431 protein-coding genes, 5 tRNA genes and 8 pseudogenes (2 of these 444 cut by a window edge) are annotated in these 461,373 nt (G+C 56.1%); 190 read left to right on the top strand and 254 right to left on the bottom strand.

Features of this window, described 5'->3' with window-relative positions:
* A protein-coding gene (locus AC3CHX_RS18790; protein WP_488629544.1) for a xanthine dehydrogenase family protein molybdopterin-binding subunit crosses the window boundary here: on the top strand, window positions 1–1,354 show its 3' portion. Its footprint begins 914 nt before the window's first position; 1,354 of the gene's 2,268 nt are visible here — the last part of the coding sequence; its start codon lies off the left edge, out of view; it ends in the stop codon at window positions 1,352–1,354.
* 16 nt (window positions 1,355–1,370) lie between these two features.
* On the opposite strand, the gene AC3CHX_RS18795 is transcribed toward AC3CHX_RS18790, so the two are convergent.
* From AC3CHX_RS18795 to AC3CHX_RS18890, 20 genes are all read right to left on the bottom strand, one after another.
* A complete protein-coding gene (locus AC3CHX_RS18795) occupies window positions 1,371–2,156 on the bottom strand; it encodes a DUF3658 domain-containing protein (RefSeq protein ID WP_488629545.1) in 786 nt (261 codons plus the stop codon).
* An 80-nt stretch (window positions 2,157–2,236) separates the two neighbouring features.
* On the bottom strand, window positions 2,237–2,938 hold the full coding sequence (locus tag AC3CHX_RS18800; protein ID WP_488629546.1) for a DUF2968 domain-containing protein: 702 nt from the start codon (window positions 2,936–2,938) through the stop codon (window positions 2,237–2,239).
* Window positions 2,939–3,212: 274 nt separating this feature from the next.
* Window positions 3,213–5,978: a beta strand repeat-containing protein gene (locus tag AC3CHX_RS18805; protein ID WP_488629547.1), complete on the bottom strand. Its 2,766-nt coding sequence runs from the start codon at window positions 5,976–5,978 to the stop codon at window positions 3,213–3,215.
* Between the two features lie 2 nt (window positions 5,979–5,980).
* Window positions 5,981–6,679 carry a hypothetical protein gene (locus tag AC3CHX_RS18810; protein WP_488629548.1) on the bottom strand — a complete coding sequence of 233 codons (699 nt, stop codon included), beginning with the start codon at window positions 6,677–6,679 and terminating at the stop codon, window positions 5,981–5,983.
* Window positions 6,680–6,780: 101 nt separating this feature from the next.
* Window positions 6,781–8,148, bottom strand: coding sequence for a sigma 54-interacting transcriptional regulator (locus AC3CHX_RS18815; protein WP_488629549.1), 1,368 nt, complete (start codon window positions 8,146–8,148; stop codon window positions 6,781–6,783).
* 32 nt (window positions 8,149–8,180) lie between these two features.
* Entirely contained in the window at window positions 8,181–8,492 is a 312-nt protein-coding gene (locus AC3CHX_RS18820; protein ID WP_488629550.1) for a DUF4282 domain-containing protein, read from the bottom strand.
* Between the two features lie 28 nt (window positions 8,493–8,520).
* Window positions 8,521–10,233 carry a pilus assembly protein TadG-related protein gene (locus AC3CHX_RS18825; RefSeq protein WP_488629551.1) on the bottom strand — a complete coding sequence of 571 codons (1,713 nt, stop codon included), beginning with the start codon at window positions 10,231–10,233 and terminating at the stop codon, window positions 8,521–8,523.
* A 46-nt stretch (window positions 10,234–10,279) separates the two neighbouring features.
* Window positions 10,280–10,687 carry a DUF3613 domain-containing protein gene (locus AC3CHX_RS18830; protein ID WP_488629552.1) on the bottom strand — a complete coding sequence of 136 codons (408 nt, stop codon included), beginning with the start codon at window positions 10,685–10,687 and terminating at the stop codon, window positions 10,280–10,282.
* A 79-nt stretch (window positions 10,688–10,766) separates the two neighbouring features.
* Window positions 10,767–11,636, bottom strand: a complete 870-nt coding sequence (locus AC3CHX_RS18835) for a pilus assembly protein (RefSeq protein WP_488629553.1) — start codon at window positions 11,634–11,636, stop codon at window positions 10,767–10,769.
* A gap of 8 nt (window positions 11,637–11,644) precedes the next feature.
* A complete protein-coding gene (locus tag AC3CHX_RS18840) occupies window positions 11,645–12,595 on the bottom strand; it encodes a type II secretion system F family protein (RefSeq protein ID WP_488629554.1) in 951 nt (316 codons plus the stop codon).
* A 93-nt stretch (window positions 12,596–12,688) separates the two neighbouring features.
* A complete protein-coding gene (locus AC3CHX_RS18845; RefSeq protein WP_488629555.1) occupies window positions 12,689–13,615 on the bottom strand; it encodes a type II secretion system F family protein in 927 nt (308 codons plus the stop codon).
* Window positions 13,616–13,617: 2 nt separating this feature from the next.
* Window positions 13,618–14,955 (bottom strand): TadA family conjugal transfer-associated ATPase, encoded by a 1,338-nt coding sequence (locus AC3CHX_RS18850; RefSeq protein ID WP_488629556.1) that lies wholly within the window; start codon window positions 14,953–14,955, stop codon window positions 13,618–13,620.
* Window positions 14,956–15,041: 86 nt separating this feature from the next.
* Window positions 15,042–16,334 carry a CpaE/TadZ family protein gene (locus AC3CHX_RS18855; protein ID WP_488629557.1) on the bottom strand — a complete coding sequence of 431 codons (1,293 nt, stop codon included), beginning with the start codon at window positions 16,332–16,334 and terminating at the stop codon, window positions 15,042–15,044.
* A gap of 184 nt (window positions 16,335–16,518) precedes the next feature.
* Window positions 16,519–17,838, bottom strand: a complete 1,320-nt coding sequence (locus AC3CHX_RS18860) for a type II and III secretion system protein family protein (protein ID WP_488629558.1) — start codon at window positions 17,836–17,838, stop codon at window positions 16,519–16,521.
* Window positions 17,839–17,885: 47 nt separating this feature from the next.
* Window positions 17,886–18,878, bottom strand: coding sequence for a Flp pilus assembly protein CpaB (cpaB, locus tag AC3CHX_RS18865; RefSeq protein WP_488629559.1), 993 nt, complete (start codon window positions 18,876–18,878; stop codon window positions 17,886–17,888).
* An 83-nt stretch (window positions 18,879–18,961) separates the two neighbouring features.
* On the bottom strand, window positions 18,962–19,483 hold the full coding sequence (locus AC3CHX_RS18870) for a TadE/TadG family type IV pilus assembly protein (protein ID WP_488629560.1): 522 nt from the start codon (window positions 19,481–19,483) through the stop codon (window positions 18,962–18,964).
* 80 nt (window positions 19,484–19,563) lie between these two features.
* Window positions 19,564–20,085, bottom strand: a complete 522-nt coding sequence (locus AC3CHX_RS18875; protein WP_488629561.1) for an A24 family peptidase — start codon at window positions 20,083–20,085, stop codon at window positions 19,564–19,566.
* A gap of 72 nt (window positions 20,086–20,157) precedes the next feature.
* A complete protein-coding gene (locus tag AC3CHX_RS18880; protein WP_488629562.1) occupies window positions 20,158–20,334 on the bottom strand; it encodes a Flp family type IVb pilin in 177 nt (58 codons plus the stop codon).
* Between the two features lie 108 nt (window positions 20,335–20,442).
* On the bottom strand, window positions 20,443–20,619 hold the full coding sequence (locus AC3CHX_RS18885) for a Flp family type IVb pilin (RefSeq protein ID WP_488629563.1): 177 nt from the start codon (window positions 20,617–20,619) through the stop codon (window positions 20,443–20,445).
* A gap of 63 nt (window positions 20,620–20,682) precedes the next feature.
* On the bottom strand, window positions 20,683–22,368 hold the full coding sequence (locus AC3CHX_RS18890) for a ShlB/FhaC/HecB family hemolysin secretion/activation protein (RefSeq protein ID WP_488644865.1): 1,686 nt from the start codon (window positions 22,366–22,368) through the stop codon (window positions 20,683–20,685).
* Between the two features lie 228 nt (window positions 22,369–22,596).
* Here AC3CHX_RS18890 and AC3CHX_RS18895 point away from each other — a divergent pair, with 228 nt between their 5' ends.
* Complete coding sequence (locus AC3CHX_RS18895; protein WP_488629564.1) at window positions 22,597–22,929, top strand: hypothetical protein; 333 nt, start codon at window positions 22,597–22,599, stop codon at window positions 22,927–22,929.
* Window positions 22,930–23,092: 163 nt separating this feature from the next.
* On the opposite strand, the gene AC3CHX_RS18900 is transcribed toward AC3CHX_RS18895, so the two are convergent.
* Together AC3CHX_RS18900 and AC3CHX_RS18905 are read right to left on the bottom strand one after the other, a co-directional pair.
* Complete coding sequence (locus AC3CHX_RS18900) at window positions 23,093–24,448, bottom strand: sigma-54-dependent transcriptional regulator (RefSeq protein ID WP_488629565.1); 1,356 nt, start codon at window positions 24,446–24,448, stop codon at window positions 23,093–23,095.
* A complete protein-coding gene (locus AC3CHX_RS18905) occupies window positions 24,441–26,345 on the bottom strand; it encodes a sensor histidine kinase (protein WP_488629566.1) in 1,905 nt (634 codons plus the stop codon). Before AC3CHX_RS18905 ends, AC3CHX_RS18900 begins: the two co-directional genes overlap by 8 nt.
* A gap of 564 nt (window positions 26,346–26,909) precedes the next feature.
* Here AC3CHX_RS18905 and AC3CHX_RS18910 point away from each other — a divergent pair.
* Both AC3CHX_RS18910 and AC3CHX_RS18915 read left to right on the top strand, forming a co-directional pair.
* The gene (locus tag AC3CHX_RS18910; protein ID WP_488644866.1) at window positions 26,910–27,551 is read left to right on the top strand and encodes a TetR/AcrR family transcriptional regulator; all 642 of its coding nucleotides are present in this window, start codon (window positions 26,910–26,912) and stop codon (window positions 27,549–27,551) included.
* 34 nt (window positions 27,552–27,585) lie between these two features.
* Window positions 27,586–28,407 (top strand): methyltransferase domain-containing protein, encoded by an 822-nt coding sequence (locus AC3CHX_RS18915; protein ID WP_488629567.1) that lies wholly within the window; start codon window positions 27,586–27,588, stop codon window positions 28,405–28,407.
* Here the strand turns inward: AC3CHX_RS18915 and AC3CHX_RS18920 are convergent.
* The 4 genes from AC3CHX_RS18920 to AC3CHX_RS18935 all read right to left on the bottom strand — a co-directional run bounded on the left by AC3CHX_RS18920 (window position 28,381) and on the right by AC3CHX_RS18935 (window position 32,788).
* Window positions 28,381–29,670, bottom strand: a complete 1,290-nt coding sequence (locus AC3CHX_RS18920; RefSeq protein WP_488629568.1) for an ArgE/DapE family deacylase — start codon at window positions 29,668–29,670, stop codon at window positions 28,381–28,383. The genes AC3CHX_RS18915 and AC3CHX_RS18920 overlap by 27 nt on opposite strands.
* Before the next feature lie 117 nt (window positions 29,671–29,787).
* On the bottom strand, window positions 29,788–30,702 hold the full coding sequence (locus AC3CHX_RS18925; protein ID WP_488629569.1) for a 2-hydroxyacid dehydrogenase: 915 nt from the start codon (window positions 30,700–30,702) through the stop codon (window positions 29,788–29,790).
* 11 nt (window positions 30,703–30,713) lie between these two features.
* The gene (locus AC3CHX_RS18930; protein ID WP_488629570.1) at window positions 30,714–31,469 is read right to left on the bottom strand and encodes a class II aldolase/adducin family protein; all 756 of its coding nucleotides are present in this window, start codon (window positions 31,467–31,469) and stop codon (window positions 30,714–30,716) included.
* Between the two features lie 11 nt (window positions 31,470–31,480).
* The gene (locus AC3CHX_RS18935; RefSeq protein WP_488629571.1) at window positions 31,481–32,788 is read right to left on the bottom strand and encodes an MFS transporter; all 1,308 of its coding nucleotides are present in this window, start codon (window positions 32,786–32,788) and stop codon (window positions 31,481–31,483) included.
* Window positions 32,789–32,942: 154 nt separating this feature from the next.
* On the opposite strand from AC3CHX_RS18935, the gene AC3CHX_RS18940 reads away from it, so the two are divergent.
* Window positions 32,943–33,920 carry a LysR family transcriptional regulator gene (locus tag AC3CHX_RS18940; RefSeq protein ID WP_488629572.1) on the top strand — a complete coding sequence of 326 codons (978 nt, stop codon included), beginning with the start codon at window positions 32,943–32,945 and terminating at the stop codon, window positions 33,918–33,920.
* 56 nt (window positions 33,921–33,976) lie between these two features.
* On the opposite strand, the gene AC3CHX_RS18945 is transcribed toward AC3CHX_RS18940, so the two are convergent.
* From AC3CHX_RS18945 to AC3CHX_RS18960, 4 genes are all read right to left on the bottom strand, one after another.
* Complete coding sequence (locus tag AC3CHX_RS18945; protein ID WP_488629573.1) at window positions 33,977–34,753, bottom strand: FadR/GntR family transcriptional regulator; 777 nt, start codon at window positions 34,751–34,753, stop codon at window positions 33,977–33,979.
* 184 nt (window positions 34,754–34,937) lie between these two features.
* Window positions 34,938–35,843: a DMT family transporter gene (locus AC3CHX_RS18950; protein ID WP_488629574.1), complete on the bottom strand. Its 906-nt coding sequence runs from the start codon at window positions 35,841–35,843 to the stop codon at window positions 34,938–34,940.
* Between the two features lie 83 nt (window positions 35,844–35,926).
* Window positions 35,927–36,367, bottom strand: coding sequence for a GNAT family N-acetyltransferase (locus AC3CHX_RS18955; RefSeq protein ID WP_488629575.1), 441 nt, complete (start codon window positions 36,365–36,367; stop codon window positions 35,927–35,929).
* Window positions 36,364–37,098 (bottom strand): GNAT family N-acetyltransferase, encoded by a 735-nt coding sequence (locus AC3CHX_RS18960; RefSeq protein WP_488629576.1) that lies wholly within the window; start codon window positions 37,096–37,098, stop codon window positions 36,364–36,366. The genes AC3CHX_RS18955 and AC3CHX_RS18960 overlap by 4 nt, the downstream gene beginning before the upstream one ends.
* A 134-nt stretch (window positions 37,099–37,232) precedes the next feature.
* Between AC3CHX_RS18960 and pdxR the strand changes: the two genes are divergently transcribed.
* A complete protein-coding gene (gene pdxR / locus AC3CHX_RS18965; RefSeq protein WP_488629577.1) occupies window positions 37,233–38,711 on the top strand; it encodes a MocR-like pyridoxine biosynthesis transcription factor PdxR in 1,479 nt (492 codons plus the stop codon).
* Between the two features lies 1 nt (window position 38,712).
* On the opposite strand, the gene AC3CHX_RS18970 is transcribed toward pdxR, so the two are convergent.
* Window positions 38,713–39,189: an Lrp/AsnC family transcriptional regulator gene (locus AC3CHX_RS18970; RefSeq protein WP_488629578.1), complete on the bottom strand. Its 477-nt coding sequence runs from the start codon at window positions 39,187–39,189 to the stop codon at window positions 38,713–38,715.
* 141 nt (window positions 39,190–39,330) lie between these two features.
* Here AC3CHX_RS18970 and kynB point away from each other — a divergent pair, with 141 nt between their 5' ends.
* Genes kynB through kynA form a run of 3 tightly spaced genes read left to right on the top strand, consistent with a single transcriptional unit; the run spans window position 39,331 to window position 42,132 of the window.
* Window positions 39,331–39,969, top strand: coding sequence for an arylformamidase (gene kynB, locus AC3CHX_RS18975; RefSeq protein ID WP_488629579.1), 639 nt, complete (start codon window positions 39,331–39,333; stop codon window positions 39,967–39,969).
* A gap of 33 nt (window positions 39,970–40,002) precedes the next feature.
* Entirely contained in the window at window positions 40,003–41,253 is a 1,251-nt protein-coding gene (kynU, locus tag AC3CHX_RS18980) for a kynureninase (RefSeq protein WP_488629580.1), read from the top strand.
* A gap of 27 nt (window positions 41,254–41,280) precedes the next feature.
* Complete coding sequence (gene kynA, locus AC3CHX_RS18985; protein ID WP_488629581.1) at window positions 41,281–42,132, top strand: tryptophan 2,3-dioxygenase; 852 nt, start codon at window positions 41,281–41,283, stop codon at window positions 42,130–42,132.
* A gap of 21 nt (window positions 42,133–42,153) precedes the next feature.
* Here kynA and AC3CHX_RS18990 read toward each other — a convergent pair.
* From AC3CHX_RS18990 to AC3CHX_RS19025, 8 genes and pseudogenes are all read right to left on the bottom strand, one after another.
* Window positions 42,154–42,339, bottom strand: a pseudogene (locus AC3CHX_RS18990) (helix-turn-helix domain-containing protein); the annotation flags it as partial.
* 49 nt (window positions 42,340–42,388) lie between these two features.
* The gene (locus AC3CHX_RS18995; protein WP_488629582.1) at window positions 42,389–43,315 is read right to left on the bottom strand and encodes a cobalamin-binding protein; all 927 of its coding nucleotides are present in this window, start codon (window positions 43,313–43,315) and stop codon (window positions 42,389–42,391) included.
* Window positions 43,312–44,109, bottom strand: a complete 798-nt coding sequence (locus AC3CHX_RS19000; RefSeq protein WP_488629583.1) for an ABC transporter ATP-binding protein — start codon at window positions 44,107–44,109, stop codon at window positions 43,312–43,314. Before AC3CHX_RS19000 ends, AC3CHX_RS18995 begins: the two co-directional genes overlap by 4 nt.
* 235 nt (window positions 44,110–44,344) lie before the next feature.
* Window positions 44,345–45,361 carry a FecCD family ABC transporter permease gene (locus AC3CHX_RS19005; RefSeq protein WP_488644867.1) on the bottom strand — a complete coding sequence of 339 codons (1,017 nt, stop codon included), beginning with the start codon at window positions 45,359–45,361 and terminating at the stop codon, window positions 44,345–44,347.
* Between the two features lie 299 nt (window positions 45,362–45,660).
* Window positions 45,661–46,233 carry a histidine phosphatase family protein gene (locus AC3CHX_RS19010; RefSeq protein ID WP_488629584.1) on the bottom strand — a complete coding sequence of 191 codons (573 nt, stop codon included), beginning with the start codon at window positions 46,231–46,233 and terminating at the stop codon, window positions 45,661–45,663.
* Window positions 46,234–46,235: 2 nt separating this feature from the next.
* Window positions 46,236–47,051 carry an adenosylcobinamide-GDP ribazoletransferase gene (locus tag AC3CHX_RS19015; RefSeq protein ID WP_488644868.1) on the bottom strand — a complete coding sequence of 272 codons (816 nt, stop codon included), beginning with the start codon at window positions 47,049–47,051 and terminating at the stop codon, window positions 46,236–46,238.
* An 18-nt stretch (window positions 47,052–47,069) separates the two neighbouring features.
* Complete coding sequence (gene cobT / locus AC3CHX_RS19020) at window positions 47,070–48,101, bottom strand: nicotinate-nucleotide--dimethylbenzimidazole phosphoribosyltransferase (protein ID WP_488629585.1); 1,032 nt, start codon at window positions 48,099–48,101, stop codon at window positions 47,070–47,072.
* A gap of 232 nt (window positions 48,102–48,333) precedes the next feature.
* Window positions 48,334–48,672, bottom strand: coding sequence for a P-II family nitrogen regulator (locus tag AC3CHX_RS19025; protein ID WP_488629586.1), 339 nt, complete (start codon window positions 48,670–48,672; stop codon window positions 48,334–48,336).
* A 172-nt stretch (window positions 48,673–48,844) separates the two neighbouring features.
* Between AC3CHX_RS19025 and AC3CHX_RS19030 the strand changes: the two genes are divergently transcribed.
* The gene (locus tag AC3CHX_RS19030) at window positions 48,845–49,888 is read left to right on the top strand and encodes a 3-deoxy-7-phosphoheptulonate synthase (protein WP_488629587.1); all 1,044 of its coding nucleotides are present in this window, start codon (window positions 48,845–48,847) and stop codon (window positions 49,886–49,888) included.
* Window positions 49,889–50,362: 474 nt separating this feature from the next.
* On the opposite strand, the gene AC3CHX_RS19035 is transcribed toward AC3CHX_RS19030, so the two are convergent.
* The 5 genes from AC3CHX_RS19035 to AC3CHX_RS19055 all read right to left on the bottom strand — a co-directional run bounded on the left by AC3CHX_RS19035 (window position 50,363) and on the right by AC3CHX_RS19055 (window position 54,446).
* Window positions 50,363–50,438 (bottom strand) — tRNA-Pro (locus tag AC3CHX_RS19035).
* Between the two features lie 232 nt (window positions 50,439–50,670).
* Window positions 50,671–51,033 carry a cupredoxin domain-containing protein gene (locus AC3CHX_RS19040; RefSeq protein WP_488629588.1) on the bottom strand — a complete coding sequence of 121 codons (363 nt, stop codon included), beginning with the start codon at window positions 51,031–51,033 and terminating at the stop codon, window positions 50,671–50,673.
* A gap of 9 nt (window positions 51,034–51,042) precedes the next feature.
* Window positions 51,043–51,567, bottom strand: coding sequence for a DUF4142 domain-containing protein (locus tag AC3CHX_RS19045; protein ID WP_488629589.1), 525 nt, complete (start codon window positions 51,565–51,567; stop codon window positions 51,043–51,045).
* Between the two features lie 69 nt (window positions 51,568–51,636).
* Window positions 51,637–52,341: an RNA polymerase sigma factor gene (locus tag AC3CHX_RS19050; RefSeq protein ID WP_488629590.1), complete on the bottom strand. Its 705-nt coding sequence runs from the start codon at window positions 52,339–52,341 to the stop codon at window positions 51,637–51,639.
* A 173-nt stretch (window positions 52,342–52,514) separates the two neighbouring features.
* Window positions 52,515–54,446, bottom strand: coding sequence for a sensor domain-containing diguanylate cyclase (locus AC3CHX_RS19055; RefSeq protein WP_488629591.1), 1,932 nt, complete (start codon window positions 54,444–54,446; stop codon window positions 52,515–52,517).
* 285 nt (window positions 54,447–54,731) lie between these two features.
* Between AC3CHX_RS19055 and AC3CHX_RS19060 the strand changes: the two genes are divergently transcribed.
* The gene (locus AC3CHX_RS19060) at window positions 54,732–55,343 is read left to right on the top strand and encodes an NAD(P)-dependent oxidoreductase (RefSeq protein ID WP_488629592.1); all 612 of its coding nucleotides are present in this window, start codon (window positions 54,732–54,734) and stop codon (window positions 55,341–55,343) included.
* On the opposite strand, the gene AC3CHX_RS19065 is transcribed toward AC3CHX_RS19060, so the two are convergent.
* Window positions 55,340–57,388 (bottom strand): NAD(+) synthase, encoded by a 2,049-nt coding sequence (locus AC3CHX_RS19065; RefSeq protein WP_488629593.1) that lies wholly within the window; start codon window positions 57,386–57,388, stop codon window positions 55,340–55,342. The genes AC3CHX_RS19060 and AC3CHX_RS19065 overlap by 4 nt on opposite strands.
* A 209-nt stretch (window positions 57,389–57,597) precedes the next feature.
* Between AC3CHX_RS19065 and AC3CHX_RS19070 the strand changes: the two genes are divergently transcribed.
* Both AC3CHX_RS19070 and AC3CHX_RS19075 read left to right on the top strand, forming a co-directional pair.
* Window positions 57,598–58,785: a GNAT family N-acetyltransferase gene (locus AC3CHX_RS19070; protein WP_488629594.1), complete on the top strand. Its 1,188-nt coding sequence runs from the start codon at window positions 57,598–57,600 to the stop codon at window positions 58,783–58,785.
* A 145-nt stretch (window positions 58,786–58,930) separates the two neighbouring features.
* On the top strand, window positions 58,931–59,812 hold the full coding sequence (locus AC3CHX_RS19075; RefSeq protein ID WP_488629595.1) for an EamA family transporter: 882 nt from the start codon (window positions 58,931–58,933) through the stop codon (window positions 59,810–59,812).
* A gap of 73 nt (window positions 59,813–59,885) precedes the next feature.
* On the opposite strand, the gene ppa is transcribed toward AC3CHX_RS19075, so the two are convergent.
* The gene (gene ppa / locus AC3CHX_RS19080; RefSeq protein WP_488629596.1) at window positions 59,886–60,428 is read right to left on the bottom strand and encodes an inorganic diphosphatase; all 543 of its coding nucleotides are present in this window, start codon (window positions 60,426–60,428) and stop codon (window positions 59,886–59,888) included.
* A gap of 212 nt (window positions 60,429–60,640) precedes the next feature.
* Window positions 60,641–61,504, bottom strand: a complete 864-nt coding sequence (locus AC3CHX_RS19085) for a patatin-like phospholipase family protein (RefSeq protein ID WP_488629597.1) — start codon at window positions 61,502–61,504, stop codon at window positions 60,641–60,643.
* Window positions 61,505–61,823: 319 nt separating this feature from the next.
* On the opposite strand from AC3CHX_RS19085, the gene AC3CHX_RS19090 reads away from it, so the two are divergent.
* A complete protein-coding gene (locus AC3CHX_RS19090; protein WP_488629598.1) occupies window positions 61,824–63,134 on the top strand; it encodes a homoserine dehydrogenase in 1,311 nt (436 codons plus the stop codon).
* A 107-nt stretch (window positions 63,135–63,241) separates the two neighbouring features.
* On the opposite strand, the gene AC3CHX_RS19095 is transcribed toward AC3CHX_RS19090, so the two are convergent.
* The 7 genes from AC3CHX_RS19095 to AC3CHX_RS19125 all read right to left on the bottom strand — a co-directional run bounded on the left by AC3CHX_RS19095 (window position 63,242) and on the right by AC3CHX_RS19125 (window position 69,863).
* Entirely contained in the window at window positions 63,242–63,550 is a 309-nt protein-coding gene (locus tag AC3CHX_RS19095) for a DUF1272 domain-containing protein (protein ID WP_488629599.1), read from the bottom strand.
* Between the two features lie 288 nt (window positions 63,551–63,838).
* Window positions 63,839–64,543, bottom strand: coding sequence for a glutathione S-transferase N-terminal domain-containing protein (locus AC3CHX_RS19100; protein WP_488644869.1), 705 nt, complete (start codon window positions 64,541–64,543; stop codon window positions 63,839–63,841).
* A 284-nt stretch (window positions 64,544–64,827) separates the two neighbouring features.
* On the bottom strand, window positions 64,828–66,177 hold the full coding sequence (locus tag AC3CHX_RS19105; protein ID WP_488629600.1) for a TRAP transporter large permease: 1,350 nt from the start codon (window positions 66,175–66,177) through the stop codon (window positions 64,828–64,830).
* Complete coding sequence (locus AC3CHX_RS19110) at window positions 66,174–66,755, bottom strand: TRAP transporter small permease (protein WP_488644870.1); 582 nt, start codon at window positions 66,753–66,755, stop codon at window positions 66,174–66,176. Before AC3CHX_RS19110 ends, AC3CHX_RS19105 begins: the two co-directional genes overlap by 4 nt.
* An 8-nt stretch (window positions 66,756–66,763) precedes the next feature.
* Window positions 66,764–67,783 carry a TRAP transporter substrate-binding protein gene (locus AC3CHX_RS19115; RefSeq protein ID WP_488629601.1) on the bottom strand — a complete coding sequence of 340 codons (1,020 nt, stop codon included), beginning with the start codon at window positions 67,781–67,783 and terminating at the stop codon, window positions 66,764–66,766.
* Between the two features lie 96 nt (window positions 67,784–67,879).
* Window positions 67,880–68,632, bottom strand: coding sequence for an enoyl-CoA hydratase/isomerase family protein (locus tag AC3CHX_RS19120; protein WP_488629602.1), 753 nt, complete (start codon window positions 68,630–68,632; stop codon window positions 67,880–67,882).
* A gap of 13 nt (window positions 68,633–68,645) precedes the next feature.
* The gene (locus AC3CHX_RS19125) at window positions 68,646–69,863 is read right to left on the bottom strand and encodes a CaiB/BaiF CoA transferase family protein (protein WP_488629603.1); all 1,218 of its coding nucleotides are present in this window, start codon (window positions 69,861–69,863) and stop codon (window positions 68,646–68,648) included.
* Between the two features lie 184 nt (window positions 69,864–70,047).
* Between AC3CHX_RS19125 and AC3CHX_RS19130 the strand changes: the two genes are divergently transcribed.
* The 9 genes and pseudogenes from AC3CHX_RS19130 to AC3CHX_RS19170 all read left to right on the top strand — a co-directional run.
* A complete protein-coding gene (locus tag AC3CHX_RS19130) occupies window positions 70,048–70,752 on the top strand; it encodes a GntR family transcriptional regulator (RefSeq protein WP_488629604.1) in 705 nt (234 codons plus the stop codon).
* Between the two features lie 132 nt (window positions 70,753–70,884).
* Window positions 70,885–71,781, top strand: coding sequence for a MurR/RpiR family transcriptional regulator (locus AC3CHX_RS19135; protein ID WP_488644871.1), 897 nt, complete (start codon window positions 70,885–70,887; stop codon window positions 71,779–71,781).
* A gap of 443 nt (window positions 71,782–72,224) precedes the next feature.
* Window positions 72,225–73,556, top strand: a complete 1,332-nt coding sequence (locus tag AC3CHX_RS19140; protein WP_488629605.1) for an aspartate aminotransferase family protein — start codon at window positions 72,225–72,227, stop codon at window positions 73,554–73,556.
* A 76-nt stretch (window positions 73,557–73,632) separates the two neighbouring features.
* On the top strand, window positions 73,633–74,538 hold the full coding sequence (locus AC3CHX_RS19145; RefSeq protein ID WP_488629606.1) for a transporter substrate-binding domain-containing protein: 906 nt from the start codon (window positions 73,633–73,635) through the stop codon (window positions 74,536–74,538).
* Between the two features lie 52 nt (window positions 74,539–74,590).
* Window positions 74,591–75,178, top strand: coding sequence for a carboxymuconolactone decarboxylase family protein (locus tag AC3CHX_RS19150; RefSeq protein ID WP_488629607.1), 588 nt, complete (start codon window positions 74,591–74,593; stop codon window positions 75,176–75,178).
* A complete protein-coding gene (locus tag AC3CHX_RS19155) occupies window positions 75,175–75,903 on the top strand; it encodes an amino acid ABC transporter permease (protein ID WP_488629608.1) in 729 nt (242 codons plus the stop codon). The genes AC3CHX_RS19150 and AC3CHX_RS19155 overlap by 4 nt, the downstream gene beginning before the upstream one ends.
* A 20-nt stretch (window positions 75,904–75,923) precedes the next feature.
* A complete protein-coding gene (gene gltK, locus AC3CHX_RS19160) occupies window positions 75,924–76,607 on the top strand; it encodes a glutamate/aspartate ABC transporter permease GltK (protein ID WP_488629609.1) in 684 nt (227 codons plus the stop codon).
* A complete protein-coding gene (locus tag AC3CHX_RS19165) occupies window positions 76,604–77,338 on the top strand; it encodes an amino acid ABC transporter ATP-binding protein (protein WP_488629610.1) in 735 nt (244 codons plus the stop codon). Before gltK ends, AC3CHX_RS19165 begins: the two co-directional genes overlap by 4 nt.
* A gap of 110 nt (window positions 77,339–77,448) precedes the next feature.
* Window positions 77,449–77,577, top strand: a pseudogene (locus tag AC3CHX_RS19170) (cupin domain-containing protein); the annotation flags it as partial.
* A gap of 115 nt (window positions 77,578–77,692) precedes the next feature.
* On the opposite strand, the gene sixA reads toward AC3CHX_RS19170, so the two are convergent.
* On the bottom strand, window positions 77,693–78,160 hold the full coding sequence (gene sixA, locus AC3CHX_RS19175; protein WP_488629611.1) for a phosphohistidine phosphatase SixA: 468 nt from the start codon (window positions 78,158–78,160) through the stop codon (window positions 77,693–77,695).
* Between the two features lie 186 nt (window positions 78,161–78,346).
* Between sixA and AC3CHX_RS19180 the strand changes: the two genes are divergently transcribed.
* Window positions 78,347–78,775, top strand: a complete 429-nt coding sequence (locus AC3CHX_RS19180; protein WP_488629612.1) for a hypothetical protein — start codon at window positions 78,347–78,349, stop codon at window positions 78,773–78,775.
* Window positions 78,776–78,788: 13 nt separating this feature from the next.
* Here AC3CHX_RS19180 and ppk1 read toward each other — a convergent pair whose 3' ends face one another.
* The gene (gene ppk1 / locus AC3CHX_RS19185) at window positions 78,789–80,939 is read right to left on the bottom strand and encodes a polyphosphate kinase 1 (protein ID WP_488629613.1); all 2,151 of its coding nucleotides are present in this window, start codon (window positions 80,937–80,939) and stop codon (window positions 78,789–78,791) included.
* 331 nt (window positions 80,940–81,270) lie between these two features.
* Here ppk1 and AC3CHX_RS19190 point away from each other — a divergent pair, with 331 nt between their 5' ends.
* Genes AC3CHX_RS19190 through cydX form a run of 5 tightly spaced genes read left to right on the top strand, consistent with a single transcriptional unit; the run spans window position 81,271 to window position 85,157 of the window.
* Window positions 81,271–81,927 (top strand): GbsR/MarR family transcriptional regulator, encoded by a 657-nt coding sequence (locus AC3CHX_RS19190; protein ID WP_488629614.1) that lies wholly within the window; start codon window positions 81,271–81,273, stop codon window positions 81,925–81,927.
* A gap of 2 nt (window positions 81,928–81,929) precedes the next feature.
* Window positions 81,930–82,199: a cytochrome oxidase putative small subunit CydP gene (gene cydP / locus AC3CHX_RS19195; protein WP_488629615.1), complete on the top strand. Its 270-nt coding sequence runs from the start codon at window positions 81,930–81,932 to the stop codon at window positions 82,197–82,199.
* A complete protein-coding gene (locus AC3CHX_RS19200) occupies window positions 82,186–83,796 on the top strand; it encodes a cytochrome ubiquinol oxidase subunit I (protein WP_488629616.1) in 1,611 nt (536 codons plus the stop codon). Before cydP ends, AC3CHX_RS19200 begins: the two co-directional genes overlap by 14 nt.
* 12 nt (window positions 83,797–83,808) lie before the next feature.
* Window positions 83,809–84,951, top strand: coding sequence for a cytochrome d ubiquinol oxidase subunit II (cydB, locus tag AC3CHX_RS19205; RefSeq protein WP_488629617.1), 1,143 nt, complete (start codon window positions 83,809–83,811; stop codon window positions 84,949–84,951).
* Window positions 84,952–84,986: 35 nt separating this feature from the next.
* Window positions 84,987–85,157 (top strand): cytochrome bd-I oxidase subunit CydX, encoded by a 171-nt coding sequence (gene cydX, locus AC3CHX_RS19210; RefSeq protein ID WP_488629618.1) that lies wholly within the window; start codon window positions 84,987–84,989, stop codon window positions 85,155–85,157.
* Window positions 85,158–85,202: 45 nt separating this feature from the next.
* On the opposite strand, the gene mdcH is transcribed toward cydX, so the two are convergent.
* The 9 genes from mdcH to mdcA all read right to left on the bottom strand — a co-directional run bounded on the left by mdcH (window position 85,203) and on the right by mdcA (window position 92,784).
* Entirely contained in the window at window positions 85,203–86,129 is a 927-nt protein-coding gene (mdcH, locus tag AC3CHX_RS19215) for a malonate decarboxylase subunit epsilon (protein WP_488629619.1), read from the bottom strand.
* Window positions 86,126–86,815, bottom strand: coding sequence for a malonate decarboxylase holo-ACP synthase (locus tag AC3CHX_RS19220; protein WP_488629620.1), 690 nt, complete (start codon window positions 86,813–86,815; stop codon window positions 86,126–86,128). Before AC3CHX_RS19220 ends, mdcH begins: the two co-directional genes overlap by 4 nt.
* Before the next feature lie 57 nt (window positions 86,816–86,872).
* Entirely contained in the window at window positions 86,873–87,637 is a 765-nt protein-coding gene (madM, locus tag AC3CHX_RS19225) for a malonate transporter subunit MadM (RefSeq protein ID WP_488629621.1), read from the bottom strand.
* Between the two features lie 11 nt (window positions 87,638–87,648).
* Window positions 87,649–88,047 carry a malonate transporter subunit MadL gene (gene madL / locus AC3CHX_RS19230; RefSeq protein WP_488629622.1) on the bottom strand — a complete coding sequence of 133 codons (399 nt, stop codon included), beginning with the start codon at window positions 88,045–88,047 and terminating at the stop codon, window positions 87,649–87,651.
* Window positions 88,048–88,146: 99 nt separating this feature from the next.
* A complete protein-coding gene (mdcE, locus tag AC3CHX_RS19235; RefSeq protein ID WP_488629623.1) occupies window positions 88,147–89,007 on the bottom strand; it encodes a biotin-independent malonate decarboxylase subunit gamma in 861 nt (286 codons plus the stop codon).
* Window positions 89,004–89,855 (bottom strand): biotin-independent malonate decarboxylase subunit beta, encoded by an 852-nt coding sequence (locus tag AC3CHX_RS19240; protein WP_488629624.1) that lies wholly within the window; start codon window positions 89,853–89,855, stop codon window positions 89,004–89,006. The genes mdcE and AC3CHX_RS19240 overlap by 4 nt, the downstream gene beginning before the upstream one ends.
* Before the next feature lie 7 nt (window positions 89,856–89,862).
* On the bottom strand, window positions 89,863–90,192 hold the full coding sequence (locus tag AC3CHX_RS19245; RefSeq protein ID WP_488629625.1) for a malonate decarboxylase subunit delta: 330 nt from the start codon (window positions 90,190–90,192) through the stop codon (window positions 89,863–89,865).
* 31 nt (window positions 90,193–90,223) lie between these two features.
* Window positions 90,224–91,123, bottom strand: coding sequence for a triphosphoribosyl-dephospho-CoA synthase (locus tag AC3CHX_RS19250; protein WP_488629626.1), 900 nt, complete (start codon window positions 91,121–91,123; stop codon window positions 90,224–90,226).
* Window positions 91,123–92,784, bottom strand: coding sequence for a malonate decarboxylase subunit alpha (gene mdcA, locus AC3CHX_RS19255; protein WP_488629627.1), 1,662 nt, complete (start codon window positions 92,782–92,784; stop codon window positions 91,123–91,125). Before mdcA ends, AC3CHX_RS19250 begins: the two co-directional genes overlap by 1 nt.
* Before the next feature lie 136 nt (window positions 92,785–92,920).
* Between mdcA and AC3CHX_RS19260 the strand changes: the two genes are divergently transcribed.
* Complete coding sequence (locus AC3CHX_RS19260; RefSeq protein ID WP_488629628.1) at window positions 92,921–93,865, top strand: LysR family transcriptional regulator; 945 nt, start codon at window positions 92,921–92,923, stop codon at window positions 93,863–93,865.
* A gap of 90 nt (window positions 93,866–93,955) precedes the next feature.
* On the opposite strand, the gene AC3CHX_RS19265 is transcribed toward AC3CHX_RS19260, so the two are convergent.
* From AC3CHX_RS19265 to AC3CHX_RS19275, 3 genes are all read right to left on the bottom strand, one after another.
* On the bottom strand, window positions 93,956–95,011 hold the full coding sequence (locus tag AC3CHX_RS19265) for an alkene reductase (RefSeq protein ID WP_488629629.1): 1,056 nt from the start codon (window positions 95,009–95,011) through the stop codon (window positions 93,956–93,958).
* Between the two features lie 61 nt (window positions 95,012–95,072).
* Complete coding sequence (locus AC3CHX_RS19270; protein ID WP_488629630.1) at window positions 95,073–95,369, bottom strand: ArsR/SmtB family transcription factor; 297 nt, start codon at window positions 95,367–95,369, stop codon at window positions 95,073–95,075.
* Window positions 95,370–95,558: 189 nt separating this feature from the next.
* Complete coding sequence (locus AC3CHX_RS19275) at window positions 95,559–96,509, bottom strand: cupin-like domain-containing protein (protein WP_488629631.1); 951 nt, start codon at window positions 96,507–96,509, stop codon at window positions 95,559–95,561.
* 334 nt (window positions 96,510–96,843) lie between these two features.
* On the opposite strand from AC3CHX_RS19275, the gene AC3CHX_RS19280 reads away from it, so the two are divergent.
* The 3 genes from AC3CHX_RS19280 to AC3CHX_RS19290 all read left to right on the top strand — a co-directional run bounded on the left by AC3CHX_RS19280 (window position 96,844) and on the right by AC3CHX_RS19290 (window position 101,703).
* Window positions 96,844–98,286: a GGDEF domain-containing protein gene (locus tag AC3CHX_RS19280; protein WP_488629632.1), complete on the top strand. Its 1,443-nt coding sequence runs from the start codon at window positions 96,844–96,846 to the stop codon at window positions 98,284–98,286.
* Between the two features lie 369 nt (window positions 98,287–98,655).
* Window positions 98,656–100,389: an ABC transporter permease gene (locus AC3CHX_RS19285; RefSeq protein ID WP_488629633.1), complete on the top strand. Its 1,734-nt coding sequence runs from the start codon at window positions 98,656–98,658 to the stop codon at window positions 100,387–100,389.
* Window positions 100,390–100,401: 12 nt separating this feature from the next.
* Window positions 100,402–101,703, top strand: a complete 1,302-nt coding sequence (locus AC3CHX_RS19290) for an ABC transporter ATP-binding protein (protein ID WP_488629634.1) — start codon at window positions 100,402–100,404, stop codon at window positions 101,701–101,703.
* Window positions 101,704–101,743: 40 nt separating this feature from the next.
* On the opposite strand, the gene AC3CHX_RS19295 is transcribed toward AC3CHX_RS19290, so the two are convergent.
* Window positions 101,744–102,049, bottom strand: a complete 306-nt coding sequence (locus AC3CHX_RS19295; RefSeq protein WP_488629635.1) for a hypothetical protein — start codon at window positions 102,047–102,049, stop codon at window positions 101,744–101,746.
* 178 nt (window positions 102,050–102,227) lie between these two features.
* Here AC3CHX_RS19295 and AC3CHX_RS19300 point away from each other — a divergent pair, with 178 nt between their 5' ends.
* Entirely contained in the window at window positions 102,228–103,694 is a 1,467-nt protein-coding gene (locus AC3CHX_RS19300; RefSeq protein ID WP_488629636.1) for an aminotransferase-like domain-containing protein, read from the top strand.
* Between the two features lie 7 nt (window positions 103,695–103,701).
* Here the strand turns inward: AC3CHX_RS19300 and AC3CHX_RS19305 are convergent, their stop codons facing one another.
* A complete protein-coding gene (locus AC3CHX_RS19305) occupies window positions 103,702–104,418 on the bottom strand; it encodes a class I SAM-dependent methyltransferase (RefSeq protein WP_488629637.1) in 717 nt (238 codons plus the stop codon).
* A 207-nt stretch (window positions 104,419–104,625) separates the two neighbouring features.
* Here AC3CHX_RS19305 and AC3CHX_RS19310 point away from each other — a divergent pair, with 207 nt between their 5' ends.
* The gene (locus tag AC3CHX_RS19310; protein ID WP_488629638.1) at window positions 104,626–106,269 is read left to right on the top strand and encodes a bifunctional diguanylate cyclase/phosphodiesterase; all 1,644 of its coding nucleotides are present in this window, start codon (window positions 104,626–104,628) and stop codon (window positions 106,267–106,269) included.
* A gap of 51 nt (window positions 106,270–106,320) precedes the next feature.
* Here the strand turns inward: AC3CHX_RS19310 and AC3CHX_RS19315 are convergent, their stop codons facing one another.
* Window positions 106,321–110,064 carry a bifunctional diguanylate cyclase/phosphodiesterase gene (locus AC3CHX_RS19315; RefSeq protein WP_488629639.1) on the bottom strand — a complete coding sequence of 1,248 codons (3,744 nt, stop codon included), beginning with the start codon at window positions 110,062–110,064 and terminating at the stop codon, window positions 106,321–106,323.
* Window positions 110,065–110,477: 413 nt separating this feature from the next.
* Between AC3CHX_RS19315 and AC3CHX_RS19320 the strand changes: the two genes are divergently transcribed.
* The 5 genes from AC3CHX_RS19320 (at window position 110,478) to AC3CHX_RS19340 (ending at window position 113,974) form a co-directional block, all read left to right on the top strand.
* Window positions 110,478–110,735, top strand: a complete 258-nt coding sequence (locus AC3CHX_RS19320) for a hypothetical protein (protein ID WP_488629640.1) — start codon at window positions 110,478–110,480, stop codon at window positions 110,733–110,735.
* A gap of 199 nt (window positions 110,736–110,934) precedes the next feature.
* The gene (locus AC3CHX_RS19325) at window positions 110,935–111,264 is read left to right on the top strand and encodes a BON domain-containing protein (protein ID WP_488629641.1); all 330 of its coding nucleotides are present in this window, start codon (window positions 110,935–110,937) and stop codon (window positions 111,262–111,264) included.
* A gap of 206 nt (window positions 111,265–111,470) precedes the next feature.
* Window positions 111,471–113,066 (top strand): phospholipase D-like domain-containing protein, encoded by a 1,596-nt coding sequence (locus AC3CHX_RS19330; RefSeq protein ID WP_488629642.1) that lies wholly within the window; start codon window positions 111,471–111,473, stop codon window positions 113,064–113,066.
* Between the two features lie 246 nt (window positions 113,067–113,312).
* The gene (locus tag AC3CHX_RS19335) at window positions 113,313–113,639 is read left to right on the top strand and encodes a collagen-like protein (RefSeq protein ID WP_488629643.1); all 327 of its coding nucleotides are present in this window, start codon (window positions 113,313–113,315) and stop codon (window positions 113,637–113,639) included.
* A 149-nt stretch (window positions 113,640–113,788) separates the two neighbouring features.
* The gene (locus tag AC3CHX_RS19340; RefSeq protein ID WP_488629644.1) at window positions 113,789–113,974 is read left to right on the top strand and encodes a CsbD family protein; all 186 of its coding nucleotides are present in this window, start codon (window positions 113,789–113,791) and stop codon (window positions 113,972–113,974) included.
* Window positions 113,975–114,078: 104 nt separating this feature from the next.
* On the opposite strand, the gene AC3CHX_RS19345 is transcribed toward AC3CHX_RS19340, so the two are convergent.
* The 4 genes from AC3CHX_RS19345 to AC3CHX_RS19360 all read right to left on the bottom strand — a co-directional run bounded on the left by AC3CHX_RS19345 (window position 114,079) and on the right by AC3CHX_RS19360 (window position 119,033).
* On the bottom strand, window positions 114,079–115,254 hold the full coding sequence (locus AC3CHX_RS19345; protein WP_488629645.1) for a response regulator: 1,176 nt from the start codon (window positions 115,252–115,254) through the stop codon (window positions 114,079–114,081).
* Between the two features lie 36 nt (window positions 115,255–115,290).
* Complete coding sequence (locus AC3CHX_RS19350; RefSeq protein WP_488629646.1) at window positions 115,291–117,567, bottom strand: PAS domain-containing hybrid sensor histidine kinase/response regulator; 2,277 nt, start codon at window positions 117,565–117,567, stop codon at window positions 115,291–115,293.
* Window positions 117,568–117,636: 69 nt separating this feature from the next.
* A complete protein-coding gene (locus AC3CHX_RS19355) occupies window positions 117,637–118,374 on the bottom strand; it encodes a Crp/Fnr family transcriptional regulator (protein WP_488629647.1) in 738 nt (245 codons plus the stop codon).
* A gap of 314 nt (window positions 118,375–118,688) precedes the next feature.
* Entirely contained in the window at window positions 118,689–119,033 is a 345-nt protein-coding gene (locus tag AC3CHX_RS19360) for a collagen-like protein (RefSeq protein ID WP_488629648.1), read from the bottom strand.
* Between the two features lie 433 nt (window positions 119,034–119,466).
* On the opposite strand from AC3CHX_RS19360, the gene AC3CHX_RS19365 reads away from it, so the two are divergent.
* The 3 genes from AC3CHX_RS19365 (at window position 119,467) to AC3CHX_RS19375 (ending at window position 122,484) form a co-directional block, all read left to right on the top strand.
* Window positions 119,467–119,832, top strand: coding sequence for an RcnB family protein (locus AC3CHX_RS19365; RefSeq protein WP_488629649.1), 366 nt, complete (start codon window positions 119,467–119,469; stop codon window positions 119,830–119,832).
* Between the two features lie 12 nt (window positions 119,833–119,844).
* A complete protein-coding gene (locus AC3CHX_RS19370) occupies window positions 119,845–120,204 on the top strand; it encodes a hypothetical protein (RefSeq protein WP_488629650.1) in 360 nt (119 codons plus the stop codon).
* Window positions 120,205–120,489: 285 nt separating this feature from the next.
* The gene (locus AC3CHX_RS19375) at window positions 120,490–122,484 is read left to right on the top strand and encodes an autotransporter family protein (RefSeq protein ID WP_488629651.1); all 1,995 of its coding nucleotides are present in this window, start codon (window positions 120,490–120,492) and stop codon (window positions 122,482–122,484) included.
* A gap of 434 nt (window positions 122,485–122,918) precedes the next feature.
* On the opposite strand, the gene AC3CHX_RS19380 is transcribed toward AC3CHX_RS19375, so the two are convergent.
* The 5 genes from AC3CHX_RS19380 to AC3CHX_RS19400 form a co-directional block, all read right to left on the bottom strand.
* Complete coding sequence (locus AC3CHX_RS19380) at window positions 122,919–123,596, bottom strand: methyltransferase family protein (protein ID WP_488629652.1); 678 nt, start codon at window positions 123,594–123,596, stop codon at window positions 122,919–122,921.
* A gap of 324 nt (window positions 123,597–123,920) precedes the next feature.
* A complete protein-coding gene (locus AC3CHX_RS19385; RefSeq protein ID WP_488629653.1) occupies window positions 123,921–124,544 on the bottom strand; it encodes a DJ-1/PfpI family protein in 624 nt (207 codons plus the stop codon).
* Window positions 124,545–124,608: 64 nt separating this feature from the next.
* A complete protein-coding gene (locus AC3CHX_RS19390; protein ID WP_488629654.1) occupies window positions 124,609–125,544 on the bottom strand; it encodes a transglutaminase family protein in 936 nt (311 codons plus the stop codon).
* Window positions 125,541–128,105, bottom strand: a complete 2,565-nt coding sequence (locus tag AC3CHX_RS19395; RefSeq protein ID WP_488629655.1) for a circularly permuted type 2 ATP-grasp protein — start codon at window positions 128,103–128,105, stop codon at window positions 125,541–125,543. Before AC3CHX_RS19395 ends, AC3CHX_RS19390 begins: the two co-directional genes overlap by 4 nt.
* Before the next feature lie 263 nt (window positions 128,106–128,368).
* Window positions 128,369–131,704 (bottom strand): transglutaminase family protein, encoded by a 3,336-nt coding sequence (locus AC3CHX_RS19400; RefSeq protein WP_488629656.1) that lies wholly within the window; start codon window positions 131,702–131,704, stop codon window positions 128,369–128,371.
* Window positions 131,705–131,881: 177 nt separating this feature from the next.
* Between AC3CHX_RS19400 and AC3CHX_RS19405 the strand changes: the two genes are divergently transcribed.
* The 3 genes from AC3CHX_RS19405 to AC3CHX_RS19415 all read left to right on the top strand — a co-directional run bounded on the left by AC3CHX_RS19405 (window position 131,882) and on the right by AC3CHX_RS19415 (window position 133,893).
* A complete protein-coding gene (locus AC3CHX_RS19405; RefSeq protein ID WP_488629657.1) occupies window positions 131,882–132,844 on the top strand; it encodes an alpha-E domain-containing protein in 963 nt (320 codons plus the stop codon).
* Between the two features lie 150 nt (window positions 132,845–132,994).
* Complete coding sequence (locus tag AC3CHX_RS19410) at window positions 132,995–133,792, top strand: transglutaminase-like domain-containing protein (protein ID WP_488629658.1); 798 nt, start codon at window positions 132,995–132,997, stop codon at window positions 133,790–133,792.
* A gap of 30 nt (window positions 133,793–133,822) precedes the next feature.
* A tRNA-Phe gene (locus AC3CHX_RS19415) sits at window positions 133,823–133,893 on the top strand.
* 1,020 nt (window positions 133,894–134,913) lie between these two features.
* Here AC3CHX_RS19415 and AC3CHX_RS19420 read toward each other — a convergent pair.
* The 5 genes from AC3CHX_RS19420 to AC3CHX_RS19440 all read right to left on the bottom strand — a co-directional run bounded on the left by AC3CHX_RS19420 (window position 134,914) and on the right by AC3CHX_RS19440 (window position 141,211).
* Window positions 134,914–136,317 carry a hypothetical protein gene (locus AC3CHX_RS19420; RefSeq protein WP_488629659.1) on the bottom strand — a complete coding sequence of 468 codons (1,404 nt, stop codon included), beginning with the start codon at window positions 136,315–136,317 and terminating at the stop codon, window positions 134,914–134,916.
* 317 nt (window positions 136,318–136,634) lie between these two features.
* Window positions 136,635–137,264 (bottom strand): hypothetical protein, encoded by a 630-nt coding sequence (locus tag AC3CHX_RS19425; RefSeq protein ID WP_488629660.1) that lies wholly within the window; start codon window positions 137,262–137,264, stop codon window positions 136,635–136,637.
* A gap of 1 nt (window position 137,265) precedes the next feature.
* The gene (locus AC3CHX_RS19430) at window positions 137,266–138,063 is read right to left on the bottom strand and encodes a hypothetical protein (protein ID WP_488629661.1); all 798 of its coding nucleotides are present in this window, start codon (window positions 138,061–138,063) and stop codon (window positions 137,266–137,268) included.
* Complete coding sequence (locus AC3CHX_RS19435) at window positions 137,999–138,895, bottom strand: DUF262 domain-containing protein (RefSeq protein WP_488629662.1); 897 nt, start codon at window positions 138,893–138,895, stop codon at window positions 137,999–138,001. The genes AC3CHX_RS19430 and AC3CHX_RS19435 overlap by 65 nt, the downstream gene beginning before the upstream one ends.
* Before the next feature lie 735 nt (window positions 138,896–139,630).
* On the bottom strand, window positions 139,631–141,211 hold the full coding sequence (locus AC3CHX_RS19440; protein ID WP_488629663.1) for an isocitrate lyase: 1,581 nt from the start codon (window positions 141,209–141,211) through the stop codon (window positions 139,631–139,633).
* A gap of 498 nt (window positions 141,212–141,709) precedes the next feature.
* Between AC3CHX_RS19440 and AC3CHX_RS19445 the strand changes: the two genes are divergently transcribed.
* Window positions 141,710–142,114 carry a hypothetical protein gene (locus AC3CHX_RS19445; RefSeq protein WP_488629664.1) on the top strand — a complete coding sequence of 135 codons (405 nt, stop codon included), beginning with the start codon at window positions 141,710–141,712 and terminating at the stop codon, window positions 142,112–142,114.
* A gap of 76 nt (window positions 142,115–142,190) precedes the next feature.
* Here AC3CHX_RS19445 and AC3CHX_RS19450 read toward each other — a convergent pair whose 3' ends face one another.
* From AC3CHX_RS19450 to AC3CHX_RS19485, 8 genes are all read right to left on the bottom strand, one after another.
* Entirely contained in the window at window positions 142,191–143,396 is a 1,206-nt protein-coding gene (locus tag AC3CHX_RS19450) for an amino acid aminotransferase (RefSeq protein WP_488629665.1), read from the bottom strand.
* A 32-nt stretch (window positions 143,397–143,428) separates the two neighbouring features.
* A complete protein-coding gene (locus tag AC3CHX_RS19455; RefSeq protein WP_488629666.1) occupies window positions 143,429–143,902 on the bottom strand; it encodes an Rrf2 family transcriptional regulator in 474 nt (157 codons plus the stop codon).
* 72 nt (window positions 143,903–143,974) lie between these two features.
* Entirely contained in the window at window positions 143,975–145,348 is a 1,374-nt protein-coding gene (locus tag AC3CHX_RS19460; protein WP_488629667.1) for an amidase family protein, read from the bottom strand.
* A gap of 148 nt (window positions 145,349–145,496) precedes the next feature.
* Window positions 145,497–146,642 carry a branched-chain amino acid ABC transporter substrate-binding protein gene (locus tag AC3CHX_RS19465; protein WP_488629668.1) on the bottom strand — a complete coding sequence of 382 codons (1,146 nt, stop codon included), beginning with the start codon at window positions 146,640–146,642 and terminating at the stop codon, window positions 145,497–145,499.
* A gap of 85 nt (window positions 146,643–146,727) precedes the next feature.
* On the bottom strand, window positions 146,728–147,138 hold the full coding sequence (locus tag AC3CHX_RS19470; RefSeq protein WP_488629669.1) for a YybH family protein: 411 nt from the start codon (window positions 147,136–147,138) through the stop codon (window positions 146,728–146,730).
* Between the two features lie 115 nt (window positions 147,139–147,253).
* Window positions 147,254–148,213, bottom strand: a complete 960-nt coding sequence (locus AC3CHX_RS19475; RefSeq protein ID WP_488629670.1) for an MBL fold metallo-hydrolase — start codon at window positions 148,211–148,213, stop codon at window positions 147,254–147,256.
* A 13-nt stretch (window positions 148,214–148,226) separates the two neighbouring features.
* Complete coding sequence (locus tag AC3CHX_RS19480) at window positions 148,227–148,646, bottom strand: RidA family protein (RefSeq protein WP_488629671.1); 420 nt, start codon at window positions 148,644–148,646, stop codon at window positions 148,227–148,229.
* A gap of 27 nt (window positions 148,647–148,673) precedes the next feature.
* On the bottom strand, window positions 148,674–149,708 hold the full coding sequence (locus AC3CHX_RS19485; RefSeq protein ID WP_488629672.1) for a 4-hydroxyphenylpyruvate dioxygenase family protein: 1,035 nt from the start codon (window positions 149,706–149,708) through the stop codon (window positions 148,674–148,676).
* A 101-nt stretch (window positions 149,709–149,809) separates the two neighbouring features.
* Here AC3CHX_RS19485 and AC3CHX_RS19490 point away from each other — a divergent pair, with 101 nt between their 5' ends.
* Entirely contained in the window at window positions 149,810–150,313 is a 504-nt protein-coding gene (locus AC3CHX_RS19490; protein ID WP_488629673.1) for an Lrp/AsnC family transcriptional regulator, read from the top strand.
* Window positions 150,314–150,905: 592 nt separating this feature from the next.
* Here the strand turns inward: AC3CHX_RS19490 and gpmA are convergent.
* From gpmA to AC3CHX_RS19525, 7 genes and pseudogenes are all read right to left on the bottom strand, one after another.
* Complete coding sequence (gpmA, locus tag AC3CHX_RS19495; RefSeq protein ID WP_488629674.1) at window positions 150,906–151,646, bottom strand: 2,3-diphosphoglycerate-dependent phosphoglycerate mutase; 741 nt, start codon at window positions 151,644–151,646, stop codon at window positions 150,906–150,908.
* Window positions 151,647–151,682: 36 nt separating this feature from the next.
* Complete coding sequence (gene eno, locus AC3CHX_RS19500) at window positions 151,683–152,963, bottom strand: phosphopyruvate hydratase (RefSeq protein WP_488629675.1); 1,281 nt, start codon at window positions 152,961–152,963, stop codon at window positions 151,683–151,685.
* Window positions 152,964–153,017: 54 nt separating this feature from the next.
* Window positions 153,018–154,451, bottom strand: a complete 1,434-nt coding sequence (pyk, locus tag AC3CHX_RS19505) for a pyruvate kinase (RefSeq protein WP_488629676.1) — start codon at window positions 154,449–154,451, stop codon at window positions 153,018–153,020.
* A gap of 57 nt (window positions 154,452–154,508) precedes the next feature.
* The gene (locus tag AC3CHX_RS19510) at window positions 154,509–155,699 is read right to left on the bottom strand and encodes a phosphoglycerate kinase (RefSeq protein ID WP_488644872.1); all 1,191 of its coding nucleotides are present in this window, start codon (window positions 155,697–155,699) and stop codon (window positions 154,509–154,511) included.
* Window positions 155,700–155,701: 2 nt separating this feature from the next.
* Entirely contained in the window at window positions 155,702–156,715 is a 1,014-nt protein-coding gene (gene gap, locus AC3CHX_RS19515) for a type I glyceraldehyde-3-phosphate dehydrogenase (RefSeq protein ID WP_488629677.1), read from the bottom strand.
* A 57-nt stretch (window positions 156,716–156,772) separates the two neighbouring features.
* Window positions 156,773–156,871: pseudogene (locus AC3CHX_RS19520) on the bottom strand (phosphoenolpyruvate carboxylase); the annotation flags it as partial.
* A pseudogene (locus AC3CHX_RS19525) lies at window positions 156,861–156,989 on the bottom strand (alpha-amylase family glycosyl hydrolase); the annotation flags it as partial. The pseudogenes AC3CHX_RS19525 and AC3CHX_RS19520, both read right to left, overlap by 11 nt.
* 419 nt (window positions 156,990–157,408) lie before the next feature.
* On the opposite strand from AC3CHX_RS19525, the gene AC3CHX_RS19530 reads away from it, so the two are divergent.
* Window positions 157,409–158,308, top strand: a complete 900-nt coding sequence (locus tag AC3CHX_RS19530; RefSeq protein WP_488629678.1) for a helix-turn-helix domain-containing protein — start codon at window positions 157,409–157,411, stop codon at window positions 158,306–158,308.
* A 15-nt stretch (window positions 158,309–158,323) separates the two neighbouring features.
* Here AC3CHX_RS19530 and AC3CHX_RS19535 read toward each other — a convergent pair whose 3' ends face one another.
* The 9 genes and pseudogenes from AC3CHX_RS19535 to AC3CHX_RS19575 all read right to left on the bottom strand — a co-directional run bounded on the left by AC3CHX_RS19535 (window position 158,324) and on the right by AC3CHX_RS19575 (window position 166,677).
* Window positions 158,324–158,764 (bottom strand): RbsD/FucU family protein, encoded by a 441-nt coding sequence (locus AC3CHX_RS19535; protein ID WP_488629679.1) that lies wholly within the window; start codon window positions 158,762–158,764, stop codon window positions 158,324–158,326.
* A 59-nt stretch (window positions 158,765–158,823) separates the two neighbouring features.
* Window positions 158,824–159,231, bottom strand: a pseudogene (locus tag AC3CHX_RS19540) (SDR family oxidoreductase); the annotation flags it as partial.
* Between the two features lie 385 nt (window positions 159,232–159,616).
* Window positions 159,617–160,714, bottom strand: a complete 1,098-nt coding sequence (locus AC3CHX_RS19545) for a porin (protein WP_488629680.1) — start codon at window positions 160,712–160,714, stop codon at window positions 159,617–159,619.
* Between the two features lie 62 nt (window positions 160,715–160,776).
* Window positions 160,777–161,754 carry a carbohydrate kinase family protein gene (locus AC3CHX_RS19550; RefSeq protein ID WP_488629681.1) on the bottom strand — a complete coding sequence of 326 codons (978 nt, stop codon included), beginning with the start codon at window positions 161,752–161,754 and terminating at the stop codon, window positions 160,777–160,779.
* Window positions 161,755–161,948: 194 nt separating this feature from the next.
* The gene (locus tag AC3CHX_RS19555; protein WP_488629682.1) at window positions 161,949–162,890 is read right to left on the bottom strand and encodes a substrate-binding domain-containing protein; all 942 of its coding nucleotides are present in this window, start codon (window positions 162,888–162,890) and stop codon (window positions 161,949–161,951) included.
* Window positions 162,891–162,948: 58 nt separating this feature from the next.
* Window positions 162,949–163,953 (bottom strand): ABC transporter permease, encoded by a 1,005-nt coding sequence (locus AC3CHX_RS19560; RefSeq protein ID WP_488644873.1) that lies wholly within the window; start codon window positions 163,951–163,953, stop codon window positions 162,949–162,951.
* Window positions 163,954–164,019: 66 nt separating this feature from the next.
* Complete coding sequence (locus AC3CHX_RS19565; protein ID WP_488629683.1) at window positions 164,020–165,540, bottom strand: sugar ABC transporter ATP-binding protein; 1,521 nt, start codon at window positions 165,538–165,540, stop codon at window positions 164,020–164,022.
* A gap of 289 nt (window positions 165,541–165,829) precedes the next feature.
* The gene (locus tag AC3CHX_RS19570) at window positions 165,830–166,456 is read right to left on the bottom strand and encodes an IS6 family transposase (RefSeq protein WP_488629684.1); all 627 of its coding nucleotides are present in this window, start codon (window positions 166,454–166,456) and stop codon (window positions 165,830–165,832) included.
* On the bottom strand, window positions 166,411–166,677 hold the full coding sequence (locus tag AC3CHX_RS19575; protein WP_488629685.1) for an ATP-binding protein: 267 nt from the start codon (window positions 166,675–166,677) through the stop codon (window positions 166,411–166,413). Before AC3CHX_RS19575 ends, AC3CHX_RS19570 begins: the two co-directional genes overlap by 46 nt.
* Before the next feature lie 294 nt (window positions 166,678–166,971).
* Here AC3CHX_RS19575 and AC3CHX_RS19580 point away from each other — a divergent pair, with 294 nt between their 5' ends.
* The 3 genes from AC3CHX_RS19580 (at window position 166,972) to nadB (ending at window position 171,923) form a co-directional block, all read left to right on the top strand.
* Window positions 166,972–168,651 (top strand): MFS transporter, encoded by a 1,680-nt coding sequence (locus AC3CHX_RS19580; RefSeq protein ID WP_488629686.1) that lies wholly within the window; start codon window positions 166,972–166,974, stop codon window positions 168,649–168,651.
* A gap of 285 nt (window positions 168,652–168,936) precedes the next feature.
* Entirely contained in the window at window positions 168,937–170,148 is a 1,212-nt protein-coding gene (gene purT / locus AC3CHX_RS19585; RefSeq protein ID WP_488644874.1) for a formate-dependent phosphoribosylglycinamide formyltransferase, read from the top strand.
* 173 nt (window positions 170,149–170,321) lie between these two features.
* Window positions 170,322–171,923 carry an L-aspartate oxidase gene (gene nadB, locus AC3CHX_RS19590; protein ID WP_488629687.1) on the top strand — a complete coding sequence of 534 codons (1,602 nt, stop codon included), beginning with the start codon at window positions 170,322–170,324 and terminating at the stop codon, window positions 171,921–171,923.
* 62 nt (window positions 171,924–171,985) lie between these two features.
* Here the strand turns inward: nadB and nadC are convergent, their stop codons facing one another.
* Both nadC and nadA read right to left on the bottom strand, forming a co-directional pair.
* Window positions 171,986–172,867: a carboxylating nicotinate-nucleotide diphosphorylase gene (nadC, locus tag AC3CHX_RS19595; protein WP_488629688.1), complete on the bottom strand. Its 882-nt coding sequence runs from the start codon at window positions 172,865–172,867 to the stop codon at window positions 171,986–171,988.
* The gene (gene nadA, locus AC3CHX_RS19600; protein WP_488629689.1) at window positions 172,864–174,003 is read right to left on the bottom strand and encodes a quinolinate synthase NadA; all 1,140 of its coding nucleotides are present in this window, start codon (window positions 174,001–174,003) and stop codon (window positions 172,864–172,866) included. Before nadA ends, nadC begins: the two co-directional genes overlap by 4 nt.
* A 192-nt stretch (window positions 174,004–174,195) precedes the next feature.
* Between nadA and AC3CHX_RS19605 the strand changes: the two genes are divergently transcribed.
* Window positions 174,196–174,783 (top strand): hypothetical protein, encoded by a 588-nt coding sequence (locus AC3CHX_RS19605; protein WP_488629690.1) that lies wholly within the window; start codon window positions 174,196–174,198, stop codon window positions 174,781–174,783.
* A gap of 82 nt (window positions 174,784–174,865) precedes the next feature.
* On the opposite strand, the gene AC3CHX_RS19610 is transcribed toward AC3CHX_RS19605, so the two are convergent.
* Window positions 174,866–176,467 carry an ABC-F family ATPase gene (locus AC3CHX_RS19610; RefSeq protein WP_488629691.1) on the bottom strand — a complete coding sequence of 534 codons (1,602 nt, stop codon included), beginning with the start codon at window positions 176,465–176,467 and terminating at the stop codon, window positions 174,866–174,868.
* Between the two features lie 736 nt (window positions 176,468–177,203).
* Between AC3CHX_RS19610 and AC3CHX_RS19615 the strand changes: the two genes are divergently transcribed.
* Entirely contained in the window at window positions 177,204–178,133 is a 930-nt protein-coding gene (locus AC3CHX_RS19615) for an aldose 1-epimerase (RefSeq protein WP_488629692.1), read from the top strand.
* Here the strand turns inward: AC3CHX_RS19615 and ldcA are convergent.
* From ldcA to AC3CHX_RS19695, 16 genes and pseudogenes are all read right to left on the bottom strand, one after another.
* Window positions 178,102–179,064, bottom strand: a complete 963-nt coding sequence (ldcA, locus tag AC3CHX_RS19620; protein ID WP_488629693.1) for a muramoyltetrapeptide carboxypeptidase — start codon at window positions 179,062–179,064, stop codon at window positions 178,102–178,104. The two genes, AC3CHX_RS19615 and ldcA, sit on opposite strands and share 32 nt — an antisense overlap.
* A gap of 24 nt (window positions 179,065–179,088) precedes the next feature.
* Window positions 179,089–179,589: a tRNA adenosine(34) deaminase TadA gene (gene tadA / locus AC3CHX_RS19625; protein ID WP_488629694.1), complete on the bottom strand. Its 501-nt coding sequence runs from the start codon at window positions 179,587–179,589 to the stop codon at window positions 179,089–179,091.
* 268 nt (window positions 179,590–179,857) lie between these two features.
* On the bottom strand, window positions 179,858–180,307 hold the full coding sequence (queD, locus tag AC3CHX_RS19630; RefSeq protein ID WP_488629695.1) for a 6-carboxytetrahydropterin synthase QueD: 450 nt from the start codon (window positions 180,305–180,307) through the stop codon (window positions 179,858–179,860).
* Window positions 180,308–180,408: 101 nt separating this feature from the next.
* The gene (gene queE, locus AC3CHX_RS19635) at window positions 180,409–181,044 is read right to left on the bottom strand and encodes a 7-carboxy-7-deazaguanine synthase (RefSeq protein WP_488629696.1); all 636 of its coding nucleotides are present in this window, start codon (window positions 181,042–181,044) and stop codon (window positions 180,409–180,411) included.
* A 327-nt stretch (window positions 181,045–181,371) separates the two neighbouring features.
* Window positions 181,372–182,079 carry a GntR family transcriptional regulator gene (locus tag AC3CHX_RS19640; RefSeq protein WP_488629697.1) on the bottom strand — a complete coding sequence of 236 codons (708 nt, stop codon included), beginning with the start codon at window positions 182,077–182,079 and terminating at the stop codon, window positions 181,372–181,374.
* A 97-nt stretch (window positions 182,080–182,176) separates the two neighbouring features.
* Window positions 182,177–183,262 (bottom strand): ABC transporter ATP-binding protein, encoded by a 1,086-nt coding sequence (locus AC3CHX_RS19645; RefSeq protein WP_488629698.1) that lies wholly within the window; start codon window positions 183,260–183,262, stop codon window positions 182,177–182,179.
* Window positions 183,259–184,059, bottom strand: a complete 801-nt coding sequence (locus tag AC3CHX_RS19650; protein WP_488629699.1) for an ABC transporter permease — start codon at window positions 184,057–184,059, stop codon at window positions 183,259–183,261. The genes AC3CHX_RS19645 and AC3CHX_RS19650 overlap by 4 nt, the downstream gene beginning before the upstream one ends.
* Window position 184,060: 1 nt before the next feature.
* Window positions 184,061–184,945 (bottom strand): ABC transporter permease, encoded by an 885-nt coding sequence (locus tag AC3CHX_RS19655; protein WP_488629700.1) that lies wholly within the window; start codon window positions 184,943–184,945, stop codon window positions 184,061–184,063.
* A 71-nt stretch (window positions 184,946–185,016) separates the two neighbouring features.
* The gene (locus AC3CHX_RS19660) at window positions 185,017–186,048 is read right to left on the bottom strand and encodes an ABC transporter substrate-binding protein (protein ID WP_488629701.1); all 1,032 of its coding nucleotides are present in this window, start codon (window positions 186,046–186,048) and stop codon (window positions 185,017–185,019) included.
* 50 nt (window positions 186,049–186,098) lie between these two features.
* Complete coding sequence (locus tag AC3CHX_RS19665) at window positions 186,099–186,413, bottom strand: NIPSNAP family protein (protein ID WP_488629702.1); 315 nt, start codon at window positions 186,411–186,413, stop codon at window positions 186,099–186,101.
* Window positions 186,414–186,425: 12 nt separating this feature from the next.
* Complete coding sequence (locus AC3CHX_RS19670; protein ID WP_488629703.1) at window positions 186,426–187,898, bottom strand: aldehyde dehydrogenase; 1,473 nt, start codon at window positions 187,896–187,898, stop codon at window positions 186,426–186,428.
* A 17-nt stretch (window positions 187,899–187,915) separates the two neighbouring features.
* Window positions 187,916–188,971: an LLM class flavin-dependent oxidoreductase gene (locus tag AC3CHX_RS19675; protein WP_488629704.1), complete on the bottom strand. Its 1,056-nt coding sequence runs from the start codon at window positions 188,969–188,971 to the stop codon at window positions 187,916–187,918.
* A gap of 49 nt (window positions 188,972–189,020) precedes the next feature.
* The gene (locus AC3CHX_RS19680; protein WP_488644875.1) at window positions 189,021–189,956 is read right to left on the bottom strand and encodes a flavin reductase family protein; all 936 of its coding nucleotides are present in this window, start codon (window positions 189,954–189,956) and stop codon (window positions 189,021–189,023) included.
* A gap of 96 nt (window positions 189,957–190,052) precedes the next feature.
* Window positions 190,053–190,823: pseudogene (locus AC3CHX_RS19685) on the bottom strand (alpha/beta fold hydrolase); the annotation flags it as partial.
* Entirely contained in the window at window positions 190,813–191,400 is a 588-nt protein-coding gene (locus AC3CHX_RS19690; protein ID WP_488629705.1) for an amino acid synthesis family protein, read from the bottom strand. The gene AC3CHX_RS19690 and the pseudogene AC3CHX_RS19685, both read right to left, overlap by 11 nt.
* A gap of 466 nt (window positions 191,401–191,866) precedes the next feature.
* Window positions 191,867–192,241: a winged helix-turn-helix transcriptional regulator gene (locus AC3CHX_RS19695; protein ID WP_488629706.1), complete on the bottom strand. Its 375-nt coding sequence runs from the start codon at window positions 192,239–192,241 to the stop codon at window positions 191,867–191,869.
* A 190-nt stretch (window positions 192,242–192,431) separates the two neighbouring features.
* On the opposite strand from AC3CHX_RS19695, the gene AC3CHX_RS19700 reads away from it, so the two are divergent.
* Both AC3CHX_RS19700 and AC3CHX_RS19705 read left to right on the top strand, forming a co-directional pair.
* Window positions 192,432–193,013 (top strand): NADPH-dependent FMN reductase, encoded by a 582-nt coding sequence (locus AC3CHX_RS19700; RefSeq protein ID WP_488629707.1) that lies wholly within the window; start codon window positions 192,432–192,434, stop codon window positions 193,011–193,013.
* A gap of 51 nt (window positions 193,014–193,064) precedes the next feature.
* A complete protein-coding gene (locus tag AC3CHX_RS19705) occupies window positions 193,065–193,895 on the top strand; it encodes a pirin family protein (RefSeq protein WP_488629708.1) in 831 nt (276 codons plus the stop codon).
* Window positions 193,896–194,158: 263 nt separating this feature from the next.
* Here the strand turns inward: AC3CHX_RS19705 and AC3CHX_RS19710 are convergent, their stop codons facing one another.
* From AC3CHX_RS19710 to AC3CHX_RS19725, 4 genes are read right to left on the bottom strand one after another with little or no spacing between them, the layout of a single operon-like run.
* On the bottom strand, window positions 194,159–195,271 hold the full coding sequence (locus AC3CHX_RS19710) for an S-(hydroxymethyl)glutathione dehydrogenase/class III alcohol dehydrogenase (RefSeq protein ID WP_488629709.1): 1,113 nt from the start codon (window positions 195,269–195,271) through the stop codon (window positions 194,159–194,161).
* A gap of 55 nt (window positions 195,272–195,326) precedes the next feature.
* Complete coding sequence (locus tag AC3CHX_RS19715; RefSeq protein ID WP_488629710.1) at window positions 195,327–196,334, bottom strand: xylose isomerase; 1,008 nt, start codon at window positions 196,332–196,334, stop codon at window positions 195,327–195,329.
* Between the two features lie 13 nt (window positions 196,335–196,347).
* A complete protein-coding gene (locus AC3CHX_RS19720) occupies window positions 196,348–197,400 on the bottom strand; it encodes an aromatic ring-hydroxylating dioxygenase subunit alpha (protein ID WP_488629711.1) in 1,053 nt (350 codons plus the stop codon).
* 21 nt (window positions 197,401–197,421) lie between these two features.
* Window positions 197,422–198,390 carry a PDR/VanB family oxidoreductase gene (locus AC3CHX_RS19725; protein WP_488629712.1) on the bottom strand — a complete coding sequence of 323 codons (969 nt, stop codon included), beginning with the start codon at window positions 198,388–198,390 and terminating at the stop codon, window positions 197,422–197,424.
* Between the two features lie 457 nt (window positions 198,391–198,847).
* Between AC3CHX_RS19725 and AC3CHX_RS19730 the strand changes: the two genes are divergently transcribed.
* The 9 genes from AC3CHX_RS19730 (at window position 198,848) to AC3CHX_RS19770 (ending at window position 211,488) form a co-directional block, all read left to right on the top strand.
* On the top strand, window positions 198,848–200,179 hold the full coding sequence (locus AC3CHX_RS19730) for a nucleobase:cation symporter-2 family protein (protein ID WP_488629713.1): 1,332 nt from the start codon (window positions 198,848–198,850) through the stop codon (window positions 200,177–200,179).
* 29 nt (window positions 200,180–200,208) lie between these two features.
* The gene (locus AC3CHX_RS19735; RefSeq protein ID WP_488629714.1) at window positions 200,209–201,132 is read left to right on the top strand and encodes a LysR family transcriptional regulator; all 924 of its coding nucleotides are present in this window, start codon (window positions 200,209–200,211) and stop codon (window positions 201,130–201,132) included.
* Window positions 201,133–201,384: 252 nt separating this feature from the next.
* Window positions 201,385–202,263, top strand: coding sequence for an outer envelope protein (locus AC3CHX_RS19740; protein ID WP_488629715.1), 879 nt, complete (start codon window positions 201,385–201,387; stop codon window positions 202,261–202,263).
* Window positions 202,264–202,667: 404 nt separating this feature from the next.
* Window positions 202,668–203,753, top strand: a complete 1,086-nt coding sequence (locus tag AC3CHX_RS19745; RefSeq protein ID WP_488629716.1) for an IS630 family transposase — start codon at window positions 202,668–202,670, stop codon at window positions 203,751–203,753.
* Window positions 203,720–204,472, top strand: coding sequence for an S-formylglutathione hydrolase (fghA, locus tag AC3CHX_RS19750; RefSeq protein ID WP_488644876.1), 753 nt, complete (start codon window positions 203,720–203,722; stop codon window positions 204,470–204,472). The genes AC3CHX_RS19745 and fghA overlap by 34 nt, the downstream gene beginning before the upstream one ends.
* A 255-nt stretch (window positions 204,473–204,727) precedes the next feature.
* Complete coding sequence (locus AC3CHX_RS19755) at window positions 204,728–205,222, top strand: GlcG/HbpS family heme-binding protein (RefSeq protein WP_488629717.1); 495 nt, start codon at window positions 204,728–204,730, stop codon at window positions 205,220–205,222.
* Between the two features lie 352 nt (window positions 205,223–205,574).
* A complete protein-coding gene (locus AC3CHX_RS19760) occupies window positions 205,575–205,898 on the top strand; it encodes a hypothetical protein (protein WP_488629718.1) in 324 nt (107 codons plus the stop codon).
* A 177-nt stretch (window positions 205,899–206,075) separates the two neighbouring features.
* Window positions 206,076–206,984: an N-acetylmuramic acid 6-phosphate etherase gene (gene murQ / locus AC3CHX_RS19765; RefSeq protein WP_488629719.1), complete on the top strand. Its 909-nt coding sequence runs from the start codon at window positions 206,076–206,078 to the stop codon at window positions 206,982–206,984.
* An 88-nt stretch (window positions 206,985–207,072) separates the two neighbouring features.
* A complete protein-coding gene (locus AC3CHX_RS19770) occupies window positions 207,073–211,488 on the top strand; it encodes a DEAD/DEAH box helicase (protein WP_488629720.1) in 4,416 nt (1,471 codons plus the stop codon).
* A gap of 26 nt (window positions 211,489–211,514) precedes the next feature.
* Here the strand turns inward: AC3CHX_RS19770 and AC3CHX_RS19775 are convergent, their stop codons facing one another.
* From AC3CHX_RS19775 to AC3CHX_RS19785, 3 genes are all read right to left on the bottom strand, one after another.
* Window positions 211,515–211,661 carry a lmo0937 family membrane protein gene (locus AC3CHX_RS19775; protein WP_488644877.1) on the bottom strand — a complete coding sequence of 49 codons (147 nt, stop codon included), beginning with the start codon at window positions 211,659–211,661 and terminating at the stop codon, window positions 211,515–211,517.
* Window positions 211,662–211,818: 157 nt separating this feature from the next.
* A complete protein-coding gene (locus AC3CHX_RS19780; protein WP_488629721.1) occupies window positions 211,819–212,793 on the bottom strand; it encodes a DUF5996 family protein in 975 nt (324 codons plus the stop codon).
* Window positions 212,790–213,008 carry a transposase gene (locus AC3CHX_RS19785; RefSeq protein WP_488629722.1) on the bottom strand — a complete coding sequence of 73 codons (219 nt, stop codon included), beginning with the start codon at window positions 213,006–213,008 and terminating at the stop codon, window positions 212,790–212,792. The genes AC3CHX_RS19780 and AC3CHX_RS19785 overlap by 4 nt, the downstream gene beginning before the upstream one ends.
* Window positions 213,009–213,227: 219 nt before the next feature.
* On the opposite strand from AC3CHX_RS19785, the gene AC3CHX_RS19790 reads away from it, so the two are divergent.
* Window positions 213,228–213,413, top strand: a complete 186-nt coding sequence (locus AC3CHX_RS19790) for a hypothetical protein (RefSeq protein ID WP_488629723.1) — start codon at window positions 213,228–213,230, stop codon at window positions 213,411–213,413.
* Between the two features lie 267 nt (window positions 213,414–213,680).
* Here the strand turns inward: AC3CHX_RS19790 and AC3CHX_RS19795 are convergent, their stop codons facing one another.
* The 9 genes from AC3CHX_RS19795 to AC3CHX_RS19835 all read right to left on the bottom strand — a co-directional run bounded on the left by AC3CHX_RS19795 (window position 213,681) and on the right by AC3CHX_RS19835 (window position 220,398).
* Window positions 213,681–214,034: a Mor transcription activator family protein gene (locus AC3CHX_RS19795; protein WP_488629724.1), complete on the bottom strand. Its 354-nt coding sequence runs from the start codon at window positions 214,032–214,034 to the stop codon at window positions 213,681–213,683.
* Window positions 214,031–214,591 (bottom strand): gp16 family protein, encoded by a 561-nt coding sequence (locus AC3CHX_RS19800; protein WP_488629725.1) that lies wholly within the window; start codon window positions 214,589–214,591, stop codon window positions 214,031–214,033. Before AC3CHX_RS19800 ends, AC3CHX_RS19795 begins: the two co-directional genes overlap by 4 nt.
* A gap of 16 nt (window positions 214,592–214,607) precedes the next feature.
* A complete protein-coding gene (locus tag AC3CHX_RS19805) occupies window positions 214,608–215,222 on the bottom strand; it encodes a DUF3164 family protein (RefSeq protein ID WP_488629726.1) in 615 nt (204 codons plus the stop codon).
* On the bottom strand, window positions 215,219–215,401 hold the full coding sequence (locus AC3CHX_RS19810; protein ID WP_488629727.1) for a hypothetical protein: 183 nt from the start codon (window positions 215,399–215,401) through the stop codon (window positions 215,219–215,221). The genes AC3CHX_RS19805 and AC3CHX_RS19810 overlap by 4 nt, the downstream gene beginning before the upstream one ends.
* 232 nt (window positions 215,402–215,633) lie before the next feature.
* Window positions 215,634–216,869 (bottom strand): ExeA family protein, encoded by a 1,236-nt coding sequence (locus AC3CHX_RS19815; protein WP_488629728.1) that lies wholly within the window; start codon window positions 216,867–216,869, stop codon window positions 215,634–215,636.
* Between the two features lie 11 nt (window positions 216,870–216,880).
* Window positions 216,881–218,650, bottom strand: a complete 1,770-nt coding sequence (locus tag AC3CHX_RS19820; RefSeq protein ID WP_488629729.1) for an integrase — start codon at window positions 218,648–218,650, stop codon at window positions 216,881–216,883.
* 14 nt (window positions 218,651–218,664) lie between these two features.
* Window positions 218,665–219,585, bottom strand: a complete 921-nt coding sequence (locus AC3CHX_RS19825) for a DUF3102 domain-containing protein (RefSeq protein ID WP_488629730.1) — start codon at window positions 219,583–219,585, stop codon at window positions 218,665–218,667.
* A gap of 11 nt (window positions 219,586–219,596) precedes the next feature.
* Window positions 219,597–219,908 (bottom strand): IclR family transcriptional regulator, encoded by a 312-nt coding sequence (locus tag AC3CHX_RS19830; RefSeq protein WP_488629731.1) that lies wholly within the window; start codon window positions 219,906–219,908, stop codon window positions 219,597–219,599.
* Between the two features lie 7 nt (window positions 219,909–219,915).
* Window positions 219,916–220,398 carry a hypothetical protein gene (locus AC3CHX_RS19835; RefSeq protein WP_488629732.1) on the bottom strand — a complete coding sequence of 161 codons (483 nt, stop codon included), beginning with the start codon at window positions 220,396–220,398 and terminating at the stop codon, window positions 219,916–219,918.
* Window positions 220,399–220,510: 112 nt separating this feature from the next.
* On the opposite strand from AC3CHX_RS19835, the gene AC3CHX_RS19840 reads away from it, so the two are divergent.
* Window positions 220,511–220,756 (top strand): hypothetical protein, encoded by a 246-nt coding sequence (locus AC3CHX_RS19840; RefSeq protein WP_488629733.1) that lies wholly within the window; start codon window positions 220,511–220,513, stop codon window positions 220,754–220,756.
* Between the two features lie 42 nt (window positions 220,757–220,798).
* On the opposite strand, the gene AC3CHX_RS19845 is transcribed toward AC3CHX_RS19840, so the two are convergent.
* A complete protein-coding gene (locus AC3CHX_RS19845) occupies window positions 220,799–221,023 on the bottom strand; it encodes a DNA-binding protein (RefSeq protein WP_488629734.1) in 225 nt (74 codons plus the stop codon).
* A 115-nt stretch (window positions 221,024–221,138) separates the two neighbouring features.
* Here AC3CHX_RS19845 and AC3CHX_RS19850 point away from each other — a divergent pair, with 115 nt between their 5' ends.
* From AC3CHX_RS19850 to AC3CHX_RS19935, 18 genes are all read left to right on the top strand, one after another.
* Window positions 221,139–221,555: a helix-turn-helix domain-containing protein gene (locus AC3CHX_RS19850; protein WP_488629735.1), complete on the top strand. Its 417-nt coding sequence runs from the start codon at window positions 221,139–221,141 to the stop codon at window positions 221,553–221,555.
* Window positions 221,552–222,355 carry a hypothetical protein gene (locus AC3CHX_RS19855; protein ID WP_488629736.1) on the top strand — a complete coding sequence of 268 codons (804 nt, stop codon included), beginning with the start codon at window positions 221,552–221,554 and terminating at the stop codon, window positions 222,353–222,355. The genes AC3CHX_RS19850 and AC3CHX_RS19855 overlap by 4 nt, the downstream gene beginning before the upstream one ends.
* Window positions 222,352–222,969: a hypothetical protein gene (locus AC3CHX_RS19860; RefSeq protein WP_488629737.1), complete on the top strand. Its 618-nt coding sequence runs from the start codon at window positions 222,352–222,354 to the stop codon at window positions 222,967–222,969. Before AC3CHX_RS19855 ends, AC3CHX_RS19860 begins: the two co-directional genes overlap by 4 nt.
* Before the next feature lie 30 nt (window positions 222,970–222,999).
* Window positions 223,000–223,221, top strand: coding sequence for a hypothetical protein (locus AC3CHX_RS19865; protein WP_488629738.1), 222 nt, complete (start codon window positions 223,000–223,002; stop codon window positions 223,219–223,221).
* A 49-nt stretch (window positions 223,222–223,270) separates the two neighbouring features.
* Window positions 223,271–224,521 carry an IS256 family transposase gene (locus tag AC3CHX_RS19870; protein ID WP_488629134.1) on the top strand — a complete coding sequence of 417 codons (1,251 nt, stop codon included), beginning with the start codon at window positions 223,271–223,273 and terminating at the stop codon, window positions 224,519–224,521.
* 238 nt (window positions 224,522–224,759) lie between these two features.
* The gene (locus AC3CHX_RS19875) at window positions 224,760–225,455 is read left to right on the top strand and encodes a pentapeptide repeat-containing protein (protein WP_488629739.1); all 696 of its coding nucleotides are present in this window, start codon (window positions 224,760–224,762) and stop codon (window positions 225,453–225,455) included.
* 61 nt (window positions 225,456–225,516) lie between these two features.
* Window positions 225,517–225,855 carry a nucleotidyltransferase family protein gene (locus AC3CHX_RS19880; RefSeq protein WP_488629740.1) on the top strand — a complete coding sequence of 113 codons (339 nt, stop codon included), beginning with the start codon at window positions 225,517–225,519 and terminating at the stop codon, window positions 225,853–225,855.
* An 84-nt stretch (window positions 225,856–225,939) separates the two neighbouring features.
* Window positions 225,940–226,338 carry a hypothetical protein gene (locus tag AC3CHX_RS19885; protein ID WP_488629741.1) on the top strand — a complete coding sequence of 133 codons (399 nt, stop codon included), beginning with the start codon at window positions 225,940–225,942 and terminating at the stop codon, window positions 226,336–226,338.
* A 122-nt stretch (window positions 226,339–226,460) separates the two neighbouring features.
* Window positions 226,461–226,829 carry a putative holin gene (locus AC3CHX_RS19890; RefSeq protein WP_488629742.1) on the top strand — a complete coding sequence of 123 codons (369 nt, stop codon included), beginning with the start codon at window positions 226,461–226,463 and terminating at the stop codon, window positions 226,827–226,829.
* Window positions 226,829–227,449 (top strand): transglycosylase SLT domain-containing protein, encoded by a 621-nt coding sequence (locus tag AC3CHX_RS19895; RefSeq protein ID WP_488629743.1) that lies wholly within the window; start codon window positions 226,829–226,831, stop codon window positions 227,447–227,449. Before AC3CHX_RS19890 ends, AC3CHX_RS19895 begins: the two co-directional genes overlap by 1 nt.
* Complete coding sequence (locus AC3CHX_RS19900; protein ID WP_488629744.1) at window positions 227,442–227,864, top strand: hypothetical protein; 423 nt, start codon at window positions 227,442–227,444, stop codon at window positions 227,862–227,864. Before AC3CHX_RS19895 ends, AC3CHX_RS19900 begins: the two co-directional genes overlap by 8 nt.
* 98 nt (window positions 227,865–227,962) lie before the next feature.
* Window positions 227,963–228,331 (top strand): hypothetical protein, encoded by a 369-nt coding sequence (locus AC3CHX_RS19905; protein WP_488629745.1) that lies wholly within the window; start codon window positions 227,963–227,965, stop codon window positions 228,329–228,331.
* Between the two features lie 12 nt (window positions 228,332–228,343).
* Window positions 228,344–228,652 carry a hypothetical protein gene (locus AC3CHX_RS19910; protein ID WP_488629746.1) on the top strand — a complete coding sequence of 103 codons (309 nt, stop codon included), beginning with the start codon at window positions 228,344–228,346 and terminating at the stop codon, window positions 228,650–228,652.
* Between the two features lie 2 nt (window positions 228,653–228,654).
* Entirely contained in the window at window positions 228,655–229,200 is a 546-nt protein-coding gene (locus AC3CHX_RS19915; RefSeq protein WP_488629747.1) for a DUF3486 family protein, read from the top strand.
* Window positions 229,197–230,720: a terminase large subunit domain-containing protein gene (locus AC3CHX_RS19920; RefSeq protein WP_488629748.1), complete on the top strand. Its 1,524-nt coding sequence runs from the start codon at window positions 229,197–229,199 to the stop codon at window positions 230,718–230,720. Before AC3CHX_RS19915 ends, AC3CHX_RS19920 begins: the two co-directional genes overlap by 4 nt.
* A 10-nt stretch (window positions 230,721–230,730) precedes the next feature.
* Window positions 230,731–232,206 carry a phage portal protein family protein gene (locus AC3CHX_RS19925; protein ID WP_488629749.1) on the top strand — a complete coding sequence of 492 codons (1,476 nt, stop codon included), beginning with the start codon at window positions 230,731–230,733 and terminating at the stop codon, window positions 232,204–232,206.
* The gene (locus AC3CHX_RS19930) at window positions 232,199–233,038 is read left to right on the top strand and encodes a phage head morphogenesis protein (RefSeq protein ID WP_488629750.1); all 840 of its coding nucleotides are present in this window, start codon (window positions 232,199–232,201) and stop codon (window positions 233,036–233,038) included. Before AC3CHX_RS19925 ends, AC3CHX_RS19930 begins: the two co-directional genes overlap by 8 nt.
* The gene (locus AC3CHX_RS19935) at window positions 233,035–233,562 is read left to right on the top strand and encodes a phage virion morphogenesis protein (protein ID WP_488629751.1); all 528 of its coding nucleotides are present in this window, start codon (window positions 233,035–233,037) and stop codon (window positions 233,560–233,562) included. The genes AC3CHX_RS19930 and AC3CHX_RS19935 overlap by 4 nt, the downstream gene beginning before the upstream one ends.
* A gap of 135 nt (window positions 233,563–233,697) precedes the next feature.
* Here AC3CHX_RS19935 and AC3CHX_RS19940 read toward each other — a convergent pair whose 3' ends face one another.
* Window positions 233,698–234,462, bottom strand: coding sequence for a hypothetical protein (locus AC3CHX_RS19940; protein WP_488629752.1), 765 nt, complete (start codon window positions 234,460–234,462; stop codon window positions 233,698–233,700).
* Window positions 234,463–234,636: 174 nt separating this feature from the next.
* On the opposite strand from AC3CHX_RS19940, the gene AC3CHX_RS19945 reads away from it, so the two are divergent.
* The 9 genes from AC3CHX_RS19945 to AC3CHX_RS19985 all read left to right on the top strand — a co-directional run bounded on the left by AC3CHX_RS19945 (window position 234,637) and on the right by AC3CHX_RS19985 (window position 240,697).
* Window positions 234,637–235,767 (top strand): peptidase, encoded by a 1,131-nt coding sequence (locus AC3CHX_RS19945; protein WP_488629753.1) that lies wholly within the window; start codon window positions 234,637–234,639, stop codon window positions 235,765–235,767.
* 42 nt (window positions 235,768–235,809) lie between these two features.
* Window positions 235,810–236,835: a major capsid protein gene (locus tag AC3CHX_RS19950; RefSeq protein ID WP_488629754.1), complete on the top strand. Its 1,026-nt coding sequence runs from the start codon at window positions 235,810–235,812 to the stop codon at window positions 236,833–236,835.
* On the top strand, window positions 236,832–237,167 hold the full coding sequence (locus AC3CHX_RS19955; RefSeq protein WP_488629755.1) for a capsid cement protein: 336 nt from the start codon (window positions 236,832–236,834) through the stop codon (window positions 237,165–237,167). Before AC3CHX_RS19950 ends, AC3CHX_RS19955 begins: the two co-directional genes overlap by 4 nt.
* 8 nt (window positions 237,168–237,175) lie before the next feature.
* Window positions 237,176–237,610 (top strand): gp436 family protein, encoded by a 435-nt coding sequence (locus AC3CHX_RS19960; protein ID WP_488629756.1) that lies wholly within the window; start codon window positions 237,176–237,178, stop codon window positions 237,608–237,610.
* Window positions 237,610–238,089 (top strand): Gp37 family protein, encoded by a 480-nt coding sequence (locus AC3CHX_RS19965; RefSeq protein ID WP_488629757.1) that lies wholly within the window; start codon window positions 237,610–237,612, stop codon window positions 238,087–238,089. The genes AC3CHX_RS19960 and AC3CHX_RS19965 overlap by 1 nt, the downstream gene beginning before the upstream one ends.
* On the top strand, window positions 238,086–238,289 hold the full coding sequence (locus AC3CHX_RS19970; protein ID WP_488629758.1) for a hypothetical protein: 204 nt from the start codon (window positions 238,086–238,088) through the stop codon (window positions 238,287–238,289). Before AC3CHX_RS19965 ends, AC3CHX_RS19970 begins: the two co-directional genes overlap by 4 nt.
* Window positions 238,279–239,712, top strand: coding sequence for a phage tail sheath subtilisin-like domain-containing protein (locus AC3CHX_RS19975; RefSeq protein ID WP_488629759.1), 1,434 nt, complete (start codon window positions 238,279–238,281; stop codon window positions 239,710–239,712). Before AC3CHX_RS19970 ends, AC3CHX_RS19975 begins: the two co-directional genes overlap by 11 nt.
* A gap of 2 nt (window positions 239,713–239,714) precedes the next feature.
* Window positions 239,715–240,239 (top strand): phage major tail tube protein, encoded by a 525-nt coding sequence (locus AC3CHX_RS19980; RefSeq protein WP_488629760.1) that lies wholly within the window; start codon window positions 239,715–239,717, stop codon window positions 240,237–240,239.
* A 170-nt stretch (window positions 240,240–240,409) separates the two neighbouring features.
* The gene (locus AC3CHX_RS19985) at window positions 240,410–240,697 is read left to right on the top strand and encodes a phage tail assembly protein (RefSeq protein WP_488629761.1); all 288 of its coding nucleotides are present in this window, start codon (window positions 240,410–240,412) and stop codon (window positions 240,695–240,697) included.
* A 358-nt stretch (window positions 240,698–241,055) separates the two neighbouring features.
* Here AC3CHX_RS19985 and AC3CHX_RS19990 read toward each other — a convergent pair whose 3' ends face one another.
* Entirely contained in the window at window positions 241,056–241,310 is a 255-nt protein-coding gene (locus AC3CHX_RS19990) for a hypothetical protein (RefSeq protein ID WP_488629762.1), read from the bottom strand.
* Between AC3CHX_RS19990 and AC3CHX_RS19995 the strand changes: the two genes are divergently transcribed.
* The 5 genes from AC3CHX_RS19995 to AC3CHX_RS20015 are packed head-to-tail and all read left to right on the top strand — an operon-like array spanning window position 241,299 to window position 246,547.
* Window positions 241,299–243,650 carry a phage tail tape measure protein gene (locus AC3CHX_RS19995; RefSeq protein WP_488629763.1) on the top strand — a complete coding sequence of 784 codons (2,352 nt, stop codon included), beginning with the start codon at window positions 241,299–241,301 and terminating at the stop codon, window positions 243,648–243,650. The two genes, AC3CHX_RS19990 and AC3CHX_RS19995, sit on opposite strands and share 12 nt — an antisense overlap.
* Window positions 243,650–244,564 (top strand): phage tail protein, encoded by a 915-nt coding sequence (locus AC3CHX_RS20000; protein ID WP_488629764.1) that lies wholly within the window; start codon window positions 243,650–243,652, stop codon window positions 244,562–244,564. Before AC3CHX_RS19995 ends, AC3CHX_RS20000 begins: the two co-directional genes overlap by 1 nt.
* Window positions 244,564–244,770 (top strand): tail protein X, encoded by a 207-nt coding sequence (locus AC3CHX_RS20005; protein ID WP_488629765.1) that lies wholly within the window; start codon window positions 244,564–244,566, stop codon window positions 244,768–244,770. The genes AC3CHX_RS20000 and AC3CHX_RS20005 overlap by 1 nt, the downstream gene beginning before the upstream one ends.
* A complete protein-coding gene (locus tag AC3CHX_RS20010; protein ID WP_488629766.1) occupies window positions 244,758–245,933 on the top strand; it encodes a phage late control D family protein in 1,176 nt (391 codons plus the stop codon). Before AC3CHX_RS20005 ends, AC3CHX_RS20010 begins: the two co-directional genes overlap by 13 nt.
* Complete coding sequence (locus AC3CHX_RS20015; protein ID WP_488629767.1) at window positions 245,930–246,547, top strand: phage baseplate assembly protein V; 618 nt, start codon at window positions 245,930–245,932, stop codon at window positions 246,545–246,547. The genes AC3CHX_RS20010 and AC3CHX_RS20015 overlap by 4 nt, the downstream gene beginning before the upstream one ends.
* A 1-nt stretch (window position 246,548) precedes the next feature.
* Here AC3CHX_RS20015 and AC3CHX_RS20020 read toward each other — a convergent pair whose 3' ends face one another.
* The gene (locus AC3CHX_RS20020; protein ID WP_488629768.1) at window positions 246,549–247,064 is read right to left on the bottom strand and encodes a DUF4145 domain-containing protein; all 516 of its coding nucleotides are present in this window, start codon (window positions 247,062–247,064) and stop codon (window positions 246,549–246,551) included.
* A 222-nt stretch (window positions 247,065–247,286) separates the two neighbouring features.
* Here AC3CHX_RS20020 and AC3CHX_RS20025 point away from each other — a divergent pair.
* From AC3CHX_RS20025 to AC3CHX_RS20060, 8 genes and pseudogenes are all read left to right on the top strand, one after another.
* Window positions 247,287–248,761, top strand: a protein-coding gene (locus AC3CHX_RS20025; protein WP_488644718.1) for an IS3 family transposase whose coding sequence is annotated in 2 segments (ribosomal slippage) — window positions 247,287–247,715 and window positions 247,718–248,761 — 1,473 coding nt in all. Because the reading frame shifts where the segments join, the coding sequence is not laid out codon by codon here.
* A 231-nt stretch (window positions 248,762–248,992) separates the two neighbouring features.
* The gene (locus AC3CHX_RS20030) at window positions 248,993–249,349 is read left to right on the top strand and encodes a GPW/gp25 family protein (protein WP_488629769.1); all 357 of its coding nucleotides are present in this window, start codon (window positions 248,993–248,995) and stop codon (window positions 249,347–249,349) included.
* Window positions 249,346–250,497, top strand: a complete 1,152-nt coding sequence (locus AC3CHX_RS20035) for a baseplate assembly protein (RefSeq protein WP_488629770.1) — start codon at window positions 249,346–249,348, stop codon at window positions 250,495–250,497. Before AC3CHX_RS20030 ends, AC3CHX_RS20035 begins: the two co-directional genes overlap by 4 nt.
* Window positions 250,490–251,134 (top strand): phage tail protein I, encoded by a 645-nt coding sequence (locus AC3CHX_RS20040; protein ID WP_488629771.1) that lies wholly within the window; start codon window positions 250,490–250,492, stop codon window positions 251,132–251,134. The genes AC3CHX_RS20035 and AC3CHX_RS20040 overlap by 8 nt, the downstream gene beginning before the upstream one ends.
* On the top strand, window positions 251,134–252,705 hold the full coding sequence (locus AC3CHX_RS20045) for a phage tail protein (protein WP_488629772.1): 1,572 nt from the start codon (window positions 251,134–251,136) through the stop codon (window positions 252,703–252,705). The genes AC3CHX_RS20040 and AC3CHX_RS20045 overlap by 1 nt, the downstream gene beginning before the upstream one ends.
* A complete protein-coding gene (locus tag AC3CHX_RS20050) occupies window positions 252,681–253,247 on the top strand; it encodes a tail fiber assembly protein (protein ID WP_488629773.1) in 567 nt (188 codons plus the stop codon). The genes AC3CHX_RS20045 and AC3CHX_RS20050 overlap by 25 nt, the downstream gene beginning before the upstream one ends.
* 163 nt (window positions 253,248–253,410) lie before the next feature.
* Complete coding sequence (locus tag AC3CHX_RS20055) at window positions 253,411–253,608, top strand: Com family DNA-binding transcriptional regulator (RefSeq protein ID WP_488629774.1); 198 nt, start codon at window positions 253,411–253,413, stop codon at window positions 253,606–253,608.
* Window positions 253,571–253,774, top strand: a pseudogene (locus tag AC3CHX_RS20060) (DNA adenine methylase); the annotation flags it as partial. The gene AC3CHX_RS20055 and the pseudogene AC3CHX_RS20060, both read left to right, overlap by 38 nt.
* A gap of 107 nt (window positions 253,775–253,881) precedes the next feature.
* On the opposite strand, the gene istB reads toward AC3CHX_RS20060, so the two are convergent.
* On the bottom strand, window positions 253,882–254,634 hold the full coding sequence (gene istB / locus AC3CHX_RS20065; protein WP_488629775.1) for an IS21-like element helper ATPase IstB: 753 nt from the start codon (window positions 254,632–254,634) through the stop codon (window positions 253,882–253,884).
* A 21-nt stretch (window positions 254,635–254,655) separates the two neighbouring features.
* Window positions 254,656–256,212: an IS21 family transposase gene (gene istA, locus AC3CHX_RS20070; RefSeq protein WP_488629776.1), complete on the bottom strand. Its 1,557-nt coding sequence runs from the start codon at window positions 256,210–256,212 to the stop codon at window positions 254,656–254,658.
* Here istA and AC3CHX_RS20075 point away from each other — a divergent pair.
* Entirely contained in the window at window positions 256,190–257,002 is an 813-nt protein-coding gene (locus AC3CHX_RS20075) for a DNA adenine methylase (protein ID WP_488629777.1), read from the top strand. The genes istA and AC3CHX_RS20075 overlap by 23 nt on opposite strands.
* Before the next feature lie 102 nt (window positions 257,003–257,104).
* Here AC3CHX_RS20075 and AC3CHX_RS20080 read toward each other — a convergent pair whose 3' ends face one another.
* The 3 genes from AC3CHX_RS20080 to AC3CHX_RS20090 form a co-directional block, all read right to left on the bottom strand.
* The gene (locus AC3CHX_RS20080; RefSeq protein WP_488629778.1) at window positions 257,105–257,746 is read right to left on the bottom strand and encodes a hypothetical protein; all 642 of its coding nucleotides are present in this window, start codon (window positions 257,744–257,746) and stop codon (window positions 257,105–257,107) included.
* A gap of 267 nt (window positions 257,747–258,013) precedes the next feature.
* Window positions 258,014–258,886 carry a DUF2806 domain-containing protein gene (locus AC3CHX_RS20085; protein ID WP_488629779.1) on the bottom strand — a complete coding sequence of 291 codons (873 nt, stop codon included), beginning with the start codon at window positions 258,884–258,886 and terminating at the stop codon, window positions 258,014–258,016.
* Window positions 258,887–259,258: 372 nt separating this feature from the next.
* Window positions 259,259–259,792: an outer membrane beta-barrel protein gene (locus AC3CHX_RS20090; protein ID WP_488629780.1), complete on the bottom strand. Its 534-nt coding sequence runs from the start codon at window positions 259,790–259,792 to the stop codon at window positions 259,259–259,261.
* A gap of 298 nt (window positions 259,793–260,090) precedes the next feature.
* Between AC3CHX_RS20090 and AC3CHX_RS20095 the strand changes: the two genes are divergently transcribed.
* The 6 genes from AC3CHX_RS20095 to tnpC all read left to right on the top strand — a co-directional run bounded on the left by AC3CHX_RS20095 (window position 260,091) and on the right by tnpC (window position 264,854).
* The gene (locus tag AC3CHX_RS20095) at window positions 260,091–260,204 is read left to right on the top strand and encodes a toxin-antitoxin system HicB family antitoxin (protein WP_488629781.1); all 114 of its coding nucleotides are present in this window, start codon (window positions 260,091–260,093) and stop codon (window positions 260,202–260,204) included.
* Window positions 260,165–260,374, top strand: coding sequence for a hypothetical protein (locus AC3CHX_RS20100; RefSeq protein WP_488644971.1), 210 nt, complete (start codon window positions 260,165–260,167; stop codon window positions 260,372–260,374). The genes AC3CHX_RS20095 and AC3CHX_RS20100 overlap by 40 nt, the downstream gene beginning before the upstream one ends.
* A gap of 369 nt (window positions 260,375–260,743) precedes the next feature.
* On the top strand, window positions 260,744–262,153 hold the full coding sequence (locus AC3CHX_RS20105; protein ID WP_488629782.1) for a hypothetical protein: 1,410 nt from the start codon (window positions 260,744–260,746) through the stop codon (window positions 262,151–262,153).
* Between the two features lie 354 nt (window positions 262,154–262,507).
* Window positions 262,508–262,918 (top strand): IS66-like element accessory protein TnpA, encoded by a 411-nt coding sequence (gene tnpA / locus AC3CHX_RS20110; protein ID WP_488629140.1) that lies wholly within the window; start codon window positions 262,508–262,510, stop codon window positions 262,916–262,918.
* Window positions 262,915–263,250 carry an IS66 family insertion sequence element accessory protein TnpB gene (tnpB, locus tag AC3CHX_RS20115; protein WP_488629139.1) on the top strand — a complete coding sequence of 112 codons (336 nt, stop codon included), beginning with the start codon at window positions 262,915–262,917 and terminating at the stop codon, window positions 263,248–263,250. The genes tnpA and tnpB overlap by 4 nt, the downstream gene beginning before the upstream one ends.
* A gap of 68 nt (window positions 263,251–263,318) precedes the next feature.
* Window positions 263,319–264,854: an IS66 family transposase gene (tnpC, locus tag AC3CHX_RS20120; protein WP_488629138.1), complete on the top strand. Its 1,536-nt coding sequence runs from the start codon at window positions 263,319–263,321 to the stop codon at window positions 264,852–264,854.
* Between the two features lie 230 nt (window positions 264,855–265,084).
* On the opposite strand, the gene AC3CHX_RS20125 is transcribed toward tnpC, so the two are convergent.
* The 4 genes from AC3CHX_RS20125 to guaB all read right to left on the bottom strand — a co-directional run bounded on the left by AC3CHX_RS20125 (window position 265,085) and on the right by guaB (window position 270,547).
* Complete coding sequence (locus AC3CHX_RS20125) at window positions 265,085–265,585, bottom strand: hypothetical protein (RefSeq protein ID WP_488629783.1); 501 nt, start codon at window positions 265,583–265,585, stop codon at window positions 265,085–265,087.
* Between the two features lie 898 nt (window positions 265,586–266,483).
* Window positions 266,484–266,993 carry an SRPBCC family protein gene (locus tag AC3CHX_RS20130; RefSeq protein ID WP_488629784.1) on the bottom strand — a complete coding sequence of 170 codons (510 nt, stop codon included), beginning with the start codon at window positions 266,991–266,993 and terminating at the stop codon, window positions 266,484–266,486.
* A gap of 292 nt (window positions 266,994–267,285) precedes the next feature.
* A complete protein-coding gene (gene guaA / locus AC3CHX_RS20135; RefSeq protein WP_488629785.1) occupies window positions 267,286–268,863 on the bottom strand; it encodes a glutamine-hydrolyzing GMP synthase in 1,578 nt (525 codons plus the stop codon).
* Between the two features lie 223 nt (window positions 268,864–269,086).
* The gene (guaB, locus tag AC3CHX_RS20140; protein ID WP_488629786.1) at window positions 269,087–270,547 is read right to left on the bottom strand and encodes an IMP dehydrogenase; all 1,461 of its coding nucleotides are present in this window, start codon (window positions 270,545–270,547) and stop codon (window positions 269,087–269,089) included.
* A gap of 180 nt (window positions 270,548–270,727) precedes the next feature.
* Here guaB and AC3CHX_RS20145 point away from each other — a divergent pair, with 180 nt between their 5' ends.
* On the top strand, window positions 270,728–271,243 hold the full coding sequence (locus tag AC3CHX_RS20145; protein WP_488629787.1) for a DUF4124 domain-containing protein: 516 nt from the start codon (window positions 270,728–270,730) through the stop codon (window positions 271,241–271,243).
* Between the two features lie 33 nt (window positions 271,244–271,276).
* On the opposite strand, the gene AC3CHX_RS20150 is transcribed toward AC3CHX_RS20145, so the two are convergent.
* Together AC3CHX_RS20150 and AC3CHX_RS20155 are read right to left on the bottom strand one after the other, a co-directional pair.
* On the bottom strand, window positions 271,277–271,648 hold the full coding sequence (locus AC3CHX_RS20150) for an RnfH family protein (protein ID WP_488629788.1): 372 nt from the start codon (window positions 271,646–271,648) through the stop codon (window positions 271,277–271,279).
* A 9-nt stretch (window positions 271,649–271,657) separates the two neighbouring features.
* Window positions 271,658–272,098, bottom strand: coding sequence for a type II toxin-antitoxin system RatA family toxin (locus AC3CHX_RS20155; protein ID WP_488629789.1), 441 nt, complete (start codon window positions 272,096–272,098; stop codon window positions 271,658–271,660).
* 66 nt (window positions 272,099–272,164) lie between these two features.
* Here AC3CHX_RS20155 and smpB point away from each other — a divergent pair, with 66 nt between their 5' ends.
* Window positions 272,165–272,614, top strand: coding sequence for an SsrA-binding protein SmpB (gene smpB, locus AC3CHX_RS20160; RefSeq protein WP_488629790.1), 450 nt, complete (start codon window positions 272,165–272,167; stop codon window positions 272,612–272,614).
* Window positions 272,615–272,704: 90 nt separating this feature from the next.
* Here the strand turns inward: smpB and AC3CHX_RS20165 are convergent, their stop codons facing one another.
* From AC3CHX_RS20165 to ppsA, 3 genes are all read right to left on the bottom strand, one after another.
* Entirely contained in the window at window positions 272,705–273,631 is a 927-nt protein-coding gene (locus AC3CHX_RS20165; protein WP_488629791.1) for an SPFH domain-containing protein, read from the bottom strand.
* 15 nt (window positions 273,632–273,646) lie between these two features.
* Window positions 273,647–274,117, bottom strand: a complete 471-nt coding sequence (locus AC3CHX_RS20170) for an NfeD family protein (RefSeq protein ID WP_488629792.1) — start codon at window positions 274,115–274,117, stop codon at window positions 273,647–273,649.
* 136 nt (window positions 274,118–274,253) lie between these two features.
* Entirely contained in the window at window positions 274,254–276,662 is a 2,409-nt protein-coding gene (gene ppsA, locus AC3CHX_RS20175; protein WP_488644878.1) for a phosphoenolpyruvate synthase, read from the bottom strand.
* A gap of 300 nt (window positions 276,663–276,962) precedes the next feature.
* Between ppsA and AC3CHX_RS20180 the strand changes: the two genes are divergently transcribed.
* Both AC3CHX_RS20180 and ppsR read left to right on the top strand, forming a co-directional pair.
* Entirely contained in the window at window positions 276,963–278,009 is a 1,047-nt protein-coding gene (locus AC3CHX_RS20180) for an oxidoreductase (protein WP_488629793.1), read from the top strand.
* Between the two features lie 222 nt (window positions 278,010–278,231).
* Window positions 278,232–279,080, top strand: coding sequence for a posphoenolpyruvate synthetase regulatory kinase/phosphorylase PpsR (gene ppsR, locus AC3CHX_RS20185; protein WP_488629794.1), 849 nt, complete (start codon window positions 278,232–278,234; stop codon window positions 279,078–279,080).
* 109 nt (window positions 279,081–279,189) lie between these two features.
* On the opposite strand, the gene AC3CHX_RS20190 is transcribed toward ppsR, so the two are convergent.
* From AC3CHX_RS20190 to rpsB, 16 genes are all read right to left on the bottom strand, one after another.
* Window positions 279,190–279,975, bottom strand: a complete 786-nt coding sequence (locus tag AC3CHX_RS20190; RefSeq protein ID WP_488629795.1) for a TrmH family RNA methyltransferase — start codon at window positions 279,973–279,975, stop codon at window positions 279,190–279,192.
* 139 nt (window positions 279,976–280,114) lie between these two features.
* Window positions 280,115–280,735, bottom strand: coding sequence for a ribonuclease HII (gene rnhB / locus AC3CHX_RS20195; RefSeq protein WP_488629796.1), 621 nt, complete (start codon window positions 280,733–280,735; stop codon window positions 280,115–280,117).
* A gap of 37 nt (window positions 280,736–280,772) precedes the next feature.
* The gene (gene lpxB / locus AC3CHX_RS20200; protein ID WP_488629797.1) at window positions 280,773–281,936 is read right to left on the bottom strand and encodes a lipid-A-disaccharide synthase; all 1,164 of its coding nucleotides are present in this window, start codon (window positions 281,934–281,936) and stop codon (window positions 280,773–280,775) included.
* A 1-nt stretch (window position 281,937) separates the two neighbouring features.
* Entirely contained in the window at window positions 281,938–282,726 is a 789-nt protein-coding gene (gene lpxA / locus AC3CHX_RS20205; protein WP_488629798.1) for an acyl-ACP--UDP-N-acetylglucosamine O-acyltransferase, read from the bottom strand.
* A 6-nt stretch (window positions 282,727–282,732) separates the two neighbouring features.
* Complete coding sequence (gene fabZ / locus AC3CHX_RS20210; RefSeq protein WP_488629799.1) at window positions 282,733–283,239, bottom strand: 3-hydroxyacyl-ACP dehydratase FabZ; 507 nt, start codon at window positions 283,237–283,239, stop codon at window positions 282,733–282,735.
* Window positions 283,226–284,287, bottom strand: a complete 1,062-nt coding sequence (lpxD, locus tag AC3CHX_RS20215; RefSeq protein ID WP_488629800.1) for a UDP-3-O-(3-hydroxymyristoyl)glucosamine N-acyltransferase — start codon at window positions 284,285–284,287, stop codon at window positions 283,226–283,228. Before lpxD ends, fabZ begins: the two co-directional genes overlap by 14 nt.
* Before the next feature lie 17 nt (window positions 284,288–284,304).
* The gene (locus AC3CHX_RS20220; protein WP_488629801.1) at window positions 284,305–284,826 is read right to left on the bottom strand and encodes an OmpH/Skp family outer membrane protein; all 522 of its coding nucleotides are present in this window, start codon (window positions 284,824–284,826) and stop codon (window positions 284,305–284,307) included.
* Between the two features lie 63 nt (window positions 284,827–284,889).
* Window positions 284,890–287,277 carry an outer membrane protein assembly factor BamA gene (gene bamA / locus AC3CHX_RS20225; protein ID WP_488629802.1) on the bottom strand — a complete coding sequence of 796 codons (2,388 nt, stop codon included), beginning with the start codon at window positions 287,275–287,277 and terminating at the stop codon, window positions 284,890–284,892.
* 109 nt (window positions 287,278–287,386) lie between these two features.
* Window positions 287,387–288,754, bottom strand: coding sequence for an RIP metalloprotease RseP (rseP, locus tag AC3CHX_RS20230; protein WP_488629803.1), 1,368 nt, complete (start codon window positions 288,752–288,754; stop codon window positions 287,387–287,389).
* Window positions 288,754–289,923: a 1-deoxy-D-xylulose-5-phosphate reductoisomerase gene (gene ispC, locus AC3CHX_RS20235; protein WP_488629804.1), complete on the bottom strand. Its 1,170-nt coding sequence runs from the start codon at window positions 289,921–289,923 to the stop codon at window positions 288,754–288,756. Before ispC ends, rseP begins: the two co-directional genes overlap by 1 nt.
* An 8-nt stretch (window positions 289,924–289,931) precedes the next feature.
* Window positions 289,932–290,765 carry a phosphatidate cytidylyltransferase gene (locus AC3CHX_RS20240; protein WP_488629805.1) on the bottom strand — a complete coding sequence of 278 codons (834 nt, stop codon included), beginning with the start codon at window positions 290,763–290,765 and terminating at the stop codon, window positions 289,932–289,934.
* Entirely contained in the window at window positions 290,765–291,529 is a 765-nt protein-coding gene (gene uppS, locus AC3CHX_RS20245; RefSeq protein WP_488629806.1) for a polyprenyl diphosphate synthase, read from the bottom strand. Before uppS ends, AC3CHX_RS20240 begins: the two co-directional genes overlap by 1 nt.
* A gap of 85 nt (window positions 291,530–291,614) precedes the next feature.
* Window positions 291,615–292,175: a ribosome recycling factor gene (gene frr, locus AC3CHX_RS20250; RefSeq protein ID WP_488629807.1), complete on the bottom strand. Its 561-nt coding sequence runs from the start codon at window positions 292,173–292,175 to the stop codon at window positions 291,615–291,617.
* 176 nt (window positions 292,176–292,351) lie between these two features.
* A complete protein-coding gene (gene pyrH / locus AC3CHX_RS20255) occupies window positions 292,352–293,068 on the bottom strand; it encodes a UMP kinase (protein WP_488629808.1) in 717 nt (238 codons plus the stop codon).
* Between the two features lie 269 nt (window positions 293,069–293,337).
* Window positions 293,338–294,219: a translation elongation factor Ts gene (tsf, locus tag AC3CHX_RS20260; protein WP_488629809.1), complete on the bottom strand. Its 882-nt coding sequence runs from the start codon at window positions 294,217–294,219 to the stop codon at window positions 293,338–293,340.
* Window positions 294,220–294,417: 198 nt separating this feature from the next.
* Window positions 294,418–295,170, bottom strand: a complete 753-nt coding sequence (gene rpsB, locus AC3CHX_RS20265; protein ID WP_488644879.1) for a 30S ribosomal protein S2 — start codon at window positions 295,168–295,170, stop codon at window positions 294,418–294,420.
* A gap of 332 nt (window positions 295,171–295,502) precedes the next feature.
* Here rpsB and map point away from each other — a divergent pair, with 332 nt between their 5' ends.
* From map to AC3CHX_RS20280, 3 genes are all read left to right on the top strand, one after another.
* On the top strand, window positions 295,503–296,345 hold the full coding sequence (map, locus tag AC3CHX_RS20270) for a type I methionyl aminopeptidase (RefSeq protein WP_488644880.1): 843 nt from the start codon (window positions 295,503–295,505) through the stop codon (window positions 296,343–296,345).
* A gap of 133 nt (window positions 296,346–296,478) precedes the next feature.
* Window positions 296,479–299,031 carry a [protein-PII] uridylyltransferase gene (locus AC3CHX_RS20275; RefSeq protein WP_488629810.1) on the top strand — a complete coding sequence of 851 codons (2,553 nt, stop codon included), beginning with the start codon at window positions 296,479–296,481 and terminating at the stop codon, window positions 299,029–299,031.
* A 45-nt stretch (window positions 299,032–299,076) separates the two neighbouring features.
* A complete protein-coding gene (locus AC3CHX_RS20280; protein WP_488629811.1) occupies window positions 299,077–299,823 on the top strand; it encodes a pseudouridine synthase in 747 nt (248 codons plus the stop codon).
* 69 nt (window positions 299,824–299,892) lie between these two features.
* On the opposite strand, the gene AC3CHX_RS20285 is transcribed toward AC3CHX_RS20280, so the two are convergent.
* Entirely contained in the window at window positions 299,893–300,363 is a 471-nt protein-coding gene (locus AC3CHX_RS20285; RefSeq protein ID WP_488629812.1) for a cyanophycin metabolism-associated DUF1854 family protein, read from the bottom strand.
* A 14-nt stretch (window positions 300,364–300,377) separates the two neighbouring features.
* The gene (locus tag AC3CHX_RS20290; RefSeq protein ID WP_488629813.1) at window positions 300,378–302,693 is read right to left on the bottom strand and encodes a cyanophycin metabolism-associated ABC transporter; all 2,316 of its coding nucleotides are present in this window, start codon (window positions 302,691–302,693) and stop codon (window positions 300,378–300,380) included.
* 300 nt (window positions 302,694–302,993) lie between these two features.
* Here AC3CHX_RS20290 and AC3CHX_RS20295 point away from each other — a divergent pair, with 300 nt between their 5' ends.
* Together AC3CHX_RS20295 and cphA are read left to right on the top strand one after the other, a co-directional pair.
* Window positions 302,994–305,192: a cyanophycin synthetase gene (locus AC3CHX_RS20295; RefSeq protein ID WP_488629814.1), complete on the top strand. Its 2,199-nt coding sequence runs from the start codon at window positions 302,994–302,996 to the stop codon at window positions 305,190–305,192.
* A gap of 267 nt (window positions 305,193–305,459) precedes the next feature.
* Window positions 305,460–308,030: a cyanophycin synthetase gene (cphA, locus tag AC3CHX_RS20300; RefSeq protein ID WP_488629815.1), complete on the top strand. Its 2,571-nt coding sequence runs from the start codon at window positions 305,460–305,462 to the stop codon at window positions 308,028–308,030.
* A gap of 116 nt (window positions 308,031–308,146) precedes the next feature.
* On the opposite strand, the gene def is transcribed toward cphA, so the two are convergent.
* From def to smc, 5 genes are all read right to left on the bottom strand, one after another.
* Window positions 308,147–308,683, bottom strand: a complete 537-nt coding sequence (gene def / locus AC3CHX_RS20305) for a peptide deformylase (protein WP_488629816.1) — start codon at window positions 308,681–308,683, stop codon at window positions 308,147–308,149.
* Between the two features lie 20 nt (window positions 308,684–308,703).
* Window positions 308,704–309,579, bottom strand: a complete 876-nt coding sequence (gene galU / locus AC3CHX_RS20310) for a UTP--glucose-1-phosphate uridylyltransferase GalU (protein ID WP_488629817.1) — start codon at window positions 309,577–309,579, stop codon at window positions 308,704–308,706.
* Entirely contained in the window at window positions 309,566–311,647 is a 2,082-nt protein-coding gene (gene ligA / locus AC3CHX_RS20315) for an NAD-dependent DNA ligase LigA (protein ID WP_488629818.1), read from the bottom strand. The genes galU and ligA overlap by 14 nt, the downstream gene beginning before the upstream one ends.
* A 54-nt stretch (window positions 311,648–311,701) precedes the next feature.
* The gene (locus tag AC3CHX_RS20320) at window positions 311,702–312,856 is read right to left on the bottom strand and encodes a cell division protein ZipA C-terminal FtsZ-binding domain-containing protein (RefSeq protein WP_488629819.1); all 1,155 of its coding nucleotides are present in this window, start codon (window positions 312,854–312,856) and stop codon (window positions 311,702–311,704) included.
* 521 nt (window positions 312,857–313,377) lie between these two features.
* Window positions 313,378–316,899, bottom strand: coding sequence for a chromosome segregation protein SMC (gene smc / locus AC3CHX_RS20325; protein WP_488629820.1), 3,522 nt, complete (start codon window positions 316,897–316,899; stop codon window positions 313,378–313,380).
* A gap of 309 nt (window positions 316,900–317,208) precedes the next feature.
* On the opposite strand from smc, the gene dapC reads away from it, so the two are divergent.
* The 10 genes from dapC (at window position 317,209) to AC3CHX_RS20375 (ending at window position 327,952) form a co-directional block, all read left to right on the top strand.
* Window positions 317,209–318,411, top strand: coding sequence for a succinyldiaminopimelate transaminase (gene dapC, locus AC3CHX_RS20330; protein WP_488629821.1), 1,203 nt, complete (start codon window positions 317,209–317,211; stop codon window positions 318,409–318,411).
* Between the two features lie 173 nt (window positions 318,412–318,584).
* A complete protein-coding gene (dapD, locus tag AC3CHX_RS20335; RefSeq protein WP_488629822.1) occupies window positions 318,585–319,412 on the top strand; it encodes a 2,3,4,5-tetrahydropyridine-2,6-dicarboxylate N-succinyltransferase in 828 nt (275 codons plus the stop codon).
* Window positions 319,413–319,511: 99 nt separating this feature from the next.
* Window positions 319,512–320,657 (top strand): PilT/PilU family type 4a pilus ATPase, encoded by a 1,146-nt coding sequence (locus AC3CHX_RS20340; RefSeq protein ID WP_488629823.1) that lies wholly within the window; start codon window positions 319,512–319,514, stop codon window positions 320,655–320,657.
* Window positions 320,658–320,729: 72 nt separating this feature from the next.
* A complete protein-coding gene (locus tag AC3CHX_RS20345) occupies window positions 320,730–321,083 on the top strand; it encodes an ArsC family reductase (RefSeq protein WP_488629824.1) in 354 nt (117 codons plus the stop codon).
* Window positions 321,084–321,085: 2 nt separating this feature from the next.
* Window positions 321,086–322,216 carry a succinyl-diaminopimelate desuccinylase gene (gene dapE, locus AC3CHX_RS20350; protein ID WP_488629825.1) on the top strand — a complete coding sequence of 377 codons (1,131 nt, stop codon included), beginning with the start codon at window positions 321,086–321,088 and terminating at the stop codon, window positions 322,214–322,216.
* Between the two features lie 161 nt (window positions 322,217–322,377).
* A complete protein-coding gene (prmB, locus tag AC3CHX_RS20355; protein ID WP_488629826.1) occupies window positions 322,378–323,262 on the top strand; it encodes a 50S ribosomal protein L3 N(5)-glutamine methyltransferase in 885 nt (294 codons plus the stop codon).
* A gap of 80 nt (window positions 323,263–323,342) precedes the next feature.
* The gene (locus tag AC3CHX_RS20360) at window positions 323,343–325,346 is read left to right on the top strand and encodes an ATP-binding cassette domain-containing protein (RefSeq protein WP_488629827.1); all 2,004 of its coding nucleotides are present in this window, start codon (window positions 323,343–323,345) and stop codon (window positions 325,344–325,346) included.
* On the top strand, window positions 325,304–326,203 hold the full coding sequence (locus AC3CHX_RS20365) for a Rossmann-like and DUF2520 domain-containing protein (protein WP_488629828.1): 900 nt from the start codon (window positions 325,304–325,306) through the stop codon (window positions 326,201–326,203). Before AC3CHX_RS20360 ends, AC3CHX_RS20365 begins: the two co-directional genes overlap by 43 nt.
* Window positions 326,204–326,359: 156 nt before the next feature.
* Window positions 326,360–327,166 (top strand): cystine ABC transporter substrate-binding protein, encoded by an 807-nt coding sequence (locus tag AC3CHX_RS20370; protein ID WP_488629829.1) that lies wholly within the window; start codon window positions 326,360–326,362, stop codon window positions 327,164–327,166.
* A gap of 123 nt (window positions 327,167–327,289) precedes the next feature.
* Window positions 327,290–327,952, top strand: coding sequence for an amino acid ABC transporter permease (locus tag AC3CHX_RS20375; protein WP_488629830.1), 663 nt, complete (start codon window positions 327,290–327,292; stop codon window positions 327,950–327,952).
* Window positions 327,953–327,981: 29 nt separating this feature from the next.
* Here the strand turns inward: AC3CHX_RS20375 and AC3CHX_RS20380 are convergent, their stop codons facing one another.
* Together AC3CHX_RS20380 and AC3CHX_RS20385 are read right to left on the bottom strand one after the other, a co-directional pair.
* Entirely contained in the window at window positions 327,982–328,146 is a 165-nt protein-coding gene (locus AC3CHX_RS20380; protein WP_488629831.1) for a hypothetical protein, read from the bottom strand.
* A 57-nt stretch (window positions 328,147–328,203) separates the two neighbouring features.
* On the bottom strand, window positions 328,204–328,635 hold the full coding sequence (locus AC3CHX_RS20385) for a yippee-like protein (RefSeq protein WP_488629832.1): 432 nt from the start codon (window positions 328,633–328,635) through the stop codon (window positions 328,204–328,206).
* A 53-nt stretch (window positions 328,636–328,688) separates the two neighbouring features.
* Between AC3CHX_RS20385 and AC3CHX_RS20390 the strand changes: the two genes are divergently transcribed.
* The 14 genes from AC3CHX_RS20390 (at window position 328,689) to AC3CHX_RS20455 (ending at window position 342,691) form a co-directional block, all read left to right on the top strand.
* Window positions 328,689–329,540 carry a ferritin-like domain-containing protein gene (locus AC3CHX_RS20390; protein ID WP_488629833.1) on the top strand — a complete coding sequence of 284 codons (852 nt, stop codon included), beginning with the start codon at window positions 328,689–328,691 and terminating at the stop codon, window positions 329,538–329,540.
* A 371-nt stretch (window positions 329,541–329,911) separates the two neighbouring features.
* Window positions 329,912–331,165 carry an urea ABC transporter substrate-binding protein gene (gene urtA, locus AC3CHX_RS20395; RefSeq protein ID WP_488629834.1) on the top strand — a complete coding sequence of 418 codons (1,254 nt, stop codon included), beginning with the start codon at window positions 329,912–329,914 and terminating at the stop codon, window positions 331,163–331,165.
* 164 nt (window positions 331,166–331,329) lie between these two features.
* A complete protein-coding gene (gene urtB, locus AC3CHX_RS20400; RefSeq protein ID WP_488629835.1) occupies window positions 331,330–332,946 on the top strand; it encodes an urea ABC transporter permease subunit UrtB in 1,617 nt (538 codons plus the stop codon).
* Window positions 332,943–334,109 carry an urea ABC transporter permease subunit UrtC gene (gene urtC / locus AC3CHX_RS20405; RefSeq protein WP_488629836.1) on the top strand — a complete coding sequence of 389 codons (1,167 nt, stop codon included), beginning with the start codon at window positions 332,943–332,945 and terminating at the stop codon, window positions 334,107–334,109. The genes urtB and urtC overlap by 4 nt, the downstream gene beginning before the upstream one ends.
* A complete protein-coding gene (urtD, locus tag AC3CHX_RS20410) occupies window positions 334,106–334,960 on the top strand; it encodes an urea ABC transporter ATP-binding protein UrtD (RefSeq protein ID WP_488629837.1) in 855 nt (284 codons plus the stop codon). Before urtC ends, urtD begins: the two co-directional genes overlap by 4 nt.
* A 29-nt stretch (window positions 334,961–334,989) precedes the next feature.
* A complete protein-coding gene (urtE, locus tag AC3CHX_RS20415) occupies window positions 334,990–335,688 on the top strand; it encodes an urea ABC transporter ATP-binding subunit UrtE (RefSeq protein ID WP_488629838.1) in 699 nt (232 codons plus the stop codon).
* Between the two features lie 8 nt (window positions 335,689–335,696).
* Window positions 335,697–336,617: an urease accessory protein UreD gene (locus tag AC3CHX_RS20420; protein WP_488629839.1), complete on the top strand. Its 921-nt coding sequence runs from the start codon at window positions 335,697–335,699 to the stop codon at window positions 336,615–336,617.
* A 69-nt stretch (window positions 336,618–336,686) separates the two neighbouring features.
* A complete protein-coding gene (locus AC3CHX_RS20425; protein ID WP_488629840.1) occupies window positions 336,687–336,989 on the top strand; it encodes an urease subunit gamma in 303 nt (100 codons plus the stop codon).
* A gap of 21 nt (window positions 336,990–337,010) precedes the next feature.
* Window positions 337,011–337,364, top strand: coding sequence for an urease subunit beta (locus AC3CHX_RS20430; RefSeq protein ID WP_488629841.1), 354 nt, complete (start codon window positions 337,011–337,013; stop codon window positions 337,362–337,364).
* Window positions 337,361–339,061: an urease subunit alpha gene (gene ureC / locus AC3CHX_RS20435; RefSeq protein WP_488629842.1), complete on the top strand. Its 1,701-nt coding sequence runs from the start codon at window positions 337,361–337,363 to the stop codon at window positions 339,059–339,061. Before AC3CHX_RS20430 ends, ureC begins: the two co-directional genes overlap by 4 nt.
* Before the next feature lie 66 nt (window positions 339,062–339,127).
* Window positions 339,128–339,649 (top strand): urease accessory protein UreE, encoded by a 522-nt coding sequence (gene ureE, locus AC3CHX_RS20440; RefSeq protein ID WP_488629843.1) that lies wholly within the window; start codon window positions 339,128–339,130, stop codon window positions 339,647–339,649.
* A 16-nt stretch (window positions 339,650–339,665) separates the two neighbouring features.
* Window positions 339,666–340,346: an urease accessory protein UreF gene (locus tag AC3CHX_RS20445; RefSeq protein WP_488629844.1), complete on the top strand. Its 681-nt coding sequence runs from the start codon at window positions 339,666–339,668 to the stop codon at window positions 340,344–340,346.
* A gap of 50 nt (window positions 340,347–340,396) precedes the next feature.
* A complete protein-coding gene (ureG, locus tag AC3CHX_RS20450) occupies window positions 340,397–341,026 on the top strand; it encodes an urease accessory protein UreG (protein ID WP_488629845.1) in 630 nt (209 codons plus the stop codon).
* A gap of 222 nt (window positions 341,027–341,248) precedes the next feature.
* The gene (locus AC3CHX_RS20455) at window positions 341,249–342,691 is read left to right on the top strand and encodes a catalase (protein ID WP_488629846.1); all 1,443 of its coding nucleotides are present in this window, start codon (window positions 341,249–341,251) and stop codon (window positions 342,689–342,691) included.
* A 62-nt stretch (window positions 342,692–342,753) separates the two neighbouring features.
* On the opposite strand, the gene AC3CHX_RS20460 is transcribed toward AC3CHX_RS20455, so the two are convergent.
* The 31 genes from AC3CHX_RS20460 to AC3CHX_RS20610 all read right to left on the bottom strand — a co-directional run bounded on the left by AC3CHX_RS20460 (window position 342,754) and on the right by AC3CHX_RS20610 (window position 370,087).
* Window positions 342,754–343,005 (bottom strand): hypothetical protein, encoded by a 252-nt coding sequence (locus tag AC3CHX_RS20460; protein WP_488629847.1) that lies wholly within the window; start codon window positions 343,003–343,005, stop codon window positions 342,754–342,756.
* A gap of 199 nt (window positions 343,006–343,204) precedes the next feature.
* A tRNA-Gly gene (locus tag AC3CHX_RS20465) sits at window positions 343,205–343,280 on the bottom strand.
* Between the two features lie 413 nt (window positions 343,281–343,693).
* The gene (locus tag AC3CHX_RS20470) at window positions 343,694–344,878 is read right to left on the bottom strand and encodes an acetyl-CoA C-acyltransferase family protein (RefSeq protein ID WP_488644881.1); all 1,185 of its coding nucleotides are present in this window, start codon (window positions 344,876–344,878) and stop codon (window positions 343,694–343,696) included.
* A 629-nt stretch (window positions 344,879–345,507) separates the two neighbouring features.
* Window positions 345,508–345,581, bottom strand: a tRNA-Cys gene (locus tag AC3CHX_RS20475).
* Window positions 345,582–345,704: 123 nt separating this feature from the next.
* Window positions 345,705–345,780, bottom strand: a tRNA-Gly gene (locus AC3CHX_RS20480).
* Between the two features lie 116 nt (window positions 345,781–345,896).
* Window positions 345,897–346,469 carry a CDP-diacylglycerol--glycerol-3-phosphate 3-phosphatidyltransferase gene (gene pgsA, locus AC3CHX_RS20485; protein WP_488629848.1) on the bottom strand — a complete coding sequence of 191 codons (573 nt, stop codon included), beginning with the start codon at window positions 346,467–346,469 and terminating at the stop codon, window positions 345,897–345,899.
* A gap of 118 nt (window positions 346,470–346,587) precedes the next feature.
* A complete protein-coding gene (gene uvrC / locus AC3CHX_RS20490; protein WP_488629849.1) occupies window positions 346,588–348,444 on the bottom strand; it encodes an excinuclease ABC subunit UvrC in 1,857 nt (618 codons plus the stop codon).
* 36 nt (window positions 348,445–348,480) lie between these two features.
* Entirely contained in the window at window positions 348,481–349,542 is a 1,062-nt protein-coding gene (nagZ, locus tag AC3CHX_RS20495) for a beta-N-acetylhexosaminidase (RefSeq protein ID WP_488629850.1), read from the bottom strand.
* On the bottom strand, window positions 349,539–349,931 hold the full coding sequence (gene acpS, locus AC3CHX_RS20500; RefSeq protein WP_488629851.1) for a holo-ACP synthase: 393 nt from the start codon (window positions 349,929–349,931) through the stop codon (window positions 349,539–349,541). Before acpS ends, nagZ begins: the two co-directional genes overlap by 4 nt.
* A gap of 9 nt (window positions 349,932–349,940) precedes the next feature.
* A complete protein-coding gene (gene pdxJ / locus AC3CHX_RS20505; RefSeq protein ID WP_488629852.1) occupies window positions 349,941–350,702 on the bottom strand; it encodes a pyridoxine 5'-phosphate synthase in 762 nt (253 codons plus the stop codon).
* A 69-nt stretch (window positions 350,703–350,771) separates the two neighbouring features.
* Window positions 350,772–352,022, bottom strand: a complete 1,251-nt coding sequence (locus AC3CHX_RS20510; RefSeq protein WP_488629853.1) for a benzoate/H(+) symporter BenE family transporter — start codon at window positions 352,020–352,022, stop codon at window positions 350,772–350,774.
* Window positions 352,023–352,038: 16 nt separating this feature from the next.
* The gene (recO, locus tag AC3CHX_RS20515) at window positions 352,039–352,884 is read right to left on the bottom strand and encodes a DNA repair protein RecO (RefSeq protein ID WP_488644882.1); all 846 of its coding nucleotides are present in this window, start codon (window positions 352,882–352,884) and stop codon (window positions 352,039–352,041) included.
* Window positions 352,885–352,999: 115 nt separating this feature from the next.
* On the bottom strand, window positions 353,000–353,911 hold the full coding sequence (gene era, locus AC3CHX_RS20520; protein WP_488629854.1) for a GTPase Era: 912 nt from the start codon (window positions 353,909–353,911) through the stop codon (window positions 353,000–353,002).
* Window positions 353,908–354,924 carry a ribonuclease III gene (gene rnc / locus AC3CHX_RS20525; protein WP_488629855.1) on the bottom strand — a complete coding sequence of 339 codons (1,017 nt, stop codon included), beginning with the start codon at window positions 354,922–354,924 and terminating at the stop codon, window positions 353,908–353,910. The genes era and rnc overlap by 4 nt, the downstream gene beginning before the upstream one ends.
* A gap of 20 nt (window positions 354,925–354,944) precedes the next feature.
* A complete protein-coding gene (locus tag AC3CHX_RS20530) occupies window positions 354,945–355,337 on the bottom strand; it encodes a DUF4845 domain-containing protein (RefSeq protein ID WP_488629856.1) in 393 nt (130 codons plus the stop codon).
* A gap of 34 nt (window positions 355,338–355,371) precedes the next feature.
* Window positions 355,372–356,289 carry a signal peptidase I gene (gene lepB / locus AC3CHX_RS20535; RefSeq protein ID WP_488629857.1) on the bottom strand — a complete coding sequence of 306 codons (918 nt, stop codon included), beginning with the start codon at window positions 356,287–356,289 and terminating at the stop codon, window positions 355,372–355,374.
* Entirely contained in the window at window positions 356,286–358,079 is a 1,794-nt protein-coding gene (gene lepA, locus AC3CHX_RS20540; RefSeq protein WP_488629858.1) for a translation elongation factor 4, read from the bottom strand. The genes lepB and lepA overlap by 4 nt, the downstream gene beginning before the upstream one ends.
* 344 nt (window positions 358,080–358,423) lie before the next feature.
* Window positions 358,424–358,726: a glutaredoxin family protein gene (locus AC3CHX_RS20545; RefSeq protein WP_488629859.1), complete on the bottom strand. Its 303-nt coding sequence runs from the start codon at window positions 358,724–358,726 to the stop codon at window positions 358,424–358,426.
* Window positions 358,727–358,892: 166 nt separating this feature from the next.
* Window positions 358,893–360,380 (bottom strand): DegQ family serine endoprotease, encoded by a 1,488-nt coding sequence (locus tag AC3CHX_RS20550; protein WP_488629860.1) that lies wholly within the window; start codon window positions 360,378–360,380, stop codon window positions 358,893–358,895.
* Between the two features lie 6 nt (window positions 360,381–360,386).
* Entirely contained in the window at window positions 360,387–361,403 is a 1,017-nt protein-coding gene (locus AC3CHX_RS20555; protein WP_488629861.1) for a MucB/RseB C-terminal domain-containing protein, read from the bottom strand.
* 1 nt (window position 361,404) lies between these two features.
* Window positions 361,405–362,046, bottom strand: a complete 642-nt coding sequence (locus tag AC3CHX_RS20560) for a sigma-E factor negative regulatory protein (RefSeq protein WP_488629862.1) — start codon at window positions 362,044–362,046, stop codon at window positions 361,405–361,407.
* A 59-nt stretch (window positions 362,047–362,105) separates the two neighbouring features.
* On the bottom strand, window positions 362,106–362,735 hold the full coding sequence (rpoE, locus tag AC3CHX_RS20565; protein ID WP_108439856.1) for an RNA polymerase sigma factor RpoE: 630 nt from the start codon (window positions 362,733–362,735) through the stop codon (window positions 362,106–362,108).
* Window positions 362,736–362,777: 42 nt separating this feature from the next.
* Complete coding sequence (locus AC3CHX_RS20570; protein ID WP_488629863.1) at window positions 362,778–363,326, bottom strand: YgfX family protein; 549 nt, start codon at window positions 363,324–363,326, stop codon at window positions 362,778–362,780.
* A 54-nt stretch (window positions 363,327–363,380) separates the two neighbouring features.
* On the bottom strand, window positions 363,381–364,622 hold the full coding sequence (gene fabF, locus AC3CHX_RS20575) for a beta-ketoacyl-ACP synthase II (protein ID WP_488629864.1): 1,242 nt from the start codon (window positions 364,620–364,622) through the stop codon (window positions 363,381–363,383).
* A 30-nt stretch (window positions 364,623–364,652) separates the two neighbouring features.
* A complete protein-coding gene (acpP, locus tag AC3CHX_RS20580; RefSeq protein ID WP_011871492.1) occupies window positions 364,653–364,895 on the bottom strand; it encodes an acyl carrier protein in 243 nt (80 codons plus the stop codon).
* A 220-nt stretch (window positions 364,896–365,115) separates the two neighbouring features.
* Entirely contained in the window at window positions 365,116–365,880 is a 765-nt protein-coding gene (gene fabG / locus AC3CHX_RS20585) for a 3-oxoacyl-ACP reductase FabG (RefSeq protein WP_488629865.1), read from the bottom strand.
* 24 nt (window positions 365,881–365,904) lie between these two features.
* Window positions 365,905–366,837 (bottom strand): ACP S-malonyltransferase, encoded by a 933-nt coding sequence (gene fabD / locus AC3CHX_RS20590; RefSeq protein ID WP_488629866.1) that lies wholly within the window; start codon window positions 366,835–366,837, stop codon window positions 365,905–365,907.
* 122 nt (window positions 366,838–366,959) lie between these two features.
* The gene (locus tag AC3CHX_RS20595) at window positions 366,960–367,946 is read right to left on the bottom strand and encodes a beta-ketoacyl-ACP synthase III (RefSeq protein WP_488629867.1); all 987 of its coding nucleotides are present in this window, start codon (window positions 367,944–367,946) and stop codon (window positions 366,960–366,962) included.
* A complete protein-coding gene (gene plsX / locus AC3CHX_RS20600; RefSeq protein ID WP_488629868.1) occupies window positions 367,943–369,046 on the bottom strand; it encodes a phosphate acyltransferase PlsX in 1,104 nt (367 codons plus the stop codon). The genes AC3CHX_RS20595 and plsX overlap by 4 nt, the downstream gene beginning before the upstream one ends.
* Window positions 369,047–369,195: 149 nt before the next feature.
* Window positions 369,196–369,378, bottom strand: coding sequence for a 50S ribosomal protein L32 (rpmF, locus tag AC3CHX_RS20605; protein ID WP_014006864.1), 183 nt, complete (start codon window positions 369,376–369,378; stop codon window positions 369,196–369,198).
* 214 nt (window positions 369,379–369,592) lie between these two features.
* Window positions 369,593–370,087, bottom strand: coding sequence for a YceD family protein (locus tag AC3CHX_RS20610; protein ID WP_488629869.1), 495 nt, complete (start codon window positions 370,085–370,087; stop codon window positions 369,593–369,595).
* 106 nt (window positions 370,088–370,193) lie between these two features.
* On the opposite strand from AC3CHX_RS20610, the gene AC3CHX_RS20615 reads away from it, so the two are divergent.
* Both AC3CHX_RS20615 and AC3CHX_RS20620 read left to right on the top strand, forming a co-directional pair.
* Window positions 370,194–370,841 (top strand): Maf-like protein, encoded by a 648-nt coding sequence (locus AC3CHX_RS20615; protein WP_488629870.1) that lies wholly within the window; start codon window positions 370,194–370,196, stop codon window positions 370,839–370,841.
* Window positions 370,842–370,925: 84 nt separating this feature from the next.
* On the top strand, window positions 370,926–371,678 hold the full coding sequence (locus AC3CHX_RS20620) for an SAM-dependent methyltransferase (RefSeq protein ID WP_488629871.1): 753 nt from the start codon (window positions 370,926–370,928) through the stop codon (window positions 371,676–371,678).
* Window positions 371,679–372,029: 351 nt separating this feature from the next.
* Here the strand turns inward: AC3CHX_RS20620 and AC3CHX_RS20625 are convergent, their stop codons facing one another.
* The 4 genes from AC3CHX_RS20625 to AC3CHX_RS20640 all read right to left on the bottom strand — a co-directional run bounded on the left by AC3CHX_RS20625 (window position 372,030) and on the right by AC3CHX_RS20640 (window position 375,369).
* Complete coding sequence (locus AC3CHX_RS20625) at window positions 372,030–372,980, bottom strand: S49 family peptidase (protein WP_488629872.1); 951 nt, start codon at window positions 372,978–372,980, stop codon at window positions 372,030–372,032.
* An 89-nt stretch (window positions 372,981–373,069) separates the two neighbouring features.
* The gene (locus tag AC3CHX_RS20630; RefSeq protein WP_488629873.1) at window positions 373,070–373,441 is read right to left on the bottom strand and encodes a Rieske (2Fe-2S) protein; all 372 of its coding nucleotides are present in this window, start codon (window positions 373,439–373,441) and stop codon (window positions 373,070–373,072) included.
* A gap of 27 nt (window positions 373,442–373,468) precedes the next feature.
* Entirely contained in the window at window positions 373,469–374,128 is a 660-nt protein-coding gene (locus AC3CHX_RS20635) for an HAD-IIIA family hydrolase (protein WP_488629874.1), read from the bottom strand.
* 107 nt (window positions 374,129–374,235) lie between these two features.
* Complete coding sequence (locus AC3CHX_RS20640; protein WP_488629875.1) at window positions 374,236–375,369, bottom strand: RluA family pseudouridine synthase; 1,134 nt, start codon at window positions 375,367–375,369, stop codon at window positions 374,236–374,238.
* A 609-nt stretch (window positions 375,370–375,978) separates the two neighbouring features.
* Between AC3CHX_RS20640 and AC3CHX_RS20645 the strand changes: the two genes are divergently transcribed.
* From AC3CHX_RS20645 to moeA, 4 genes are all read left to right on the top strand, one after another.
* Window positions 375,979–379,080 (top strand): Rne/Rng family ribonuclease, encoded by a 3,102-nt coding sequence (locus AC3CHX_RS20645; RefSeq protein WP_488629876.1) that lies wholly within the window; start codon window positions 375,979–375,981, stop codon window positions 379,078–379,080.
* A 235-nt stretch (window positions 379,081–379,315) separates the two neighbouring features.
* Window positions 379,316–380,425 (top strand): GTP 3',8-cyclase MoaA, encoded by a 1,110-nt coding sequence (gene moaA, locus AC3CHX_RS20650; protein WP_488629877.1) that lies wholly within the window; start codon window positions 379,316–379,318, stop codon window positions 380,423–380,425.
* Window positions 380,426–380,513: 88 nt separating this feature from the next.
* Window positions 380,514–381,116, top strand: a complete 603-nt coding sequence (gene mobA / locus AC3CHX_RS20655) for a molybdenum cofactor guanylyltransferase MobA (protein WP_488629878.1) — start codon at window positions 380,514–380,516, stop codon at window positions 381,114–381,116.
* A gap of 3 nt (window positions 381,117–381,119) precedes the next feature.
* Window positions 381,120–382,448 (top strand): molybdopterin molybdotransferase MoeA, encoded by a 1,329-nt coding sequence (moeA, locus tag AC3CHX_RS20660; RefSeq protein ID WP_488629879.1) that lies wholly within the window; start codon window positions 381,120–381,122, stop codon window positions 382,446–382,448.
* Between the two features lie 58 nt (window positions 382,449–382,506).
* On the opposite strand, the gene AC3CHX_RS20665 is transcribed toward moeA, so the two are convergent.
* On the bottom strand, window positions 382,507–383,973 hold the full coding sequence (locus tag AC3CHX_RS20665; RefSeq protein WP_488629880.1) for a DNA recombination protein RmuC: 1,467 nt from the start codon (window positions 383,971–383,973) through the stop codon (window positions 382,507–382,509).
* 65 nt (window positions 383,974–384,038) lie between these two features.
* Window positions 384,039–384,476, bottom strand: coding sequence for a group II truncated hemoglobin (locus AC3CHX_RS20670; RefSeq protein WP_488629881.1), 438 nt, complete (start codon window positions 384,474–384,476; stop codon window positions 384,039–384,041).
* A gap of 163 nt (window positions 384,477–384,639) precedes the next feature.
* Between AC3CHX_RS20670 and AC3CHX_RS20675 the strand changes: the two genes are divergently transcribed.
* From AC3CHX_RS20675 to hutG, 5 genes are read left to right on the top strand one after another with little or no spacing between them, the layout of a single operon-like run.
* Complete coding sequence (locus AC3CHX_RS20675; protein ID WP_488644883.1) at window positions 384,640–385,407, top strand: IclR family transcriptional regulator; 768 nt, start codon at window positions 384,640–384,642, stop codon at window positions 385,405–385,407.
* A gap of 35 nt (window positions 385,408–385,442) precedes the next feature.
* Window positions 385,443–386,192 (top strand): transporter substrate-binding domain-containing protein, encoded by a 750-nt coding sequence (locus AC3CHX_RS20680; RefSeq protein WP_488629882.1) that lies wholly within the window; start codon window positions 385,443–385,445, stop codon window positions 386,190–386,192.
* A 53-nt stretch (window positions 386,193–386,245) separates the two neighbouring features.
* Window positions 386,246–386,914: an amino acid ABC transporter permease gene (locus AC3CHX_RS20685; RefSeq protein WP_488629883.1), complete on the top strand. Its 669-nt coding sequence runs from the start codon at window positions 386,246–386,248 to the stop codon at window positions 386,912–386,914.
* Window positions 386,911–387,684: an amino acid ABC transporter ATP-binding protein gene (locus AC3CHX_RS20690; RefSeq protein ID WP_488629884.1), complete on the top strand. Its 774-nt coding sequence runs from the start codon at window positions 386,911–386,913 to the stop codon at window positions 387,682–387,684. The genes AC3CHX_RS20685 and AC3CHX_RS20690 overlap by 4 nt, the downstream gene beginning before the upstream one ends.
* Complete coding sequence (hutG, locus tag AC3CHX_RS20695) at window positions 387,684–388,616, top strand: formimidoylglutamase (protein ID WP_488644884.1); 933 nt, start codon at window positions 387,684–387,686, stop codon at window positions 388,614–388,616. Before AC3CHX_RS20690 ends, hutG begins: the two co-directional genes overlap by 1 nt.
* A gap of 61 nt (window positions 388,617–388,677) precedes the next feature.
* Here hutG and AC3CHX_RS20700 read toward each other — a convergent pair whose 3' ends face one another.
* The 3 genes and pseudogenes from AC3CHX_RS20700 to AC3CHX_RS20710 form a co-directional block, all read right to left on the bottom strand.
* A complete protein-coding gene (locus tag AC3CHX_RS20700) occupies window positions 388,678–391,179 on the bottom strand; it encodes an ABC transporter permease (protein WP_488629885.1) in 2,502 nt (833 codons plus the stop codon).
* Entirely contained in the window at window positions 391,176–391,760 is a 585-nt protein-coding gene (locus AC3CHX_RS20705) for a DUF4126 domain-containing protein (RefSeq protein ID WP_488629886.1), read from the bottom strand. Before AC3CHX_RS20705 ends, AC3CHX_RS20700 begins: the two co-directional genes overlap by 4 nt.
* Window positions 391,761–391,994: 234 nt before the next feature.
* Window positions 391,995–392,341, bottom strand: a pseudogene (locus AC3CHX_RS20710) (TSUP family transporter); the annotation flags it as partial.
* A gap of 256 nt (window positions 392,342–392,597) precedes the next feature.
* Between AC3CHX_RS20710 and AC3CHX_RS20715 the strand changes: the two are divergent.
* Window positions 392,598–393,743: a GGDEF domain-containing protein gene (locus tag AC3CHX_RS20715; RefSeq protein WP_488629887.1), complete on the top strand. Its 1,146-nt coding sequence runs from the start codon at window positions 392,598–392,600 to the stop codon at window positions 393,741–393,743.
* On the opposite strand, the gene aroC is transcribed toward AC3CHX_RS20715, so the two are convergent.
* The 6 genes from aroC to AC3CHX_RS20745 all read right to left on the bottom strand — a co-directional run bounded on the left by aroC (window position 393,736) and on the right by AC3CHX_RS20745 (window position 400,226).
* The gene (gene aroC / locus AC3CHX_RS20720) at window positions 393,736–394,827 is read right to left on the bottom strand and encodes a chorismate synthase (protein WP_488629888.1); all 1,092 of its coding nucleotides are present in this window, start codon (window positions 394,825–394,827) and stop codon (window positions 393,736–393,738) included. The two genes, AC3CHX_RS20715 and aroC, sit on opposite strands and share 8 nt — an antisense overlap.
* A 58-nt stretch (window positions 394,828–394,885) precedes the next feature.
* Entirely contained in the window at window positions 394,886–395,443 is a 558-nt protein-coding gene (locus tag AC3CHX_RS20725) for a GDYXXLXY domain-containing protein (protein ID WP_488629889.1), read from the bottom strand.
* Window positions 395,436–396,509 carry a DUF4401 domain-containing protein gene (locus tag AC3CHX_RS20730; RefSeq protein ID WP_488629890.1) on the bottom strand — a complete coding sequence of 358 codons (1,074 nt, stop codon included), beginning with the start codon at window positions 396,507–396,509 and terminating at the stop codon, window positions 395,436–395,438. The genes AC3CHX_RS20725 and AC3CHX_RS20730 overlap by 8 nt, the downstream gene beginning before the upstream one ends.
* A 57-nt stretch (window positions 396,510–396,566) precedes the next feature.
* On the bottom strand, window positions 396,567–397,625 hold the full coding sequence (locus tag AC3CHX_RS20735) for a DUF2157 domain-containing protein (RefSeq protein ID WP_488629891.1): 1,059 nt from the start codon (window positions 397,623–397,625) through the stop codon (window positions 396,567–396,569).
* A 2-nt stretch (window positions 397,626–397,627) separates the two neighbouring features.
* Window positions 397,628–399,523: an MFS transporter gene (locus AC3CHX_RS20740; protein WP_488629892.1), complete on the bottom strand. Its 1,896-nt coding sequence runs from the start codon at window positions 399,521–399,523 to the stop codon at window positions 397,628–397,630.
* A gap of 247 nt (window positions 399,524–399,770) precedes the next feature.
* The gene (locus tag AC3CHX_RS20745; protein WP_488629893.1) at window positions 399,771–400,226 is read right to left on the bottom strand and encodes a CBS domain-containing protein; all 456 of its coding nucleotides are present in this window, start codon (window positions 400,224–400,226) and stop codon (window positions 399,771–399,773) included.
* Between the two features lie 195 nt (window positions 400,227–400,421).
* Between AC3CHX_RS20745 and AC3CHX_RS20750 the strand changes: the two genes are divergently transcribed.
* The 4 genes from AC3CHX_RS20750 (at window position 400,422) to AC3CHX_RS20765 (ending at window position 403,680) form a co-directional block, all read left to right on the top strand.
* The gene (locus AC3CHX_RS20750) at window positions 400,422–401,741 is read left to right on the top strand and encodes an O-acetylhomoserine aminocarboxypropyltransferase (RefSeq protein ID WP_488629894.1); all 1,320 of its coding nucleotides are present in this window, start codon (window positions 400,422–400,424) and stop codon (window positions 401,739–401,741) included.
* A gap of 1 nt (window position 401,742) precedes the next feature.
* On the top strand, window positions 401,743–402,588 hold the full coding sequence (locus AC3CHX_RS20755; protein WP_488629895.1) for an alpha/beta fold hydrolase: 846 nt from the start codon (window positions 401,743–401,745) through the stop codon (window positions 402,586–402,588).
* An 85-nt stretch (window positions 402,589–402,673) separates the two neighbouring features.
* Window positions 402,674–402,991 (top strand): Mpo1-like protein, encoded by a 318-nt coding sequence (locus AC3CHX_RS20760; protein ID WP_488629896.1) that lies wholly within the window; start codon window positions 402,674–402,676, stop codon window positions 402,989–402,991.
* A 233-nt stretch (window positions 402,992–403,224) separates the two neighbouring features.
* Window positions 403,225–403,680 (top strand): DUF3761 domain-containing protein, encoded by a 456-nt coding sequence (locus AC3CHX_RS20765; RefSeq protein WP_488629897.1) that lies wholly within the window; start codon window positions 403,225–403,227, stop codon window positions 403,678–403,680.
* 158 nt (window positions 403,681–403,838) lie between these two features.
* Here the strand turns inward: AC3CHX_RS20765 and AC3CHX_RS20770 are convergent, their stop codons facing one another.
* Window positions 403,839–405,122 (bottom strand): YihY family inner membrane protein, encoded by a 1,284-nt coding sequence (locus AC3CHX_RS20770; RefSeq protein WP_488629898.1) that lies wholly within the window; start codon window positions 405,120–405,122, stop codon window positions 403,839–403,841.
* A gap of 84 nt (window positions 405,123–405,206) precedes the next feature.
* Between AC3CHX_RS20770 and wrbA the strand changes: the two genes are divergently transcribed.
* The 5 genes from wrbA to AC3CHX_RS20795 all read left to right on the top strand — a co-directional run bounded on the left by wrbA (window position 405,207) and on the right by AC3CHX_RS20795 (window position 410,752).
* A complete protein-coding gene (wrbA, locus tag AC3CHX_RS20775; RefSeq protein WP_488629899.1) occupies window positions 405,207–405,839 on the top strand; it encodes an NAD(P)H:quinone oxidoreductase in 633 nt (210 codons plus the stop codon).
* A 25-nt stretch (window positions 405,840–405,864) separates the two neighbouring features.
* Complete coding sequence (locus AC3CHX_RS20780; protein ID WP_488644885.1) at window positions 405,865–406,299, top strand: DUF2069 domain-containing protein; 435 nt, start codon at window positions 405,865–405,867, stop codon at window positions 406,297–406,299.
* A 19-nt stretch (window positions 406,300–406,318) separates the two neighbouring features.
* On the top strand, window positions 406,319–407,743 hold the full coding sequence (locus AC3CHX_RS20785; RefSeq protein ID WP_488629900.1) for an FAD-binding oxidoreductase: 1,425 nt from the start codon (window positions 406,319–406,321) through the stop codon (window positions 407,741–407,743).
* 105 nt (window positions 407,744–407,848) lie between these two features.
* Window positions 407,849–409,417, top strand: a complete 1,569-nt coding sequence (locus AC3CHX_RS20790) for a DUF1800 domain-containing protein (RefSeq protein WP_488629901.1) — start codon at window positions 407,849–407,851, stop codon at window positions 409,415–409,417.
* Window positions 409,418–409,420: 3 nt separating this feature from the next.
* Window positions 409,421–410,752 carry a DUF1501 domain-containing protein gene (locus tag AC3CHX_RS20795; protein ID WP_488629902.1) on the top strand — a complete coding sequence of 444 codons (1,332 nt, stop codon included), beginning with the start codon at window positions 409,421–409,423 and terminating at the stop codon, window positions 410,750–410,752.
* A 40-nt stretch (window positions 410,753–410,792) separates the two neighbouring features.
* Here AC3CHX_RS20795 and AC3CHX_RS20800 read toward each other — a convergent pair whose 3' ends face one another.
* Complete coding sequence (locus AC3CHX_RS20800; protein ID WP_488629903.1) at window positions 410,793–411,626, bottom strand: LytR/AlgR family response regulator transcription factor; 834 nt, start codon at window positions 411,624–411,626, stop codon at window positions 410,793–410,795.
* 60 nt (window positions 411,627–411,686) lie between these two features.
* A complete protein-coding gene (locus tag AC3CHX_RS20805; RefSeq protein WP_488629904.1) occupies window positions 411,687–412,745 on the bottom strand; it encodes a sensor histidine kinase in 1,059 nt (352 codons plus the stop codon).
* Between the two features lie 373 nt (window positions 412,746–413,118).
* Between AC3CHX_RS20805 and argH the strand changes: the two genes are divergently transcribed.
* The 6 genes from argH (at window position 413,119) to AC3CHX_RS20835 (ending at window position 419,405) form a co-directional block, all read left to right on the top strand.
* On the top strand, window positions 413,119–414,513 hold the full coding sequence (gene argH, locus AC3CHX_RS20810; protein WP_488629905.1) for an argininosuccinate lyase: 1,395 nt from the start codon (window positions 413,119–413,121) through the stop codon (window positions 414,511–414,513).
* A 288-nt stretch (window positions 414,514–414,801) separates the two neighbouring features.
* Complete coding sequence (locus AC3CHX_RS20815; protein ID WP_488629906.1) at window positions 414,802–415,959, top strand: ABC transporter substrate-binding protein; 1,158 nt, start codon at window positions 414,802–414,804, stop codon at window positions 415,957–415,959.
* 186 nt (window positions 415,960–416,145) lie between these two features.
* Window positions 416,146–417,027, top strand: a complete 882-nt coding sequence (locus AC3CHX_RS20820) for a branched-chain amino acid ABC transporter permease (protein ID WP_488629907.1) — start codon at window positions 416,146–416,148, stop codon at window positions 417,025–417,027.
* A gap of 13 nt (window positions 417,028–417,040) precedes the next feature.
* Entirely contained in the window at window positions 417,041–417,922 is an 882-nt protein-coding gene (locus AC3CHX_RS20825) for a branched-chain amino acid ABC transporter permease (protein WP_488644886.1), read from the top strand.
* A complete protein-coding gene (locus AC3CHX_RS20830) occupies window positions 417,922–418,683 on the top strand; it encodes an ABC transporter ATP-binding protein (RefSeq protein ID WP_488629908.1) in 762 nt (253 codons plus the stop codon). Before AC3CHX_RS20825 ends, AC3CHX_RS20830 begins: the two co-directional genes overlap by 1 nt.
* 35 nt (window positions 418,684–418,718) lie before the next feature.
* Entirely contained in the window at window positions 418,719–419,405 is a 687-nt protein-coding gene (locus AC3CHX_RS20835) for an ABC transporter ATP-binding protein (protein ID WP_488644887.1), read from the top strand.
* 73 nt (window positions 419,406–419,478) lie between these two features.
* Here AC3CHX_RS20835 and pmbA read toward each other — a convergent pair whose 3' ends face one another.
* On the bottom strand, window positions 419,479–420,843 hold the full coding sequence (gene pmbA / locus AC3CHX_RS20840; protein WP_488629909.1) for a metalloprotease PmbA: 1,365 nt from the start codon (window positions 420,841–420,843) through the stop codon (window positions 419,479–419,481).
* A gap of 204 nt (window positions 420,844–421,047) precedes the next feature.
* Between pmbA and yjgA the strand changes: the two genes are divergently transcribed.
* Genes yjgA through AC3CHX_RS20855 form a run of 3 tightly spaced genes read left to right on the top strand, consistent with a single transcriptional unit; the run spans window position 421,048 to window position 422,949 of the window.
* Window positions 421,048–421,650, top strand: coding sequence for a ribosome biogenesis factor YjgA (yjgA, locus tag AC3CHX_RS20845; protein WP_488629910.1), 603 nt, complete (start codon window positions 421,048–421,050; stop codon window positions 421,648–421,650).
* Entirely contained in the window at window positions 421,631–422,263 is a 633-nt protein-coding gene (mog, locus tag AC3CHX_RS20850) for a molybdopterin adenylyltransferase (RefSeq protein ID WP_488644888.1), read from the top strand. The genes yjgA and mog overlap by 20 nt, the downstream gene beginning before the upstream one ends.
* 17 nt (window positions 422,264–422,280) lie before the next feature.
* Window positions 422,281–422,949: an alpha/beta hydrolase gene (locus AC3CHX_RS20855; RefSeq protein WP_488629911.1), complete on the top strand. Its 669-nt coding sequence runs from the start codon at window positions 422,281–422,283 to the stop codon at window positions 422,947–422,949.
* Between the two features lie 79 nt (window positions 422,950–423,028).
* On the opposite strand, the gene AC3CHX_RS20860 is transcribed toward AC3CHX_RS20855, so the two are convergent.
* The gene (locus AC3CHX_RS20860) at window positions 423,029–423,226 is read right to left on the bottom strand and encodes a heavy-metal-associated domain-containing protein (protein WP_488629912.1); all 198 of its coding nucleotides are present in this window, start codon (window positions 423,224–423,226) and stop codon (window positions 423,029–423,031) included.
* 160 nt (window positions 423,227–423,386) lie between these two features.
* Here AC3CHX_RS20860 and AC3CHX_RS20865 point away from each other — a divergent pair, with 160 nt between their 5' ends.
* The 4 genes from AC3CHX_RS20865 (at window position 423,387) to AC3CHX_RS20880 (ending at window position 427,462) form a co-directional block, all read left to right on the top strand.
* Window positions 423,387–425,858, top strand: coding sequence for a heavy metal translocating P-type ATPase (locus tag AC3CHX_RS20865; RefSeq protein ID WP_488629913.1), 2,472 nt, complete (start codon window positions 423,387–423,389; stop codon window positions 425,856–425,858).
* Window positions 425,855–426,250, top strand: coding sequence for a Cu(I)-responsive transcriptional regulator (gene cueR / locus AC3CHX_RS20870; RefSeq protein WP_488644889.1), 396 nt, complete (start codon window positions 425,855–425,857; stop codon window positions 426,248–426,250). Before AC3CHX_RS20865 ends, cueR begins: the two co-directional genes overlap by 4 nt.
* A gap of 137 nt (window positions 426,251–426,387) precedes the next feature.
* Entirely contained in the window at window positions 426,388–426,843 is a 456-nt protein-coding gene (locus AC3CHX_RS20875; RefSeq protein ID WP_488629914.1) for a DUF411 domain-containing protein, read from the top strand.
* 247 nt (window positions 426,844–427,090) lie between these two features.
* Window positions 427,091–427,462: a copper-binding protein gene (locus AC3CHX_RS20880; protein ID WP_488629915.1), complete on the top strand. Its 372-nt coding sequence runs from the start codon at window positions 427,091–427,093 to the stop codon at window positions 427,460–427,462.
* A gap of 105 nt (window positions 427,463–427,567) precedes the next feature.
* Here the strand turns inward: AC3CHX_RS20880 and purU are convergent, their stop codons facing one another.
* The gene (purU, locus tag AC3CHX_RS20885) at window positions 427,568–428,437 is read right to left on the bottom strand and encodes a formyltetrahydrofolate deformylase (protein ID WP_488629916.1); all 870 of its coding nucleotides are present in this window, start codon (window positions 428,435–428,437) and stop codon (window positions 427,568–427,570) included.
* Between the two features lie 251 nt (window positions 428,438–428,688).
* Window positions 428,689–429,234: a bactofilin family protein gene (locus AC3CHX_RS20890; protein WP_488629917.1), complete on the bottom strand. Its 546-nt coding sequence runs from the start codon at window positions 429,232–429,234 to the stop codon at window positions 428,689–428,691.
* A 508-nt stretch (window positions 429,235–429,742) separates the two neighbouring features.
* Here AC3CHX_RS20890 and AC3CHX_RS20895 point away from each other — a divergent pair.
* From AC3CHX_RS20895 to AC3CHX_RS20905, 3 genes are all read left to right on the top strand, one after another.
* Window positions 429,743–430,846 carry a YjgN family protein gene (locus tag AC3CHX_RS20895; RefSeq protein ID WP_488629918.1) on the top strand — a complete coding sequence of 368 codons (1,104 nt, stop codon included), beginning with the start codon at window positions 429,743–429,745 and terminating at the stop codon, window positions 430,844–430,846.
* Window positions 430,847–430,855: 9 nt separating this feature from the next.
* Entirely contained in the window at window positions 430,856–431,845 is a 990-nt protein-coding gene (locus tag AC3CHX_RS20900; protein WP_488629919.1) for a M48 family metallopeptidase, read from the top strand.
* Between the two features lie 78 nt (window positions 431,846–431,923).
* Window positions 431,924–432,718, top strand: a complete 795-nt coding sequence (locus AC3CHX_RS20905) for a thymidylate synthase (protein ID WP_488629920.1) — start codon at window positions 431,924–431,926, stop codon at window positions 432,716–432,718.
* 70 nt (window positions 432,719–432,788) lie between these two features.
* Here the strand turns inward: AC3CHX_RS20905 and AC3CHX_RS20910 are convergent, their stop codons facing one another.
* The 5 genes from AC3CHX_RS20910 to AC3CHX_RS20930 form a co-directional block, all read right to left on the bottom strand.
* A complete protein-coding gene (locus AC3CHX_RS20910; RefSeq protein WP_488629921.1) occupies window positions 432,789–434,228 on the bottom strand; it encodes an efflux transporter outer membrane subunit in 1,440 nt (479 codons plus the stop codon).
* 11 nt (window positions 434,229–434,239) lie between these two features.
* The gene (locus AC3CHX_RS20915; protein ID WP_488629922.1) at window positions 434,240–435,640 is read right to left on the bottom strand and encodes an efflux RND transporter periplasmic adaptor subunit; all 1,401 of its coding nucleotides are present in this window, start codon (window positions 435,638–435,640) and stop codon (window positions 434,240–434,242) included.
* 271 nt (window positions 435,641–435,911) lie between these two features.
* The gene (locus tag AC3CHX_RS20920; RefSeq protein WP_488629923.1) at window positions 435,912–437,507 is read right to left on the bottom strand and encodes an OpgD/OpgG family glucan biosynthesis protein; all 1,596 of its coding nucleotides are present in this window, start codon (window positions 437,505–437,507) and stop codon (window positions 435,912–435,914) included.
* A gap of 19 nt (window positions 437,508–437,526) precedes the next feature.
* Complete coding sequence (gene mdoH / locus AC3CHX_RS20925; protein WP_488644890.1) at window positions 437,527–440,070, bottom strand: glucans biosynthesis glucosyltransferase MdoH; 2,544 nt, start codon at window positions 440,068–440,070, stop codon at window positions 437,527–437,529.
* 80 nt (window positions 440,071–440,150) lie between these two features.
* Window positions 440,151–441,716, bottom strand: coding sequence for a glucan biosynthesis protein G (locus AC3CHX_RS20930; RefSeq protein ID WP_488629924.1), 1,566 nt, complete (start codon window positions 441,714–441,716; stop codon window positions 440,151–440,153).
* A 359-nt stretch (window positions 441,717–442,075) separates the two neighbouring features.
* Between AC3CHX_RS20930 and AC3CHX_RS20935 the strand changes: the two genes are divergently transcribed.
* The gene (locus AC3CHX_RS20935) at window positions 442,076–442,573 is read left to right on the top strand and encodes a dihydrofolate reductase (RefSeq protein ID WP_488629925.1); all 498 of its coding nucleotides are present in this window, start codon (window positions 442,076–442,078) and stop codon (window positions 442,571–442,573) included.
* A gap of 201 nt (window positions 442,574–442,774) precedes the next feature.
* Window positions 442,775–445,039 (top strand): Orn/Lys/Arg family decarboxylase, encoded by a 2,265-nt coding sequence (locus AC3CHX_RS20940; protein ID WP_488629926.1) that lies wholly within the window; start codon window positions 442,775–442,777, stop codon window positions 445,037–445,039.
* A 141-nt stretch (window positions 445,040–445,180) separates the two neighbouring features.
* On the opposite strand, the gene dcd is transcribed toward AC3CHX_RS20940, so the two are convergent.
* Entirely contained in the window at window positions 445,181–445,747 is a 567-nt protein-coding gene (gene dcd / locus AC3CHX_RS20945; RefSeq protein WP_488629927.1) for a dCTP deaminase, read from the bottom strand.
* A 341-nt stretch (window positions 445,748–446,088) separates the two neighbouring features.
* On the opposite strand from dcd, the gene AC3CHX_RS20950 reads away from it, so the two are divergent.
* The gene (locus tag AC3CHX_RS20950; protein WP_488629928.1) at window positions 446,089–446,457 is read left to right on the top strand and encodes a cupin domain-containing protein; all 369 of its coding nucleotides are present in this window, start codon (window positions 446,089–446,091) and stop codon (window positions 446,455–446,457) included.
* 23 nt (window positions 446,458–446,480) lie between these two features.
* On the opposite strand, the gene hrpA is transcribed toward AC3CHX_RS20950, so the two are convergent.
* Entirely contained in the window at window positions 446,481–450,599 is a 4,119-nt protein-coding gene (gene hrpA, locus AC3CHX_RS20955; RefSeq protein ID WP_488629929.1) for an ATP-dependent RNA helicase HrpA, read from the bottom strand.
* An 85-nt stretch (window positions 450,600–450,684) separates the two neighbouring features.
* Window positions 450,685–451,680, bottom strand: coding sequence for an XdhC family protein (locus AC3CHX_RS20960; RefSeq protein WP_488629930.1), 996 nt, complete (start codon window positions 451,678–451,680; stop codon window positions 450,685–450,687).
* A gap of 242 nt (window positions 451,681–451,922) precedes the next feature.
* On the opposite strand from AC3CHX_RS20960, the gene argA reads away from it, so the two are divergent.
* From argA to AC3CHX_RS20975, 3 genes are all read left to right on the top strand, one after another.
* On the top strand, window positions 451,923–453,233 hold the full coding sequence (gene argA, locus AC3CHX_RS20965) for an amino-acid N-acetyltransferase (protein WP_488629931.1): 1,311 nt from the start codon (window positions 451,923–451,925) through the stop codon (window positions 453,231–453,233).
* A 79-nt stretch (window positions 453,234–453,312) separates the two neighbouring features.
* Window positions 453,313–453,585, top strand: coding sequence for an oxidative damage protection protein (locus AC3CHX_RS20970; protein WP_488629932.1), 273 nt, complete (start codon window positions 453,313–453,315; stop codon window positions 453,583–453,585).
* A gap of 189 nt (window positions 453,586–453,774) precedes the next feature.
* Window positions 453,775–456,537 carry a M16 family metallopeptidase gene (locus AC3CHX_RS20975; RefSeq protein WP_488629933.1) on the top strand — a complete coding sequence of 921 codons (2,763 nt, stop codon included), beginning with the start codon at window positions 453,775–453,777 and terminating at the stop codon, window positions 456,535–456,537.
* Between the two features lie 81 nt (window positions 456,538–456,618).
* On the opposite strand, the gene rpiA is transcribed toward AC3CHX_RS20975, so the two are convergent.
* From rpiA to AC3CHX_RS21005, 6 genes are all read right to left on the bottom strand, one after another.
* Window positions 456,619–457,290: a ribose-5-phosphate isomerase RpiA gene (gene rpiA / locus AC3CHX_RS20980; RefSeq protein WP_488644891.1), complete on the bottom strand. Its 672-nt coding sequence runs from the start codon at window positions 457,288–457,290 to the stop codon at window positions 456,619–456,621.
* Between the two features lie 169 nt (window positions 457,291–457,459).
* On the bottom strand, window positions 457,460–458,818 hold the full coding sequence (locus AC3CHX_RS20985) for an ATP-binding cassette domain-containing protein (RefSeq protein ID WP_488629934.1): 1,359 nt from the start codon (window positions 458,816–458,818) through the stop codon (window positions 457,460–457,462).
* Between the two features lie 49 nt (window positions 458,819–458,867).
* A complete protein-coding gene (locus AC3CHX_RS20990; protein ID WP_488629935.1) occupies window positions 458,868–459,749 on the bottom strand; it encodes an aKG-HExxH-type peptide beta-hydroxylase in 882 nt (293 codons plus the stop codon).
* Between the two features lie 90 nt (window positions 459,750–459,839).
* Window positions 459,840–460,040 carry a hypothetical protein gene (locus AC3CHX_RS20995; RefSeq protein WP_488629936.1) on the bottom strand — a complete coding sequence of 67 codons (201 nt, stop codon included), beginning with the start codon at window positions 460,038–460,040 and terminating at the stop codon, window positions 459,840–459,842.
* A gap of 160 nt (window positions 460,041–460,200) precedes the next feature.
* On the bottom strand, window positions 460,201–460,821 hold the full coding sequence (locus AC3CHX_RS21000; RefSeq protein ID WP_488629937.1) for a helix-turn-helix transcriptional regulator: 621 nt from the start codon (window positions 460,819–460,821) through the stop codon (window positions 460,201–460,203).
* 250 nt (window positions 460,822–461,071) lie between these two features.
* A protein-coding gene (locus tag AC3CHX_RS21005; protein WP_488629938.1) for an alpha/beta hydrolase crosses the window boundary here: on the bottom strand, window positions 461,072–461,373 show its 3' end. Its footprint extends 463 nt past the window's final position; 302 of the gene's 765 nt are visible here — the last part of the coding sequence; its start codon lies beyond the right edge, outside the window; its stop codon occupies window positions 461,072–461,074.

Consider the following 461,373-nt stretch of genomic DNA (forward strand, 5'->3'; position numbering starts at 1 on the left):
CCTGTCAGACCTGGAAACCGCCCTGCGCGATATTCCATCGAAACGCCGCCACTTGCATCAGCACGGCGATGTCGCTGCCGCGCTGGCGCAAGCCGCCACCGTCTTGCAGCGCAGCTATGTCTGGCCGTACCAGATGCATGCCTCGATCGGACCTTCCTGCGCGCTGGCGGATTATCGGGACGATAGTCTGACCGTCTGGTCCGGCACCCAGAATCCGCACGTCCTGCGGATCGACCTGGCGCGCTTGCTGCAGCTGGACGAAGCGCAGATTGAAATTGTCCGGATGGAAGTCGCCGGCTGCTATGGCCGCAATTGTGCCGACGACGTCAGCGCCGATGCCGCGCTGCTGGCGCATGCGGTGGGCCGGCCGGTGCGGGTGCAGTTGTCGCGCGAACAGGAACACGCCTGGGAACCGAAAGGTGCAGCGCAACTGATGGATGTCAAAGGCGCCATCACGGCCGATGGCGACCTGGCCGCCTACGATTTCGTCACCCGGTATCCCTCCAACGACGCCCCGACGCTGGCCCTGCTGCTGACCGGCGTCGTACCGGGCCAGCCGCGCGTGCTGGAAATGGGCGACCGCAGCGCGGTCCCGCCCTACCAATATATGCACACCCATATCGCCTGCGACGACGTTGCGCCCATCGTGCGCGCGGCCTGGTTGCGCGGCGTATCGGCATTGCCGAATGTCTTCGCGCATGAATCGTTCATCGATGAACTGGCAGTGGAAGCCGGCGCCGATCCGGTTGCACTCCGGCTCCGCCATCTGACCGACCGCCGCGCTATCGAGTTGATCGAGGCCGTCGCCCGGCGCGCCGACTGGCACAGCGGCGCCGCGGGATCGCGCGGCCGGGCCGATAGCGCCGGCCTGCTGCATGGCCGCGGTTTTGCCTACGCCCGCTACATCCACAGCGCGTTCCCCGGTTTCGGCGCCGCCTGGGCCGCCTGGGCGATCGACATTGCAGTCGATACGCGTAGCGGAAATATCAGCGTCAAGCGGATAGTCGTCGGCCAGGACACCGGCATGATGGTCAATCCCGACGGCGTGCGCCACCAGATTCACGGGAATGTGATCCAGTCGCTCAGCCGGACCCTGAAAGAACAGGTGACGTTCGACCGGAGCGGCGTGACCAGCCTGGAGTGGGGTGCCTACCCGATCCTGAGCTTTACCGAGGTGCCGCCGATCGAGGTAGTCTTGATGCCGCGCCAGGAGGAACCCCCGCTCGGCGCCGGCGAATCGGCTTCGGTGCCGAGCGCGGCAGCCATCGCCAACGCGCTGTTCGATGCCACCGGCCGCCGCTTCCGGCAGCCGCCGTTTACGGCGGAATGCGTGCTGAGGGCGTTGAATTCATGATGCGTCGGACTGTGCATCATTCGGCGCGCCGCCGTACCTGATGGCCGTCGTCACGAACGTCGATTCTGCCGGAATCAATCAGATATTTCAGACGCGACATCAAGAACTGGTCCCCCAGTGGGTTACGTCGGTCACAACGCCACATGGCGTCGCCAACAACCCGTAAGGCCTCACGCCATTCGCTCGAACAGGCGTCGATGAGCAGGTCGTCATGGGCAGAAAGACTCTTGAAGACCAGGCATCCGGATTCATCGACTTCGCGCAGAAGCGCCGGGTGTGCGGCGATTGCTTCGAATTCTTGCGCCAGGAGGCTGCACTCGTTTGCGGCCAAGGCAACCGCGCCGGCGACTAGCGGTGCCAGAATTTCAGGTGGGTGGGCGGCGACGGCGCGCATGCCATCCGGGCATGGTGGTACCGGAACCTGGTACAACGTGCCCCCCGTATCAGCGAGCCGATGACAAGCCATCCGCAGGAATACGTAGTCTTCGCCGCTGCCGCTTGTCCATATGAGCAATCTATCCGGTGCGTGTTTTTGTAGTTGGTCCCGCATAGTCTGCCATGGAGCGAAAGCATCACCGGAAGTCGTGTAATACTCGACGAACGCGGGATCGTCGAGAGGAGGCGGAGGATAACCATCGCAGAGCTCTTGAAAAAAAGCCATGCGCTTATATCCGTCGGTTAACGGACCAAGGTTAAGCGGATACTCGATGGAGAACACTTTGCCGGACAGCCGGCGCTCCGAGACGGCATACCGCAAACAACCGGCTGCGGGTATAGAGGCAACAATGTGAAAATCGCTCATTTGAACTCCCGGATTTCGCTAGAACTTCGCCACAAGCTGCCAGGCCCCGCCCACAGGCCCGGCAGCCTTTTGCTACAAACTTATTTTGCCCCCGCTTTGCCACCCGCAAAATTGCTGCCGTCAAGTGTCGTCTGCTGCGCTTCCAGCGCATGGATACGATTTTGCAATGCTGCCAATTGGTTACGGGCAGATTGCTGCTTATTGCTCAATGTCTGGGCTTGCTGACGCGACTGGTCTTGTTGTACCGCGACGCGTTGTTCTTGCTGATGCTGTACCGCCAGATCGTTTTGCAGTGCCACCAAACGTGTTTCCTGATGCGAAATCAATTGCTCGGTGAAGTCCTTGTCCGCTTCCAGCTTGATCCGGCGGATATCCACTTCGGCCAGTTTTTCGGTCTGACCGACAAAACTTTTATAGGTCTGCTCGGCTTGTACTTCGGACGTGGTTTTCACTACGCGCCAGAAATTCTTTTGCTGAAACAGCGCAACGTAATAGATCCGGCCCTCCGGCTTGAACAGCAGGCTGGCGCCGTAATTGCCGTTATAAGTGGTGCGCAACTCGCTGATCGCCTGACCTTGCATCAATTGCTGCAGTTCGCCGCTGGTGCTGTTGGCGCTGTCGATAGCGCTACCAGCGGCAGGCAAGGCGCTGCCCGATGCTGCGGCGACTGCCGGCACGGCCGCAGAACGGCTGGATGACTGCGCCATTGCGTTAGCCGACAGCCCTGCAATGCACAATCCGACTCCCATTGCACTGACCATATTGCGTACATTCACGTTCATCCCCTATTTCCCTTCCATCATTTGATTTGTCGATACATGGCACAGCATAGTCGCCAATTTTAACTTGAATGCTGTTGCTAATAAGCACTGTTTTTCAGTAGTGTCCGGTTTAATTCTGGCGGGACCGCCGCCAACACAATATTGATACGGGCTGTGCGAAACTCATGGGTATCCACGAACTGAAATTTGGCTTGAAAATTGACGACGCTTCCGGGTTTCGACGACCTCGAGTGGCGCATGAACGTTGGCAAGATGCTGACATCATCGACATTACTTAGACGTGTTGCGCAGTGTGCGCTGCCGCCAATTGGTAGGTATCCGCATTGACGCTGCTTGCCACAAAGTTTGGATCAATCCCTGTACCGCCATCCGTAAACGCCGCCATGGCTTGAATCAAGTTGTTCACTTGCGTCGCCATGCTGGCCGAACTATTCGACTGCGCACCAGGAGCAACCACCACGTTCGGGTTATATGCCAGTTTGACGCCGGCGATATCTCCGGTAGTACCGTTTGCCCAGGTGAACGTGCTGTCGCTCAGAATCGTATTGCCGTTGCTGTTGAGGTTCACGTTGGCCGCATTCAGATTGATGGAAGTGATCCCTAGCTTATCCAGCGAATAGAGGTCGCTCTGCTGGAAATTGGCGTTACCTGTTGGGTCAACCCATACCTTCAATTTCTCCCACAATGAATTGCTGGCATCGAGTATGCCTGCCTGATTCGATAACACTGCGGAAACACCGGCCAGATCGGCGCCGTCCGTCACAATTCCAGTGTTGTTGGGATCGTAGACCAGCACGCCTTCACCGGCAGTGGCCCAGCCGGTGTGCACCTGCTGACCATCATTTTGCATATCGAAATAGGCTGTCGACGTGCTGAGATTGGTGGTTTGGACTTTGTCGCCAGCCAGGTTCAGGATGATTGGCTCATACTGCTGCGACTGCACTGAAACAACCTGGTTATTGGCGTTCCTGGTAGTGGTGGTATCGCTTTGCAAACTGCCGTCGACACCTTTGGATTGATAGTCGTCGACGGTGCTGCCACCGGCTTTGGTGATGGTCTCGGTGGTATGTCTATCCAACGTTCCATCGGGATTCAGAACTGTAACGTCATATACCTTTGTGCTGCCATCGGCATTGGTTGTGGTGAGATCATGGATTACCAACTGGCCTTTATCGTAAATTTTATGGTCATCGATCGTACTGCCATCGGCATTGGTTGTGGTTACGTCTTCGTCAAACATCGCGCCGTCGGCAATTTCCGTGGATTTAGCGTCTACGATCTTGCTGCCGTCAGTATTGATGGTGATGATGGTATCGCCTTGTGCCGTGCCGTCATAGCTCAGGGCCTTGATTTCTTCGACCGAGCTGCCATCAGTATTGATGGTTTCGATGTCGCTCCTTAACACCGTGCCGTTGGCATCAAAAACCTCATAGTCTGTGACTTTGGTGCCATCAGTTTTGGTGGCGACGGTGTTTTCGTTTTGCAATGTGCCATTGCCATCCATATTTTTTTGGACTGAGACGCTGCTACCATCGACATTGGTGGTTGTTTGGGTTCGCACAATCTCAGCGTAAGGTGTACCGGCGTAAGCTGAATACATGTCGTCTTCGATCTTACTGCCATCAACATTGGTGGTGATTATGCTTTCGCCGGTCAATGTGCCATCGGGGCTCAGGATTTTTGTATCATTGTTTTTAACACCATTTGAATCGGTTGTAATGCTCTCGGTTACCACCTCTATCCCATTCACATTTTCTGTGATGAATTGGCTCAGACCATCAGCACTCGTCGCAATAGTCTCGCTTAAAATGAAGTTCCCTGGGTACCGATAGGTGACGTCTTCAAGCGTGCTGCCATCGGTACTCGTGACCGTATTTGTCTCGTGCCCCAACGTACCGTCGGGATTCATGATTTTCAGGTCGTCGGTTTTCACGCCGTTGGCATCGGTTGCAATGGTTTCACTTTGACTGATATTGCCGTCAGTATCGATAACTAGCGTATTGCTTTGATTGACTTCGCCGTTGCTGCTCGTTGTTGAAGTGCGGTAAGTATTTGCTGCCGCGTCAGCAACGGTTGTCGAGGTCACGACCGGACTTCCGTCCGTCCCAATGACGAGCGTTGTCGCTGTCATGCCATCTGCGGAAACAGTCGTAGTGCTGGTAGTGCCATCGGCATTCAATTGAAACACCGTTGGCAGTAGTCCGCTTTGCGCTTGAGGTATCGTGACTTGAGCGCCCGACGGATCGGTCATCGCTATGCCGCCGTCCGCCGTCTGCCCAACCATTCCTTGCGCGTTGCCAGTTGCCGGATCGGTAAACTGCAGACGGCCATTCGCATCAGGCGTCACTTGGGTAGATATCGTCGCCCCTGAATTGTCACTTGCAGTCAACACACCGGTTTGGTTATCGACTGCAATATTTTGACCTCCTGCCAGTTGTACGCCAGTGACGTTACCCTGACTATCGAAGGAATACACGGCGCCATTCGCTCTGATTGCATAATCCCCAGTCCCATAGGTCGTGATGGTCGAACCATCGGAAAGTGGATGAACATCAATAGTCGACGGCCCCTCAGATATTGCATCTTGCTGCCATTGGTTGAAGGTATCAATGCCGCTAGTAACAAACTTACCGAAACCGTATGCAGTAACAACCGCCATACCAATTCCGATGGCAGCAACAGCAGTTGCGGGAAGAGCGACTACAGCTGCCACAGATGCAGCCCCGCCAACTACAAGGCTTTCAGCTCCCCAGCCCGCCAATGTACCTGCTGCTGTACCAGCCATTTCTCGGAAAAAGCCACTGAGTCCGTCTTGCGCTCCTCCAATAGCAATACCGGGAACCGCTCCTTGCCCACCAATCAATAAGTCCGCCGCATGAGCAGCTTCCTCGGTCAGCTTTGCCGCCTCTCCGACCAGCCCACTCACTGCCCCCATCCCAGCACCTAACCAATCTGCGGGCGTTGGGTTGCTCGCCTGTGCGATGAAATTGTTGCCCCATGAAGAAATAAATGAGGTTGGAGTGGTATTCGTTTGCGCCATGATCACTTCCTAAATGAGGTTGATATATTTTTTTTGAATGCAACAAGGGCTGCAACGGCTAATTTTGTAAGCCAAAACCATAAAGTAAAGATGAATGATCCAGGGAGAAGCAAAAAAAATACGGGGATAACAGCTGTAACAAAAAACCCATGCATATGAAAAACAAACCAACCATTTATGCCATTTAACAGGCAAAGAGTGAAATAAATAGCAGTGGAAGGAAAAACAGTAGCCACGGTCAACCAAGTACGAACGGGGCCCCAGTTCGGCTTGTTCTTAACCGCTCGTTGTCTAGATTCAGCGGTACTCGGGAATGTCCAATTGTGGAAATACAAAAACAAAACTGATGCAACGTTATAGACGAGCGCGCCCCACACGGCGATACCGGTTAAATTCACATAAAATTCTGTCGGCATCACACCATCCATGAATGGCGTGGCAATGCCCAGTCCAACGAATCTCAGCGCGTGCACCAGGGGCGTCAAGATTGTGTCGATCCAGGACAGCATGCGTGGACTGTAGGCGCCGGCCAATGTATAGAGCACGATCAGCGGAACAAACACGCCCCAGAACGGTGTTTGAGGAAACCATGTCTTTTGCTCTCCTTCCGCTACCTGCAACCGCCATTGCAAACCGAATCTGTTCAACACCGACTTTTCGAAATTTCTTCGCTTTCCAACCGATTCACCTTGATCCGACATCCGGATATCTCCATAAAAATTTATTCGATCGGTAGTATCCGATTTAATTGCGGCGGGAACGCTGCCAAGCCAATATTGCTTGGTTTTAGTCGTTCGTCCCGTTAGCCGGTTTCGGCCTCGGTCTCGGCATCGGCAATCTGGAATTTACGCATCTTTTCCCACAACACTTTGCGGCTGATGCCGATCGCGTGCGCGGTATCCTGGCGCCGCCAGCCATTCGCATCCAGTGCGGCAATAATCCGGTTACGCTCCGCCAGCTCGCCTTTTTTGCGCACCGCCAGCAGATCGGTACTCTCGTCGCTACGTTCCAGCGTTCCCAGCATCGCAAAGACCCGATCGATGCGGGTCCTGTCCCAGTTGCCCAGTTGACGATAAATAATTCCCACCCGCTCCGCCACATTGCGCAACTCGCGCACGTTGCCGGCGAACCTTGACGTCGCCACGCGCTCCAGCAGCCAGTCCGGCGGCGCCGGCACTTCATCGTAGGTCTGCGCCAGCAAGGTGCTGAAAATCGCGATCTTGTCGACACTGCCGCGCTCTTCCAGATTCGGCACGCGCAACTCGATCACCGCCAGGCGGTAATACAAATCGGCACGAAACATATCCTGCTGCACCTGTTCCCGCAAATTGCGGTTGGTCGCCGCCACCAGCCGGAAATCCAGCTTGATGTCGGTTTGCGAACCGAGTCTGGTAACCGTACTCTGCTCCAGCACGCGCAGCAGCTTGACCTGTTGATACAACGGCAAATCGCCGATCTCATCGAGGAACAAGGTGCCGCCGTCGGCCTGTTCGAAATATCCTTTATGCGCCAGCAAGGCGCCGGTGAACGCGCCTTTTGCGTGACCGAAAAACAGCGATTCGAACAGCCCGTCGGGGATCGCGCCGCAATTCACGGCAACGAACGGTCCAAGCCGATAGCGTCCATGGCGCTGATGCAGCAACTGCGCAATCCGTTCCTTGCCCACGCCGGTCTCGCCCATGATCAGCACACTCGATCCGCAATCGGCAAAGGCCTCGGTTTCGGCGACCAGTGCCTGCATGCAGCCGGATTCCGCAATCAACGGTTGCGGCATCCGATCAGGCGCACCATTGGCTTGCAGTTCCGCCGCCAGCCGGAACACCAGCGTGCGCAACTCGGCACAAGTGAAATCCAGCATCAAAATGTGCGAGTACTCGGTTGGATAGACGCGCGGATTGGCCGTGCGCCCCACCTCGGCCACCCAGATCACCGGCATGCAATGCGCCTTTTGCCAGGCCTCGGCGGACAACTCGCCGCGGTCGATCACCGTCACCGACATGACCGCAATCGACGGCCGCAACGCCACCTGATCGCGCGTGACGGTCATGCCGTCGGCACGAATCACTTGCACATCGAAGCTGCTCAGACAATGCGAGATCCGATCGGCAATATCCGACTTGCCTTCCCATACGTAGATATCCAGGCTCTCTGGTATTGGCTTGTTTTTCATTGTCATTTACTCCCGCTCATCCTTGCTCTTGATTACTCTTTGTCAGGTGCCGCATTGCGGCCTGCCAGCAGATCGCGGATTTCACCGAGCCGCTGAAAAATATTAAATGCCAGAATCCACAATTCGCTCATCAGACGCCACAGCAGCAGCGCCAACAGCGTGCCGCCGACAGCCAGCAGCACGCGCCCGATGCCGGCACCGCCATGCTCGACGGCGCTGAGTACGCCGGCGACCGCGATGACCAGCAAGCCCAGCCGGTAGATCAACTTGATCAGGCAGGGTGCGATCAGATGCTCGAAGCCGAGCAGGCTGGAGAGTTTGGCGTAAGTTTTTTTGGATAACACAGTGCCCCCTTAATTTGATATGTCGTTCTCAATAAACCAGTTTCACGCTGCTGCAACTGATGGAGGCTAATTTGAGCGTGCTTTGCCCAACGCCGATCCCCAGCAGCGACAGCACCGAATCGAGCAAACCGCCCACAGCGGACAAAATCGGGTTTAACAGCGCACCCAAACCGCTCAGCACCGCCGTCAGCAACCAACTCAGAAGTCCCAGCGGATCCAGATCCAGACCAGCGCCTATCGTTCCGGGCTGAATGATCCCACCCAATATGCTGCCCAAAGAGGAACCGACAGTCACACTGCTCGGAAGCGGCGCACTCAAAGTTACTGCTGCGGGAGGATTGGTCAGCGAAGCGTTGATGCCGAGATTGAGTACCCCTGCAATCAGGTCAACCCGATTCGCCGCTTGCGACACATTCGGGCACATAAATGGCCCACTGGCGGCCTGCCCCCCTTTTGCCAGACAGACTTGCGCCAAGCCTGTCTGAATGCTGAATGTCGCGCTTTGCGGCGCGTTGCATTGCAAGCTGTTCAGCGTGGCTTTGCCCGGGGCCAGATCAACGTAAAGCGGGAGATTCACCAGCGAAAATCCGCCGATCGACAATGCCTGAACGTTCAGCGCCAGCCGCATCTGGGCCGAAGTAGCTACCGCGCCGACGCCGCCGACGGCCATCTGCGGCGCTTCGATCAGGCTTAATTTCAAGCCGACTTTGCCCAACGGACCGAGATCGACATTCGTGCCAAGATTAAGAAAATTACCCTTGTTGGCGACCTGCAAGGTGCCGACGTTGAGCAAATCCAGGACATTGACTTGCGCACTCAGCGCGCTCACGCCATCGGCTGCATTCAGGTTCAGAATATCGCCGATTTTCAGCATCGTGCCACCCAACGATCCAGTGGTCAGGCTCAGCAGGTCGGCGACGTTGATGTTCGCCACCTGTGCCGGCGACAGCGCCTGCACGGACGCATTGACCAGCTGCGCCAACGATACCTGGGTGTTCAATACCTGATCGATGCTGCCGGCATTCACATTCAGGTTGGCCAGCAGGTCCAGCAATGAAACCTGCGCCCCGACCAGTCCGTTATACGTGAGCGCGGACAGGCAGACATTGCTGCCCAGCAGGCCATTCACCAGCGGAGCCAGCAGCGCACTGGCGCCGCTGCACACGGAAAGCAGCCCGGTTCCGAGCGAGAATGCCGCCACCGGCTGCGATTGCGTCGCAATCGCCTGGACCACGACCGACTGCGGCGCCAATCCGAAAAAACTGATCACGTTCTGCGACACAATCACTTTGACGGCATTCAGGCTGACGCCCGCCTTCGGCGTACCGAAATTCTTGTCGAGCGGCACTTCGTAGCTGAGCACCGTCGTCAACGCCGGAGCGGTTTGCGGATCCCAGCGGCCACAGGTGGGAGTAATGGCGCTCGCCGAAGCATTCGGCGCACCCGCGGAAAAGTTGTTGGCCTGCGCATTGGCCTTGGCGGCCGCCGTTGCCGCAGTGCAGTCAAGTGCGTTGCCGGAGAGTGCCTGCGCCCCCGCCAGCGCCGCCAGATCCGCCACTTTCTGCAAGTCGCGTTTCTTGTAAAACAGATAGCCGATATCAATCGAAGACAACAGGATGACGATGATAGCCAGGAAAACCGCCGCCATCACTGCAATCGAGCCGCACTGCCGGCGCGCCTCGCACCTGGGCTGGCGCGCGGGCGAAGATTGATTGGCAATGGGGTTAGCAAGTGAGCGCATGATAGGTGGAGGTCGATCCGATGGGGTTATCTGAATTAAAGAGTGCTTAATTTGCGTTGCTCTTCGCGACTTTATTTTCAAAAAATTCCGGCAATGGATGCTTGAAGCTATCCAGATAACGCTGCCAGCCGGCGTCGGCAGTCACCCCGAGCATAGGCAAGCGCGGAGCGGCGACACGCCCATCGGCCTGGGCCTGCAATAAGGTGCGCGTCACGGCGCCAACGCGGGCGCTGGCTTGCTCCGCTACCGGCATCGGCTGCGCAGCGACGGGCGCCGCAGCCGGCAAGTCCTGCGTGGCGGCGAGCGCGGCTGGCACAGTCTGTGCCATGCCGTCGCCGGTCCGGGCGTCGCTCTGTGCATGCAACGCCGGTAACGCTAGCGCCGCCAGCAGAATGAATAACGCCGCATTGCGCGTCAGGGCCAGGTTGCAGCAAGGGAGTTGTTGCGCTTTCATTTGTTGCCTTTCTTGTTGGTATCGCCGACGGTTGAAGTGTAAATATCGTTGCTGCGCGCAAGCTGACAAATGCGCAGCCTTAGCTGCCGCTACCGAAGCGGTCCAGCATCGACTGGAATGGGTTGGCAGGTAACGGCACTGCGGGCAAGTCCCGGCGTTCCCCCGCTGCCGGCCGGGCCGCCTGGGCCGCATCAGTCGGACCCTGATGCCCGTTCGCCGGCGCCGCTCGTCGACTGTTGCTGATCTCGTCGGCCAGACGATATACCGTGGCGCGGCCATCTGGCGACAACTTGGCCTGCTCCATGACTGCACGCGCCCGGCCGCTGTCGCCGGATACCAGCAACAGCAACGCCAGGTTGGCGATGATCCGGCGATTGTCCGGCGCCAGTTCGGCGGCCTGCGCCAACGGTATCCGCGCAGCGCTGGTATCGCCGCTACGCAGCAGCGCATAGCCCAGATCGCTCAGCATGACCGGATTGGTCGGCTCGCGTTTTGCCGCGGCCTGCAGCGGCGCTACGGCGGCCCCGTAGTTGCCGCTCCCGGCGGCCAGCAAACCCAGGCCATGCCAGGCTGCTGCAGCTTCGGAAGATTTCAGCAAACTGCGATACGCCGCATCGGCGGCCGCTGCCTGCCGGGTTTCCCGGAATGCGTCGGCGCGCAGCCGCTGCAGCTCCGGTCCACTGCCATATTGCTGCTCGTAAGCATCGATATGCGCCAGCGAGGCAAAGTACAAACCTTGCGCCTGCATTTGTCTGATCAGGCCGAGATACATGCCTTTGCTGTCCGGCGCGGCCGGTTTGCTTTCCGCCTGCTGACGCAGTTGCGCCGCTTCGTTTTGCTGCGCGTACAGGCGCGCTGCAGAATCGCCGGCGCAACCGGACAAACACATTATCGAGACCAGAACAGGCAGCAGCAGATTGCGCAGGGAATCCACGAGATCAGTCCGCATGCAGGTCTTCATACATTCCCCGACATTTTGGACAAGGCCCGGATCACTGCCAGAAACCCGACCCCGCCCGTAATCACCAGCAAACCCGGCAGCAGCGTCAGCACCATCACGCCAGTCATCTTCACGGTCACTTTTCCGATCCGTTCTTTCATGTCCAGTTTGCGTTGCTCACGAATCCGGTCGCTAAACAGCCTGAGCGGCTCCTGCACGGCCCCGCCCTGATGTTCGACCTGGACGATCAGACGCGCCACCGATTGCAGATCTTCGTTGTCGAACACCGTTGCAAAGCGCCGCATCGATTGCTCGCGGCTGCGGCCGGCACGATACTGGCGCGCAGCAATGGCAATTTCTTCCCCCAGGATCTTCAGCACATTGCTGAACTCGGTTTCGATCACGTGCAGGCTCTGATCGACCGATAAGCCAACCCCTTGCAGCAAACGCAACAGGTCAATCAGCAATGGCAGTTCTTCCGCGGCCTGCCGCCGACGCTGGGCCGCGACCTGCCGCATCACCCATTTCGGCAACATGTAACCGAGCGCCAGACCGAAAAAAGCAATCAGCAAAATGCGCAGCCAGCTGCCATTCTCAAACAGCAGAAAACCCAGCAAGGGCAAGCCGAATGCCAACACTGCACGCGCCACGAAAAACAGTGCCTGACCACGCTTATCATTGACGCCGCATTGATCCAGCAGATGGCGATCCTCGTCCGCCACCAGTTGCCGGCCGAATGGCGTGTCGACCCAACCCGCACCCAGCGCCGCCAGACGATCCTGCCATCGGATCGGCTCCACTTCGGGTTGCAGCGCGGGGCGATCCTGCGCGGCGATCTTCTGGTCAACGGTGTGCAGATTCCGTTTGAGGCGCCATGCCAGTGCCAGCAATGCTGCGCCGATCAGCAACAGTGCCGCCGCCATCAGCAGCGTCGCCAGAATGATCAATCTGTGTTGTGTTGTGCTCAAGCTTCTCTCCGCTTATTCCATTCCCAATCAAACGTGCACTTTGTTGTCGGCACTTGCCTTTGATTTGGAAATGAAATGATTTGATCGCGCCATTTACATCGTTTTCGCTAACCGATATAACCCAAAGCCTCCAGTTATTTCCAACAGCACGGCGCCGACCAGCATTTTTCGGCCCATCGGGTCATGCCACATGCTCATGAACATGTTGTTATTGAATATCACTAAAAAAATGCCGATGCCCACCGGCATCAGTCCCATGATCCAGGCCGACAGGCGGATTTCCGCGGAGAGCGCCGACAACTCGTGCTGTGCGTGCTCCAGATCCCGCATGAAACCGGCCATGCGATCCAGCACCTGATCCGAACGGCCGCCAAAACGACCGGCGACGCCGATCACCGCCGCCACCAGATCCAGTTCCCGGAAGCGAAAAATCTGCGCCTCCCTGCGCAATGCATATTCCAGTTCCACCCCTGCCTGGACTTGCCGGTTGGCGCGGTCCAGGACCACGCGCAGCGGCCCATCGGCAGTCACAATCGCCGCCTGAAATGCGGAACCGATGCTATTGCCTATCGTCACCAGACGCACCATCGTGTCAAGAAATCCCGGTAACTGCCGCAGCATGGCGCGTTGCAATCTGGAGATCCTCAGCCAAAAATTGAAACTCACCAGCAGCCCATACAGCAACAGTGTTCCCAGCACCGACAACCAGCCGCCGAATGCTGCCGCCAGCGCAATCAATACCAGCCCCGGCACGCTCAATTTCACATACAGCTTGCTGGAAGGATGCGGAATTCCTGCGCGTAACAGGAAATGGCGCAATGCTTCCGTCTGCACATGCTGGCCCGACACGCCCGGCGCGCTGGCGACTGCTGCCGGAAGCCCCTGGCGGCCCTGGATCTGCTGATTGACAAAGGCGGCGCTGACGTCCTGGCGCGAACGCTGCCCGGCGCGTTGCCACAGCCACAGCGCGGCGCCTGCCAGCAGTAATGCGACGGCTATCAGCCAGAGTGCCGGATGCATGCTTAGCGCCTCCCCGGCAGGCCGCCGCCGGCACTGGAATTGCCATTGCTTTGCTGGCCCAGCTGACGTTGCCGCTGCAGCTTTGGCGCATGCGGAAAAATACCCAGCGACACCCAGCGATCGGCTTCATCCCCGTCTGGCGCGATGTAGCTTTCGTGACGATAGAGCTCTTGCAAGGTAATCATGTTGTCGCCCATCCCGGTCACCTCGGTAATCGAGAGTATCCGGCGCCGGCCGCTCGACAGGCGGCCGATCTGCACAATGAAATCGAGCGCGCCGGCAATCTGGCGCCGCAGGCTGTTTTCACTGCCTTGAAAGCCGGCAAAGCCGGCCAGCATTTCGATCCGATACAGACATTCGCGCGGCGAATTGGCGTGGATGGTGGCCATCGAACCGTCGTGGCCGGTATTCATCGCCTGCAGCATTTCCAGCACTTCGGCCCCGCGTACCTCGCCGACGATAATGCGATCCGGGCGCATCCGCAGGCTGTTCCGGATCAGGTCGCGGATGCTCACCGCGCCGCTGCCCTCAAAGCCGCCCAGACGCGACTCCATCCGCACCACGTGTGGATGGTTAAGCGCCAATTCGGCGGTATCCTCAACCGTCACCACGCGCTCGTTTTCGGGGATGAAAAATGCCAGCGCGTTAAGTAATGAGGTTTTGCCGGAACTGGTGCCGCCCGAGACCAGAATATTGCAGCGCGCTTTCACCGCATTTTCCAGCAGCGTATATATCTCCTCATTCATGCTGCCGAGCCTGAGCAACTCGCTCGGCGTCAGCGGGTCTTTGCGAAACTTGCGGATCGACACCATCGGGCCGTCCACCGCCAACGGTTCGATCACCACATTCAGACGGCCGCCGTCCGGCAAGCGGGCGTCGACCATCGGATTCGATTCATCCAGGCGGCGGCCCAGCGGCGCCAGGATGCGGCGCACTATGCGCAGCAGATGGGCGTTATCGGTAAAGCGCAGCGTATCGCGCTGCAATACACCATGGCGCGAGACAAACACATCGTTGTAGCCATTGATCAGGATATCCTCGACCGCGACATCGGCCAGCAGGTCTTCCAGCGGCCCCAATCCCGCCAATTCCTTGGTCAGCGCATCGGCCAGCTGCCGTACTTCGCTCTCGTTCAACGGAATCCGTTGCAAGCGCACAAAGCCATCCACATCCAGATTGACAAATTGCTGGATGGCGCTGCGCGACCAGCGCCCGAACTCGGCGCCCAGCTCCTCGATCCGCGTCAGCAAATGATCGTAGGCCGCCGTCTTGATGTCCTGAAATTCCTGCGTATTGGAGAAACTCTGGTCGTCATCCGCAAATTCAATCTGGTTGCTCACGTCTTTATCTCCGGTCTTTCAGTAACGGCCATCACATGGGTGTATGTCATCGCGTCGCTTCATCTAATTGCATTTGTCATGCCCGCTTATTTTCGCAGCAGCATTTTCGGTATCCAGCGCCCCATGCCCTGACGTTGCCCGCCTGCTGGAATTGGTTCGGTCAGGTCATCGACCAAGCCCTCGACCGCCCGCACATAGGCGTCATGCGGCGCCACCTCGTGCAGCAACTTGCCGCGATTGGCGCTGGACAGCAAAGCTGTCGCGCGTTTCGGCAATATTGCCAGCAACGGCAAGTTGAAACGTTCGGCAATCTGCGCGGCGTCCATTCCGTAACGTTCGTTAAAACGGTTAACCACCAGCCGCCTTTTACGCGCGTCAAGCTGGAGTTCATCCAACTCCTTCAAGCTGCCTGCCAGCGACACCAGCGCACCGACGCTTTGATCGGTGACCAGCCACACCTGGTCCGCGGCGCCGGCAAGATTGGCGACAAATTCCTGATTCGGGAAACCGCCCAGATCGGCGATCAGGACATCGAAATACAAGCGCAGCCGGTCCAGCAGCGCCAGCGCGCCGCGCTGCGACACAGTGCGCATTTCGCCCAGACTGGAAGGTAATGAAATCACCGTCACGCCGCCCGGACTGCGCGCCAGTGCGGTATGCACCAAGGTCTCATCAAAGCGATGCAGGTTGCGCACGGCGTCGGCAAAATCGAAATTGCCGCTGGTGCTCAGATACAGCTTGCCGTCGCCGGCCGGCAGCCCGAGATCGAGCAACGCCACACGGCTCCCGGCGGCAGCCGGATTGGCAGCATGCCCGGATTGGACGCGGCGCTGATACAGATCGGCCAGATGGGCCGCCAGCGTGCTGGTGCCAACCCCGGGACGCACCCCCAGCAAGGTCACCAGTCGCCCGCGCCTGACGGATGCAGGTGTGAGCACCTCCGCATTGCGCAATACCCGCTGCACCACTTCACGTGCGTCATCGGCACTGGCACTGATATCGATGAAATCGCTGACGCCGGCGCGCCACGCTGCGAGCGCGCCTTCGGGGTAACGCATGCTACCGATCGCCACCAGCGGCAAACCCGGTACCGCTTGTTGCAATGCCTGCGCCAATTCGATGGCCCGGGCGATGGCGCCGGCACTGCCCGCTGCGGCCCCCTGCAGCGCGGCATACCCGGAAAAATCCAATAGCGCGAGTAGCGGATCGCGTTCGACGACGCGGGCCAGGAGCAATGCCGGATCGCCCTGTTCCTGCCACAGCGCACCCCATTTTCCCAGCGCGCTGCCGAGCCATGCCGCTTGCTCGCTGTTCTCCGAGCACAATACAAAACGGCTCAATCCGGTCCGTTCATTCAAGGCTGTGTTGCGCGCATTCATGATGTGGCCCAAAAATATCCTGTGGAATCTCTGATTAAGTAGAGGAAGTTCTGAGTAAGCGTAGCCTCAGCTAAAGCTGACCTGGTTCAAGTTCAGGGGGAGAAGCGCAGTCGTACGAAAGTACGATGAGCATCGCAGCCCTGAAATTGAATCGCGCAGTAGCTTAATCAGAGCTTCCCTGTCATTACTTCGAAAACCCGGGGACTTCGTCTTTTCCTGCCGCCCCTAACAGATAACTGCCCCATGCGGTGCCGGCAGTATTGCGGCGCTCCTGCTCTTCACCGGGCAATGGCAAAGGAACGTTCCTGGCAAGCGCCTGGACCACATGCGGCGTAACGATAATCACCAGTTCCTTATCGTCCTGGCTGTAGTTCAGATTGCGAAAGAAGCTGCCGATGATGGGCAGGTCGCCGAGTAGCGGGACTTTATTAACATTCGATCTGGTGGTGCGTGATACCAGGCCACCGATGATGAAACTTTCACCATCGCCGAGTTCTACCGTCGTATCTGCGCGGCGCGTCGTAATCGCGGGAATCGATATGCCGGTGGTATTAATTGCATGGCTATAGTCGAGCTCGCTAGCCTCCGGCGCCACCTTCAAAGCGATTCGGTTCTGCGCCAAAATGGTCGGCGACACCGTCAATGCGATGCCGAACGGCTTATACGCGATCGTGATGTTATTGGCGCCGTTGTTGATGCTATTGGCGACAGGAATAGGCAGCTCGCCGCCCGCCAGAAAGCTGGCGCTCTGCCCGGAAAGCGCTATCAGCGAAGGCTCTGCCAGCACCCGGGCCAATCCATTGCCCTCAACCATGCGCAAGTTGCTGGCCAGGTTGAAACTGCCGCGGCTAAAATTTGTCAGCAGGGCAAAAGCATTGGACGCGGTCGATACATCGCCGTTAGAAGCCAGATTGGAGGCTGGATTAAAACTGAAATTGCCGCGGGTCACGCCAGCATTGAAATCGAAGCCAATTTGCTTCAAAACCGTTTTACTGAACTCAACAATTTTGACGTCAATCTGCACGACGCCGCCGGTATTGATCGTCGAAGTATCCAGTACGGTTCCCTTGCCCACTGCATCGGCCGCCGCCATCACGCTACCCGCGTGCGCCAACACCGACGGCGCCTGTCCGCTGATCACGGCGGCAGCACCGCGCACCTGCACATCGGCACCGCCCTGCCCTGCCAGTGCCGCTTGCAGATCGCCGGACACTTTCACCCGCCAGGTAGCCGGCGCAGCGCCTTTCGACCACGCCGTGACGGTGGTGCTGCCGGCTTTTTTCCCGACCAGAATGACGCTGCCATCCTTGCCGCCGGAACCGCGCACCATCAGCACATCGGCGACCTCCGGGTCGGCGACCGCGATGCGCTCCAGCGTGCCGGCAAGGTTCAGGCTGCGCTGCTCGCGCATACCCAGCGAGATGTCGGTAGTCGCCGCCATGGAGACGAGCGGCGCCATGATTGCGCTCAGTGCCAGCGGCAAAATTGTGTCGTATATTTTCATAAGATGCATCTATCCTGTGGTTGATCTGGGAGCTAGTGGATTGCCGGTCAAAAAGCCACTGACTCGTGCTGTACGCCGCGGATCACCTCGACCGTATTTCCGGCGCTGCCGCCGTGCGCGGACTGGACCGCTGGCCGGGATGCCGCGATCGGCCCCGCCGCCCGCGCCGATGCCGACTTCGCAGCGCCCGCCAGCCCGGTTAACTCGACGCCGGCAAAAGCCTGGTTGTCCGGCGCGTTAAGGGCTTCCGTCTGATCGCGTGTCAGACCGCTCTTGCCGCTGAGGACAACCGGTGCCGTCGGGAACAGTGCCACATCAGGCATTTTTTCATCGCTGGGATTACGTAGCGCCAACATCAATTTCCCGCTCTGGGTTGCCAGCAATAGCCGGTTAACGTCTGCCACCGGCGTCGCCAGCACCGCAGTGCGGGCCGCTTGCGCCACTGCCTGACCAGCCTGTGAAGAGGGAGTTTGCAGCGATGCCGTTGCGCCGGCGCTGCCTTCCGCAGGACTGCTGCCAATCACTGCAGCGCCATACGACAGCACGCGCAACCTCGATACCAGCAAACGCGACTGGCTCTTGTCGATATCCTGCCCCTGTTTCAGCGTAAAAAACACATCCACATAATCGCCGGGCTGGACCCGATTGCCGGCGCCGGCCACTTCGTCCACCGGGATCGCAACGGCACGTTCACCGTCTCCCAGCTTGAGCGCCAGGCCGCTGGCCAGAACGGTTTCGGTAATCGGGGTGCCGCTGCCGATGGCCGTCATCGGCACTTTTCCAACAATCGCATTGACTTGATGGTAGTCGCCTGCCGGATCGATCGGCAATGTCACCAGCCGCAGGTCATCGGCGGCGATGGCTTTGCCGGCATCGAGATTGTGCGCTGCCACGACGACCGGGTAAGCGGCGGGTGCGCTGGCGGCCGCGGAAGGTAACGCTACCGGCGCTGGCCTACTCCCCAGCCACCAGGCGACGAAAGCGAGTGAAAGCGCGGCAATGACCAGTATTGCTGCAACAATTTTTGTCAGGTTATTCATGGCATGTGCCCGGTGTCGGTTGAAACGGCGGAATCTCGTTGTGGCTAAAATCCGGATGAACTACAAGTACCAGCGTAGCCGGCTCAATCAATCTGTACCGTCGCCGAACTCCCTAATGTCGCCGGCACCGCAACGCTCATTAACGAGCCTAGTAAAAGCGGCACCAATGGCTGCGTGCCATAGGGATAGGTAACAGTCACCTTGATTGGATAAGCGGCACCCGCCGCAACGCATGCAACGGCGGGAACCGCGGGAGGAACGGAACAGGTCGGCGTGACCGCCGCGGTGCATGAAATATTCGCGCTGCCGAGCCAGCCCGCCGCTTGCGTGGCGACGGCGCAGGCGGTCGTGCCGCGCGCAGCGGGCGTGGCGGCATAACGCAATGCGGCGCGCGCGCCTTCTTCGGCAGCAAGGGTGAGCGATTGCTGGGCGACGAAAATGAGGCAGTAGGTAAGAATCCCATACAGCAGCACGAAAAATACCGGGAACACCAACGCAAATTCAATCGCCGCAACCCCGCGCTGTGTTTTGCCGGTTGCGATTTTGCTGATCCCCTTGCTGACTCCTGCACCGGCAATCGCATGGCCGCTATAGTTGCTATCCATCCCCACTCCCGATTTCGGCACATCGTTCAGCACTTCCGTGCGGACGATGCATGCAAAGTTTACACAAGCTGCATCCGTATTTACGTGGCGCGCATGATCACCAGCGCGGCCCCGCATGCCAGATAGGCAGCATAAGGAATCCCGGCCCGATTCCTGCGCTTTTCCAATATCCGCCGGTACAGTTGCCAGCGCGCCATCTGCATCGCAACAATCTGCAACGCCGGCACCATGCCCGCTCTCATTGCGCAAAACAGCACTGCATGAATACCCGCCAACAGCGAACCCAACAAAACAACCGGCAGCAATGTCGTATGCCCGAGTAACAAACCAAGCACCGCAAAAAACTTGACATCCCCGGCTCCCATGACCCGTAACGCATACAACGGCAAGAAATACACCAGTCCGGCAGCAAAGCCCTCTAGTCCTTTTAGCGGGCTGATGCCGCCGAACCCGACTCCCAACACCGCAAAACATCCAAATTGCAGCGCCATCGCCGTCAGCAGCAAGTTGTTTGGCACGCGGCGCGCCAAGACATCGTAAAGAAATATCGCGGCACACCAGACGACAAACAGCATCAGCAACCAGGGATTGATATCCGGCATTTTCCACTTCCATCAATGACTTATTGAAAACACCGTCCCTGCATGTCATGCAGGGACGCATCTTTTTTTTTACTAGACTTTAATTGCGGTGAGTTTTGTGCCAATCGCGTTAAAGATGGTGGACAAGTCCGTACCGATTATCTGCGTTCCTGCAATGATTGCGACCGCAATCAAGCCCGCGATCAGGCCATATTCAATCGCAGTCACGCCGTCTTCGCCGCGCAGAAATTTCATCAACTTTTCATTCATTTTGATCTCCCTAAAAAGGAACCTACCGAGTTAAAAAAAACACATCTTCTTTTCCAACAGCCCACCAGATTTCTTGACTAAATACTGCGTACGCCAGAGCATGATCGACTAGGTAATAATGGCGGTGAGTTTTGTGCCAATCGCGCTAAAGATGGTGGACATGTCGGCACCGATTATCTGCGTTCCTGCAATTATCGCGACCGCAATCAAGCCCGCGATCAGACCATATTCAATCGCAGTCACACCGTCTTCGTCGCGCAGAAATTTCATCAACTTTGCATTCATTTTGATCTCTCTAGAAAGGAACTTACCGAGCTTAAAATACACATCTTGTTTTCCAACAGCCAATCAATCCATCTGATACGAATACGCTGCATTGACGCGCGGCGACCTTGACTTTGCATTGAGCGGCTTGTCCGCCACCGGCTGCGCCAGCGACAGATCAAACGTGTAGTAATGGCGGTCGGAAAAACGCGTCCCCAGTGCGATCGAGCCCAAGGTATCGTGCGTCAGCGGTGCGGCACGCGAGTACACCCGGGAATGATCTACGAGGAAATAAGGCTGCACGGTTTTCAGATAGGTTGTATCGACCGCGAACAGGCGATTGATTTCAGCTTTGACTCCCCAGCCTTTGTCGCCAGCGACTTCACCGGCCGGATAGGCAAGGCCGAAAAGGGTTCCGCCGAAACCGATCTGCTCGGACGCAGGCAGGATATTGCTGCTGTGCTGGGCGCTGGCGGCAAACGCCACGCCAAAACCTCCCGGCAGCTGGTTCGATTGCGACAACTGCACGGTCGCCTTGGTAAAACCAAGGGCGACCGTGCTGTTCTCACGTGAAGCGCCGAGGCCGTTGATGCCTTTATACAGACCGGCACTGATTTGGCGGGTCTGTTGGAGCTTGTCCGCGCTTTGCCTGGCTGTAGTCCATGCGACTTCGGCGCTCAGAACCCGCACCTGCGAACTAAGCTGAACCGACATCGGCGTGGTTGGCACCGAGCGGTTAAAAGTCTGGCCGTTTTCGGCGGCATAGAGGCCGCCCGTCGCAGTCAGGTTGTGCGTATTATCCAGAATCAGCGGATAGCTGACGGCCGCGCCGATGCGCACAGTCTTGGTTTGATAGCGCGGTTGAAATTGCAGACTTTCCAGCGACTGACTTTGTGGTTCGGACCGATAGTCGGACCAGTTCAACTTGGCCAGCATGCCGTTGCTGCCGAGCGGCTGGACATAATTGATGGCATAAAATTTCTCATGCAATGGCCCGCCCGGCTGCAGGGTGCTGACCGTTACTTGCTCACCCAGCGGCGTCAGGCCATTGGCACTGGCGGTCAACAATCCACGAATTCCGGGCTGGCGGTAATCTGCGCCGATGCCCACAGTTACGGGTTGCCGCTTGACGGTCAACACCATATCGGCGCCACCGTCAATGGTGGTGGGTGGATGAACATTAGCGACAATCCGGACCCCGGGTTGCAAGCTGAGAATACCGGCCACCCGTTCAAATGTCGCCTGAGATAGCGGTCGGTCCTGCTGCAGTTGCTCGGCAATCGCTTTGAGACGCTGTTCGCCGTTACCCGAATTTCCCTCCACTTTTACCGTCTTGACATAACCCTCGACGACGGTCACCGCCACTACATTGTTCTCAAAACTCTGCGCGGGAATGAAGGCAAACGACAACGGATAACCGTGCTCCCGATACATCTGCGTAACCTTGTTGGCCGCTGCCAGCAATTCAGCAACGGTGGTGTCGCGCCTGGCCAACGGCGCAAATTGCGCCGCTACCTGCTCAAACGGCAATGCCTTGACACCGGCGATCTGAAAGTGCGACGGCACCAGATGACTGTTCAACAGTTTTTGCACCGCCGGGTCGGGTGCCTGCGGCTGGATGTTGATCGTCATCGGCGCACTCGGCGGCGCCTCAGGCTTGGGCAGCGCGTCGAGTGGGCTGCCTTGCACCGGACTGCGGCTGTCCGCGCTGGCCGGTAATGCGTACAGTGCCGCAAGGACACTCGCAGCACCAACTGTTATCGCTACCATGCGACGCATGACGCTTTGCTGCCGCCGATCACGCCGGATCCTCCTGGATAGCTGCATGCTGCCTCGGCCGTCTCGGGATGGCACTGCCATCGCGGAGAAGCTTAATACGCCAGACGTACCCAGGCATGCACGTTTCAATTTCACTTCTATCCCCTTATCAGTTGTCAGGTACTTCATAGGAAAATTCCTACTTAACATAGGATACCCTATTTAAACATAGGATTGCCTATGCGTAACATAGGCAACCCAATTTTAATGCTCTTTGTTGCTTTTCCGAAACATGCACTTTGCACTCAAGCGCGTAAGTCGGAGAGCTTCTCTTTGACCGAAATGAACGTGAACCCGGCGCATAGCGAAGCGACGATAGAGCGCGTTAAATCTTTACCCGATTCTTGCCCGATGACCTGCCGCGCTCGCGCCGGCGACAGGCGGCTCTTGCCCAAAGGAAACATAGCAAAGCGCATGCCAGCGGCGGGCAGCAACGCAGCTTCTTTCCAAGTGCTTGTTTCTATGAGTGATCGCTGGGAAATGCATGGAATCGACAGCGCTTGCCTGTACTGAAACTTGGACTGATGCACGAATTGCCGTATGAATTTTCATACGTCTTTTGAGGCCGGAAAATCTGGCGTCGATGACTGTTTCCAGGCAGTGGGAAGGGTGCTCTTTAAAGAAGGGAAATTGGGGTTGCAGGCCGGGACCTGCCTGACATGCCGATGCCCGGATTTCACAGCATGGCGGTTTTGAACTTTTCGGCCACCAGGTTATATTTCTGCATCTTGTGATACAGGGTTTGCTTGGGCAGACCCAGGGCGGTACAGGCCTCCATCACGTTCCCGGAATAATTCCGCAGTTCCTGTTCAATCATGGCGCGTTCGAAGCAATTCATCTGTTCTGCAAGGGGGACTGCCGCCAGTGGATGAGCGGACAACATCCCACCGCCTCCCCCCATAATCCCCAGCACAAAGCGGTCCGCGATATTCCGCAATTCGCGCACGTTGCCGGGCCATGAATGGGCCATCAGCTCGCGCATTTGCGCACACGACACGATGGGCGCATTGCGGTTGTAGCGGGTGGCCGCCTGCAAGAGAAAATGTTCGAACAGCATCGGGATGTCTTCTCGCCGCTCGCGCAAAGGCGGCAGATTGAGCACGATCAGGTTGAGGCGGTAATACAGATCGCTGCGGAATTTCTGCTGATTCGACAGCTCCTTCAGGTCCAATTTTGCCGCAGCGATAATCCGCACGTCGACCGGCAAGGCTTGATTGGAACCCAGCCGCTCGACATACCGCTCTTGCAACACGCGCAATAATTTGACTTGCAGCGACAAGGGCAGGCTTTCGATTTCATCCAGAAACAGGGTGCCGCGATCGGCATGTTCAATCTTGCCGATCTGCCGTTTCGAGGCGCCCGTAAACGCCCCCGCTTCATGGCCGAACACTTCGCTCTCGAAGATGCTTTCCGGAATCGCGCCGCAATTGACGGCGACAAAATGGTTTTTCTGGCGCTGGCTGTGTTCATGCAGACAGCGCGCCACCATTTCCTTGCCGGCGCCGGTGTCGCCATAAATGAGCACGTCGGCAGGGGCATCGGCGATATCCAGGATCGTGCGGCGGATCTCCTTGATCGCCGCCGAGTTGCCGAGCAGGGTGGCTTCGATGCCGCTGCGATGTTCCAGCTTGTGCCGCAACGAGTGGACTTCCAGCAGCAGCCTGCGCGTTTCCAGCGCGCGCTGTACGACGTCCACCAGATGTCCCGGCGCATACGGCTTCTCGATAAAATCATAGGCGCCGTTACGCATGGCTTGCACCGCCATCGAGATATCGCCATGGCCGGTGACCAGGATGACCGGCAGGTTCGGGTCGATTGCCTTGATCTGCAGCAGCAGTTCCAGGCCGCTGATGCCGGGCAGTCTGACATCGGTGACCACAATCCCGGGAAAATCCGGCACCAGATGCCGGCGTGCCTGCTCGGCTGAAGTGCATGCCAGCACCTCCAGGCCGGCCAGTTGCAGTGCTTGCTCGCTGACGGCTCTCACGGTAGGGTCGTCTTCCACCAGCAAGACCTTGAGTCCATCAAACATGTTCGACCTCCTGCCGAGAAACGCTTAGTTCAATTGTAAATACCGCCCCATTTCCGAAGCAGTTTTCGGCGCGCAAGGTGCCGCCGAACTCGCGCACGATTTGCCCGGAAATAGCCAATCCGAGTCCCAGCCCGTGCCCCGGCGCCTTGGTGGTGAAAAACGGCTCGAACAGGTGTTGCCGGACCTCTTCCGAGATCCCCGCCCCGGTGTCATGGACCCGTATCAGGACCCGCTCTTGCTGGTTGACGACATCCACCGTCAGGCGCCGCACCGTAGCGTCCACCATCGAATCGAGCGCATTGTTGAACAGATTCACCAATACCTGCTCAAGGCGGTTGCTTTCGCAGCGTGCAAAGACGTCTTCATCGGGAATATGCTGCTCGAACGCGACGTGTTCCAGTCGCAGCCGCCGCTCAACCAGGAACAAGGCATTCACGATGGCCTGACGAATCGATACGGACGTCATACGGGTCGTGGACTTACGGGCAAATATCTTCAGCTGGCCGGTAATCGATCCCATGCGCTCAACGATCTGCGACATGCCGGAAAGGTTGGCTTGCACTTCTTGCAGCCGTCCTCTTTCCAGCAAAATCAAGGCGTTGTCGGACATGCCGCGCAACGCGGTCAACGGCTGATTCAGTTCATGCGTAATGCTCGCGGACATCTGTCCCAGCACCGCCATTTTTCCCGCCTGGATCAGTTCATTCTGGGTCTTGTGCAGCTCCCGTTCCGCGTGCCGTCGTTCATCGATCTCCTGGCTCAGATTGCGGGCCGTCTCACGCAATTCTGAAGTGCGTTCGGCGACCATCTGCTCGAGATTATCGTAGGCGTGCTGGAGTGCCTCTTTGGCCGCGATATTCTGGGCAGCCGCATGCTGGCGCTGGCGTACATGCAGTAACAACAGCAGAAGAAATCCAAACAACACACAGGAAAAAACGGCCGCTGCACGGGCGCTGGATTTTGCCTGGCTCAGGTCGGACAGATAGAGGAATTGCCAGTCCGGTTGCGACCGCACCCGACTGCGCGTCAACAGACTCGACCCGCTATCGAGCTGTCCGCTCAAGCCAGGCCCGGCACGGACCGAAACGATGTGCGATCCATCACCGAAACTGCTTTGCTCGACGAGTTCCAGCGGCGTCAGACTTTGCGCATCGTACTGACGCGTCTCGCTCAGACGATCCAGCGTATCGAGCGACGGTTGCCCCAGGGTCCGGTATTTCCACGCGGGAACAGAAGACAGAAAGATCACGCCCTGTTGATCTACCAGAAGCACCTTGTCGGCACCCTGCGACCAGGTCTTTTCCAGTTTTTCAATATTCACTTTTACGGTCACGGCACCCAGCATCTTGCCATCGCGATAAATCCCGTGCGCAAAGAAATAGCCCGGCTCCAGGGTAACCGCCCCCACCCCGTAAAATCTTCCCGGCTTGCCCCTTAGGGCGTCCTGGACATACGGACGAAATGAAAAGTCGTTACCGACGAAGCTGTTTTTTTCCCGCCAGTTGCTGGCAGCCAGTGTCATGCCATTCAAGCCGACTATATAGATCGCGGTCGATTTTGCCTGCGCATTCACCTGTTCCAGATAGCGATTGACGGGCGCAGCAAGTTTCGGGTCGCCCGGGGCAAGCAAAAGACGCAGGATGTCTTGATTCAGCTCCAGGGTTTTGGGCAAATAATTGTACTTGTCCAATGCGCTGTCCAGGCTGGCCGCATACACTTCAAGTTTTTGCGATCCGCTCGCGCGCAGGTTGCCGATGGCGACTTTTTCGGCCCAGAAGTAGGCGCCATAGGCGACCAGAAAAAAGCACATAAGAACTGTGCCCCAGCCAATCGCGCTTTTTCCGGAAAATTGCGACATGCGACGGATACAAGCCATCACCACTTTATTTCTTTGCATATTCATCGCCTGTGTCATGCATCGACCTGCACGATCTATTTTTACTTACGTTGTGGCAGAGCGCCGCCACGTGGTCGTGGCGGCTGCGTTAGCAGCGCGTCAAAGCCGGAGTTATCGTACTTTGATTGTCCCCATCCTCGTTTTCCGGCCACCTGCGCGAAACACAATTCTACGGCAGCATACCCAAGCCATCGCTCGTTTGTTGCATCTTTAAAAATTATTTGACACTCCCTCAAACAGAACTTAACGAATTCTACATAGGAAACCCGATCCTAACATAGGCCTCCCTATTTATATCGCTATTTAACCTTTTTTGACATTTCATGGCCGCTGCGGCTTTGGCGAAAGCATGAACTATAATGGCGGCTGCCAGCTGCTTCTGTCCGAACGCCAACGCCGACTCTACGCAACACGCGTCCGGTGGATTGGCCGCTATCGCGCAGCGCCTTGATTTTGACAGTGAAAGTCGCCTGTACAAATAAGCATCGCTTTGACGGCAACGTTTGTTAGTCTTGCAATAAAATGGCGTACAGGCCGGGATGTCCGGATAGCCGCTTGGACGATATGTCATATCAAGAAAGGAAGGAAACTGGAGTGCAGTCCGACAAAACAACGCCCGAATCCCCGCGCCGGGTGAAAACGAAAAAAATTCTTTCGCCAGACGACTGGATTGATGCCGCGACCGATTTATTGATCAATAAAAGTATCGATGCCGTACGCGTTGAATCGCTGGCCAGAGAGCTTGGCATTACGGTAGGAAGCTTCTATTACCATTTTAAGGATCGGAACGACCTACTCTCGCAATTGCTGAAGAGGTGGCATGAGAGAACTACAGCTCAGGTTCTGCGCGGATTTGAAGGACGGGTGCTTACCCCTGAAGAAAGTCTTCACGAAATGTTGACGCTGCCCTTTCACGGTATGACAGCCCGGCGAGCGGCAATGATCGAATTTGCCATCCGCGCATGGTCGCGCCGGGATGAGATGGCGCGTCAGGCCGTACTGGAAGTGGACCAGCAGCGGCTCGCGCACTTCACCCGCGGCTTTCAGGAAATGGGCTGCTTTAGTAAATCAGAGGCCGCTAACCGTGCTTTTACTTTATATAGCTTCCAACTGTCGCAGTCATTGTTATGGGAAGCGAATGACGATAAGGCGCGGAAAATGCAGTTGAAATTCACCAAGGAACTGCTGGCCCCGCGTCCGAAGTAGATTTCATCGTCACCGGCCATAAAAGGGGCAAAAAATGCCAACGCAAATTCACAAGCGACAGCTCGCCGGCACGCACTGGGACGCGAATCAGTATTTGAAATTTTCGGATCACCGCTTGCGCCCGGCATTGGAACTCCTCGATCGCGTTTTTCTCGCATCTCCCACGCTGATCTATGACGTCGGCTGCGGCGCAGGAAACGTGACTCGCCTCATTGCAGAACGCTGGCCCGCAGCGGCGGTCCACGGGCTCGACAACTCCAGGGAGATGCTCGAAAAAGCCCGCCTCGAAACAGGAAAAGTACAGTGGATTGAAACGGACATTCGTGACTGGCAACCCGTCAGTCCACCTGATCTGATCTACGCGAATGCGACCTTGCAGTGGCTGGACGACCACCGTACGCTTTTTCCGCGTCTGGCCGGATTGTTGAAACCGGGCGGCTGTCTCGCGGTACAGATGCCGCTTAGCTGGAGCGCGCCTTCGCACCGGATAATGCGGGAAACGCTGACAAACGGCGGGCCCGGCGGAAGCGCCATTGGCGATGAAAAACTCCGGGACGCGCTGGCACGCAATTGGGTTGAGGAACCGCAGGCGTACTACGACTTGCTGGCAGGCTGCACCAACCATATCGACATTTGGGAAACGGAGTATTTACAGGTACTTGAAGGCGACGATCCCGTACTCGAATGGGTGAAGGGTACCGGCCTCAGGCCTATCCTGAACAGTCTCGGCATCGAGGATCGGGAACATTTCCTGGCAGAATACACCCGGCGCCTGCGCGACGCTTATCCTCGCAGGGCCGACGGACGGACGTGTTATCCGTTTCGCCGTTTATTCATCGTGGCAACGGTTGAATGATTCCAGACCGCACCAGTCCTGCATGTACTGCGCCATCACCGTTGCCACGCGCAACATGCTGTCGAGCGATACGGATTCGTCCACGCCGTGAATGTTGTCGGCCTCAGGCCCGTAGCATGTGACCGGTAAATTCGGGATCAGACGAAAGTGGCGCGCATCCGTGGTAGCCGTCAGGGCCAGTCGCTGCGGCGGAACGCCATGGACTTTTTGATGGGCATCGGTCAAGCTCTGCATGGCCGGGTGGTCCAGATCGAATTCACAACCCGGCGCCTGAAATCCGCGATAGTCGAAACTCAGCTCCAGGCTATTTGGCAATGCTGCAAGCGCGGCATGTACCGTCTGTTCGACCGCCTGCTTGACCGCATCAATGGTTTGATCGGGATAAAACCCGATACGCAACCCCATGCGGCACATGCACGGCACCGAGGAGTTCCACTCACCACCGGCAATTTGTCCGAGGTTGAAATTGACCGGATGCGGATGGTCGCGGAAGGCGGGATGGCGCTTCTGCGGAAGGTTCCATTCCTCCTCCAGCTGTTTCAACGCCGCATGGATCGCAATGGCGGCCTCGATCGGATTCACCCCATGCGACATGTAAGCCGCATGTGCAGGGCGTCCCGTCAGGACGATCGATACCCACAGCACGCCAACCTGGGCGCACATCACCGATTCATTGAACGGCTCGGGAATAATCACCGCGTCGTATTGCGGAAGTTGCATCACACAGGCCAAGGTGCCATTCCCGGTATTCTCTTCTTCGAGTACCGCATTGAAACCGACGCGCCCGGCCGGTTGTACGCCAAGACTGCGCAGCGCCTTGAAAGCAATCAGTGCGCAGATAATGCCGGCTTTCATATCGCCTGCACCGCGCCCGAACAGACGGCGCTCCTGTACCACTGCCTGTAACGGCGCGCCGTTCCACAGATGCTCCGGCCCGGTGGGCACAATGTCGACGTGACCGTTAAACAGGACCGATTTGCCGGCCCCGGTCCTGGGCTGATGTTCGGCCAGGATGTTGTAACGGCCGTTATCGGGATCGCACGCGGGAGAAAAAAGCGGGGCATTTTTCAGATCCTCGCTGAGCAATGGAATGCGTGTCGACTTCAGTTCCATTGCCGTCAGCGCTTGCTCGATAAATGCAATGGCTGACTGTTCCTGCCCTGAAAAGCTCGGACAGGCGACAAACCCGGACAGCAACGCGATCATTTCCTGCTCATGCGCTGAAACTGCGCTTCTTAATTGTTGCGGGGTCAAAATCATCATATTTTCCAGTTCGGGGAATAGATCAAGTTAGTTGTCTGGCTTCGGCTCCTGGCGGGAACACGAAGACCACGCAGTAGATCCTGCAATACATCAAATGGGTGCTCGGCCAGCCAGGCATCAGTAACCGAGGGAGACGTCTACCAGGTTCAGCAAAGGCTCAGCGCGGGCCAGACGATGGGCATTTTCGACAACTTGCTTGGCAATACAGTCATGCGAGGCGACTGAGGCCATGTGCGGCGTCACGACAACACCGGCAACATGCCAGAGACGATTCTCAGGCGGCAGTGGCTCTTGTTCGAACACATCCAGCACTGCGCCACGCAATTGCCCGCTTTCCAGGGCGCGCTCCAGATCGTCCGCCAGCAAATGCTGACCACGCCCGCAGTTGACTACTGCAGCCCCCCAGGCCAGTGCCGCGAAGGTATCGGCGCAAAGAATGCCGCGGGTCGCATCTGTCAGCGGCAGCAGGTTGATCAGGACATCCAGTCCATCGAGAAACGCTGCAAAACCGCTCTGCCCCTCGAATGTCGCCACCTTACTCAGTTGCTTCGCAGTTCTCGCCCAGCCGCGCACGTCGTAGCCTGCATCGGCAAGATCGGTCGCGACGGCGCTACCTAGCGAACCCAGGCCCATGACGCCAACTTTGAACTCTGCGGCAGGCAATTGCCTGGGGCGTTGCCAACGCAGATGCCGCTGATTCTCCAACACCTGATCGAATCCGCGGTGATAGTGCATCACTGCCCAGCGGACATATTCGGCCATGCCTTGGCGATGTGCCGGATCGACGACTCGGCATATCGGCAGGCAAGGGCGCAACGGATCGTTTTCCAGATGGTCGAAACCTGCAGCAACCGAATGGATAAGCCGTAGTTTCGGTAAGGCGGCCAAACTGCCGGGAGGTGGAAACCAGCACACTGCAATTTCGGCCTCAAGGGCGTCCGCCTCACCGGCCAGCACCACCTTGAGTTGCGGAGCTTGCCGTCTGAATGCCGCCTTGAGTTGCTCTAGCAGAACGGCATCGTTTGAAAGCATGACGACGGTATTCATGAGCAATACGACTCGCGTTGATCTTCAATTAACATCAAAGCCGCCTTCCAGCCCATATTCACAATGTCATTGATACCGTCACGCTCGAACTGTGCGGCGGTTTGCCGGCATACTTCCTCCGACGGAAAGTGCAGCACCGTGCCACCGGACTGCGCCTGCACCTGGGCCTGGCAGGCGCGCTCAAGGAAGTGAATCTCATGGAAGGCTTCTGCCACGCTGCCGCCTCCGGCGAGCAGTCCATGATTGCGCAAGATCATGGCTTTATGCGGTCCGAGATCGGCAACCAGGCGCTCGCGCTCAGCCAGTGAGAGCGCGATCCCTTCATAGGTGTGATAAGCCAATTTGCCATAGAACTTGAGCGCATGCTGGCTGATCGGTAACAAACCCTGCTGTTGCGCCGCCACGGCGATGCCAGCGGCCGTATGCGTGTGTATGACACACTTGAGATCCGGCCGGGCCATATGGATTGCCGAATGGATGACAAAACCTGCGGCATTCACCCGACCTTCGCCATATTCGCTGTCAATCACGTTCCCGTGCTGGTCGATGCGTACCAGATCCGAAGCTTTCATCCGATCGAAAATCACGCCATAACGATTTATCAGAAAATGACGCTCCGGCCCTGGAAGCTCGAGAGAAATGTGCGTATCGATCAGGTCGGTCATCCGAAAATGCGCAATCATCCGATACAGCGCAGCCAGTTCGCAACGCGCATGCCATTCGATATCATTATTCTTGTTTGGTTTGCTCATGAATACTCCGCTTAACTAGCTAGAACCGGGGTGGAAACTGAAGATGGTGCCGGTTGATCACGTAAGCGCGCGAGACCACACACACCGATCAGGGAAATTCCTGACAAGAGTGTGAAAAACAACGCCAGCGGCAGCCATTGCCCAGTGAACTTGCTGGCCAGGAACGTGCCGATTAGCGGGGTTGTCCCTCCCGCCACGGCGCAACACAACTGGTAGGAAATCGAAATACCCGAGTAGCGGAGTCGCGCAGGAAAGGCCAAGGTCATATAGCCCGCGATCACCGCATAAAGCGCCGAGAGAATCACCACAGCGAGAGCGATACCCAGGGTCATCAGAACGATGTTGTGCGTACCGACCAGCAGGAACATCGGATAAGGCGTCGCCATACAGAGCACAGCCGCGATCTTCAGGAAACGTCCTTCACCGATCCGCTCTGCAATCAAGGCGGAAACAGGCTGCGATACAAATTGGATAATAGTGACCAGGAACAGGCAGTCCAGAATCGTCGACCGCGGAATCCCCTGGTACTGGGTCACGTAAGTGATCATGAAAGTATTCGTGAAGAAAAATCCTGCAGAACCGATTGTCACGGCTGCTGCTGCAAACAGAATTTGCCGCCAGCCGTCGCGGATAACCTCGATGATCGGGTATTTGGCAGTCTCATTGCGTTCGCGTACCGCCTCGAACTCGGGGGATTCCTTTACGCCAAAACGGATCATCAGCCCCACAAACATCAGAACGCCGCTAAAAAGGAACGGGATGCGCCAGCCCCAGTCGAGCAACGCGCTCTGATCCAGCGATGTTGCCAGACGAAATGCTATCAACGACAGCAGAAGACCCGCAGGACTGCCGAGCTGGGCAAAAGAGGCGTAGAAAGTCTTGCGTCCGGCCGGTGCATGTTCACTGGCCATCAGCACGGCCCCGCCCCACTCTCCTCCTACAGAGATGCCCTGAATCAGACGTAAAACGATCAGACCGGCAGGCGCCCAGATGCCCGCAGTTGCATAGCTGGGTAAAAAACCAATCCCGGTGGTTGCCAATCCCATGAGTGCCATCGTTACCAACAACATCTTCTTGCGGCCCAGGCGATCGCCCAAATGCCCGAAAACCACACCGGACAGAGGGCGTGCGATGAAGCCAACAGCAAAGCTGCCGAAGGCAGCCAACGTGCTTAGTTCCAGATTGCTGCTGGGAAAAAACACCTGGCCTAATACCAGCGCTGCCGCCGTTGCATAAATATAGAAATCGTAAAACTCGATCGTTGTGCCAATAAAAGCAGCCGCTGCGGCACGGCGCGACTGATTGGTTCTGCTTTCCATAACTGGATCCTTTGTAGACTCTCTTAGAGGCAGTTGTTTGTCTCTCTCCGAATGCGCTTTGAAAGCGCATGCGTATTTATCTCACACACTTAATAATTAGAATAATTAACATTTATAATTCATTGTAGTAGCAGCACTAATACAAGGAGACCCGATGACCGCAGAGCCATCTCAAAGCGATACCCCTCTCAGCAAATGGGGGGGACGGCGCTTCCTCAATGACAGATTAGACTGGAATTTATTGCGGACCTATCTTGTTATTGGCCAGGAAGGCAGTATCAGTCGCGCTGCTGCGCGGCTGCATATCACCCAGTCTGCAGTGAGCCAGGCCCTAAAGCGTCTGGAGGAACAACTTGAGTGTTCCCTTATTCTTCGGCATGGGCCACGCTTCAATCTCACAGAAGTTGGCGATGAAGTCTTGCGCATTGCCACAGATATCTATGGCAATGTGTCTCGGGTAAGCACCGCACTGGAGAGCCGCGACAATGACGTGGTCGGAAAAGTCAGGCTATTGGCGATAAGTACCGTTCAATCTCCCGCATACGATGCATTTCTGGCTGAATTCCATCGCAGCCATCCCCGGGTCAACTTTGAAGTGGAAGTCATGCGTAGCTCCGACATCATCAACGCTCTATTGCAGAAAACCGCCACGGTTGGAGTAGGACTGTGCCGTATCCCACAGGCGCGATTGGAGCAACGCATTCTGATCCGCCAGCGTTATGCCTTCTTCTGCGGACAACGCCATCCCCTCTTCGGTCGCAAGGACCTGACACTTGACTCACTGCAGGGGGAAAACTTCGTCAGCTTCACTAGCGACCAAATCGGCGGCAATCTCTCGCCATTGGCAATTTTCCGTGATCAGCAGGGTTACACAGGAAGAATCGTTGCGTCGTCGCCAAGTCTTGAGGAAATCCGGCGACTGGTGTGCGCAGGATTTGGAATTGGTTGCCTGCCTGAGCATGTGGTCGGGAACGATGTTGAGGAGGGACTGCTTTGGCGCCTCCCCCCTGCTGAAGGCATTGTGGATGTAAATATCTACTTGTTATGGAACAGAGAGCAGAAGATGACCACAGCGGAAAGAGTTTTTCTCGAGAGCTTTCAACATATGCTGGCAGCGCATGAAGTCGATTAACGTTGTCCGACCGGGGGATCCGCACTCGCCAATTCCGTGCAGTTGCACCATGCCGGTCAAATTTTTGCCGCAATCGCCGCAGCGCTTTGCTTTTCATTTTTCCTGTCGACCGACGCCACGTCCGCATCGTTGCCAAAATCTTCACGCAACCGGTCAATGATGTCCAACAAATGGCGATACATCGCCTGGCGCGCAGCATCCGAATCACCGGCCCGAATTGCCTGGAAGATACGGTCATGCTCAACTTCGGCGAGCTGCCAGACTTTGTGCGTGACAAAATGCCGCTCCAGGCGGCCCAGCACTGCGCTGCCATCCCGCAAATCCCACAAATGCACCACCGTCGCAGCCAGTGCCATATTGCCGCTGGCATCGGCAATCGCGATATGGAATGCGCGATCATGCACGCTCGGGTTAGAAGACCCATGCAGCGCCCTGGCTGCGACCTCGATCGCGGCCATCTGCTGGGCCGACGCATTTTGCGCTGCCAATGCGGCGCATTCGGGCTCGATCAAAATACGTGCCGCGATCAAATCAAACGGGCCGATGTCGCCATACGGCACTTTCGGCCCATTCGATCCACCCGACGCATCTTCTTGCTTGGGTTGCGCGACAAACACACCGGTCCCGACCCGTACTTCGACATACCCCTCGATTTCCAGGGCAATCAACGCTTCCCGGATCGATGGCCGGCTGACTGCCAACTGTTCGGCCAGTTCGCGCTCGGAGGGCAAACGCTCTCCCGGCAAAAAATCGCCGGCGCGAATACGCCCGGCGATCTGATCCGCGATCATGCGATACAAGCGGGTGACACTAACGGGATGAAATGAACTCATTGCAAGAAAATGGTGGAAGCCAAAATGTCAGGTGGTAAGGCCGTAAATATACCCTGCCAATCCTGTGTGTCAAGCTGCGCTGCAGTACAGGAGCACGGTGTGTTTTGGCAATTCTTCAATTAATCGGCGGGCGATCCGATTCCTTACCCCACTCCCCGTCAGAAACAGTCACCGCGTGCGCCACTCAGGATTTCTTGACTGCGTACGCTCCAGCAGGCAGCAGCACGCAGATGGCCGCGCAAAAGACCAGTGTAAATCCCAGCGTGTCCGCGGCGCTGGGACGCTCGCCCAGCAACAGTACCGCGCTGGTGACGCCCACCACCGGCACCAGCAGGGTTCCCAATGCCGCCGCCCCAGCCGGAAGGCGGGCAATGATCTCGAACCAGAGTATGTAGCCCAGCGCCATGCCAAAGAAGATGTGATAAGCGAGCGCGAACAGCACTTCGGAATGCAACTGCCCCAGATGCGGGATGCCTTCGAACGATAATAAACCGGTCAGTGCGGCCAGCGCACCTATGAGCAACTGCCAGGCCGCGATCGCCAGCGGTTCGGCCGCTATCCGGGCCCACTTCATGTGCACTGTGCCGAGCGCCCAGGTCAGCGCCGCCGCAAGTGCGTACGCAATCCCGTGCGGCAAGCCGTCGGCGCTCAATGGAACAATCAGGGTCATCAGTCCGGCGGCACCCAGCGCCAGTCCGATTCCACGCACGACATCCAGATGCTCGCCTAACACCAGACGGGCCATCAGCGTAGCCCATAAAGGCATCGAGTAAGTGATGATGGCTACGCGAGAGGTGGCGGCGCCCAATTGGGCAAAAGTCAGCAGAATATTGAACAAAGCGATATTCAACAGTCCCGCCACCACGATATGCCGCCTGTCGCGGCCCGCCGGGATTCTTAGTGTGCGCCGTCGCACCAGCGCCAGCAAAAACAGCGCGCATGCAGCCGAGCCCAGGCCGATAGTGCGCAAGGTCCACGGCGAGACGCCGCCCAGCGACACTTTCACCGCCGGCCAGTTCAGCCCCCAGACTATTCCCAGCAACACCAGCATGGCCTTGGCCTTGCCGGCTTCCGACAGCTTGTTTAGCATAATGGTTGGCGCAGTGCGCTGGCTGCCGACACGTACCGGCATCCAGCGGATAAATAGGGGCGGCGCACGTGTCCTAGTGATTCTCAAGCGATGAGCTTGCGATACTGGATAAATCCGCTCTTGTCTGCAATGTGGTCATACAGGTGCATCGCCTGCAGGTTGCTTTCATGCGTGAGCCACCACACTCTGGAGGCTTTTTCTTGCGCGGCGCATGCATACACGTGCTCAATCAAGGCGCGTCCCACACCCGTTCCACGCAGGTCTGGCAGTGTGAACAAGTCCTGCAAATAAACGTAGTCGCCCTGGGTCCAGCAGCTGCGGTGAAAGATGTAATGCACCATGCCTGCCAGCACACCGTCAATTTCGGCAACGGCGCAATGCATGGGCTCACTTGAGTTCAGGAAGCGCGCCCAGGTTTGCTCCGTGACCGCTTCTGCAATATCCACCTTATAAAAAGCCTGATAGCTCTTCCATAGGGGCAACCATTGGGTAAAGTCTGAGTCCTGCACCATTCGAATGTTCATTTAAACGCTCCTTTGTTGATGAAACCACCGCGCATCTCCGTCAACGATGTGCGCTGTCGCCCTTGCGCATCGAAGTTCTCCGGCGCGAGCCAGCGTTCAAAGACCGCGCGCAGCGCCGGCCACTCGCGGTCGACGATGGAGAACCACGCTGTATCGCGCGATCGTCCCTTATAGACGACGGCTTGAAGAAAGATTCCCTCGAACCGGAAACCAAGGCGTTCGGCCGCTTGACGCGAAGGCGCATTCAAACTGTCGCACTTCCATTCGTAGCGCCGATAGCCGAGTTCGTCGAAGGCATGCTTCATCAGCAGATACTGGGCCTCGGTGGACACCGGCGTGCGCTTCAGCAGGGGCGAGAACGCAACGAATCCGACTTCGATGACGCCGTTGGCCGGGTCGATCCGCATCAGGGCCAGGGTGCCGACCGCGATCCCCGTCTTGCGGTCGATGACCGCGTAGTGCTGGGGATCGCCACTGACTGCAGCGCGCGCAACATGGTCGCGGTAGCTCGCAGCGTCGGCGAACGGGCCAACCGGCATGTAGGTCCAGTCGCGGCCATCCGGGGCCTGATTGTAGGCCGCATAAAGGTCTGCTGCGTGGCGCTGCGGGTCCAGCGGTTCCAGGCGGCAATACAGTCCTTCGATTGGGCTGCGCGGCGGCAGCGCGCGCACGGTCCAGTCGGGCAAAGGCTCGCCAACCGGCTGCTGATACGGATTCATAGTGATGAGCATGGGCGGTTCCTTATTAAATGAAGTCAGACATGTGTGTGCTAAAGTACGCCCTTCGTGGAACCTTAAAAAGTGCCACATCATATATATTTCATAGTGCCACGGAATGACACTGGCACCACGCTCGCAGACTTCTCATGACGACTACTATGCCGGCTCTCGTGCCACAGGCCTTGCTCGAAGCCCCGTTGGACAAAGGCACCGGCGCGGCGCCCATGCAACGCCAGTTGCACTATCGCCTCAAGGAAGCCATCCTGGATGGTCGGCTAGCGCCCGGAAGCCGCCTGCCGGGCTCGCGCGCCTTGGCCGAGGCGCTGTCGATCTCGCGCAACACGGTGACTGCTGCGTATGAACTGCTTGCTGCGGAGGGCTATGTGCAGCCCGACCGCCAGGGAACCAGGGTGGCAACGCTATCGCGTCCAGCGCCACCGCGCATGACGCGCAACACGCCATCTGCGCCGGCCGCCGCGCTGCGCCTGGCGCGCATCCAACCGACCGGGCCGCGCACCGATGCCAACGCAGCGTTGCGCCCGGGCGTCCCGGCCTTGCCCCATTTCCCATTGACTGCCTGGCGTCGCGCGATCGACCGTGCCATCCGCCGCGCGGGGCCATCGGCCCTGGGCTATGGCGATCCCCTGGGCGAGCCGGCGTTGCGTGCGTCGATCGCCCGCCACCTGGGCATCGCCCGCGGCGTGCGTTGCAACCCGGCCCAGGTCGTCATTACCGAGGGCGCGCAAGAAGCCCTCTCGCTATGCGTACGTTTGCTAACCAACCCCGGCGACACGGCCTGGATAGAGGATCCGGGCTATCGCGGCGCGAAGGCAGCGCTGCATGCGGGCGACCTGCACATAGCGCCAATCCGCGTCGACGCCGACGGGCTGAGCGTGACCGAAGGCGATTGGAAGTCTCAGCCGCCACGCCTGATCTACACCACGCCTTCGCATCAGTACCCTGCCGGTGCCGTGCTGACCGTTGCGCGCCGTCTGGCGCTGATCGCGCAAGCGCGGCAGCACGGCGCGTGGATCATCGAAGACGACTACGACAGCGAATTCCGCCACGCGGGGGAGCCCATCGGTGCCATGCAGGGACTGGTGACGCAAGCGCCCGTGCTATACGTGGGCACGTTCAGCAAGACCATGTTTCCTTCGATGCGCCTGGGGTTTCTGGTACTGCCGGAGGCGCTCGTTACGGAAATGCAGACGCCGCTGGAAGAAATGTTGCGTGGCGGCCATCGCTACGAACAACTGGCACTGGCCGACTTCATCGAGAGCGGTGAGTTCAGCCGACACCTGGGCCGCATGCGGCGCTTGTATCGCGACCGGCAGCAAGCGCTGCGCGAGGCCCTGACCCGGCACATGCGTGTGCCGCATGCCATCGAAGGCGGTTACTGTGGATTGCACCTGACTGTGCGATTGCCGCCGCGCTACCCCGACCACATGATCGCCGCTGCAGCACTGCGTTACGGCATCGCGCCCGCCCCGCTATCGGGTTTCGCGCTGCGGCCCATGCCCGAGGACAACGGCCTGGTGCTGGGGTACGGCAATACCTCCGCCGAATTGTTCGAACCCCTGGTCCGACGCCTGGCGCAGCTGACCCGTGCCGTGGAGATTTCTTAGCTTAAGATTCCTTTAATAGCTCAGGAGCAAGCGCATGGGTGTCCTTGATGGTTTGCAACACGATATTCGAACGCATATCGAGTACGCCCGGCATTTTATATAGCTTCTCCAGAACAAACGTCGAGTAATGCTTGAGATTGCGCGCCTTTACGCGCAACAGGTAATTGGCGTCGCCGGTGATGATGTACGAGCCCACCACCTCCGGGCAGCTTTGCAGTGCCGCTACGAAGTCTTCATGCCAATGTTCGACATCGCGCCGGATCGTCACTTGCACGAACGCGTCGAGTTCCAGTCCCAGCGCATCCGCATTCAACACCGCACTATAGCGGCTGATCATCCCCGCTTCTTCCAGTATGCGCACCCGCCGCAAACACGAAGACGGGGACAAAAACACTTTCTCGGCCAGATCGAGATTGCTGATCCGGCCGTCTTCCTGCAAATAGGTCAGGATGTTGATATCAATGGCATCAATTTTCATATCGCATATTTATTCAAAATTACGGTGAATTACTTAAATATATTCTATTTAACCTATTTTACACGCGCTATTTTGCAATAAAAATTCAAGGATTTCAGCATAAAATAATTCATCAAATTTCACATAATTAAGAGACGAACCATGCAAGCGCCAAACATCCTGTGGGACATCAGCCCCCTCGTTTCACCCCGGATACCGGTCTGGCCCGGGGATACGGCTTTCAGCGCGGAACCGACCTGGCAGATCGCCGATGGCTGCCCGGTGCATGTCAGCCGGATGACGCTATCGACCCACACCGGCGCGCACTGCGACGCCCCTTCGCATTACGATCCGCAAGGCCTCTCGATCGATGCCGTCGCACTGGATGCGTATATCGGCCCCTGCCGGGTCATCCACTGCATCGGTGCCGGCCTGGTCGAGCCGCAACATATTGCACACGCACTGACCGACTTGCCGGCGCGGGTGTTGTTGCGCACCTATCAAACCGCGCCGCAAACCGCGTGGGATGCCGCATTCAGTGCCGTCGCCCCGGAAACTGTCGCGCTGCTGGCGCAGCACGGCGTGCGGCTGATCGGCATCGACACGCCCTCGCTGGACCCGCTGGAATCCAAAACGCTGGATGCGCACCAGGCCGTACGCAGCCACAAGATGGCGATTCTCGAAGGGATCGTGCTCGACGCGGTTGCCGCCGGCGACTATGAATTGATTGCACTGCCGTTGAAACTGGCCGGGCTGGATGCCAGCCCGGTGCGCGCGATATTGCGCTCGCTGTCCGATTAATACCCAACAATTAACAACTGGAGGCTCCCCCTCATGACAACCCGTAACGACTGTCTGGCACTGGATGCAACCGATCCGCTGGCCGCACTGCGTGAGCAATTCGACTTGCCGCAAGGCGTGATTTACCTCGACGGCAATTCGCTGGGCGCACGGCCGAAAGCAGCGCTGCAACGCGCCCAGGAGGTGATCACAAAAGAATGGGGCACCGACCTGATTCGCAGCTGGAACCAGGCCGGCTGGTTCGACCTGCCTACCCGCCTGGGCAACAAGCTGGCCCGGCTCATCGGCGCCAAAGATGACGAAGTGGTCATCACCGACTCGACCTCGATCAATCTGTTCAAGTTGCTGGCCGCTGCGCTGCACATCCAGGCCGGCAAGACGGAAACCGCCGGACGCCGTGTCATCGTCACCGAGCGCGACAATTTTCCGACCGACATTTACATGGCCGAAGGCCTGACCAAATGGCTCAATCGCGGCTACCGCCTGCATTTGGTGGACTCGCCGGAAGAACTGGCCGGCGCGGTGAATGCCGACACTGCCATCGTGATGTTGACGCACGTCAACTATCGCAGCGGCCACCTGCATGACATGCAGGCCGTCACCGCACACGCGCACGCGCAAGGCGCATTGATTACTTGGGATCTGGCGCACTCCGCCGGCGCCGTGCCGGTTGATCTGAACGGCGCCAACGCCGACTTCGCCGTCGGCTGCACCTATAAATACCTGAACGGCGGCCCGGGCTCGCCGGCATTTGCGTGGGTTGCCCCGCGCCACCAGGCCGACTTTCAGCAGCCATTGTCCGGCTGGTGGGGCCACAGCGCACCGTTTGCCATGCAACCGGCATACCAGCCGACCAAAGGCATCCGCCGCGCATTGTGCGGCACCCAACCGATCGTGTCGCTGGCGCTGGTCGAGTCCGGTCTGGATGTGTTCGCGCAAACCAGCATGGCAGCGCTGCGCAGCAAGTCGCTGGCGCTGACCGACCTGTTCATCGCGCTGGTGCAAGCACGCTGCGCCGACCATCCGCTCGCGCTGGTGACGCCACGCGCACACAAAGAGCGCGGCAGCCACGTCAGTTTCGCCCACCCGCACGGCTACGCCGTGATGCAAGCCCTGATCGCACGCGGCGTCATCGGCGACTACCGCGAACCGCAGATCATGCGCTTCGGCTTCACCCCGCTCTACACTAGCTTTGTCGATGTCTGGGACGCCGTGGCAACCCTGAAACAGATTCTCGATGACAAGGACTACGATCTGGATGCCCGGCGTGATGCCGTTACTTAAATTACTTCATTTCCGGAGATCATGATTATGGAATGCCCATATAACCCATCAACGCCGTCAACCGACTGGCACGGCGCCAAGATGGATTTTAGCGAATCGATGAGCTACGGCGATTACCTGGCGCTCGATCAAATACTGGCGGCGCAACATCCGCGCTCACCGAATCACAACGAGATGCTGTTCATCATCCAGCACCAGACCAGCGAGCTGTGGATGAAGCTGATGCTGCACGAGCTGCATGCGGTGCAGCAGCATCTGCGCAGCGGCGATCTGCCGCCCGCGTTCAAAATGCTGTCGCGGGTGGCGCGGATCATGGATCAACTGGTGCACGCCTGGGATGTGCTGGCGACCATGACACCGCCGGAATACACGGCGATTCGCCCGTATCTCAGCAATTCGTCGGGATTCCAGTCGTATCAATACCGGGAAATCGAGTTCCTCCTCGGCAACAAGAACGCCGCCATGCTGAATGTCCACACCACAGCCCCGGAGCCGTATGCCAAGCTGGATGCCGCACTGTCCACACCGTCCATCTATGACGAAGCGGTGATGCTGTTGGCACGATCAGGACTGCCGATCGACGCCGATCGCCTGGCGGCCGACTGGACTCTTCCCACCGCCGCCAACGAATCGGTCAAGGCCGCCTGGTTGACCGTGTATCAAGCGCCGGATACGCATTGGGCGCTGTATGAACTGGCTGAAAAACTGGTCGACCTGGAAACCGCCTTCCGCTTCTGGCGCTTCCGCCATGCCACGACGGTGGAGCGGATTATCGGCTTCAAGACCGGCACCGGTGGCACCGCCGGTGTCAGCTACCTGAAAAAAATGCTCGATGTCGTGCTGTTTCCTGAGTTGTTTGCGCTAAGGACGGAGCTGTGATTTAAGCTGGAAGAAAGGACGTCTGGCCTTGCGCACAAACAGCGCAACGCCGATCGCCTGCTCCAGCTCAACCAGCCGTTTGCTGGCGGCCGAAACGGCAATCGCTTCACGCACTGCCGCGCGGGTGAGTGTGCCCTCCTCGTGAATCGACAGGAACAGCCGCAAGGTGGTGAGGTCGAAACGCCTCAGGAGATTGTTCAACGCCATAGAGTGCCTTCGGTGCCGATAGTCAGGTCAGGGTTCTGTATGGAAACCGTTAATGCTGTCCCCGGCGAGTGCGCGCCAGGTCGAGTTTCTCGCATAAAACGGCGGTACCGTCGATTATGCGTGGACCGGCCCGGTTCATCAGGTCGGCATCGATACCGAACAAATTGCCGCGCCGCACCGCCAGCAAGCCCGGATAAGCGGTCCAATACTCCAGGTCGCTTTTATCCTCTTTCCGCTGGCCGCTCACCAGCACTTCCGGATTTTCCACCAGCACCGCCTCGATATTCACAACCGGCGCGGTCACCGCCAGCTGGGCGAAGATGTTTTCACCGCCGCACACATGAATCGCATCGCTGACTATCTGGCTGCCGTTGAGCGTATACAACGGCCGGCTCCAGACCTGATAAAAAACCCGCACGCGCGGACGCTGCTGATATTTGACCGTCAGGGCATCGATTCTCTGACGCAACTCTGCAGCCGTTTTTTCCGCTTGTGCCGCAGTTCCGAGTAATTGACCCAGGCGCACGATACTATCCGGGATATCGCGCAGCTTATGCGGGTCGCTGTAAAACAACGGTATGCCCAATTTGCGCAGTTGTTCCAGCTGACGATCGGCGCTGTTATGGCGCCAGACCACCAGCAGGTCCGGTTTCAGCGCAATCAAACGCTCGATATCCAGCAGACTGTTATCGCCGATCCGCGGAATAAGTTTTGCCGGCGGCGGGAAGTCGCTGTATTTCACGGTACCGACTATGCGCTCCCCGCCGCCGGCCGCAAATACCAGTTCGGTCACATGCGGCGCCATCGTCACCACCCGCCGGACCGGTTGCGGCACGGTGACGATATTCCCGGCGTCGTCACGCACGCTGATCGCGGCCTGCCCCGCTGTCGCCATCTGCATGCCGGCCAGCAGAGAAACAAGAGAAATGGCGCACTTCATAAATATCTGCCTAGCGTTGCTATCGTTCTCAGTCATGCCGGCTGCTCCGTGGGAAGATAAATGGTCCGCTGCCCGTGCCGGACTATTTCTATCGGATGTCCCAGACAGCGGCTCAGGATCGGTGCGGTCATCACCTCGGCCACCGGTCCGGCCTGCCACTGCCCATCCCCCATCAGCAATAGTGCATGGCTGGCGACGCTATGTGCAAGATTCAGATCGTGGCCGACCATCACGACGGCTTTGGCGGCGCCGTTGCCGCCGCAAAGCTCTGCCAGCAAGCGCATCACGCTGACCTGATGCGCCAGATCGAGGGCATTCGCAGGTTCGTCCAGCAACAATAACGGCGTGTCTTGCGTCAATACCGCCGCAATCGCCACGCGCTGACGCTCACCGCCGGACAAGGTGCGGATATCGCGCTCGGCCAACGCCTCCACATCCAGCGCCCGCAGGGCACTGTAAGCCGCCTCCCGATCCGCATCCGACTCCCAATAACGGCTGTCGTGATACGGATGACGCGCCGCCAGTACGGTTTCGATCACGCGATAGCCAAACGCGTCGCGACTGCCCTGTGGCAAGAACGCACGGGCGCGCGCCAGATCCTGCAGCGACCACTGCACCAGCGGCCGCCCGGCCAGTTCGACCACCCCGCCATCCGGCTGCCGCAAGCCGGCCAGACAGCGTAGGAAAGTACTCTTGCCGGCCCCGTTACGACCAATCACACACCAGAGCTGACCAGGACGTACTTCCCAATCCAGTCCGGCGACCAACGCGCGAGCGCCGATACTCAGCTGCAAGTCGCGGGTGCGCATAGGTTGCGAAATGTCTGTCATCCTAGATTCCTCAGTTGGACAGGTGCGAGTGTGCGTTTTTCCGGTCATCTGGCAAGGCGCGACGACGCGGCAGGGCTCTCCCTGCAAGGAGGAGCAACGCGGCCAGAGGGCCGGAAAAATGTGCAATCGCGCCTGTAGCGCTCTCACCAAATCGATGCAGCTTATCGAACGAAAGAAACTGTGTGTTCATGCGGATTCCCAGACAAAAGTTAGCGCTCAACTGAGGAATCTAGGATCACCGTTGTCGAATATGGTGCAGCTGCAACAGGAAGGCCGGCACACCGATCAACGCGGTAATCACGCCTACCGGCAATTGCTGCGGTGCCAGCACACTGCGCGCCAGAGTATCGGCCAACACCAGGAAAGTGCCGCCGGCGATAGTCGCCGCTGGCAACAACAGGCGGTGATCCGGACCCAGCGCAAAACGGCAGGCATGCGGCACGATCAAGCCGACAAAGCCGATCGCACCAGCGCCGCTGACCGTACACGCGGTCAATAGCGCCGCACAAAAGAACAGTCCCTTGCGTAGCCCGCCCACATGGATCCCCAGCGTCGCCGCTGCTTCGGCATGCAGCACCATGACGTTGATGTTGCGGGCTTTGCGCAGTGCAAAAATCAGCGCCCCGCTCAACACGATCCAGGGCAGCCAGCGCAACTGGGTACCGGACAAGTCCCCGATCAACCAAAACACCATGCTGCGCAAACGACTATCCGGCGCAATCGACAGCATCAGTGTCACCAATGCCCCGCAGCCCGACGCGACGATGACACCGGTCAGTAATAACAATGGTGCGTTGCCATCTGAAATCCCGCCGCGCAAATCGCGATACGCCAGTCCAAACAACAACAGCGCCACCCCGATCGCGCCGGCGAAAGCGGCGACATCGATCATCCAGGCCACGCTAAACAATAGCATCGCCGACAACGCGCCGACTGCCGCACCGCCCGAGACGCCGAGCACATAAGGATCAGCCAAAGGATTGCGCAACAAAGCTTGCATCATGACGCCAGCCAGCGCCAGCATGGCCCCGGTCACAAAGCCGGACAAGGCCCGCTCCAGACGCAACTCCAGCAAGGTCGCCGCCATCGTCGTCGGCACCCCGCGCAGCGCTTCACCCAGAGCGCCGAATAAATCGGAGACAGGTAAAGTCACCGAGCCCACGGCGCAGGCGAAAACAATGCTGGTCAGTGCCAACAAGGTGAGCCCGCCCAACACGGCCAACGCACGACGCCCATCCTGCGACGCGCGCATCTTTATAAAAGTGGCCGGAGTGGCTGGGGAATTTTTCATGGCTCGACTGGTTATCGCTTGATCTTTCATGCATCAGGTTCAATATTCTATTCGGAATAAGCCGCAAGCCTGCTACATCCAGCTGTGGAAGTTGCAGTTGCAGTTGCAGTTGCAGTTGCAGTTGCAGTTGCAGTTGCAGTTGATTTTTCCCTGCCGTTCCGCTCTGACGAGCGGTTCGGTCGTCGTTATCTAATACGGTTGCTACTCCGTGGAAGCTACCGTTTTAGATAACGACTCATCGGCCTTCACAGCAACCGCCGTCAGCAGAATAAGGAAATCACCTCACCGTAAGCAATCGCATGCGGCGTACCGGCAGCCCGACGCGCGACTTCCGCCAGCGCCAGCGTGTGCTGACAGGCCAGTAGCAGACGGATGGTGCCGGCGTGGCAGACCACGATGACGTCATCATGCTCATTTTGACCACCAGAACCGCGACGCTGCAGATCCGCATAGAATTCACACACGCGCGCGGCCATCTGCGTCACGCTCTCGCCGCCACCCGGTCGATAATCGAGCATGTCGCCGGCCCAGGCATCGATCTCGGCGCGCGGAATATCCTGCCATGTTTGCATTTCCCAGCGTCCAAAGTCCAGCTCTGCCAGACGCCGATCGCGGATCGGTGGACACCAGCCACGTCCCGCCGCCAGGCTATCGGCCAGATCTGCACAACGCCGCAGCGGGCTTGAAAACAGCAGCGCCGGCGTTGGCAACGCCGTCATCAAGCGGCTCAGCAGGCGTGCGTTTTCCGCTGCCGAGACCGGCAAATCAGTAGCGCCATAGCACATATCGGGCGCAACTATCGGTTTGGGATGACGGACGAGATGCAGCTGCATGATTAGCCCGAATGGGCGATGACTGACAGACCGAGATAAAACGTCACCTCCGCCACCTGCTGCACCGCGCCCAGACAGTCGCCGGTGTAGCCGCCGATGCGCTTTACAAAAAACCGGGCCAGCCACAAGGTTGCGACGCCGCTCAATCCCATGCCGGCCGCAATCGCCGTCCATGGCACCCAGCCGAATATGCCCACTGCCAGCAACGGTAACGACGCGGAGACTGCGGCAATCGACCATTCCGCGCTCGACATATGCTGTGCCAGCGCTTTAGCCTTGCCCTCGGCTTTGACATACGACAGCCGCCAGATCAAGGCGGAGGCCATCAGGCGTGAGACCGGATGTGCCATCGTCAGGGCGGCGATCGCCGGCCAGAATGACAAACCGGCGAGTAGCGTGCATTTCAACCCCAGCATCAGCACGATGCCGATGACGCCGTACGCACCGACCCGCGAGTCTTTCATGATCTCAAGAATGCGGGCGCCAGTGTAACCACCGCCGAAGCCATCGCACACGTCGGCAAAGCCATCTTCGTGCAAGGCGCCGGTCAGATAAATTCCGCCAATGGTCGAGAGCAGCACCGCGACCGCCGGCGGCCAGAAATACGCCGACACCCCATACAGCGCCGCCGTCGCGACACCGACGACGATCCCGACCGCCGAAAAATAACGAGAAGCCTGCGCCAGCCACGCAGGGTCGAAACCAATCCAGCCCGGAATCGGCAGCCGCGTGAAGAATTGCAAGGCAACGAAGAACAGCCGCACTTGATGCAAGCTGGCATTGATCAACCCAGCGGGCGGTATCTCACTGGGCGGCATGTTGGACATGTTTCCAGGTTAAAGGCTTTGGCTAACAGCGGCGGAATCGAATGTCGCCATCTCGGCCATAAAATTCACCGCTGCCTGCACCAATGGCAGCGCCAATGCGGCACCGGTCCCCTCACCCAGGCGCAAGCCCAGGTGCAGTAATGGCTGCGCGTTCAGGTAGGCCAGCATCTGTTTATGTCCACGCTCATCCGAGCAATGCGCAAAAATGCAGTAATCAAGGATATCCGGACGCAGTTGCGCCGCCACCAGCAACGCGCTGGTGACAATGAAACCGTCGATCAGCAACACCATGCGGCGCTCGGCAGCCGCCAGCATCGCGCCGACCATCATGGCGATTTCGAAGCCGCCGAACGTTGCCAGGATATCCAGCGGCGCAACCACGCCGGCATGATGATTTACGGCACGCTGAATCACGCTTTGCTTGTGCAAAATACCGGCGGCATCCAGCGCCGTACCCGCACCGACACATTCGGCCAGCGGCAGGCCGGTGATCTTATGCATGATCGCCGCCGCTGCCGTCGTGTTGCCTATGCCCATTTCGCCGAAACCAACGATATTCCCGGGTAGCGCTGCGGCCAGCGTCATCCCATGCTGGATCGCTGTTGCGCAGTGTTCGGCGGTCATCGCCGCCTGGTGGGCGAAATTTTTTGTGCCGGGGCCGACTTTTCTGTCGATGAGCCGGGGGCGGCTGCCAAAGTCGTGGTTCACGCCGGCATCGACTATGTGCAAGGCGCAATTGTTCTGCCGGGCAAAAACGTTGATCGCAGCGCCCTGCGCGAGAAAATTTTCGACCATTTGCCAGGTCACGCTTTGCGGATAGGCGGAGATGTTCTCGGCTACCACGCCGTGGTCGGCGGCGAATACCAGGATGGCTGGTTCGGTTAATGCTGGGTGTGCGCTTTTCTGGATCAGGCCGATCCGGAGGGCGATTGTTTCCAGTGCGCCCAGACTGCCTGGCGGCTTGGTTTTATGATTGATGGCAGTCGTTAGCGTTGTGTGCAGGTCGGCATTCCGGGTGGATTCGATGTGAGGGATGTGCATGGGCTTGTTGTCCAATGGATTTTTGCAATTAGTTTGCAGATCAATGACGTAGAAATATAGACAGCGTGCCTGGATCGCATGCGGTCATTCGTGGTTCCGAATGACCGATGTCCCGGTGTCTCATTGGATGGAGAATTGTTTTACTTCTGCGGGGTACTGCTCTGCTGGATTTGCGCTAAAACCGGTTCAGCAAAGGCAGCAAGCACACTGCCACACACAACGGTTTAAATACTTACACCGCTTCCGGGCCTGTTTCACCGGTACGGATACGAATTACCTGCTCGACATTTTGAACAAAAATCTTGCCGTCGCCAATCTTGCCAGTGCGGGCGGCTTTGATGATGGCGTCGACGGCTTGCTCGGCCAGCGCGTCATCGATCACCAGTTCGACTTTTACTTTTGGCAGAAAATCGACAACGTATTCGGCACCGCGATACAGCTCGGTGTGGCCTTTTTGGCGACCGAAGCCTTTGACTTCGGTCACGGTCAAGCCATTCACGCCAACTTCGGCCAATGCTTCACGGACTTCGTCCAGTTTGAACGGTTTGATAACGGCAGTAATTTGCTTCATGACAACTCCTTTATGCAAGTATTCCGACCCGCTATTGTAAGCGACGTCAGCCCGGCATTCACACTGGCGAACAGCAAAATGTTACAAATGCCTGCAATGCAGTTTTTTTGGACGCAGCGTCGGGAATTTGGCTTTTCTGTTCTACACTCGTCTTTTTGCATAACCTTATTCCATGACCCAACTCATTAACGCCCGCATCCTGTCGCAGGAAGGCCTGCCGTCTCCGGCCAGCATCCACCGGGAAATCCCCCATACCAAGCAGTCCCTGCATACCGTCTTGCACGGCCGCACGCAACTGGAAAACATTCTTGACCGCAAGGACCAGCGCCACTTTGTCGTGGTTGGCCCCTGCTCGATTCACGACCCGGAAGCGGCGATGGAGTATGCCGGCCGACTGAAAACACTGGCTGCAGAGGTCTCCGATGTATTGCTGGTGGTGATGCGCGTATATTTCGAAAAACCCCGTACGACGGTCGGCTGGAAAGGGTTGATCAATGACCCTGACCGGGACGACTCGTTCGACATGGTCAAAGGCATCCGGATTGCCCGCACCCTGCTGCGCGACATCAGCGAGATGGGTCTGCCCGTGGGCACCGAGGCGCTGGACCCGCTCATGCCGCAATACCTGGGCGACATGGTTAGCTGGAATGCGATTGGCGCGCGCACTACCGAGTCGCAGACGCACCGCGAGATGGCCAGTGGGCTCTCGACTCCCGTTGGACTGAAAAACGGCACGGATGGCAGTTTGACCGTTGCGATCAATGCGATGCAATCGGCCAGCACGCCGCATGCGTTTCTGGGTGTCGATGCCGATGGGCGCGCCTCCTTGATTCGCACAGCGGGCAACCCGCACGCGCATCTCATCCTGCGCGGTGGTTCGGCACCTAACTACCAGGCCGAATCGGTGGCCAAGGCTGAGGGCCTGATGGCGAAGACGGGTCTGACGCCGTCCATCGTGGTTGACTGCAGCCACGGCAATTCCAGCAAGGACTACGCGCGCCAGGTCCTGGTGATGAAGGACGTCTTGCAGCAGATTACCGAGGGTAACAAGAGCTTGGTAGGCGTCATGCTGGAATCCAACCTGGTGCCCGGCACGCAAAAGATTCAAGCAGACTTGTCCAAGCTTGTGTATGGCCAGTCCGTGACAGATAGTTGCCTGGGTTGGGAAGACACCGTGTCCGCCATTCGTGATGCAGCAGAGTTGCTTCGCAGCTGACGGAGCTAGCCCCAGACGGATGCTGCATGTCATCAAAGAGACATCAATCCCATGCAGAATACGTTGGAACCAGGTATTCGATACTGCGCCAGATTAATGTCCCGAAGCCTTAAGAATTTCTGCTACTGTCATGACGCTGGCATCGGACTCAGAAATTCTTAATATTAAAACCTGATATCAAAGGAACAAATTTGAACTGTTTTAATCGACCTGACAAAAAAGATGGCGCGAATGTTGCGTCGCTCAAAGACTTGATGAGCACACCGCCAATGACTGCGGAACAGCACTGGGCGCTAATGCGCAAACGTAGGGACCAGCGCAGGATGGTCGAGGCAGCCCGGGAATTGAGGACGGATGCCCAAAGAGATTCCTGGTGCTAACCGGCTATGGCAGTCGTTCTGAAGTTTCCGGCATGGGTCACGCTGAAATGCAATTTTGCTGACATTCTGGCGCAAATCAACAACTAAAAGCACTTGGTCGGAGATGCAGCTCTCGAACCTGCGGCCTCGTGCTCCCGAAGCACGCGCTCTACCAACTGAGCTAATCCCCGACAATCCGCAGGCTGCGCCATGTGCGGCATCCGTAATTTTGCCATCGCAGTGCACTGGTATCAATGCACATCCCTCCCCTTTTCGCGTCATTTTTGGACCTTTTATTTTAATAACGTGACGCAGCAGTCGCCGTCAGGTCCGGAAATTCGATAGTTCCGGCCCAACGGGTGCTGTCATTTGACGGGTAACGCTCACCTGTCGATGCGAATCGACATATGTGCGAGGTGATAGTCACTTGACGACCAACGTTCCTTTCATGGTCGGGTGCAGTGCACAGGAATAGGGAAACGTCCCTTTTTTTCTTGCTAAAAACTTCCAGGAACGATTCGTCGATATCTTACCCGAGTCGAAACTCCGGTTGTCAGAAGTGGCCGTGTGCGGGAAAGGGTCTTTATTCTTCCATATCACCGTATCTCCGATATTCACTTCGACAACCTGCGGAGAAAACCGCATCGCTTCGATGACGACTGTATGCACCTCGGACTTGGCCGCTGCGTACGACCCATAACTCATGCCCAGGAACACGCACGCCAGGAGCAACGCCATTCCTGCATGGCGTTGCCCTTTCGCCTGGCTATTTAAAAGAAATAGCACGGCGGCACCTTACTTCATGGAAGCCTGGATTTGCTTCGCATGCTGCAAGTGCGCATCAATCGCCGGACGAACTTTTTCAAGCAGGTCTTTCAATTCAGCGTTCTTGGCACTTGGTATCAAGGTCTTGTCGATCGCGTCCAGGACGGTCTGATGATACGAAACCTCGTTATCGACGTACGCCTTGTCGAACTCTGCCCCCTTGAGCCCCTTCAGGTTGGCAACGTTCGCCACGCCGCCGTCCTTGAGCGCTTTGCTGGTGTCGCTATCCTCTGGCGTCACATGCAGCTTTTTGACCAAGGCGGTTGCCTGCTTGTTCACACCGGTGTGGTCGGTCACCATCAGCTGAGCGAATTCCTTCACCTCTTTGTTATGCGACTTGGATTTGGCAAGCTTGCCGGCGTTGATGTCCACCGTGTTAGCAGTCACCACAATTCCTGCGATTTGTGCATCGCTAGGAGCTACCGCTTGTGCGAACGACACGGATGACGCAAAAGCGAACAAGCCGGCTACAAGAGCGCGTGAAATATTTTTCATGAGATATCTCCATTTAGAGTGGTTAAGTAAAGCAAAAGAACTACTTATGGGCATTTCCGCAGGGAGTCGTTAAACATCTTTGCCCTGCACTCTTTCAAGACGCGCCAAAACCTCCGCCACGATGCGGTCGCAGCGCGCGCCGTCGAAACTGAAAGCATCCTCGAAAGCAAAGTCTATTTCGCGCGACAGGGATTCCCGCAACAGGCTTCTCGCCCGGAAGAACCTTGTGCGCACGGTGGCCTCGGGAATACCGAGGCAAGTAGCGACTTCTGCGACAGTCATTTCTTCAAGCCCGCGCAGCACAAAGACTGTTCGGAAAACGTCCGGTAACGCGTCGATTTTCTTTTCAAGCAGGCCGCGCGCCTGTGCCAGCATGGCGGCCTGTTGCGGATCTTGAAATGTAGCGTCATTCACGTCGTTCCCTTCTGCATCGGCATCCCTGGAAACGTCGCCAAGCTGAATTACCTCGGCTTGGCGGGCCGTCTTCCGTGACCGCGCAATAGCCTCATTGACGACGATCCGCGTCAGCCACGTCAACAGTCTGGCATCGCCGCGAAACGATTTGATGCCTCGATAGATGAGCAAATACGCTTCCTGAAGCACGTCTTCGGCTTCAGTGTCGTCCTTCAAAATACTGCGCGCCGTGCGATACAGCGGGCGATTGAAGCGGCGCATCAAAACAACGAACGCGCTCTGGTCGCCGGCCACTATGCGTGCGGCAATCTCCGCGTCGGATAACTCCTTGTGCGCTGCACCTGTCGTGTTTGTCACCATGGTTTATTGGTTTTGTTGGTAGGTACAACATTGGATGGATATAACACTCGGCACGTTCCCGGTATTTAGGACAGGCAGTGAGATTGTTGGCAGCAATCGGCAATCGCTTTGCCAAAATTCACAAAACCTGGTGAATAGGCAATTAATCATGGGAAGTGGTTGTTGGCTGGCAGCTAAAATAGTTTCTGTCCGGTATCCAGGCGTGTTTCTACACCAAGCTGCCGGTCATAGAACCGGAATTCTCCCTTGCCATCGGCCTTTGCAGAATACATCGCCGTATCCGCATTCCTGAGGAGTGTTTCTGCATCGTTTCCATCGCGTGGGAACAGGCTGATACCGATTGACGCACCGACCACATTTTTGCTTCCTGAGAACTCAAACGGTGCGCGAAATTCCTGGTTGATGCGAAAGGCCACGTGAGCGGCTTCCTCGCGACTGGCGACAGAACCCAGCAATACCGTGAATTCGTCTCCGCCAAGCCGAACGGCCCTGTCTGCCGGCCGCAATACTGACTTCAAACGATGCGCCGCTACCTGCAGCAGTGCGTCTCCGGCTGGATGACCCAATGTGTCGTTGATCGTCTTGAACTTATCGATGTCGATAAATAGCAGGGCAAATAGCGTGTCGCTGTTTCTTGCCTGGTTCAGTGCGGCAGGCAGAAAATTCATCAGCCAGTGGCGATTCGGAAGCGACGTCAGGGCATCCATATTGGCCATGCTCAACAGCGCCTGTTCGTACGCTTTCGTCTCGGAAATATCCCGTACCGTCATCGCCAAACCGGGTCCCGAGCGCACCAGCTTGCGAGACATCCAGGCGACATGCGCCGGAGCGTGGCGCGAAGCCCTGAATTCGTCTTCGTAATAACCGGTTTCCATCGCACTCCGGAAAATAGTCAATACGCGTTGCCCATGCTCCCCGGAATACAGGTCGGAGAATTTTTCGCCGACGAGTTCCTTCTTTGTAAAGCCGACCAGGACAGCGCCGCGTTCATTGCAATCTTTCACCACAAAATCGACCACGCGATGCTGTTGGTCGTGGAGCGCCCGGACCATGTAAAAGCCTTCATGTGCACCGTCCATGGCCAACTGATAGGTATTTTTCACTTCGTCCGCCTGGTGCTTTCGCCATGCCAGCCGCGCAGAAAAGAACATACCAACCGTCGCCAGCACAAGCAGGAACGCACTTCCCGCAATGGCAATGTTGCGATAATTGTCTGCTGTTGCCTGATACGCAGCAAACGCTTCGGCGTCAGATAATCCAACGAAGGAAACAAGGGGATAGTTGGCAAGTTTCTGCCAGGCAATGATACGTGGCTCGCTGTCGACAAACTTCTCCTTTGGCAATCGAACGACACCACTGGCTGATGCAAATCCGGGAGGGGAACGGAAAATTGACGGTAGCGAGCGGATACGTTCGCCCATTTTTGCTGCCAATACGGCGCCATCCGTATCCAATACGGCCAGACAATCGGTCATGCGTAGACTGGACTCGTCGTAAAACGAGGCAAGATAGGACGGTTCGACGCCTACTACGACTATTCCGTCAAATGCGCCGTCGGCTGTATCCAGCCTGCGCGTAAAGCGGATGACTATTTTCGTGGAACGGCGCCCCATGCCCGGTTTGTTGATAAGCAGGCTCTTGGCAGAGTTCAATTTCTGGGCCTTGAAATATGCCCTGTCAGCGATATTTGGGGCGTTAGCCGTACCCAATGTGCTCGTGACGATCGTTCCGTTGCGGTCGACGATGGTTGCATACAGTTGTGCTGACCGTGGATACAGTCCTTGTTGCAATTGCTCTTCCAGCTTGAGCGCACCATGCGTTGTCTGCCATTGGTATTTGAGATTGCGCGTTATCTGGTCGATTTGATCAACGGAACGGGACAACTGTTCGGTGTAGGCTTTGGAAAGCTGAGCAGCTTCCCTGAGTGTATTTTTTTCAACCTCCGCCCTATCGCCTCCGATTTTCACCAGCGTTATCCACCAGACTAATGCTCCCAGGAGAAAGCAGACCAGAGGCCACAAAAGGATGACGCGAATGCTGCCCCGCAGAAATTCAAGTCTTTGAACTTCGCGGGTCAGGCGCTTACCCAGACTGATGTCGGCCATAGCAAGGTAATCAATTTAGAAGACAACTGGAGAAAAACAGCGGCAGACGAACTTTGCTGCAGCCGACTGCCTGACATTGGGCGCCAACCATTTACACCACTGGGCGGGCGATTAGCGTGAATGAAATTGCACAACGGAAAGATTACCATAGCGCAATTAATGAAGGTGAGTTTTAGCGCGACGATGGCCGACGTTTCGGACCAGAACAGAGAAAGGCGTGAAACTGGCGACGTCACCATGCCGTTTTTTCTGTAAGCTATAGCATCTACAGAAGGGAGAGCATTCATGAAGATTGCCATTATCGGCGTCACCGGCCGCGCCGGCTCGCGCCTTGCCGCAGAAGCCCTGCGCCGTGGTCACAGTGTCACCGGCATTGTCCGTTCGCCGGAAAAAGCGGATGTGCCCGAAGGCGTGACTGTGCAGAAATGTGATGCCACGCAAGCGGAGCAGCTGACCCCGCGCTTGCGCGGTCACGACGCTGTGATCAGCGCGGCCACTTTTCAAGTGTTAAAGGCAGCGCCGCTACTGCAGGCTGTCAAGGCATCCGGCGTGAAGCGCCTGCTCGTCGTCGGTGGCGCCGCCAGCCTGGAAATCGCGCCGGGAACTCTCCTGCTCGACAGCCCGACTTTCCCCGAGGCGTACAAGGCGGAAGCAGTCCCGGGCAAGCAATTCCTCGACGACTTGTATGCTGAAACCGCGTTGGACTGGACCTTCCTGTCCCCACCCGCCATGTTTGCGCCGGGCGAGCGCACCGGCAAGTTCCGCGTTGGCAAAGACCAGTTGCTGGCAGATGAAAGCGGTCAGAGCCGCATCTCGATGGAAGACTACGCCGTCGCCATGATCGACGAGCTTGAGCAGCCGCAGCACATGCGCGAACGCTTCACGGTTGCCTATTAATCGGGAATATTCCGCAGGTCATTGATCCACACGGTCGCCTCCGAGTCGCTTGGCGCGCGCCAATCGCCACGCGGAGACAACGAGCCCCCGGTGCCGACTTTCGGAGCGTTGGGAACACATGAGCGCTTGAACTGGCTAATCCTGAAAAACCTGTCGAGGAAGATGCCCAGGTTGTGCTTGATCGCTGCCAGATCGTATTGATTCCGCTCTACCTGCGGGCCCTCGGGCCAGCGTCCCTCATCCCTGTCCTTCCACGCAGAGAACGCCAGAAAAGCGACTTTCGACGGAGCAAATCCGAACCGAAGGATGTAGTACAGATTGAAGTCTTGCAGTTCATACGGGCCAATCACGCTTTCCGTCATCTGCTCCGGCTGACCTTTTGACTTGCCGGGTACCAGCTCCGGGCTGATGTCGGTACTCAGTATGTTCAACAGCACATCAGTGCCGGTGTTGCCAATTGCCCCGGACTCGGCGACCCAGCGGACTAAATGCGTAATCAAGGTCTTTGGAACGCTGGCGTTGACGTTGTAATGCGACATGTGGTCTCCCACACCGTATGTGCACCAGCCCAAAGCCAATTCGCTCAAGTCTCCGGTACCGATGACAATCGCATTGTGGAAATTCGCCAGCCGGAACAAATGGTTGGTTCGCTCGCCGGCCTGAACGTTCTCAAACGTCACGTCGAACTTGTCTTGACCGGCGGCATAAGGATGGCCAAGGTCTGTGAGCATCTGGACACAGCTGGGCCGGATGTCGATTTCCGTCGCGGAACAGCCAACCAGACTCATCAATTGCCTGGCCTGAAGCAGGGTCCGGTCGCTTGTTGCAAATCCTGGCATGGTAAACGCAAGGATATTCGTACGAGGCAGCTTTAGGCGGTCCATCGCTTTCGCACACACTAACAACGCGTGCGTGGAATCCAGGCCGCCTGAGACGCCAATCACCACCTTGGAAATGCCGCTCGCGGATAAGCGTTGGACCAAGGCCTGCACTTGAATATTGTAGACCTCGTTGCAGCGCTCATCGCGGCGCCTGGTGTCGGCGGGAACGTACGGAAAACGCTCCACAATTCTCTCGAGCGGCAAGACCTTATCGATAGGCAAGTCAAGATTGAAGCGTATCAGCTGGAACCTGGAAACTTCTTCGGCATGGCGGCGGACCGACTGGCCGAAGGTGGTCTGATGCATGCGCTCGCGTGATAGCCTTTCAAGGTCCACATCGGCAAATATGACGTGCGATGCGTCCTGAAACCGCTCGGACTCTGCGAGAAGTTCACCATTTTCGTAAATGATTGCTTGACCGTCCCAAGCCATGTCAGTCGATGATTCGCCCTTGCCCGCTGACGAATACAGGTAGGCGGACAAGCAACGCGCTGATTGTTGCGCCACTAGCTGGTGGCGATAGTCGGCCTTCCCGACCAACACGTTGGACGCGGACAGATTGACCAGAACGCTTGCTCCCGCTAATGCCGCAAACGAAGATGGCGGAACCGGCACCCAGACGTCTTCGCAAATTTCAACGTGGAATCTGAAAAGCGGCATGTTAGCCACTTCAAACAGCAACGAGGCGCCGAATGGGACGCTTTCGCCGCACAGTTGAACTTGCCGGGATACTGCGCAATCAGCGGCACTGAATTGGCGCGCCTCATAGAATTCGCCGTAGTTCGGCAGATAGCTTTTCGGGACAATGCCCTGAATCCGGCCGCCGGCAATCACTACCGCACAGTTAAATAGCTGATGGTCAACGCGTAACGGCAAGCCAACGATCAACGCGAGAGAGAGTTCCTGAGAGGCTGCCACGATGGACGCCAGCGCCTCTTCGCATGCGTCAAGCAATGCCCTCTGGTGAAACAGGTCTTCGCAAGTATATGCAGACAAGCCCAGCTCCGGAAACGCGACCAGCGCTGCTCCCCGTTGTTCCGCTTGCACTGCCAGCTCGATGGTTTCAGCCGCATTAAAGGCCGGGTCGGCAACGCGACAACGCGGCACCCCGACCGCTACGCGCACAAAATCGTGGGAGTAAAGGTTAAAAAAACTCTTCGTCATAAACATTTTTCCTTGCAGGTCCTGGCGAGCTGCCATACCCGCTGCTCATTAAGCAATCTGTCATCTTTTTCGTCACGACCCATTCCGGGCCGCCTGTAATGTGGTCAGTATAATATGCCTGAGCAATCGCACGTTTCACTTCGGGATATTTTCTCCGCGAGTGCTAAACTCAGGCCCATCCTCCGCAACCTCCAGCATTCCCCACTGCATTGACTAAACCAACGAAATCGACAACCACAACGCGCATCGTTTCTTCCTTGAACGAAATCGGCCAGTACGCCTGGGATGAACTGCTCGGCCTGCAAGCCGACGCCAATCCCTTTCTGTCGTTCGCCTTCCTGCATGCACTGCATGAAACCGGTTGCGCCTCTGAAAAATCCGGCTGGCAACCGCAATATCTGACGCTATGGGACGACGGCTCCGATGACGCGTCGTCGTCGCCGCAATTGATGGCAGCGTTGCCGCTGTATGTGAAATATCACTCTTACGGCGAGTACGTATTCGACTGGGCCTGGGCCGATGCGTATCAGCGCAGCGGTCTGGAGTATTACCCCAAGCTGCTCTCGGCAATCCCGTTCACACCGGTGACCGGCGGCCGTCTGCTGGCACGCGATGCGGCCTCTGGCGCAGCGCTGATCGGCGTATTGAAGGCATTGCGGGTAGATAGCCAGACCTCCTCGACCCATATTTTGTATCCATCTGCCGCGCAGGCCGAAGCACTCCAGCAAGCCGGTTTTCTGCTGCGCAGCGGCGTCCAGTTCCACTGGCTGAATCCGGGCTATCCCAACTTTGAAGCGTTTCTCGATACGCTGGAACGCAAAAAACGCAAAAACATCCGCGCCGAGCGGCGTAAGGTGGCCGATGCCGGCATCCGCTTCAGGCATGTGCGCGGGATTGACGCGAGCGAGGCCGACTGGGTGTTTTTCAATCGCTGCTATCGCCGCACCTACGCAGCCCACCACTCAACCCCCTATCTGAACCTGGCATTCTTTCAGCGGATTGCCGCCACCATGCCGCAGAATATTTTGCTGATCGTGGCCGAACGCGATGGCCGGCCGATTGCGTCCTCGCTATTGATTCATACCGATACGACCTTGTATGGCCGCTACTGGGGCGCGATTGAAGAAGTCCCTTGCCTGCATTTTGAAACCGCGTATTACCAGCCGCTGGAATTCTGCATCGCGCAAAAGATCGCCTGCTTTGAAGGCGGCGCACAAGGCGAACACAAAATGGCACGCGGCTTTCTGCCGCAAAAAACCTGGTCGGCGCATTGGCTGGCGCATCCTGATTTTTTCAATGCCGTCGCCAATTTTCTGGAGCGCGAAACCGATGGCATCGCCGCTTATATGGATGAACTGAATGATCGCAATCCGTTCAGGACGGATGATTTGATCTAGGCTTTTTTTATCGGCGAGACCGACGATTTCTGTCATTGGCCGAAATGACAGTCCCGGATGACCGCGCTCCCGCTTGAATCAGCAAGGCCGGCTCGCGATCACGCGCAAATTGGTATGATGTCGCTCCGCCTTCAAAGCCGTCAATATGCAACCGACCGACATCCTACTCGCACTCCTCACCGTCACGATCTGGGGCTTCAATTTTGTCGTGATCAAGATCGGCCTGCAGGACTTGCCGCCGTTTTTATTCTCCGCCATGCGTTTCATTTTCGCGGCGCTGCCGCTGGTATTTTTCATTAAGCGCCCGGCAATCCCCTGGCGTCTGCTGGTCGGTTACGGCCTGTTCCAATTTGCGCTGCAATTTGCGTTACTCTTCTCCGGCATGAAACTAGGCTTTCCCGCCGGTCTGGCGTCGCTGGTGATTCAATTACAGGCGTTCTTTACCATCGGACTGGCGGTCCTGATACTGAAGGAGCGCCCGCGCGCCGCACAGTTGATAGGTGCATTTATTGCATTGGCAGGCATTGGCTTGGTCGCCGCCCACATGGAAGCCAGCGCTACCCTGATCGGATTTTTGCTGGTGGTCGGCGCCGGCCTGAGTTGGGCCGCGGCCAATATCGTTACCAAAACCATCGGCACAGTCAATCCGCTGGCACTGGTAGTCTGGGGCTCACTGATTGCCGTACCGCCGTTGTTGCTGGCGTCGTTACTGATGGAAGGCCCCGCAGCCTGGGCCGCTGCAGCGACCCGTTTCAACTGGCGGTCCGCTGGTGCGGTGTTGTTTCAATCGTATCCAAATACGATCGTCGGCTTCGGCATCTGGTCGATCCTGATGCGCAAATACCCCACCGCCACCATCGCACCATTTGCACTATTGGTACCGGTAGTCGGCATGCTGAGCGCAGCGCTGGTATTGGACGAACAGTTGCAGTGGTGGAAAATCACGGCTGGATTGCTCGTGCTGAGCGGCCTGGCGTTGAATCAGTTTGGCGGGCGCCTGATGCTGCTGCTCAGGCCGGCAAAATAAAGGGCTGGGCTGGCATATCAACAACCAAAAAAGCGCACCAAAGTGCGCTTTTTAAAAAACCATCTCGGCCAGCTTATTTAGCTTCCAAAGTCTTCTGGTATGCCGCAACGCCCGCCAGGATTTCCTGGCGCGCTTCGTCAGGACCGCCCCAACCATCAATCTTGACCCATTTACCCTTTTCCAGATCCTTGTAATGCTCAAAGAAATGCTGGATCTGCTTCAGGCGCAATTCATTCATGTCTTCCGGCTTTTGCCAATGGGTGTAGATACTCAACACTTTATCGACCGGCACAGCCAGCAGCTTGGCATCCTGACCCGCCTCATCCGACATCTTCAACACACCGATCGGGCGGCAACGCACCACCACGCCCGGGAACAGCGGGAACGGCGTGATCACCAGCACGTCAACCGGATCGCCATCGTCCGACAAGGTTTGCGGAATATAGCCGTAATTACACGGATAGTGCATCGCGGTACCCATGAAGCGATCAACAAAAATCGCGCCGGATTCTTTGTCGACTTCGTACTTGATCGGATCGGCATTCATCGGGATCTCAATGATCACATTGAAATCGTTAGGCAGGTCGCGCCCGGAGGATACGTCATTCAAGCTCATGTTGTGCTCTCGTCTTAAAGGGTAAAAAATCGGTCAGCCCGAAATTATAACGGGTCTGGACTGAATCATGCACTGCAACATTTTAAGTTGCGCACATGGAAGTTGACAAATAATTACTGTTGTTAGTATGTTCGCAACGCGATGGCGAGGGCTGATCCGCTTAAACGGCACGCAAATCAGATGTTTATCTTGCGACCAACGGGACACTCGGGCTAATCGCGTTCGGCATGCGAATGCGGCAGGAGTGCGCCCGGGATGTCGCGGCTATCCAGCCCGCCCGACGCCAGCCAGCGGCGGGTTTCCGCCGCCGCGCGGTCTATCAGCAGGCCGCACTGGCTGTAGTCATACGGCGATATATCCAGCGGACAGAGCGGTGCCACCACCGCGATCGCAGCATGCGATGCCCAATGCTCCAGATCGGCCACCAGTTGACGCGCTACCAACAGGTTGAGCGCACTCATGGCATGCTCAAGCGCGCCCTTCGGCTGACGCCGCTCGGCACAGGTAAACCCGGTGGTAAGCACAATGACGCGCGTGGCGCCCAGCCGAATCGCAGTCGATATCGGCGTATTGTTGGCAACGCCGCCATCAATCAACATATTGCCAGCCAGCGCCACCGGTGGGAAAACGCCGGGAATAGCGGTACTTGCCAATACCGCATCGACTGCCGGGCCCGTGGAAATAACCACTTCATTGCCGGTTTTCATATTGGTGGCGACAACATGTACCGGAAGATCGCACTCCTCCAGCGACCGGGTCCCGAATTGCGCGTAAAGAAGCGCGCGTAATTTTGTAGAACTGACCAGATGCGTGCCCCTGGCGCGAAACGCCCCAAGGATAGCGAGAATCGACCACGGCATGATCTGCTGGCGGCGGATACCGCGCCACAACGACTCCAGCCGCTGCGCACCGGCCAGATGCGGCTGGTACGCAAAGAACACGCTATTGATGGCCCCGGCGGACGCGCCGACCAGGAAATCCGGCTGGACGCCGGAAGCGATCAGCTCACGCAACATGCCAGCCTCGATTGCGCCAAGACTTCCACCACCGGCGAATACAAATGCGGTCTTTTCCATAGGGCAACCTGCAAACGGCCACAGACAGATACATGACAATGTACATAGCCTACCCCACCATGCGTCAGGGTGCCAGAGCGGCGGATAGCCGCCGAGGCTAATTGGGACGGAGCGGCCATCTCGTTAGTAAATGCATCAAGTTCAAGGCGGAGAAATTCGCGAGTGGAAGATGGCACATGGCAAAACACTATGTAACACTATGCATTTGGAATCCGCTTCGTGTTGGATTTGATGTGCGCGGCACTCGCATCGCTGTGGGCCGAGCCAGCTATCGAACCCGATATTAAAAAATAACAGCCCGGACAAACCTATTTAATTTATGAAATCCATCAAAGTTGGCTTGCTTGGCATAGGTACCGTCGGTGCGGGCACATATAACGTACTTAAGAGAAACCAGAAAGAAATCAGCGGCAGAGCGGGTCGTCCTATTGAAATAGTGATGGTTGCCGCACGTAACGTTTTGCGCGCGCAGCAGATAGTTGGCGACGAGGTAGACATCGTCAACGATCCTGCGCAGGTAGTGAATCATCCGGATATTGATATTGTGGTGGAAGTCATCGGCGGCACCACCATCGCTAAAGACTTGGTGCTACAAGCGATTGCCAACGGCAAGCATGTCGTGACCGCCAATAAGGCATTACTGGCATTGCACGGTAGTGAAATTTTTGCGGCAGCATATGAAAAAGGAGTCGCGGTCGCTTTTGAAGGAGCGGTTGCCGTTAGTATTCCCATCATCAAGGCATTGCGCGAAGGCTTGGCCGCCAACCGCATAGAATGGGTTGCTGGCATCATCAATGGCACTACTAACTACATTTTGTCCGAGATGCGTGACAAAGGCTTGGACTTCGGCGTTGTTCTGAAGGAAGCGCAGCGCCTTGGATATGCCGAAGCTGACCCGACCTTTGATATTGAAGGCGTGGATGCCGGGCACAAATTGACGATCATGTCAGCCATTGCGTTCGGCATTCCGGTTCAATTCGACAAAGTGCATATCGAAGGCATTGCCAATCTCGAAGCAATCGACATCGAATATGCGGAAAGTCTGGGTTATCGCATCAAACTGCTGGGCATCACCAAACGTACCCCGGAAGGCATTGAGATGCGCGTGCATCCCGCATTGGTGCCGGCCAAACGACTCCTCGCGAATGTCGAAGGATCGATGAACGGCATCATGGTGAAAAGCGATGCCGCCGGTATCACGATGTACTACGGCGCAGGGGCGGGCTCGGAACAAACTGCGTCTGCGGTCATCGCCGATCTGGTCGATATCACGCGTCTGGCAACTGCCGATCCTGAGCATCGTGTTCCCTATCTCGCATTCCAGCCGAATGCCATGCCTGACACGCCGATCCTGCCAATGTCGGAAATCACGACCAGCTACTATCTACGCATGCACGTTGTCGACCAGCCGGGCGTATTGGCTGACGTCACGCGCACTTTTGCAGACGCGTCGATTGCAATTGATGCCATGCTGCAAAAAGAGCCGGCAGAAGGCGAGAATCAGACGAACATCATCATTTTGACGCACCAGACCCAAGAGAAGAATGTTGTAGCGGTCATCACGAAAATCGAGGCGTTGCCGACGGTGGTGGGTGCGGTTACCAAGATACGCCTGGAGGCATTGGCCTAGCGCTTCCTTGTCAATGCGTTGTTCCGGCTGTAGTTAAAGCCGCTCTGGCGGCGCATGCTCCCCTTGGTCTTTAACTGTTTATATTGGCTGTCATCAAACTTGGCATGCTACCGTTTCTCGGGCGGAATGGCCTTGATTGCGGCCGCGAATAGGGCATGCGCTTCAGGCGCGACCGGCCTATGTCTGACCTTGGTACTCGCTGGATCTTTGCCAAGGAAGTTGTCGCCTTTTAAATTTTTCGCAGGTCTGATTGGCCTGGGGGCGAAACCACCACCGCAGTTCGCGCAGACATTCTCCAAAATATTATCGACACACGTTACGCAAAATGTGCACTCGTAGGAGCAAATGCGCGCTTCAAGTGACTCGGGCGGCAACGCTTTGTTGCAGTGCTCGCAGGTAGGTCTGAGTTCAAGCATCGTGTCCTCTCGTGGTGGCGAATAGTGTTTACACGGGCAGCAAGGTCCGCATAAAAACTTGCAATATACCGGAGGACGCCAAATCCAGATGTAAAATTTCTACCTATGTTCGCTAACGCACGGTTTAACCGCGTTTGAAAGCTTATCCTCAAAACGTCTCCTCCAACGCATCCCTAAGGCGTGGATTTAGCCCGCTGCCGAAAGGCGATGCGGGTTTTTTTCGTTCAAACAATGGATAAGCGCTTTACGTTCCGCCCCACCTGTGCAATCGGCCAGCTTCTGCGGAGATCAGGTCCGCTTGGGGATATCAATACCTTTTGCGACCGCCGGACGCGCAAGAAACGCAGCGAGTGCCCGTGTGACATGAGGGAAATCCGCGATTCCCACCAGATCACCGGCCTCATAGAAACCGATCAGGTTGCGTACCCAGGGAAAAGTGGCCATATCGGCGATGGTATAAACATCACCCATGATCCAGAGGCGCTCTGCAAGACGCCGGTTAAGTACCTCAAGCAGGCGCTTCGACTCTGCGACATAGCGGTCGCGCGGTCGCTTGTCTGCGTAATCCTTGCCAGCGAATTTATTGAAAAAGCCAAGCTGGCCGAACATGGGGCCGACACCACCCATCTGGAACATCAGCCACTGGATCGTTTCATAGCGGCTGGCGGCATCCTGCGGCATGAACTGCCCGCTCTTGTCGGCGAGATAGAGCAGAATCGCACCGGATTCGAACAGAGCGAGCGGCTTGCCGCCCGGACCGTTCGGATCGAGGATGGCCGGGATCTTGTTGTTGGGATTGAGCGACAGGAACTCTGTCGACATCTGGTCATTTGCCTCGAAGCGGACCAGATGCGGCTCGTAAGGCAGGCCGGTCTCTTCAAGCATGATCGAGACCTTGACGCCATTCGGGGTGGGCAGAGAATACAGCTGGATGCGGTCGGGATGCCGGGCTGGCCATTTTTTGGTGATGGGGAAAGCGGAAAGTTCGGTCAAGGTGAGTCCTCCAGGCAAATATGGGGCTGTATGAAAATTCAGAAAATCGACGCACCGAAGGCAGTCAATTTTACGAGCCATATAGAGTATCGGAAATAGCGTTCGTCGGTGCGGCTGTTCGCTTTCTTTGCGCTGCATCTGCGAATCGTTGGACCAACGTCTGCCCAATATGCCGTATGGGTGCCAAATTCCGGAAAGCCGCCGCGTCCGAGAAGGAGCGGCCATTCCGTCAGTCCCGCTCGAGATACCCGCCCCCGTCAGTCAATGCCATCGGACGCGCGCCGTTATTTCACTCCCATAAGAATAGTCGGCAATCCCACTGCAATGCCGGGGAAGAGACACAACAACACGATGGCGACGAACATCAACGCCACAAACGGCAGGACTCCCCGAATGACATCGGACAAAGGAATATCCGGCGCAATGTTCTTGATGACGAAGATATTCAATCCCACGGGTGGATGAATCAAGCCCATTTCCATGACGATCGTCATCACTACGCCAAACCAGATCAAGTCGAAGCCGGCCGCCTTCAGCGGCGGCAAAATGATCGGCGCTGTCATCAAGATAATCGACACCGGCGGCAGAAAAAATCCAAACACCACGACCATAGCCAAGATCACTGCCAGCAATAGCCATTTTGACAAATGCAATCCGACCACCCATTGCGCGGCAGATTGACTGATATGGAGGTAGCTCATCACGTACGAATACAATAATGACATCCCGATGATCAGCAACAGCATGGTCGATTCCTTGATCGCGGAACCGAGAATCGGTGTCAGGTCTTTCGGTTTCCAGAGGCCATAGACGATCGCCACCAACACCATTGCCAGCAACGCGCCCAGACCGGCAGTCTCGGAGGGTGTCGCATAGCCGCCATATAACGCCACCATCACGCCGATCAGCAGCACGACAAACGGCAGCACCCGCGGCAGCATTTCAACCTTATGCGAAAAAGTGAAATGCTCCTCGTCCAGATAGGCAGATTTCAGACCGCCACCCTGGTACACCTCCAGCGCGACCCTGTATTCTTTTTTGGCCCGATACACGGCATACCCGGCAAACAAACCAACCAGCAATATCCCCGGCCCGACGCCGGCCAGGAACAGGCGGCCCAGCGATTGCTCCGCTGCTACCGCATACAGGATCATCGTGATGGAAGGCGGCAGCAAAATCCCCAGGGTGCCGCCAGCCGCAATGATGCCGGCGGCAAACCCGGGCGAATAGCCGCGGCGGCGCATTTCCGGGATCCCTGCGGAACCGATCGCAGAACAGGTCGCCGGCGATGAACCCGCCATCGCGGCGAACAGCGCGCAAGCAAACACGTTGGCGATACCCAAGCCGCCGGGAACGCGACTGAACCACACGTGGATAGCCGAATACAGATCCTTGCCGGCCGGAGATTTTCCGATTGCCGCCCCTTTCAGGATAAACAACGGGATAGACAATAAGGTGATCGAGGCCAATTCTTCATACACGTTCTGTGTCACGGTATCCAGCGCGGAAGCGGGCATCAGGAAATACATGAAGCCAGTCGCCACCACACCCAGCGCAAATGCTATCGGCATGCCGGAAAACATGACAACCAGCGTGACGATGCCATACAGGACCCCGATAGTCAGCGCACTCATCGTGCCTCCCGGTTTTTGGTTGGGTTGGTTGCGTTGGTGGCGTTGGTGGCCCGCGTCAACACCTGCACAAGAATTTGCAGCGTCAGCAAAGTCATTCCTGCCGCCATCATCGCGTAGGGAATCCACAGCGGCGGTGCAAAAGTCGATGAGGTGGTTTGCCCGTCTTTCAGCGCCTCATAGAACAAAGTCCATGATTTCCAGGAGAAGAAGGTGCAGAACAGGAAGGACACCACATCCACCATGAACAGGCGCACCGCATTGACCGATGCCGGCAGTATCGACGACAGCGCCTCAATGCCGATATGACCGCGATAGGACTGCACATAGGCGGCGCAGGAAAAGGTCACGCCGACCAACATGAAAACCGACGCCTCATCCTGCCAATCGGTTGGCACGTTGAAGAAATAACGTGTCACGACCGAGTAGGTGAATATCAACGCCGTCAGCACCAGCGCCCCCATTGACATGCTCAGCACGGCGCGATTGATCGCGCCAAGCACGCGCGACAAGCTGGCGACGAATGGCGCGTCCGGTATGGCTGGCGCCTTGGGATGCGCGGCTTCAAGGCCGTGATGCATACCGCGGCTCATAGGGTTTTCTCCGCCAGCCTGAGTAGTTTGGCGCAGTTATCATTTTTCGCCGCGTAGTCTTTCCAGGCCGTGGTACGTGCGATGGCCTGCCATTTCCTGACGCTGGCTTCATCCAGATCGACCACTTTGGCGCCGCTCTTTTGAAACACCGCCGCCACCAATGCATCATCCTGTTGCGCCGCCTTGCGGGCGAACTGCTCCAGGCCGGCACCTACCGCCATGATTGCTGCCTGATGCGCTGTGCTGAGTTTGTCGAAGATGGCCCGGGACATCATCAATGGCTCAAACATGAACCAGTAAGCCTTGTTGCGACCGCTGGTTAAATTCTTCGACACTTCTTCCAGACGGAAAGACATCAGCGAGGTGGACGAGGTCAATGCGGCGTCCATCGCACCGGTTTGCATGGCGGCATAGATTTCGTTGGACGGCAAGGTCACAACCGCTGCCCCGGCCTCCTTCAAAATCAGATCCATCTCGCGCGAACCGCCACGGATTTTCATGCCCTTCACGTCCGCTGGATCGATAATCGGCCTGGTTCTTGAGGCGACCCCGCCGGCCTGCCAGATCCAGCTGACCACCACCAGGCCCTTGTCGTGCAAAATCCTGGACAACTCTTTGCCAACCTCCGCATTTTTCCAGCCGTAGCCTTGCTCATACGAGGTGACCAGGCCAGGCATCAATCCGATATTCACTTCCGGCACTTCGCCGCCCGCATACGACAGCGCCAGCAGCGACATGTCCAGCGCGCCCTTGCGCAGCGCGGAAAACTGCGCGTTGGTCTTCATCAATGATGCGCCTGGATAGATCTCGAACTTGAGCCCTCCATTGGTGCGCTGTTCGACTTCCGCTGCAAACTTACGACACATTCGATCTCGGAAGTCGCCTTCGCTCACGGTTCCGCCGGGAAATTGATGAGAAATTTTCAAGGTGGTGGTTTGCGCCCAGACCGACTCGATGGACAGCAGCGGCGTGAGGGCAATGGCGCCGAGAATGGCCCTGCGCTTCGTTAAAGACATACGATCTCCTTTTTTTTGGCAACATGTTATGAAAGCTTTTATTTCAAATACCTTCCCATGAGCAACGGGCCTGCGGTCGCGCAACTGGCGCGGATGTCAATCGCGCTTGGCCGCAGCTGCGACGCGACGCTTGAGTTCTCCCGAACGCAAGGAACGCTCGTGATCATCGCGGGACGTGGCGGCTGTCGGGTCGCCTGCTGCAATCGCATTGATCTGCCGTTTCAGCGACATGACGGTCAGCGGTTCGCAGGCTGCGATAGCGTCTGCATAGTCGCGCACCCTGGCCGGTAACTGTTCGCGCTCAAGCAACTCGTTCAAAAACCCGATGCGCAACATTTCCTCTGCATCAATCGCGGCGGCGCTCAGGAACAGCCGTTTTGTCTCGCTTGGTCCCAATTGCGTCACATAGCGCCGTAGTCCGCCCGGGTAGTAATGCAGGCCGAATTTCGCAGCCGGCATGAACATCCGGGAAGGCCGCACGCCGATGCGGATATCGCAGCACAATGCCAGATCGGTGGCGCCGCCATAGACGCTGCCGTTCAGCGCGCAAATCGTCGGCAGCGGATAGTTCTCCACCGCATCGAGCATTTCTTCGAAACTCCTGTCCAGCTTTTCGACGATGGCCTGCACCGTGTAGCCGGAGCTGAACGTCTTCTCGCCGAGTCCGGTAAACACCACGACCCGCATGTCGCTGCGCTGTTGAATTGCCTCCAGATGCGCGCGGATCACGGCGATATCATCGGGATCGATCCGGTTATGTTGGCGCGGACGCCGGAGCAGAATCGTCGCGGTCGCGCCGACGTATTCCAGGCTCGGGCTCGCATCGGGAAGCGTGTTGGTCAGTGTCATTTTTTTCTGCCTTTCAGGACTCGGCGTTGGCGCCCCGGTATTGGGCGATGACGCCGTCAAGCGCGAGTTGTTGCAATTGATCGTCGGCATAGCCGAACTCGGTCAGCACCTCGAAAGTATGTTCGCCCAACAGCGGCGGTGGCATGCGCACGCTGCCTTCGGCGAAGGCGGCGAGCTTGATCGGATTGGCAACTTGCTTAAGCGCGCCTAACAGCGGATGCCGGATTTCTTCGACCAAACGGCTGTGCCGGACCTGAGGGTCCTTGAAGACATCGGCCAGATTGTTGATCGGTCCGGCGGGAATGCCGAGCGCGATCATCGCTTCCGTCCAAGCCATTTTCGTGCGCAGCTTTAGTCGCGCCTCAATGATCAGGCGCAGTGCGTCGCGATGCTTTACCCGTGCGGCGTTGTCCCCAAAGCGCGCATCTCCGGGCAAGGCTTCCAATTGCAAGAGCTTGCATAGCTTCAGCCACATATCGGACGTCGCGGGAGCAATGTTGAGCGGACCGTCCTTGGTTGCGAAAACGCCATACGGCGCGATCACGGAGTGCGCGTTGCCGGTGGGCTCGGGTACTTCTCCCAGGCTGAGATAACGTTGGCCCTGGACGCCGAGCAAACCGATCAGGCTCGCCAGCAGAGAGGTTTCGACGCGTTGACCTTGCCCGCTTTGCTGACGGCTAAACAGTGCGGCAAGTATGCCCATCGCAGTCCACATTCCCGAGGTCAGATCGCCGATGGCGGTACCTACCCGCGTCGGCCCGCTTTCCACTTGACCGGTCAGGCTCATGAGTCCCGAGTAACCCTGGGCGATCTGGTCGAATCCCGGCCAGCTTCCCAGCGGACCGTCGCTGCCGAATCCCGTGATGCTGCCGAACACGAGCCCGGGATTCTCCTTGGATAATTGCGCATGGCCGCATCCCATGTCTTCCATCACGCCCGACTTGAAGTTTTCCAGCACGACATCCGCGCTGGCGGCCATGCGACGGATCAACGCCAGGCCACGCGCATCGCGGAAATTCAGCGCGATGCCGCGCTTATTCCGATTGGTGGATAAATAGTAGGCGCTCTGGCCCTGGTCGAACGGTCCCCAGGTACGGGCCATGTCGCCGCTAGCCATAGGCTCGACTTTGATGACGTCGGCCCCGAGATCCGCAAGAATCATCGAACAAAACGGGCCGGATAACGCGCGGGTCAAATCAACGACCTGAATTCCTGCTAAAGGCAAAGCCAAGTTAGTCTCCTCATTGTTCTGCACCAGAAACGGGTCCTGGCGCTGGTGATTTGTTATTTTGAATAATACATCTGAAATTTCAGTTTAACAATATGAAGTTTTACAAATGCAGTTTTGTATTTTCTTGCATCAGGATCGGATAACATATAATTTTGAAAATAATTCTGAAGTGAAGAAGGAAACAATGCAGTCGACCAAGGAAAGCGCCGTCGAAAGAGTGCGACGCGAACTCGAACACGAGATCAATAGCGGGATACGCCCTCCGGGTGAGCCGCTAGATGAAACCGAGCTGATGACACGCTTCAAGGTGTCCCGGACGCCGGTCCGGACGGCCATATTGCAATTGGCGTCGCATGGCTTGATCACCATCATTCCGCGCTCCGGAACATATGTGGCGCGCATGTCTCCGCAGGATTTGCTGTCGATGCTGGAAGTGTTGGCTGAAATGGAAGCGGCTTGCGTCAAACTTGCCACGCGCCGCATGCGGGCCGAGGACCGCGAGAAACTGAAAGCGCTGCACGCCGCGGCAGAAGCCGTTGCCAACAGCGAAGACGCGCCGGCCTACGAGCGTTATAACCTCGAATGGCACGGGATCATTTATGCGGCCTCTCTCAACGCTTATTTGACCGAACAGATTTTATCGATCCGGCGCCGTACCAAGGTGTATCGCCGGAGCGTCTTTCAGGAACAGGGGCGTATCAAGACGTCGTATAGCGATCATGGGAAAATCCTGGACGCCATTCTTGTCGGCAATGCCGAGGAGGCATATCGCCAGATGCTTGAACATATCTCCGGTTCGAGCAAAGATTTCCTGGAACTGCTCGCGCGCATTCCAGGCTTGATGAAGCAAGACCATGCCACGCCTAAAGGCGCTGCCAAACGGCGCTGATCACAGGGTTCAGCCGCTGCCGTCCAGAACTCGGAACGTGATGCGGGCCGGATTGTTGCGCGTTATTGCGCCCGGTAATCCGTTCGCGCGAGTTACTATTACTACTTTCCACCTGATTTTCCGTTCATGCTTATGACTGATTCCGCGCCCGATATCGCGCCTGCTTCTTTCTCCCAGGTCGAAGCATTGATCCGTGAGCGGTTTTCCGAGATGCGCCCGCAATTTCAAACCGGGGCAGCATTTTTATTAGACAACCCCGGCGAAGTGGCCGTCTCCACGATGCGCGCTATTGCGACCCGTGCCGGAGTCCAGCCTTCCACCTTGGTCCGCCTCTCGCAATATCTTGGATTCCCAGGCTGGGGCGAGTTGCGCGCCCTGTTTGTTTCACGCTTGGCAGGCTCGCCTAAAGCGTATGCCTACAAAGCAAAGGGGCTCGTCAAGCGGAATAACAGCGACATCCTGATTGCCGAGTTATTTGATGCGCAACGCGCGAATCTTGATGCGTCCGAACCCAAAAATGCAGATGATTTATTGAAAGCCGCCAAAACCTTGTCCAAGGTGCGGCACGTCCATATTGCCGGATTTCTTTCAGCGTTTTCAATCGCATTTTTACTCCACTATCTTTACCGCTTGTTTCGTCCCTCCGTCAGCTTGATCAGTGGCGGTGCCGGGCTGCTGGATATGGAGTTGCGCGGACTGACATCACAGGATGCCGTCATCGCCATTAGTTTTGCGCCCTACTCGGCAGAGATCGTTCGTGTGGCCGAAGCCGCCAAGAATGCGGGGGCAAAGTTAATTGCGCTCACCGACAGCGTCGTCGCCCCCATCGCCCTGAAAGCAGATCATACAATTCTGTTCGCGCATGAGAGTCCGTCGTTTTTCCCCTCCATGTCTGCTGCCATCGCAGTGGCTGAAAGCCTGATCGGGCTGATCATCTCCCTGGACGACGATCAGGCTGTAAGACGCCTCGAAGAAGCCGAAGAAGCGTTGTATAAAGCCGGCACCTACCTGAAATCACAAAACAGGTAATCCCCCACCGCAACGTCATATTGCAACAATCGTTGCAACACCTCCCTGACAACGCGATCACAGTCTGGCCTGGCTCAAACCTGAAAAAAGACGATTGGACGCCCCCAAGTGTGGGGCTGGATTGATGCGTCTTTCCAAGCGGCGGCAAGCGGACGATTGCCGCTCTTAGGTTAAATGCCGCAGAGACAAGTTTGCACCAGCATTTTTTCGTGCGGTAACACACCTTCTTCCCTCAAAAGCATTGCTGAGCCCTGCGCAGCATCACCTTTCTTTGTCCGCACCAAAATCGGGCACACTTGCCAGCGTGCAACATACGGTATTTTTTTATATAAATGCGCAACAAACGTTGCATATCCATTTTTTTTAATCTATAGTTCCTCTACCCCTGCAATGCTACAAACGTTGCAGCAACAATCCTCATACGACATAAAAGGGCGGATTCAATGACGCACATATTTCATCGCAATCCTAAACAGACGCTTCCGGTTGCGGTCGCCGGGAACGGCATCGAACTTATCGACCGGCAAGGACGGCGCTATATCGATGCTTGTGGCGGCGCCGCGGTTTCCTGCCTCGGACACGGGCATCCACGCGTGATTGAAGCGATCAAGAAACAAGTGGAATCGCTGGCGTATGCGCATACTTCATTTTTCACAAATGAACCCGCTGAAGCGCTCGCAGACAATCTGGCCGCGGCAGCGCCGGGCAATCTGAATCACGTCTATTTCTTGTCCGGCGGCTCGGAAGCAGTGGAAGCCGCATTGAAACTGGCACGGCAATACTTCGTGGAAATTGGGCAATATCAGCGCCAATACTTCATCGCACGCCACCAGAGTTATCACGGCAATACGCTGGGGGCGCTGGCAATTGGCGGCAACGCGTGGCGCAGAGAAGCTTTTTTACCGTTACTGATAACGGCACACCACGTTTCCCCATGCTACGCATACCGCGATCAACTCAGCGGCGAAACGGACGCCGACTATGTGCAACGTCTGGCCGCTGAACTTGAATCAAAAATCCTTGAACTGGGAAGCGACAAGGTTGCGGCCTTTGTCGCGGAAACCGTGGTTGGCGCGACGGCAGGCGCGGTGCCGCCGGTGGGCGCATATTTCAAGAAAATACGCGCTGTTTGCGATAAGTACGGCGTCTTGCTGATCCTGGATGAAGTGATGTCCGGCATGGGGCGAACCGGGTATTTATTCGCGTGCGAAGAGGATCAGGTCGCGCCCGATATCCTGGTAATAGCCAAAGGGTTGGGCGCCGGCTATCAAGCGATCGGCGCCATGATCAGCAACGACAAAATATTCGACGCCGTCATCCACGGTTCCGGATTTTTTCAGCATGGACATACTTACATCGGCCATGCAACCGCATGTGCTGCCGCACTGGCGGTCCAGCAAACCGTCAAGGAAGAAAATTTACTAAGCAATGTGCTGGAGCGCGGAGAACAACTGCGCTCAAGGCTGCGGGAAGTATTTGCCGATCATCCGCATATCGGCGATATCCGGGGGCGCGGCTTGCTGGTCGGGGTTGAGTTGGTCGCGGACCGAGTAAGCAAGGCAGCGCTGGACCCTGAAAAACGCACCCATAGTCTCGTCAAAAGCGAGGCAATGAAGCGTGGCTTGCTGGTTTATCCGATGGGCGGAACCATCGATGGCAAGCAAGGCGACCACGTGCTGATCGCGCCGCCGTTCATCAGTACGGCCGCAGACATCGACAAGATCGTTGATCTGCTGGCTCCGGCAATCAATGCCGCCACCGGAGTTCATATGTAAAACCCAAGCGCTGTCCCTAGTCTCATATACAACAAATGCTCCACGAGATGCTTTACCCATTACGAGAGGAATTGAAATGAAACTATGCACCTTGCCCTTCGCAGCCGTCTTCGTCATGTTGTCGGCTTGCGCATCCGTTCAGGCCGCCGACGCAGGACTCGGCCCCACATTGCAAAAAATCAAGGACGGCAATGTCATCGCCATTGGTCATCGTACCGGCTCCATTCCGTTTTCTTACTACGATGAAAACCAGAAGGTCATCGGCTACTCGCAGGATCTTTGCCAAAAGGTCATAGAGAGCGTCAAGACGAAACTGAATGTACCCAGTCTTGAAGTGCGGATGATCCCGGTGACGTCGCAAAACCGTATGCCGCTGCTGCAGAACGGCACTATCGATCTGGAGTGCGGCGTCACCAGCAATCTCAAAGAGCGCTGGCAGCAAGTCTCTTTCAACACATCGTTCTTCGTCGCCAGCAGCCGGATATTGACGCGCAAAGACAGTGGCATCAAAGACTTCCCCGACCTGGCCGGCAAAGCGGTCGTGACCAACGCAGGAGTCTCGTCAGAACCTCTTTTACGCACGATGAACGAACGACAACACATGAACATGCAGATTCAAAGTGCCAAGGACTATGGCGAAGCATTTCTGATGCTGCAATCCGGTCGTGTTGCCGCGTATGTGATGGATGACGTCCTGCTGGCAGGTGCGCGAACGACCGCACAAAAACCTGCGGACTGGGTACTGACCGGAGCACATTTAACCACCGAAGCTTACGGCTTCATGGTGCGCAAGGATGACCCGCAGTTCAAGCAACTGGTCGACACGACGTTAAGCGGGCTGATGAAAAGCGGCGAGATCAACAAGATCTACGCAAAATGGTTTACCACGCCTATTCCACCGAAGAATATCAACTTCAATTTTCCGATGCCTGAACAGGTGCGTAAGTTATACAGCGCCCCAAGCGACAAGCCGATGGACTGAGAAGCAAGCGATGGAATCACTCGGTGTGCTTCCATCCTCGACAGGAATTGACATGCACCCAACACATCGACTGCCCGAGTTTCAACCAGAACAGGCCACCCCGGAACAGCGGGCGCTGTTAGATACGATACTGGCCGGGCCAAGAAAAAATCTGGATGGCCCATTCATCAGCTGGATTCATAGCCCGGAACTGGGACAGCTTGCGCAACAACTCGGCGCCTACTGTCGCTACCAAACCGGGCTTCCGCTACGCTTGTCGGAATTGGCCATTCTGACCACCGCAGCACTATGGCAGTCGCAGGCGGAATGGCATATTCATTTGCCGATCGCATTGGATGCCGGACTTTCCGCCGCGGTTGCGGAGCAGTTGCGGCAAGGAATGACACCGGATTTTATCAATGAAGACGAGCGCATCGTTTGGAAATTTGCGTCCGAGCTTTATGAGAAAAAACGGGTAACGGACGCGACTTTCTGGGCCGCGCGTCAGACCTTCGGCCTGCCGGTGGTCGTCAATCTGGTCGGATTATTGGGTTATTACGCCCTGGTCGCCATGACCTTGAATTGTTTCGATATGCGCGCCAAGGGACAAGTGGATCTTCCGTTTGCAGAGCCAACTTCTAGCGGTAAGGACGGATCATGAATTACCACTGGAATTGGGCCATATTGGGGCACTCGGCGGCCGGAAATCAAACTTATTTCGACTGGCTGCTCTCCGGTTTGTCGATCACGCTGGCGCTCGGTCTGTCGGCATGGCTGATCGCAATCGTGCTCGGCACGGTGTTAGGCATATTCAGGACGGCGCCTAGCAAGTTGCTCGCTGGTTTTGCGACGTGTTATGTGGAACTGTTTCGTAACGTACCGCTGCTCGTGCAATTATTCATCTGGTATTTCGCGATGCCGGAAATTTTGCCCTTCGGCGACACCATCAAAAGCATGAGCCCGCTAGCGCAGCAATTCATCACCGCCATGCTGTGTCTCGGCAGCTTTACGGCGGCGCGCGTTTGCGAACAAGTCAGAGCTGGTCTCGACGCCCTGCCTCCTGGACAAAAAAATGCCGGACTGGCCATGGGATTCACCTTGGCGCAGACCTATCGATATGTCTTGCTACCGGTATCGTTGCGCATCATTCTGCCGCCGCTGACTTCCGAGTTTATGAGTGTTTTTAAGAACTCGGCTGTCGCATCCACTATCGGCCTGCTCGAACTGGCTGCGCAGGGACGTCAGCTGGTTGACTACACGGCACAACCATACGAAGCCTTCATCGCCGTCACCTTCAGCTACATGCTCATCAATGCAACGGTGATGACAGGCATGCGCTGGATCGAAGGCCGCACCAGCCTGCCCGGCTACATCGGCGGTAAATAAGTCCTAAACAAGGAATCCCCATGGCTTATCAATTTGATTTCAGTGCAATTACCCCAGCAGCCATCAAGGTGCTCGGCGACGGCATGCTGATATCGCTGGAAATTACGCTCATCGCCATTGTCTTCGGCATTGTCTGGGGCACGCTGCTGGCAATCATGCGCCTCTCGGACAACAAGGCATTGCAATGGTTTGCGGCAGGATACGTCAACCTGTTTCGCTCTGTCCCTTTGGTCATGGTGTTGTTGTGGTTCTTCCTGATCGTGCCGCAATTCCTTCAGAAAGTGTTTCACTTATCGGCATCCAGCGACCTGCGGATGACGTCGGCGCTGGTGGCATTTGCGCTGTTCGAGGCGGCATATTACTCGGAAATTATTCGCGCCGGCATCAAGAGCGTGGCGCGCGGACAATTCAGTGCCGCGTTTGCACTCGGCCTGAACTATGGCCAGGCAATGCGGCTGATCATCCTGCCGCAAGCATTCCGAAACATGCTGCCGCTGTTACTCACGCAAGGGATTATTTTGTTTCAGGATACGTCCCTCGTGTATGTGAGCGCATTGGCCGATTTCTTCGGACGCGCGTACAGCATCGGCGAAACCAATGGGCACCTGATTGAATTGCTGTTTTTTGCCGGCGCGGTCTACTTTGCTATTTGCTTTAGCATTTCCTTATTCGTCAAACGGTTTAAAAAGAAAGTATCGGCATGATCGACATAAAAAATATCTCCAAGTGGTACGGCCAGTTTAAAGTCTTGTCGGACTGTACGGCCTCAGTAAACAAGGGTGAAGTTGTTGTCGTTTGCGGACCGTCCGGCTCAGGAAAATCGACCCTGATAAAAACGATTAATGCGCTGGAGCCATTTCAGGAAGGAACAATCAGCATTGATGGAATATCGGTTGGAGATCCGAAAACCAACCTACCAAAATTACGCTCGCGTGTCGGCATGGTTTTCCAACATTTCGAACTTTTCCCGCATTTAAGCATTATCGACAATCTCAGCATCGCGCAAATCAAGGTCCTCGGTCGCAACAAGGTGCAAGCGACAGAATATGGCTTGAAATATTTGCAGCGCGTTGGACTAAAAACGCATGCCGATAAATTTCCTGGACAACTCTCGGGTGGTCAGCAACAGCGTGTTGCCATCGCCCGCGCACTATCGATGGATCCGATCTGCATGCTGTTTGATGAGCCAACTTCTGCACTTGATCCGGAAATGGTGAATGAGGTATTGGACGTCATGGTGGGACTGGCGAAGGAAGGAATGACCATGGTGTGTGTCACGCACGAAATGGGCTTCGCTAAAAAAGTCGCCAACCGTGTGATTTTTATGGATCAGGGCAGCATTGTCGAAGATTGCGCCAAAGAGGAATTTTTCGGCAAACAGGCCAATCGCTCTGGCCGGGCACAGTCTTTTTTATCAAAAATCCTGGTGCACTAAGTCACGGCATAGCAGGCCGTCCCGCGTATCGCCCCTATCGTGCAATCCACATGCATTCCTCCAGTAAGTCTCATTTTTAACATCATCAAAACCAGTTTTCGGAGAAATCCATGCGTCAAAACACAGCAACAGAGACCAAGTTTTCCCACGTGAAGCCGGAAGATGGCCGCTTTATAGCAGAAGGCCTTCGTGACTTCTTCATCTACAGAGATTTGGGTGTCGCTGAGGCTACCGTCGGGCCGGCTTGAGCTGAATGCGCAGAGACCGAAGAACTCTCGGCGTGCTGGCCCGCATTGATCCGGCAAGATCAAGTTGCTATGCAGCATACTTCATAAGATGCTGTCCCCGACAGCCTCAGGGTTTGCGGTTTTTTAGCATATTCGGCGCCAGCGCCGCCTCCAGCATGATTTGGCTGTCACTCTCGCGCCCGCGGTTGCTCAACCACCACACCCCGCTTTTTTTGATCGCCCAGTCGGCGCTGCTGCCTGACAGCAGCAGTGCGGCGATCCGGCCCAGCGTGGGTTGATGACCGACCACCAGGACAGCGCCTTCCGCATCGGGCCAGTTGGCGGAGGTCAGCGCCTCGGCGGCGTCGCTTCCCGGTGCCAGCGCTGCGCAGGTTTCATAGGCAATACCCAGCGTCTGGGCGGTTTGCTGAGCCCGCCGCGCAGGACTCACCAGGATCCGCAGGTCTTGCGGCAGGTGCGCTTTGAGCCAGCCGGCCATCAAGGCGGCTTGTTCCCGCCCCTTGTCGGTCAGGCCACGGGCGTCATCGGGCAAGCCGTCTTCCGCGTCGGCGTGACGCCACAAGATCAGATCCATGATCTCCTCCTATTTGCAATTTCAGTGCAGGCACGAAGACGGGCGTTGCCAAGTCATTTCCTGCAGGGGAATTTCATCGGCGCGAACTGCGAAAAGACTGAAAAATCGTATAAATAGTATATTCTGTTTATCGAGGCGTGCTGTTTATCGCATCACGTCGTTTGATTGTCAGACAGGAGGTTTGTCATGCGTACAGCGACACCTAAAACCACCCGCGCCATGCCCGTAACAGCTCCGAGGAAGTCAGTAGCCGCGAAGGCTCAAAAAGCCGCCGTCGCGCCAGGCCCGGCGCTGAAGCACAACGCCATTGATGTTGCACGTGCCAGGCCCATTGCACCAGGCGTCGAAAAACCCGCCAGGACAACCAAGACCGTTCGCGACCGTTTCACCATGCCCGAGGCGGACTACGACAAGCTCATCGAACTCAAGAGCAAATGCGTGGCCGCCGGTATGCGCGTGAAGAAGAGCGAGCTGCTGCGGATCGGCCTGCATTTCCTGGAAACGCTGCCCATAGCAAGATTGAAGGCAGCGGTAACTGGGCTGGAGAGCGTGACAACCGGCCGCAAGGCAGCAGCGAAAGCGGCAAAAAACGGCAAGCTCGCCAAGGTGCACTGAGCACTTGCAGGCATCAGGCCAGCGCGGCCAGCAGCTTGCTCTGGGCAGAGTAAGCGCGGCCACGGTGGCGCTTGCGCCGGTAGCTGCCATCGGCGTCCATTTCCCAGGCCTCCCTGTTGCCCTTCAAATACGGTTGCAGACCTTCCATGATGACGCGCCGCTTGAGGCGCCGGTCCAGCACCGGGAAGCACACTTCGATGCGCCGGAAGAAGTTGCGGTCCATCCAGTCGGCACTGGACAGGCGCACGTCTTCCGCCTTGTCGTTGTAAAAATAGAAAATCCGCGTGTGTTCGAGAAAGCGGCCAATCACCGAACGCACCCGGATATTTTCCGATAGCTGCGGGATACCGGGCCGCAGCGCGCAGGCGCCGCGCACGATCAGCTCGATCCTGACGCCGGCGCAGGATGCCTGGTATAAGGCCTGGATGATCTTCGGTTCCAGCAGCGCGTTCATTTTGGCAATGATCAGCCCCTTGCGCCCGGCCCGGGCATGCTCCTCTTCCCGCTGGATGGCATGGATCAGCTCCTGGTGCATGGTGAACGGCGACTGCCACAGATATGCAAGTTTGCTGGGGCGGCCCAGCCCGGTGAGCTCCATGAAGATGCTGGCCACGTCGCTCGTTATCGCCTCGTTGCAGGTGAGCAGACCGAAGTCGGTGTAATGCTTGGTGGTCTGGGTGTGGTAGTTACCCGTGCCGAGATGCACGTAGCGTTTGAGTTGCCCCCCTTCGCGCCGCACCACCAGCGCCATCTTGGCATGCACCTTGTAGCCGACGACGCCGAACACGACATGGGCGCCCACTTCCTCCAGCTGTGCGGCCCAGTTGATATTGGTTTCCTCGTCGAAACGCGCCAGCAACTCGACGACCACGCTGACCTCCTTGCCGCTGCGCGCCGCGTCGATCAACGCCTGCAGCAATGCCGAATCGTGGCCGGCGCGGTATACCGTCTGCTTGATCGCGACCACCTCAGGATCTTGCGCCGCCTGCCGGATGAATTCCACCATCGGGGAGAAGGACTGGTAGGGGTGGTGCAGCAGGATGTCGCCGTTGCTGATGGCGCGGAACATGTCGGGCTGGGCCACCAGTTCCTTCGGCAAGCCCGGTCGGAACCGCGGATACTTGAGCACCGGGCGGTCGACCCAGTCCGGCACCTGCAGCAGCCGCACCAGGTTGACCGGGCCGTTCACGGAAAAAACATCGGCCGCAGCCAGACCGAACTGATGCTGCAGGAACGCCGTCATTTCCCGCGAACAATTGTCTGCCACCTCGAGCCGTACCGCGTCGCCAAAATGGCGTTGCGGCAACTCGCCTTGCAGGGCCAGGCTCAGATTCTTGGTTTCCTCCTCGTCGACAAACAACTCGCTGTTGCGGGTGACGCGGAACTGGTAGCAGCCGCGCACGTTCATGCCGACAAACAGTTCGCCGACGTGGGCGTGCAGGATGGACGAGAGAAACACAAAGCCGTATTCGCAGCCGGCGATCTCTGCGGGTAGCCTGATCACCCGCGGCAAGGCGCGCGGCGCCTGCACGATGGCCGCGCCCGAATTGCGTCCGAAAGCATCCTTGCCCTCCAGTTCGACGGCGAAGTTGAGGCTCTTGTTCAATACCCGCGGAAAAGGGTGCGCCGGGTCCAGTCCGATCGGGGTCAACATCGGCATCAACTCGTGGAAGAAATAAGCCTTGATCCATTCCGCCTGCTGCGCTGTCCAGTGCGGGCGGCGCAGAAACCGGATGTCGTGCGTGGCCAGTTCGGGAATCAGGACTTCGTTGAACAAGCGGTACTGGTGCGCTACCAGTTCGCGCACGCCGACACTTACTCGCGCAAAGACCGTAGCGGCATCAAGGCCGTCAGGGCCGGTGGCGGTCGCGTGCAACTTGATCTGCTCCTTCAGCCCGGCGATACGAATCTCGTAGAATTCGTCCAGATTGCTGCTGAAGATACAAAGGAAACGCAGCCGCTCGAATGGCGGCGTGTCGGGATCTTCGGCCTGGGCCAGCACGCGCCGGTTGAACTCCAGCTGGCTCAATTCCCGGTTGATGAACTGTTCCTGCGGGTTCGGTTTGTTCGGTTTGTCTAGCTGCTCAGTGGGTTTGGCCTTGGCCTGACTTGGGGTGGATATGGAAACGTCAATGCGAGAGTGAGGGGTGGAACGTTCGTCCATGCGCTATTTTGTCCTTCTATTGTATGTGCTAGGACAAGCTCACTTGCTGCTGAGCATGTCGCCACGCGAGTCATGCACTGAAACCTTGGGGTCATTCTCGCGCTTTTCCGGAAGGCACGCAAATATTGCATTCACGAAATATCGGTGCGTCTGCAAGCTGCGCCAACTATGCAAGGACTGCCGCCGCATAGTCGATATCCAAGCGCTGAGTGAGAAATCGCAACGGCAAGAGCAAGTCACGCAGGGCCGTTTGCTCCAATCGTTGCAAAAATTCCTGTTTTATCATACATTTCAGTAATTACTGAAAATTCAAAACAGGTTCCTGAGATTTATGCCATCTGAAACGTCAAGCCAGAGTGCCAGTTCACTCACTCCCCTGACCCCGCTCACACTGCGTTTCATTTCGCACTTTGGTGAAATGGGCAGCCGCTGGGGCATCAATCGCACCGTTGGCCAGATTTACGCGTTGCTATACGTCCTTGGACAGCCGCTGAATGCGGATCAGATTGCCGACTATCTGGCGTTTTCGCGCTCGAACGTGAGCATGGGGCTGAAAGAATTGCAATCCTGGCGTCTGGTCAAGTTATTACATCAACCGGGCGATCGCCGCGAATACTTCGAGCCGCCCAAGGATATCTGGGATATCTTCAAGGCTTTGCTCGAAGAGCGTCGGCGGCGTGAAATCGAACCGACGCTGTCCATGCTGCGCGATGCATTGCTGGAAAATCCGTCATCGGAATCGGATAAACTGGCACAGCAACGGATGCGGGAAATGTACGATCTGATTGAATTATCAAGCTCGTGGTTCGACGATGTGCAGCGGCTTTCTCCGGAAACGCTGGCATCGTTGATGAAGATGGGATCCAAAGTGGGCAAATTGCTGGACGTGCGTGACAAGTTTCGGATTGCGCCGCCCGGCAGCAAAAATAAGACAGAGAAGATGGAGAAAACAGCGACCAGTCGCCCTGACGTTCAACCGAAGGAGTAGAGATGACGTCTTTCAGTTTGCCAAAACGTTGGTCGCGCCTGCCGCTGGCGCTGGAAATCACCCTGATTCTGGTGGTCAAACTGGCATTGCTGTTCATCCTGTGGAAACTCTTTTTCTCAGAGCCGCAAACCAAAAAAATGCGCATGCCGACCAATCTGGTCGAGCAACACTTCCTGACCAACCGACCAGCCGCCATCCCGGCAACGCTGTCGGCCGGCACCGGCATGCACCCATCCTCCCCCACATCCGAGGCGCTACATGATTCCAATTGATGAAGTTGTCAATCTGTCGCGGTTGCAGTTTGCTGCCACCGCGATGTTCCATTTCCTGTTTGTTCCGCTGACGCTCGGCCTGGCCTGGATTCTTGTCATCATGGAGTCGGTATACGTGATGACCGGCAGCCCGATCTATAAAGACATGACGCGCTTCTGGGGCAAGCTGTTCGGGATTAACTTTGCGATGGGGATTGCCACCGGTATCACGCTGGAATTCCAGTTCGGGACTAACTGGTCGTACTATTCGCACTATGTGGGCGACATTTTCGGGACGCCATTGGCGCTCGAAGGGATGATGGCGTTCTTCCTCGAATCGACTTTCGTGGGCCTGTTCTTCTTTGGTTGGGATCGACTCTCGAAAGTCCAGCATCTGTTCATCACCTTTCTGGTGGCGCTGGGCTCGAGCCTGTCGGCGCTGTGGATTCTGATCGCCAACGGCTGGATGAATAATCCGGTCGGTGCCGAATTCAATTACGCGACCATGCGGATGGAACTGACCAGCATCGTCGACGTCATTTTCAATCCGGTCGCGCAAGTCAAGTTCGTCCACACACTCTCGGCCGGTTACGTGGCGGCTTCGATGTTCGTGCTCGGCATCTCTGCCTTCTATCTGCTGAAGGGGCGTGACACCGCCTTCGCATTGCGTTCGTTTGCGATTGCCGCCGGCTTCGGCCTGGCCTCGACCCTGTCGGTGATCGTCCTCGGCGACGAGTCGGGTTACACCGCCGGTGAAGTCAACAAGGTCAAATTGGCGGCGATGGAAGCCGAGTGGCATACCGAACCGGCACCTGCCGGGATCACGGTGTTCGGCTGGCCGAACGAGAAGGAACAACGCACTGATTACGCCATCAAGATTCCCTACGTATTGGGTCTGATCGGAACACGCTCGGTCGACAAACAGATCACCGGCATCCAGGACCTGAAAAAAGAGCATGAGGTCCGCATCCGCAACGGCATGCTGGCTTACGCCGCCCTGACCCGCCTGAAATCCGGCGACAAATCGCCTGAGGCGATTGCTGCTTTCGACGCACTGAAACAGGACCTGGGCTTTGGTTTGCTGTTGAAGAAATACACGCGAACGGTAGTCGATGCCACGCCGGAACAAATTACGATGGCGGTCAACGACACCTTCCCGAAAATTGCACCGATGTTCTGGTCATTCCGGCTGATGGTCGGACTCGGCCTACTGTTCCTGTTTATTTTCTCGACATCGTTCTATTTCCTGATCCGCAAGCAACTCGCCAGGCAGCGCTGGCTATTGCGCCTGGCGCTGTACAGCATTCCATTGCCATGGGTCGCCATCGAACTCGGCTGGGTGCTGGCGGAATATGGCCGCCAGCCGTGGACCATTTCCGGCATTCTGCCAACGCACTTGTCGGCCTCGACCCTGCAACCGTCGAGTTTATATTTCAGCCTGACCGGCTTTCTCGGCTTCTATACCTTCCTGTTCGTGATCGAAATGATCCTGATGGTGAAGTACGCACGCCTCGGCCCCAGCAGTCTGCATACGGGAAAATATCATTGGGAGCTGTTCGACAAGCAAGCGGAAGTCACGCACAAAAATGCCAGTGATGGCACCAATCCGGCAGCCTGAGGGGGAAACACAATGATCTTCGACTATGAAACGTTAAAAATAATCTGGTGGGGCTTTGTTGGCGTGCTGCTGGTCGGTTTCGCATTGACCGGCGGCTTTGACTTCGGTGTCGGCATCATGTTGCCGTTCATTGGCAAGACTGATCCCGAACGACGGGTCGTGATCAGCGCGATCGGCAGCACCTGGGAAGGCAATCAAACCTGGTTCATCACCGCCGGCGGCGCGCTGTTCGCGGTCTGGCCGCTGGTGTATGGCGCCGCGTTTTCCGGCTTTTACGTGGCCTTGATGCTGCTGCTGTTTTCGCTGTTCTTCCGCCCGGTCGGCTTCGACTATCGCAGCAAGGTCGCCGATCCGCGCTGGCGCAACTTCTGGGACTGGGGCCTGTTCGCGGGCGGCCTGGTGCCGGCATTGATTTTCGGTGTCGCCTTCGGCAATCTTCTGTTGGGTGTGCCGTTCCATTACGACGACAGCATGCGGGTCGAATACACCGGCAGCTTCTTCGGGCTCCTCAATCCATTCGGCCTGCTGTCGGGGGCTCTCAGCATCGCCATGCTGGTGATGCACGGCGCCGCTTTCCTGCAGGTCAAGACGGAAGAGGCGATCGCCTTGCGTGCGCGCAAGATTGCCATCGGGGCGGCACTGGTAACGATCGCCCTGTTTGTACTCGGCGGATTCTGGATCGCGTTTGGGATCGACGGCTACCGTATTACGGCGATGCCGGATGCCAACAGCGCCTTCATGCCCATCGCCAAAACCGTCACCACTGCCAGCGGTGCCTGGATGGACAACTATGCACGCTGGCCTGCGACCCGGGCCTTGCCGGTCATGACGATCGTGGCGGCGTTACTCTGCGTGGCGTTCAGCCTGGCACGGAAAGCGCTGCCGGCGTTTCTGGCCAGCGGCGTAGCGGTCGCCGGCATCATTCTGACAGCAGGAACCGCGATGTTCCCGTTCGTCATGCCATCCTCGCTCGATCCCGGCAGCAGTTTGACCGTATGGGATTCGGTCTCCAGCCACAAGACGCTGGGCATCATGTTCTGGGTAGTGGTGATCATGCTCCCGATCATCATTCTCTATACCAGTTGGGTGTATCGGATCATGCGCGGCAAGGTCACGCTCAAGGATATTCACGACAACGAGCACACGGCTTATTAGCATTGTTCAAACCGGTTCAAAAAAAGGAGCAACTTATGTGGTACTTCGCATGGATTTTGGGAGTTGGACTGGCGCTCGCCTTCGGCATCATTAACGTCATGTGGCTGGAATCCAACTATGCATTTGGCAGCCGCGACGAGGAAACGACACGTCAGCGCTTCGAGACTGCGGCCAAGGATGAACAAGCCAGGGCGCGCAAGAAGTAAGCGGCAATCCCACGCAAAAAGGCCAACCGGTTCAGGTTGGCCTTTTTATTCCCGCTCGCGTGCGATCAATACCAGCAACGTGTCTATCCGGTTATCGTCGCAAGCGAGCGCCAAACCTTCTGTGAAGAGCGGCGCGGTGAGATTGCTCAAGACGGTTCCGCTCGGCATTTCAACGGCGAGTCGCGCACCGCGTTCCCAGGCTAGTCTTGCCGTATCCGACCAATGCACCTGTCTTGCCATATTGCCGGCCAGGTCGGCGGCGATAAGTGCCGGATCGAACAGCGCCCGTGCGGCGCTGGCGCTAAGATAGGTCAATCGCGGCCGGCGCATCGTTACGCGGGAAAAGGCTTCCTGCATGTCCAGCGCTGCCGCGTCAAACAGTTCGCAATGCGACGGAACGCTCACATCCAGGCGCACGGTTCTGGTCGCACCGGATGCCAGCGCCAGCGCCATCACCGACTGCAGCGCCGCCTCGGCACCGGATATCACCATCTGCCTGGGCCCATTCAGATTGGCCAGATACACCGGCGTCGCCGCTGAATGGATATCCGCGATCAGGGTTGCCAGATGATAACGGTCAAGACCGCCAATCGCGGCCATGCCGTAACCTTGCGGATAAGCATGCTCCATCAATTCTCCGCGCCGTTGCACCAACCGCACTGCATCGGCATAGTCCAGGGCACCGGCGACGACCGCCGCCGGATACGCGCCGATCGACAAACCCGCCACCATGTCGGGAGCCGCATCATTCGCTAAAAAAACCCGCGCCATGGCGACCCCCGCTATCAGCAGACAAAGCTGAACCGCGTAAGTGGATGTCAGCGCCGACGCGGTATCGAGGAGTAAGGCATCGCTGCCGAGGATGGCGGCAGTTTCGTCCAGCGTGCGGATCACTTCCGGATCTTGCGGCAGCGCGTGCAGCATGCCGGGCCGTTGCGCCCCCTGCCCGGGAAACATGAATAGAACGCTCATGATGAACCGACTGCATCAACGGCATTGAGCGGGGCCCACGGATCGGCGCTGAGAACAGGACCGATGTCGGTCTTCAGCAAGACGGTCTTCCCGCCGCGAATCCACTCTGCAAAGGCGAAGCCGCCATTGCCGGTATCGATCTGGATATCGATACGACACAGCCAGGACGACTGCACGGCTTGCAGCAATGCGATTTGCTCGACCCGCAATGGCACGCTCGCACGCACCACCACATCAAGATCGCTTTCTTCGCGCAACACCGGCAACCCGCTTGCCAGCGCGAAGCCAACGCTACCGGTCGGCCCCCAACGCAAGCCCATGTTCGTCAGCGAAGACGCCATGCCCGCCAGCGCCTGGACCGCCGGAAACGCACTAAACTGCGAGTGCGCGTTCCACGCTTCGGTGCGCACCAAAAATTCCGGCGGCACCCACTTCACGACTGCATCGCGCGACAGCAAAGCCTTGAAGCGTTCGCTGCGCGTTTTGCCACGCAGACCGACCGGCAGCCATGCGGCATCGCTGACCTTCTCGCGCCGTATCACCAGCGGCGCGCAGGCCAGCCATTCGGCGCTTGCCCAGACTGGCAATGGCTGGTCGCTTGCAAGTCCGTCCAGGCCCGACATCCATAACAGATCGTGCGGGCGCGGAACGGTCTGGCTGGCATCGTGAAGAAAATTTTCGCTCATCGCAAGACCTTCGATCGGTGCAATAAATGACGCAACATGCAGCATCCCTTTACAACGCTATCCCATGACCGCTTTGGTAGCAAAAAACAATACCGACGGCCCGAGCAGGCAGCCGATGCCGGTGTGGAATGTCGCCACCAGCGCACCATAGGGAACCAGCCGGCGGTCGGTCGCCGCCAGCCCTGCCGACACGCCGCTCACCGTCCCGGCCAGGCCGCCGAACACCATTGCCGACCTGGGCGTTTTCAGGCCCAGAAAGCGTGCTGCGATGGGCGTGCCCACCATCACCATGATCGCTTTCAACAGCCCGGTAGCGATACTCAAGGCCATTACATCAGAGCTTGCACCAATCGCGGCACCGGTTACCGGACCGACAATATACGTGATGGCGCCGGCGCCAATAGTGGTCATGCTGACCACATCGGTATACCCGAAAGCCCAGGCCACGCTGGCGCCGACGATGAACGGCAGCACGGTCCCCAGCAGCAGCGCGACCACGCCGATCAGTCCGGCCTTGCGGGCCTCGGTTGCCTGCACTTCGAACGCCGTGGCAACGATGGCGAAATCGCGCAGCATGGCGCCGCCCATCAGGCCGATACCGCCGAACAGCGATACGTCGGCCAATCCTTTTTCGCCACCGCTGTGTATGCCGCCCCAGTAAGCCAGCCCCAAACCGATCAGGATCGCAATCGCCGATCCATGCACGCGGCCAAAGGTGAGCTTGCGCGAAATGTAACCCGATAGCAGTACGATGATGCCGACCACTGCAAAGGCAGTCACCAACCCATTTTGCAGCGCGGCTTTTTCAAAAATTTCCAACATGATGCCTCCTGTTAAGCCAACTGTGCCGGTTCGGCTGCGAACGGGTCTTCAGCGCCCGCAGGTTCCATGCGATTGATCAGCGCGATACAACAAGCGCACAGAGCGGCCGCGCCAAACGCCGCCAGCAGGGCCACCGGTCCGCCGCGCAATGCTGCTACCACGTTCTGTTGCGCCGCCATCGCCACTACTACCGGGATATACATGGCCGCCCAGAATCCGACGCCCGCTTCGGTAGGCTTGGGCAGCAGGCCGCGCGGTTGCATATACAGCCGGGCGAAAATAAGCAGCAGCATGGCGATGCCGACACCGCCAACGTTGGTCTTGACACCGATCAGGTGTCCCAGCAGATCGCCCAGAAAGATGCCGAGCAGATGGCAAATGGCCAGTAAAGCTGTTCCATAGATAATCATGTTTGTCTCCTTTGATGATTTCAGTGCTGATCTGAACTCTTTGTATAGCGTCTGTTTTAGTTTTTTTACGCTGCAACATAGGCTGGCTTGTTCTTCCAGTTAAGGCTGCTCTCCTTTCCATTGCGCGCGCAGCATCTCGCGCACCTTGGCGGAGGCACGGCGATGCTCCGCGCCCAGGCGACTGCCAAGATCGCGCAGCGGATCCGCTTGAATGCTGTCGAGTGCAGCTTGCAGGCTTTGCTGCACCGTCCTGACCTCGGCGGCGCCAGGATTATCCGGATGTGCCAGCGTCAGGCATTGCCACAACAAACCCAGCGATGCGTAACTGTGAATGTCGTAAGCCATCGGTGGAATTTTGGCGGCGAAGGCTTCCAGCGCTTCGACTGAGCGCAGCGTAATCCGCGCCGCCGAAGCCTTGCCCATCGCGTGCACCATGACTTCGGGATCATCCAGCGCAATCAGGCGATTGGCCTGGTAACCGTGGGCGAGAAAAGCGCCGGACATGGCTTTGCCGACGATCAGGCCAATCACCGGATGACCGGCCAGGCGGGCGCTGGCGTACGCACCTGCAGCGCCGGCCAGCGCCTGATGGATGCCGTAACCTTCTTCGCGCCGGCCATAGGCCTGACTGGCCACGTCAATCACGGCGACGATAGGCGTCTTGCTGGCACTGCTGCGATCGGCATCGATCACCTCTTGCACCGCACGGGCCAATTGCCAGCCTTCGACCAGTCCGACTTCGCCGTTGCGGACCCGCGGAAACCGATTTTCGGGATCGCGCACCACCGCGATGTAACGCGCACGGCGTCCCGCCAGATCGGCATCCGCCACCAGCACCGAGGCCGCATAGCCGGGATTTTTCGTAGCGTTGCCGATCAACTTTAGAAACCAGGTGGCACCGCGACTTTGCGCAGTTGTTACCGTTACTGCCGGGGTTGCACCGCTGACTACTGCGTTCATAATGAAAACCCTTTCCGGTAAATGCTGCGCACCATCTCCGGTGTCGCTTGCAGACTGGCATCGACCTGATCCAGGCACGCCAGAAACTCCTGATACCGTTCGCTACGATTTCTGGCCGACATACCGCGCAAGATCAAGTCGCGCACGGTAGCGCGCATCTGTTCGCTATCGTCTTCAACGTAGGCGTCTGCAAGACCCGAACGATAACGTTGCTCGCCGCCGGTAAAGCTCCAGATGAATGGCTTGTCGCGCGAGTCGTACTCCGCGATCCCGGCTTCCTGTTCGATCACCGCAGGGCCGTTGAGTCCCACCCTGGCTTCCCGCGTCACCACCAGATAACTGCACAAGGCGGCGGCGATCGACATCCCGCCGAAGCAACCGACCGTGCCCGCCGAAATCCCGATCACCGGCTGATACCGGCGCAGATCGACAATTGCCGCATGGATTTCGGCAATTGCCGCCAGTCCAAGATTGGCTTCCTGCAAACGGACGCCACCGGTTTCAAACAGGATCGCGGCACCCGTCGGGATGCCATGCCGATTGTCTTCTGCCGCCAGTTCCAGCGCGCCGGCAATCTTGGCGCCGCCTACTTCGCCCAGGCTGCCGCCCTGAAATGCCCCCTCGATCGCCAGCACCAGATACGGCTGGCCGTCGAATGTTCCCTTGGCGACCACCACCCCGTCATCCGACTGCGTGACCACGCCTTGCATTGCCAGCCACGGCGAACTCATCCGGTCAAACGGGCCGATCAATTCGCGCATCGAACCGGCATCGAGCAAAGCGCGCGCACGGCTGCGTGCGGTCAGCTCGATAAAACTATCGCGCTTGAGTAATTGTTCTGGGTTCATCGTGTCCTCACCGTGACTTGTCACTGCTAATTTGACTGAGTTCTTCAAACGCCTGCTCGATGCGCAAACGCACCACGCCCGGGGTCGCGCCAAAGTCATTGATCTCGACCCGCATTGCCGGCAGCAGCTCGGCCGTGAAGATGCGCCGCAACAATGCTTCCCACACGCTGGCCATGCCGTCCACCGATGTGCTGACCTGGATGCTGGTGATGCCTGCTTTATGCGGCGCATTCTGAGGCTCGATCAACACTTCCAGATCGCCGGAGCCGACCACGCCGGTCAGTACGCGTTCTCTGGCAGGTTCTCCCGCTGCATATTCATAAGAAATTTTTTCCATCGGTTGCTCTCTCTTTCTGCGGACGGATTCGTCACGAAAATTCTTTTGGCAGTTGATCCAGGAACAGGGTAGCGGCCAACAAATCCGCCGCACCTCCCGGCGACAGGTGTCGCGCCAACAGTTCATCTTCCAATTCTTGCAGCGCGATTTTTCCTGGAACACTGCCGGCCCCGCCTTGCACCAGTACCTGATGTGCGCCGCTTTGCACAGCCTGTAACGCGCCAACGCCGCCGCGTGACAACACACAGGTGTCGTCGAGCTCGGCGATGACTGCCAGCAAGGCATTCAAACGCGCGGCATTTTCGCTGTCGCCACGGGTGCGGCTACTTGTCAGACGTGGCAGCGCAATGTGCAACACGTGTGGAAATCCCGCTTGCGCCTGCGCCCGTGCGCCACCGACGCCGTAGGTCTGGCAGGCGCGTTCGCCGTTGTTGTCGGTGCTGACCGGTGAAAATCGATCATGACGACGGGCCAGCACGGCAGCGCGCGTAGCCACGGATGTCGCGGTCAACGAATCGATATCCTGCGCCGCAGCGGTCACCAACAAGCCCAGCGCCCAGATGGCGCCGCGATGCGTATTCACACCGCCGGTCGCCTGCATCATCTGCGCTTCGCCCTCGCGGCCAAGCCGGCCGATTTCTTCACGCAACCGCATGCCGTCCGGAATGCTCAGTCCAGCCACCGCCATCGCGTAAAACGTCGGATGCAAAACCCAGGCCGAATGGCACATCAGATCCCAGCTCAGATCACGATGCGCACCGCGGCTGCGCAGATCGACCAGGCCTGGTTTCGGTGTCAGCGTAACTTCAGCGATCAATGCCGACACCACCATGTCCGCCAGGCGTTCGGCCAACGATTTTGCCGCTACAACAGCGCGCGTTTCAGCGCGGCTGGCGGGAGGTATCTGCAGACAGTCGGCGTTGGCGATCATTACCAGCTCCTGAACTTTGCCGGCGGGTCATACAGACCGTCGGACCAGGTCACCAGATCGGCCACGCTCTTGGCCGCCAGCAACGAGCGCGTCGCTTCGTTCCGGTTCACGCCCATATCCTCCGGCAAGGCAATCAGGCCATCCTTGCGCAATTTTGCGGTGGTCGCCGGATCGTGATGCATGCCGATCGGTGTGACACCGGCCACCGCTGCCACCATCGCCTTGCGCTCTTCCAGCGAACGCGCCTTGTACAGATAGGCGATGCCTTCTTCGGTCAGCACGTGGGTGACGTCATCGCCGTAAATCATTACCGGCGCCAGCGGCATTCCGGATTCTTTGCCGACCGCCACCGCATCCAGGGTTTCAACAATGGTCGGCTGACCGCCGGCCTGGAACGTTTCGACCATCTGCACCACCAGTTTCTTGCCGCGCGCCAGCGGATCGTCGGTTTCAATCAGATCGAGCCAGGCCGGGCTCGGGTGCCGGCGGCCGCCCGGATCGTGGCCCATGTTGGGCGCACCGCCAAAACCGGTTAAGCGGCCACGCGTCACGGTGGATGAATTGCCCAGTCCATCCATTTGCAAGGTCGAGCCGATAAACAGATCGACCGCGTATTGGCCGGCCAGCTGACAGAAGGCACGGTTGGAACGCATCGAACCATCCTTGCCGGTGAAAAACACATCGGGCCGCGCGGCAACGTAGTTTTCCATGCCCAGCTCGCCACCGAAGCAATGCACACTCTCGACCCAGCCGGATTCAATCGCCGGGATCAGGGTCGGATGCGGATTCAGGGTCCAGTTTTTGCAGATCTTGCCCTTGAGCCCCAGTTTTTCGCCATAGGTCGGCAAGATCAGCTCGATGGCGGCAGTGTTGAAACCGATGCCATGATTCAGCGACTGCACCTGATGCCGTTCATACACGCCGCGGATCGCCATCATCGCCATCAGCACATGCACCGGCTTGATCAGACGCGGATCCCGGGTGAACAGGGGTTCGAGGAAGAACGGCTTGTCGGCCTGGACCACGAAATCGATCCATGAACCGGGAATATCGACGCGTGGCAAATCGGCCGGATCATCGACTATCTGGTTGACCTGGGCGATCACAATGCCATCGCGGAAAGCCGCTGCCTCGACCAGGGCCGGCGTGTCCTCGGTGCTCGATCCGGTGTAAAGGTTGCCCTGGCGATCCGCTGTGAAGCCGGCCACCAGCACCACGTTCGGGGTCAGGTCGACATACAGCCGCGCATACAGTTCGACGTAGGTATGAATCGCGCCGACTTCCAGTATTCCATCCTGCAAAAACTGCGAGATCCGCAAGCTTTGCGCACCGGCAAAAGCAAAGTCCAGTTTGCGGGCGATGCCGCGTTCAAACAGGTCGAGGTGTTCCGGCCGGCTGACGCTTGGCATAATCAAATGCAGATTATTCACTTTGGCCGGGTCGACCTGCACCAGCGAACGCGACAGGAAATCCGCCTGTTTCTGGTTATTTCCCTCCAGAACAACCCTGTCCCCGGATGAAATGAGGGCCTCCAGCGCTGGAACGATGTCGGCGCTGCGCAGCACCGGGCCGTCGGCCAGATGCGCTACGGACGCCAGGCGCCGGTTTTTTTCGGTACGGCGTTTGCTCCACTGCGGGTCAAGCGGTCTTTGGGCTTGCATCGTTACTCCGGCATTCAGTCATCGTGATCCTTACATTAGAACCATCTACGAGGCACTTCAATCAACCTTAACGGATTTTTATTACTCCAACAGTAATGATTTGGCGTTACCATGATGGCAAAAGAACGGAGTATATATGGCGATCGACGACGCAATTACGCTGAAGAAACTGGAAGTTTTTCTGGCCTTCATGAAGCAGGGCAACATGGCGCGGGTGTCCGAGTCGCTGGGTCAAAGTACCGTCAGCGTGCATCGCTCCCTGCACTCGCTGGAGGAAGCCATGCGTTGCCCGCTGTTCAAGCGCGAAGGACGCAACCTGATTCCGCTGCAGGCCGCCTACACTTTTGCCGAATACGCGCAACGTGCGCTCAATGAATGCGAAGAAGGCGTGCGTAAAGTACGCGAGGCGGCCGGATTCAATGCCACCCGCCTGAAGATAGGCTCGTTGTATTCGCTAACGCTGCGCTGCATTCCCCAGCTGATGATCGGGCTGAAGTTGCGCAAACCTGCGCTGGATATTGATTTGACACTCGGATCGAATCGCGACCTGATGCAGCATCTTGCCGATGGCCGGCTCGATGCCATAGTGATAGGTTTGCACGAACCAGGCGATCTCAACGACCGCGTCGGCCAGACCCTGGTGGCTGTTCCACTTTTTGATGACGACGTCTTTTTGGCGGCGCCGCTGAATTCGCCTTATGCAGGCCGGAAACGTATCGATTTGCAGGACTTGCGTGACGAGAAATTTGTCACCCTGACTGAAGGTTTTGTCACCTCGCAGGACTTTGCGTATTGCTTTGAGCAAGCCGGTTTTGCCCCCAACATCAGCATGCGCGTGCAAGATATTTTTTCCCTGATAAATCTGGTCAGTGGCGGTATCGGCTACAGCCTGCTGCCGGGACGTGTGGCCAAGTTCAGCTCCCACATTGAACTCATTCCGCTCGCATCAAAATATGGCGCCCGGCAACGCATCACGCTGTTGCTGCCGAAAACCCGGGAACGCGACCCGAACCTGCTGGCGCTGTCGGCGGAGTGTCGAATGTATGGCAGACACGACAGTAAAAATGAAGGGTTTCTTTAATCGGATTCAGACAAACCGTTCGGGCCGGGTAGCCCGAACGGCGTGCCCTTCGATACGGTGCTGCGCACTACTCAAGGCGATCGGCAGGGATTACGCCAGCGCAGGATAGTCGATATACCCTTCCGGTGTCGGCGAATAAAAGGTTTCAGACTTGGGCGCATTCAATGGCGCATCGAGCTTCAGGCGACGCGGCAAGTCCGGGTTGGCGATGAATAACTGGCCGAACGCGACGGCGTCCGCCTCACCTTTGGTCAGCAATTCCTCCGCCGCGGCTTTGGTCAGCTGTTGATTGGCGATGTAGGTGCCGCCGAACGCTTGCTTGAGTTGCGGGCCAAGACGATGTGGCGTTTGCGGTTCCCGCGCGCAGATAAACGCAATGCCGCGCTTGCCAAGTTCGCGGGCAACATAGCTGAATGTTTCGAGTGGATAGTCATCGCCCATCGAATGGCTGTCGCAGGCTGGCGCCAGATGCATGCCGACACGCGCTGCGCCCCACACGGCGAGGCAGGCATCGGTGACTTCCAGCATCAGGCGTGCGCGATTTTCCAGCGATCCGCCGTAGATGTCAGTGCGCCGGTTGCTGCCGCTTTGCAAAAATTGATCCAGCAGATAGCCGTTCGCACCGTGGATTTCGACGCCGTCAAAGTTGGCCGCCTTGGCATTTTCGGCGCCTTTGCGAAAGGCTTCGACGATTGCTGGAATTTCTGCCAGATCCAGCGCGCGCGGCGTGACGTATTCACGCTTCGGACGGACCAGGCTGACGTGCCCTTCCGCGGCAATCGCACTTGGCGCAACCGGCAATTCGCCGTTCAGGAAAATCGGATCGGAGATACGGCCAACGTGCCACAGTTGCAGGACGATGCGGCCGCCGGCGGCGTGCACCGCGGCAGTCACGTGCTGCCATCCGGCGACTTGCTCATCGGACCAGATACCCGGGGTGTCCGCATAGCCTACGCCATGCGGGCTGACCGACGTCGCTTCGCTGATGATCAAACCGGCGGAAGCGCGCTGGACATAATATTCAGTCATCAATGCATTCGGTACGCGCCCGTCGCCGATGGCGCGGGAACGGGTTAGCGGCGCCATGACGATGCGGTTAGCCAGTTGCAGATCGCCAATTTTGATGGGGTCGAATAATGTAGTCATAGTAAGTTTGAGTGTTAGATGTTGAGAGAGTGAAACGGAAGAGTCAGCGACAGAAAAAAATTCACAAATCGCCGTTGATGTGTTCAAGAAACGCCTGGATCGTTGTTTCGTTGCGGCGATAGAAAACCCACTGTCCGACGCGCTTCGTGGTCACCAGCTCGGCCCGCTGCAAAGTCGCCAGATGTGCCGAGACCGTCGACTGCGACAATCCGGTGCGTTTATCAATCAAGCCGCAACAAACGCCCAGATCGAGCGGATATTCCTGAGCGCCGAAATGCTCTTCAGGCGTCTTGAGCCATTGGAGTATCTGGCGCCGTACCGGATTGGCGAGTGCTTTGTGTATGAGATCGAAGTTCATGGTGTTTACCGAATACCTGTTTCGTCTTTAGCAGAAACAAATATTGTGGTTTATAGAAATTAATATCGCCATATTACGATATTCATGAAAAGTTTGCTGGGCGCTCCCGAAACCGGCTGCTTCCCAATTTGCGCCTGTTCCAAAACGCCAGACCAGCGCCAATCACATATGCTGCTTATTTGCAGCCAGCTACGCTGCCTTATGGCAGGTGCAATTGCCCCATCGATAAAGATGCAGCCTGTGCATGAAATCCTTGACCGAAGTCGGTCCTCCTTCAAACAGAATCTCGCCGGCGGTCAAACCGAATACACCCAGGCTGATGGATGGTTCGAGCGATACCACCGCATGCCAGGTGTGCTTCGGAATAAACAGTGCGTCGCCCGGCTCAACCCGCGCGTACAGTCCTTGGGTTTTCTCGAATTCGCGCAATTGCTGCGGCTGCTCCGTCAGTCGGGAGATATTGATATCGCTCAGCGTCGCACCCCAGTCATACTTGGCCGAAACGCACATGTGCGGCGTTTGCTCTGGTGGAAACAGCAGGAATTCCTTGGTGCCGCGCATCTGGCAAAACCAATTGTTCGGGAAGTCGTAGTGTAAACCCGTGACCGTGTTGGCCGGTCCGACGAACACATATTCCCAGGTCCAGCGCCGCCCCGGCCACAAATCACGAATGGCGAAATCGCGCCTGAGCGCCGGAAACTCGTCCAGAATATTCCACTGCGCCAGATACAGCCGGTCCGGACGGAAGGATTGCATGTGCGACCAGTCGAGAGAAAAACGCTCGTCCTTGCCAAGCAGTCGTCGCTGCCTGTTTGACAACAAACCGACATCATCGCTTAACGGCTGTGCCGCCGCCGCCGCAAGCTCCTGCAAATAGGGGCCAACCGGAAGCCATGGCCGCTGCCTGGTCGCTCCCTGCTCCACCAGGCCATTCTGGAATTTTACGACCGGCTCCGCACCGTCCTTGTGACGCAATTGCGACAAATACTCGAAGGACCAGTCCTTTTGGGCGGGCCAGCCGTGGAGCGCGCCCTTGACCAATAGCGGTGACGTGCGTGCACCAAAACCGCCTTTCCGGGCAAGTTGTGCCGCATCGATTTCGTCAACTAATTGAAAAGTAGGGCCGATGATTGAAGTCATACAGAAAGTCTGCAGGCTGGAAAATGGAAGGTAGGAGTGTAAACGCAAATCCTGTCGCATACATCAGGCTCGATCCGAGAAAATGCGCTCTGGCAATCAATCCAGAGTCAACATAATACCCGGTTATAACGTTAGCGATGATTGATAAGGATTTCGCATGTTTAAACACCAAAGACATCGGTCCGCTGTACCTGCGGTGCAACCGTCGCCAATCGAGATCAACGCATAAAGTAGACAGAAGTCAACGATACTCGTAAGCTATAGTTCCATGCGGCAACTTGTTCCCAGCTACAGTTGCGCGTGTGTAGGCGTATCTTCATAGCAAGGGTATCCCATGCGACTCGATGACCCACAATACCTGGAAACAGCATCGTTGGTGCCGCCATCAAACAGCAATCGTCTTCAACTATATGTCCGTATAGTCACCAAGGCATATTCGGTACTGCTCCTGCTGCTGTTCGGATTGTTGCCGCTGGCAACCATTATTTATTTAAATCTGTTCCAAAGTCCGCTGCTGCTATTCGAAGACCACGGCTTTCATGAGCTGGCTATCGGGGTGGCTACGCTGGAAGGTGCGTTCGTATCGTATGTCACCTGGCGCTGCTATCAGTATTCCGGCGAGTCGTTTCTGCGCTGGCTGACGCTGGGTTTTCTTGGATTCACGCTGATTTACCTGCCGCATGGCGTATTTACCGGCATGGCGCATCACCACATGGCGCTATTTTTATTGTACGGCCCTGCTTCCAGGATCCTGATGGCAGTCTTCTTCTTTGCCGGACTGCTGTCCTACGGCCAACCGGCCGAACTGACCGAACGGCGCGCGCATGCCGCGTATTGGTGGCGCTGGGCCGCTATTTTCATCTTGATCGATCTGGCGGTTGGCGCCCTCGCGTTATCTCCTATCGGCGGCCATCCGGCGCTCAGGCTATCGATGGAAATTGGCGCTTTGTGTATCTCCCTGCTGGGAATCGCCGTGGTTTTTGCGCGCCGTATCAAGTCGCCGTTGATGACCATTTTCTTCACGATGTCACTGGCTTACTTTGCCCAGTCCTCGCTGGCCTTTGTGCTGGCCAAACCCTGGAATCATATGTGGTGGCTTGGCCATGCCATCTTCGCTGCCGGATTTTTTATCCTGAGTTACGGCGTTGTCACTGCTTTTTTCACCACCCGCGCCTTTTCGACCATATTGCGCCAGGAAGAACTGATGAACCAGCTCCGGACCACCAATGCCCGCGCTGAAAACGCGCTCATGGAGTTGCGTAAGGCACATGAAGCGCTTGAGCATCAGGCCGCGACCGACCCCCTGACCGGCGCGGCAAATCGCCGGGAATTCCTGGCCAGAACCGGGATCGAGATTGCGCGTTCGGAGCGCACCGGTGAACCGCTGTCAATACTGGCCCTGGATCTGGATCACTTCAAATACACCAACGACCGCTACGGGCATCACGCCGGCGACGCACTACTCATGATGCTGGTCGCCCAAATGAAAACGATACTGCGCCCGGGCGACCTGATCGGCCGATTCGGCGGCGACGAATTCATCATTGCGCTACCGGGCACCACGCGCGACGGGGCCACCATCATCGGCGAACGCTGCCGCAGCCAGCTTGAGGATAACGTCAAGATCGCGCAAGAACCCGGCGCCAAAGTCAGCATGTGCATCGGGGTTGCCGAATTCGGCCTCGATGGCAATACCCTTGAGGCCTGCCTCAAGATAGCCGATGAACGCATGTATCGGGCCAAAGTAGCGGGCCGCAACCGGGTCGTGGCGTTTTAACCCGGATTTCCGTACTCGGCCAAGCGCGTCAAGACGGGACCGTCCATTCCCGGCCGCCCCGCAAAGCACTCAGGACGTGTCGGACAGGCACGTCCCGCCATGGCGGCAAGATTGGCCGCATTGCCGGCACCAGCAGAACAAACCACGCCAATACCAGCATCTGCCAGTCCGGCGCATGAACTTCGATGGGATGCCGGAGCCGAACGAATCCACCTATTTGCGTCTTTTTCCAATTATCGCAACACATGTCATCAGAATGCAATATTCGCTTGGTAAGGTAATTGGATGTATGAAAAAATACGTCCCGGCAATCAGATCCCACATCCCCTTCATTGAAACTTATAGCTTAGGTAATCAGGAATTCCAGGTATGACTGCAAATGTTCACGCATTACCTCTGTCAAAAAGACTTACCCCCAACCGCTGGGATTTTCTGGTTTTCCCACTTGTTATCGGTATTATTGCTTTTAGCGGGATAGGCGTTAAGGAAACCCTGGCACCGCTGTCCAGCCTCGCCGAAAATGTCGTCACTCTCGACCCTCACAACCTGCCTGAATATGCCCTTCGCACCACGCTGCGCATGTTGGCAGCGATGGCCGCTTCGCTGATATTCACGCTGATCTACGCCACCGTTGCGGCCAAGAGCCGTCGCGCGGAGAAACTGCTGATTCCGGCATTGGACGTGCTGCAATCGGTGCCGGTGCTTGGTTACATCTCGTTCACGGTCACTTTTTTCATAGCGCTTTTTCCCGGGCGGGTGATCGGCGCCGAGCTGGCGGCAATCTTTGCCATCTTTACCAGTCAGGCATGGAATATGGCGTTCAGTTTTTATCAATCGTTGACGACCATTCCTGAGGATTTGCAGGAAGTCTCACGCAGCTTTCACCTTTCCGGGTGGCAACGCTTCTGGAAGCTGGAGGTCCCCTTCGCCATACCGGGCCTGATCTGGAACATGATGATGAGCATGTCCGGCGGCTGGTTCTTCGTGGTGGCGGCAGAGGCCATCACGGTGGGCAACAAGAGTATTACTTTACCCGGCGTCGGCTCCTATCTGGCGCTGGCGATCAGCGAACACAATTTGGGTGCCGTCGGATGGGTGATTGTCGTCATGACCGCGGTCATCATTGCTTACGATCAGTTGCTGTTTCGGCCGCTGGTCGCCTGGGCCGATAAATTTCGCATGGAAAACACCAGTGCGCAGTTTGCGCCCTCTTCATGGCTGCTCAACCTGATCCAACGCACGCGCCTGATTCAATCAATGCTGGCACCGTTCGGCCAGCTGTTCCGCCGCGTGATCACGACACCCTTGCGCTTTAACCCGGGCGCGCTCGGCAAAAAGGACCCGCACCAGACGCCCAGTGCGCTGGTGGACTTCGCATGGAACGCCACGCTGCTGCTGCTCGGATGCTGGATCATTTGGCGGGTTGTCACCTTCGTCGGAACAGAGGTAACTGTCGGTGAAGTCGGCACGGTGCTGCTGCTGGGTGTCTACACGCTGCTGCGGGTGATGCTGCTGATTGCGATCGCCTCCGTGATATGGGTACCGCTGGGTGTATTAATCGGCTTGCGGCCGCGCTTGGCCGAGAAAATCCAGCCACTGGCCCAGTTCCTGGCGGCGTTTCCGGCCAACCTGCTATTTCCGGTGTTCGTGATTCTGATTGTTCGCTTCAATGGCAACCCCGACATATGGTTAAGCCCGCTGATTGTGCTGGGTACGCAGTGGTACATCCTGTTCAATGTGATTGCCGGTGCCATGGCGTATCCCAACGACTATCGGGAAGTCGCGGTGAATTTTAAAATTCGCGGCTGGCAATGGTGGTGCAAAGCCATGCTGCCGGGTATTTTTCCTTACTACGTCACCGGCGCGATCACGGCTTCCGGCGGGGCCTGGAATGCCAGCATCGTTTCCGAATCGGTTTCGTGGGGCGATACCAAACTCAACGCCCATGGACTGGGCTCTTACATTGCGCAGTACACCGCCGCCGGCGACTTTCCCCGCATCATCCTGGGTATCGCTGTCATGTCGCTATTCGTGGTGCTGTTCAACCGTCTGCTGTGGCGACCGATGTACCACTTCGCCGACAGCAAAATGAACTCGAATTGAGCAAAAATCCAAATGCCGAAAATAACCCAAAATGAAATACTGAATGTCAGCCATGTGCGACGCGGTTTTGCCAAATCGCAAGGTGAGCTGCTGGTGCTGGATGATGTCAGCATGACCTTGCATGAAGGAGAGATCGTCGGCCTGCTTGGACGCTCCGGGTGCGGCAAGTCGTCTCTATTGCGCATTATTGCAGGATTAATTCACCCCACCGGCGGCGAGGTGAGCTATCGCGGCCAACCCGTGAAGGGGCCTGCCGATGGGGTGGCCATGGTGTTTCAGACCTTCGCCCTGTTCCCGTGGCTGACCGTTCTGGACAACGTCGAAGCCGGCCTCGAAGCGCTCGGCACGCCGCCGGAAGAGCGCCGCAAACGTGCGCTGGCGGCGATCGACCTGATCGGCCTGGACGGATTTGAAAATGCCTACCCTCGTGAACTTTCCGGCGGTATGCGACAACGTGTCGGCTTTGCCAGAGCATTGGTTGTCGATCCCACTTTGCTGCTGATGGACGAGCCTTTTTCCGCGCTGGACGTGCTCACCGCGGAGACCTTGCGCACCGATCTGCTTGACCTGTGGAACGATGGCCGACTGCCCATCAAGTCGATACTGATCGTCACCCATAACATCGAGGAAGCCGTGTTCATGTGCGACCGGATCCTGGTTCTCTCGTCCAACCCCGGTCGTGTCATTGCCGAGATAAAAGTACCGTTCGCGCATCCGCGCAACCGGCTGGACCCTGCATTTCGCCAACTGGTCGATGATATCTACGCCAAGATGACCGCCAGATTACAACCGATTTCCAGCCGCAGCAGCCCCGGACTGGAACTCGGAAGCCGGCTCAATCCCGTTTCGACCAACTTGATGGCAGGCCTGCTGGAAACAGTGGCAGCCGCGCCATACAACGGCCGGGCCGACATGCCGGACATTTCCGAACGGCTCCACCTGGAAGTCGATGACCTGTTTCCTGTGGCTGAAGTACTGCATTATCTGGGATTCGCCGAAATGACAGAAGGCGACATCACCCTCACCCCTTTAGGCCTGGCGTTTGCCGAGCATGGCGTGCAGGAACGCAAGCAAGCATTTGCGCAACAACTGCTGCGCCAGGTCCCTTTGGCGGCGCGCATCAAGTCGGTATTGCAGGAAAGACCCGGCCAGCGTGCGCCGCGCGCGCGTTTTCAGCAGGAATTGGAAGATAATTTGAGCGATAACGCCGCTGAAGAAACGATAGATGCCATTATTAGCTGGGGGCGCTACGCCGAAATTTTTTCTTATGACGACAAGAGGGAAATCTTCAGTCTCGAAGATATAGCCAGTTAGCCTTGTTATTGCGCTGCGCGAGCAGCGCAGCAAATCTGATCTACGCGCTGACAGGCTTGCCCAGCAAACGCTTCAACGTCTTCACCATGCTTGCCCCCCACTGCAGCGGCTGCGGTTCGGCGATATACAGCGAGACACGATCCCGCGCATCGATGCGTATCCACCCTGAGCGCGGCGCCACCCACTCGCCGCTTCCAATCAGTGTCATTTCCTCATTCCAGCCGTAACCATCCATTTGCACATTGCGGAGCGTCACGCACATACTTCCGTCCAGCAGTACGACGCCGGTGCCGGAGCTGGCGTAAAAGTAGAATGTCTGTCCTGCCATCAGTTCGCGAGTTTGCATGGTGGTAGCTCATTAGTCGTTGAGGAAGATGATCCAGAGTAAGCCGATAGCAAATGCAGCGAAATGCACAGACCGATACAATCTGTATCGCATCACAGGCACATTTAGACGTCTGTTACCCCCTGTTTTCAAGACCTCTGTATCTATTCGACGCTGAACATTCACTAGATCATTACGCATGGATAGCAAAACCCAGCAGCCTCTGTATCGCCAACTCGCCGCCCACTATCTGGATGCGATCAAAGCGCGCGTCCTGCATCCCGGCGATCGGGTGCCATCGGTGCGCGCCCTGATGCGGCAGCACGCCGTCAGTCTCTCCACCGCACTCCAGGCTTGCCGTTTTCTGGAGAGCGAAGGCTGGCTCGAAGCGCGGCCGCGTTCCGGTTATTTCGTCAGGTCGCCAAAACGGCCGGGCATGATGGCGGTAACCGAGCCTGACATGACCAGGCCGCACGATGCTGCGCAGTTCGTCGGCATCCATCAAAAAGTCTCCGAAATCATCTCGATGGGGCAGCGCAAGGTGCGTATCAATCTCGGCCGCGCCGCGGGTGCGCCGGAACTGTATCCGGGCAAGCAACTCAACGCGCTCGCTGCCAGGGCATTGCGGCAGCACCACAGCATGTTTTCGAAACAGAGTTCTCCCACCGGCAACGCCGCCTTCAAGCATGTATTGGCCAAGCGTGCGCTGGCCAGCGGCATGACCCTGAACCCGGATGACATCCTGGTCACGCATGGCTGCATCGAAGCGCTCAATCTTGCGCTGCGCGCCGTGGCGCAGCCGGGCGACGTCATCGCCGTCGAATCGCCGACCTTTTACGGTCTGCTGCAGGTGATGGAAAGCCTGGGCATGCGCGCGCTTGAAATCCCCACCAGTGCGCAAACCGGTATCTCGCTCGAAGCGCTGGAGTTAGCCATCCGGACCTACGACAACATCAAGGCGATCGTAGTGGTGCCGCATCTGCAAAATCCGCTCGGCAGCATCATGCCGGAGACGCACAAGAAGCGCCTGGTGCAACTGTGCGAAACCAACGACATCGCGCTGATCGAAGACGATTCGTATAGCGCACTGGTACACGACGGCCCGCCGCTGACATCGCTGAAAGCGCACGACACCTCAGGCAATGTCATCCATTGCGCCTCGCTGCACAAGATCCTGGCACCCGGCTTGCGGCTGGGCTGGATGGTGGCCGGACGATGGCAAGCCCGCGTCAACATGCTCAAGTATGCGCAGACCCGTTACAACGACGAGTGGTCGCAAACTATCGCCGCAGAATTCATGGCTTCGCCAGCGTACGACAGGCATCTGCGCGGGATACGCGGTGCGCTGCGTACGCAACGCGATCTGACCGCCGAGGCCATTTCCATGCACTTCCCCGAAGGTACGCGCTGCAGCCTGCCGAATGGCGGCGTGTCGATGTGGGTGGAACTGCCTGCAGGCCTGTCTTCCAAAAAAGTATTTGAGGCGGCACTTGCTCGCGACATACTGATTTCTCCGGGATTGCTGTTTTCCAACTCGCATCGCTTCGACCATTTCATCCGCCTCAATTGCGGCATGCCTTTCTCGGATGAGGTCAAGCAGGCGTATGTCCAGCTTGGCAATATCATGCGCGCGCTGGCGCAGCAGGGTCTGGGAATGGTGTCCTAAACGGCTGTTAGCTGCGTCGGTGAGCAATCCAGGCCCCCCAGAACAAGCTTGAAAAAAATCTCAGCGGCTTGCCGAAGCCGCCATCCGCAAGCAGCGTTGCGACTGCGTCTTCTGAATGCGGCGGGTCTGCGCCCTGCAGGATCTTGCCGAGCTTTGCCTTTACCTCGTCTGGCGATGCGCCCTGCATGCGCCAGCGCTCCCCCCAGGCCGCGAGTAACAGCGGCTGACTCGCATACGCATGGTGATTGCCTGCCAGGATCAGCGGCGCCCCCGGTTTCAGACGGCAGGCAATGGCTTGAAGAATTGACAGCTTTGCGGCATCTCCCGGCAGGTGATGCAGCACGCCGATCAGGGTGGCAGCATCGAATACGGGTTCTACCGGTAGATCCTCTACCCTACCCAAGCTCGCCGCCGTGCGCGCCATCAAGCCCGCCTCTGCCACCCGCGCCAGCGCGATGTCCAGCATAGGCTGCGAAGGATCAACCGCGGTAAACCGCCAATTTGGCGCCAACCTTCCTGCGTTCGTAATCTCCTGTGCGGGACCGCCGACACCGACTACCAAAACATGCGCAGCGGTTTCAGTCCCGATGGATGCCGCCAGCATGCAGGCGGCCAGTTCGTGGCAGGCGTCATAGCCGGCCAGCGCTATGCGGCTTTGTTGTTCATATTCGCCGGCACGGGAAGCGTCGAACTTGCCGGCGCTGTCAGTCGCTGCTGTGGTCATGACGGTATTCCTTCTGAAGATAGGTAAATAGGAAATTAAGCTAGTCATGCCAAGCGTACCAGCGACTTTATCCTATTGCAATATTGACATTTATCCTGGTATAAACATTACCAGCCAGCAACTCGCCTAAAAATGAAAATGCTGCGTGGCAACCAACCTTAGAATGTACGTGAGTGTACGTAAGCCGATTTTCTGTATCATTGCCCAATGCCAATTTTCCAAAGCATCAAGTTCCGCTTCATCGGGCTCGGCGTATTGCTCGTCGTGGCCGGCGTTGTGCTGCGCTTGTTTGTTGCGCTGCCCGTTGCGCAGGAACTCCTGCGCGACCAGGTGGCGGCCCAGCAATTGTCGATTGCGTCTTATGTCGCGCGCGACATTGATCACAGTATCCTGGCGCGCCGCGCGCTGATCGGCGAACTGAGTACCGCGCTGCCGCCCGCGCTGGTGCAGCAGCCCGGGAAACTGGCGCTTTGGATTCAGGAAAGACAGCGTGTGAACCCCTTATTTAATAGCGGGTTGCTGGTGCTGCGACCGGATGGCAGCGGCCTGCTTGCGGAATATCCGGTGGTGGCCGGGCGCAATCATCTCATCTATTCTGATGCCGACTGGTTCCAGGCGGCGTTGCGTGCCGATGTGCCGGTGATGAGTAAGCCGCAGCGCGGACGCGCCAACGGCCAACCGATCCTGATCATGGCGGCACCCGTACGCGACGCCGCCAGGCGCGTGGTGGCGGTGCTGGCGGGGGTGGTTGTGCTGAATACACCGGGCTTTCTCGATCGCCTGCAAGAAGTCCGGCTCGGCGCAAGCGGCGGCTTCCTTTTGGTATCGCCGGCCGACAAACTGTTCGTCGGCGCCAGCGACCCGGCCATGGTATTAAGGCCGACCCCGGCGCCCGGCGTGAACCTGCTGCACGATCGGGCCATGGCAGGTTACCGCGGCACTGGCACCACTATCAACGCCAACGGCGTCGAGGAACTGTCGGCCATGGTGACGGTGCCCAGCACCGGATGGTTTGTCGTCGCCCGCATCCCTGCTGCGGAAGTGTTCCACCCGCTTGCGGCAATGCGTAGTCTGGTCTTTAAGTACACGCTGGCGATGCTGGTCGGGATGATGGCGCTATTGATGTTGCTGTTGCCGCGCATATTGCGGCCACTGACGGATGCGGCACGTTCGATGCGCGAGATGGCGGACGGCAAACGCCAACTGGGGCCGCTGCCTGTCAAGCACCGGGACGAGGTAGGCGATCTGGTGCTCGGCTTTAATTATCTGGTGGCGCGGCTGCATGAAAAGGAAACCGCGCTCAAGGCGAGCGAGGCGCGGCTGGTATTTATGGCACATCACGACGCGCTCACCGGTTTATACAACCGGGCCATGCTGGAAGACCGTTCGCAACAAGCGTTGGCGCGGGCCGAGCGCGACGGCTCGCATTTTGCGCTGTTGTTTTGCGATCTCGATGATTTTAAGCCGATCAACGATCAATATGGACATGAAGTCGGCGATGCCATCCTGTGCCAGGTCGCGGCGCGCCTATCGGACGGACGCCGGCGCACCGATACCGTGGCGCGTCTCGGCGGCGACGAGTTTGTCGTCCTGTTGACCGATCTCAACGATACCCGCGACGCGGCGATTCGCGTCGCGCAGCAATTGCTGGCGGCGATCGGCATGCCTTTTTATCTCGAAGGCAAGACATTTACGCTCGGCGCGTCGATCGGTATTGCGCTGTATTGCGGCAGCAGCATCTCTGCTTCGCAATTGATGTCGCAGGCCGATATCGCCATGTATCAAGCCAAACGGGCGGGGAAGAATGAGTTTCGTGTTTTCGATGAGGCGCTGAAATCCCTCACCATTTGATGCCCGTACGGGGGCGCCGGCTCACTGGATCCGTTTCGCAGCAAATCCAGCTTATCGGACTTTCCCCAATGCAGGTTTCGCAGTTCCAGGCATTCTGGCCGGAGTATGCGCTTGCATGAACGTCTCCAGTTGCGCAATCGGCACAGGCCGGCTGAACAGGTAGCCCTGATAGGCATGACAGCCATGGTGAGCGAGAAAGTCTCTCTGGGCGTCGGTTTCCACCCCCTCGGCAATCACCGTCAGTCCCAGGCTCCTCCCCAAAGCCACGATGGTGCGGGCAATGGCAGCATCATTCGGGTCAATCAGTATGTCCTTGACGAAAGACTGATCAATCTTTAACTGGTCCAGGGGCAGGCGCTTCAGATAAGAAAGAGAGGAATAGCCGGTCCCGAAGTCGTCCAGCGAAAAACTCACTCCCTGATCTTTCAGTACCGTCATTTTGGCGATGGTAGCGTCCATATCGTCCACGATCAGGCTCTCGGTAAGCTCCAGCTTCAGTCTCTGCGGATTGGCGCCGCTACGATCCAGCACTGTCGTCACCTGATGCACGAAGTCCGGATGGCGGAACTGGCGAACGCTGACATTCACCGCAATGGTAAATTGCGCCGTTTCCGGCCGTGTCGCCCAAGTCGCCAGTTGCGCGCAGGCGGTTTCCAGCACCCATTGGCCCAACGGCAGAATGAGCCCGGTATCTTCGGCCAGCAAGATGAATTCAGCAGGAGGAACCAGGCCACGCCGCGGATGCTGCCAGCGCACCAGTGCCTCGGCACCTGTCATGCAGCCGTCTCCATCCATCTGCGGCTGGTAATACAGAAGGAACTCATTGCGCGACAGGCCCTGGCGCAAGTCCACTTCCATGGCTGCACGAGCGGTGACAGCTGCCTGCATCTCGACATCGAAGAAGCGCATGGCATTCCGGCCCGCCGCCTTGGCCTGATACATCGCGAGATCGGCTTGTTTCAACAGGTCACCCACGGTGTCCTGCGGATCGCTGAACTGGGTAATGCCTATGCTGGAAGTACTGTGGTGTTCAAGCCCGGCGATCAGGTAGGGCTGGCTGAGGATGGCCAGGATTTTTTCGCCGACAATCTTCGCCTGAAGCGCGGCTTCCGCCAGGCTTGCATCCAGGCCCAGCAGCATCACCACGAATTCGTCCCCGCCCAGACGGGCCACGGTGTCGCTCATGCGCACGCAGGTCGCCAGTCGCACAGCGGCTTGTTGCAGCAGCAGATCACCCTTGTCGTGCCCAAGGGTATCGTTGATGATCTTGAAGTTGTCCAGATCGATGAACAGTAGCGCTCCGGTCTGCTGGCTGCGGACGTTGGTCGCCAGCGCTTTTTGAAGCCGATTTATCAATAGTTGCCGGTTAGGCAGCAAGGTCAGAGGGTCGTAGAAAGCCAGGTGCTGGACTTCATGTTCAGCCGCCTTGCGTTGCGTAATATCCGTGTCGATGGCAAGAATGGATTGCGGCCGACCGTCATCATTTCTCACCAGAGTCCAACGGCTTTCCACGCTCAGCGTAGTGCCATCCTTACGCCGCCGGCTGATCTCGCCGCTCCATTCGCCGAGCTCCACTGCCTCGTGGTTGGCCTCGTCGAAGGCGGCAGGATTATCAAAGAACAGGTCGTCCATCGCGCTACCAAGCACCTCTTCCCGGGTCCAGCCATAGAGCCGCTCGGCGCTTTTATTCCAGAACAGAATACGATGATCCATCCCGCGCACAATAATCGCGTCCTGTGCCTTGTCGAGCAGCGATGCCTGATCGCGAATCCGGACATCCGTTTCCTGACGCTCCATTTCGGCGGCGGCCCGGGCGGCAAAGATCTGCAGCGTGGAGGTGACGAAATCAAGTTTTTTCAACGGTTCGCGAAACAATATGAAGAGCAAGCCGATGGGCTGTCCAGCCGAATTGTCGAGGCGCCAGCCGACGTATGCCTGCGTGCCGAGCGCCGTCAGCGACGGTGACCGGGAAAAATTCATGGCAATCTCGTCAGGTACAAGAAAATTGTCGGCAGCCAGAATTTCTTCGCAAGCATTACATGCGATGACGTAGTCGAAATTATCCGCAACTCTGCCATCAATTACCGCCGCCAATATGCGGGCGGTAAGCGGTTTTCCAGGCAGCAAGCGTGCCACAAATCCAGCACTCGCTCCCAGCGCCTCCGCCATATTGCGGGCCAATTGCTCAAAGAACTCCGTGCCGGTGCTGGCAGAAACGCCAGCTGCGATTTTCAGAACGGCTGACTGGATTTGCTGCTGCGCATACCCAACGCGGATGTTGCTAATGCCGAATGCCAGGTCATCTGCCAGTTCCTTGAGCAGCTTGATTTCGTCGCCCGACACCGCGATGATCTCTTCGGAATATAAGGCCAGCAAGCCGAAGGTGCGGCCTTTATCGCACAGCGGCAGGTAGATCCCGCCACGGTAGCCGCGCCGTTGCGCAGCTGCCAGCCATGGCGAGGAGCTGGACTCCTGCGCGATATCTTCGACCACGACCGGCACGCCGCCGCGGATGGCCCGGCCCGCCGGCCCCCGGCCTGCCGCGTCATCCTCGGACCAACTCAGTCTGATTCCGTCGAGGTAGGTTGTATCGTCATGATTTCCTGCCTGCGCCGCTGGCGTGATTGTGCGGGCTGCATCGTCCTGTGCGTAGCCCACCCACGCCAGGCGGTAGCCGCCGACGTCTATCGCCAGGCGACATATATGCAGGAGCAGCTCGTACTCGCTTTCCGCCCGGATCACGGCTTCGTTGCAGCGGCTCAGCATTTGTAATGCGCGATTGGTGCGCGTCAGTTCCAATGCCGCCTGTTTGCGTTCAGTGATATCAGTAATTGAGCCCGCCATGCGCACCGGCTCACCTTTCGAATCAAGCGCCGACTGCGCGCGTGAGCGCACCCAGCGTAACTTGCCGGATTGCGTGAAAATGCGGTACTCAACGTCATAGGAGGAATTGTTGCGCAAATAATTTTTCATGGCCGCACTTACGGCGCCCTGATCTTGCGGGTGGACATATTTGAGAAAATGGTCCGGCGTATGGTGAATTTCATCGCCTCCCTGCTCCAGCAGTTCTTTCAGGCGGGGCGAATAATACACGCTCTTTGCGAGGATATCCCAGTCCCACAATCCGTCGCTGGTGCCACGCATGGCAAGTTGCAGGCGCTCCTCGCTGATGCGCAGCGCATTTTCAAATTCCTCTTTTTTTTGCAGAATGGAACGCGAAATAAAGCTGGCGGCTCCCATCAGGGCCGCTGCAATTGCCAGCGTCCCAAGGAGCAGGAGCTGCTGCAATTTGCGTGATGCATCTCCCAGGCTGAACGAAAATGCCGCCTCCAGCTGATTGAGGCGTAAATTGATAGTCTTGATGCGGACACGGGTGGCTTGCGCCGAGGCTACGTCAAATTCGCCGGCAATCGTTGCGCTGTGCAGCCGGCCAGCCATGGCGTTGAGCTCGGATACCTGACTATCGGCCTCAGCCCAAATCGAAATCACCTCATTCATGAAGCTGACATGTCGAAAATTCCGAAACAGGCTGATCATGCCATTGATGTCATCGGGGTGATTCCGACCTTGAAGCAGACCCTGGCGTGCGATGTCAAGGTTGGGCGCAGCCCTCTCCAATTCCAGGCGCGCCTTGCGGTCTCCCAATGGCACCGCAATCGCATCCAGAAACGCTTGATAATGGGGCTGGTCACGCGTCGTGACATATTCCAACAAGTGTGCGACTGCGTCCTTCTGTGCTTTGGAATACAGGCTTTCGCCCGCAACAAAAGCACGTACCGATGACAGCATGCCCATGCTGAAAACCCCCAGCCCCACTAACAAAGCTGCTGTAGCAAGGAGAGGCCAAATCACTTTTATCCAACGCCAATTGGACTCAATCCTGAACAGCGTTCCTAGTCGGTGCATAGCAAGCCATTGGCATAAGAAAACTAAAAAATTTTAGGCTAATTGTGCGTAATGACCTCGATTGGAAAAGGCTTTAAGCGAATACTGAAGTGGCTTTATCATAGGCCCGGCGGTTGCCGGAATGCAAGTTTTATAATTTTTATTGCGAGGGGTATTGTGAAGCGGCCACAGCCCAATGTATGTTTCGCAACTTTATATCGCGAATTGTGCGCCAGCGCACGGAGCGGATTCGGCCAAAGCGGGACAATCGGATCACGCTGGGGAAAAGAGCGGCGTCTCGCATTGATATTAAAGGGAATACCATGAACAGACATATTTGGGGCGGCATCGCCATCTGCGGATTTTTAGTAACCTGTTTTGCGCTGGGCGCAATGAATCCGACGACCATCGTAGCGAATTCCTTCTTCCATGAGGGCGTGGATCAGGAGGTCATTTTTTTGCTGACCGGGGGCATAGTCATCTGCCTCATCGGCTTTATCGGCCTGATCCGCATCATGGTTGGATTCGAAGATGCCATTGACCTGTATCTGGAAAAGCCGTCCGAATCGACAAGCGCCTAGCACGGAATCCCCCCATGCAGTGCCGCTTGCTGCGGACCCGAACTGACTGCCCCGGACAACTGTGTGTTGATAGGTGCCCTGCCCGCTAACAGCCACAGCGCAGATTTCGTTGACCCAGTGTCCTCTATGTGCGTCAGCGAACAGATACTCTTTAAAAACAGTGGGATTATGCGTACTCCACTCTAAAAAAGGACAGACCATGAAAATCAAACTCGCGACAAGCTGTTTCGTCATCTGCACCGTGCTGGCGCCCTTTGCGGCCCATGCCGGAGATTCAGATGCAGACCGCACCCATCCTGCGGCATTCGTCAAGAACTCGGTAATCACGACCAAAATCAAAACCAAGCTGGCAGCCGAAAAGATCGACAGCCTGATGCATGTCAAGGTGGATACCGACCACAAGGGCGCGGTGGTGTTGCGCGGAAAAGTCAGAAACCAGGAAGAAGCGGACAAAGCCGTCTCCATTGCACGCGAAACCGAAGGCGTAACTTCGGTCAAGAGCAAGATGCAAATCAAGAAAGACGATTAAGGTTCTGATTCACACACCAGATGCATCCGGCGCGGATTTTATGTCCGTGTCATGCCTGCGCGTGGCCCCCCCGGTTCCAGCAGAATCGGGGGGCGGCCTTGATTTTTTTATCAAAACGTTCGAGACCACGCCGGTTCGTCGCACAGCCATTGCGGATGAGCTAGCCGGTCGCGCTGACCATCAGCGGTATATGCCGGAGCAATGTGATGATTGGTCGGTTCCACTTTTCGCTTGCCGTGCTGCTGGTCGCGCTACTCAGCGGTTGCGCGTCGCTGCCGCCGGGTTCCGCTTTTCCAAAAACTGCTTCCTCGGCGCTGGCGCATCCGGAGCAGACCCGGCTTGGCCGCCAGTTTGAAACTGCGGCGCGCGAACATGACGGCAACTCCGGATTTCGCATCGTTCCGGTGGGCGCCGACGGGTTCCTGCTGCGCATGCAAATGATCAATGCCGCAGAACGCACACTCGACCTGCAATATTTCATTTTTCGCGGGGACGAAACCGGCCGGCTGCTGACCGACGCGGTATTGCATGCGGCCGATCGCGGGGTGCGGGTGCGGGTGCTGATCGACGATGGCGAAACGGTGGCCGGCGACGAGCAGCTTAGCGCGCTGGAAGCGCACGCTTCCATCGACATTCGCATCTTCAATCCCTTCGCGTATCGCGGCCACACTACGCTGTTTCGCGCCACTGAATTCATGTTCAACGCTTCCCGGCTCGACTATCGCATGCACAATAAATTGCTGGTGGTGGACAATGCCATGGCGCTCATAGGCGGGCGCAATATAGGCGATCAATACTTTCAGATCGACCCGGATTCGCAGTTCGCCGACGACGACGTATTTGCCGCCGGCCCTATCTCCCGACGACTCTCGGGAACCTTCGACGAATACTGGAACAGCGCACTGGCGATCCCGGTTCAGGCGCTTTCAGGTGGCAAGACGTCCCATGCCGACTTAAACGCGCATCGCACGGTATTGCACCAGCAGACCAGGCAGCTGAAGGCGGACGGTATCGACTATGTGAAGCGGGTGGCCACCGGCGAGCCGTTTAACGGGATCATCTCCGGCCGCTTGCCCTTGGTCTGGGCGCACGCGGAGGTGGTCTGCGACAGCCCCGACAAGAAGAAGGTGGAAAGCGGCGCGATGGTCGGCAGATTGATGCAGCGGGCGGTGGCGAATGCCGCTGGCGCGGTGCAATCCGAATTGCTGATGGTCACGCCCTACCTGATACCGGGGCACGAAGGCATGCAATTGTTCAAAGACCTGCGCCAGCGCAACGTACGTGTCCGTATCCTGACCAGCTCGCTGGAATCGTCGACGGTGTTGGCGGCACAATCCGGCTACATGCATTATCGGGTGCCGCTGCTTGAGAGCGGCGTGGAGCTCTATGAGATCCGCTCACTGCTGGGCAACACCAGAGGCAGCGGTGAAACGGCGGCCATCTCGCGCTTTGGAAATTATTCGCTGCACGCAAAACTGTTTGTGTTTGACCGCCAGCGGCTGTTCATCGGGTCCATGAACTTCGATCAACGCTCGATGCACCTGAACACCGAGATTGGCGTGATCATTGACAGTCCCGCGCTTGCGCAACAGATCGCCGCGCGTTTCGACGCCATGGTGCAGCCGGTCAATTCCTACCAGCTGGCATTGCGTCCGAACAACGCAGGCGGGGCGCCAGATTTTGTGTGGCGCACGCAGGAAAATGGCAAGGCCGTCGAGTACGACACGGAACCCGCCAGGAGCGACTGGCAACGCGCCAAGGTCCATATGTTATCGCTACTGCCACTGGATAAAGAGCTATGACCATGCATTCGACAAGGTGCTTGGTACGCATGCCGGGATTCTTGTTGGTACCAGTTGCGCGTGCGGAAGCACCGATTTTAAAAAAATGCTCCTCTGTACGCCAACGTACAGAACAGCTTGATACTTTCGCTTAGTCTCTGAATATCGAATCTGGAATCACCCACTTGCACAAGATGGTTCGAATATCTCGGCTTGTCTATGCACAATCTTGTGCGCATTTTTCTCTCATCAGATAAAAGGATCAATATGCGATATTCATTACTGTTAGGCGCACTAGTCACTGTGCTGGGTCTGAGCGCTTGTGAAAAATCCACGGTCAGCACTCCTGCACCGCCGGTAGTGGTCGTTCCCGGCCCGGCTGGAGCGACTGGCGCAACCGGTGCCACCGGCACTGCAGTGGCTGTTCCCGGCCCAACCGGGGACACTGGTGCAACCGGTGCTTCCGGTGCTGCCGGCGATAATGGCGCAAAGGGTGACGTCGGTGCAACGGGCGCTGAAGGTGACAAAGGCGACACGGGCAAAACCGGCAAAACCGGTGGGGACGTGGTCGTAGTCGTTCCTGCACAGAAGTAAGCGCTATCGTACAACACATGGATCAATTCCATGTCGTTGACGATGTATCCGGACACTCTCCGGCGCTGGCGGCAACTTCGTTGACAAACACCGGCCGGAAGCAATTGTGTACGGAAAACTAATTCATGTAACTGATCAGGATATACACCATGAACAAAAATCAAATTCAAGGCACTGCTAAAGATATCGCCGGTAAAGTGCAAGAGGAAGCAGGTAAATTAACTGGAAATAACAAGCAACAGATCAAAGGACTGGATAAACAGATCACGGGAAAAGTGCAGAAATCGGTTGGCGATGTGGAAGAACTGATCAAGGCCAAAGTCCGTTCCTTGTAGGCTTGCCTGAACAGCAAAACGAGGCATCCTTAAAAAATCCCCAAAAGGTTTTGTCGACCTTTTGGGGATTTTCCATGACCGGACCGGATAGCCGCTTGCATGCGTTACATTGCCTGTTTGCTGACGACACCGACCACGATCCAGTTGTCGACCGTCCGCAATGCGCGCCAATCGATCACGGCGGCCAGGCTCGAACCGTCTTTACGGCGCAATGCCGTTGTTTGCGTGTGCGCCGGCCCGCCTGCGATCAGTTCATCAAAGACGGCCGTCAAGTGCCCACCGCTATCAATCCCCAAATCGGCCAGATCCAGGGCGAACAACTCGTTCCGGCTATAGCCCGACATGCGGCAAGCCGCCGCATTCGCATCAATCACGCGCATGCTGGCGCGATCGAGTAAACACACACCCTGATCGATCACATCCATGGCATTCCGAAAACGCAATTGCTCCTGGTCCGGAAGCATGCGATCGGTGACGTCCATACCGATCCCGCGATAGCCGATAAAACGGCTGCCTGTATCGAACATCGGCTCCCCGCTGACTTGCAGATATTGGATCGTGCCATCGGTCTTGCTGCGGCTATAGACGAAATCGAGGAAGGGTCGCCGATTGGCAATGTTCGCATCCAGCAGCGCGCGCTCGGCCACATTCCAGCTCCCCGGCAGCACCATCTGGTTAGCGCCCGGCGTGCCGTCCGCTTCAATCCCCAGCATTTCAAAGACCGGGCCGGAAAATCTGGTTAGCTTGCCTTCCGGGTCTTGCTCCCAATACCAGTCCGATGACAGTTCGGTGAAACTTTTGAAGCGGGCCTCGCTCTGGCGCAATTCGGCCGTGCGTTCCAGCACCGTCTGTTCCAGCACCTTGTTGTAATTGTCGAGCTTTTGGTACAACAGCCGTACTTCCAGCATGTTATGGATACGTGTTTGCACTTCGATCAAATCGAATGGTTTGCTGACGAAGTCTTTGGCGCCCGCTTGCAGCGCGCGCAGCTTGTGACCCGGTTGCGCCGTGATGACCAGCACCGGTAAATAACCGCCGGTCTCGACTTCCTTCAAGCCTTCCATGACCTGGAATCCATCCATTTCCGGCATTTGCAGATCGAGCAAAATCAAGTCGTAGCGATGCGCCACATGCAAGGCGCAGACCGCGTGCGGATCCAGCGTCGAGGTAATGCGCGTATAGCCTGTACTCTGCAGCATTTTTTCCAGCAGCAGGACGTTCGTTTGCTGATCATCGACGATCAAGATGCTGGCGTTGAGAATCTCGGATGCTTCAAGCATTGCGTTCTTTCCAAAAGGTCGTCCTACGCGGCGGCATCACCCTACGACATCTGATCTGCTCGCCTGTCCATTCTCCGCAGCATAATGCAGTGCGACATCCAGCGCATCCATGAACTCGTTGACCTTGATAGGCTTTGTCAAATAGCGGAAGAACCCGGCCTCCAAACCCTTCTCGATGTCACGCGGGACGGCATTCGCCGATAGCGCCATGACCGGGATGTGGGAAGTAGCAGGATCATCGCGCAAAATTTTCAAGGCGCCAAAGCCACTGATGCCGGGCAAATTAATATCCATCAATATCGCGTCCGGCTGATAGGCGCGTGCCAGCTGGACGCCCAGATGACCATCGACGGCGGTCAGCAATTTCAAATCGCTGCGGCGTGCAATCAATTGCTCGACCAGGGCCAGATTTGCCGGATTGTCCTCGACATACAGCAGCGTGCGCTGGGACGACAGCACCTGTGCCGCCGCCGGATCCGGTTCATCCACGCCGACGGTGCTGCCGAACACCAGCTCCGGCGCATTCGATGCGGCCAGCTCGACCCAGAATACGCTGCCGACACCGACATTGCTCTCGACGCCGATGATGCCGCCCATCAACTCGACCAGTTGCTTGGTGACGACCAGGCCGATGCCGGTGCCTTCTTCGGAACTGGTCTCTTGTCCCAGCCGATTGAATGGCTGGAATAGTTGCGCCAACTGTTCCGGCGCCAGGCCGGCGCCGGTGTCCTTGACGCTGACGCGAACCCGGCTTTCGGCGCTCATGACGCATTCGACAATCACCGCGCCGCCGGCCTGATTATATTTAATCGCATTCGACAGCAAATTGATAATCACTTGCTTGACTCTGGTCCGATCGGCATGGATATAGAAGAGATTATCAAAACGCGGGAACTGCATCTGTATCCCGCGCTTCTGCGCCTGAGGCTCGATCATTGCCTGGCAATCCTGCAGCACCTCGGCGAGCGACATCGATTCTTGCGACATCGTCACCTTACCCGATTCGATCATCGCCAGATCGAGGATTTCATTAATCAGGCGCAGCAGATACCAGCCGGCTTGCAAGATCTGGTCGATCGACACCTTCTGCGCCGATGAGGGCGGCGGTGTCTCGGATGCCATCAACTGCGCGAATCCGAGCACGGCATTGAGCGGCGTGCGTAGTTCATGGCTCATGCTGGACAAGAATTCCGATTTTGCCAGGTTGGCTTTTTCCGCGGCCGCCTTTGCATTTTCGAGTTCGATGTTATTTTCTTGCAGCGTATGCTCGAATTGCTTGCGGTCGGTGACGTCGCGGGCTGCCGCGAACACGCCTTGCAGCTTGCGGTCGCGGTCATAGAAGGTGGTGGCGTTGTACGAGACGACCGTTTCCTTGCCATCCCTGGCCTGGGCGGTCAGTTCGTAGTTGGTCACCTTGCTTTCGCGCAGCACACGCGTAATGGCCGCCTCAGCCCGTTCCGGCTCGGTAAAATAATTCTTGAACGGCGCCCCGATCAATTCATCGCGGGTGCAGCCGGTAAGCAGTTCCATCTGCTGGTTGACGTCGCTGATGATGCCGCGCGGATCGGTCGTCATCAACGCATCGATATTCGATTCGATCAGTGAGCGCGTATAGAACTGCTGATCGCGCAAACGCTGGTCGAGCAGCGCCTGCTCGGCTTCGACTTGCTTGCGTGCCGTGTTATCGGTGCCGATCAAGAGGTAGCCGATCACTTTGTCTTGCGCATCGCGCAGCGCGGTGACCGACACGATCGCCGGAAAGCGGCTGCCATCCTTGCGGATATAGGTCAGCTCATAAATATCTTCGATGCCGCGTGAGGCCTTGAACACCAGCGCCTCAAACCCCGGCGTGATCGGGGTGTCCCATTCCAGGCTCAAGGCCGCCGCCCGCGCGATCAGCTCCGGCGCGTCCGAAATGCCGGCCGGGGTGATCTTGTCGACCACGTCCTCCGCCGTGTAACCGAGCATACGTTCGGCGCCGACGTTGAAAATCTGGATCACGCCCTGTGCGTCGGTGGCGATACTGGAGAAATTGGCACTGTTGAAAATGGCGTTTTGCAATGCGCCCGCTTTCAGCAATGGCTGCTGCGCCTCTTGCAACACCTGTTCGACCGCCACACGGCCGCGGATCTCCCGTCGTAGCCGCGCATACAGCAATGCCAGGGAAGCCAGCAGCAAAGCGATGCTGCCCGCAATGAAGGCGGCGGCGGATGACGCAGCGATGTTCCAGCCGACACCGCCGACTGCGAGCAGCACGGCAAGTGTCATCCCGAGCCCGATCAACATCAGGCGCTCGACCGGTGTTTTTTTCATTTTGTACATAAATCAGACATTAATTAATTTGCCACTGAGCGCTAGCCTCGGCTCAAACAAGGTTGATTCTCAGGCGGAAGGCCGGTTCTGGCGCTGGCGCACATCCGACAACAAGCGGGTGAATTCTTTCCTCACGACCTCATAACATTCGCAGACACGACCTTCCAGGCCGGCCCGGTCCGCGACCGTGATATGGCCGCGTCGATAGCGGATAAAACCGTGGTTTTGCAATTTCCCGGCGGCCTCGGTCACGCCTTCGCGCCGCACGCCCAGCATACTGGCGATCAATTCCTGGGTCATCGTCAATTCATTCGATGGCAAACGATCCAAGGTCAGCAGCAGCCAGCGGCACAATTGCTGCTCTACCGAATGATGGCGATTGCACACGGCGGTCTGCGACATTTGCGTGATCAGCGCCTGGGTGTAGCGCAGCAACAGGCGCAGCACCGGACCGGCACGGTTGAACTCTTCCATCAACAGGTGGGACTTGAGACGGTAGCCATGGCCGCCCGTCTGCACCACCGCCCGGCTGGGCGTCGTGTCGCCGCCCATGAAAAGAGAAATTCCCAATACGCCCTCATTGCCGACGCCGGCAATTTCAGACGAACCGCCGTTTTCGAGCACGTAGTGCAGCGAAACGATCGATGTGGTTGGAAAATAGACATGCTGCAGCTTGCCTCCGGACTCATAGAGGACGTCGCCGAGCAGCATCGGAATCAATTCCAGATGCGGCGCCAGGCGGTCGAATTCAGCGTCGAGCAAGGCTGCAAGAAGGTGATTTTGGTTCGGATCATGCGTGCCGGACATATCAGAATTCCTGCTTCCAGTCGTTAACCAGCCAGTAAAACGCGCCCGAAAGAATGCAGCTGCCAACAGGCTAACATACCAGCCCGTGTGGCCGCAGCGTAACACAGCGCCAATCGCAAGATTTTTATTTTTGGTGGGATATTTGACACAGCAAGGCATGCCAACGCGAGACACGATCGCAAGCTGGAACCGGTCATGCGGTGTCTGACGAATGCGGCCGCCTTGTCGGGCGGGCGCTTGTCGGTAGAGTATAGGTGACGTGACAGCTTTGGCGAACCCCGCATATATCAAGCCAGGGTTCGCCCGGCGCCTCCTTAGCGGGCCGGCACAACCACGACGGTTTCGCCACTTCCTTTTGCCCCCGTGTTTCCTCTTGCACCAGTGTTACCGGTCGCGCCGGTGTACCCGGTTGCGCCGGTATTGCCCGTTGCGCCGGTATCTCCGGTCGCACCGGTGTAGCCGGTCGCGCCGGTATTCCCAGTACTCCCGGTATCTCCCGTCGCACCGGTATAGCCGGTCGCGCCGGTATGGCCGGTATGACCTGTTGCGCCGGTATCACCGGTTGCGCCTTGCGGTCCGGCCGGACCTGCGGGAAGCGTGAGGCATCCACCCAACGCGAGCGCCGCCAATGCTGCGACAAAATGTTTTGTATACATCATGATGATTTCCTTTAATTGGCTAACGAGAACTGTTCACTTTATTGTGAGCAGGCACCCAGATTTGATCAGTCTCTGGCGACAATGATCAGCGTCGGCAGATCAGGCCATCGCTACTGCAGGATCGTATCCGCCCAATCTGCACGCAGGAATTCGAGCGTGCGTCCCGGCGGCGGTCTACGGTTGCAGATGAGGCTACGCGAACCACTCGGCCGGCTCAGTACGCTGACGCACATAGCGCGGTCTATCTGCAATGTCATCGCGCATCCTCCAGGAAATAGAGGCTTGATCGGCTGAAGCAATGGCCCGCATCCTGTACGTGCGCTAACGCACAGAATCCATCGGTTCATCAGCCTATATTCCGTAATGAACGGCAAACGGTGCACAACAAGGTGCATGAAACGAATCCGAAACTTCCTAAAAAATGGAGCCCAGCATGAACAAGAAAGCAGTCGTTTCCGCCATCATGGCGATGTCTTTGGTTACAGGAGGACTGGCCTTCGGCCAGGATTACGGGAATCGCAACGGCCGCGATGAACGGACGCAGCGCGGCGGCCACCAGGATCGCCGCGACAACAACGATGCCCGAAGGGACGAACATGGCGCCGGCCCACACCGTGAATTCCATAAAGGCGACCGCCTTCCACCCGAATATCGCAATAAACAATACGTGGTCGATGACTGGCGCGGCCACCGCCTGAGCGCCCCGCCCCGCGGCTACCATTGGGTTCAAACCGGCGGCGACTATGTTCTGGTTGCGATCACCAGCGGCGTCATCCTGCAAATCTTTCTAAACAATTAAAAAGGACATGTCATGAAAAATATCCGCACTCTTCTGATCGCTGTTTCGGCACTGGTATTGGTCAATGCCGCCCAGGCACAAACGGCAGTTTCTACCGATGCATCTGCAGCGGTTGCAGTGACCGGTGGCGCAAACGCTCCTTACTCCGCCGATCCGCTGGTACAAAAACGCCAGGCTGACAGTATCTCCAAAGCGGAATATCACGCGCGTAAGAAAGCCGCGAGAAAGCAAATGAAAGCAGAAAAGAAGGAAGCAAAATCCGAGTTGAAAATGGAGAAATCGGAATCGACCGATACCCGCAATAAAGCAATGGCAGCAGAATTGCCAGCAGTCAAGGGATCCACAAAGGTCGCCGAACCGTTATCGAAATAAGTCAAAGCATGGTGTTGGCCGGTAGTGAACTTCGCACGTCGATATCTGGCCGGCTAAAAGGGCTCACGGTTATAAAAATAGATGTATACGGCAGTCTGAAAATAGCCGGAAAACGCATTTCAGAATGGCCATTTTCAGGTCAAGCGAATCACCTCCACTAGGGGAATAATCATCAAAAACATATTGGTTTCGGCGGCCGTAGCGGCCGCCCTTGCAGCCTGGGGTCTGCCAAGTTCGGCCCGCCAGGCGGTAGCACTTCCCGGTGTAGTCGGTACCGAGGGTGTTTTGAACGGGGTAGATACAGCAGGCGCAGGGACATTGAGTGTCGGCAATCAGAATATCAATACGAATAACGATCCTGGCGGCGCCATCACGAGCAGTGCCGCCGATACCGGCATCGTCAACTTCAGCGGCAGTTCCACGGTAACCGGATTTACCGGTACGGTTGGATCCGAGTTCCTCCGCATAGACGCCGGCGCTAACGGGAATGTCGTCAACTTTAACGGACCTGTTTTTGCCAAAACATTCAATGTCACCGGGACGGGCGTCGTCAATTTCAATGGGGACGTTCGGGCAGCACCTCTGTTTGCCGCTGACGGCTTTATCAATCTGGGTGCAGACCGAACATTGACGGGCGCCATCACGACCTCAGCCGCCAATACCGGGACGTTGACGCTGAACGACGGCAGCAGAGTGGTTGGCGCCATCGGCGGAGCAAGCGGCATCAGGCAGATTAACGTGGTCGGCGGAAACGCCTCGATTACCGGCGCAGTCCAGACCCTGGGACTCAACCTCGGCACCAATACCTTGAATATCGCGGGACAACTGACCACTAACGCCGGTGGTACGATTTCTACCACGCTATACAGCGATACACTGTTCGGCAAGGTCATAGCAGGTAATTCCCAAGTCAATGCCGGCGGGATCACGGTGACCCCGACGGTGACCGGTGTGCTGACAACGGGAACCAACTTCAGGATTATCAGCGCGCCGGCGGGAACCATCGGCGCTCCTGTATTCGTCGTCAATAATAATCCGCGATATCAGTTCAGCGGCGTGCCAACCACGACGGGCGACGTCAACATATTGCTGACGGGCGTGAAGCCGCTGGCAACATTTGCCACTACGCCCGGCGCTCTCGGGATCGCGCCGATATTGGACGTGAGCGCTGCGGCCGGTTCCGACCTTCTGGCTATTCAGAACGCCATCGCCGTCCTGCCCGATGCCGCGTCAATCAACAATGCATTGGCACAACTTGCTCCCGGTACCGCAAATCTCGCCGCGCCCCTGGCAGCCGCACAGACCACGCAACTTTTTCAAGATCTGTGGATGACGCGCATGGAAGAGATTCAAGGCGCATGCTGCGATACCGCCTGCATTCCCAAAGATGCTCTCCGGACGGAAACCAATCCGCAAAAATGCAAAAGCCCGGATCAGCGCGGTAGCTGGTGGGGAAAAGGGTTTGCCAGTTCAGGCCGTCAAAGCGACGTATCGAATATGAACGGGTACGGTAGCAAAGCCGTCGGCGTGATGCTGGCTTATGACTTGCCCTTGAACGACCGGACACGCGTCGGTTTCGGCGGTGGCTATGCCAACACAACCGTCGACGGGAACAATTCTTCCGGTCGCACGAAGATCGACTCTTACCAGTTAACGGCTTACTTCGACCACACCATGGGGCCGGTATTTGTCCAAGGCTCCTTGATGGCCGGAGTAGACAAATACGATGGTTCACGATCCATCGTATTTCCAGGAATCAATCGCAATGCGAACGCCGACTTCAATGGGCAGCAATACACTGCAATGCTTGCCACGGGAAAGCATTTTGTCTTCGACCAGACCACCATCACGCCGCTGGCCTCTCTGCAACTGTCTCGCATTGCCGTCGACAGCTATCAGGAAAATGGCGCTGGCGACGCAAACTTGCGTGTCAATGGTCAACATTACAACTTCGTTCAATCAGGCTTGGGAGTGAAGGCGGAGCGCGTCATGCAATCCGGCGGTCACACGTATGCGCCTGAAGTGCACGTTAAGTGGTTGCATGATTTCAAGGCCACCACCATGCACGAAGACGCTGCTTTTGCCGGCGGTGGCGGAACGTTTTCAGCGAACGGGATAAAGCAGGATCGCGATCTGTTCAATGTGGGCGCAGGTGTCACACTTCTGACTTGCAATTGCGACCACGAATCCTGGACAGTCAAGGGGCTTTATGACTATAAGTGGAATCAGAGCCATTACTCGGCAAATCAAGTATCGCTCGTCGCGAATTTGAAATTCTGATATTGGCATGACTTAGGTTTACCCGAAAAGATAGCCTTGACACTGGATTGTGGTTACTGTTCTAACTGCAATCCGGAGCGCCCGGGAAGCGGGTTTGATTTTCAGACCTAGTCGATGCGCCGCACTGGCACAGCTGAAACTATCGGCCATTGGGAGGCGCGGTACTAACGCTTATCGGATATCGTTGCTCGTTCTTCTTTGGCCTTAAGTTGCAAGCACAACTCGATCCGGCAACAATCGTCAGATCGGTTCGAAGTCTGAAAGGCTGCACCCGTTAAGGATTGCGTCATTCGAGAAAGTCAGGACTTCGACCCAAAGCGGACTTACTAAATGCTCGGAAGCGGCCGTTCACAGTTCGCTATGAGAGACGCACGGCTTTATACGCGACCTGTCGCACGCGTGGTTAGTTGCACACCGCAAGGCACCCGACTCGACTACCACACGAATGGTACAAGACGATACCGGACCCGTTTCTGGTATGCGGTATAACCGGACAGATTCCTGGCGAGGAAGCGTTCCTCGTCAATGAGTCGCCATATCAGAAATGGCATCATCGCGGCGATTGGGAGAAACCCCCAATACGAGCCTAGCGCTAACGGTGTGCCGAGAAGGTACAGGGATGCGCTCGCGTACATCGGGTGGCGAACGATTGCATATGGCCCGGTCGAAATAACCTTCTGATTCTCCGCGACCTCGATCGTTGCTGAAGCGAACGTGTTTTCTTGATACACAAGGGAAATGAGATAAAAACCAATCGCAACGAGCGCGTCTCCGGCCATAACACCTCCGAGTGGCATGGTGGACCAACCAAAGCGGTGGTCAAACGCTGGCACGACAAGAAGGGCTATAAAGGCGCTTGACGTACACAGCATGATGAACTTCTGAGCTGGTTGCTTCTCCGCCGCCGGACCGCCGCTCATCCGACGCTCAAGAAGCGCCGGGTCCTTTCGCATGAGATAGAGCGTGATGAGGACCGATGCGCCCGTGAAGATCAACAAGTACGCCCATGCTTCCCAATAATGAACGGTCCCCGCCGGGACGAACAGCAGAAGGCCCATCACAACGGCGAGTACGGTAAGTGCGAGCCATGCCCTCGCATTAAGATTCTTCATAGCGCCATTTGCCCGTACTCGGTAATCATCGCCATAGCCTCGACAATCTTCACCTTTTCGTCCTCAGTGATTTCAAGGTTGATACGCACACCCAAACTAGACGAGGCATCCTGCCACAATGTGAATTGGAAGGCAATCCAGAGGGGCTGCTATTGGCCGACCTCGGTCCTTCGCGAACGCCTCAATCCGCCACGATGCAGCCATTCATGTATTTAACGCCGGAATTCACGGGCTCCGTCAACATCTCCAGTCCGGCTAGCGAGTGGCGCTTTCGCCGTTAGCATTGAAAAAATTTCGCGTGCCTTATTATTCGCGCGAAATTTATTACGCTACTGACGGTTCCAATAAATTCGCCTCTATGTGTGAAAGTGCGCGCGCAACGTACTCATCTTTTTCGCCGACAGGGGCGAAATAATGCAGCACCTCCCTGGCTTCTGCAAGTCCCTTCAATCGCGCAATCATCCATGCCGAAATGTATTGAGCAGACAAACATCCCCCTGCGGTTGCCAGGTTGCCGTGCGCAAAAAAAGCTTGATTCAAGATATTTATCCCCGCAGCTTGTACCCAAGGCTTGCTGGTTGAGTCTGTGCATGCCGGCATTTGGCCGATGAGGCCAAGCTTTGCAAGCAAAAATGTTCCGGAACACTGCGCTGCTATAAGCTGACGTCCCGGATCGAGCTGTAGCTGATTCAGGATGGATGAATCATTGGCTACTTCACGTGTTTTCATTCCGCTGCCTATCAATACGGCGTCGGCCTTATTCGCTTCTTTCAGGTCGATGTGGGCATCGACTGTTAATCCATTCATTGACGTTACTCGGGCAGTTGGACTGGAGATACTCACCGTCCAATTGGTATCACCCAATAATGAAATCCGGCTCAGCATTCCATATGCAATTAATGAGTCCAGTTCGTTGAATCCGTCGAATGTCAGGATGGCTATGTGCATGAATACGTCCCTGAGTTGGTGAAAGAAGAAGCCTCACTGCGGTTATGCAGACGGAAATCATATATCACGCCGCGCCCCGATCCATGGACAACGCTAGCGGGCTGACCGTCACCCTCACCTCAAGTTCCTGCTCGCCGCCGCCGAGGACAATGCCGCGCATCGGCGTGACGTCGCTGAAATCGCGGCCCCAGCCCAGCGTGATGTGCTCGCTCTGCACGAGACAGCGGTTGGTCGGGTCGAAATCGACCCAGCCCAGACCCGGGCAAAAGACCGAGACCCAGGCATGGGAGGCATCCGCACCGATCATGCGCGGCTGTCCGGCAGGCGGGTGCGTCAGGATGTAGCCGCTCACATACCGCGCAGGCAAGCCGAGACTTCTCAGGCAACCGATCATCAGCTGCGCGAAATCCTGGCAGACGCCGCGACGGCCTTTCAGTACCTCCTCCAACGGCGTTGAAATTTCGGTCGCTGTATCGTCGAATTCAAAGTCATCGAAGATGCGTTGGGTCAACGCCAGCGCGGCATCGAGTTGCGGCCTGCCCGCTGTATAACTGATGCGCGCGTAGTGTTCCAGCTCAGGGCTGCAACTGACATGCGGTGAAGCGTATAAATAGCGGCATGCTTCCTGCGTGGCAGCGCTCCGGTCCTGGAGCATCATGGCGCGCAGGCGCTCCCACGGAAGCGTCCCTTGTATCTGTGCAAGGTTGTAGCGCGGGGTGAGCGCGACGGTCGATTCGGCCCGCACCAACAGCATCTTGTGCGGCATGGTAATGGCGATGTGCCTGGTGCTATTTCCGAAATAATCGGCGCCATCGGCAGCTTCCTCTTCCAACGGCTCGACCCAGATCCGATGCAACTCGGTTTGTTGATAGGGAAAGGAGCGCGGCGTCAGGTGTAAATATTGCTGGGATAGCGTGACCGCACTCTGATACGTATAGCGGGTTTCATGCACGACATGGTAACGCGCGCAAGGTACGACACTCGCTGGCAAATCGCTCATGCTGTCTGGGTCCTGTGTTGATGGTTGCCGGTATAGCTGAAAAACTGCACGCTGATTTGCTCCGACATCGCCTCGCTGGCGACCTGGATGCGCGACAACAGGTCGATCAGATGGGCGTTACCGCAATACAGGTCGGTATCCGGCGCGAGCGCCAGTAATTCGTCTTTGAGCGGCGCCAGTCGTTCTGCGCCGCAAGGGCCGTAGGTGGATGCTATTTTCTTCAGGCCCTTCAAGATGCCGGCGAGCTGGAACAGGATGGAACGCGGATTGCTCTCGTCCAGCAACAGCAGGTCTAGCACCGGCAACCATTCGGGCTGGGCCCGATAGCGTGCGCGATAGGTGATGATGCTATCGGACAGTTCCAGCAGCCAGTCCAGGCTGCCGTTCGCATCCATCCCGAGCGCGCGCTGCAAGGCAATGCTTTGAAATTGCAGCCGCTCCAGACGCCGGCCAAGGGAGAGAAAACGCCAACCCAGATCCCTGGTCATGCCATCCAATGCGAACCCTGCCATTGTCATCAATGATGCGGTCGCATCGTCCAGAATGGACATCGCCTCCGCCGGAGACAGCTGGGTGTCAGCCACGCTCGGCACCATCCGGTTGAGTGCGCGCCAGTTGTCGACCGAGAAGCGTTCGCTCAACTGGCTGGCAATGCGGTACAGCTGTTGCTGCTGCCTGGCCAGGCCCGGCACATCAGGCGATACCACCGCCAGTAACAGCGCCGACTCGATTTGTGCATCGCTCAGGATCGCCGCCTGGTTGCCGGCCTGCCCTTGACGCTGACCTTGACCTTGACCTTGCGTCTGGAGTTGGCTCTGCGCCGGTTCCTTGATATCGATCAAATGGAACCATGCGCACAGTGCCATGACGGTCGGCCATTCGTCGTCGCGATTCGCGGGTACGTCATTCGACAGAAAATTCAACGCCACCCGCAGCAGGCGGGCGGTATTGTCGCAGCGCTCGGCGCTACGGCCGAACCAGAACAGGTTTTCCGCCACCCGGCTCGACAGATGCGTGTCATCGCGGATCAAGTCATTGCCGGTGGTGGTGCGCTTCAAGAGATTGTGCGCATCGACCCGTGCGCTGGCCTGCACCCAGGTATCCTTGCTGCCGCCGCCCCGTTGCATGGTAATGACGCGCGCATCCGGCCCCGTCGCGACCCGGGTCAGGCCGCCCGGCATCACCACATAGCCGTTCGGCGTGGCACACGCATACACGCGCAAGCCGATCGCGCAGGCGCTCAGGCCCGTTCCAGGCTTCCATACCGGCGCCTGCGACAGCCGCACCAGTTCCTGGGCCACATAGTTGTTCGGATTGGCGCGTATCGTATTGATGAATGCGGCGCGCGCATCCCCCTTCATGTCTTGACCGAAGACGGGAAATTGCCGCAGTTGCGGGAAGCTCGGTTTGATGACGAGCTGGTCCAGCCTGGCGACCACGGCTTCCAGCGCGGCAGGTTCCCCGCACCACCAGGTGGCCACCGATGGCATCTTCAGCGCTTCTCCGAGCAGGCGCTCACAGAGCCCCGGCAAAAAGCCGAGCAGTGCGCCCGATTCCAGCAGGCTCGATCCCAGGCTATTGGCGATCAGCACATTGCCCAGCCTGGCCGCCTGCGTCAGCCCCGCCACGCCCAGCGCGGAGTCCGGCCGCAGTTCCAGCGGATCGCAAAAATCGTCATCGACCCGGCGCATGATCACATGCACCCGCTGCATGCCGGACAAGGTCTTGAGCCAGACGATGCCGTTGCGCACCGTGAGATCGCTGCCTTCGACCAGCGGCAGTCCGAGGTAACGCGCCAGAAACGCTTGTTCGTAATAGGTTTCGTTATAGGGGCCGGGTGTGAGCAGCACGATCAGCGGCGGCTCGCTATTGCGCAGCGGTGCGCCGCCATTGGCAGCGCAGCGACGCCCCCAATGGGCCAGGCTGTCGCGCATGGCGCTGAAAAATCCGGCCAGATGCCGCACCTTCAGGTCGCGCAGCAAATCCGGGAAGGTGCGCGCAATGACGGAACGATTTTCCAGCGCATAGCCGGCACCGGATGGCGCCTGCGTGCGGTCGGCCACTACCCACCAGCGCCCGTTCGGAGCCCGCGCCAGATCGACCGCATAAAAGTGCAAAGCGATCCCGTCGCTGTGCCGCATCCCATGACATGGCCGCAGGAAACCGGCATGGCCGTGGATCAAGGCCGGCGGCAGCAGGCCCTCCCCCAGCATTTTCTGTTCGCCATACACGTCGCCCAGGATCCGGTTCATCAGTGTGGCACGCTGGATCACCGCCGCTTCGATGCCAGCCCACTCGTCGTGCGGCAGGATCAGCGGCAGCACATTCAAATCCCAAGGGCGTTGCATGCCCTTGGCATCGGTATACACATTGTAGGTGACGCCGTTTTCGCGCACCTGGCGCTGCACCGCTTCGAGGCACTGACGCATCATATCGGGCGGCTCTGCGGCCAGGCTGTCCAATATGGTGCGCCAGTGCGCACGCGGTTGCTTCGATGCGTCCAGCATTTCATCGAAACTATCTGGCGAGGCAGAATAGTCGGCGAGTAGTTGATTTAACATTATTAGATCGGTTATTTCTGACGGGAAAAACTTGCAGAGGCAAACAAGGCATCCATGCACGTTGCGGGAACGCGCATGGATGCCCTAGGAGCCTGTCGGACTTAGGAAGAATCGGCTGCAAAAGCGCCTGAGCGGTCCATATTTCACTGATTTTTTGGTCAATAGTCCCGCTATTGACACAAAAAATCAGCAAAATCTGTCCGCGCTCAGCCACTTTTTCGCTTCGATTCCCTAAGTCCGACAGACTCCTAGGCTACATAAAATCAATTTGCCTGCCAACGCAAATCGAGCGTCATGGGAAAGCCCGGATTGAGGTCTTCCTTATACACGGTCATCGGCCCCGGCGTATGCCCATGCGCCCAGAAGCGCGCAAAGCGGCGTGCTTCGGCAGCGTTCGCATTGACCGGCGCACTCGCTTCGCTGCGTCCGCCCGGATGCGCTACATGGTAGGTGCAGCCGCCGATGGCGCGGCCGCTCCAGGTATCGACCAGATCGAACGTCAAGGGCGCTTGCACCTTGATGCTCGGATGCAGGGCAGACCAGGGACTCCAGGCGCGGAAGCGGACACCGGCCACATATTCGCCCGGAATGCCGGTCGGATGCAAAGGCAGCATGCGGCCATTGCAAGCGATCACGTGACGCCCATCGGTCAGCCCGCGCACCAGCAATTGCATCCGCTCCACCGACGAATCGACATAGCGTGCGGTTCCGCCGGCGCTCATTTCTTCACCCAGCACGTTCCATGGCTCGATCGCCTGGCGCAATTCCATCTCCACACCCTCGTACACCACGGTGCCAAAACGCGGGAAACGGAATTCGATAAAAGGGTCGAACCAATGCTCTTCAAACGCATAGCCTGACGCACGCAAATCCCTGACCACGTCGCGGATATCCTGCGCCACGAAATGCGGCAACATCCAGCGGTCATGCAATGCCGTGCCCCAGTGCACCAGCCTGGCCTGGTAGGGCTGACGCCAGAACCGGGCCACCAGCGCGCGCAGCAACAACATTTGCAACAAACTCATGCGCTCGTGCGGGGGCATCTCGAAGGCGCGAAATTCGACCAGGCCCAAGCGCCCGGTCGGGCCATCGGGGGAATACAACTTATCGATGGAAAATTCCGAGCGGTGGGTATTCCCGGTCAGGTCCACCAGCAAGTTGCGCAGCAAACGGTCCACCATCCAGGGCTTGTCGCCTGGGTGCATGCCCGGCAAAACCTTGTCCATCTGCTGGAACGCAATCGCCAGTTCGTACAGATTATCGTCACGCGCTTCATCGACCCGCGGCGCCTGACTGGTCGGCCCGATGAACGTGCCCGAAAACAAATACGACAGCGCCGGATGGTTTTGCCAGTACGTGATCAGGCTTTTGAGCAGATCCGGGCGGCGCAGCATGGGGCTGTCTTCGGCGGTGGCTCCCCCCAGCGTGGCATGGTTGCCGCCGCCGGTACCCGTATGGCGCCCGTCAACCATGAATTTTTCAGTCCCAAGACGCGTCAAACGCGCCTCCTGATACAGGGTCGACATGTTATAGACCAGCTCATTCCAACTGGCCGCCGGGTGAATATTCACCTCGATCACGCCGGGATCGGGCGTGACGCTCAGCAGCTTGATACGGTGGTCGCGCGGCGGCGGGTAGCCCTCGATCCAGAGCTTCAGTTTCAGCTTGGCCGCCGTATTTTCTACCGATGTGACCAGCGCCAGATAATCCTCGATGCGCTTTAGCGGCGGCATGAAGATATGCAAGCGTCCATCCCGCACCTGGACGCACAGTGCGGTATGAATCACGTCGCGCGGCGCGGGCTTGGCATCGCCCCGCGGGGCGGGCTTGCCGGTCTTGTCCGGATCGAGGCCGAGAATGGGCCGCTTTTCCTTTCTTCCGGCAGCCAGCTCGGCGCGCGGCGCGAACGGATCTACATCAAAATCGGGCGGCATGTCATCCGGCAGCACCCATGGCAGCGCATTCAGGGGCAAGCGCAGCCCCATTGGCGAGTCGCCTTCGATCAGATACAGATGCTCGCGCTTGAGCGGCCATGCGGAGGTGCGCCAGCCGGTACCCAAGGCGATGTTCGGGTCGATCTCCCTGGCTTTCAGCGGCAACACATAACCCACCACCTGGCCCAGCCCCGCCTCCAGCAGACGCGCCAGACGGCGCCGCTGTTCCGGCGCCTTCAGGTCGGCCTGGAGCGGGTCGAGGTTGACCGGCAGCCCTTGCTCCAGCCGGGCTTGCAGCATCACGTCTTCATACGCCGGGATCTGGCTGTAGGCCGGCAGGCCCAGCGCCTTGACCAATTCGGCGGTGAAGCGTTCGGCCTCGCCGCTGCCATAGCCGTCGTTCTTGTTTTCATCCGAGAACAGCGTGGCGTCGAGCCACATCGGTTGCCCGTCGATGCGCCAATAGATATTTAAGGCCCAGCGCGGCAAAGGTTCGCCCGGATACCATTTGCCCTGGCCATAATGCAGCATGCCACCCGGCGCAAAATGGTTTTTCAGGCGATGCATGAGTTGCCCCGCCAATTCACGCTTTTTATCACCGTGCGCCAGGGTATTCCATTCGGGCCCGTCCATATCGTCGATGGAGACAAAGGTCGGCTCCCCGCCCTGGGTCAGGCGGACATCCTGCAGCTTCAGATCGGCGTCGACCTGCTGGCCGAGCCGGTCGATTTTCTGCCAGTCGGCTTCGGTGTAAGGCTTGGTGACGCGCGGGTCTTCGTGAATCCGCGTAATCGTCATCTCGTGGAAAAAAGTGACTTCGGCCTTGTCGGTAAAACCGCTGACCGGCGCCGCCGATGACGGCATCGCAGTACAGGCGAGCGGAATATGGCCTTCACTCGCCAACATGCCTGAGGTGGGGTCCAGCCCGATCCAGCCCGCGCCCGGTATATACACCTCGGTCCACGCGTGCAGGTCGGTAAAATCGACTTGGGTCCCACTGGGGCCGTCGAGCGACTCCTGATCGGCGCGCAGCTGGATCAGATAACCCGACACGAAACGCGCCGCCAGGCCCATCTCGCGCAGAATCTGCACCAGCAGCCAGCCGCTGTCGCGGCAGGAGCCCGAGCGTTTGTTCAGGGTTTCCTCGGGGGTTTGCACGCCGGGCTCCATCCGCAGCAGATACGCGATATCGCCCTGCAGACGTTGATTGATGGCCACCAGAAAGTCGTTGGTCGCCAGGTCTTTCTTCAGGAGATCGCGGCGCGCCGCTGCGACCCATTCGACCAGCAATGGCCCAGGCGTTTCCGCCTTCAAATAAGCGCTGAGCTCGGCACTGAGTTGTGCCGGGTAACTGAAGGGAAAATGTTCGGCATATTTCTCAACGAAAAAATCAAACGGGTTGATGACGGTCATGTCAGCCACCAGATCGACCGCGAATTCCAGCATGTCCGATTTTTCCTGGAACACGAAACGGCCGATGTAATTGCCGTAAGGGTCTTGCTGCCAGTTGATGAAATGATCCTGCGGCGTGACGGTCAGTGAATACGACAGAATCGGGGTACGCGCATGGGGTGCCGGACGCAAGCGGACTTCATGCGGTGACAGGGTAACCAGGCGATCATAGTGGTAGCTGGTTTTATGATGCAGCGCGACACGGATAGCCATTGGATGGTGCCTTTCGATGAATGTTGACGTGTAGCGGGCGGATCGCATCGCCGGAAACGATGCAAAGGCCATTATGCAGGATTCATGCCCAAAACCAATAGAGGTGAGGCAACAATTCCGGCCGGAGCAGGCACGTTTCTTGATAGTATGTTCATGTCAACACGGAGGACACATAACATGTTAAGCGCAACCGCAGATCACCTCTTCTGGATGGCCCGCTACACCGAACGGGCCGAAAACACGGCCAGAATGCTGGATGTCCGCATCCAAAATGCGCTCATGCCGCAAACGGCCTTGGCCACCGAACAAGGATGGCGAGCCGTGCTGGGCATTTCCGAACTGGAGCATGCCTTCGATGACAAATACGCCGCACTGACACAAAAAAATGTGATCGATTTCATGGTGCGCGACCCGGACAACCCTTCCTCGATCGCCACCTGTCTGACGGCAGCGCGCGAAAATGCCCGCGCCGTGCGGGGCACCCTGACCACCGAAGTATGGCAAACCGAAAACACGACCTGGCTCGAACTGCAGCAGCACCTCAAGTGCAACCTGCCGGAGAACCATCCCAGCCAGTTCTTCGAGTGGGTCAAACACCGCTCCCACCTGTCGCGCGGCGTCACGTTTGGCACCATGTTGCAAGATGAAGCCTTCAACTTCATCCGCCTCGGCACCTTCCTGGAACGCGCCGACAATACGGCGCGCATCCTCGATGTGAAGTTCCTTGCCGCACAACACAACAATGCCATCGAACCGGGTGCCCAGGCGGAGTTCTACTACTGGGCGGCCCTGTTGCGTTCGGTCTCGGCGTTCGAGGTCTACCGCAAGGTCTATCGCGACGTCATCACCCCGGCACGCGTGGCCGAACTGCTGATGCTGCAGGCCAATATGCCGCGCTCTCTGCTGGCCTGCATGACCGGCGTCGTCGCAAACCTGAAAGATATCCGCAACGAACTCTCGCTGGACACCGAGCGTTTCGCCGGGAAATTGCACGCCGCACTGCAGTTCGCCCGCATCGAGGACATCCTCGAACAAGGCTTGCATGGCTACCTGACGAAATTCCTGGCAAGCATCAACGAACTGGGGAACCGCTTAAGCGGCGATTTCCTGGTACCGCTGGAAAGAGAGGCAGTCGCCTGACGCGCTGCCCGCAGCGTTGCTCCCGGCCGCGGCGATGAAGCTGCCGCACCAATTAGAGGCGCTCGCCGTGGTGGCGACGAACAACTCACCATCACGGCGCACATCACACCAATATGATGCACCCTCATCGCGCAACGAAGGAATTCCTCCATGTGGCTACGCACCAGTTGCAACCTGAGCTTCACGGTAAGCAGTCCCACGCCGTTTATTTTGATGCTGCGTCCGCGCAGCGGCGCACAGCAATGGGTAGCGCGTGAAAGCTACACCCTGAAACCGAGCTTGCCGGTGCTGGAGTTCACCGACGGTTACGGCAACCTGTGCCAGCGCCTGATTGCGCCGCCCGGCGAATTTTCCATCCGAACCTCGGCCGATGTCATGACCGCCGACGCGATCGACGTCGCGCCAGGCGCTGCGTTTTACGAAGTGCAGAATCTGCCGGATGCGGTGCTGACGTATCTTTTGCCCAGTCGCTATTGCGAATCTGAACTGTGCTTCGACATGGCCCACGACATCGTGAAAAACGTCGCGCCGGGATACGATCAGGTGGCATGCATCAGCGCCTGGATTCAGCGCTCGGTACGCTTCGATCCGGCCTCCAATCACCACCAGATGTCCGCTATCGAAGTAAACCAGAGACGCGCAGGCGTGTGCCGCGATCTCGCGCATCTGGGCATCGCGCTATGCCGCGGCCTGTGCATTCCGGCACGGATGGTGGTGGGGTATCTGTATGGACTTGAACCCATGGATCTACATGCATGGTTCGAGGCCTACGTCGGCGGCCGCTGGTACACCTTCGATGCGACCCAGGACACAGCGCGCGGCGGACGGGTAACTGTCGCCTATGGACACGATGCGGCCGATGTCGCGATATTCAGCCAGTTCGGTCCGGCGCTCAGTCCAACCTCGATGCAGGTGACCGTGGAATTGCTGGATGCGCCGCATGACTGATGCGATTTTAATATCTCTCTAATAATGATTGTTTTTAATTTGGGTATATTTGAGGATTGAAAATCCTTGTGTCGGTGGTTCGATTCCGCCCCGGGCCACCAAGGATGTACCTTACAGAACGCCAACCTTCGGGTTGGCGTTTTTGTATCCGGGGATTTACGGTCCTCGTGTCTGGTCTATTTCCGGTCTTGCGGCCAATTCGAGTTCCCACTGTCTTCCACAAGCTTTTCCCGTGTCGCGTGCACCATCGTCGATGCACCGTACAGACACAACTGGCACCCCAACACGGATTAAGCATGTTTATAGTGTCAGTGTGCCTGCTCGTGAGCGTATTCAACCGCCTCTCGGCGTGACTTAGTCCGCTTCGCGTTTACGCCGTATCCCCGTTACCCCCCACGCTACCAGCGCCAAGGAGATGAATATAAATACGTAGCCCTCCATTTTTCCTCTTGTATTCGCTTTATTCAAAAATTCCTGGCTTGGTGGGACTGATCTAAAAACCGAATTCCCGGACAGATCCACGCGAATCAAACTAGAGCCACAAAAATCAGCATGGACGGATTTCCCAATATTGTTTTCAAGTTGTCGGAAAGGCCCGTCGCACCCACTCCTTCCACCGCATCCGGCTAGGTGCGTCAGTTTATATTTCGTCCCATCAAACTGACGCGCTAATATTGAAGGACCAGATCGCACTAGGACGCCGTCAATAGTTCTATTTGCGACCATTTCACCGGACGGGGATACAGGACAGTAATTAGCTATATCTGGGTGGCGAACGATCAGAGACACAGCAATTGGAAAGGTAAACAGCATCCATAATCCCGCAAAAACCAATATGGCCCAGTAGCCCTCTACGTTCCTGCCTGCTTGATGAACTGATTTCATTATTTTCCGTAACCAATATTGTTGCCCGTTCTTCTTTGGCCTTATGTAGCAAGCACAACCTGATCCGGCCGGCAACAAGTGTCCGATCGGCTAGACGCCTAAAGCCTAAAGGTCCGCACCCGACCCGTTGCGGCTGCTCGCAGTTTCATGACAAGTGCCTACTAAACATTGTGCAGCGGCCATCTGGTCCTGCCCACTCACTATACTTTCGGCACTGTCGAAGTCGCAAATCAGAGCTAGGGGCTTTGAGTACTAGAGGAAACGACAGATTCCGCCTGCTCTCGAAGGGCTGCGAGCGCCTGCGCAATCAGTTGATCAGGATCGCTGTGCAAGTGGGTTCTGGTTAACCCTTCTTGGAGGCTCTCGCCCGTGAGCAGTAGAACTCCATAGTTTTTTGCCGCATTAGCATGCACGATGTTCTCTCGCGCTACCCGGCAAACAAGCACGGCGACCGGATCAGTTAGATGGCTTGATGAACCAATTGCTTTTTTAAGAACCTCTCTTCGGTCGACAAGCTTCCCGATTTTGCTCTCAATCTCGCTGGTCTTGAAGGTACATTCAACGAGCACCAGTCTGCCGCCGGGTGTCATGACAATCAAATCAGGGGCATCGGTTTCGTTTGGCGCGGCCGGGATGAAACCGAGCATGAAAAGCAATCCGGCGACAGCCTGCTCGAAGTGGCGCGACTGCTCGCTATCAAATAATGCGGCTTTGAGCCTCTTGAGATCCTTGTCGAATGTATTCATCGCAACGAGTCTGAGGTTCGGAGCCTTGGTTGGATCCAAAAACCAGTGCCGTCGAACGGTGTGCTTCCCTACGACCAGCATAACCAATGCACTGTTCGCATCTTCAAGATAAACCGTCGCTACTCCCGTCTTCTGTCCATCCAAGTCGGTCCATGTGAAGTTGCTCGAAACCCGGTGTCGAAATCGCATGTTCTTACCCGGAACGGCTCGTACCGAAACGTCCATGCTAGAGATTTCCAAGTTCGGATGAGCATGGATGACCAGGGTGAGCTCGTTGTTGCTCAATTTACATCTTTCCATGACCAAGTCGGCCGGAGGTGATACCGATACTGAGATCGTTGGTTCGACCAGCGCAGCAGCGATGTTGATACCAAAGGACTGTGCTACATCAGCAAGTCCATCAAACGGAGGGTCTGCGCGCCGAAGCGCCGTATCGAGCCCGTAGACACTGCGCGTCGGGAATGGCGCCTCGAAATCAGCTCGTGCGCGATAGTGCAAGGGCGAGAACCACGTGTCCCGTTCCGAAAGAATTTCAAAGCGCTTGGCCCCCGACCCGAACTGTGTGTTCTTGGGATCATCGGCCAGCCAGTAGCTTTGATCTCCCACGCTCAGTATGCCTATAGCAGCATTTTGTAGAAATTTTTCGAGGTCTCCACGATTCTCCACGCGATACTCCGTATGCCCGAAGATTACGTCATCAATCTGAATCTCGAAATCAATGCCCTCACGCGGCGGCTCGCCGCTTACCGCAACCATTGCGCCCCAAAGTTCGGCGCGCTCCCCCTGCTGCTGTTTCACCTTTCGACCAACATAGCTAACTTTTACTGCGTAACCATCGCATATCCATCCGGCGGCTCCATCTTTGAATGCCTGCCTAATATCGTATTCGTTCAATTGGCCCTCGCTTATTATTCGTCATTCGTGTCGTCATGATCAGCTGCGCGCACCAGGCCGAAGTCTGCAAAACTGCGCGGGATCTCGTAGAGATTGGCCATGTTAAATCAATCGGAATTTGGCCGCCGTCCCGACTCGTTACGCAGGGCATGGTTACTCAACAGTTACATGATGGCTCGTGCCACGCATGAATTATCTGCGATGACCGCACTGCGCTAAATAGCGGACTTCGCATGATTTTTACGATCAACAGCTTCGGGCCGACATCGGCCCTTGCCATTGCTTCTTCATTTGCCCGACAGTGTTGGCGGCAACAGTTAGCCGCCACTTGGAGGCGAAAACAGCTGGTTTATGATCTCAGCGCAAACAAGTAGCACCGTACCTCCCTTCATGTGGAGCGTCGCGGTTCCGTGTGCTAGTGAGTTTCGTAGTAACCGCATGGCTTCGGCCACGTCTTCAACATAGTTGCGGGTTGGTGGGATTTCTGTGGAAATCTTGATCTCAGGAGGATAACGTTCCCTCGCCGGGTTTCGGCCGTACGTAAAACCCTCTGACTTCACCAGACCCTCAGAGATCGCTTTGGCGAACAACTTCTTGAACGAAGCGCGGGGGTGGTCCGGATACTTCAGCTTTAGTGCGAACTCAACGGAGACGTAGCCTTGAAGTTCGGCGGTAACATTGAATGGGTAATAGAACCACGAATAGGCAAGTAAGTTCTGGGCAGTCGCAAAGTGACTCCGTATCTCTTCCGGGACGCCAGCGTGTAGGGAGATTCCCTCCGCGCTTTCGTAGATGTCTTCGGCTCGCAGCGGCCGTATTTTGTCGGACACGGGGTCGCGCAACGCAAAGGAGTGTTGACGAGTGTCTGGCTCAGTAAGCTCGACGAATGACTTCAGTTTTTCCATGATGCTGCTCTGCCCGGGGTTCTGCATGACGGTGATCGGCATGTCACTGGGATTCGTTGAATGAAATATCGTGTCCGGGGAAGGCTTGAATCAGTGCCTCAATCGCTTCGCTCGTACGCAGTCCCCACATCTTTGAGACAGCATACGTTTTGCCGTTTGCGCGTATCAATTCGTCGTCTGCGATGAAATAGCGGTAAGTATCAGGCTTCTTGCCGAGCGCAATAAGATGCTTTGCAAATGCATCTTCGAAAGACTTTGCGTCGAGCTCTCCATCGACAGACCAAAGTGCATTCCCTCTCCAGGTAATGGTGCTGCGTATCTGTTCGGGATCAACTTTTCCGTCACACAGACTTCGAATCACTTGGTAAATCGCCCTTCGCTTTGGAAGGCTATTAAAGATATTAGGCCCAACAGTAATGTCGTAGCGAGTCATGTCCCGGTCTTGAGTTCGGGCCGCTCGCTCGACAACCTTTTTTTCACGAATTTTTATCGTATAGTCCATGGCCTCTGGTAGTGGCACCACCTGCTGCACATCAATCAGTAGCCGGTTGCCGTCCTTATACGGACGTAGGCGCACGCACCTTATGTCCAGATCGCGATCATTTAGCCACAGAACTGCTGTTGTGATCTCCTTGGAGAACTCCGCTCCCGCGAGAACGATGCGCACATCTTGCGCAAATTGCTCCTCGATCGCATTTTCCCACTCCAAAAATTCAAGGAGACGACTACGAGCGTCATCGTTGCTATCGATCGCACGTAAATACCTCTGATATACGTCAACTGCGGCATCGAACGTCAGCGTAGACACCATAGCCGCATAACGAATCGCTTGTAGCTCCATATGCCCGCCGTCCTCGGTACGTTTCAGTTCGATAACCACTAAATTGGCGTTCTTGTCGATGGCAAGTAAATCGATGCGACGTCCCGCCCTCATTTGCTCGAACGAAAATGTCCAGCACCCTGTCATAGTCTTGGTCAGTCTCCGTATAGTAAGCAATGACCTCATCAACATGGATGGCGTGGTACAGACGCCCCAAATTCCGCTCAAAAATTCGCCGTTCGCTTTTCGATAAACCACGAGCGTCCAACTCTTCATCTTTTTTTTCCAAGAAGTCGTCAAGCGTTTGGCGTTGATCGAAATCCATGATTTGTCCCACGCGGAACCAATAGTGCTCCGAATCCGACGGAGGGGTTGCCTCCATGAACGCGAACTTGTAGTAGATGTTGGTTTCAGCGCCTTCATTGTCGAGGCGGGGATCAGCCAAAAGGTCGATGTGCAGACGCTGCGCGCTCCATGTATCAGCACTATCCCAGCGCCCGTACTTTTTCTTCATCGTGTACGTTCCCTTAAGCCCGATCATTAGGGAAGTCAGACGCTGTTGTCCGTCAAGTACCATCGATAAATTAGCAACCCCGTCCGTGCAGGCGAGTTCGTTGTGCGTGCCGCCGTGTCGTGCTTTCTCCAAGAATTTATAGACTTGCCACTTGTCGCGATTTTCAGGTTTCAGCTCCCAGAACAAAAACGAACTAATCGGATATCCTCGCAGAATAGAATCGAACAACTCGACGATCTGCTCAGGCTTCCAAACAAATTCCCGCTGAATCGCCGGAAGAAAATACTGTCGGTTCATCCGGCTTACCGCTAGTGCGATAGATTCTGATCGATAGCTCATCGAGTCCTTTGTGGGTATTGAAATATTAGTTGAAGAAATAGGACTACAAGTCAATTTATTCAAGGCATCGTAGCTTATTATCACTGCAGCAGGGCAGGAAAAATCGATCAATTTATCAATTAGACCACGCCGGAATTCGTGTCAGGGACTGCTCCCGATTGGAGAATAAACGAGGTCTCAAGTTTGCGATTGTCGCTTGCTGGTCTTTTCGCTGGACCATCCGTGTTGATGGGGACCCAATGAAAAAATCGCGTAAGCAAAAGACCCTGAAGCACCGGTTTTGATGCATGGAAACCGGCCGGTCTTTGGCCGGTCCATTGTGGAAATTTGGCTGCTTCTTTGTCTGAAACAGTCGATGACGAAAGCCCGTATGTGCCGGTCGATCGGCAGACAAACGCGGCTCCCAGGTTTCCCCTGGAATCTATCTGCAACAAACCATGCCGACCCTGTGAGCCCTAGGCGATCCGCGATCGCCGAAACGTCAGCACCACCGCCAAGCTAGACACTCGTCTTGAAAATCCTTGTGTCGGTGGTTCGATTCCGCCCCGGGCCACCAAGTATGTACCTGCATGAACACCTGAAGGAAGTTCAAAATTCCGACGGTGGCCTCGTCGGAGAGTTGCCGTATCGGGATGCAGTCGTGGCAAAGGTGTGAGCACATGGGGCCCTCAATCGTGCGCCCATGCGCACAAAAAAGCTCGCCGTAGCGAGCTTTTTTCACACCAGACTCAGTTGTTAGAACTGGTTCATCGTGTTGTCTTTACCTGATGCTTTCAGAGCAGCTTCGCCACTGAAGTAATCTTTGTGATCATCGCCGATGTCCGAACCGGCCATGTTCTGATGCTTAACACAAGCGATACCCTGACGGATTTCCTTGCGCTGAACGCCAGCAACATAACCCAGCATACCCTGGTCACCGAAGTACTCTTTTGCCAGGTTGTCAGTAGACAATGCAGCAGTGTGATAAGTCGGCAGAGTAATCAGGTGATGGAAAATACCGGCTTCACGCGCTGAATCAGCTTGGAAAGTGCGGATTTTTTCATCTGCGGCAATCGCCAATTCAGTTGCGTCGTATTCAACACTCATCAGTGCAGCGCGATCGTAGGCAGAAACGTCTTTGCCTTCGCTTTTCATAGTGTCGAAAATTTGCTGACGGAAGTTCAGTGTCCAGTTGAATGACGGACTGTTGTTGTAAACCAGCTTGGCATTTGGAATGACTTTACGAATCGCATTGACCATACCGCCGATCTGAGCAATGTGTGGCTTCTCGGTTTCGATCCAAAGTAAATCTGCACCGTTTTGCAGAGATGTAATGCAATCCAATACGCAGCGCTCTTCACCAGTACCAGCGCGGAACTGGAACAAGTTGCTGGGCAAACGCTTAGGACGAAGAAGCTTGCCGTCGCGCTTGATGACAACATCACCGTTGCTCATGGAGTCAGTAGAAACTTCTTCAACGTCCAGGAAGGAGTTGTATTGATCGCCCAAATCGCCTGGCTCACGCGTTACCGCGATTTGCTTAGTCAAGCCTGCACCCAATGAGTCGGTACGCGCAACGATTACACCGTCGTCTATACCCAGCTCAAGGAACGCGTAACGTACAGCACGGATCTTCGCGAGGAAGTCTTCGTGAGGAACAGTTACTTTACCGTCTTGATGGCCGCACTGCTTTTCATCAGAAACCTGGTTTTCGATCTGGATACAGCATGCACCCGCTTCAATCATCTGCTTAGCCATCAGGTAGGTCGCTTCAGCATTCCCGAAACCGGCATCGATATCAGCAATGATTGGCACTACGTGGGTGATGTGGTTGTCAATTTTGTCCTGGATCGCTTGCTTGGCAGCGCCTTCTGCACCGTCTAATTGGCGGAACAAGCCGCCCAACTCGCGTGCATCAGCTTGACGCAAGAAAGTGTAAAGCTCTCTGATCAGGTCGGCAACAGCAGTCTTCTCGTGCATAGACTGGTCGGGCAACGGGCCGAACTCAGAGCGCAGCGCAGCAATCATCCAGCCGGACAGGTACAGATAGCGACGGTCGGTGCTATTGAAGTGCTTCTTGATAGAAATCATCTTCTGTTGACCGATAAAACCGTGCCAGCAACCCAAAGACTGGGTGTACCTGGACGAGTCGGCGTCGTAGTTCGCCATGTCATCGCGCATGATCTTGGCTGTGTACCTGGCGATATCCAGACCGGTTTTGAATCTGTTCTGGGCGCGCATACGTGCAGCGGACTCAGGATTAATCGCGTTCCAGGCACTACCTTCTTTGTCTTTCAGGCCGGCAATGGCTTTGATGTCGTCTTGATACTGTGACATGTGTATATCCTAAATAATAAAGCTAGATTGAAAAAACGTTTTGAGTGTCGGCACATCTGTTTACTCGCGTACGAAAAACAGGGTGGTGAAACCGAAGAAAAACTGCATGGAAGAATAATAGCCGGTTTTTTTAATATCAGCCATGTCTTATATAAGACATATGACTTAAATTAATATGTTTATTTTCAATGACTTAGATATAATATCTTGCTATGTGAAATGCATTTTCAAAAAAATGGAATGAGTTTTCAGATTTTCTTTGCATCCACATCCCACAATGTGGAATTAACTTTTCGCATCGTGGAAAAATGACAGTTCCGGCAAAAAAAAGTCATCAAGCTAAAACAGATTTCCGGTAACCGAAGTCTGACTGTGAATTACTGAGATTTTGACTCGCCTTGGCTCGTTTTGGCCTCTGGAATTTTGGGCTGACGATAGACACAATTGATGTAAGCGGTAAGCCATAGGCGTTGTATTCAGCGGGCCGCAGGGGAGGCCTTGCAGGCGTGGTGCCGCGAAACAGGCATATTCGCCCATCATCTGACTAGCTGGAAAACCGCTTTTTGCGCAGGAGCTAAAGTGCCCGGGTCGGGTGCCCGCGAAACGTTCGACTTACCTCAAAATGCAGAGCTGATTTTATCGAGCGAATTTTGCGCCAATCAGGCCTACGTTATCCGCGATCTGCATCTCGGTATGCAATGTCATCTGGAGATGACGCCAGAGTTGGTGCGCAAATGTGCAGCAAAAGGTGCTTCCGAGGTTGAAAGAGAAATCTCTGCAAATGGAAGCGCGGCGGTACAGCCGGTCGAACAGATGCTCAAGGACCTTGATGCGAGGACCTGCAATATCAACGCGACCATGCGTCGCCTGTATGACCGGTGGACGATCGGACTCAGGCGATGAGGCGAACCACAAATGCCTTTGCAAGTCCATTGCAGCAAGACAGAAGTCACTCGCGTTGATGTCATTACGGTGCATGTCAGTTCGGCGTTGCGGCGATCACTTGCGCAACCGCGTCAACGACCGCATTCACGTTGTCTGCGTTCAGGCCGGCAACGCACATGCGTCCGGAGCGCAGCAGGTAAACCCCGTATTGATCGCGCAAACGATCGACCTGCCCGGCACTCAGGCCGGTATAGCTGAACATGCCGCGCTGGGTCAGAAAACGCGAGATGTCGCGCTGCCCTACTTTGGGCAGCAAGCCCGCATGGATCGTCGTTCGCATCGTTTGAATACGCTCGCGCATCCCGGCCAGTTCGTCGGCCCAGGACTGGCGCAACTGCGGTGAATTCAACACGCTCGCGATGATGCGCGCACCGTGGGTCGGCGGGTTGCTGTAGTTGGCGCGCACCGTGCACATCAGTTGACCGAGCACGCGCGCAGCCTCCTCCGCGGTGGCGCACACCACGCTCAGGCCACCGCAGCGCTCGCCGTACAGCGAAAAGTTTTTGGAGAAGGAATTGGCGACGACGCAGCTCACTCCAGCATCAGTCAGCGCACGAACGGCAAATGCGTCTTCCTCGATGCCGTCGCCGAAGCCCTGATAAGCCATATCGACAAAGGCGATCAGATCGCGTTCCAGCAGCACCGGAATGAGCGCAGTCCATTGCGCCCGGCTCAGGTCGACACCGGTCGGGTTGTGGCAACAGGCATGCAGTAATACCACGCTGCGTGGCGACAGCTGCGACAGCGCGGCCAGCATGTCGTCGAAGCGCAAGCCGCCGGTCTGTGCATCGTAGTATGGATAAGTGTTGACTTTGAAACCGGAGCCTTCGAAGACCACGCGGTGGTTCTCCCAACTCGGATCGCTGATCCATACCTGCGAATCCGGGAAGTAGCGCCTGAGGAAATCGCTTCCCACTTTCAATGCGCCGGAGCCGCCGATACTTTGCAGCGTCGCGATGCGCTTGTCTAATAGCGCCAGGCAGCTAACGCCGAATACCAGTTCCTGCAGCGCTTTGCGGTAGTCTGCGGCCCCTGCCATGGGCAGATAAGGGCGCGGTCCGCCATTCGCCAGCAGGACGGATTCGGCCTCGCGCACCGCGTCCATCACGGGCAACTTGCCCGCGTCGTCGAAATAGATGCCGATGCTGAGATTGATTTTATTGGGGCGGGGATCGCTCTGAAAACTTTCGTTCAGGGTCAGAATTGGGTCGCCGGGATAGGCGTCAACATGGTCGAACATGATGCTTCCTTTGTGAAATGTGATGAATCGTATTAATGTGCGCCTCTTGCACCTACTCGCCATTCCGGTTTGTCGATCGCGTTGATCTTGAGCCGATCCAGGGAAAACTGACGCAAATGCTTGAACACGTTCTGGTTGATCGCCATGGTCACCTGCGTCACCAGCAGATCCGCGCCGTAGTGGCTGCATTCCCGTTTGAGCACGCTCGGCCTGCTGCTGGCGGATTGCTCCCCCAGAACACACCGGAATACATCTTCCAGCGTGACGGCAACGGGCGCGCAAGCGAGCATCCACGCATCCTGCCGGCTTTCATGCGGCTGTACCAGCGCCGCGCGCTGCAGGTCCTTGCATAGTTTCCGTAACGCAGCCGCGGGGCGGCAGGTGTCGCCTTCGAGTTCCGCAATGCTGACAGGCCGCGGTGCTCGTGACACCAGGCAGCCCAAAATTTCCGTGGCGGCGAGGAAACGATCGTGCAGTGCGCCGTCGCACAGGATGTAATGATCCATCAGGGTTTATTGTAGAAAAGTTGGATGACGATCTTGTCTCGCTATGACAGAGCAGACGCTCCTCAGAGCAGCTTACTTCATTATACGAACCGGCACTCGCTCCTCGAGCCAGGAGCCAAGTGAAATCAACACATCTTCGCGCGCCTTTGATGCAACAAACTGCACGCCAATCGGCAGCCGAAATCCTGCGGGCCAAATGGGATAGGAAAGTGCAGGGGCGTGAGTCAGGTTGAATGCCGGGGTGTAAGGATTCCAAGACATCCAGTCGTCGCTCTTCCAGCCAGACGGAACGTTCTTGCCAGCCTCGAATGCCGGGATGGGCATCGTCGGTAGCATCAGGACGTCCACATCGTCAAAGAGAGCTCCTAGCTTGACAGAGTGCTCATCGCGCGCCCGCAGTGCACTAAGTACCTCTTGTAATCCTGAGTGCTGCGCTTTCTCAACGAATCGCAGAAGACCTTGATCGATCTGGCTCCGGTCTTTCTCAGGTACATTTTTGATGGTGGCGACGCAACCCATTCGATATAAGAACTCACCTGTCTTCGATGCCGCTTTGACGTCGTATGCAACTTCTGGTACTGAAAATCCCCCTTGCCTGAGGATGCTCAGCATTTCGCTCATGCCTTGCTTGACCGAATCGTCACTATCATTCCATTGTTCCGGGGTTAACAAGCCGATCTTCAGCTTTTGGGGCGTAGAACCTGGCGCATTCAGCGCTCCCATCCCCACCGAGCTCCAGTCCTGCCCGGTAGGGCCCGCAATGACGCTCAACACTTCAGACAGATCGGTCATGCTTGCAGCAATAGGACCTGTGTGCACTACGTTAAAGAAGGTACTGGGAAATGGCGTTAAAGGAATACGACCGAACGTCGGTTTCAATCCGATAGTTCCGGTAAATGCTGCGGGGATCCGGACAGATCCACCGGCGTCGCTACCAATGGAGACGCGGACCACACCTGCCGCCACTGCGGCAGCGCAGCCTCCGCTGCTTCCGCCCGGCGTCAGTCGCGCATCCACTGGATTCGACGTAATGCCAAAACCCGGGCTATCCGTGACGCCTTTCCAGTTAAACTCTGGCGCACGTGTCTTGCCAATAAAAACGACTCCAGCTTCAATCAGCCTCGAAACGAACACCGCATTATCGCTGGCGGGAAGCGGAGAGCTCAACAGGGAGCCGCGGCGAATTGGCCATCCTGCGACGGAGGCAAACTCTTTGACAGTGATGGGCATCCCATCCAACAAGCTATTTGACCGTCCTGCTTTCCAACGCTTCGCCGATTGTTCTGCGTCGAACAAAGCACGGTCTCGATCAATGAGCGCAAAAGCATTGAACTTCCGGTTCACCTCCTCAGCATGATTCAATGCTGAGAGCGCGACATCTACGGGCGAGATCTCGCCGCTTGCATACTTTTCCCTTAAAGCGGCATACGATTGTCTGTGTAGCATTCCTGTTCCAATTCATAGATGGGCCATTTTCAATTCCGGATCGGCATGGTGCTGCTGCTCGTCCATAACCAGTCCCGAACCGCTTTTACGCGGCGTGCGGGAAGCTGGTTATATGAATATCGGACGCCTTTCGTTTGCTGATGTTGAATTACTTGACAACAGCGATTTGAACGCGTGCGCCACCTTTGTAGGTATACAGCGTCAGTGCGCCGTCTTTGATATCACCTTTGGCATCAAAAGCGATCAGGCCGGTCACGCCTTTGTAATGGACCTTGGCCAGTTCAGGCAGATACTTCGCCGGATCAGCCGAGTTTGCCTTCTGCATGGCGGCCACCATCGCATTGACGGAATCGTACACGTACGGTGCGTACTCTAATGGATCCACGTTGAATTTTTTCTTGTATGCGATCTTGAAATTCTCCACGCTCTTCTTGTCAACCTCTAAAACCCCACCAGCTTCGGCGCAAACGACTTGGCCTTCGCCGATTGCATCGCCAGCCAGTTGTGTCAGCGCGGGGTTGCAGATACCATCGCCGCCCATGAACCTGGCTTTGATCCCGAGTTGTTTCATCTGGCGCAGCATTGGGCCTGCAACCGCATCCATACCGCCGAAGAACACCAGATCCGGGTTCTTGGCTTTGATCGCGGTCAGAATGGCGCTGAAGTCGGTCGCCTTGTCGGTGGTGAACTGTGTTGCGACGATGTTGGCGCCATCTTTCTTTGCGCCTTTGGTGAACTCTTCCGCAACCCCTTGACCGTAGGCGGTACGGTCATCGATCACGGCGATGTTCCTGGCATGCAGTTTTTCGACTGCGTAACGACCCAGTGTGCCACCCAGTTGGCCATCGTTGGCAACCACGCGGAAAGCGGTGTTATAGCCTTGTTGGGTGTATTTCGGGTTGGTTGCCGATGGCGAGATTTGCGGGATCCCGGCCTCGTAATAGATCTTCGACGCTGGGATCGAGGTGCCCGAGGTCATGTGACCGATGACGCCATTGACGTGGGCATCGACCAGTTTCTGGGCAACCGAGGTTGCTTGCCTGGGATCGGCGGCATCATCTTCCGCCGCCAATTCAAAATGGACTTTTTTGCCGCCGATCATGGTGCCTTTGGCATTCAAATCATCGATCGCCATGCGGGCGCCGTTTTCATTGTCCTTGCCCAGGTGAGCAATCGCGCCGGTGATCGGACCAACGTGGGCGATCCTGACGATTTGTTCCTCGGCTGAGGCCATACCTGCCACAGCCAAAGCAATTGCGCCAGCCAGTGGAATCATTTTTGTCTTGAACTGCATGAACGTCTCCTAATAATTATAAAAGTGCATAGCTACTGGAACACCGTGATCAGGTGATCATAATTACGTAAGCTTTATTGCTGCATCAGGCCGCAATTGACTCTGTAGGCCCATTGTCGTTGTCGATATCCACCACTGCCTTCCATGTTCCGTCGATCAATTCCCACACCACCACATATTTTCCTGACAAGGTAATGGGCCCCTCATCTTTCGTCATGCTGATCTTGTAGTGGCCGATGTCGTACGCCATATCGCCGGACTGCGAAACATGGATATCAGGGGTGTACTCAGCGACAAAATCCTTGCGCTGGAGATACGTGTTCCAAACGCTACGCAAAACCTCCTGGCCACTGGCTTTTGCCCTACCGGGAGGCATGTAGGTAGCATGATCTGCATAGATTGAAATGATGGTCTCGAGATCCCGCTCACGGATGGCTTGCATCCACTGACGGTAGCGTTCAGTTATAGCTGTCACGACAGGTTCGAAATTTGACATGATCATTTTTGCTCCGGTTGAAATCTTGGCAGTGAAGAATGACGCCCTGGAGGGATGGTCGGACTAAAGCCTTGTGCCCGGCAGTGCACAAAGTTTGATCCCGGCTTGCCACCTTTCAGTCTTGCAATGCTGCCCACATTTCCTTGTCGCGTTGTGCGGTCCAAATGCGTGGATGCGCAATGCCGCTCGCTTCGTCGAAGGCACGTGAAACATCGAACGGCAAGCAATGCTCATAGATGAAAACATGACCGAACTTCGGATCCATCAATTTGCGTGTATGCGCCATTGCTCCTTTTAGATCAAGTTTCAGTTCAACGGCATCGCGACCACTCTGCAGCAGGGTTGTAACGAAATCTTTGGTGTAGTCGATGCCCTTGTTCACATCTGAGGCTGAAAGCAGTGCAGGTCCTCGACCCGGCACGAGTTTTTCGGCGCCGAAGTCGCGCAGTGCTTCAAGCGTCACAGGCCACTGTTCAAGTTGTGCATCACCGCAGTAGCAGGCTGCGTCATACTCAACCAGGTCGCCGGAAAACAAGACCTTTTGCGATGGTAGCCAGACAACCGTATCGCCCTTCGTATGTCCCGAACCTATGTGCGCGATCCGCACTTCGAGTTTGCCCATCCACAACGTCATTTCCCGTTCGAAAACGAGCGTTGGCCAAGTCAATCCTGGAACACTCTCCACACCCGCGAAAAGTCGCGGAAAGCGCGCGATTTCGGACTGCATGTCCTGTTCGCCACGTTCAACGATCATCTCGTAAGTGCCGCGACTGGCGATGATCTGCTGGGCACCCTCGGTAAGATAGGCCGAGGCGCCAAGAACGCGTACCGCATGGTAGTGCGACAGCACCACATACTTAATTGGCTTATCCGTCACCGAGCGAATCTTTGCGATGAGATCTTGCGCCATTGCCGGAGTGGCAGTCGCGTCGACGATCAATACGCCGTCGTCGCCGATTACGACGCCTGAATTTGGATCCCCTTCCGCAGTGTAGGCATAGGTATTTTCGGAAAGCTGGGTGAATGTCACCTTCTTTTCTTCCAGGTCTGCCTGGGATGCGAATACTTTGCTCATAGATTGATTCCGATCACTTTTTCAGGGCCGCAACAGCCTTGATTTCAATAAGAAGTGTTGGGCGGGCAAGTGCCGCAACGCCGACAATCGTCCATGCCGGTGCGTGTTCGCGGATGTACTTATCTTTGATTTCCAGAAATGCCGTTAATTGCGTGTTCACGTCGACGTGATAGCTAACAAGCTCGACGATGTCATCGCAGCCCAGCCCCGCTTCGCCCAAAATCGCTTCGAGTCTTTTGAATGCGAGGTCTATTTGTTCCTCAACACTTTCGGGTACTACGCCATCTGAGCGAATGCCGACTTGACCTGCAACAAACAACAGCCCACCGGCAGCTACTGCCGGTGCGTAATTAAATTTCTGGAACACTTCCGTGCTGCCGAAAACCGGATGAGGATTTGAAAGCGCGATTGTCGTTTTGTTCTGGTGCATCATGTTCTCCAGTAGATTGGTAAAAGAAAACTAAATAGTGAGAGATCCGCGTTGTTGTTGATCGTGCTCCTGCGATTCAAACAGAGCCTTGAAATTTCCCTGCCCGAATCCATCTTCGCCACGGCGTTCAATCAGTTCGAAAAAAATCGGCCCGATCTGCCTGCGTGTAAAGCGCTGCAGCAACATGCGCTCAGCATCTTTCCCGTCAACGAGAATGCCTTGCTGCGCGAGCCGCTGTACGTCGAGCTGATGACCAGGCAAACGCGCAGCGAGTCCGTTGTAATAGTGGGCCGAAGGCGGCTCCATGAATGCAATGTTGTTGCCGCTCAAAAACGCAATCGTCGCCTCGATGTCGGAGGTGAGCAGGGCGATATGCTGAATGCCCTCGCCACCGTAATCGCGGATAAATTCGTCGTTTTGATTGAGTACCCCCTCACTGTCGTAAGCTGCTGCAGCGATTGGTATCGATACCTTTTCATTAGGGCTGACCATTGAACGCGCTCGCATGCCGGATACTTTGCCCTTCACCTCAAGATATTGTTTTTCGGTGAAGCCAAAAGAGTTCTTGTAAAAATCGGCCCACTTGTCCAGGTTCGATGGATGAACGATATTCGACGTGTGATCAATGGCAACGACGCTTGCGTTAGTAGCTTGGACAACCGTTCCCGCTGAAGGCGCTGCGTCGAACGCCGTACGAGGATCGAAATCGATAAAGTAAACAAGGCTATCGCCGATACCAAGAATGGCTGGGGCATTCACGACAAAGTCGCCCTCACGCGACGGATCAGCGAGAGTAGCGCCCCCCTCAAGTGCTTGCTGCACGGCTTGCGCGGCATTATCTACACGAATACCGATGGCTCTCACTGACGCGCCATGTTTTTGTTGAAAATGGTTTGGCCGCCCGTTGACCACAAACGCCGCCTCTCCTTGCATCATGAGGAGTGCGCCGTCAGTTGATTGTCCGTATGGTGAAAAGCCAAGACGCCCAAACAAAGCTGTCAATTCAGATGGCGCAGATGAAACGAATTCCACAAATGCAAATCCGGCGGTTTGAACTTTTTCCAATCTAATCTCCGATATGGTGTCTAGGAAGGACTATATTTTCTCACCATAAAATAAGGAGAATGCTTTAATATAGTTAGCTCAATCACAAAATTACTTTAATTATGTTAGCCAATGTCGATAAAAACTTAACCGATGAAACCGACCTCCGGCTTCTGGCTTTGCTGATGCAAGATGCTCGCGTTCCGTTCAAAACATTGGCGGCTGAAGTAAACTTAACCGGACCTGCATGCGCCGAGCGTATTCGAAAACTACGCGAACGTGGGTACATTGAAGGATTCACGGCAGAGGTAAATTGGAAGAAGCTTGGTTTTCCCATCAAAGCGATTGTTCGCATCGGTGCGAATGCTGAGCAAGGAACCAAATTAGTGAAGATTTTTAAAGAAACCGCGAACGTGATCGAGGTCAATCGCGTGACTGGCTCGGATAGTTACGTGCTGCAGGTGCTTGCCAGATCACCTGACGAACTCGAGGTCATTATCGACAAGCTGGGTAGATACGGAACTATAACGACGTCACTTGTCCTATCGACGCCAGTCATGCCACACGGGCGCCTCAGTGATCTGATCTGCAAAGCAGATCCAATGAATCCCCCCACCTCGGCTTAAAACCAATCTCATCTATCGAGGCAAAAAACGCACCTTTCGTGTCACTTTACGCTCGCGTAGAGTGACACGAAAGGCGAAACTGGAAATTGCCGGAATCAATGACTTAGCGGCAGTTTTGCCAAAGAAGATGAGGCGATTTGACAGAGAAGTTGAGATTTTCTGCGGTTCCGCCACGAAAGATGAGATTTTCTGGAAACCCTGCTTTTTAAGCATATTTCGAATGAAATTGGGGAATTAGGCGCTTGACGGTTCGCTAATAAAACCGCTCCTGCAAATCCGATGGCTACCGTTGCCGCTAGCTCGAATTTGACCGACGGTGCTGCTTTTGACTGACCCATATCGAACCTCTGCAATCCCGCATTGGGTCGTTGTTCTCGAAGCATGCGGGTGGGTCAGCGATTTCCGGCAGCCCAGGTCAGGCTGCCTCGCCCCTTAGGCTCAGCATCATACGCAGCACAGTTTACTCACCTTGTACTTCATCATCCGTATGTGGTGACGGAGTTTGGCGTTGTACTTGTTGGGCATAGCTCGATAAGGATTGTCAGAATCGATCATATTTTACTGAACTTCAACGGTAGCCGTGCAACAACGCTTATTTATATTGGCTGACTGCAAACTTCTCTTCCGCAGCGATGACCGCGTGGTCGCCGAGGTAATAGCTCTTGATCGGTTTTAGGTTTTTATCTAACTCATATACAAGCGGCTGACCATTGGGAATGTTCAGATTTACGATATCAGTATCGTTGATTCCATCCAAGCTCTTGATGAGCGCGCGCAGGCTATTTCCGTGTGCCGAAATTAGGATGCGCTTTCCGGAGCGGATCGCTGGCGCAATCTCCTGTTCCCAAGCAGGCATTACGCGCGCAACCGTATCCTTCAGACATTCGGTCAGTGGTATCTGGTCCCGCGTCAGCGAGGAATAGCGTGGGTCGTCATATGAGGTCCGCACGTCTTGGACCTCCAGAGGTGGCGGCGAAGTATCGTAACTCCTGCGCCAGATCAGCACTTGCTCCTCGCCGTATTTGTAGGCAGTCTCGGCCTTATCCAGCCCCTGTAGTGCGCCGTAGTGGCGCTCGTTCATTCGCCAGTCGTGTGTCACCGGCAGCCCCACCTGGTCCATTTCATGCAACGCGAGCTGCAATGTCAGGATCGCGCGCTTCAAGACCGATGTGTAGCCGATGTCGAATGTAAAGCCAGCCTCCTTCAAAAGGCGACCAGCTTGGCGCGCCTCCGCAACGCCTTTCTCGGTGAGTTCAACATCAGTCCAACCGGTGAAACGGTTTTGCAGATTCCACGTGGATTCGCCGTGGCGCATCAGTACAATTTTATACATTTTTTATAATGATAGTGAGTCGTTGTATGGAGTTAATTACATCTGTTGAAATGCATCACGGCCCGGATAGCTGGCGATGTCCCCCAGATCTTCCTCAATGCGCAGCAACTGGTTGTATTTCGCCATGCGGTCCGAGCGCGACATCGAGCCGGTCTTGATCTGCAAGGCATTGGTACCGACCGCGATATCGGCAATGGTCGAATCTTCGGTTTCGCCCGAACGATGCGAAATCACGGCAGTGTAGCCGGCGCGTTTTGCCATTTCAATCGCTGCAAAGGTTTCCGTCAGCGTACCGATCTGGTTGATCTTGATCAGGATCGAGTTGGCGATGCCTTTCTGGATGCCTTCACGCAGGATCTTGGTATTGGTGACGAACAGGTCATCACCGACCAGCTGAATTTTCTTGCCGAGTGTTTCGGTCAGCAGCTTCCAGCCATCCCAATCGTTTTCGGCCATGCCGTCTTCGATGCTGATGATAGGATATTTGTCGCACCACGATGCCAGCAAGCCAGTGAACTGGGCACCGGTCAACGTCATGTTTTCGCCGGCCAGGACGTAGTTACCATCTTTGTAGAATTCGCTCGCAGCGCAATCCAGACCCAACGCGATTTGCGTACCTGGCTCGTAACCTGCGGCTTCAATCGCCTGGATGATCAGCTTGATCGCTTCTTCGTGGCTGGAAACCGATGGTGCAAAGCCACCTTCATCGCCAACCGACGTGGCCAAGCCTTTATCGTGCAGGATTTTCTTCAGTGCGTGGAATACTTCAGCACCGTAGCGAATCGCTTCGCGGAAGCTGGGCGCGCCGATCGGGATAATCATGAACTCTTGAATATCGAGGTTGTTGTCAGCGTGCGCACCGCCGTTGATGACGTTCATCATCGGCACCGGCATCTGCATCGCGCCGCTGCCGCCGAAATAACGGTAGAGTGGCAAGCCGGCTTCTTCAGCAGCCGCTTTAGCGACCGCCATCGAGACTGCCAGCATGGCATTCGCGCCTAGACGCCCCTTGTTTTCAGTGCCGTCGAGATCGATCAGAGTGCGGTCCAGGAACGCTTGTTCGTTGGCATCCAGGCCCATGATCGCTTCGGAAATTTCGGTATTGATATGCTCGCAAGCAGTCAACACGCCCTTGCCGCCGTAACGGTTTTTATCGCCGTCGCGCAATTCGATTGCCTCACGCGAGCCAGTCGAGGCACCGGATGGTACCGATGCGCGGCCCATCACGCCGGATTCCAGCAGGACGTCGCATTCGACAGTTGGATTGCCGCGCGAATCAATGATTTCGCGGCCGATGACGTCAACGATGGCACTCATAAATATAATTTCCTGTTAGTCGGTTAAAAGAGAAATAGTGATCATGCGCACGGATCAGCGCTCGTTGATGCGCATGATCTTCAATGCATTGGTGCCGCCGACTTGCCCCATCGGATCGCCCCAGGTGACCACGATCAGGTCGCCGTTCTGGACGATCCCTTTTGCCAGCAGCAATGCTTCAGTCGCCTTCAACACCTCTTCGCTGTCATGCGATGGCACCACCCCCAGCGTGCGCACATTGCGGTACAAGGCGACCTTGCGTTGCGTGGCAAGACTTGACGTAATGGCAAAAATCGGGATGTCGATGTTGTTGCGGCTCATCCAGAGCGCGGTCGAGCCGGATTCGGTCAATGCCGCAATCGCCTTGACCCGCAGATGGTAGGCCGTAAACAACGCGCCATACGCAATCGATTGATCGATACGGGTGAAGGTGAGATTCAGGAAATCGGCATCGAGCTTGCAGACATCCGATTTTTCCGCTTCGAGGCAAATGGCAGCCATTGCGGTGACGGTTTCAATCGGATATTTTCCCGACGCGGTTTCTGCCGACGTCATCACCGCATCGGTGCCATCCAGGACCGCATTGGCGACGTCCGACACTTCGGCCCGCGTCGGGATGGCATTGACGATCATCGACTCCATCATTTGCGTCGCTGTAATCGTCAGCTTGTTGGATGCGCGCGCCATTTTTATCATGCGCTTCTGCAGCCCGGGTACCGCGGCGTTGCCGACTTCCACCGCCAGGTCGCCACGGGCCACCATGATGCCGTCGGAAGCATCGATGATTTCCTGCAATACCGGGATCGCCTCGGCGCGCTCGATCTTGGCGATCATCAGTGGCTTGTGGCGATACGCCTCGCCGGCGATGTTGGCCAGTTGCCGCGCCATTTCCATGTCGGTTGCATTTTTCGGGAACGACACTGCAACATAATCGGCCTGGAAACTCATCGCCGTCTTGATGTCTTCCATATCCTTGGCCGTCAGTGCGGGCGCCGACAGGCCGCCGCCTTGGCGGTTGATGCCCTTGTTGTTGGAAAGCACGCCGCCGACTTGCACCGTGGTGTGGATCGCGCTGCCGATCACCTTGTCGACCACCAGCACGATCAGGCCATCGTTGAGTAGCAGGACATCATCTGGCTTCAGGTCGCGCGGCAGTTCTTTATAGTCGAGGCCGGCACGCTCCTGATTACCCAGTTCGCAGGCGGCATCGAGGATGAATCGAGCGCCATCTTGCAATTCAATCTGGCCGTTCTCGAACTTGCCGACCCGGATTTTAGGCCCTTGCAAATCGGCCATGATGGCAACTTCCCGCCCGCAGGCGGCTGCCGCCTGACGTACCAGGTTGGCGCGATCGATGTGGTCCTGCGCCTTGCCGTGCGAGAAATTCAGGCGTACCACATCCACCCCGGCCGCAATCATGCGGGTAAGTGTGGTCAGGTCGCTTGAAGCAGGTCCGACGGTGGAAACTATTTTGGTGGCTCTATGCATGATGGGTGACACCGACGCGAAGTCGTGTCTTTCTCCGAAATTGGTGGAATGAAGAAGTTAACGAGCACGTTCTAGCAATACCTCTACCGCAGGCAGGATCTTTCCTTCGAGGAACTCCAGGAAGGCCCCGCCCCCGGTCGAGATATAGGCGACCTTGTCGGTAATGTCGTACTTTGCGATCGCGGCGACGGTATCGCCCCCGCCTGCGATCGAAAAGCCCGGGGATTCGGCAATGGCTTGCGCGATGGCTTTCGTTCCCTGGCCGAACTGGTCGAATTCGAACACGCCGACCGGACCGTTCCATACGATAGTGCCGGCCTGGGCGATCTGCTGCGCAAACTGAACCGCGGTGCGCGGACCGATGTCGAGAATCATGTCGTCGTCAGCGACGTCCTTGAGATCCTTTAATGTCGCGATTGCGTCGGCAGAGAAGTTCTTTGCGCAGACCACGTCAAACGGGATGGGAACCGAGGCGCCGCGCTTAGCCAGCAGGGCGATAATCGCCTTCGCCTGGTCGACCAGGTCCGGTTCGGCCAAAGACTTGCCGATGTTGTGGCCGGCTGCCAGCATGAAGGTATTCGCAATACCGCCACCGACAATCAGATAGTCGACCTTGTCTGCCAACGATTCCAGTATGGTGAGTTTGGTCGAGACCTTGGAGCCGGCAACGATGGCAATCAAGGGCCGCGCCGGTTGCCCCAGGGCCTTGCCTAGCGCGTCGAGTTCTGCCGCCAGCAGCGGACCGGCACAGGCGACGGGCGCATATTTCGCCATGCCGTGGGTAGTCGCTTCTGCGCGATGCGCCGTGCCAAAGGCATCATTGACATAGATATCGCACAGCTTTGCCATCTTTTGCGCAAGCTCATCGCTGTTCTTTTTCTCGCCTTTATTGACGCGACAGTTCTCTAACAATACTAGCTGGCCCGGAGCGACGGTCACGCCATCGACCCAGTTCTGCTTGAGTTCGACAGGCAAGCCGAGCAATGTAGAAAGCCTGTCTGCGATCGGCGCAAGTGAGTCCGCCGGTTTGAACGCGCCTTCAGTCGGGCGCCCGAGATGGGAAGTGACCATGACGGCAGCGCCAGCCTCCAGTGCTAGCCGGATCGCGGGGACCGAAGCGCGTATGCGGGTGTCGTCCGTGATGTTGCTGGCATCGTCCTGCGGCACGTTAAGATCGGCGCGGATAAAGACACGTTTTCCCTGCAGCTGGTTGTGCATAGCTAAATCGCTTAAGCGTATGAATTGCATGCTCATTGCGCCGCCATCAGTGCAACAGTGGTATCCAGCATGCGGTTGGAGAAGCCCCACTCGTTGTCGTACCAGGACGAGACCTTGACCAGACGGCCGGACACTTTGGTCAGCGTCGCGTCAAACGAGCTCGATGCCGGGTTGTGGTTGAAATCAACTGATACCAGTGGCTCCGTGTTGTATTCCAGGATGCCCTTCAACGGACCGTTTTCCGATGCTTCCTTCATGATCGCGTTGACTTCCTCGACCGTCGTGTCGCGTGCGGCGATGAACGACAGATCGACGATCGATACGTTGATGGTCGGCACGCGGATCGCAAAACCGTCCAGCTTGCCGTTCAGTTCCGGCAACACCAGACCGATCGCCGCAGCAGCGCCGGTCTTGGCCGGGATCATCGAATGGGTGGCGGAACGGGCGCGGCGCAGGTCTTCATGCATCACGTCGGTCAATACCTGGTCATTGGTGTACGAGTGGATGGTCGTCATCAGGCCGGTTTCAAGGCCGATTTTCGCGTGCAAAGGCTGGACCAGTGGGCCCAGGCAGTTGGTGGTGCAGGAGGCGTTGGAAATGACGGTGTCAGTCGCCTTCAACACGCCGTGGTTGATGCCGTACACGATGGTGGCGTCCACGTCCTTGCCGCCCGGTGCCGAGATGATGACTTTTTTCGCGCCGCCGGCCAGGTGGGCCGAGGCTTTTTCCTTGGTGGTGAAGAAGCCGGTGCATTCCAGCACGATGTCGACGTTCAGCTCGCCCCAGGGGATGAGGGCCGGATTGCGCTCAGCGAAGACCTTGATCGGGTCGCCGTTGACGATCATGGTGTCGCCTTCGACCGTGACAGTGCCTGGGAACTTGCCGTGGACGGTATCGTGGCGCGTCAGATGGGCATTCGTTTCGGCATTTCCGAGGTCGTTGATCGCGACGATCTGGATGTCATTTTTTTTGCCGCCTTCGTAGTGGGCCCGAAGAACATTGCGGCCGATGCGGCCATAGCCATTGATTGCAACGCGAATAGTCATGATGAAAGTCCGAAAAAGTGGGTTGGCTCGCTATATTTTTTAAAACATCTGCGGGTGTCAGCCGCTATTGCGCAATCCGGCGGCGATGCCGTTGATCGACAAATGGATTCCTGTCCGTACGCGTGTGTCGTGGTCTCCTTCGCGGAAGCGCCGCAATGTAGCCGAGTTTTTCCGTCAGGCCCGGCAAATCGCCCAGACCGTCGCCATTGCCATCCGCAAAGCTGCGTGGGTAGACCTGATAAATCACAGCGCCCCGCCACCAGTTGTTACGCATCAGTCGTCTCTCTTTTATGCAAACCATTCTTCTGCCGAATATTAATCCGGGCGCCGCGCGATTACTTCCACGCCCGTATTGAGATACGAAATCAAACATTTACCGCAAATCAGGAGGCCAACAGCGTCTCTGCAAGCGAGCCAGGCCGTCCGTTCCGGACGTAGGCTTAATGCAACAAAAGCAGCAGTAAACGACAACACATAAAAATATCGATCAAGTTGTGTCGATAAACGCTTTACCGCGATCTCGATTCGGAATATATTCTTCATTAATAAATCAAATGCCTTTATTAATTAACTTACCTCCGACTTCCACCTCATGGCTATGCCATAGGTGCGGAAACTTTGCTTTCTGATAAAAAATATTCAACCTGCTGCTGCGCGATTACTTCCACACAGTTATTGAAATGGAAATCAAACATGAGCCAAAAATCAGACCGCCAACGCCTTGAATACAGTGGGGCTACGCTGTCCGTTCCGGGTCTACGCTCGCTGGGGCATTACCGCTATCTGACGGCACAGCCGGGATTGCCGCCGCATGTCCATGCCGATGCGATGGAAATCTCGCTGCTGGTGCGCGGACAACAGACTTACCGTGTCGATGAAGACAAATACACGATCGAAAGCGGCGAGGTGTTCATTACCTTTCCTGGGGAGCGGCACGATAGCGCTGGCCACCCAGAAGAGAAAGGGGAATTGTATTGGCTTCAGTTGCATCTGCTTGAGATGGATAATTTCCTCGGCTTGTCTACAAGCAGCGCCGCCGCGCTGCAGTCTGCACTCTGCGGGCTTGCCATGCGCCACTTCCGAATTTCACCGGCGGCCCAGCACGATCTGGAGCAATGTCTCGTTTTTTTACAGCAGCCGCGTACGCTTCAGATCCAGTTGTATATAGAAAATCATCTACGCAATTACGTCATGCATGTCTTGCATGCGGCCAGCGCTGCGCCGGTGCAGGCCACCAGCGCGGGCATCCAGAAATGCATAGACTATATTCACCAGAGCGAGCAAGACGATATCGGGTTGGAAGAATTGGCCGCTCTGGTCGGGCTCTCACTGCCCCAGTTCAAATGCCGCTTCCGCCGGGAGGCGGGCCTGCCGCCTGCCGAGTTCATGATTCGCCACAAAGTGCAGCAGGCCTGTCAACTGCTGGAACAAAAGCGGATGCCGGTAACCGATATGGCTTTTATGCTCGGCTTTTCAAGTTCGCAATATTTTTCCACCGTTTTCAAACGCTACACCGGATGTGTACCGAGCCGTTACCTAGAGACGAGAGGGCATGAAGAAAACGTTCCGGCGACAAGAGTGCGGGCTTTTTAGGGCCTATTATCTTTGTTAATTAATGACACCCTTCCTAAAAATGAAGTTTGCGTAAGTTTGCATCTCACCGGTTTGCACGATCGCGTAGGCTTGCTTGACGCGTTCGTAAAAGCTGAACCGCTCGACCGCTTCGCATTGCCCGGGTGCGGCCAAACGGCCCGCCTCCAGCAGCACAATCACCGATGACTGCAGCGCCGACGTGTAGCCGTCGGGCGTGTCGGACACCTTCATGTAAGCGACCGGCCGGGCAACGGCAGCGTCCAGCGGAAACACCGTCAGCACCGCCGCGCATGCCCGCTGCAGATCGCTGCCGGGCAGTCGGACGATGGGTTTGCCTCGCCCTAACGATTCGGCGGTGAAGTTGGCGTCGACCACCGCGACCTCATCGCCATGCCCCATTTCGCACAGGATCTTGAGCAACTCCGGCGACAGCAATGGATCGATACCCTTAAGCATGTGTTTCCTTCAATAATAAATAATGAAATAACAAACAACGGTAAGGCAAGAAAGTGCGCCTAGTACATGTGCTGCCCACCGGTGATGGCGATATTCGCCCCGGTCACAAACGCGGCCTCATTCGCCGCCAGATAGGCGACCAGGCCGGCGACTTCCTCCGGCTTGCCCAGACGCCCCATCGGAATCTGCGGAATGATCTTGGAGTCAAGTATGTCCGGCGCAATCGCCATGACCATCTTGGTGCCGATATAACCAGGCGAAATGGTGTTCACCGTCACGCCCTTGCGCGCCACTTCCAGCGCCAGCGCCTTGGTGAAGCCATGCATGCCGGCCTTGGCGGCCGCGTAGTTGCTTTGTCCGAACGCGCCTTTTTGCCCATTCACCGACGAGATGTTGATGATCCGCCCCCAGCCGCGCTCGACCATGCCGTCGCACAGCGGTTTGGTCATGTTGAATACTGAATCGAGATAAGAATCGCGCTGCGAACTAGTAGCGTTCCACCGCCAGTGCCACGCCCATGCCGCCGCCAAATTTACCTACCGCAGTACGGCCTGCGGCTACAATAACGACGTCATCCATTTTGACTCTCCTTCAAAAACCACAAAGACAGAATATTAATCCTGGCACCGCGCAATTACGTCCACGCCGGTATTGAAATACGAAATCAAACATGCGCCACAAATCAGAGCACCAACTTTGGGCGAGCGATTTCGCTGCCCCCTGAAACTGAATACGCTTTCCTCCCTCGAAAAAAAAGCCCACTCAAATACGAATGGGCAAACAGGGAGTTACCTGGGGACGTCTCGCTACTGCCATTAATCGGCACAATTTCAAGATAGTGCAGATTGCCGTTTAGAACGTGTGACTTATACCCGAGTAGAACGCGTTCTGGTTGACGCCAGGTGCACCAGTGCCGGTTTCAACGGCAAAACTGGTGAGCGCGCTATTCCGTACGGTACCGATGCTTGCATACAGCAGGGTGCGCTTGGACAGGCTGTAATTGGTGCCGAGCATGAACAGGTTGGCAGTGCCGCTGTGCTGATTGAGCTTGACGTGATACGCGCCGCCGATCAGCGTCAGCGCCGGACTGAGTTGATAGTTGGCGCCGAGCCAGAACTGGTTAGCCTTGTCGGGATTGCCTTGGCTGGCGATCACGGCGGGTGCCGATAGATGTTCGTAGCCGGCAAACAGCTTCAGCTTATCGATGGTGACAGTGCCGCCGAGAGTCAACTCTTTCGAATATTGAAACAGGGACGAGTATTGTCCGTTGGCGTCATTCGCAAAGTCGTACATCGCCCGCAACTCGTAGCTCGGTTGTACGTAAGCCAGAGAGAGCCCGCCCGTGCTGCCTTTTTTGGTCGAGCCGGCCACTTCACCCATGCCATACACGCCTTGTGCGGTGAAGCCGCCCAGGTTTGGCGTGGTGTAGTCGATTTCGTTATTGTAGGTTGGCCAGTTGCGCCCCTTTACCAGAGTGGCGGTGCCCATTCCTTGTTGGCCGCCTGAATCCAGATTCCAGACCACGTCGCTGGGAAGGGTTAAATCCCGACCTATTTTCAGAGTACCGAAACCACCGCTCAGGCCGACCAAAGAACGCCGCGTCCACAGGCCGGAGCCGCCATTCACGGTGCCGGTGCTGCCGTCAAAGCCGTTTTCCAGAAGGAACAGCGCGCTGAGCCCGCCGCCCAGGTCTTCAGTGCCCTTGAAGCCGAACATGCTGGTGCCCCAGACATTGCCGTCGACGCCCCATTTGCCGCCAACGATGGCTTTGCCGTTGCTATCGACGCGACCGGTATCCTGATTGCTTTGGTAATTGATGCCATCCACGACGCGGCCATAGATGGTCACATTGGTTTGGGCTTGCGCCTGACCGATACAGGCGCAAGCGAGTATTGCCGCAGCGGCGAGGGGCTTTGCCAGCGGCAAGGTTTTCAAAACAGACTTTCTCATTTCATCTCCTAAGTAAAAAATGTGGGGTTGACCACTGTTTTTTGAGTCTTGTGCAACTCGAGTTAGATGTTTTTTAGTAAGGCATGTACTTGTGCCAGCTGTGGTGGCTTGGCGCCGGCATTCAGGCAAGCAGCAGAACCGCAAGCAACCGAAAATCGCAAGTGGTTTAGCCAGTTGATATCTGAGGCGGGGCGTGGCGTCTGCTGAGACTCTTGAATCAGCGAGTAAATCAGTCCGGCGATACCGGCATCGCCAGCGCCGACGGTATCGACGATCTCGATGGACGGAGGAGACACATGCCACTGCCGGTCGTCGACCAGCATCGTCGCGCCTTGGGCGCCTAATGTCAGCAGAACGGCCGCATCGGGGTTGAGGCTGCGCAATGTATCGAGTGCGGCGTGCTGATTGTCGGTGCGGAATAGTCCGCATAAGTCCTCATCCGATACCTTGATCACGTCGGCCAATTGCGCCATGCGCTTCAGCACGGAATCGTATTCCGCATTCATCAGGTTGCGGAAATTAGGGTCGTAGCTGATCCGCACGCCAGCTTGTTTAAGTTCTTCGGCCAAGGCGATCAGAATCCCGGCAAGTGGTGCGCGGGTCAGGCTGATACCGCCAAAATGCACCCATTTCGCCGCAGATTGCCAGTGCGCTGGCAATTTGGCGGAATCAAAGGCGAGATCGGCGCTGTTCTCGCCGATGAAGTTATATTGCGGCGGAGAGGTTTCGTAGACGATAGCCAGCAAGGGCGGGCGCGCGACGCGCTGTAAAAATCGCAGATCGAGGCCGGCTGCGCGACTAGCGGCAAACAGGCAGTCTCCAAACCAGTCCTGGCTGATTGCCCCGGCAAATCCGGTAGAGACGCCGAGACTCGCCATTGCGCGTGCGACATTCCAAATGGCGCCGCCGGTTTTGCTCAACCACCGATCGCCATCGGTACGAATCAAGTCAGTGAGCGCTTCACCGGCGCTGACAAATTGCGGTAACCGGGCAGTACCAGCTTGGGTGTTGGCAGCCTGCTGGTGGCTGGTTGGTGGCATGGTTCGCTCCGGGCGGCTTCGATCAAAGCCAGTTAAATATCTTTTAGTTTAATTTTGCGCGATCTCCCCTCCCCTATTTTCCTGGAGATAAAATCGCGCCTTCGTTAGAAGTCTATTCGGCGCCAGGCAGGTACTAACCGGCGCTGGCACTCACGACGCGGGCTATCTAGGGCACCGGCCGTTCGCTTGGAAGATCAGTCATAAAGGACGCTGGCGATCTTCGGGTCGTTGATGTTGGTCTTGTCATACCAGTAGAAACCGGTGTCGATCACCTTGGGCTGCTTCTCGCCCTTGAGCGTCTTCACAGCGGCTTCCACGGTCTTGTAGCCAATGCCCACCGGGTTCTGCGTGATGGCGCCGGCCATGCTTCCATTCCGAATGGCGTCTTTCTGCTGTTTGCCGGAGTCGAAACCCACAATCACCAGCTTGCGCTTCATCTCCTTGCAGCCGTTGAGTACGCCGATCGCCGAGCCTTCATTGGTGCCGAAAGCGCCCTTGAGATGAGGGTAGGCCTGCAGGATCGACTTGGTGACCTCGGTGGACTTCAGTTGGTCGCCGCCGCCGTACTGGATGCTGACGATCTTGATCTTTGGATAAGCGGCCTTCATGCGTTCCACGAAGCCGTCACGCCGATCGACGCCGGTGCGGCCGGTCTGGTCGTGGGCCACGACCGCCACTTCGCCCTCCTTGCCCACCAACTCGGCCAGCTTGTCGGCCGCCATCGCCGCCGCCGCCTTGTTGTCGGTGGTGGCGGTGGTCACGGGGATGTCGCTATCCACCCCCGAGTCAAAGGCGACGACCGGAATCTTGGCCGCCTGCGCCTTCTTCAGCAACGGCAGGGCTGCCTTGCTGTCCAGCGCTGCGAAACCTATGGCCTGGGGTTTCTTGGCCAGCGCGGCCGACAGCATGTCAATTTGCTTGTCGACCATGGTCTCCGATTCGGGGCCTTCGAACGAGACCTTCACGTGGAAGTCCTTGGCCGCCTGCTCGGCCCCGGATTTCACAGCTTGCCAAAACTGGTGCTGAAAGCCCTTCGAAATCAGGGGAATGTAGGTCTCCTGCGCCAGCGCTGCGCCGCTAAGGCCCAAGGCAGCCGTCAGGCCGATGGCAATATTCAGTACTCTTCTTTTCATCATGTCAAGTCTCCTTTGGGGTGGTTGTAAAACGACGTAGCTGCAGTGCTGGATGCGCCCCTCACTGCCTGCGGCGCCGCAGAATATCCGTGTAGACGGCCAGGATGATAATCACGCCGGTCACCACGGTCTGCCATTCCTGGGCGACCGACATGATGCGCAGCCCATTGATCAGCACGCTCATGATGAACGCGCCGATGATAGTGCCGAGGATGGTGCCGTTGCCCCCCGACAGCGAAGTGCCGCCGATGACCACCGCCGCGATCGCATCGAGTTCGTAACCTTGACCCAGCGCCGGCTGGGCAGAGTTCAGCCGCGAGGCGATCAAGAGGCCGGCAATGCCGCAGATGGCACCGCTGACGGTGTAGACGACGATCTTCCAAAAGTCGACGTTCACGCCCGAGAGACGCACAGCCTCTTCGTTGCTGCCCAGCGCAAAGGTATAGCGGCCGAACATGGTTTTGTTGAGAACGACGCCCGCCGCAATAGCGAGCAGAAACAGGATCAGCACCGCATTCGGAATCGGCAGGGCGGGAATAAAATTGCCGATCAGCGAGTCCTGCGAGATGGCCGAGAACCCCGGAGTGTCGTTGAAATAAATAGGCTTGGTGCCGGAGATCACCAGCGCCAGCCCCTTGAGCAACATCATCATGCCCAAGGTCGCGATGAAGGGCGGCACTTTGAGCTTGGCGATCAACACACCCGAGACCGAGCCGCACAGCGCGCCGAAGAAGATCGCGGCAAAGATGCCGACGTAGAGCGGCAGACCCCAGTTGGTAAGGAACACACCGGCCATGACGGCGCAAAAGGTCATCAGCGTACCGACGGACAGGTCGATGCCCGCGGTGATGATGACGAAGGTGCAGGCAATTGCCAGCACGCCGTTGACCGCCGTGGACTGCAGGATGCTGACCATGTTGTCGGTTTGCAGGAAGTTGGGCGAGGCGAAGCTGAAGAACATCATCAGCGCCAGCAGGCTGGCGAAGGCCAGCAGCTTCTGTCGCGTGGCGGGCTGGAAGATCCTGGCCTTGAGGATGGCGAGCGCGCCAGGGCGAGCCTGGGGCATGAGCGGTGCTACATGCGATAGGGGGTTCGGGTTGTTTGCCATGGTCGTCTCCATTGAGTTATTGGATTAGTGTGTTATTGCGCTGTCACGCTGCGTGGCTAATTGCATGATCTTTTCTTGCGAGGCTTCGTGCACCGGGAGTTCGCCGGTAATGCGGCCCTCGCACATGACCAGGATGCGATGACTCATGCGCAGCACCTCGGGCAGCTCCGACGAGATCATCACGATCGCCTTTCCTTGTGCCGCCAGCGCATCGAGCAGCTTATAAATCTCGCTTTTGGCGCCAATGTCGATGCCGCGCGTGGGCTCGTCGAAGAACAGGATGTCGCAATCCTGCAGCAGCCATTTCGCGATCACGATCTTTTGCTGGTTGCCGCCCGACAGCAGCCGCACCAGTTGGTGGATTGACGGGGTCTTGATGCTCAGTTGCCTGACGAAGCCTTCGGCCGCGTCCTTGATCGCGGCTTGGTCGAGAAAGATACCGAGCGAAAGGAACTTGCTCATGCTCGCCAGGACGACGTTGGTCTCGACATCGAGCCCGGTGGCCAGGCCGAAGTGTTTCCGGTCTTCCGACAGGTAGCCGATGCCGTGGGCTACGGCGTCCTTGGGCGACTTGATCGACACCTTGACGCCGTGGACCCGGATTTCGCCAGCCTCGATAAGGTCGGCCCCAAAAATAGCGCGCGCAACTTCGGTACGCCCCGCGCCCATCAAGCCGGCAAAGCCCAAAATTTCGCCCTTGCGCAAAGTGAAGCTCACGTCCTTGATGGCCGAGCCCCGCTCCAGCCCCTTGACCTCCAGCACGATGTCGTTGCCCGAGGTGTCGGGGATCTGTTGCTTGGTGTTGTCTATCTGACGCCCCACCATCATGCCGATGATGGTGTCCATCGGCGTGGACGCCATAGGCACGGTGGCGATGTACTGGCCGTCGCGCATCACCGTGACGCGGTCGGAGATTTGCCGCAGCTCGTCCATCTTGTGCGAGATATAGACGATGCCCACACCATGCGACTGCAGTTGCCGGATGATGCGGAACAGGTCCTCGATTTCGGCGTTGTTCAGCGCGGCCGTGGGCTCATCCATGATGAGCACGCGCGAGTCGAAGGACAAGGCCTTGGCGATTTCCACCATCTGCTGCTTGGCCACCGTGAGCTCGCCCACCGGCGTGCGCGGATCCAGGTCCAGATGCATGCGCTCGAAGATGGCCCTGGCCTGCCGGTTCGAGGCATCTTCGTCGAGAAACAGGCCGAAGCGTCCGCGCGGCTCGCGACCGATAAAGATGTTTTGCGCAGCACTCAGGTGCGGCATCAAGTGGAGCTCCTGGTGAATGATCCCGATGCCCAGAGCCTGCGCGGCGCGCGGGCTTGGCAAGTCGACCGCGCGCCCGTCGATGCGAATTTCGCCAGCGTCCTTTTGGTAAACACCCGAGAGCACCTTCATCAGCGTGGATTTACCAGCGCCGTTTTCACCCATCAGCGCGTGAACCTCGCCCGGCAACAGCTCGAACTGACAGTTGTCCAGCGCACGCACACCCGGGAACGACTTGCTCAGGTTGCGGATGGACACGATCGGGGTAACAGGATGCATGGATAATCTCCTCTTATAGTATTCAACTGCTACTTTCTATTCGGTGCGTCAAACCGCTGCGACAATCATCCGGCGCCCGCCAAAGTCCAGGTTTTTCCTGCTTGTCGTATTGAGATTGTTGGCTTTTGGTGATTGATGCAGGATATTAATCCTGGCGCCGCGCGATTACTTTCACGCCCGTATGAAATACGAAGTCAAACATGCGCCACAAATCAGACCGCCAACGGCTTGTCTACGGTGGCGCCAGTCTGCCCGTTCCAGGCGTGCTCGCTGGGGTTTGGTCGCATTTTTACGCATTGCCATAATTGTGGGCGCAACTTGCCATCTGCCATATTGAAAATGCCTGTTGACGTGCATCACGGTATGCTGAAGCGGTGACATGAAAGCGGCGGATGCGGAATAGATTGTTGATCGGCGCATGCGCTGACAGGAATCGTTGTACCTGGCGAGGCGATTTGAATCGCCGCATCTGCCGTTCCCGTTGCCGGGTCGGTTGGTGCGACACCTCACATCGATTGTTCAACCCCTTGTGCTGGCGATGTTCGGTATTGGGAATGATGTCGCGCTTGGCCGCAGCGTAACTTTTCACCTTGTCGGTGATGATTCCCCTAGGCACGTAGTACAAGCCTTTGAGCAGCATGCGGAAAAATCGCTTGGCAGCGTGTCGATTGCGCCGACTCTGCATCAAAATATCGAGCGTAAATCCATCTTGATCGACTGCGCGCCAGAGGTAATGATGCTGACCCTTGATCGGCAGAACGACTTCGTCCAGAAACCATTTATCGCCGCGTTTAGTGGCCAATCGATACGATTCGCCGTTCATCTCCAGGAGGTGAACGTGACGGGAAAGCCGGTCAAGCAACGCACCGGTCAGGCGCTCCGATCCGAGGACGCGGGTCCACTCGTCAAACGGCAAGTTCGATGCACCAGCGTGGCGCCCCGTTCATAACGGCGGCTAAAGACCTCAAACAACAATTTCGCACCCACCGCCGTAAATGGGACATAGTCCAGTTCATCGACAATCAGCAGCCTCACGTTAGTCAGTTGCTTATGCAGGCCACGTAACAATACGGACGAAATGACGCTTCCGCTTAACAAGCAACCGAAAATGACACTTCTGCGAAGTGCTAGTCTCAACTATCGTGGCAAAAATCTCACCTTCTGCGGCAAAAACATCACCTTTCGTGTCACTTTACGCGCGCACGTAACAACAAACACCACCGTCAAAAGACTTCCACCCTGTAAGTTTCTGTAAGTTTCAAGCAAGACTTGCGTAAGGTTACGGCCCCACACTCCACTCGTGCAGACCCGTGCAAAAAGCGGGCGTTCCCCAAGGCCGAAGCCTGCAGGGCAATACCGAGGCCCGGGTGCGCAGTAGATCTGAGATTTTAAAGTTGCCCTACACAACATCAATAAATTAAGGAGACAAGCATGGCGACCAGCATTGCGACAGGCGGAGGACTTGCTTCACCCGGCATCACGTCGGAGGAGCGCAAAGTCATTGTGGCCTCATCCCTCGGCACGGTATTCGAGTGGTATGACTTTTATTTATACGGCTCGCTGGCAGCGATTATCGCTAAACAGTTCTTTGCCGGCACCGACCCCAACACGGCATTCATTTTTGCGTTGCTGGCATTTGCCGCCGGTTTTCTGGTGCGACCGTTTGGCGCATTGGTATTCGGTCGTCTGGGCGACATGATTGGGCGCAAGTATACGTTCCTGATCACTATCCTGATCATGGGGTCGTCCACCTTCATCGTTGGTATTTTGCCAAGTTACAAGTCGATCGGCATCGCGGCACCGGTCATTCTGGTCGCCTTGCGCATCTTGCAAGGTCTGGCGCTGGGCGGCGAGTATGGCGGTGCCGCCACCTATGTCGCCGAGCATGCGCCGAATGACAAACGCGGTGCTTTCACCTCCTGGATTCAAACCACTGCGACACTCGGCTTGTTCCTGTCGCTGCTGGTGATTCTGGGCGTGCGGACTTCGATCGGCGAAGAAGCATTTGCCGACTGGGGCTGGCGTATTCCGTTCCTGGTATCTGTCATTTTGCTGGGCGTCTCGGTCTGGATTCGCTTGTCAATGGCCGAATCGCCGGCATTCGCCAAGATGAAAGCTGAAGGCAAAGTCTCGAAAGCACCGTTGACCGAAGCATTCGCTGAATGGAGAAACCTGAAGCTGGTGATTCTGGCATTGCTTGGTTTGACCGCCGGTCAGGCCGTGGTCTGGTATACCGGTCAGTTCTACGCGCTGTTCTTCCTGACACAAACCCTGAAGGTTGACGGCGCAACGGCAAATATCCTGATCGCCCTGTCCCTGTTGCTGGCCACGCCGTTCTTCGTCATTTTCGGTACGGTGTCGGACAAGATCGGCCGCAAGCCGATTATCATGGCGGGCTGCCTGATTGCCGCGCTGACCTATTTCCCGATCTTCTCCGCCCTGACCCACTATGCCAATCCTGCCCTGGAAGCTGCACTGAAGAGCGCACCGGTCATCGTCACTGCGGATCCGGCGACCTGTCAGTTCCAGTTCAACCCGACCGGTACCAAGAAGTTCACGTCCTCCTGCGATATCGCCAAGGCCAAGCTGTCTGCCATGTCGGTCAATTATGAAAACGTCGCTGGCGCGCCAGGTTCCGTGGCAACGATCAAGATCGGTGATAAAACCCTGACTTCGTACGATGCCAAAGGTCTGTCGAAAGAAGATGCCGGGGCCAAGGACAAGAGCTTCTCTGCCGAGCTGTCCGGCGACATCAAGGGTGCCGGTTATCCAAGCAAGGCCGATCCGGCGCAAATCAACAAGCCAATGGTGCTGCTGCTGCTGTTCATCCTGGTCATCTACGTGACCATGGTGTATGGTCCGATTGCGGCGATGCTAGTGGAGATGTTCCCGACCCGTATCCGTTACACTTCAATGTCGCTGCCGTATCACATTGGTAACGGCTGGTTTGGCGGTCTGCTGCCGACCACGGCATTTGCGCTGGTTGCGTTCAAAGGCGATATCTATTACGGTCTGTGGTATCCAATCGTGATTGCCGTCGGTACGTTCGTCATCGGCATGCTGTTCGTTAAAGAAACCATCCATAACGATATCTACGCGGAAGAACGCTAGATCAACCTGGCAATGTAGAAGTCGCTGTCATAACGTCAGCGTTACAGCGACAATATTTTTTGCCATTCCTTCAGTAAGAATTGAGCCGACCAGGTTACCGGACCTGATCGGCTTTTTTGTTGGCTTTTTGGAAATCTTGAACCCAGTCAAAAACACGCAGCGCCTCCCCAGGTCTCACGCCTAAGCTGAAGTCACAGGCCTTAGCCTTGGAAATTGGCATTTATGGCTGTCCAAAACCGCCAGGATTTGCTATCTTCATCGGTCATCGACCCACCTCATGAGAATATGAAGACTGCTGTCAGAATCGGTACCCCGCTCTCCCCATCCGCCACCAGAGTCATGTTGCTGGGCTCCGGCGAACTTGGCAAGGAAGTCATTATTTCGCTGCAACGCCTTGGTGTTGAAGTCATCGCCGTCGATCGTTATCCAAATGCCCCGGGCCATCAGGTCGCGCATCGCTCGCACGTCATCAACATGACTGACGGCGCCGCGCTGGAGGCGCTGATTGCGCTGGAAAAACCGCATCTGGTGGTGCCTGAAATCGAAGCCATCGCCACTGAAACGCTGGTCGCAATGGAAGCTGCCGGCAAAATCACCGTGATCCCGACCGCCCGCGCTGCATGGCTCACCATGAATCGCGAAGGCATCCGACGGCTGGCGGGCGAGACGCTCGGCCTGGCGACTTCTCCTTATCTCTTTGCCAACAATCTGGACGAACTCCAAGCCGCTTGCGACACCGTTGGTTTCCCGTGTGTGATCAAGCCGGTCATGTCGTCGTCCGGCAAGGGCCAGTCCAAGATCGATAGTGCAGATCAGGTGGAAGCTGCGTGGGCTTATGCCGCCGCTGGCAGCCGCGTCGATGCCGGTCGTGTCATCGTCGAAGGCTTCATCGACTTCGACTACGAAATCACGTTGCTGACGGTACGCGCACTGGAAGCCGATGGCAGCATCAAAACCCATTTCTGCGAACCTATCGGCCACATTCAGGTGCAAGGCGATTATGTCGAATCATGGCAGCCGCACCCGATGCATCCGGAAGCCTTGGCCCGCGCCCGGAATATCGCCCAGAAAGTCACCGACAACCTGGGCGGACTGGGCGTGTTCGGCGTCGAATTGTTCGTCAAGAACGATATGGTCTGGTTTTCCGAAGTCAGCCCGCGGCCACACGATACCGGCATGGTAACCATGGCCAGTCAGCGGCAAAGCGAGTTTGAATTGCACGCCAAAGCCATCCTCGGCTTACCCGTCAATGTCACGCTCAACAGCCCGGCAGCCTCGGCGGTGATCTACGGCCAGCACGACGCCAAGGGCATCGCCTTTGAAGGTGTGGCTGACGCATTGCGTGAACCCGGCGTCGACATCCGTTTGTTCGGCAAGCCGGAGTCTTTCGCCCGCCGTCGTATGGGCGTGGCACTCGCCACTGCTGACGACGTCGACAGCGCACGCATCCGCGCCAAACAGGCGGCCGCCAAAGTGAAACCGGTCATCCCCGCTTAAGTCAGCGTAAATCAAAGGGCAGACCTGTCGCGTCGCCAACCGGATATGACACGCAATCTGCCCTGGAATCGAATACATAGGGCAAAGCACAACCCGGCGGCAGGCGTTACACTGGTCCACCCTACTCTCTTGCCATTCAGAGCAATCAGCATTTCTACATTCATCTATTCACTATGAAATTCGACGTCGCCATTATCGGTAGTGGCCTGGCCGGCCTGTCAGTCGCTCTCCATCTTGCAGAAAAAAGCAAGGTGGTGGTGATCTCAAAACGCGCTCTGCTGGACGGCGCCAGCAACTGGGCGCAGGGCGGCATCGCTGCGGTGCTGGATTCCGGCGATAGCTATGACGAGCATATTTCCGACACCCTGATTGCCGGTAGCGGATTGTGCGACGAAGGCGCGACCCGCTACATCGTCGAACACGGTCGCGAAGCGATCGAATGGCTGATCGAACAAGGCGTTCCATTTACGCCGGATACCAAAGCCGAACTGGGTTTTCATCTGACCCGCGAAGGCGGTCACAGCCAGCGTCGCATCATTCATGCCGCCGATGCTACCGGGCATGCGGTGCAAGTCACGCTGGAACAGAAAGTCCGCGCCCATCCGAATATCACGCTGCTCGAAGATCATTACGCGATTGATCTGATCACTTCCCAAAAAGTTGCTGCCAATGGGACTGCGCCACACTGCCTCGGCCTGTATGCCAAGAACGTGAAGACCGGCAAAGTGCTGACCATCGGCGCCGACCACACGGTGATGGCCACCGGCGGTGCCGGTAAAGTGTATCTGTATACGACCAATCCCGATACCGCCACCGGCGACGGTATCGCCATGGCGTGGCGTGCCGGCTGCCGCGTTGCCAACATGGAATTCATCCAGTTCCATCCGACCTGTTTGTACCACCCATACGCCAAATCGTTCCTGATCACCGAAGCGATACGCGGCGAAGGCGGCTTGCTGAAACTCCCCGACACCGAAGGAGAAGACGCCGGCGCACGCTTCATGCCGGCCCATGATGCGCGCGCCGAACTGGCCCCACGCGACATCGTCGCCCGCGCGATTGACTTTGAAATGAAAAAGCGCGGCCTGGATCACGTCGATCTCGACATCAGCCACAAGTCGCCTGAATTCTTGAAAGAACACTTCCCGACGATTTATGCGCGCTGCCTGGAACTCGGCATCGACATCACCACACAACCGATCCCGGTAGTGCCTGCGGTCCATTTCACCTGCGGCGGCGTGGTGACCGATCTCAGCGGCCGCACCGATCTGCCAGGCTTATACGCGGTCGGCGAGACCGCCTACACCGGCTTGCACGGCGCCAATCGGCTAGCCAGCAACTCGCTGCTGGAATGCGTCGTCATCGGTCGCTCCACCGCCAAATACATCGAACAGCAAGCCAGGCCGGAAGCCATACCGCTGCCGGCCTGGGACGAAAGCCGCGTCACCGACGCCGACGAGGAAGTCGTGATCGCCCACAACTGGGATGAGCTGCGTCGCTTCATGTGGAATTACGTCGGCATCGTCCGCACCAACAAACGCCTGGAACGCGCCCAGCACCGGATCAGATTGTTGAAGGAAGAGATCGACGAGTACTATGCGCACTTCCGCATCAGCCGTGATTTGCTGGAACTGCGGAATCTGGTGCAAGTAGCGTCGCTCATCGTCGAAAGCGCGCTGTCACGACGCGAAAGTCGCGGCCTGCATTACAGTCAGGATTATCCGGAAACGCTGGCCAAGGCATTGCCGACGGTGTTGACGCCGGAACGCCGTTGAGTCTGCAGTAAGCGTAGGATCGGAGCAGCGTCGCGCTGCTCCTGAATCCGCTTCTTTTTGACTTATCCCACCACCCGCAACGAAAAATCGGTGGCCCGAATATCCTTGGTCAGACTGCCGATCGAAATCCGGTCGACCCCGGTCTCTGCGATCGCCCGCACGGTTTCCATGTTGATGCCGCCGGAAGCCTCCAGCAGCGCCCTGCCGGCGGTAAATTTCACCGCATCACGCATCGCATCGAGGCTGAAATTGTCGAGCAGGACCGATGTTGCGCCGGCCGTTAACGCTTCATCCAGCTCCGCCAGACTTTCCACCTCCACCTGTATCGTCACCCCAGCCTCCAGGCTTTGGGCAGCGCGCATGGCGGCGCGAATACCACCGGCCGCCGCGATGTGGTTTTCCTTGATCAGGATGCCGTCATACAGCGCCAGCCGCTGATTGTGACCGCCACCGACGCGGACCGCATATTTTTGTGCCAGGCGCAGGCCGGGCAAGGTTTTACGGGTGTCGAGTATCTTGGCGTTGGTGTCTGCGATCAGATTGACGTAGCTGCGCGTAGCAGTGGCCACACCGGACAGCAATTGCAGGAAGTTGAGTGCAGCGCGTTCGGCGCTGAGCAAGCCGCGGGCTGGTGCTGCGATACCGCAAACTTCACTGTCGGCGCGCATCAGATCGCCTTCGGCATAGTGCCAGTCGATCCGGATGCGGCGGTCGAGGCGCTGCATCACGGCTTCAAACCAGGGTGCGCCGCAGAGAACCGCTTCCTCACGCACGATGACGCGGGCTTTGACCATGTCGTCGGCGGGAACCAGCATGCCGGTGAGATCGCCGCTGCCGACGTCTTCGGCCAGCGCCGCGCCGATCGTGTTGTCAAAGGCGGTTTGCAGTGCTTGATCAAACGGTGCAAAACGATTTTTTAAAATGCTGCTGGGAGGGAGACTCATGCCGGACCGATTCCTGAAAACAGTTTTTGTTCTTGCGCCAGATCGCCGGACGGACGCGTGTTGGCTTTGCGCTCTGCTGCGAAATCGAGCATGCGGTCGATACATACGACAGCCTTGCGGCCGGTCTCGGCATCGACGTGAATTTCATTGCTGCCCGACTCCAGCACATCGGCCAGATTCTGCAATCCGTTCATCGCCATCCACGGACAGTGCGCGCAGCTCTTGCAGGTCGCGCTGTTGCCGGCGGTCGGCGCATCAATGAAGCGCTTGCCCGGCGCTGCCATGCGCATTTTGTGCAAAATCCCATTGTCGGTGGCCACGATGAATTCGTCTGCGTCCAACGTTCGGGCGGCGGCGATCAATTGCGAAGTGGAACCGACTACATCGGCCTGATCGACCACGTCCTGCGGCGACTCCGGATGTACCAGCACCTTGGCAGCGGGATGCTCGCGCCGCAGCAGTTCCAGTTCAATCCCTTTGAATTCGTCATGTACCAGGCAGGATCCTTGCCACAACAACATGTCGGCGCCGGTTTTTTTCTGAATGTAACCGCCCAGATGCTTATCCGGTGCCCACAGGATTTTTTTACCCTGTGCATGCAGATGGGCGACGATGTCCAGGCCGATTGACGAGGTCACCATCCAGTCGGCGCGCGCCTTGACCGCTGCGCTGGTGTTCGCATACACCACCACCGTGCGATCCGGATGGGCGTCGCAAAAAGCGCTGAAGTCGTCGGCGGGACAGCCCAGATCCAATGAACAGGTGGCATCCAGGTCGGGCATCAATACGCGCTTGTGCGGACTCAGGATTTTCGAGGTTTCCCCCATGAACCTGACACCGGCGACAACCAATGTCTGCGCTGGATGATCGCGGCCAAAACGTGCCATTTCCAGCGAATCGGAGACGCAACCGCCGGTTTCTTCCGCCAGGTCCTGCAGGTCGGCATCGACATAATAGTGGGCGACCAGCACGGCCTGTTGCTCTTTGAGCAAGCGCCTTATGCGTTCCTTGAGGGCTATTTTTTCCTGCGGCGAGGGAGTGGCGGCAACGCGGGCCCAGGCTTGTGCGGTACAGCTGCTGCCTTGCGCCATTTGCGGTCGCTCGAATTCAACGGTTTTAATGAGTGTGGATGGCATGACGACAATTAACCTGATATCTAGTGAGAGGCCAAAAAAATAAGCAAATAATCGAGGAAAAAGCTCGGTCCCGGACTGGCGGGGGATGCTAATTTTACTGCCAACACAGATTCATTGCTGCGGTATTGACTGATTGCAACGCCGAATGATCTACCGTACTATGATCCGACAATAATCAGGAAAAATACGGAGATGACACTATTTGACAAAACCGCACGTGGCCGCGAAGAAATCGCCACCCGCGCGCACGGTCTGGCTCCCCGCTTGCGCACATTGCTGTTACTGGTTGACGGCAAAACCGACAGCGATGTGCTAGCAAGCAAAGTCGCCGGACTGGGGCTCTCTCAGGAACACCTGGAGACGCTACTGGAAATTGGCATGATACAGTTCCACGAGCAGCCCCACGATACCCAAGCCGCTGACAACGGCGCGGTTGCCGCCCCAGGCCAGGCAGCCAATGCCGGCCCTGCGCTGACGCAGGTTGCATCCTCTCCGGCTCCGCAGCATGAAGCCATCCTGCTACCGGGACAAACGCAATTTGAAGCCATCTATCGGTTCTACAACGAGACCATCAAGAGCATGATCGGCCTGCGTGGCTACGGCCTGCAATTGAAGGTTGAGCGCGCCAACTCCATCGAGGATTTCCAAGCACTGCGCCAGGCTTATCTGGAGGCAATACTCAAATCCAAAGGCGAGGAAATCACCCGCAGCCTGCGTGACCGGCTCGATCAATTGCTGTATATGGTTGCACCGGCGCCGATCTCGCCCGATCTGGAATAGGCTCTGCAGCATGTAAAAAAAGCGCATCCGGGAAATTCCCGCTGCGCTTTTTTCTTGCCCTTACATCAAGACAGGACGATCTTTACTCGATACCTTGGCTGCTGAGGTAATCCTCATACGTGCCCTGGAAATCGATCACTTCATTCTCTTTCAGTTCCAGCACGCGGGTTGCCAGCGATGATACGAATTCACGGTCATGCGAAACAAAAATCAGCGTGCCGGCGTACTTGTCGAGGGCGATATTGAGTGATTCGATCGACTCCATATCCATGTGGTTGGTCGGCTCATCCATCAACAACACGTTATGGCGTCCCAACATCAGCTTGCCGTAGGTCATGCGGCCTTTTTCACCGCCTGACAGGACTTTTACCGACTTCTTGACATCGTCGCCACTGAACAGCAGACGGCCCAGAATCGAGCGGACCGCCTGATCGTCGTCACCTTCCTGGGTCCATGCACCCATCCAGTCGGTCAGGGTGATGTCTGCGGCGAAGTTTTCGGTAGGGTCTTGCGGCATGTAACCGGCGTTGGCGTTTTCCGCCCACTTCACCAGACCGCCGTCAGGTTCCAGACCGCAGAGATCCTTACCGCCTATGCTGCGCAGCAGCGTCGTTTTACCGACGCCGTTGGCGCCAATGATCGCAATGCGCTCACCCGCTTCGACCATGATGCTGAAATTTTTAAACAGCGTACGGTCGTAACTCTTGCTGATGCCTTGCACGTCAACGGCCAGGCGATGCAATTTTTTCTCGCCATCGAAACGTATGAATGGATTGGCGCGACTGGATGGCTTGAGGTCTTCGACCTTGATCTTTTCAATTTGCTTGGCACGCGAAGTGGCCTGACGCGCCTTCGATTTGTTGGCCGAGAAGCGCCGCACGAATTCCTGCAATTCGGCAACCTTGTCTTTGGCCTTGGCATTCACCGACAGTTGCTGCGCACGCGCTTGTGACGACGCCAGCATGTAGTCATCGTAGTTGCCCGGATACACCTTCAGTGTGCCGTAATCCATATCGGCCATGTGGGTGCAAACCTGGTTCAAAAAGTGACGATCATGCGAAATGATGATCATGGTCGAGTTGCGCTGATTCAGCACATCTTCGAGCCAGCGGATGGTGTTGATGTCGAGGTTATTGGTGGGTTCGTCGAGCAGCAGAATGTCCGGATTCGAGAACAATGCCTGCGCCAGCAATACGCGCAGCTTCCAGCCTGGCGCCACATTGCTCATGGGACCCTGATGCTGATCCATGGCGACACCAACGCCGAGCAGCAATTCACCGGCGCGCGCTTCAGCGGTGTAACCGTCGTATTCCGCAAATTTCGCTTCGAGATCGGCGGCCTTCATGTAGTCGTCGTCGGTGGCTTCAGGATCGGCATAAATCGCATCGCGCTCGGCCATCGCTGCCCACATCTCGGTGTGGCCCATCATCACGACATCCAGCACCCGCATTTCTTCAAACGCAAACTGATCCTGACGCAATTTACCCAGACGCTCATTGGTGTCCAGCATCACATTGCCAGCCGACGGCTCCAGATCGCCCCCCAGAATTTTCATGAAGGTCGACTTGCCGCAGCCGTTAGCGCCAATCAGGCCATAACGGTTACCATCGCCGAATTTGACGGAAATGTTTTCAAACAGCGGCTTGGCGCCGAACTGCATCGTAATATTTGCGGTAGAAAGCATGTTGACGTGGTTCTTTTCTTAATTGAATCATAGGGTTATGTAATGTGGCGGCATTATACAGCATCCACATTTGACCACTGTATGAGCCTATATAAGAGATGGGCTGAGGCCGGGCATCGTGGGCATGGCCGGATTCCGTTCGTCGTGGCCGAAGGACTAGCCATCAAGCGCATCGCGCCGCTTGATGTGATCAAAGAAGAAGTGACGTTACCGGCCGCAATGAAGACGAGCGCTTCGACGCTGGGCGCTGAACCCGCGCTGACATCACGGGCATTCGAAACTATGGCGTCATGTCTTGCGATCTGGTATCGGCAGGCCTGGTATTCAACGGCGGAGTCTGAGACGCACAGAACTTCGCGTCTACAGTGGCAATACATGCTTCAAAAGCATCCGCATCGTCAGCTGAGGCGAATACGTAAATCGTGTCCTCGACCTGAACTTCGGCCGGAGAAATTCGAATAGTTGCCATTGGTAACCTTTCAAAATTTCAAATCAATGTTATGTAAATCGTAGCATGAAATGCGACTTTTTCACTCTCCCATTGACACCGGAATTTAACGCATGCCGCCTGCGATACATGCATGGGTATTAACAGCCCTTTGCATTGACAAATATCTGTGCTTTTGTGCATTTTCGGTATCGCTCGGCGTAAATTATTGATCACTGGCAAGTTGGGCGAGTGTTAACATCATTAGCCAAAGCCGCCGCAGCGGATTCACTTATTCATTGATAAAACATGACAACCAAGAGCCTGCGAGATGCGTTCGGACTGCCCATCATTGAACTGGAATCAACGACGCAACGGTTGCACGTTTTACCGACATTGGGCGGGAGCATCGCCGCATGGGACTGGAAGCTGGGCCAGTACTGGAGTCCGCTCTTCCGACCGTGGGACAGACAATCAAAAGACTGCAGTTCAACCGCATGTTTTCCGCTCGTCCCCTGGTCAAATCGCATTACCGAAGGCGGCTTCACACATCAGGGCCGGCATTATCCTGTGCCGCCGAACCGTAGCGGCGAACCATACCCGATTCACGGAGATGGCTGGCTGCAGAAATGGCGCGTTACCAGCCACACCGCCAACAGCCTCGAATTGACGCTGAAGTCAGATCGGTTCGATGGCAATCCGTATGTCTATCGCTGTACGCAGACGCTTACTTTATTGAACGACGGGCTATCGATAGCGTTAACCGTGACCCACCTGGGAAGCGAATCGCTGCCTTACGGACTTGGCCTGCATCCCTACTTTCCACGGAGTCCGGCTACCCGCTTCAGTGCCTGCGCCGAAGGCGTCTGGCTATCGGGTAAAGATCCGATTCCGACTGCACATACCCGCAGCTTTCCGCAAACCTGGAATTACAATCAGCCAGCCGCACTGGACGGGCCATTGGTTGACAACTGCTTTACGGGCTGGGACGGCAAGGCCCTGATCAGTTACCCCGACCGGGGCCTGCAACTGACGTTGATGATGGATAACTGCAATGGCTACAGCCTGCTGTATCGACCGCCAGGGCTGGACTATTTTTGCTTTGAACCGGTTACGCATCCGATTGATGCATTCCACATGTCAGGCAAGCCGGGGCTGGCCATACTCTCGCGTGGACAGGCCCTGTCGCTGAAAACCAGCTTTCGGGTCAGCCTGGGGGCCTCTCGGAGGCTAGCGTAAGAGCGCTTTTGATATTTAGCTGAAAGCCGGTACTGTCGGAGATCAGTTGCGCCTGACTACCGACCGGGAGTGTGACTTTGTCGCGAATGTGGCCAAATGGCAGGCCGGTCAGAATCGGTACGGCAATGTGCGCGCGCAGATAGGCCAACATTGCTTCGAAGTCATAACCATTGTCATGCTCCGCCAGCTGATAGTTGGAAAAATCCCCCAGCACAATTGCTTGCTGGCGCCCGAGGATGCCGGCATATTGCAGCTGTAGCATCATGCGTTCGATCCGATACGGGTGCTCGCCGATATCTTCGAGGAACAGGATACCGTCTGCAATTTTCGGCAAATACGGCGTGCCGATCAGGTGATTGAGCATCGCCAGATTGCCGCCCCACAGCGTTCCGCTGACGTTGAGCTCGGGATTGCCTTGCGCCGCCACCTGGAATGTCTGCTCCGGTTGGCGCAGGCATTCCCAGAAATGGGAGATCGTAAATTCGCTTAATTCAATGCCGCCGAAGTCGCTGCAAAGCATCGGCCCGGCAAAACTCTGCAAGCCGGTTTGTGCCAGCAATGCCAAATGCAACGCCGTGATGTCGCTATGACCGACGAACAGTTTCTTGCTCGCCGCAATGCGATGAAAATCCAATACGGGCAACAGCCGTGACATGCCATAACTACCGCGCAGCGCCATCACGACCTGCACTTGCGGGTTGTCAATCGCGGCATAGATCTGCGCTACCCGGGCTTCGTCCGTGCCACCAAAACGCTGGTGCTTCTCGGCTGCGTCGTAATAGTTATAGACGACGCAACCCTGTTTCTGCAGCGCCAGGATGCCGCGCGCCAGGACTTGCTCATCGAGCGCGTAGCCGCCCGGCGCGATCAACGCTACGCCAATCCTGGTTGAGGTGACAGACGCTTGCGGATTGAGATTTTCTTGGTGCACTGATTCACCTCGGTTCAGGATAATTCAGGATGATTTTTGCTGCGCCAGACGGCGCTCTGCGAAAAACCGTTTAAGCAGTGTGCCACATTCTTCGGCCAATACGCCACCAGTCAGCGCGGTGTGATGATTGAGCCTGTCCTGCTCAAACAAATTAAGCACCGAACCAGCGGCGCCGGTCTTCGGATCGCTGGCACCGTACACCACTCGCGCCAGTCGTGCGTGCATCATCGCGCCCGCGCACATCACGCAGGGTTCCAGCGTGACGTACATTTCGCAACCGGGTAAACGATAGTTGCCAAGTAGCGTAGCGGCCGCACGCAAGGCCATGATTTCGGCATGGGCGGTCGGATCGTGATTGCCTATCGGCTGGTTGAAACCGGTCGCGATCACGACGCCATCCCTGACTACCAGCGCCCCGACCGGCACTTCACCGAGCGCCCAGGCATTGTGTGCTTGCGAGATCGCTTGCTGCATGTAGATGGCGTCACGCAATGTGGTGTCGAGTGGATTGACTAGGGCATTCATACGGGAGAATTGTTTTATTGGTGATTGAACCTAGAAACGGCAGTTGACCGCTTCAAATTATCTATCAGAGATTGAATATATTGACGATTTCTTTAACCAATACGGTCACCGTTTGGGTGACCACGCTACCGGCACGATTGCACATTTTTCCGGCTCCCTGGCGTCGTTGCTCCTCCTTGCAGAATGCAGTCTGCCGCGTCGTCGCGCCTAGCCAGAAAGCCGGAAAAACGCACACTCGCGCCGGTCCAACTGCCGTTTCTAGGTTGAATCAACGATCTTCGGAAATCTCTGCCCAGCAATTCGGGGTCTCGTGCAATACCAGTTTTTGCAAATGCAAACCGGTGCCGTAATGATCCTTGTAGGCGGCCTTGAGGATGTCATACGCGGTGCGCGCCAGATTTTCAACGGTCGGAATGCGATCGATCACCACTGTCTTGTGATCCGGCAAGGTGGCCAGAAATTCGCGCACTGCAGTGTCTTTTTCATACACCAGAAATGCGTGATCCCAGACATCCACCAGATGCTGCTTGGCCAACGTCTTGATATCCGAAAAATCCATGATCATGCCATTGTCGGAACTGCCTTCGACTTCAATGACGGCGCCGACCAAGGTGATTTCAAGGGTGTAACGATGGCCGTGCAAATTGCGGCACTGGCTTTTGTGATCCGGAATCCGGTGGCCTGCATCGAATTCCAGTTTGCGGGTAATGGTTAACATAATGAGGTTCTAAATAAATACTGATCGGAGGCGCCTCTCAAAACCGCAGCGAACATCGCAACCTCAAGATCGGGTCGCGCAACAGGTTTTCAGAGGTGGATTTAAGGGATTTGCAGAAGTTTGTGCGTCTGCAAGCTCAACTTCCACTTAGGGTTGCGCTTGCAGGTTTCAATCGCACGTTGCAGATTATCCGCCAGCAACGGCCCATCCATCGCCTGCAAATAGAAATGATCGAAATCAAGCGCTTCATATGTCGCCAGCGATTGCCCGAGTTGCGGAATCACGACTTTCAACTCGTTTCCCTTATGCACTTTGAGCAGCGAGCCCATTTTCGGGCTGACGCAAACCCAGTCGACGCCAACCGGCACCTCTATCGTGCCATTGGTTTCAATCGCAATCTCAAAGCCTGCCGCATGCATGGCGGCGATCAATGCTGTATCCAGTTGCAACAGCGGTTCGCCGCCGGTGAACACTACAAATTTGCTGTCGGTATAAGTGGTCGGCCACAATACGTTGATGGTATTCGCCAGTGCCTCGGCATCCTTGAACTTGCCGCCGCCCTCACCGTCAGTGCCGACAAAATCGGTGTCACAGAACTGGCAGATCGCTTTGCTGCGATCTTCCTCGCGTCCGGTCCACAAATTGCAACCGCTGAAGCGGCAAAATACCGCCGGGCGCCCGGCATGTGTCCCTTCGCCCTGAAGGGTATAAAAAATTTCTTTGATGCTGTAGGTCACGGTGCTTCTCGCAAGATGGCTGGTGATTGATCGTAATGATCGCACTGTTCTAATTTACGCTGATTTTTCAGGCCAGGGCTGCTGATATGCGGTCCGGCAACGGAAGCACACTCTGTTTTACCGTTGTTTTTAGCGTCAGGAAATGACCGCTTTTGCTGGCGCGCGAGATGGACTCGGCTTGCGAGGGGTATCTATGAGCAAATTCAGCCTGAACCCGCCATTTTAGCGTACAAAGGCCGTTCCCGTTGTATGGAGCTAGCGCCCAATCGGCGGGAACACCGTACTTTCCAGCAAGTCCCTACTCTTTATGGCGTCTGCGAGCGACGCCTAACCTGCCTCGGCAACCTGCTTGACCTGACTCGCCTCCTGTAGTTTTGCGGCAGCGATAGCGGCCACCCGACGCACGTGCGCGACCGACATTTCGTGCGCTTTGTCCGGATCGTGATGCGCAATCGCATCCAGAAGCGCGCGCATTTCCGACACCGCATCGGCACCCCGACCGCTGGAACTAATCGTCATTGCACGCAGGCGGTTAATGCGTGCGTTAAGCGATTGCACGATTTCCAATGAGGTGGTTTTCCCGCCGCCGATAAACATCACTTCATAAAACTCGGAAGTATTCCGCATCACTTCCTGAAAGTCATGCTCGCCGAACGCGCTTTCTATTTTGCCAATTAAGTCATCCAGCTGCCTGATCACTTCATCGCTGGCCAACACCGCGCAAGCTCGGGCTGCGTGCCCCTCCAGCAGCGCGCGAATCTCATAGATCTCCGCGACCTTGCTGAGGTCGAGCGTGGCCACCACCGGTCCCTGTTGCGAGCCGGTTTCCACCAGCCCTTCCGTTTCCAGATGCCGCAACACTTCGCGCACAATGGTCCGGCTGACGCCCAGCTCGTCGCAGAGTGTTCTCTCGATCAGGCGCTGTCCAGGCAAAAAGTAACCGTTGATGATCGCTTCCCGCATTTTTTCCAGAGATAGTTCCCGCAGGGTTTTGACCGTGCGTTCTATTTTGATCGAGTTAGCCTTGGGGTTCATACATCGCCTCTTCTATATGTGCGCTTCCGCTTTGGCGCGCAGTGTGGCAACAAATGCGTCATAAATCAAGTCGTGCACATAAAAACGGATGCGCAGGTTAGGCAAACACCCGACCATGCCGGACATCCCAATCCATCATCGCCTGTGTACCGATCGCCAGCTTGTGGCCGTCCTGCACCTGCATCGGGATGCGAATATCGATTTGCTGCTGCCACGGCGTCTGCACCGAAAAATGCATGCTGTCGCCCAGATACGTCATGTCGCGAATCATGACTGCCAGGCCGGCCTGATCGGACGCGCCGGAAAGCGGCTGTATGCGCAACTGTTCAGGACGCAGCATCAAGGTGCCGGCGCTGCCGCTCGCCAGTTTTTGGCTGGCCGTGCCGCCTTCGACGACATGGCCGTTTGGCAGCACCGCGCGGGTGATATCGCCAGCGACCTCTGCCACTTTGATCGGCATGAAATTCGAATTGCCGACAAAGCCGGCAACAAAGCGCGAAGCCGGTGCCTTGTAGAGTTCCTCGCCGCTGCCGACTTGCTCGATCCGGCCCTGATTGAATACCGCAATCCGGTCCGACAAGCGCAACGCTTCTTCCTGATCGTGCGTCACATACAGGATGGTGACGCCGGTTTCCTGGTGTATCCGGCGCAGTTCGAACTGCAGTTCTTCGCGCAGTTTCTTATCCAGCGCCGACAGCGGCTCATCCATCAACAGCACCGGCGGATCGTAAGCCAGCGCACGCGCAATCGCTACCCGCTGTTGCTGGCCGCCGGACATTTGCGCCGGCAGGCGGTCCCGATAGTCGGCCAGATGCACCAGTTCCAGCATCTGGTCGACCTTGGCCTTGATTTTTGCTTCAGGCTGGCGCCGCACCCGCAGCGGGAATGCGACGTTCTCGCCCACCGTCAGATGCGGGAACAGCGTATAGCGCTGAAACACCATGCCGATATTGCGCAGATTCGGCGGCGTCGACAGCAGCTCTTTGCCATTCAGCAACACTTCACCCTCGGTCGGTTCCTGAAAACCGGCCACGATGTACAAAGTGGTGCTTTTTCCCGAACCGGAAGGGCCAAGAAAGGTCATGAACTCCCCTTTCTTGATGTCCAGCGAGACCCGATCAATGGCCACAACCTGGTCGTAGCTCTTTCTCAGGCCGCGAATCTGCAGAAATGCGTTATTCATGACGATTTACCTTTTTTAATCAGAGAAACAAGCAGCATCATGACGACGGTGAGGCCGATCAATAATGTGGACGCTGCGGCAATCACAGGCGTCAGGTCCTGCCGCAGCGTGCTCCAGATCAGTACCGGCAGCGTGCGCAAAGTGGGGCTCGCCATAAAAATCGACAGCACCACCTCATCCCAGGACACCAGGAAAGAGAAAATGGCAGCGGCGAACAAGCCCAGACGAATCGACGGCAAGGTCACCCGCAATTTCACCTGCAGCGGACTGGCGCCGCAGATCTGCGCCGCCTCTTCCAGCGAGATGTCAAAGCTGGCGAGCGAATTGCTGATGGTGATGATGGAAAACGGCAGCGCGATGATCAAATGGCCAAGCACAAACCCGGTGATGGTGCCGTTCAGGCCCACCCGCAGGAAAAATGCATACAGCGCGACCGCCAGCACCACCACCGGCAATACCATCGGCGTCATGCAAAAAATTTGCAGCAAATTGCGCCCGACGAACTTGCCGCGGGTGAGCGCCAGCGAGGCCAGCAAGCCGAGTGCGACGGACAACACGGTGACCATGATGGCAACCTTGGCACTGTTGAATAAGGCGTCAATCCAGGTTGAGTCGGTAAACAACAGTTGATACCAGTGCAGGGTCCAGCCCGGCGGCGGGAAAATAAGCCATTGCGAATCGCCAAAAGAAAGCGCGGCGATGAAGATGATCGGCAATAGCAAAAACAGCACCACCAGCACGCCGATGCTGACCAGGACCCAACGCCAGGAACCCAAACGATCGAAATCAAGTAGCATCTCAGCGCCCTCCGTCAACGGTTCGCACGCCGCCAAAATAGCGCAGTTGCACGGCGTACAGACTCAGGGTGATCGCCAGCAGCACAAACGATGCCGCACCCGCCAGGCCCCAGTTCAGCAACGATTGCACCAGTTGCGCAATCAACTCAGCCAGCATCATGTAAGACGGCCCGCCCAGCAATGCAGGCGTGACGAAATAGCCGAGCGACATGACAAACACCATCATGGCGCCGGACACGATGCCGGGCAACGCCAGCGGCACCAGCACGCGCCAGAACGCTTGCCAGCGCGTCGCACCGCAGATGGCGGCCGCGCGCAAGGTGGACGGATCGATCGCGCGCAAGGTGGCGTGCAACGGCATCACCAGAAACGGCAGCATGATGTAGGTCATGCCGATGGTGACGCCGATCAGGTTGTTCACCAGCGCCAGCGGTTCGTGGATGATGCCCCACTGCATCAGCAGGCGATTGATCAACCCGGTTTGCTGCAGCAGCACCATCCAGGCATAGGTGCGTGCCAGCAGGTTGGTCCACATCGACAACAGCAAAATCGAAAACAGCAGGGAACTCCACTTCTTCGGCAGAATCGCCAGCAGCCAGGCGATGGGAAAACCGAACAGCAAGGTCACGGCAGTCACCATCGATGCCACCAGGAAAGTGTTGGCGAACACCCGCAGATAAGTCGAAGAACCAAGCAGCTCGGCATAATTCCCGATGCCGGGCGTGGGTTCCAGAACGCTGCGCAGCAGTAGTGCAACTACCGGCAGCAGGAAAAAAATGGTGAGCAGCAACAAGGTCGGCAGCAATAATTTGATGCCGCGAAACCTTGCCCCCAGCCTGGATCGCTGTTGTGCGGGGGCGGCGATTGCGCCCGATGCAGTTGACATGACAACTCCTATTCAACAAGTGACCGGGTCGCTGCATGCAAGCGCTACAGGGCCCGAGGTAGGTTCAATGATTATTGCGCCTGCCACGCGTACCAGCGCTTGGCGATTGCCTCGCGGTTGTCCGACCAGTACTTCATATTCAGATTGATCTGGCCAGTGGTGAATCTGGTCGGCAAGCCGCTCACCGCTGCGACCGGCATCAAGGCCTCGGATTTCAGGTTGATCGGTGCAAACCCGGTTTCGTCAGCGAACTTGGCCTGTCCTTCAGGACTGGTCGCCATTCCCAGGTATTTCATCGCCGCGGCCTTGTTCTTGGCCCCTTTAGGCACGACCAGCATATCCGCTGCGGTCAGATTTTGCTGCCAGGAAGTGCCGACGTTGACGCCGCTTTGCTTGAGGACATGCAGACGGCCGTTCCAGAACATGCCGAGCGGCGCTTCTCCGGAAGCCAGCAACTGCTGCGACTGCGCACCGCCGCTCCACCAGACGATCTGGCTCTTGATGGTGTCGAGCTTTTTGAACGCACGATCCAGATCCAGCGGGTACAGCTTGTCAGCCGCAACGCCATCCGCCAGCAAGGCGATTTCCAGTACGCCAGGTGCCGCCCATTTGTAGAAGGTGCGCTTGCCCTGGAATTTTTTCAGGTCAAACAAATCGGCCCAGGTCGCCGGCTCGGTTTTTTTGTAGGTATCTTTGCTGTAGCCGAGTACGAACGAATAATAAAAACTGCCAACCGCGAATTTATCCACGAAGCGCGGGTCGAGATCCTTCTTTGGCACCACGGAGAAATCGATCGGCTCCAGCAAGCCGTCCTTGGCCGCCTTGTAAGCGAAATCCGCCTCGACGTCGACCACATCCCAGTTGACGTTGCCGCTCTCCACCATCGCCTTGAACTTGCCATAATCGGTCGGACCATCCATCGCCACATTGATGCCGGTTTTGGTCGTAAACGGCTGCGCCCAGTATTTTTGTTGCGCCTGCTGGGTCGAACCGCCCCAACTGGTGAAGACGATTTGCTCGGCGGCCAATGCCGGGGTGCAAGCCAGGACAGTCGCACAAGTAGCGAGTGCGGTGCGGGCAAAGTGGAAAGTCGATTTCTTCATGCTATATCTCCAATATGGTCTAGTTTTACAAGCCTGAGAACGTCAATTGTTTACTGCAATGGGGAAAACGCTGCTGCCTTCATGATCTTGTTTTCCATTTCTTCCATCAGCGCCTGGATCTTTGGCGCAAATGCTTGCCAGTCCGGATCCTGGCTGAGTGCAAGGCGGCGCTGTTCGCGCACATCCAGGCTGGGGTAGGCCCAGATATGCACGATCTGATTCAATGGCCCGATTTCGGAATAAAAATAAGCGATCAAGTCACCGAGATAACGCTTTTGCAATGCGATGCCCTCTTCCTCAACCAGCTTGAGGTAGGTCGGCAGCGTGCCGGTTTTTACCCGGTAAGTTCGTATTTCGTAATACATGGTCGCCCTCGCTTATCGCATGACAAAAGGATCCTGGATCGGCTCATCCGAGGTACGAATCCAGACCGACTTGGTACGGGTATAGTCGAGCACGGACTCCATGCCGCCTTCGCGCCCCAGACCGCTCTGCTTGTAGCCGCCAAACGGCACCATCGGCGACACCGCGCGATAGGTATTGACCCAGACGATGCCGGCGCGCAGCGCCCGGATCAGACGATGGGCCCGGGTCAGGTCGCGTGTAAACACGCCGGAGGCGAGCCCGTATTCGGTGCTGTTGGCCAGCGCGATCGCCTCGCTTTCGGTGTCAAAAGTCACTACGCTTAACACCGGGCCGAACAGTTCTTCCAGCACGCTCGGGATGTGGTGATCGGGACAGTCCAGAATGGTCGGCTGGTAGTAAAAGCCGGCGCCAAACCCGCCTGGCTGCTGGCCGCCGGTCAACACGGTAGCACCCGCCTCGATGCTGCGCGCGACCACATTATTGATGTGCTCAAGCTGGCGTTTGGTCGCCAGCGGGCCCATTTCGGTCGCTTCATCCTGCGGATTGCCGATGCGGATGCCGTTGGCTTTGGCCACCAGTTTTTCCAGCAGGCGGTCGCGCACGCCGCGCTGCACCAGCAAGCGCGATCCCGCCACACAGCTTTGCCCGGTGGCGGCAAAAATCCCGGCCACGATCGCATTCGCAACACTATCGACATCCGCATCGTCGAATACCAGCACCGGCGATTTCCCGCCCAGCTCCAAGGTGGTGTAAGCCAGGTTTTCAGCCGAGTTGCGCACGATCTGCCGCGCCGTCTCCGGCCCGCCGGTAAATGCGATGCGCGACACCAACGGGTGGCTGGTCAGAGCGCGGCCGCAGTCAGCGCCAAAGCCCGTAATAATATTCACCACGCCCGGTGGGAAGCCGGCTTCATGCACCAGCCGGGCAAATTCCAGCAATGGCGCCGGCCCTTCCTCGGATGCCTTGATGACGATGGTGCAACCGGCTGCCAGCGCCGGACCGATTTTGACCGCAGACAGGAATAGTTGTGAATTCCACGGCACGATCCCGGCCACCACGCCGATCGGCTCGCGCCGCAGGTACACCTCCATATCGGCTTTATCGGCTGACAGATGGGCGCCCTGGATCTTGTCGGCCAGACCGGCGTAGTAACGGTAGTACTCGGCCACATAGCTGATCTGGCTGCGCGTTTCCCGAATGATCTTGCCGGTATCGGCCGTCTCCAGCTCGGCTAAACGGGGCGCCTGCTGCTGCACCAGATCGGCCAGCCGGTACAGCAATTTGCCGCGCTGGCCGGCCGTCAGGTCAGCCCATGACGGTTCGCTGAAGGCGCGGTGCGCAGCCCGTACCGCACGATCCACGTCCGCTGCGGAAGCGGCCGGCATGACGGCCCAGGGCGCGCCGCTGGCCGGATTGACGCTTTCGAATGACGCGCTGCCGTCTTCGAACTCACCGTCGATATAGTTTTGAAATCGTCTCAACATAGCCCCTTACTCCTGTTCTATCGAGTGGTGTTGACGCACGCGCTGAACGCAGGCATGACTTGATTGATGAACAGTTCAAGCGATTTCTTTTTGCGCTCGAAACTCATATGGCTGTCGATCCAGAAGCTGTACTGATCATAGCCCAGGCTTTCATAGGCTTTCAGCCGCTCCACCACTTGCTGCGGCTGGCCGATCACCAGGTTCTTGCGCATCATCTCGGGCGTGTAGTTCGGGAACGATGCAATATCTTCAGCGCTGAGGGTCTCGATAAAACCTTCCTCCATTGGACGCGCATTTTTGAACAATTTACTGAAGTAGCAATAAAACGTCCCCAGATCCCTGGCACCTTCCTGCACTTCCGCTTCATCCTCACCGACGAAGGTATGCATGAGCATCATGATTTTCGGACGCGGAATGTCCGGATGGGCGGCGCAGGCGTTGTTGAATCGCTCCATCAGGCTGATCACCTCGGCGTCGCCGGCGGCCAATGAAGTCACCTGCAGATTGCATTTGTTGGCGACCGCAAATTCATGCGAATTCGGGTCGCGCGCGGCCACCCACAGCGGTGGCTGCGCCTGGACCGGACGCGGCTGCGGCGTGGTCGTCGGAAACGACCAGAATTCACCCTGGTGCGCATAATCGCCGTCGAACAGTTTTTGCAGGGCAGGCACCATTTCACGCAAACGTGCGCCGGCACCGAAGGCATCCAGGCCGGGATGGAGCCGTTCATATTCAAACGAATACGCGCCGCGCGCAATCCCGATATCCAGGCGGCCGTTCGATGCGAGATCGGTCATCCCGGCTTCGCCCGCCAGTTTGATCGGGTGCCAGAAGGGTGCAATCACGGTGCCGGTGCCGAGCCGGATGTTGGTGGTCTTGGCCGCCAGATAGGTCAGATTCAAGAAGGGATTGGGCGCGATGGTGAATTCCATGCCGTGGTGCTCGCCGACCCAGGCGGTCTCGAATCCGCCGGCCTCTGCCATCTGCACCAGCTCGGTCATCTCATCGAACAACTCACGCTGTGATTTTTCCTTGTTGTAACGTTCTATATGGAGCAACAGTGAAAATTTCATGATTGGTAATCTCCTTGATTCATTCCGATAGATAAATGCCGCTTGTGCGCTAGACCGGTTTTGCCAGCGGCTGCACCGATCCGGTATTGGCGTCGCCGACATACACCCCAAACGCGTCTTCACTGCGTTCTTTCACGTAACGCCGCAACATCGCGCTGACCGCCTCATCCTGCAAACGCTCCCAGGGGATCGCGTCCAGCGGCACTACCCGCAGCGCGCCATCCTGCGGCAAGTCGCCGATCGCCTGGCCGCGGTAATACACGTGCACCGCACCGGCTTTTGCCCCGGCATCTTCAAATACGGCAAACAGGAAATCCAGTTGCGCATCGACCTTCAACTTGCTGAGTACGCCGCGCAAACTGGTCGGATCAGAAGCCGGGTCGAGTCGGGTGCCGGCCGGCAACTGGAACACATGGTCCGGGGTCTCCAGCATGACGATACCGCCTTGGCTTTCCAGAATTGCGCCGACGCGGGCGCTGGTTGCCGCGGCCAGTGCATCTTGCGACAGGCTAAAGGTCAGGTAGCCGCCGCGGCAGTAGCCGAGCGGGCTGGCTGAAGAAGTCGAAAAGCCCACTACTTGCCCCAGCAGAATGATGTGGTCGCCGGCTTCGATGACTTGATAGGTTTCGCAATCAAACCAGGCGGCAGCGCCGTCCATGATCGGGCTGCCGGTCGCGCCCTTATGCCAGGCCACCTGTTCAAACTTGTCCGGCGACTTGGAAGCAAACACGCCGGACACGTCCTTTTGATGTTCGGCCAGCACGCTGACCGAAAAATGCGAAGTGCCGGAAAAAACCGGATAGCTCGATGCCACCTTGCCGATGCAGACCGAGACCAGCGGCGGCGTCAACGAAACCGAACTGAAGGAATTCGCGGTAAAGCCACGCGGCGTCCCATCTTCCTGGGTCGTTGCCACCACCGTCACGCCAGTGACAAATGAGCCAAGGGCCTTGCGAAACTCCAGCGTATCTATTGATGCGGTCATGGCATGCGTCTCCTTGCTGCCGGTTGTCTGCAGCGCTGTCTCTTCTACTGGCATTCTAGTGCCGATAAACCTGCCGAGATGGCGGTTTACCTCGGCGGCTGCGGTCAGACTCATCATGTGACGCTCTCCCGGGATAACCACCAGTTGTGCGTTGGGTGCCGCCTGCGCCATTGCTGTCGACATCTCCGGGCTCGAATTCACATCGCATTCACCGGTCATGAATAGAGCCGGTGCTTTCAGGCCAGGCAGACTATGCACATGCATCTGGTCCGAGCTTGCAAACAAGTCGTAAGTTCTGGCATAGCCAAGCGTATTGATCGATTGCAGCAGTGTATGCACCAACTCGGCCGCATCGGTCAGCGCGGCCGGCACCGCAGTCCCGAACCAGCGCTCCATGGTGGAGTCGACGGTCGCCGCAATCCCGATCTCACGCAAGGTTTCGGCGCGCTGCAGCACCGCGCGGCGCTGCTCGGCGGTACGCGCATACACCGCGTTCAAGGCAGCGACTTTGGTGGTGCGCTCCGGATAGCGGAGCGCGAACTCCAGTGCGATCAGCGCGCCCATCGAATGACCGACCACGATGGCCGCCTCGACCTTTAAATGATCGAGCAAGTCCGCCAGCTGCTGCGCATACATTGGCAGCGTGACGCCTTCCGGCGGCACCTTGCTCGCGCCGTGGCCCAGCATGTCATACACAATGACTTGATACTCTCCGGCAAAAGCGGCGATCTGGGGCGCCCAGACCACCTTGCCCATGCCGACACCATGGATGAAGACCAACGGCTGCCCCGCGCCATACACCGTGAACGCGGTACCGTTGGCGACGCCGGTATTCACCGGCTGTGGCAACAGGCGATCAGGCTTCATTGCTGCCAAGTTCCTTCATATCCTGGTAACGGTCGCCAATCCGGTGATGTGGCCGGCCACCGACCGAAGCTCCCAATGCCACCAGAATCTCGTCATGCGCCGGTGCGTCATTGATCGAAAACTGGATGGTCAGGTAGTGCGAGCGCATGCCTTCGTCGTCCTTGTGCATCATCGGAATCGCGACCGGGCAGTTGGGGCCGCCGCGCACATTGGTGAAACTGAGGAAACTCTTGGCGCCCACCGCCTTGCGATAATGGTTGCCGAAACGCAAGGTATGGATCAGCGCCGAAGCATGTTCGACTTCACCGGACGTGCCAACCACGGCGGCCTTGCCATACGCCTCGACAGCGGCGCCGGCCCCCACCATTTGAATAATTTTCCGGGTCAGCAATTCGCCCAGCACTGGTCCAATCGCGTGAATCTCCGGCTTCAGGTCCTCGACAAATCCGCGTCCGAACCATGGGTTTTTGAGCACGACTGCTGCTGCAAACAGTTTTAGCGGCGTTCCCGCCTGCTTGCCACCCTCGATCAGGGTTTCTTCCATGTAGGTTACAACTTTACGAATTTCGAGTCCCATCTTGCATTCTCCTTGAGCCGGTCAGATTAAGTATTACGGTATTACTGTATACCATCATATTTAAGAAGTAAACGCATTTGTATTATGGTATACCAAAATATTTTTCGAGGTGCGCGAAGGTGCCGCTCACCTCTTTTGCTTAAACCGTGATGGTGTAATAACTACAAAAATGACAATGACTCGCGTGGGCACTCTCACTTTGGCGGCGCAAAATACGGGCGGCCGGGATTTCTTAACAACGGGGGACAGGACTTATAGCTTGCGGAGGACTTGCGCTGTTTTATTTTCAGCTCAACCATGACGTTGAGCAGCGGCGTGGCCCGCTTAGGCGACCGGCGCCAACGCGGTGGCTGATGGCCGATAACTTGTGACTTGATCGGACAACATGTGCCGGATCGCGAATGTCGTGAAGACATTGTTCCGTCATCGCAAAACGCGCTACGGCTCAATCAGTCTCCATCGATCCTTACAAATCGATCTTTTCGTCAAACCCGGCACGCGCCTTAATGATGTGCGCCACGTGCCCTCGTGCCCATACGCCGAGCGGTTCGACGGCATTCCACAAGGAGTGCCCGAGATGGGTCAGCTCGTAATCCACGCGAGGTGGAATCGTCGGGAACTGCGTTCGCGTTACCAGGCCGTCCCGTTCCAATCCTCGCAGCGTAAGCGTGAGCATTCTCTGTGAAATGCCGCCCACTGCCCGCTTGATCTCATTGAAGCGTTTTGGCCCGTCGCCGAGAAAGACGATGATAAGGACGCTCCATTTGTCGCCGACACGCGCCAGTACGGAACTGATGGCGCGGCAATCTTCGCTCGCAGGATCGGGTAGCTTGACAGTCACTTTTATGTGCTCCGGTATCAAATATGTGCCTTCTTGTAGAGCCTATCACTGGTAACTACAATAGGCTAGGTAACAGTTTTATACCTAGTCCAGGTTCTTTGCCAGGCATGAAGCTGTGTGCCCGTGACTATCCTCATTGGCGCTCGATGGAGCAAGCGGGTCTTTCTCAACTGTCAGCAAGGAGTAACAAATGAACGTCATTTCCGTGATCATTGGAAGCACTCGCGAAGGCCGCTTTTCCGATAAACCGGCAAATTGGATTGCGCATCACCTCAGGCAGCGCGATGGCATCGAAACGCGGCTGCTGGATCTGCGCGACTTTCCGATGCCCTTCTTTGACCAGCCAGTGCCGCCGGCCATGCCCGGCCGCCCGCCTTACCAGAACGAAGTCGTTCAAAAATGGACCGCCGAAATCGCGCAGGCCGACGGTTTCGTCTTCGTCACCCCGGAATATAACTACGGCCCGGCAGCAGTGCTGAAGAACGCAATAGACTGGGTTTATCCAGAGTGGAATCGCAAGGCGGTGGCATTCGTGAGTTATGGCGGCACTGCCGGCGTGCGCAGCGTCCAGCAACTCCGCGAGACCGCCATTGAACTTCAACTTGCCCCGGTCCGCTCTGCGGTACATATCCCTGCCACTACCCTTTGGGCGCACTTCCAGGGCGGCGATGTCGACGCCGGACTAGCCGCACTTTCGGAACCCGCCGGGAAACTGATCGACGATCTGCTTTGGTGGACAGCAGCGCTGAAGACGGCGCGCGAGCGGTCGTGATACTGCTTCGGCACGCGCAACCGCATACCCCACACACTACGAGGATACAAAATGCCCATTCCTACCAGATACCCCCACGTTGCATCTGCCACTGTGCGTCGCATTGCTCAGCTCACGCGAGGACGGACGCACGGCCCGGTCACACGTCTGATGAGTCCGTCCGACTTAGGCGAAATTCTGAAGCCGTTTGTATTTCTCGACCTGTTTGAACACGACGGTCCGCCCTTCAATGGAGGCTTACATCCGCATTCCGGCATCGCCACGCTGACTTACGTCACAGAAGGTGCCGTCAGCTATACAGACCCGGACAACGTCAAGGGCGTGCTGCCAGCCGGCGGGGTCGAATGGATGCAGGCCGGACGCGGCATGTGGCACGACGGTGGATTGGACAAGGCAGGCCGGACGCGCGGCTTCCAGCTTTGGATCGCATTGCCCCCGGAACTCGAATTGGGTCCGACCATAAGCATCTATCAAGCACCCGAAGAGGTTGAGGTCGACGGCCCTGTGCGTGTCCTCCTCGGTAGCTACGGTGCTGCATCCAGCGCCATTCACTCCCCTTCATCCATCAATTATCTAGCCGTGCGCCTGAAAGCCGGCGAGCGCTGGCGCTACCAACCGCCGACGGGCCACACTATCCTCTGGACCGCTATCGCATCGGGTGCCATATCGGTTCCCGACGCGTTGCGGCATGGGGACTTCGCCGCTTTCGAACCGTCGAGCGAAGCGGTAGAAATCGAGGCTCTGACCGACGCCGAATTCGTTCTCGGCTCTGCCGTCCCACACAAGCACGATCTCGTCCTCGGTTACTACTCGGTACATACGACGCCCGCCGCACTAACTGACGGCGAGGCGTATATTTCGGCAATCCGTACAAGGCGTTGACCGCGCCGGCAGGCCAGCGATAGCGCCCAGCTTAACCAGGCCGGGGCCGACTCGGGGAAAAAGATACCTGCTCCGAACGGCAGCTTCGACTGGCAACAAGGTAGTAGGCCAGCGCTGTGGCGCCGACCCACCGCCTCGATGCAGACCAGTACTAGTGCCACAGGAGCGGGGGCAGGTTTTGGCCGAACTGCGTCTTAGCCAAAGACCGAAGTCGACCCATTGCTGACGGTGATGAGCGCATGCCCTCACCCACCGCTACGTGTTTAGAACACCACCACGCTGCGGATCGACTCACCGCTGTGCATCAGGTCGATGGCCCGGTTGATGTCTTCGAGCGGCATGACGTGGGTAATCAGCGGATCGATCTCGATCTTGCCTTCCATGTACCAGTCGACGATCTTCGGGACATCGGTCCGGCCACGCGCGCCCCCGAATGCGGTTCCTTTCCAGACCCGTCCGGTGACCAGCTGGAAGGGCCGCGTGGCGATTTCCTGGCCGGCTCCGGCGACGCCCACCACCACCGATACACCCCAGCCGCGATGGCAGCACTCTAGCGCCTGCCGCATCAGTTTGGTATTGCCGACACATTCGAAACTATAGTCCGCTCCACCGCCAGTGATCTCCACCAGATGCGGTACCAGATCAGCTTCCTCCATGTCTTTCGGATTGACGAAATGCGTCATGCCGAAACGCCGCGCCAGTTCGACCCGACGCGGGTTGATATCGACGCCGATGATCATGTTGGCGCCCGCTAACCGGGCACCTTGAATCACATTGAGTCCGATGCCGCCGAGACCAAACACCACGACGTTCGCGCCCGGCTCCACCTTTGCTGTATTGATGACCGCGCCAATGCCAGTGGTCACGCCGCAACCGATATAACAAACCTTTTCGAATGGCGCATCGGAGCGAATCTTCGCGAGTGCGATGGCGGGCATCACCGTAAAGTTGGCGAAGGTGGAGCAACCCATGTAATGGTGAATCTTGCGGCCCTTGATCGAGAAGCGGCTGGTTCCGTCGGGCATCAGGCCTTGCCCCTGGGTGCTACGGATCGCGGTGCACAGGTTGGACTTCTGCGACAGGCAGGTTTTGCATTCGCGGCACTCAGGTGTGTACAGCGGGATGACGTGATCGCCCGGTTTGAGCGAGGTCACGCCTGCGCCGACCTCGACCACTACACCGGCGCCTTCATGCCCGAAGATGGCTGGAAACAATCCTTCCGGGTCGGCGCCGGAACGGGTGAACTCGTCCGTATGGCAGACGCCGGTCGCCTTGATTTCCACCAGGACTTCTCCTGCTTTCGGACCTTCCAGATCGACCATTTCGATAACGAGGGGTTGCCCCGCCTGATAGGCGACTGCGGCTCTGACTTTCATGTGGTTTCCTTTGTGAATTGTGCGTAATGGATAATTGCTGACTGTTGCCGTGTCATCAGGCCGCCAGGGATTCGGCAGGCAGGGTTGCACGCAATTGCGCCTCCGTTTCACGGATCCAGCGGGCCAGAGCGACGCTGTGTTCGAATAACGAATAGCGGGCGCCGTCACCGTAGTCCGGCAGGTCGATGATCTCGGTGGTGATATAGCGCAAACGGCTGTTCTGATGTTGAAGATGGGCGCGCAAGACCTTTCGCACCACTTCCTTGCTAGGCTCGAGCTTGTACGCAAACCAGTCGGAATGCCATTCGCCTGGTCGCGGCCGCAGGAACGGGTACTGGCAGGCTCGCCCGAGTCGCCCGTCCGGATGTTGCGCCCATGCATTGCGGGGGCCGTTGGGTGCGACCGGACGCACCGCATGCCACAGTGTCATGTTCTCGGCAATCCACGCATCCACGATGTTGCCAGACTCGAACGGATCGAGAACCATCCGTCCCGCTTCGACATCTTCCCGGATTCCGCAGAGATCCTGTTCTTCGGGATTTTCCAGCTTGATCAGCACATGGCTGTGGTCGAGCAGGAAGTTGAACGGCATGCCGGCCGCACGCACCTGCTGCGCCACCGACAGGACGCGGCGCACGTCTTCCGACCACATGTAGATGTGCACTTCGAAGGTGATGTCGATGCCAAGACGGGCCGCTTCCTCGTAGGCAAGGCGATAGAACGCCACCACTTCGGCGTCGCTCATCGGGTGGCCGTCGGCATGGTCGCGGAACAGCATGATGTTGTGGCATTTGCCACCGGAATCCCGGGTCAATCGCAGGTTTTTCAGCAACAAGGCTTCATCGCGCCCGGCGGTGTAGGTCCACAAACCTGTCAGCATCGGGAGGTCGTGTTTTTCCGATGCGCGCAGATATTCCGCTTCCTCGCCAGGTTGCGGCAGGCGATCGAAAAAATCGAAGACGCCGCTGGCCTTGACCATGCGGAACTGTTCATCGATCGACGGTGGCGCTCCGGGGATATGCTGGGCTCCGCGCCCGTTACATCCAAGTAGTAGTTTGTGCATAGGGTTCCCCTGATTACGAATGGTTGCAGATGTCGTTCGTCCGGGGCGCAGTCGCCTCGGTGTCTGCCATGCGTTCGAGCGCTCTGCGCAATCGGATCGAGGCATTGTCGATCACTAGCCGTAACGGTGTCCCGAGCATGTCGTCGCAGTTGCGCTGGATGGCGCCAAGCAGCGCACGGTCTTCGTCGAACGTATCGATATAGGCCTGCCGCATGTCGTCCGACACTTGCTCGTTGCCCAACGCGAAGCATCGGAGTACGAACCAGAAGTAATGCGTGGTGTCTCCAGTTTCCGGCGTCAGAGCTGCGTACGACAGCGTCCGATACTGCGCGTTGCGAGCAGATTCGTCGCGTGGGGTGCCGGCATCGACCGCGCCCATGTCAACCAGCGAGATGTTCGGCAGGAAGACGGTGTAGTACTGCCAGCGGTCGATCAGGCCCGCAAAATTTCCATACTTGCGCATGACGGGAACCGGCTCGGACTGTTCTATCCAGCGACCGACCACAACGGTGTCGCCGCTTTGCTCGACGGTGAGCGGCACATCGCTTGCATCCGCACCGCCAATGGTTTTTTTATGCACAAAGGTCGTGTGGGCCGGATCGACCAGATTGTCCAGGATGTTTTCGATACTGGCAGGAAAGTGGGTGTACGGCCCCTGCAACACTTCCCATTCCGGCGCACCGTAATGTTCGAAGTGGAACAGCAATGCCTCGTCGGCTGTGGCGGGATCACCCGGCCAGAACCAGACGATGCCGTAGCGCTCCAGACAAGGAAATGCCTTGACCTTCGCCGTCGGTGGAATCGCGCTCTGGCTGGGAATGCGCACGCACTTTCCCGAGCAATCAAATTCCAGGCCGTGATACGGACAGGCGACGACATCGCCCTTCAACTCACCGAGGGATAGCGGTGCTCCTTTGTGCGGGCAGCGATCCAGCAGCATCGCAACGTCCCCATTCTCCTTGCGGTAAAGCAGCGTTTTTTCTCCAAAAAAAGATCGCGACAGCATGTGTCGGCCGACCTCCTGGCCCTGCGCGGCCGCATACCAGCGGTTCCTGATCATTTCCATATTCCTGTCTCCTTTTAGTAATCAAATATCCAGCACGAGTCGTTGCGTTTTAGCCCGAGACACGCAGATGCACATGGTGCTGTTGTCCCGCTTCTGCGTTTCCGACAAAGCATAGTCACGATGCTCTGGCACGCCTTCCAGTACAGGCACTGCACAGATACCGCATTCACCACGCCGGCAGTCGTAAATCAGGTCGCATCCATGCTCGAGAAGCGCGTCGAGAATCGGCTTGCCTGCCGGGACTTGCACCGTTTGGCGTGAGCGGGCAAGCGTCACCTCGATCGCGCTGTCCCCGGGATCCGCGACCGGCGGGGCAAACAGTTCGGAGTGGATACTGTCGCCGCTCCAACGCTGTAGTTGTGCGGTAGCGAGAACACTGTCGATCATTGGCTGTGGGCCGCACACATACACATGCGTTCCATTTTCCGGACGCGCCAATATCCGCTGCAGCGGTATCCCCATGGAAGGATCGCCATGATCGAAATAGACTTGCGCGCGGTTGTCGAAAGCCGCCGTGATGTCATCCCGGTAGGCCATGGATTCAGGCGTTCTGGCAACGTAGTGGATGTCGAAAGACTGATTGGCGGCAGCCAGCGCTTTTGCCATCGAAAAGATCGGCGTGATACCGATGCCGCCAGCCAGCAGCACGTGATGGCGGCCGCCTGGGGTCAGCGCAAAATCATTTTTGGGCGGACGCGCTCGAAGGCGAGTACCGACAACGACGTGTTCGCACATGAAGGACGACCCGCCTTTGCTTTGTGCCGCACGATGTACGGCGATGCGATAAATCGCGTTTTGCTCGGACGCATTAATCAGCGAATAACAACGTTCCACTGCACCGGTATCGACCGGCAGCATAAAGCGCAAGTGAGCGCCGGCGCGGAATGCAGGAAGTGCACTTCGGTCCGGCGCGCGCAGTTCGAACTCCTTGATCGCAGACGTCAGTTCACGGATTCCGGTGACGTCGAGATCCAGCCATTCTTCGTACATAATTTTCTCCAGAGATACATTGCCGCAGTCATCGGCTGGGAGGCCGTAGCTGCAAGGCCTGCTCAAACTATACGGAGCCTCTGGCGCGAAAGCAGCGGGATACCGTTGATTCTGGAAATCGTTAAATCGGATAACAGCAGAGAGTTCAACTTTTTGGACTAGTCCGGGCCATTCTTCGTCAATTCCCGAAGTTGCGAAAGCTGATAATGCGCAGATTTGTTGCGCTTGCACATTTAGTGATGCCGACACAAATGTTAATTAAAGTCCCTATATATCTTGTTCAAGGCTGAAGTTGTGCAAACGGGAATAATCAACAAGTTTTGCTGCGAAGCACAAGTGCGCTGGAGCAGTTGCAGCCCATGGTGAATAAGCACAATATGCATTCAACCACCGGACTATCCGGAATACAAAACACAGGGAGGTAAGTCCCTCCACTGTCACCAAAGGAGACATCAACATGAAACATTCAGAGACACTGCATCCGGTGGATACCTGGCTACCGCCAGGAAAAAACCTGCTGTTGGCGATGCAACACTTGCTGGTAATGTACGCGGCTGCAGTCTCGATTCCGATTGTGGTTGGCAACGCTATCGGTCTCAGCCATGCGCAGGTTGTCATGCTGATCAGTGCCGACCTGTTCGCCTGCGGCATCGCCACGCTGATTCAGTCGGTCGGCTTCTGGAAGTTCGGTATTCGGCTGCCACTGATTCAAGGATGCAGTTTTGTCGCGGTGACGCCGATGATCCTGATCGGCAAGGAACATGGCATGCCAGCTGTATATGGTGCGACGATCGCGGCCGGGTTTTTCTGCATGCTGATTGCGCCCTTCTTCGGTAAGATCCGGCGCTTCTTTCCACCGGTTGTCATGGGCACCACGATCCTGCTGATCGGACTATCGTTGCTGCCGGTCGCAGTGCGCTGGGCTGCCGGCGGTGCGCCAAAAGCACCGGACTTCGGAGCGCCAACCAATCTGCTGCTCGCCGCGGTGTCGCTGGGTACGGTGCTGGTGACGTATGGCTTTGGGCGCGGTCTGCTGCGCAATGCCGCTGTCCTCGTCGGTCTGGTGGCCGGGACGGCGGTTGCCATGGCGCTCGGTCATGCGGATTTTTCAAAGGTGGTGGGCGAATCATGGTTTGGTGTCATCACCCCGCTGGCGTTCGGGATTCCGGTGTTCGATCCGCTTTCGATATTGTTGATGTGTGTTGCCATGTTGGTCATCATCACCGAGGTGACCGCAGATTTTTTTGCCGTCGGTGAAATGGTCGACAAAGAGATCGGCGATAAAGAGATCGCCAACGGACTCAGAGCCGATGGACTTTCCACGGTGATCGGCGGCCTTCTGAACACCTTCCCGTACTGTGCTTACAATGCCAACGTCGGATTGGTGGCGATGTCGGGTGTGCGCAGCCGCTGGGTAGTGGCAACAACAGGTGTGTTGCTGCTGGCGCTAGGGCTGGTACCAAAGATGGCGGCAGTCTTTGCCTCGATGCCGCTCGCTGTACTGGGTGGTGCTGCAATTGTCATGTTCAGCATGATCGCCACTACCGGCCTGCGCATTCTTGCCAAAGTAGATCTCGGCAACGGCAACAATCCACTGATTATCGCCGCCAGCCTGGGCATCGGCCTGATTACCGTGGCGGTGCCAGAGTTCTATGCAAAGATCGACGGCACCGTCAAAATCTTCCTGCATAGCGGCATCACCACCGGATGCGTGACCGCGATCGTTCTCAATGCGGTGTTGAATCGTCGTAACCGGCAGCCGGCACCAGCGTCCGCGCTTGTGGTGTAAGCGGATATCGTCCCGGGACCGGAGGCTTCATGAAATTGCTCAGCGATCAACTCGACGGATTTCTGTTACGCGTACTTGTTGCGGTAACGGAAGAGGAAAGCGTTTCACGCGCCGCGGCCAGGCTGAATCTACCGCAATCCACCGTGAGTGCAGGCCTGACGCGTCTGCGGACGATTTTCAACGACCCCCTGTTCGTGCGCGGGCGCAACAGCATGGTGCCGACCGCAAGGATGGCAGAACTCTATGAGCGTATCCGCAGCGTTGCCGCAGACCTGGAACAACTCTGCGTGCCGGAAGCCATACCGGCAGCCGCAGATATCAATCGCGAGTTTCATATCGGGACGCTCGATTACATCAGTTCCCGCTTCATTCCGAACATCATTGCGCGTTTGTTGCAGAAAATGCCGCGCGCTTCGATCCAGGTGCACGCACTGTCGCTCGACTTCGACTATCAGGAATCGCTCGAGAGCGGCGCCCTCGATCTGATGGTGGGAAACTGGGGTTCGCCACCGGAACATCTGCACCTGTACCCGCTGTTCGAGGATGAGATTGTCTGTCTGGCCCGGCAGAACAATCCGGTGCTGAAGGGCGGCTTCAGTCAGGCCGATTACCTTGCCGCCGATCACCTGGGCCTGTTCCCTGTCAATGCCAACCAGCTTGGCGTGATTGACGCCTATCTTGCGCAGATGGGCCTGCGGCGCAATGTCAAGGTTGTATTGCCTTACTTCAACAACATTCCCAATTTGCTGGTCCAGTCGGATCTGATCTTTACGACCTGCAAACGTTTTACAGGGGAGTACGGCGCGGATCTTCCCCTGCAGATTATTCCGTCGCCGATTCCTTTTCCGGCAATGAGGTTTTACCTGCTGTGGCATGACCGGAGCCACCGGTCGGCCGCGTGCAGGGAAATGCGCGAATGCGTAGTGGATGCCATCGCGCGCTCTGATACCTGATCTTTTTCACACACGTACTGGAGGGAAAGCATGAATTTCATGCAAGGGGAAACTGTTGTCGCGACATTTGTATTGATGCTGTTCGGCGTGGGGCGGCAGCGCACAGATATAGGGCGTCCCTGGGAGCAAGATTGATTTGAAAAATATTCGGTATCACCCGCCTGGCTTTCTTGCCTGTCAAGGAAGCTGTGGAGGATATCGGCCTGTGCTTGGTGCTGCGCTACATAGTCGTTTAATAAAGGAGAGGTTTACATGAAGAAGCTTGGGTGGGTACATGGCATGACTGTCGCGTTGACAGGGTTGGGGATTGCTCTGTCGGTGAGTCACGCGGCGTATGCCGTCGACTGGAGCGATACGTCGCTGGGCTGGTCTTATGGCGCGAATTATCACGAGCCGGGCGTATTGAACAATAAAGGAGAGCCGGCGCAAATCGGCAAGAACGTCATTTCGTTCACACATATTGACGGGTACAAGTACGGGACCAACTTCTTCAATGTGGATATGCTGCTGTCAAACAGTCAGGACCCATCCAACAACTCCCATACCGGTGCAACCGAAGCCTATGCCATCTATCGCCATAACCTGAGCTTGAATGCGGTTTCCGGGACAAAGGCGTTGTCCTTCGGCCCGGTAAAAGATGTGGCGATTGATGCCGGCTTCATTCTGGGCACCAAGAACGACGCCTTTGCGTCCCGCAAGCGTGCTGTCGTGATTGGGCCGAATTTACTTTTCGATGTCCCGGGGCCGGGACACTTTAATGTCGCCTTGCTGTATTACAAAGAGAATAACAACAACGGAATCGTCGGTACCGAGGTGAGCTTCCGCAGCACCTATTCGATCGAGTCCGCATGGGGCATTCCATTTCAAATCGCTGCGCTGCCAACGAGCTTCGAGGGTTACCTGACGTATGTCGGGCCGAAGGGGAAAGATGGGTTTGGTGCGGACACGAAGGCGGAGCTGTTGATTCATCCGAAGATCATGTTCGACATCGGCGCGCTGGCCGGACACAAGGGGCTTGTTCGAGTGGGATTCGGAATGGAGTACTGGCGCAACAAGTATGGCGATGACCATACCAAAGTCAAGGGGGCATCGCAGAACACAGCACTCCTCTTGGCGGATGTGCATTTCTGATCCGCAAGTACGCATGATATAGCTTTAGATAAAAAACGAATTTTAGGTGTCTCGTGTTTGCTGGGCGACTGCTACGCAGTAGCCCAGTTTTTTTCCATTACAGCACAACTCAATCATGCATTCTTTACTCGAGCCTTACCTAGCCCGCTCTTTTTCGGACGACAATCACGCCAACTTTGAAGTTCTATCAGCCAGCGCCTGCCATGGCGGACTTCAGGTCTTTCTAAAGCATTCTTCACAAAAAATCGGCCTTCCCATGCGCTTAGGAATTTATCTTCCGCCGCAGGCTGCATACCGTCGCGTGCCGGTACTGTACTACCTAGTGTAGTGTTTCATTCTTGATGCTTCGTATTGAAATTACGCACTTAAAAGGCTATTCTTTCGTATCTGATAGGAGAGTGCCAGTGCGAATTGCGACCGAGCTTGTGTTGACTACCGAAGAGCATGCGGAACTTGCGGCGTTGATTCGCTCCGGTCTCACCAGTGTGAGGCTGGCGCTGCGCGCGCGCATTGTGCTGCTGGCGGCCGAGGGCGTGCAAAACAAGGACATTGCTGTGGAACTTGGCGTGGACCGTGGGCAGGTCAGGCGCTGGCGCGAACGCTACGCGCAATTTCGCCTGTCGGGCATTGAGCGAGATCTGCCGCGCGGGGCACCGCCGGTGAAGGTCGATGTTGCCCGCTTGGTTACGCTGACGACAGAGACCACACCCGAAACTGCGACGCATTGGAGCACTCGCAAGATGGCAGCCGAACTTGGTGTCAGTGCCGCCAGCGTATCTCGGCATTGGCGAGCCAAGGGTTTAAAGCCGCACCTTGTGCGCGGCTTCAAAGTTTCGCGCGATCCAAAATTTGTCGAAAAGCTCGAAGATGTAGTGGGGCTGTATTTGTCGCCTCCCGAGCATGCGATCGTGTTGTGCTGCGACGAGAAAAGCCAAGTGCAGGCACTTGATCGCACGCAGCCGGGCTTGCCGCTGAAGAAGGGGCGCGCAGCGACCATGACGCACGACTATAAACGCAATGGCACGACCACCCTGTTCGCCGCGCTGAACGTACTCGATGGTCAAGTCATCGCCCAATGTCAGCAACGCCATCGTCACGAGGAATGGCTACGCTTCCTTCGCAAGATCGACCGTGAGACACCGAAGGGAAAGACGCTGCACCTTATCTGCGACAACTACGCCACGCACAAGCATCCCAACGTGCAATCATGGCTCGAAAAACATCCGCGCTTCAACATGCATTTCACGCCGACATCGGCATCATGGTTGAACATGGTGGAGCGGTTCTTCCGAGATATTTCGGAGAATCGCCTCCGACGCGGGGTGTTCACCAGTGTGCCGGAATTGACCGCAGCGATTGAGCAATACGTCGCTCATCACAACGCCAATCCGAAGCCATTCATCTGGACCGCAACGGCCCGCGACATCCTACAAAAAGTGATTCGCGCAAACAGCCGATTAAGCGGCAAACAGAATGCAACACTACACTAGCTGGTCTTACCTGTACCGAAGAAACGTTCTTTACAAAAGGCCAAGCCGCGGCGTTAGCCTCGACATTGGGAATGGCGCTCGTCTCTCCAGACACGAGTCCGCGAACTGCAAACATTGACGGTGAGGCGGACGATTGGACTTTCGGCCTTGGCGCAAGTTTTTATGTAGATGCTACCGAATCACCTTGGTCAACCCATTTTCGGATGTACAGCTACGTGACCAGCGAGTTACCTCAACTTGTCGCATCACACTTCCGCGTCGATTCCGAACAACAAGGCATTTCCGGTCATTCGGTGGGCGGTCACGGCGCCCTTGTCTGTGCTTTGCGCAACCCTAAGATTTTTCGTTCTGTTTCAGCCTTTGCCCCGATGATAAATCCGATGCAATGCCCGTGGGGCCAGAACGCGTTCAAGCGCTATCTAGGTTCCAATCAGAGCGACTGGCTCCAGTACGATGCGACCGAATTGTTCCGCCAACGTGGCTATCCAGGACGGATACTCATTGATCAGGGCGGTGCCGACAAATTTCTACAGGAGCAGCTGCAGCCATCCGGTTTGCCGGGCGCGGCGAGTGAATTCAACCAGACAGTCAACTTCCGGCTACACGCCGGCTATGACCATAGTTACTACTTCGTGAGCTCATTTATGGAAGATCATCTCCGGCACCATTACAATTCATTGTCGGATAAGACGCATGAAGCTGTAACCGCGCTGGCTTGAGCGCGACAAATGACAGCTTTCAGTCCCAAGCAGCCGGTGGCACTCTGGACAAACATTCATTCACATCATCGAAGCCACCAGGCCGGCTGTAATCAGCCATACCGTTTCCGAGGCTATGTCATTGCTATTTGAGCGCCCGGCTTTGGCCGGATAGGCTAAACTAGGTGTCCAAGGAGCCCAGGCAAAACAATGACAGCCGCTGCGGCGTTCTAACTATGGGTTCCGCTCGCGGACCGGCCAAACCAGGAGGAATTCATGACGTTCAAACGACAAGTTCTTGCGGCCGTGGCACTTACGGTCGCGTCCATAGGATCGGCCAGCGCGCAGGCTCCGCTCATCGAGAAGAATGTATCGATGAAAATGGCGCTGGCCATTATAGAAGGTACGCTCGCGCAATGCGCGAAGGACGGCTACAAGGTTTCCGTGGTGATCGTGGACAATGCCGGATTGGTGCGCGCGTCGCTGCGCGGAGACGGCACCAGTCCGCATACCATGGAATTCGCGCGCAAGAAAGCTTACACGGCCCGTGTGCGGGGCCAAACCTCGCTCGAATTTATGAAGCTGACCGACGATCCTGCCAGCGCAAACTTGCGTCAGATTCCCGATGTCGTCACCATCGGCGGCGGTGTCCCGATCAAGATCGGCAACGTCACGATCGGCGCGGTTGGCGTCTCCGGCGCCCCCGGCGGCGAGAAGGACGAAGTCTGTGCCAATGCCGGCATCGCCAAGGTAGCCGATCAACTGAAGTGAAGGAACCCGGCCTGATTGATACTGTGACCCCGGCATTCGGGGCGCTTGCACTTTTGGGTTCAACAGCGTTGATCGAAATCGTGTTGCCGCGTCACAATTAACGTCAATTTTGCGTCAGCTGTGGAAGACGAAATTTCACGGGAACCTCAGTTCCATCTCACCTCCGTTCGAGTTAAACTCAAAAACAGAAGGTGGCAGGTGCCGGTAAATCACCTGACCACTGCAATCCGGGGTACGAGTCAGTTCGGCAGGCCACGTTAAAGACGAGGTCAAGCCGCCATCGCAATGCCCGTTAAAGCTGCCTCTTATTTCTTTACGCTGCTACTCGTCATTTATTTGCACGCAATACGCCATGGATGATTTGCCCTTCAAAATCTTGCTATATCGATACTTTTTCTTTGGCTGGCTGTTCCTGGACGCCAGCAAGGGCAATTTGTACGAGCGGTCCGCGGCGTGGCGGCACAATCAGGTGCAGGCCAGATGGCTGACTACGTACCTGAGGCGATGGCTTTTCGTGGGCGTCATGATGTATGGACTTGGCGCTGTCTGCGAGACACTTCTGCATGCGCAAATGTTGTCTGCATTCTTTTTTGTTCCAATGGCCGTCAGCGTATCCATTAATACAGTTATCGGGGCGCTGATACTTGGTTTTAAATCATGGTCAGGCCCGCTTTAGCCCGGCGTTTTCATCTGCTGCCTTATCCCACAGGCGTAGATAGCCGTTCTTCCTGCCGAGAGTGATATCGGCGCATCTCGCCAGGTGCCGTCTCCTGCCCTGACCATTTAAGCCGCAATAGACCTGCCGGCAGCGCTACGCCGTTTTAAGGCTTACACTGTTGGCAGGAGTACAGCTATGCCTATCAGCACGCTAAATACAGAACAGCCAAACCCTCGCAGCCGCAATTTCGACCGGCTAAGCAGCCTGGAGATGGTGCATCTCATCAACCAGGAAGATCAGGCTGTGATCGATGCAATCGCCCTCGAAGCTGAGCATATCTCGCTCGCGATAGATTTAATCGTTTCGAAAATGCGTCTTGGTGGTCGTCTTGTCTACATTGGGGCCGGTACGAGCGGCAGGATCGGCGTCCTTGATGCGTCGGAATGCGCGCCGACGTTTGGTTTAAGGAACGACCTTGTAACAGGGATTATTGCCGGTGGCGATGATGCGCTCAGACACGCGGTTGAAGCAGCGGAAGACAACGAGGCGGCGGGAATCGCGGACCTGAAGGCAATTCATCTTAACAGCACAGACGTTCTGGTTGGCCTGGCTGCAAGCGGCAGAACGCCGTATGTGCTTGCTGCCCTGCGCTACGCACGCCAGATCGGCGCGGCGACGATTGGCGTCTCGTGCACATCCGCATCCAAGTTCAAACAAGAGGCTGACATCAGCGTTACGCCGGTGGTCGGTCCCGAAGTGCTCACCGGATCGACGCGCATGAAAGCTGGAAGCGCCCAAAAAATGGTGCTCAATATGTTTTCGACGTGCGCCATGGCACAACTGGGAAAGGTCTACGGGCACTGGATGGTGGACATGCTCGCTACCAACCATAAATTGATCGAGCGTAGCAAAAATATCATTACACGGCTGACCGGAGTCACTGAAGAGGCCGCACGCACCACGCTTCTCGCGTGTAACGGGAATGTAAAACTAGCGCTTTTTACGCTGATGAGTGGATTATCCCAGCACGATGCAAGAACCCGGTTAGAGGCAGTGGGAGGAAATGTCAGACTCGCCCTGGAGCGTGTCAGCCGCAATCGATAAACACTGAACCGGGAGCCTGTCAGACGGTCGTCTGCCCAGATCGCTCAGGAAGTTACGTGTGCGCCCAGACACCCCCATATAATATTTCATGACTACCCCATGTCCCGCCGCCGACACCTGGGAGGACTTCCATCCCGCTGTCGCTGCCTGGTTCCGCGGCACCTTCACCAGCGCGACGGAGGCGCAACAACGCGCCTGGCCGCTGATCCGCAGCGGGCGCCCGACCCTGGTCGCGGCGCCAACCGGATCAGGCAAGACCCTGACCGCTTTTTTGGCGGCCATCGATGCGCTGGTTTGCGAAGGCATTGCGCACGGAGGCGTACTACCGGACGCAACTACCGTGGTCTATGTTTCGCCGCTGAAAGCGCTGTCTAACGATATCCGCGTCAATCTTCAGGCGCCGCTAGAGGGCATCACCCGCGAACTGGCCCGCATGGGCCTGCCCGATCCCGGCATCCGCACGGCGGTGCGCACGGGCGACACCACTGCGCACGAACGCCAGGCGATGCGCAAGCGCGCGCCGCACATCCTGGTGACCACCCCCGAATCCCTGTATGTGCTGCTCTGCTCCGATAGCGGTCGCGCCATGCTGGCCAGCACGCGCACCGTCATCATCGACGAAATCCATGCCGTGGCCGGCAGCAAGCGCGGCAGCCATCTCGCGCTCAGCCTGGCGCGCCTGGACGCGCTGTGTTCCCGACGCCCTACCCGGATTGGCCTGTCGGCGACTCAGAAGCCGCTGGACGCGGTCGCGCGCTTTCTGGTCGGACGCTCCAGGGATGGTGACTGCGGCGACTGCGCCATCGTCGACGTCGGCCACATCCGCCGGCGCGATCTGGCGCTCGAGCTGCCCCCGGTACCGCTCGAAGCGGTCATGGCCAACGACGTCTGGGAGCGGGTCTATGACCGGATGGCGGAACTGGCGGCGCTGCATCGCACAACACTGGTGTTTGTCAACACGCGGCGCATGGCCGAGCGCGCCGCGCGTCATCTGGCCGATCGCCTCGGATCCGTGGCGGTCGCCGCTCATCATGGCAGCCTCGCCAAAGAACACCGGCTGGATGCCGAACAGCGGCTTAAGCGCGGCGAACTGCGGGTATTGATCGCCACCGCCTCGCTGGAGCTCGGTATCGATATCGGCGACGTCGATCTGGTCTGCCAGGTCGGCTCGCCACGCAGCATTGCAGCCTTGCTGCAGCGCGTGGGCCGCTCCGGGCACCACGTGGGCGGCATGCCCAAAGGCCGGCTGTTCCCCACGTCACGCGATGACCTGATCGAGTGCGCGGCGCTGCTCGATTGCGTCAGACGCGACGAACTTGATGCGCTGCGCATCCCGTGCGCGCCGCTGGATGTCCTGGCGCAGCAGATCGTCGCCGAGGTCGCCTGCCAGGAATGGAACGAAGATGCGCTGTTCTCCCTGGTCCGCTGCGCCGAACCCTACGCAGAACTGGAGCGTGCGCGCTACGACGCGATCCTGCGGATGCTGGCCGAAGGCTATACCGGCCGCCATGGCGTGCGCGGATCCTATCTGCACCGCGACACGGTCGCCGGCACGCTGCGCGGCCGGCGCGGCAGCAAGCTGACCGCAGTGACGTCCGGCGGCACGATTCCAGACAACGCCGACTACACGGTGTGGCTGGAGCCACAGGGGCACGCCATCGGCACGGTCAATGAAGACTTCGCCGTAGAAAGTCTGGCCGGCGACGTTTTTCAGCTGGGCAATACCTCTTACCGCATCCTGCGAGTGGAGGCCGGGCGAGTGCGTGTCGAGGACGCGCACGGCGCTGCGCCCAACATCCCGTTCTGGCTGGGCGAGGCGCCCGGCCGCAGCGACGAACTGTCGGCCGGCGTCGCGCGACTGCGCGCAGAGATCGACCGGTTGCTCTCAGGCAAGGCCGGCGCCTTGGCCGCGCGGGATACCGGCGCGGCGGCGAATAGCTCCGACTCACCCGCGAGCGGGGACGCAACCACGTTGAACGCTGCCATCGACTGGCTGGTAGAGCGCGTCGGCATCGACGCTGGCGCAGCACGCCAGATCGTCGAATATCTGGCACGCGCCCGCGCCGCGCTGGGCGCGCTGCCGACGCAAGACACCCTGGCGATGGAGCGCTTCTTCGACGAATCGGGCGGCATGCAATTGGTGCTGCATTCGCCATTCGGCAGCCGCATCAATCGCGCTTGGGGGCTGGCGCTTCGCAAGCGGTTTTGCCGTACCTTCAATTTCGAACTGCAGGCCGCCGCCACCGAAGACGCAATCGTCCTGTCGCTATCGACCAGCCACAGTTTCGCGTTGGACGAAGTATGGCGCTACCTGCGCTCCGGCAATGCCGAGCATCTGCTGATCCAGGCAGTGCTCGACGCACCGCTGTTCAACGTGCGCTGGCGTTGGAACGCGACGACCGCATTGGCCCTGCCGCGCTACGTCGGCGGACGCAAGGTCGCGCCGCAATTGCAGCGGATGAAAAGCGACGATCTGCTGGCGGCGGTATTTCCGGATCAAGCGGCCTGCCTCGAGAACGTGGTCGGCGAACGCGAACTACCCAGTCACCCGCTGGTCGATCAAACCATTGAAGACTGCCTGCACGAAGCGATGGACAGCGACGGCTGGCTGGCGCTGCTCAGGCGCATCGAACAAGGACAGCTGAAGCTTATCGCGCGCGACCTGCCGGCGCCGTCGCCGCTGGCCATGGAAATACTCAACGCGCGTCCGTATGCTTTCCTCGACGACGCGCCGCTGGAAGAACGCCGCACCCAGGCCGTGCTTAGCCGTCGATGGACCGATCCCGCTGCGGCCGACGATCTGAGCGCGCTGGATGCGGACGCGATCGCCAGCGTGCGTGAGGAAGCGTGGCCGCGCGTGCGCGATGCCGACGAGATGCACGAAGCGCTGATGAGCCTGGCCTGTGTGACGCAAGCCGAGGCAAGCCAGCAAAACGGTTGGCCCGACTGGCTGGACACGCTGGCGCGCGGCGGCCGGGCGACACAGATGCAGATCGGTGGCGGCGCTATCTTGTGGGTGCCGGTGGAGCGCGTGGACTGCCTGCGGGCAGCCTACCCGCAGGCAGACTTCGCCCCGGCGCTAAAGGTCCCGGAAAGCTGCCGCAGCGCCTGGGACCGGGACGACGCGATCATCGACATTGTGCGCGCCAGGCTGACCGGATTCGGACCCCAGCCCCTGTCCGAGATCGCGCAGGCGCTCGGACTGCAAGCGGCCACCGTGGCCGCCGCGCTGGCGCGCCTGGAAACCGAAGGCTATATCCTGCGTGGCCGCTTCACACCAAGTGCTGCGTCCGAGGAGTGGTGCGAGCGGCACCTGCTGGCGCGCATCCATCGCTACACTATCAAGCGCCTGCGCCGCGAAATCGAACCGGTCGAACGGCAGGATTTCATGCGTTTCCTGTTCGACTGGCAACACCTGGCTCCGGATGGTCGGCGGCAAGGACGTGACGCGCTGCCGCAGATCATCGCCCAATTGGAAGGATTTGAAGCCGCAGCCGGCGCCTGGGAAAGCGACATGCTTCCCGCCAGACTAGGCGACTATTCAACGTCATGGCTGGACGACCTGTGCCGCGCCGGGAAGGTGGTCTGGACCCGGATCGCGGGGCCGCTGCACGCAGCCGGCGGCCCGCTGCGCAGCACGCCGATCGTTCTGCTGCCGCGGCGCCATCTGGGCATCTGGAATGCCCTGCCAAACCTGGATGGGCAGCCCGAGATATCGGCGCGGGCCCAGCGCGTTCATGCCGCACTGCTGCGCGACGGTGCGATGTTCTTCGATGAACTACTCACCGATACGCGTTTACTGCCGACTGAACTGGAAAATGCCTTGGGCGAGCTGGTCTCGACCGGCCTCGTCAACGCCGATAGCTTTGCGGGGCTGCGCGCGTTGCTGTTACCGGCCGCAAAACGTGCAAGGCATGCCACGCGCCGGCATCGTGGCGGGGCCATGCCCGGCATGGACGAGGCTGGCCGCTGGGCACCGGTGCGCCGCGCTGCCCCCAGCGTCGGCGTCAGCCCGGTGGCCGTCCCCGGCAGGAAGCCGCGAACGGATCCGCGCGCGCTCGAACACATCGCGCTGGTGTTGCTGCGGCGCTACGGCGTCGTGTTCTGGCGCCTGCTGGAACGGGAAGCCGGATGGCTGCCGGCATGGCGCGAACTGCTGCCGGTCTTGCATCGTCTCGAAGCCCGCGGAGACATCCGCGGCGGGCGTTTCGTCGGCGGCCTGGCCGGTGAGCAATTTGCATTGCCGGAAGCGATCCCGCTGCTGCGCGAAGTCCGCAGGCGGCCTGCCGACGGCAGCCTGGTCTGTATCTCGGGAGTCGATCCGCTCAACCTGTGCGGGACCCTGCTGCCTGGAGAAAAAATCCCGGCACTGACCGGCAACCGCGTGCTGTTCCGCGACGGCCTGCCGGTTGCGACGATGATCGCGGGGAAGACACAGTATATGGTCGAGTTGGAGCCGCCCGACAGGGAACAGGTGCGCGCCGCGCTGGTCGGGCGCCACTGAATGTCGGTTGCGGTCAGCAAACCTAGCTAGACACCTCGACCAGTAATCAGACGCAGCAATACCATGACCACGGCGACCACCAATAAAATATGAATGAAGCCACCGAGGGTGTAGGACGTGACTAGGCCAAGCAACCACAAGATGAGCAAAACGACGGCAATTGTATATAACATGATTTTTTTCCTCCTATAAGTAACGTTATGCAATGCCGTATTAGCGTAGGCGCGCGCGTTTTCGCGCGGTATAGGACAATGTGTGATTCTCGCGTAGGACATCACGCGCATCTTCGTCGTCGCCATCATGGCGCCAGCGAGGAACGCCGACATAGTATTACGTTGCCTTGCCGACTCCGCGTGCAATTACCGCGCTTTTGGGATCACGACCAAGTTCCAGCGAGGTCCGATCCCACTTCGCCAAGTTGGCGGCGGCTTCGTAGGTCGTCTGCAAAAAGTCGAGAAGCGTGGAATCCGGGGAATTCGATTGCCGGACCACATCGTACGGCAGAATGAACTCCCGAAAATCGGGACTGTAGAACGCGGCGCCAGGCTTGACCGGCGCCACCGGGAAGCCGGCTGGCTCCGGGTATGCATACGAATAAAAGGCGGCGTAGGGAATCATCCCTCCACCAGGCCAAAACCCGCAGCTGCTTACCTCGTGCGAGTAGGCCTCTCGCGTCACTCTGTCCGGCAGGTTCGGAATGCCGCCGGGATGTTCCGGCGCTCTTCGCCCGGAAAAACGGGTGACGGCGAGGTCGGGGGCGCCCCAGAAAAAGTGCACAGGGCTGCATTTGCCGATGAAGCGAGCGCGAAACTCTGTGAAAACCCGGTCAGCTTGTACAAGAATGCGCCAAAACCGATTGGCATACTCACCATCATATGCGCAGCGAATTTCGTCTTGGTCGAAACGGACAGCGTCAGCAACTTCGTTGGGTTTCGGGTAAATCTTTACCTGCAACTCGAGCTTCGCCAACTCTTGCATCAGTCGCGTGTAGAAAGTCGCCACCGACTGTGGTTCGAGCGCAAAACCACCGCTACCGCCGTCGCTCGAGTTGACCGCAAGCCAATGCTTCACGAAGTCAAAATCGATCTGGAACGTTCGATTGCCATACTGGATGGTCGACGTCGTGAGCCCTGTGGCCGTGACATACAGCGTGACATGCCAGCTATGATTGACCCAGGGACTTTGGGCTAGCCGGACTTTGCCGACGATCTGGGTCCACCTGTGCAATGTCGCATAAGTCTCGCTCCAAGCCTCGAAGGGCAGGCTTGGCCATGCTTCCAGATCCGGCCCGGTAAGAACAGTCATCGGTGCTCCTCCTCACAACAGGCCCGGCATATCAACCGGCCTCTTCTGACCCGCCCCAGTGTATCTATCACTGCGCATGCAGGGCAGAAAAATCCGCTTGGCCATCTCGGCTTTTCCAGGTACGCCGAGCACGCTTCGTCACCGGAAAACCAGTCTTCGAACTCAACCCGATTCTTCTGGTGGTCACGACCAGCGACGAGGTTGATTTCGCTCATGTACCCATTATCGTAAATGTGGCGCCAAATGGATAGCCCTTACATATTCGTGCGCCAGCGCACACACAGTACTCGCTTTGGCATGTATTTTGCCCAGACTGATATTAAGTAATGGCAGCAATTGCGAACCGCCTCCAGCGGAGGAGCCCAAGTTTGAAAATTGACGTTCTAATACATCCATTGCAGTTTTAAGGATTTGATCCCTTCAGGAGGGTTGTTATGAAATGGGCAGGTATGTATCTCGTTGGTTTTATTGTCCTGATTGGCGGTCTTCTGGCAGCGCTCTGGAAATTGGGTATTCTGGCCAGCATCGGCACAACGTGGACAGTGATCGGAGTCGTGATCGCGATCGGCATTGGCATCATGCCGACAGCATCGCTAGTCGGCATAACAGAAGCGCGATAATTTAGAATTTGAATATGGTGTTGAGGCTGACCAGATCTACATCTGGCTTGCCGTTGTTGAACCAACTCACCTTGGAGCGTTCCCATTCACCGCGAACACCCCATTGTTTGTTAATGTCGTACTGATGAGGGGGAATGAGATAAAGGTACGGGGATAGCCGAGATAAATGGGAACAACTGGGATGATATGGGAGAAGTTGGGATAGCCGAAATAAAAAAGAGTTACAGAATTGAGCAATGCGAAACGGGCCGTCGAAAGGCCCGTTTGTTATTCTGGAAACAGATCGTCTTGCCGACGTGCCAACTCTTCTAGTCGGATGGCTTTGACGATTTTGTATATCCACTGGAGCGACACGCCGAATTTGCGGGCTAGTTCGCTGTGGTTGGTGCCGTTGAATTCGGCGTAGATCACGTGATCCCTTTGGGACAGCTTATAGGACAGACCCATCGGGAAATAGATGTTTTGACCACCCCAGTGGCTGGCCATGCGATCGACGATCTCGCGGCCAAGCTGTTCCGCCTTGTCTTGTTCGATTTTGCCATTCTCGGTCAAGATAACGGCGACGTGCTGAGCGAGGTCAACTAATAACTCTGGGCCTTTGCTGCGAAATTCACCTCTCATGTAGCCTCCTGCTGTAAGCGGTCAAGCAGCTGCTGCGCAACTGTCTTGGTGATGCTCTTCGTGCCAAACCATAAATGCGCCAAATTCGAGAGGATCGACGATGGCACGCGGCCTTGCGCAAACAGCACAGCAGCCAGCTTCTGCAACCTGCGTTCATCGCGCCAGCGCCATTGCTTCAGCTTTTCAATCGAGGTCTGCGCTTGTGCGCCGGTGAGCCACTGCAAGGCGTCAACGTCGGTTTCGCGCTTGATCCATGCGGCCAAAGCCGCCTCGCTCGGATCGTTGACGTAGCCAAACGCATGCAGTTCTAGCCACAATCCACGGATCATTCTTGACTGTGCATCGTCGGCCTGGGCGCGATCTGTCGATTTGGAACGCACCTTGAAGCCTTTGCTCTTGAGGTGCTCCAACACCTTGGCCAGTTGTGGAATGCCCATCCTGGTAGTCGAGTCCGGCAATTCCAAACCTGCCAGCATGGCGCGATAGGTCGCATCATCCAGGCCGAGTTGCGATTTGGCTATGTGGATAAGTTGTATAAATTGCTGGCGGTTTTTCATTTGCGTCTTTATTTATTCAGGCGGCGGCAATGTCCAAACTGATCGGCACATACTGATCGGTGTCGCCGACCCGTTCATAAAACCGGATGTATTGCTTGCTGCCGACCACCTGGACCGACTCCGCAATGGCTTTCATGGCACGCAGCCAGCGCTCGTCGGTGATCTCCAGCCGACGCAGGCCAAGAATGCGGCCGGTATTCAGATTGCCTTCCTTGTCGGCCTGAAAGGCTTCTTGCACCAACACCTTGATTTCGGGGCTGCTGCCCTTGCTCCAGTCCGCAATGCATTCATCAACTAGCGCTTTCGCCGCCTGCAGGCGTTCGTCGAACATAATTTTGTCAGCGGTCGCCACCAGTATCTTGAATGCGCCATCGAACGTGAATAAGGTGACATTGCCCTTCTTGCCGCCAAGTTTTACTCCGTACTCTTCGCCGGAAAGTTGCACGAAGGCCGCTACGTCGCCGAATACGGTCGCTTTGAAGCCTGCGATGGCCTTGTGTAACGCCTTGGCCTTTTCCACCAGTTCCAGGACAAGTTTGTCCCGCGTGGCGTCAATGGGTTTAATCATCGACAAGGGAATCAAGTGCCCCCTCGCGTCTCGCTTATAGCCATCCAGAATTGTGGTATTCATGCGCTTTCCTTTCCATTCTTGGTTGATGTCTGACTACTACCTTCTGGCGATGGCTTGATCGGCTCTCTGGCAACAGCGCCTGAACCAACAACCTGAGCTGCCCCGTATCCAGCCAGGAACACCGCCGCCACAATCAACATCGCCCCCGCGCGGGTGCGCGCAAATTGTCTGATGCTCATAACACCCCCATATCCAAGTCCAACAGTCGGCGTTGCAAGCTGTACCGGCGCCGGTTGTTCGCCATGAACATCTCCCTGGCGCCGTCTTCCATTGTTTTCAGGTACATGCGCTCATGATGGACAGAGGCATGTATTTGCGCGTCGTGCCGATCAAGTTGCTGCAGCTGCCAGATCAACATTAGGCGCCGGAATGCCGTGTGTACAGATGGGTACAGTTTGGATATAGGCATGATCAAGCCCTCACCGCTGCGGCGATCAGCTCGCCGGTGATACGTGGCGCGCCAATCTTGACCGCCTCGTTCATGGCACCGGCAACCAGGTTGTTGACGGCCAGCGGATAGCACAGCGATTTGGTCTGCACCGAACGGCTACCACGTCCGCCATCGGGTTCCGAGCGGCGCAGGCGGTTACGTATTTCGTCGACGGCGCTGATATCGAACAGCGCATCGAAATTCACCTCAACCCGTGCAAACTTATGCCGCAGATAGGCCTCGATGTGGTTGTCGAGCGGCGGCAATTTAACCGTCTCGCACCGTTGCACCACCTCGCGCACCTCTGGATTGCGTTCGGACAGCTTCCACTCCAGCTCGGTCTGGCCGATCAACACAATCGACAGCAATTTCTTGAAACCTTCCTGCAATTCAAAAAAACGCTTCAAGTGCTTGAGCGTCGGAATCGGCAAGCCATGCGCCTCTTCAATCACCAGCACATGCTGGCGGCCGGTTTGCGCCGATGCGCGCAGCAGGTCATGCATTTGTTTGGCGCGGGCCTCGCCGCCACGGCGTGGCTTGGCGTTAGGATCAATAGTGGTAATGATGGCAGCCGCAATATCAATCGACTTGATCATCTTGCCCTTGGCATCGTTATCCTCCAGGCCAAGCACATACGGCTCGATCACCGTAATCGGCTCATTGTTAACGTTGATCCACTCAATCAGATCGTGGCGCAAGGTGGACTTACCGGCACCAGACTCGCCGATCACCGCCAGCATGCCGCCGTGCTTGGCAGTCTGCCGGATCGTGGCGCGCACATAGCGGATATCGTCCGACAGGAATACGTCGGCATCGCTGGTCATTTCATCCGTGAACGGATCACGCGCAATCTTGAACTTACGCCTTGCATCGGCGCTAAGGGTATGTTTTCGTAGTAGCATCTCGGCAGACTCCTTGTCATTGAGGGATGGGTGGTCTTCCTGCGTAGCGTTTGTCTTGGCGGATTGCGCTACGCCGGATTCTTCTTTAAACAGGTGGCGGATATGATCGTTGTGGCCACCGTGAGAAAACAAAAACGATTTAATCTGTGACGCAATCACACCGCGATCCGTTGTCTTAGGCCATTCGTCGTGATTGACGATCTGGGCCAGCGTCGCCTGACTCATAGGCCGCCCGTTTGATAACAACACCTTGGCGGCCAGTGCCGATTGCGGCAGCCGCAACTCGACCAATACGCGTTTCAATTTGAGTGCCATATTTATCCCTCTTAAACAGCCCGTAAGCCACCGACAGCAACTCTCGGCACATCCTGGGCAGCATTGTTGAATTGATCAATCAAGGCAGCGATCTGATCTTCTCGTACACCACCTGTAAAACGAGCGTGGAAGAAAGCGTTTTCGTCATCGCTCAGATAGCGGCCAATCCCTTTAACAATCCGCAGCATCGCTGCTGAAGCCGTCAACATTGGTACGTCAACGTGTGTCGGATTGGCGACCTCCAGCTGCTCACCTTTGCGCGGCATATAGGCTGGCAATGGGGTGTCTTCGATGCGCTTGAACGGATTGATGCAGCCACCGAACGCCAGCCTTTTCGCTTTACGCGCCGCCTGTGCCTCGGTCAGCGTGGTCGTGCCGGTGGCCAGCATTTCCAGTTCTTTACGGGCGGTTTGTGCCGGTGTATCCGCATGGCGCTTATACTCTTCACCAATCATGGCCGCATTGATCGCGAAGCCGTGTTCGTTCTTCTCGATGCGATCCAGCACGTAATACAATGCGTGCCCATCCTCACCAATGCCAATCGCCTGGGCGCTGTTCTCACGCCACGGATTGCGGCAGATCAACAGCTTTTGACGCACCATCACGTCCGGCACCGCCGACACGTCCCAATCGGCACCGTCGTATTGCACCGTCAGGTAATCCGATACGACACGTGACACCGGTGCCGATATCGCCAGTTCACGCAATACATCAGTCGGTGGTGCAATGCGCAGTTGCTCCGGCGTGATTTGCATCCACGCTGCATAGCGGCTCTTGCCAGTCCGCGAATGGATCGCCGTCGCGTTAAAGTGACGCAGCCATTGCCAGGCCAGCGCATTCAACTGCGCATAAGAGTCGACCGCCAATAATTTCAGGCCGGATTCAAACGACCGCTCGACCATGTCCTGCGCTTTTTCGACTTGCCCCTTGGCGCGCGGAGCGTGCGGCTTATTGATCTGTACCCGCACCTGGAGCGCATGGCACAGGTTTTTAAACACCGCGCCGGTATTCGCAGAGCCCGGGTCCAGCATCACCATGTAAGGCACGCCGTGGAACGGATCGGCGCACCGCGCCACCATCGCCGTGATCAGCACATCGGCCAGATTGCCGCCCGTTTCACCGCCGCTGACATACATCACAAAGATAGTGCCGCTGGTATGGTCGGTAATCACGTAGCGCCAGCAAGAATCATCCAGGGCACGTTTCAGATTGGCCGGTTTGTTGTCGTAATACTCCTTCCGGTCCATCACTTGCAGACCGGCATTTTTACTGCCCGGCGCAACTTTCAGGTAATACAACACACAGCGCGACGCATCTATCTGCCAGACATGATTCGGATGCTTCGATGCCAGACGAATGGCCGGTTCCGGCTGCAACAATTGATCCGGATGCAGGTTGTAGGTACGCAATGCCGCAGCCACTGCGGACGTGGACAACATACGTACTTCACCGGTTTCGGGATCGGTGCGCGCCGCCGTAATTAAATCGTTCGCACGCAGCATGTCGATAGCCTCCTCGACAGATTTCAGCCGCTTACCATTCTTGCGCATGTGTTCGATCAATACCGCCGAGATCAGCATGGCTTCATCGCGGGCCAGTGCTGTTTTACCCGCATCACTGCGGCGTTTACGCGGTGCGGTCACGGCGACCGCCTTGATTTTTCTGTGTAACGTTCCCATCGAGATCTGCAGTTCGGCGCATGCGGCGACATAGATCGCACCCTTGGCACCCTGCGCTGCCGTGCGTGCGCGTTGCGCTATCTCTACCAGGCGTTCTGTCATGGCCGCGCTCATCTTTATTCCGCTGTTGCAGTAGCCAGGGTGAGCCCAGCAGCACCCTGCATCCACTCGGGCAACGGGTTGCCGTCTGCGGTCTGCTTAATGCCGAGTTCGCCGCGTACCTCAGCGATGCAGCGCTCCAGCTGGGCCAGAATGCCGGACATGTATTCGTCGTGGTTGGCGTGGTTTTCCAGCGCGTGTGATTGCAGCTGGAGAAAGCCTTCCCGGATGGAACCGCGCACTAAACCTTCAGCTTCCAGGGCGTAGCTGCTGCTCTCGCTGCGCAGTTGTGCGCCGATTTCATCCTGTGTCGGCGCTGCAATACGGGCTTGCTTGGTTTTTAGTCTGGTGTATTTTTGGGTGGTGTCGTCCAATACATTGCTGGTGGCCTTGTGTTCGGCACGCTCTTCGCGCAGCGCCGCCTTCAACTCCCGACTAGTCATGCGGTCAACCTCGTCCAGCTTCAAACCGGCAACCGTGCCGCCTTCGGCCAGTTCTACGATGTCGTCATCACCCAAAACCATCAACTCGAACAGCTTGGTTTTTCCCAAAAGCGCAAGCGCTTGCGCTTTTGATGCCAACGCAGGACTTTTCAGGTAACGTACCGCGGCTTGCATCATTAATTGCACGGTACGCCCCGCAAGCCCTAATTGTTCTTCCACAATATCGATGAATGTTCCGTGTGGTTCATTCTCTTTCAGCAGAATCAAGCGCTTGCCGGCTTCCAGCATCGTTTCAGCCGACTGCGCCATATAAAAGCGCGCTTCCTGCACCACACGCTCCCGGTTGTATTCCAGTTCATAACCGAGTTGTTGCGCGACCATAGTGGTTTGCTTGGCCAAAACGGCTACGGCGTTGGCATCGGCGCTCAGCTGTCCAGTGTCGATGTGCGATTCAAGGTCTTCTACTGCCGTCGTTTTTGTTGATTTGCGTGCCATCTGGCGCTCCTTTAATCAGGGTTGCGGGTGTAACGATTGCGGGTCTCGGCAACGCGTTGCTGGGCGCGTTCCATTGCCTCCAACATGGCCAGTGCTTTCTGCGGCAAGCGTGGCGTCAAGCGCCAGCGGTGGCTATCGGCCATCTGCTCGGCCAGACCGGCGACTTGCAGGTTATGCAGATCGCGCAGAGCCACCGGTGCGGCGACATGCATCCATTTAGCGGCATCGGTCAGCGTGACGCCGTGCATTTCATGGCCGAATAGCTGCAGCATCAGTTTCAAGACGCGCTGTTGTCCGGCATTCGTGTAATCAGGTTTATTCACGGCTGTCCTATGATTCAAAGGAAAATTCCGGTGTCGCGTGTTTGGTCACATTGACGTGGTGGAATGCCACCTGCTGCAGGTGATTGGTCAACGCTTCCAGCGTCTTATCGGCATCGGCCTTACCCACATGAAAATCCATCAGCATCTGCATAGCAGCACCGAACCCGCTATGCATATCCACCAAGTCTGTCTCGACCAAGGCTCGGCCAGTCGGCATGTCGATCAACAATTTGCCGCAGCTGGACGCCATCCAGCGCGTCACATAGTCGATGCCGCAGGCGACTTCGTAGGGGCGAATCATGTTGGCCGGAATGCGGCCGGTCTGTATCCACTTGTAGATGGTCCAGTGATCGGTCACGCCCATCTCGACCGCAATCCGCTCTATCGACAGGTTGCGGCGCTCACGGCCGAACTCCTTGCATAGCTCCAGGGCATGGCGCAAGCTGGTCGGTTGAATGCGCTTCCAATTGCGTCTTTTAATTGCATTCACATTAGGTCCTTTACTTACGGGCATTCCAAACAAAAAAATGCTCTGGTACTATTCAATGTCAGTTAGTTAATCTAACCTTTGAGACCTTAACCACACCAGTTGTGAGGCTTGGATGACGAAGGAAACTGACTTTCATGAATTGGCTGGACGGCTTGAGGGAACTGCACGGGCGCTGTTACTACTTGCGACGAAAATGGAACTGGCTGGTGCGCTGGATGGCAGGCAGTATGCAAAGGACTTACGTCACATAGCCGCTGGTCTTTGGTTTGATGGCGAGCATCTGCAGGCGACCCGCCGCACAATGAAAGAAATGGCAAGTGCGATGGAGGCAGCGCGCGTGTACCGAGAATCACTGTAGTCAGCGGAAAGCCGAACGCGTCATAGTTAGACATGGCGTACCTCACGCAGCAACAAGTTGACGATGCACTTCGCCTTCTTTTAGGCCGAGTGCAACAGCGATGTTGTGGCACTCACCGCGCAGGCATTTGCGTCTAGGGTTGCTGTCGTCGTCGTTGATGATCTCGATCACCATGTTGGCGCTGTAGCCGTGTTTTCTGGCCCATGATGTGTATGACAAGCCCTTACGGGCAAATTCTTCGCGGACTTTTTTGCGTGATTTGGTCATGGTGTTGCGTCCTTGTTTGTGTGTGCTGATTTGTATTTACGCGCTGACATGTGAGTTGATGTGAATAATTATAGTAACTAATTTGTTACCTGTAAACATATTTGGAGATATTTTTGTGTCCATTGGCGAGAGACTGAAAGAAGAGCGTGAGCGGCTGGGTTTTACCCAGCCTGCCTTTGCCGGGCTCGCGGAAACCACTAAAAAAAGTCAGATTGACTATGAAAAAAATCTGACCCAGCCCAAAGCCGGTTACTTGGTCGTCATTGCCAAAGTTGGTGCAGACATCCAATACATCGTGACTGGCATTCGCTCAACAGCAGCCTTAGCAAACGATGAAGCAGAATTGTTAGCGAGTTATCGTGCAGCACCGCTAGCGGTGAAGGCTGCAGTGATTGCTGCGTTATCAGCAGGTTCTGCACCGCCGACATCAAATAGATTTGGTGGGTCAATGCAGGTATTCCATGAAGCACCCAAAGGTGTTGTCGGTGGACGGGATATCGTTAAGAAGAAGGTAGGTAAAGGGAAGGAATGAGCCAAGAATTTAGTGGATCGGTGCGGGATGTTGCTGGCCGTGATGTGGTCAATCACATTCATACAGGCAGTAGCAGATTGCTTACCAGAGATGAACGTCGCAGTCTGCATAAGCTAGTCAGGCAGCTGGAGCGGTTCGGAGAATCTGGGAAGGAAACCTGGGCATCCATCCACAAAATTCTCGGCACCGACAACATTGAAACCATGCGCCTGGAGCAATTCAGGGCGGCCGAGACAATATTGCAATTGCTGATTGCGAACGCGCAATTGCGTCTTCAGCCTGGCAACACAGAAAGCGAGGGCGCACTCCGTGCGCAACTGGATCAGTCGACTAATGCCCTGACTAAATTGATTAAGCGCAATCGTGAGTTGGTGACCAATTTTAAAGAATTTCAGCGGGCGTTTACCGATCTTGATACGCGTTTCAAAAAACAAACTGCCGATCTGCAGAGCGTTGCGGCCGCACTGGAATGCTCTCGGGAGGAAGCCGAATATGCGCTTAGCTGCAATCAGGCGGCCATTGCCACTGCGCACAAGCGGCTGATACTGTCGATTCTAGTACTCTCTCTGGCAACTCTGAGTGCGGTTTTCTTTGCTTACAAAGCGCAAGTTTTGCGCGGGCACTTACAGACCACCAAGGCCCGTCTGACGGTATGCGAATACGACGGCCAGCCTTATGCAGTTGGCAGTGTTTTGCAGGATAAAAAGGCGGCATCGACTTTGGAATGTGCCGCTATCGCCGATGATTTGCCCCCGCAATGGCAAGCCGTCAAACAAAAGACTTCTGGGAGGGGTAGATGAGAGACGAATTCCAAGCGGTATCCCGATTGCCAAATCACATGAACAAAAAGAGACTGTTCAGCATAATTGGCGCCATCGTTTTAGGGGCACTGGGGTCTGGACTTTGGGACTTGATGAAGCCGCTTCTCGGCTGGAGTTGGTCAGGGATTCTCGCACTGTCTACACTGGGAATGGATTCGCTTCGGGACGGAATGTATGCAAACGCAGCGAATGTCATCGGAAGACCACCGGGAATTATGTTGACGGTTCAATTGGTTGGTGCTGTAGTCACCTTCACCGGAGCGGTGATACTTTGTGCCATAAGAACCACATCTAGAGCCGCATCTCCAAGCCCCACACACCCAGTTGCTGCGTACTATTTGCTATTGTTACTTGTCGTGACGATAGCGCAAAGCGTAGCTGCTAGTCGCTACGGCTATATCATTCAACTTGCAAACTACAGTGCGAAGCTCGAGACTATAGCAGCACCTTACTTGTCAGACCTCCAGCTTAAGCAACTCCGGGCTGAGTACGTTCAAATTGACGGCAGAGCCGCGTACTTGGCTCATATCGAGGCGCTACGCAAGAAAATCGAAGCAGCGGGGAAAATTGCACCAGCTCATGAGTTTTTCTGAAGATGGCTAACCCTCTTTTCCGTATCCATCATGAATAAGCCTGAAGAACTGATGCAAAAATCAATGGAAGAAGCGGTTGAGGCATGGAATACATGGAAGGGGCGTTATGTCGAACCGACAGCGGCTCAGTTTCGGGAGTTCAACCTTTGCAATGGATGTGCGAAGATAACAGATGGCGACAAATTCAATTGGCCACCTGAAGACGAAATGATTGGCGCATCAAATATGCTACCAAACGGAGGGTGTATTTAGTTTTGTGTAAACGGTCATTTGGCAGGACACTGCCACCATAGAGGAAAAAATGACCTACGTAAAACGCAGCAAACGGGCCAAGCCCGATCCTGAACTGGTCAAGCTGGCGGACAGCCTGCTTGCCAACTACAAAAAACCTGAAGACCTGATTGGCGAAAATGGCTTGCTCAAGCAATTGACCAAGATGTTGGTCGAGCGTGCGCTGGAGGTCGAGATGACGGACCATCTCGGTCACGGCAAAAGCGACGCGGTGATCAACGACACGGCCAACACTCGCAACGGCCACAGCAGTAAGACGCTCAAAGGCGATTTCGGCGCACTCCCGCTCGATATTCCCCGCGATCGTCAAGGCGCGTTTGAACCGCAAATCGTCAGCAAGCATCAGACCCGCTGGACCGGCTTCGACGACAAGATCATCTCCCTGTATGCCCGTGGCCTGACGGTCAGGGAGATCCAGAGCCACCTTGAAGAGATTTATGGTGCCGAAGTATCGCCAAGCCTAATATCGTCCGTCACAGACGCTGTGAGCGAGGATGTGAAGGTCTGGCAGGCCCGGCCGCTCGATGCCTTGTATCCGATTCTGTATCTCGACTGCATCCACGTCAAAGTGCGCGACACAGGGGCTGTCCGAAACAAGGCCGTCTACCTGGCCATCGGCGTGAACATGGAGGGCCACAAGGAAGTGCTGGGCCTGTGGATCGCTCAGACCGAGGGTGCCAAATTCTGGTTGCAAGTGGTGACCGAGTTGAAGAACCGTGGCGTGCAAGACATCTTCATTGCCTGCGTCGATGGGTTGAAAGGCTTCCCTGACGCCATCGAGGCGGTCTATCCGAAAGCAGCTGTTCAGCTATGCATCGTTCACATGGTGCGTAACAGCCTGAACTTCGTTCCCTGGAAAGTGCAGAAGGAAGTGGCTACCGATCTGAAGCGAATCTACAGTGCGGCGACCGTCGATGAAGCCGAACTCATGCTCACCGAATTTGAGTCAAAGTGGGACAAGGACTACCAGTCGATCAGCCTGTCCTGGCGGCGAAATTGGGCTCGGATCACGCCGTTCTTCGACTACCCGCCGGAAATCCGCAAGGTCATTTACACCACCAACGCCATTGAATCCATTAATATGAGCCTGCGGAAAGTCATCAAAACCCGCAGTTCATTCCCAACTGATGAGGCTGTCAGCAAGCTGTTTTATCTGGCACTCAACAACATCAGCAAGAAGTGGACGATGCCCTTGCGGGACTGGAAAGGAGCACTCAACCGCTTCACAATTCAGTTTGAAGAACGGATGACGCCGAATTAAACGAAATTCCGTTTACACAAAATCCCGCACACCCTCACCAAACGGGACCTTTACGCAACCGTGGCCACTTCTAAATCATCATCAAGCCAAAGCCCTCGTCCACCCAAATCTGGCGTCATTTTCTGTTGCTGATGTTTTCTCGTTGCGAGCCAGATGGTGCACCCTTTTTCCATCTATAGTTGAATACAGAAACACAATTCAACAACTCATTCGTGAAAACGATCGAGATAACAACCGGTTGAACGAACAATTGCTGAAATGGAATGAAAGACTGTCTCAGCTTGACCTTCCTCCATTTCAAGAGAACGATCTCCGAGGCGTTAACCTCGGCGGACTCGAATTAGGGGGCGCGGCCTATGACGGGGTTTGGCTCAGAAAAGTCGATCTACGCTTTTCTGAGCTTTCATTATCTCAATTGGATGGAGCAAATCTTTATGGAGCAGACTTGCGCGCCTGTAACGCCGTTTGTGCGTCCTTGCGAAAAGCAATACTTTCATCAGCAGATCTATCAAGCGCCTTCCTAAGTCAAAGCAAGTTTGAGCTCTCGGATTTATCGTACTGCAAACTTACCTCCTCTCAATGCTATCTGTGTCAATTCGATGGCTCCATTCTCAAAGGGGCAAACCTAGAAGGCGCAAGGCTTCCTAACGCATCGTTTGCATCCGTCGAGCTATCCGACAACGGGCTTTTGAAAACAAGGCATGCACAACTGGAAGATACTGTACTTAACAATGAAACCGATATGCGTGGGGTCGATCTTGGATCACAAGCGATCCAAAGGGCTGCCAACGTCCTAGAGTTTGTGAAGAGCCAAAATACTTTGAAACGAGATTCTGTGAGTATTTATCGGAGGATCTATGCATCCTTGCAGATAAAACCTACTATGTTTGGTGTTGGAGTTGACCTCAAAGAACTTTTCAAGAAGAAAAACTAATTTTTTCTTGATGACTCACAGCCTGCCGTGTGCAGGCTTCGTCGAATGTTAGGTGACGAGAATGTGCCTCAGCCCGGATCTTTTAGTAGCAGCTGAAAAACTGAGGGCATGGGCATTGGCACGGCTCTATGTCAAAAAAGTTTGGATATATGGTAGTCGGGCAAAGGCGACGTCCTTTCCTGACAGCGATTTGGATGTTGCAATCGAAATTGATCCTGTCGGAAATGACGAAGACGCATGCACGTCGTTTGTGTCAGAGCATCAAAAGTGGCATGACGAGCTTCAACCCCAACTGCCACATACGCTGCACCTTGAATGGTACGATTCTGCCGGGCGAAACGCCGTTGTTCAACATGCGGTGAATGCCGAAGGCATAGTGATCTATGAGCGGAACACCTAACTTTTGAGGCGGCTCGCAAGCGGCACCCTGAGCTAGCACGGTAGGCCTCGCATCAAAACTTGCACCGTCAGGTCTGGAAAATATATGAAAACCCCAAGATTTTTGTATTATCAACGAGGTGATAGTGAAATTGCTGGACTGGCTACATTGGTTGGTATCGGACTATTTGTATGGTGGGTGATCGCAGACAGAGGTGAAAGAGAAGGATATGTTAAGTATGATGATTGCAGGGAAATAGTGAGTATTGCGTCTGATAATTTCCAAAAATATTACAAACCATTTACCTGCTCTGGTAGAAAGACCCAGAGTGGTAAGGTGATGGGTGGCGAGTGTGTTCACATTGAATATGAAAGTTCATTATTTTCAAGTAGCCATTTTTGTAAAGAAGCCTTTGTCTATCAAAGAAAGCTGGGGGCAAATTGCAATGACCCGGCTTTTCCTTATCTAGGATATGACGATAAATGCTATCCCACGCCGCAATGAAATCAATGCAACATGGCTCAAATCAAATCCGAGCTAGTACAAATAACGCTCTCTAAACCAGATTAAAAGACCTCCCCCAACATACCGCCGAACATGGCGGTATGTTCATTGAGGGAGGTCTTATGTCGCGTCTCACCGCATTCATTCCGCTGGTCCGCCGTTTCCCACGCGGCACTGCGTGGTTCCTTGTTTCCCTGCTGCTGTTGATCTTGGTGGCGGTGCTGTCACCGGCACAAATCCCCATCGCCATCTACAAGCTGTCCCTGATTTCACTGGCCGCATTCGTCGGCTACTGGATTGATCGAGCCCTATTTCCGTACAGCCGTCCAGACGGCTATCTATACCGCGACTGGCGCTACGGCACCGACGAACCCGAAGACGATGTTGATTTTCCGGTTGTCGGCCCGTATCACCATGTATTCATCGCAGCACTTCTGCGTCGGGCGATTGTGGTCGGCGCGGTGGTGATTGGCGTCGCGCTGGGGCTGTGATGCTGCGCATCTTCTGTCTTGTCCTGCTGTTTTCCGGCGCGGTTTGCGCTTATTCCCATGCCGCCGACGTGCCGTCGGTTGCATCGAAATATCGCGCCGATCTGATCCGCAATGGCCGTGCGGTGTGGGGCATGGATGCGCCGACTTCTACCTTCGCCGCCCAGATACAGCAGGAATCCGGCTGGCGTGCCGATGCGCTCAGTCATGTCGGTGCGCAAGGCTTGTCGCAATTCATGCCGGGCACCACCGCCTGGATCGCGGGCCTGTATCCGCAGTCGCTCGGGACTGCGCAGCCATTTAACGTGGCGTGGGCGATGCGTGCCCTGGTGCAGTACGACTACTGGCTATGGCAGCGTGTCGCGGCTGTAGACGATTGCCAGCGCATGGCCAAGGTGCTGTCCGGTTACAACGGCGGCCTCGGCTGGGTGCGGCGGGACGAACGTCTGGCGCATAAAAATGGCGTCGATAAGTCAGTCTGGTTTGATGCCGTCGAACGCCACAACGCTGGCCGATCCGCTGCCAACTTCCGCGAGAACCGCGACTATCCGCGCCGCATCCTGCTGCGCCATGAACCAGGCTATGTCGCCGCCAACTGGGGACGCGGAGTATGTCATGACTAATCCCATCGCAGCAGCTAGTTTCCTGTTGACCGCGCTGACAGCCGGTTCGATCGGCGGCTATTTTGTCGGCAATGCTCAGGGAGTTGCCACCGAACGCGCCGCACAGAATGCCAAAACCGTCCAGAGCCTGACCGCAATACTCGATGCCTACGGCAGCTTGATTGCCGACAGCAATGCCGCCAGCAAAGCGATGCGTGCCGCGCTGGCGACCCGCAGTGCGCTGGATGCAAACACCACGAAGGATTTAAAAAATGCACTCGCTAAAACGGCTGCTAGTCGCGTTGACTGTCGCTTTGACGACGACATCATGCGCAACCTCACCGAGGCCCGTGAGCGCGCCGCCGCCGCTGCTGCCGGCGGAATACGCCACCCGCTGCCCGCCGCCGGTGGCAACAGCCAGCAACCACGCCGATGACACGGCCATCGCGCTGAAGGAAATGTACGACCTGTATGGCATGTGTGCCGGACGGCTGATTGATGTGGTTGATTGGGTGATGAAGGTTAGGAAATGATATGACGGTGCAAATGACGTTTTGGGAATTGGTTACCTTATTGCTGGCGTTCTTCGCGTTCGCGTTTGGTGCCGGAAGATTATTACTGGCGCAGATAGACCGCCGTCTGAACGAGCGCTTTGCCGCAATGGAGGTGGCGCGCGAAACCGGTGCCAGGCACTGGGATGAAAAATTTACTGCGGTGATCGAACAGAACCTGCGCGAGGCCAAGGGCTGGTCGAATCTGGAGCGGGATTTCCTGCGCTTCCAGGCCGAGTTGCCGCTGCAGTACGTGCGGCGTGAAGACTATGTGCGCAACCAGACCGTGATCGAGGCCAAGCTCGATGCCGTCGCTTTGCGCATTGAAAATCTGCAACTGAGAGAAAGATAAGAGACCCGAAAAATGATTGATCAAGCCAAAGTACGTCGCGAATCGTTGCGCTGGTATCTGCTGCTGGCCCTCAACAACGCCCGGCCGGAAGAATTGTCCGAAGGGCCGATTCAAATGACGATGCAATCGATCTATCCCGACGTTACGCCGATGGAGGTGCGGCGCGAGTTGGACTATCTGGCTGACCGTGATCTGGTAAAACTGCGCAAGGAGCCGTCCGGCCGCTGGTGGGGCGACCTGACGCGCTACGGCGTCGATATCGCTGAATACACGATCGCCTGCGAGCCGGGTATCGCCCGCCCGCAGAAATACTGGAGCTGAGCATGGCGCGCCGTAACAGTGTCACGCAATTGCCGAAGGCGGTGCGCGAATGGCTGGACAACGCGCTGATCGAAGGCAATTTCAGCGGCTATCAAATGCTGGAAGAAGCGCTCAAGCAGCATGGCTGTTCCGTCAGCAAGTCGGCCATTCATCGCTATGGCCAGAAGATCGAGCGCCGCTTTGCCGCCATCAAAGCCAGTACCGAGGCTGCACGTCTATTGACTGAAGGCGCGGCCGATGATCAGGACGCCCGCTCGGAAGCGGTGATCGCCCTGGTGCAGACTGAATTGTTTGAGACGCTGGTCAATCTGCAGGAGGCGACCGACGAAGACATTGACCCGGGCGAGCGGGTCAAACTGCTATCCACCGCTGCCAAGAACATCGCCACCTTGTCGCGCGCCTCGGTCAACCTGAAACGCTTCCAGTCCGAGGTGCGCGGCAAGGTCGAAGCGGCCGCTGCCAGTGTTGAAAAGATCGCCAGGAAAGGCGGCCTGTCGGCGGAGTCGGTCGACCAGCTGCGCCGTGAAATTCTGGGGATCACCGCGTGACCGCCGTTCCCGTTCAACTTCCGAATACGGCTTTGGTCGAAGTCCCAGCCGTGCTGATGGCATATCAGCAGCGCTGGGTAGCTGACAAGTCGCCGTTGAAGGTAATCGAAAAATCGCGCCGCACCGGTTTCACCTGGGCCGAGGCGGCAGACAACGTGCTGACCGCTGCGGCCAGTCGATCGGCCGGTGGCCAGAACGTGTATTACATCGCCTACAACCAGGACATGACGATTGAGTTCATCCAGGCATGCGCGATGTGGGCGCGGGTATTTAACCATGCGGCCTCTGAGATCGAGGATGGGTTCTGGGAAGAGGATGAGGCCGACAAGCACATTAAAACCTACACCATCCGCTTTCCTGATTCGGGTTTTCGGATTGTCGCACTGAGTAGCCGCCCCTCCAATTTGCGCGGTCGTCAGGGCACCATTGTGATTGATGAGGCTGCCTTCCATGAACAGCTCGATGAGCTGCTGAAAGCGGCGCTGGCGATGCTGATCTGGGGCGGTCGTGTGCGCGTCATTTCCACGCACAACGGCGCAGACAATGCATTTAACGAGCTGGTAACGGATATTCGCGCAGGCAAGCGCAAAGGCAGCGTACACCGCGTCGATTTCCGGGAGGCTGTGGCTGACGGCTTGTATCAAAGGGTCTGCCTGCGTCTTGGCAAGGAATGGTCGGCCCAGGAAGAAACGACTTGGATGGCCGGTGTCTACGACTTTTATGGCGATGGCGCTGAGGAAGAACTGGATTGCGTGCCGGCCAACTCGGGCGGCACTTGGTTATCCCGCGCCCTGATCGAGGCGCGCATGTCTGCCGACACGCCGGTGTTGCGCTGGGAGTGCAAGCCCGGCTTCGAGCTGCTCAGCGATGGGATTCGCAAGGCTGAGGCTGGCGACTGGCTAAAAGAAAAAATGCTGCCATTGCTGATGGCATTGCCTGCCGATGCCATTTCCTTTAACGGCGAGGACTTTGGCCGTACCGGCGACCTGACCGTTCATGTGCCGCTGATCCAGTTACAGAACCTGGTGCGGCGCGTGCCTTTCATGGTCGAGTTGCGCAACGTCCCGTTTCGCCAGCAGGAACAAATCGCCTTCTATCTGATGGACAGGCTACCGCGCTTTACCGGCGGCGCATTCGACGCACGCGGCAACGGTCAGTTTCTGGCAGAGGTCGCCATGCAGCGCTACGGCCCCAGCCGCATCCAACAAGTGATGCTGACCGAGGGCTGGTACCGCGAACACATGCCGCCGGTAAAGGCCGCGCTGGAGGATGGCACGCTGACCGATCTGCCGCAAGACGCCGATGTGCTGGCCGATATGCGCACCGTGCAGGTGGTGCGTGGCGTGCCGCGCATACCGGATAAACGCACTACTGGCGAGGATGAGGGCAAGCGCCACGGTGATGTGGCAGTCGCGGTGGCACTGGCGTATTTCGCCAGCCGTGAAATCAACAAAGGCCCGGTGACGGTGAGGTCACGCCGCCGTCGCAAGGCAGCCAAACTGACGCGGGGATATGTATGAAGGAATGTTCATGATGCGCAAGGGAATCTGGGTTAGCCCAACGGAGTTCGTGAATTTCGGCGAATCGAGAAAATTGCTCACCAGTCAGATTGCGACACGCAGCAACAGCATTGATTTTTATGGGCTGGGCATGCATCTGCCCAATCCAGACCATGTGCTGAAGGCGCTGGGCAAGGATATCAAGGTCTATCGTGAACTGCGTGTCGATGCACACGTCGGCGGCTGTATTCGTCGGCGCAAGTCAGCGGTCAAGACCTTGGAATGGGGAATTGATAAAGGCAAAGCCAGCAGTCGTGCGACTGCCGTAGTCAAGGGCATTTTCGCTGACATCGACCTGAGCCGGATTATCACGGAAATGCTGGATGCGGTGATGTTTGGCTACCAGCCGCTGGAGGTAATGTGGGGTAAGGTCGGCAGCTATATCGTGCCGATCGACATCGTTGGCAAACCGGCCGAATGGTTTGTCTACGACCAGGACAATGCGCTGCGCCTGCGCACCAGGCTGAACCGCCTGAAGGGGGAACAAGTGCCGGTGCGTAAATTTCTGGTGCCGCGCCAGGATGCAAGTTACGACAATCCCTACGGCTTCGCTGATCTGTCGATGTGTTTCTGGCCCACGGTGTTTAAAAAAGGCGGTCTGAAATTCTGGGTGCAGTTCACCGAGAAATATGGCGCACCGTGGGTGATCGGCAAGCATCCGCGCAGCGCCTCCGAGGGGGAAAACAACTTGCTGCTGGATAGCCTGGAAGACATGGTGCAGGATGCCGTCGCCGTCATCCCCGACGATTCCAGCGTGGAGATCAAGGAAGCGGCTGGCAAAACCGGCAGCGCCGAGGTCTACGAACGCTTGCTGCATTACTGCCGTTCCGAAATCTCGATTGCATTGCTGGGTCAAAACCAGACCACCGAGGCGACCGCCAATCGCGCCAGCGCCCAGGTTGGGCTGGAAGTGACTCGCGATATTCGGGACGGCGACAAGGCCATCATTGAAGAAGCCTTGAATATGCTGATCCGCTGGATCGGCGACCTGAACTTCAGTGACGATGCACGGCCGGTGTTCTCGATGTGGGAACAGCAGCAAGTCGATGAAGTGCAAGCCGGTCGCGACGAGAAGCTCATGCGTGCCGGTGCCAGGTTCACGCCGCACTATTTCAAGCGTTCCTATGCGCTGGAAGACGGTGATCTGGTCGGTGCGGCCCAGACCGATCCGGCTTTTGCAACATCTGCGGCCTTTGCCGACACTGCGGATGCTCCTGATCAGGACGCGCTGGATGCCGCGCTCGATGCGCTCTCGGTCGGTGCATTGAATGCGGACGCCCAAGCCATGCTGGCACCGCTGTTGGCGCTGGTGAAGGACGGCGCACAACCGGCGGTGCTGCTGGCCATGTTGGCCGAGTTGTATCCAGAGATGGATGCCAGCGGTTTGCAGGAGCGCCTGGAGCGTGCGTATTTCGTCGCCAACGTGTGGGGCCGCCTCCATGCCTGATGCCGACAAGGTCGATCTGGCCTATTGCATGACTTTGCCGCCGCAGCAGGCGATGGCGTATCTGCAGCGCAAGGGATTCGCCATTACCTGGGATTGGGAGGAGCAATGGCAAGAAGCCCACGCCCTGGCATTCACCGTCGCCAAGGTCACGCGCCTGGATATCCTGGAAGATATCCGCAGTGCGGTGCAAAAGGCGATTGACGAGGGCAAGACTTTCGCCTGGTTTGAAAAGGAACTGACGCCGGTCTTGCAAGCCAAGGGCTGGTGGGGAAAACAGGATCATATCGATCCTGGCACCGGCGAGGTCAGCCAGGTGCAGATGGGCAGTCCCTGGCGCTTGCAGACCATCTATCGCAGCAACCTGCAAACGGCGTACATGGCTGGCCGTTTCCAGGCGCAACTGGCGAATGTCGATGACCGGCCGTACTGGATGTATGTCGCCATCCTGGACGGCAAGACGCGGCATAGCCATCGCGCCATGAACGGCAAGGTGTTGCGTTACGACGATCCGTTCTGGCAGTCGTTCTATCCGCCGAACGGCTGGGGCTGCCGCTGCCGTGTGGTTGCCTTGTCGGCACGCGACGTGTTGAAGCTGGGGATCGTGGTCGAGTCATCGGCCGGCAAACTGGGGCATGTGCGTTCGGTTTCCGAAAAAACCGGCGAACGCCGGGAAGTCGCTACCTACAAGGCAGTTGATCCGGTGACGCAACGCCAGTTCACGGTGTCGCCGGATGTCGGCTGGAGCTACAACGCCGGTGCCGCCGCCTGGCAGCCGGAGACACAGCGCCATGCCGGTGAGTTAGGCAAGCTGGCCAAACGAGAGTTGCCATGAGTCAGACCAAAGCGATCATCATTGACGACCGCCAGCTGCAAGCAGCGCTGTCGCGTCTGGAGCGATCTGCCGCCGATCTGACACCGGCCATGCGCAAGATCGCAGGCGTATTGGCGTTTGAGACTGAGCGCAACTTTGCCGAGGAAGGACGGCCGAAATGGGAGCCGCTGGCGGAAGCCACCAAGCACATGCGTATCGGCGGCGGCAAGGCGTACAACAAGAATGGCAAATTGAAGGCATCGGTCCAACGCCAGCTTGATGCGGGATTTCGCATCCTCCAGCATACCGGTGGGCTGGCTGCCTCCGTTACCACCGATTACAACAGCATGGAAGCGATGATCGGCAGCAACAAGGTGTATGCCGCCATCCAGCACTTCGGCGGCGATGCCGGTCGCGGCCGCTCGGTGAAGATTACGGCACGGCCTTATTTGCCGCTGACTGCCGATGGCGAATTGCAGCCGGAAGTCCGCGTATCGGTGCTTGATTCCATCCTCGATCATCTCAAAACTGCTGCGGGCGTATAGCGCCGCTGGGCGCGTCCCGGCACCGAGGACGCGCAACGGCGCAGTTTTACCGGATTACCGCGCTGTAAAGGCTTGTAAAGGCGCTATTGCGGCCTTGCCAGCGCCGGTCTCTCCCGCAATTACTATGGCGCTCAACTAAGAAGACGGCAACAAGGCAATAAATTTGACACACAACGCCTCCACCTCCTTGATCTTGATCTTGCTTTTCGGGGCGGATAGTTGACTCCAGTACTTCGCAGCATTCCACTTCGTGCCGTTGCGAGAACCTCCCTTTGAGTTCTGCGTAAAAAATCCCCAGAACCACAGGTCATCCCACGTTAGCATCTGTTCAGCGGTGTACTTCTGCTTCTGGAGATAGCTGTTGATGCTTCGAAAATCACTGCGACCTTCCGTCGAGATATTCTTGAAAATGTGAATGATGACGGCGTCCACCGGTAGGTAAATCCGGTCAGCCTCAATTGGCTTCTGCGCCACGGAGATATCACTCAAGAAATGCAAGTTATCCTGCGTTGAGCGATGAATCTTTATCACGCATTTGACGAAGAGCGCTGCAGTCTTTGGACCCCAGCCTTTTTGCGCCTTGATGACCTGGAAAAGGTGGTCCCAGGGACCAGTTTTTGACTTTGGCGGTTTGCCTTCTTCGAAGAAATTGATCAGCTCGGATAGTGATGGGCCATTCTTCTCCCACCGGTGCTCTTCAAAGCGCTGCCAAAACTTCGCTAAAGGTTCGAGCTTCGGCTTTGATTGCGTGTTGACTATCATGTGCATCAGCGCCCTAAGACGAGATCTAGCGTCCTCACAGTGAGTCAAGGTCTTCTTGTATTCCTCAATTTGAAACGCATCATTCCAAGCATGATGCTTATCCAGGAACGCAAATATTTTATTCACTTTTTCATTCAAGGCCTGTCCCCGGTTGTCGCTGAACGCCCAGCCGAACCTAAAAACCTAGGGTTCGGCTCCTCCAGACTAAGAGCATTTTAGCAATGCTATTGGAATAGTTGAGGTTATTTTGGCCGCTATCGACTGTAAAGCGGATTAAAAGACCCCATCCTTTCGCCGCCTGATCATTGCGGCATGAACTCAATCAAACCTCTGCATATTTTCAAGTCCGGCCGCCGCAAGGCCATGTCCGGCCTGACGCTGGATTTCTCTGAATCCGATCTGGAAGCCAGTGCGCGCGCTTACGATCCGGCCACGCACGAAGCGCCGATTGTGATCGGCCACCCCAGACACGATGCGCCAGCGTATGGCTGGGTCAAGTCGCTTGCTGTCGATGGCGACGGCCTCACAGCCGAGTCGCAACAGGTCGATGCCGAGTTTGCTGAACTGGTCAGCGCCGGGCGCTATAAAAAAATCAGCGCTAGCTTCTATTTGCCGGATGCCGCCAACAACCCGGTGCCTGGCGTTTATTACCTGCGTCACGTGGGATTCCTCGGTGCGATGGCACCTGCAGTCAAGGGGCTGAAACAGGCCGAATTTGCCGATGCAGAAGATGGCGTGGTCGAGTTCTCTGATTGGGGAATGGAAACAAACGCATCATTATGGCGTCGCTTGCGCGAATGGATGATCGGCAAGCATGGCCAGGAGGTGGCCGATGAAGTCGTGCCGAACTGGCAAATCGACAGCATGAGCGAAGCCGCTCGCCAGAATGATAACCGTGGTTCATTTGCCGATCCGATCGATAACCCGGCCTTACCGAACACAACCACTGCAACCATGAACGAGGAGCATCAAGTGACCCCTGAAGAAAAAGCACGGCTGGAATCCGAGAATGCCCAGCTAAAAGCGCAACTGGCCGCTGAGAAAAGCGAGAAGCAAGCCGCTGCCGCGACCCGTCGTCACGCTGACCATGTTGCCTACGCCGAGCAGATGATCGCCGATGCCAGGCTAGCCCCCAAGCATAAAAATACCGTGGTGGCATTCCTCGATTTCGCCGATGGCGACACCGTCATCGAGTTCGGGGATGGCGCTGAAAAACAACCGCTGGCCGTTGCCTTTAAAGGTTTCCTCGGCGACCTGCCGAAGGTGGTCGATTTCGGCGAGCACGCTACCAAGGGCAAGTCCGTCAAAGGTGGCGATGTCGGCAGCGCAGACTTTGCAGAAAAACAGACCGACCCCGAGCGCCTCAATTTGCATGTCGACGCCACCGCGCTGGCGGCAGAAAAAGGGATCTCCTACGAAGCAGCAGTGCGCTCACTGCTGTAGCCCACAAGCTGTCACTCACAACATCGTTAACTGGAGTTTTACATGGCAGATCGTTTGAAGAAACTCCGGGTCGTCGACCCGGTACTGACCAACCTGGCGCGTGGCTATCACAACGCCCAATTCATTGGCGAGAACCTGTTCCCCATCGCCGAGATCGGTAAAGAAGCCGGCATCATCCCGCTGTTCGGCAAGGAGGCGTTCCGCTTGTGGGTAACGGAACGCGCCATTCGCGCCAAAACCAACGTCATGACGGCCGATGATGTCGACACGATGGATGTGGTGCTGCGCGAACACGATCTGGCTTACCCGATTGACTATCGGGAAACGGCCGAAGCGATGTTTAACGAAGAGGCCAAGGCGGCCAAACGCGTCAAGGATGCGATTGACTTGGGGCGGGAAGTTGCCGCCGGACGTCTGGCGCAGAGTCCAGCTACCTACGATGCCGGTGCCAAGATCCTGTTGTCCGGTGCCAGCCAATGGAGCAACAACGGCGGCGACCCGATCAAGAATATCGAAGATGGCAAGGAAGTCGTGCGTCAGCGCACCGGCATGCGACCGAATACCATCGTCATGGGCGCGGCGGCTTATGCCTCGCTGAAATTCCATCAGCGACTGGCGATGGCGCTTGGCAGTCAGGAACGCAAGCTGATCACCGTGGAACACCTGAAGGCATTGTTTGGTGTCGGCGACATTTTCATCGGTGAGGCGCTGGCTGCCGATGGCCAAGGTGCCACCGGGGATATCTGGGGCGACAACGTCGTGCTGGCGTACGTGGCCAGGCCCGGCGCAGGCGCATCCGGCGATCACGACATCCCTTCGTTTGGCTACACCCTGCGTAAAAAAGGCATGCCGGAAACCGACAAGTACGACGCCGAAGGCAACAAGGTCGAGTACGTCCGTCACACCGACATTTACAAAGTCGTCGTGGTCGGTGCCGATGCCGGTTACCTGATCGCAGGCACCAATGGCGTTAAGCCTGCAGCTGGCGACCCTGCCCAGGCAAGCGCTCCGTCTGAAAACCTAGCCAACACTAACGGCCGCCGTAACGGCCAGGGAGCGAACAAATGAATGCAGCGCAACAAGTCATCCTGACCACCTCGGTGCTGGCCGCAGCGGCGCTCATGCAACGGCGCTTTGTCGCCTTGGATGGTAGCGTCTGTGCCGATGGTGCCAAGGCACTGGGTGTAGTCGAGGTCGATACCAATGCCGACAACATGGCTCCTGCCAATGTGCTCGGCATCATTCTGGTCGAAGCCGGGGACTTCATTGCCGCTGGCAGCGAGGTGCAATCGGACGCGGCTGGCCGTGCCATTGCAAAGGCAGCAGGCGTTGGCAACGGGATTGCCCTGGACGCAGCTGGAATCGCTGGCCAGGTCATTCGCATCGTGCGCGGCATCTGAGATTTCCCATGCGCTATTGCTCATTGGCTGATTTGCAGCTGTCCATTCCGGGCCAAACCTTGATCTGGCTTTCCAACGACGATGCAACGGCTACCGCCATGAATGTGGCGGTGATCGAAGAAGCCGTGCGCCAGGGCGAGGAACTGGTGGACGCGCATTTGCGTGGCCGTTACAACCTGCCGCTGACGCCAGTGCCATCGGTGGTCAAGGATATGACGGTCAATCTGGCGCGGCATTGGTTGTATGCGCGACGGCCGGAAGGCAATGAACTGCCGGATGCGGTCACCCGCACGTACAAGTCGGCGCTGCATATGCTGGGGCAGATACGGGACGCCAAGCTGACCATCGGTGTGCCGACCGGTGCGGCGGCTCCCGAGCCTGGCGAATTCAAGGTGCGGGCAAAAAATCGCACATTTACCCGTGACCTGCTGGATCGCTATTGATGAGCACCCTACAGATTATCGATGCGGTGGTGGTACGCCTGAAAGCCCGGCAGCCACATTTGGCGGTCGAGTACTTTCCAGAGAAGCCGCTGGAGTATCGGCTCAACCACGCCAGGGGCGCGCTGCTGGTCAGTTACGCCGGCAGCCAGTTCGCCGAAACGATCGATCAGAGCTATGTCTGTCAGCCGCGCACCTTGAAACTGTCGATCACCGTCATCCTGCGCCAGTTGAATGGCCGTGGCGGCGCGGTGGACGAACTCGATGCCGTGCGCACGGCGCTTATCGGCTACAAGCCACCCAACTGTCGCCGCAAGATATGGGCGATGTCGGAGAAGTTTCTCGGCGAGAACGCTGGCCTGTGGCAGTACGCACTCGACGTGGCTACCGAAAACATGCTGGTTGAAGATGCCGATGTTGGCACTGAGCCGCTCCTGACTCAAGTCAATTATATGGAAAGTGAAGAGGAAGAAAATTCATGAAATACATTTACAGCGGCCCGACCAGCGGCGTCACGCTGCAGGGCAAAGAAGAAGCGCTGGAGGTCATGCTGCACACCGGCGCGGAAGTTGATCTGCCGCGAGACAATGAATACACCATGACCTTGCTGGCATTGGGCCACCTGACGCCGCTGCCAAATCCCAAACAAGCCAAATCGAAGGAGCTCACCAATGCCAGCTAATTATCTGCACGGTGTCGAGACGATCGAAGTCGAGCGCGGCAAACGTCCGGTACGCACCGTCAAGTCGGCAGTCATTGCCTTGATCGGCACCGCGCCGGTCGGCCCGGTGAATGCGGCCACCTTGAGCTTGTCCGAAAAAGATGCGGCGGCATTTGGCGCGCAACTGCCCGGCTTCACCATTCCGCAGGGACTGGATGCGATCTACGATTACGGTACCGGCACGGTCATCGTCATCAATGTGCTGGACCCGGACATGCATAAAACTGCGGTGCCCGACGAGGCTATCGCCTTCGACGCAGCCACCGGCCGCGCCAAAACTGCGCATCCTGTTGTCGCCAATCTGGTGTTGAAAAACAGCGATAGCACTGTCACGTATCAGGTCGACACCGATTACCTGCTTGATCCGATGACCGGCGTCATCGAACGTGTCAAAACCGGCGCCATCGACGCTGGCGCGGCAACGCTCAAGGGTAGCTATGATTACGCCGATCCGACCAAGGTCACAGCTGCCGATATTATCGGCACGGTCAATGCGGCCGGAGACCGGACTGGCATCAAAGCGCTGAAAGATACCTATAACCGGTTCGGCTTCTTCGCCAAGATTCTGATCTCGCCAGCCTATTGCACCTTGAATTCTGTCGCGACCGAACTGACCGCGATGGCATCTCAGTTGGGCGCAGTAGCCTATATCGACGCGCCGATCGGTACCACCTACGCCCAGGCGCTGGCCGGACGCGGGCCGCTTGGCACCATCAACTTCAATACGTCGAGCGACCGCGTGCGCCTGTGCTATCCGCATGTGAAGGTCTACGATCCGGTATTGAATGCCGAGCGCCTGGAGCCACTGTCGGCACGCGCTGCGGGACTGCGTGCCAAGGTCGATCTGGACAAGGGGTTCTGGTGGTCGAGTTCCAACCAGGAACTGGCGGGTGTGATCGGCGTTGAGCGACAACTGTCGGCGATGATCGACGATCCGCAGTCTGAGGTGAATCTACTCAACGAGCAGGGAATCACCACGGTGTTCAGCAGCTACGGCTCGGGTTTCCGCCTGTGGGGCAATCGGACTGCGGCCTGGCCGACGGTCACCCACATGCGCAATTTCGAGAACGTGCGCCGGACTGGCGATGTGATTAACGAGTCGATCCGTTATTTCAGTCAGCAGTTCATGGATATGCCGATCAATCAGGGCTTGATCGATGCGCTGACCGAGTCCGTCAATGGCTATGGCCGCAAGTTGATCGGCGACGGTGCGTTGCTTGGATTCAAGGCATGGTTCGATCCGGCGCGTAACGAGGAAACCGAACTGGCTAACGGCCATTTGTTGATCTGCTACAAGTACACCGTGCCGCCGCCATTGGAGCGCCTGACGTTTGAGACCGAGATCACCTCGGAGTATCTGGTAACACTGAAGGGAGGCAACTGATCATGGCCGGAAAAATCGAGATCAACCGTATCACCAACGCGAATGTCTACCTGAACGGCAACTCTCTGCTCGGCCGTGCCGAAGAGATCAAATTGCCCGACATCAGCGCGATCATGGCGGAACACAAAGCGTTGGGCATGATCGGCAAGATCGAATTGCCGAGCGGCTTTGACAAGCTGGAGGGCGAGGTCAAATGGAATTCGCTCTACAAGGAAGTTGCCAAAACGGTCGGCAATCCCTTCAAGGCGGTGCAGTTGCAATGCCGCTCCAGTATTGAGACCTACGCCTCGCAGGGGCGGATCAGGGAAGTTGCGCTGGTCACTTACCTCACCGTGATGTTCAAGAAGAATCCGCTGGGCACATTCAAGCAGCATGACAATGCCGAGTTCGGATCAAACTTTTCCGCCACTTACATCAAGCAGGTGATTGATGGCGAAGAAGTGCTGGAACTGGACTATATGGCGAATATTTTCCGCATCGATGGCGAGGATATGCTGGCGGATTACCGTGCCAATATAGGTGGGTAATCACACAATCATCTGTAACTTCATTTTTATCTCATAGAGCAGGCTCACTTCGGCGAGCCTGTTTTGTTTTGCGTCAATCGTTTTTAAATCTGTTTAACTGACTCCATCGTCGCATCGCCCGACAATCCTTGTGTGCATCATTTATTTCAACTCACACCAAGGAAACAGCCATGACCAACACCACCGCGTCATCTCCCGTGACGGCTACTTCAGAAGTCACCATCACGCTCCAATATCCATTTAAAAGCGCTGCAGGTCAGCGTATTGAAACGTTGACGCTGCGTCGCGGTAAACGATCCGATGTGAAGGCGGCTGACAAATACAGCAAAAATGCGGCGGAACAGGAAGATTTTCTGTTTGCTCGGCTGACTGGCTTGACGCTGGAAGATATTGATCAGCTCGATCTGGCTGACAACAAATCACTCACAGACTCTTTTCGCAAAATGGTGGGCGACTGAGGAGTCACTGAGGCCGCTGGATGAAATATTGCTTTGCGTTCTGGGAATGCAACCGTCTGAAATAAACGGCCTGGAGATGGAAGATTACTGGTTTTGGGTGGATGCGGCAGAGCGCAAACTCAAGCGCGATGTGCAGCGAGATCAAGCACTTTACGGATTACAAAGCGCACGCTAGCGACCAGTACTCCAATGATGAATGCCGCGCCAGCAAGCAACGGTGCTACAGCCATTGCCGATAACACCAAAGCGAGTGGAAACAGGCATAGCGCCGCCCAAAATGGCAGATGCGCAAAGGATATCCACGCCAGCCATGACACGCCAATGCACATCGTTAGCGCGTAGATCACTTTGGCAGTAGTTAGTGTGGTTCTTTCAAACATGGGTCAAGAATAACAAACAGGTAAGCCGCATGGCAAACGAATTTATCATCGGCGTCAAGATCGGCGCGGCATTGGCGGGTAATTTTAACGCCATTTTTGCATCCGCTCGCACCACTGCGATGAAACTGGGGCAAACCGCCACAGACATCGGCAACCGTCATGCCCGCATGGGTGACGTGATGGCGCGAACCTTGCGCCACCCGACGCGGAATGTCGGCGAGTTGCGTCGCCAATATGAACGACTCGGTCAGACTCTGGATCAACTGAAAAACAAGCAGGAAAAACTCACGGCCAGTATGGCGCGTGGTGCGGCGTTGAAAAATGTTCGGTCTGAATTGCGTGGACAGGCAATGGAGACGGTCGGTACTGCTGTGGCGTTGGGCGCGCCGGTGGTGAAGTCAGTTATGGTCGCAGCTAGCTTCCAAGACCAATTACGTGATACCGCCATCACTGGCGAATTCAATAAGGATGAAGAGGCCAAGATTGGCGGCACCATCCGAAAGGCGGCAACTGACTGGAACCAGACGCAGTTGGAAATTGGTCGCGGACTTGGCGTGCTAGTCGCCGGTGGTATCCAAGATGCCCAGGCATTGCAGGGTTACGCACCCGTCATGGCGAAAGCGGCAACTGCCACCCGTGCCAGCATGGATGATTTGGGCAGTGTTGCTATTGCGCTCAATGACAGCCTGAAAATCGGCAAGGATGGCTTCGAGGGCGCACTCAATATGTTGGCTTACGCTGGTAAACGTGGGCAGTTTGAAATCAAGGACATGGCGAAACATTTACCAACTCTCGCGCCAATGTTTGGCAATCTTGGTATTACAGGCAAGGAAGCTGTAGCGGAAATTGGCGCGGCTTTTCAGATCGCTCGTAAGGGTGCTGGGTCGAATGATGAGGCGGCGAACAATTTTAAAAACTTCATGCAGAAACTCACCGCTCCTGACACGATCAAGGACTTCGAGAGGGCCAATATTGATCTCAAGCAGAGCATGATGGATTTACGTGCTCAAGGATTAACGCCGATGCAGTCGATGCTTGGCGTTATTACCGATTATATGAAGACCAAGGGACCTGATGCCGCAGGGCAGTTCCAAAAGGCCATGGAAATCAAAGACGGCAAGGAGCGACAGGTCTCTTTAGAAAAACTAGCCGGTGCTTATAAATTAGGTGAGTTGTTTCAGGATATGCAAGCGATGTCGTTTATTCGTCCAGCAGTGGCGAATGGCGCTGAAATGGAGGATATAAAAAAGGGTTCGATGGAAGCCTCGGACAAAGGCTTGCTCGATGCCGACTTCAAAAAAAGAATGGACATCGCGAATGAACAATTCAAATCGCTCAAGATCAGCATGCTGGAACTTGGTATTACCGTTGGCAATACTTTACTGCCATCGTTGACAGAATTTATGACGGCATTGAAGCCGGGCATCAAAGCCTTCGGCGATTGGGCCAAGCAGCATCCCGGCGTGATCAAGGGTGTGGTTGGTTTGGTCGGCGGTCTGCTGGCCGGTAAACTTGCTTTCATCGGTCTGAAATACGGCATCAATCTGGTGCTGTCGCCATTCAATGCGTTTGGTACAACAATGGCGGCTGTTTCCGGTAGATGGACGCTGCTAAGAGCCGCATGGCAAGCTGGCCGTTTTGCGCCAGCAATATCAGGTCTGCGGATGCTTGGCGGTGGCTTGTTGTCGGTCGGCCGCGTTCTGATCCCATTTGGCAAGGGCATCCTGATGACCTTTGGTACGCCATTGATGCTGGCGGGTCGCGGTGTACTGTTCCTGACCAAGCTGTTGGGTGGCAGTCTGTTGTCTGGATTGCGTCTGGCGGGACAGGCTGTGCTGTGGCTGGGGCGTGCTTTGCTGATGAATCCGATCGGCTTGATTATTACCGGTATCGCTGTCGGTGCTTACCTGATCTATCGCCATTGGGATAAGTTAAAGCCGTGGTTTAGCGCGCTCTGGAGCGGTATTAAAACCGTTATTGGCACGGCGTGGACAGGCATCAAAACGATTTTCTTCAATTTCACGCCGCTTGGTTTGATCATTAAAAACTGGGAGCCGTTGATGGCGTGGTTCCGCAATCTTCCCAAGAGTTTCAGCGGGTTCGGCGCTAACCTGATCAGCGGCCTGATTGGCGGCATCCAGAGCAAATTGGGGGCGGCCAGGGACAGCATCGTCAATTTCGGTAGCGACATTAAAAACTGGTTCGCCAGCACGCTCGGAATTAAATCGCCTTCTCGCGTGTTTATGGGCTTTGGTGACAACATCGCCCTGGGCGCGGCCATCGGCATCGGTCGCTCGGCCGGGATTGCCTCCAAGGCAGCGGGTAGCATGGCGTCACAGACCGCAGCCGCTGCGCTGCAACGCATTAATGGCAGTCGTGCTGCTGGTACTGGTGGTGGCATGGCCGCAGGTGGTGCTGGAATGAAGATCGCGTTTAGCCCGGTGATTCATGTGCAAGGCGGCAGTCCCGAGGCGGTCAAGGGCCAAGTCGGCGAAGCACTCAAATTGTCGCTGCATGAACTGGAGCAACTCATCAAGCGGGTGATGCAACAACAAGAACGGCGGTCTTACTGATGTTTGCACTTCTCGGCGATATTCAGTTCGATCTGATCACATACTTCGACGGCTTTGACGCGCAGTTCGGTGTCGACTATGCCGAACACGCGTTGATCGAGGGCAAGCCACGGCTGCAGTTCATTGGCGATAGGCTGGACGAGATCACGATTGCGCTGGCATTTCATCGGTATTACTGCGATCCGGAGCGGGAACTGGCGCGGCTGAAGAAAGCTCTGTCGGCGCACCAGGCAATGGCGTTTGTGCTGGGTAATGGCGATTACAAGGGCTGGTTCGTGCTGACCGATGTGCAGGCCACCAGCAAGCAGACCGATCTGGCCGGAACGCTGATCGAACTCGATGCCAGCGTTACTCTGCGCGAGTATGTCGGCGACAAGAAAAATCCGTTGCCGCCACCGGCCGTGCAACCGAAGCTGCCGCCAGCGGCTGCCAAACTATTACCGGGCAAGGTGACGGCAAATGCGGCTGCACTGGCCAGCGGTACGAATTCAGTGCGGGAGAACATCCGTAGCGCTGTGTCATTAGCCGGTCAGGCGCAGTCGGCAATGCGGGTGGCGGTCGACGCCGTCAATCTGGCGCGCAAGCTGAACAATAACCCGCTGGCGGCGATGGGACGTGTGCCGGGCTTACTCACCAACCTGAATCAAGTCGTCGGACCGTTGGCGAAGCTGTCGCCAACCTTGGCAAGCCTCACCGATCAATTGCCGGAGACGGCTGGCATCTTGCGTGCCAGCACGAATGCCCTGAGTGCCGTGCATAACGCGCAGGGCGCGCTGTCCAGCGTGAATACGGGCAGCGTCACCGGCAGCATGGAGTACATGGCCGGTCAGCTGGGGACGGCAACCGGTGCGTTGGAGTCGGCTGCACCCGGCATTAGCAAGCTAGCCAGCAAGATTGTTACGAGAACAATCTGATGGTTTTGACCCATATCACAACCGAAGGCGAGCGCTGGGATCAACTGTCGATGCGCTATTACGGTGACCCGATGCAGTACGAGCGCATCATCGCCGCCAATCCGCATATTCCATTGACAGCCACGCTGCAAAGCGGCCTGACGCTGTCGATCCCGGTGATTGTGCTGGAGGACTTGTCCGAGGAGTTGCCGCCGTGGCTGCGTTGAATCGGCAAGAAAATACGCACACTCCGGCCTCGGTTGCGGAGGTGCCGCATCCGGTGTTTGTGCTGTCGTATGGGCAGAAGGACATCACGACCGATATCACGCCGTATGTGTTGTCGGTGACGTATACCGATTATCTGTCCGGTCAATCCGATGAAATCGAGGTCGTGCTGGAGGACAGCGATGGTCGCTGGTCGAACGCATGGTATCCGGGCAAAGGCGACACCTTGTCGTTGAAAATCGGTTATGACCGCGAGCCATTGCTGCCGTGCGGGGCTTTCGAGATCGATGAAATCGAAATCGACGAGTCGCCGTCAACGGTGACGATCCGTGCGTTGTCAACCGGCATCAAGAAATCGGTACGCACCAAGGGTGCTCGCGCTTATGAGAACACCACGCTGGCGGCTATCGCTGGCCGCGTTGCCAAACGCAATCATCTGACGCTCACCGGCAAAATCCGCGATATCCGCATCGACCGCGTGACGCAGTACCAGGAGCGCGATGTTGCGTTCCTGACGCGGCTCGGCCGTGAATATGGCTACGCCTTCAAGATTGTCGGCGCTAGATTAGTCTTTACTGAACTGACTAATCTGCGTAATGACAAAGCGGTGGCCACTATCAACAGGGCGGATCGCTTGCGTCTGAATCTGCGTGACAAGATCAAGGCGATTTACCAGGAAGCCAAGGCCAAATATCACGATCCGAAGGCGAAAAAGCTGGTCGTCTATGGTGTTAAAAATGACCAGGTGACTGCGGTGGGTACGTCTTCCAGCGGCGACACCTTAAAAATCACCTCGCGGGCTGGCTCCAAGGCCGGTGTCGAATCCAAAGCGAGAGCGGCATTGGACAACGCCAACCTGCAGCAGACCAGCGGTTCAGTGACGCTGATCGGCAATCCGAAGCTGGTCGCTGGTAATACCTTCGATCTGGCAGAATGCGGCAAGTTTGCCGGCAAGTACCTGAGTGAATCGGCGCGTCATCGGCTGGACCGTGGTGGCGGTTACACCACTGAACTGGAGATCAAGCGGGTGGCGCTGCCGCAAAATAAGCAAAGCGCATCGGCCGCTAATAAAAAAGTCTCTGGCAAGGGCCTCAAGGTCTATGGCATGAAGGACGGCAAGGTGCAGGTTGTCGGCAGCACGCCACAGCCAGGAAAGAACACGTGAACCATTCCCAGGAACAGACCGATGATCAATTCTTTGCAACCGTCAAATTTGGCACGGTCAGCGCATCGCGCCCGGGTTTTGCGCGGGTGCGCCTGCCGGACCTGGACAACATGCGCACCATGTGGCTGCCGATTGCTTATCCTAAAACCAAGGACGATCAAGCCTGCTGGACGTATGACGTCGGTGAACAGGTTGCGGTGGTGCTGGATGCGCGCGGGGAAGACGGTTTTATCGCTGGCGCGATCTATTCCGATGCGGATACGCCGCCGACGACTGATCCGAATAAATTCATGATGCGTTTCAAGGATGGCGCTGTCATTGAATATGACCGCGCCATGCATGTACTGAAGGTCAGCGGCGGGGTCGAAAAAGTCGTTGTTGAGGTTGCAGCAGAGATTCTGCTGAAGTCAGGTACCAAGGTCATGCTGGATACGCCGGATGCCGAATGTAGCGGCAACCTGCTGGTGAAAGGTAAGCTGACCTATCAGGGCGGGATGGCTGGATCGGGTGGTGATGGTTCAACGATAGCCGGTGACTTCAATGTCGATGGCGACGTCAATGCTACCGGTACTGTCATGGATGGCGGGGGGAATTCTAATCACCATAGCCATTGAGTTACGCACCCTTTATGGTAGCCTTATCTCGCGAATTTATCCCTTCAAGTTTATTAGAGGGGAGAGAAGCATAAAGACTGTCTAAATCATTTTTATCTGTGATCATCCTCGTGACAATCATGTTCACCAATTTAAACATGGTGGCGACGACTTCAGGTGTGTCATCAAGATCTAGTTCTCCAGGATGCACGGCTTCATTTCCCGCTATGCGTACAATGTCTAGGGCTTTTTGAATTTGCGTCGGCAAACCTTTTTCTACTAGTTTGCCAATGTCATGATTGATATCTTTGCCTAATTCTCCTAGGTGTTTGCATAGTTTTTGTACTACAAGACGAAGCAATGCGGCGGCACCGCGAGGAGACCTAGCCACAATATCTCTAGCTTCTAAATAATCTGTCTGGCAGTCTTCCGGTAGGTCTGGATGCGGCATTGGAGCGATCGAGGCAGTTGGATAGAGCATCTTTCCTTGAGGTGTATCAGGTACTGACCCATCTATAAAATTAGGACCTGCCTTCATCTGTAGAATTTTCGTAGCAGTAAAAGTACAGCGCCAAATCGATTTTTTACCGCACTTGGCGCACGTCGCCCAATGGACACTTGTGGGCTTAACGCCGGAAGAAACATCGCAAACCCCCCGTGCCAATATAACTTGAGACACCTACCCAATTAATTTAGAGTACAACGGTAGGTTCCCAATATGCAAAACCGAAAGCAGCAGATTATCAACATAGCAGACGCCATTGCGCCGGAAGAAGCCACGCAAGGAGCCCGCAGGGCGACTGAAGAGGCTTCTTCCGGCGCGGCGCGGCCCAATCCCGAAGTCGTGGCAACGGCGAAACGGCGCTCCTTTTCCAAGGCCGAGAAGCAGCGCATTCTCATCGCCGCTGACGCTTGCGTCGCAGTTGGCGACATTGGCGCGCTGTTGCGCCGGGAAGGCATCTACTCGTCGCATCTGGCGACCTGGCGCAAGCAGCGCGACGCCGCGGAACAGGCACTTCTCGTCGAGCGCAAGCGCGGCCCAAAAATCAAACCGGGCGCGGCAGAGGCCCGTCTGGTGCTTGAACTGACGCGTGAGAATGAACGCTTGCGCAACAAGCTGGCCAAGGCAGACCTCATCATCGACGTCCAAAAAAAACTTTCCATTCTGTTAGGCCTGACCACGGCCGACGCGCCCAGCGAGCCCAAGTGATGAATGCAGCCATCAGCTTGTCCGCCGACGTTGGTTTGGCCCACGCCTGCCGCGCCTTGCATCTGCCACGCAGTGCGGTCTATCGCGAACGCCTGGCGCGGCGTGCCAGGATGATGCCGCCATCGTCCGCACTGACCATCCCGGCGCCAGCACGGCGCCCGCCGTTGGCTCTGTCTGGCGATGAGCGGCAGGCCGTACTCAACGCGCTCAATAGCCCGCGCTTCGTCAATTGTGCGCCAGCTGCCGTGTATGCCCAGTTGCTCGACGAAGGGTGCTACCTGGCATCGGTAAGGACCATGTACCGCCTATTGCAAGGCTGTACCGCCGTGCGCGAACGACGCAATCAGCTCAGGCATCCGGAATACACCAAGCCGGAGTTGTTGGCTGTGACGCCGAACCAGGTGTGGAGCTGGGACATTACAAAATTGAAGGGGCCAGTCAGGGGCACCTGCTTCCACCTGTATGTCATCCTCGACATCTTCAGCCGGTATGTCGTCGGCTGGATGGTGGCCGAGCAGGAAACCGCCGAACTGGCCGAACAACTGATTGCCGACAGTGCCGCGAAAGAATGTATCGTGCCTGGCATGCTGACCTTGCATGCCGACCGTGGCAGCAGCATGCGTTCCAAGCCTGTGGCCACATTGTTAGCCGATCTGGGAATCGTCAAATCGCACAGCCGGCCATATGTCTCCGACGACAACCCCTATTCGGAAGCGCAATTCAAGACCTTGAAATATCAGCCCGGTTTCCCGTCACGCTTTGGTTCGATCGCCGATGCAAGAGCGCACTGCGTACCGTTCTTCGCCTGGTATAACACCCAGCACCGGCACTCCGGGATCGGCATGATGACGCCGGAGAACGTCCATACGGGCCGCGCTGCAGAAGTGCGCCAACAACGGCAGATCACGCTAAGCGTGGCGTTTCAGCGCAACCCAAATCGTTTCAAGAGCCGGCTGCCGCAACCACACAAACTGCCCACTGCCGCTTGGATTAACCCACCAACCAGGGAGAAAAACGCTGCTTGATACTGAGATTTAGACTCTCATCGCATTCAAACTGGTGTTTCAAATCAATTGACACATTCCGAAAGCGCTGTCCATTGCATATGAGAAAAAGCATTACAGTTAGCGTAAGGACAATTGAAGGCATCTAACTGAAATTCAGGGGCCACATAATCCATTCATTCACCTATTCAAATTTTGTCATTTTAATGTCCGTTAACATCCTTAACAGACTGTAGTCGTCATGATAGCCGAATGACTACCCGGCTATCTGATATCACTTCTGTCCATTGGCAATTCGCCCTCAAACGCTCCGGCATTGTCGAGGGTGTTCCCGACATTGACCAGTCCATTCGGATTATTCTCGGCACGCCCAAGGGCAGCGATCCGCATCGTCCTGATTTCGGCTCCAACATTCACCTGTACATCGACCATCCGATCGCCGAGGCGACGCCGCACCTGGTGCGCGAGGCGGTGGAAGCGATCCGACAATGGGAACCGCGTTGCGAACTGGTCAAGGTTATCCCGACGGTGGAAGATGCGCGCAACGCGCTGCGCGTGTTATGGAAACTGGCCGATGGCGTCGAACGTGAAACCAAGGTGGTGCCATGAGTCTGCCTGAACCGGATTTCATCGCGCGTGACCCGCAGGTCATTACGTCAGAGATTGTGGCGCAATACGAAAAGCTCACCGGCAAGACCCTATACCCGGCGCAAGTCGAGCGCATCCTGATCGACATCATTGCCTATCGGGAAACCTTGGTCCGGGTCGGCATTCAGGAGGCGGCAAAGCAGAACCTGCTGGCTTTCGCCCGTGCGCCGATGCTGGACTACCTGGGCGAGTTGGTTGGCGTTACGCGCCTGACTGCGAAACCGGCCATCACTACGCACCGCTTTGAGCTGGAGATGCCGATGACCACCGGTCTGCTGATCGCTGCGGGCACCCGCATCGACGGTGGTGACGGCACTGTGACGTTTGCCACCGATGTCGATGTGACGCTGGTAGCCGGTCAGCGGTCGGTAGATGTCACCTCCACTTGTGAAGAGCCTGGTGTGCTTGGCAACGGCTGGCAACCTGGGCAGATCAGTAATCTGGTCGATGATGTGGGCGACATGGAGGTGATCGTTGCCAATATCACGGTGACCAGCGACGGCGTCGAAGAGGAAGAAAACGATCCCTTGCGTGAGCGTATCCGGCTGGCACCGGAGGCGTTTAGCACCGCCGGCAGCAAGCAGGCGTATGTATTTCATACAAAAAGCGTGCATCAGTCCATCGTCGATGTCGGTGTCATCGGTCCCGAGTTGGCAATAGTGGATGGGCAGGTTGTATCGTTGAACGGCGTACCGGCTGGATGTGTGCGAATTTACCCACTGACGAAAACCGGGCTTCCGAGTGCCGATCTGCTGGCATTGGTCAAGGCGACCTTGAATGCCGATCGCATGCGCCCGTTGACCGATCTGGTGGAAGTATGGGCACCTACGCCGATTGACTACAAGATCGATGCCGAGCTGGAGTTGTACACGAATACCGACGCAGACAGTCTCAAGGCGATGGCGCAAACGAATGCCGAAAATTACCGGGGTGACCGCGCAGCGGGCTTGGGTCGGGATCTGGTGCCAAGCCAACTGAATAAGGCACTACAGATCAGCGGCGTTTATCAAACAAAGATCAATTCACCGTCGCATCGGGTTTTGGCAGAGAACGAATGGGCGCAATGTACGGGTATCGATCTGCGCGTGACGGGAGCCGTCGATGGCTGATTTACTGCTTCCGCCACCGTTGGCTGGCGACGAACGAGTGCAGGCGCTGGGACAAATTGCCTCTCGTCTGGGCGATATTGATCTGACGCCGTTGCTGGTGTATCTGGTCGATACCGTCGATGTCTCGGCGTTGCCGCATTTGGCTGGCCAGTTCCATATCCTGGGCGAAGGCTGGCAGTTTGCCCGCAATGAAGCCGAGCAGCGCAAGTTGTTAAAACGCGCTATCGCGCTGCACCGCTACAAGGGGACGCGCTGGGCGATTCAGCAGGTGCTGGAGACGCTCACGCTCTCCGGTCAGATCGCGGAATGGTTTGAGTATGGCGGTCGGCCTTACCACTTCAAGATTAACGTTGATGTTTCCGACCACGGTATTGACTTGGGGACGTTCGACAGCCTGGTGGCCTTGGTCAACGAGTACAAGAATGTGCGCTCGCACCTGGAACAACTGACGTTGACGCTGTCCACCAGGAGTCCGGTGCCGGTCATTGCGGCCGCCACGCTGGCTGGTGAAATCGGCAGCGTTTATCCGTATGCGCTGACCGAAATCAGTCAGACCAATCGGTTTTACCTTGGTGTCGCGCACTGGAGCGTCGAGACCGTTTCGATATACCCGCTTAAACCAACATGGAGTCACTGATGGCCAATGAGTTTTATACAATCCTGACGGCCAGCGGCCGTGCCAAGCTGGCGCATGCGGCCGCTACCGGCACACCGCTTGCCTTCACGCAGATGGCGGTAGGTAGTGGCGACAATGATGACTATTACGATCCGAGTGAATCGCAGACGGAGTTAAAGAATGAAGTCTGGCGTGCTGAGATTAACAACTTGCAGGTTGATCCGACCAATGCCAACTGGATTGTCGCCGAACTGGTGATTCCCGATACGGTGGGTGGTTTCACCATCCGCGAGGTTGGCCTGTTCGACAGCTTTGGCGTGATGATCGCTGTGGGCAAATATCCTGCGAGTTACAAACCGACGCTCGACACTGGGTCGAATAAGCAGCTTTACGTGCGGATGATCATGGAAGTGTCGAATACCGATGCAGTGACCCTGCTGGTCGATCCTAGCGTGGTGCTGGCCACGCGTCAGTATGTCGATAGCAAGGTGACCTGCGAGATCAACAAACTGGACAACAAGCAATCGGTCAGAGTGGCCACTACGGGCGCGATCACGTTGTCGGGAACTCAGACGATAGACGGTATTGCGCTTGTCGCCGGCGACCGCGTACTGGTCAAAGATCAGCCTGAAGGTATGGATAACGGTATTTATGTTGTCGCTCCCGGTGTATGGACACGTGCGGCCGATGCCGATACCAGCGTCGAGGTAACGCCGGGCTTGCTGGTGTCGATTGAAGAAGGCGCGGCAAATGCGAATTCGATCTGGCAGTTGGTGACGGATGCGCCAATTGTACTGGGTACCAGCGCATTGGTTTTTGAGAGGACGGACGGCAGCACTGGCGTTGCGGCCGGTACTTATCGAAGCGTAACTGTGAATAAACGTGGGCAAGTGACTGGCGGCACCAATCCGACTACGCTGGCAGATTACGGCATCACGGATGCAGCACCGAAAAATAGCCCTGAGTTAACAGGTACGCCAACGGTGCCGACACCGGACGAAGACGACGACAGCAAGCAAATTGTCAATTCCGAGTTTGTGGCGCGTGCCATTAGTTGGATCCCCGCACCATACGATTTCACGCCGGTTCAGCAAGGCACCGGGATCGACCAGCTATCCAACATCGTCAAGATCGGCTGGACGAAGAAGGAGGGACTCAAGGCGACCGTGGATGCGACCGATCAAGGCAGCTTCGTGTTTCAAGGGGCATTGAATACCGCGCTGGCCGACAAGGTCAGCGGGGGTGCCGGTATCCGGTTGAAATGGGAAGGACGCGGCGGCCAGCCGACCTGGGTGTATGGCGGCTACGCTGATCCGGGCGATAGTGCGCTGTATAACCCGGCCTCCTTCAGCGTCAATTACGCCAACAGCGCAGGCTCGGCCCCTGCCAACGGCGGCACCGCCAGTTACGCCCATCAACTCGCTGGCCCGGGCCTGGTGGAAGGCACGATCGGTTCTTACCGGCTCAATAAAAATCACACGACGTCGGAGTTGGGTGGAGCCTGGCAGTTACGCGGCTCGTCCTATGACGTTGGTTCGGGCGGCGACTGGAACATTGGCACGCGCACATGTTTATGGCAAAGGGTTGGATGATGAAAAATACTGACAAAAATGCTTCCGTTAAAGCGGCGCAAGCGGACCAGATGCAAGCTCATACTACTGACGACATCGCATCAACAGTCGCTGAGCAGCAAGTGCTGGAGCCAGTGGAGCCGGAAAATCCATTTGCTTTTACAGATGTCCGCACCCCCATGCGAACGCCATTAGGGATTATCTGCCAAGTCAAATTTGTATCGATAGACGATTATTTGGTATTTCTGGCTACACCCGATGATGTCGAGAAGCATGGGCAAAAAATTTATCAGGAGTGCGAACAAGGTTTATGGGGGGAAGTGCCTGACTATGTGCCGTCAGACGAAGAATTGCTTGTTGTTGCAGTGAATAGGCGTCGCGATTCGCTTGTCGACGCAGGCAAGAAGATATCGGACTATCAGGATTTGATTGACACTGACCAGGCGACCGATGCCGATGTCTCGCTGCAAAAGGAATGGAAAAAATACCGCGTTGCACTGAATAGGCTGGAGACACAAAGCGGCTGGCCACGCACGATTGTGTGGCCGCAAACGCCGGAATAATCCGAAGTCGTTGACGTTTTTTTTAAAAGACGCGGCGACGTGCCTGGTGCAACGAACACCAGATACACCCCGCACCAGCAGAAAGGACCTGCCAGCTTGGCCAAGGCCGCGCCACCTCCGGAGGCGACCAAAGGCTAGCATATTTTTGTAAGGCTTTTACAAAATGCAGGATATCCGCTGTGGCCAGTGCCGCAAAAAACTCGGCGAAGGTGAGTACCGAAGCCTCAACATCAAATGTCCGCGCTGCGGCAATATGAATCAACTGAGGGCCGTGAGCCTCGAACCAGAGCGCCCAAGAGCGTCACCTGAGCCAGGAGCATCACATGGACTCCAGTCCAATCATCCCTTGGTTAGGCGGTAAACGCCGCCTGGCCGATAAACTTATCCCACTGTTTCCGCCGCATGAATGCTATGTCGAGGTGTTCTGCGGAGGTGCCGCACTATACTTCCTGCGTCCGGTACCGGCGCAGACCGAGGTCATCAACGACATCAATGGCGACCTGGTCAACCTGTATCGGGTTGTGCAGCTGCGTATTCCACGGAAACTGGACACCCAAACCGCCGCAAACTGGACAGGCATTCCACGCCAAACTGGACACTTCGGGCGTAACGACGCGGGGTCGAGCTTGAGGTTTTACTCCTGATCAGGTGAGCTTGTCAAACGAGCACGCTTTTTACGCAGCGAATCCCCATTCAAATTGATCTGGTGGGCGTTGTGGACGAGCCGGTCGAGGATGGCGTCGGCCAGCGTGGCGTCACCGATGGCGGCATGCCAGTGATCGATCGGAAGTTGGCTGGTCACCACGGTCGAACGTGCGCCGTGCCGGTCGTCTAGCACCTCCAGCAGATCGCGGCGGTGCGTGTCGTTGAGGACAGCGAGTCCCCAGTCATCGATCACGATCACATCGATCCTTGCCAATTGCTTGAGCAGCTTGCCGTAGCGGCCGTCGGCGCGCCCGATGCTTAACTCGTCGAGCAGACGCGGCAGGCGAACGTAGTAGGCGCTGTAGCCCTGCCGGCAAGCCTGGTGGGCCAAGGCGCAGGCTAGCCAGGTCTTGCCGACGCCGGTCTTCCCGGTGAACAGCACATTCTGCTTCTCGCGCAGCCACTGCCCAGCCAGCAGCCGCTGGTAGAGCATCTTGTCCAAGCCGCGTGCATGGCGGAAGTCGGTGTCCTCGGCAGCCGTGTTCGGCTTGAGCTTGGCGCGCAGCAGGCGCTGGGCCAGCAGGCGGCCATCGCGGTCGGTCGTTTCGCGGTCGACCAGCAGGCCAAGGCGTTCCTCGAAACCGAGGTGGTCAAGGTCCAACGCGCTCTGTTCGGCCAGGGCACGGGCCATGCCAAAGAGCTTGAGCTGGTTCAGTTTCTCGTGGGTGGGGTGGTTCAGCATTGTCGTCCTCGGGTGGGTGGTTTAGTGCAAACTGAGATTGGATTGGTAGTAGGCGGGGCCGCGCACATTCTCGTGCTCGGGCAGGTCGAGCGCGCGCTGGTAGTCGTCCGGCGCCTGCTGGTCCAGGCCGTGCTTGAGGATCGATTGCAGGCTCTTCCAGCTGACCGCGTTGTGCTTGAGGGCACGCGCGCAGGCCGCCTCCAGGCGCGTGCTGCCGAACTGCCGGCCCAACTGCAGCACACCCAGGCAACTGCGGAAGGCTTGCTGCGGATGGCGCCGCTGGTGCAGCAAGCGTTCGATCAGGGTTTCGGTACGCGGCCCGATGGCGACGGCCTGGTTGCGCAGGCTCTCTGCGCTCACGCCGGCCATCGCGCGGTGTGCCGGCGGCATGTGTTCATCGATCGTTGTGTGACGGCCTTTGACCGTGCTGCGCAGGTGGCTGCTCAGGCGCGCGCCGCGCCGGAAGATCTCGACTGTAGCGGCCGTGATGCGGACGTCGACCTCTTGACGTGCATGCTGGCAAGGCACCGAGTAGAAGTGGCCGTCGGCCTCGACGTGGTAGTCGACGCCAACGCGGGCCAGCTTCCATTCAGCGTACTCGTAGGCCTTGAGCGGCAAGGCGCGCAGGGCTGGCTGGTCCATATCGGCGAAGGCGCTTGCGCGGCTGCCGGGCAGCTTCTTGAACGGGCGCTGGTTCAGGTCGGCCAGCAACGTGCGCAGCATGCGGTTGAGCTCATTGAGACTGAAGAAGCGTTGATGGCGCAGGCGCGCCAGCACCCAGCGCTCGACCACGAGCACGCCGTTCTCGACCTTGGCCTTGTCCTTGGGCTTGCGGGCGCGCGCAGGCAGCACCGCCACGTCGTAGTGGGTGGCCAGGTCCTGGTAGGTCGGGTTGATGTCCGGCTCGTAGCGCGAAGCCTTGCTGACGCCGCTGCGCAGGTTGTCGGGTACCCACAGTTCGGTGGCGCCGCCGAAGAAATCGAGCGCCCGCACGTGGCTGCCGATCCAGTCCGGCAGTTGTTGCGACCAGGTCGCCTCGATGTAGGTGTAGTTCGACGCGCCCAGCACGGCCACGAAGATCTGCGCTTGCCGGATTTCGCCACTGTGCATCTCGGTGATTTCTACGGTCGGGCCGGCATAGTCGATGAATAGCCGCTCGCCCGGCGTGTGGGTCTGCCGCATCGATAGCGACAGATGTTGGCGCCAGCGCCGGTAGTGCTCGCAGAAGGCGCTGTACTGGAAGCCATCGGTCTGTTCTGCCTTGTATTCCTGCCACAGCAGGTCAAGGGTGACGCCCTTGCGGCGCAGGCCGGCATGGACCGCCGCCCAGTCTGGTGCGGGGCGCTGCACAGCCGACGGTTCGCTGGGCGGAAACAGCTGGCGTTCCAGCGCCGCATCGTCCAAGCCGGGCGGCAAAGGATAGGAAAGGCCCGCCAGTTTGGCGCGGGAGAGGTAGTCGGTGACGGTACTCGGCGAGGCGCCGATGATGCGGGCTATTTCCCGTTTGGAGCGGCTGTGCTCAAAGTACAGCCGAAGAACTTCAGTGATTTTACGCATGGATAACCTGTTGTTGGCCATAAGCCTTTCTCCGGCAAAAACTTGCCAGAGTGCCACAGTTATCCCGCGTCGCTACGCTCTTTCAGGCCGTTTCAAACTGTCCAGTTTGAAGCGGAATTGCTGTCCAGTTTGCGCTGGACCGGGTGGCCGGTTTGCCGTGGAATCGGTGATCGGTTTGCCGTGGAATGGGTGTCCAGTTTGCCGCGGAAAACGCATGCAGCATCATCTGGAAGAATTCGTCCGGCAATTCAAATGGGCCATCAGCAGCCGTCAGATATTCAAGTGGCAGCAGATGGCGCGGCCGGAAACGCTGACCGATATCCAACGCGCTGCAAGGTTCTTTTACCTGCAGCAGCACGCATTTAGCGGCAAGGTCACCGGCCAGTCATTCGGCACCGCCACCACCGGCCCATCAATCAACCTATGCCGGATCGAAGAAAATCTCAGTAACGCACATCTGCGCATGGGCGGCACCTATGTCGAAAACCTGAGCTGGCAGGATTGTATGAAGCGCTATGACCGGCCGCATACGTTTTTCTACCTTGATCCTCCGTACTGGGAAACTGAGGGCTATGGCGTCGCATTTGGCTTTGAGCAATACGAACAGATGGCCGAAGTGATGCGGGCCTGTAAGGGGAAAGTGATGGTTTCTATTAATGATCACCCTGATATCCGGCGCGTGTTTGATGGTTTGCACATCATGGGGCTGGATATCAAATATAGCTTGGGGAGCGTTCATGGCGAAGCTGGGGTCAGTAAGGAACTGGTCATTACCAACTGGAGCCCTGAAGCATTCGGCCAGTTGTTTTAGCCAGTTCTGGCCACGGCATGAGGATACGGAGGCAGCCTTTGGCCGCCCCGGGGGTAAATAAAGCGCCTGCGAATCTATTCACGATTAGCACGGCAAGCTAGATTATTTTTTATGGGTCAAGGCTTTGACCCCTTTTATCGTAAATTTCCTTGAATACAAAGGGGAAGTAAAGTACGCCGCCGTTGTCCGGGTTGCGGACTCTATGAGATTTTTTACGGCGTCTTCCAAACCAGTTTCCGCATAGGCCGTCGATTGATCATTTGAACTTGGATAAGCTGGATCGCGAGTAATGCATGGCACGGAGGGATGTCCGATTTCATCAAGGTATTGAAAAAATGCCTCTTTGGCAATGCATCCACCGAACATTCTCCATGCATATTTCTTGCCCCAATAGTAGTCGCCAACAGCTGCATGGGAAACGCGCAAGTCATTTTTTGCTTTTTCACCGGCGTACGCCTCATACGCAAGATGCTGAGCCGACATGAAGCTGAACATCGGGGTTACGTGGGAGGTAAGAGACAACGCGGATTGGTCAATGATATTTCGCCCGCGCGAGTCAACTGTGTAGCCAATGTTGTAGCGTTCCCCTTCCTCAATCACTGGCGATTCGTTCGCTTCAAATTCATAAACCGTGCCTGTTGTAGCTGGGCTAAAACTATGTCGGAATTTCCCTGATGGCAACTTCTCAATATTGTAATCTGTTGCAATCAGGTCGTGGATTGTAAAGAGTGCGCTTGACTTCATTGTTTTTCCCTACTTAGAGACACGCAAAGGTAGCTGCTGCGCATTTGCAGTTCTGTCCTTGGCATAATCTTCGCTGCCAGGCCAGACTCGTGCATATATCGTATCAATCTGAAATTAATTCAAGGGGGGAAGCATGAGTAAGTGATCCTCGCGAACGGTTTAGTCCATTCGACTCATAGCTTCCGGTGTCGCTTCCCAAGAGCGGACGTTTAACGTCAAGGTAACCGGCCTGCGCGGCTTTTCTCACGCAGGCCGGTTAGCCGCATGTTAGGTTTCTTGGCGCTGAACCGCGATGGATGAAAGAACTAAGCCTTGTTGAAACCACTTGCTGACAACATATTGGTAGAAGTCGTGATTTCGTGACGAGCCGCAAATGGGGATAAGCTCCTTGCCAATACTCGTTAGTAAAACGTGGCCCAGTTGAAGTTGGTTGTTGGCGTCTCCACCGAATTCAATGGTGGTGGGCTGACCGTAATAGAAGACGGGGAGATACTTTCCAAGTCCCGTTCTTGCATAGCTACTCGCTGACTCAAAAGAGATCAAACCGATCGAATCCAAGTGCTTCAACGTCGCGAAATTGATTCCTTGTTTCGTGTAAATTTCATCTTGGGAATCATAGATAAGAGGAGTAGGTTCGCCAATCAACCACACGAACTGGCAAAAGGTGGTGAAAAATGCCGCGTCCTTTTTATCAATCGAAGAAATAAAATCGACGGTTCGTTTCGAAAATGTTCCGGGGCTTGTGGCTTCGCCTGAGAGTAGCCGTGACCACAGGGATTGCATCTCATTATCGGACACGGTGTCACATTGTTTGAAGAAGTGAGCAACCCAGTCTTCGTCTAAATTTTCAACCTTAGCATCCAGGGGCAACGACGCGGCCGCTTGAGCGGTGATTTTCTCAATATTTTCTTGCTTCCGAGATTCTTGCTGGACAAATCTATCTACCGCTCTATGTTCCAGATCGGTCAGTTCCATTCTTGCGATAGCTTTAATTTTCTCGGCTTCCACTTCAGCGCGGGCCATTCGCTTGACGTGGTAGGGCTCATAGATGATCCCAACGGCACTCGACACCTTTTCAATGAGCACAGTCGCCGGCTTCGAAAGATCGCCAAGATTAATAAGCGAATTACTATCTGCCACGAGATATCTCCTGAAACTAACGATGGGGTAGACACCATAAACATCAGATATCCTGGCTATCACAGAATATCTGACAACGAATCCCAAACAGGCCCGTGTGATGGGCAGAATAAACTTGGTGCAAATGTAGTTGCCATATGCTGCCACACATGAATTATCAAAGCAATATCGAATTGGCGGTATGGGGAAAGGTCCAGTACTGGCCGATTCAGGCCTTCCAGCATGGAATTAATTGGTTTCGACTAATTCCGACATTGCATGTGAGATCGGGCCTGAGCTCGTTCAACTTAGTCCACGATTGAATCGAATTACAATGTGCGCAATTATGTTTTTGCAGGTGTAATTATCTGTGATGGCATTTATCTCACCAATTCACGCTAATTTATCGCGAGCCGCTTCATACTGAAGACCTAAGCCGTAATGGAGTTGGGTCGTTGTCTCAGTAATCTCTTGGGCACCGGCAACGATGATCGAACCAGTGGCAGAACGAGAGTCGGTTGTCCGAGAAGCCAGAGCCCCCACACGTGCGAGCACGGAAAAACTGTCACTGACTGGCAAAATACCAATCAGATCAAGATTAAAACCGGAAGCTTTCAATTTGCCAGTAGCCGTGCCGTTGAACGGTGCGGTAACCGTTCTGGTCGCACTGACGTTGCCAAGATCAATCCAACCGCCCTCAACTGCGAAATTGCGATTTATCTGAAAACCTGCAAACAGCTTGTACGCCGTACCGGTTTCATCCTTACTCAAACTGGATGCCGTAGCGTTAACTACCGGTATGTTGTTATCACCGACATGTGTACGAGACGAACCCACCCCTGCGCCAAGATACCAACCGTCATCTGCCTGTGCAACTACGGGGATGAGTACCGCACTCATGAACCCCGCCAATATTATTTTTTTCATTTATCAACCTGATTTAAGATTAGAATTTTCTCACTCTAAAGGCTCAGCATTGCTTGCGCGGACAACAACGTCCGAACAACAACCTGTGATATACCGGACTGTCGAAGTGCCGTATATCAATGTGACATCACATCGTCGCCCCGTGTTTCCTTGACGTTATGAAACATTTTGTCAAATTAACATTCATAACAATTCAGTAAAAACCATCATAAAATTGTTGGCGTCAAACTAACATATTCCCCAGGAGAAATCATTACATTTTGCAACTGCTATTTCCGATTAAGTTATCGGTAAGCTCATGCTGCGCATACCGCCAGAAGTGCATGCTGCCGCTGCTATTGCAGCACAGGCATCCGGTAAGAGTTTGAACCAATGGGCAAGCGAAGCATTAGCGCAGACGGCGCACGCTTAACCAAAGCTATTCGGACATCCTGTTGCCAGGCCAAGCCAGCCAGCGAGATGTTCACGCCAGAAACCTATACCGCATTAGTTGCCATCAAGCGCCGTGATCTTCCGAAAGCAGAGGAAGCCATGACCGCAGCCAAATCCAAATTCAGCATCTCCCGCCGCGATCGCGCGTAGCTTCAATCTCAACGCCTTGGGCCTGTTTGTCAAACAGACCCACATTTCATTTGATCGCGACACTATCAATTCTTACAGTTTGTTTATTTATTTCTTTTTTGTAAATTAGAGTCCATAGGCTATCCCTCCATTCGTAGTACATCAACGTATCGCGAACACACGATGCGCTCAACTCTGGGCGCCAAACGCAACACAGGCTTGCTCGCTTGCAGGGACCAACCCGCACCGCACGAATCAAAAGTTGCATGACAAAAACATCGCCGACACCGCAATTGCCGATCCACAGAAGGTACAGATGCAACAGAACATCTTTTTTAACGCTCGGATGAGTTTTCAAATCAGAAGTCCTTCTTTCAAAAGGAAAAAAGCATGTCTTGCACACAAGGTTGGAGTTACGGCGTTTCAATGAACAGCCAGGTTCTCGATTTAGCGAAAACGGCGTTCATAACAAAATGGAAACAAAACGGTCACAGCGCCACATGGGAGGGGGATTACAACGGCAATCCTGTCACCATCAACTTCTTGACGCAAACGTCCAAACTGACGATCTCTACGGATCAGAGCAATGTACTGGAGATGTTTATCGCATTTAACGGGCAGACAAACATATCGAATTTATTGGTGAGTTTTAATGGAAATTTCATCGTCTACCTGAATTTGAATGATCTCTCTGTCCAGCAGACGATGGTCCCGGACAGCGATCCCGCCGACTGGAATGCCTATTTATATTTATCGTCGGGCGTTTTCACCCTTGGGGCGGTAACGATCGTCAATGCCACGCCGGCCTCTGACGCCGCGACGATCCAGGCCGCTCTGACGACATCCCTGCAAGCTGCGCTGGATCAGTTCGTCGCCGATTCACCGATTTTTCTTGGAACGCACTCGGGCAACAGCGAGGGTAAGGTGTCCTCGGCCGCTGCTCAGGCCGCAGAGCCGACACTGATTGAGTTCATTACGATCAATACCGACACCGATACGCCTCTTTTAGTGAGCCTCGCCATGGTTGAGGGCGAAACCGCACCGACCGGAGATTGGCAAAGCAACCTGGAGACCGCCGGGACGTTTAACCTGCCGGACAATGCAAACACAGTTTTTGCTGTCGCGGACAATACGTTGTGGGACTTGATTGCGCAGTTCGGCCCCTCCTCGACGGAAAGTGACGGGGCTTTTTTCAGTTACGGCGTCAGCGGAAACGACCCATCGGTGCTGACGATCGACATAAAGCCAGGGGATACCACTGCCATATTGCAGGCCGCTCAAGATTTTGACTGGAGCGGAGTTTGTCAATTAACGATGCCATATAATCAACTCCAAATTAATCTCACAATCAAGGGGGCCTATACGGCCAGTTACCAGTTTGGCCTGGCTGTTTCGGTGGTGCAAAATGCCGACGGTACGGCAAGTCTGCAGAAATCCTTTTCCTCGGAAGGGACGGTCGTCACATTCAACCCATCGGCAACGGGTCCTGTTGCGGTAATGGCGTCGATTAGCGGATTGATACTCCTCCTTCAGTTTGGCGTGGCGCTTTTGGAGGCGATAGCGGCGATCATCTGGTATTCCGTGCTGTATGAAATTCTTGAACAAATTCCGGATAAGATTACTTCGGCTATCAATGACAACATCAACAAGAATCCGAAGGAAATCGGCAACGCCAATTTCTCGCTTCAGGCGGTGACTTTCGATGACGGCATCATTGTGGGGCTTGAAGTGTTCAATCTCCGCCAGTCTTCGGGAACAACTTCCACAGCGGATGTCCTGCAGTTGGGTATACCTGCGTAAACACAGGCTAGCTTTCGCGTCGCCTGATCAGGTGGCACGACCCTGGGTCTTGCGTGCAGGACTATCTGCCGGTACGGTGGCGTGGCCAGTGTTAGCGCACTGTCCACGTCGCCGCGTCTGAGGCTGCACTTTCTCACGCGCACGCATGGTGCGGCACATCGACGGAGTTGATCAGCGGCATATCAACCCTGTGCCTGATGCACTTCTGGAAGCTACACGGCAACATGCACTGCATGACTGCCGGCTATTCCGAACTCCTCCGCTTACTGCTGAACCTGATCCGTATTGGCACGACTGCCGAGTAAGCCCCCGGCGATCCCATCTTGAAGTGACGTGCTAGCTTCTGCGAGGATCGTGTCCACCAACAATTTAAGTGGACACGTGTACGCCATGGAAGAGCATATCGATGTTTCACCGGCCAGGCGCCGGCAACATAGCCCAGAGTTCAAGGCGGAGGTCGTCAAAGCCTGCAGTCAACCAGGTATTTCAGTCGCAGCAGTCGCACTGCGCTATCGATTGAATGCCAATCTCTTGCGACGTTGGGTCGCTGCGCAGGCGCAACGAGATGGTATCGCCCAGGCGCGACAAGCGATGACGGCTGCGGTTCCCGAATTCGTACCACTGCAACTGCCCCCGGCGCCGTCCGCCGCAGCCATGCAGGAGATCGTGATCGAAGTCCGGCGTGGCGCTGCGACGGTCACGGTCCGCTGGCCGACTTCGGCGGCTGCCGACTGCGCAACCTGGCTACAAGGCTGGTTGCGGTGATCCGCATCGACACCATCTGGCTGGCAACCGAGCCGCTGGACATGCGGGCCGGCACCGATACGGTGCTGGCGCGGGTGGTCAAGGTGTTCGGTGCGGCCCGGCCGCACCATGCCTATTTGTTTGCCAACCGCAGTTCGACGCGCATGAAGGTACTCGTCTATGACGGCTTCGGCATCTGGCTCGCCGCGCGTCGATTGAACAAGGGGCGGTTCGTCTGGACCAATGGGCAGACGGCCATCGCCGTGCCGCTCAACGCCGAGCAGCTTCATGCGCTCGTCATCGGGCTGCCGTGGAAGACGCTGGCTGACGACCATGAAATTGCGGTGGTGTAGCACTTTCTGCACAAAGACGTAAACTGTTTCGATTCCCTGGTGCGCCCGGTTCTGGCAAACTTGGGTGCATGACCTCCATCGCAGACCTCGACACCCTCAGCCCGGAACAGCTTCGCCTACTGGCTGCCGAGCTGATCGTCACGGTCGGCCGGCGCGATTCTGAATTGCTTTACCGTCAAACGCGCATCGACTTGCTCACGCAGGAACTTGCCATGCTCAAGCGCTTTCGCTATGGCAAGCGTAGTGAGCAACTCAGTGTCGGACAGGCCAGCCTGCTCGAGGAAAGCGTCGACGCGGATCTGACCGCGCTGGAAATCGAACTCGACGCGCTGCAATCGCCGGCATCCGAGCGCAAGCCACGCGAGCAGCCGAAACGCGCACCCTTGCCGGCGCACCTGCCCCGCACCGACATTCACCATGAACCCGATGACCTCACCTGCGCGTGCGGCTGCCAACGGGTTCGCATCGGCGAAGACATCAGCGAGAAGCTCGACTACACGCCAGGCGTGTTCACGGTCGAACGCCATATTCGTGGCAAGTGGGTCTGCAAGCCCTGTGAAACACTGATTCAGGCACCCGTTCCCGCGCATGTGATCGACAAGGGCATTCCCACCGCAGCGCTGCTTGCATGGATTCTGGTGTCAAAGTACGCCGACCACTTGCCTCTGTACCGGCTCGAGCGGATCTTTGCCAGGGCCGGATTCGCCATTCCCCAATCGACACTTGGCGCATGGGTTGGCGTATGCGGCGTGCGCTTGCAGCCCATCGTCGAAACGCTGCGTGAAGAACTCTTGCAGCAAGCGGTCTTGCATGCCGACGAGACGCCGGTGCAAATGCTCAGTCCGGGCAAGGGCAAGACCCATCGTGCCTACCTGTGGGCCTATACCGCAACGCAATTCACCGATTTACGTGCCGTTGTGTATGACTTTGCAGAAAGTCGCGCCGGCGAGCATGCCCGCAACTTCCTCGGTGAGTGGCAGGGCAAGCTGGTTTGCGACGATTACGGTGGCTATAAAGCCGGATTCCAGCAGGGTATTACCGAAATCGGTTGCGCCGCCCACGCGCGCCGGAAGTTCTTCGACCTGCACGCCACCAACAAGAGCCAGATTGCCGAGCAAGCCTTGAAGTTCTTCGGCACGCTGTACGACATCGAGCGTGACATTGCCGACATCAACCCGTACGACCGGCGCGCGGTTCGCCAGGAACGCGCCAAACCGGTGGCCGACGCGTTGCACAGATGGATGATTGGCCAGCGCGAACGGGTGCCGGAAGGTTCTGCCATCATGAAGGCACTCGATTACAGCCTTAAGCGATGGGCGGCGCTCACGCGTTACCTGGATGACGGATCTGTTCCCATTGACAATAATTGGGTCGAGAATCAAATCCGGCCGTGGGCCATTGGTCGTTCGAACTGGTTGTTCGCGGGCTCATTGCGGGCGGGCCAGCGCGCGGCGGCCATCATGAGTCTGATCCGGTCAGCGCAGCTCAACGGTCACGATCCGTATGCCTATCTCAAGGATGTCATCACGCGGCTGCCGACGCAACGAGCAAGCGACATCGGCGAATTGCTGCCGCACCGTTGGAAGCCGGCGGTCCCGATCTAGCCTTAACGGCTTTGTCGTCAAGATGGGATCGCCGGGGGCTTACACTGCCGACATCGATCACGACGCCCAACGCGTGCGGGTGAAGAGCAGACGGCCGCACGGGCGGCAAAACTGGAATGGGAAAAATTCCGGAGCGACGCAACGTCATTCAAGAAAACAGTGAAGATGGACAAAGCCAAAATTGATATGTAGATACATACCTACATAAATAGGCTGTCGCAATCGAACTGTTAAACGACCTCGTCCTTAATCATGTCATCAACCGGGCAGGCGGCCAGTATTCGCTGCATCTCAGTCGCGAATGCCGTGACGTCAAAGTATTTTGGTTTTCTTCTCATCTCACTGACGCGAGAAATGGCACGGAGAAGTATCTCCGCGAAGCGCAGGAACTGCTCCCTTCCAGTCAGGTCTTTGATATCGGGCCAATTGAGTTGGCCAACCGACACCGCAAGCTTCATCTTTGGTCGATAACTGGTGTAGTTGCTCATTGAGGTGAAGGAATTTCCCCATCCTTCAAGCTCACCAATTTCAAAACCAAAAACGAAAGTTTCGATAGATTCTCCGAAGGAAAAGTTGCTTAGCTCCTTCTCGAAGTAGTCTTCTAGACGCACCACATCAACTTTCCATATTCCGGACTCTGGCGGCGGGCCACCGTAGTAAGTCGGTCCGTGAGAGGGAATACCCGCCCAGCGAACCTCGGCACCGCTAGTTGTCTTGATTCTTAAGTGCATAGTAGGCCGCCCCTTGCCTGGACTCGTGTAAATAACTGCGGTGCTCTATCGTTTGCACTCCTCCCGCCCTTGTTTGTCGGCCGACAACGATTGTTCTAAACAGCTATTCGTCTCCTGTACGGCTTGTTCTAGCACCTGCACCGGATATACGGCACCAACGCCACAGCTACTCAGGCAGCCCCTCGCGGTTAGCCCATTTCCGAGACAACCAGCTACGCAACTTAGCGCCGAGCTGGAGAGCCCCGAACGAGCGTTTGCAAACACATTTTGCACTTTGTATGCGCAATTCTTTCGATCCTGATTTAGCCGACCGCCTGCACTCTTGACGCACGCCGCGTACTCAAGTCTATCCTTGCAAAAATAATTGTCCTGATCTTCTCCGACCAACATTTCGTTTGACCGGCACTGAGCATACAGTGACGTTGACCAGATGATCATGACGAGAAACATGAACCGCGACGATAGGGGCCGCATATGCTATTTCCCACCATCAAAAGTCTTACTACAATCGGGCGAGCCCTTACAGTGGTCATTGCCGGTAGCGGGCGTAGGTGGCGTGGGCGATTGCGTACCCTTATTGCCCCCATCTTGGCTGCTACCAGGATTAGTGGCGCCGGGGATCGCCGAAGGCGGTAACGCTGGCGGCTCCTTCTTCTTGGGTTCTTTACGAACTTCGTTATCAGCCAACAGGATTACGCCTTGTGTCATTGACATGGAAGTAGGCGCTGACGGAATCGTAAGTGCAGCATTAGTGAGCGACGAAACACTAAGCGCCATGAGCGCAATTGCTGTCCGCAGGTATCGCATGAATCCTCCTTCTGGTTGGCTTGCAAAAGACCGGTGTGCAGCACCGACAACAAATTGCCTTATTGTCAGATCAAGTCTGAGCTACTACAACTTACATTTTCTTGGCGATGGCAACAAGCTGATCGAGAGCCTTTCCCCAACCGTCGTGGAATCCCAGTTCCTCGTGTTTCTTGCGGCTCTCTTCATCGCCGTGGACGACGAGGGCAGTGTACTTCGTCCCATTTCCGTGCGCTTCAAGCGAAATGATTGCCGTGAAGGCGAACGTATCGCAGGGCATCGAGGCCGACGGCTTGCATGGCCGGTAGCCAGGTGCCAGGGCGTTGGTCCAGACGAGCTTTTCGTTCGTGACGATTTCAAGGTAACAACCAATGTTCGGAAACTCCTGCCCCTCCGGTGAGCGCATCACCGTGCGGAAGATACCACCGGGGCGAAGATCGATTTCGCAATCTATCGTTGTCCACGGCTCAGGCGTAAACCATTTCTTGAGGTGTTCCGGCGTCGTCCATGCCATCCAGACGAGTTCTCTCGGGACGTCGATGGTGCGTTCAAATACGAGGTCGAGCTTGGGGTCCGCCTGGTGAATGATCGAATGTGTCATCATTTCTGCTCCTTGATGTCTGCGAAGTGAGTGCCCAGTTGATTAATTATGCTGCAAGTCGCTTACCCTTGATCGTCCATTCATCAATCATATTCGCCCAAAAATGCATGGCATGCTACTTGCCCGCATCATGGCATCGACGGAAATAATACCATCACACATACCATCTGAAATAGGTACTTGGGCGCACATTAAGATGCCAACCAATGCCTCACCAGAAAGCAAAAAAACCCGCATTGACGCGGGCTTTGGAGGATTTTCTGCTTTTGTTTACTTACGGGTGCTGAACGCTAAATCACTCCCACTCGATCGTGGCCGGCGGCTTACCTGAAATGTCATACACCACACGATTGATGCCACGTACTTCATTGATGATGCGGTTTGATACGCGGCCCAGCAATTCGTGCGGCAAATGTGCCCAATGCGCGGTCATGAAGTCTTGCGTCTGTACTGCCCGCAGCGCCACCACGTAATCGTAGGTGCGGCCATCGCCCATCACGCCGACTGACTTGACCGGCAAAAACACGGCGAATGCCTGGCTGGTCTTGTCGTACCAGGATTCATCATTATCGTCCTTGGTATTGCGCAGTTCTTCGATGAAAATTGCATCGGCGCGACGCAACAGATCGGCGAATTCCTTTTTGACTTCGCCCAGAATCCGTACCCCCAAACCTGGACCCGGGAACGGATGGCGGTACACCATCGCATGCGGCAGACCCAGCGCGACACCTAGTTTGCGGACTTCATCCTTGAAGAGTTCGCGCAGCGGCTCCAGCAATTTCAGATTCAGCGTTTCCGGTAAACCGCCGACGTTGTGGTGACTCTTGATGGTGGCGCCCTTCTTACCCTTGCCGGCACTTTCGATGACATCCGGATAAATCGTCCCTTGCGCCAGCCATTTGGCGTTCTTCAACTTGGCGGATTCGACCTGGAATACCTCAACGAATTCGCGGCCGATGATTTTGCGTTTGGCTTCCGGATCGCTAACTCCCGCCAGATGCCCCATGAACTGCGCCGTCGCATCGACACGGATTACTTTAACGCCGAGGTTCTCCGCGAACATTTCCATGACCATCTTGCCTTCGTCAAGACGCAGCAAGCCGTGATCGACGAATACGCATGTCAACTGATCGCCAATTGCACGATGAATCAAAGCCGCGGCGACACTGCTGTCAACGCCACCGGACAAACCGAGAATGACTTCGTCGGTACCGACCTGCTGACGAATAGCTTCAACCGCTTCGGCAATGTAGTCCGGCATATTCCAGTCAGGCTTACATCCACAGATATCGACAACGAAGCGCTTGATGATGGCTTCGCCTTGCACCGTGTGGGTGACTTCCGGGTGAAATTGCACGCCGTAGAATTTGCGCTCTTCGTCAGCCATGCCGGCGATCGGGCAGTTCGCTGTCGATGCCATCAGCTTGAACCCTGGCGGCATGTGATTGACTTTGTCGCCATGACTCATCCATACCTTCAACATCGCGTGCGCATCCGGCGTGACGAAATCGCAGAGATCCTTCAGCAGCGCGGTGTGGCCGCGAGCACGTACTTCGGCGTAGCCGAACTCACGTACTTTGCCCATTTCGACCTTGCCTCCGAGTTGTTCAGCCATGGCTTGCATGCCGTAACAAATACCGAATACCGGCACACCCAGTTCGAACACCGCTTGCGGCACGCGTGGCGTGTCGCCATCGGTCACACTGTTCTGACCACCCGACAGAATCACGCCTGCAGCGCCGTAGTTGCGGATGAATTCATCTGAGACGTCGTACGGATAAACTTCGGAAAACACGCCGGCATCACGCACGCGACGTGCAATCAGCTGAGTAACCTGGGAACCGAAATCGAGAATGAGTATTTTTGAGTGCATGGTGTGCGCCTAAATAGCTTAAGAATATAATTTAAATCCGAATCGAGAACTTGCTCAAGATCTGTTTCAAGCGACCATCAGCGAGTGAAGAGCAGCGCATGCGCCGCAATCATGATTGCGCGGCAAGATCTTGAGTAGCCGCTAAAACTGCAAGCGCCACGTGAGGTAAACCACACGTGGCGCGAAGTTCAAGGCAGCCTCAAGAGCTTATCCGTAGCTCCGATCAGTCAGTCCGATAGTTCGGCGCTTCCTTGGTGATCTGCACATCATGCACATGCGACTCGCGCATACCGGCCGAAGTGATTTGCACGAATTCGGCCTTGCTTTGCAAGTCTTCAATCGTTGCACAACCGCAATAACCCATCGAAGAACGTACGCCGCCTATCATCTGATACAGAATCGTCAAGACGCTGCCCTTGTACGGTACGCGCCCTTCAATGCCTTCCGGTACAAACTTGTCGGCCTTGTTGGCCGAATCCTGGAAGTAACGATCAGCCGAACCATCCGACATCGCACCCAGACTCCCCATGCCACGATACGACTTGTAGCTGCGCCCCTGGAACAGAATCACTTCGCCCGGCGCCTCTTCAGTACCTGCAAACATGCTCCCCATCATCACGGTGGAAGCACCAGCTGCAAGCGCCTTGGCAATATCGCCGGAGAAGCGCACGCCGCCGTCGGCAACCACCGGAACACCGGTGCCCTTGAGGGCCGCAGCCACATTCGCGATAGCCGAAATCTGTGGTACGCCGACGCCGGCAACAATCCGCGTGGTGCAAATCGAACCGGGGCCGATACCGACCTTGACGCCGTCAGCACCATGTTCAACCAGCGCCAGGGCGGCTGCCGCTGTCGCAATATTGCCGCCGATAACGTCAACCCCGGGGAAATTCTGTTTGACCCATTTAACGCGATCAAGCACACCTTTGGAGTGGCCGTGAGCGGTATCCACAACGATCACGTCAACGCCGGCCTTGATCAGCAACTCGATACGTTCTTCATTATCGGCACCAACGCCGACAGCGGCACCGACGCGCAACTTGCCCTGGTCATCTTTCGATGCCAGCGGATGGGTAGTGGATTTTTGAATATCCTTGACGGTAATCAGGCCGCGCAACTCAAATGCGTCGTTCACCACCATCACACGTTCCAGACGATGCTTGTTCATCAGGCGCTTGGCTTCGCTCAGATCGGCGCCGTCCTTGACGTACACCAGGCGATCGCGTGGGGTCATCTTGGCGCGCACTTCGGCGTCCAGTTCTTCTTCGAAGCGCAAATCGCGGTTGGTGATCACCCCGACCAGGCTCTTGCCTTCGACTACCGGGAAGCCACTGATGCCGTGTTGTTCAGATAAAGCAATAACGTCGCGAATACGCATGGTTGGCGGGATCGTGATCGGATCGCGCACCACACCGGACTCAAAACGTTTGACCTTGGCCACTTCGCGCGCTTGTTCTTGCGCGGTCAGATTCTTGTGAATAATGCCGATGCCGCCTTCCTGCGCCATGGCAATTGCCAGGCGGGCCTCAGTCACGGTGTCCATCGCCGCCGACAATAGCGGGATGTTCAACGCGATGTTGCGCGTCAAGCGAGTCTTGAGGGTAGTATCTTTGGGGAGTACGTCCGAATAAGCCGGAACCAACAGCACATCATCGAATGTGAGTGCATTTTGAACTAGACGCATAGCTTTTCCTATAGGCGCAAAAGCGAATTATACAGAAATCCGGACAGCACGTCGCTCGCGTACCGCGTTTTCAGTAGATATTTGCTCAAAAGAATCACTGGCAGATTGACATGACTGTCAAAGCATGGCGAAATCACTCATCTGTTTTTCGACGTATCTCCCGCGTGCCCAAGGACTGAAATGACCGCAATCCGTTTGAAGCAATTTTTTATCGCAACTGCCGCCCTGTGCATGCTGAGCATCGGCAGCGCCGCTTTGGCGCAATATGTGTGGCTGGATGAGAAAGGCACCAAACAATATTCCGACCTGCCGCCGCCAACGTCGGTGCCGGCCAAACGCATACTCAAGATGCCCGGAAATTTTTCATTGCCGAGTTCGGACGCCGGCAACGGCGCGGCGGATAGTAAAGACGCACAAAACAAAGACAAGGCGCCACCGACCCTCGCCGAACAAAATGCCGCGTTCAAGAAACGCCAGGACGAGCAGGCCGCAAAAGATAAAAAAGCCGCTGACAGCGCCAAAGACGCTGCCGACAAAGCCAAAAACTGTGAAAACGCCCGCGCCTTCCAGCGCACGCTTGATTCCGGCCAGCGCGTTACCCAGACCGACAAAAATGGACAGCGCGCCGTTTTCGACGATAGCCAGCGTGCACAGGCATCGCGTGATAACAAGCAGGTGCTGGACGAGTGCAAATAAAGCCGCCCTCGCATCTCATAAAAAACCCGCTGATCAGCGGGTTTTTTTATCGGCGGCCAGTTTGGCCTCTTCTTTAGCGATCCTGATCGCGCGTTTTCGCCTGGAGTCCATCGGATCCGCGCTCAGCGCGCGATAAATTTCGATCCGATCCCGATCACGCACAACCGTATCCAGTGTTTTCAATTTGCCAAATATGCCGACACGGCAACAGCTCAAGTCAATTTCCTTGTATTCTTCCAGCAGACCGCTACGCTTGATTGCATCGTGCAGCAAGGTTCCCTGCGGTACGGTCAGCGCTCGTATGGGCTGACTCGCCGGGGTGGCGTAACAAACCTGGATCCGAATTGATGAAGCTGCGCTTTCAGCGGCACTCTCGGTACTGACTTCCTTCGATATATTCGTCATCGCAGCAGCTCAGGCATTATTGCCGTAGACAACATCGGCACGCTTGCAGAACGAGTCGACAAAGCTGTTGGCGATCATGCTGAACACCGGTCCGATCAGTTTTTCCAGAATCTTGCTGGAAAATTCGTAGTGCAGATCGAACTCGATCTTGCATGCATCTGTCCGCAAGGTCTTGAAAGTCCAGGTTCCATCCAGATGTTTGAACGGCCCTTCCACCAGGCGCATCTGCATCGCGACGGGCGCAGTGTTGATATTTTCAGTGGTAAATGACTGCTTGATGCCGTGATAGTGTATGTTGAGGGTCGCGACCAGCTTGCTGTCACTTCGTTCGCGCACATCGACGCCGCCGCACCACGGCAGGAACTGCGGGTAATCCTCAACCCGATCGACCAGCGCGAACATCTGTTCAACGCTATACCCCAACAAGACCGTTTTATGTACAACCGCCATTAAATATCAACCATTTGATAGAATCACAACTTGAAATTTTAACCGACCTGCGGCACTTCCGACTACATGAGTATTATTGATAACAAAAAAGCTTTTCACGATTACTTTATCGAAGAGCGTTTCGAAGCCGGCATGGTACTCCATGGCTGGGAAGTAAAATCGATCCGTGCCGGGCGCGCGCAGCTAAAAGAAGCCTACGTCATCGTCCGTGACGGCGAAATCCATCTGTTCGGCGCGCATATCAGCGCCCTGCTCAGCGCCTCCAGCCACGTCCACCCGGAAGCGGTGCGTACCCGCAAATTGCTCCTGCATGCCGAAGAGATCAAAAGAATGATCATCAAGGTCGAGCGTTCGGGCTACACATTGGTGCCGCTGAATCTGCATTACAAAGGCGGTCGCATCAAATGCGACATCGGCCTGGCCAAAGGCAAAAAACAACACGACAAACGCGATACCGAAAGACAACGTGACGGCGAGCGCGAAGTTCAGGCCGCGATGAAGCAGCACCGACGCTAAATTTCCGGGCCGCAGATTGCCATTGCCGACAATCAAAAACGGCTCCAGCAAAAGCAAATCGCTGGAACCGCTTTTTATCCGGTTACTGACTTACGGCTTTTTAGCAATACTTTGCGATTTCACGACTTGCATAGCGGTAGCAATCAATCCGCTCATTTCACCCAGATTCCCTGGGACGATGATCGAATTGTTAGTCCTCGCCAGTTGGCTGAAAGCGGCGACATATTGTTCCGCAACCTTCAGATTCGCCGCATCCGAACCGCCCGGCTCCTGCAACGCCGCAGCGGTTTTCCGGATAGCCTCCGCACTTGCTTGCGCAATCGAAAGAATCGCTGCCGCCTGACCTTCAGCGCGATTAATCGACGCCTGCTTTTCACCTTCCGACTTGGCAATCGACGCTTCCCGTTCGCCGGTTGCAATATTGATCTGCTCTTGCTTGCGCCCTTCCGACGCTGCAATTAATGCGCGCTTTTCACGTTCGGCAGTTATTTGTGCCTGCATCGCATGCAAAATTTCCTTTGGCGGCGTCAAATCCTTGATCTCGTAGCGCAATACTTTGACACCCCAGTTAGCTGCCGACTCGTCAATCGCGTTGACGATGCTGGTATTGATGTGATCGCGCTCTTCAAACGTTTTGTCCAGTTCCATCTTGCCGATCACCGAACGCAACGTGGTTTGCGCCAACTGTGTGATCGCAGCAATGTAGTTGGATGAACCATACGATGCGCGCATCGGATCGGTGATCTGAAAGTACAGAATACCGTCGACTTGCAGCTGTGTATTATCGCGAGTGATACAAACTTGCGGCGGGACGTCGAGCGGGATTTCTTTGAGAATATGCTTGTAGGCAATACGGTCGATAAACGGCAACACGATACTCAGCCCTGGACCTAGCGTTGCATGATATTTCCCTAAACGCTCAACTACCCAAGCGTGCTGTTGCGGCACTACTTTGACAGTTTTAATGACAAATACGACAGCAATGAAAAATATAATTAACGATACGCTTCCGAACATAGTGAATCCCTTCCGTTATTTTTGATTTGAACGACTTGCCACAATCAAGCGGCTGCCACGTATTTCCTGGATCAGGAATTGCCCTGTATGTGCCGTTTCCCCCGGCGCCAGTTCGACATCCCACAACGCCCCGCGATACTTGACCCGCGCCGTATAAGATGCGGAGTTGGCGGCATCCTCGCCAGCACTTTCGGGATGCCAAAGATCGATGTTGATAGTCTGGCCAATATCCAGATTGACATTGCGGTCGCGTGAAGCGCTGACCTTTTCGCGCTTGCCAAACCGACTGCGGCGCAACACCACAGTGCCAGCCACCGCAACCGCGGCAGCCACGACAAATTGCCACTCCAGCCTGACACCAAGCGATCCCGCAAGCGCGCCGGCCAGCATGCCGACCGCCACCATCAACAAATAAAAGGTTCCGGTAAACAGTTCAGCCAACACCAGCACGCCACTTAACAGCAACCATCCCACCCATGCAGTCATGTATTGCTCTCCTGCGATTGATCGTCTCAGTAGTCTAACGCACAATTAAAAATGCGAGCACCAGGCTCGCATTTTTATTGCAAAACAATTAATCAGAGCAGGAAATAATGCCCGCTCCGAGACACTTCCGACAAATTTATTGCGCCGCAGCCAACTTCTGCCAGGTATCGATGACGGTATCCGGATTCAGTGAAATCGATTCGATACCTTGCTTCATCAGCCACTCGGCAAAGTCCGGATGATCGGATGGGCCCTGACCGCAAATACCGACGTACTTGCCCTTGGCGATGCAAGTCGCAATGACTTTACTCAACAACGCCTTGATCGCCGGGTCACGCTCATCAAAGTCCGCCGCCAGCAATTCCATACCGGAGTCACGATCGAGACCGAGTGTCAGCTGGGTCAAATCGTTGGAGCCAATGGAGAAGCCATCGAAATGCTCCAGGAACTCTTCGGCCAGAATCGCGTTTGACGGCACTTCGCACATCATGATGACACGCAAACCGTTCTCGCCACGCACCAGACCATTTTTACCGAGCAAGCCGATGACTTTTTCAGCCTGGCCGAGCGTCCGTACGAACGGCACCATGATCTCGACATTGGTCAGGCCCATGTCTTCGCGCACCCGTTTCATCGCCTGGCATTCCATTTCGAATGCTTCGGCAAAATCGACAGACAAATAACGCGCAGCGCCGCGGAAACCGAGCATCGGATTCTCTTCATCCGGCTCGTAACGTGAGCCGCCGATCAGCTTTTTGTACTCGTTCGACTTGAAGTCGGACAAACGGACAATCACGGTCTTGGGCCAGAATGCGGCGGCGATGGTCGCAATGCCTTCTGCTAACTTATCGACATAAAAAGCCTTGGGCGATGCGTGACCGCGCGCTACCGATTCGACCGCCTTCTTCAGATCGGCGTCGATGTTCGGGTATTCCAGAATCGCCCGTGGGTGAACCCCGATATTGTTGTTGATGATGAATTCCAGACGCGCCAAACCAACGCCGCCATTTGGAATCGACTGGAAGTCGAAAGCCAGTTGCGGGTTACCGACGTTCATCATGATTTTCAACGGCAGCTTTGGCAGTTCGCCACGGGCGACTTCGGTAATTTCGGTTTCCAGCAGACCGTCATAGATCTTGCCTTCGTCGCCTTCAGCGCAGGATACCGTCACAAACGTGCCATCCTTCAGGATATCGGTAGCATCACCGCAACCGACCACGGCCGGCACGCCCAGTTCACGCGCGATAATCGCCGCGTGACAGGTCCGGCCGCCACGGTTGGTGACAATCGCCGCCGCCCGCTTCATTACCGGCTCCCAGTTAGGATCGGTCATGTCGGCCACCAGCACGTCACCGGGTTGCACACGCTCCATGTCGGCAGCGTCATGAATTACCCGTACCGGACCTGCACCAATTTTTTGCCCGATGGCACGGCCGGTCGCCAGCACGTTACTGCTACCTTTCAGCCTGAAACGCTGCTGCGAGTCAGTGGCTTTTTCCTGCGACTTCACGGTTTCCGGACGTGCTTGCAGGATGTACAACTTGCCGTCACGGCCATCCTTGCCCCACTCGATATCCATCGGACGCTCGTAGTGCTTCTCGATGATGGTGGCGTACTTGGCCAGTTCAACGATTTCAGCATCGTTGAGCGAATAGCGATTGCGCAACTCGATAGGCACGTCAACGGTCCGGACCGAACGGCCGGCTTTGGCCTCTCCGGTGAATTCCATCTTGATCAGCTTGGAGCCGATATTGCGACGGATGATAGGCAGCTTGCCTTGTTCCAGCATTGGTTTGTGGACGTAGAATTCGTCCGGATTGACCGCGCCCTGCACCACTGTTTCGCCGAGACCGTAGCTCGACGTAATGAACACCACATCCTTGAAGCCAGACTCGGTATCCAGAGTAAACATGACGCCGGCGGCACCGACGTCGGAGCGCACCATGCGTTGCACACCCGCCGACAAGGCCACTTCAGCGTGAGTGAAGCCTTTATGGACACGATACGAAATCGCACGGTCGTTGTACAACGACGCGAACACATGCTTCATCGCTTCCAGTACGTTATCGATACCGACCACATTCAGGAAAGTCTCCTGTTGGCCGGCGAACGATGCATCCGGCAAGTCTTCAGCAGTTGCCGACGACCGCACCGCGAACGACATCTCGCTGGAAGAATCGGCAACCAGACGCCGATAGAATTCCTGGATTTCCTGCTCCAGACGCGGCTGGAATGGCGTTGCCACGATCCATTCACGAATTTCCGCACCAGCTTGCGCCAATGCCCGCACGTCTTCAATATCCAGCGTTTCAAGACGATCAGCGATGCGCTGTGCCAACGATATGCCACCGTTTGCGCTGTACGCCAGAAAATCACGGAAAGCCTGTGCCGTAGTGGCAAAGCCACCAGGTACCCGGACGCCGGCCGTCGCCAGCTGGCTAATCATTTCACCCAGCGACGCGTTTTTGCCGCCGACGGAATCAACATCCGTCATTCGCAGATTTTCAAAGGGAACGACGTAAGCAGCCCCCTGGGTGGCACCCATCTGTATTGCATTGGACATAACAACCTCTAGTTTGATGATAAGAAATCTATTGCTGCCAATGAAGGCGTACCGCGCATTGGCGCATATTATAAGGCTGAGCCAGTAATTTATGGGAAGTCTGAGTTCCGCAATTCCGATCTAGTTCCGCAAAACCATGGTTTGCTGCCGCTGCTGCTCACGTCTCGTTTGCTTTCAATCAGTCAATAATATTTTGTTTATAGCAACAAATGTGCGAACGAATCACCCAAACCAGAGCAGCCATGCCACACTATCAAGACACAAACACAACAGGACCCTGACATGGATTCAGTATTGAGAGTCGGTCTGATGGGCTACGGCTTCGCGGGAGCCACGTTTCACGCGCCTGTCATCGAAAGTTGCGGCCGCGCGACCATTGCCGCCATCGCCACGGCGCAAACCGAGCGTGCGCAGGCCGATTACCCGCATGCGGCAGTCGTGCCCGATTTCGATGCACTCATCGCGCGCAATGACATCGACTGCATTGTCATCGCCACGCCGAACGACACGCACTTCGACCTCGCGCACAAGGCACTCGCGGCTGGCAAGAATGTGGTCGTCGATAAGCCGGTAACGCTTTCCGCCCGCGACGCCAAAGCACTCGCCGATCTCGCCGCAGAGCATGGCCTGCTGTTCGCGCCCTTTCATAATCGACGCTGGGACGGTGACTTCATGACCGTGCGCGCACTGATCGAAAGCGGACGGCTCGGGCGCGTCACGCACTATGAATCCCATTTCGACCGCTTTCGGCCGAAAGTGCCGCAGCGCTGGCGCGAAGAGGCTTCGCGTGGGGGCGGTCTGTTGTTCGATCTGGGCCCCCATTTGATCGATCAGGCGCTGACGCTGTTCGGTGCGCCACGGACGGTGGCGGCGACGCTCAAGCAGCATCGCGATCAAGCGCAAGCGCCGGACTACGTGCATTTGCAACTCGGTTATCCGGACAAAGAGGTGATCCTCCATGCGAGCGCCCTGGCCGCCTTGGCGCCGCCGCGGTTTGCCGTTCACGGCACGCGCGGCAGCTATGTGAAAACAGGGCTGGATGTGCAGGAGGATCAGTTGAAAGCCGGTCTGCGGCCGGGCGATGAGGGGTTCGGCAAAAATCCCCCCGGATTCTTGTGCGAAGTCGATGGCGATCACGATTTGAGCATGGAATTCGCGACCCACAATGGTGCATATGCCGATTACTATCGGTCGCTTGCGACGTCGATTCTCGACGGCAAACCGTTTCCTGTTACAGCGCAGGATGCCGTCGATGTGATGACCATTATTGATCTCGCGATTCGAAGCAATGCGGAAGGCCGTCGGTTAGCGTTCACGCGGCTTTCTTGAGCGAGTTTTCGTTGCCTCCGAGAACTCGAAACCCGGTCTGTTGATGTTCCGTGCTCGCGATTTGGCTTTTTGTTATTCTTCGCCAAGTTGGGCTTCGATCTACATTTTCGTGACCTTGCCTTGCAATACCGTTCTTTTTTCAAATGCACGCTGGTGCTGCAGGTAGCCAATATTTCACCTGCAAGCCGCCATTTTTTAACAGTTTTCATTCCTAAATACATCATGTCAGAAGCTCCTACGCTCCCACTGCCGACCGCCAATCGCACCGTTTTCTTTGTTTCCGACGGCACCGGCATCACCGCTGAAACGTTCGGTCACTCGGTATTGACGCAGTTCGAACTGCGCTTTAAGCAGGTGCGCCTGCCGTTTGTCGATACACTCGACAAAGCATATGACGCGACGCGCAGGATTAATGAAGCTTTTGCAGCCGATGGCAAATTGCCGATTGTTTTTTCAACACTTGTCAAAGCCAACCTGTCAAAAGTCATCCAGCAGGCCAAGGCAATGCACATGGATTTGATCCAAACCTTTGTTGAGCCGCTGGAAAATGAGTTAGGAATCAAGTCATCCCACACGATCGGACGCAGCCATAACGCTGCCAATTCGGAGGAATACAAGAACCGGATCGAAGCGATCAACTTTTCGCTGGCGCATGACGATGGTCAATCAAACAAGAATCTGGCCGATGCAGACGTCATCCTGGTCGGCGTATCCCGCTCTGGGAAAACGCCAACCAGCTTGTATTTGGCCATGCAATACGGCATTAAGGCAGCGAACTATCCGTTAATTCCAGAGGATTTCGAACGCAACAAACTGCCAACCGGCCTGCGACCATTCAAACAAAAGATTTTTGGCCTGACAATCTTGGCCGAGCGCCTGTCTGAAATCCGTAACGAACGGCGTCCTGGCAGTAAATATGCGGCGCTGGTCAATTGTCGCTATGAAGTCAACGAGGCGGAAGCCATGATGCGGCGCGAAGGAATACGCTGGATGTCGTCCACCACCAAATCGATTGAAGAGATTGCGGCGACGATTTTGCAGGAAATTAAACCGGATTCAGCGACGTATTAAGCCCGCACCAAGAGAAAAGCGGGCAGAACGATAGCCGGTTACGACGCGCCCAAGAAGCGCGAATCAAAGATGGTGAGCCAGTGCAATCGCGCTGGCTCACCGGAACAATTCAGGATTGCATTTGCCGCACTTGTTCAAAAAAGCAGATAGCGGCAGCGGCGGCAACGTTCAATGACTCCATCTCGCCCAGATGCGGAATCACCACTTGCCCGCTGGCCTGCGCCAGTAAATCTTCAGCAACGCCCTGCCCTTCATGACCGAACAACCACGCCACCGGCGCTTTCAGATCGGCTTCAAATATACTTTTTTGCGCATAAGAACTAGTCGCCAGAACCGCTATCCGGGCACCGGCGACAAGCGCCAAAAGATCTGCATTCTCAAAAATCTGCAGTAAAAAATGTGCCCCCATGCCAGCGCGCAACACCTTCGGCGACCATGCGTGGACAGTGCCGGACGAGCAGTAAATCTGTTTGATACCGGCGGCGGCGGCACTCCGCAAAATCGAGCCGAGATTGCCAGGATCCTGCAGATTATCAAGCAAAACCGCAGATTGCGTCATTGCTGCCGGCGCCGCAAATTGTGGCGTATCGATCACAAACAGCAGACCTATACCATGTTCAACCTGGCTAATAACGTTGAACTGCGCATCCGGAAAGGCGACACACTGGACACCGCCGGCTTCGCATCGCGCAATCAGTGCCGCTGCTTCGGCATGTAATAACGCACTCTCGCTGGCAACGCACAGCGCAGGAAAACCGTAGTGCTGCAAATAGGATTCAGCCAGGTGTATCCCATCCAGCAAGGACTTCCCCATCTTGCGCCGCGTTTGCGAGCGGGTGGCCAGCAGTTTCAATTCCTTGTATAAGGCATTGTATGGGGAAGAAATCAGTTTCATGTGTGTAAAAATCGTGTGAGAGCTGCTGCGTTAATTCAATGCCGTACGGAAATTTACCTTGAAAATCGGCGCTGCGAACTATAAAACCGATCGCGTTATCGGCACTAACGTCGCACACCAATTTTAACGGCAAACGGGATTAGCACTCAGGCTGCAGCAGTGCTCGCACTGGTGCATAGGATTTACGATGGACCGGCGATACGCCATGCAGCCGCAGCCGCTCCATGTGCAGCGCGGTCGGATACCCCTTGTGCTGGTCGAAGGCATAATCCGGATATTGTTCATGCAGTACCTGCAAGGCTGCATCGCGCGCGGTTTTGGCGAGTATCGACGCCGCCGAAATCGCCGCCACCTTGTCGTCGCCCTTGACAATCGCCTCGGCCCGTATCGCCATGACCGGACAACGATTGCCGTCAATCAGCGCCAGCGTCGGCAGTTGCGACAAACCTTCGACCGCACGTCGCATTGCCAGCATGGTGGCCTGCAAAATGTTCAGCGTATCGATTTCCTCTTCTGAACATTCGGCAATCGACCAGGCTAACGCACGTTCCTTGATTTGCGCTGCCAACACCTCGCGCCGTTCAGCAGTCAGCTTCTTGGAGTCACGCAAGCCCGGAATGGGGCGCGCCGGATCAAGTATCACCGCAGCAGCGAAAACAGGTCCGGCAAGAGGCCCGCGGCCAGCCTCATCGACGCCGCAAATAATTTCGTCAGCGTAATCGTAGTCAAATAAAGGCAGATTGTTATCAGAGGTTTTCAAGGAGCGGTCTGTACCTGTACGTATAAAAAATTAAAAATCATGTATGTTGCTGCCCAATGATTTTTAACACCACTTGGGCGCTCTCATTAGCAGTGTCGCGCAACAGTGCATGGTGCATGTCGGTAAAGCGCTGGCGCAACATCTCTTGATGCGATACGTTTTGTAATTGCTTCCACAAGGCGTCAGCGAGTGCTTGTGGCGTCGCTGCATGCTGCAGCAATTCCGGCACCAGGAACTCGCGCGCCAGAATATTTGGCAGGCCTATCCACGGCTGGTAGCTCATGTGACGCAAAATTTCCCAGGTGGCGCGCATCATCTTGTACGCGATCACCATCGGCTTTTTATACAATGCGACTTCTAGCGATGCCGTGCCGGACGCCACCAATACGGCATCCGCGGCAGCCATCGCGGTATGCGATTGACCATCAAGCAATTGGATCTCAACATCCTGCAAGCCGGCTTCTTTCACCAGTTCGATAAACAGGTGACGCTGCTTGTGGCCTGCCATCGGTGCGATGAAACGCACATTCGGATCACGCTGCGCCAGCAATTTGGCGGCGCCGACAAAACCAACGGTGTTGTACTTTAATTCCGACATGCGGCTGCCGGGCATGATCGCCACCACTGTGCCGCTGGCCGGCAAGCCAAGTGCGGCACGTGCTGCTGCGACGTCAGGCACCATGGGAATCACTTGCGCCAGCGGATGGCCGACGTAAGTTGCGGGAATCCCTGCCTTGCGATAAATCTCTTCCTCGAACGGGAATACCACCAGCATGTGCGAGCCGGAGCGCGCGATTTTCTTGATGCGTCCGCCGCGCCAGGCCCAAATCGACGGACCAATAAAATGGACAGTGGGAATGCCGGCGTGATTCAGTTGCGTTTCGAGCCCAAAATTAAAATCAGGGGCGTCGACGCCAATAAAAATATTCGGCTTTTCAATCAGCAGACGATCGCGCAAGGCGAGCTGAATACCCTTGAGTTCACGATAATGCGCAAGCACTTCGAACAAGCCATTTACCGCCAGCTTATCCATCGCCCAATGACTGACAAAACCATATTCAGCCATCTTCGGGCCGCCAATGCCATACATATCGGCATCCGGCAGGTGCGGCCGCAAACCCGATAGCAAACGGCTCGCCAGCAGATCGCCGGAAGTCTCCCCGGCCACCATCGCGACGGAAATATTCGATGTTGTAGACACGTCAGCGGATAATGCCACGGCTGGATGAGGCGATAAAGTCGCGCATCAGGCGCAGATATTCCGCCGAATCGGGTGACTTGATTTCTTCAGCGGCGAGTGCTGCTTTGGCGTCATCCAATGGCAAACCGGAACGGTAAATCATTTTGTAGGCACGCTTGATCGTCATGATTTGCGCACTGCTAAAACCGCGTCGCTTCAGGCCTTCGCTATTAATCCCGGCAGGAACGGCACGATTGCCGGCGGCCGTCACAAACGGCGGGATATCCTGACTTACCGCAGCCGTGAAGGCGGTCATTGCGTGAGGGCCGATGCGGCAAAATTGATGTACCGTGGTAAAACCACCGAGCAACACCCAATCGCCCACATGCACGTGCCCTGCCAGCGTTGCATTGTTCGCAATAGTCGTATGACTACCGATCTGACAGTCATGCGCTACGTGTACGTAAGCCATGATCCAGTTGTCATTGCCAAGTCGCGTCACGCCGACATCCTGGGCCGTGCCCAGATTTAGCGTAACGAACTCACGGATGGTATTGCCGTCGCCGATCTCCAGGCGGGTTGGTTCGCCAGCGTATTTTTTGTCCTGTGGGGCAGCGCCGATCGAACCAAACTGGAAAAATGTGTTGTCGCGGCCAATGCTGGTATGACCCTCGATCACGACATGCGGACCAACCTTGGTACCGGCGCCGATAGTAACGTGAGGACCAATGATCGAGTAGGCACCGACTTCGACCGAGTTGTCAAGCACCGCATTCGGATCAACAACGGCAGTAGGATGAATTCGGGTCATCGCAAATCACACAGATGGATTAGTCGGAGCCGGGGCATCCGCCGCAGGCGCAGGCGTTACTGCATGGCGCATGGTGCACATGAATTCCGCTTCGACCGCCAGTTCGCCATCCACGCTGGCAACGGCTTTGTACTTCCAGATGCCGCGCACGACACGCACAATTTCGACTTCCAGCTTGATCTGATCGCCAGGTTCGACCGGGCGACGGAAACGCGCCTTGTCGATACCCAGAAAATACACCACGGTATTTTCATCCGGCTTGCGTCCCTCGGTCAAAAACGACAGCAGCGCCGCGGTTTGAGCCAGCGCCTCTATCGTCAACACGCCGGGCATGACCGGCTTGTTCGGAAAATGGCCGTTAAAGAACTCTTCGTTGATCGTGACGTTCTTGATCGCGGTGATCGTTTTGCCGCTTTCCCAGCCCAACACCCGGTCAACCAGCAGTAGCGGATAGCGATGCGGCAAATATTCTTTGATCTGACTGATATCGAGACCATTGTTAAGACTGTTCATTATTTTTTTCTGTAAGCTGTTTGATTGATTTTTCCAGAGCCCGGATTTTCTCACGCATGCTGCTCAAATTACGCACCAGCGCCGCAGATTTTTCCCAATCGCCATGTTTGGCAATCGGATAAAAACCTGTGTATTGGCCTGGTTCGAGAATAGAGCGTAGCGCCAGCGTACCGGCCGAGACATGCACATGATCGACGATCGTGATGTGACCATGGATCATGGCGGCGCCACCGATCGAGCAATATTTCCCAATCCTGGCGCTACCAGCGATTCCTGCACAAGCGGCAATCGCGGTGTGCGCACCGATATGGCAATTGTGGGCAATCTGAATCTGATTATCCAGTTTGACACCCTCTTCAATGACGGTATCAGCTAGCGCGCCGCGGTCAATAGTCGTGTTTGCGCCAATTTCAACATCATCGCCTATCAGTACCCGACCGGTTTGCGGAATCTTGATCCAGGCTCCGCCTTCGTTAGCGAAGCCAAAACCATCAGCCCCTATTACGACACCGGAATGGACGATACCGCGCTGGCCAATTTCGCAGGCTGCGTAAATCGTGACGTGCGCGTGTAAATGCGTCATCGCGCCTATCTTTACAGCGCGACCAATCACGCATCCGGCCTCGATACAAGCATGTTCGCCAACCACCGCCTCCGCCTCGATCACGACATTGGCGCCAATATGCGCCGTAGCCGCAATGCGCGCGGATGGATCAACCGTGGCAGCAGGATGAATGCCAGGGACCACCAATGGCGCGTTCAGCGCCGCAAAAAATTGCGCCGTTCGCGCAAAATAAGCGTAAGGATTGCTGGTAACTATACGCGCGCCCTGATAGCTTGCGCTGACCACAGCGTCATCTGCAGGCGACAAGATGATTGCCGCTGCCTGGCTTTGGGTTGCCTGAGATCGAAACTTGGGATTGGAGAGAAAGGTAACCTGTGTCGCCGTTGCATCGTTCAACGGCGCGATGCCGGATACCTGGATATCCGCATCGCCTATTAACTGGCCGCCCAAGCTTTCGACCAGTTGTTTCAGCCGAGTGCTCATTGTGGCCTTATGTGTAGTTACTTGTTGAGTGCTTTCAGCACTTTATCGGTAATATCGATACGCTTGCTGGCGTAAACAGCATCCTGAAAGACGATGTCGTAATTTTCAGCGTCAGCAATTTGCTTGATCACCTTGTTGGTGCGCTCCAGCACAACCGCCAACTCTTCGTTACGACGTTGATTCAGATCTTCGCGGAACTCGCGTTGCTTACGCTGAAAATCCTTGTCCAGATCGGCCAGCTCGCGTTGACGTTTCAGACGCTCGGACTCCGGGATCACGGCAGAATCCTTATCCAGTTTGTCAGCCATGCCTTTCAGACGCGCTGCCAAGTCCTGCAAGTCCTTGTCGCGCTTGGAAAATTCCGCCTGGATTTTGGCATCCGCAGCCTTGGCTGGCGCCGCTTCACGGAAAATACGCTCGTTGCTGACGAAAGCGATTTTCGAACCCTCTTGTGCATGAACTGCTGCAACCGAGGTCAGGCAAAGGGCCAGAACCGCAACCGACTTCAGCGAGGTGAATGATTTAGTAAGAGACTTCAAAGCCGTTCTCCGCTATTCAAATTGAGCATTATGCCATTCTTGTACAGCTGTGCCATTCCGAGCTTAAAACCCGGTACCCAGCTGGAACTGGAAGTGTTGAGCTTTATCGACGACAGTTGTACCGTTGATAACTGCTGTTTTAGCATTCAAAGGCTGGCCCCAGCTCAACTTCAACGGTCCAATCGGCGACACCCAGCTCAAACCGATACCTGTTGAGTAACGCAAATCCTTGAACGACATCGGCGCCTTGTCAGCAAATACCTGGCCGCCGTCCAGGAAAGTAAACCAGCGCAAAGTGCGATCATTGCCGGAACCGGGGAACGGGAACTGGAACTCCAGATTGCCAAATATACGCTTCGCACCGCCCAGAGAATCGCCGTACTGGTCGACCTTGGTACCCAGTGTCGAGGCTTCATAACCACGCACGGTACCAATCCCACCGGCATAATAATTTTTGAACACCGGATAAGGTTTGCCACCAATTCCTGCACCATAATCGACTTCACCATTCAACGCCAGCGTCACAGCCTCACCGAACAAAGGCTGGAAATACTGGTGCTGATAACTTGCCCGGTAGTAGCGCAAGGTGCCGACCGCAGACACTTCAAGATTAGCACGTTGATAACGACCTTTGGTCGGAACGAGTGCACTATCGCGGCTATCCCGCTGCCAAGCTGCCGTCAGCGGAAAACTCGTGGTACCTGCGGAGCTGGGCGTTGTCAGGAAACCGGTTGTAGGGTCAAGGACACCATTGCCGAAGTCATGGACATATTGCTGGTAAAGGCTTGGGCTAAGACCATCCGCATACACCTTGGTATTTTCAACACCGACACCGAAGAAAATCGTATCCAGTTCCGAGAACGGCACACCAAACTTGATATCGCTACCGACGGTACGAACCTTGTAGGTACCCTGGGTGTAAACAGACGGGCTCACTGTGCGCAAGTACAGATCATAGGTGCGGCTGACGCCGTCATCGGTGAAGTACGGATTGGTCTGCGACAACGCAATGGTCCGATTGGTGTGACTAGTGTTTACTTCGAGACCAATCGTATTGCCACTCCCGAATGCATTCTGCTGTTGAATCGAACCGGTCAGGCTGACTTTGTCGGCTTGCGAGAAACCGGCACCCAACATAATGTTACCAGTCGGCTTTTCAGTCACTGTCATGTTGACATCAACCTGGTCTGTCGTGCCTGGCACTTCAGGGGTTTCGATACCAACGTCCTTGAAATAACCCAGACGATCGACACGGTCGCGCGACAACTTGATGTTGGAACCGTCGTACCAGGAATCTTCGAATTGGCGGAACTCGCGGCGCACAACTTCGTCACGGGTCTTGGTATTCCCAGCAACATTGATATGGCGCACGTAGACGCGTTTACCCGGATCGACCAAAATCGTGAACGCCACTTCCTTCTTATCGCGATCGAGTATGGGATTGGCATTGACGTTGGCAAACGCATAGCCGAAATTACCTAGTCGCTCAGAAATCTTCTTGGTGGTTTCCTTCAGCTGCTGACCGGAGAACACTTCGCCTTTTTTCAGTTGAACCAAGGATTTCAGTTCTTCGTCGCGGCCAAACATTTCACCTTCCAGCTTGACGTCGGAGACCGTGAATTTATCGCCTTCGTTGATATTTAACGTAACGTAAATATCTTTCTTGTCTGGCGTAATGGATACCTGGCTGGACTCGATCTGCATTTCGATATAACCGTTGTTCAGATAGTACGAGCGCAACGTTTCGATATCGCCAGCCAACTTCTCTTTGGAGTATTGATCCGCCTTGGTGTACCAGGTGAACCAGCCTGGTGGACGCAGCTTCAGCTGATCGCGCAGCTTCTTGTCTGAAAACACCTTGTTGCCAACGAAGTTGATTTGCTTGATGCGGGAAACATCACCTTCATCTACCGCAAAGTTGATGTTGACGCGATTCCGCTCAACCGGCGTTACCGTAGTCGTGACCTTCATGCCATACAAGCCACGTGACAGATACTGACGCTTCAGTTCCTGTTCAGCGCGATCTACCAATGCCTTATCGTAAATGCGGGATTCGCCAACACCGATTTCCTTGAGCGCTTTGGTCAATTGATCTTTATCGAACTCTTTGGTTCCGGAAAACGCGACGCCGGCGATTGCAGGCCGCTCTTCGACCATGATCACCAATACATCGCCGTCGGTCTCGACCCGGACGTCCTTGAAGAAACCGGTAGCGTACAGCGCCTTGATGGAAGCAATCGCCTTTTCATCATCAAAGGTTTCGCCGACCTTTACCGGCAAATAGTTGAAAACGGTACCCGCTTCGGTCCGTTGAATACCTTCGACCCGAATATCCTTGACCACAAAAGGCTGCACTGCCATGGCCTGACCTGAGCACAAGGCGAAGGCGGCGACAGCGATCAAACGACGGGGAAGAATCGACAAAGGGAAATGCTGGGAATGTAATTTCATTAGCGATCGTTTGTTATCAATGTCCTTGTCGACTACGATTGTCGGACAAGAAGAAAAACCTTGGGGCGGACTTTGCTACTAAAAAAGAAAGCAATAACAAAGGACAGCACTAAAATAGGAGTCGAACGATGTCGTTAAACATAGCGACCACCATCAACATCACCAAGATACCTATGCCTGCGCGTTGGGCAATTTCCCCAAACCGCTCAGGAATGGGGCGTCCGGTCAAAACTTCCACCGAATAATACAGCAAAAGACCCCCATCTAAAACTGGGATGGGAAGCAAATTCATAACGCCCAAACTGATACTGATAAACGCAATAAAACTGAGATAGCTAATCGCACCGACCCGTGCGGTCTGACCGGCGTAGTCTGCAATCGTAATCGGGCCGGTGATATTTTTCCAGGAAACCTGTCCAATCAGCATTTTCCCCAGCATTTTTAGTGTCAGAACGCTGCTATCCCAGGTTTTTTGCGCACCTTTGACGAGTGCTTCCAACGGTGGGCTGCTGGCAACGATCATCTCTGGCGCCAAAGGCACCTCAACCTTGATCAGACCGAATGTCTCGCCCTTGGCTTCCTGACGCTCCGGCGTGACTTCGAGCAGAAAATTTTTCCCTGCCCGCACGCCGGCGATACGCAATTTTTGATCCGGCGATGCCCTAACCTTCTCGACCAACGCCAGGCCATCGACAACAGCAACGCCGTTGACGCTGGTAATTAAGTCGCCATCCCGCAAACCGGCCCTCATGGCCGGACCATCCGGCATTACCTTGCCCAACACGGCTTTTGGTCGCGCTAATGAAATACCCAACTTGCCTAAAAAATCGCCCTCCAGATCCTTGGTGCTAACGCTGTCCAGCGGCAAGCTAATGGTGTCCAGCAGGTTACTGCCGGACGGACCGGAGTCAGGGCGCTGCACGTCCAGCTTTACGCTCCCCTTTTCCAAAGCCGCCTGCATCAGTTTCCAGCGCAAATCCGACCAGATCTGGACCGGCTCGCCATTCACCGCGGTCACCAGTTCGCCACCGCGCAAACCTGCCTGATAAGCCACCGATTGCTCGGCGACGGCACGCAATTTAGGTGTGGGTTCAGGTATCCCGTAGATGTACAAGCCAGCAAATAACAAAATCGCAAGAATGAAATTCGCCAATGGGCCGGCGACAACTATGGCGATTCGGCGCCACACGGACTGGCGCGTAAACTCACGCTTCAGATCGGCTGGAGACATGTTGCTGACATCCTGCTCGCGCGCATCCAGCATTTTTACATAGCCGCCCAGCGGCAAAATGGAAATCGCCCATTCAGTCTGGTCCGACCCGAAACGGTGCGAAAAAATGATCTTTCCCATACCGACGGAAAAACGCAAGACCTTGACGCCGCACAGGCGCGCAACCGAGTAATGGCCAAGTTCGTGGATGATCACGAGCGAGCCAAGCGCAACGACAAAAGCCAATATTGTTTGTAGGAATTCCATCAGGACATAAACGAGCGAACCGCCAGACGAGCAAGCCGATCCTGCTCAAGCAGTGAGTTGATATCGGTCACCGCGCACAACGGCAACTTGTCCATGGTACGAGCAATCAATTGGTCTATCATGCGGAATCCGATTTTCCCCTCTAGAAACGCTTCGACTGCAACTTCGTTCGCTGCGTTCAATACCGTCGCCGCAGAGCCGCCGGCCAACAGTGCATCATACGCGAGTTTCAAGCAGGGAAAGCGATTCAGGTCGGGCTTGGCAAACTCCAGTTGACCGACGATAGTCAGGTCGAGCGGAGCGACACCGGATGCAATACGCTCCGGATAAGCCAACGCATACGCAATCGGCGTGCGCATATCAGGATTGCCCAGTTGCGCCAAAACGGAACCGTCAACATACGACACCATTGAATGAATCACGCTTTGAGGATGAATCACCACTTCAATTTGACTTGCCGGCGTGCCAAATAACCAATGCGCCTCGATAACTTCCAGGCCCTTGTTCATCATGGTGGCCGAGTCGACTGAAATCTTGCGCCCCATCACCCAGTTCGGATGGGCAACCGCCTCCGCCGGCGTGACTGCATCAAGCGAAGCAACTGCCCGCTGTAAAAATGGCCCGCCAGATGCAGTCAACAGAATTTTGACGATGCCCACGGTTGCCGGATCACGCTGATATCCATGCGGCAAGCACTGAAAAATCGCATTATGCTCACTATCGATCGGTAACAGCGTCGCACCACTGCTGCGCACGGCATCGATGAACAACTGGCCAGATATGACCAGCGCTTCCTTGTTCGCCAACAGGATTTTTTTACCGGTATGCGCTGCCGCCAGCGAGGGCGCCAAGCCTGCAGCACCGACAATCGCCGCCATAACCGTATCGCAGGATGCCGCACTGGCAACCTCACACAAGGCGCGCTCGCCATAGGCAACCTGGGTTTTCAGACCTCTGGCCAGCAGCAGGCGCGACAATTGGGCTGCGGAATCTGCGCTGCCCACCACGGCAACCTGCGGCCGGAATTGCTCACACTGCTCGGCCAATAGCTGAATCCGGCTATGCGCCGTCAATGCGTATACGGAATAGCGTTCAGGGTGACGTGCCAGCACATCAAGCGTCGATACGCCTATCGAACCGGTAGAACCGAGTATCGTAATATTTTGCATGAACAACCTTAAAACCGGAAACCCAGCAGCGCCACCAACGGCAACACCGGAATCAGGGCGTCGATGCGATCCAGCACGCCGCCATGGCCCGGCAATAATTGGCTACTGTCCTTGATGCCGGCACGGCGCTTCAACAGCGACTCAAACAAGTCGCCGATCACACTCGCCGCCACCAATACCGTCATGACGCCGAGCAGGCCAGGCCAGCCCCAAACGGCAAACAGCTGCACCGGAAAGGTATCCGCCAATGGCAGCGCCGCAGGGGTCACGCAAATGACACTGGCGATCATCAATACCAGCAGCCAGCCGCCGATCGCACCTTCCCAGGATTTACCGGGGGAAATCGACGGCGCCAATTTACGCGAACCAAAAGCCTTACCGCAAAAATAAGCGCCAATATCCGCAGTCCAGACGATAGCCATCACTGACAACAAGTACAGCGGGGAATGCAGGAATAGTCCCAGGATAGCGAGAAAACAACCAAAAATCGAGATTGCGTAAGTGATACCGACAATGCGGCTACCGATGCTATCCAGCGGCGGCAAGCCAAGCGCCAGTGACGGCGTAAAACGTAGACACCAGAGCGCTACGCAGAGCAAAAACAACAAGCGGATATTCGCGCCACCGTCCCTGGCTATTACCAGTATGAATAAGGCCAGCGCGGCGAGCGCACAAGCCAGCGCACGGTTGCCGGCAGCACCGAAGACGCGCGCGCATTCCCAGATGGCAGCGGCAAAAAATAGCGCGGTAACAACAGCAAATGCGGGGAAATAATTAAAATAAAGAATCGGCAACAACACTGCCAGCAATAACAACGCCGTGATGACACGCGTTTTTAACATCAGGACGCCTTTTTTTGTTCTACCAACTGCTCACTGGTGCGTCCAAAACGGCGCTCACGTTGCTGGTAAGAAGCGATCGCCTTATCCAGTTCGGCGGCATTAAAATCGGGCCAGTAGGTATCGGTAAAATAGAGTTCGCTATACGCCAGTTGCCATAGCAAGAAATTGGAAATCCGCTGCTCGCCGCCGGTGCGAATAAATAGATCAGGCTCCGGCGCATAGGCCATGGCCAGATGCTGCGCAAGTTGATCTTCTGTAAACGCCTGACCATTTTCAGCGCCACCTGCAGCCAGCATTTTCTGGACCGCCTGCATCACATCCCAGCGACCGCCGTAATTGGCGCAAACGGTGACCGTCAAATTCGTATTGTTGATGGTTTTACGCTCGGCATTGGCGATCATTGCCTGTAACTTGGCATCGAAACGACTGAGGTCGCCGACCACTTTGAGGCGAATGCCATTGCTGTGCATTTTGCCGACTTCACGCTCAAGCGCAGTGACAAAAAGACGCATCAACAATGACACTTCCTCTTCCGGGCGACGCCAGTTTTCAGAGCTGAATGCGAACAGAGTGAGGTATTTGACCCCGCGCTTGGCACAAGCCTCGACGATGCCACGCACGGCCTCAACGCCTTTGCCGTGACCGGCAAAACGAGGGAGAAAACGGCGCGTCGCCCAGCGGCCGTTGCCATCCATAATGATGGCAATGTGGCGGGGCACTGCCGCGCCGGGCGGCACCGATAGCGTCGAACTTGAATGACTCATGAAAAATGAAATAAGAAAATTATTGTTCAGAACCTGCTGCATGGTGCGGAGACGTCCATCAGGCTCTCAGACAGCAAGCAACACTTTATACCGTCAGAATTTCTTTTTCTTTATCCACTACCTGCTTGTCGACGTCTGCGACGGCCTTGTCGGTCAGCTTCTGAATATCATCCTGCGCACGACGTTCATCGTCTTCAGAACACTCTTTATCCTTGACAAGCTTTTTCAAGCCTTCATTGGCATCACGACGAATATTCCGAATAGCAATTTTTGCATCTTCAGCTTCGCTTTTTACCAGCTTGACCATTTCCTTGCGGCGCTCTTCGGTCAGCGGCGGAGTCGGGACGCGTATTATTTCGCCTTGAGTGGATGGATTCAGGCCCAGATCGGCTTCGCGAATGGCTTTTTCGACCACGGCGATCATTTTCTTTTCGAACGGCTGGACACCGATGGTACGCGCATCGATCAACGTCACATTGGCAACCTGGCTCAATGCGGTTGGGCTACCGTAATACTCGACCTGGACGTGATCCAGGATGCCGGTATGGGCACGGCCGGTACGCACTTTGGCGAGGTCGGCACGTAAAGTTTCCAGCGACTTCTGCATTCTAAGATCGGTATTCTTTTTAACGTCAGCAACGCTCATGCTGCTCTCCTATTCTTAAACTTTAATCTTGTGAAACAATCTTTTTTAACACTGCCCAATATCTTACCGCGCCCCCGACTTTACTCTTCGTATCAGCAGTGATCGCAGCAGATATTCAGCAGGTTCAAGTTCCAGCGGAATGGAAACACTTACCTATCAAACTTCTCTTATCAGACTTAGACGTGCACCAAAGTACCTTCGTCTTCGCCCATGATCACGCGCCGCAGCGCGCCCGGCTTGACTATCGAAAACACCTTGATGGGCAACTTCTGATCGCGGCACAAGGCGAATGCCGTGGCATCCATCACTTGCAAATGCTTGGCAATCGCTTCGTCAAATGTGATCGTTGTATACCGTGTTGCGGTCGGATCCTTTTGCGGGTCAGCGCTGTACACGCCATCAACCTTGGTCGCCTTAAGCACAATTTCGGCACCGATTTCGGAGCCACGCAACGCTGCTGCAGTATCTGTTGTAAAAAATGGATTACCTGTACCCGCTGCAAAAATCACGACTTTATCTTCTTCCAGGTACTGCAGTGCCTTTGGCCGTACATACGGCTCAACAACCTGCTCGATGCTGATCGCCGACATCACGCGTGCAGTCAATCCTGCCTGACGCATGGCATCAGCCAACGCCAGCGAGTTCATCACTGTGGCCAACATCCCCATGTAATCGGCGGTCGCGCGATCCATGCCCTGCGCGCCCGGCGCCACGCCACGAAAAATATTCCCGCCGCCGATCACTATTGCCAACTCGACACCTAGTTTAGCAATTTCGGCAACGTCTGCGACCATGCGATCGATAGTCACTCGATTGATACCATAGGCATCATCGCCCATCAGGGCTTCACCGGAGAGCTTAAGGAGAACACGCTTATATGCTGGTTTGGTCATGGTCTGGGTCCTTTGTTCTATCCGATTAACAATTAATTATTACGTATTTTTATTATTCCGCTCGCCGGATTACGGTGCCATTTTCAAGGAAAACTGCATTGAAATCCACGACCAGCATTTACTGCAAACTTCAGGATTTATCCCAAGGCTGCTAGTCGGGTCTGTGTTGCACCCAACAAGTCATTCAAGGCACCTCTTAGTCCGCGCCTGCATCAAAAAATTCCATGCAGTCAAAAAAACGGGCCTTGCGGCCCGCTCTTTCTTGTTACTTAGCCTTGCTTGGCAGCAGCAACTGTTGCCGCAACCTCTGCAGCAAAGTCATCCACTTTCTTCTCGATGCCTTCACCAACCACAAACATCACGAACGACTTGACGCTGGCATTTGCCTCTTTCAGCATTTGCTCGACGGTTTGCTTGTCGTTTTTGACGAAAGACTGATTCAACAGAGAAACTTCCTTCAGGAATTTCTGTACCGAACCTTCAATCATCTTCGCTGCGATATCCGCAGGCTTGCCGGATTCAGCTGCCTTCAGCGTTGCAACCGAGCGCTCTTTTTCGATCAGGTCGGCAGGCACTTGATCCGACGACAGCGATACCGGCTTCATTGCGGCGATGTGCATGGCGACATCTTTACCAACCTGGTCGTTCGCGCCATCAAACTCAACGATCACGCCGATGCTTGTGCCGTGCAGGTAAGAAGCCAGCTTGACGCTGGTTTCAAAACGCTGGAAGCGACGAATCGACATGTTCTCACCGATGCGGCCGATCAACTCTGCGCGCTTGGATTCGACAGTCCCGCCATTCAAAGGCAATGCCGACAATGCAGCTACATCAGCTGGATTGTTTTCGGCCACCAGTTTGGCGCAAGCATTTGCCAAAGCGATGAACTCGTCATTCTTGGTAACGAAGTCGGTTTCGCAATTGACCTCAATCAGCGCACCAACGCCACCGGCGATATAGGCCGCAACGACACCTTCCGCTGTAATGCGGGAAGCTGCCTTGGATGCTTTACCGCCCAATTTAACACGCAGAATTTCTTCTGCCTTGACCATATCGCCATCCGCCTCAGTCAGCGCTCTTTTGCATTCCATCATAGGCGCATCAGTCTTTGCGCGCAGTTCGCCTACCAGTGCCGCAGTAATTACTGCCATTTCATTCTCCTAGATCAATCGGTGCAAGTCTGGCGCTTTCGCCATGAAGCCGCTTAAGGCGACCTCTGAGCCATCAAGGCGCTACAGCAAACCGGCACCCACACCATCAGTCAAAAAATATTCGGGTTAGACAAAAAAAGGGGCAACCGCTGCCCCCTTTTTTTATTTTTGAAGTGCACTACACCTCAGACTAAGGACTTAAGCCTGATCGTTAACCTCAACGAATTCATCACCAGCACCGCCCTTGATCGACTCAACGACGTCGTTGACGGCGTTAGCACGGCCTTCAAGAATTGCATCAGCAACACCACGCGCATACAAAGCGATCGCTTTGGACGAGTCATCGTTACCAGGAATGACGTAAGTTACGCCTTCCGGTGAGTGGTTGGTATCAACCACGCCGATAACCGGGATACCCAGTTTTGCTGCTTCAGTGATCGCGCCTTTGTGGTAACCGACGTCGATGACAAAGATTGCATCGGGAATGCCGCCCATATCCTTGATGCCGCCGATAGCTTTTTGCAGCTTGATCATTTCGCGCTGGAACATCAGGCCTTCTTTTTTGCTCAGCTTTTCAACTGAGCCGTCAGCGATCGAAGCTTCCATTTCTTTCAGGCGCTTGATCGAAGTCTTGATGGTCTTGAAGTTAGTCAGCATGCCACCCAACCAACGTTGATCAACGAATGGCGAACCTGCACGTGCCGCTTCAGCAGCGATGATTTCGCGCGCTTGACGCTTGGTGCCGACAAACAGGATGTTGCCGCGATTGGATGACAATTGGCGGATATACTTCATCGCCTCTTGGTACATGCCAAGGGTTTTTTCCAGGTTGACGATATGAATCTTGTTGCGATGACCGAAGATGTACGGTGCCATCTTTGGGTTCCAGAAACGAGTTTGGTGACCGAAGTGGACACCGGCTTCCAGCATTTCAAGCATTGTTACGGACATAATTTTCTCCAGGGTTGGGTCTGGAATCTGCTCAGTCACCAGACTTGTATTGACAAGAAAGGCACCCTTTTCGAGCGGATTCGCGATTTAAAACAACGAGTTACAACAAAATACCAAACTGCACAAAGCGCAGCGTCGCCCGAATACCAATTCAAGCTAACCCGGGATTCTACCTTAAAACAGGGCAATCTTTCAAGTCCCACAGAACCTATCCTACAGCGAAGCTTGCCTAGCTCGTCTATAATCGAGCCTTGACTAGCTTGCCGCCGAATTCCAACCTGATCCAGGCTGTTTTTTGAGCGTTTTTGAGCGTCTGCCGACATTATTTCGCAATTTTCTACCAAGTTTACTCACCTATGACCTCTATTTCCATCAAAACCGCCGAAGATATCGCCGGCATGCGCATTGCCGGCAGACTCGCATCGGAAGTGCTCGATTTCATCACGCCTCATGTCAAAGTCGGCGTCACCACCGGTGAACTCGATCGCCTTTGCCATGAATACATGGTGAATGTGCAGGGCACCATTCCTGCACCGCTGAATTATTGCCCGCCAGGCTACACGCCGTACCCGAAGGCTATCTGCACCTCGGTGAATGACGTTATCTGTCACGGCATTCCAGGCGACAAGGTTCTGAAAAACGGCGACGTCGTGAATCTTGACATCACCGTCATCAAGGATGGCTACCATGGCGATACCAGCCGCATGTTTTATGCCGGCGAACCCTCCATCATGGCCAAACGGCTTGGCGACATCACTTATGAATGCATGTGGCTGGGGATTGCCAAGATCAAGCCGGGCGCACATTTGGGCGATATTGGCTACGTCATTCAACAACACGCAGAGAAAGCCGGCTACAGCGTCGTGCGCGAATTTTGCGGACATGGGATCGGCAAGGTGTTCCACGAAGAGCCGCAAGTCCTGCACTATGGTCGCCCCGGCACGCTGGAAAGGTTAGAGGCAGGCATGATTTTTACCGTCGAGCCGATGATCAATGCCGGACGGCGCGACATTCGCGAAATGGGTGACGGCTGGACCATCCGCACCAAAGACCGCAGCCTGTCGGCACAGTGGGAACATACGGTATTGGTAACGGAAACCGGTTACGAAGTACTGACAACATCGGCGGGCACGCCACCTCCGCCCGCATTCATTTTGCAAACCGTCGCAGCGTAATCCTTCACTCTGGAAGGCAAGCCGCAAGCTCCTTGTAGCTTGCCCTCTGAGTGCATGAATTTTTTGCAACAAATCTGCAAACCAAGCAATAATTCCGGCAATCCTCCCTCACTTCCGCATCAACTGCGCAGCTATGCCGACACTTGCCAAAATCCTAAAAAGCCAACTCAGAACCGAGCGCCAGTCAATCATCGCTGCATTTTTGGCCAATGGTAAGCCGGAGCCGCTCCTCACGCACTTGCGACAAAGCGTTGACAGCGCCTTGACGCAAGCGTGGAAGGTGTTGCAGTTGCCCGCCTCCGCCGCGCTGGTTGCGGTAGGCGGTTACGGGCGTGGCGAACTGTTCCCGTACTCGGATGTTGACTTGCTGATTTTGCTGGGCACCGCACCTGACGCCGATTTAAAAAACAAACTGGAGCAATTGGTACAACTGTTCTGGGATATCGGTCTCGAAATTGGTCACAGCATCCGTACCATAGATGAATGCATGTCCGAGGCGGCAGCGGATATCACCGTCAAGACCAGCTTGCTGGAAGCGCGCCTGGTCACGGGCGACAAGCACCTCTTCAGCGAACTGCAGGAACGCTATAACGCGGCGATGGATCCGCGTGCCTTTTTCCAGGCGAAAAAGCTGGAAATGCGCCAGCGTCATGTCAAGTTTGAAGATACGGCCTACAGTCTGGAACCAAATTGCAAGGAAAGCCCGGGCGGGCTACGGGATTTGCAAGTCATTTTATGGGTGGCGAAAGCCGCCGGCCTGGGCGACTCCTGGAGCAAGCTGGCCAAACGCGGCTTGATTACCACCACCGAAGCGCGTCAGCTGACGCAAAAAGAACGCGCCTTCAAAGATATTCGCATACGCTTGCACATCCACACCAACCGGCGCGAAGATCGCCTGGTGTTCGATGTCCAGACGCCAATCGCTGAAACACTGGGCTTCAAGACGACCGAAACCCGGCGCGCCAGCGAATACCTGATGCAACGCTACTACTGGGCCGCCAAGGCGGTGACGCAGCTGAATCTGGTGCTGCTGCAGAACATTGAAGTGCAACTGTTCCCGCAACCGATAGTGCCGCAGCCTATCAACGCACGTTTCAACCAGATCAACGGCCTGATTGATATCGTCGCCGATGACCAATTCGAGAACACGCCGTCGACCATGCTGGAGTTGTTTTTGCTGATCGCGCAGCATACCGAAATCAAGGATATGACCGTGCGTACGCGGCGTGCGCTATGGCATGCGCGCTTCAAAATCGACTCCGCCTTCCGTCGCAATCCTTACAATCGCGCGCTATTCCTGCAGATTATTCAAGCGCCGCAAGGGATTACCCATGTCCTGCGGGCCATGAATCAGACCAGCATCCTGGGCCGCTATCTGCCCAACTTCCGGCGCATTGTCGGCCAGATGCAGCATGACCTCTTTCATGTCTACACCGTCGACCAGCACATCCTGATGGTCGTCCGCAACGTGCGCCGTTTCACGTTGAGCGAGCACGCCCACGAGTATCCGTTCTGCAGCCAGCTGATCTCGAATTTTTCGCGCGCCTGGATACTGTATATCGCCGCCCTGTTCCACGACATCGCCAAGGGCCGCGGCGGCGATCACTCGCAACTGGGCATGACCGATGCCAGGCAGTTTTGCCAGCAGCACGGCTTGTCGGAGGAAGATACCGAGCTGGTGGTATTTCTGGTCCAACAGCATTTGACGATGTCGCATGTCGCGCAAAAGCAGGACATGTCAGACCCTGATGTGATTCTGCAGTTCGCCAATACGGTCAAGGACGAACGCCATCTGACGGCGCTGTATTTGCTGACCGTCGCCGACATTCGCGGCACCAGCCCGAAGGTATGGAATGCCTGGAAAGGCAAGTTGCTGGAAGACTTGTATCGCATCACGCTGCGTGTGTTAGGCGGAGAAACGCCATCGACCGACCGCGAATTGAAGAACACCCAGGAAGACGCGCTGAGGACATTGCGCTTGTACGGCTTGCCGAACGATGCGCACGAGCAGTTGTGGAAGCAGCTGGACGTCGCCTACTTTCTGCGCCACGATGCCGCCGACATAGCCTGGCAGACGCGCTCCTTCTATACACTGGTCGACAGCCCGAAACCGATAGTCAAAGCCAGGCTCGCGCCGATCGGCGAAGGCTTGCAAGTCGCGGTCTACACCAGGGACGAAGCCGATCTTTTCGCACGCATCTGCTGCTACTTCGACAGCAAGAATTTCAGCATTCTGGATGCCAAGATTCATACGACAAAGCATGGTTACGCACTCGATACCTTTGTGTTGAGTGCACCGTTGTTCGCCAAGCATTACCGCGACATCATCAACCTGATCGAGCACGAACTCACAGCGCAGCTGCAAGCGCGCGGTCCGCTGCCGGCACCGTCCAAGGGGCGCTTGTCACGCCTGTCGCGCACTTTCCCGGTCACGCCGACGGTAGACTTGCGGCCGGACGATCGCGGCCAGTATTATTTGCTGGCAATTACAGCCAATGACCGTACCGGCCTGCTGTACTCAGTCGCCAATGTGCTGGCCAAATACAAGATCAATTTACACACTGCCAAGATCATGACCCTGGGCGAGCGGGTCGAAGACGTATTCCTGGTCGATGGCAACGCACTCAACCATAGCCGTAGCCAGCTGCAACTCGAAACCGATCTGCTCGATGCACTCCATATTTAAATTACGCCCTCGACATTTTTTACCATCTAACTATTTTTGCATCTCATGACTGAACCACTACGCCTCTCCAAACGCATGTCCGAACTCGGTCTTTGCTCACGCCGCGAAGCCGATGAATGGATCGCACGCGGCTGGGTTCGGGTCGATGGCGTCATCATCTCCGAACTCGGCAGCAAAGTGCTGCCGCATCAACGTGTGACAGTTGAACGCCAGGCCAGCGCCGAACAAGCCAAGCGCGTCACCATCCTGATCAACAAGCCGGTCGGCTACGTCAGCGGTCAGGCCGAAGACGGCTACCAGCCGGCAGTGGTCCTGGTGAATGCCGCCAGCCGCTGGAAAGAAGATAAGTCGGTGCAGGAATTCCACGGCAGCCAATTACGCAATCTGGTCCCTGCCGGTCGCCTGGATATCGACTCCGTAGGTTTGCTGGTGCTGACGCAAGACGGGCGCGTCGCCAAGCAATTGATCGGAGAAGATTCCGCCATTGATAAGGAATATCTGGTTCGCGTGCAGTACACCAAACCTGGGAAACTACCCGACAGCGAGCTGCGGCGCCTGAATTTTGGCTTGTCGCTGGATGGCAAGCCGCTCAAGCGTGCCATCGTCAAATGGCAAAACGACGACCAGCTCAGCTTTACGTTAAGAGAAGGCAAGAAACGCCAGATACGCCGCATGTGCGAAGCCGTCGGCCTGAAAGTCACCGGTTTGAAACGCATCCGAATCGGCAAGGTCATGCTCGGAGACTTGCCGACGGGACAATGGCGCTATTTGAATCTGGATGAAAATTTCTAGATCGCCGGCATTGCCCTGATGCGGCAGACGCGCAGGAAAAGTGGGCGGGTTTGCCGTTGTTTGCGACCGCTACAGAAAACGATCCAGAATCTTCCGGCTCACCTTATCCAGAGCGTGCAAATCGCGAATCACAAAATGCACCCCGTGACTATCCGCAATCAGCAATGAAGACCCCGGCAAGCGCCGGATGTCCTCCTCACCCTTCAGCGTAAAAACGGCCTCGCCACGATTCGTCTCTACGGTCCAGTTACTCGGCGTCGCATAACTGGACACATGACGAATCCGGCTGATTTCCGGCATGAACTCGCGGCTAGCCAACTCCTGCTCCACCATCGTCCGGGTAGCGTCCGGCAAATCACTTAAGCGATCTATCCAGGCCAGCTCCTGCCCATTAGCGGCCACCAGCGACAGGCCTTCGTCGGCAGCGCTGATCGGAAACGCACGCACCGGCACAGCCCCCTGGTACACATCGCCATTGGCGGAGGTAAACACCAGTCGGCCAAATGCATTACGGCTCAATCGGAAATCATGGGATGTCATTTTTGCGGCCTTCCTTATGCGATGCTCTCGACATCTATCTTGCCGACGCCATTCCAGTTTTGCAGTTCCTGTTCTTCATCGACGTTGCGCAGTTGCGCTTGATACAGGCGGTAATACGCGCCTTCGCTCGCCATCAATTCGTCGTGATTACCCACTTCAACAATCTCGCCGCGGTCCATCACCACCAGGCGATCCGCTTTCCGCAGCGTCGATAAGCGATGGGCGATGGCAATCGTAGTGCGGCCCTGCACCAGGTTATCGAGGGCTTTCTGGATCTCTTTTTCAGTGCTGGTGTCGACTGACGAGGTCGCTTCATCCATGATCAGGATACGCGGATCGATCAGCAACGCACGGGCAATCGAAATGCGTTGACGTTCGCCACCGGACAATGCCTGACCGCGCTCGCCGACCAGGGAATCGTAACCCTGCGGCAAGCGCAAGATAAACTCATGCGCATGCGCGGCACGCGCCGCAGCAACGACTTCCTGACGGGTCGCATCCGGCTTGCCATACGCGATGTTGTCAGCAATGGTGCCGAAAAACAGGAACGGCTCTTGCAAGACCAGGCCGATATTGCGGCGGTATTCGGCAATCGGCAGCGCGCGAATATCGACCCCGTCTATCTTGATCGCACCTTCCGAGACATCGTAAAAGCGGCAGATCAGGTTGACCAGCGTACTTTTTCCGGAACCGCTGTGGCCGACCAGACCGATCATCTCGCCCGGCTTGATCGACAGATTCACGCCACGCATCACCGACCGGTTGCCATAGCGGAAACCGATATCACGCAGCTCAATGGCGCCCCGGACTTTCTCGATATGGACTGGATTCGCCGGTTCCGGAACGCTGGACACATGGTCGAGAATTTCAAAAATGCGCTTGGCGCCGGCGGCGGCTTTTTGCGTCACCGAAACAATCCGGCTCATCGAATCAAGGCGTGTATAGAAACGGCCGATATACGCCAGGAAAGCAACCAAGACACCAACCGTAATCTGGTTTTGCGAGACTTGCCAAATACCGAAAGCCCACACCACCAGCAAGCCGAGTTCGGTCAGAAAGGTCACCGTCGGCGTAAACAGCGACCAGATTTTATTGACCTTGTCGTTGACCAGCAAATTATGCCGATTGGCTTCTTTAAAACGATTAGCCTCGCGCTTTTCCTGAGCGAACGCCTTGACCACGCGGATACCGGGAATGGTGTCGGCCAGCACGTTGGTGACTTCCGACCAGATACGATCGATTTTTTCAAAGCCGTGGCGCAGGCGATCGCGCACCAGATGAATCATCCAGGCAATAAACGGCAGCGGCAACAGCGTAACGAGCGCCAACCAGGGATTGATCGAAATCAAAATCGCTGCCGTCATCAGCATCATCAGGACGTCGATGGCGAAATCGAGCAGATGCAACGACAGGAAAACGCAAATACGATCCGACTCGGAGCCGATCCGCGCCATCAGGTCGCCAGTGCGTTTTCCGCCGAAATACTCTTGCGACAAGCGCAATAAATGCTCGTAAGTCGTGGTGCGTAAATCCGCACCGATGCGCTCGCTGACAATCGCCAGAATATAGGTCCGGGCCCAGCCCAGCGTCCATGCCAGCAGCGCCGACCCCAGCAGACCGGCCATATACAGTTTGACCAGGCCAACGTTGATAGGCTTACCGTTTTGATAGGGAATCAGGATATTGTCCATCAACGGCAAGGTCAGATAGGGCGGCACCAGCGTCGCTGCGGTGGATGCCAGCGTCAGCAAAAAGCCGAATATCAAGGACCATTTGTACGGTTTGGCAAAGCGCACCAGGCGGAACAAAGCCCAGCGTGAAGATACCGCTTCCCTTTTTTCCGGACAAATCGCGCACTCATCTTCTCCCGGCGGCAATGGCGCCTGGCATTGGGGACATACGTTCTCCTCCTGCCGATGCACCAGTTGGCCCGACAAATGCGCCTGCAGTTGCTGCTCAAAATGATTAATCAGGCGCAACGCAATGACGTTCAAACCCAAGGTATACCGCCAACACGCGAGGCGCTGCTGCGAGTCATACAGTTCGAGACTACCGATGCCTGCGTGATCGTAATGACGCAACGACAACCCGTCATAATAGGACCAGTCCTGCCAGGCCGGATCATCTGCCATTTTCGCCAATACACGACGATCAGTCACAACTACCAAACCACGCGTAAAATGCAGGGCTGAATTAATATCCAGCTCCAGCCAGGCGGCAACTTTCTCTTCTGCCGCCAACTGCGACTCTACTTCGGCGCGCCAATTGCCAGGCAAAGATTGGATTGTGTTATTCGATTTAGAAATAGAGCTGAGTAGTTCGCTTGTCATCTGAACGGCATGGTGTATCCCTGAAGGGGACGGATGGAATTAGTGGGGCGTTACTTCTGCGTCATTTATAACAGCAATAACGACATGTTTGGCGCGATGGAATATGGTGCTGTAGCGCAACATTGCCGGCAGAAATCGTATGCTGCGGTATTTTAAGGGGTTTTCGTCAACTGATTGCGCTCAATACCAACTATTTATTTTTATTTTTGTAAACCTTTTGTAAACCATTCGGCACTTAAAACGTTAAAAGCCATTGGGTATTCTCTGCAGCGTGCAGCCCCATTGCCTTACTAATTACTCATGAAAAACATAGAATTTCTCCGAATTACGTCCTTGCGCGGCCCCAATATATGGACGTATCGATCCGCTCTCGAGGCCTGGATCGATATCGGAGAATTGGAGGAATGCCCTTCCAACGTCATCCCCGGCTTTAATCAACGCCTGACCGCCTGGCTACCCTCATTGATCGAACATCGCTGCAGCTATGGCGAGCGCGGCGGTTTTGTACAACGCTTGCAAGACGGCACCTGGCCCGGCCACATTCTGGAACATGTCACACTGGAGTTACAAAACCTGGCTGGTCTGCCCGGCGGTTTTGGCAAAGCGCGTGAAACCTCCAAACGCGGCGTCTACAAAGTAGTGGTCCGCGCACGTCACGAACAAGTCACGCGCGCCGCCCTGTATGCTGCGCGCGACCTGGTCATGGCTGCCATTGAAGACCGTCCGTTCGATGTTGCGGCGAATATCGCCTCCTTGCGCGAGATGGTCGATTCCCTGTGCCTCGGCCCCAGCACTGCCTGCATCGTCGAAGCCGCTAATCAGCGCCGCATTCCATCGCTGCGTCTGTCGGCAGGCAATCTGGTGCAACTGGGCTATGGCGCCCGCCAACGCCGCATCTGGACCGCGGAAACGGACCAGACCAGCGCCATTGCAGAAAGTATTTCGCGCGACAAGGACCTGACCAAAAGCCTGTTGCAATCCTGCGGCGTACCGATCCCGGAAGGACGGCTGGTCGAGAGCGCCGCAGACGCCTGGGATGCGGCCGAAGATATCGGACTGCCGGTGGTGGTCAAGCCGACCGATGCCAACCATGGCCGTGGCGTCTACATCGACTTGAACACCCGCGCTGAAGTCGAAACCGCCTATGCCGGCGCGCTCGAAGAAGGCAGCAGCGTCATCGTCGAGCGTTTCGTACGCGGTAACGAACATCGTTTGCTGATTGTCGGCGGCAAGCTGGCTGCCGCCGCACGCGGCGAGCCGCTATCGGTGATCGGCGATGGCAAGTCAACCATCCGCGCACTGATCGATAGCCAGTTAAACAGCGATCCACGACGCGGCGATCTGGAAGAACACCCTCTCAGTCCGATACTGCTGGATCAGGAACCGACCATCCAATTGGAGCTAGAGCGTCAAGGCTACTCTCCGGACGCGATTCCGGCAGCGGATAAAGCAGTTTTGATTCAGCGCAATGGCAACGTCGCCATCGACGTGACAGCACAAGTCCATCCCAGCGTCACCGCGGCAGCTGCGCTGGCAGCACGCATTGTCGGCCTCGACATTGCCGGCGTCGACCTGGTGGCGGAAGACATCTCGCAGCCGCTGGAAAAGCAACGTGGTGCGATTGTCGAAGTCAACGCCGGTCCTGGCCTGCTGATGCATCTGAAGCCGGCCCAAGGCGAGGCCCAGCCGGTTGGCCAGGCGATCGTCAACCACCTGTTCGCAGGGGAAGAAAATGGCCGGATTCCGATTGTCGGCGTCACTGGCACCCATGGCAAAACCGTGGTCTCGCACCTGATCGCCCGACTGCTGAGTTTAAGTGGCAAGCATACCGGTCTGGCATGTGCCGATGGCCTCTACTTCAACAATCAACAAGTCGAGAAAAACAATTCCGCCGACTGGAACGGTGCGCATCGGGTATTGCTTAACCGCGCAGTAGAAGCTGCGGTATTTGAAAACGGCGGCACGGCAATCCTGTCCGAAGGTTTGGCTTACGATCGCTGCCAGGTCGGCGTGGTCACGAATATCGCGCCAACCGATAGCCTGCCCGAGTATTACATCGATGACGCCGAGCAAATGGCGAAGGTGCTGCGCACGCAGATCGACATCGTCTTGCCGAGCGGCGTCGCCGTCCTGAATGCGGCCGACCCATTGGTGGCACCGATGGCAGAATTGTGCGACGGCGAGGTTATTTTCTTCGGCATGGAGCAAATGCTGCCGGTCATTGCAGCACATCTGGCGCAGGATAAGCGCGCAGTGTTTGTGCGTCATGGGCAAATCATGCTGGCCGCCGGCAAGCATGAAATCATGCTGGCACAGGTCGCCACCATCCCGCTGACCGCCGACGGCCAGCCGACCTCCCAGACAGAGCATGTATTGGCTGCGATTGCGGCAACCTGGGCGCTCGGCATTGCCGTGGACCTGATCCGTGCCGGCATCGAGACCTTTAATATGGAACAGGTAAGACCGCAGGGGAAAACACGGAAAGCCCAGTCGGCCTGAGCGATCGCTTATCCGTGCTGACGAAAGATTCTCTACATGTTTGCGTTACCAGGTATTCGTGCATGGCAACGCAGACTTAATACCTATGGAAGCTCTGAGTAAGCGTAGCCTCAGCTAAAGCTGACCGTTCAAGGTCGGGACGAGAAGCGCAGTCGTACGCTAGTACGATGAGCATCGCAGTCCTGAGATTGGGCCGCGCAGTAGCTTAATCAGAACTTCCCTATTTAAAATTGGTTAATCAGACCAAAATTTCAGGAAAACTTGTTGATGGACGTATCACGTATCCGAGTTCTGCGCGGCCCAAACCTATGGAGCCGTCACACCGCTATTGAAGCCATTGTGTCCTGCACCGAAACGGAGCGCTCGATTGCCGGCATGGCCGATTTCGAGACCCGCCTGCGCGCACGCTTCCCGCATATCGGCTTTCTCGAATCCACCGGCAGCGACGACACCATTTCGATGGCCCACGCACTGGAAAGCGCCGCGCTCGCACTGCAATCCCAGGCCGGCTGTCCGGTCACCTTCAGCCGCACCGTCCAGGCCCTGGAAGCCGGCGTCTATCAAGTCATCGTCGAATACAGTGAAGAAGCGGTCGGCAAGCTGGCTTTTGAGCTGGCGCAAGCGTTGTGCACCGCCGCCGCCGATGATCAGCCGTTCGATCTGGCCGACGCGTTGGCCCGCCTGCAGGAACTCGATGAAGATGTCCGCCTGGGACCAAGTACCGGTGCCATCGTTGAAGCGGCGGTAGCGCGCGGCGTGCCATTCCGTCGCCTGACCGATGGCAGCATGGTGCAATTTGGCTGGGGCAGCCGCCAGCGCCGCATTCAAGCTGCAGAAACCAGCCACACCAGTGCCATTGCCGAATCGATCGCGCAGGACAAAGAGCTGACCAAGATGTTGCTCAACGCGGCGGGCGTTCCGGTACCGAACGGCCGGGTAGTCTCGAGCGCAGCCGAGGCCTGGGACGTAGCGCGGGAAATCGCCAGTCCGGTAGTCCTCAAGCCACGCGACGGCAATCAGGGTAAAGGTGTCGCCGTGAATATCAGCACGCGCGAACAAGTCTTTGCCGCCTTTGATGTCGCTGCCGACATCTGTTCGGATGTGATCGTCGAACGCTACCTGCCCGGCCACGACTTCCGTTTGCTGGTGGTTGGCAAGGAACTGGTTGCTGCCGCCCGACGCGATCCGCCGCTGGTCATCGGCAACGGCGTCAATACCATCCGCGAACTGGTCGACAAGGTGAACAGCGATCCACTGCGCGGTGATGGTCACGCGACGTCGCTGACCAAGATTCGCCTGGACACCATCGCCATCGCCACGCTCGCCAAGCAGAATTACAATGCCGACACGATCCCGCCAAAAGGCGTACGCGTGGTACTGCGGAATAACGCCAATCTGAGTACCGGCGGCACCGCGACCGACGTCACCAACGACGTCCATCCGCAAATGGCGGCAAGCGCGGTCGCGGCAGCGCAGATGGTCGGACTGGATATTTGCGGTGTCGACGTGGTCTGCAACAGCGTCCACCGACCACTGGAAGAGCAGGAAGGCGGCATCGTGGAAGTCAATGCCGCACCTGGTCTGCGCATGCACATCAGCCCTTCCTACGGCAAAGGCCGGGCGGTCGGCAAAGCCATCGTCGCGACCATGTTCAGCGAGCACGATGATGGCCGTATCCCATTGGTGGCAGTGGCCGGCACCAACGGCAAAACCACGACCGTGCGCCTGATCGCCCATCTGCTCAGCTGCAAAGGCCTGCGCGTCGGCATGACCAACTCGGACGGTGTGTATATCGAAAAGCAGCGCATCGACACCGGCGATTGCAGCGGTCCGCGCAGCGCCCGTAACGTCCTGATGCACCCCGATGTCGACGCCGCTGTCTTCGAAACCGCACGCGGCGGCGTGCTGCGTGAAGGACTCGGCTTTGATCGCTGCAACGTCGCCGTGGTCACCAACATCGGCATGGGCGATCACCTTGGACTGAGCTTTATCAGCACGGTGGAAGACCTGGCGGTAGTCAAGCGTGTGATCGTTGAAAACGTCGCTCCCAACGGTGTCGCCGTTCTCAACGCGGGTGATCCCATGGTCACCGGCATGGCCAAAGTCTGCCCTGGCTCAGTGACGTATTTCGCCCACGATAGCAACAACCCTGTGATGACCACCCATCGCGCACAGGGCCATCGCGTGGTCTATCTGGATGGCGCCGCCATCGTCGCCGCACAAGGCACGCAGGAAGTGCGTCTGGCGCTGGCGGATATTCCACTGACCCGCAACGGCGCCATCAGCTTCCAGATCGAAAATGTGATGGCGGCAACGGCGGCGGCCTGGGCCTTGAACCTCGACTGGGACATCATTCGCGCCGGACTGCGCACGTTCATTAACGACGCCGCCACCGTACCGGGCCGATTCAATGTATTCGACTATCGCGGGGCAACGCTGATCGCTGACTACGGCCACAATCCGGATGCCATCGTGGCACTGGTGCAGGCGGTTGAAAACATGCCGGCCAAACGCCGTTCGGTGGTCATCAGCGGTGCCGGCGATCGCCGTGACGAGGATATCCGCCAGCAAACCCAACTGTTGGGCGACGCCTTCGATGAAGTCATCCTGTACCAGGATCAATGCCAGCGCGGTCGTGCCGATGGTGAAGTATTGGCGCTGCTGCGGGACGGCTTGAAAAATGCACGCCGGACCACTGCCCGCCAGGAGATCGATGGTGAATTCATCGCCATCGATACGGCATTGTCGACGTTAAGTGAAGGCGATTTGTGCCTGATTCTGGTGGATCAGGTTGAGGAAGCGCTGGAACATATTGCCAAGCGGATTGCGGAAGGCTGATCTCTTGATCTCGATGAAATGAAAAAGCTGCGCATGCGTGTTCAACACGCATGCGCAGCTTTTTATTCATTGACGGGCAGCAACTTCAAAATCATCGGTCCAAATGAGACGACTTCTTAATCGTCGTGGCCAGGATCCAATTCCGGAAACAGCACCTCGGTAAAGCCGAAGCGTGAAAAATCCCTGATCCGCATCGGATACAAAATCCCATCCAGATGATCGCATTCGTGTTGCACCACACGCGCATGAAAGTGGTCGACATTGCGGCTGATCGTCTTGCCGTTCTGATCAAAACCTTCGTAATGCAGTTCGCTCCAGCGCGGCACCACGCCACGCATGCCCGGCACCGACAGGCAACCTTCCCAGCCGTCTTCGGTGAGATCCGATAGCGCCTTCATGACCGGATTGATCAGCACCGTTTCCGGTACCGGCTCCGCCTCCGGATAGCGCACGTTATCCTTGAAGCCGAAAATCACCACGCGTAAATTGACGCCGATCTGCGGTGCCGCCAGGCCAGCGCCGTTTGCCGCATGCATGGTGTCAAACATATCGGCGATCAACGCCTTCAATTCAGGCGTGTCAAAGTCAGTCACCGGTTCCGCTTTCAGCAGCAGGCGCGGATCGCCCATTTTCAGGATTTCACGAACGCTCATAGGATCAATGGCTCAACAGGTTATTGAAATTGTTTCAGATACCGGGCGAAGTCTGCTCCAGTCTCCGGATGCTTCAGACCCATGGCCAGTGTGGCCTTCAGATAGCCCAGTTTGGAACCGCAATCATAGCGCTGACCGGTGTAGCGATACGCCAGTACCTTTTCCTTTTCCATCAACGCGGCGATGCCGTCGGTCAGTTGAATTTCGCCGCCGGCGCCTTTGCCTGTGGCTTCGAGACAGTCAAAAATGCCGTTGGTCAACACGTAGCGCCCGACCACCGCCAGCGTCGATGGCGCTTGCTCCGGCTGCGGCTTTTCGATGATGCTGTTCACCCGTTCCAGATTGTGCTTGAAGGCATCTATGCTGACTATCCCGTAATGTCCGGTCTCTGCGCGCGGCACATCCTGGACCGCCAGCACACTGCTGCCTTCTTGCTCAAAGATCTCTGTCATCTGCGCCAGCACCGGCTTCTGGCCAGCCTCGACGTCCATGAAGTCATCCGCCAGCAATACTGCAAACGGTTCGTCACCAACTACCGGACGGGCGCATAGCACCGCGTGCCCGAGGCCCAACGGCGCTGACTGACGGATAAAAATACAATTAACGTGTTTGGGAATCACATTCCGGACCAAATCCAGCAACCTGATTTTACCGGCGGCTTCCAGTTCGCTTTCAAGTTCATAGACGCTATCGAAATGATCTTCAATCGCACGCTTGTTACGGCCGGTAATAAAAACCATGTCGGTAATGCCGGCAGCGACCGCTTCTTCGACGGCATACTGAATCAGCGGCTTATCGACGATCGGAAGCATTTCTTTCGGTTGCGCTTTGGTCGCTGGCAAAAATCGGCTGCCTAAACCGGCCACCGGAAATACGGCTTTTCTAATTTTCGTCATGGTCGCTTTCTAAAAGAGTGCGGAGTGCATTTTCATCCAGGATGCTCACATTCAATTCTTCCGCTTTGGTCAATTTGCTCCCGGCCTCGGCACCGGCGACGACGTAACTGGTTTTCTTCGATACCGAGCCGGTCACCTTGCCGCCGGCCGCCTCGATCAATGCTGCAGCCTCATCGCGGCTGAGCGTGGGCAAGGTCCCGGTCAGGACGAATGTTTTTCCTGACAGGAATTTGGACTTGGTTTCAGCCGGCAAGTTCTCGGTCCAGCGAATTCCGGCAGCACGCAACTGCTCGACCAGCTCGACGTTGAGTGGATCGGCGAAAAAAGCCAAAATCGATCTGGCCACCACCGGGCCGATATCGGCGACTTCCAGCAACTGCTCCTCGGAAGCCTGGATCACCGCATCGATATTGCCGAAATGACTTGCCAATTCCTTGGCAGTAGCCTCGCCGACATGGCGTATGCCCAAGGCGTAAATGAAGCGGCCAAGCGTTGTCGATTTGGACTTTTCCAGTGCGGCAACCACGTTTTGTGCCGACTTATCCGCCATCCGGTCGAGCTCGGCCAGTTTCAGCACACCGAGTTTGTACAAATCGGCAGCAGTGGTAATAATCTGGCGGTCGACCAATTGCTCGATCAGCTGATCCCCGAGGCCTTCAACGTCCATCGCCCGGCGCGAGGCGAAATGTTGCAAGCCACCCTTGCGTTGCGCCGCGCACTTGACCCAGCCGCCAGAACAGCGGGCTATCGCCTCATCTTCCAGCTTGACGATATCAGAGCCGCAAATCGGACAGCTGGTCGGCATCACGAATGGTCGTGCGGTGGCGGGACGGCGCTCGGGAACATACGCGACGACCTCAGGGATCACATCCCCGGCGCGCCGCACTATCACGGTGTCGCCGATCTGAATATCCTTGCGCCGGACTTCATCCTCATTGTGCAGCGTTGCGTTGGTCACCGTGGCCCCGCCGACAAATACCGGCGCCAGTCGCGCCACCGGGGTTATCGCGCCGGTACGGCCGACTTGCACTTCAATATCTTGCACCTGCGTAATCGCCTCTTCGGCAGGGAATTTGTGCGCCAGGGCAAAGCGCGGGGCACGCGATACAAATCCCAGCATCTGTTGCTGCTGCAAGCGATTGACCTTGTAGACCACGCCATCGATTTCATACGGCAATTGCCCACGCTTGGCACCGATGCCCCGGAAAAACGTCAACAAGCCATCCGCCCCCTTGACCACGGCACGCTCGTTGCACACCGGGAGACCGAGCTCGGTATACCAGTCAAGCAAGGCGGAATGCGAAGGCGGCAGCGCGGCCCCCTCAAGCATCCCGATGCCATAGGCAAAAAAGCGCAAGGTGCGCTGCGCCGTAATGCGCGAATCGAGTTGCCGCAAACTGCCTGCGGCAGCATTCCGCGGATTGGCAAACTCCTTCAGTTCAGCGCTGCGCTGGCGTTCGTTCAGATTGGCAAAATCCGCCTTGAACATGAGTACTTCGCCGCGCACGTCCAGCACCTTGGGCGGATGCGCGGTATGCAGGCGCAGCGGAATCGCCCGTATCGTACGAATATTGCTGGTGACGTTTTCGCCGGTGCTGCCATCGCCACGCGTAGCAGCCTGCACCAGTACGCCATCTTCGTAGCGCACATTGATCGCCAGGCCGTCGAACTTCAGTTCGGCAGCGTATTCGATCTCGGCGTCGGCGTGCGTATCCAGCCCATCTCTGACACGCCGGTCAAACTCGACGATGTCGGCATCGTCAAAGCCATTGCCGAGCGACAGCATCGGGATCGAATGGGTGACTTGGTCAAATTGTGCCAGCGGCGCGGCGCCAACCCGCTGAGTGGGAGAGTCTGGCGTGCTTAACTCCGGGTGCAACTGTTCCAATGCCTGTAATTCGCCAAACAGGCGGTCGTATTCGGCATCCGGAATGGATGGATCGTCAAGCACGTAATAAGCATGATTGTGACGATTCAATTCAGCACTCAACCACGCGGCGCGCGCGCGCCAATCAGCGGCATCAGGACCGGTCCTGTTGCCGCCACCATCAAATGAACTTGGTTGCATAACTTGCTTGTGTAACTTAGTGGAGTGATTTGGTGGAGTGACTTATTCGCATACTCAACTGAACAGGCGCAGAGCCCGGGTGGAGCCCGCCGGAATTTCGGCGGCGTCCATATCCAGATAGAACGCATCGACCTGACCGGCGATCTCCGCCAGTTGCGCATCGGCCAGCGGCTGATTGCTGTCATCCACCACCACGCCGCCGAGACGCGATGCCAGCGAGCGCGCACATGCCACCATCGCGCCATACCCGTCAAGGGACTGAGAAACCCGCGGGACATCCAGCAGCAGCGTCAGGCGCGCGGTGGTTTCCTTGGCGGCGCCGGCATTCGTCGACAGCGAGAACAAGACGTCGCCATCGCCATCCGACATGATCAGGCGGCCGTCCGGGCGCGCGTCAAAACCTTGCCGCGCCAACGCCGACAATAACGTGTTGAGCGCCCAAGGCGCCCCTTTCGTCTGAATATTCACACCCAACTGGGCATCATGTTCGATCACAAACTGGTGCAAGGCACGTGCGCCCTGCATCACTTCAGTCATGTCGGGAATATCCGGTTCCGCCCCCAGGTCGTCGCAAATCTGACGCAGGCTCATGACCAGTTCGGAATATTCAATCTCATTCAATGGGTTGCTGCGATTGGCCATCTGTACGCCAGCCATTAGCGACTTGTACACACCGCCGTGGGCGATCGGCTCCCATTCGCCATGACTGTCCTCGCCGATGAAATTCACCGGCTTGTTGCCGACGTAGCGTAAATTTTGCAAGACCGGCAACACCTTGTCGCCACGGACCGCTGCTTCCAACGCTAATGGAATGGCGCAATCAATCAAGCCATCTACCGGCAATTCCATTTGCGGCTGCGCAGTCGCAATCGCCGCCGGAGGATCGACCTCGGCACTAGCGGCCGCCGCTGCCGTCTGACCTTGCGGCTCGGTGGCCAGCTGTTCAGCGGTCATCTCGATATTGTCCTGAGGAATATCGGCTGCAGTCAGTGGCGCGGATGCACTTTCCGGTTCGCAGAACACCGGCTCATGGCGTTCCGCACGTTCCGAACTTTCCGTTGGCGGCGCCATCAGGACGTCGTCGTGCGATGAAGAAAAAGCCCGTTCGACGCTTTTCTTGGCTTTGTATTCCTGCCACTTGTTATAGGAGATGACGCCAACAATAATTGCGCCGCCAATGACGAACAGACTGGTTTGTAGATCGGTCATGCTACTGAGGCCTCGATAGCGAACGTACCGGCAAGCACTGCGGTGCCCGGGTACGTGCTGAAAAACGGTTGAAATGGGGAGCTCGTCATTGTGCACTGCCCGCTAGCCGGACCGGAATCCGGGGAGATAACACTGTGAATGTTAGTAACAAGCATAAGGTGGCAATAAGTTAGCAGCAATGAACATAAGCAAATAATGAGACAAATAAGGTGTAATCAATATGGCAAACAATGTGATGCAGAGACGGACATGCACAACCGAAAACCATCAGGACGCTATCAATTTTCTTGTGTTGAGCGTGCTCTGTTACCAACCACTATTATCAATAATAGTAAGAACAACTCCTACTATTATTGGGCAAATCTGGGTAACTTTCAGCGCTGATCGCGAATTAAGTCTATTCACATCCAGAGAAAAGACCGCCATACGACCAGCGAATCAGCGTAGTGTTCCCGAAGAAAGTTGTCAAGCCAGCCAATTTTCGGCTAACACTGCATAGTATTAGTAGTCATCCAGTTAAATCATGCTGCTTCCGCAAAACCTCTGGCCGACTCCATATCGACCGCCACGATCCGCGATACGCCCTGCTCCTGCATCGTCACACCGATCAGTTGATGCGCCATCTCCATCGCAATCTTGTTATGCGAGATGAACAGAAACTGGGTGTGCTCGGACATCCGCTTGACCATATTGCAGAAACGTTCGGTATTCGCATCGTCCAGCGGCGCATCAACCTCGTCGAGCAAACAGAACGGCGCCGGGTTCAACTGGAACATCGAGAATACCAAGGCGGTCGCTGTCAGTGCTTTTTCACCGCCAGACAACAAGTGAATAGTCGCATTTTTCTTGCCCGGCGGCTGCGCCATGACTTGCACGCCGGAATCCAGAATCTCGTCGCCGGTCATGATCAGCTTGGCCTGGCCGCCGCCAAACAGAATCGGGAACAGTTCGGCAAAATGTTCATTCACCCGATCAAACGTATCCTGCAACAATTCACGGGTTTCCTTATCGATCTTGTGGATCGCGTCTTGCAGCGTATTGATGGCTTCGGTCAGGTCGGCGTTTTGCGCATCGAGGAAGTTCTTGCGCTCTGAAGCCTGCGCCAGTTCATCCAGCGCCGCCAGATTGACTGCGCCCAGGGCCGCTATCGCATTCGTCAGACGCGTCACTTCGCCCTGTAAATAAGAAGGACGCAGATCGTCGTGCAGCTTCTCGCTCAACGCTACCTCATCGGCGCCAAACTCCACCAGTTGCTGCGCATATTGTTCCTGATTCAGGCGTGCGGCCTGTTCTTTCAGTTGCAATTCCATGATGCGGTCGCGCTGTGGCTGCAGGCTGCGTTCGGACTGCGTCCGCATGTCTTCGTGCTGACGCAGGTTTTGCGAGACCTGATCCAGTTCATGGCGCGCATCTGCCAGCGCCCGCTCCTGATCGGTACGCTTGTCGAGCAAGTCTTGCAGGCCCGCTTGCGCGGCCTGATCGTCCAGGCTTTCCAGCTCCAGGTGGCCTTGCTGCATATTCGCAAACAATTGCGCCGCCTGCTCCAGCGCGGTGGCAATGCTGCGCTTCAATTCCTCGATCTTGTTGCGATGCGATTTTTCGGCGTACTCGGTTTCCTGCGCGGCGCGTTCCAGTTCGCGTAAACGCTGGCGGGCATCGTTCAGTTGCTGTTCTTTGTTCAGATAATCGGTTTGACCGTCTTCGTGTTTTTCCTGCAGCTCGCCCAGTTCGGCATCCAGCTGTTCGAACTTGGCTTCCGACTCCATCTTGACCTGTTGTTGTTCGCTTTCCTGCGCCGCGATTTCCGCCAGATCGGCGGCGATCTGCGAACTGCGCTGGTTAAAGCGTTCCTGCAGTTCGGACAACTTCATCACATCGATCTGCAAACCATGCACCGCCTGCGTCAGGCCATTGTGACGCTGACGCAGCTCTTGCAAACGCTGGGTCGCCTGCGACAGCGCCGCATCGGCACGCACCGAGCGCGAGCGCGCCTCATCGGCCAGCATCTGCTGCGCACGCAATTGCTTGGTGATATTTTCGATCTCTTGCTGACGCGCCAGCATGCCATCCTGCTCCGAATCGGAAGCATAGAAGCGCACGCTGGTCTTGCTGATCACATGCCCTTGACGGGTCACGAAGCAAGCGCCGACCGGCAGCTTGCTGCGCTCGGCAAATGCGGTCACGGTGTCGTCCGCAACAAACACGTTGTGCAACCAATCCTGCATCAGCGCGCGCAAACCCGGATCGTTCAGCTGCATCAAGTTCAGGAATGGCTTGAAGCCCGCCGGCACCTCGATATTGCTGACAGGAGCTACGCCGTTCGGTGTAAACAATGCCAGCTTGCCCGGCGGAGCGTCATTGAAGAAGCCCTTGGCCCAGTCCAGATTCGACATTTCCAGCGCCGAGGTGCGCTCGCGCAACACCGATTCCAGCGCGGTTTCCCAGCCTTGATCGATGTGCAGCTTTTGCCACAGGCGCGGCAACTCGGCCAGCTCATGTTTTTGCAGCCAGGGCTGCACCTTGCCCTGGCTCTGGACGCTTTCCTGCAACTGCTTCAGCGCTGTCAGGCGCGCTTCCAGCTGGGCATTGTTCGCCGTTTCCGTATTCACCTGCTGCTGCGCCGTGCGCCGCTCTTCTTCCAGGCGCGGCTGCTGCTCCTGCGCCTCTTCCAGCTGCATGCCGACCTCTTCCAGCCCGGCCTGCTTTTCTTCAAGCTGCAGCTTGAGATTGTTCAGATGCGTGGTGTCCGGCAAATTCAAGCCATTCTTTTCCTGCGACAAGCGCTCGCGACGCCCGCTCAAGCCATTCAGGATATTCGAGGCGTTGCGCTGATGCGTGGCTTCCAGTTCGATCTGCTGCTGGAACTGCATGATCCGGGCACGCGACTCGGTGCTTTTGAGCTGGGCTTCGCGCCACGACTGTTCCAGCGCCGGCAAATGATCGCTGTGTTGCTGTGCGCTGACTTGCGACTGTTCAACCCGGGCCGCCAACTCTTCCAGGCGGATCTCGGCTTCCGCCAGTTCATCCTGGTGTTGCGTGCCCTGGCGCTGCCATTGGTCGCGCTGCGCAGTCAACGAATTCAGTTGCGATTGCAGACGGTTGCGCGATTCGATGACGAACTTGATTTGCGCTTCCAGGCTGCCGATTTCCGAGTTAGTCTGATACAGATGACCTTGCGCCTGATGCATGCGGTCACCGGCGGCATAATGCGATTGCCGCATATGTTCGAGCTCGGTTTCGACGTGGCGTAATTTGGCGGTTTGCTCTTCCAGGTCGGTCTGGGCTTTTTCGATCTCGCGGAAGAATTTTTCCTGTTCGGCCTTGGCTTCGTTCTTGCGCAATAGCCACAGCAGTTTTTGTTTCTCTTCCTGATCGCCTTGCAACGCATGGAATTTCTGCGCAACGGCGGCTTGCGCCTGCAGTTTTTCCAGGTTGCTATTCAACTCGCGCAGGATGTCTTCCACCCGCAGCAGATTGTCGCGGGTATCGTTCAGGCGATTTTCGGTTTCGCGCCGGCGTTCCTTGTACTTCGACACGCCGGCGGCCTCTTCCAGAAAAATCCGCAATTCTTCCGGACGCGCTTCAATAATCCGCGAAATCATGCCCTGGCCGATAATCGCGTATGCGCGTGGGCCGAGGCCGGTGCCCATGAAAATATCCTGAATATCGCGCCGCCGCACCGACTGATTATTAATGTAATAAGTAGAGGTGCCATCGCGCGTCAGCGTCCGCTTGACGGCGATTTCGGCGTATTGCCCCCATTGACCGGCCGCTTTTCCCATCGCGTTATCGAACACCAGTTCGACCGACGAGCGTCCGGCCGGCTTGCGATGGGAAGATCCATTGAAAATGACGTCCTGCATCGATTCGCCACGCAACTCGGAAGCCTTGGACTCACCCAACACCCAGCGCACGGCATCAATGATGTTGGACTTGCCGCAACCGTTGGGGCCGACCACGCCGACCAGTTGGCCCGGGACCTGAAAGTTGGTCGGATCGACGAAAGATTTGAATCCCGATAATTTAATGGAAGTTAAACGCACGTTATCGACTGTTCTTATTAAAGCCGGCGGAAAACAGCGCCGCCGCACTCAAAATTCATGAAAACGAGAAAAAACCTCGCGGGAGGCCGGTATCATAGCATTCAGCGTCACTTGCGTTGCTATCGAAAAGTTGCCGAATGACAATAAAACATCGGCTGCAGAAGCTGAACGGCTGACAAAATCCCATTTTGTGCCTTGCACCACCAAATGCCGCCAGCTGTGATCGCGATCCCCTGCATTAGTTCTGTATATAATGCAAACCACACATTTTTTCGCCTTCCGACTCTTTTTCCTGCCATTGATTACCACGTGAATCCACTACTAGACCGGTTGCAACCCTATCCGTTTGAGAAACTGCGGGCTCTCTTTTCCGACGTCACGCCGAATGCGGCCTATAAACCTATCAGCCTGGGGATCGGCGAGCCCAAGCATCCGACGCCGGCGTTTATCCAGCAAGCATTAGCCGACCATCTGGACGGCCTGGCGACCTATCCCAGCACGGCCGGTGCCGAAACGCTGCGCCGTGCGATCGCCGGCTGGCTGGAGCGGCGCTACAACTTGCCTACGCTCAACCCGAATACGCAGATCCTGCCGGTAAACGGTTCGCGTGAAGCATTGTTCGCGCTGGCACAAACGGTGGTTGACCCATCCGAGCGCTCTGCGCTGGTCATGTGCCCGAATCCGTTTTATCAAATCTACGAAGGCGCGGCGTATTTGTCTGGTGCGCAGCCGTATTTCGTCAATTCCGACCCGGCCCGCAACTTTGCACCGGATTACAGCAGCGTGCCGGAAGATGTGTGGGCACGCGTCAAGCTGCTGTATTTGTGCTCGCCCGGCAATCCAACCGGCGCCGTGTTGTCGCTGGACGATTGGAAAGAGCTGTTTGCCTTATCGGATCGCTATGGTTTTGTGATTGCGGCCGATGAGTGCTACTCGGAAATCTACTTCAAACCCGAAGCGCCGCTGGGTAGCCTGGAAGCTGCGCAACGGCTGGGGCGCGACGGCTATCCACGCCTGATCACGTTCTCCAGTTTGTCCAAACGCTCGAACGTACCGGGCATGCGCTCCGGCTTTGTCGCAGGCGACGCCGCAATCTTGAAGAAGTTCTTGCTGTATCGCACTTACCATGGCAGCGCCATGAGTCCAGCTATCCAGTCGGCATCCATCGCCGCCTGGAACGACGAAACCCACGTCGCCGAGAATCGCGCCAAGTACATCGCCAAATTTCAACAAGTCACACCGTTATTGCAAGAGGTACTTGACGTATCGCTACCGGACGCCGGGTTTTACCTGTGGGCCAGGGTCGATAAACTGACGACGCTGTCGGATGTCGATTTCGCCAAGCGCCTGTATGCCGAATATAATGTGACGGTATTACCGGGCAGCTATCTGGCACGCGACGCCCATGGCAGCAATCCGGGGCAGCAACGCATTCGTATGGCGCTGGTGGCGGAAGTCGACGAGTGCCTGGAAGCGGCGCAACGGATAGTTGAATTTGTCCGGGGACTTTGAACAGGCAGTCGACCTCATTCAGTACACGCTCCTGGATTTGCCCTAACGCAAGTTCAGGACGAAAGTGGGCGTCAGCACATCGACATTCACCCGGGAGTAAGCAGCGTCGTGGCCACTCTCAACACCGATCCGGCGCAATAACGCCTGTTTTTTAACTTTTTAAGCGAAAAATCATGACTCAATCTCTAGAACAATTTATCGACCAAGCCTGGGAACAGCGCGCCGAATTCTCACCCAAGACCGCACCTGCCGACGTCCGCGCAGCAGTTGCCAAAGTCATCGCCGAATTGAATCAGGGCACATTGCGCGTGGCCCAGAAAACCGATGGCAACTGGGTTGTCAATCAATGGATCAAGAAAGCCGTACTGCTGTCATTCCGCCTGGAAGACAACCTGCCGATGCCTGCCGGTGAAAATATGCAGTTCTACGACAAAGTCCCGACCAAATTCGCCAATTACACTGCGGAAGATTTCGCGAAAGGCGGCTTCCGCGTGGTACCGCCGGCGGTCGCCCGTCACGGTAGTTTCATCGGCAAAAACGTCGTTCTGATGCCTTCCTACGTCAACATCGGCGCGTATGTCGATGAAGGCGCCATGGTTGACACCTGGGCCACAGTCGGTTCATGTGCGCAAATCGGCAAGAACGTCCACCTGTCCGGCGGCGTCGGCATCGGCGGCGTATTGGAGCCTATGCAAGCCAACCCGACCATCATCGAAGACAACTGCTTCATCGGCGCCCGCTCGGAAATCGTCGAAGGCGTGATCGTTGAAGAAAATTCGGTGATTTCGATGGGTGTGTACATCGGCCAGTCGACCAAGATTTATGACCGTGCGACGGGTGAAGTCACTTACGGCCGGATCCCTTCCGGTTCGGTTGTCGTTTCCGGCAGCTTGCCGTCCGCCGATGGGAAATATAGCTTGTACTGCGCCGTGATCGTCAAGCGTGTCGATGCAAAAACACGTGCCAAGACCGCCATCAACGAACTACTGCGCGACGCGTAAAAAACACCATCGGCAGGTCGGCTGACGCCCTGCCGAACTTCTCGGTTTGCAGCGCTTTTGAAGCAACCTGATTTTTGTCATATCCCAAGAGGAGCCTTCATGGCAATGGATCGCTTGTTTCGCCTGATGCAGGAAAAGAGTGCGTCGGACATGTTCCTGACCGTTGACTCGGCGATCCACTTAAAGATCAAAGGGCAGATGGTGCCGGTCAATCAGCAAAAGATGGATCAGGCGACCATCCTGATGCTGCTGGGTGAAGTTGTGTCCAGCGCACGACTGCAGGAACTGGAGCGCGACAACGAGTTGAACATGGGTTTGCCTGTCACCGGGGTCGGCAGTTTTCGGCTATCGGTATTCAAGCAACGCGGCAGCGTTTCCGCAGTCATCCGGTATATCCCGTTCGAGATTCCGTCTTTTGAGAATCTTGCCTTGCCACCGGCGCTGCTGGAGCTGATCGGGCGCAAGCGTGGTTTGCTGCTGGTGGTCGGCGCCACCGGCTCGGGCAAGTCGACCACCATCGCATCGATGCTCGACCATCGCAACAAAACCCAGGCGGGACATATTCTGACGCTGGAAGATCCGGTTGAATTTTTATACAAGAACGCGCTGTCGATCGTCAATCAGCGCGAGATCGGCACCGATACCGACAGTCTCCAGGTCGCCCTCCGCAACGCTTTGCGGCAAGCGCCGGATTGCATTCTGATCGGGGAAATCCGCGACAAGGAAACCATGTCGGCCGCACTCGCCTATGCCCAGTCCGGCCATCTGGTGGTATCGACGCTGCATGCGAATAACAGTTACCGCGCGTTAAACCGTGTGATCAGTTTTTATCCATTGGAAAATCGTCCCTCGCTGCTGGAAGATATGGCCTCGACATTAACCGCCATCGTCTCGCAGCGCCTGGTCAACACTACGGCGGGCGGACGGACGCCGGCGGTCGAGATCATGTTGAATACCCGGCACATCTCCGAATTGGTGGAAGACGGCAAGATCAGTCAGATTAAAGAGGCGATGGAAAAAAGCCTGGCGCCTGGCTCGCAAACGTTTGAGCAAGCGCTGATGCAGTTGATCGAAGAAGATGTGATTACACAGGACGAAGCACTGGCACACGCGGACTCGCCCAGCAATCTGTACTGGCTGATCAATAACCACACGCCCTCGACGAAAAAACAGGAACCCGCACCTGCGCCGGAGCCGGACAAGGTCGACGGTCCAACCTTCACTGAATTCACACTGGATCTGTAGTCCGGCGATTCCCTGAACCGGAACGCAGCACGCAGCGAACCTTTCGCATACAACTTAAAGAATACAAATAGCATGGCAATTACTCTTTACGGCATTCCCAACTGCGACACGGTCAAAAAAGCCCGCACATGGCTTGAAGACCAGGAGATCGCTTACACCTTCCATAATTTCAAAAAGGACGGCGTCAGCCACGACCTGATCAATACCTGGCTCGCAGATATCGCCTGGGACCAGTTGGTGAATCGCAAAGGCACCACCTGGCGCAACCTGCCCGAGCAACGGCGCAGCAGCATCACCGATGGCATCAGCGCCACCCCATTGATGATGGAGCTGCCTTCCGTCATCAAACGGCCAGTGCTGTTTACCGGCAAGAACACTTACGTCGGCTTTTCCGACGCGCTTTACCAACAGATTTTCAATCAATAATCATGCTCAGCAAAACCCTCGCACTCACCGAAGAACTGATCGCCCTATCCTCCGTCACGCCGCAGGACAAAGGCTGCCAGGCGCGCCTGATCGAACTGTTGACTCCCCTTGGTTTTGTCTGCGAAACCATACAGTCCGGCGACGTCACCAATCTGTGGGCGCGCAAAGGCACAAGCCAACCGTTGCTGGTATTTGCCGGACACACCGATGTGGTGCCGACCGGCCCGCGCGAACAATGGCAATCCGACCCGTTCCTGCCCAGCCATCGCGACGGGAAATTGTACGGTCGCGGCGCGGCCGACATGAAAACCTCGATTGCCGCGATGGTGGTGGCTGTTGAAGAATTCACGCAGGCCAATCCGGATCACTCCGGCTCGATCGGCTTTTTGATTACCAGCGACGAAGAAGGCCCGGCCACCGACGGTACGGTGGTGGTCTGCGAAAAATTGAAGGCGCGCGGTGAACAGCTTGATTACTGCATCGTCGGCGAACCGACGTCCAGCGGCGAACTCGGCGACGTGATCAAAAACGGCCGCCGCGGCACCATGTCCGGCAAGCTCATCGTCAAAGGCATACAGGGCCACATCGCCTACCCGCAACTGGCCAAAAATCCGATCCACCTGGCAGCCCCTGCGTTGGCCGAACTGGCAGCCGAGAAATGGGATGAGGCCAACGAATATTATTTACCGACGTCGTGGCAAATGTCGAACATCCACGGCGGGACCGGTGCCTCGAACGTGATTCCAGGCGAAGTGGTGATCGATTTCAATTTCCGCTTTTCGACTGCCAGCACGGTGGAAGGCTTGCAGCAGCGCGTCCATGCGATTCTGGATAAACATGGTTTTGAGTACACGCTGGCCTGGACTGTCGGCGGCCGGCCATTCCTGACGCCGCGCGGCGACCTGAGCAACGCGCTGGCCGCCGCGATCAAAGCGGAAACCGGGATCGAGACCGAATTATCGACCACGGGCGGCACCTCGGATGGCCGCTTCATTGCGCAGATCTGCCCGCAGGTCATCGAATTCGGACCGCCTAACGGCAGTATCCACAAAATCGACGAGCACATTGAAGTGCGTTTCATCGATCCACTGAAAAATATTTACCGTCGGACGCTGGAGAATTTGCTGCCATAAACCGTTTTCGGCATCGCTCTTTTGCATCACGTTTTGTCTGAGTCGCGCAAAGACAAGCAATTCCCGGTTGCTCGACTCCTTGCTCGACTTAGTTGCCTGAATGTCACTCCCGACTTCCCGCAACCTCGCCACCTCTTCTCGTACCATCTATAATCCGCGCCATGACACCCAATTCTTTCTCCACCATCCGCGACTTGCTGCGCTACGCCGTGACCCGTTTTAATACCGAAGAACTGTTCTTTGGCCACGGCAGCAACAATGCGCTGGACGAAGCTGCTTACCTGATCCTGCACACATTGAAACTGCCGCTGGATAAAATCGAACCGTTTTTTGACGCGCGTTTATTACCGCAGGAAATCGATGCCGTATTGAACGTGATCGAAAAGCGCAGTACCGGACGCGTGCCCGCCGCCTACATCACCCACGAAGCCTGGCTCGGCGATTACCGCTTTTATGTCGATGAACGGGTCATCGTGCCGCGCTCCTTCATCGCCGAACTGATTCCGGACTTCTTTTCGCCGTGGGTACAGGATCCAGCTGCCATCACCAACATCCTTGAGCTGTGCACCGGCTCCGGTTGCTTGCCTATCATGCTGGCCGACGCCTTTGGCAACGCCCATGTCGACACTGCCGACATCTCGGCCGACGCACTCGCCGTGGCGCGCCGCAACGTTGACGACTACGAGTTGCAAGACCGGATTACGCTGATCGAATCCGATGTGTATGCCAAGGTCCCGGACAAAAAATACGACCTGATCGTCACCAATCCGCCGTACGTCAATGCCGGCTCGATGGACAAATTGCCAAAGGAATATCTGGCTGAACCGCAGATCGCTTTGGCCGGCGGTGCAGATGGCATGGATTTAGTGCGTACAATTGTCGCCGGTGCCAAACAGCGCCTGACCAAGAAGGGTGTGTTGATCGTCGAAATCGGTAATGAACGTGCATTTGCCGAAGCCGCCTTCCCGAACCTGGAATTGACCTGGGTATCGACCAGCGCCGGCGACGACATGGTGTTTTTGATCACGGCAGATCAATTACCGTAACAACAAGGTGGCCTGCTTCGTGTCAATAGAAAACCACCCGCAATTTTGCATCCCCAACGCATTTCCAATAGTTAATTTTAATGATACGTTTTCAACAAGTTTCAATGATGCGCGGCATCAAGCCGCTGCTCGACAAAGTCGAGGTCACCCTCAATCCCGGCGACAAGATCGGCCTGATCGGCGCCAACGGCGCCGGTAAATCCAGCCTGTTCGGACTACTGCGCGGCGAATTGCACGCAGATGCCGGCGAAATCGACTTCCCTTCCAAATGGCGCATGGCCTACGTCGCCCAGGAAACCCCGGCACTCGATCGCCCGGCGCTGGAATACGCCATTGACGGCGATGTCACCCTGCGCCGCCTCGAAGACGAATTGGCCTTCCTCGAAAGCGAACCGGAAAGCGCCGCGAACGGCACGCTGATTGGTGAACTGTACAGCGCGCTGGCCGACGCCGACGCCTACACCGTGCGCTCGCGCGGTGAACAATTGCTGACCGGCCTCGGCTTCTCGCTGTCGCAAATGCAGCAGCCTGTCGCCAGCTTTTCCGGCGGTTGGCGTATGCGTTTGAATTTGGCGCAGGCGCTGATGTGTCCATCCGATTTGTTGCTGCTCGATGAACCGACCAACCATCTGGACCTGGACGCAATCATCTGGCTGGAAGACTGGCTGAAACGTTATCCCGGCACACTCATCATCATCTCGCATGACCGCGACTTTCTGGATGGCGTGGTGAATGTCATCGTGCATATCGACGAACGTAAATTGAAACGTTATTCCGGGAATTATTCGTCGTTCGAACGGCAACGCGCTGCGCAAATGATCCTGGCGGCCGGCGCACTCGAAAAACAGACCCGCCAGCGTGCGCATCTGGAGTCCTTCATCAACCGCTTCAAGGCGCAGGCCAGCAAGGCGCGTCAGGCGCAAAGCCGGATGAAGGCATTGGCCAAGATGGAAGAACTGGCGCCGTTGCGCGCCGCGGCGGAATTCTCGTTCGAATTCCGCGAGCCGCTGAGCGCGCCGAATCCGCTGCTGGTGATGGAAGATGTGAGCGCCGGCTATCGCACCGAAAGCGCGACCAGCCACGAAGTCACCGAAAAAGTCGTGGTCGCCGGCATCAATTTTTCCTTGCAAATCGGCCAGCGGATCGGATTGCTCGGCGTCAACGGCGCCGGTAAATCGACCTTCATCAAAACCATCGCTGAAGAACTGAAACCGCTGCGCGGCGACGCCCAGTTCGGTAAAGGCCTGTCGATCGGTTACTTTGCTCAGCATCAGGTTGAAATGCTGCGTCACGACGAGTCGCCGCTGTGGCATCTGGCAAAAATTGCGCCGACCACGCGCGAACAGGAACTGCGCAACTTCCTCGGCAGTTTCAACTTCAACGGCCCGATGGTGACCAGCTCTATCGCACCGTTTTCCGGGGGCGAAAAAGCCCGCCTGGCGCTGGCGCTGATCGTCTGGCAACGCCCTAACCTGCTGCTGCTGGATGAACCGACCAACCATCTGGACCTGGAAACCCGGGAAGCGTTGACCATGGCGCTGGCGCAGTTCGAGGGCACGCTGGTACTGGTATCGCATGATCGTCACCTGCTGCGTGCGACCACCGACCAGTTCATCATCGTTGCCGATGGCAAGGTGCAGCCGTTCGACGGCGATCTGGACGACTACAAGGACTGGCTATTCAAGACTAAACTGGCGGCAAAGAACAACGCGAGCGATAGCGCGCTGCCGAAAGCCACCGAAAAGACCAAAATTGCCAGTGCGGTGGCACCGGCTGCTGCGCCGGTCGATAGTGCCGACCGCCGTGAACAAAAACGTCTGGAAGCCGACGCCCGGCAAAAACTGGCCGCACTGAAGAAGCCTATCGAATCGCGCATCAAGCGTCTGGACGAACAAATGACCAAACGCAGCGCGCAGAAAGCGGTAGTCGATACGCGCCTGGCCGATCCTGAAATCTACGACAAAGACAAAAAGAAGGAACTGACAACGCTGTTGACCGACCAGGCGTTTTACGCCAAGGAACTGACACAACTGGAGGCGGAATGGCTGGAACAGCAGGAAGCACTGGAGCAGCTGGACAACTAAGCAATTGCGACGATGAATGCGGGCAGGATGCCGGCATCCTGCCGACACTCAGCGTGATCGGTTGCGGCAAGCTCGGAAAAACACTGGCGCGGCTGTGGACCGAGCATCGCACCTTGCGCCTGCTGGATGTCCTGAATCGCTCGCGCAGCAGCGCCCGGCAAGCGTGCGACTTCATTGGCGGCGGCAGCGCAGTAACCGCTTACGCGGAACTGCGGCACGCCGATGTTTACCTGATCGCAGCGAGTGACGACCAAATCGTCGCCTGTTGCGCAGCGCTTGCCGCCAGCGGAAAACTCACCGGCAACAGCATTGTTTTTCATTGCAGCGGCGCGTTGTCGTCGCAAGCCCTGACAGCAGCTACCGAACAAGGCGCGGCAGTCGCCAGCATCCATCCCATCCGCAGCTTTGCCGATCCGCAGCAGGTCGTCCGCAACTTCGCCGGCACTTACTGCGGCAGCGAAGGCGACGCTGCGGCCCTCGCCGTGCTGAGCCCGGCCTTCGAGGCCATAGGCGCGCACTGCGTCGGCATCCAGCGCGACAACAAAATTCTGTATCACGCAGCAGCGGTGTTCGCTTCGAACTATCTGGTGACGCTGATCGACGTCGCCCGTCAGGCCTATGTGGAAGCTGGCTTGGCGCCCGAGGTTGCGTTACGGCTGATCGAACCGCTGCTCTGCGAAAGCGCGGAGAATGCCTTCAGGCTGGGGCCTGCAGCTGCATTGACCGGGCCCATCGCGCGCGGCGACATGGCAACCGTCGCGCGGCAGTATCAAGCGCTACAGCATTGGAACCCGGAAGTCGCCGCGCTATACCGCCGGTTTGAAGCGTTGACGCTGAATCTGGCTCAGCAAAAATAGCAACGGCCAACAATGACGGGAAAGTTTTACTTTCCCGGATAAAAAAATAAGCAACTATCCAACAACAAAACCATTACTTCACATTCCCCGGACAGAACGCTTAATATAGCCAATGCAACGTTTTATCAAAAACAAACCCTGACCGAAGGATAAAAAATGGCCTCAACAACATTGTCCAAACTGACCAAAATCGCCGCTGCAGTGCTGATCTCCAGCCTCGCCGTCAGCGCCTTCGCCGCCGACCTGCTGGATACGGTCAAAGCGCGTGGCACCTTGAAAGTGGCGATGGAAGGCAACTACCCGCCGTTCAACTTCAAGGATCCGAAAAATGGCCAGCTGACCGGTTTTGAGGTCGATGTCGCCAACCTGATCGCCGCCAAACTGGGCGTCAAGACCGAATTCACCACCACTGAATGGAGCGGCATTCTGGCCGGACTGGGCGCTGGCAAATACGATGTCATCATCAATCAGGTCGGCATTACGGACGAGCGTCAGAAGGCGTTCGATTTTTCCGTTCCGTACACCATCTCCAGTGCGCAGCTGATCATCCGCAAGGACGAGACGCGCAACTTCGCCAGCCTGGAGGATTTAAAGGGCAAAAAGCTGGGACTCGGCCAAGGCACCAACTTCGAGCAGAAAGCGAAAAGCGTCCCTGGCATTGATATCAAAACTTATCCTGGCTCGCCGGAGTACCTGTCAGACCTGGCCAGCGGCCGCATAGACGCGGCATTGAACGACAGTTTGCTGGTCGGTTATTTGCTGAAAAACACCAAACTGCCGTTGAAAGCCGGTGCGCCGATCGGCAACATCGATAAAATCGGCATTCCATTCCAAAAAGGCAACCCTAAATTCCAGGCCGCGCTGGATAAGGCGATTGACGAAATCCTGAAAGACGGTAGCTTCAAGCAAGTATCGTTCAAGTGGTTCGGCATCGATGTCAGCAAGGCACCGACCGCCAAGTAATGCCAGCGGAATGACAGTATTGGTAATGCTTCAACAGCCTAGCTGCTTTAGAATGTCTTCCTGATCAGCAACAACTATCCCCGCCCGACTCGCCGTGCGGGGATATTTTTTAATAGAGACATTATGGAATTACTGGAATTACTGCAGCAGGCGATGCCGACCTTGATCAAAGGCGTCGGCTACACCTTGATATTTGCGCTGGCATCGATGCTGGGCGGCTTGCTGCTTGGTTTTCCGCTGGCAGTGGCACGGATTCTGCCGTCACGCGCGTGCCAGTGGCCCGCCACTATCTATGTCAGCCTGATGCGCGGCACACCGCTGCTGGTGCAGATTTTCGTGATCTATTATGGACTGCCTAGTGTCGGCATCAATTTTTCGCCGCTGACAGCCGGCGTCCTGGCATTAAGCCTGAATGCGGCGGCTTACCTTTCAGAAAGTCTGCGCGGCGCCATTATCGGTGTCCACAAAGGCCAATGGGCGGCAAGTTACAGCATCGGCTTGACCTACTGGCAAACCCTGCGCTATATCGTGGTGCCGCAAGCGATACGGATCGCCGTGCCATCCATGAGCAATACGTTAATCAGTTTAATTAAAGACACTTCGCTGGTGTCGGTCATCACGGTGACAGAATTGATGCTGGCAACCAAGGAAATCATCGCCGTTAATTTTCGGCCATTGCCGCTTTACCTGGCTGCGGCCGCGATTTACTGGTGCTTGAGCATTTGTTTTGAACGCGTCCAAAGCCGGCTGGAAAGAAAGCTCGGGCAGGCCCATCGCTCTAACTGATCAATCAGCGTCTCACCGGCCGGCTTACGCTATCGACCAGCTCTCCGGCCCCGGCTTGGATGCTGACCCGGCACCGGATCCTGTTCCGGAGTCGGCCCCGGGCCGGGCGATGGCGGATCTTCCACCGGCACCGGAGTCGGCGTCCGGTGCTCGAAGCTGATCGCTTGCACGTCAAGGAAGGCTGGCTGGTTCATGCTCATCTCCGGTTCATGAAATACGCTCGGATCTTCTGTTGCGCCGTGTCGATTCCTCTACTCGGTTAGCGCAACCAGATTATCAATTTCAATTTTGGCAAAATCCAGGCTGCTGTCGCGTGCCGTTTCACGGCTGGTGTGCGCACTTTCGGTATTGTTACGGCTGGCTACCTGGGTGCCGCCTTTGAAAATTTGATAACCATCGTGCCAAAGATCGTCATGGCCCTGAGCAGGCTGCGCAACGATGACATAACCACGGTATTCAACGTTATCGTTCTGACTGTTCTGAGTGTTGGTTTCAGGCATTGCTGACCTCACTTGGTGTTCGGCTGGAGAATGGAAAAACCATCCTAGCATGCTGCCACAAATTACGCAGCGCGCCGCGATGGTGTAGTGTTGACGTTGTGGAATGGGATATGTTGACGTTGTGAAATGGAAAATATGAACCAAATGTAATAGCTTTCGTCCTACTTGCAGCATTGAAAACATTCATGCGCTTTCATTATGTATCAGTATCACTAACTTGCTTGGAGAGATTGATCATGAATAAACCCCGCGAGGACGAAGAATATCAAGAACACGACCGCGCGCCGCACTGGACCATTGCCGATCTGGAGTTTTCGAAAATTGATGTTGCCAGACTGCAATCCGATGAGAATCTGTTCTATCTGGTAGCGTGCGCATCGTTCGTCGAAAGCGGCTCGGATCTCTATACGCACAACCTCATTGCCTACTACGGCGACGATCCGGAAATCGCGGACTGGTTAACCAACCATTGGGAAGTCGAAGAGTTACAGCACGGTCAGGCGCTGCGCGCCTACCTCGCGCATGTCTGGCCGGAGTTCGACTGGCAACTTGCCTATGACGATTTTCTGGAAGAATACTCGCGTTATTGCAAAGTCGAACTACTCGAACCCAGCAAGGCGCTTGAAATGGTTGCGCGTTGCGTCGTCGAAACCGGCACCGCCACCTTCTATCAGGCACTGGCGCGCAGCACCGACGAACCGGTATTGCGAGACCTGACCAATCGGATCGCAAACGATGAAGTCAATCATTACAAACATTTCTTCCGCTATTTCCGCCGTCTGCGCCAAAAAGAAGGCCTCAGCCGCCGTCATATCTTCGGGGCCTTGCGCCGCCGCACGCTGGAAATGAAAGCCGAAGATATCGCATGTGCGTTACGCCATGTGCTCAGATTTCGCTCACCTGAGCATGCCGACGACCCGGTACGGCTAAAAGCGATCAACGCGGTGATGAACACCACCGTGCGCACCCATCTACGCGCCGATATGACCATCAAAATGATGATGCGGCCACTCGACTTGCCACCTGTCATCCAGACCCTGGTTGCCTATCCGGTAACGCAGATCATGAATCGGATATTTCTGCGCTGAGCTTTTTGACGACGTCTTAATCCGTCGCGAAATACCCCCGTCAACGCCGTGCACTCGGTGTTGCGTCCGATTGACGCCTATGGCGTCTTTTTTATTTGCGCCTGCCTTCAGCGTCCTCACGCCTCCAAATCAACCCCTTCCGCACTAAACCGGTGCGCCTTGGTGCCCTGACAAGTCGAGGTTGCACCCGAAACAAGCATCGGTAGCCTGCATAACCTGACGATTCATCAAATAGTGATTCGACAAGCCTGAAACCCTTGCAAAGAGCGGTCCATGCGATTGGCATGCATTCTGCTAAAGCAGTTGCGTGGTTAGCCAAGTTAGCGATCGAACTCTCATATTTACGCACGACACTTCAGGGGGATTAAATCATGTCACGTCGCACCGTTTTGAAAGCCACCGCGCTAGGCGCTTTTGCACTTGCTGCCGGATCCTGGCTACCGTCGGCCTTTGCCGCCGACACCATCAAAGTCGGGATTCTGCACTCGCTGTCCGGCACCATGGCAATTTCAGAGACTTCGTTGAAAGATGTTGCCTTGATGACCATCGCCGAAATCAATGCCAACGGCGGCGTCATGGGTAAACAACTGGAGCCGGTGGTGGTTGACCCGGCCTCCAACTGGCCGCTATTCGCTGAAAAAGCGCGTCAACTGATCTCGCAGGACAAGGTTTCCGTGGTGTTCGGCTGCTGGACTTCGGTATCGCGCAAGTCAGCGCTGCCGGTCTTTAAAGAGCTCAACAGCCTGTTGTTCTATCCGGTGCAGTATGAAGGCGAAGAACTCGAGAAAAATGTCTTCTACACTGGCGCGGCCCCAAACCAGCAAGCCATTCCAGCCACCGAATACCTGATGTCGAAAGAAGGCGGCGGCGCCAAGCGCTTTGTGCTGCTGGGAACCGACTATGTGTACCCGCGCACCACCAACAAGATTCTGCGCGCCTTCCTGCATAGCAAAGGTGTCAAGGACAGCGACATCGACGAGGTTTACACACCGTTCGGCCATTCCGACTATCAAACCATCGTTGCCAACATCAAGAAGTTCTCCGGCGGCGGCAAGACGGCGGTGATCTCGACCATTAACGGCGATTCCAACGTGCCGTTCTACAAAGAGCTGGGCAATGCCGGCTTGAAATCCACCGATGTTCCGGTGGTCGCCTTCTCGGTCGGCGAAGAAGAACTGCGCGGGGTCGATGCGAAACCGCTGGTTGGGCATCTGGCCGCATGGAATTACTTTGAATCCGTCAAAAATCCGACTAACGCCGCCTTCATCAAAAAATGGAAAGCCTACGCACTTGCCAAGAAACTGCCTAACGCCAGCACCGTAGTGACTAACGATCCGATGGAAGCAACGTATGTCGGTATCTACATGTGGAAGCAAGCGGTGGAAAAAGCCAAATCGACCGATACCGACAAAGTGATTGCAGCGATGTCCGGGCAGAAATTCAAGGCCCCGTCAGGCTACGAATTGGAAATGGACGCCACCAACCACCATCTGCACAAACCAGTGATGATCGGCGAAATCAAGGCTGACGGCCAGTTCAACGTCGTCAACAAGACCAAGACCACCATCCGTGCGCAACCCTGGAGCCCGTATATCGCGGGTAACGAAGGCAAGCAAAAACTCTGAGGCTCGCCGCAGCAGTGCTGTTGCGTTGCGTCCTTTGCTTACATTCTTTGGCGAAGCAAAGAATGTAAGCGGCTGCCGTTGGCTGAAGCAGTCCTTCAGCCAACGGCTTGCATCCACGCAGTGGAAAACGTATCAGTTAGCATCAACCGGTGGCAAACAGACTAATGAACATCTCAAGAAAAATCCTTCTCATTGCAAGTATGTGCCTGCAAACCATGCTGGCACACGCTGCCATCGATGCGGCGCTGCTCAAGCCGCTGGCCGGCGACAGCCCCGACGCCCGCATCGCCGCGGTCAACCAGATCGCCGCGCTCGCCAACGACGACGCACTGAAGATACTCAACGCCTTGCATACCGATGCGCTGTATGCCAGACCGAACGGCGAGGTCCTGATCGTCGATGACAGCAAGACCGATAACCCGGCACTCAATCCCGCCACCGATCAGGCCGGACCGACCCCGGACGACGCCGAAGGCATCAGCGTCAACAACCGTCTGCGCGCCGCAGTCGAAGGCGCGCTTTCAGGCCTCAAACTGTTTTCCCCCGACAGCAAGCTGCGCATGGCGGCAGCGACCGACTTAATGAAGAACGCCGATGCGGGCCAAATCCCGCTGATCAGCAAGGCGCTGCAGAAAGAAAGCGATCCGGACATTCAGGCCACTCTGCAGCAGGTCATCGCCACCGCCAACTTGCATGCGACCGATCCGGCCTTGCGCAAGGCTGCCGTCAAGACGCTCGCTACCAGTACCAACGCCAACATCAAACCCGCATTGCAACGGCTGTTGGAAAAGAATCCCGATGGCAGTTACATCGAACCCGACGAAACGATACGGATCGAAACCGTGCGCACCCTGGGCGCGCTGAATCGTCAACTGGCCGCCATTGAATTCATCGGCAAAGTGTTTTACGGGATCTCGCTCGGCAGCGTCTTATTGCTGGCGGCGCTCGGCCTGGCCATCACCTTCGGGCTGATGGGCATCATCAACATGGCGCACGGCGAAATGCTGATGATAGGGGCTTACACCACCTATGTATGTCAATTGTTGTTCCGCAATTTTCTACCGGGTGCGCTGGACGCGTATCTGCTGGCAGCGTTGCCGGCAGCCTTCATTGTCACTGCCGCCGTCGGCATCGCGCTCGAGCGTTTAGTGTTGCGCTGGTTGTATGGACGGCCACTCGAAACCCTGCTCTGCACCTGGGGTATCAGTCTGATGCTGATGCAGGCAGTGCGCTCGATTTTCGGTGCGCAAAATGTCGAAGTCGCCAACCCGTCCTGGATGTCCGGCGGCGTCACGGTACTCGGCTCGCTGGTGCTGTCGTACAACCGTATCGTGATTATTTTCTTTGCGCTATTCGTGGTGGTTGCGGTCTGGCTGATCTTGAATAAAACCCGTCTCGGCTTGTTTGTCCGCGCGGTCATGCAAAACCGCCGCATGGCGGCCTGCGTCGGCGTCGCCACCGCCAGGATCGACATGATGACCTTCGGCCTTGGCTGCGGCATCGCCGGACTGGGCGGCGTCGCCCTCTCGCAGTTGGGTAACGTCGGCCCTGATCTGGGGCAAGGCTATATCGTCGATTCCTTCATGGTGGTGGTGCTCGGCGGCGTCGGTCAACTGGCTGGCACGGTGATCGCCGCCATCGGCCTGGGCGAGGTCAACAAGTTCCTGGAACCGGTGGCGGGCGCAGTGCTGGCCAAGATTGCGATCCTGGTGTTCATCATTGTATTCATTCAAAAACGTCCACAAGGCTTGTTCGCACTGAAAGGCAGGAGCATCGAATGAAACCGCTTCGTTTCGAATATGGCAAGACGCCAACATCGCTGCGATCGCTGCAGCCAATCTTACCGGCAAAAAACCTGCTGTTCTCACGACCTGCTTGGGCCGGCATTGGCGTCTGCGGCATCGTTCTATGCCTGCTGCCGATACTCAATCTGAGCTTCCCGGATGGCCACGCGTTGCATATCTCGAGCTACACGGTGGCGCTGATCGCCAAGTTCATGTGCTACGCGATGGCCGCTCTGGCGCTGGACCTGGTATGGGGTTACGCCGGCATTCTGTCGCTCGGCCATGGGGTATTTTTTGCGCTGGGCGGCTATGCGCACGGCATGTATCTGATGCGGGCGATCGGACGGGACGGCGTGTATCAAAGCAACTTGCCGGATTTCATGGTGTTCCTCGACTGGAAAACCTATCCGTGGTTCTGGTCGCTCACCGATCACTTCTGGTATTGCATGGCGCTGGTGGTGCTGGTGCCGGGTCTGCTGGCGTTCGTGTTCGGCTATTTTGCGTTCCGCTCACGCATCAAGGGTGTGTATTTCTCGATCATCACGCAAGCGATGACGTTCGCCTTCATGTTGCTGTTCTTCCGCAACAACACCGGCTTCGGCGGCAACAACGGCTTCACCGACTTCAAGCGCATCCTGGGTTACTCGCTCACCGCAGCGTCGACCAAGGCGACGCTGTACCTGATCACTTTTCTGTTTTTATTCGCTACCTTGCTGCTATGCCGCTGGATCGTCAACTCCAGGCTCGGACGCGTGCTGCAGGCGGTCCGTGATTCCGAATCGCGGCTGATGTTCATCGGCTACGATCCGCTCTGGTTCAAGCTGTTTGTCTGGACCCTTTCGGCTGTGCTGTGCGGGATCGCCGGCGCACTGTATGTCCCGCAAGTCGGCATCATCAACCCGTCCGAAATGTCGCCCGCGAATTCGATCGAAATGGTGATCTGGGCCGCAGTCGGTGGCCGTGGCTCGCTGATCGGGCCGATCGTCGGCGCGTTTACCGTGAACGGCCTGAAGAGCTGGCTCACCGCTGCCTTTCCGGAACTCTGGCTATATGCGCTGGGACTGATATTTATATCGGTGACGCTCTTCATGCCGCAAGGAATACTTGGCATAGCGCACCAACTGAAACAGAAATTCGGCCGCGGCAAGGGGGCCGCATGAGCGAAATATTCCACCCCGGACAGCGCTCCGGCAACATCGACAATCGCCAGCATGCCGACCACGGCACCTCGTACGCGCGGATCAAACCGGCAGGCGTGGACACCACGCACGGCGCGATCCTGTATCTGGAAAACATTACCGTTTCGTTCGATGGATTCAAGGCGCTGAACAATCTGAATCTGGATATTTCGGTAGGCGAACTGCGTTGCATTATCGGGCCCAATGGCGCTGGCAAGACCACCATGATGGACGTCATCACCGGTAAAACCCGGCCGACTTCCGGTACCGCGTTTTTCGGCCAGACCATCGACTTGACCAAGCTCACCGAATATCACATCGCGCACGCCGGCATCGGCCGCAAATTTCAACGTCCGACCGTGTTCGAACAGCATACGGTATTCGAAAACCTGGAACTGGCGATGAAAATGGACAAGCGCGTCAGAACCACGCTGTTCGCGCGCCTGTCGTCGGAACAGCTCGGCAAGATCGATGAGATTCTGAAACTGATACGTCTGAACGGTCAGGAAACCAGGCTGGCCGGGCTGCTCTCCCACGGCCAGAAGCAGTGGCTGGAGATCGGCATGCTACTGATGCAGGAGCCGCAGTTGCTGTTGCTGGACGAACCGGTGGCGGGCATGTCGGATGCCGAGACCGCCCGCACCGCCGAATTGCTCAATGAATTGCGCGGCAAACATTCGATTATGGTGGTTGAGCACGATATGGGTTTCGTGAGCGAAATCGCGCAGCAAGGCAAAGTCACGGTGCTGCATGAAGGCGCCGTGCTGGCCGAAGGCAAGATGGCGGAGGTGCAAGCCGATGAGCGCGTCATCGAGGTGTATCTGGGCCGCTGAACGACGACAACCATCGAGGATAAATGCACATGTTAAACGTCGATCAACTCAATCAATACTACGGCTCCTCGCACACCTTGCGGGGCGTATCGCTGACGCTGGCAAAAGGCAAATGCCTGAGCCTGCTGGGGCGCAACGGCGTCGGTAAGACCACGCTGCTGAAATGCCTGATGGGCGTGCTGCCGAGCGCCACCGGCAAGGTGATGCTGGAAGGTCGTGACATCACCAGGCTGAAACCGCACCAGCGCGCAGCGCTAGGCATCGCGTATGTGCCGCAAGGACGTGAAATCTTTGCCCGCCTGACGGTGGAAGAGAACCTCTTGATGGGCATGGCAACCCAATCCGGCAAGAAAGCTGCGCTCATCAAAGCGGAAGTCTACGAACTGTTCCCGGTGCTCAAAGAGATGCTGCAGCGACGCGGCGGCGATCTGTCCGGCGGTCAGCAACAGCAGCTGGCCATTGCGCGGGCCTTGCTGGCGGAGCCGAAATTGATCATTCTAGACGAGCCCACCGAAGGCATACAGCCGTCGATCATCAAGGACATCGGCCGCGTGATCCGCCTGCTGCGCGAACGCGGCGACATCGGCATTCTGTTGTGTGAACAATACTTCGACTTTGCCCGTGAACTGGCCGATGACTTTATTGTGCTATCGCGCGGAGAGGTAGTCGCAGCGGGGTCGCAAGCGCAAATGGACGATGCAAGCGTGAAACGGCACTTGGCAGTATAGTGCTGGGCATGAAATTTGTTGATACTCCCCTTCCCATTCTCCCCGCATCGACCAAAGAGTCAGGCGCAGTCGCAGCTGCGGTAAAACAGGCAAACCCGCCCGCCCCGTGGCAGGCGCGCCTGACCCTGGGCTTTGCCAACGATCGCGGCACGACACGCCTGATCGAACGTAGCCATTTCGGCCCGTTGCGGATACAAAAACCGCTTTACCCGGAACATCCTGCCGTCTGCCACGCCATCATCATCCACCCGCCCGGCGGCGTAGTGGGCGGCGACCAGCTGACGATTACCGCCGACGTCGGCAAGGCGGCGCATGCGCTCATCACGACACCCGGAGCCGCCAAATGGTACAAAGCCAACGGCAATCTGTCGCAGCAGCAGGTGCGGCTACGCGTCGCTGAAGATGCGGCGCTTGAGTGGCTGCCGCAGGAAACCATTTTCTTTAACCATGCCGCGGTAACACTTGATCACCAGGTCGAGTTGGCCGCCGATGCGCGCTACATCGGCGGCGAAATACTGTGCTTCGGCCGCACCGCTTCCGGCGAGTCGTTTGACGCCGGGAAGATTGTGCAACGCACCAGCATCCACCGCGGCGGCAAGCTGCTCTGGTTTGAACAAGGCGCGCTGCACGGTGGCACTGCCGCCATGAGCAGCCCGTTGGGACTGGCTGGGTATACCGTCTGTGCGACCCTGATTGCCGTCGGAAAAGTACTGCCAGGCAACATTGTCAACAACTTGCGCGAGTCGGCCCGCGACCTGACAAACGGTCATGCCAGTATTGGTGCAACGCAGATAAAATCCGTACTGGTGATGCGCTTTCTCGGGCATTCCAGCGAACTTGCCAGACAGTGGATGACGCAAGCCTGGCAACAAATCCGGCCGCAGTTACTGGAACGCGAAGCCGTGGTACCACGGATTTGGAATACCTGATGTAGCGATTGCAAGATAGTTTGCGAGACAAATTACAAGATAATCGACAAAACACATAGAAAGAAGCCGATGGAACTGACCCCCAGAGAAAAAGACAAGCTCCTGATCTTCACGGCCGCCCTGCTGGCAGAACGACGCAAGGCGCGCGGCCTGAAACTAAATTATCCGGAATCGATCGCGTTGATTGCCGCAGCGATCATGGAAGGCGCGCGCGATGGCAGGACGGTGGCCGAACTGATGTCGGACGGTACCAAAATCCTGAGTCGCGCCGACGTGATGGACGGCATCGCGGAAATGATTCCCGACATTCAGGTCGAAGCCACCTTCCCGGATGGCACCAAGCTGGTGACCGTGCATCACCCGATTCCCTAATTTTACATACTGGACATCCCCATGATCCCAGGCGAAATGCTGATCGAAGACGGCGACATCGAACTCAATGTCGGCCGCACAACCACCGCCATCACGGTCGCCAACAGCGGCGACCGGCCGATTCAGATCGGCTCGCACTTCCATTTTTATGAAACCAATCCAGCCTTGCAGTTCACCCGCGCAGACGCGTATGGCATGCGGCTGGATATCGCCGCCGGCACCGCCGTGCGGTTTGAACCGGGGCAGACGCGCAGCGTGGAGCTGGTGGCGCTGGCAGGTTCACGCAAGGTCTATGGCTTCAATGGACAAGTGATGGGTGCACTGGAAGAAAAACCAACGGAAAAACAAGCGCCGATAAAGAAAGAATTGAAATGAGCAAAATTTCCCGCCAGGCCTATGCCGAAATGTTCGGCCCCACCACCGGCGACCGCATCCGCCTGGCCGACACGGCGTTGTTCATAGAAATCGAAAAGGATTACGCGACCTACGGCGAAGAAGTCAAATTCGGCGGCGGCAAGGTAATCCGCGATGGCATGGGCCAGTCGCAACGCAATCACAGAGATGTCATGGACACCGTCATCACGAATGCCGTGATCCTCGACCATTGGGGCATCGTCAAGGCCGACATCGGGCTCAAGAGCGGCAAGATCGCCGCCATCGGCAAAGCCGGCAATCCCGACATTCAGCCTGACGTGACCATGGCGATCGGTGCAGCGACTGAAATCATCGCCGGCGAAGGCATGATAGTGACCGCCGGCGGCATCGATACGCACATCCATTTCATCTGCCCGCAACAAATCGAAGAAGCCCTGATGAGCGGCGTCACCACCATGCTCGGCGGCGGTACCGGACCGGCGGTCGGCTCCGCCGCGACTACCTGTACACCGGGGCCGTGGCATTTGCATGCGATGCTGTCGGCGGCCGATGCCTTCCCGATGAATATGGGTTTTCTGGGCAAGGGCAACGTCAGCCTGCCGACGCCGCTGGAAGAACAGGTGCGCGCCGGCGCCATCGGCCTGAAGCTGCATGAGGATTGGGGTTCGACACCGGCAGCGATCGACAATTGCCTGAGTGTGGCGGACCGCATGGATGTGCAGGTGGCGATTCATAGCGATACCTTAAACGAAGGCGGCTTTCTGGAACATACGCTGGCCGCATTCAAGGATCGCACCATCCATACCTTTCATACCGAAGGTGCCGGGGGCGGCCATGCGCCGGACATCATCGCTGCAGTCGGTCAAGGCAACGTGCTGCCGTCCTCCACCAATCCGACCCGTCCGTATACCGTCAACACACTCGACGAACACCTCGACATGCTGATGGTCTGTCATCACCTCGATCCTGCGATTGCCGAAGACATCGCCTTTGCCGAATCACGTATCCGGCGCGAGACGATTGCGGCAGAAGACATCCTGCACGACATCGGCGCAATCAGCATGATGTCGTCCGACTCGCAGGCGATGGGCCGGGTTGGCGAGGTCATCATGCGCACATGGCAAACCGCGCACAAGATGAAAACCCAGCGCGGTTCCCTGGCAGAAGACAACAGCCGCAACGACAACTTCCGAGCCAAACGCTACATCGCCAAATACACGATCAATCCCGCCATCACGCATGGCATTTCCCATGTGGTCGGCTCCATCGAAGTCGGCAAGATCGCCGATCTGGTACTGTGGAAACCGGCTTTCTTCGGCGTCAAACCGTCCATGATCCTGAAAAGCGGAATGATCGCGGCCGCCCAAATGGGCGACCCGAACGGCTCGATCCCAACGCCGCAGCCAGTCCATTACCGGATGATGTTCGGCGCCTACGGCGGCGGCCTCAAAACCTCGCTGACCTTCATTTCGCAAGCTGCGTACGACGATGGCATCGGTGACCTGCTGAAATTGAATAAACCTGTGGTGGCAGTCAAAAACATGCGCCACTTGCGCAAGCATCACATGATCCACAACGGCGCCACGCCGCACATGGAAGTGGACCCGGAAACTTACGAAGTACGCGCCAACGGCGAACTGCTGGTATGCGAACCGGCCAGCATCTTGCCGATGGCGCAGCGTTACTTTTTATTTTGACGACCTGATGTTGCGCAACATCAGCGCATCAGATAACACCCCAGAAAATTATTTAGAAAAAATCCCATGCTGACGCTGAATACAAAAATAGACCATGCCGACCAGATTGATGGCGAACTGGTATTGCCCTACGACCTGCGCGAAAAAAGCCGTCTGCGCGCCAACCTGACCTCGGGTCAGGAAGTTGGCGTGTTCACCGTGCGCGGTACCGTGCTGCGCCATGGCGACCTGATCAGCGGCCAGGACGATCAGGGACGACAAGCGGTAATCAAAATTCTTGCCGCCGATGAGGCAACTTATCGGGTCGAATGCGCTACCTCGCTAGCCCTGCTGCGTTGCGCCTTCCACCTCGGCAATCGCCATACGCAGGCGCAAGTCGGCGACGGCTTCCTGCGGATCCGCAAAGATGCGGTATTGAAGGAAATGCTGGAAGGCCTCGGCGCGACCGTCACTGAACAGCTCGCGGCATTCGAACCGGAAGCAGGCGCCTACGGCGGCGGTCATCATGAGCACGAAGGCCTGCTGGCCCCAATCCCGTTGCGCCAGAAAATCCATCGCCCCGGCGATATGCCGGAACCGACCAACTAAGCCGCTGACCGTCACCATGCAAGCGACCGCCCTGCTCCATCTGCTGCAACTCTCCAGCCCGTCGCTGCCGATCGGCGCATATAGCTATTCGCAAGGACTTGAATCGGCAATTGAACAAGGGCTGGTAAAAGATCAAAGCTCGGCGCGGACCTGGATTGTCGACAACCTGCAGCACGTCGTCGCCCACTTTGAAGCCCCGATTTTGTGGCGCTTGTTACAGGCATTTGCTTGCCGCGATGCGAATGCTGTGGGCATCTGGACCGAGCGTTTTATTGCTGCGCGCGATACTGCGGAGTTCCGTGCCGAGACCATACAAATGGGCTATTCGCTCGGCAAGCTGGTGCTTGATCTGCAGATTGGCGATGCGGCATTGCTGCGCATCTTGCAGGAACAGCCGGAACTGCCGCTGCCCACCGCATTCGCGTTCGCATCGGTAGCGTTGCAGGTACCGCATGAGGCCGCACTGCTCGGCATGCTGTTTTCCTGGGCCGAAAATCAGGTTTTGGTCTGCGTCAAATCGGTGCCGCTCGGCCAGGTCTCCGGTCAGCGCCTATTGCTGTCGTTGCAGCCCGAACTGCAACGCGCCGCCGAACATGCGCAACAGCTGGCCGACGACGATCTGTCCAACTGGTCGCCCGGCTTGTCGCTGCTATCCATGCAACACGAACAGCAGTTTAGCCGTTTGTATCGTTCCTGATCTTCCTGTCCGCCCGATTATTTAACAATTTTATTCAAGCGATTTTCATTATGAGCAACTCCACAACTTCCAATCCGCTACGCGTAGGCATCGGTGGCCCGGTCGGTTCCGGCAAGACTGCACTGTGCGAAATGTTATGCAAAAGCATGCGGGATGATTACGAGATGGCGGTCATCACCAACGACATCTACACCAAAGAAGACATGGAAATCCTGTTGCGCGCCAATGCCTTGCCAGCCGAGCGCCTGATGGGTGTCGAAACCGGTGGTTGCCCGCATACCGCGATCCGTGAAGACGCGTCGATCAATCTCGAAGCGATTGCCCGCATGAGCGCTGACTTCCCTGATCTCGACCTGATTTTGCTGGAATCCGGTGGCGACAACCTGGCGGCGACATTCAGCCCGGAATTATCCGATCTGACGATTTACGTGATCGACGTCGCCGGCGGTGAAAAAATCCCGCGCAAGGGCGGCCCCGGCATCACCCGTTCTGATCTGCTGATCATCAACAAGACCGATCTGGCACCGTATGTCGGCGCCAATCTCGACGTAATGGCGCACGATGCCAAGCGGATGCGCGGCGACCGCCCTTTCATCTTTACCAATCTGCGCAGCGGCGACGGCGTCGAAAAAGTGGTCGCCTTCATTCGCACGCAAGGATTGCTGGATCAGGCCGGATAGTCAAAGTCATGAGTTAGCTTTTTCAGATCGATCAAATCACATTAATTTGCCGAAAGTAATGATTACTGAACTTTCCATATGGCGATAATGCCAAATCATGGCGAGTTAGTCGTCAATCAATAAAAACTATTATTTAAGTAAATATAATTAATTTTATATATTTATTGATATCGCCAATAATGATCATCAGAGACTTCCCTCCCGTACCTCGAAAGGAATCCCATGAAAAAGCTAACCACTGCAGCCGGCGCGCCGGTCGTCGACAACCAGAATATCCAGACTGCCGGAGCGCGCGGACCGGCGCTCTTGCAAGATGTCTGGTTTCTCGAGAAGCTGGCCCATTTCGACCGCGAAGTCATTCCTGAACGCCGCATGCATGCCAAAGGCTCCGGCGCCTACGGCAGCTTCACCGTCACCCACGACATCACCCAATACACCAAAGCCAGGATCTTTTCCGAGATTGGCAAAAAAACCGAGATGTTTGCGCGTTTCTCCACCGTCGCCGGCGAACGCGGTGCGGCCGATGCCGAACGCGACATCCGCGGTTTCGCGCTGAAGTTTTATACCGAAGAGGGCAACTGGGATCTGGTCGGCAACAACACGCCGGTGTTCTTCCTGCGCGATCCCCTGAAGTTCCCGGACCTGAACCGGGCCGTCAAGCGCGATCCGAAAACCAATTTGCGCAGTGCCGACAACAACTGGGATTTCTGGACTTTGCTGCCGGAAGCGTTGCATCAAGTCACGATTGTGATGAGCGATCGCGGCCTGCCGCGTTCCTACCGGCATATGCATGGCTTCGGCAGCCACACCTTCAGTTTCATCAATGCGCAGAACCAGCGCCACTGGGTCAAGTTCACGTTCAAGACATTGCAGGGCATCGAAAACCTGACCGACGCAGAAGCCGCCGCACTGGTTGGGTCGGACCGCGAGAGTGCGCAGCGCGATCTGTTCGACAGTATCGAGAAGCGGGATTTCCCGCGCTGGAAACTGTTTATCCAGATCATGCCGGAAAAAGAAGCCGGCACTTATCACATCAATCCCTTCGACCTGACCAAGGTCTGGCCGCACAAGGACTATCCATTGATCGAAGTCGGCGTGATGGAGTTGAACCGCAATCCGGAGAACTATTTCGCGGAAGTCGAGCAAGCGGCGTTCTCTCCCGCCAACGTGGTTCCCGGCATCAGTTTTTCGCCCGACAAGATGCTGCAAGGGCGTCTGTTTTCGTATGGCGATGCGCAACGCTACCGGCTCGGCGTGAATCACCATCAGATCCCCGTGAATGCGCCGAAGTGTCCGTTCAATAGCTATCACCGCGACGGTGCCATGCGCGTCGACAGCAATAGCGGCGGCACCATCGGCTACGAGCCGAACAGCCAGGGCGCATGGCAGGAACAGCCGGACTTTGCCGAACCGCCGCTCGCGCTCGAAGGGGCGGCCGATCACTGGAATCATCGGGTCGATGACGACTATTATTCGCAGCCGGGTGCGCTGTTCCGCCTGATGACGCCAGCCCAGCAGCAGGTGTTATTCGACAACACGGCACGCGCTGTGGGCGGCGCTGCGAAAGAAATCCAGGAGCGGCATATTGCCAACTGCACCAAGGCCGATCCGGCTTACGGTGCCGGCGTTGCCAAGGCGCTGAGTCTGCTGGCTGACCATAAGTAACGTGTAAATAACCAGGCTGAGGTGGTCCCGGATTCTGTCCACACGAACGGGGCCATCTCTATCTACTCTTCGATGCCGAGACCGCTTTCAATCATCCCTTCGATGCAGCTGACGAGGTACTGTTTCAGCGCATCGTCCTTGAGCGTATTGCTCGCGATCGACCCGCTTGGCTTGCCTTTCAGCACGGCGTCGTGGTACACGCTGGCGCACCATTCGACATGTTCGCCGGCGGTGTATTCAACCTGATATTCAAAATACTCGCCGCTGATTTCGCGGGTGTAACTTTCATTGAACTTGGTGATGTTTTCAGCCATGACAATCTCCCAGGTGATCGGACAATTACCTGAGGCCTATATTACGTCACCCTTGGAAAACTAAACTCTGGGGGAGGCAATAGCAGTGCTGGCGCTGAGTAGCCGCGCTACCTTACAGAGTTTTGGAGGGAAAGAAGATTGAAGTGTATAAAAATTCAGACAATAAAAAAGGAAGCCTTGTGGGCTTCCTTTTTTATTTTGGAGCGGGAGAAGAGGCTCGAACTCTCGACCTATACCTTGGCAAGGTATCGCTCTACCAACTGAGCTACTCCCGCATAACCTTTGCTTACCGATACAGGAGGAGATTCCCGAAATCCAAACCTATCTGGAGAGTGACCTCGGCGAAAGGTGAATCTACTCTTGTATCGGCTATGTTTTGCTGACACCTTGCAAAACATACTTAAAGCTAACTAGCGAAGGACCGAATTATACCAGCCCTATGAAAAAACACAACACCTGATTTGAAAAAACTTGAAGCGGGCACCATTTCGAACTGGTACTTACGGCCTTGCAGACCGAATCTGCTTCGAGGAGCCGAATTATAAAGACTTTTTGCTAAAAGTAAAAGAGTCTTTTAAATCAAGAACTAAAACAGCCAGCCTGGACTAATTATTGATATGCCGGAATCCGGTGCTGCGGCACTCCTTGGCAGGAGTACCGCACACTTCCGATCAGCCGCAACGCATCATCAGATACGTTCGATGATCGCCGCGATACCTTGACCGCCACCGATGCACATGGTGATCAAACCATAGCGCTTGTTGGTGCGTATCAACTCATAGAGGCATTTGATGGTAATGATCGCGCCACTGGCGCCGAGCGGATGCCCGAGCGCGATGGCGCCACCGTTCACGTTGGTCAGCGCAGGATCCAGGCCCAGTCCTTTGCAAACCCCCAGCGACTGCGCCGCGAACGCCTCGTTCGATTCAATCACCTCCATGTCATTGAGGTTGAGGCCCGCACGTTTCAATGCCAGCTGGACTGCCGGAATGGGGCCGGTCCCCATGATGGATGGATCAACCCCGGCCACCGCATAGGAAACCAAACGTGCAAGTGGCGTCAGGCCGGCACGGGCGGCAGCGCCAGCCTCCATCAGCACGCAAGCTGCGGCGCCGTCGTTGAGGCCGGAAGCATTGCCGGCGGTGACTGTACCGCCCTCTTTCTTGAACGCCGGTTTGAGTTTGGCCAGCGACTCCATGGTGGTATCGGCCTTCGGGTATTCGTCAGTGTCGAATAGTACGACTCCCTTGCGCGTCTTGATTTCGACCGGAACGATCTGGGACGTGAAGCGACCGGCGGCGATGGCAGCAACCGCACGCTTCTGGCTTTCGAGGGCGAACGCGTCCTGGTCCGCACGAGAGATGCCGTATTTCTCTGCGACGTTTTCAGCGGTGATACCCATGTGACCGGCACCGAAAGGATCCGACAATGCGCCAACCATCATGTCGACCATTTTGATATCACCCATGCGCGCGCCCCAGCGAGCTGCTTGCGCCGAATACAGCGACCGGCTCATGCACTCGACGCCGCCGCCGACTGCGATATCGGTCTCGTCCAACTGGATGGCGTTGGCAGCAGTGATGATGGCCTGCAGGCCCGAGCCGCACAGCCGGTTAAGCGTCAGCGCCGTAGAATCCTTGCCCATACCGGCGTTGATGCCCACCACCCGCGAAACGTACATATCCCGCGTCTCGGTGTGGATCACGTTCCCGAACACGATCTGACCGGCCTGAACGGGATCAATCTTGGCGCGTGCAAACGCTTCTTTGACGGCAATGGCCCCCAGATCAGATGGCGAAAAATCCTTCAGCGAACCGCCATAGGTTCCGATCGCGGTACGTGCTGCGCCAACGATCACAACATCTCTTGCAATGGTCATGTTTATTCCTCTTTCTAAGCTTAAATAAAGTAACTCTCTCGTTCCACGTACATCACCTATCTCAATCCAGTACTCCAAGATCGAGATATGATATTCAACGCCAACTCCGCCCGCATTGCGGTCCCAACCAACTTCGGATTGGCACGCAATATGTCGCCGACACCTTGTTAAAGTTGCATGGCAGACTAGAGGTCCCATTGCATGTGGACAAAGTAACGAAAAACGCCTTAGATTACTCTAATTATTAAGTTGAATAAACGTTGATCTGAACGACGTAGGCGCGTGATCAAAACCTGCTATCCGGGCCAATCCAGATAGGCAGCCATTGAAGAAGTTTGGCTACTTCGGAAACCAGTTTGAAAAAGCGCGAGGGACAATGCAGAAGACTAAGCAAAAGAGCGCGGAATCGGGGGCATTCGCTTGCAGTTTGGGGCCTGCAACCAAGATCAGGAAACCTTGCGGGCGCGCAAAATCTGCTGTGCCATTCAATTGAAAGAATGACTGCAGCAAATATTGAAGCAAACGTCGGGGGATCTGGTGCAACCGGTCAGGGCTGAAAATTCCGTTAGCCAGACCGTTACATTGAAAAAACCAAAGAGCGTGTAAGTCTTTGGTTAAAAAATTGGAGGCGGGGGTCGGGATCGAACCGGCGTCTACGGCTTTGCAGGCCGCTGCATAACCACTTTGCTACCCCGCCAAGGGGCGTATTGTAACCGCTAAATCACAAGCACGTTGTGCTACTTTTGCATCTCTTGACGTAGTCAAAGGATGCTAGCCCGGACATTAAAAAAGGAAGCTTTTTGAGCTTCCTTTTTGAATTTGGAGCGGGAGAAGAGGCTCGAACTCTCGACCTATACCTTGGCAAGGTATCGCTCTACCAACTGAGCTACTCCCGCATTTTCTTTGATCTCCGCTGCGTTGTTTTGCGGCATCAACTAGAGAGACGCCATTATAGATGGTTTGAAATTGATGTCAAGCGATTTACAAAAATCTCTCTGAAAATTTTGCGCTGTCACTGCGCTTTTTCTTTAATCAATGGCCACGCCTTGCGCAAATAATAGAACATCGACCAGACCGTCAAGACTGTCGCCACCAGCATCAACACATGGCCAGGAAAACGGATATTGAAACCGAACAAATCACCGTAATACAGCAACATCGGAATCGCAATCATTTGTGCGGCTGTCTTGATTTTCCCCAGAGAACTGACGGCTACCGATTTCGACGCACCGATTTGCGCCATCCATTCGCGCAAAGCGCTGATGGTAATCTCACGACCGATGATGATAAAGGCGATGATCGGGCTCACCCGGTCCAGATTTACCAGTACCAGCAAAGCCCCCGCCACCATCAGTTTGTCTGCAACCGGGTCCAGAAAAGCGCCAAACGCCGACGTTTGATTCCAGCGACGCGCAAGAAAGCCGTCAAACCAGTCGGTTAAAGCCGCCACGATAAACACGATGGCAGATGCAAGTCCGATATCAGTACGGGAAAATCCAAAATCAGGAAGATAGAAAACACCCACCACCAGCGGAATCAAAGCGACGCGTAGCCAAGTCAGGAGGATAGGAATATTAAATGGCATAGATATAAATGGATGTTATTGCTAGGTGACCAAGCGCTGATTATCTAGGAGTATGCCGCAGTTGTGAAATAAAACACGCACAAACTGTCGCAATCAACTTTTCAACCACAGCCAAGGGTCAATGCAACTGGCGGTAAATCTCTTCAGCCAGCTGTCGTGAAATACCTTCTACCGACGCCAAATCCTCGATGCTGGCATCCGCCACCGCGCGTAATCCACCAAAGCGCGCCAGCAGTTTTTGACGGCGTTTGGCACCGACGCCCTCTATCTCTTCCAGGCGCGAGGTCTGGCGCGCCTTGGCCCGCTTGGCCCGCATGCCCGTGATGGCGAAGCGATGCGCCTCATCCCGAATCTGTGCAATCAGCATCAGGGCGGCGGACTCCTTGCCCAGTTCACGCGGTGCACGGTCATCCGCAAAGATCAGTGTCTCCAGGCCAACCCTACGTCCTTCGCCTTTGGCAACGCCGACGATCAGGCCGATATCCAGACCGAGTTCAGTAAGCACCTGCCGGGCCATTTCAACCTGTCCCTTACCGCCGTCAATCAACACGATGTCCGGCATCGTACCGCCGCCGCTGGCGACCTTCTCGTAGCGCCGCATCAGGACCTGACGCATCGCCGCGTAGTCATCGCCGGGTGTAATGTCCTTGATGTTGTAGCGCCGGTACTCGCCATTTTGCATGGCGTGATGATGGAACACCACGCACGATGCCTGGGTTGCTTCACCGGAGGTATGACTGATATCGAAACACTCTGCGCGCAGGGTATCGATATCTGCGATGTCGAGTGCCAGCGCATCGACCAGCGCCCGTGTGCGGGCTTGCTGCGAGCCCTGCTCCGACAGCAATCGCGTCAGCGAAATCTCGGCCCCCTTCTGTGCCATGTCGAGCCACTGGCGACGCTGGCCCTGCGGCTGAAACACCAGGTTGATACGGTGTCCGCATTGCTCCATCAATGCCAGCATTAACGCCGGTTCGTCGATGGCAAGGTTCAGGATCAGCGTACCGGGAATAAAGGTATCGATGTAATGCTGCGCCAAAAACGCCTTCATGACGGCGATGTCAATCGCCTCTTCAGCACTGGCAAGGGCGCTTTCGACATGCGTCGGGAAATACGCCCGGTCACCGAGATGACGGCCGCCGCGCACCATCGCCAGATTGACGCAGACACGCCCGCCCTGAACGATAGCCGCAATAATATCGATGTCGCTATCGCCAACGACCTCCATACTCTGCTGATGCAATACTCGCGACAAGGCGCCGATTTGATTGCGCACCACTGCGGCCTGTTCGAACTTCAGCTCGGCAGCAAACGCATGCATTTTTTGTTCAAGTGCCGCCATCACTTCGGTTTGCCGGCCGCGCAAAAATTTAGCCGCATTGTCGACATCGACTGCGTAATCTTCCTGACTGATCAGATTCACGCAAGGCGCGCTGCAACGCTGGATTTGGTGCAGCAGACAAGGCCGCGTTCGATTCGCAAAAACCGAATCTTCACAGGTCCGCAGCAGAAATACTTTCTGCAGGATCTGCATCGATTCCTTGACCGCCCACGCGCTTGGAAACGGTCCGAAATATTGATTTTTTTTATCGACCGCGCCACGGTAATATCCCATGCGCGGATATTCCTGGCCGCTGATCTTCAGATACGGATACGACTTGTCGTCGCGAAAAAGAATGTTGTAGCGCGGCTGCAAAGTCTTGATCAGATTGTTTTCAAGGATCAACGCCTCTGCTTCGCTCCGCGTGACTGTGGTCTCCAGTCGCGCGATTTTCTCGACCATCATGGCGGTGCGTGGGCTGGCGAGATTCTTTTGAAAATAACTGGAGACGCGCTTCTTCAGATCGCGCGCTTTGCCGACGTACAAAATATTGTCAGCGGCATCGAAATAGCGATACACGCCGGGCAGATTCGGCAGTTTGGCGACGGTCTCAAGCACAATCGCGCGTGGCTCAGGGACAACGGGGTCAGTCATTATGCAAAATTTCTACCAAAGCAACGATTCTACGGGTCAAGCCGGAACTAACGATGCAACTAGCTTCTTCGCCGCCACATATTCCGCGTCCTTGTGCAATGCGTCCCAATCCAGCGCGACGCTCTGCGGCATCAGGGTCGCCAGGCCCGTCGCTTTGGCAGCGCTGGCAGCCGGCTTCAATCCGGCCAGCAACTCATCCGCCTTCTCCGGCGAATTACAGATCAGGACAACATCGCAACCGGCTTTTAGCGCTGCATTGGCGCCATCCAGCACGGTACCGGCGGAACCGGCAGCGGCCATGCTCAAATCATCGCTAAAAATCACACCATTAAAACCAATTTCTTCACGCAAAATTGTCAGCCATTTTTTTGAAAATCCGGCTGAGTGCTTATCCACCTTCGGATAAATCACGTGCGCCGGCATCACTGCCGACAAACTCATGCCGAGCCAGTCATACGGCCTCACGTCCTCATCCATAATCTGCTGCAGGGTGCGCTGATCCAGTGGAATCGACAAGTGTGAATCGCCTTGCACAAAACCATGGCCGGGAAAATGTTTTCCACAGTTCGCCATCCCTGCCAGCTTAAGGCCGTGGCTCAGACTCTTTGCCAGCAAGGTCACTACACGCGGATCGCGATGAAAGGCGCGTTCGCCAATCACGCTCGACTCGCCAAAATCAAGATCGAGCACCGGCGTGAACGACAGATCGATACCACAGGCACGCAATTCCGCGGCCAGTACAAAACCGACCGCCGTTGCTGCTTTGGTCGCAACCAATACATCACGATCCCACAACTCCCCGAGCCGCCGCATGGCCGGCAAACGGGTGAAACCATCGGTTCTGAAACGTTGCACCCGGCCGCCTTCATGATCAACCGCAATCAATACACCGGGGCGCGCTGCATCGATTGCAGCGGTCAACGCAGTCAGTTGCGCGCGATCCTGAAAATTCCGGGTGAACAGGATCACGCCGCCAGTCAGTGGGTGCTGAATACGGCGAATGTCATCAGCGGTCAGACTGGTGCCGGCCACGTCCAGCATGACGGGGCCGAATTGTTGCCGATTATCGTTGCCGTTGCTTGCGTTCACACTATTCATATTTTTTCCACGATGACAAAAGCCACTGCATACTCCACTTCATCGGTAATTGACACCTGAGCAGTCAAGCCGTGCTTTTGCATGAACTCTTCCAGCACACCGCTAGTGATGACGACAGGTTTGCCACTGGAAGCATTCAGCGTTTGCATGGCGCGCCAGGTCATCGGCATTTTCAGCCCAATGCCAATGGCTTTGGAAAATGCTTCTTTCGCCGCAAAACGGGTCGCTAAAAACCGGATGCCGCGGGCCTCGACCTTGGCTTTGCGGTGATGATATTTCGCCAGTTCCTGCGGGCCGAGAATTCTTTCGGCAAAGCGATCGCCATGACGCGACAGTGCCGCTTGAATACGTGAAATCTGGATGATGTCAGTGCCAATACCGTAAATCATAAGGTTCTTTTAACTGTTTCCCAGGCGGGCCTTAACCATCAAAGCCTTCATTTCACTGACGGCGGCTTTCCAACCGACAAACACCGCATGCGCCACAATCGCATGACCGATATTTAATTCGGCGATATCGGGAATCGCGGCAATCGCCTGCGCATTGGTGTAATGCAAACCATGGCCTGCATTCACTTTCAAACCACGCATGACGCCTTCTTGCACCGCGCGCTGCACGCGTTCCAGCTCGCGGCGCTGCTCGACTGCGGTATGGGCTTCGGCGTAGCGTCCGGTATGGAGTTCTATGACTGGCGCGCCGACTTCCGCCGCGGCCTGGATTTGATCTGCGTCTGGATCGATGAAGAGGCTAACGCGTATCCCCTCCGCTTGCAGTTGGCGCACCGCGGACTGCACCTGACTGAAATATTTGACAACGTCGAGACCACCTTCGGTCGTCAATTCGTGGCGGCGTTCTGGCACCAGACAAGAATCCTGCGGTTTGATTTTGCAGGAGAAGTCAATCATCTCCTGCGTCACTGCCGCTTCCAGATTCATCCGTGTGCGCAACAACGGACGGATGATTTCAACATCCGCATCCTTGATGTGACGACGGTCTTCACGCAGGTGCAAGGTAATCACGTCCGCCCCCGCCTCTTCAGCCTCTAATGCAGCCCGCAACGGATCGGGATAGGTGGTACCACGCGCATTGCGCAATGTCGCGACATGGTCAATGTTGATGCCGAGGTCGATGACCGTCGATGTGGGATTCAGGTAGCTCATCAGATTATTTATAAGATCGGATTAAATTGGTAGACGACTCAACGGTACAGCCACGCACAAACTCTGTCATTAATTTTGACGCAAAGAAGTTGGCACCGATGACAAAGACGATGTTGACAGCGGCGCGGCACCTACCGCATCCCCTGTCGGCGTTTGAGTAGCAGCCCGTGGGCGCCAGCTCAACACAAACAGCGCCAGCGCGCCAGCCAGCAGTCCCCAGAAAGCGGCGCCAATACCGAATAACGACACGCCCGAGGCGGTTACAAGAAAAGTAATTAATGCGGCCTCGCGCTGACGGTCGTTCGACATCGCCACCGTTAGGCCATTGGCAATCGTGCCGAATAGCGCGAGTCCGGCAATCGCCAATATCAGTTCTTTTGGAAATGCGGCAAATAGCGCCCCCACGGTGGCACCGAATACCCCCACCAGTAAATAGAAAACACCGGCGGCGATGCCGGCCCAATAACGTTTGCCCGGATCTTCATGGGCTTCCTTGCCCATACAGATCGCGGCAGTAATCGCCGCCAGATTCAGGGAGAAACAGCCAAATGGCGCCAGCACAAAATTCATCGCACCGGTCCAGGTGATCAGTGGCGAAACGGGAGTGTCGTAGCCGGAAGCACGGATGACCGCGACCCCCGGTGCATTTTGCGACGCCATCGTGACCACGAACAATGGAATCCCCACTCCAATCAAAGTAGCCCATGAAAATGTCGGCGCGGTAAACACCGGCTTGGCAAAGGCCACATGAAAATTTTCGAAATGCAATAGCCCCTGCGTCGCAGCAACAGCTGTCCCGAGTACCAGCACGACAATGATGGCGTAGCGCGGCAGCAGGCGCTTACATAAAAGGTAAGCAACAAACATGGCGAACACCAGCAAGAATTGCAGTTTCATGGCGACAAAAACATCCATGCCGAAACGCGCCAGGATACCGGCCAGCATCGCTGCCGCAATCGATAGCGGAATTTTATCCATGGCACGCTCGAACCAACCGGTCACACCGCACAATGTGATCAGCGCCGCCGAAAACAGGAAAGCCCCGATCGCGGCAGACATCGGCACGCCAGCCAGACTGGTGACCAATAGCGCTGCACCCGGGGTCGACCAAGCCGTGACTACCGGCGTCTTATAACGCAATGACAGGCCGATACACGTAATCCCCATGCCTATGCCGAGCGCCAACATCCATGAGCTGATTTCCGCCGACGTAGCACCGGCGGCGGCCGCCGCTTGAAAAATGATGACTGCGGAACTGGTGATACCGACCAATACGGTGACAAAGCCGGCTGCCAGAGAAGACCATGGGAAATTTTTCATTGGCTTTTTTATTTTCTTACAACTGCATCAAATCGATCAAAATCTGGCGCGTATTCAATGGTGCGCCGCCCAAGTGATAGGCCAGCAAGAAACGCATTAATACTTTGCTCTGCGCCTGCGTGGTTGCATCGCTGTAATCCTCGCGCTCCATATCCAGCAATGTCTTGCCGCTGACCGCTGGCCAGCTATCGGAAATCCGCGCCGCCCGCGGCCCGCGCTCCGGATCAACCACATACAGCAGCTCGGGTTCGACCCGCTGCCGGCTGCTGGTACACATCGTAAAATCGCCGGAGACGCCGGTTTCCTTGAGCAACGCGCGTTCGAACTTGCGCAGCACGATCGGTGCCGGTTCCTGATGCGCCAACTGGTTCAGCGTCGCAACATAGTGATCAAATAAAGCCGGATGCGGGTCATCGCGCGCCAACAGTTTCACCAGCAACTCATTCAGATAAAAGCCGCACAGTAACGCTGATTTTTCCAATGGCAACATGCCCCCGACCCATTCGGCAGCGGTCAATGTACGGACTTCGGATTTTCCGCTCCAGCTGAGTGATAGCGGTTGAAAGGTCTGCAGTACGCCGCGCAGTTTCGACAACGGTCGCTTGGCGCCCTTGGCAACCAAAGCAATACGGCCGTAATCGCGCGTAAAGACGTCGAGAATCAGGCTGGTTTCGCGGTGCGGATAACTGTGCAAAACAAAGCCGGGTTGCGCCGCAATCCGCGATTCTGCCGACGGGCGACTGCTGCGCTTAACAATGGTGGAGGGAGTAGCTTTACCGCCGCTGGTGGCGGCAGCGCGTTGAAGATTGTGAAGATTGGAAGCGGTAGGGATAATTGCAGCGGAACGCTGCCGGTCGCTCATAACAGTCTGAGCGACCCCAGGAATTTCAGGATCCAACGCTGCGGGCTGCCGCACCAGTGGCGCGGACACCACATCGACAGCCGCGGCGGCAGTGATAGCGTTCATGCCGTCAGTATTACTCGTAACCGTAGGCGCGCAGTCCGGCTTCGTTATCGGCCCAGCCGGATTTCACTTTGACCCAGATTTCCAGATAAACCGGACCACCGAACAGACGCTCCATATCCAGGCGGGATTGTGTCGAAATATCTTTCAGACGCGCCCCCTTCTGACCGATTACCATTGATTTATGGGTGTCGCGCTCAACCAGAATTGCCGCGAACACGCGCCGCAAATCACCTTCAACCTCGAACTTTTCGATCAGGACGGTGCTGGTGTAAGGCAGTTCATCGCCAACAAAGCGGAACAACTTTTCACGCACAATTTCAGCGGCTAAAAATTTTTCACTCCGATCGGTAATATCGTCTTCGCCGAACATCGGCGGATTCGCAGGCAGATATTTACGTGTTTCGGCTTGTAGATTTTCCAATTGAAAACGCAGCTTTGCCGATACCGGCACCACCGCTGCAAAATCACGCAGCGCCGCGATTTTTTGCGCAAACGGCAGCAATACGGCCTTGTCTTTGACCCGATCCGACTTATTGATCACCAGTATGCATGGCACGCTGGCCGGCAACAATTCAAGTACCTGCTGGTCGGCCGGCCCAAAAGTGCCTGCCTCAATCACAAACAGGATGACATCGGCCGCGGTCAGCGTTGTTGTCACGGTGCGGTTCAGCGTTTTGTTCAATGCATTCGAATGACGCGTCTGAAAGCCGGGCGTGTCAACATACACAAACTGCGTATCCGGCAAGGTTTGAATGCCGGTGATACGGTGTCGCGTGGTCTGCGCTTTGCGCGAGGTGATGCTGACCTTGGCACCGATCAGCTCGTTCATCAACGTCGATTTACCGACGTTGGGACGGCCAACGATAGCAATATAGCCGCAACGAAAGTCTGTTGCTGGTGCCTGGGATACGGAATCTGTCATGCGGTTTTCGATTTACTCGCGGTAAGTGGGGAGGTATTGGGTTCTGCTAATGGCACAGCGGTAGTCACCTTGGCGGCTACCGTTGCCGCCGCCGTAGCTGTCGTTGCTGAGGTCGCCGCCGGAATTTCACCATTGGCACCAGCCGGTGCCGCGCCGGTCGCAAGGGGTGCAGCCGCCTTGGCAGCATGCTTCACCGGCTCGCTCTTGCTTGCTTCCTTGGTCGATGGCTTGACCGCACTTGCTGCGTCAGCAGGTGCATCAGGCTGGATTGTGGCAATACCGGCAAGTTTCAGCTGCGAAGTTCGCGGCTTACTTTTGCGGGTTGCACCGGGTACTTTTACGAAGGCCTGTTGTACTGCTTCCAGTGCCAACTTGGCGGCTGCCTGCTCGCCGGCACGGCGACTACCGCCAGTACCGAATACTTGAATTTCCAATTTTGGTACCAGGCATTCGATTTCGAATTCCTGGTTATGGGCGGCGCCATGGGTGGCGACCACATTGTATTGCGGCAACGCGATTTTTTTGCCCTGCAGGTATTCCTGCAACAGCGTTTTGGCATCTTTGCCCAATGTCTTCGGATCAACGGTATCCAGAATCGGGATGTACAGCGCACGGATTGCATCGCGTGCGACATTGAAACCGGCATCGAGGAAAATCGCGCCGAACAACGCTTCCAGAGTATCCGCCAGAATTGAAGGTCGACGAAAGCCGCCAGACTTCAATTCGCCCTCACCCAACCGCAAAAATTGCGACAATTCGAGGCGTTGCGCGATCTCATATAACGATTGTTGTTTGACCAGATTGGCACGCACGCGCGACAGATCGCCTTCGTCGATCTTGGTGTAGCGATCGAATAGCAGCGATGCGACCACGCAATTCAAGATCGAGTCGCCTAGAAACTCCAACCGTTCGTTATGCAAAGTGCTATGGCTGCGATGCGTCAAGGCCTGCTGCAATAACGTAGCGTCCTTGAAGGTGTGGCCTAGCCGATTTTGCAATAACATGAGGTCCATTTGATCTGCGACTTACTCCATCAATCGATGGCTTTCTTGGTAGATGATTTAGCGGTTGTTCCGGAATACTCAATCAACAGGCTGACTGGTTCAACAATCGGGATCTTTTTCTGATAAGCGAAACTGATTTCAATATCGTCGCCATTCTTGGTAATGTCCAGATCTTTGCCATGAATTGAGTCGATGTAACCTACATCGGCCTGACGATCAAATCCGTTCTGGATTTCCTTTACGGTACCACCCTTGACCTTGACAGCGGCAATCGCTTTCTTGATCGAATTATATTCAATTACTGTCGGAACAACTTTTGCTCCGAGCACCGCAATCAATCCGAGAATCGCTACCCAAACGATCAAGCCAAACAACGTAATACCCTGTTGCTGCTTCCACGATTTCCTGGAAATTTTTGTCATTCCCCGACTCCCGCCTGTAGCTTATTGAAATGATTTAGTTGAAAAAGGTGCCAATGCGTTTCAAATTACCCAGATTCATCCACACCAAAAATGCTTTTCCGACAATATTTTGATCCGGCACAAAACCCCAGTAACGACTATCTTCGCTGTTATCCCGATTATCCCCCATCATGAAATACTGTCCAGTGGGAACGGTGCAGGCAAAGCCATTCTGATTATAAGAACAGTTTTCTTTGTCTGGAAAATCCTGTACGCCACCCAGATTGATTGGCAGAGCTTGCTCGACCACCGCTATCTTATGCTCAACACCTGATAGATTTTCTTTAAATTGCTCGGAGTAGCTCAAGCTGTCTTCATTCAGGTAGTCCGGCAGCGCTGTATAGGTAAGTGGCTTCCCATTAATCGTTAAGCGCTTGTTTTTATACACTATTTTATCACCAGGAATGCCGACCACACGTTTGATGTAATCCAGCGACAGGTCTTTAGGATACTTGAACACCATGACATCACCGCGCTGCGGGTGGTTTACTTCAATCACTTTCTTGTTGATGATCGGCAGGCGAATGCCGTAGGTGAACTTGTTGACCAGAATCAGGTCGCCGACCAACAGCGTTGGCACCATCGAACTGGATGGAATCTTAAACGGCTCATACAAAAATGAACGCAGGAAAAACACCATGGCGATAACCGGGAAGAAGCTGCCTGAATACTCGACCCAGGTCGGCTGACGCAACAAGTTGGCTTCCAGTTCGGCACGACCACTGTTTTCCAGTTTGATGCCTTCAGCACGCAATTTAACATTACGTGCGTCAAACGCTGCAAGCGCCGCATCGGCTTTGGCACGACGCTGCGCACGCAAATAAAACCGATCCAGGAACCAGATAATGCCTGTCACCACCATCAACACAAACAGAATTAACGCAAAATTTCCCAAAATTGATTGCAATGTCATTTTTCATCCACTTGTAAAATTGCCAGGAATGCTTCTTGTGGGATTTCCACCGAACCCACCTGCTTCATGCGTTTCTTACCGGCCTTTTGCTTCTCCAGCAACTTGCGCTTGCGGCTAATATCGCCGCCATAACATTTAGCCAGCACATTCTTGCGCAACGCCTTAACGTTTTCACGCGAAATAATATTCACGCCGATTGCCGCTTGAATCGCCACATCAAACATCTGACGCGGAATCAGTTCACGCATCTTGGCAGCGACCGCACGGCCACGATAGTTACTATTGGAACGATGCACAATAATCGCCAGAGCATCGACTTTTTCGCTGTTAATCAGCATGTCGATCTTGACCACATCGGCTGAACGGTATTCCTTGAACTCGTAATCCATCGACGCATAACCACGCGAAGTCGATTTCAGACGATCAAAGAAATCCAGCACAATTTCGGCCATCGGCATTTCATAGATCAGCTTGACTTGCTTGCCGTGGTAATTCATGTCGATTTGCACGCCGCGCTTGGAAGTGCACAACGTAATTACCGACCCCACATACTCTTGCGGCATGTACAGATTAACGGTCACAATCGGCTCGCGCACTTCTTCGATCTTGGTTGGCTCCGGCATTTTCGACGGATTGTCGACCATCAGGACGGTGCCATCACGCAGCACGACTTCGTAGACCACTGTCGGCGCAGTGGTAATCAAGTCCATATCGAACTCGCGTTCGAGTCGCTCCTGGACGATTTCCATGTGCAGCAAACCGAGGAAACCGCAACGGAAACCGAAACCTAGCGCCTGCGACACTTCCGGCTCATATTGCAATGCGGCGTCGTTCAGCTTGAGTTTTTCCAGCGAGTCACGCAACGCGTCATATTGATTCGACTCAACTGGGAACAAGCCGGCAAACACCTGCGGCTGGACTTCCTTGAAGCCAGGTAACGCCACGCTGGCAGGCTTGCTCGCCAGCGTTACGGTGTCGCCGACCTTGGCCGCCTTGAGTTCTTTAATACCGGCAATGATGAAGCCCACCTGACCAGCGGACAGCGTTTCGCGGACTTGCAATTTCGGTGTAAACACACCTATGCTTTCGGTCAAATGTTGCGAGCCGGCGGCCATCAGCTGAATCTTGTCTTTAGGGCGCAAGGTGCCGTTCACGATACGCACCAACATCACCACGCCGACATAATTATCGAACCAGGAATCAACGATCAAGGCTTGCAAAGGTGCGTCCGGATCGCCCTTAGGTGCCGGCACTCTGACGATGATGGTTTCCAGAATTTCGCGCACACCCAGGCCGGTTTTGGCCGAACATTGCACCGCGTCGGTGGCATCAATGCCGATCACATCTTCGATTTCTGCCTTGGCGTTCTCCGGATCAGCATTTGGCAAATCGATCTTGTTCAGGACCGGCACCACTTCGAGACCAAGATCCAGCGCTGTGTAACAGTTGGCAACGGTTTGCGCTTCGACGCCTTGCGATGCATCGACCACCAGCAGCGCACCTTCGCATGCCGATAACGAGCGACTCACTTCGTAGCTAAAATCGACATGGCCCGGCGTATCGATCAGGTTCAGATTATAGATTTGTCCATCCAGCGCCTTGTACGACAGCGCTGCAGTCTGTGCCTTGATCGTAATACCCCGCTCGCGCTCAATATCCATCGAGTCGAGTACTTGTGCCCCCATTTCGCGATCAGACAAGCCGCCGCAAAACTGGATGATGCGGTCCGCCAGGGTAGATTTACCGTGGTCAATGTGAGCGATGATGGAAAAATTACGAATGTTGTTCATTGATGTTCGTCGAGGCAATGCGATTACAAAAAAGGCGCTCTGAGCCGGGCCGTTGTCGCCCAGGCGAGCGCCTTTTATGACAGGTTATTCAATGACGCCATTTTACCGGATTTCAGAGGGGAAAGCCGACAAATCAGAGGCAAGCCGGTTCTGGCTGATGGATCGGCAACAAACCTGCCGATTCAATATACCCCCATTAGTATATTCCCCACTTATATGGAGACAAACCAAAAGCAGGCAGAATCAGACCGAAACAGCGGGGGTATGCCACAAATCATGTATCTCACAGCCCGGTTGCCAGGAATCCGTGAATATTATCAATTATGCAAAAATAAGATAATGTCTTAAGCAGCTAAAAATGCCATCACTTTGTCCTGATCAAGAAAATAATGACATAGCTGCACCGGCGCCTGAGCAGCTTTAGCGCCAAGTAGCACCGGAACCAACTCGTCGTATAAAGCGACCAACTCTGGATCACTATCCACGTCGACCTGCTCAACACTAAATTGACCATCGCTGCCCGCATCGTCAACAGCGCGCAATGCTAATAGTGCCTGCAGCATGTCGTCACATAAATGACAATAAGAACGCCCATACAAGGTAAACCGGATTTTTGACATAAGAACCCATAAAGATAGCGCTGCCATTTCCGCTGGCGCTTCACGCTGGTAGCGTCGCCAATACCGAGCAAATAGGCCGAGCAGAAAACAAGTTAATTCATAAAAACAAAAAGCTGCAAACCTAATGGCCTGCAGCTTTTATCACATCATAAATCTGGTCATACCTGGTTACGATGCACTTCAGCTGGCAACGTCAATTATTCGGACGTAGCGGCACAAACTGCGACGACTCACCACGGCGCACCAGAACTACTGCCATTTTCTTCGACTCAAGTTTGGCAACCAAAGCGTTAAATTGCTTGGCATCCTTAACGTCTGTGTTGTTCAAGCGCTGAATCACATCGCCAACCTGCAAGCCAACCCGCGCCGCGCTTCCTTCGACCGAATCGACCAGCACACCTGAGTCAACTTGCAATTCTTTCCGCTTGGCTGCGCTCAGATCGCTGACAATCAAACCCAATGCGTTCGCCACCTGGCTCTGTTTTGCATCGCCTTTGTCGTCGGTCGCATCATTTTCCTTGTCGGCCTTCATTTCTGTGACCGTTAGCGGGATTTCGCGACTTGCACCTTTGCGCCAGACCGTCAGCGTACCGCGCGTACCCGGCTTGATATTACCGACCATGCGCGGTAAATCGTTAGCTTTCTCAATCGCTGCGCCATTAAATTTCAGGATAATATCCCCGGCCTGCACACCAGCCTTGGCAGCAGGACCATCGGCTTCTACCCGCTCGACCTGCGCGCCCTGCGCTTTCGGCAGTCCCAGAGACTCCGCGACCTCTTTGGTCACTTCGCCAATTTGGACACCGATACGGCCACGGGTCACTTTACCCGAAGCTTTGAGCTGCTCGGAAACACGCATTGCTTCATCTATCGGCACTGCAAATGAAATGCCCATAAAGCCGCCAGAGCGGCTGTAAATCTGCGAATTAATACCGACGACTTCGCCGCGCATATTTATCAGCGGGCCGCCAGAGTTGCCGGGATTTACTGCGACATCGGTTTGAATCAATGGCAAATAGTCGCCAGTGTCACGCGCCTTCGCAGAAATAATCCCCGAAGTGACGGTATTTTCCAGATCAAAGGGTGAACCGATCGCCAACACCCATTCCCCCGCCTTGATTTTGTCAGAATCACCCATCGTCAGGCGCGGCAAATTAGTGCCTTCAATCTTCAGCAGCGCTACATCGGTACGGCTATCAGCACCAATCACCTTGGCTTTGAATTCACGTTTATCGGTAAGCTTTACATACACTTCGCTCGCACCATCGACCACGTGGGCATTCGTCATGATGTAGCCGTCTGCGGAAATAATGAAACCTGAACCGACACCGCGCGGCACTTCTTCCGGTTGCTGCTTGCCATCAGGCTTACGAGCCCTGGGAGCTGGGGCCTGCTTACCCGCACCGTTCGGCGGCACGCCAAAGAAGCGCCGGAAAAACTCCTGCATTTCATCATCGCTAGGCTCGCCTGAGGTCGCGCCGGTCTTGACTTTCTCTGTGGTGCGAATATTCACAACCGCCGGACCTGTTTTTTCAACGATCTCGGTAAAATCCGGCAAACCGGCCATCGGTGCAGCAATCGCTGCCGGCGTCATGTCGAGCATGACTGGAGCAACAAACGAGACAGTCGCACCTACAGCGAGTGCCGACAGAACATGACGTGCGGAACAGACCATTTTCATAGAGTTTTATTTGCTTTTGAGTTCAATCGAGCTGGCAACCTGCCGAATTGCTGCGGCAGGCACTTCACCGACAATCGTCAGCCAAAAATCACCTTGGCGTTTCCCGATGATATTCAAGGCACCTTGTTGCATGGAGCCTTCGGTACGACTTTGACTTCCAGGTTCAATAAATACCGAAATGGCAGCCAAACCATCGGAAAATACAATTTGCGATACTTCGCGCCGACTTGGCGCAACACCGGTATTTTGCGCTGGCGTGTCAATAACAACACGCTTAAGCTCACGCACTTTTTTGAAGCCAGGTGGCATACCGGTAACCAACCATTCGTTCAGGTTGGTCGGGCTCATCGCAGTACGCTCGACATGCCAGCCGCTGGTATTCCCAAAACTGGACTTTACGCGACTACGCTCGATGTTACCAATACCAATCTCGGTAAACGAAATCTGTTCAACGATCTCGTTTTTATTGTTTAGTGTTTGCGCACGCAACAACAGCCCCGTATTTTTCTCTGCCCAAAGTTTATAGCCGTAACGCATTTTGTCTTTTGGCTCGAGCAGCACAGCCTGGCAATCGTGGCCGGCAACCCGGCCAACCTCACCCAATTTCACATTGTAATAATCGGTGAGATCACTCGGAATGGCGGCCAATATCGCCGGAAATACATCCTGAGTGACACGCTTCTCAACCAGCAGTGTCTTGGTTTCAGGAATGTAGCAAGTGACATCTTCGTTGTGACGAATATATTCACGCGGTTTGCCATCCAGCACCTCTAACTTCTCAACCTCATTATGCCCCTCCAACAGATGCGTTATGCGCGAAGTGCGCATCTGGCTCGCCTGCTGATACACGAACGTACCGGAATAATTAAGCTTTTGAGCCGCGGACTGGATTCTTTTCAAAAGGGTCTGGGCTTCATGATTGTCCGCAAGTTTCTCAGTCCCAATACCTTCCGCTTGCGCGGAAAGCGCGAATAAGGTCGACAGAACAACAAAAAACCTAAGCAGGACCTTGGCCTGCCGCATATTATTTATCAGCATCAATGGCAAATGTGGCGGAGCGTGCGTATTGCGCAGTGCTATAAAGGGAAGGAGAAAAACGCTGATGTGCCGACAAATAATCATCGATACGCGGATCACGCAGTACTTCGGTATCTGCAGCCGAAGCTACCATCATCTGCGTTCCATAGCCGACATTAACATTCGAAGTGGATGCTAGCGTCATTTGCGCCGCAGAAAGCATCGCAGGATTCGCCGAATGGTTATTGACACCCATCATCTGCGGCACAGTAATAAATGCCACCGCTGCCACCGCCGCCGCCGCTGCCATACTCGGTAGTACGAAACGTCTCATCGAACGCTTGCCGATTGCAGCAGAACCCTCATTTATTACAATCTGTTCCACCGCAACCGGCACAACCGCCAACGGCGCCGCAATCATCGCCGGCTCGGCATCCAGCCGAGCAAACATGCGCGCGGCAAAATCCGGACTCAGGCTCAGCGCCATGTCATCCGAGCGCATGATGTCACCAATCTGGTGATAGACATCCCAGGTAGCACGCCCCTCGTTATGGCGCAACGCAGCCAGTGCCATATCCACATAGGCATTGGACAACTCACCATCAGCCAAGGCAGAAATCTGCTCTTGGGTTATTTCTTTGGTATTCATAAGTCACCTAGTTAAAACCTGGCCAACCCCTTCGTTCCCGAAAAACCGCTATCTCGCTTTTACCAACGTTTGTCGATGGCCGTACCCAGCAACGGCCTCAACTTTTCTGCGATAGCTTCTCTTGCTCTGAATATCCTACTACGTACAGTACCAATCGGACATCCCATTGCTTCCGCAATCTCGTCATAACTCAACCCCTCAATCTCACGCAAAGTAATTGCAGTCCGCAATTCCTCTGGCAGAGCCTCCATTGCGACGTTGACCGTTTGGGCTATCTGCTTGGTCGCAAGCAAGGATTCAGGAGTATTTATATCTCTTAGTTGCTCGCCGTCGTCAAAAGTTTCTGCTTCTTCAGAATTTGATTCCGTAGAGGTCGGCGCCCTGCGTCCTTGGGTTACCAAATAATTTTTGGCCGTGTTAATACCAATCCGGTATAACCAAGTATAAAACGCAGAGTCGCCCCTGAACTGGGGTAGTGCTCGATAAGCTTTGATAAAAGCTTCCTGCACAACATCCTCAGCTTCTGCCTGATCGCGTACCAGCCGTGACACAAGGCGCATAAGCTTACGTTGGTATTTAATCACCAATAGCTCGAACGCCTTTTTGTCACCACGCTGCACGCGCTCGACAAGCAGTTGATCAATTTCGCGTTCTGTCGTCAATCCCCATTCCCTTTGTTTTTGCAACATACGCGCATGACCGAAACATGGACAGAGTACAATGCAATAAGTTCAATCAATAGACTGGGCATATCTCACTTTCTCTGGGCCAATTGCATGCCCGCGCGAAGCTACCCAGCGACACGCTACAGACAAGGCCCTAAAAATATCCTCAGGAACACAATCAGGCAGTATAACGACGGACTTAATCCGTCCATTATCCAACTGAAAACGCAGTAACAGTAAATGAGCCCAGAGCGTGGAGCCGCTGAGCAAATGCGCCGTAACCGGGGCCTGAGCGGCGTCGGCAACAGCTGATGCCATTTCTATAATTCGAATCTGACCGTTGCCAGAAATCATGATGCGCACTGGTCGACTAGTGCGTCGATAACCAAACCAGCCACACATGCTGGATAGCACACTACCAACCCCAATCGCTGCATTGAAAATCGGCTCAAGATGACCAACAACACCCAAGCTGACCAAAATACCAATCGAGGCGGCAGCAACACATAACGTTGTGACCATGACGAACAAGCTTGCGGACGGCAGAACCAGCCCCGATACCGCAATCGACATCGTGGAATTAACTGGCGTCAGGCCGGGTGTGGGAACAGTCATTAGAATGCTCAGTCAAAAGTCATCTGACGCCTGACTGAGTATATACGGAGCAGCTTAGACTTTACCAAAAACTAGCGTACCGTTGGTACCGCCAAAGCCGAATGAGTTTTTGACCGCAATATCGATTTTCATATCACGCGCTGTGTTGGCGCAAAAATCGAGGTCACATTCTGGATCCTGATTGAAAATATTGATGGTCGGTGGAGATACCTGATGATGCAAAGCCAGCACCGTAAACACCGACTCAAGACCGCCAGCACCACCCAACAAGTGACCAGTCATCGACTTGGTCGAATTGACCACCATCTTGTAAGCGTGATCGCCAAAAGCTGCCTTGATCGCATTGGTTTCATTCTGATCACCTAAAGGTGTCGAAGTACCATGCGCATTCAAATACTCCACCTGATCACCATTTATGCCAGCATCACGCAGTGCTGAGGCAACGCAACGACGCGGACCATCGAGGTTGGGCGCAGTAATGTGATAAGCATCACCACTCATGCCAAAGCCGAGCAGTTCAGCATAAATCTTGGCGCCACGGGCTTTGGCATGCTCGTACTCTTCGAGTACCAACACACCAGCACCTTCACCCAGAACGAAGCCGTCACGATCCTTATCCCATGGACGGGATGCAGTCGCAGGATCATCATTACGCGACGACAATGCCCGCGCTGAAGCAAAACCACCGAGGCCGAGCGGTGAAACACTCGACTCTGCGCCACCGGCAATCATGACATCGGCATCGCCGTATTGAATCATGCGCCCGGCTTGACCAATACAGTGCAAACCGGTAGTACAAGCGGTAACTATCGCCAGATTCGGTCCTTTCAGACCGTATTTGATTGACAGGTTACCGGAAATCATATTAATAATTGAAGCCGGGATAAAGAAAGGGCTAATGCGGCGCGGACCGCGACTGGCCAGTTCCGCATGCGTTTCTTCAATCAGTGGCAAGCCACCGATACCGGATCCAATAATGACGCCTATACGTTCAGCATTTTCGTCGGTGACTTCGAGGCCACTGTCCTGCATCGCCTGAATCCCTGCTGCCATCCCAAAATGGATAAAGGTATCCATATGCCGCGCCTCTTTGGCTGGCATATATTCCTCGACATTGAAACCCTTTACTTCTCCGGCAAAATGCGTAGAAAAAGCAGAAGCATCAAACTTGGTGATGGTTGCAATACCTGATTTTCCTGAGGTGACTGCACTCCATGCGTCGGCAATGGTATTGCCGACCGGTGAAATGCAACCCAGGCCAGTTATCACAACACGGCGTTCACGTGAGCGGCTCAAACGGTTCTCCTGAATGCGTTCAAAGCTGGCTTAGGCCGCTTTGACGTGTGCCTTGGCGTAGTCAATAGCCTGTTGCACAGTAGTGATTTTTTCAGCTTGTTCGTCAGGAATTTCCATTTCGAACTCGTCTTCCAATGCCATCACCAATTCAACGGTGTCGAGTGAATCCGCACCGAGGTCGTCCACAAACGACGACTCAATTTTGATGTCGGCTTCGGCGACGCCCAGTTGTTCAGCGACGATTTTCTTAACGCGTTGTTCGATATCAGACATGTGATGCCTCCAGTTGTTAGGTTACAGAAAGTGCGCGCATTTTAGCAGGTTTGCGCAGAGAAAATTTACTTTTAGCATCGGTGGTTAAGAATTAGCCAACTTCTGCCAAAAACACTTAAATAATTACTTCTAAATTTACTTCTCAGATCCAGGCATGGCTGAAAATTGTCCGCTTGAAAACTACAACCAAGCCTCACATGCGACTTGAGCCAACTACGGGTCAGCTCATATACATGCCGCCATTCACGTGCAGCGTAGTGCCCGTGATATAACCGGCCTGCGCTGACGCCAGGAAACTGACGGCAGCTGCGATGTCCTCTGCCGCTCCTAGCCGCCCCAGTGGGATTTGCTGTAACAATCCTGCGGTTTGCTGCTCGCTCAAGGATTTGGTCATATCGGTGTCGATAAAGCCAGGCGCTACGCAATTCACCGTAATGTTGCGACTACCTATCTCGCGCGCCAAAGCCCTGCTCATGCCAGAGACGCCGGCTTTGGCGGCAGCATAATTCATTTGCCCTGGATTGCCGGCCGAACCCACCACTGAGGTAATGTTAATGATGCGACCATGCTTGGCTTTCATCATGCCACGCAACACCGCACGTGATAACCGGGCGACAGCGGTCAGATTGGTTGAAATCACCGCATCCCACTCTTCATCTTTCATACGCATCGCCAACTGGTCCTGCGTGATACCGGCATTGTTCACCAAAATCGACAGGCTGCCGAACTCTTTTTGCACCAGATCGACCACGGCTGCGCAAGCAGGTGCATCATTGACGTTGAGAACTACGCCTTTGCCACTACCAGCCTGACTGGCATTCAGATACTCAGTAATCGCAGTTGCGCCAGCCTCCGAAGTAGCGGTACCAACCACCTTTGCCCCCTGACGCGCCAGTTCCAGTGCAATTGCCCGACCAATACCACGTGAAGCGCCGGTGACTAGCGCCACCTGGCCTTGTAAATTTTGCGAATTCGAATTTTGCATATTTGTTATATTTATTTAGGTAACTTATTTGAGCGATGCCAACACTTTGTCCAAAGACGCCTGATCGACAATAGAATCACCAATCAACTCGCCATTAATTCGCTTGGTCAAGCCAGCAAGAACCTTGCCCGGACCACATTCAATAACGTGAGTTACACCTTCGGCTGCAATTTTCTGGATCGTTTCAACCCAACGCACCGGGCTGGCAGCCTGCCGCACCAACGCATCCTTAATCGCAGCAACGTCACGGGGGCTTGCCACATCGACGTTATTAATCAAGGCAATCTGTGGCGTCGCGAAAGTCAGATTTTGCATATATTCACGCAAACGATCCGAAGCCGGCTTCAATAATGAAGAGTGAAATGGGGCCGAAACTGGTAATGACAAGGCACGTTTCGCACCTTTTTCCTTGGCTGCCTCACAAGCACGTTCGACTGCAGCCTTGTGACCGGCGATCACAACTTGGGCAGGTGCATTGAAGTTCACCGCCTCAACCACTTCGCCCTGCGCTGAATCTGCGCAGACTGCGCGCACTTCCTCATCCGACAAACCGAGAATCGCAGCCATACCGCCCTGCCCGACCGGCACGGCTTGCTGCATTGCCATGGCGCGAAAACGTACCAGCGGCACCGCATCCTTAAAATTCATCACACCGGCAGCGACCAGCGCCGAGTACTCACCCAAACTGTGACCAGCAACCAATGCCGGCGCTTTACCGCCCGCAGCTAACCAGGCGCGATAGAACGCCACCGCAGCCGTCAACATCACCGGCTGGGTATTGGTGGTCAAATCCAGATCTTCTTTTGGTCCTGCGGCAATCAATTTACCCAGATCGAACTGCAGCGCTTCCGATGCTTCAGCAACGGTATCCTTAACAATCCGGTTATCGGCAAAACCATTCAACATGCCAATCGCTTGCGAGCCTTGACCAGGAAAAACAAATGCGAATTTAATCATACGTATTTATGCGGTTTTATTAAATTGATGAAGGCGAGATAAATCGGAAATGTCGGGAACCGCCAACTTTCGCAATCAAATCGCAATGCCAAGAGCGAATCGCCCAGTTTACACGATGCGAATCACATTCTTGCCAAGATGGCGCCCCAGGTAAAACCACCACCGACGCCCTCCATCATCACAGTCTGGCCAGGTTTGACGCGGCCGTCGCGGACCGCCTTATCCAGCGCCAACGGAATCGACGCTGCCGAAGTATTCCCATGCTGATCGACCGTCACCACCATACGTTCCGGGGGTAGGCCGAGCTTGCGGGCGGTGCTTTGCATGATACGAATATTGGCTTGATGGGGAATCAGCCAGTCGATTTCTGAAGCTTGCATACCGGCGATCTGCAACGCCTCGGTGGCGACCTTTTCCAGCACCGACACCGCCAGCTTGAACACCGCCTGACCATCCATATACAAAAAGGCGCTGCCTTCAACCGCACCACTGGTGACTTTACCCGGAACGCACAGGATATCAGTGTAACGGCCATCGGCATGCAGCTTGGTCGCCAGAATTCCCGGCTCCTGCGAAGCGGTCATCACTACTGCGCCAGCGCCATCACCGAACAATACGCAGGTAGTGCGATCGTCAAAATTCAAGATGCGCGAAAACACTTCAGTGCCAATGATCAGTGCGTTCCTGTGTGTCCCCGCCTTAATGAAAGCGTCAGCGATCGATACCGCATACACAAAACCGCTGCACACTGCCTGCACATCGAATGCTGCGCCGCCGGTGGTAATCCCGAGCTTTTGCTGCACCACGCATGCGGTGCTGGGAAAGCCGCCAAAATAGTCGGGAGTCGAGGTCGCAACAATGATCAGATCAATGTCGTTGGCGGTCATGCCTGCCATTTCCAGGGCTTGCCTTGATGCTGCAACAGCCAGATCGCTGGACTGGACATCGGGCTCTGCGTAATGGCGCGCAGAGATACCGCTGCGCGAAAATATCCACTCGTCGGAGGTCTCAATACCCTTCTCGGCCAATTGCACCGCAAGGTCGTGATTAGTAACGCGTTTGGGCGGCAAATAACTGCCGGTACCAACAATTTTGCTATAGATAGTCATGCTGTCTTCTGTTGGGATGATTCAATAATGATGGCCGCACCTGCGACTCCTTCAACCTGCACCGAAACTGGTTCGGGCTGCGGCATCAACTCCGCAATGGTCGTCGTAATACGCGATAGCACATCGTACTTTGCTGCATCGAAAGCACGCTGGATCGCCCATTCGTAGCCATAGGCATCGGAACCACCATGGCTCTTAAATACCAACCCGCGCAAACCGAGCAAGCTGGCACCATTGTAGCGGGATGGATTCAGACGGCGCGAGATTGCCTTGATAGCGCCACGAGCGATCAAGGCACCCACTATATTTAGAATACTGCTTTTAAATTCTGTCGTCAGCACACTTTTAACAAAGCGCCCAAGACCCTCAGAGGCCTTGAGAGTGACGTTACCGACGAAACCGTCACACACCACGATGTCGGTAGTCCCCTCAAAAATATCGTTACCCTCGACATTGCCATAAAAATTGAGGACGCCTCTTTCATGGTCTGCGCGCAGCAACTCCGCGGTTTGCTTTACCACTTCATTACCCTTGATATCCTCTTCACCGACATTCAGCAAACCGACAGTAGGCTTAGGCTTGCCTTCCATCGCGGCAACCAGCGCCGATCCCATCAACGCAAATTGATGTAGATGCTGCGGCTCACAGTCGACGTTCGCTCCCAGGTCGAGCATGTAGGTCGGACCATCTTTTTGATTCGGAAGGATGGTGCAGATCGCCGGACGATCGACGCCGGGAATGGTTTTCAGCAGATAACGCGAAACTGCCATCAACGCGCCGGTATTTCCAGCAGAGACGCAGGCGCGTACCTGCTCATCCTTGACCAGCTCGATCGCGATGCGCATGGAAGATTTTTTCTTGCGGCGCAAGGCGGTTTCGACAGAGTCATCCATCGTTATCACCTCATCCGCATGCAACACCGATAGGCGCGGGTGCGACTGCGCTTTGTGCTTTTTCAGTTCAGCCCGAATTTGCTCCTCCAGGCCGACCAATACCAATTCAGCCTCAGGTTCGCGATTGGCAAATGAAATGGCTGCAGGCACCGTAACAGATGGGCCGTGATCACCACCCATACAGTCGATAGAAATTTTGATTGTCATTGTTTTGATTCAGTGCCGATTCCAACCAGCATTATGGAGCAGATTTGGCTAGCTTCAAAATCACGCGACGCAATTTTTCAATCGCAAATGAAAACGGCGCCATTGAGAAGCTCAATGGCGCCGCTTTTTAACTTGAAACAACAAGAAAATTACTCGTCGTTCTTAGTCTTCAAAACCTTACGACCACGGTAAAAGCCGTTCGGGCTGATGTGGTGACGCAGGTGTGTTTCACCAGTTGTTGGCTCAATTGCCAGCGGAGGTGCTACCAGAAAATCGTGAGCGCGGTGCATGCCACGCTTGGATGGGGTCTTTTTATTTTGCTGAACTGCCATGATAACTCCTGAATCTAAGATCTAAAATTTTAACATATCTGGATTTACTACACAGAAAAACCAGAAATTCCTGCCGCGTTTGGGGCGCGGATTCCCTACTCATTGCCACACTTAATGCCACACTCCGTCACATTCGGTACTGCACAACATAACTACTGTGACACTTAGCGCGACAACGTTACCGCAATCCGGAACAACAATTACTACAAACCCGCTACTTCAAATTCTTTAGCATGGCAAAGGGAGACTCCTGCTTCCCGCTTTTCAGCGTATCGAGTACCGACGGATCAGGACAAACTGAATGTTTAGGCGACAGCGGCAATGCCAGCAACGCCTCATCCTCCACCAACTGAGTGATACTCAGGGTCTTGGATCCGACAATCACATCAATCTGATCATTGTCGAGCAAAGCATCGATTTCATCGGCGCTTGCTTCATCCTTTGCCAAAATCAACACGGACTCTGAATCGATGTCGAACGCAAAAGGGGTCAAACAGCGTTGACACATGATCTGAAGAGAACCCTTCACCGACAACGTCAATTGCGCATGTCCGATATGATCCGCACCACCGGCCAACACCCAACTTAACGTCCCCGAGCGATCAGCCGACTCATCCGCCAGTCGCACCAGCTCAGTCACCGGGATCGCACCTTCGCGACGCTCTTTATGGCGTGAAAACTCAAACGCGTCGATAACAAAAGCACTCATAGGCCAAGCCGAACCCTGAAAACCTGCGATAATAACAGCCTTTTCCCTTATTCGTCAAAGTGTTAGCGCGCTTTTGTTGAGCAATCATTCAAATAACCGTCAAACCATGCCCTCTACGCAACAACTTGCAGCGCCATTCCAGTCTAGCCTAGCATCACAACCGCGTCTAATTCTCGCCTCCAGTTCTAAATATCGCAAGGAGTTGTTGTCTCGTTTGCAAATCCCGTTTGACGTTCTAGTGCCAGATATTGATGAAACCGCCCACCCTGGCGAAACCCCGGAAGCCACGGCCATTCGGCTTGCGAGAGAAAAAGCCATGGCCGTCGCATTAATTGCCCCGGGCGCGCTGATTATCGGCTCGGATCAGGTCGCTACGCTGGCAGGAGAACAGATCGGCAAGCCTGGCAATCATGAAAATGCGCTACTGCAGTTGCAAAAAATGCGTGGGCAACGGGTTATTTTTCACACCGCACTATGCTTGTGGGACGGTCGCAAAAGCCAGCCAGCAGAAGCTGCGCAAGTGGAAAACATTCAGACTTTTGTCACTTTCCGCAACTTGCCCGATGCTGAACTGGATGCTTATTTGCGCATTGAACAACCTTTTGATTGCGCTGGCAGCGCGAAAAATGAAGGTCTTGGCATAGCCATTCTCGAAAAAATTGAGAGCACCGATCCGACCGCACTTACCGGGCTCCCCTTGATCGCCTTAACCGGCATGCTGCGTCGAGCAGCGATACCCTTTTTCACAAAGTAGAACTACACGACGGGCATGCATATACTTCGTGCATTTCTGTCATCCAAAGCACTTCCCATTTATTATTTAGAAACAAAGGCTAGCATGGCAGGCACCCTGTATTTGATTCCCAACACACTTGGTCAAACCGAAGCCGAACAAAGCGATCCGCTGGCATCCATCATTCCAGTCGCCGTGCAGGTCACTACTGCAAAACTTGGCTACTTCATCGCAGAAAATGCCAAAACGACTCGAGCGTTTTTAAAGTTAATCAATGCCTCGCACCCGCTTGCCCAGCCGCTGCAAACAATTAACATTGCTGAACTGAACGTGAATACGCCAGACACCGCTTTGCCAACATTATTGGCGCCACTGCTGGCGGGCCAAGATGGCGGCCTGGTTTCTGAAGCCGGAGTTCCTGCAGTGGCCGATCCCGGCGCTAACCTGGTGCGCCTGGCACATGAGCATGGCATTCAGGTGCGGCCTCTGGTTGGCCCATCATCATTATTGCTCTCTGTAATGAGCAGCGGCTTGAACGGCCAAAGTTTTGCGTTCAATGGCTATTTGCCTACCGACGCCGAACAGCGCACAAAACGCATCAAGGCACTGGAACTGCGTTCACGTCAAGAAAAGCAAACCCAGCTTTTTATTGAAACGCCCTATCGCAACAACGCTTTATTGGAGGCGCTTAGCAGCAACTGCCAGCCGAATACGCTGATTTGCGTGGCAACGGATCTGACCTTGTCATCCGAAACGGTCAAGACCCAAACGGCAGTGCGCTGGAAAGCTGCACTCAGCGCAAACAAAGGACCTGACTTTCACAAAAAGCCAACGGTATTTTTGATGCTTGCAGAATAATTCGACGGCGTTAACAGACTTACAAAGTCTTTGCGCGAAAATGCAAAACGGCGACAGTATTGCGCTGTCGCCGAAATTGCTTGTCTCGAAAGACACATTCTTGAGAAGTCGAAAACTTCTCGGGTCCGCATCCGAAATGCGGTGGGTGTCCGGCATTCAAATTGTCACTCCAGCGCAAGGGGTGTGTCGCCCTGGACTCGTCAATTCAGTTACCGAAGCAATTACTGCTGAATGGCTAACGATAGTGTGATTTCTATATTCGCCTCCTCAGATGATTATGCTTAGAGTCCCTTCAATATATGACAGGATCGTGAAAGTGCAAGGCGACTTAATTAACTAAGCTGCCTTAAATTAGCGCAATACCGGCTTTTGACTGCTCATCAGAGACTCTACAACACCGGCGCCGACTGCCACGCCAAACTTCTTCAGGACGCGCTCAGGCAAACCTTCGCTCTTTGTGTAATCAACTAGGTCTTCGGCTTTCAGGACGTCGCGCGAGACGCTCTCAACGGTTCCGAAACCATCCGCCAACCCCATATCGACCGCCTTGCTACCGGTCCAAAACAGACCGGAGAAAGTTTCTGGCGTTTCTTTCAGGCGCGTGCCACGGCCCTTCCGCACCACGTCGATAAATTGCTGATGAATTTGTCCTAGCATTTCTTTGGCATAGCCCTTCTGCCCTTCGCTCATCGGGCTGAATGGATCCAGGAATCCCTTGTTCTCACCAGCCGTCAACAAGCGCCGCTCAACGCCCAACTTGTCCATCAGACCAGTAAAACCAAAGCCATCCATCAGAACACCAATCGAGCCGACAATACTGGCCTTGTTGACATAAATCTTGTCAGCGGCGGCGGCAATGTAATACCCGCCTGAAGCACACATTTCATCGACTACAACATACAGCGGCTTCTTCGGATACGCCTTGCGCAAACGAACAATCTCATCATTGATAATGCCAGCCTGGACTGGACTGCCGCCGGGGCTATTGATGCGCAATATGACACCGACCGAATCGCTTGCGGCAAAAGCGTTGTCGAGCGCAGGAATCAGCACATTGGCAGAGCCGTTCCCATCTGCGTCGATCGTACCATTAAGTTTAACTAACGCAGTATGCCGGCCAACAGTTGTCGTATCGGCACTCTCGTAATGCGCGGCATACCAAAAACCGAAACCGATCAGGCAAAAAGTCACCAGCTTGAAGAAAATCCCCCAGCGACGTCGCGCACGCTGTTCGCGCAAAGATGCCATCGCCAGTTTTTCCAGCACATCACGTTCCCAGCCTTCTTTTTTTGGAGTTTCCATATTCTCAATATCATTTTTGCTAATCGTTGTTACGCGTATTCCTGACCGGTTTCGATTCACCGGGATGCCTAGTCCGCTCCTGGCAGCACTTAAGCCGCAGGTGCCTTGACATAGTCGTCAGGACTCCAGAATACCTGATTGTCGCTTTCTTCAACTGCCAGCTTGCGCAAACTGGCGCCCCGACAGGGGCCTCCAACACACTTGCCCTTATCCGGCGTGTAGACCGCACCGTGTGTGGCGCACATCAAATATAAGCCGCTGGATTCAAAAAATTCACCTTCATTCCAGTCCAACTCCATCGGCACATGTGCGCAACGGTTCAAATAAGCATGCACAACATTGTCATACCGCACCACAAAGGCGGTCGCATCTTCGCCATCGACCTTCACCGCAAAGCGCACACCCTTGCCGCGCTCGGCCAGTTCGGCCGAAGAACAAATTGGTATCAAAATAGTATGCATGCTGAATTGCGCCGGTATAAATTCAGTTTAAGCGTTGTCATTCAGCCAGGCGTGCAGTTGCAGCGCCGAGCTCGCAGTGAATACAGGATGCAATGCATTCAACTCACTTGCCGGATGCGCACCGTAATCAACCGCGATCGCCGCCGCACCTGCGTTGATGGCCATTTGTACATCATGGGTGGTATCGCCGATCATCACGGTGCGCTTAAGATCCTGCCCGAGCTCACGCGTCAGTTCCTGCAACATGGCTGGATGCGGCTTGGAGAAAGTCTCATCCGCACAACGCGTGGCATCGAACACCGACAACAATTTGGTGGCATGTAGTGCGCGATTCAGTCCAACCCGGCTCTTGCCCGTCGCCACTGCCAGAAAATAACCCTGCTGCGAGAGATCTGCCAACATTTCCCGAACGCCGTCAAACAGGATCAAATCCTGATCCTGCGCCAGATAATGGTAGCGGTATCGCTCAACCACACGCGAATAAAGATTCGCCTCCAGCCCTGGCATTGCCAACTGCATCGCCTCGGTTAATCCAAGGCCAATCACATGTGAAGCTGCCGCGCGGTTTGGAATTGGCAACCCCAAATCTTTTGCTGCGGCCTGAATACACTTTACGATAGTGGCGGTACTGTCCATCAGCGTACCGTCCCAGTCAAATACAATTAAATCAAAACTTTTTCGCGCCATATTCCTGGCAGTTAACTTGCCAGCTCCTTATGATTTCTTTAAAAATCAGCGTGCGGGCGATTGCGACTAACGACACCTTGGCACATTCCCGCTCAATTCCGACTATTTTAATCGGCCTTCGTTTGCTCCGCTGCAGCGGTTGTTTGCGGCAAGCTTTTCAGAAAACGCTCACACTCTGGCGGCAATGGCGCCTTCAGTGTCACCGGTTTGCCGGTCTCTGGATGCGCAAACGTGATCTGATATGCATGTAAAAACATGCGCTTGAAAGCAATACGTTCGCCATCGGCTTTTTGCAATGCACGATTTAACGAAAAATCACCGTATTTGTCATCGCCCGCTATCGCAAAGCCGCTAGAGGCAAGATGCACCCGAATCTGATGCGTGCGCCCAGTCTTCAGTTCCGCTTCCAGCAATGCAAAATCGCCGTATTTGCGTATCAGGCTAAATACAGTGTGCGACGCTTGACCGCCTTCTTGCACCCTTACCCGACGCTCGCCATCCGCAGCCGTGTATTTATGCAATGGCAACTTTACATGCTGACGGGCATTCTTCCAATCACCATGCACCAATACCAGATAGCGCTTGTCGGTATCGCCGTCGCGCATTTGCTCATGCAGATTGGTCAATGCAGAGCGTTTCTTGGCCAACAACAAAATACCAGAGGTATCGCGATCCAGACGATGGACCAACTCCAGAAACTTGGCATCGGGACGCGATGCCCTGAGTTGTTCGATGACACCATAACTGACGCCAGAACCGCCATGGACGGCAACCCCGGCTGGCTTGTCTATTACCAGCAGATGATTATCTTCCAGCAATATTTTGAATTCCGCACCCGGTGCAGTTTTCTCTACTTTCTCGGCAATGCGGATCGGCGGCACCCGCAAGATATCGCCCTCCAGTAATCGATAGGTTTGATCGATACGACCTTTATTTACCCGCACCTCCCCGGAGCGCAGTACGCGGTATATATGGCTTTTAGGTACTCCCTTGCAAATACGTAATAAAAAATTATCAATCCGCTGGCCTGCTTCCTCGTCCGTGACGGTGATTAGCTGGACTTGGGGGGCGACCTCCGGTGCGTTGGTAACTTTAGTCACATTCTGGGCCTCTACAACCTTGCTTTGAGGGGCGGTTTTATACTTGGTCGCGGCTGGGTTCCGCGCCTGTGCCTGGCCCTGAGTTCGCCCGTCACGGCGACCCTCAGCCCTTGCTCCAGAAAATCTCGCTAAGTCCTTCATTTTGAATATATAATTGTTTCACAGCAGTTACAAAACCACTGTTGGTGTAAGAATAAAAAGACCATTCTACACAGGGGCGTCTCCACCAGCCTCGCCAATTTGCAAATTTGATGGAAAATGTGTACGCATCACCCCTGCGCGAGTCAAGGTCGCACCGTAGTTGTCATCGGATAACGCGCACGGATGTTGGACAGTATGTTTGGATGAATAGGATAAAGTCTGGCGAGCCCGACACACGTTTCAGAAAGTTTGAAACGCTGCGTGATGGGCTCGCTGGTTGATGTAGTGAGCGTACTGCCGTTTTTTGCTGAATTAATGTATTTTTTGAACCTGCCAAGCTGCTCACACCCAGGCCTCGTGCTCGCAATGTGTAATTGCGCTAGGCACGACGCCGATATGGTGCGCGCTGGTTATGTTCAGCATGCGGCGACACTGCATACGCGCCCCGTTGTGCCCTCAGCGCCATCGTTGCGCTGACACACCAAGGCAATTCCCTCCTCCCAGGCACTCCTTCCTTGCGTACATCCCTGTATTTTGCCGCTGGCGTCATTGCTTGATTGCAATCCTAAGCGGCATTAAAAATGACCTCAGGGTCACGGAGTGAAAAAAATGAAACGCATGTTGTTTAATGCTACGCAGCAAGAAGAATTGCGCGTAGCAATTGTTGACGGGCAAAAGCTCATCGACATCGATATCGAAACCACCGGACGCGAACAACGCAAGTCCAATATTTACAAAGGTGTGATTACCCGTATCGAGCCGTCGCTGGAAGCCTGCTTCGTCAATTACGGTGAAGAACGCCACGGCTTCTTGCCGTTCAAGGAAGTCGCCCGCACGTATTTTAAAGAAGGCGTAGATGTCCGTAACGTCTCGATTAAAGATGCGCTGCGCGAAGGCCAGGAAATCATGGTTCAGGTCGAAAAGGAAGAGCGCGGCAACAAAGGCGCCGCCCTGACCTCTTTCGTCTCACTGGCCGGTCGCTATCTGGTATTGATGCCTAACAATCCGCGTGGCGGTGGTGTTTCCCGTCGCGTTGAAGGCGAAGATCGCCAGGAACTGCGCGAAACCATGGATAAGCTGGACCTGCCTGCCGGCATGTCAGTTATTGCCCGCACCGCTGGTATTGGCCGCAATGTTGACGAACTGCAATGGGATTTGAATTACCTGATGCAACTCTGGCGCGCTATCGAAGGTGCCGGCACACAAGGCAGCGGCGCCTTCCTGATTTATCAGGAATCGTCACTGGTCATCCGTGCAATTCGCGATTACTTTCAGCCGGATATCGGCGAAATCCTGATCGACACCGACGAAATTCACGAGCAAGCGCAGCAATTCATGGCGCATGTGATGCCGGACATGGTCCACCGGGTCAAGCGTTATCACGATGACGTGCCACTGTTCTCGCGCTTCCAGATCGAACATCAGATCGAAACCGCCTATTCACGCACCGTACCGCTGCCATCCGGCGGCGCGATTGTGATCGATCACACCGAAGCACTGGTATCGGTCGACGTCAACTCAGCCCGCGCAACCCGCGGCAGTGACATCGAAACCACCGCCTTCAACACCAATTGCGAAGCAGCCGAAGAAGTCGCCCGCCAATTGCGCTTGCGCGATCTGGGTGGGCTGATCGTCATTGACTTCATCGACATGGAGAATTCGAAGAACCAGCGTGAAGTCGAAACCCGCCTGAAAGATGCACTGCGCTATGATCGCGCTCGTGTACAAATGGGCAAGATTTCCCGCTTCGGCCTGATGGAGTTATCCCGTCAGCGCCTGCGCCCGTCATTATCGGAAGGCAGCCATGTAACCTGCCCACGCTGTAACGGCACTGGTCATATCCGCGATACCGAATCGTCCGCCTTGCAAGTCCTGCGCATCATCCAGGAAGAAGCGATGAAGGAAAATTCGGCCGCGATTCACGTCCAGGCACCGGTCGATGTCGCTGGTTTCCTGCTCAACGAAAAACGTGGCGAGATCCTGAAGATCGAAACCCGCCACCGCGTTGCCGTGATCCTGATCCCGAACAAGCATCTGGAAACACCGCACTACAAGCTGGAACGCCTGAAGCATGACGATCCGCGCCTGGAAGAAACCCAGGCCAGCTACGCCATGGCGGAACAGGCCGATACCGACATTGGTTACAACAAGCGTCAAAAAGAAGAGGGCAAACCGCGTCAGGAAGCCGTGGTCAAGGGCATTACCCCTGACCAGGCGCCTATCGTCGAGCGCAAGCCAGTTGCCGTCGCACCTGTCGCACCTGTCATTGCAACTGCAGCTGCCGGTGAAGGCTTGATCGCCAGGATCATGGGCTTCTTCTTCAAGAAACCAGCGTCACCGGTTGTCACTGCAACGCCGGTAGCAACCGAAACCAAAGCGCCCCTCGCACGTGAGCGTAGTGAGCGCGGCAATGACCGCAATGGACGTGGCCAGCGCGGCCGCAACCGTAGCGGTCGCGGTCGTGAGCGTGGCGAAGAAGGTGCGCCGGTTGAAGCGCGTGAAGAAAATGCCAGCAGCATTAAAAAGCCCGTAGCAGTGGCTGATGTGGCGGTGGCAGAAGCCAAAGCTCAGCAACGCCAGCCACGTCCACCGCGCGAACCAAGAGAGCCGCGCGAGTCGAACGAAGCACGCACCGATGGACGCCAGCGTAGCGAACGGACACCACGACCACCGCGTGAAGAGCGCAAGGAAGTCGCGACCGAAGCCAAGCTGGAAGAAACTCTGCCGACCACTGTCGTTGTTGATACCACCGGGGTCGCCGTCGCCATTGCTGCAGAGAAAGTCGCCGACGCGGAACCGTTGGATGCAAACACAGCCCGCGCCGAAGGCGAAGCAGGCGAAGGCGAGGAGCCACGTCGTCGTCGTCGTCGCGGCGGCCGCAACCGTAATCGCCGTGATCGCGACGGTACAGAGGGTGGTACCGAAACCGGCGAAAACTTCAGCGAAGCGACTGCCGACAATGCGGAAAACAACGCAGAAAATGTCGAAGTTAGCCAGGAACCTGCAGCAACCATCGCTGCCGTCGCACCAGCGACTGCACCGGTAGCAGTTGCTGCGCTGGTGGCAACCGATACTCCGGTCGTTCATGAAACAGTGAACGAAGCGGTGAGCGAGACGGTGAGCGAAGCAGTTGCCGCAACATCTCCGGTGGCCCCGAGTGCACTCTCAAATGCCATCGCTGCACCACTGGTTCCGCAACATGTTGTCACCGACGCTGAAGCAGCCGACACAGCTGCTGCCGCTGACGTAGCGGCAGCAGTCCAACCGGCACCAGTGGTTGAACCGGCGCCGGTAGCTAGCGTTGCGGTCACACCTGCGGTTGTCGAAGTACCGGCAGTCACCGAAGTCGCACCTGTCAGCGCCCCAGTGGCTGAGGTAACTGAGGTAACTGAGGTACCAGTACCAGTACCAGTACCAGTACCAGTACCAGTACCCGCAGCACCTGTGGCTGAAGCAATCGCTCAACCGGCGGCTGCTACACCAGCGCCAGTAGTTGCAACACCGGCTTCGTCTTCGCTCGATGATCTGCAAAGTGTGCTGGCATCCGCCGGTTTGACACTAACAGCAACCGATCCGGCCAAGCTACGCGTGGCACAGGAAGCAGCGGCAAAGATCGTGGCGGCACCACGCGCCCCACGTGAACGCAAGCCACAGCCAGTGTCGGCGAACGAGCCATTGGTTCAGGTCGAAACGCATCAGCATCGGCAATAGCCTGGCGACACGGATTGGCGGGTGAAGGTGGCAATTTAATTCGCTATCTTCCCCGCCAGCAAGATCCGAGCTGTAGCGAATTAAAAAAGGGAGTTTTTCAACTCCCTTTTTTATCGCCCAGAATTCCCCGGGCCGTGCCAAGTTATCGCCGCCGTGGTATCTTGCTTACAAACTTGCGCAGAACGCAAACACTTAAAAATACCACGACATTTCCAGCATTTTCCAGATAGACAATATGACTAAAAAAGTCATCCCGCTGACTGACCACCGCCTTCTCCCGCCCGCTCTTCCGACCGTACTTGAAACACCAACGGGTCTCATCACGGATGCATTGCGGCGGCCGCTGCATGACTTGCGCATTTCAGTGACGGATCGCTGCAATTTTCGTTGCGTATATTGCATGCCGCGTGAGGTCTTTGATAAGGATTACGTATTCCTGCCGCATACGGCGTTACTGTCATTCGAGGAAATTACACGTCTGGCAAGACTGTTCGTTGCGCACGGCGTGCAGAAAATTCGTTTGACCGGCGGCGAGCCGCTTTTGCGCAAGCACATAGAAAAACTGATTGGCATGCTCAGTGCGTTGAAGACGCCGGACGGACAGGATCTCGATCTGACGCTGACCACCAATGGTTCACTGCTGGCAAAAAAAGCCCAGTCATTGAAAGATGCCGGATTAAAGCGCGTGACCGTCTCGCTCGATGCGATAGACGACACCATCTTTAAACACATGAACGACGCCGACTTCCCGGTGGTGGACGTATTGCACGGATTGGACGTCGCGCATCAGGTCGGGCTCGGTCCGATTAAGATCAACATGGTGGTCAAGCGCGGTGTCAACGATCAGGAAATCCTGCCGATGGCGCGTTACTTCAAGAACTCGCCGTTCATTTTGCGTTTCATCGAATACATGGATGTCGGCGCTTCGAATGGCTGGAAAATGGATGAGGTCGTACCTTCTGCAGAAGTAGTACAACGGATACAAAGTGAATTCCCGATGGCGCCGTTAGCCGCCAACTACACCGGCGAAACCGCGCAGCGCTGGCGTTATCAGGATGGCAGCGGCGAAGTCGGCCTGATTTCCAGCGTCACCCAAGCCTTTTGCAGCGACTGCAGCCGTGCCCGCCTGTCAACCGAGGGAAAGTTGTACACCTGTTTGTTCGCGAGTGCAGGACACGATTTACGCGCACTGCTACGAGGCAACGGCAGCGATGCCGAGATTGCCACTGTCATCGGCCAGCTCTGGCGCGTCAGAAACGACCGCTATTCCGAATTGCGAACGCAAAATACCGACGGCCTGGCGCCGCCACGAAAAAAAGTAGAAATGTCGTATATCGGCGGATGATTTTCTACGCTTTATCGGCGTAGCCTCATTCCTCGCGTCCTTTTCCATCGTTCCCAGCCACCACCTGCAGACTGCACCCCGCCACTCTATGCACATCGATCAAATCACAGGTCTGATCCTCGCCGGTGGTCGCGGCAGTCGCATGGGCGGCGTCGACAAAGGTTTGCAGTTGCTGGGCGATGTCCCCCTGGTAGCGCACGTGATCGCAAGATTAGCGCCACAAGTTGCAGCGCTGATGATCAATGCCAATCGTAACCTGAACGCGTATGCTGAATTTGGGTTGCCGGTCTGGCCCGATGAAAACGACGAGTTTTCCGGACCGCTGGCAGGCATACAGGCAGGGTTGCTCCGCTGTCAGACACCCTATCTGGTGACAGCTCCCTGCGACTCGCCGTTTCTGCCGACCAATTTAGTTTCGGCATTGAGCGCAGCGCGGCAAAACGCCAATGCAGACCTGGCGGTTGCGATCACCGCTGGCGTCGGCCACAACATCAATACCATTCAGGTGCAGCCGGTTTTCATGTTGCTGAAAGCCGAACTGATCGTCGATCTGAATCATTTTTTAGAAGATGGCGGACGCAAGATCGAAACCTGGTATCGGCGCTTGCATTACACCGAAGTACTATTCGCCGATGCGCTGGCATTCCGCAATATCAATACGCCCGATGAACTACGTGAAGCCGACGAATAACCGATGACCAAGCTATCCAATCCCCAAACCGTGCCGCCATCCCCATCATCGCTGACCGAGGCGATCAGTTGCGTCTCCGGCTACGATCCCGAAGCGCTGCCTGTCAGCCAGGCGCAAGCCATCATCCGCCGCTGCATCGCACCGATCAATGCGATGGAGAAGGTGGCCATCCGTAGCGCGCTTGATCGGGTCCTGGCAAGCGACATTATCTCGCCCATCAGCGTCCCTGCGTACGACAATTCGGCAATGGACGGGTATGCATTGGATGGCGATGATTTGCGTGCCGACGGCGACACGGTGCTCGAAGTTATCGGCACGGCGCATGCCGGACGTGCATATCAAGGCAAGGTGGGCGCAGGCCAGGCGATACGCATCATGACTGGCGCGTCGATGCCAGAGGGCCTGGATACCGTGATCCCGCAAGAATTCGTTAGCGCAACCACTGGCAATCCGGCCGTATCGATCACCATTGCTTGCGGTGCAGTCAAAGCCGGCGCCAACCGCCGTCTGGCTGGAGAGGATCTGCAAGCCGGTGCCGCCGCGCTAAAAAAAGGGCGCATTCTGCGCCCTGCCGATCTTGGTTTGCTGGCCTCGTTGGGCATCGCCGAAGTGCCGGTGCAACGGCGCCTGCGCGTGGCTTTTTTCTCGACAGGCGACGAGTTGCGTTCGGTTGGCGAAGTGCTTGATCCCGGCTGCGTCTACGACTCCAATCGCTACACCCTGTACGGCATGCTGACCCGGCTAGGTTGCGACATCATCGACATCGGCGTGGTCGCTGACGATCCACAGGCACTGGAAAGCGCATTTCGGAATGCCGCCGAAAACGCTGACGCGATCATCACTTCCGGCGGCGTCTCGGTCGGCGACGCTGACCATACCCGGCGGATGATGGCCCAGTTAGGCGAAGTCGCGTTCTGGAAAATCGGCATGCGCCCCGGTCGACCACTGGCATTTGGCGCCATCAACAGCGCTGGCAAACCGGCCGTTTTTTTTGGCCTTCCCGGCAATCCGGTGGCAGTCATGGTGTCGTTTTATTTTTTTGCGCGCGATGCGCTGCTGCACCTGATGGGTGCACAACCGGCGCCGCTCCCTCTCATGCAGGTGTCGTCAGCATCGGCGATCCGCAAAAGACCCGGCCGTACCGAATACCAGCGCGGGATACTTACGCGCCAGATTAGTGGTGAATGGTCGGTGCGACCGACCGGCGCCCAAGGCTCCGGCATCCTGCGCTCAATGGCCGAAGCCAATTGCATGATCGTGCTGGCGCATGATCAAAGCGACGTCGCAGTGGGCGATCAGGTCGAGGTGATTTTGTTTGATGGTCTGACTTGAGCATCTGCCTATGCCGCCCTGCAGTGGCGGCATAGCGACGCGTCAAAGACGAAGCAGATCAACTTTCTTCGTCTTGCAATTGTTCCGGTTCTTTGCCCAGCAACATTTGTGCCGCTTCGCTAGGCAGTGCCTCCACCGACTTCAATTTACGCGCCATCTGCCGACTGCGCACTTCCGCCTGATCGATATTTTTGGCGGCGCGCTCAAGGGTCAATTTGGTTGCGGCCAACACATCGCCAAACTTGCCGAATTCGGTTTTAACCGCGCCCAGCACTTGCCAGACTTCCGACGAACGCTTCTCCAGCGCCAATGTCCTGAAACCCATCTGCAAGCTATTCAGCAATGCCGATAAGGTCGACGGACCAGCGATGCTGATCCGATGGGTCCGCTGCAGATCGTCCGCCAAACCGGGACGCCGCATCACTTCCGCATACAAACCTTCGGTCGGTAAAAACAAAATCGCAAAATCCGTGGTGAGCGGCGGCGACAGATATTTTTCAGCGATGGTTTTGGCTTCACCGCGTACCGCACGCTCCAACTCACGGCCAGCCAGCGCCACACCCTCAGCATCCGCACGATCCGCCGCATCGGATAGCCGTTCGTACTGTTCCTTCGGAAACTTGGCATCGATCGGCATCCATACCGGGGTGTTGCCGGCATCGTTGCCGGGCAACTTGATCGCAAACTCAACCCGCTCGCCGCTGCCGGGAACGGTCTCGACATTCTTCGCATATTGTTCTGGCGTCAGGACCTGCTCCAGCAACATTTCGAGTTGTACCTCGCCCCAGGTACCGCGGGTTTTAACATTGGTCAGCACCCGTTTCAGATCACCGACGCCGATCGCCAACTGCTGCATCTCGCCCAAACCTTGATGTACCTTTTCCAGCCGCTCAGAGACGATCTGGAACGATTCGCCCAGACGCTTCTCCAGCGTTGCGTGCAGTTTTTCATCCACGGTCTTGCGCATTTCTTCGAGCCGCAAGCCGTTATCGTTTTGCAGATCCTTGATCCTGGCCTCGAGCGTGGTGCGAATTTCCGTCATCCGCTGCGCATTCGATTCAGTCAGCGTCGCCAGAGTCTGATTCAACGTAGCGCCAAAACGCTGCAGTGACTGGGCCTGTTCTTCGCGACTGGTCTGCGCCTGCTGATTCATCGCCAGCCGCATGCTGTCGAGCTGCTGGGCGTTGGTTTCATTGAGCTTCACCAGTTGTTGCGCGAAGGTGTCGATTTGGTTATTTTGCAGCGTAGCGACGCTGGTCATTTGCGCTGCCAGCGTCTGTTGCAGTTGTCCGAAATTCGCCCCGAGTTCCTGACGCGTACTCTGCGCACTGCTTTGCACCTGATTGCGCAGTTCGCGCTCATTGCGCTCACCGATATCCTGCTGGTGACGCAACAAGTCATTTCTCAACTGCGTCAGTTGCGCATCATCGTTGGCGCCACGGCCACTGCGCCAGATCGCAATCACCTGCAGCACAATGATGATGGCCGCAATAAAAAACAAAAGAATAATTTCAGTTAGCGTCATGGTGTCAGTTCAAAAAAAAGGGCTGCATCGGCAACCCATAGAGAAATGTGTGTTGCGACCGCAGGCTACACATGCGTGTCGGCTTTATTCCGCATCCAGTCGGCAGTATCGAAGAACGATGCCAGCAAGCGCTGCTGCAACACCTCATCAAGCCCGACATCCTGCATCGCCAGCGCCATGCAACGCAGCCACTGATCACGCTCAGGCGTCGCAATCGCATACGGCAAGTGACGTGCCCGCAAACGCGGATGACCAAAGCGCTCGACAAACAAATCCGGTCCGCCGCTCCAGCCAGACAAGAACCAATAAAACTTGTCACGCGAACCATCCAGCGAAGTCGGATGCAGCACCCGGATACCCGCAAATTCAGGCTCCAGATCCATCAAATCGTAAAACCGGTCAACCAGTTCACGCAACCGCTCGCCGCCGCCGATCAGTGCATAGATGGAAGCCGGCGGCGCCTGTTCAAGCGCGTCAGAGAGGGAATTTTTATCAATAGTCATGGAACGGAATGATAACGCAAGGGACGTTGAAGTTGCTTTTGAAGTTGAAAACGCGAACCAGGTTTTCTGCGCTTATTCTGAGTGCATCAATTCACAAATGAATTATTCCCGCAATTCGGGAATATTATTTGTAATTGTGAGAATTATGTTCGATTATAAGTACATGAATAAAATCGTTTCATCAGATCGCGAGAACGCGCATTCGGCTGCTCCTACTAGCGAGCGGCCATTGATGCTGCTCTCCGTCATCGCCAGGCACGGTAAGCCGGTCACCGTAAAGCAGCTTAAGGAGGCGACGAAATTACCCCAAAGCACACTGTACCGCCATTTGCTTCCTCTCAAGAAATGGGGCCTGGTACAAGAACAAGACAATCTGTACGCCCCTGGCCCGCTCAGCGTGCAACTTGCCTGGGGCTTTGATCACACCTCTTATCTCGTCACCAATGCACGCACGGAAATGGAGCAATTGATGACCAAGTGTGGGGAGAGCGTCGGGCTCATGGTGGCCGTCAACAATCAAGTGATGTGTCTTGACATGGTGGAAAGCCAGCAATCGTTGCGCTGTTCATTTTCGAAGGGACGTTCCCATCCACTCCTGCGTGGCGCTTCCGCTAAAGCCTTGCTGGCGCATTTGCCTGGATTGATGGCCGATGAGGTGATTGCAGGGCAATTGTCCGGACAGCCCAAAGAAGAGCAGCGCCTGCGTGAGGAATTGTCGAAGATACGCACTCAGGGATATGCGGTGAGCGAGGGCGAGGTCGATATGGGCGTGTGGGGTATTAGCGCGCCCATTTTCAGCAAATCGGATCACATGGTGGGCGCCATTACCTTGATGTCGCCGGCAATCAGAGCCGAAGGCAGGCAACAAGAATTGATTGCGTTGACGGTCAAGGCTGCACTCGCCATCAGTGAACGCTTAAAGTTGTATTGATTCAACAAAATAAATATTTCTACCAGGAGACAAAAATGAACCATCGCCGTTTTTTCGTTGCACTGTTGGTCGCAGCCAGTTTGATCGTGCCGACGTTGGCCAACGCCCAGTCTGCGGGAGTCATTCGGGTCGTCACCGATTCGACTTTCCCTCCCTTCGAGTTTTCTAAAGAGGGGAAAAGAACCGGATTCGATATCGAATTGATGGAGACGCTGGCCAAATCCATGGGCAAGAAAGTCGAATGGACCGACATTGACTTCAAAGGCCTGATTCCGGGATTGATTTCGAAACGGTTCGACGTCGCCGCCTCGGCCATCTACATCACCGAAGACCGGCGCAAGGTGGTGGATTTCACTGATCCTTATTATCCGGGCGGCTTGGTCATGGTGGTCAAGAGCGACAACAGCAGCATCCACAAGCCCGCCGACCTGAACGGCAAGAAAGTCGCAGTTCAGGTCGGCACCAAATCAGTGAACTACCTCAAGGAGTATTTCCCGCAAATCGAGCGTGTGGAAGTCGAAAAAAACCAGGAAATGTTTAATCTGGTTGAAATCGGACGCGCCGACGCCGCGGTAACCGGGAAACCGGCGGCCTTGGAATATGTGAAGGTCCGGCCCGGCGTGAAAGTGATCGACAAGCCGGTCAGCGTCGAATTGTATGGTTTCGCGGTACGCAAGGATTTGCCCGAGCTGACCCGGGCCTTGAATGCGGCGCTGAAAAAATCCAAACTGGACGGCAGCTACGACAAACTGGTCAAAAAATGGCTTGATGCGTCTGCGAAATAATCGCAGCCAACCACCACAATATCGCTATCGATTTTGAACGAGGAGAAACGCAATTGAGCCTTGATTTTTTACCGGTCATCGCCGGCTGGAGTGATTTGGCGCGTGGCGCATTGGTCACGGTGGAGATTACATCGGCGTCGCTGCTGATGGGTTGCGTGCTCGGGTTGCTGGTCGGGATGGGCCGGCTTGATCCAAGCAAACGGCTACGCTACGGACTATGTACGACTTATGTCACTTTTATTCGCGGCACCCCGCTGTTGGTGCAGTTGTTCCTGCTGTTCTTTGGCCTGCCCGAGCTCAACATCCTGCTGCCAGCCTTTGTATGTGGCATTCTCGGGTTGGGAATTTACTCCGGCGCCTACGTCTCGGAAATTGTCCGGGGTGCGATTCAATCGATTGAGAGGGGGCAAATGGAAGCCGCGCGTTCGCTTGGCATGTCGTCCGGAACGGCCATGCGGACCATCATCCTGCCACAAGCGATCGTGCGCATGATTCCGCCTTTGGGCAATGAATTCATCGCATTGATCAAGAACTCTGCACTGGTCTCGTTACTGACCATCGCTGACCTGATGCACGAAGGCCAGAAAATCATCAGCGTTTCGTATCGTTCGCTGGAAGTGTATTTGGCCATCGCCCTGGCGTACCTGGTGTTAACCAGCATCACCAGCATGGCGTTGCAAAGAATTGAACGTCACTTGCGGGCAGGAGGAGCAGTGCAATGAAACAATCCATCATTAAACTCAGCGGGCTGGGCAAATCGTTTTCGGGTAACCGCATCTTGCACGGCATCGACCTCGAAGTGCATCCATCCCAGGTGATCGTCATCATCGGACCCAGCGGCTCGGGGAAAAGCACGTTATTGCGTTGCTGTAACGGCTTGGAAGTGGCCGAAGAAGGGAATATCGAAATCTGCGACAAAAAGCTGCTGACCGATGGACGCATGCTTCCCGACCATGAGTTGAACCATCTCAGGGAACAAGTCGGCATGGTGTTTCAATCGTTCAATCTGTTCCCGCATTTGTCGGTATTGGGGAATGTTGCAGTCGGGCCGCGCAAGATCCAGGGTATGGATAAGCATAGCGCGGAAGCGCTGGCACACGCACTGCTGACCAAAGTCGGACTGGCGCACAAGGCGGACGCGATGCCTGCGAACCTGTCCGGCGGACAAAAGCAGCGGGTCGCGATCGCCCGTGCGCTAGCGATGAAGCCGCAAGTCATGCTGTTCGATGAGCCCACTTCAGCGCTGGACCCGGAACTGGTCGGCGAAGTGCTGCAAGTGATGAAGGCGCTTGCCAACGAAGGCATGACAATGCTGGTCGTCACGCATGAAATGGGATTCGCGCGCGAAGTTGCGGATGTCGTCGTGGTGATGGATCACGGCCGCATCGTTGAATCGGGGCCGCCTGAGCAAATCTTCGTCAACCCCCGCGAAGACCGTACCCGCAGCTTCTTGCAGGCGGTGCTGTCGCGCAATCAGCAAAGCAACGCATGATGGATCGCTCCATGTGGGCCGGCCGGCAAGATACTGACCGTGCAGGCGACACCCGTCGCCTGCATCAGGTCGTGTTGCCATTCGATGCTGCATCCAGAGGCGGCGCCGCGTTGATCGGGTTTGCTTGCGACGAAGGAGTGCGCCGCAATCATGGACGCGTCGGTGCAGCACAAGGGCCGGATGCGATCCGGCGCATGCTGGCCGGTCTTCCGGCGCACTCGATTGAACGCTTGTTCGACGCCGGCAACATCACTTGCACCGATGGCGAACTGGAGCAAGCGCAACTCCGTCTGGCCGACCGGGTGCAGCAAGCCCTTGCACAACAAGCGTTCCCAATGGTATTGGGTGGCGGCCATGAAGTGGCTTACGGCACCTTCCTTGGCATCGCGCGCCATCTGGATCAGCGCTTGCGTACAGGTCGATTGCTGATCATCAATTTTGATGCGCATTTTGATTTGCGAGAAGCCGATCAAGCGAGCTCGGGCACGCCGTTTACACAGATTGCGGAATGGTGTCATCAGGCCGGTGTTGAGTTTCATTATCTCTGCTATGGAATCAGCCGACTGGGTAACACGCCCGCACTCTTTGCCCGGGCTCAAGAACTGGGCGTGCGCTTCAAGTTGGATAGCGAAATCGCTGTTGGCGACCTCGCCGATATCGAGCATGCGCTGCAGGAGCAACTCGCCGCTGCGACCTATGTGTACCTGACAGTCGATTTAGATGTGTTGCCTGCGGAGAAGGCGCCGGGTGTTTCCGCACCTGCCGCCTATGGCATGCCGCTTGAAAAGGTGGAATACCTGATCCGGGTCGCCAAGGATTCCGGCAAGCTTATCGCCGCCGACATTGCAGAATGCAATCCAACCTATGATCGCGATGGACTCACGGCAAAGGTGGCAGCGCGCCTGGCGCATGTGTTACTTGAATGCAATTGAACTTCAGACTTTGTCTCAAGCATGCTTACACTCGATCAACAATCACCGCCAACCGAATGGCTCACGCCTCCCGCAACGTCTGCAAAGGCGGCTGCGACAATACACTGCGCAGCCCTATCCATCCGCCGATAAACGTACAAGCCGCTCCTGCGCCCATCCCCGCAAGCCATATCACCGGACTAAACGTCCAGGTAAAACTAAACACGTAATGCGCCAACGCCCAGCCTGTCGCCGCGGCCCCACTCGCCGCCAGGAACCCCGCCAAACTACCAATCAACGCAAACTCAATCCACTGCGCATGTGACAACTGCTTACGGGTAGCACCCAGCGCCCGCAGCAAACCGGCCTCGCGCGTCCGCTCTCCTTGTGAGCTTAGCAACGCCGCATACAACACCAGTCCGCCCGCAGCCAGCGTAAACAAGAATAGAAATTCAACCGCTGCCACCACCTGGTCAACCACGTCCTGCAATTGCTTGATGATGCTGCCGATATCCACAATGGTCAGATTCGGAAAGTCGCGCGTCAGCTGATTAGCGAGGTTGCTGTGGGCAGGCGGCAAACGGAACGCCGTAATCCAGGTCTGCGGCATATCCAGCATCGCTTTCGGATTCAGAATGACGAAGAAATTCACCTGCATCGAGCCCCACTCCAGCTTACGCAAGCTGGTAATTGGCGCACTCACCGCCCGGCCGGCAATATCGAACGTCAATTTGTCACCTAGCTTCAGCTTCAGCGTTTTCGCCAGTCCCTCTTCAACCGAAGCTTCCGGCTGATCATCCTTGTACCAGGCGCCTGCGATGATGTTATTTTTTGGCGGCACATCGATCATCGTCGACAAATTGAATTCGCGGTCCACCAACCGCCGGGCCCGATCTTCCTGATACGTCTCCGGCGTGATCGCCTTGCCGTTAATTGCCGTCAGACGACCACGAATCATTGGATACAAATTCGGTTGCGGCACACCGCCGGCAATCAGCCGCTGGTGAATGTCAGCACGCTGGTCGGGCTGGATATTAATCACAAAGCGATCCGGTGCATCGGCAGGTGTCGTCTGACGCCAGGCACTGACGAGGTCACCGCGTATCACTGTGAGCAAGAGCAAGGCCATCAAGCCAAGTGCCAATGCCACTATTTGCACGATCGTCGCCCCTGGACGGCGTTGTAGACCGGTCAAGGCAAAACGCCAGCTAGGATGTTTCAGGACGCTGCGCAAAAAGCGCAACGACTTCAATGCCAGCCAGGAAATGCAAGCGAATACCGCGAAACCGCCGAGAAACCCGAGCGCGGTCAGCAAACCCAGCTTGACGTTGCCGGCCTGCCATAACAGCAAGCCGATAAAGGTTAGCGTGCCCAAGCCATACGTTGCCAGTACCGTCACTTGCGGCGCATCCTGTTCGCGTCGAATCACGCGGTTGTGCGGCACATTGCGTAGCTGCAGAATGGGCGGCAAGGCAAAACCGAGCAACAGCAGCAATCCGGTGGCGACACCTTGCAACGCAGGGATAAAACTTGCCGACGGCAAATCACGCGAGACAAACTTCCCCAGCCATTCGAGCAACACAAAATGCGCGCCGAAACCGACCAGTGCACCGAGTACGCTACCAATCAGGCCGATGAATAAAAATTCGTACAGATACAGCCGCGTCGCCTGATTCTGCGTCAATCCCAGACAGCGCAACATCGCGCAGGCATCCAGGTGGCGCAACATGAAACGGCGTGCAGCCATCGCCACGGCAACCGCCGCCAACATGGCCGACAGCAAGCCAACCAACGCCAGGAACTGCTCAGCCCGATCCAGCGTCGCCCGCATTTCCGGACGCGCATTCTCCAGCGACTCAATCCGCACACCTTTGAGGTTATCGCGCGCGATCTCTGCCTCTACCCAATCCTGGAATGCCTGCACTTGCGGCGCGGCACCCGCCAGCAACAAGTGATAAGTGACGCGCGAACCGTCTTGCACCAGATGGGTGGATTCAAGATCGGCCAGCGACAGCATCACTCGCGGCGAAAAATTGACGAAGCCGCTGCCGCGATCCGGCTCGACCGACAGAATGTGCGCGATGGTAAAGCTGCGATCACCCAGTTTGAGCGGCGCGCCGACCTGTAGATTTAACGCTGTCAGGATATTCGCATCAACCCAGACCGTGCCCGCAGCGGGAACCGCACGCGTGACGATCTCGCGACCGCCCGGCTTGTTGGTGACACGCAGATTGCCACGCAAAGGATAAGCACTGGATACTGCTTTCAGCGACGCCAGTTGGGATCTTGCATCATCCCCCGCGCCGGCCAGTGCCATGCTCGGGAATACCACCGTGTCGGCAATTGTCAGGCCACGCCGTTGCGCCTCACTGCGCCAGCCGGGCTTAACCGGCTGGTCGGCACCAATCAACAAATCTGCACCCAGTAATTGATGCGCGTCACGCGCCAATCCCGCCCGCATCCGGTCCACGAAAAAACCGACCGACGATAATGCCGCCACCGCCACGATCAACGCCACCAGCAAGAACCGTAATTCACCCGCACGCCAGTCGCGTTGGGTCATGCGCAGGGACTGCAGAATCATGTACTAAGCCTATGAAAAACCCAGCGCAGACCACGCCACAACTTGGGCAATAACCAGATTGCAAAAATAGAGAATAACAGCAGAAATCCGAACAGCGCCCAAGGGTGGAAAAACGCTGCCCATAGAACACCGAGCACGGTCGCATCCTCAGCAAATGAGGCGGTCCAGTTGCTCAATGGTTCGGGCGAAGTATTGATCATCGCACGACTGCCCGCCTTGGTGGCGTGCGCGCCAGCGGCAAAAGTGCCGCCGAGCAACACCGCCGCAGTAGTCCAGGCCGGATCCATATGTCCCATGGCAGCAGCACCGAGCACCGCACCGGCCGGAATCCGGATGAATGTCTGGATCGCATCCCAGATTGAATCCAGCCCGGGAATTTTATCGGCCAGAAATTCAACCAGCGTGAGTAAGCCGGTGACCCCAAGCACCCAGGGCGACTGCAACACGTCAAGTGCGTGCGGTAGCGTAATCCACCCCAGGCGCCCGAACAAACCCGCTACGAACAACGCCATGTATAAGCGAATACCGCTGGCCCATGACAAACCAGCCGCCATCGCCGCAGTCGAAAGTGTATCCACCATGTCGCCTCCTCATCGCAATCGGTCCTTCCAAGAACCGGTCGCTCTAGCTGCCTATAATGCTTCAACTACCTGAATAAGAAACTTGACTCAAGTACACGATATTCCAACATTCGCAGGTCGGCAAGCATTGCTTGGAGAGTGTGACAATGGCGCCCGCACCAGCGTCATCCGCGCAACATCAACCATCCAGACAGCACGATCAGCGCGATGCTGAAGCACAGCCTCAGGCGACGCTCGGGCAGCGGTTTGCGTCATGCCGAAAAATGCCACCAGCGCGGGCGGTGCGACGACCCCGCCACCAACGCCAAAAAAACCGGAGACCGCACCGCCGAAGCGCCAAGCACTCCAGCCGCGCGCAAATCCAATCGATTGTGCTGGCGATAGCGCCAGAAACCGATCAGGACATTCGGCGCCACCATCACCAATGCAGTGCCTTGCGACAACTGCTGATCCATACCATACAACATGCCCAGCACCGGGATGGCAATGAGGCCGCCGCCGATACCAAACAGACCGCCAACTGCGCCCAAAACACCGCCAAGCAGCAGATTGCCGCAAAAAAGTAACAACACATCAAGCATATTAAAGAACCGGTTAGTAGAAAAATGACAGCAATTTAGTGAGGTGAAGCAACCTTTCTAAAACAAACGCGTTCCCGACCACAAATAATTTCCAAAAGCTACCAGGAATGCCTAGAATAATCTGACGGCACTGACCTTAAGAGCGACGGCCGGATACAGGGATAACAACAAGATGCGTAGCTTTTCCACATCGATAAGCGCTCCCATTTTTACGTCCGAGATGGAAACGGCGTATCAGCGTTCGCGATGTGAAACCATGAAACACATCCTTCTGCCGGGCATCCTCCCGTATTGCGTTCCGCTACTGCTGTTTTTCTTTTGGGACCGCACACTGGATCCCGATGCCGGCCTGATTACCTTGTATCTCCGCATCGCGGCCGTCATCATTATGCTGGCAAGCGCCTTCCTTGCAAGGCTCAGTCGTGACCACACGCAATTGCAATGGCTGATCGGCATCATGATCGGTGCCGGCACGCTATCGATCGCGGCCAGCCTGCTGTTGGTGAAACAAGGCTATGTATATGGCTACTGCGGATTACTGATGTTCATGACGCTCAGCGCGTATTTCGCACTCGACAGAAGGCACGCACTCGCGATCTACGCTCCTCTTGCCAGCATCGTCATGGCAATCATGAGCGTTGCGGGCCTGCATGGTTTACTGCTGTGGAGTAATTCGGTGTTCCTGCTGATGGCGCTGGTCGCATCGGTCATGAGCGCCCATTTTCTGGACAAAACCGCCCGCCAGCGCTATCAGATCGGCCACTATCTGGAGAATATTGCACAGCACGATCCTCTTACCAAACTGTCCAATCGACGCGCCGTCTATGAAAGAAGTAACGCCCTGATCAGTGAGAGTCTGATTGTACGGAAGCCGTTGGCCGTCCTGATGGTCGACATCGATCACTTCAAAACCATCAACGATACCTACGGTCATGAAGTCGGCGACGATGTGTTGATGGACATTGCGGCCTCGATTTCCACGGCGTCGCGTGAAACCGATGTGGTAGCGCGCTGGGGCGGTGAGGAATTTTTGGTGATATTGCCAAATACCAGCCTGATAGATGCGAAGTTATTTTCCGAGAGACTGTGCTTACAGCTAAGTCGGCATCCGGTTGAAGCCAAATGCGGCGGCAATATCGCGATTACCGTGAGTATCGGCGTCAGCGGTCGTGACGGTCTCGATAATACCGAGGCCCAACCGCTGGCAACAATGATCAGCGAAGCGGACAAAGCGCTTTATTTTTGCAAACGCAATGGCCGCGATCAGGTTGCAGCCTACCCCGACCTCGGAACAGAACAGCTGGTCCGCCCTGCCGAGCATCACGATCCGGCACCATTCATGACCATTCCGGACCAGGCAGAGCTTGGCCAGACCAGCCTGCTGGCGAAAATAATTAGTTAGGCGTGACCAGTCGCGGCACTGTCACATCCCCACATTGGGCACGATGACGTAGCGCATGATCCATCAGCACCAGCGCCAGCATTGCCTCGGCAATCGGTGTCGCGCGAATGCCGACACAGGGATCGTGACGGCCAAAAGTTTCTACGATGGTTGGCGTGCCTTGCTTGTCGATAGACTGACGCGGGGTACGAATGCTGGACGTCGGCTTGATGGCGATCGTCACGGTAATGTCCTGACCGGTTGAAATCCCGCCCAGAATGCCGCCGGCATTATTCGTCAAAAATCCTTGCGGTGTGATTTCATCGCCATGCACCGACCCTTTTTGCAGCACCGATTCAAAACCGGCGCCGATCTCCACTGCCTTGACTGCATTGATCCCCATCATCGCGTAGGCAATATCGGCATCGAGCCGGTCATACAAGGGCTCACCCAAACCGACCGGCACATTGGATGCGACGACGTTGATCCGTGCGCCACACGAATCGCCATCCTTGCGCAAGGCGTCCATGTAGTCTTCCAGATCAGCGATCTGGCTGGCATTCGCTGCAAAGAACGGATTTTCGCGGACATGCTCCCAGGATTCGAAGGCAATCGGAATTTCGCCCAACTGACTCATGCAACCCTTGAAAGTAGTGCCGTATTGTTGCTGCAACCATTTCTTGGCAATCGCCGCCGCCGCCACTGTCGGCGCCGTCAGACGGGCTGACGAACGACCGCCGCCGCGCGGATCGCGGATGCCGTATTTTTGCCAATACGTGTAGTCGGCATGACCGGGGCGGAAGGTCTCGACGATGTTGCCGTAATCCTTGCTGCGCTGATCCTGATTGCGAATCAGCAACATGATCGGCGTACCGGTGGTTTTTCCTTCGTAGACGCCAGACAGAATCTCGACGGTGTCCGGCTCTTGCCGCTGCGTTACGTGACGCGAGGTGCCGGGCTTGCGCCTATCCAGATCCGGCTGGATGTCAGCTTCCGACAACTCCAGGCCCGGAGGGCAGCCATCCACTACGCAGCCGATCGCCGGGCCGTGGGATTCGCCAAAATTGGTAACGGTAAACAGGGAACCGAAGGTATTGCCGGGCATGGTGATCCTGATAAAAAGGCATAAAAGGATAATTTTACCAGTGCCGGCGGCGCTACAGTTACTTGGGTGGCTGTTCTGTTGACTCTTTAACCATCTTCGCTGGCATTTGCAGCGCTGGCCGAATAAGGTTCAGGTGATCGTCCTGCAAGCCGACCAATAACGCCTGGCCATCCGGCGCCACGCGGAATAGCCCGTAACGGGCAGCCTCGAAAGCCGCGCCCTGACCTTCCTGGAAAAAATAGGCATCCGAAACCACTCGTACCCGGCCATTGCGCAAACGATATTCGATCAGTACTTCACCAGCCGCCAGCGGCTTGCCATCATCGAGCCGGATAAATTTCGCAGGTAATGCGGCCGACACCACGACCTTGCCCGACTCCGGCAACGTCGGGGTGGCCGCCTGAATATCCCGCGCCAATTGCCAGTCCAGCGCCATGTAATCGCCCTGCATCAAAGAGCGCGGATCGACCGGCGCCAGGGCCAGCGACACACTCCGGCCATATTTGAGTACCTGCTCCTTGTGCCAGATGGCCTGGTTGATCGCAGCCAGGATCAACATCAACCCAATCAATATCAACCCGCCCCGATTGTGTTTCACGGTACTTCGATCAATCATTTTTCATCTCCCGGGACCAGCGCCGCAAGGCGAAATACGCGAGCAGCAGCAACCCGCCGATCACCATCAAACTGATGGCCTTGGTCAACAAGCTCAGTTGCAGAGCGAAATAAAACCACGCCAGATAGCACAGCGACGCCGCAATGCCGAACGCGGTCAACAGTAGTCGGCCCCGTGCAAATCCGAGCAGCATCAGCATCGCCCCCAGGACCAGACCGATGGTCCAGGCTCCCAGGATAGCCAACGCCAGTCCACACAACAGCGCCGCACTCCGCAGCGCTGGCGACAGTTTATGCGTCAACTGTGCGACCAGCGCCAAAAATATCAACCCGACCACAATCGGATCGAGCAGGTATAACCATCGATACAGGCCATCGCCCAGACCATCATAGCGATGACCATTACCGACCTGTATCAGCAACGAATATGGTAGCCATACCCCCAGACACACCAGCGCCAGCGTCAGTCCAACTGCAATCGGGACAAATGCCTGCCGCAATCGCCGTTGCCAGTGAGATTCATCCAGCCAGAGTAGTGCAACCAGTCCGGCGCAAATCGCCAGCACCGGACTTGGCCCGAACAACATCAGGCAACCGACGTGGAATGCCAGCAGCGAAAAAAATGTACTCAGCAGTCTATGCAAAAAATTCGGCATCAGCGCCACCAAAAACATTTGGAATAGCGCAATACAAAACAACGGCCAGGCGACATTCACGCCATAGGTCGCGAACAGCCAGAAACCCGACATCCCTTGACCCGCCAGACTGAGCGCCAGCGCAAACTGCTGTCCAAGATCGTTACGGCCTATCCGATAATAAATAACGCAGGCCAGCCCAACCAGGATCAGCCCCGTGACTAGCAAAACGCTGTCGCCGTGGCGCAACTGACCGATTAAGAAAAAGCCGAAAAACAGCAGCAGGAACAAGCCGCCCAACCAGCCGCAAATGCCCAGCATCAAGCGCACATACCATGGAGCCGGCGCCTGTCCCGACAACAATGCCGGAACCTGGTCCGCCTCGACCCAACCTTCAGCACGCAACTGCTGCCAGATCCGAGACGGTCCCATGGCGGGCTTTCCAACATTTATGTCAGTATTCATTGCGTCAACTTGCACTCTCACCTCTCATGCGTGCCCCTCATTGCTCCAGCCCCGCTGCAGGCTGCGCAACCAAAGCGCTGCTGCGCTCGACGCACCAACCAGAAACAGTCCGATGGTCATCAAACCGCCGAGCCAGTTATCGCCACGACCGGAAAAAAACAACTCACTCAATAGCCCGGTTCCCAGCGCGATCAGCGCCAGACAGCTGGCTGTCAGCAACAGCAAATCACGGCGCGTAAGATACCGCGCGAAAAAACCGGCCAGCGCAGCCAGCATCGCAACAGAACTTAACCACTGCCATGCTGACCGGTCAGATATGCGATCAAGTGAAAAAATCAGATTCAGGATGCCGAATGACAACACCGCCAACACCAGCAAACCGGCAAACCGGATAAACCAGCGGTATCTATGCAAATTGAGCGCGACGTCAGCTTGCGGATGGCTGCGCTGCAAGATGATTTCAGCAGCGCCCCACACCAGCACGTTCAGCCAGAATAATGACAATGGCAAGCGGGCGCCAATCCCGAGGACGCCGAAGAAGCCCAACGTTACGCGTCCCAGATACAGCACCAATGCCAGATTCAGCAATCCCAGCCACAGACACCAGGCGGCATTCAGGCGCGACACCAGTACCCAAGGAAAAATCAGCACACTCCAGGTCACGAATAATTGGTAAGAGTCGGCGCCGGTTTGGTAGGTCTGGCCAAAATAGGCCAGCAGCGCCCCACACAACAACATCGCCGCCAGCAATGCGGCCTGGCCCTTCAAGGTGTCGACCGTGAAATGCCGGGCCAGCAACGCCGCGGCGATCAATAATCCCTGCAGCAAACTGAATTTGGCCAGCCGCGGCAGCGCTTGCCAGTTAAACGCGAAGAAGAAAATCACACCGACTGCCAGGAACAAGGCGCCGCCAAACAGAAAAACCTTCTCCAGAAAATGCTTCCAATCGCTACCATCCGGCAATTCACCGGACAACTGCAATGCATGCTCCGCAGCCATAGGCGACAGCTGCTTTTGGTGCAGCCAGCCGGTAATCGCCTGACGTGACTGGGTTGCCTGCGCGCCATGCGGAGTTGCCGCCATCGTCACTTCCACTCGCCGCGCAAATCCTGCACCTTCTGTTGCAAGTACTCAGGCGTTGCCTCCGCCGGTGCGACCGACGTGCCCACCGCCAGCTCCAGCACCGACAATGGTCCGCGTCTGAATGAGCGCCCAAAGGGATTGCCTTCGCTACGCGTCCACATGCTGCCCCACAAGCCACGCAAGGCCATCGGAATCACCGGGACCGGAGTGCGCGCGATAATTTTTCCGATCCCTCCGCGGAATTCACTGATATCGCCGTTGCGGGTCAATTTACCTTCCGGGAAAATACAGACCAGGTCACCATCTGCCAGCGCTGCGGCGATTTGGGTAAACGCTTTTTCCATCAATGCCGGATCTTCCTTGGCCGGTGCGATCGGTATCGCTTTGCTGTTTCTGAACAGCCACGCCAGGAAAGGTATCTTGAAAATGCGATGATCCATCACGAATCGAATCGGTCGCGGGCTGGCGGCCATGATCACGACGGCATCGACATAACTGACGTGATTGCACACCAGCACGGCTGCGCCTTCTTCCGGAATCCGGCTGATATCAACGGTACGCACGCGGTGAATGGTGTGTATCAAGATCCAGGCCAGGAAGCGCACCATATATTCCGGCACCACCGAGAAAATGTAGATAGCGACGATGGCGTTGAGGATCGCTGTGACCATGAAAATCTGCGGAATCGTCAGGCCCATCTTCAGCAACACCATCGCCACCAGCGCGGCGACCACCATGAACAACGCGTTCATGATATTCATCCCGGCGATCGTCCGCGACAGATGGGCACGGTCGCAACGGGTCTGGATCACGGCGAACAATGGCACGATATACAGACCGCCGAACAGCCCGATCATCACGCAGTCGAACAGAATCCGGCCGCTGCCGTGCTGCGCCGCAAAGCCAATCAGGTCCACCGTAGCGGTATTGGTATAAGTGCCGCTCGCGAGAAACAGATCGAAACCAAACACCGACAAGCCAATCGCACCGAACGGCACCAGTCCGATTTCCACCTTGCGGCCGGAGAGTCGCTCGCATAGCAACGACCCGGCGCCGACGCCGAGCGAAAACACCGTCAGCAACAATACGAAAACACTATGATCGCCATGCAAATAGTTTTTTGCATATAACGGAAATTGGGCCAGCATGATGGCACCGTAAAACCAGAACCAGGAATTGCCCAGCATCGCGAGAAATACGGGGCGGTTTTGACGCGAGAAGCGCAGGTTGCGCGCAGTTTCGGTGATCGGATTCCAATTGATTTTCAGGTCGGGTTCGGGTGCCGGCGTCAACGGAATCCGGCGACTGAAAAGCCAGCCGACGATAGCAACGGTAATCGTGCCCCCCGCCACCAGCTCGATTCCCCACGGCTTGCGTACCACCAGCACCGCTCCGATGATTTCACCCAGCAGAATACCGACGAAGGTGCCCATCTCGATGACGCCATTGCCGCCGATCAATTCATCTTTATGTAACTGCTGCGGCAAATAGGCGTATTTGACAGGACCGAACAGCGTCGAATGCAAACCCATGCCGACCACCGCCGCAATCAATAGCCACAGGTTATGCGTCATCCAGCCGAGCGCTGCCAGCGACATGATGGCGATTTCCAGCACCTTTACATTGCGCGCGATGCGTGATTTTTCGAATTTGTCGGCGAATTGGCCCGACGTAGCCGAGAACAACACAAACGGCAAAATGAACAGGCCGGGAATCAGGTTGTTCAGGAAGCCAGCATCCATGCTGGTCCAGCTGAGCGCGTCGTAGGTCAGGATCGTCAACAATGCCGTCTTGAAGACATTGTCATTGAAGGCCCCGAAAAACTGCGTCCAGAAAAAGGGAGCGAAGCGGCGCTGGCGCAGCAGGGTGAATTGATTGGGTCGGCTGGATGGGTGCATGAGCGGTGTTTGGTATGAAGGATTTCTACGTTGGCAATTGTACGTCAGGAGCCTGCGCAGAGCAGGTAGAAAGCAATGATGCCCATCAATCCACAACTGTCATTTTGGCAACGACAAACAACCAGAACCTGGTTGCGTGTGCTGATTCAAACATGCCAACGACAGGTACAAAAAAACCGTCGGCAGCGCATTTTTGCCACCAACGGTTCTTTTCGATATTCCGGCGTTGTTACTACGCTACGACGACTCAGTCGTCAGGCGACGCGATATTTTCAGGCCAGTCGCGGATATACGCTTTCAGCATCTTGTTTTCAAAACCCTGGGCATCCAGCACGGCTTTCGCAACATCATAAAACGACATGACGCCGAGCAAGGTTTTGGCATCCATGATCGGGACGTAACGCGCATGGCGTTCCAGCATAATGCGCCGCACTTCGTTGACTTCGGTATCCGGCGTGACCGTGATCGGACTATCGTCCATATGTTTGCGCACGGTGTTGTTGCCTACTGCGCCGCCATTCTGATGGACTGCGTTTAATACTTCACGGAAGGTCAGCATGCCGACCAGCGTACCGAATTCCATCACCACCAGCGAGCCGATGTCTTTTTCGGCCATCGTGTTAGCGGCCTCCAGCAGCGGCGTTTCCGGTGTCACCGTGTAGAGGATGTTGCCTTTGACTTTGAGTATCTCCGAAACTTTCATTGGGTCATCCTGCCTTTGCTTGTTATGCTTGTATCGAGGAGCCTGTCGGACTTAGGAAGCGTCGACAGGCTCCTAGAATGTAACTTAAGCCCGGCGAAAAATCCAGCGCCAGACTACCGCACGCGGAATCCCGCACTAAGAAGTCGTTCCCGGACCAATATTGAACCTCGCAGATCGATAGGAGAAACCGTCCTCATGAGCACTCCCAAACCACCTGGCTTTGATACTTTATCACTCCACGCCGGCGCCGTCCCCGACCCCGCCACCGGCGCCCGCGCGACACCGATTTATCTGAGTTCGGCTTTCGTCTTCAAGGACTCTGACCACGCGGCCTCACTGTTTAATATGGAACGTGCCGGCCACGTCTATTCGCGCATCTCGAATCCGACCAACGCAGTGCTGGAAGAACGCATCGCCGCACTCGAAGGCGGCGTTGCCGGGATTGCGGTGGCCAGCGGTCAGGCCGCGCTACACCTGGGGCTGGCAACGATCGCCGGTGCCGGCTCGCACGTAGTGGCGTCGCGTGCGCTGTATGGCGGCTCGCACAATTTGCTGGCCTACACCATGCAACGCTTCGGCATCCGCACCACCTTCGTCGATCCGCGCGATCTGGATGCCTGGCGCGCTGCAATTGAGCCGAATACCAAAGTGTTATTTGGAGAGACCCTTGGCAACCCCGGCCTCGATGTGCTCGATATTCCGCGCGTTGCAGCGCTGGCGCATGAACACTACCTGCCACTGCTGGTCGATTCGACTTTCACCACTCCTTACCTGCTACGCCCGTTCGATCATGGCGCCGACCTGGTATTTCACTCGGCCACCAAATTTCTCTGCGGCCACGGCACCGCTGTCGGCGGCCTGCTGGTTGATGGCGGCACTTTCGACTGGCAGCAGGCCTACGACAAGAGCGGCCACTTCGCCGAGTTGTGCGCGCCATATGACGGCTTTCACGGCATGGTGTTTTCTGAGGAATCGACCATTGCGCCGTTTGCTTTACGGGCTCGGCGCGAAGGCCTGCGCGACTTTGGCGCGGCGATGAGTCCGCACAATGCTTTCGCCATCTTGCAAGGAGTCGAAACATTGGCCCTGAGAATGGAAAAGCATGTCGCCAATACCCGTAAGGTGGTCGAATTTCTGATGCGCCATGATGCCGTCGAGTCGGTCGCCTACCCGGAACTATCCTCCCATCCGGATCATGCTCTGGCCAACCGCCTGCTGCCCAAAGGCTGCGGCGCGGTGTTCTCCTTCAACCTGAAGGGTGATCGCGCGGCCGGACGTCGCATGGTCGAATCGTTGAAAATATTTTCCCATCTGGCCAACGTCGGCGATGCCAAATCATTGGTCATCCATCCTGCCTCGACTACCCATTTCCGCGTCCCCGGCGAACAACTTGCCGCCTCTGGAATAGGCGAAGGCACCTTACGCTTATCGGTCGGATTGGAAGATGTCGACGATCTGATCGAGGATCTGGCGTATGGCTTGAAAGCGTCACAGCGCACCCAGAAGGGAGCTTGAGATGTTAGTGAATGTTCAGGGGCACGATACCTATTGCTACACCGGCGGCAAACAGTTTGACCCCAGTTTGCCGACCGCGGTGTTTATCCATGGTGCGCAAAACGACCATTCAGTCTGGATTTTGCAAACCCGCTATTTTGCCCATCACGGGTTCAGCGTCCTGGCGGTCGATTTACCCGGACATGGACGCAGCCAAGGTGCGCCCCTGACGACCGTGGAAGCATTGTCGGACTGGCTGCTGGCACTTCTCGACGTTGCGAGTGTCGGCACGGCGCTATTGATCGGCCACAGCATGGGCTCGCTGATTGCACTGGAAAGCGCCGCCCGCACACCCGCCCGCGTCACTATCAGTGGCATCGCGCTGGTCGGCAGCGCCTACCCGATGAAAGTCTCCGACGCGCTGCTGACCGCCGCCAATCATGAACCGCCTGCGGCCATCGCGATGGTCAACAAATGGTCGCATTCAAGTTTCGTTCAGAAACCGTCCAGCCCCGGCCCCGGTTTTTACGTTCTGGGCGGCAGCCAACGCTTGATGGAGCGTATCGCGCAACTGGATCAGCGCAATCCCGCCAGGGCGGCAAACACCGTTTTTCACACCGATTTCGCCGCTTGCAACACCTATCAAAACGGCGATGCCGCGGCGCGGGCCATCCGTTGTCCGACCCTGTTCCTGCTGGGAAAACGCGACGCCATGACACCGCCAAAAGCTGCCGGCGCCTTACGCAACGCGATCCCTCAAGCGCAAGTGGCACTCATCGATAGCGGCCATGCGCTGATGGCGGAGCAACCCGATGCAGTTTTGGATCAGTTGTTCAGGTTTGCGAGCGGAATTACCAAGGTGGAGTAGGATCGAATTTGCCGGCGCCCATAACCGAGCCGAGAAGCGAACTGCGTCCACAGCACAACAACAGACGCTCTGAATGGAGACCTCGATGCCTACCGCACCTGAAAAAAAGCACGCATCTTTTGCCGAGTTCTATCCGACTTACCTGAGCCAGCACAGTAACCGCATCTGTCGCCGCATGCACTTTATCGGGTCGACGCTGGCACTCCTATCGCTGGTGACACTGGTATTGACCGGCAATCCGTGGTGGCTGCTGACGGCCCTGCTTTGCGGTTACGGCTTTGCCTGGGTTGGTCATTTTGTCTTTGAGAAGAACCGGCCGGCGACCTTCAGGCAACCGCTGTATTCGTTGATGGGCGACTGGGTGATGTATAGCCAGATGCTCGCCGGAAAAATTACCTTTTAAAATAAATAAGTCTAGCGCCAAAGGCCGCGAAAGTCGTTTCAGTCCCGAATCGAAATAAATATATGCTTTTTTTGTATTTACGGTCCTCCAAACTGAGTCGATATCCGTTATGGACTGTGGCGGGCGCTGTTTCCTGCAATCCGCAAGGATCGACCGTATCGTCCGCAAGTAAGACTGTTAGCAACAGGCAATATTATTTTGATTGACATCCCAACAACTTCTGGAGAAATACGATGAAAATTTCACTAGCGATGATCGCCTTGACCGCAGGATTGGCAATCTCAGCCAGCGGATTCGCCCAAACCGCTGCCCCGGCCGCAGCGCCAGCCGGCTCAACCGGGCTTTGCAAGGACGGCTCTTATTTTTCCGGGGATACAAAAAAAGGCGCTTGCTCCAAGCATGGCGGCGTGAAAGACTGGTACGGTAAAGCCGCCGCGCCAGCCGCGGCCGCTCCAGCAGCAGCGCCAGCCTCACCAATGAAAAACACTGCCAAAAGCACTGCCGAAACCCCTGCCATGGCACCGGCCGCAGGCGGCGGCCCGGGCAAAGTCTGGGTTAACACCAGCTCAAAGACTTATCACTGCAACGGTTCCAAGTGGTATGGCACAACCAAGAAAGGCGAATACATGACGGAAGCGGCAGCCAAAGCGGCTGGCGATCATCCTGATCATGGCAAGGCCTGCTCTTAAGTTGATCAGGCAATCAATCTGGCTGAGGACTCCGGTATCCAGCTGATTTGATATTGGTAGCGGCAGAAGGTATTAAAAAGCGCCCCGATTGCTCAAACTCGGGGCGCTTTTAGTTTAAAAATGCTTGCCGCTGTCAACCCAAACCCAGCAGCGGCGCGTCAATTTACGGGTGGCAATGCCTGTTCAAAATAACTCGCCAGCGACTGCGCCAGTCCCAACTCGATCGCCGCTTCAACCTGCTTCGCCAGCGGCGGCGCATTGCCTGCATTGGCGGCCGTATTGAAGACGAACAGGCGATAAATTTCTGCCAATTTCAAACGTTCAGGATTGACCAGCAAGGTCCACCGATCCATGTTGGCCAATGCATGACGGTTCCAGCGCAATCGTTTCGGCAATTCGACGCTGATGCGGCCAACCCAGCCCGCGTCCAGCATTTGTTGCAGTAAATTTTCCGACTCGTCAAACCCGAGTCGGGTGGCGTGCCGAATCTGGGTCGCGTTAACTGCGGACGAAGCGGCAGCGATTCTGGCCTGGTGCAAGACCCGCAAAACCGCCATCGCATCGACGAACGCACTGCCGGGTGTCGGCACATGCCACCAGCGCTCATATTTAATTACCGGAAGTGCCGCCGCCACCAGCGCGCCGACCAGCGTGATCATCCACAACATGTAAATCCACAGCAGAAAAATCGGTAGTGCCGCCAACGCCCCGTAAATCACCGTATAAGTCGGGAACTTGATCACATACGCAGCAAAAAATCGTTTGGCGACTTCAAATGCAATACCCGCCAGCAAACCGCCCCACACTGCATCGCGCCAATCTACCAGTCGATTTGGCACTGACACATATAACAATGTGAATGCCGCAGTGGCCAGGGAAATCGACACCACGGTGTAAAACCAGGTCCCCAGCCAGCTTGTCACCAGCCCATTGGTAGCATCCATCAGATACGACGTGACCGTAATCGAAATGCCGATCAGCAAGGGCCCCAGCGTCACCAGCGCCCAATACACCAGGATCCGCTGAAGCAATGGCCGCTGGGTTTTAACATGCCAGATGCTGTTGAAGACCTGGTCAACGGTTGACATGGTCAAGCCGGTCGTGACGATCAGCGCGACGCCGCCGACCGCCGACAACCTGGCTGACTTGCTGGCGAACTGATTCAAATTATCGAGAATGGTGTTGGCAATCCCTCTCGGCATCAGGTTATGCACGAAATAGGCTTCAAGCGCAGCGCGGAAAGTACTGAACAGCGGAAACGCGGTAAAGATCGCCAGCGCGATGGTCAGCATCGGCACCAGCGCCAGAATGGTCGTAAACGTCAGGCTGCCGGCCACTTGCGGCAGGTGTTCTTCGCTTAGTCGGCGTCCGGCAAAGCGAAACAAGTCGCGCAGTTCAGTCCGCGACAGACCGCGCAGCCCGGAAAATTTAAATGAAAACATGTTTTTATTTTGTCCTTTACAGCATAGCGGCAGGCACTATAACGCAGCGTAAAGTGGTGGAAAAGCGCCCTATAATAACAACCTATGAACCTATCCAACACATCACACAGCAGCAACCGCAAAATCGCGATCCTGGTTTTGTATTACTCGCGCCATGGTTCGACCCGAAAACTTGCCGAATTGATCGCGCAAGGGATCGACGCCATTCCCGGCTGCGAAGCGCGCTTGCGCACGGTACCGGCAGTTTCTGCCGTCACTGAAGCCACCGAACCGGATATCCCGGCAGAAGGCGCACCGTACGTCGAATTGCAGGATCTGGAACAGTGCGCCGGGCTGGCGCTGGGCTCGCCAACCCGCTTCGGCAATATGGCATCGGCGCTGAAGTATTTCTGGGATGGCACCAGCACGCAATGGCTGGGGGGCACGCTCGCCGGCAAACCGGCCTGCGTGTTCACCTCCACCGGCAGTCTGCATGGCGGCCAGGAATCGACGCTGATGTCGATGATGACGCCGTTGCTGCATCACGGCATGCTGGTGATGGGCTTGCCGTACACACTACCGGAACTGATGACCACCAGCAGCGGCGGCACGCCGTACGGCGCAAGTCACTGGTCGGGCATGAACGGCAACCATCCGATCTCGGCCGAGAGCCGTATTCTGGCAATCGCGCAAGGCAAACGCCTGGCCGAAACCGCACGCAAACTACAAGGGGCATGACATGAAGAAAGACGTGGGAAACGACATGCGCCCGCATTCAACCGAATTCGAAACCAAGACGCCAACACAGGTGCGGCCGCCACGCTGGTTCTACTTTGGTGCTGTCGGCAGTTTGCTGGCACTCATCGCACTGTGCGTCGCCTGGGAATTATTCCTGGCGCCTTTGCGCCCCGGCGGCTCCTGGATGGTGTTGAAAGTATTGCCACTGTTGCTGCCGTTGCGCGGCATCCTGAAACGCGACCTCTATACGCTGCAATGGTCGTCCATGCTGATACTGGTGTATCTCGCCGAAGGCCTCGTGCGTGCCACCAGCGACAGCAATCACCTGTCGGCAATGCTGGGGTGGATTGAAGTAGCGTTGACATGTCTCTTCTTTATCTGCTCGATCATGTATTTGCGGCCATATAAAAAAGCGGCGAAGGCGGCGGCCAAGGCAGCCATTGAAAAAGCTTCCCGTTAAAATAACTTAATCTCCTGCAATGACTATCCAGAATGACTTTCTAAACGCCTGCAATCACGCTATCGGCAGCGCCAACGTTCTGACGCATGCAGCTGACAAGGCGTCTTATCTGACCGACCAGCGCCAACGCTTCACCGGCCAGGCCATCGCCGTGGTAAAGCCCGGCAGCACCGCAGAGGTTGCCGCCATTGTTCGGCTATGCAATCAGTTCAAGGTACCGCTGGTTCCCCAGGGCGGCAACACCGGCCTCGTGCTGGGCAGCGTGCCGGACAGCAGCGGCAACGCGATTGTGTTATCGCTGGGTCGCCTCAAGCAGATTCGCGCGGTTGATCCGGTCAACCATACGATTACCGTCGAAGCCGGCTGCATCCTGCAACACGTACAGGAAGCCGCCGCCGCGGTTGACCGTTTGCTGCCGCTCTCGTTAGCCGCGGAAGGTAGTTGCACCATCGGCGGCAACCTGGCAACCAACGCCGGCGGCACAGCGGTTCTGCGCTACGGCAACACGCGCGAGTTGTGCCTCGGATTGGAAGTGGTCACCGCGCAGGGCGACATCATGCAAGGGCTGCGCGGCTTGCGCAAAGACAACACCGGCTACGATTTACGCGACCTGTACATCGGTGCCGAAGGCACGCTGGGCGTCATCACCGCGGCGGTATTAAAAATATTTCCACTGCCGAAAGCGCAATTAACCGCGCTGGTCGCGTTGCAGACGCCGCACGATGCGCTGCGTCTGCTGACGCTGGCGCAGGGCTGCTGCGGTGCCGCGCTGACCGGTTTTGAACTGATGTCGGACCTGTGCCTGCAACTGGTCGCCAGGCATATGCCGCAGCTGACGTTTCCATTTTCCGAGCATTCTCCGCAATACGTGTTACTGGAACTTTCCGACAGCGAATCGGAAACCCACGCCAGCGGCATGCTGGAAGCGCTGCTAGCCGACGCTCTGACATTGAACATCTGCCAGGATGCAGTTCTGGCGACCTCTGCGGCGCAATCAAAAGCACTCTGGCAGTTGCGTGAAAGCATCTCGTCGGCACAGGCCATGGAAGGCAAGAACATCAAGCACGACGTTGCGCTACCGATTTCACGCATAGCCGACTTTATCACTGCCACCGATGCATTGCTGCAGCAACACTTCCCCGGTTGCCGCAACGTGACTTTTGGCCATCTGGGCGATGGCAATTTGCACTACAACGTATCGCCGCGCGTCGGTCAGTCCGCCGAAGAACTGCTTGCGCAACAGGCAAACATCAATCTGGTGGTACATGACAGCGTTCATCAATTCGGCGGCTCCATCTCCGCCGAACATGGGATTGGCACGCTGAAGCGGGAAGAATTATTGCGCTACAAATCAGCAGTCGAAATCAACCTGATGAAGACCATCAAACAAGCGTTGGACCCACTCAATTTGATGAATCCTGGAAAAATCATTTCATTTAACTAGGACTTACATTCCGTTACACAGATGCTGTCCACCTGAAAACGACCCGCACGTTAAACTCTGACGACCAAGTCGCAACGAGATGCTTAACCACCCACGCGGAATAAGATGTCAACCACACAAAAATCTCGCCTGAAGCCGCGACTGCTTGCGAGATTATTTTTGTGCGGCGCAGCAGCACTGAACCTGCTCAATCCGCTCGGCGCGCTTGCGGCACCGCCACTACCGCTGACGGATAGCGAAAAAGCGCTGCACGTACTTAACCGATTGGCTTATGGCCCGCGTCCGGGCGATGTTGAAGCGGTGCAAAAACTCGGCATCAAACGCTACATTGACCAGCAACTCAACCCCGACCGCATTGCGCTACCGCAACCGTTAATCGCGCAGCTTGCCAGCTTGCCGAGTTATCAACTAACAACCACCCAGCTGTATCAGCAATACGGCCCTCCTTCTTTCCCGCCGAATAGCGCGACACCGGAAGAAAAAAATCTGGCGCGCCAGCGTGCCAACAAGGAAATCACGCCGCAAGTACATCAGGCACGGTTATGGCAAGCCACCGAAAGCCCGCGCCAGTTGCAGGAAGTGATGACGGAATTCTGGTTCAATCACTTCAATGTTTTCGAAGGCAAGGAGTGGGTCCGTTACTGGAGTGGCGAATATGAAAAAAATGTTCTGCGTCCGAATGCACTCGGCAACTTCCGCCAGCTATTGGGAGCGGTCGCGCATCATCCGGCCATGCTGTATTACCTCGACAACTGGCTAAGCAGCGGCGTCAATACAGCGGAGGCCAAAGGCCGCTTCAAAGGATTGAACGAAAATTACGGACGTGAATTGCTCGAACTGCATACGCTGGGCGTGAATGGCGGCTATACCCAGGCTGACGTGATTGCGCTGGCGCGGATTCTGAGCGGCTGGACGATCAACGTGAAAGACATGAAGGACGGCGCCGATGGCGAGCAGCCGGCCTTCATTTTCAATCCGCGCCGCCATGATACCGGCGACAAGATATTTCTCGGCCAGAGCATCAAGGGCATCGCCGGGCCGGCGGGAGAGCAGGAAGGCGAACAGGCGCTCGACATCCTCGCCCGGCAACCCGCCACGGCACGCTTTGTATCAACCAAACTGGTGCAATATTTTGTCAGCGACAAACCCGATCCGCTGCTGGTCGAGAAACTGGCACAGCGTTTTTTAAGCAGCAACGGTGACATCAAGGCCGTGCTGCACACGCTATTCGACAGCCCGCAATTCTGGTCGCGCGCCAATTATCAAACGCAGTTCAAGACGCCGTATCAGTTCGTGGTGTCGGCATTGCGCGCCAGTGACATGGCGGTCGTCAATATCAACCCCGTCAATAATGTGCTGAGCCAACTGGGCCAGCCTTTGTATGGCTGGCTGACGCCGGAAGGTTATAAATTTTCGGAGGAAGCCTGGCTGAATCCGGATGCGTTACTGCGCCGAATCAATTTCGTCAGCAGCTTAAGCAACGGAAAATCGCCGATTGCTCTGAATCCCCCGCCAGCTGCCGCGCCCGCCAATACCGTGCCATTAGATCCGCAACAGCTGATAAATACACTGTCGCCGATGCTGGATCCACGCAGCATCGACGCGATCAGCGCTGCCCCCTCCAACCTGCAAGCCGGCATGATTCTGGGCAGCCCGGACTTTATGAAGAGGTAAGCCATGAACCGTCGCGATTTTATCCGCAACATTAGTCATCTTGGCCTCGCCGGCAGCGGTGCGATATTGATTCCGGTGGGACTTTCCGGTTGTGTGGTGGCGCCCCACCCCAACCCAGCCGAGCGGACAACTGGTATCAAAACAGATGCGCCGCTGGCCTACGGCACACCCCTCAAACGTGCGCGTCTCGCCGGCGATGGCACCCCGCGCATGATCGTGGTTTTTCTGCGCGGCGCAGTGGATGGCTTGAATGTCGTCGTGCCGCATGGCGACCGGCACTATTATCAGGCGCGTCCGAGCATCGCCGTGGCGCGCCCGGGTTCTGGCAACGGAGCGATTGATCTGACCGGGTACTTCGGCCTGCATCCGGCATTGCAAGCACTGAAAGCCTATTGGGACAGCGGCCAGCTGGCCTTCATCCATGCATCCGGCTCGCCCGACATGTCACGCTCGCATTTTGAAGCGCAGGATTACATGGAAACCGGCACGCCCGGTCAGCACAACACACAGGATGGATGGATGAATCGCTTGTTGGGAACCATGCCGCCCACTCCAGCGCCGATGCAGGCACTGACGCTAGGCGAAGCGCTGCCACGCATCCTGACCGGCGCAGCGGTAGTCGCCAACATGCCAACCGGACGCGGCGCCACCCGGCCGACGCAGATCGACAAGCCGGATGTCAGCCATGCCTTCAACACGCTATATCAACAAGATCCTGTCCTGGGCAAAGTTTTTCGGGACGGCCTGGCAGCGCGCAAGGAAATCCTGACGGACCTGGGCAGTTCGGAACAAACCGCGGCCAACAATGGCGCTCCGCTACCCAACGGGCTATCGATCGATACCACAAGACTAGGCCGCTTAATGCGCAGCAACCCGGCGCTCCGGCTCGGCTTTGTTGCCGTCGGCGGCTGGGATACCCACACCAATCAAGGCAATGGCAGCGGTCAGTTGGCAAACCGCCTGCGCCCACTGGCAGACGGCCTGACCACGCTGGCAAAGGAGTTGGGCCCTGCATTCAACGACACCGTCATCGTCGTCATGTCAGAATTCGGCCGGACCTTCCGCGAAAACGGCAACGGCGGCACCGACCACGGTCACGGCAATGCAATGTGGCTGCTAGGCGGCAACATCCGCGGCCGCACCATCTACGGCAACTGGCCCGGGATAGACGACAAGTCCCTCAACGAAGGCCGCGACCTGGCCATCACCACCGACTTCCGCACAGTGCTGGCAACGCTGGCGGAAAAACACCTGCGCATCGGCGACGACGCGCTGCAACGGGTGTTTCCGCAATTTGCCGGGACCGCAAATCACCAGTTGCGTTTTTTGGTGTAAACGCCGCGTCCCCAACGGGCGGGCCGGGAAAAATTTCCACTCACCGCAGCAGCCCCCGAATCACCCCCCACTGGCGCCGGGAAATCGGCAAGCGCTGATCCACATCCCGTAAAATAACCTGCCAGGTATCCTGTAACGCAGGCGCCAGCTTCCTTCCCTCGCCATCGACCGCCTGCACCCCACGCTCAACCCCGACAATCGCATGCCGCGCCACCAACGTATTCCGATGCACCCGCACGAAGTAGTCAGCCAACTCTTCCTCAATGGAAATCAACGAATCTTCAATCAGGTACTCCCTGGCTTTAGTCCGCAAGGCCACATACTTCAATTCCGCTTTCAGAAACAGCACTTCACCCACCGGCACCAACAACACCCGCCCCCGCTCCTGCACCGAAAAATGCGCACGCGCCAAAGGCAGCTGCGGTGCAGCGCCATCAGCCAGCGGCCTTTGCGTACTCGTTTGCGCACGCAAATGCGCAGCCCTGGCAATCGCCTCCTGCAGCCGCTCGGCACGTACCGGCTTCAATAAATAATCAAACGCATGTACGTCAAACGCATTCACTGCGTAGTGATCGTAAGCCGTCACGAAAATAATAATGGGCAACTCAAGCGGCGCATGCAAAGCCGCGTCAGCACCCTTGGCATACACCTGCATCAAGCGCTCAGCCAGCTGCAAGCCGGTGATTTCCGGCATTTGCACATCCATCAGCACCACGTCCGGCAGCGTCGCCGCAATACCCTCCAGCGCGGCTTGCGCATGCCCCGCCTCGCCGACCAGAGAATGCGGACACTCTCCAGCGATGTCGGATAACAACATGCGCAATCTGGCGCGCGCAGGCGCTTCGTCATCAACAATAAATATACGGGGAATCATGGCAAACGCGGCTAGTGCTCGTTAATCGGGACAACGTTGATCGCTTCTTCGGTCACTTCTTTAACTAGTCGGATGCGCTTTAACGTATGGATAACGCACGCGCACCTCAAACTGATCATCCACCACGGCCGTCGTCAATTGCGCCTCGACGTCGTACAGCAACTCCAGCCGTTCACGAATATTATTCAGCGCCATCTGATTGCCGTCGGACAGCGTCAGCCCGGTCTGCGCGTGATACGGATTGATGATGACGATCTCAATGCGGTCCAGCGTACGCTTCAGTTGAATCCGTATCAGCGCCGGAACTGCGCTTGGTTCGACCCCGTAATGCACCGCATTTTCCAGGAGCGGCTGTAATAACAGCGTCGGAATTTGCGCCCGATACACGACTTCATCGCTGATGCCATCACGCTCCCACTGCACCTTCAAACGGTCGCCGAGACGGATTTTCTCGATGGACAAATATTGGCGGCACAAGCGTATTTCCTTTTCCAGCGTGGTCATTGCACGGGCATCGCGCATCAACACGCGAATCAAATCCGCCAGGTCTTCCAGTGCGGTTTCCGCCCGCCGCGGCTCAGTGCGGATAAGCGACAACACCGCATTCAAACTATTGAACAGGAAATGCGGCCGTATCCGCGCCTGCAAGGCCTGCAATCTGGCCTCCACCAGCACCGGCGAAAAAGCCCGCCCCCGCAATTCGAAATAATGCTGCAGGGCGACGCCGAATAACGCTGCAATCAGCATTGCACGGACGGTCGACAGGTCAGTAAAGCTATCCAGGAACAAGTAGCGCGACAACAGGCGGATCACAGCGCCAGTCATTGCGGCTGGCACCATGGCGCACAGCAGGCGTTGTCCCCAGAAAGGAATCCGGGACCCGACCCGATGCACCCCGCACAGCAAAAACAAGGACAAAAAACAGGGTAGTTCGACCAGCATCGATGATTCGACAAACTGCATCAGCACCGTAGCCAGGCCATCGGCACGCAGCAAAGTCGTCGCCAGCAGCGCCAGATTGACGGCGATCAAGGTCCGGAATACGACGCCCAGATTGCAGCAATCGGGAATCACAATCTGCCCGGAGGGGCGGGTACTCGGCGGTGGCGAAGATAACATGTTGAATGGTCGAGCTACGGTCGGATGTTGATGACTCAATGACAACTTACTTAACAACTAAATATAAGGCTAATAACAAAAATTATACGAAAGCAACGCGTTAGGAGCCTGTCGGACTTAGGAAGAATCGGCTGCAAAAGCGCCTGAGCGGTCCATATTTCACTGATTTTTTGGTCAATAGTCCCGCTATTGACCAAAAAATCAGCAAAATCTGTCCACGCTCAGCCACTTTTTCGCTTCGATTCCCTAAGTCCGACAGACTCCTGTGAAGTCCAATGCAGGTCCGAACGCAGGCTTGTTTTATAATCGTGCGTTGATTAAAGCCCTCTTCCTGACTGATTACCCACATTTCTCACCGAATTTACCCGATACCATGACAGAACAATTCTCTAAAAAGGCCGAAGCCTGGTCAGCACGCTTTTCCGAACCGGTCTCCGACCTGGTCAAACGTTACACTGCATCGGTATTTTTCGACAAGCGTTTAGCAGAGGTCGACATCCAGGGTTCGCTGGCCCACGCCGACATGCTGGCCCACCAGAAAATTATCAGCGCAGAGGATTATGCCGCGATTCAAAAGGGCATGACACAAATTCAAGATGAAATTTCTGCCGGCAAGTTCGAATGGCTGCTGGATCTGGAAGACGTCCATCTGAATATCGAAAAACGCCTGACCGAGCTGGTCGGCGATGCCGGTAAGCGTTTGCACACCGGCCGCTCCCGCAACGACCAGGTGGCGACAGATATTCGCCTGTATTTGCGCGGAGCCATCGACGACATCAGCGGCTTGCTGCGCGCACTGCGCCTGTCGTTGCTGGAACTGGCGGAACAACACGCCGACACCATTTTGCCCGGCTTCACGCACATGCAAGTGGCGCAACCGATCACCTTCGGCCACCACGTCCTGGCCTACGTCGAAATGTTCGGCCGCGATGCCGAACGCATGCAGGATTGCCGCAAACGCGTCAACCGCCTGCCGCTCGGCGCTGCCGCCCTGGCGGGCACCACGTTCCCGATCGATCGTCAGCGGGTCGCCGCCACCCTGGGCTTTGACGACGTTTGCCGCAATTCGCTGGACGCGGTATCGGACCGCGACTTCGCCATTGAATTCTGCGCGGCCGCGGCACTGGTCATGACCCATATCTCGCGCATGTCGGAAGAACTGGTGATCTGGATGAGCCCACGGGTTGGCTTCATCGACATCGCCGACCGCTTCTGTACCGGCTCGTCGATCATGCCGCAAAAGAAGAACCCGGACGTTCCGGAACTGGCCCGCGGCAAGACCGGCCGCGTCAACGGCCACCTGATCGCCTTGCTGACCTTGATGAAGGGTCAGCCGCTGGCCTACAACAAAGACAATCAGGAAGACAAGGAGCCGTTGTTCGATACCGTCGATACCCTGACCGACACCCTGCGCATCTTCGCCGACATGGCCGGCGGGATTACCGTCAAGCCGGAAGCGATGCGCGCCGCCGCGCTGCAGGGTTACGCCACAGCGACCGACCTGGCCGATTACCTGGTCAAAAAAGGCCTGCCGTTCCGTGATGCGCACGAAGCAGTGGCTTTGGCAGTCCGTCATTGCGTGGATCAAGGCTGCGATCTGAGCGACTTGTCGCTGGAACAACTACAAGCCTTCTCCAAGTTGATTCAGGCCGACGTGTTTGAAGTGCTGACCCTCGAAGGTTCAGTCGCGGCACGGGATCATATCGGCGGCACTGCGCCGCGCCAGGTGCGCATGGCGATTGCGCATTTGCGCGCGCAATTGGGCTAAGCATTTGTAGATTGCCGGTTTTTCAAGAAAAAAGCGTGCCCCTGACCCGGGTACGCTTTTTTATTGTCATACGAATATTCCGGTGTCATGAATTTTACGAAAGTCCTTTATACTTCTTGCACAGTTGATACGCCCAGGCATCACAACCCAAACAAAAACGCTAGCGATGCCGACCAAATGATGCCATCCCTGACTTACTGTTTAGCCAACTTTCGTTAAACCCTAGCCACTGGCATTATGTTGCGCGTCGTCGCTGCAAAGATTACCTGCTACCCGGAGAACTCAAAGATGCAACTACATACCATGTTGAAAACATTGACCGCAGTGGTACTCGGCGCAACCTTGGCACAATCCGCACTTGCTGCGGACGTCAAACTCGGCGTGGCGGCCGCACTGACCGGTCCCGCCGCCAAATACGGCGTCGCCATCAAAAACGGCTTTACGCTGGCGGCTGAAGAGGTGAACGCCAAGGGCGGCGTCAACGGCGACAAACTGGTATTGGTGATAGAAGACGAGCAAGGAAAAAAAGAAGATGCCATCAACGTCTTCAAGAAACTGATTTTCCAGGACAAGGCGCTGCTGGTGTTCGGCCCTACCCTGTCCAACTCGGCCTTTGCCGCCGACCCGATTGCCAACGCCTCGAAAGTCGTCGCTTTCGGCACCAGCAATACTGCCGATGGCATCACTGCAATGGGCCCGTTCACCTTCCGTAACTCGGTCATGGAAGCCGATGTTTTGCCGGTCACGACACGCGCCGCAGTCAAGCATTTCGGGATCAAGAAGGTCGCTGTCATTTACGGCAACGACGATGCGTTCACCAAGAGCGGTTACGAGGTTTTCAAAGCCACCCTGGCGCAGCAAAAAATCCCTGTGACAACGACTGAAGCGTATGCCAAGGGCGACGTTGACTTCAAAGCGCAGCTGACCAAGATCAAGGCCTCGAATCCGGATGCCATCGTCTGCTCTTGCCTGACCGAAGAGGCCGCCAACATCATTCTGCAAACCCGCGGACTCGGCATGAAGCAACCGTTTATCGGTGGCAATGGTTTGAATTCGCCCAAGCTGTTTGAGATTGCCAAAGGTGCCGGCGACAACACCATCATGGGCAGCCCATGGTCGGCGGAAAATCTGACACCTGCCAACAAAGCCTTCATCGCCGCTTACAAGGCAAAGTTCGGCAGCGATCCGGATCAGTTTGCGGCGCAAGCCTACGACGCGCTGTATATCGTCGCTGCGGCACTGAAAAATATCAAATTGTCCGGCGCATTGCCTGCCGACCGTATCGCGTTGCGCGATGCCCTGCCGGCAGTCAAGATCGATGGAGCAACCGGCAAATTCGCCTTCCGCAAAGCACCTGAAGCAGGCGGCAAGCCAGTCGGCTACGACGCGCAGCAAGAAGCGATTGTGAATATTGCCAAAGGCGGCAAGTTCGTACTGTTGAAGTAAATCCGTCGGCTGCAAAATCGGCTTCAGGTCATGGACCAACCGCAAGCCGGTTTGCGTCTTAACCTGATTAAAGGTTTGCGCATTTTTACGATCACGACAAGGCACACCGACAAACCGTCGGCGTGCCTTTCGCTTTGGTTCCGGCTTTACCTTTTGCATATCCGGTTTAAATAAAGAGTTCTCCCTATGCTCGAACAACAACTTATCAACGCCCTCTCGCTCGGCAGCGTCTATGCGCTGTTTGCGTTAGGTTTCACGCTGGTGTTCGGCGTGCTCGGCGTGATCAACTTATCGCACGGCGCGATTTTCATGCTGGGCAGTTATGTCGCGCTCATACTGGTCGAGCAGCTGGCGCTGCCGCTATGGCTGGCGATGCTGCTGGCGATGCTGGTTTCCGGCGTGATCGGCCTGCTGGTCGACTATCTGGTGCTGCGACCGCTGCGCAAGCGCAACGCACCGCATCTGGCGCCGATGATCGCGACCATTGGCGTTGCCATCATTCTGACCAATCTGGCGCAAGGTTTGTTTGGCGCGGAAAACAAGCGCTTCCCGCTTGGCACCATTCCTGAAGACAGTTTTACCATCGGCAACCTGCATGTGACCGCAGTGCAAATTGGCATCGTCGTCATTTCGTTTGTGCTGATGCTGGTATTGCTGGCCGTCATGCGCCGTACCCAACTGGGACGCGCATTGCGGGCGATCGCGGAGTCGCCGAAAGCGGCGTATCTGCTCGGGATCAATGTCGAAGGCCTGTTTTACCTGACTTCGTTTGCCGCTGCGGCACTGGGCGGCGCGGCCGGCGTGCTGGTCGGCCTGTCGTTCAATGCGATTACCCCCTTCATGGGGCAACCGATGCTGCACAAGGGTATCGCCGTCATTATTCTGGGTGGCATGGGCGACATTCGCGGCGCTATGCTCGCCGGCCTGTTTCTCGGCTTCGCCGAAGTGTTGACGGTGGCATATATTTCAAGCGATTTCCGGGATGCCGTCGGATTCGGCTTGCTGTTTTTGATTTTGCTGGTCAGGCCGTCGGGCATGTTTGGCAAAGTGCTGGAAAGAAAGGCATAACAAGATGGGATTCATGGAATGGTGGGACGGATTCTGGGCAACCTATAACACCGTCGTCTTCAGCATCGGCGTCAACGCCATGCTGGCGCTGTCGATTTACGTCACGCTGTCGTGCGGTTTGCTGTCGCTGGCAAATGCCGCCTTCATGGGGATCGGCGCTTATGCGGCGGCCCTGATCAGCATGCACACCGGCTTGCCGTTTCCGGTGGCGCTCGCTGTCGGCGGCGCCTTACCGGCATTGGTGGCGTTAATCATCGGCATCCCTACCCTGCGCCTGTCCGGTGTCTATCTGGCGATGGCAACCCTGGGTTTTGGCGAAGTGGTACGCGTCGTCGTGCTGAACATGGACATCACCGGCGGTCCGATGGGATTGAATGGCATTCCGCCGATCACCGAATGGTGGCACATCGTGTTGCTGCTCGCAATAACGTTATATGTACTGGCGCGCATCAGACGTTCCAAGATCGGACGTGCGTTTGAAGCGATCAAGGAAGATGAAATCGCCGCGCGTCTGATGGGAGTCAATGTGGCCGGTTACAAGTTGCTGGCGTTCGTGATCGGCGCCACCATCGCCGGTGTTGCGGGCGCTCTGAACGCGCATTACACCTTCACGATCGGGCCGGGGAATTACGCTTTTGAAAACGCCGTGGACATACTCACGATGGCGGTCTTCGGCGGCACCGGCAATCTGATCGGACCGACTATCGGTGCGACGCTGCTGACCTTGTTGCCGGAAGTGCTGCGGCACTTCAAGGATTTCCGGCTGGCTGCGAATGGCGTGATTCTGGTGCTGGTCATTCTATATTTGCCCAAGGGCATCTGGGATCCGCGCCGGATGCGGAATTTTTTCCGGAAAGAAAACAAGCAAATTCAACAACCAGGAAAGCTGCGCTGATGCTACAACTCAACAATATCAGCAAGAACTTTGGCGGCCTGCAAGTACTCCAGGACGTGAATTTCAAGGTCCCGCAAGGCGGCATTTTCGGCCTGATCGGTCCGAATGGTGCCGGCAAAACCACTGTGTTCAATCTGATCACCGGCTTGCTGCGCGCCTCGGGCGGCAGCATTGCATTCGATGGTCGGGATATCGGCAAAGTTGCGCCGCATAAAATCACCGAACGGGGCATCGCCCGCACCTTCCAGAACATCCGCGTGTTCAAGGAAATGACGCTGCTCGAAAACGTCGTGGTCGGCATGCATGATCATATGGATTACGGGATAGCCGGCTTGCTGCTGAATCTGCCCGGTTATCGCAAGATCGAGGCCAGGGCACGCGCGCGCGCGCTGGAATTGTTGTCGTGGGTACGTCTCGATCACAAGGCGCAATTGCTGGCAGACAGCTTGTCGTATGGCGAACAGCGCAAGCTGGAATTTGCCCGCGCACTCGCCACCAAGCCAAAATTATTGCTGCTCGATGAGCCGGTCGCCGGTATGAATCCATCGGAAAAAACCGAACTGATGACCGAGATTCTGAATATCAAGGAGCGCGGTTTCAGTATCTTCATGATCGAACACGACATGCGTTTTGTGATGGGCTTGTGCGACCGCATCGCCGTGCTGAACTTCGGCCGCATCATCGCCGAAGGTACGCCGGATCAAATCAAGAATAATCAGGAAGTGATCGAAGCTTACCTGGGCAAGGAAGAAGCTAATTGAAGCAACTCAACAATCCCATTTTAAGTGTCCATGACATGGCGGTTTCTTACGGTCATATCGAAGCGGTCAAAGGCATCACGCTGACACTCAACGAAGGCGCCATCACGGCCCTGGTCGGTGCCAACGGCGCGGGCAAAAGCACCACGCTGCTGGCGATCTCGGGCTTGCTGAGGCCAACCCGTGGCGCGGTGTTACTCGATGACCTCGACCTCACCAGGCTGTCACCGCACAAGATCGTACAAAGCGGCGTGGTGCAGGTGGCTGAAGGCCGCGCCATCCTGACCACGCTGACCATCGCCGAGAATCTGGCGCTGGGCGCTTACACCCGCAACGACAAAGCGCAAATTGCGCAGGACCTGGAATGGGTGTATTCGCTGTTCCCGGTACTGCAACAGCGCAAGCAAGGCCTGGCTGGCAATCTCTCCGGTGGCGAACAGCAAATGCTCGCCATCGGCCGCGCCCTGATGGCCAAGCCGCGCGTGCTGCTGCTGGATGAACCATCGATGGGCCTGGCCCCGCTGATGGTGCAGGAAATTTTCCGCATCGTCCAGGAAATCAATCGTACCGGCCTCACCATCTTGCTGGTAGAACAAAACGTGCGGCAGGCATTACGGATTGCGCAACACGGTTACGTGCTCGAAACCGGGAAAGTTGTGTTGGCGGATACTGGTGCGAACTTGCTGCAAAACCCCAAGGTACTGGAAGCGTATTTGGGTGGTTGATGCGGGATATGCAGCGGAGGGAGGAAACGCGCAGCGCCTTCCGTCCTACTCCGCTTCGTCAACTGATGAAAAATCAGTTACCGGCAACAGTCATGCTCTCAATCAAAATCGAGCCGGTCTGCTTGGTACCGCGAATCAGCGTGTCGGCACCGATCGCCACGATCTGCGCCAGCATGTCTTTCATGTTGCCGGCAATGGTAATTTCCTCGACCGGATACTGGATCACACCGTTCTCTACCCAATAGCCGGACGCTCCGCGCGAGTAATCGCCAGTCACGTAATTGACGCCCTGGCCCATCAACTCGGTCACCAGCAAACCGGTATGCAGCTTTTTCAGCATCGCGTCGAAGTTGTCGCCGGCTTTGGTCAACGACGAACTAATCGCCAGATTATGTGAGCCGCCGGAGTTGCCGGTGGTTTTCATGCCGAGCTTGCGGGCCGAATAAGTCGACAGGAAATACCCTTGCACGACGCCATCCTTGACCACCTCGCGACGCTGGGTTTTAACGCCCTCATCGTCGAATGGCGCTGAACCGACTGCGCCGACTACGTGCGGATCTTCGACGATCTGAATGTGTGGTGCGAACACTGATTTGCCCAGTGTATCGAGCAGAAAGGTCGACTTGCGATACAACGCGCCACCGGACACGGCCTGCACGAAAGCGCCCAGCAAACCCGCAGCCAGCGGCGCTTCAAACAATACCGGGCATTTACGGGTATCAAGCTGACGCGCGTTCAGGCGCGCCAGCGCGCGCTCGGCGGCGTAACGGCCGATCGCTTCCGGCTTGGCCAGTTTCCCGGGATCGCGCATCGACGAATACCAGTCGTCGCGCTGCATTTTGCTGCCCTTGCCTGCGATAGGCGCTACCGACAGGGTATGACGGGAGAATGGATAACCGCCCATGAAGCCGCGCGAGTTGGCGCTGACAAAATGCGACTGCTGCGCATATACGCCGGCGCCTTCGCTGTTGGTAATCCGCTTGTCGACCGCAAACGCCGCCGCTTCGCAACGTTTCGCCAGCTCTACCGCTTCTTCGGCCGAGATCAGCCAAGGCGTGCACAATTCCAGGTCGCGCGGGTGCATTTCCAGCATGTCTTCATCCGGCAAACCGGCGCAATCGTCTTCGGCGGTAAACCGCGCGATGTTGTAAGCCGCATCGACGGTATCTTTCAGCGACTGGGCCGAAAAATCCGAGGTGCTGGCATTGCCGCGCCGGGTATGGCCTTCTTCGCCCAGGTACACGGTCACGCCCATGCCCTTGTCCTTGTTTTGCTCGATGGTTTCGATGCTGCCCTTGCGTACGCCGACCGACAAGCCGCTGCCTTCGCTGATGTCGACTGCGGCGTTGGAAGCGCCTTTTTCGCGGGCATAGCGCAAAACATCCTGCGCGAGTTGTTGCAACTGGTCCTGAGTATGGAGAAATACGGATGCGCTCATGTGCTGGTTTTCTTTAGTGAACGTAATAAGGGAAGGTCTGATTAAGCTAATGTGCGACAACATTCAGATCAAGAGACAGTTTAACCCACTCTTTCCGATCACTAATGCTTCCCGGCAAGCGTTCCTGTCGATGAGCGACAACGCGCCGCACTAAACCGGTTATCATAGCAGTCGTTTAAAGAGAATGGTTTCACCCTTACTATCATGCCAAATCCAAATCGCGGCTCCTGTGGCTTTCAGTCCACCGAGTTCGAACCAGAATACGACCGTCCGTCCAAGTCCCAACTCAAGCGTGAAATGACTGCGCTGCAGAAGCTGGGAGAAGAGCTGATCGCCGAGTCTCGCGACCGCGTCAAGCGCGTGCCGATGCCGGAAGATGTGCGTGACGCCATCCTCGAATGCCAGCAAATCAAGGACCATGAAGGCCGTCGTCGCCAGACCCAGTATGTCGGCAAAAAGATGCGCACGCTTGAGCCGCACGAGATTGCCGAGATCCAGAAGACCCTGGATAGCTGGAGAGGCTTGTCAAAAGCCGATACCGCGGCAATGCATGCGCTGGAACGGCATCGCGACCGCTTGCTGAAAGACGACGCGGTACTGACCACGTTGCTGACCCAGCATCCGGAACTGGATGTGCAGCACACGCGCACATTGATCCGGAATGCGCGCAAGGAACAGGCTGAAAACAAACCGCCGAAGGCTTATCGCGAGATTTTCCAACTGTTGAAACAGTTGCAAAAACCAAACGCAGATGCAGCCGACCACGAAAATAACGACGACGATGACGATGAGCGTGACGACTCCTGATTCCGCCACCGGCGAGCGCGGATTAAAAATCGGGCTGGTCTCGATCTCGGATCGCGCCAGCACCGGCGTTTATCAGGATCAAGGCATCCCTGCCCTGCAAGACTGGTTCGGCGCTGCGCTGACCAGTCCATGGCAAATGGAAACCCGCCTGATAGCCGACGAGCAGGCACTGATCGAACAAACCCTGATCGAGTTGGTAGATCGACATCATTGCGATCTGGTATTGACCACCGGCGGCACCGGTCCGGCGCGCCGCGACGTTACCCCGGAAGCAACGCTGGCAGTGGCGACCAAGGAAATGCCCGGCTTTGGCGAACAGATGCGTCAGATCAGCCTGCAATTTGTCCCGACGGCGATCCTGTCGCGCCAGGTCGCCGTCATCCGCGAAACCGATGGCCACGCCGCCCTGATCCTGAATCTGCCGGGTCAACCGAAGTCGATCAAGGAAACGCTGGAAGGCCTGAAAGATGCCAATGGCGAGCAAAAAGTCTCCGGCATCTTCGCAGCAATCCCGTACTGCATCGATCTGATCGGCGGCCCGTATATTGAGACCAACGCCGCTGTTTCCAAGTCATTCCGTCCAAAATCGGCGCTCCGTCCAGCGCGCGCCTGAACCCTATTCCCAGCACCATGACCCTTTCCCTACCTACCCAAGAAATCGCCACCTCGGCCACTCCTGGCGCCAGCGTCATCTGGATGCATGGCCTCGGTGCCGACGGCTCGGACTTTGTCCCCATCGTCAATGAACTCGACTTGCGCGGCTGCCCTGGCATCCGCTTCGTTTTCCCGGATGCGCCAACCATGCCGGTGACCATCAACAACGGCTATGTGATGCCGGCCTGGTACGACATTTATGGCGCCGATCTGATGAAACGCGAAGACGAAGCCGGGTTACGCAAGTCGCAGGCGCAGATCGAAGCGTTGATCGCGCAGGAAATTTCCCTTGGCATTCCGGCCAATAAAATCGTCATCGCCGGATTTTCGCAAGGTTGCGCAATGGCCTTGCAAACCGGTTTGCGTTATCCGGAAAAACTGGCGGGGCTGATGTGTTTGTCGGGCTACTTGCCGCTACGTGACAAGCTGGAAGCGGAACGTTCCAGCGCCAATCAGGATACGCCGATTTTCATGGCGCACGGCAGCGCCGATCCGGTGGTCGTCCTCAGCCGCGCAGAACAATCGCGCGACCTGCTGAAGCAACTTGGTTATCAAATCGAATGGCATGAATACCGGATGCAACACTCGGTGTCTGCGGAAGAAGTCGCAGATATCGGCGGCTGGCTGCGTCGGATATTCGCGTAGGTTCAGCAAAGGCGGCACAACTTGCAAAGTCAGATTTTTACAACGTGAAAATCTGACTTTTTTATCGCCCGGGGAAACATCAAACCGGCACCGGCGTATAGCCCGCCTCCCGAATTGCTTCGGCAAACTGTTCAGCGCCTAGCCCACTTTCGATCAAGACCTTCTTTTCTCCAATCCTGGCTTCCACCCTGGCATGCGCATCAACCGCATTGATCGCCCTGGTAATCCGGCCCACGCAATGGTCGCAAGTCATATCCGGCACGTTAAATTCCGTCATCGTAAATACCTCTTTGGTTAGGGATACCATCACTATGGACCCTTCCGCCACGGGAGGGTCAAGTTCCGCTCTACAAAAATATCTGTAAAATTCATCTTGACCTTACCATCATGGGAAGCTGCACCATTTAATCATCATCACTGCCTAAGCGGACTTGCACATGAGCAACGCCAGTAGCACTAACAACCTGAGCGAATTTCAACTGCCGATTGAAGGCATGAGCTGCGCCTCATGTGTTACTCATGTCGAGAAAGCATTGCGCAAGGTCGCCGGGGTCGAGCACGTCAGCGTCAATCTGGCCACAGAACTGGCGACCATCGCATCTGACCGCACCACCGCAGTTGGCGCGTTAGTGGCTGCGGTAGAAAAAGCCGGCTATCAGGTTAAGCAACAGGAAATCACCCTCGCTATCAGCGGCATGAGCTGCGCCTCGTGCGTCGGCAGGGTGGAGAAAGCGCTGCAAAAAGTACCTGGCGTGCAAGCCGTTGCAGTCAATCTCGCGACTGAACTGGCCACCATTGAGACGGTCGGTATAGTGCCAACCGAGCGGCTGCTGGCAGCCGTCGCAGCGGCCGGTTATGAGGCAGCGTTGCCATCCACGCAACCGTTATCGGGAACATCGCCGGCAAGCGCCCTCTGGCCCAGCTGGTGGCCGGTCGCGGTATCGGCCCTGCTGACCTTGCCCTTGATCACACCTATGCTGCTGATGGCAGTTGGCGGCAGCTGGCATTTGTCCGGCTGGTGGCAATTCGCGTTGGCAACGCCGGTGCAATTCTGGCTAGGCGCACGTTTCTACCGTGCCGGCTGGCGCGCACTGAAGGCGGGAACCGGCAATATGGACTTGCTGGTGGCGCTCGGCACCAGCGCTGCTTTTGGCTTATCGCTGTATCAATTGCTGACGCCCCATGCACATGCCATGGGACATGTTTATTTTGAAGCCTCGGCGGCTGTGATTACCTTGGTATTGCTCGGCAAATGGCTGGAAACCCGTGCCAAACGCCAGACCGCCGACGCCATTCGTGCGTTAAATGCGTTGCGTCCGGAGCGTGCCACCGTACGGCGCGACGGCATCGACAGCCAAGTCGCCATTAGTACGCTGCGGGTCCATGACGTCGTCGTGGTGCGCGCCGGTGAAAGTATCGCGGTCGATGGCAAGGTGCAAGAAGGACGCAGTCACGTTGACGAATCGCTGTTGACGGGCGAAAGCCTGCCTGTGGCAAAACAGCCGGACGATCAGGTCAGCGCAGGCGCCATCAATGGCGAAGGTTTGCTGCTGATCGTCACCACCGCCACCGGCGCAGAAACCACCTTGGCGCGCATCATCCGCATGGTCGAGCACGCGCAAGCGGCTAAAGCGCCGATTCAACGTCTGGTCGATCAGGTCAGTGCGGTATTCGTTCCGGTTGTACTGCTCATCGCGTTACTGACCCTGCTCGGCTGGGGCCTGGCGAACGGGAATTGGGAACAGGCCATCCTCAACGCTGTGGCCGTGTTAGTGATCGCCTGCCCCTGCGCTCTGGGTCTGGCGACGCCGACCGCCATCATGGTCGGCACCGGCGTGGCGGCACGCTATGGCATTCTGATCAAAGATGCCGAAGCACTTGAGATTGCCCACCGCGTCAACGTGGTTGCATTCGACAAAACCGGAACGCTGACCGCCGGTCATCCAACCCTCGTCACGTGTCAGGCGAGCGCCAATGACGCGCATGCCGATGACGCTTTACTCGCGCTGGCTGCCGCCGTCCAACGCAACAGCGAGCATCCGCTGGCGCGTGCGGTCAGCACCGCCGCCGCGGCAAAAAATCTGTCGTTCCCATTCGCCACCCAGGTCCAAACCGTCGCCGGCCGAGGCATCCAGGCCAGCGTTGAACGACAACTCTGCTACCTCGGCAGCTCACGCTGGATGCGCGAACTGGGCGTTGACCTTGGCCCACTGGCGGCACGCGCCGCCGGCTTGGAAGCCGATGGCGGCACGATCTCCTGGCTGGCCAGCGCAGGTGAAGCTGCTGGCAAGCCCGTTGTCCGTGGCTTGCTGGCATTTGGCGACAGCGTCAAACCTTCTGCCAGAGGCGCGATTGAACGCTTGCAGCGGCTCTCCATCCGGGTTGCCATGCTAAGTGGCGACAATTGGGGCAGCGCCAATGCGGTCGGCAAGCAAGTCGGCATTTCTGACATACATGCGGAAATTCTGCCCGCTGACAAAGCCAGGGCGATCGTCGCTCTCAAGAGCAACGGTACGGTGGTGGCCATGGTCGGCGATGGCCTCAACGACGCACCGGCATTGGCCGCAGCCGACGTCGGCATCGCCATGTCGACCGGCACCGATGTAGCGATGCACGCTGCCGGCATCACGCTGATGCGCGGCGATCCTGCGCTGGTAGCCGATGCAATTGCCATCTCGCGCCGAACTTACTACAAAATCCGACAAAATCTGTTCTGGGCGTTTGTGTATAACGTGGTCGGCATTCCACTGGCTGCATTGGGTTATCTGAATCCGGTGCTGGCCGGTGCCGCCATGGCCTTCAGCAGCGTCAGCGTGGTAAGTAATGCGTTGCTGTTACGGCGCTGGCGGCCACAACCAAGCGTTCCTCTCCTCCTCAAACAAGGTGTCAAATGCAAACTGAACGCATGAATATCGGCGCCGCCGCACAGGCTTCGGGCGTCTCTGCCAAAATGATTCGCCATTACGAAGAAATCGGCCTGATTGCGCCGGCGACCCGCACCGATGCCGGCTATCGCACCTATTCCGAACGCGATGTGCATTTGCTGCGTTTCATCCGGCAGGGCCGGGTGCTGGGATTTTCGATGAAGCAAATCACCGCGCTTATCGGCCTCTGGCTGGACCAGTCGCGCTCCAGCAGTAAAGTCAAGCAACTGGCACAGGAACACATTCGCGAGCTGGATAAAAAGATCACCGAATTACAGGCCATGAAGTCGACGCTGGAAGGTTTGGCAAGCAATTGTCACGGCGACTCGCGGCCTGAGTGTCCGATTCTGGATGGCCTGGCAGCCTGTCGGACTTAGGAAGAATCGGTCAGACCGCCAGCCAATCGGCGGGCAACAGCACCCTGCGTATTGACGACAGAGTGATGTATCTAGTCATCGATCCGATCGGTCTGCAACGTTGTCACCTAAATTTCTAATTTTCAACAAGGAAGCACATGAATCGTCGATTCTCCCTCAAATTGCTGCTGGCGATATTGCTATTATCCGGCGCCAGCGGCTATGTTTTTGCGGCAAAACCTGTCATCGAAGTTTTCAAGGATGAAAATTGCAGCTGCTGTACTGCCTGGATCAAACATCTGCAAGCCAACGGCTTCGCAGTCAAAGCAAATAATGTCGCCGACACTTCGGTGTATCGTAAAAAACTGCACATGCCGGAGGCCATGGGGTCATGCCACACCGCCACTGTCGATGGCTACACGATCGAAGGCCACGTGCCAGCCCGCGACATCCGGCGTTTACTGAAAGAACGCCCTCAGGCAGTCGGACTGGCAGTCCCGGGCATGTCGCTCGGTTCGCCGGGCATGGAAGGGCCGCGCAAAATGGCGTATGACGTGCTGCTCGTGAAGAGCGATGGCAAGCAGTCCATCTACCAGCACTATGCAGGCGACTAAATGGCTTGGAATTGTGAAAATTTAACGAATGACGCGCGGTGAACTGCATGGACAAGCTTAAAGTAAAGACAACAAGCCATTCATCATTGTCTTTTTAAACATTAAGTAACGACCTGTAAAACCTGTGTATTTTTTATTCCCCTTAACGGAGTATAGGACGGTCTCACCTGAACATTAATCCAATTTAGCCCGACAGAATGCGATGCGTGCAGTTCGCATCGCATTCTCTTTGAAAGGATATCAATCGATGAGCCATCTATATCTATTCGGCAACTTAATGGTGATCGTGACCACGTTGCTGATCGGCCTGCCGTTAACCAGCATGGCCAGCGGTAACGCTGGCAGCCCAGGCAGCAACGCGGAATTGCTGGCCAACCCCAATGACAATTCTGCATTGCCATTGGTCAACGGTGAAATTCTTAAAGTAGATCCAATCGGCAGCAAAATCACCATCAAGCATGATCAAATTCCCAACTTTGGCATGCCGGCGATGACGATGTCGTTCAACGTCAGCGATGTTGAGATGTTGAATCAGTTTAAGGCTGGTGATGCAGTCAAATTTTCGATCAGCAAACTCGCTGGCGCGCTGACCATCATGAGCCTGGAAATGGTTTCCTAGTCAGGGCACTGGATAGCAAAACAGGAGCAAAATTTGCTCCTGTTTTTTTTTCGCATCGTTGAGGCATCTCAAAAAATCCCGTGCAGCAGGTTTTTAGAGATCGCGTTATTTGAATACCACGGTCTTATGCCCATTGAGCAAAATCCGGTGTTCAACAAACCACTTCACCGCACGCGCCAGCACCACCGACTCCACATCGCGCCCAATCGCGGTCAGCGTATCCGGCTCCATCGCATGATCGACCCGGGCCACATCCTGCTCGATGATCGGGCCTTCGTCCAGATCACCGGTCACAAAATGGGCGGTTGCTCCGATCAGCTTGACGCCGCGGTCGTGCGCCTGATAGTACGGCTTGGCGCCCTTGAAACTCGGCAGGAAAGAGTGATGGATATTAATCGCCCGGCCCTTCAAAGCCGTGCATAGTTGCGGCGACAAGATCTGCATGTAACGCGCCAGCACCACCAAATCAATGGCATGGGAATCGACCAGCTCCAGCACGCGCGCTTCTTGCGCCAGTTTGGCTTCAGCCGATGCAGCAGGCGCCAGCGGCAAGTGATGGAACGGGATGTTGTAGCTGGCCGCCAATTGATAAAAATCGGTGTGGTTCGACACAATCGCCGGAATTTCCACTGGCAGCAAACCGCTCTTGTAGCGGAACAGCAAATCGTTCAGGCAGTGGCCGATTTTCGACACCATCAACAGCATGCGCGGCTTCTTGGCAGCGTCATTTAATTGCCAGTTCATTTGCATGGTGCCCGCCAGCGCCGCAAATGAAGCACGCAGCACCTCATCGGCAATAGCCGGATTTTCTGCAGCAAAATGCACGCGCATAAAGAACAGCTTCGATTGCGCATCGCCAAACTGGGCCGAATCGATGATGTTGCAGCCATGTTCGGCCAGAAAGCCCGACACGCGATGCACAATCCCGCGCTGATCGAGGCAGGACAAGGTAAGAATGTATTCTGGATGGCTCATGATGTAAGGAATGTGGAGCAAGCGGCCCGCACTGGAACGAACTTTAGCTTTGGGCGAAAGGCGCTATTGTCGCACGCCTTCAGCAGACAAACAAAACCCGGGCACACTTTGATGAACGCCCGGGTTGATCAGACGAAAAACAGCATCGCCACAGTATCAGGGAACTGTGGCGATGCTGTTTTTGCATCTCGACCTAAAACGCCAACTCAGCGCCAGCTCAGCGCAAAAGCGCTGACCGACAACAGCGCCGCTTAAATGTTGGTCGATGCAATGGCTGGCGCCGTCACCTTAGGCGTTGCGGTTCCGACCTGCACTTCGCCGGTCAATTGACCGCCTTCTTCGATCACGACTTTGCCATAACGGATTTTTCCCGAGACTTTACCGGTTGCATAAATCACCAGCTTTTCACGCACGGTCAGGTCGCCATCGAATTCACCGTGAATTTCAGCCAGATCGATTTCGGCCGAACCTTTAAAAGCGCCCTTCTCAGCGATATGAATAACGCGCGAATTCATGGTCGCTTCAACCCGTCCCTCGACTACCAGCGTATCGCAATCCGTAATTTCAACGCCCTTGAGCTTGATGTTCGGACCGACGATCAGCTTGCTGCCGCCTTCGGCGGTGCTGGACGAGTTCGAATGATGGGAAGACAGCGTGGAGGAAGTGCTCGGCGAACTGACTGGATTAACTTGTTTGGAAAAACTCGATGGGCTATTCGAAGAGAGATTGCTGTTACCGAGAGGGGAAGTAGGGGTTGGGGTTTCGCGCTTACCAAAAAGCGTTTCTGAACGAAGCATGTGATCTCCTGAGGAAAGTACGCGCCATACGCCTGGCGTATGCAATGACGCACTGATAAAAAAAATAATTAAAACTCGAATAACCCTGCTACCTGGTGCTCAGCAACTTGTACTCATCGGCTTGTAAAGCATTATCTGCACGTCACTGTACTGACACACTACAAGATCCGATTTTCCAAGGCACTGCAAATAACCCGGTGAGACAAAAGTCGCTTGCTTCAGAGGCGGATAAATCCTAAAAAGTTCATGTTTAAATTCATTCATTTGTAACAGTGGCAGGAGACATTGCAATGACGTTTTCATTTTTGCAATTCACATGCTGTTTTTAATATACAGGCATATCACACAGGGTGCACTTGCGTTTGCAACAGGCGCGGGATCTGCTGTGACGATTGTTATTTTATATTGACATTTTTATATTGACATTCGTCGCCGGATCATTCATCTTTTACGAAAATAGCAATAAAAATCAGCCTGACCGTTTACTAACTTTAGAGAGGATTAACTAGTGAGCACATCCGATTTGAGTACGCCCGGCTTTGAACCACCATTTGGCCATACGCCGAATCCGGCACCAGCGGCACCGCACTTGGTGCCGTTTTATTTTTCCGGCCGCGGCAGCGAATATTTCCGCATCTGGATCGTCAATCTGCTATTGAGCATCGTCACACTGGGCATTTATTCTGCGTGGGCCAAAGTACGTCGTACACGTTATTTTTACGATAACACAAACGTCGCCGGCACCAGCTTTGAATATCACGGCAATCCGATTGCGATCCTGAAGGGCCGTATCATCTCGGTGGTGTGTATAGTCGGCTACCAACTGGCGTTCAGGTTTTCGCCGGTGCTGGGCCTGGTCATGCTGGCGATTCTATTTGCGGCGTTCCCATGGCTGGTGTGGAAAAGCTATCAGTTCAAACTTTTCAATTCGAGCTATCGCGGCATATCTTTCGGCTTTCGCGGCAGCGCCGGCCAGGCCTATATGAATTACCTGTTATTGCCGATATGCACATTCCTGACCCTCTATCTGCTCACCCCGCTCACGCATCAGCGCATTAAGAAATTTGTGCATAGCGAAAGCAAGTTTGGCGCTACCCATTTTTCATTTCAGGCAACAGTTGGCGCCTTCTATAAAACCTATCTGATCGGTTTTGGGATTGCACTGGTCGGCTACATAGCGATCTTCAGCGCTTTTGGCGGCACGCTGGTTGCGCTGTTTGGCAACATGAAACATGCCGGCGCCGGCGCGTTCGGCAGCGTCATTCTGATGTTTGTGGCGCTGTATGTCTGGACATTTCTGATCGTGCCGCTATTTTTGACCATGATCCAGAACCTGATCTGGAACAACACCAAACTTGGCGATCATCAATTTGCGAGCAAGCTGAAATGGTCGAGAATGACGTTCATCATGATCACCAATCTGATCGGCATCGCCTTCACCCTCGGGCTGTTCACCCCGTTCGCACAAATCCGCGCGATGAAATATCGTCTCGAATCGATGTCGCTCACGGCCAACAGCTCGCTGGACGAATTCCTGGCTGACGCGGAGCCAACCGGATCGGCCGTCGGCGAAGGCATGGCGGATCTGCTCGACTTCGACCTTTCTCTCTGAGCAAAACAGATGGCTATTCCCGCGTTCTATTTCGACGGCAGGACCTCACGCAAGCACACGGTAGAACTGACCGTCGAAGCGGGCATCGCCTTCATTCGGGGCGACGCGGAACGGCAGTGTCCACTGACCGCTCTGCGGGTTTCCGAGAGGGTTGCCAGCGCTGCCCGCAAGGTCACCTTTCCCGACGGCGCCTATCTGGAAATTGCGGATAACGCTGCGTTCAACGCACTGCTGGCCGGCACCGGCCACCGGGATTCGATCGTGGTGCGCATGCAGCAAAGCTGGCGTGCCACATTGCAGGTGACGGTGCTGCTGCTGGCGCTGCTGGTGCTGAGCTATTTGTATGTTCTGCCTGCCGCCTCCGGCTGGGTCGCCAATGCCCTGCCTGAAGCGGTCGAGCGCCGCATCGGTCAGGGCACCCTGGAGTTTCTCGATCAGCGCGTCTTTTCACCCAGTAAACTGTCGCAACGGCAGCGCGACGCCATCGTCAATCGCTTCAAGGCAATGAAGCCGCCCAGAAACGGTGCGCCAAATTATCAGATCGTATTTCGCAAAAGCAGGATCGGACCGAATGCCTTCGCGCTGCCATCGGGCGACATCGTGCTGACCGATGAAATCGTCAAATTAATCGATGACGACAATGCCCTGATGGGGGTGCTCGCGCATGAACTCGGCCATCTGCATCAGCGGCACCTGATGCGGCGCCTGATTCAAAGCTCGGTGATAGGCGCTGCCAGCACCGTATTATTTGGTGACGTATCAGCAGTGCTGGCGAATATTCCGACCGTAATGCTCGACCTGAAATACTCGCGCGACGTCGAACTGGAAGCGGACGACTATGCGATTGCGATGTTCAAGGCCAATGGCATCAGCCTGAAATCACTGGCGCATACTTTTGAAAAGCTGGGTAGCGAACCGGGTGAATTCTCAAGCTATCTGTCGACCCATCCCGCCAGCAGCGAACGCATACAACGGATCTTGAAAGCCGAACAGGCTTGAGGAAGTTGGCCCAAGGGCTGGTTTTGCGCAATACGTTACAATCACGCCATTCGAAACCGCTTCAACTAAATTCCATCCATGCGTCAATATCTCGATTTCATGCGCCACGTACACGAACATGGCGCCGTCAAAACCGACCGCACCGGCACCGGCACACGCTCTGTGTTCGGCTATCAGATGCGCTTCGATCTCCAGGAAGGTTTTCCACTGCTGACCACCAAGAAGCTGCACCTGAAGTCTATCGTGCACGAGCTGATCTGGTTTCTGGCGGGCTCGACCAACATCCGCTACCTGACAGAGCATGGCGTCAAAATCTGGGATGAATGGGCCGATGCCGAGGGCAATCTGGGGCCGATTTACGGTTATCAGTGGCGCTCGTGGCCGACACCGGACGGCACCCACATCGATCAGATTACGCAAGTTGTCGATCAGATCAAAAACACGCCAGACTCGCGCCGTTTGATTGTATCTGCCTGGAACGTTGCGGATATTCCGCAGATGAAACTGCCGCCATGCCATGCCTTTTTCCAGTTCTATGTCGCCAACGGCAAGCTGTCATGCCAGCTGTATCAGCGCAGCGCCGACATCTTCCTCGGCGTACCGTTCAATATCGCGTCATACGCGTTACTGACCCACATGGTGGCGCAACAGTGCTGCCTTGAAGTCGGTGATTTTGTCTGGACCGGCGGTGATTGCCACCTGTATTCGAACCATACCGAACAGGTGGAAGAGCAATTGTCACGCAGCCCCGGCCCGTTGCCGAAACTGCTCATCAAGCGCAAACCGGCTTCGATTTTCGACTATAAATTCGAGGACTTCGAGATCGCTGATTACCATCCCCAGGCCCACATCAAGGCACCGGTGGCAGTGTAAGCCGCGCGGCGCATGGCATATCGGAAGTCGGTCGAAAAATCGGCGTATTGCGCGCCGATTAACTTGGTAATCAAGTTCCGCCAGAAACCTTGTGGCTGGCATCGTCCTGCCAGCCGCCCCCAAGTGCCTTATACAAAGACACGGTGGCCTGCAAGCGTTTCAGTTTCAGTTTTCCCAATTCGTTCTGCACGTCCGATAGCGCACGCTGGGTATCCAGCACCGTCATCAAATCTTCGGCACCTACCCGATAGCGGATTTCCGACAAATTGAACGCAAAACGCGCTTGTTCCATTTCGGTAGTTTTCAACTGCCGCTGCTCATCCAGACTCCGGATCTGGCCCAGCACGGTGTCCACTTCCGACAACGCGGCAATCACCGTCGAGCGATAAACCTGCACCAGCTCCTGTTTTTGCGCGATGGCCAGATCACGTTGACTTTTCAGAAGGCCGGCATCAAAAATCGGTGCAATCAGCGAGGCGCCCACATTCGCGAGTAAGTTCGGGCCATTAAACAACGACAGCAACGCACTACTTTGCGCCCCCGTCGAACCGGTCAGGCGAATACTCGGAAACAGGGCCGCGCGCGCCACCGCGACGTTGGCATTGGCGGCCGCGAGTTGCGCCTCGGCATGCCGGATATCCGGCCGCCGCGATAGCAGTTCGGACGGCAAGCCTGGCGTCACATCGGGCAGAGCTATGGTATTCAGTCCGTGATTCGCGACCTTGAAGGTTTGCGACGATCGTCCGAGCAAAATCGCCAATGCCGACTGCGCCTCGCGCTCTTGCTGCATCAAATCCGGAATTGCCGCCTTCTGTCCGGCCACGGCCGAACGCTGACGTGCCAGATCCAGCGGCGATGCGGCACCTGCGCTGCTTTGCGCTTCCACCAGAAACAGCACACGTTCGGCAGTCGCCACGTTCTCACGCGCAATGTCGAGACGATCGTGGAGCGACAGCACCTGCAGATAAGTCGAGACGATACCGCTGGTCACCGTCAAGGCCACGGTTTGGCGATCATAGCGATTGGCTTTTAACGAAGCCTCGGCGGCGGCCAGGCTGGCCTTGTTCTTGCCCCAGAAATCAATTTCGTAACCGACCTGCAACAGCCCGCTGGCAGAAGTATTGGCGCTGCCGCTCCTCCCGAGCGGCAGGTCGCGATTGGCGCCGGTAGAAAAATCGACAGTCGGCAACAGCGGCGCACCTGCAATCCGCGCCTGTGCCTCCGCCTGCCGCACGCGCGACAGCGCCGCAGCAATTTCCAGATTGCTCTTTTGGCCTTCGTCCACCAGTTCGGTCAACTCCTTGCTGCCAAAGCGACTCCACCAATTGTTATCAGGCCATTCCTGATCACCCGATTTACCGCCCAGTGTCCAGCCGGCCGGCATTTCCACCGCCGGTGGCGGCTCCGTGATGGGAATGTTGTGCGCGCATCCGGCCAACGCCGCACACAACAGGCCGAGCAATATCCCCGGAGCAGAGGAACATCGGGGAAAAACCGAAAGGACCTTCATGCGACGTCCCATTAGCGCGCTGCCGATGCTGCGCCAGCGTCACCTGCGGCACCGGCTGGCGGTGCGGCACTGTGCGTTGCCGCCGGAGCCGACGACGCTGCCGGGCCGTCCTGCTTGGCCGTGGTGGCTGCATTCGGCGAATTCGGCGAATTCGGCGAATTCGGCGAATTCGCCGGATTGGCGGAGGGTTGTTTTTGCTTGAGCAATACCGCAGGCACTGGCCCGACCAGCAACTGCTCGCCTTCTGCCAGACCGGATAGAACTTGTACCTGCTGTTGATTGCGCACGCCGATCTTCAGCTTGCGTCGACTGAGTTGCAAATTGGCGTCCAGCACATTGGCGTGGTACCAACCGTCGGCATCCGGCCTGCCCAATAAACTTACCGGCAACAGCACCGCATCTTGCGCCTGCGCGACAATAAACTGCACTTGCGTGCTCATGCCGCTCATCAACTCCTGTTCCGCATTATCGACTTCAAACAGGACATTATAAAAAGTCTGCTTGCCTTGCTCGCCGGTGCCATCGGCCGGTACGGGAATCACCTGGCGCAGCTTGCCCGACCAGCGTTTGCCGGGATAGCCGGGGGTCGTGAAATTCGCCGTCATACCGCGCCGCAAGCGGGTCACATCGATTTCCGCGACGCGCGCCTGCACCGTCATTTTTGAAAGATCGGCAATCCGCATCAACGGCGCGGCCGGTTGCGTGGTGCCCACCATTTGTCCCGGACGCGCATTCAGCGCCACCACGGTGCCGGAAATCGGCGCCAGCACGTGCGTGTGCTGACGGCTATCTTCATCCAGTTTCAGCGTCGCCTCGACCTGGCGGATTTGCGCGTTGATTGCATCCACCCGCGCGCTGGCCGACGACATGCCCATGCGGGCGGATTCGAAGGTTTCCTCGCGCGTGGCGTTTTGCGCTTTTAGCTGGGTCTGCCGCTTGAACTGCAACTCGGCAAAATCCATCTGCGCCCGCTGATCCGCCAGTTCCGCCTGCAACCGCGCCATTTGAGCGCGATTGCTTTCCATCTTCGCCGGTTGCAAGGTTGGTGTGATTTCAACCAGCATCGTGCCGGACTTGACCGTATCGCCAACGCCAACCAGGACGTCCTTAATCTGACCGGCAACCTGGGAATTTGCGTCGGCGTATTTATACAGTTGCAATTTTCCGGCGGCATCGACCGTTTGCTGGATATCGCCGCGCTGCACGGTTACCGTATCGAACTTGACTGGCGCGGGCGGACCGACCATCTCCGGTACGGCGACCGGCTTCGGCTGTTGCAGCACTTGCGCCAGCACTACGCCCGCGCTGAGCACGATCACAAGCAACACCCCGGCGATCCGGCCGTTGCGACGAAATGTGCGGGAAGAACCGCCAGAGGCAGGAGATGAAACTTTAATCTGATCAACAATCATCGGTGTCACATCGAAAATAAACAAAAATATGCAGCGGGTTCGGGTCACACATAGCGCACATATGAGCGTCAGGCGAAAATGGATATAGCTGAGAGCGCGTGGCTGAAGTTACACTTTGACAACCAACAGCGACCCGAATATGAAAACACAAGGCGTATTTTAGACGGATTAAGAGGCTTACTCCGAAGCGGGCCGGAAGAGAATAGTAACAATTGTTACCCAGCCCTGGATTGCATGACGTTATGCGGAAAAAGAGGCAAGAAGCCACTGTTTAAAAATGCCGCTGGTCCAGCGCCGGCGGACTCCACTGATACAACCAGGTCTCGCTCAACGGCTGTCCGTCCGCGGCCAGATAAACCCGCAAATCAATCGGTGCAACACCGTCATCAGCCGGCTTCAGATCGAACATCACCCGATAGCCGTGAATACTCGCCAGCGGCCGCGCCGAGGTCACTTCAACCTTGCCGCGCGCAGCACTGATGACCGGCATCACCTTGGCATCCTTGCCCAGCAACTTCAGATCGCCGCCGGCGAAATCGACCACGAAACGGCGTGAATAATAAGTGCGCCTCTGCCCCACCACACCACCCATGCCGGTACGGGTCGCCACGACCGTGGCCAGCGGCGGCACGACCGGCATCTTGCTGCCCCAGTGCAAACGATACGCGAACAAATGCTCTTGACCGGCTTGCGGCTTCTCGGCCGGACTCCAGAAGCAGACGATGTTATCGAAGGTTTCGTCGACGGTCGGAATTTCCACCAGTTGTACCGCACCTTTGCCCCAACCGGACTTCGGCTCGACCCACACGCTCGGACGCCGGTCATAGAACACGCCGTCATCCTGATAGTGATCGAAATTGCGGTCGCGTTGCAGCAAGCCGAAGCCGCGCGGATTTTCATCCTGATAGGCATTGAAGCGCAGATGCTCGGGATTGGTGAGCGGGCGCCAAACCCATTCGCCATTTCCCCGCAGCATCGAGAGGCCGTCGGAATCGTGAATCTCCGGACGCCAGTCATTGGTGGCAGCAACGCGACGGTCGTTTTCGCCATACTGGAACATGCTGGTGAGCGGGGCCACGCCCATCCGTTCGATGGTCTTGCGCGGATACAGTGCGACATCGACGTCCATTACCAGCGTTGCCGCAGGTTGAATTTCGAAGCGATACGCACCCGCCACGCTGGGCGAGTCGAGCAAGGCATATACCACTAATTTGCTCGAATTGTTGCTCGGACGCTCCAGCCAGAAACTGACGAAATTCGGAAACTCTTCCGGCCGCTCCATGCCGCAATCAATCGCCAGACCACGCGCCGACAATCCATATTGCCAGTCAGAACCTACGGCACGGAAATAACTCGCGCCCAGGAACGCTGAAATGTCGCGCTGAAGATCGGTATGAAAATTCACCCGGAAACCGGCAAAGCCCAAATCCTTCGGCATCTTGTCGCCGTGCAGACCGCTTTTGCCATAATCGAACATGGCCGGGTCGTACGCCAGTTCCTGAGCCTGGCCGTTTTTCAATTCGAAGATTTGCACCGGCGATTTGAAAAAAAGGCCCAGGTGAAAAAACTTAGCCTGAAAACGTAATTGATCGCTGGCCCACAAGGCGTGATCGGCGCGGTAAGTGATCGCCTGGTACTGATCCCAGTCGAGCTTCCTGACCTCATCCGGAATATGGTTCTCGGGAGCACGATACGGTTGCCCGGCAAGTTGTCGAGCATACCCTTTGAGCCAGGCATAATCAAAGGCCTGCGCCTTGCCGAAAAATTTCAGTGGACCGGGCGCGGCGGCGGCAGCCAATAATGACTGGGCCGGAAAGCCGGCAGCAGCAAGTGCGGCCGACGCCTTCAAAAAATCGCGTCGTTGCATAGTATTCCTTTTCAGTAAATCAGATTGAGTGACTGGCAGTCATTCCAGCTGGATCGGCCCCAACCAATTCCTGCCACTGCCGATGCGCGTTTGACGAACTCCACACATCGAAGTGCAATTCCGACAGCATCAGCGGATCGTCCAGCAAGGTATTTTTCTGGCGCGGCGACAAGCCGTCGGGGCCCTTTTGCAATGCGGTTTGCGCCAATGCGGCACGTGCTGCCAGGCTCGCCGCGGGAATGCCGGGACGGGCGCTTACCGAGGCGCACACCAGTGCGTTGATCACCGGATCCACCACCGCGTCGGCGAACCCGGCGAATGGCTTGGCTGCATCGTTATACGCGGTAGTCGCCGCCAGTTCGGGCGGCAAGTCCACCTCTTCCGGAATGATGAATAAGCGCGCGTGGCGGAAGCTGCGCCCGAGCGCAACCCGGCTGGAAAATACCGACAGCGGAATCGACAGAACCAGAGAACCGACGATCGGCAACAGCCACCACAAAAACGATGGCTCCAGCAAATACACGCCGGCGCCCCACAATACGCCCAATACCGTATGCCCGCCATGACGCCGGCATGCTTCGCCCCAGGTAGTTTCGGCATCTTCACGCGGCGGCGACTTCCAGCTGATCGCCCAACCGAGAAATGCGCCCACCACAAAACGGGTGTGGAACAACATCCGTACCGGTGCCAGCAACATCGAGAACAGCAGTTCGATCAGCATGCTGAGGGTCAGCCGCAAGACACCGCCGAATTCACGCGCGCCTTTGGCCCAGATCAGGACGACACTGAGAATCTTGGGCAGGAACAACAAGGTCGCAGTGGCGCTAAATAACACCAGTGCCTGTTCAGGATGCCATTCCGGCCATACCGGAAACAGCTGGCCCGGCGTAACAAAATATTCCGGCTCAATCAAGGTGTGCATCGCCAGCAATGCTGTCGACAACACCAAAAATCCGAACCACAGCGGGGCCGATAAATATGCCATCACACCGGTGACGAACACCGCACGGTGAACGCCATGCATGCCGCGCGCCAGGAACAAGCGGAAATTCATCAGATTGCCCTGGCACCAGCGCCGGTCGCGCTTGAGTTCATCCAGCAGATTCGGCGGCATTTCCTCAAAACTGCCCGCCAGATCGTAAGCAATCCAGACCGCCCAGCCGGCCCGCCGCATCAGCGCCGCTTCGACAAAGTCATGCGACAGTATTTCACCGGCCAGCGAACCTTCGCCGGGCAACGGCGCCAATGCGCAATACTGCATAAAAGGCGCGAGGCGAATGATGGCGTTGTGCCCCCAATAATGCGACTCGCCCAATTGCCAGTAATGCAAACCGGCGGTAAACAACGGCCCATACACCCGCGTTGAAAACTGCTGTATCCGCGCATACAAGGTGTCGCGGCCCGCCGCGCGCGGCGCGGTCTGGATGATGCCCGCACGCGGATTGGTTTCCATCAGACGCACCAGAGTGGTCAGGCAAGTCCCGCTCATCACGCTGTCGGCATCCAGCACGATCATGTAGTCGTAGCGTGCGCCCCAGCGCCGGCAAAAGTCGTCGATGTTGCCGCTCTTGCGCTTGACCCGGCGGCGCCGGTGCCGATAAAAAATACGACCGAATGCACCCAGCTTGCGGCACACATTCACCCACGCATCCAGTTCGGCGGTGCAGATGTCGGGATCAGCGCTATCGCTCAGCACAAAGAAATCGAAGCGATCGAGTTCTCCGCTCTGCTGCACCGATTCATAGGTCGCACGCAAGCCGGCGAAGACCCGCGCCACATCTTCGTTACAGATCGGCATGACGATCGCCGTTCTGGCATGCGCGGGAATGGGGCCGGGTGCGGCGTCTTCACGCGAAATGACATAGCGATCGGTACCGCGCATCAGGACCAGGAAGCCGGCCATCGCGGTCCAGAATCCAGCCGAGATCCAGCAAAACAGAATCGCAAACAGCGCCAGCGCCAGTATTTCCATCGGCTTGGCGCCGTGATAAGGCAGCACGGTGCTCATGAAATACGTCGCCAGCACCGTCTGCGCCAGCATCAATATCAGCAGCACGATGCGACGCAGATTGCCCTTGTGCCGCCAACTGCCGCGTGGGTCGTGGCGCTGTTCCGGAGGGACAGCTTGCGCGACGCTGGTTTGTTGCGCGGCCTCCCGCGAAGTCGCCCGCCGTCTGGATTGCAGGCTGGGGCGGCGATCGAATTTGCGATTCGCATTCTCGATCCAGCGCACCAGAGGATTCAGCGTGCCCCACGGATGCGCAACGATTGGCGTGCGCTTTAGCGGCGGCGCGATCGTCACCCGAGTACGGCCGCCGGCGTCAGTGACGATCTCCGGCGTGTAGCTGGCCGTAATGCAGCTTGCTGTGGCGCTGTCATGGCCAGTTTCGCCGTCCACGTCCGCCGGCATGCCGTAAGCCAGCTGCAAACGATAGCCAATCGATGCGTATGCCGGATTGGATGCAACATCGGCGCCATCCATCCCGGCCAACGCCAGATGCAAGTCATGCATTTCGATGACTGTCGTCGCCGTGCCGTCACCATGTATCCGTTCGGACAGCAAGGTACGCTGTCGCGCTGACAGCGGCAGGCGATCGAGATAGCGGTTGCCGGGAGAGTGGTCGTCAAACGCCGGCTGGTGCGCTAGTTGGGCGGTAATATGTAACTCCACGTTTCAGAAATGGTTGTGTTGCCGGTACGCAAGAAACCGCGCAGCTCGACTGGTTTATTTTCCTCGTTACGGTGCACCTTGATATTGATGCGCCAGCCACCGGTAGCTTCATTCCGGATCGCGTTGCTGCTGATCAGTTTGCCGTTGTCGTCGACGCTGACAACCGCATCCGGTTTCATGTTTGCCGGTAATTTCTTGAATGCCGGGCCTTCAAAATCCACCACCAGACCGATGCTGTCATCAGCCTTGAGCTGGAAACCGCCGCCGCGCCGAGTCTGCGTTACCCACGCTAACGGCAGGCTCTTTTCAGCATCTTTCTGCCATAGTAGTGTGTACTCAATATTCAACGGCTGCCCGACTTTGGGTAGCGTGTCCGGTACCCAATATGCAACGATGTTGTCATTGGTTTCGTCCGGTGTCGGAATCTGGACCAACTCAACCCGCCCCGCGCCCCAGCGCCCTTTCGGCTGAACCCAGGCGCTTGGCCGTTTTTCGTAACGCGCATCCAGATCCTGATAGGCAGAGAAATTGCGCTCGCGCTGTATCAGGCCAAAGCCTGCCGGATTGCTAAGCGTATATGACGTGACCAGCAGACGTTTGGGATTCACCAGCGGACGCCAGATCCATTCACCCGTGCCGGAGGCGACCAGCAAGCCGTCGGAATCATGGACTTCAGGCCGATAATCCTCCACTTGAGAGCGCTGATTCTTGCCATAAAAGAACATGCTGGTGAGGGGCGCTATGCCCAGCTTGCCGACGTTTTCGCGCAAATACAGTTGGGCTTTCACATCAACCGCAGTGTCAACGCCGGGCTTCAGCACAAAGCTGTAAGCCCCGCTAACCCGACGCGAATTGAGTAGCGCGTAAATCGTCATTTGTTTTTCACCCGCTTTCGGCCGCTCGATCCAGAACTCGACGAACTGCGGAAACTCTTCACCCGAGTTCAACGCCGTATCGACCGCCAGTCCTCGCGCCGACAAGCCATATTGCTGATCTTTGCCAACCCCGCGGAAGTAACTGGCGCCCAGAAACGATAACACCTCATCTTTATAGCTGTTGCTGTCGCCATTGATCGGGTAATGCACGCGAAATCCGGCAAACCCCAGCGCGCGCAATTTGCTGGTGTCGATTTTATTCGCACCATAGCTGAAATCATTTGGATCGAAGCGAATCTCGCGCACGCTCTGACCGTTGATTTCATGGATTTTCACCGGCTGATCAAAAAAATGCCCTTCATGAAAGAACGCCAGGTCAAATGGTAATTTGGCATTCTGCCATGGTGATTTTTCCGGTTTAAAGCGAATGTCCTTGTACTGCTTCAAATCCAGGCCATCAATCTCTTTCGGTACATTGCTGGCCGGTTTGACGTACGACTTCGCAGCCAGTTCTTGCGCCCGCTTGGCGACATCATTGAAATTAAACGCGGATGCATTCAAGCCGGGGAGAAGACATGCCAACGCTATTACTGCTGACGCTAGCGAGACGCAGGTTGGCGCTGGGATGAACGATCTCACCCGATGAAACAAATTTAATGACATTGGATTCCCGTTTGACATTGCCTTGATATTTGCGGACTTGACGACAGCAATGGCAGACATCCCTATCCTGCGCAGACCCTGACTTAAGCAGAAAGCAGGCAAAATGCCCTCTTACTTGTCAATAAGCAAATTTACCTACGCAGTTAAGAGCTATCGCAGCCGACAAAGTTCCTTCCAACATTTATAGTAAGATTGCGGGTTTTCATCAGCGCCTGATTTATCGGCGCCTTTAGGAACCGTAACCTCGGATTAACGATGTTGCAAATTCTGTAACCATACGGGTAAGCATCGCAGATCCGTGACTGGACGTACAGTCGATTCTTAAAGGCTGCCCTTACCGGCCCTAACCTGCACCGCTTATGCCTTCCAGCCTGACTATTATCGTCGCCACCGATGCCAACAACGGCATCGGCATTCGCAATGCGCTCCCCTGGCATTTGCCGGAGGATCTGGCGCATTTCAAACGCACCACTACGGGCCATCCGATCATTATGGGGCGCAAAACCTTTGAATCGATCGGCCGGCCACTCCCCAATCGTCGCAATATCGTCATCACCCGCAATCCGGACTGGCAGCACGACGGCGTCGAAACGGTGCCATCGGTCGAAGCCGCCGCGGCGCTGGTGCACACGGCTGACGATAAGGATGAAGCCTTCATCATCGGCGGCGCAGAAATCTACGCTGCCTCACAAAGGCTGTGCACGCGCCTGATCGTTACCGAAATCGGCAAAAGCTTCGACTGCGACGCCTTCTTTCCGGCGCGCGATCCACAACAATGGCAGGAAACCTCACGCGAGTCGCATCACTCCCCGGCCAACAACTTTGACTACGCTTTTGTGGTGTACCAGAGACGCTAGCCGGACTTGTTGTATTAAGCAGGTTTCAGGCCATCTTCACCCCCCAATTTCCCGCATATCTGCGAGAATTCGACTTTCTACTTTTTGGTGCAGCCAAGTTGGCCTTTACCCAAGGTCATTGATTAATAAACAAGCGCTCCAAATTGGAGAAACTTGCTGTTGGCTGCTCCTGTTATCAACTACCGTCTCTTGGAGACCTCGATGAAATTCCGCTTCCCTATCGTCATCATTGACGAAGACTTTCGCTCAGAAAACACCTCCGGCCTCGGCATCCGCGCGCTCGCCGATGCGATGGAAAAGGAAGGCATGGAAGTGCTGGGGGTTACCAGTTACGGCGACCTGTCCCAGTTCGCGCAGCAGCAATCGCGCGCGTCCGCTTTTATTTTGTCGATTGACGATGAAGAATTCGGCGCCGGCTCGTTTGAGGAGACCGACAATGCGCTGAAATCGCTGCGCGCCTTTGTCGAAGAAATCCGCTACAAGAACGCCGACATCCCGATTTATCTGTACGGCGAAACGCGCACCTCACGCCATATTCCGAACGACATCCTGCGCGAACTGCATGGCTTCATTCACATGTTCGAAGACACGCCGGAATTCGTCGCGCGCCACATCATCCGCGAGGCAAAGTCCTATCTGGATGGCCTGTCGCCGCCATTCTTCCGCGCGCTGGTGCACTACGCGCAGGATGGTTCGTATTCGTGGCACTGTCCAGGCCACTCCGGCGGCGTCGCTTTTCTGAAGTCGCCTATCGGCCAGATGTTCCATCAATTCTTTGGTGAAAACATGCTGCGCGCCGACGTCTGCAACGCCGTCGAAGAACTCGGCCAGTTGCTCGATCACACCGGCCCGATCGCCGAGTCGGAACGCAACGCTGCACGCATTTACAATGCCGATCACTGCTACTTCGTCACCAACGGCACCTCGACCTCGAACAAGATGGTCTGGCACTCGACGGTGGCGCCGGGAGATATCGTCGTGGTCGACCGGAATTGCCACAAATCGATATTGCACTCGATCATCATGACCGGCGCGATTCCGGTGTTCCTGATGCCTACCCGCAACCACCTCGGCATCATCGGTCCGATTCCGCTGGAAGAATTCACGCTGGAAAGTATCCGGAAAAAAATCGAAGCGAATCCGTTTGCGCGTGAAGCCGTCAACAAAAAACCGCGGATTCTGACCATCACCCAATCGACTTACGACGGCGTGCTGTACAACGTCGAGACATTGAAAAACATGCTCGACGGCGAAATCGACACCTTGCATTTCGACGAGGCGTGGCTGCCACATGCGACTTTCCATGACTTCTACAAAGACATGCACGCCATCGGCAAGGATCGTCCGCGCGCCAAGAAGTCGATGATTTTCTCAACCCAGTCGACCCACAAACTGCTGGCCGGGCTGTCGCAGGCATCGCAAGTGCTGGTGCGCGAATCGGAAACGGTGCAACTCGATCAGGACGCGTTCAACGAAGCCTATCTGATGCACACCTCAACCTCGCCGCAATATTCGATCATCGCCTCATGCGATGTCGCCGCGGCGATGATGGAAGCGCCGGGCGGTACTGCGCTAGTCGAGGAAAGCATCCTCGAAGCGCTGGATTTCCGGCGCGCCATGAAAAAGATCGACCAGGAATGGGGCAAGGACTGGTGGTTCCAGGTGTGGGGGCCGAACTCCTTTTCCGAAGACGGCATCGGCTCGCGTGAGGACTGGGTCATCAAGGCAGAAGACGACTGGCATGGTTTCGGCAACCTTGCCCCCGGCTTCAACATGCTGGACCCGATCAAGGCCACCATCGTTACGCCCGGCTTGTCGCTGGACGGCAAGTTCGGCGACAGCGGCATCCCGGCCTCGATCGTCACCAAGTACCTGGCGGAACACGGCGTGATCGTTGAAAAATGCGGCCTGTACTCATTCTTCATCATGTTCACCATCGGCATCACCAAAGGCCGCTGGAACACGCTGCTGACGGCGCTGCAGCAATTCAAGGACGATTACGACAAGAACCAGCCTATCTGGCGCATCCTGCCGGAATTCGCGCGTGGCAATAACGGTAAAAACTCCCGCTACGAACGCCTCGGCCTGCGCGATTTGTGCCAGCAGATTCATGAGACCTACAAATCCCATGACATCGCGCGCCTGACCACGGAAATGTATCTGTCGAACATGCAACCGGCGATGAAGCCATCGGATGCGTTCGCCAAGATGGCCCATCGCGAAATCGACCGCGTGCCCATCGACCAGCTCGAAGGCCGCGTCACGTCGATCCTGCTGACCCCCTATCCACCGGGTATTCCGCTGCTGATTCCAGGCGAACGCTTCAACAAGACCATCGTTGATTACCTGAAATTCGCCCGCGATTTCAATGAGAAATTCCCCGGCTTTGAAACCGATGTGCATGGTTTGGTGAAACGGGAAGTGAATGGCAAGCGCGATTATTTTGTCGATTGTGTGCGGCAGTAGGCGTTGATCAGTGTTTAGATTTTGCTACGGGCACTCGTTCTGACCAGCAACATAACACCCCCCCCCGTCGGCACCTGGATGACGACGGGGGTTTTTGACCAGCCCAACGATCTGCGTTGAACGCCCTGCTCTCTCTGCGTCTTAAGCCTTAGGCAACGTCACCCCTTGCTGCCCCTGATACTTGCCGCCGCGGTCCTTGTAAGATGTTTCGCAGACCTCGTCGCTCTCGAAGAACAGTACCTGAGCGCAACCTTCACCGGCATAAATCTTCGCCGGCAACGGTGTTGTGTTGGAAAACTCCAATGTCACATAGCCCTCCCACTCCGGCTCGAAGGGCGTCACGTTGACGATGATGCCGCAACGTGCATAAGTCGATTTGCCGAGGCAGATGGTCAGCACGCTGCGTGGAATACGGAAATATTCCATGGTGCGCGCCAGCGCAAACGAGTTCGGTGGAATGATGCAGACGTCGCCCTTGAAATCGACAAATGACTTTTCGTCAAAATTCTTCGGGTCGACAATGGTCGAATTGATATTGGTAAAAATCTTGAATTCATTGGCGCAGCGAATATCGTAGCCGTACGACGAGGTGCCGTAAGACACAATCTTGTGACCATTCTCTTCGCGCACCTGACCGGGTTCGAATGGCTCGATCATGCCGGTTTCCTGCGCCATGCGGCGGATCCATTTATCGGATTTGATAGCCATAGTGTTCTCTTCTCTGTGAGGGGCAGTGCATCCGCATATGAAAATGGCGAGCTATGTCAGCCCGCACATTTGTATAACCGATCCCGCTACCGCTTGAATAATTGAAATACTGAAATAAAACGGGTTTTCGCAATTTTACGCGAATCGCCCAGGGACTTCGCGGACAAAATTATCTGACTTGCACTCGCCATGGACCGATCTATATTGAATTAGTCATTCCGAGTTCTGGCTTCAAAGCCGATTAGTCGGTAACGGCGCGTCTGGTTCAATCATTTTGCACTGCTCAACACTCCTGACTCGTCGCCACCATATCCACCCACCATTTTTTGGAGGATCAAGCGATGAGCGCGACGTTAGAGAAAAAATCTTTGGATATGCCGGACGAAGTTCGCCCGTTCAAAGAGGGCAAAGGTAAGGTAGCTGTGTTTACACTCGGCAACCAAACAATGGGCCGTGGCGAGTTCGAACCTGGTTGGCGCTGGAGTCTACATGTGAAACCGATAGCAGGAACGGATTCTTGCCAGGCCGCGCATACCGGCATCATCCTTGAAGGTCGGATGGTCGTGAAGATGGATGATGGGTCTGAGACGGAATACGGGCCGGGCGACCTGTTTTATATGCCGCCTGGGCATGATGCCTGGGTAGTCGGAACCCAGCGTTGCGTGTTGTTCGATGTAACAGGCGTCGCAAAATACGCCAAACCGCAATAAGACGGCGTTTTGCCCTGATCGCCTCAGCGTTGCATCGTCTCCCATACTTTTTGCAGGCGCTTGACCGATACCGGCATTGGCGTTTTCAGTTCCTGTGCAAACAAGGACACCCGCAGCTCTTCCAGCAGCCAGCGGAATTCCTGCATCTTCGGATCGCCGCCCTTGCCGCCGTGCCGGTCTTTTTGGGCGCGTTGCCACGGTGTTGCCACTTGCGCCCACTCCGCCAGCGAACGGGCGTCGCGGCTCGGATCGGCACGCAGCTTTTCCAGGCGCACGTTGATGGCCTTCAGATAGCGCGGAAAATGCGTCAGGTTCGCATACTCGTTCTCGGCGATAAAGCGCTTGCCGATCAAACCCTGCATTTGCGTCTGAATATCCGCCACCGCTGCTGCATGTGACTTTGCGCCCTGCAATTTCTTCGGCAAGCCGTAATATTCGGCCAGTATCAGCGCTGTCAGTCGGGCAATCTCGTTGCACAGCAAACCCAGACGCGACTTGCCCTCATCCTTGCGCTGATTGAATTCCTCGGCATTTTTCGGTAGCGGCGCTTGCAGACAGGCGCGCTCCAGGCCCGCGGAAATGATCTGATCGCGCAATTCTTCCTGCGATCCGAGCGCCATGAACTGCATGCCCATTTGCTGCAAACCGGGAATGTTTTTCTCCAGAAATTTCAGCTGCTCCTTCAGCTGCAGCGCAAACAGACGGCGCAATCCCAGCCGGTGGATCCGCGCAGCTTCATTCGGATCGTCGAAGACTTCCAGATCGCAATGGCTGAGCTTGTCGACCAGCGCCGGGAAGCCGATCAGGGTTTGCTTGCCCTGCTGAATTTCCAGCAACTCCGGCAACTCGCCAAAAGTCCAGCTGGTCAGATTCCCATATGCAGCCGCGCTGTTGCCGGACTGCGGACCTGCAGTCGCCGTGGCCGGCTTGCCTGATGCAAGCGACGCAGATTGGCCGGGCCTGGCTACCTGAGCTGCGGCTATTTCATTGGCAACAACCGCTGTTTTTTCCGCCAGCTTCTGAAAACTCTCGCGCGCCTGCCCGCCCAGTTCGGCTTGCAATGCGGCCAGATTGCGTCCCATGTCGAGTTGTCGGCCATGCTCGTCGCATACCTTGAAATTCATCGAGTGATGGGCTGGCAAGGTTTCCAGCTTGAAGTCGGACATGCGCACGGCAACCGTGGTTTCGGACCGTATATCCGCGATCAGCGCTTCCAGCAGATTGCCGTGGCCAAACGCATGGCGCGCCTGTATCCGTTCACAAAATCCGGCAGCGTAGTCGGGCAACGGCACGCAGTTGCGGCGCAATTTTTGCGGCAACGATTTCAGCAGCTGATGGACTTTTTCCTTCAGCATGCCTGTCACCAGCCAGTCGCAACGATCGGCGTAGACCTGGTTGAGTGCGTACAACGGCACCGTCAGCGTGACGCCATCGCGCGGCGTACCCGGCTCGAAGTGATACGACAATCCCATCTCGATACCGGCAACCCGCATCACCTTCGGAAATAATTCGGTGGTCACGCCGGCGGCTTCGTGGCGCATCAAATCGTCGCGATTCAGAAACAGCAATTTCGGATTTTTGGTGACCGTGTCCTTGTGCCACTTTTCAAAAGTAATGCCGTTGCAGATATCCGCCGGAATCAGCTTGTCGTAAAACGCCGCGATCAATTCCTCATCGACCAGCACATCCAGCCGCCGTGACTTGTGTTCCAGATTTTCGATCTCGCGGATCAGCTTTTGGTTGTGTGCAAAGAATGGCGCACGCGTATCGTATTCGCCGCCGACCAGCGCATCGCGAATAAATATTTCGCGCGCTTCCTTTGGATTGATCAGGCCGAAATTGATGCGGCGCTGGCTGTACACCACCAGGCCGTACAGCGTGGCGCGCTCGGAGGCGGAAACCTGCGCCATGCGCTTTTCCCAGCGCGGCTCGCCGTAAGACTTCTTCAATAAATGCGCGCCGACTTTCTCCAGCCATTCCGGCTGGATCTGGGCGATGCAGCGCGCATACAAACGTGTGGTGTCGACCAGTTCGGCGGCCATCACCCACTTCCCGGCTTTCTTCGACAGCGATGAACCGGGCCAGATGTGGAACTTGATGCCGCGTGCGCCCAGATAGTGCGGCTCGTCGTCAGCCTTGAAGCCGACGTTGCCCAGCAGACCGGTCAGCAACGCGGTGTGCAGGTTGTCGTAGGTGGCCGCTGCTTCGTTCAGACGCCAGCCCTGTTCACGAACGATGGTCAGCAGCTGCGAATGGACGTCGCGCCATTCGCGCAAGCGCAGTTGCGACAGGAAATTGGCGCGACAATTGTCTTGCAGCTGGCGATTGGTTTTCTTGTGCTCAATCGCGTCTTCAAACCATTTCCAGATTTTCAGGTAGCTTTGAAACTCCGATTTTTCATCGGCGAATTTCTTGTGCGCCTGATCTGCGGCGGCTTGCGCGTCCATCGGCCGGTCGCGTGGATCCTGCACGGACACTGCCGATGCAATGATCAGCATTTCCGTCAGGCAAACGTTGTCGAGTGAGGCCAGTATCATTCTGCCGACACGCGGATCGAGCGGTAATTTTGCCAGTTGACGACCGGTATTGGTCAACTGGTTATTCTCATCGACCGCACCCAATTCCTGCAGCAATTGATAGCCATCGGCAACCGCGCGGCCCGGTGGCGGCTCGATAAACGGGAAAGTTTCAACATCGGTCAGATGCAGCGATTTCATCCGCAAGATCACCGATGCGAGCGACGAACGCAGAATTTCCGGTTCGGTAAACTTGGGCCGCTGCAAATAATCCCGCTCTTCGTACAGGCGGATACAGACACCCGCAGCAACCCGGCCGCAGCGGCCGGCGCGCTGATTCGCGGCCGATTGCGCAATCGGTTCTATCTGTAATTGCTCAACCTTGTTGCGATAGCTGTAGCGCTTGACGCGCGCCAGGCCGGCATCAACAACGTAACGAATCCCGGGCACGGTCAGCGAGGTTTCCGCAACGTTGGTTGCCAGGACGATACGGCGCGCGTTCGAGGTCTTGAATACCCGCTCTTGTTCCTGCGCCGACAAGCGCGCAAACAACGGCAAAATCTCCACATGCGGCGGATGATGCTTGCGCAATGCTTCGGCGGCATCGCGAATCTCGCGCTCGCCCGGCAAAAATACCAGCACGTCGCCGGACCCGACCCGCGCCAGTTCGTCCACGGCATCGACTACCGCGTCCATCAAATCGCGTTGCTCACGATCTCTCTGCGCCGCATTCGGTGCCGCACCCGACTTCGCCATTGGGTTGCTTGCGGCCGGATTAACACCGCTCCGATCCGCGTTATCCACTGGCCGGTAGCGCAGCTCGACCTCATATAAGCGCCCCGACACTTCTATTACCGGCGCCAGTTTGTCGCCGTGACCGAAATGACGGGCGAAGCGATCGGCATCGATCGTCGCCGAGGTAATGATCACTTTCAGGTCGGGGCGCTTGGGCAGTAATTGCTTCAGGTAGCCGAGCAGGAAATCGATGTTCAGGCTGCGCTCATGCGCCTCATCGATGATGATGGTGTCGTATTGCCGCAGCAGCGGATCGGTCTGGGTTTCGGCCAGCAAAATACCGTCGGTCATCAGTTTGACCCAGGCGCCCTTGGTCAGCGTGTCGTTAAAGCGCACTTTAAAACCGACGTGCTCACCCAGCGGCGAACCCAGTTCTTGCGCAATCCGCTTGGCGGTGGAGGAAGCGGCAATCCGGCGCGGCTGGGTATGGCCGATCAAGCCGTGCTGGCCACGGCCTAACTCAAGACAGATTTTCGGTAACTGCGTCGTTTTGCCGGAGCCGGTTTCACCGCAGACGATGATGACCTGATTGGCTTGCAGCGCGGCGGCAATTTCGGTGCGCTTGCCGGAAACCGGCAACTCCTCCGGAAATACGATGGGCGGGAGCGGGTTACGTTCAGGCGCAGGGCGCGGCCTGGACTCGCGCGGCAGGCGCGGCTCGGATCGACGCTGGCCTGCAGGCTCGGCAGACCGAGGCAGATCGCGCGGCGGATTCGGCGCACGCGACTGCGCCGGGCGCGGTGGATTGTTCTGACGCACGGTGGCTTCAGGGCGCTGCGGCTGGCTTGAATCTGCGGGCCGCGGTGGTTGGTTGGATTCTGGTACTGACATGGGGAGGGAATTATACAGAGCGGGGCAGCGTCATGCCGTTACGGATGAATGAATACCGAGGGTTTCCCCAACCGGTCATGAATACTTACTGCCGGGCAACAACCCGCACGTCCGCACCAACCGCACAACCGGAAGCAGTCGCCACCACGCCACGATTGCGCAACGCAACCAGTTCCGCCAGCACCGACACAGCAATCTCCGCCGGCGACCGGCTGAAAATCGGCAACCCGATCGGCGCATGCAAACGACCGATTTGGTCCGGCGTCAAATCCAGCATCAGCAAGCGCGCCTTACGCGCCTCGGTACTCGCGATCGACCCAATCGCGCCGACATAAAACGCATCGGTCTTCAGCGCCTCCATTAATGCCATATCGTCGACCTTGGGATCATGACTCAGCGCCACGATCACGGTCCGCCGGTCCGGCGCAAATGCCCGCACCGCATCGTCCGGCATGCCGTCCAGCCACTCGACCGTACCGGCCTGCCAGTTGCGCCGCTGCTCTTCGCGCGGATCGTTCAGGTACACCGAAAAATCCAGCGCCGGGGCCATCTGCGCCAGATATTCCGAGACCTGACCGGCGCCGATAATCAGCAAGCGCCAGCGCGGGCCAAACACCTGCACCAGTTCATCCTCGCTGAAACGCAGCGTGAAGTCGGCGGCTGCCGGTTGTATCAATGCAACGCCGCTAAGCAGGCTCAAACGCCGTTGCACCAGACGCCGCGCAGCGACCGCCTCCAGCAACGGTTCCAGCGCCGCCGCATCGGTGAGCGGCTCCACCACCAGTTCCAGCGTGCCGCCACACGGCAGCCCGAAGCGGCGCACCTGCTCGGCGCTGATACCGTAGCGCACGACTTCGATCCGGTCTGGAAATGATGCGGCAAAACGCTGCATCAAGTCGTCCTCGACGCAACCGCCCGATACCGATCCGGTAAAGTCGCCATCGGCGCTAATCGCGAACAATGCACCGAGCGGTCGCGGTGCCGAACCCCAGTTACGCACCACGGTCACCAGCGCCACCCGCTTGCCCTGCCGCAACCAGCCGACAGCGCTACGCAAGACTTGATAATCGACTGCATTCATTTCCATCCTCACTGTTACTCTTGCATCCTGCCTGCTCACTCACATGCAAAGTGTGCAAGAATTTATACTCCTTCCTTCAAAAAAGTCACTCCCCCATCGCAACATTTTTACGGCGTGCGCGCTATCTATTCCCCTGAAATTACTAAAAACACACCATCCGGCGCGAATACCCAACCAATTAGGGCACATCCTGCGTCCGTCCGGTAGTGTCCTGTCGTCAGGTCATGTATATAATGCACAGCATGGAAAATACCTCCGAATTCGTCCAATGGCTGCGCTCTGTCGCGCCGTATATTCATGCCTTTCGCGGCAAGACCTTTGTCATCGCCTTTCCCGGCGAATTAGTCATGGCGGGCGCCTTGCCGGTGCTGGCGCAGGATTTGTCGCTGTTACATGCGTTAGGCATCAAAGTGGTGATCGTGCATGGTTCGCGGCCGCAGGTGGAAGAACAGCTGGCATTACGCAATGTCGAAGCGCGTTTTCACAACGGCTTGCGCATCACCGACACCGCCGCGCTGGAATGCGCCAAGGAAGCTGCCGGCGAATTGCGGCTGGATATCGAAGCCGCGTTCAGTCAGGGCTTGCCGAACACGCCGATGGCACACGCTGCGATTCGCATCATTTCCGGCAACTTCGTCACCGCCCGCCCGCTCGGCGTGATTGACGGCGCCGACCTGCAATTGACTGGCGTGGTACGGAAGATTGCCTACGAAACCATCCACCCTATCCTGAATGCCGGCAGTCTGGTATTGCTTTCCCCGCTAGGCTTTTCGCCGACCGGCGAAGCCTTCAATCTGACCATGGAAGATGTCGCGGTCGCGGCGGCGATCTCGCTGCGTGCGGAGAAACTGATCTTCATCAGCGAAACGCCGATCATGAAGGATGCCGGCGACACCGAAATCCGCGAACTGTCGTCGCATCAGGCACAGGCGGTGCTGGATAGCGGTTGTTTGCCGTCCGACTCGGCCTTCTATCTGCAGCACGCGATCAAGTCCTGCAATGCTGGCGTACCACGGGCCCACATTGTGCCGTTTTCGACGGACGGTTCGGCCTTGCTTGAACTGTTTACGCATGATGGCATCGGCACCATGATTACTTACGAGAATCTGGAAAGCCTGCGCGAAGCGACGATTGAAGACGTCGGCGGCATCCTGAAACTGATCGAGCCGCTGGAAGCCGACGGCACGCTGGTCAAGCGCGGGCGCGAACTGATTGAGCGCGAAATCCATAACTTCTCGGTCATCGACCATGATGGCGTGCTGTTCGGTTGTGCCGCGCTGTATCCCTTCCCCGATGAGAAAATGGCCGAGATGGCTTGCCTGACGGTGAACCCTGAAGTACAGGCGCAAGGCGATGGCGAGAAAATCCTGAAACATATGGAAAGCCGGGCCCGCGCTGCCGGCTTCACCAGATTATTCGTGCTGACTACCCGTACTTCGCACTGGTTTTTGCGCCGTGGCTTTGTCCACGCCACGGTCGACGACCTGCCGAAGAACCGCCAGCATATGTATAACTGGCAACGCAAATCGCTGGTACTGATCAAACAGCTTTAACTTTTTTTCACTGTTCCATAGCGCCGCGCTGAAACCGAAGGCGGCGCTGGTCCCACCATGTAGTTGATAAGGAAAAATCATGGCACGCATTATTCATTGCATCAAACTCGACAAAGAAGCTGAAGGACTGGATTTCCCACCGTACCCGGGCGAACTGGGCAAGCGGATTTACGAAAGCGTCTCGAAAGAAGCCTGGGCTGCCTGGCTCAAGCATCAAACCATGCTGGTGAATGAAAATCGCCTGAACCTGGCTGACGTTCGCGCCCGCAAATATCTGGCAACGCAAATGGAAAACCACTTCTTTGGCAGCGGCGCCGATGCCGCCACCGGCTACGTACCACCGACCGAATAAATCACCTGCGGCACATCCGGTATTCGCCTTCCCTTCCCAGCTACCACCTTGGCATGATCATCGTCCCCGATCTTGCCGGGTGGTAGCATCATTGCTGTCAAGCAATGGCAAGCCCTGCAATCCATGCGATTGCCCCCAATCACTGGCCGCGCTATTCCGTCATTCCGAATTCAACTGACCCGACCATTCATGCATCCATTCCGCAAAAACCGTCATTCCAGAGCGTTACTGGCGACGCTGCTGGCAGGCGTACTGAGCAGCGTGCTCACGCTCGCGCCCTGCACTGCCGATGCAGAAACACTTCCGGCCGGCGTCACCCAGGGCCCCTCTGCCGAAGGCATCACCGAATACCGGTTTGCGAATGGCTTCAAGGTTCTGTTGCTTCCGGACGATACCAAACCCACCGTCACCGTCAACATGACGTATCTGGTCGGCTCCCGTCATGAGAATTATGGCGAAACCGGGATGGCGCATTTGCTGGAACACCTGATGTTCAAAGGCAGCCCCAGACATCCGGCGATTCCACAGGATTTCAGTCAACGCGGCATGTCGTTCAATGGCAGCACCTCACTCGACCGCACCAACTACTATGAATTCTCGCAGGCCAGCGACGCCAATCTGAAGTGGGCCATCGACCTGGAAGCCGATCGGATGCTGCATTCGTTCATCGCCAGAAAAGATCTCGACAGCGAGATGACGGTAGTCCGCAATGAATTTGAAAAGGGCGAAAACTCACCCGTCAGCGTCCTGTTCAAACGCATGCAAGGCGTCGCCTACGACTGGCATAGCTATGGCAAACCGACCATCGGCAACCGCAGCGATGTCGAGAACGTCAAGATAGAAAACCTGCAAGCCTTCTACCGGACTTATTACCAGCCGGATAATGCGGTACTGCTGATCGCCGGCAAATTCGATGCCGGCAAAGCCCTGAACTGGGTCAATCAAGCTTTCGGCAACATGCCCAGGCCTGGCCGCAAGCTGCCTCCATTCTGGACCGTAGAACCGACCCAGGACGGTGAGCGCAGCTTCATGATCCGGCGTCAGGGCGACATTCAAATTGTCGCCGTCGCCTACAAGATCCCCAGTGAGCTGCACCCGGACAGTAGCGCACTGTCGTTCGCCGCCAGCATCCTGGCCGATACCCCAAACGGGCGACTGTACAAGGCCCTGGTCGAAACCGGCAAGGCCAGCTCGGTGTTCGATTATGAAATGACCGGTTATGCACCCGGCTTGTTAATGATTGCTGCGATCGTCAAAAAAGACGACCCGATTGAACCGGTGCGGGCTGCGTTGCTGGATGCGATTGAAAGGTTTTCAGCAACACCCCCTACCACCGAAGAAATGGAGCGGGTAAAGCGCAGTAACGCCAATCACTACGAGCAGCTGCTCAACGATCCGCAACGCGTCGGCCTGGCGCTGTCGAGTGCGATTGCGCTGGGCGACTGGCGCTTGCTGTTTCTGGGACGCGATCAACTCAATAAGGTTACCTCGGCCGAGGTGGCCAGCGCTGCTGCGCATTATTTCAAACGCGATAACCGTACCGTTGGCATGTTCCGGCCGGACGATCAGCCGCAGCGCGCCGACATCCCGGCCGCACCTGGCCTGGCCGCCATACTGAAGGACTACCAGCCGCAACAAGGACTGGCAGGAGGCGAAGTTTTTGATCCGTCTCAAGCGAATATCGATGCCCGTACCCAGCGCCTGACGGTAGGTGGCCTGAAATTGGCGTTGCTACCGAAAAAGACCCGTGGCGCTTCCGTCTCGGTACATTTAAAGCTGGCCTGGGGCGATGAAAAAACATTGTTCGGCAAGAAAACCGCGTCGGATATGGCGAGCGCGATGCTGTACCGCGGTACCACCACACTTAGTCGGGAACAACTGGCCGATGCGTTTTCCAAACTCAAGATCAGCGGCGGCCTGTATCAATTCCAGACCACCCGCAGCAATCTGGCCGGCGCGCTGACGCTGGTCGCCAGCGTGCTCAAACAACCGCGCTTCGATGCAGTTGAATTTGAACGTCTGCGCAAGGAAGTGCTGGTCGGACTCGAAGCCTCGCGCAACAATCCCGACACCCGTGCCGCCGAAGCGATCTCGCAGCACTTCAACCTGTATCCGCCAGGGGACTGGCTGTCGGCGCCAGACATCGACCAGAAAATCGCCAGCATCAAGGCAGTGACGCTCGCCGACGTAACCGCCTTCCACCAGGCGTTTTATGGTGCTTCGCACGGTGAACTGGCGATTGTCGGCGATTTCGATCCAGCCGCAATTACCAAGGTGGTACAGGCTGAATTTGGCGACTGGAAAAGTGCGGCCTCTTATCGGCGCGTAGTGCGGAAAAATTTCGATGTGGCGCCGCTGCAAGCCGCGATCAACACACCGGATAAGGAAAACGGCGTTTACCTGGCACGCCTGAATCTGGACCTGCGCGATGGCGATGCCGACTATCCGGCACTGCTGGTGGCAAATTATCTGTTTGGCGGCAGCCGGCTGAAATCCCGACTGGCCGACCGCATCCGCCAAAAGGATGGCCTGTCGTATGGTGTCGGCTCGACGCTCAGTGTCGAAGCCATCAGCCGCGCTGCCAGCTTCAGCATACAAGCCATCGCCGCGCCGCAGAACCTGGCGAGGGTCGACCTGGGCGTCAGGGAAGAGTTGGCACGGGCACGCAAAGATGGCTTCAGCGCCGAAGAGTTGGCGCGCGCCAAGTCCGGCATACTGCAAGAAAATATCCGGGCGCGGGCACAAGATTCCTCCCTCAGCGCAGACTGGGTGCGGTTGCTGGATGTGGACCGGACCTTTGCCTGGAACAAGCAGCTGGAGGAGAAGATCAGCGGATTGACGCTGGATCAGGTAAATACGGCATTCCGCAATCGGATAGATCCTGCGAAGTTGAGCGTGGTAATTGCACGAGATGAAACCAAAGTCAAAAATGCGGTAGTCACCAAGCCATAAGTTGTAAAAAAAGCCTGCGACGCGACCAGTTGCAGGCTTTTTTATTTGTGCAGGCGAAACCGGTTTTCCCGCCGACGGACATTAAAACGTCAATGTCTTGACACCGTCCGGCGTTCCCAATAGACACACATTCGCGCCTTGCCTGGCAAACAGGCCAACCGACACCACACCGGTAATCTGATTGATCTGCGCTTCCAGCGCGATCGGGTCAACGATCTTCAGTCCGACCATATCGATGATCACGCAGCCGTTATCGGTGATCAGCGGAATCCCGTCCTTGAAGCGCAAACGCGGCTCGCCGCCCAGTTTGGCCAGCTTGCGCGCCACCACGGCCTGCGCCATCGGGATCACTTCCACCGGCAACGGGAATTTGCCCAGCACATTGACCAGTTTGGAACCGTCGGCGATGCAAATGAATTTATCGGCGACCGAAGCAACGATCTTTTCGCGCGTCAGCGCCGCACCGCCGCCCTTGATCATCGCGCCCTGCGGGTCGATTTCGTCCGCACCGTCGATATACACCGGCATCGACAGCACCTGATTCAGATCGAAAACTTCGATATCATGACTGCGCAAACGTGCCGCCGTGGCTTCGGAAGACGCTACCGCGCCCTTGATCAGGTGCTTGATCTTGGCTAACTCATCGATAAAGAAATTCGCGGTCGAGCCAGTGCCGACACCGACTATGTCACGCTCCACCACATATTTAATTGCCTCACGGGCAACAGCTTGTTTAAGTTCATCCTGCGTCATAGTGGCCATGGCATTCATCTTGGAAAAGAAGTAAGGACGCTATTTTAACCAATTGAAACGAGATGGGGCGGATGGAAGTGACGTCGCCCAATCCTTTAATCCTGCGAGCGCGCATGACTGACGAACGGAATAGTTGCTCAGGCCTCGTTTGAGCGCGCTCTATAGTTCGTTAGTGCCTGATCTCTACAATTACCTGATGATTTGCAAGCTCGTCAAGAGACCGGTCAATCATCTGAACATTGTCCGTGTCCAAATTGGCGTCCCACTCATCCAAAAGCAGGTATTTGGCACCCTCTATTTCAGATACTTCGTTGAGTATTTTCAGCACTCTTTGTCCTGTTGATAAATCTTTATAATTCGACTGCCAGCAGAGGCCATTAAGATTTGCCGGCAGCAGTAGAGCATCGCCGCCCAGCGCTTTTTTCAGTTCCAGAAGAAATGTCGATTTTCCCGAACCATTGATCCCGCGGATTGTAAAGCGGCCGCATTCCTGCCCTTTGATTTTTTCAACCTCTACGTCGTAGCGGCTAACGACGGCGCCATTGATTGCAATCGTCCCATACGGATTTGAAGATGCCAATATCTCAGCCTTCGATGATTCATGCATATCAAAGAGAATGGCGATACGCGCATTCATTGCGGACCAGTCCAATGTTTGGTAAATCAGCGCGCTAAGCGAATTCAAAATATGAAAAATACGCGTCAAATTGACGATAACCGCTGCAGCCAGTGCAGCATCGACTGCATCGCCGGCAAACAAATGATAGATCAGATAGCATGTCGGAATAAGTCCTGCCAATCCAAGCAACAGATTTCCCAATTGCAGAACGGCCGAAAGTTTATTCGATGCCGCGTAGTAATTTTTTGCAAAATAATTTTTATTTTTTTCCCAAGCCAGGAAATTATGGATATTTCCAAGCACAACATTATCCCAGATACGTCCCAGACAGTCGCCATATGGAACGAGCTGATTCTCGCTATCAATCGCACATTTCTGGATTGGTCCTTTCAACACAAAAATAATCGCCACGCTCAAGCATAAACTGATGGCATAACCAACTGCCAGATTCACAGGCAGCAGAAAACCAATAACGATCATGCTTAAGGCGCTATTAAGAGAAAATGTAATAAAATTGTGAATGAACGAGATATAGCCGGAAATAATTTCGAATGAATTTCTCGACAGCATCGATTCGATGTTTTCTTTGCCTTTATTATTACGGTAAATATCAGTTTTTCCGAATATAATTTTTGAAAACCAGTTTGTATATCTTTTGTGCGCCCTATTTATCCAATGTTCCAAAGCCACAAATGACAAACAACCCGGTATAAATGGAATAATCATTGATAAAATATACAAAATAAAATATATTTTGAACGCGTCACCGGATTGCTGATAGTCGATTAATCGAGTAAGAAAAAATGCCGACGATGCTATCAAAGATTGATGTATAACAATTAATATGATTGTCACCAGGGCAACTGGATCAAATAATAATATTTTCCACCGATTAATATTTTTCTTCATAGATAAATTATTTTTACAAATTAATTTTTAAACCGTTGGTAAGGGAAGTTTATTTTGCGTCGATCGCATCGACTTGGGATTTAACGTTATTCAAGATATCTATAGCACGCGGCTTTAGCAATGCATTACCCTTCAACATTTCCCGCTCAACAACTTCCTGGATCGAATTCACCGAGGATTTGATCTGCATAAATAAGCACTCCGATGGCGGGTGTACACGCGGCATGGCTGGATGCCCTAGAAATCTGCATCGAAATTGAAAAATCTCAAGCGCTACGACAATGCTATGCAGCACCTTGTCCACTGGACGTTGAACATTAAGAATCGCAGAGCATGCCCAATTCGATTTATTCAATATTAGGTCGTAATCGTAATGTTGATGACATAGCTCATCCATGAACATCGTATGATGGGTCATCTCATGTACTAGAAATTCGACTACATCATTGATAGGGTAGACTAACTTCGGGTTAGCCCATATGACCCCGAGCGCCGCACTTGTTGAACCACCACGGGCCTTGTGCGAAGGCATGATAAACACATCCGTAATTATCAAATCAAACAGCATTCTATGCTCATAAGAATATTTACCCATTTCTTCGATTGCTCTTGATATCAGGTCTTTTTTTTGCTCTGCATCCTTTTCTTCGGTAATCGATATCACACTCTCCTGTTGCATATCGTCCAGCAATGTCAATGCATCCGCCTGCATCGCCTTACAGAATTCCTGAGACTTTTTGAAATTTGAAATAATATTAACCTGACCAACTAAACCACAAGGTTTTCTATTTTTTTCCATTTCTAAGTATCGGTGAAACGCAGAACCTAGTGATGTGATATCGGTATTTTTTTTTAAAGTTATATGATCGCTCTGAATAGTGAGAGTAAAGATATTTTTTATTAACGCCTTCATTCCAATTTGCGAAATCACAATTACCCTCCTTCTGCCTATTAAAAATGAGTGCATATATTCTATATGCACTCTGATTCGCGTTTGAGGACGCTATTTCATGTAGTCAAATTATTGGGAGACGCCTTCTTGCATGTCGTCAAAAGAGATCATTCGTAATGGGAGAGGTCCTCTACGCCTTTTCTGTGCCTCAATTTTTATTAGTGCTGCGTTTTTAATATCGTCTTTTGTTATTTCCAATGCAGCTGCTTTAATTATTGCATTGATGTCTACTATCTGTACTGGCGTATGCGCGATGGTTCTTGCAAACATAATTTTTCCTTTAAATGTATTAAATAATGTCAGATTATTACTTTTAAATAGAACACCACCAATTCATCTGAAATATTGCACATTAAGTTAACTATCGGTGGCGCCAAATAAGATTATTAAAAATTGGACAAAAAAGTAAGATGAAATTAGACACCTGACTTTAGTTACCATCGTTTTTAGCAGGTGCAACGCCACGGCTTTGATATCCGCATTCCTGCAATTTCATCGCCAGTTCCAGTCTTGACCTGGCGGACATCTGCCGCATGAGGGCGAACATGTAGTTCTTGACTGTGCCGTAGCTCAGATTGAGGGAATGCGCCATTTCCTTGTTGGAGTATCCCTGTAGCAACAGGTCGATCAGATCCTTCTGACGGTCTGTGAAGTTTGAAGAGGGTTCTACCGGTATCAGTGGCGTGTTTTTTTCCGTTCCAGGAAAATGTCGGCTCCTGGATACAAGTGCCTGTATGGCTTCAGTGATGCAACTGATGTGGTCGCTTTTCAAAATATAGCCATGCACGCCACACGTTCGGCAAAGGTCGATCGCAGTCTGGCTGTCTACGCCGAAAACGATGGTCGCTGGTATTTCGCCGGCAGGCATGTCGCGCTGACAGGAGATGAACGATTCAAGATCGGATTGCTCAAGCAGTAAAAGATCCGGTTTTACCGATGTAGCCGATTGCTTGTCGCTCCCACGCCTTTGTTTTAGCGCTTCCTGAATGCTGGATGCGGTGCCTATTTTCCAGGCCGGAAAATTTGCCCGGATCAATGCACTGAGGCCCAATGCCAGGAGCGGACTGCTGATGATGATTACGTTGTGCATATCAACCTCGACGAACGTGAATCACATTAGCAAATTCTTTTCTGCTTTTATATAAGAACAGTCTTAAATTTGAAATTCAGCTTGAAAAAAGACCGCGACTGGCACCTATGGAGGGATGCGGCCATTTCCGCATCCTGCAGTCTCCCGAGGCCATACGGCTTGCCGTCGACTTCGTATCGATGCATGAGGCGCGAGACGTAGGCCGGACAAATTAATTGGGACTTATCGGAGCAAGCGGATCGATAATCAAGCTCGCCAACACGGTCCTGAACGCAGGATCGCGCTCAGAAAACGCGGTGAGACTATGATCCAGATTGGGAAAATCAACGATCCGCGCACTCCGCATGGCAGCAGCGCTCTGCAGCAACCAGTCCGCAATTTGCGCCGGGATCACCTGGTCCGCTCCGCACCGTACGATCGTCAAACTTCCCCGGAAGTCATGCAAAAGGCCTGGCGCCAGAGCGTTACGCCAGCTTTGCGGACGCCGGATTGCCGCAGAAAATGCAGGGCCGA

This window comes from Glaciimonas sp. OK215 (genome assembly GCF_057787885.1).

Excerpts from the sequence above, each read along its gene's own strand:
- AC3CHX_RS18795 (WP_488629545.1), bottom strand. The coding sequence starts at position 2,156 with ATGAGCGATTTTCACATTGTTGCCTCTATACCCGCAGCCGGTTGTTTG.
- AC3CHX_RS18800 (WP_488629546.1), bottom strand. The coding sequence starts at position 2,938 with ATGAACGTGAATGTACGCAATATGGTCAGTGCAATGGGAGTCGGATTG.
- AC3CHX_RS18805 (WP_488629547.1), bottom strand. The coding sequence starts at position 5,978 with ATGGCGCAAACGAATACCACTCCAACCTCATTTATTTCTTCATGGGGC.
- AC3CHX_RS18810 (WP_488629548.1), bottom strand. The coding sequence starts at position 6,679 with ATGTCGGATCAAGGTGAATCGGTTGGAAAGCGAAGAAATTTCGAAAAG.
- AC3CHX_RS18815 (WP_488629549.1), bottom strand. The coding sequence starts at position 8,148 with ATGAAAAACAAGCCAATACCAGAGAGCCTGGATATCTACGTATGGGAA.
- AC3CHX_RS18825 (WP_488629551.1), bottom strand. The coding sequence starts at position 10,233 with ATGCGCTCACTTGCTAACCCCATTGCCAATCAATCTTCGCCCGCGCGC.
- AC3CHX_RS18830 (WP_488629552.1), bottom strand. The coding sequence starts at position 10,687 with ATGAAAGCGCAACAACTCCCTTGCTGCAACCTGGCCCTGACGCGCAAT.
- AC3CHX_RS18835 (WP_488629553.1), bottom strand. The coding sequence starts at position 11,636 with ATGCGGACTGATCTCGTGGATTCCCTGCGCAATCTGCTGCTGCCTGTT.
- AC3CHX_RS18845 (WP_488629555.1), bottom strand. The coding sequence starts at position 13,615 with ATGCATCCGGCACTCTGGCTGATAGCCGTCGCATTACTGCTGGCAGGC.
- AC3CHX_RS18855 (WP_488629557.1), bottom strand. The coding sequence starts at position 16,334 with ATGAATGCGCGCAACACAGCCTTGAATGAACGGACCGGATTGAGCCGT.
- AC3CHX_RS18860 (WP_488629558.1), bottom strand. The coding sequence starts at position 17,838 with ATGAAAATATACGACACAATTTTGCCGCTGGCACTGAGCGCAATCATG.
- cpaB (WP_488629559.1), bottom strand. The coding sequence starts at position 18,878 with ATGAATAACCTGACAAAAATTGTTGCAGCAATACTGGTCATTGCCGCG.
- AC3CHX_RS18870 (WP_488629560.1), bottom strand. The coding sequence starts at position 19,483 with ATGGATAGCAACTATAGCGGCCATGCGATTGCCGGTGCAGGAGTCAGC.
- AC3CHX_RS18875 (WP_488629561.1), bottom strand. The coding sequence starts at position 20,085 with ATGCCGGATATCAATCCCTGGTTGCTGATGCTGTTTGTCGTCTGGTGT.
- AC3CHX_RS18880 (WP_488629562.1), bottom strand. The coding sequence starts at position 20,334 with ATGAATGAAAAGTTGATGAAATTTCTGCGCGGCGAAGACGGCGTGACT.
- AC3CHX_RS18885 (WP_488629563.1), bottom strand. The coding sequence starts at position 20,619 with ATGAATGCAAAGTTGATGAAATTTCTGCGCGACGAAGACGGTGTGACT.
- AC3CHX_RS18890 (WP_488644865.1), bottom strand. The coding sequence starts at position 22,368 with ATGGTAGCGATAACAGTTGGTGCTGCGAGTGTCCTTGCGGCACTGTAC.
- AC3CHX_RS18895 (WP_488629564.1), top strand. The coding sequence starts at position 22,597 with ATGCGTAACATAGGCAACCCAATTTTAATGCTCTTTGTTGCTTTTCCG.
- AC3CHX_RS18900 (WP_488629565.1), bottom strand. The coding sequence starts at position 24,448 with ATGTTTGATGGACTCAAGGTCTTGCTGGTGGAAGACGACCCTACCGTG.
- AC3CHX_RS18905 (WP_488629566.1), bottom strand. The coding sequence starts at position 26,345 with ATGCAAAGAAATAAAGTGGTGATGGCTTGTATCCGTCGCATGTCGCAA.
- AC3CHX_RS18910 (WP_488644866.1), top strand. The coding sequence starts at position 26,910 with ATGTCATATCAAGAAAGGAAGGAAACTGGAGTGCAGTCCGACAAAACA.
- AC3CHX_RS18915 (WP_488629567.1), top strand. The coding sequence starts at position 27,586 with ATGCCAACGCAAATTCACAAGCGACAGCTCGCCGGCACGCACTGGGAC.
- AC3CHX_RS18920 (WP_488629568.1), bottom strand. The coding sequence starts at position 29,670 with ATGATGATTTTGACCCCGCAACAATTAAGAAGCGCAGTTTCAGCGCAT.
- AC3CHX_RS18925 (WP_488629569.1), bottom strand. The coding sequence starts at position 30,702 with ATGCTTTCAAACGATGCCGTTCTGCTAGAGCAACTCAAGGCGGCATTC.
- AC3CHX_RS18930 (WP_488629570.1), bottom strand. The coding sequence starts at position 31,469 with ATGAGCAAACCAAACAAGAATAATGATATCGAATGGCATGCGCGTTGC.
- AC3CHX_RS18935 (WP_488629571.1), bottom strand. The coding sequence starts at position 32,788 with ATGGAAAGCAGAACCAATCAGTCGCGCCGTGCCGCAGCGGCTGCTTTT.
- AC3CHX_RS18940 (WP_488629572.1), top strand. The coding sequence starts at position 32,943 with ATGACCGCAGAGCCATCTCAAAGCGATACCCCTCTCAGCAAATGGGGG.
- AC3CHX_RS18945 (WP_488629573.1), bottom strand. The coding sequence starts at position 34,753 with ATGAGTTCATTTCATCCCGTTAGTGTCACCCGCTTGTATCGCATGATC.
- AC3CHX_RS18950 (WP_488629574.1), bottom strand. The coding sequence starts at position 35,843 with ATGCTAAACAAGCTGTCGGAAGCCGGCAAGGCCAAGGCCATGCTGGTG.
- AC3CHX_RS18955 (WP_488629575.1), bottom strand. The coding sequence starts at position 36,367 with ATGAACATTCGAATGGTGCAGGACTCAGACTTTACCCAATGGTTGCCC.
- AC3CHX_RS18960 (WP_488629576.1), bottom strand. The coding sequence starts at position 37,098 with ATGCTCATCACTATGAATCCGTATCAGCAGCCGGTTGGCGAGCCTTTG.
- pdxR (WP_488629577.1), top strand. The coding sequence starts at position 37,233 with ATGACGACTACTATGCCGGCTCTCGTGCCACAGGCCTTGCTCGAAGCC.
- AC3CHX_RS18970 (WP_488629578.1), bottom strand. The coding sequence starts at position 39,189 with ATGAAAATTGATGCCATTGATATCAACATCCTGACCTATTTGCAGGAA.
- kynB (WP_488629579.1), top strand. The coding sequence starts at position 39,331 with ATGCAAGCGCCAAACATCCTGTGGGACATCAGCCCCCTCGTTTCACCC.
- kynU (WP_488629580.1), top strand. The coding sequence starts at position 40,003 with ATGACAACCCGTAACGACTGTCTGGCACTGGATGCAACCGATCCGCTG.
- kynA (WP_488629581.1), top strand. The coding sequence starts at position 41,281 with ATGGAATGCCCATATAACCCATCAACGCCGTCAACCGACTGGCACGGC.
- AC3CHX_RS18995 (WP_488629582.1), bottom strand. The coding sequence starts at position 43,315 with ATGACTGAGAACGATAGCAACGCTAGGCAGATATTTATGAAGTGCGCC.
- AC3CHX_RS19000 (WP_488629583.1), bottom strand. The coding sequence starts at position 44,109 with ATGACAGACATTTCGCAACCTATGCGCACCCGCGACTTGCAGCTGAGT.
- AC3CHX_RS19005 (WP_488644867.1), bottom strand. The coding sequence starts at position 45,361 with ATGCGCGCGTCGCAGGATGGGCGTCGTGCGTTGGCCGTGTTGGGCGGG.
- AC3CHX_RS19010 (WP_488629584.1), bottom strand. The coding sequence starts at position 46,233 with ATGCAGCTGCATCTCGTCCGTCATCCCAAACCGATAGTTGCGCCCGAT.
- AC3CHX_RS19015 (WP_488644868.1), bottom strand. The coding sequence starts at position 47,051 with ATGCCGCCCAGTGAGATACCGCCCGCTGGGTTGATCAATGCCAGCTTG.
- cobT (WP_488629585.1), bottom strand. The coding sequence starts at position 48,101 with ATGCACATCCCTCACATCGAATCCACCCGGAATGCCGACCTGCACACA.
- AC3CHX_RS19025 (WP_488629586.1), bottom strand. The coding sequence starts at position 48,672 with ATGAAGCAAATTACTGCCGTTATCAAACCGTTCAAACTGGACGAAGTC.
- AC3CHX_RS19030 (WP_488629587.1), top strand. The coding sequence starts at position 48,845 with ATGACCCAACTCATTAACGCCCGCATCCTGTCGCAGGAAGGCCTGCCG.
- AC3CHX_RS19045 (WP_488629589.1), bottom strand. The coding sequence starts at position 51,567 with ATGAAAAATATTTCACGCGCTCTTGTAGCCGGCTTGTTCGCTTTTGCG.
- AC3CHX_RS19050 (WP_488629590.1), bottom strand. The coding sequence starts at position 52,341 with ATGGTGACAAACACGACAGGTGCAGCGCACAAGGAGTTATCCGACGCG.
- AC3CHX_RS19055 (WP_488629591.1), bottom strand. The coding sequence starts at position 54,446 with ATGGCCGACATCAGTCTGGGTAAGCGCCTGACCCGCGAAGTTCAAAGA.
- AC3CHX_RS19060 (WP_488629592.1), top strand. The coding sequence starts at position 54,732 with ATGAAGATTGCCATTATCGGCGTCACCGGCCGCGCCGGCTCGCGCCTT.
- AC3CHX_RS19065 (WP_488629593.1), bottom strand. The coding sequence starts at position 57,388 with ATGACGAAGAGTTTTTTTAACCTTTACTCCCACGATTTTGTGCGCGTA.
- AC3CHX_RS19075 (WP_488629595.1), top strand. The coding sequence starts at position 58,931 with ATGCAACCGACCGACATCCTACTCGCACTCCTCACCGTCACGATCTGG.
- ppa (WP_488629596.1), bottom strand. The coding sequence starts at position 60,428 with ATGAGCTTGAATGACGTATCCTCCGGGCGCGACCTGCCTAACGATTTC.
- AC3CHX_RS19085 (WP_488629597.1), bottom strand. The coding sequence starts at position 61,504 with ATGGAAAAGACCGCATTTGTATTCGCCGGTGGTGGAAGTCTTGGCGCA.
- AC3CHX_RS19090 (WP_488629598.1), top strand. The coding sequence starts at position 61,824 with ATGAAATCCATCAAAGTTGGCTTGCTTGGCATAGGTACCGTCGGTGCG.
- AC3CHX_RS19095 (WP_488629599.1), bottom strand. The coding sequence starts at position 63,550 with ATGCTTGAACTCAGACCTACCTGCGAGCACTGCAACAAAGCGTTGCCG.
- AC3CHX_RS19105 (WP_488629600.1), bottom strand. The coding sequence starts at position 66,177 with ATGAGTGCGCTGACTATCGGGGTCCTGTATGGCATCGTCACGCTGGTT.
- AC3CHX_RS19110 (WP_488644870.1), bottom strand. The coding sequence starts at position 66,755 with ATGCATCACGGCCTTGAAGCCGCGCATCCCAAGGCGCCAGCCATACCG.
- AC3CHX_RS19115 (WP_488629601.1), bottom strand. The coding sequence starts at position 67,783 with ATGTCTTTAACGAAGCGCAGGGCCATTCTCGGCGCCATTGCCCTCACG.
- AC3CHX_RS19120 (WP_488629602.1), bottom strand. The coding sequence starts at position 68,632 with ATGACACTGACCAACACGCTTCCCGATGCGAGCCCGAGCCTGGAATAC.
- AC3CHX_RS19130 (WP_488629604.1), top strand. The coding sequence starts at position 70,048 with ATGCAGTCGACCAAGGAAAGCGCCGTCGAAAGAGTGCGACGCGAACTC.
- AC3CHX_RS19135 (WP_488644871.1), top strand. The coding sequence starts at position 70,885 with ATGACTGATTCCGCGCCCGATATCGCGCCTGCTTCTTTCTCCCAGGTC.
- AC3CHX_RS19140 (WP_488629605.1), top strand. The coding sequence starts at position 72,225 with ATGACGCACATATTTCATCGCAATCCTAAACAGACGCTTCCGGTTGCG.
- AC3CHX_RS19145 (WP_488629606.1), top strand. The coding sequence starts at position 73,633 with ATGAAACTATGCACCTTGCCCTTCGCAGCCGTCTTCGTCATGTTGTCG.
- AC3CHX_RS19150 (WP_488629607.1), top strand. The coding sequence starts at position 74,591 with ATGCACCCAACACATCGACTGCCCGAGTTTCAACCAGAACAGGCCACC.
- AC3CHX_RS19155 (WP_488629608.1), top strand. The coding sequence starts at position 75,175 with ATGAATTACCACTGGAATTGGGCCATATTGGGGCACTCGGCGGCCGGA.
- gltK (WP_488629609.1), top strand. The coding sequence starts at position 75,924 with ATGGCTTATCAATTTGATTTCAGTGCAATTACCCCAGCAGCCATCAAG.
- AC3CHX_RS19165 (WP_488629610.1), top strand. The coding sequence starts at position 76,604 with ATGATCGACATAAAAAATATCTCCAAGTGGTACGGCCAGTTTAAAGTC.
- sixA (WP_488629611.1), bottom strand. The coding sequence starts at position 78,160 with ATGGATCTGATCTTGTGGCGTCACGCCGACGCGGAAGACGGCTTGCCC.
- AC3CHX_RS19180 (WP_488629612.1), top strand. The coding sequence starts at position 78,347 with ATGCGTACAGCGACACCTAAAACCACCCGCGCCATGCCCGTAACAGCT.
- ppk1 (WP_488629613.1), bottom strand. The coding sequence starts at position 80,939 with ATGGACGAACGTTCCACCCCTCACTCTCGCATTGACGTTTCCATATCC.
- AC3CHX_RS19190 (WP_488629614.1), top strand. The coding sequence starts at position 81,271 with ATGCCATCTGAAACGTCAAGCCAGAGTGCCAGTTCACTCACTCCCCTG.
- cydP (WP_488629615.1), top strand. The coding sequence starts at position 81,930 with ATGACGTCTTTCAGTTTGCCAAAACGTTGGTCGCGCCTGCCGCTGGCG.
- AC3CHX_RS19200 (WP_488629616.1), top strand. The coding sequence starts at position 82,186 with ATGATTCCAATTGATGAAGTTGTCAATCTGTCGCGGTTGCAGTTTGCT.
- cydB (WP_488629617.1), top strand. The coding sequence starts at position 83,809 with ATGATCTTCGACTATGAAACGTTAAAAATAATCTGGTGGGGCTTTGTT.
- cydX (WP_488629618.1), top strand. The coding sequence starts at position 84,987 with ATGTGGTACTTCGCATGGATTTTGGGAGTTGGACTGGCGCTCGCCTTC.
- mdcH (WP_488629619.1), bottom strand. The coding sequence starts at position 86,129 with ATGAGCGTTCTATTCATGTTTCCCGGGCAGGGGGCGCAACGGCCCGGC.
- AC3CHX_RS19220 (WP_488629620.1), bottom strand. The coding sequence starts at position 86,815 with ATGAGCGAAAATTTTCTTCACGATGCCAGCCAGACCGTTCCGCGCCCG.
- madM (WP_488629621.1), bottom strand. The coding sequence starts at position 87,637 with ATGTTGGAAATTTTTGAAAAAGCCGCGCTGCAAAATGGGTTGGTGACT.
- madL (WP_488629622.1), bottom strand. The coding sequence starts at position 88,047 with ATGATTATCTATGGAACAGCTTTACTGGCCATTTGCCATCTGCTCGGC.
- mdcE (WP_488629623.1), bottom strand. The coding sequence starts at position 89,007 with ATGAACGCAGTAGTCAGCGGTGCAACCCCGGCAGTAACGGTAACAACT.
- AC3CHX_RS19240 (WP_488629624.1), bottom strand. The coding sequence starts at position 89,855 with ATGAACCCAGAACAATTACTCAAGCGCGATAGTTTTATCGAGCTGACC.
- AC3CHX_RS19245 (WP_488629625.1), bottom strand. The coding sequence starts at position 90,192 with ATGGAAAAAATTTCTTATGAATATGCAGCGGGAGAACCTGCCAGAGAA.
- AC3CHX_RS19250 (WP_488629626.1), bottom strand. The coding sequence starts at position 91,123 with ATGATCGCCAACGCCGACTGTCTGCAGATACCTCCCGCCAGCCGCGCT.
- mdcA (WP_488629627.1), bottom strand. The coding sequence starts at position 92,784 with ATGCAAGCCCAAAGACCGCTTGACCCGCAGTGGAGCAAACGCCGTACC.
- AC3CHX_RS19260 (WP_488629628.1), top strand. The coding sequence starts at position 92,921 with ATGGCGATCGACGACGCAATTACGCTGAAGAAACTGGAAGTTTTTCTG.
- AC3CHX_RS19265 (WP_488629629.1), bottom strand. The coding sequence starts at position 95,011 with ATGACTACATTATTCGACCCCATCAAAATTGGCGATCTGCAACTGGCT.
- AC3CHX_RS19270 (WP_488629630.1), bottom strand. The coding sequence starts at position 95,369 with ATGAACTTCGATCTCATACACAAAGCACTCGCCAATCCGGTACGGCGC.
- AC3CHX_RS19275 (WP_488629631.1), bottom strand. The coding sequence starts at position 96,509 with ATGACTTCAATCATCGGCCCTACTTTTCAATTAGTTGACGAAATCGAT.
- AC3CHX_RS19280 (WP_488629632.1), top strand. The coding sequence starts at position 96,844 with ATGCGACTCGATGACCCACAATACCTGGAAACAGCATCGTTGGTGCCG.
- AC3CHX_RS19285 (WP_488629633.1), top strand. The coding sequence starts at position 98,656 with ATGACTGCAAATGTTCACGCATTACCTCTGTCAAAAAGACTTACCCCC.
- AC3CHX_RS19290 (WP_488629634.1), top strand. The coding sequence starts at position 100,402 with ATGCCGAAAATAACCCAAAATGAAATACTGAATGTCAGCCATGTGCGA.
- AC3CHX_RS19295 (WP_488629635.1), bottom strand. The coding sequence starts at position 102,049 with ATGCAAACTCGCGAACTGATGGCAGGACAGACATTCTACTTTTACGCC.
- AC3CHX_RS19300 (WP_488629636.1), top strand. The coding sequence starts at position 102,228 with ATGGATAGCAAAACCCAGCAGCCTCTGTATCGCCAACTCGCCGCCCAC.
- AC3CHX_RS19305 (WP_488629637.1), bottom strand. The coding sequence starts at position 104,418 with ATGACCACAGCAGCGACTGACAGCGCCGGCAAGTTCGACGCTTCCCGT.
- AC3CHX_RS19310 (WP_488629638.1), top strand. The coding sequence starts at position 104,626 with ATGCCAATTTTCCAAAGCATCAAGTTCCGCTTCATCGGGCTCGGCGTA.
- AC3CHX_RS19315 (WP_488629639.1), bottom strand. The coding sequence starts at position 110,064 with ATGGGCATGCTGTCATCGGTACGTGCTTTTGTTGCGGGCGAAAGCCTG.
- AC3CHX_RS19320 (WP_488629640.1), top strand. The coding sequence starts at position 110,478 with ATGAACAGACATATTTGGGGCGGCATCGCCATCTGCGGATTTTTAGTA.
- AC3CHX_RS19325 (WP_488629641.1), top strand. The coding sequence starts at position 110,935 with ATGAAAATCAAACTCGCGACAAGCTGTTTCGTCATCTGCACCGTGCTG.
- AC3CHX_RS19330 (WP_488629642.1), top strand. The coding sequence starts at position 111,471 with ATGATTGGTCGGTTCCACTTTTCGCTTGCCGTGCTGCTGGTCGCGCTA.
- AC3CHX_RS19335 (WP_488629643.1), top strand. The coding sequence starts at position 113,313 with ATGCGATATTCATTACTGTTAGGCGCACTAGTCACTGTGCTGGGTCTG.
- AC3CHX_RS19340 (WP_488629644.1), top strand. The coding sequence starts at position 113,789 with ATGAACAAAAATCAAATTCAAGGCACTGCTAAAGATATCGCCGGTAAA.
- AC3CHX_RS19345 (WP_488629645.1), bottom strand. The coding sequence starts at position 115,254 with ATGCTTGAAGCATCCGAGATTCTCAACGCCAGCATCTTGATCGTCGAT.
- AC3CHX_RS19350 (WP_488629646.1), bottom strand. The coding sequence starts at position 117,567 with ATGAAAAAAACACCGGTCGAGCGCCTGATGTTGATCGGGCTCGGGATG.
- AC3CHX_RS19355 (WP_488629647.1), bottom strand. The coding sequence starts at position 118,374 with ATGTCCGGCACGCATGATCCGAACCAAAATCACCTTCTTGCAGCCTTG.
- AC3CHX_RS19360 (WP_488629648.1), bottom strand. The coding sequence starts at position 119,033 with ATGATGTATACAAAACATTTTGTCGCAGCATTGGCGGCGCTCGCGTTG.
- AC3CHX_RS19365 (WP_488629649.1), top strand. The coding sequence starts at position 119,467 with ATGAACAAGAAAGCAGTCGTTTCCGCCATCATGGCGATGTCTTTGGTT.
- AC3CHX_RS19370 (WP_488629650.1), top strand. The coding sequence starts at position 119,845 with ATGAAAAATATCCGCACTCTTCTGATCGCTGTTTCGGCACTGGTATTG.
- AC3CHX_RS19380 (WP_488629652.1), bottom strand. The coding sequence starts at position 123,596 with ATGAAGAATCTTAATGCGAGGGCATGGCTCGCACTTACCGTACTCGCC.
- AC3CHX_RS19385 (WP_488629653.1), bottom strand. The coding sequence starts at position 124,544 with ATGCACATAGCCATCCTGACATTCGACGGATTCAACGAACTGGACTCA.
- AC3CHX_RS19390 (WP_488629654.1), bottom strand. The coding sequence starts at position 125,544 with ATGAGCGATTTGCCAGCGAGTGTCGTACCTTGCGCGCGTTACCATGTC.
- AC3CHX_RS19395 (WP_488629655.1), bottom strand. The coding sequence starts at position 128,105 with ATGTTAAATCAACTACTCGCCGACTATTCTGCCTCGCCAGATAGTTTC.
- AC3CHX_RS19400 (WP_488629656.1), bottom strand. The coding sequence starts at position 131,704 with ATGGCTATCCGTGTCGCGCTGCATCATAAAACCAGCTACCACTATGAT.
- AC3CHX_RS19405 (WP_488629657.1), top strand. The coding sequence starts at position 131,882 with ATGTTAAGCGCAACCGCAGATCACCTCTTCTGGATGGCCCGCTACACC.
- AC3CHX_RS19410 (WP_488629658.1), top strand. The coding sequence starts at position 132,995 with ATGTGGCTACGCACCAGTTGCAACCTGAGCTTCACGGTAAGCAGTCCC.
- AC3CHX_RS19425 (WP_488629660.1), bottom strand. The coding sequence starts at position 137,264 with ATGCCGATCACCGTCATGCAGAACCCCGGGCAGAGCAGCATCATGGAA.
- AC3CHX_RS19430 (WP_488629661.1), bottom strand. The coding sequence starts at position 138,063 with ATGGAGCTACAAGCGATTCGTTATGCGGCTATGGTGTCTACGCTGACG.
- AC3CHX_RS19435 (WP_488629662.1), bottom strand. The coding sequence starts at position 138,895 with ATGAGCTATCGATCAGAATCTATCGCACTAGCGGTAAGCCGGATGAAC.
- AC3CHX_RS19440 (WP_488629663.1), bottom strand. The coding sequence starts at position 141,211 with ATGTCACAGTATCAAGACGACATCAAAGCCATTGCCGGCCTGAAAGAC.
- AC3CHX_RS19450 (WP_488629665.1), bottom strand. The coding sequence starts at position 143,396 with ATGTTCGACCATGTTGACGCCTATCCCGGCGACCCAATTCTGACCCTG.
- AC3CHX_RS19455 (WP_488629666.1), bottom strand. The coding sequence starts at position 143,902 with ATGGATCATTACATCCTGTGCGACGGCGCACTGCACGATCGTTTCCTC.
- AC3CHX_RS19460 (WP_488629667.1), bottom strand. The coding sequence starts at position 145,348 with ATGCTACACAGACAATCGTATGCCGCTTTAAGGGAAAAGTATGCAAGC.
- AC3CHX_RS19465 (WP_488629668.1), bottom strand. The coding sequence starts at position 146,642 with ATGCAGTTCAAGACAAAAATGATTCCACTGGCTGGCGCAATTGCTTTG.
- AC3CHX_RS19470 (WP_488629669.1), bottom strand. The coding sequence starts at position 147,138 with ATGTCAAATTTCGAACCTGTCGTGACAGCTATAACTGAACGCTACCGT.
- AC3CHX_RS19475 (WP_488629670.1), bottom strand. The coding sequence starts at position 148,213 with ATGAGCAAAGTATTCGCATCCCAGGCAGACCTGGAAGAAAAGAAGGTG.
- AC3CHX_RS19480 (WP_488629671.1), bottom strand. The coding sequence starts at position 148,646 with ATGATGCACCAGAACAAAACGACAATCGCGCTTTCAAATCCTCATCCG.
- AC3CHX_RS19490 (WP_488629673.1), top strand. The coding sequence starts at position 149,810 with ATGTTAGCCAATGTCGATAAAAACTTAACCGATGAAACCGACCTCCGG.
- gpmA (WP_488629674.1), bottom strand. The coding sequence starts at position 151,646 with ATGTATAAAATTGTACTGATGCGCCACGGCGAATCCACGTGGAATCTG.
- eno (WP_488629675.1), bottom strand. The coding sequence starts at position 152,963 with ATGAGTGCCATCGTTGACGTCATCGGCCGCGAAATCATTGATTCGCGC.
- pyk (WP_488629676.1), bottom strand. The coding sequence starts at position 154,451 with ATGCATAGAGCCACCAAAATAGTTTCCACCGTCGGACCTGCTTCAAGC.
- AC3CHX_RS19510 (WP_488644872.1), bottom strand. The coding sequence starts at position 155,699 with ATGCAATTCATACGCTTAAGCGATTTAGCTATGCACAACCAGCTGCAG.
- gap (WP_488629677.1), bottom strand. The coding sequence starts at position 156,715 with ATGACTATTCGCGTTGCAATCAATGGCTATGGCCGCATCGGCCGCAAT.
- AC3CHX_RS19530 (WP_488629678.1), top strand. The coding sequence starts at position 157,409 with ATGAGCCAAAAATCAGACCGCCAACGCCTTGAATACAGTGGGGCTACG.
- AC3CHX_RS19535 (WP_488629679.1), bottom strand. The coding sequence starts at position 158,764 with ATGCTTAAGGGTATCGATCCATTGCTGTCGCCGGAGTTGCTCAAGATC.
- AC3CHX_RS19545 (WP_488629680.1), bottom strand. The coding sequence starts at position 160,714 with ATGAGAAAGTCTGTTTTGAAAACCTTGCCGCTGGCAAAGCCCCTCGCC.
- AC3CHX_RS19550 (WP_488629681.1), bottom strand. The coding sequence starts at position 161,754 with ATGCCACCAACCAGCCACCAGCAGGCTGCCAACACCCAAGCTGGTACT.
- AC3CHX_RS19555 (WP_488629682.1), bottom strand. The coding sequence starts at position 162,890 with ATGATGAAAAGAAGAGTACTGAATATTGCCATCGGCCTGACGGCTGCC.
- AC3CHX_RS19560 (WP_488644873.1), bottom strand. The coding sequence starts at position 163,953 with ATGCCCCAGGCTCGCCCTGGCGCGCTCGCCATCCTCAAGGCCAGGATC.
- AC3CHX_RS19565 (WP_488629683.1), bottom strand. The coding sequence starts at position 165,540 with ATGCATCCTGTTACCCCGATCGTGTCCATCCGCAACCTGAGCAAGTCG.
- AC3CHX_RS19580 (WP_488629686.1), top strand. The coding sequence starts at position 166,972 with ATGGCGACCAGCATTGCGACAGGCGGAGGACTTGCTTCACCCGGCATC.
- purT (WP_488644874.1), top strand. The coding sequence starts at position 168,937 with ATGAAGACTGCTGTCAGAATCGGTACCCCGCTCTCCCCATCCGCCACC.
- nadB (WP_488629687.1), top strand. The coding sequence starts at position 170,322 with ATGAAATTCGACGTCGCCATTATCGGTAGTGGCCTGGCCGGCCTGTCA.
- nadC (WP_488629688.1), bottom strand. The coding sequence starts at position 172,867 with ATGAGTCTCCCTCCCAGCAGCATTTTAAAAAATCGTTTTGCACCGTTT.
- nadA (WP_488629689.1), bottom strand. The coding sequence starts at position 174,003 with ATGCCATCCACACTCATTAAAACCGTTGAATTCGAGCGACCGCAAATG.
- AC3CHX_RS19605 (WP_488629690.1), top strand. The coding sequence starts at position 174,196 with ATGACACTATTTGACAAAACCGCACGTGGCCGCGAAGAAATCGCCACC.
- AC3CHX_RS19610 (WP_488629691.1), bottom strand. The coding sequence starts at position 176,467 with ATGCTTTCTACCGCAAATATTACGATGCAGTTCGGCGCCAAGCCGCTG.
- AC3CHX_RS19615 (WP_488629692.1), top strand. The coding sequence starts at position 177,204 with ATGACAACCAAGAGCCTGCGAGATGCGTTCGGACTGCCCATCATTGAA.
- tadA (WP_488629694.1), bottom strand. The coding sequence starts at position 179,589 with ATGAATGCCCTAGTCAATCCACTCGACACCACATTGCGTGACGCCATC.
- queD (WP_488629695.1), bottom strand. The coding sequence starts at position 180,307 with ATGTTAACCATTACCCGCAAACTGGAATTCGATGCAGGCCACCGGATT.
- AC3CHX_RS19640 (WP_488629697.1), bottom strand. The coding sequence starts at position 182,079 with ATGAACCCCAAGGCTAACTCGATCAAAATAGAACGCACGGTCAAAACC.
- AC3CHX_RS19645 (WP_488629698.1), bottom strand. The coding sequence starts at position 183,262 with ATGAATAACGCATTTCTGCAGATTCGCGGCCTGAGAAAGAGCTACGAC.
- AC3CHX_RS19650 (WP_488629699.1), bottom strand. The coding sequence starts at position 184,059 with ATGCTACTTGATTTCGATCGTTTGGGTTCCTGGCGTTGGGTCCTGGTC.
- AC3CHX_RS19655 (WP_488629700.1), bottom strand. The coding sequence starts at position 184,945 with ATGTCAACTGCATCGGGCGCAATCGCCGCCCCCGCACAACAGCGATCC.
- AC3CHX_RS19660 (WP_488629701.1), bottom strand. The coding sequence starts at position 186,048 with ATGAAGAAATCGACTTTCCACTTTGCCCGCACCGCACTCGCTACTTGT.
- AC3CHX_RS19665 (WP_488629702.1), bottom strand. The coding sequence starts at position 186,413 with ATGTATTACGAAATACGAACTTACCGGGTAAAAACCGGCACGCTGCCG.
- AC3CHX_RS19670 (WP_488629703.1), bottom strand. The coding sequence starts at position 187,898 with ATGTTGAGACGATTTCAAAACTATATCGACGGTGAGTTCGAAGACGGC.
- AC3CHX_RS19675 (WP_488629704.1), bottom strand. The coding sequence starts at position 188,971 with ATGAAATTTTCACTGTTGCTCCATATAGAACGTTACAACAAGGAAAAA.
- AC3CHX_RS19680 (WP_488644875.1), bottom strand. The coding sequence starts at position 189,956 with ATGACCGCATCAATAGATACGCTGGAGTTTCGCAAGGCCCTTGGCTCA.
- AC3CHX_RS19690 (WP_488629705.1), bottom strand. The coding sequence starts at position 191,400 with ATGGGACTCGAAATTCGTAAAGTTGTAACCTACATGGAAGAAACCCTG.
- AC3CHX_RS19700 (WP_488629707.1), top strand. The coding sequence starts at position 192,432 with ATGAACGTCATTTCCGTGATCATTGGAAGCACTCGCGAAGGCCGCTTT.
- AC3CHX_RS19705 (WP_488629708.1), top strand. The coding sequence starts at position 193,065 with ATGCCCATTCCTACCAGATACCCCCACGTTGCATCTGCCACTGTGCGT.
- AC3CHX_RS19710 (WP_488629709.1), bottom strand. The coding sequence starts at position 195,271 with ATGAAAGTCAGAGCCGCAGTCGCCTATCAGGCGGGGCAACCCCTCGTT.
- AC3CHX_RS19715 (WP_488629710.1), bottom strand. The coding sequence starts at position 196,334 with ATGCACAAACTACTACTTGGATGTAACGGGCGCGGAGCCCAGCATATC.
- AC3CHX_RS19720 (WP_488629711.1), bottom strand. The coding sequence starts at position 197,400 with ATGGAAATGATCAGGAACCGCTGGTATGCGGCCGCGCAGGGCCAGGAG.
- AC3CHX_RS19725 (WP_488629712.1), bottom strand. The coding sequence starts at position 198,390 with ATGTACGAAGAATGGCTGGATCTCGACGTCACCGGAATCCGTGAACTG.
- AC3CHX_RS19730 (WP_488629713.1), top strand. The coding sequence starts at position 198,848 with ATGAAACATTCAGAGACACTGCATCCGGTGGATACCTGGCTACCGCCA.
- AC3CHX_RS19735 (WP_488629714.1), top strand. The coding sequence starts at position 200,209 with ATGAAATTGCTCAGCGATCAACTCGACGGATTTCTGTTACGCGTACTT.
- AC3CHX_RS19740 (WP_488629715.1), top strand. The coding sequence starts at position 201,385 with ATGAAGAAGCTTGGGTGGGTACATGGCATGACTGTCGCGTTGACAGGG.
- AC3CHX_RS19755 (WP_488629717.1), top strand. The coding sequence starts at position 204,728 with ATGACGTTCAAACGACAAGTTCTTGCGGCCGTGGCACTTACGGTCGCG.
- AC3CHX_RS19760 (WP_488629718.1), top strand. The coding sequence starts at position 205,575 with ATGGATGATTTGCCCTTCAAAATCTTGCTATATCGATACTTTTTCTTT.
- murQ (WP_488629719.1), top strand. The coding sequence starts at position 206,076 with ATGCCTATCAGCACGCTAAATACAGAACAGCCAAACCCTCGCAGCCGC.
- AC3CHX_RS19770 (WP_488629720.1), top strand. The coding sequence starts at position 207,073 with ATGACTACCCCATGTCCCGCCGCCGACACCTGGGAGGACTTCCATCCC.
- AC3CHX_RS19775 (WP_488644877.1), bottom strand. The coding sequence starts at position 211,661 with ATGTTATATACAATTGCCGTCGTTTTGCTCATCTTGTGGTTGCTTGGC.
- AC3CHX_RS19780 (WP_488629721.1), bottom strand. The coding sequence starts at position 212,793 with ATGACTGTTCTTACCGGGCCGGATCTGGAAGCATGGCCAAGCCTGCCC.
- AC3CHX_RS19785 (WP_488629722.1), bottom strand. The coding sequence starts at position 213,008 with ATGAGCGAAATCAACCTCGTCGCTGGTCGTGACCACCAGAAGAATCGG.
- AC3CHX_RS19790 (WP_488629723.1), top strand. The coding sequence starts at position 213,228 with ATGAAATGGGCAGGTATGTATCTCGTTGGTTTTATTGTCCTGATTGGC.
- AC3CHX_RS19795 (WP_488629724.1), bottom strand. The coding sequence starts at position 214,034 with ATGAGAGGTGAATTTCGCAGCAAAGGCCCAGAGTTATTAGTTGACCTC.
- AC3CHX_RS19800 (WP_488629725.1), bottom strand. The coding sequence starts at position 214,591 with ATGAAAAACCGCCAGCAATTTATACAACTTATCCACATAGCCAAATCG.
- AC3CHX_RS19805 (WP_488629726.1), bottom strand. The coding sequence starts at position 215,222 with ATGAATACCACAATTCTGGATGGCTATAAGCGAGACGCGAGGGGGCAC.
- AC3CHX_RS19810 (WP_488629727.1), bottom strand. The coding sequence starts at position 215,401 with ATGAGCATCAGACAATTTGCGCGCACCCGCGCGGGGGCGATGTTGATT.
- AC3CHX_RS19815 (WP_488629728.1), bottom strand. The coding sequence starts at position 216,869 with ATGGCACTCAAATTGAAACGCGTATTGGTCGAGTTGCGGCTGCCGCAA.
- AC3CHX_RS19820 (WP_488629729.1), bottom strand. The coding sequence starts at position 218,650 with ATGACAGAACGCCTGGTAGAGATAGCGCAACGCGCACGCACGGCAGCG.
- AC3CHX_RS19825 (WP_488629730.1), bottom strand. The coding sequence starts at position 219,585 with ATGGCACGCAAATCAACAAAAACGACGGCAGTAGAAGACCTTGAATCG.
- AC3CHX_RS19840 (WP_488629733.1), top strand. The coding sequence starts at position 220,511 with ATGACGAAGGAAACTGACTTTCATGAATTGGCTGGACGGCTTGAGGGA.
- AC3CHX_RS19845 (WP_488629734.1), bottom strand. The coding sequence starts at position 221,023 with ATGACCAAATCACGCAAAAAAGTCCGCGAAGAATTTGCCCGTAAGGGC.
- AC3CHX_RS19855 (WP_488629736.1), top strand. The coding sequence starts at position 221,552 with ATGAGCCAAGAATTTAGTGGATCGGTGCGGGATGTTGCTGGCCGTGAT.
- AC3CHX_RS19860 (WP_488629737.1), top strand. The coding sequence starts at position 222,352 with ATGAGAGACGAATTCCAAGCGGTATCCCGATTGCCAAATCACATGAAC.
- AC3CHX_RS19865 (WP_488629738.1), top strand. The coding sequence starts at position 223,000 with ATGAATAAGCCTGAAGAACTGATGCAAAAATCAATGGAAGAAGCGGTT.
- AC3CHX_RS19870 (WP_488629134.1), top strand. The coding sequence starts at position 223,271 with ATGACCTACGTAAAACGCAGCAAACGGGCCAAGCCCGATCCTGAACTG.
- AC3CHX_RS19880 (WP_488629740.1), top strand. The coding sequence starts at position 225,517 with ATGTGCCTCAGCCCGGATCTTTTAGTAGCAGCTGAAAAACTGAGGGCA.
- AC3CHX_RS19885 (WP_488629741.1), top strand. The coding sequence starts at position 225,940 with ATGAAAACCCCAAGATTTTTGTATTATCAACGAGGTGATAGTGAAATT.
- AC3CHX_RS19890 (WP_488629742.1), top strand. The coding sequence starts at position 226,461 with ATGTCGCGTCTCACCGCATTCATTCCGCTGGTCCGCCGTTTCCCACGC.
- AC3CHX_RS19895 (WP_488629743.1), top strand. The coding sequence starts at position 226,829 with ATGCTGCGCATCTTCTGTCTTGTCCTGCTGTTTTCCGGCGCGGTTTGC.
- AC3CHX_RS19900 (WP_488629744.1), top strand. The coding sequence starts at position 227,442 with ATGACTAATCCCATCGCAGCAGCTAGTTTCCTGTTGACCGCGCTGACA.
- AC3CHX_RS19905 (WP_488629745.1), top strand. The coding sequence starts at position 227,963 with ATGACGGTGCAAATGACGTTTTGGGAATTGGTTACCTTATTGCTGGCG.
- AC3CHX_RS19910 (WP_488629746.1), top strand. The coding sequence starts at position 228,344 with ATGATTGATCAAGCCAAAGTACGTCGCGAATCGTTGCGCTGGTATCTG.
- AC3CHX_RS19915 (WP_488629747.1), top strand. The coding sequence starts at position 228,655 with ATGGCGCGCCGTAACAGTGTCACGCAATTGCCGAAGGCGGTGCGCGAA.
- AC3CHX_RS19925 (WP_488629749.1), top strand. The coding sequence starts at position 230,731 with ATGATGCGCAAGGGAATCTGGGTTAGCCCAACGGAGTTCGTGAATTTC.
- AC3CHX_RS19930 (WP_488629750.1), top strand. The coding sequence starts at position 232,199 with ATGCCTGATGCCGACAAGGTCGATCTGGCCTATTGCATGACTTTGCCG.
- AC3CHX_RS19935 (WP_488629751.1), top strand. The coding sequence starts at position 233,035 with ATGAGTCAGACCAAAGCGATCATCATTGACGACCGCCAGCTGCAAGCA.
- AC3CHX_RS19945 (WP_488629753.1), top strand. The coding sequence starts at position 234,637 with ATGAACTCAATCAAACCTCTGCATATTTTCAAGTCCGGCCGCCGCAAG.
- AC3CHX_RS19950 (WP_488629754.1), top strand. The coding sequence starts at position 235,810 with ATGGCAGATCGTTTGAAGAAACTCCGGGTCGTCGACCCGGTACTGACC.
- AC3CHX_RS19955 (WP_488629755.1), top strand. The coding sequence starts at position 236,832 with ATGAATGCAGCGCAACAAGTCATCCTGACCACCTCGGTGCTGGCCGCA.
- AC3CHX_RS19960 (WP_488629756.1), top strand. The coding sequence starts at position 237,176 with ATGCGCTATTGCTCATTGGCTGATTTGCAGCTGTCCATTCCGGGCCAA.
- AC3CHX_RS19965 (WP_488629757.1), top strand. The coding sequence starts at position 237,610 with ATGAGCACCCTACAGATTATCGATGCGGTGGTGGTACGCCTGAAAGCC.
- AC3CHX_RS19970 (WP_488629758.1), top strand. The coding sequence starts at position 238,086 with ATGAAATACATTTACAGCGGCCCGACCAGCGGCGTCACGCTGCAGGGC.
- AC3CHX_RS19975 (WP_488629759.1), top strand. The coding sequence starts at position 238,279 with ATGCCAGCTAATTATCTGCACGGTGTCGAGACGATCGAAGTCGAGCGC.
- AC3CHX_RS19980 (WP_488629760.1), top strand. The coding sequence starts at position 239,715 with ATGGCCGGAAAAATCGAGATCAACCGTATCACCAACGCGAATGTCTAC.
- AC3CHX_RS19985 (WP_488629761.1), top strand. The coding sequence starts at position 240,410 with ATGACCAACACCACCGCGTCATCTCCCGTGACGGCTACTTCAGAAGTC.
- AC3CHX_RS20000 (WP_488629764.1), top strand. The coding sequence starts at position 243,650 with ATGTTTGCACTTCTCGGCGATATTCAGTTCGATCTGATCACATACTTC.
- AC3CHX_RS20005 (WP_488629765.1), top strand. The coding sequence starts at position 244,564 with ATGGTTTTGACCCATATCACAACCGAAGGCGAGCGCTGGGATCAACTG.
- AC3CHX_RS20020 (WP_488629768.1), bottom strand. The coding sequence starts at position 247,064 with ATGAAGGCAGGTCCTAATTTTATAGATGGGTCAGTACCTGATACACCT.
- AC3CHX_RS20030 (WP_488629769.1), top strand. The coding sequence starts at position 248,993 with ATGACTACCCGGCTATCTGATATCACTTCTGTCCATTGGCAATTCGCC.
- AC3CHX_RS20035 (WP_488629770.1), top strand. The coding sequence starts at position 249,346 with ATGAGTCTGCCTGAACCGGATTTCATCGCGCGTGACCCGCAGGTCATT.
- AC3CHX_RS20040 (WP_488629771.1), top strand. The coding sequence starts at position 250,490 with ATGGCTGATTTACTGCTTCCGCCACCGTTGGCTGGCGACGAACGAGTG.
- AC3CHX_RS20045 (WP_488629772.1), top strand. The coding sequence starts at position 251,134 with ATGGCCAATGAGTTTTATACAATCCTGACGGCCAGCGGCCGTGCCAAG.
- AC3CHX_RS20050 (WP_488629773.1), top strand. The coding sequence starts at position 252,681 with ATGTTTATGGCAAAGGGTTGGATGATGAAAAATACTGACAAAAATGCT.
- AC3CHX_RS20055 (WP_488629774.1), top strand. The coding sequence starts at position 253,411 with ATGCAGGATATCCGCTGTGGCCAGTGCCGCAAAAAACTCGGCGAAGGT.
- istB (WP_488629775.1), bottom strand. The coding sequence starts at position 254,634 with ATGCTGAACCACCCCACCCACGAGAAACTGAACCAGCTCAAGCTCTTT.
- AC3CHX_RS20075 (WP_488629777.1), top strand. The coding sequence starts at position 256,190 with ATGGATAACCTGTTGTTGGCCATAAGCCTTTCTCCGGCAAAAACTTGC.
- istA (WP_488629776.1), bottom strand. The coding sequence starts at position 256,212 with ATGGCCAACAACAGGTTATCCATGCGTAAAATCACTGAAGTTCTTCGG.
- AC3CHX_RS20080 (WP_488629778.1), bottom strand. The coding sequence starts at position 257,746 with ATGAAGTCAAGCGCACTCTTTACAATCCACGACCTGATTGCAACAGAT.
- AC3CHX_RS20090 (WP_488629780.1), bottom strand. The coding sequence starts at position 259,792 with ATGAAAAAAATAATATTGGCGGGGTTCATGAGTGCGGTACTCATCCCC.
- AC3CHX_RS20095 (WP_488629781.1), top strand. The coding sequence starts at position 260,091 with ATGCTGCGCATACCGCCAGAAGTGCATGCTGCCGCTGCTATTGCAGCA.
- AC3CHX_RS20100 (WP_488644971.1), top strand. The coding sequence starts at position 260,165 with ATGGGCAAGCGAAGCATTAGCGCAGACGGCGCACGCTTAACCAAAGCT.
- AC3CHX_RS20105 (WP_488629782.1), top strand. The coding sequence starts at position 260,744 with ATGTCTTGCACACAAGGTTGGAGTTACGGCGTTTCAATGAACAGCCAG.
- tnpC (WP_488629138.1), top strand. The coding sequence starts at position 263,319 with ATGACCTCCATCGCAGACCTCGACACCCTCAGCCCGGAACAGCTTCGC.
- AC3CHX_RS20125 (WP_488629783.1), bottom strand. The coding sequence starts at position 265,585 with ATGCACTTAAGAATCAAGACAACTAGCGGTGCCGAGGTTCGCTGGGCG.
- AC3CHX_RS20130 (WP_488629784.1), bottom strand. The coding sequence starts at position 266,993 with ATGATGACACATTCGATCATTCACCAGGCGGACCCCAAGCTCGACCTC.
- guaA (WP_488629785.1), bottom strand. The coding sequence starts at position 268,863 with ATGCACTCAAAAATACTCATTCTCGATTTCGGTTCCCAGGTTACTCAG.
- guaB (WP_488629786.1), bottom strand. The coding sequence starts at position 270,547 with ATGCGTCTAGTTCAAAATGCACTCACATTCGATGATGTGCTGTTGGTT.
- AC3CHX_RS20145 (WP_488629787.1), top strand. The coding sequence starts at position 270,728 with ATGACCGCAATCCGTTTGAAGCAATTTTTTATCGCAACTGCCGCCCTG.
- AC3CHX_RS20150 (WP_488629788.1), bottom strand. The coding sequence starts at position 271,648 with ATGACGAATATATCGAAGGAAGTCAGTACCGAGAGTGCCGCTGAAAGC.
- AC3CHX_RS20155 (WP_488629789.1), bottom strand. The coding sequence starts at position 272,098 with ATGGCGGTTGTACATAAAACGGTCTTGTTGGGGTATAGCGTTGAACAG.
- smpB (WP_488629790.1), top strand. The coding sequence starts at position 272,165 with ATGAGTATTATTGATAACAAAAAAGCTTTTCACGATTACTTTATCGAA.
- AC3CHX_RS20165 (WP_488629791.1), bottom strand. The coding sequence starts at position 273,631 with ATGTTCGGAAGCGTATCGTTAATTATATTTTTCATTGCTGTCGTATTT.
- AC3CHX_RS20170 (WP_488629792.1), bottom strand. The coding sequence starts at position 274,117 with ATGACTGCATGGGTGGGATGGTTGCTGTTAAGTGGCGTGCTGGTGTTG.
- ppsA (WP_488644878.1), bottom strand. The coding sequence starts at position 276,662 with ATGGGTGCCACCCAGGGGGCTGCTTACGTCGTTCCCTTTGAAAATCTG.
- AC3CHX_RS20180 (WP_488629793.1), top strand. The coding sequence starts at position 276,963 with ATGGATTCAGTATTGAGAGTCGGTCTGATGGGCTACGGCTTCGCGGGA.
- ppsR (WP_488629794.1), top strand. The coding sequence starts at position 278,232 with ATGTCAGAAGCTCCTACGCTCCCACTGCCGACCGCCAATCGCACCGTT.
- AC3CHX_RS20190 (WP_488629795.1), bottom strand. The coding sequence starts at position 279,975 with ATGAAACTGATTTCTTCCCCATACAATGCCTTATACAAGGAATTGAAA.
- lpxA (WP_488629798.1), bottom strand. The coding sequence starts at position 282,726 with ATGACCCGAATTCATCCTACTGCCGTTGTTGATCCGAATGCGGTGCTT.
- fabZ (WP_488629799.1), bottom strand. The coding sequence starts at position 283,239 with ATGAACAGTCTTAACAATGGTCTCGATATCAGTCAGATCAAAGAATAT.
- lpxD (WP_488629800.1), bottom strand. The coding sequence starts at position 284,287 with ATGAGCACTCGGCTGAAACAACTGGTCGAAAGCTTGGGCGGCCAGTTA.
- bamA (WP_488629802.1), bottom strand. The coding sequence starts at position 287,277 with ATGAAATTACATTCCCAGCATTTCCCTTTGTCGATTCTTCCCCGTCGT.
- rseP (WP_488629803.1), bottom strand. The coding sequence starts at position 288,754 with ATGGAATTCCTACAAACAATATTGGCTTTTGTCGTTGCGCTTGGCTCG.
- ispC (WP_488629804.1), bottom strand. The coding sequence starts at position 289,923 with ATGCAAAATATTACGATACTCGGTTCTACCGGTTCGATAGGCGTATCG.
- AC3CHX_RS20240 (WP_488629805.1), bottom strand. The coding sequence starts at position 290,765 with ATGTTAAAAACGCGTGTCATCACGGCGTTGTTATTGCTGGCAGTGTTG.
- uppS (WP_488629806.1), bottom strand. The coding sequence starts at position 291,529 with ATGAGTCATTCAAGTTCGACGCTATCGGTGCCGCCCGGCGCGGCAGTG.
- frr (WP_488629807.1), bottom strand. The coding sequence starts at position 292,175 with ATGAGCGTTGCTGACGTTAAAAAGAATACCGATCTTAGAATGCAGAAG.
- pyrH (WP_488629808.1), bottom strand. The coding sequence starts at position 293,068 with ATGACCAAACCAGCATATAAGCGTGTTCTCCTTAAGCTCTCCGGTGAA.
- tsf (WP_488629809.1), bottom strand. The coding sequence starts at position 294,219 with ATGGCAGTAATTACTGCGGCACTGGTAGGCGAACTGCGCGCAAAGACT.
- rpsB (WP_488644879.1), bottom strand. The coding sequence starts at position 295,170 with ATGTCCGTAACAATGCTTGAAATGCTGGAAGCCGGTGTCCACTTCGGT.
- AC3CHX_RS20275 (WP_488629810.1), top strand. The coding sequence starts at position 296,479 with ATGCCGACACTTGCCAAAATCCTAAAAAGCCAACTCAGAACCGAGCGC.
- AC3CHX_RS20280 (WP_488629811.1), top strand. The coding sequence starts at position 299,077 with ATGACTGAACCACTACGCCTCTCCAAACGCATGTCCGAACTCGGTCTT.
- AC3CHX_RS20285 (WP_488629812.1), bottom strand. The coding sequence starts at position 300,363 with ATGACATCCCATGATTTCCGATTGAGCCGTAATGCATTTGGCCGACTG.
- AC3CHX_RS20290 (WP_488629813.1), bottom strand. The coding sequence starts at position 302,693 with ATGACAAGCGAACTACTCAGCTCTATTTCTAAATCGAATAACACAATC.
- AC3CHX_RS20295 (WP_488629814.1), top strand. The coding sequence starts at position 302,994 with ATGAAAAACATAGAATTTCTCCGAATTACGTCCTTGCGCGGCCCCAAT.
- cphA (WP_488629815.1), top strand. The coding sequence starts at position 305,460 with ATGGACGTATCACGTATCCGAGTTCTGCGCGGCCCAAACCTATGGAGC.
- def (WP_488629816.1), bottom strand. The coding sequence starts at position 308,683 with ATGAGCGTTCGTGAAATCCTGAAAATGGGCGATCCGCGCCTGCTGCTG.
- galU (WP_488629817.1), bottom strand. The coding sequence starts at position 309,579 with ATGACGAAAATTAGAAAAGCCGTATTTCCGGTGGCCGGTTTAGGCAGC.
- ligA (WP_488629818.1), bottom strand. The coding sequence starts at position 311,647 with ATGCAACCAAGTTCATTTGATGGTGGCGGCAACAGGACCGGTCCTGAT.
- AC3CHX_RS20320 (WP_488629819.1), bottom strand. The coding sequence starts at position 312,856 with ATGACCGATCTACAAACCAGTCTGTTCGTCATTGGCGGCGCAATTATT.
- dapD (WP_488629822.1), top strand. The coding sequence starts at position 318,585 with ATGACTCAATCTCTAGAACAATTTATCGACCAAGCCTGGGAACAGCGC.
- AC3CHX_RS20340 (WP_488629823.1), top strand. The coding sequence starts at position 319,512 with ATGGCAATGGATCGCTTGTTTCGCCTGATGCAGGAAAAGAGTGCGTCG.
- AC3CHX_RS20345 (WP_488629824.1), top strand. The coding sequence starts at position 320,730 with ATGGCAATTACTCTTTACGGCATTCCCAACTGCGACACGGTCAAAAAA.
- dapE (WP_488629825.1), top strand. The coding sequence starts at position 321,086 with ATGCTCAGCAAAACCCTCGCACTCACCGAAGAACTGATCGCCCTATCC.
- prmB (WP_488629826.1), top strand. The coding sequence starts at position 322,378 with ATGACACCCAATTCTTTCTCCACCATCCGCGACTTGCTGCGCTACGCC.
- AC3CHX_RS20360 (WP_488629827.1), top strand. The coding sequence starts at position 323,343 with ATGATACGTTTTCAACAAGTTTCAATGATGCGCGGCATCAAGCCGCTG.
- AC3CHX_RS20365 (WP_488629828.1), top strand. The coding sequence starts at position 325,304 with ATGGCTGGAACAGCAGGAAGCACTGGAGCAGCTGGACAACTAAGCAAT.
- AC3CHX_RS20370 (WP_488629829.1), top strand. The coding sequence starts at position 326,360 with ATGGCCTCAACAACATTGTCCAAACTGACCAAAATCGCCGCTGCAGTG.
- AC3CHX_RS20375 (WP_488629830.1), top strand. The coding sequence starts at position 327,290 with ATGGAATTACTGGAATTACTGCAGCAGGCGATGCCGACCTTGATCAAA.
- AC3CHX_RS20380 (WP_488629831.1), bottom strand. The coding sequence starts at position 328,146 with ATGAACCAGCCAGCCTTCCTTGACGTGCAAGCGATCAGCTTCGAGCAC.
- AC3CHX_RS20385 (WP_488629832.1), bottom strand. The coding sequence starts at position 328,635 with ATGTTTTCAATGCTGCAAGTAGGACGAAAGCTATTACATTTGGTTCAT.
- AC3CHX_RS20390 (WP_488629833.1), top strand. The coding sequence starts at position 328,689 with ATGAATAAACCCCGCGAGGACGAAGAATATCAAGAACACGACCGCGCG.
- urtA (WP_488629834.1), top strand. The coding sequence starts at position 329,912 with ATGTCACGTCGCACCGTTTTGAAAGCCACCGCGCTAGGCGCTTTTGCA.
- urtB (WP_488629835.1), top strand. The coding sequence starts at position 331,330 with ATGAACATCTCAAGAAAAATCCTTCTCATTGCAAGTATGTGCCTGCAA.
- urtC (WP_488629836.1), top strand. The coding sequence starts at position 332,943 with ATGAAACCGCTTCGTTTCGAATATGGCAAGACGCCAACATCGCTGCGA.
- urtD (WP_488629837.1), top strand. The coding sequence starts at position 334,106 with ATGAGCGAAATATTCCACCCCGGACAGCGCTCCGGCAACATCGACAAT.
- urtE (WP_488629838.1), top strand. The coding sequence starts at position 334,990 with ATGTTAAACGTCGATCAACTCAATCAATACTACGGCTCCTCGCACACC.
- AC3CHX_RS20420 (WP_488629839.1), top strand. The coding sequence starts at position 335,697 with ATGAAATTTGTTGATACTCCCCTTCCCATTCTCCCCGCATCGACCAAA.
- AC3CHX_RS20425 (WP_488629840.1), top strand. The coding sequence starts at position 336,687 with ATGGAACTGACCCCCAGAGAAAAAGACAAGCTCCTGATCTTCACGGCC.
- AC3CHX_RS20430 (WP_488629841.1), top strand. The coding sequence starts at position 337,011 with ATGATCCCAGGCGAAATGCTGATCGAAGACGGCGACATCGAACTCAAT.
- ureC (WP_488629842.1), top strand. The coding sequence starts at position 337,361 with ATGAGCAAAATTTCCCGCCAGGCCTATGCCGAAATGTTCGGCCCCACC.
- ureE (WP_488629843.1), top strand. The coding sequence starts at position 339,128 with ATGCTGACGCTGAATACAAAAATAGACCATGCCGACCAGATTGATGGC.
- AC3CHX_RS20445 (WP_488629844.1), top strand. The coding sequence starts at position 339,666 with ATGCAAGCGACCGCCCTGCTCCATCTGCTGCAACTCTCCAGCCCGTCG.
- ureG (WP_488629845.1), top strand. The coding sequence starts at position 340,397 with ATGAGCAACTCCACAACTTCCAATCCGCTACGCGTAGGCATCGGTGGC.
- AC3CHX_RS20455 (WP_488629846.1), top strand. The coding sequence starts at position 341,249 with ATGAAAAAGCTAACCACTGCAGCCGGCGCGCCGGTCGTCGACAACCAG.
- AC3CHX_RS20460 (WP_488629847.1), bottom strand. The coding sequence starts at position 343,005 with ATGGCTGAAAACATCACCAAGTTCAATGAAAGTTACACCCGCGAAATC.
- pgsA (WP_488629848.1), bottom strand. The coding sequence starts at position 346,469 with ATGCCATTTAATATTCCTATCCTCCTGACTTGGCTACGCGTCGCTTTG.
- uvrC (WP_488629849.1), bottom strand. The coding sequence starts at position 348,444 with ATGACTGACCCCGTTGTCCCTGAGCCACGCGCGATTGTGCTTGAGACC.
- nagZ (WP_488629850.1), bottom strand. The coding sequence starts at position 349,542 with ATGAATAGTGTGAACGCAAGCAACGGCAACGATAATCGGCAACAATTC.
- acpS (WP_488629851.1), bottom strand. The coding sequence starts at position 349,931 with ATGATTTACGGTATTGGCACTGACATCATCCAGATTTCACGTATTCAA.
- pdxJ (WP_488629852.1), bottom strand. The coding sequence starts at position 350,702 with ATGAGCTACCTGAATCCCACATCGACGGTCATCGACCTCGGCATCAAC.
- AC3CHX_RS20510 (WP_488629853.1), bottom strand. The coding sequence starts at position 352,022 with ATGAAAAATTTCCCATGGTCTTCTCTGGCAGCCGGCTTTGTCACCGTA.
- recO (WP_488644882.1), bottom strand. The coding sequence starts at position 352,884 with ATGAGCGACCGGCAGCGTTCCGCTGCAATTATCCCTACCGCTTCCAAT.
- era (WP_488629854.1), bottom strand. The coding sequence starts at position 353,911 with ATGACAGATTCCGTATCCCAGGCACCAGCAACAGACTTTCGTTGCGGC.
- rnc (WP_488629855.1), bottom strand. The coding sequence starts at position 354,924 with ATGGACCTCATGTTATTGCAAAATCGGCTAGGCCACACCTTCAAGGAC.
- AC3CHX_RS20530 (WP_488629856.1), bottom strand. The coding sequence starts at position 355,337 with ATGACAAAAATTTCCAGGAAATCGTGGAAGCAGCAACAGGGTATTACG.
- lepB (WP_488629857.1), bottom strand. The coding sequence starts at position 356,289 with ATGACATTGCAATCAATTTTGGGAAATTTTGCGTTAATTCTGTTTGTG.
- lepA (WP_488629858.1), bottom strand. The coding sequence starts at position 358,079 with ATGAACAACATTCGTAATTTTTCCATCATCGCTCACATTGACCACGGT.
- AC3CHX_RS20545 (WP_488629859.1), bottom strand. The coding sequence starts at position 358,726 with ATGGCAGCGCTATCTTTATGGGTTCTTATGTCAAAAATCCGGTTTACC.
- AC3CHX_RS20550 (WP_488629860.1), bottom strand. The coding sequence starts at position 360,380 with ATGAAAATGGTCTGTTCCGCACGTCATGTTCTGTCGGCACTCGCTGTA.
- AC3CHX_RS20555 (WP_488629861.1), bottom strand. The coding sequence starts at position 361,403 with ATGCGGCAGGCCAAGGTCCTGCTTAGGTTTTTTGTTGTTCTGTCGACC.
- AC3CHX_RS20560 (WP_488629862.1), bottom strand. The coding sequence starts at position 362,046 with ATGAATACCAAAGAAATAACCCAAGAGCAGATTTCTGCCTTGGCTGAT.
- rpoE (WP_108439856.1), bottom strand. The coding sequence starts at position 362,735 with ATGTTGCAAAAACAAAGGGAATGGGGATTGACGACAGAACGCGAAATT.
- AC3CHX_RS20570 (WP_488629863.1), bottom strand. The coding sequence starts at position 363,326 with ATGACTGTTCCCACACCCGGCCTGACGCCAGTTAATTCCACGATGTCG.
- acpP (WP_011871492.1), bottom strand. The coding sequence starts at position 364,895 with ATGTCTGATATCGAACAACGCGTTAAGAAAATCGTCGCTGAACAACTG.
- fabG (WP_488629865.1), bottom strand. The coding sequence starts at position 365,880 with ATGCAAAATTCGAATTCGCAAAATTTACAAGGCCAGGTGGCGCTAGTC.
- fabD (WP_488629866.1), bottom strand. The coding sequence starts at position 366,837 with ATGATTAAATTCGCATTTGTTTTTCCTGGTCAAGGCTCGCAAGCGATT.
- AC3CHX_RS20595 (WP_488629867.1), bottom strand. The coding sequence starts at position 367,946 with ATGACTATCTATAGCAAAATTGTTGGTACCGGCAGTTATTTGCCGCCC.
- plsX (WP_488629868.1), bottom strand. The coding sequence starts at position 369,046 with ATGACAATCAAAATTTCTATCGACTGTATGGGTGGTGATCACGGCCCA.
- rpmF (WP_014006864.1), bottom strand. The coding sequence starts at position 369,378 with ATGGCAGTTCAGCAAAATAAAAAGACCCCATCCAAGCGTGGCATGCAC.
- AC3CHX_RS20610 (WP_488629869.1), bottom strand. The coding sequence starts at position 370,087 with ATGAGTGCTTTTGTTATCGACGCGTTTGAGTTTTCACGCCATAAAGAG.
- AC3CHX_RS20615 (WP_488629870.1), top strand. The coding sequence starts at position 370,194 with ATGCCCTCTACGCAACAACTTGCAGCGCCATTCCAGTCTAGCCTAGCA.
- AC3CHX_RS20620 (WP_488629871.1), top strand. The coding sequence starts at position 370,926 with ATGGCAGGCACCCTGTATTTGATTCCCAACACACTTGGTCAAACCGAA.
- AC3CHX_RS20625 (WP_488629872.1), bottom strand. The coding sequence starts at position 372,980 with ATGGAAACTCCAAAAAAAGAAGGCTGGGAACGTGATGTGCTGGAAAAA.
- AC3CHX_RS20630 (WP_488629873.1), bottom strand. The coding sequence starts at position 373,441 with ATGCATACTATTTTGATACCAATTTGTTCTTCGGCCGAACTGGCCGAG.
- AC3CHX_RS20635 (WP_488629874.1), bottom strand. The coding sequence starts at position 374,128 with ATGGCGCGAAAAAGTTTTGATTTAATTGTATTTGACTGGGACGGTACG.
- AC3CHX_RS20640 (WP_488629875.1), bottom strand. The coding sequence starts at position 375,369 with ATGAAGGACTTAGCGAGATTTTCTGGAGCAAGGGCTGAGGGTCGCCGT.
- AC3CHX_RS20645 (WP_488629876.1), top strand. The coding sequence starts at position 375,979 with ATGAAACGCATGTTGTTTAATGCTACGCAGCAAGAAGAATTGCGCGTA.
- moaA (WP_488629877.1), top strand. The coding sequence starts at position 379,316 with ATGACTAAAAAAGTCATCCCGCTGACTGACCACCGCCTTCTCCCGCCC.
- mobA (WP_488629878.1), top strand. The coding sequence starts at position 380,514 with ATGCACATCGATCAAATCACAGGTCTGATCCTCGCCGGTGGTCGCGGC.
- moeA (WP_488629879.1), top strand. The coding sequence starts at position 381,120 with ATGACCAAGCTATCCAATCCCCAAACCGTGCCGCCATCCCCATCATCG.
- AC3CHX_RS20665 (WP_488629880.1), bottom strand. The coding sequence starts at position 383,973 with ATGACGCTAACTGAAATTATTCTTTTGTTTTTTATTGCGGCCATCATC.
- AC3CHX_RS20670 (WP_488629881.1), bottom strand. The coding sequence starts at position 384,476 with ATGACTATTGATAAAAATTCCCTCTCTGACGCGCTTGAACAGGCGCCG.
- AC3CHX_RS20675 (WP_488644883.1), top strand. The coding sequence starts at position 384,640 with ATGAATAAAATCGTTTCATCAGATCGCGAGAACGCGCATTCGGCTGCT.
- AC3CHX_RS20680 (WP_488629882.1), top strand. The coding sequence starts at position 385,443 with ATGAACCATCGCCGTTTTTTCGTTGCACTGTTGGTCGCAGCCAGTTTG.
- AC3CHX_RS20690 (WP_488629884.1), top strand. The coding sequence starts at position 386,911 with ATGAAACAATCCATCATTAAACTCAGCGGGCTGGGCAAATCGTTTTCG.
- hutG (WP_488644884.1), top strand. The coding sequence starts at position 387,684 with ATGGATCGCTCCATGTGGGCCGGCCGGCAAGATACTGACCGTGCAGGC.
- AC3CHX_RS20700 (WP_488629885.1), bottom strand. The coding sequence starts at position 391,179 with ATGATTCTGCAGTCCCTGCGCATGACCCAACGCGACTGGCGTGCGGGT.
- AC3CHX_RS20705 (WP_488629886.1), bottom strand. The coding sequence starts at position 391,760 with ATGGTGGATACACTTTCGACTGCGGCGATGGCGGCTGGTTTGTCATGG.
- AC3CHX_RS20715 (WP_488629887.1), top strand. The coding sequence starts at position 392,598 with ATGAAACACATCCTTCTGCCGGGCATCCTCCCGTATTGCGTTCCGCTA.
- aroC (WP_488629888.1), bottom strand. The coding sequence starts at position 394,827 with ATGCCCGGCAATACCTTCGGTTCCCTGTTTACCGTTACCAATTTTGGC.
- AC3CHX_RS20725 (WP_488629889.1), bottom strand. The coding sequence starts at position 395,443 with ATGATTGATCGAAGTACCGTGAAACACAATCGGGGCGGGTTGATATTG.
- AC3CHX_RS20730 (WP_488629890.1), bottom strand. The coding sequence starts at position 396,509 with ATGGGACCGTCTCGGATCTGGCAGCAGTTGCGTGCTGAAGGTTGGGTC.
- AC3CHX_RS20735 (WP_488629891.1), bottom strand. The coding sequence starts at position 397,625 with ATGGCGGCAACTCCGCATGGCGCGCAGGCAACCCAGTCACGTCAGGCG.
- AC3CHX_RS20740 (WP_488629892.1), bottom strand. The coding sequence starts at position 399,523 with ATGCACCCATCCAGCCGACCCAATCAATTCACCCTGCTGCGCCAGCGC.
- AC3CHX_RS20745 (WP_488629893.1), bottom strand. The coding sequence starts at position 400,226 with ATGAAAGTTTCGGAGATACTCAAAGTCAAAGGCAACATCCTCTACACG.
- AC3CHX_RS20750 (WP_488629894.1), top strand. The coding sequence starts at position 400,422 with ATGAGCACTCCCAAACCACCTGGCTTTGATACTTTATCACTCCACGCC.
- AC3CHX_RS20755 (WP_488629895.1), top strand. The coding sequence starts at position 401,743 with ATGTTAGTGAATGTTCAGGGGCACGATACCTATTGCTACACCGGCGGC.
- AC3CHX_RS20760 (WP_488629896.1), top strand. The coding sequence starts at position 402,674 with ATGCCTACCGCACCTGAAAAAAAGCACGCATCTTTTGCCGAGTTCTAT.
- AC3CHX_RS20765 (WP_488629897.1), top strand. The coding sequence starts at position 403,225 with ATGAAAATTTCACTAGCGATGATCGCCTTGACCGCAGGATTGGCAATC.
- AC3CHX_RS20770 (WP_488629898.1), bottom strand. The coding sequence starts at position 405,122 with ATGTTTTCATTTAAATTTTCCGGGCTGCGCGGTCTGTCGCGGACTGAA.
- wrbA (WP_488629899.1), top strand. The coding sequence starts at position 405,207 with ATGAACCTATCCAACACATCACACAGCAGCAACCGCAAAATCGCGATC.
- AC3CHX_RS20780 (WP_488644885.1), top strand. The coding sequence starts at position 405,865 with ATGCGCCCGCATTCAACCGAATTCGAAACCAAGACGCCAACACAGGTG.
- AC3CHX_RS20785 (WP_488629900.1), top strand. The coding sequence starts at position 406,319 with ATGACTATCCAGAATGACTTTCTAAACGCCTGCAATCACGCTATCGGC.
- AC3CHX_RS20790 (WP_488629901.1), top strand. The coding sequence starts at position 407,849 with ATGTCAACCACACAAAAATCTCGCCTGAAGCCGCGACTGCTTGCGAGA.
- AC3CHX_RS20795 (WP_488629902.1), top strand. The coding sequence starts at position 409,421 with ATGAACCGTCGCGATTTTATCCGCAACATTAGTCATCTTGGCCTCGCC.
- AC3CHX_RS20800 (WP_488629903.1), bottom strand. The coding sequence starts at position 411,626 with ATGATTCCCCGTATATTTATTGTTGATGACGAAGCGCCTGCGCGCGCC.
- AC3CHX_RS20805 (WP_488629904.1), bottom strand. The coding sequence starts at position 412,745 with ATGTTATCTTCGCCACCGCCGAGTACCCGCCCCTCCGGGCAGATTGTG.
- argH (WP_488629905.1), top strand. The coding sequence starts at position 413,119 with ATGACAGAACAATTCTCTAAAAAGGCCGAAGCCTGGTCAGCACGCTTT.
- AC3CHX_RS20815 (WP_488629906.1), top strand. The coding sequence starts at position 414,802 with ATGCAACTACATACCATGTTGAAAACATTGACCGCAGTGGTACTCGGC.
- AC3CHX_RS20820 (WP_488629907.1), top strand. The coding sequence starts at position 416,146 with ATGCTCGAACAACAACTTATCAACGCCCTCTCGCTCGGCAGCGTCTAT.
- AC3CHX_RS20825 (WP_488644886.1), top strand. The coding sequence starts at position 417,041 with ATGGAATGGTGGGACGGATTCTGGGCAACCTATAACACCGTCGTCTTC.
- AC3CHX_RS20830 (WP_488629908.1), top strand. The coding sequence starts at position 417,922 with ATGCTACAACTCAACAATATCAGCAAGAACTTTGGCGGCCTGCAAGTA.
- AC3CHX_RS20835 (WP_488644887.1), top strand. The coding sequence starts at position 418,719 with ATGGCGGTTTCTTACGGTCATATCGAAGCGGTCAAAGGCATCACGCTG.
- pmbA (WP_488629909.1), bottom strand. The coding sequence starts at position 420,843 with ATGAGCGCATCCGTATTTCTCCATACTCAGGACCAGTTGCAACAACTC.
- yjgA (WP_488629910.1), top strand. The coding sequence starts at position 421,048 with ATGCCAAATCCAAATCGCGGCTCCTGTGGCTTTCAGTCCACCGAGTTC.
- mog (WP_488644888.1), top strand. The coding sequence starts at position 421,631 with ATGAGCGTGACGACTCCTGATTCCGCCACCGGCGAGCGCGGATTAAAA.
- AC3CHX_RS20855 (WP_488629911.1), top strand. The coding sequence starts at position 422,281 with ATGACCCTTTCCCTACCTACCCAAGAAATCGCCACCTCGGCCACTCCT.
- AC3CHX_RS20860 (WP_488629912.1), bottom strand. The coding sequence starts at position 423,226 with ATGACGGAATTTAACGTGCCGGATATGACTTGCGACCATTGCGTGGGC.
- AC3CHX_RS20865 (WP_488629913.1), top strand. The coding sequence starts at position 423,387 with ATGAGCAACGCCAGTAGCACTAACAACCTGAGCGAATTTCAACTGCCG.
- cueR (WP_488644889.1), top strand. The coding sequence starts at position 425,855 with ATGAATATCGGCGCCGCCGCACAGGCTTCGGGCGTCTCTGCCAAAATG.
- AC3CHX_RS20875 (WP_488629914.1), top strand. The coding sequence starts at position 426,388 with ATGAATCGTCGATTCTCCCTCAAATTGCTGCTGGCGATATTGCTATTA.
- AC3CHX_RS20880 (WP_488629915.1), top strand. The coding sequence starts at position 427,091 with ATGAGCCATCTATATCTATTCGGCAACTTAATGGTGATCGTGACCACG.
- purU (WP_488629916.1), bottom strand. The coding sequence starts at position 428,437 with ATGAGCCATCCAGAATACATTCTTACCTTGTCCTGCCTCGATCAGCGC.
- AC3CHX_RS20890 (WP_488629917.1), bottom strand. The coding sequence starts at position 429,234 with ATGCTTCGTTCAGAAACGCTTTTTGGTAAGCGCGAAACCCCAACCCCT.
- AC3CHX_RS20900 (WP_488629919.1), top strand. The coding sequence starts at position 430,856 with ATGGCTATTCCCGCGTTCTATTTCGACGGCAGGACCTCACGCAAGCAC.
- AC3CHX_RS20905 (WP_488629920.1), top strand. The coding sequence starts at position 431,924 with ATGCGTCAATATCTCGATTTCATGCGCCACGTACACGAACATGGCGCC.
- AC3CHX_RS20910 (WP_488629921.1), bottom strand. The coding sequence starts at position 434,228 with ATGAAGGTCCTTTCGGTTTTTCCCCGATGTTCCTCTGCTCCGGGGATA.
- AC3CHX_RS20915 (WP_488629922.1), bottom strand. The coding sequence starts at position 435,640 with ATGATTGTTGATCAGATTAAAGTTTCATCTCCTGCCTCTGGCGGTTCT.
- AC3CHX_RS20920 (WP_488629923.1), bottom strand. The coding sequence starts at position 437,507 with ATGCAACGACGCGATTTTTTGAAGGCGTCGGCCGCACTTGCTGCTGCC.
- AC3CHX_RS20930 (WP_488629924.1), bottom strand. The coding sequence starts at position 441,716 with ATGTCATTAAATTTGTTTCATCGGGTGAGATCGTTCATCCCAGCGCCA.
- AC3CHX_RS20935 (WP_488629925.1), top strand. The coding sequence starts at position 442,076 with ATGCCTTCCAGCCTGACTATTATCGTCGCCACCGATGCCAACAACGGC.
- AC3CHX_RS20940 (WP_488629926.1), top strand. The coding sequence starts at position 442,775 with ATGAAATTCCGCTTCCCTATCGTCATCATTGACGAAGACTTTCGCTCA.
- dcd (WP_488629927.1), bottom strand. The coding sequence starts at position 445,747 with ATGGCTATCAAATCCGATAAATGGATCCGCCGCATGGCGCAGGAAACC.
- AC3CHX_RS20950 (WP_488629928.1), top strand. The coding sequence starts at position 446,089 with ATGAGCGCGACGTTAGAGAAAAAATCTTTGGATATGCCGGACGAAGTT.
- hrpA (WP_488629929.1), bottom strand. The coding sequence starts at position 450,599 with ATGTCAGTACCAGAATCCAACCAACCACCGCGGCCCGCAGATTCAAGC.
- AC3CHX_RS20960 (WP_488629930.1), bottom strand. The coding sequence starts at position 451,680 with ATGAATGCAGTCGATTATCAAGTCTTGCGTAGCGCTGTCGGCTGGTTG.
- argA (WP_488629931.1), top strand. The coding sequence starts at position 451,923 with ATGGAAAATACCTCCGAATTCGTCCAATGGCTGCGCTCTGTCGCGCCG.
- AC3CHX_RS20970 (WP_488629932.1), top strand. The coding sequence starts at position 453,313 with ATGGCACGCATTATTCATTGCATCAAACTCGACAAAGAAGCTGAAGGA.
- AC3CHX_RS20975 (WP_488629933.1), top strand. The coding sequence starts at position 453,775 with ATGCATCCATTCCGCAAAAACCGTCATTCCAGAGCGTTACTGGCGACG.
- rpiA (WP_488644891.1), bottom strand. The coding sequence starts at position 457,290 with ATGACGCAGGATGAACTTAAACAAGCTGTTGCCCGTGAGGCAATTAAA.
- AC3CHX_RS20985 (WP_488629934.1), bottom strand. The coding sequence starts at position 458,818 with ATGAAGAAAAATATTAATCGGTGGAAAATATTATTATTTGATCCAGTT.
- AC3CHX_RS20995 (WP_488629936.1), bottom strand. The coding sequence starts at position 460,040 with ATGTTTGCAAGAACCATCGCGCATACGCCAGTACAGATAGTAGACATC.